Raw genomic sequence first — 461,373 nt, 5'->3', positions numbered from 1 at the left:
CCGTCGCCACGATTATTCCAGCGCTGGTAGAGCGCATCCCAGGTCGCCATGTCGGCGGTGCCGTCATCGCCGGAATAGTGCACAACGCCGTCCGGGCCGGCCTTGGCGTCCGACGTCGAGAACAGATAGGGCGCGCCGTAGAAACGGATGCCCATCTCCTCGGCGGCGTCGAACATCTCCGGGATCGAGTTCCGGAACGGCTCCATCACCGTGGTGGCGCCGCCCTTCAGGAGTTGAAGAATGCCGAGCCGCGCGACCGCCATGCGCTCTTCCGCCGACAGCAGATCGGCGCCGCGCTTGGTCAGCGGCAGAAGCACCGTGTAGACAATGCTCTGGTTGTTCTTGCGGCCGTTGCCGTCCTCGGTGTGGCTGCGCGCCACCGCTTCAGAGAAGCAGTGATTGTGCAGGTTCAACAAGCCCGGCAGCACGAAGCGGCCGGGACGGTCGTAAGTTTGATCCGCGCGCGGCTTGTCGCGCGTCACCGCGGCGATGGTCTTGCCTTCGACCAGAACCCAATGGTCGCGCAACACGTCCTGCGCGCCGTCCTTGCGTGACAGCACATAGCTGCCGAAGATTGCGATCGTGCTCATGCGGGGCGTACATTCCAGAAGACGGCGGTGCCGTCGAGAATGCCGGTGATGGCTTTGCGATAGGCGGTCGGCTGCTTATACAGGCCGATCGGAATATAAGGAATTTCCTGGAAAGCCACCGCCTGGATCTCACGGCAGATGCGCTGCTGCTCCGCGAGCTCGGAGGCCGCCAGCCACTGGCTGCGCAGGCCGGCCATCTTCTCGCTCGCATACCAGCCGGCGACCTTGCCCTCGCCACGGATGTTGGTGTTGCCGGCCGGATTGAGCCAGTCGATGCCCTGCCAGTTGCCGACCGCGGCGCTCCAGCCGCCCTGTCCTATCGGGTCCTTCTTGAGCTGACGCTGCAACACGACGGCAAAATCGAGCCCGGCATATTCGACGTTCATGCCGGCCTTGCGCAGTGAGTCGACCGCGATCTCGCCAAGCGGCTTCTGCGCCAGTGAGTTGGTGGGGACGAGCACCACTATCTTCTCGCCATTGTAGCCGGCGGCCTTGAGATCGGCTTTCACCTTGGCGTAGTCGCGCGGGCCGCGGAACACATCGAGGCCGACCTCGCTCGCCATCGGCGTATTCGGCGCGAAATAGCCGATCGGGGATACCTGGAAGTTCGGATCGGTACCGGCCACCGCGGTCATGAAGGCGGATTGATCGATCGCCCCCAGGAGCGCGCGGCGAACGGCAGGGTTGTCGAACGGCGGCTGCAGATGATTGAGGCGCAGCATGCAGGCATAGCCCCGGGGATCGAGGATGCGCGTCTCGATGTCGCCGGCAGCCTTGATGATCGGCAGCAGGTCGTGCGGCGTGGTCTCCTGCCAGTCCTGCTCGCCGGTCTGCAGCGCGGCGACGCCGGTGCCGGCATCCGGCGTGGTGGTCCAGACCACGCGGTCGTAATGCACGATCTTCGGACCCGCGGTCCAATCCGGCTTGCCGTCGGTGCGCGGCTGATAGCGCTCGAACTTGGCGTAGGCATTGCGCGCGCCCTGCACGCGCTCGTCGGCGAGATAGCGGAACGGGCCGCTGCCGATCACTTCGGTCAGCGGCTTGAACGGATCCTGGCTCGCCAGCCGCTCCGGCATCATGAAGCAGGCGTTGATCGCGGCCTTGCCGAGCGCCTGCGGCAGCAGCGGGAACGGACGTTTGAGGCGGAAGCGGATGGTGCGGTCGTCAGCGGCCGACAGCTCGTCGGTCGCCTCCATCAGCTCGCCGCCAAAGCCGTCGCGCGCGGCCCAGCGGCGGATGCTCGCGACGCAGTCGCGGGCGAGTACGCGCTCGCCGTCGTGCCAGAACAGGCCGTCGCGCAAGCTGAGGTCCCATTGCAGCCCGTCGCCGGAGACGACGTGGCCCGACAGCATCTGCGGCGAGACTTGCAGGGAGGAGCTCATGCCGTAGAGCGTGTCGTAGACCATGAAGCCGTGGTTTCGCGACACCTGCGCCGTGGAATAGATGGGGTCGACGAAGGCGAGGTCGATGACGGGAATGAAGCGTAACGTGGTCTGGGATTCGGCGCGCAGGATGCCCGGGAATGACAGCGCCGGTACGGCGGCTGCGGCTTTCAACAGGGAGCGGCGGGAGACGGGCATTACAAGGAGCTCCTGAAGAGATCGAACTGCAGCATTGGCGTTTCAGATATTCAACAAGACGGCACCGATCGCAGCGGCCACCGCCTGCTGCGCCGGCTCGACCACGGGAACGCCGATGGCATCCGCGATCGCCGCGCGATGCGAGGCCATGCCGGCGCAGCCCATCACCACCACATCGGCGCGGCATTGCGTGACCAGCGCGCGGCCGGCTTCGATCAACCGGCCCCGGATGTCCGCGCCTGCCGTCTCCGCCGCGCTCGCACCGACCGACCAGCTTCCGGCATAACGACTGTCGACGCCCATCACCCGCGCCATGCGCTGCTGGCGGCGGATGCTCGACGGCGACAGCGCAATGACGCCAAAGCGTTCGCCCAGCATCAACGCACGAAATATGCCGCACTCGGCGATGCCCATCACCGGGCGCCCACCGGCCGCCTCGCGCACCGCATGCAGGCCGGGATCGCTGAAGCAGGCGAGCACGAAGGCATCCGCATCGTCGCGCGACACACGATTGACGAGCGGCATCACGACGCTGTCGGCATCGCGCTGCGAGCTGATGCCGGGCGGCCCCTCGGCAAGGCCGACGACCTCGATTTCAGGTCCGCCGGCGATGCGCAGCGGCGCGACGGCGTCGTCGATCGCCGCCGTCACCGATGCGGAGGAGTTGGGGTTGATGACGAGGATGCGGGTCATAGCACGGCTCAACTTTTGCCGGCCTCGTGGCGCAGGAAGTTGGCCGCGATCTTCTCACCGGTCGTGATCCAGACATCCGGGCACGACTTTGCGTAGGTCAGGAACTCACGCAGCAGGCGCAGCCGCATTGGTCGGCCGCTGCATTGCGGATGCAGGACGGTCGTCACCATCGCGCCCCAGTCTCTGGTTTCGTCGAGCTCGTCCTTCCAGATCGAAAGCACATGCTCCTTGGGGAAAATCGAGCGCGGACTGAAGCGCGCGGACAGGCCGTGCATCCAGTCGTCATAGCTCGCGGTCACCGGCAGCTCGATCGTACCCGGCTTGCCGTCTGCGAGACGATGGCGATAGGGCCGCACGTCGTCGCGAAACGAGGAGGTGTAGACGATGCCGTGGCGCACCAACGCCACCCGCAGTTCCTCGGTGAACTCGCCGTAAGGCGCGCGATAGCCGGTCGGCTTGACGCCAAGCCGGCGCCTGAGCGCCTCGAAACCGCGCTCAAGCTCGTCCTCGATCCAGGGATCGCCGGGATCGGGCAGCAGATGGTGATAGCCGTGATGGCCGATCTCGTGACCGGCCTTGAGGATGGATTCCGCCATCGCCGGATGCGCGTCGACCGACCATCCCGTGACGAAGAAGGTCGCCTTGAGATCGAGCTGGTCGAGCAGTTCCAGGAGTTTCGGCGTGCCGACGCGCGCCTCATAGCCGCCATAGCTCATGGTGATGAGCCGCTGCGCGTGCACCGCGTCCTTGCTGGTCCAGGCGCTCTCCGCGTCCACGTCGAACGACAGGAACATCGCCGAGTTGTACGGTTTCGGCCAGGGGTATTCCGGCGCAGGATCCGCCGTGTTGGCCGGAACGAGTGGAATGCTCTGGAGTGCCTTACTGTCCAGCATTGATCGTCGCCTTTTCGAGTGCGTTGTCAGTCAGTTTCCACTTGGCAAGCAGCGTACGATACGTGCCGTCCGCGATGAGCGCATCGACCGCCTCCAGCATGGCTTGCTGCAGCGCCTTTTCCTTGACCGGCAGAGCGATGCCGGTGAATTGCTGCGCGAGGGGCTCGCCCACCGCCGCATAGGTGCCGGGCTCGAGGTCCATGATGTAGGGCAGCGTCTCGTTGCCCTGGGCGGCGGCATCGATGCGGCCCTGCCTGAGCTGGGTGCGGGCGTCGGCCGAGCCGTCGGTGCCGACGAACTGGATCGGATTGGTGCCGCAATTCTTCTCGCTCCAGGCCGCGATCTGCGCCGGGAACATGGTGCGGCGGCTGGCGCCGACCTTCTTGCCGCAGAGCGATGTCGCGTCCTTGAACTCCGCCTTGCGCGACTGCTGCACGAAGAACTGCGGACCGCTGCGCAGATAATCGACGAAGGACGCGATCTCGTGCCGGCTGGCATAGTCCGTGAAGCCGGACAGGATGGCGTCCACCCGCCCGGTCGAGATCGACGGCATGAACTCGGCAAAACTGGTCTCCTGCCATTCGATCTTGACGCCGAGCTTGCGGCCGATGGCCTCGCCGAGATCGACGTCGAAGCCGGACAACGCGTTGGTGGCGGGATCGCGGAACTCCATCGGCGGATAGTTCGGCACCAGCGCGACCTTGATGCTGCCGCGCTTGGCGATCTCCGCCGGCAGCTCGATCGCCATGACCGGAGCGCTCATGGCGCCAACGAGTGCTGCCGTAACCAAAAGTCTCTTCATCGATACGCCCCCATTCAGATTACTGCCGAAAGAAATGCCCTGGTGCGCTCCTCGCGCGGCGCGCCCAGGACATCGGATGCGCGCCCCTGCTCGATGATCGCGCCCTGGTCCATGTAGACGACGCGATCGGCGACCTCGCGCGCGAAGCCGAGTTCGTGCGTCACCACCATCATGGTCATGCCGCTGCGTGCCAGCTCCTTCATGACCGCCAAGACCTCGCCGACGAGCTCGGGATCGAGCGCGCTGGTCGGCTCGTCGAACAGCATCAGCATCGGCTTCATGGCGAGCGCCCGCGCAATCGCCACACGCTGCTGCTGGCCGCCGGAAAGCTGCGCGGGATATGAGTCCGCTTTGGCCGACAATCCGACGCGCCGCAGCAGCTCGATCGCCTCAGCGCGCACCTCGTCGGATTTTCGTCCCTGAACCTGGAGCGGACCTTCGGTGATGTTTTCGAGCGCGGTCTTGTGCGGAAACAGGTTGAAGCGCTGGAACACCATGCCGGTCTTCAGCCGCTGCCGCCCGATTTCACGCTCGGTGAGGCGATGCAGCCGTCCGCCCTGCTCGCGCACGCCCAGGAGCTCGCCGTCGAGCCAGATGCCGCCACTGTCGATCGCGGCGAGCTGGTTGATGCAGCGGAGCAGCGTGGTCTTGCCGGAGCCGGAGGCTCCGATCAGGCACATCACCTCGCCGGGCCAGACGTCGAGCGTGACGCTCTTGAGAGCCTGGAACTCGCCAAAATTCTTGGCGACGGAACGGATGGCAACGAGGGGTTTTGTCATCGCGCAAACTGCAATGTGCCGCGCGCAAAACGACGTTCGAGCAGCATCTGGAGCGGCGTCAGGATCGAGACGACGAGCAGGTACCAGAGCCCGGCGACGATCAGGAGCTCGATCACGCGCGAATTGGCGTAGTAGATATTTTCGGCGTTGTGCAACAGTTCCGGATACTGGATGACGCTGGCGAGCGAGGTCGCCTTCACCATGCCGATGAACTCGTTGCCGAGCGGCGGGATCACCACCCGCATCGCCTGCGGCAGGACGATCCGGCGCAGCGCACGCAAGCGTCCCATGCCGATCGCCTGCGCCGCCTCATATTGCCCGATATCGACCGACAGCATGCCGGCGCGCATCACTTCCGACGTATAGGCACCCTGGTTGATGCCGAGCCCGAGCAGCGCGGCAAGGAACGGCGTCATGACGTCGACGGCACGTGCGCTCCACAGGCCGGGAATGCCGATGGTCGGAAACACCAGCGCAAGATTGAACCACAGCAGCAGTTGCAGGATCAGCGGCGTGCCGCGGAACAACCAGGTGTAGCCGGCGGCGACCGTCTTCAGCACCGGGTTGGGCGACAGCCGCATGATCGCGACGACCACGCCGAGGAAAATGCCGAGCGCCATCGCCAGCACCGCCATCACCATGGTGTTGACGATGCCTTCGAGGATGACCTTCGCGGTCAGGAAGCGGCTGACATAGGACCATTCGATCTGACCGCCCGCAAAGGCGCGCACGATCAATGCGAGCACAAGAACGATCAGCGCTGCGCTGAGCCAGCGAAACCAGTGCGGCTCGCGCGCGATCCGCATCCCCGACAGATCGGGAAAGCCCTCCGCGAGGGCCGGTGCCGACTTCATTGCGGCGCCGCGTTCAGCATGGGCTGGGCGACCGCGTTGGCGCCGAGGCCCCATTTGTCGAGGACGACCTTGTAGGAGCCGTCGGCGATCATGGCGGTGAGCTTCTCGGTCACCACCTCACGTAGCGCCACATCGTCCTTGCGGAACATGATGCCCTGATATCCTTTGGCAAAGGGCTCGCCAATCACGCGGTATTTGCCGGGCTCCTGCGTTTGCGCGTAAGGCAAGGTTTCGCTGCCCTGTACGGCGGCGTCGATGCGGCCCTGCTTGAGCTGGTTGCGAACGTCGATCGAGTTCTCGCCCGGCACGTACTGGATCGCCGTCTTGCCGGCCGGCTCGCAATTCTGCTTGCTCCACTTCTCGATCTCGACCGGGAAGCTGGTGCTGCGGGTGGTCCCGACCTTCTTGCCGCAGAGATCGGTCGCAGCCTTGGCTTCGCTCTCCGCCATCACGAAGAACTGCGGACCGGTCCCGAGATAATCGACGAAATCCGCGGTCTCGCGCCGCGAGGCGCGATCGGAGATGCCGGAGATGATGAAATCGGCGCGCCTGGTCTGGAGCGACGGGATCAATTCGGCGAACGGCGTCTCGCTCCAGACGATCTTCACGCCGAGACGCTTGGCGAGCTCGTTCGCCAGATCGACATCGAGCCCGACGAGCTCATTCGTCGCGGGATCGCGGTATTCCATCGGCGCGTAAGTGGAGTTGACCGTGAGCTTCAACGCGCCCGCTTGCTTGATCTCCGCCGGAAGCTCCGCCGCCTGCGCGGACGTGACGGCAGCCAACGCTGCGAACCCGAGGAAATGCGAGAGGCGTGTCATGTCAGCTCCTTTGCCAACGTTGTTGGAACGTCCTGTCAGTCTGCATCGAGAACCGCGGGTTCGATCACGCCGGCACGTTCGGTGATCACCCTGTATTGCTCCGGCCGCCGGTGCGCGGCAAAATTGAACATCTTGTCCTTGCCCTGGCGGCAGAGGTCGAGATCGATGTCGGCGACGATCACCTCGTCAGCCAGCGTCTGCGCTTGCGCAACGATGCGGCCATTGGGATCGACGATGCAGGAGCCGCCGATCAGCCCGGAGCCGTCTTCCTCGCCCGCCTTCGCCACCGAGATCGCCCAGGTCGCGTTCATGTAGGCGTTGGCCTGTGTCACCAGGATCGAATGGAAGGTGCGGAGCGCCCCGTCTTCCGTCGTGCCGCCATTGGGATCGTAGGCCGCCGAATTGTAGCCGATGCAAACGAGCTCGACGCCCTGCAGGCCGAGCACGCGCCAGGATTCCGGCCAGCGGCGATCATTGCAGATCATCATGCCCATGATGGCGTGCGCCCAAGCCGATCCGGCGCGGAAGGCGGGGAAGCCGAGGTCGCCATACTCGAAATAGCGCTTCTCGAGCTGCTGGTAGCGTGCACCGGGACGCGGCTCGACCGAGCCCGGCAGGTGCACCTTGCGATAGCGGCCGAGCAGCTCGCCGTCGCGATCGACCAGGACGGCGCAATTGTAGCGGCGTCCATCCGGCGTCAGCTCGGCATAACCGACATAGAAGCCGACGCGCAGCGCACGCGCACGGTCGAACAAGGCGGCGACGTGCGGGTTCGGCATGCCGCGTTCGAAATAATGGTCGAGCGCATCGCCTTCGAGCAGCCAGCGCGGAAAGAACGTCGTGAAGGCGAGCTCGGGAAACACCACGAGGCTGGCGCCGCGGCCGGCCGCCTCTTCCAGCAGCGCAAGCATCCGCGAGAGCGTATGCTCACGCGTATCGGCTTTTTGCGTCGGCCCCATCTGTGCGGCGGCGGCGCGAAGGACACGAACCAAGATTGCCTCCAATCTGTGCGCAGTGCTGCCTCAATGGGCGAATGAACCCTTTGATGCGGCGTGCAAATCCGCTGCCATTACGCGGAAGCGGGGCTGCAAAATCAATTCATTCTGCTATGATGTTTTGGCCCAGAGTATAATCGGCAGTGATATGAACCTGCGCCAGCTCGAGATCCTTCGCGCCGTCATCCGCCACCGCACCACGGTTGCGGCCGCCGACGAACTGGCACTGTCGCAGCCTGCAGTGAGCAATGCGCTGAAGACGATGGAGGCGCAGGCGGGGTTTGCGCTGTTCGAACGCGTCAACAACCGGCTGTTTCCGACTACGGAGGCGATGGCGCTCTACAAGGAGAGCGATGCGATCTTCGCGTTGCACGCCAAGCTCGAGAATCGCGTGCGCGATCTGCGCGAGAACCGCTCCGGGCATCTCGCGTTGGTCGCCACGCCGCCGCTGGCCTACAGCATCATCCCCTCTGCTCTATCGGCTTTCCTGCGCCGCCGTCCGGAGACGCGGGTGTTCTTCGACGTGCGGCGCTATGAGGGCATCATCGAAGGCGTGCTCAACCGCGTCGCCGAGCTCGGCTTCGCGCTCGGGCTGACACATCATCCAGGCATCGCCCATGAGGTGGTGCACACCGGCGAGATGGTGTGCGTGCTGCCGCCGCAGCACCCGCTCGCCGACCGGCCGGTGATCTCGGCCGCGGACCTGTCCGGCATGCCCTTCATCGGGCTCGAGCGCGGCACGCGGCTTGGTGAGGCCGTGCGTGACAGTTTTGCCCGCGCCGGCGCGCCGTTCCGGCCGACCGTCGAGGTGCGCTACTGCAACACGGCCTGCGTGCTCGCCGCCGCCGGCGTCGGCGCCGCGGTGGTCGATCCCTTCTCGCCGCGGCAGAACGGCGGGACCGGCCTCGTGGTGCGGCCGTTCGCGCCGACGACGCACGCCGTCGCCTATATGCTATGGTCGGAAGCCGAGCCGCTGTCGCGCCTCGCCAAGGCGTTTCTCAACGAGGTCCGGAAAGAGAGTGCGCTGCTGGAGCGCACAGCGCCACACCAGCAACATGGGGCAGGAAGCGACTGAGCTTAACCTTTACCAGAGGGCACATGGCACGCATCACCATCATCGAGACCGGGCAGGTCCCACAAAAATATCGCGAGCGCCACGGTTCGTTCCCGGACATGTTCGAGCGCATGGTTCGCACCGAAGACCCGGCAGCCACGGTCGACGTGGTCAGCATCCCGAATGGCGATCCGCTTCCCGATCCGAGCAAGCTGGAGGCCGTGCTGATCACCGGCGCGGCCGCCGGCGTGTATGACGGGCTCGACTGGATTGCGCCGCTGGAAGATTTCGTGCGCACGGCCTACGCCAACAGGACACCGATGGTCGGCATCTGCTTCGGTCATCAGTTGATCGCGCAGGCGCTCGGCGGCACCGTGCGCAAGTCGGAGAAGGGCTGGGGCATCGGCCGGCACGTCTATCAGGTGCTGCCGGACAACGGCGTCGTAGACGGCGAAGCGGTCGCCATCGCCTGCTCGCATCAGGACCAGGTGGTCGAAGCGCCGAACGACGCGCTGACGATCCTCTCGTCCGACTTCACGCCGCATGCCGGCCTGCTCTACGCCAACGGTGCGACGCTCACCGTGCAGCCGCATCCGGAGTTCGACGTGGAGTTTGCGCAAGTGTGCTGCGAGCTGCGCGACGGCAAGGCGCCGGAGGATGTCGTCGCGACAGCGCGGGATTCTCTCGCGCAACCGCTGGACAGCGCCAAGCTCGGTGGAGCGATCACGCGGTTTCTGGCGCGCAGACCCATCCCCTCATCCTGAAGGAGCGCGCTTGCGCGCGTCCCGAAGGATCGAGGCCCGGATGCAGCAGCGGAGCCTGCATGGTTCGAGACGCCGCTTCGCGGCTCCTCACCATGAGGGGAGACAGTTGTTTCTCGGCTCAGAAAGGGTCCGTCCCCAGCCCCGGCACGTCGGCCGGCCTTGGCCCCGGCGCCGGCCAGTGAAACCGCCGATCCTTCTCCGCAATCATGATGTCGTTGATCGAGGCCTCGCGGCGCCGCATCAGGCCGTGCTCGTCGAACTCCCACTGTTCGTTGCCGTAGGAGCGGTGCCACTGGCCGCCCGCATCGTGCCATTCGTACTGGAAGCGCACGGCGATGCGGTTGCCGTCGAAGGCCCAGAGGTCCTTGATCAGGCGGTAGTCGTGCTCCTTCTCCCATTTGCGGGTGAGAAACGCGACGATGGCTTCGCGACCCTGAAAAACCTCGGAGCGATTGCGCCAGCGGCTGTCCTCGGTATAGGCGAGCGAGACGCGCACCGGGTCGCGCGAATTCCAGGCGTCCTCGGCCATGCGGGCCTTTTGCGCTGCGGTCTCACGGGTGAAGGGCGGAAGCGGCGGGCGCGACATGATGGCCTCATCGGTTGACGGAAGCGCAATCTATCGCCGCATGCGGCGGAGTCGAGAGGCCGTCCGCTATCGCCCGATCACGAAATCAGATCAGCCTTCATCATGGCGCGGATCGATTTCGGGATCGGCTGCGCACGGCCGCCGCTGATGAAGGCGACGCGCACCTCGGCTTTCACCAGCACGTCTTCGCCGCGCCGCACCTCCTGCGCCAGCATGATGGAGGCGCCCTTCACCGCGACCGGCCAGGTCACGACGTCGAGCACGTCGTCCATCCGGGCAGGCTTGAGGAAATCCAGATGCATCGAGCGCACCACGAAGGCGAAGCTCGCGTCTTCCGTCTCGGCCTGATCGAACAGCGCCTGCTGCTCGGCGCCCATCAGCCGCAGATGATTGGTCCGTCCGCGCTCCATGAAGCGCAGATAATTGGCGTGATAGACGATGCCGGAAAAATCCGTGTCCTCGTAGTAGACGCGGACCTGCATGTGGTGGCGGCCATCGCGGATCTCGCCATCGAGATGAGCTGTCACGTCGCGAGCCTCTTCTCTTTTAGATAGAGGCCCGTTTTGCGCAAAAATGGCCGACCGCGCAAGCCGGACTACGCCACCGCCGGCCCTCGGCCCAGCGTCACCTCGACGATCTCAGGCGGCACGCCGACGCGGATCGGCATGAGGCTGCAACCGAGGCCGCCGGAGATGATGACATCGCATTTCAGCCGGACATGGCCGTAGGCGAGCCGCAGGCCATGCTGCCGCGGAACCGCCGGCGACCAGCCGAGCAGGCGGACCTGGCCGCCATGGGTATGGCCGGATAGTTGCAGCGCGACGCGGGCGGGCACGCGCGGCGCGATGTTGGGCTCATGCGCGAGCAGGATCACCGGCGCGTCGTCGGTGACCTTGGCAAGCGTCGCGTTGAGATCGTCGGCGCCGAAGCGCCCCGTGCTCCGGAAGCGTCGCGCCGGCAGAAAGGCGAGTTGATCGCCGAGGCCGGCGAGCCAGAACGCGCGGCCGTCCTTGGTGAGCCGCACGACGTCGTTCTCGTAGACGGGAATGCCGGCCGTCTCCAGCGCGCGATGCGCGACCGTCGGTCCGTGGCCTGCCTGCTGCACGGCCCGATCCACCCAATAGTCATGATTGCCCATGACGGCGTGAACGCCGAGCGGCGCTTTCAGGCCGGCCAGCACCTTGGCCCACTCGTTCGCCGGAATGATGCGCGTGACCTGGTGCAGACCGGCGACGTAGTCGCCGAGCAGCACGATGATATCCGCATTCAGCGCGTTGGTGCGATCGACGATGGCCTCGATCCGCTCCAGCGACATCCAGGGATCGCAGGCATGGATGTCGGCGATCACGGCGATCTTCAGCGGAAAATCCGCCGGCCATTGCCGTGGGGTCGGGTGATAGCGGGTGACCCGAAGCCGCAGCACCGGCTCGACGCCGACGCCGTAGGCGGCGGTCGAGACGGCGAGAGCGGAGAGGCCGCCGATGGAACGGATGAGATGACGGCGCGTGATCATGGAAGCCCGATCGTGATACAGCTTCCTGATGCGATCCGATTGGAGCGGAAATGGGGTGCGTTTGTGCAGACCCTCTGCACGAGATGACCGGAAATTCATGACGGCCCGAGCACTCTGCACTTGCGCAGATCAGTCGTCGCTCTCGTCGGTGCCGAACAGGCCGAACTGTGCCGCCGCATCGCGCGTCGGCTCGCTGATGCCGAGATGGCGGAAGGCGTGCGAGGTGAGCAGGCGGCCGCGCGGGGTGCGCTGCAGATAACCGCACTGGATCAGATAGGGCTCGATGATGTCTTCGATCGCATCGCGCGGCTCGGACAGAGCGGCGGCCATCGTCTCGACGCCGACCGGGCCGCCGCCATAGTTCTGCGCGATGGTCGTGAGGTAGCGGCGGTCCATCGCGTCGAGGCCGGCGGCGTCGACCTCGAGCGCGCTCAGCGCGTGGTCGGCGATCCCTCGATCGATCTTGTCGGCATCGGCCGCCGAGGCGAAATCGCGCACGCGGCGCAACAGCCGGCCTGCGATACGTGGCGTGCCGCGGGCGCGCCGCGCGATCTCGTTGGCGCCGTCCGCGCTCATGCCGATATTGAGCACGCGCGCGCCGCGGGTGACGATGCTTTCCAGCTCCTCGATGGTGTAGAAGTTGAGCCGGATCGGAATGCCGAAGCGGTCGCGCAAGGGATTGGTGAGCAGGCCGGCGCGCGTGGTGGCGCCGACGAGGGTGAATTTCGACAGCTCGATCTTGACCGAACGCGCCGCCGGGCCCTCGCCGATGATGAGGTCGAGCTGAAAATCCTCCATCGCGGGATAGAGCACCTCTTCCACCGCCGGGCTGAGGCGATGGATCTCGTCGATGAACAGCACGTCACGCTCTTCGAGATTGGTGAGCAGCGCGGCGAGATCGCCGGCCTTGGCGATCACTGGACCCGATGTGGCGCGAAAGCCGACGCCGAGCTCCTTGGCCACGATCTGCGCCAGCGTGGTCTTGCCGAGGCCGGGCGGGCCGACGAACAGCACGTGATCCAGCGCCTCGCCGCGCTTGCGCGCCGCCTCGATGAAGATCGAGAGGTTCTTGCGCGCCTGCTGCTGGCCGACGAAGTCGGACAGCGATTGCGGGCGCAGCGCAGTGTCGCCGACATCATCGCTGCGGCGCTCGGGCGTGACCATGCGGGGAGGAGTACTCATGCGGGCAGGATAACACGGTGCAGCGGTTTCGCGAGCCACCAGCACAGGCTGGCCGGGACGACGGCGACGATGGCGAGCATGGCTGAAAGCTTCAGCGCCTCAGGTCCGGAACCGACACTCGGCAAGATCACCGCGGAGGTTTCGGCGGGCACAACGAACATGCCAATTGCGACGAAGCCGGCGGCGGCCACGGCCGCGGCGAGCCACGCCATCCAGATCATGTTGAGGTCGGCGTAGACCGCGGCCAGCGCGAATATCAAGCCGGCGGCGACTGCAGGAAGGAACGAGGCGAGAACCGTGGCGATGGCCAGCACCACGATCGCGATCGAAATCAGGGCGCGCAGCGCCTCCAGCTCGAGGAGCGCAAGAAACATCTGCAGCACAGCGGCACCGAGCGCCGTCACCGTCACCGAAATCAGCGCGGCGATCGTCAGCGGCCCCACAACGGAGAAAATCACGACGATACCGGCTACGCGCGAAAGGCGACGAAAAAGAACGGCGACGGGATTGGCGCGGGCCGCACTCACTTCGACAGCTCCTTCAGGCCTAACCGGATGAGCTGCGCGGTCTCGGCGCTCTCGCCTGCGCTGCGCGATGCCGATGCGATGGCCGCGGCCGCCTGCGGCTGGCCGTAGCCGAGATTGACCAGCGCGGAGATCGCGTCCGCCACGGGCCGCGGCGCGCGCTGGTCGTCGACGGCGCCAGCGAGGTGCACGACCGCCGGATCGACATTGGCGAAGGCCGGCGCCTTGTCCTTCAACTCGGTGACGATGCGCTCGGCGACCTTGGGGCCGACACCGGGCGTGCGCGCCACCGCGGCCTTGTCGCGCAATGCGATCGCGTTGGCGAGGTCGGAAGGCTGCAGCGTGCCGAGCACGGCGAGCGCGACCTTGGCGCCGACGCCCTGCACGGTCTGGAGCAGGCGAAACCATTCGCGCTCCTGGTCGCTGCGGAAGCCGAACAGCTTGATCTGATCCTCGCGGACATAGGTCTCGATCGACAGCACGGCGGCCTCGCCCGGCGAGGGCAGATGCTGCAGCGTGCGCGTCGAGCAATGCACCTGATAACCGACACCGCCGACGTCGAGGATGACGAAATCCTCACCGTAGGAATCGATCAGGCCCTTGAGCTTGCCAATCATAACCCCGCCACCTTCAGCCGCAGCGCCGCGCCCTGGCGATGATGGGCGTGGGTGATGGCGATGGCGAGCGCGTCGGCGGCGTCCGCGGACGGCGGATCGGCCTTGGGCAGCAAAATCTTGAGCATCATCGCGATCTGGTGCTTGTCGGCGTGGCCGGCGCCGACCACCGTCTTTTTCACCTGGTTCGGCGCGTATTCGGCAACGCTGATGCCGAACATCGCGGGCGCGAGCATGGCGACGCCGCGGGCCTGACCGAGCTTCAGAGTTGCGACGCCGTCCTTGTTGACGAAAGTCTGTTCGACCGCGGCTTCCATCGGCTTGTGACCGGACAGGACGGCGGCGAGCCCCTCATGGATCGCGAGCAGCCGGCTCGCTAGCGGCAAATCGTCCGGCGGCTCCACCGAGCCACAGGCGACGTAGATCAGGCGGTTGCCCTCGGCCTCGATCACGCCCCAACCGGTGCGGCGCAGGCCAGGGTCGATGCCGATGATGCGAACGGGGCCACGAATCGGGAGCGTCGTCATGGGCCAGTGATAGCGGCTGGCTGCCGCGGGGGAAACAGAAACAGAACGAAAGTAACAGGGGAAAGGCGGTCTCGTGCCCCGGGCGCGACGCAGCACGAAGTGATGCGGCGCAGAACCGGGGCCCATTTAGCCGCCGGCGTTTGGAGAACGATGGGTCCCGGCTCTGCGCAGCAGCGTTTCACGCTGCAGCGCTTCCGGGACACGAGAGCGGTGTCACCCGCCCATCTTCGCCAGCAACGCGTCCGACACCTCGAAATTGGCGTAGACGTGCTGGACGTCGTCGTGCTCGTTGAGCAGGTCCATCAGCTTCAAGAGCTTCTCGCCGGTCTCGTCGTCGACCGCGACCGTGTTCTGCGGCTTCCAGATCAGCGCGGCCTTGCGCGGCTCGCCGAACTTGGCTTCCAGCGCCTTGGCAACGTCGCGATAGCCTTCGGTCGAGGCATAGATCTCGTGGCCGCCTTCGCTCGAGACCACGTCGTCGGCGCCGGCCTCGATCGCGGCATCCAGCACCGCATCGTCGGAGGCGACGCTGCGGTCGTATTCGATGATGCCGGTGCGGTCGAACATGAAGGAGACCGAGCCGGTTTCGCCGAGATTGCCGCCGGATTTGGTGAAGAAGGAGCGGATGTCGGAAGCCGCGCGATTGCGATTGTCGGTCAGCGCCTCGACGATGACGGCAACGCCGCCGGGGCCATAGCCCTCGTAGCGGATCTCGTCATAGTTCTCGCTCTCATTGCCGAGCGCCTTCTTGACGGCGCGCTCGATATTGTCCTTCGGCATGTTCTCCTGGCGCGCCGCGATGATGGCCGCGCGCAGGCGCGGGTTCATGTTGGGGTCGGGCGTCCCCAGCTTGGCCGCGACGGTGATTTCCCGCGCCAGCTTGCCGAACAGTTTCGACTTCTGGGCATCCTGCCGCCCCTTGCGGTGCATGATGTTCTTGAATTGGGAATGTCCGGCCATGCGTGATCTTCTCTAGGGGAATCGTGCGCCAAGGTGAGCGTGGGAAGCGCGGCCTTATAGGCCGCCACCCGACTGGAAAGAAAGAGGCTCTACGACTTTAAGGTAACACCGTACTGGCCCTTGCCTAGATGTCAGGCATCGTTAACCCTGATTTCATTCCAGCCTGCGAAAATAGCGTCCGACCGTCCCCCGACAAGAGAGACCTGATGGCATTCGGACTATTTCGGAAGCGTTTGCCGGCCATGGCCGCAACTGCGGTAGCCCCGCAGGCTGCGCAGCCGGCGGCCAATTCCGAGCCTTCCGCGGTCGTCGAAGCCGATTCGGCCAAAGAAATCCTGGAACTGCTGGAACTCGAACTAGGCGCCATGATTCGCCAGCTCGAGCGCTCCGCCAATTCGGTGGCCGGCGGCGCCGAGGCGACCGCCACGACTCTTGCCGCCATTCGCGACCGCACCGACGCCCTGACCGGCCGGACCAACGCCGCGCAATCGAACGCCTCGACCTTCGCCCATGCCGCCGACAAATTCACCCAGTCGGCGCTGGGCATCGGGGCACAGGTTCGCGAGGCCGGCAAGCTCGCCGACGAGGCCAGCGCCGCGGCGCAGGAAGCTCGCGCCAATGTCGATCGCTTGCGCGAATCCTCGGCCGCGATCGGCAACGTCGTCAATCTGATCGCACAGATCGCGCGGCAGACGACGCTGCTCGCGCTCAACTCGACCATCGAGGCCGCGCGCGCGGGCGCGGCGGGAAAGGGCTTTGCGGTCGTCGCCACCGAGGTCAAGGCACTCGCGGTGCAGACCCAGGGCGCGACGGAGGAGATCACCAAAAAGATCGACGCGCTGCAGCGCGACGCCGCCGGCTCCGCGGATGCGGTGCACCGCATCTCGCAGGCGATCGAGGCCATCCGCCCGGTATTCGAGACCGTCAACGGCGCGGTCGCCGAACAGAACGCCACCACCAGCGAAGTCTCCGGCAACGCGACAAGCGCGTCGGAGTTCATCGTCTCGGTCGGCGAAAGCGCGGCCGAGATCGATGCTGCGACCAAGGCGGCCGAGAGCCACGGCCAGAACGTCGCCAGCGCCGGCAAGGCCGTGACCGCCTTCGCACAGAAACTGAAATCGCGCTGCGCCGTACTGCTGCGCCAGAGCGAGCACGACGACCGCCGCAAGACCGAGCGGCTGCCCTGCCATCTCAAGCTCGAAACTGCCCGCGGGGTGCTGCCGGTCTACGAGATATCGATGGACGGCGTGCTGATCGGCGGCGCGGACGCGGGCCGCCTTGCACCGCAAGCAATGATCGAAGCCACCCTCGAAGACGTCGGGGCCTGCCGCCTGCGCGTGGTCGAGCAATCCAAGGCCGGCGCCCGCGCGCAATTCGTCAATCCCGATGCCGCGCTCAAAGAGAAGATCGAGGACAGGCTCTGGTCGATCCACGAAGAAAACACGGAGTTCGTCACCCGCGCCATGGAGGCGGGTAACGCGCTGACCGGAATCTTCGAGCAGGCGGTCGCGCGCGGCGATGTCGGGATCAACGACCTCTTCGACACCGATTATGCCGAAATCGCCGGAACCGATCCGCAGCAGTACCGCACCAGATATCTGGACTGGGCCGACCGCGCGCTGCCGCCGTTCCAGGAAGCCTTTCTGGCGAAGGACCAGCGCATGGCGTTCTGCGCGATGGTCGATCGCAACGGCTTCCTGCCGGTGCACAACAGGATCTATTCGCATGCGCAGCGGCCGGGCGATGCCGCCTGGAACACGGCCAACAGCCGCAACCGGCGGATCTTCAACGATCCGGCGGGGTTGGCTGCCGCCCGCAACCTGCGCTCGTATCTGGTCCAGAGCTATGCGCGCGACATGGGCAACGGAAATACGGTGATGATGCGCGAGATCGACGTTCCGATCCGCGTGCAAGGCCGGCACTGGGGCGGATTCAGGACGGCCTACAAGCTCTAGTGCGCGCTCAGGCAAGACACCAAAGCGCGAATCACCTCTTAAGACCGGAATTGGAATGGGAATGCCGCGGAGAGCCGGCGAACGGCTCTGACTGGAGGACTCTCAAGACATGTCCGTCGCACAACTTGCAGTACTGGACACCGGCTCCAACCGAACGCTTGCCGAACGGCTGATCGATCAGCTCGCCGACCGCATCGGCGGCCTCGGCGTGGAACTCGCCGACATTGCCGGCAACGTCCAGGAAGTCGCAAACCGCGTCGCGAACCAGTCGGATCGGTTCCATCACCTTCAGGAAACCGCCGAGACGATGGTGTCGGCCAACCACGACATCGCCAATGCGTCACAGGCGGTGCAAACGACCACGTCAGCGGCGGTCGGCGAGATCGCGCAGTCGCGCGGCGCAGTCGACGCCGCGGTCAGCCACATCGCCGAGCTCGTCTCCGCGGTGGAGCGGATCGAGGCGCGCTTGAGCGCCGTCGGCTCGGCGCTGGCGCAGGTGGCGAAGGTCTCCGGCTCGATCGAGGCGATCGCGAAGCAGACCAATCTGCTCGCGCTCAATGCCACCATCGAGGCGGCACGCGCCGGCAATGCCGGCCGCGGCTTCGCGGTGGTCGCAAGCGAGGTGAAGAACCTCGCGGAAGCCACCCGTCAGGCCACGCACCAGATCTCCGACACCGTGCGCGATCTCGACGGTCAGATCGAAGGCCTGATCGGGGAGAGCAGCGACGCCTCGCAGCGCGCCAAGACCGCCGGCGAAGGCGCCCAGCAGATATCCGGCATCATCTCGCGGGTCCAGCAGGGCTTCGCCTCCGTGGAAGCGGAGATCGGCAGCGTCACGCGCGCGGCGACCTCCAATCTCGGACACTGCGACACCGTCATCAGCGAGCTCAACGAGCTCGCCAAGGGCGTCGACCTCTCCTCGCGCGATCTCAAGAACGCCGATCAGCGCGTGACAAAACTGCTCGACACGTCCGAAGGCCTGATCGCACTGATCGCCGACAGCGGCGTCGAGACATCGGATGCCCCGCTGATCCGCGTCGTCGTCGAGACCGCAAAACGGATCTCGGACGAGTTCGAAGCCGCAATCGTCCGCGGCGAGATCACGCTCGACCAGTTCATGGACGAGAACTACCGGGAAATCCCCGGCACCGATCCCAAGCAGTACAACACCAACTATGTCGAATTCACCGACCGCGTGCTGCCCGCGATCCAGGATCCGATCCAGAAATCCGATTCCCGCATCGTGTTCTGCGTCGCCTGGGCCAAGGGCGGCTATCTGCCGACGCACAACCCGAACTACCGCCTGCCGCAGGGCAAGGACCCGGTCTGGAACAACGCCAATTGCCGCAACCGCCGCCTGTTCACCGATCGCGCGGTGAAGAAGGTCGCGGCCAACACCAAGCCGTTCCTGCTCCAGACCTATCGCCGCGACATGGGCGGCGGGCAGTTCGTGCTGATGAAGGACCTGTCCTCGCCGATCATGATCCGCGGCAAGCACTGGGGCGCCTTCCGGATGGGCTTCCGGCAGAGCTGACGGTCACTCCTGCGGCCCTTGAATAAAAAAAACCTGAAAAACAACCCCATGCACAGTAGCCGGGGCGAGCAGAATCAATGGCATGAGCGCCTGATGAATCCGTCGATCTAGGCGCCTCGTGTGCCCCGTTGCGCCGTCGGGCAAAACAGGCGTAGGATGCTATTATTCCGAAATTTCCATCCTCTCCCCTTCCCTTCTCCCCTTGTGGGAATATGCGGCTCTATGTAACTGACCGACACAAAGAGCAAACCGATATCGGTGTCCGTATAGTGCCCCTTGCGCCCGGTTCCTGATCGCGCGCGTCGTCTCGGGTGGGATCTGGCCCGGCAGATCGCGGCGCGTGGGGGCTGATGCGCTGCCCGCCTTTGCCCGGTTCTGTGGCCCTGGGCTGGCGGCGCGATGCACGGCCTTCCTGCGGCGCTGCCGCGGGCCGATGCTGTTGTTACCCCGATGGACGATTACTTCTTCTGCTCGGTCGCGGCGCCGGTGGTGGTGCCGTCGCGAGCATCCCGCCGCTCGTCGCGCCCGGTGCGCCGTTCCTGACGCCGCTCGGCGCGTCCCGTGCGGCGTTCCTGTCGTCGTTCTATGCGTCCGCTTCGCCGTTCCTGACGCCGCTCCGTGCCAGACTTCACCGCGTCTGCGGGCGGCGTCGTTGGCGTGGCAGGCGTGGTGGTGGCTTGGGCTTCCGCCTCAGACGCCGTCAGAATTGCTGACGAGGCGGCAACTCCAAATGCAGCCGCGCATCCAAGAAAAGCGAGTGCGCTGCGCCGACAGACCTGCTTGGCGTTTGAACCTTGATCCATTTCCTTGCTCCGGTTTCCTGCCACGGAGCATGTCATTATCGTTGCAAGCCGAGTTATTGATCTGGATCAACTTGGCGCGCGCTTCCGAGCCACGCTGGAATATCCACTGACGGTATCGCCACTCTCGGAACGTGAGGGATGATGGTCCCCGCAGTGACAATCAGTCCGTCGTTGAATTTGGTTCGCGCAAAATCCTTAGCCGCAGCTTCGGTCTCAAAAGTCTTGGTTAAGCGCGGATGTCGCCGTTTTGACAACGTGCCATCCTGCGGCACTTCAAAGGTGACGTACCAAGTGTGTTTCATGCCGTGATCGCCCGGTCTTGGTCGCCGGTCCTCGATGACGGGGAGCCGCCTCAGGTGCGGCTGAACAAACATAGCGTGAGCGCAAAGGATGCTGACGTTGACGCAAATCAAAGAAGCGTCCTGCGCTCCTCCGGCGCTGCCCGACCGGTTTGCCTAAAGCGGCCTTAATTAGCTGCGACCGGATTGCCCGTGTCGTGTTGCGACTTGGCCTCGGCGGCCAAGGCCAGCCTTAGCCACTCGTCGGCGAACAACAGCCACTGTGCCTTGCTGGATGGGCTGTTAGCCTTGGCCGCCTCAGCTCGACATTCCTCGTAGTTCTCGCGGTAAATCGTGCCCCCATCCATGCACGGATGTTATCCAACCGGGTGACACTGGGAAGATGCAATTTCGGCATGCCTTGTTGCAGATCAACGCTGGGCAATATGCAGTTTGTGCCATGCTGAACTTCAGCTTCGACGGGATCGTCCGGTCGTGCTGATGCCTGCCGCTCTCGCGGCGGTCGCGCGCCTTGTGCTATCGGTGCGGTGCCTGCCGTCCCGTCGCCTGCCGCCGTGGTGACAATGACGCGGTGATGGTTCGAGCCGTTGCCCGTCCTAACCTCAAGAAACTGGGAGGTTTAATCCATCGTGGGTAAACCTGTGCCGCGCGCCAGCAGTGCGCGGGTTCGATTGATCTACATCAACCTCCTGCGCAGAAAGAGCCGCAATCTCGCGAACGGGGCTTAAGGAATTCATGGAAGGGTTTCTGTCATGCTCCGCTTCATTCTCGCTTCTCTTGCCGCTTTCGTTTTGCTCATCGCCTGCTTGATCCCCGATGATGCGGAGGCCCGGCGCGGCGGAGGTGCCTATCGGGGTGGCGGCGGTTATCGCGGCAGTGCGGTCGCAGTTCGAGGACCGCGAGGCGGCGGCGCTGTTGCGGTGCGCGGCGCAGGTTACCGGGGCTACGGCTATCGGGGCGGCTATCGCGGCTATGGCTATCGGGGCTACGGTGTAGGAGCGGCAGCGGTAGGCGCGGCTGCCCTTGGCACTGCTGCGTACCGCCGCAGTTGCTACGATGCGTACGGGAACTATATTTGCGCCTATTAATCCGTAGCGACGCGATAGCGCGGCTTGGCCCTCCGTGCGCGCAAACGCTAGCGATGACCGTCCGCCAATGGCGCCCCTGCGCCATCGGAAAACGCTACTTCGGAAAGTGGGAGGATTGTACGCGGAGACAGACCCCTCACCCGGGGGAGCCTGCGTCTACCGGCGTCGCTGCCCTCTCGCACAAGGGGAGAGGGCACAATGTGCCGTTGCGATTGATCGCGTCCGGAACTGCACCGTGCTCGCCGTCGACCAACTTTCATAATCGCACGACTTTCGTCATCGCATGATTTTGCGCATTCGCACGGTCATCTGCCGCGATCAATGACCCATGTGAAGAAAATTCGTCAGAAAATGACGATTATCATATCAATTAGCCCGAAATCACTGCAGCGATCGCCGCACGAATTCGTGAACGTCATGGCGTGACGCGCTCGCTGCGCAAATATGCATTGCCAGAAATTACGACGCTTCATCATTTCGCATCGGCATGATTATTGTCGCGCGCAAATTCGCTGACTAGATCGCCGTAAGCGATCCGGCGAGCAAGGGGATGCATATGGCAACAACTCTCACCATCAATGGCGAAACCAAATCCTTCGACGCGCCACCGGACATGCCGTTGCTGTGGGTGCTGCGCGACATCCTCGGGATGACCGGCACCAAGTTCGGCTGCGGCATCGCGCAGTGCGGCGCCTGCACCGTGCACGTCGACGGCAAGGCGGTGCGCTCCTGCGTGCTGCCGGTGAGCTCCGTCGCGAACCGCGCGATCACGACGATCGAGCATGTCGGCAGCACGCCTGCGGGCGCGAAGGTGCAGAAGGCCTGGCTGGATGCGGAAGTGGTCCAGTGCGGCTATTGCCAGTCCGGCCAGATCATGGCTGCCGCCGCGCTGCTGGCGGCAACGCCCAATCCTGACGATTCCGACATCGACGCCGCGATGGCCGGCAACATCTGCCGCTGCGGCACCTATGTCCGCATCCGCGAGGCGATCAAGCACGCCGCCAACGGCCAGTCCTGAGGTTCGCCATGAATGCACAGAATAACGTTTCCCGCCGCGCGCTTCTGACCGGCGGCCTCGCGAGCGGCTTCCTGCTCGCCTTCCATCTGCCGCTGCGCGCCGCCCCCAACGAGCCGGTGCAGCCGGAGGACAAGACCGACGGCAAGTTCGCGCCGAATGCCTTCATCCGCATCGATCCTGAAGGTCTGACCACGCTGGTGATGCCGCAGGTCGAGATGGGACAGGGAATCTACACCGCGGTCTCGATGATCCTGGCGGAAGAGCTCGACGCGGACTGGTCGAAGGTCCAACTGCTGCACGCCCCCGCCAACGAGAAGCTCTACGGCAATCCCATTTTCATCATTCAGGCGACCGGAGGCTCCACGTCGGTCCGGGCGTTCTGGAAACCGCTGCGCGAAGCCGGCGCCAGCGCGCGCGCCATGCTGGTGCAGGCGGCAGCCGCGCAATGGAACGTCGATCCCAGCAGTTGCACGACCTCGAAGGGTGCGGTGACCCACAAGGCGAGCGGCCGGACGCTCGCCTACGGGGCGCTCGCGGCTGCCGCAAGCAGCCAGACGCCGCCCAAGGACGTCCCTCTCAAGGACCCCAAGGATTTCGTCTATATCGGCCAGCCGTTCAAGCGGCTCGACACACCCGACAAAGTCAACGGCAAGGCAGTCTACGGCATCGACGCCATCGTGCCGGACATGAAGTTCGCGACGCTGGCGCAGTGCCCGGTTTTCGGCGGCAAGGTCGGCAAGGTCGATGACCGTGCCGCGAAGAAGATTCCGGGCGTGCGGCAGATCGTCGTGCTCGACGATCTCGTCGCCGTCGTCGGCGACCACATGTGGGCGGCGAAGAAAGGCCTGGATGCGCTCGACATCGAGTGGAACGAGGGACCGAACGCAAAGCTCAATTCGAAAGCGATCTGGGACGATCTGCGCGCTGCCAGCGCAAAGGACGGGGTGGTCGCCAAATCCACCGGTGACATCACCAAGGGCCTCGCGAGCGGCGAAAAATTCGAGGCGTCGTTCGAACTGCCGTTTCTCGCCCACGCAACGATGGAGCCGTTGAACGCCACGGTGCATTGCAAGCCCGACTCCTGCGATATCTGGACCGGAACGCAGATCATGGCGCGCGTGCAGTCGGAGGCGGCCAAGGCCGCCGGGCTCCCGGTCGAGAAGGTGACCGTCAACCAGCACCTGCTCGGCGGCGGCTTCGGCCGCAAGCTCGAGCCGGACATGGTGGTCGCGGCCGTTCGCATCGCCAAGCAGGTCGACGGGCCGGTCAAGGTGGTGTGGACCCGCGAGGAAGACATTCAGCACGACGTCTATCGACCGGTCTATCGCGATACGATCGCAGCGACCTTGTCGGGCGGCAAGATCGCCAGTTGGAAATACAAGATTGCTGGCGCTGCGATCATCGCGCGCTGGCTGCCGCCGGCGTTCCAGAAGGGCGTCGATATCGACGCGGTCGACAGCGCCACCGACGTGCCCTACGAGATCCCGAACTTCCACGTCGAATATGTGCGGGCCGAGCCGCCGGGGATACCGACCGGGTTCTGGCGTGGGGTCGGCCCCAACAACAACGTGTTTGCCGTCGAATGCTTCATCGACGAACTGGCGCGCAAGGCGGGCAAGGATCCGGTCGAGTTTCGCCGGGGCATGCTGGCCAATCAGCCACGCTTCCTGTCGGTCCTCAATCTCGCGGCAGAGAAAGCCAATTGGGGTCAGCCGTTGCCGGCGCGCGCCGGGCGCGGCGTGTGCCTGCAGCCGTCCTTCGGGAGCTTCATCGCCACCGTCGTGGAGGCCGAGGTCGACGAGCAAGGCGAGATCAATCTGCGCCGTGCGACCTCGGTGGTGGATACCGGCATCGCCGTCAATCCAGATACGATCGTGGCTCAGGTCGAGGGCGGGCTGATCTTCGGCCTGACCGCCGCGCTCTACGGCGAGATCACCATCGACAAGGGGCGCGTCCAGCAGTCCAACTTCAATGACTACCGGATGTTGCGGATCAACCAGACGCCGAAGATCGAGGTTCACGTCGTCAAGAGCGGCGAGGCACCCGGCGGAATTGGTGAGACCGGCACGACGGCCGGACCGCCGGCACTGCGCAACGCGATTTACGCGGCAACCGGCGTGGCGCTGCGGCGCCTGCCGATCGATCGGAAACTGCTGGCTGCGGGGAAAAAGGCATGAGCGGCAAGATGCGTATCCTCACAAGTCTCATTGTGATCGCCATCGTCGCGGTGGTATCAGGCGTCTGGATCATCCGCGGGCCCGGCCCGCTCGACTTCGCCGGCGGCCCCAAGGTGGCGCTGGCGGATTATCGGGCCGGCAAACCCACGGGCGTGCCGGCGAAGCTCGAGAAGGCGAGCCTGGTCGAGCGCGGCGAATACCTCGCGAAGGCGGCCGACTGCATGGTCTGCCACACCAAGCCGGGCGAGAAGGACTATTCCGGCGGGCTCGCCTTCAAGCTGCCGTTCGGCACGCTCTATTCCACCAACATCACGCCGGACAAGGACACCGGCATCGGCAATTACAGCGACCAGGATTTCCTGGGCGCGGTCCAGCACGGCAAGCGCCGTGACGGCGCGCGGCTCTATCCGGCGATGCCGTACACGTCCTACACCTTCATGACCGACGAGGACGTGCTGGCGGTGAAGGCCTATCTGTTCAGCCTGCCGGCAGTGCGCGCGAAGGCGCCGGACAACACGCTGTCGTTCCCGTTCAACCAGCGCTGGGCGATGCTGTTCTGGTCCGCCGTGTTCAATCCGGACACGCGCTTTGCGCCCGATACCTCGAAGAGCCCGGAGTGGAACAGAGGCGCGTATCTCGCCGAAGCGCTGGCGCATTGCGGCGAATGCCATACGCCGCGCAATCTCGGTTTTGCGCTCGACAACCGCAAGAAATTTGCGGGCGCGATCACGGCCGGCTGGCGCGCCTTCAACATCTCGTCGGACAAGGCCACGGGCCTCGGCAGCTGGCGTGACGAGGACCTGATCTCCTATCTGTCGCTCGGCCATGCGCCGGGCCATGGCTCGGCCTCGGGTCCGATGGGCGAAGCCGTCGACCACAGTTTTAGCCAGTTCGCGCCCGAAGACATAAGCAGCATCGTTGCTTATTTGCGCAGCGTGCCGCCCGTGCCCTCGCCCGACCTGCCCGCGACCACGGCGCCCGTCGGGCCCGCCTCGCACAAGGACGGCGTCACGGCGGATGCACGCGGCAAGAAGGTGTTCGCCAGTGCCTGCGCCAGCTGCCACGGCTGGAGCGGCGAGAGCCCGGTCTCACCGATGGCGACATTGACCGGCACCTGGGCCGTCAACGACCCCGCCGCCACCAACGTCGCGCAGATCGTGATCTCAGGCACCAAGCGGCATACGCCGGATGGTGCGCTGTCGATGCCGGCGTTCGGCAACGCGTATAGCGACGACGAGATCGCGGCGGTGGCGAATTATGTCACCGCACGGTTCGGTGCGAAGGGCTCGAAGCTGACGGCGAAGGATGTGGCGGGGTTGCGGGAGCAGACAGCGGAGTGATGCAAGGTTCGCGCATCACCCTCCGGCGTCGTCCCGGCGAAGGCCGGGACCCATAACCACTGGCAGGAGTTTGGCGAAGACTGGTCGTTCGGGATTGCCACCGTCCGCGACCGATAGATCACGCGGTATGGGTCCCGGCCTTCGCCGGGACGACACTGAGTTTGCGGAGCTAGCTCAGCCAGAACTTCGGCGTCGTCGGCTCCAGCCTGCCGCCAGCACGCACTGGCGCGATCCGCAGCGCGAGGCCCGTCGCGTCGTCGGTCTCCACGGCCACGCCACTCAACGTCGCCGCACCCGCCGCCGGCTCGAAGCGGCCGGATGGAATGCCCGACGTGAACCTCCGCAGCGGTTCTTCCTTCTGCATGCCGATGATGGAGTCGTAGTCGCCGGTCATGCCGGCATCGGTCATGTAGGCGGTGCCGCCCGACAGGATCTGGTGGTCGGCGGTCGGCACATGGGTGTGGGTGCCGACGACGAGGCTGGCGCGGCCGTCGCAGAAGAAGCCGATGCCCTGCTTCTCGCTGGTCGCCTCGCAATGGAAATCGACGACGATGGCGTCCGCGGCTATGCCCAGCGGGCAGGCGCCGAGCTCGCGCTCCAGCGCTGCAAAGGGATCGTCGAACGGGGTCATGAAGACGCGGCCGAGCGCGTTGACGACGAGCGCGTGCTTGCCGTTCTTGGTCTCGACCAACGCGGCGCCGCGGCCGGGCGTCCCGCGCGGATAGTTCGCCGGCCGCACCAGGCGCTCCGCGCGCTCGATGAACACCAGTGCTTCGCGCTGGTCCCAGGAGTGATTGCCCAGCGTCACCGCGTCGGCGCCGGCGTCGAGAAACTCCTGATAGATCGCTTCCGTGATGCCGAAGCCGCCGGCGGAATTCTCGCCGTTGACGACGACGAAATCAAGCGACCAGTCCTTGACCATGCCGGGCAGATATTCGGCGATGGCGTTGCGCCCGGCACGGCCGACGACATCACCCACGAATAGAATGCGCAACTTCAGAACTCCGGAAATCGAATATGTCCGATTCCGTTAGCACATAATCCAGCGCCACGTCGTGGGCTAGTGCCGGAACCGCCTTGATCTCCTGCGCTGCAAAAGCGAGCCCGATGCCGACGATGTTCTTGCCTTTTCGCAAATGCGCGAAGGTGTGGTCGTAGTGCCCCGCGCCATAGCCGATGCGATGGCCGAGACGATCGAAGGCCGCGAGCGGCGTCAGCATGATGTCCGGAATGACTTCAGCGGCCCCAGGAGACGGCTCGGGAATGCCGAGCGGGCCCATCATTAGCCGGTCGTTCGGATGGAAGATGCGGAAGATCAGCGACTGGCCGCGCGCGGTGACGCAAGGCAGCGCGAGCCTGGCGCCCTCCTCGGCGAGCTTCTTCATCAGCGGCATCGGATCGATCTCGCTGCGGATCGGCGAATAGCCTGATACGATGCTGCCAGGGAGGAGCTGGAACGGCAGCCCGCGCTTGGCGAGCTTGGCGGCGGCGGCGGTGCGTTTCTTTTCGCTCAGCGCATCGCGCGCCGCGAGGGCTTTGGCACGGAGTTCGGCTTTGGAGTTGGTCATGCGCTGGGTCCCGCGGTCATCACCCGCGAAGGCGGGTGATCCAGTATTCCAGAGGCGGTGGTGATTCACACAAAGGCCGCGGCGTACTGGATGCCCCGGTCAAGCCGGGGCATGACACCTGTTGAATTGGCCGCAGTCGTTTCAACAGGCACAAACCAAGCAGACAAAAGTGCGAAGCCGCGAACGCCGTTGAAGCACTCGATCCCGGAGTTCCCTACGAAAGTAGGTGGGCACCATATGTCCGGGCCCACGGGCCCGGCCAGGGACAGTTCCCTAAAGGATCGATAAGGCCCCGGGGATAATGGCTCCTGACGCGCGTCGCAGCCTCGCTTGGGCAATGTAACAACGATGCTGACGAATCGCCATAGCGATCCCACGCGGCCGCCCGGATGTGGCGAAAATTCCGGGCCTGCATGGTTCGAGACGCCCGCCTGGGCGGGCTCCTCACCATGAGGGTTTGAGATTTTACCGCGAAACAAGACCTCATCCTGAGGAGCCCGCCAAAAGTGGGCGTCTCGAAGGATGGGCCACAAGGAAACCGTCCTTCAGCCGATAGCGATCCCGTTGCCGACGGTCCGGTTCAGGACCTGGGTCGACTTCTCGATGCGTTCGGCGGCCGAGTTCAGCGCATTCACCACTGCGGTCTGGGTCAACCGGGCGCGCTCGACGGCGGCGTTGCGGAAATCCCGCAGTTCGGTCAGCTCCTGCTCCATGGTCCGGATGCGGTTGCCGGCGTCGACCAGCTCGTCGCAGACGGTCAGCGCCGCCATCACGGTGAGCCTGGCATCACCGATCTCGCCGAATTTTCCGCGCAGCGACTGGATTCGCGTCTCCAGGCTTTCGGCGAGCTTGAGCAGCCGCACCTCCTGGCCCTCCTCGCAGGCCATGCGGTATTGCCGGCCGTTGATGGTGACGTTGATGTGGCTCATCCGTCCTCTCCGGTATCGAGCACCGAGCGTATCGTGACGATCGCGGAATCCAGCCGATCGGAGATCTCGCGGCTGGAGCGCTCGAGCTTGCGCGCCTTCACCAGTGCGCCATCGAGCTCGTCGGCAAGCCGCGAGCGGTCCGCGCCCAGCGCCTGGATCCGCGCCGCAAGCTCGTTCTCGTCGCGATCGGCGTCGCGTCGCCGCTCCACCGCGCTTTCGAGCGAGTCGAGCGCCGCCATGAGCCTGCGGGTCGCGATCTCGATCTCGACGGCAGAGGACTCCGTCATGGCAGAGCTGTTGGAAAGGCGATCGTTCATGCAGTCAGCGGCGGAACCTGTGGCCTTGCCCGTGGTCTTGCCCGTGGGCTTTTCCTTGGGCTTTTCCTGGAGCTTGCCGTCCGGCAAAAGACTCGGTTCGGCAAGCGGTTAGAAGCAGAAATTTACGTGGCAAGCTAGGGAAGCGCAACGCCACCGCGAAACTATGCACTGCTAAGCAACTTTTACGGCCAAATCGGCGTTTGATTGCCTTGGCCTGCTGGAACCGAGATGCTATCCCAGCCGCGACCCCAGCGGCCGAAAGGCTCCTTCCGGCGCGGCTAAATACAGCCACAAGCGCCTCATTTCAGACGGATTTTCAGACATGACGCAGGTCGATCACAACCGTATGGCCAATGCGATCCGCGGCCTTGCCATGGACGGCGTCGAGAAGGCGAAATCGGGTCATCCGGGCCTGCCGATGGGCGCCGCCGACATGGCGACCGTGCTGTTCACGCAATTCCTGAAATTCGACGTCACCGCGCTGGACTGGCCGGACCGGGACCGCTTCGTGCTCTCGGCCGGGCACGGCTCAATGCTGCTCTATTCGCTGCTGTATCTGATCGGCAGCCCCGAGATGACGATCGACCAGCTCAAGAACTTCCGCCAGCTGGGATCGCTGACGCCGGGACATCCCGAACACGGCCACACCAAGGGGATCGAGACCACCACGGGCCCGCTCGGCCAGGGCATCTCGACCGCGGTCGGCATGGCGCTCGCTGAAAAGATGCTCGCCGCAGAATTCGGCAAGAAGATCGTCGATCACCACACCTATGTGATCGCCTCCGACGGCGACCTGATGGAAGGCATCTCGCAGGAAGCGATCGCGATGGCCGGGCACTGGAAGCTCAACAAGCTGATCGTGCTCTACGACGACAACGGCATCTCGATCGACGGCCCGACCTCGCTCTCGGATTCGGTCGACCAGGTGAAGCGCTTCAAGGCGTGCGGGTGGGCCGCCGAGAAGATCGACGGCCAGGACCAGGGCGCGATCGCAGCCGCGCTTACCCGCGCGAAGAAGTCGAACAAGCCGACGCTGATCGCCTGCCGCACCACCATCGGCTACGGCGCGCCGCATAAGGCCGGCACGAACAAGGTGCACGGCGAGGCGCTCGGCGCGGACGAACTCAAGGCGGCCAAGGAAAACCTGGGCATCTCACTCGAGCCGTTCTCGGTGCCCGACGACGTGCTGAAGGCGTGGCGCGCGGCAGGCAGCCGCGGCGCGGCAACCCGGCAGGAATGGGAAGGCAGGCTCGGAGAGCTCGGCAGCCGCAAGCGCGCCGAGTTCGAACGCCGGCTGCGCCATGAGCGTCCGGCCGCGCTCGCCAAGGCAGTGCGCGCCTACAAGAAGGAGCTGCTGGAAAAGCCGATGACCGCGGCCACCCGCAAATCCTCCGAAGCCGTGATCGAAGTCATTGCCGGCGCAATGCCGATGGAGTTCCTGGCCGGCTCGGCCGACCTCACCGGCTCCAACAACAACAAGGCGAAGTCGGCAACCGCCTTCTCCGCCAAGACGCCGAAGGGCCGCTTCATCCATTACGGCATCCGCGAGCACGGCATGTGCGCGGCGATGAACGGCATCTTCCTGCACGGCGGTTTTGCGCCGAACGGCGCGACCTTCCTGGTGTTCACCGACTACGCGCGGCCCGCAATGCGCCTTGCCGCGTTGATGGGCGCCGGCGTCGTCTACGTGATGACGCACGACTCCATCGGCCTCGGCGAAGACGGCCCGACCCATCAGCCGGTCGAGCATCTCGCCGCGCTTCGCGCCATTCCGAACATGCGCGTGTTCCGCCCCTGCGATTCCATTGAGGTCGCCGAATGCTGGGAGCTCGCGCTGAACCGCATCGACGGCCCGACCGTGCTGGCGCTGACGCGGCAGAACCTGCCGCAGCTTCGCACGACGGCGCCGAACGAGAGCCCCTGCCGGTACGGGGCTTACGAACTGGTGGCCGCGCAGGGTGAAGCCAAGGCGACGCTTTTCGCCTCGGGCTCGGAGGTCGAGATGGCCGTGGCCGCCCAGAAGCAGCTCGCCGAGCGCGGCATTCCGACACGGGTGGTCTCCGTGCCATCGCTCGAGCTCTTGCTAGCGCAACCAAAGGAGCGCCGCGACGAGATCATCGGGAACGCACCGATCAAGGTCGCGATCGAGGCCGCGGTGCGCTGGGGCTGGGACGCCGTGATCGGCCAGGATGGCGAATTTATCGGCATGCACTCGTTCGGTGCCAGCGCCCCTCTCAACAAGATATTCCAGCATTTCGGGATTACCGCCGAGGCTGCGGTGAACGCCGTGCTGAAGCGCGTTTCCTGAGAGTTGAGCTTGCCAAAAAAAAGGACTACGTAACTCCTCATATGATCAAGCACCGCCCGGCTGAACCGGGCGTCCGCCCTAAAAAAACCCTCGCAGGCGCGCTAAGCGCGTTGTGCGGGATGATTGGCGTTATCGAACACCCGTCATTGAACGGTCATAAGGAGACGAAACATGGCAGTCCGCGTCGGAATTAACGGTTTTGGCCGCATTGGCCGTAACATCCTGCGGGCTATCGCTGAGTCCGGCCGCAAGGACATCGAGGTCGTCGGGATCAATGACCTCGGCCCGGTCGAGACCAACGCCCATCTGCTTCGCTTCGACAGCGTCCATGGCCGTTTCCCCGGCACCGTGACCGTCGATGGTGACTCGATCAGCCTCGGCGGCAGCAAGATCAAGGTGACCGCCGAGCGCGATCCTTCGAAGCTGCCCTGGAAGGATCTCGGCGTCGACATCGCGATGGAATGCACCGGCATCTTCACCTCGAAGGACAAGGCCTCCGCGCATCTCACCGCCGGCGCCAAGCGCGTGCTGGTCTCCGCGCCCGCCGACGGCGCCGACGCCACCATCGTCTACGGCGTCAACCACGACACGCTGACCAGGGAACATCTGGTCGTCTCCAACGGCTCCTGCACCACCAACTGTCTCGCGCCGATCGCCAAGGTGCTGAACGACCTCGTCGGCATCGAGACCGGCTTCATGACCACGATCCACGCCTACACCGGCGACCAGCCGACACTCGATACGATGCACAAGGATCTGTATCGCGGCCGTGCGGCTGCGATGTCGATGATCCCGACCTCGACCGGCGCCGCCAAGGCGATCGGCCTCGTGCTGCCGGAACTGAAGGGCAAGCTCGACGGCGTCGCGATCCGCGTGCCGACCCCGAACGTCTCGGTCGTCGACCTCAAGATCGTCGCCAAGCGCGCCACCGACGTCAAGGAAATCAACGCGGCGATGAAGCGCGCCTCCGAGCAGCAGCTCAAGGGCATCCTCGGCTACACCAGCGCGCCGAACGTCTCGATCGACTTCAACCACGACCCGCACTCCTCGACGTTCCACGAGGACCAGACCAAGGTGCAGAACGGCACGCTGGTGCGCGTGATGTCCTGGTACGACAACGAGTGGGGCTTCTCGAACCGCATGGCGGACACCGCCGTTGCGTTCGCGAAGGTGATCTAACAACGCTCTCGTGTCCCGGACGCGATGCAGCGTGAAACGCTGCGTCGCAGAGCCGGGACCCATTTAACCGCGGGACTCGCCGCAACGTGGGTCCCGGTTCTGCACAGCGGCACTACGCGCCGCGGTGCGCCCGGGACAAGGGCCTCCAATGACGAAATCATTCCGCACCCTCGACGACGTCGACGTGAAGGGCAAGCGCGTGCTGCTGCGCGTCGATCTCAACGTGCCCATGGACAACGGGCGCGTCAGCGACGCGACCCGGCTCGAGCGCGTCGCGCCGACCATCACCGAAATCTCGGACAAGGGCGGCAAGGTCATCCTGCTCGCGCATTTCGGCCGGCCGAAAGGGCGCGATGCCAAGGACTCGCTCAAGCCGGTTGCCGAGGCGCTCGCGAAGGTCCTGAAGAAGCCCGTCGCCTTCGCCGACGACTGCATCGGCGAGCCCGCCGCCACGGCCGTTGCCGGCTTGAAGGACGGCGACATTCTCTGTCTCGAAAATACCCGCTTCCACAAAGAGGAAGAGAAGAACGATCCGGCCTTTGTCGCGGAGCTCGCAAAACTCGGCGACATCTGGGTCAACGACGCGTTCTCGGCCGCGCACCGCGCCCACGCCTCGACCGAAGGCCTCGGCCACAAGCTGCCGGCCTATGCCGGCCGCACCATGCAGGCCGAGCTGGTCGCGCTGGAGAAGGCGCTGGGCTCACCGACCAAGCCCGTCATCGCGATCATCGGCGGCGCAAAGGTCTCGACCAAGATCGACCTGCTCGAAAACCTCGTGACCAAGGTCGACGCGCTGGTGATCGGCGGCGGCATGGCCAACACCTTCCTGCACGCCCAGGGCGTCGGTATCGGCAAGTCGCTGGCCGAGAAGGATCTCGCCGCGACTGCGCTGCGCATCATGGAGAAGGCGGAAGCCGCCAACTGCGCCATCATCCTGCCGGTCGACGCCACCGTCGCCTATCATTTCGCGGCCAACGCGCCTTCGCACGCCTATGGCCTCGACGCGATCCCGGCCGACGGCATGATCCTCGACGTCGGTCCGCAGTCGATCGCGCGTGTCCATGCCGCCATCGACGATGCGGCGACGCTGGTCTGGAACGGACCGCTCGGTGCCTTCGAGATGCAGCCCTTCGACCGCGGCACGATGTCCGCCGCCAAGCATGCCGCCGAGCGCACCAAGGCCAAGAAGCTGATCTCGATCGCGGGCGGCGGCGACACCGTCGCGGCCCTCAACCAGGCCCATGTGGCCGGTCAGTTCACCTATGTCTCGACCGCCGGTGGCGCATTTCTTGAATGGATGGAAGGCAAACCCCTGCCCGGCGTCGAAGTTCTGCGCACCAAGTAATCAGTCGGCAAGTAGTTAGCGGCCGTCAAGCAGAGGCCTTGCAGGCCCAAACGGGAGAAAAAGACACATGGCTCGGATCACGTTGCGTCAATTGCTCGACCATGCGGCGGAGAACGATTACGGCGTACCGGCCTTCAACATCAACAACATGGAGCAGGCGCTGGCGATCATGGACGCGGCCAACCAGGTCGACGCGCCGGTCATCATCCAGGCCTCGCGCGGTGCGCGCTCCTACGCCAACGACATCATGCTCAAGCACATGATGGACGCGGTGACCGAGATCTACCCGCACATCCCGGTCTGCGTGCATCTCGACCACGGTAATGAAGCGGCGACCTGCATGACCGCGATCCAGGCCGGCTTCACCTCGGTCATGATGGACGGCTCGCTCAAGGCTGACGGCAAGACCCCCGGCGACTGGAGCTACAATGTCGGCGTCACCAAGACCGTGACCGACATGGCCCATCTCGGCGGCATCTCGGTCGAGGGCGAGCTCGGCGTGCTCGGCTCGCTCGAGACCGGCATGGGCGACAAGGAAGACGGCCACGGCGCCGAGGGCAAGCTCAGCCACGACCAGCTCCTGACCAATCCGGATGAAGCCGTGAAGTTCGTCCAGGAGACCCAGGTCGACGCGCTCGCGATCGCGATGGGGACTTCGCACGGCGCCTACAAATTCACCCGCAAGCCCGACGGCGACATCCTCGCCATGAACGTGATCGAGGAGATCCACCGCAAGCTGCCGAACATGCATCTCGTCATGCACGGCTCCTCGTCGGTGCCGCAGGACCTCCAGGACATCATCAACACCTATGGCGGCAAGATGAAGCCGACCTGGGGCGTGCCGGTGGCCGAGATCCAGCGCGGCATCAAGAACGGCGTGCGCAAGATCAACATCGACACCGACAACCGCATGGCGATGACCGGCCAGATCCGGAAAGTGCTCAAGGACAATCCGGAAGAGTTCGACCCGCGCAAGTACCTGAAGCCCGCGATGGAAGCGATGACCAAGCTGTGCAAGCAGCGGCTCCAGGAATTCAATACCGCCGGGCAAGCCTCCAAGATCAAGAAGGTGCTGACGACGGCCGAGATGGCCAAGCGCTACGCCAAGGGCGAGCTCGCCCCGAAGGTGGCGTAAGCCTGCCCCCACTTTCTCGGTCATTCCGGGGCGCCGCAAAGCGGCGAGCCCGGGATGACGCCCTTGTGCCAGCGCCAAAGCCCTCCCCCCTTGACCCTGCGACGAACGTTAACTCGGCATTTGCCCGGGAACGGTCTATTTTCACCCGCAAGGGCAGAATCGTTTTGGGAGGACATCTCGATGAATCTGACTGAGCTCAACAGGATCGCGACCGCTCTGGTCGCGCCCGGCAAGGGCATCCTTGCCGCCGACGAATCCTCCGGTACCATCAAGAAGCGTTTCGACGCGATCGGCGTGGAATCGACCGAAGAGAGCCGCCGCGCCTATCGCGAGATGCTGTTCCGCTCGAAGGAAGCCATGAGCCAGTACATCTCCGGCGTCATCCTCTATGACGAGACGATCTGGCAGGATGCGAAGGACGGCACGCCCCTGGTCAAGCTGATCGAGAGCAGCGGCGCCATTCCCGGCATCAAGGTCGACGAGGGCACGCAAGGCCTGCCGATGTGTCCGGGCGAGCTCGTCACCGTCGGGCTCGACAAGCTCGCCGAGCGCTTGAAGAGATACTACGAGCGCGGCGCGCGCTTCGCCAAATGGCGCGCGGTGATCGACATCGGCAGTGGTATCCCCTCGATGACCGCGATCAGCGTCAACGCCCACGCGCTGGCACGCTATGCGGCGCTGTGCCAGGCCGCGCAGATCGTGCCGATCGTCGAGCCCGAAGTGTTGATGGACGGCGATCACGACATCGATCGCTGCTATGAGGTGACGAGCCGTGTGCTCAACAAGACGTTTCAGGAATTGCGCGTGCAGCGCGTCGCGCTCGAGGGCATGGTGCTGAAGCCGAACATGGCAGTCTCCGGCAAGACATGCGCGAAGCAGGCTTCCGTCGAGGAGGTCGCGGAGACGACGATACGGCTGCTCAAGGCTTGCGTGCCCGCGGCGGTGCCCGGCATCGCCTTCCTCTCCGGCGGCCAGTCGGATGAAGAGGCAACCGCGCATCTCAACGCCATGCACAAGCTCGGCCCGCTGCCCTGGGGCCTGACCTTCTCCTACGGTCGCGCACTCCAGGCCGCACCGCAGAAGGCCTGGTCGGGCAAGGCCGAGAACGTCGCGGCCGGACAAGACGCATTCAGTCACCGCGCGCGCATGAATGGCCTCGCCTCCAAGGGCGAATGGCAAAGCAGCCTGGAAAAGAAGGCGGCCTAGATCTTGTCGAACAAATCTCCTCCGCCGCGCCCGGCGCCGCGTCTCTATCTCGCGACGCCCGTTGTCGATGATCCCGCTTCGCTTCTGGCAGAGCTGCCGGGCCTGCTTGCCGCTGCCGACGTCGCGGCCGTGCTGCTGCGGCTGAAGGAGACCGACCAGCGCACCATGATCACGCGTATCAAGGCCTTCGCGCCGCCGGTGCAGAGAGCAGGCGCCGCGCTGCTCGTCGAGGGCCATGCTGAGCTCGTCGCACGTGGCGGCGCCGATGGCGCGCACCTGCCCGGCATCGCCGCGCTGAAAGAAGCCCTGCCATCGCTCAAGCCCGATCGCATCGCCGGCGTCGGCGGACTGACGACGCGACACCATTCCATGGATGCGGGCGAGATCGGCGCGGACTATGTGCTGTTCGGCGAGCCTGATGCGAAGGGACAGCGGCCGTCATCGCAGGCGATCGCCGAGCGGCTTGACTGGTGGGCCGAGCTGTTCGAGCCGCCCTGCGTCGGCTTTGCGACCTCGCTGGAAGAGGCCCACGACTTCGCGGCCAGCGGCGCCGATTTCGTGCTGGTCGGCGAGTTCATCTGGGCCGATCCGCGCGGGCCGAAGGCTGCATTGATCGAGGCCGACGCTGCGATCAAGAAGGCCTTTGCGGCTGCGTCTGTGGACCAGAATCCCGCGGACAGCGAGCACGGCTAGCGCCCGACATGAAGCTCCCGCGCATCACGATCCTGGCCACGCTGCTGCTGACGGCGCCCGCGGTCGCGCAGCTCCAGATCACGCCGCCGGCTGCAATGCCGAGCCCGTCGGCCGAGAAGCAGAAGCCGAAGCCGGCCCCGGTCACCAAGAAGAAGGAGGCCGCGCCGGCACCCAAACCTTCAGCGTCCCCCAAACCTTCAACCTCCCCAAAGCCTTCAGCCTCCCCCAAGCCTTCAGCTTCCCCAAAGCCTGCCCCGGCCGCGACCGTGATCCCGGCGCCGCCGACCGACAATCCCAACGTCGATCTGGTGTTCGGCGCCTATCAGCGCGGCCAGTACAAGACCGCCTTCGATCTCGCCACCGCCCGTGCCGAGACCGGCGATGCCAAGGCGATGACCATGCTGGGTGAGCTCTATTCCAACGCCATGGGCATCCGGCGCGACTACGCCAAGGCGCTGCAATGGTACAAGCGCGCTTCCGACGCCGGCGATCGCGAGGCGATGTTCGCGCTCGCCATGCTCAGGATTTCCGGCCGCGGCGGCCCGGTCGACAAAAACGAAGCCGTGAAGCTGATGGCGTCCGCCGCCAAGCTCGGCGAGCCCAAGGCGGCCTATAACCTCGCGCTGCTCTATCTCGACGGCCAGACCCTGCCGCAGGACGTCAAGCGCTCCGCCGAGCTGCTGCGCCAGGCGGCTGACGCCGGCCTGCCCGAGGCGCAATACGCGCTTGCGACCTTCTACAAGGAAGGCACTGGCGTGCCGAAGGACCCGGAACGGGCGGTGCGTCTGCTCCAGGCCGCTACGCTGACCGACAATGTCGATGCGGAGGTGGAATACGCCATCGCGCTGTTCAACGGCACCGGCACGCCGAAGAACCAGCCGGCGGCCGTAGCCCTGCTCCGCAAGGCGTCCCGCCAGGGCAGCGCGATCGCGCAGAACCGGCTGGCCTGGGTGCTGATCAACGGCATGGGCACGGCCATGGACAAGGTCGAGGGCTTTAAATGGCATCTGGTGGCCAAGACCGCCGGCAAAGGCGATCCGGAGCTGGACAAGCAGTTCTCCGACCTCCCCCCCGACGACCGCTCCAAGGCCGAGGCCGCCGCCAGGAAATGGCTCGGGACCAAATGACTTGACGCCAAATGACTTGAAGCCAAATGACTTGAAGCAATGACTTGACGTTGGGCCCCTCGCAGGGCACCCAATCCCTCAAACAGGCGCGATTTCGGCGCCATTTCCCCCGATCAAGACCAGAGCTCATGCTGTATTCCGCAACTATCAACGTCATGGTCAAGGCCGCGCGCCGCGCCGGCCGCAGCCTCAAGCGCGATCTCGGCGAGATCGAGCATTTGCAAGTCTCGCTGAAGGGGCCGGCGAACTTCGTCTCGCTCGCCGACAAGCGCGCCGAGGAGATTCTCTACCAGGATCTCGCCAAGGCGCGGCCCGGCTACGGCTTCATCGGCGAGGAAGGCGGCACGCGCGAGGGCGGCGACAAGAGTCACACCTGGATCGTCGATCCGCTCGACGGCACCACCAACTTCCTGCACGGCATCCCGCAATTCGCGATCTCGATCGGGCTGTCGCGCGAAGGCACCATCATCGCGGGCGTGATCTACAACCCCGCCAATGACGAGCTCTACATCGCCGAGCGCGGCAAGGGCGCCTTCCTCAACGACCAGCGCCTGCGCGTGGCCGGCCGCCGCCAGCTCAACGAATGCGTGGTGGCCTGCGGCCTGCCCCATATCGGCCGCGGCGACCACGAGGAATTCCGCCGCGAGATGACCGCGATCCAGGACCGCGTCGCGGGCTTGCGCCGCTTCGGCGCCGCCTCCCTCGACCTCGCCTTCGTCGCCGCCGGCCGCCTCGACGGCTACTGGGAACGCAATCTGCAGTCCTGGGACGTCGCCGCCGGCATAATCATGGTGCGCGAAGCGGGTGGGACGGTGACCGACATCGACACGCCGGGCGACGCGCTGGTCACCGGGCATGTCGTGTGCGGAAATGAGTTCGTGCACGGGGAATTGGTGAAGACTTTGCGGAAGTAGGCGTAGTAGCACAACGGCTCGACGTTCAAGAAGCGTCCTCGTCGTCTTCCCCGTCGCGATATTCACCGCCAATGGTCAGGCCCTCGATCGTCGTGGCGCCTTTCGATTTGATCACCCGGCGAAGCGGGACCGAACTCTCGCTTCGCAGTGCGTCCATCAGTTGCTCCGAATGGGTGACAATCCAGATGTCGGCGCGGCGTGATGCCTTGGTGATGAGCCGGGCCAGCGGCGCCAGCAGCGACGGATGCAGACTGGTCTCGGGCTCGTTCAGCGCGATGAACGGCGGCAGCCGGTAACCCATGAACACTGCGAGCAGGCAGATGTATTTCAGCGTCCCATCGGACAATTCGTGAGCCCTGAACGGCCGCGGCATATCCTCCAATTGCAGATCGAATTCACACCTGCCGTTTTCTTCCCACGCGCGGAGTTCGGCGCCCGGGAATGCATCCTGGATTGCGTCCTGCAGGTCGTTGGCGTCTTCCCGAATGACATAGAGGGTCGCCAGGGTGGCAGCCAAATCGATTCCATCGGCGCTGAGCGAGGGCGTTGCGATCGCGAGACAAGGCTTTCGTATCGGAGACGCCGGATCAGTGCGAAAGTCATGATAGAATCGCCAGCCCAGCATCGCATTTCTGATCAGGTCGATTTCCGGGCATTGCTTGCCATCGGAAAAAGCCGCAAGCGCGGTCTCTGACGGCAGCACCGCATCCTTGTGGCTGCTCCAGGCGCCGCTCTCGCCGCGGACGCTGATGAGCGAATTGATGCGCTCCATCAGCTTGACCGTTCGTTTGCCGCGCGTCGTTTCGATAGTTTCGGCTTTGATCATCGGCTCGCCGGGAAACGCGGCTTGAAGCGGGCTGGGAAACCCGAGCTCGATGAAATACCTCATGCTGTCGAATGTGGCCGACAGCCGCAGCCGCCCGTCTTCGCCTCGCTTGCGAATGCCGGACCAGCAGACCGAATTCAATCCGCCTTCATCGGCGATCGTGCGGGTGATTTGACCGGTCGCCGCGTCGCGCAACAGCGACAAGGACTTGTAGAGATTGGACTTGCCGACTCCATTTTCGCCAACGAACACGGACAAGGGATGGATGGGTATGGAGAGCCGCCGAATGGAGCGATAGTTCGAGATCGCAATTTCGGTCGGACGCATGACATGCTTTCGATCGGCGGGGTGCCTGTGCATTCGCGGGGCGGCGCGAATACGTTGTTTCAATCCAGGGATGCAGTCTGGATTGAGGCCTCCGGGAAATCAAGCCGACCGATCCGGCGTTCAGTGGTCGACTCTCACCAGCGCCGGCGAATGTGCTGAGCTGTCTGGGTGAAGACGGCAGCTCCAAACCTGACTGTCATCATCCGCGAAGGCGGATGATCCAGTATTCCAGAGACGTCTGTTGGATACGGAAAAGCCGCGGGGTACTGGATGCCCCGCCTGCGCGGGGCATGACACCTCACCTTACAGCTTGGCCGGCGCCGGCGGCCCATACGCCTCGGCCCCCTTCTCCTCTGCCTTCTCCCGATCCCCGCCCAGCACGCGTTGCACCGACACGAAGAACACCGGCACCATCAGCAGCGCCAGGATCACCACGGCGATCATGCCGCCCATCACGATGCTGCCGAGCGCCTGCTGGCTGGCGCCGCCGGCGCCGTGGGCGATGGCCATCGGCAGCACGCCGCAGATGAAGGCGAGGCCGGTCATCAGGATCGGGCGGAAGCGCAGGCGACAGGCCTCGATGGTGGCATCCACCAGCGGCTTGCCTTCTTTCCGCAGATCCTTGGCGAACTCGATGATCAGGATCGCATCCTTTGCCGCAAGGCCAATGATGGTGATCAGGCCGACGGTGAAATAGACGTCGTTGGGCAGGCCGCGCAACATCGCTGCGACCACCGCGCCGACGATGCCGAGCGGCACGGTGAGCAGCACAGCGAGCGGAATGGTCCAGCTCTCGTAGAGTGCGGCCAGGCACAGGAACACCACGAATACCGAGAGCCCGAGCAGGAACGGCGCCTGCGAGCCCGACAGCTTCTCCTGGAGCGACTGCCCGGTCCATTCATAGCCGAAGCCGCGCGGCAGCTTGCCCGCGAGCCGCTCCATCTCGGCGATGGCATCGCCCGAGGTGAAGCCGGGCTTGGCCTCGCCGGAGATACGCACCGCCGGATAGTAGTTGAAGCCGGCGATCTGCGTCGGTCCGCGCGCCCATTCCACGGTGGTAAAGGACGAGAACGGCACGAGCTGGCCGCGGCTGTTCTTGACGTTGTAGTTGAGGATGTCCTCGGTCCGCATGCGGTCGCGGGCATCGGCCTGCACCACGACGCGCTGCATGCGGCCGCGGTTCGGGAAGTCGTTGATGTAGTTCGAGCCGAGATTGGTCGAGATCGTGTTGTTGATGTCCTCGAAGGTGACGCCGAAGGCGCCGGCCTTTTCGCGGTCGATCACGAGATTGACCACGCCGGCCTCGGGCAGGCCCTCGACATAGACCTTCTGAAGCACAGCGCTCGCATTGGCCTCCGCGATCAACTGATCGGCGGCGCGCATCAAGGCCGGATAGCCCTTCTGGCCGCGGTCCTGGAGGCGGAACGAGAAGCCCGAGGAGTTGCCGAGATTGTCGATCGGCGGCGGCTGCAACGCGGAGATCTTTGCGTCGCGGATCGACGACGACAAATCGCGGTTGATGTCAGTGACGATCGCCGCTGCCGAATCCTTCGGCCCGCGCTCCGACCAGTCCTTCAGGGTGATGAAGGCCTGCGCGGTGTTCATGCCCTGGCCGGAGAAGCTGAAGCCGGTGAGGAAGGTGACGTTGTCGACGCCCGGGCGCTGCGCCAGGTATTTTTCCACTTTCTCGATCACCGCCTCGGTCCGGCCATAGGACGAATCCGACGGCGTCTGCACGTCGGTGGTGACGAAGCCCTGGTCGTCGACCGGCAGGAAGCCGCCGGGCAGATTGACGAAGGCCCAGGACAGGCCGGCGAGCAGTGCGACATAGACCAGCATCAAGCGGCCGGTGCGCTTCAGCGAGAAGCCGACGGTGCGGGAATAACCCTCCTTGCTGCCGTCGAGCATGCGGTTGAACCAGCCGAACACGCCTTTTTTCGCATGGCCATGACCGGCGGCAACGGGCTTGAGCAAGGTCGCGCACAGCGCCGGCGTCAGCGACAGCGCCAGGAAGGCGGAGAAGCCGATCGCCGCAACCATGGTCACCGAGAACTGGCGGTAGATGATGCCGACCGAGCCCGGGAAGAACGCCATCGGCACGAACACGGCCATCAAGACCAGCGTGATGCCGATGATGGCGCCGGTGATCTGCGACATCGCTTTCCGCGTCGCTTCCTTCGGCGGAAGCCCCTCCTCGGCCATGATGCGCTCGACGTTCTCGACCACGACGATGGCATCGTCGACGAGGATGCCGACCGCGAGCACCATGCCGAACATCGAGAGCATATTGATGGAGTAGCCGGCGAGCAGCAGCGTGGTACAGGCGCCCAGCAGCGCCACCGGCACCACGATGGTCGGAATGATGGTGTAGCGGATGTTCTGCAGGAACACGAACATCACCACGAACACCAGCACGATGGCTTCGACCAGCGTCGTCAGCACCTTCTTGATCGAGGCCTCGACCACGGGCGTGATGTTGTACGGAATCTCGTAGCCGATATTGGCCGGGAAGAAGCGAGACAGCTCCTTCATCTTCTCTTCGACGGCGCTCGCGGTCGCCAGCGCATTGCCGGTCGGCGACATCAGAACGGAAAGACCGGCGGTCGGCTTGCCGTCGAGACGGGTGTTGAACTGGTAACTCAGGCCGCCGACCTCGATGCGCGCGACGTCGCGCAGTCGCACGGTCGAACCGTCGGCGTTGGCGCGCAGGATGATGGTGCCGAATTCATCCGGGGACGAAAGCTGACCCTTGACCAGCACCAGCGCGGAGGTGCGCTGGGTCGCGGTCGACGGCTCGGCGCCGATGCTGCCGGAAGCGACCTGCGCGTTCTGCGCGGCAATGGCCTTGTTGACGTCGTCGGCGGTCAGGCCATAGCCGACCAGCTTCGCCGGATCGACCCAGACGCGCAAGCTGCGCTCGGTCGAATACAGCGTGGCGCGGCCGACGCCGGGGATGCGGCGGATCTCGCCGAGCACGTTACGGATCATGAAGTCGCCGAGGCCGACCTCGTCCAGGCTGCCGTCGGTCGAGTTCAGCGTGATGATCTGGAGCACCGCGCTGGAGGCTTCCTCGATCAGAATGCCCTGCTGGATCACCGCGCGCGGCAGCCGCGCCTCGACGCGCTTGATGCGGTTCTGCACCTCGACCGAGGCGGCGCTGGTATCGGTGCCCGGCACGAAATTGGCGATGATCTCGACCTGGCCGAGCGAGTCGCTGGTCGATTCGAAATTGAGGATGCCGGAGGCGCCGTTGAGCTCCTCCTCGATCAGCCGCGTGACGCTGTTGTAGAGGTTTTCGGGCGAGGCGCCGGGATAGCTGGTCGAGATCGAGATCGAAGGCGGCGCGATGATCGGGTACTGCGCGATCGGCAACAGCGGAATCGAAATTGCGCCGACCAGACAGATGAACAGCGCGACCACCCAGGCGAAGATCGGCCTGTCGATGAAGAAGCTCGCCATGGCCTGTTACCGCGTGAGCTTCTGAGCGTGCCGGTTGTCGGCGGTCGCATCCGCCTCCGACCAGGATTGCGGCTTGACCCTGTCGCCGGCGGCGAACTTCTGGAACCCTTCGACCACGACCTTGTCGCCGGCCTTCAGGCCGTCGGTGACGAACCAGAGTCCGTCCTGCACCGAACCGGTGCGCACCGGCTGCACCGCGATGTGGTTGTCGTCCTTGACGACGAACACCTCGCTGCCGCCGCCGCCATTGCGCTGGATCGCCTGCTGCGGCACCGCGATCGCGTCGCTATCGAGACCCTGGTCGATGCGGACGCGGACATACATGCCCGGCAAGAGCTCGCGCTTGGGATTGGGAAATTCACCGCGCAGAGTCACCTGGCCGGTATGGGCATCGACCTTGGCATCCGAAAACAGCAGCTTGCCGTCGAGCGAATAGATGGTGTTGTCGTCGAGCACCAGGCGCACCTTGGCGGCATCGGCCGCGATGCGCTCGAGGTCGCCGCTCTCGAAGGCGCGGCGGAGCTGGTTGAGCTCGTTCACCGACTGGGTGAAGTCCGCATAGATCGGGTCGAGCTGCTGAATGGTGGCCAAATTGGTCTCGTTCTGCACCGCGAGCGCGCCCTCGCTGACCAGGGCAGCACCGACGACGCCGTCGATCGGCGCGCGCACGGTGGCGTAGTCGAGATTGAGCTTGGCGCGCGCGAGATCGGCCTTGCGGCCCTCGACCTCGGCATGGGCCTGGCGCTCGGCCGCGATCGCCTTCTCGTTCTCGGCTTCGGGCGCGGCGCGCTGGTTGGTGAGCGTGGCGATGCGGCGCGCCTGCTGCTGGGTCTGCATCAACGCGGCCTCGGCCTTGGCGACCGCGGCGTCGTTGGCCATCACCTCGACCTCGAACGGACGCGGATCGATGCGGTACAGTGGATCGCCCGCCTTCACCTCGCTGCCCTGTCGGAACAGGCGCTCGACCACGATGCCGGAGACGCGCGGCCGCACGTCGGAGACGCGCGTCGGCGCAATGCGGCCCGGCAGTTCGCGCACCACGGCACGCGGCTGCGGCTTGACGATGACGATGCTGACGTCAGGGTCGTTGGGTTGGGCGGCTGAGACGGCGGAACTGGATTCGTCGCAGCCTGCCAACAGCGGCGTACAGGCCGCGAGCATCATTGCAACGCATGCCGATCGCGCGCGAAGTCCTGACATGAAGTGGGGTGCCCCGATATTGTTGAAACTGATCACGCTCCGCGGGGCCCGTTCTGGGCGATTTCCGCGCGGCCGATGCCGTCAAAATAGAGGGGACTTGCTGCGACGCAACGCGTGCGGCGGGCGGCCCAATGTCACACGGCCTATGGTGCTGAGTTCAGGGCGCTTTCTCGGTGTCACCGGATTGTGAATCGGGTTCCATCACGACGTGCTGCGACAGAAGACCGCAACGACCGGTGTTCCCGCAGGCCGCAGGCGGCATGAATCACCAGGTGAGACGGAAGCCTCCGGTACCCTTGTAATTGCGGTTGTCCGCGCTGTTGTTGAGGCTCGCATTGTAGGAGACTTCGCCGAAGACGGCGTAGCGCCCGTTGGCCCAGCTATAGGTGCCGCCACCGCCGATGCTGCCCCACAGCCGGTCTTGCGCATTGGCAAAACCGGTGCCGGCGACATCGACGTTGGTGCCGTTGAGAAACTCGTAACGCAGATTGGCAATGCCGTAGACGTCGGAGCGCACGATGCCCGTGCCGTCGTTCCAGGTCCTCTGATGGTTGAGTGCAAGTCCGGCGCGGCCGAGCAGGCTGTCGCCATCGCGCAACGCGACCGGCGCGCCGAACCGATCCGCAAAGCCGTCGAAAGCGACCTTCGCATAGGAAAGCTGCGCCTGCGGCGTCAGCAGCCAGCCATTGCCCAGACCGATCCGCTTGCCGGTCTCGGCACTGAAGGCATAACCGAGCCCTTCATTGCCGTGGATCAGGCTGCCGGCCAGCTCGGACGACAGATCGCTGCGGTAGAACATCGACTGCGCCTGACCGTCGACATAGAAGCCGTTGTCGCCATACCAGGTCAGCGTGCTGCCGACGCCCGTTCCCTCGACCCGGATACGCCCATTGCCGAAGAACGACGCGACATTGGCGGTCGTCAGGCCGTATTGCGCAGTGAGGCCGACGAACAACCGGCCCCCCTCGTTCTCCAGCACGAGGCCATCGAGCCCCGTCTGCACTTTCAGATGGTCTGCCTTGTAGGTCGAGCCCGTGGTGTTGGAGGGCTGCAGGTCGGAATGCCCGCCTTCGATGCGGCCCCAGAACGCCGTCGGCGCCGGCGAAGCCGCGCCTGGCACCGTCGTCGCGCCACCGGCGCGCGCCATCGCATCGCTGCCGCCCCAATAGCGGTTGCCGACGCGCTGCTGCAGCGTCGGCAAATCGTTCATGCCGAGCAGCACCTGCGCATAGTTTTCGTACAGCGGAACGCCCGGCTGGTAGAGCGGACCCAGGGGTGTCGCGGGCGGCGGGTTGATCAGGCTCGAGCGCAGATACCAATCGCCGTCGCCGGGACTGGCAATGCCGTTCTTCTGCAACGTATAGGCATAGGCGCCGCCGACCACCGCCTGCTCGCCGTGAAAGACATAGCTGCCCAGAAGCGAAAAGCTGCCGTTGGAGGCGCCTGCTACGTCGATCACCTTGATGCCCTCGACGGTCGGCGCGCCGGTGCCGCCGACATTGGTGACGCGTAGCGAGGAGGTGCCCGACGTGCTGCCCTGCACCCGCAGCAGGTCGGTCGGCGAACTGTCGCCGCCGAGCTGGGTGTTGAGCTGCAGGGTGCCGCCATTGCCGACATAATTGCCGGCCACGGTCAGCGTGGTCCCCGGTGCCCCGCCGAGTGTCACGATGCCGGCATTGCCAAGCGAGGCGAGCGTTTGATTGAAGCCGGCGAGGTCGAGCGTGCCGCCGGAGGCTACCGTGAAGGCCGAGGCCGCGCTGAAGGTATTCGCCGCTCTGGCGCGGAGGGTGCCGCCGTCCACGTTGGTCGCACCGTTGTAGGTATTGGCACCCGCCAGCGTCTGGGTGCCGCCGGTGAGCGTCAGGCCGCCGGTGCCACCGATCGCGCCGGCGAACAGATCGTTCGCGTTGGTGATCGTGAGATTCTTCGCACCCAGCGCGACGACGCCGGTTCCTGCAAGGCTTTGAATGCTCGTGCCGGCGGCAGTGATGCCCGAGATACTGAAGGTTCCGTTTGCGACGACCCGGCTTGACGCGGCAACCGAGCCAATGCTGGCGAGGGCAAGCGTGCCGGCCTGGATCACCGTCGCACCGGCATAGGTATTGGATGCGCGGAGATTGAAGGTACCCGTGCCGGTCTTCGTCAATCCGCCGACGCCGGAAAACCCGCTGTTCCCGCTCACGGTGAAAGTCTGGGTGTCGACGGTCAGGCCGCCCGCGGCGATATTGAGATTTCCCGCCGAAAATCCGGCGATGAAGCCGACGCTGTTTATCCGGGCGCGCAGAATGGCGTTATCGAAATTGACTTGACCGGTTCCCCCTGCCCCGGGGCGCGCCAGGAGGTTCGTCTCGAGCGTGCCGCCACCATTGATATTGAGCGTGCCCGTGCCGGCTGCGAAGCTTGCGAGATAAACCCCTAATTGGGCGACGACTCTGGCGCCGTTCTGGATGTTGAGTGTGCCATTGCCACTAGCGCCGATTTCGATCTGATCGCCGGATGTAATCCATTGCGAACCGGCGCCGCTGACGGTCACGGTGCCATTGTTTCCGCCTGCGACGCCAATCGCAATCGACGCGCCGCTGCTCGTCAGCGTGCTGCCGTTCTGGATCGTCAGATTGCTGGAAGATCCGCCAAGGAAGAGGCTTCCGGTCGCTCCAACTGCCGCGCCAGCGGCGCCGAGCACGGTCGGGTTTGGCGAGGCCGTATTGATGTTGACGACATTGCCCGCGATTGGGACCACGCCACCCGACCAGTTGCTCCCGACCGTCCAGTCGTTGCTGGTCGCTCCGGTCCAGCTTTGGGCCGAAGCAGACCGTGGGGACAGGGCTATCAGCGCCGTCGCTGAGACACTTGCCAGCAGCAGGCGAATCAAGCGCGTCCGGGTGTTGCTGGATGGAGATCGCTGCGTCCGCTTCGGACTCCTCTGCAGCGAATCATCGTGTCGCCGTCGGATCGAAGCAGCCCCGATGCATTCGCGCATACGTCATTCCAATTGCGTCCGCATCGTCGGGGATGCGGATTTCGGTCGCCCACCAAGGACAACCACGACGATAGGCGAGCGGAAATGATCGGACAACAATTGCAACGTGTTCCTGCAAGAAAAACGCGCGGCGTGTGCCGTTTGCGCAACGAAAGACGCTTAATAAATTCTTTCGCGAGACCGCGCTCTACCGCGCCGCCTTCATCCTGTAGTGGCTGACGCCCCACTCGGTTCCATCGGCGTAGCCGAACAGGCCCGAGGTCGCGAGAAACAACCAGCGCCAGCGTCGCATCCGCAGGCCGGTCTCCTCGCCATGGATGTTGCGCAAGGCCGCCTCGATGGCATCGCGATGCGCGTCGAAATTGGCGAGCCAGTCGTTGGCGGTGCGCTGATAATGCGTGCCGCTCCAGCACCATTCCTTCTCGACCGTGAAGATATCGTCGAATTGCCTGATGAGGTGATGGCTCGGCATCAGCCCGCCCGTGAAGACGTGCTGCGCGATCCAGTCGTCGCGATCGGCCCCGTCGAACAGGTGGGAGCCGGAGCGATGGGCGACGATTTGCATGAAGAACCGCCCCTCCGGCGCGAGCCACGCGCGAAGGCGCGTCATCAGCTTGCGCCAGTTCATCACGTGCTCGAACATCTCGACCGAGACGATGCGGTCGAATTGCCCGTCGGGTGCGAACACGTTCATGTCCGCGGTGACCACCCGCAGGTTGAGGAGACCGCGCTGCCGCGCCTCTTCCTCGATATGGGCGCGCTGCGCCTGCGAGCTCGACACCGCCGTCACCTTCGCGTGCGGAAACTGCCGCGCCATCCACAGCGACAGCGAGCCCCAGCCGCAGCCGAGCTCGAGGATGGTCTGGCCGTCGGCGAGGGCGGCATGCTCGGCGGTCTGGCGCAGCGCCTCCTCCTCGGCCTCCCGCAAGGTGGTCGCACCGGTCTTGTAGAAGCAGCACGAGTATTTGCGGTTGGGACCGAGCACCTTGGCAAAGAACGAAGCGGGCGCCTCGTCATGCCCGGCATCCGCGTCCTCGGCGATCGGCCGCAGCATCAGCCGCCCGGCGAAGGCGGCATCGTCCGCCTCGCCCAGCGCGGACAGGCGCGTCACCGTGCGCGAGCACAGGCGCTGGATCGCCGCGCGGATCACGACATCAGGCAGCGGCACCCGCTCGGCAGTCCCGATGATCGCGGACACGACGCTCATGCGACGACTCCGTCTTGGGCGGCAGGTATTGGGCGCCAGGGGGAAAAGTGCGACTTGAACCTGTGGAATGCCGACGATTTGCAAACTACGTCCCTACCAAAGCCCGGTTTCAGCTTTGGGTTCCGCAGCTCTCCCCGAAATCGGCGCATCCGGCGCTTTTTTTGGGCTGGCGCTGTGCCATAGTGCGCCCCGCAAGCAAGTTAACGGATGATACCGGCCATGCCGTCAGGCGCCTCGCCCCGCTCCCCCATCGACATCGAATACACAAAGCTTTCCTCGCCCAGCGTCTTCCTGGTGCGGATGCTGGTCTTCCTGGTGCTCTGCGCCCTGGTTGGGGTGGTGCTCTACAAGCAGATCATCCAGGCCTTCTTCGCCAATCCCGGGCTCAATGCCCTGATCGGCGGCGTGCTGTTCATCGGCATCATCCTGGCCTTCCGCCAGGTGATCCGGCTCTACCCCGAAGTCTCCTGGGTCAACAATTTCCGCATCGCCGATCCCGGCCTTGCGCCCGCCCGCCACCCCAAGCTGCTGGCTCCGATGGCGATGATCCTCGGCGGCGAGCGCACCGGGCGGATGTCGATCACCCAGACCACCATGCGGCACCTGCTCGATTCGATCGCAACCCGCCTCGACGAGGCCCGCGACATCTCCCGCTACATGACCGGGCTTCTGGTCTTCCTCGGCCTGCTCGGCACCTTCTGGGGCCTGATCGAGACGGTCGGCTCGGTCGGCAAGGTGATCGACGGGCTCAAGGTCGGGGGTGATTCCGGCGCCCTGTTCGACACGCTGAAGGAGGGCCTCGCCGCCCCGCTCGGCGGCATGGGCATCTCGTTCTCGAGCTCGCTGTTCGGCCTCGCCGGCTCGCTGGTCCTCGGCTTTCTCGACCTGCAATCGAGCCAGGCGCAGAACCGTTTCTACACCGACCTCGAAGACTGGCTTGCCACCACCGTGCGCGAATATGGCAGCGGCGAGGTGGCGGTCGCAGCCGGGGGCGGTGGCGGCGGCATTGCCAGCGGCGAGCTTCAGGCCGTCGTCGAGCGCTTGCGCTCGGTGCTCGAGGAGGGCAGCGGCAGCCGCGGCACCACCGCGGCGATGGCGAGCCTCGCCGAAGCCATCCAGGCGCTGGTCTCGCATATGCGGACCGAGCAGCAGATGATCCGCGAATGGGCCGACGGCCAGGGCGAGCAGAACCGCGAGATCCGGCGCCTGCTGGAGCGCCTCGCGCGTCAGCCCGAGAAGGGTTAGCGACATGGCTCTGGCGCGCGGCCGCCGCGGCGACACCTCCTTCAACTACTGGCCCGGCTTCGTCGACGCGCTGTCGACGCTGGTGCTGTCGATCGTGTTCCTGCTGTCGGTCTTCCTGGTCGTGCAGTTCTTCCTGTCGCAGGAGGTCACCGGCAAGGACAAGGCGCTGGAACAGCTCAACGCCAAGATCGCGCAGCTCAACGAGCTGCTGTCGCTAGAGAAGCTCGGCAAGCTCACGCTCGACGATCAGGTCTCGTCACTGAAAGCCGGCCTCGCCTCGGCCGAGAGCGAGCGCGACCGCATCAAGGGTCTCTATGACGGGCTGGCCGCCGCCGGCAACGACGCGCAAGGCAAGTCCTCCGAGCTCGGCAAGGCGCTGGACTCCGAGAAGGCGGTTTCGGGGCGGGCGCTGGCCCAGATCGAGGTGCTGAACCAGCAGATCAGCGCGCTGCGGCGGCAATTGGCGGCGCTGGAAGAAGCGCTCGACGTCTCCGAGAAGCGCGACAAGGAATCGCAAAACCGAATTGCCGATCTGGGGTCTCGCCTGAATGTCGCCCTGGCGCAGCGGGTGCAGGAATTGTCGCGCTACCGCTCGGAATTCTTCGGCCGCCTGCGCGCCATCCTCGGCAACCGCCCCGACATCCGCATCGTCGGCGACCGCTTCGTGTTCCAGTCCGAAGTGTTCTTCGACACCGGACAGGCGGTGCTGTTGCCTGAAGGCCGCGCCGAGCTCGACACCTTGGCTGCCGCGCTGATCGAGCTCGACAAGAAGATCCCGAACGAGATCCCCTGGGTGCTGCGCGTCGACGGCCACACCGACGTACGCCCGGTCAACGGGCCGAACTTCAAGTCGAACTGGGACCTCTCGGCCGCCCGCTCCATCTCGGTGGTGCAGTATCTGATCTCGCTCGGCGTGCCCGCCCAGCGCCTCGTCGCCGCCGGCTTCGGCGAATTCCAGCCGCTCGACACCGCCAACACCGAGGAAGCCTACAAGCGCAACCGCCGCATCGAGCTGAAGCTGACGGAGCGGTAGTGAGCGCCCTCCACCTCCGCCCTTACCGTCCCGAGGACGAGGCCGCCTCGATCGACCTGTGGCATCGCACCTGGCAGCAGGCCTATCCGCAGATCAACTTCGCCGCCCGCCTGGACTGGTGGCGCGAGCGCTGGCGCAAGGATCTGGTGCCGAAAGCCTCGATCGTGGTCGCGGAGCAGGACGGCGCGCTCACCGGCTTCGTCACCATCGACGGCGACGGCTATCTCGACCAGCTCGTGGTCGATCCCGCGCATTGGGGCTCGGACGCGGCGCGGCTGCTGGTGGATGAGGCCAAGCGCCTGTCACCGACGGGCGTGACGCTGCTCGTCAACAAGGACAACAGCCGCGCCATCCGCTTCTACGAGCGCAACGGCTTTGCCCATGCCGGCGACGAGGTGAACCCGACCTCGGGCCGGCCGGTGCTGAAGATGATGTGGCGGGCCTGATTCCGACGGACGTGACGCCCGTCACGTCGGGATCCCAAGACGTCACCTATTCGTTGTGTCCAGAAGTTGCGCCGGCAAGCGGATGGAGATGACCGATGAAACTGAGCGATCTGGCCAAGGGGTCTTCGGTCCTGCTGGGTGTCATCGTCGCCGGATACGTCTCGACGAGCTATGTCGACCAGCGCTTCGCCACGCCGGTCAGGACGACGAGTGCTCCGACGAACGGCCTTGAGCCATCGGCCTGCGTCGATGAGGACGGGAGCTGGAAGAACTGGCCGTGGCCGAACGTGCCGGCGCTCTCGCCGAAGTGCAGATGATCGGCGCTATTCGTCAACTCGCCGCGATGCGCTCTCGGGAGCGCGAATGGTCTCTCAGGCGCCGACACCTTTGGACAAGCCTTGGGCCGGCGATGCTTGGTAGTGCGCCACATCTGAGGAAACTACAAAGCTCCGTCCACTCGGCTCAGGGGTGCGGACTGCCCTATCCGAAATTCCGGAAGCCTATGATGAGCAATCCGAAACTCATCACAGCGATCACACCCGTGCCTGCGACAACAAGAAGGGCCGTCTTCCACCCCGCAAGGCCGCGCTTTTGCTGTCGAATAGCGAACAAGATGAGGAGGATGAAGAGTACCGGACCGATCAGAACAATCATTCACGTGATCCAATCACAAGGTCGTTTCAGTTTACCGCCGTGTGAAGCTGGTGTCCGCTAAGGGTCATGAGCGCCGTTTGTCGGTAGAGCGGCCAGTTCCCGTCTACCCTGAGCGCGAACGTTGTGATCGACCGTTCGGGGGCCACCGAGGGCCAAGTGATTTCACATTGATCCCAGCTCCTTAATCAGCTTGGGAAGCATTCTGCCCGGTATTGAGCCGGACGGAGCGAAGCCGGAGTCCTTCGCCCCCATGTGTCGATAGAAAGGCGCGGCATCTGGGTCCGCCTCGATCGCCATTCGGTGAGCACCCATCGCTGTTGCTTCGCGGGCAGCCCAATGAAACAGCTTCATTCCCAAGCCACTGCGAAGCATCGTCGGCTCGACAAACAACTTCAACAAATCAGCCCGGCTTCCAGTGACCCTGACTTGGGCGACGCCGACGATCTTGCCGTTCTCTTCCGCCACCGCAATTGAACTGGATTGGAGTTCGCATGCTTCGATGGTGAGTTCGCCCCGACAGGCCTCCATGAAGTCGTTGCCGTAGCCCCATACAGCTTTCGACCTAAGGCACAAGGCCGAGAGCGTAGGTAGCTCTTCAACTGTCGGCGGTCTGAGAACACAAGGCACGAGGCTTGGCTCCTTGCATCGTCTTCGGATACCACATCGCCGCCTCCGATGTCTCATACGGGCCAGCAGCGGGCCTCGATGAGGCGGGCAACCCGTCCCCTTCGAGTCCGACAAGGACTGCTATCGGACTCTAGGTAGATGCGTTACCCGCCGTCGCGGGCGATGACACTGTGATTGGGGCGGCAGCCTGAACGCCTCCGCCTCACGCCCCCTCGAACTGCAACCTCGCCAGCCTGGCATAGAGCCCGTTCGCGGCGACGAGCTCCGCATGCGTGCCCTGCTCGACGATCCGGCCCTGGTCCATCACCAGGATGCGGTCGCAGGACAAGACGGTAGCGAGGCGGTGCGCGATGACGAGCGTGGTGCGGTGGCGCATCAGCTCTTCCAGCGCGGTCTGCACCAGCGTCTCGCTTTCGGCATCGAGCGCGGAGGTGGCTTCGTCCAGCAGCAGCAGCGGCGCATCGCGCAGGATGGCGCGGGCGATCGCGATGCGCTGGCGCTGGCCGCCGGACAGCGTCACGCCGCGCTCGCCGAGCGGGGTGTCAAAACCTTCGGGCAGGCGGCGGATGAACTCGGCGGCATGCGCAAGCTCGGCGGCGCGCTCGACCTCGGCGTCGGTCGCATCGGGCCGGCCGAAGCGGATGTTGTCGCGGGCGCTTGCAGCGAACACGTTCGATTCCTGCGGCACCAGCGCGATGCGGGAGCGGAAGTCGCGCGGATCGGCGGATTTGACCGGCACGCCGTCGAGCGAGATCGCGCCGCCGCGCGGATCGTAGAAGCGCAAGAGGAGATGAAAGATCGTGCTCTTGCCGGCGCCGGACGGACCGACGATCGCAACCTTCTCGCCGGGACGCACGGTGAACGACACGGCGTCGAGCACTTTGACATCGCGCCGCGCCGGATAGGCGAAGCTGACCTGGTCGAAGCCGACTTCACCGCGCGCCGGCACCGGGAGCGCGCGCGGAGACGCGGGCGCCCTGATCTCAGGCTGCACATGCAGGATCTCGAACAGACGCTCGGCAGCGCCGGACGCCGCCGAAATCTCGCCCCAGACCTCGCTGAGCTGGCCGAGGCCAGCCGCGGCGAAGGCCGCGTAGAGCACGAACTGGCCGAGCCGGCCCGGCGAGATGGTGCCGGTCAGCACGTCGTGCGAGCCGATCCAGAGGATCGCGACCACGCTTGCGAACACGATGAAGATGATGATGGCGGTGAGCACGGCACGCGCCTGCGTGGACGTGCGCGCGGCTTCATAGGCCTGCTCGACCTCGCCGACAAAGCGCTTCTCGGCGAGCCCTTCGCTGGTATAGGCCTGCACGGTGCGGATCGCACCGACCAGCTCGCCGGCATAGGCCGAGGCCTCGGCCAGCGTGTCCTGCGCATTGCGCGACAGACGCCGCACCCAGCGCCCGAAGGCGACCAGCGGCAGCACGATCAGGGGAATGGCCAGCAACACGAAGCCGGAAAGGCGCGGGCTGGTGATCACCATCATCGCCGCAGCACCGAAGAACATCATCAGGTTGCGCAGCGCGATCGAGACGGAGGCGCCGACGGAAGATTTGATCTGGGTGGTGTCGGCGGTCAGGCGCGACACCAGTTCGCCGCTGCGCGCGGAATCGAAGAAGGCCGGCGAGAGCGACAGCAGATGGGCGAAGACGTCGCGCCTGAGATCGGCAACGATGCGCTCGCCGATCGTCATCACGAGGTAGTAGCGCGCGGCGCTCGCGAGCGCGAGCACGGCGACGACCGCGATCATCACCGAGAAGTAGCTGTTGATCAGCTCGATGCCCTCGGCCGTCAGGCCGAAATCGATCATCCTGCGCACCGCGACCGGCACCAGCAGAGTGGTCAGCGCCGCGATCGTCAGCGCCACGAAGGCCAGCGCCGCCCGGCCGCGATAGCGCGCCACATAGGGCGCAAGCGCCAGCAGCGGCCGCAGCTTCGCACGGCTCTTCGCCGGCGCCTCGATCAGTTCGGCTTCGATCGACGGGGCTTCCGCGGGCCCGGTTTCAAGCCGTTCTACTGCGCTCATGGGATCCGACCAAAAGAGAGGACTGCGTCCCAAATAGGCCGGGCGAGCGGGAGTGGCAAATCCGGGATGTCCCTTAGGTGACAGCCCGGCCCTCAAAGGCCTCCCAAGGCCTTGCCAAGACCTTGCCCAAGACCCTGCAATGGCTTGTTTTACAGGGCCTCGTGGGGTATAGAGCCGGCCAAATCCGTCATTCGATAGCCACTCAAGTGAGGCGCCGGGGCGCCGAGGAATTGCCATGAAAGCCGAAATTCACCCGAATTATCATACGATTAAGGTCGTGATGACCGACGGAACCGAGTACCTGACCCGCTCCACCTGGGGCAAGGAAGGCGACACGCTGAACCTCGACATCGACCCCAAGTCGCACCCGGCCTGGACCGGCGGCAACGCGCAGCTGATGGATCGCGGCGGCCGCGTCTCGCGCTTCCAGAAGAAGTTTTCGGGCTTTCTCAAAAAGGATTGATCCGGCCCTCGAGGCTGGAGACGAAAAACGCCCCCGGAAAGCCGGGGGCGTTTTTTGTTTTGGGGGGGGGGTGCCGTCGCATCGCTACCAGACCCGTCATCCTGAGGCGCGATGCAAAGCATCGTGCCGGGAGCCTCGAAGGATGGACGGCCGAGATGCAGCCGGGCCGTCGCCCTTCGAGGCTCGCCGAAGAGGCGAGCACCTCAGGGTGACGGTTCAACATCAAATGCGCGGATAGAAAATTACCGCTCGAACGCCGCCTTCAGCGCGTTGAGATGCGGCACCAGCGGGTTGCCGATCGAGGGATGATCGACCGGCGGGGTGTGGATGGTGGTGTCCAGACGGCGCACTCGGGTCTGCAGGCTCATCGAGCGATGGATCAGGTCCTGGAGCTGCGACGGCAGCTTCTCGATGGTGTCGGTGGAGCCGGGATCGGCGGCGGAGAGCTTGACCTTGGTTTTTTCGCGGTTGGCCTGGCCCAGCGTCATCTCGCCTTCCTTCACGGCGCGGTGCAGCAGCAGCCACGAGGCGAGCTGCATCAGGCGGGTGGTCAGACGCATGCTCTCGGTCGCATAGGTGAGGCTGACGGCGCGATCGAGCGCCTTGGCCTCGGTGCGGCCGGCGCCATCGAGATAGGCGGCGGTCTCTTCGACCAGGTCCATGCCCTCACGGAACAGGACGCCGAACGCCGCAGAATTGGTGAACCGCTCGCTGAGTTGAACGAGAGCGCCTTCGGCTTGCAAACGTTCCATGGTTAACGCCCCTTACGCAACTGTCTGACTGTCCGGCTTGGCGCCGGCTTATGATGAACAAATCATTGCGCGGGCCGGACGCCGAGTCCAGCGACAAGCGCGGATATGGTTTCCACGGGTCTTCCCTCGGAATTCAACCGGAGCTAAGCGCGCGCGGCGCGCATTAGGTTGTTGTTTGAGCATGATCTTATCGGAAAACCGCTTCGCACTTTTCCGGATCATGCTGCCCCCAAAAGCAAAAAAAGAGCCGCCGGAAAACCGGCGGCTTTGAAAGTTGATAACAGGGAGGCGTCAAACAGAGTGGACAGGAGCCACTCGGTGTCCAAACGAGGACAGTTCCCAGTCATAAACTCGAAAGCTTAATGTGGAGTAAACGAGCGATTATTTTGAGGGTTCGTTAGCCATGTCGGTCAGTGGCCGAGTGGGCGCTCGTTCCCCGGACGCAGCGCAGCGCATAGCGGTGCGCTGCGGAGCCGGGGCCCAGTTCTTTGGTCGAGGAGTTTGAAGAGGCATGGATCCCGGCTCTGCGGAGCAGCGCTACGCGCTGCACCGCGTCCGGGACACGAGAGTCGTGAGCCTCCTATTTCTTGAAAAAACGATCCGCCGCATCGCGCGAGGCGCGCTTCTTGGCGGCGGCTTCTTCCAACCTTGCGATCTCGTCCTTGAGCAGGGTCATGCGCTCGGTCAGTTCCTCCACAGACAACAGTGAGAGATCCTGTCCGATTTCATGGCTGATCTTCTTGCGCGGGCGGTCGTCGTCTTCCGTCGGCATCGTGGTTCCTCCTGCGTTCGCCCCACAAGCGGCCGAGGCGGTTGCCAGCCCGCACCGCGCTGGCTAAGCAATGGCCTCGTTCCACCCCGCACCTTTGCTCAAGGACACATCATGGACAAGCTGCCCGCGCAAATGACCGTGGTCGCCATCTCCAAACCCGGCGGACCGGAGGTGCTGGTGCCGGAACAGCGAGCGCTGCCGCAGCCCGGTCCCGACGAGATCCTGGTCAAGGTGCAGGCCGCCGGCGTCAACCGGCCCGACGTGGCGCAGCGCTCCGGCGCCTATCCGCCGCCGCCCGGCGCCAGCGACCTGCCCGGTCTCGAGATCGCGGGCGAAGTGGTGGCCGTCGGCAGCAACGCCAAGAAGCACAAGATCGGCGACAAGGTGATGTCGCTCGTCGCCGGTGGCGGCTATGCGCAGTACTGCATCGCCCAGGACGCCCAGGCCATGAGCGTGCCGCCGGCGCTGTCGATCAAGGAAGCCGGTGCGCTGCCGGAAACGCTGATGACGGTCTGGCACAATGTGTTCGAGCGCGGCGGCCTGAAGGCCGGCGAGGCGCTGCTGATCCATGGCGGCTCTTCCGGCATCGGCACCATGGCGATCCAGCTCGCGAAAGCGTTCGGCGCCAAGGTGATCGTCACCGTGGGATCGCAGGACAAGATCGATGCCTGCCTCAAGCTCGGCGCGGATCGTGCCATCAACTACAAGGACGAGGACTTCGTCGCCGTGGTCAAGGCGGAGACGAACAATGCCGGCGCCAATCTGATCCTCGACATGGTCGCCGGCGACTATGTCGATCGCAACTATGACGCCGCCGCCGTCGACGGCCGCATCGTGCAGATCGCGACCCTCAACGGGCCCAAGGTCAACGTCAACATCGCCAAGGTGATGGTGAAGCGCCTGACCCATACCGGCTCGACGCTGCGCCCCCGTAGTAATGCGGACAAGGCGGCGATGGTGGCCGCGATCGAGGCGAAAGTGATGCCGCTTTTGCGCGAAGGCCGCGTCAAACCGCTGATGGACAGCACTTTCCCGCTGGAAAAGGCATCCGATGCGCACCGGCGGATGGAAACCTCGGCACATATTGGCAAAATTGTGTTGGAGGTCTAGGCCAACGGCCCGCAGGGCAAGCCGGAAACCCTTTGATTTTCCTTGCTTTCGTGGCATCTATCGCGACGCACCGAACCATCTTGTTCCGTTCGGAAAACGCCCTGCACTGAAGAGTTTGCGTCGAACGCGGAGAACTGACCTTGCGTCTGATCAGGTGCCTCGCGCCCATAGCGCTGGGCCTCATGATTCTCGTCTGCGCGTTCCCGGCGCGCGCGCTGGACGCTGTCAGCGTCCGCGGTGACGCGCCCGCGATCGACCTCACCGGCGTGCTCGAGCATCAGCGCAGCGACGCCGACCGCATCCAGGTCTCCACCGCGCCCGGCACCGACGGCATCGTCCGCCGCATCGAGGTGCGCGCCCGCGAAGGCGGCCAGAACTGGGTGGTGTTCGCGCTCGCCAACAACACCGACGACCAGCTCGACCGCCTGATCGTCGCCCCGCATTACCGCATCGTCTCCTCGGGGCTGCTCTGGCCCGACCTCGGGCTGTCGCGCATCGCGACCATCACGCCCTCGACCGGCGACCGGCCGGAGCGGCAGGAGAGCCCGACCGCCGACGTCTTCCGCGTCACCCTCGATCCCGGCGCCGTCGTCACCTTCGTCGCGGAGCTGCGCACCGACAAGCTGCCGCAGCTCTATCTGTGGGAGCCGGAATCCTACAAGGACAAGGTCAACTCGTTCACGCTGTACCAGGGCATCGTGATCGGCATCTCCGGCCTTTTGGCGCTCGTTCTCACCATTCTGTTCGTGGTCAAGGGCAGCATCATGTTCCCGGCCGCCGCGGCGTTGGCCTGGGCGGTGCTGGTCTATATCGGCGTCGATTTCGGCTTCTGGGGCAAGGTGCTCGACATGTCGAACAACGCCGAGCGCATCTGGCGCGCGGCGGGTGAGGCAATCCTGGCGGCGACGCTGCTGGTGTTCCTGTTCGCCTATCTCAATCTCAGTCGATGGCACGTGCGCTATTCCCACATCACGGTGGGCTGGCTCGCGTTCCTGGGCTCGCTCGTTGCACTGGCCCTGTTCGACCCCGCCGTCGCCTCCGGCATCGCGCGCATATCGCTGGTGCTGATTGCCTTCGCCGGCTTCGCGCTGATCGTCTATCTCTCCACCCACGGCTTCGACCGCGCGGTGCTGCTGATCCCGACCTGGTTCCTCCTGGTGGTCTGGGTGATCGCGGCCGGCATGACGGTCGCGGGCTCCGTCACCAACGACATCGTCGGCCCGGCGCTGCTCGGCGGCCTGGTGCTGATCGTGATGCTGATCGGCTTCACGGTGATGCAACATGCGTTCGCCGGCGGCGGAGCCACCACCGGCGTCGTCTCCGACATCGAGCGGCGGGCGCTGGCGCTGGCCGGTTCCGGCGATTTGATCTGGGACTGGGACGTTTCCGCCGACAAGGTCTTCACGAGCCCCGAGACCGAAGCCCTGCTCGGCCTCAAGCGCGGCACGCTGGAAGGCCCGGCCGCCTCCTGGCTGGAAGTGCTGCACCCGCTCGACCAGGACCGTTTCCGCGCCGCGCTCGACAGCGTGCTCGACCAGCGCCGCGGCCGCCTGGTGCAGGATTTTCGCCTGCGCACCCCGGACGGACACTTCATGTGGTTCGCGCTGAAGGCACGCCCGGTGGTCGGCTCCGACGGCGAGGTTTCCCGCGTGGTCGGCACCCTCACCGACGTCACTGAGCTCCGCAACGCCGAGGAGCGCCTGCTGCACGATTCCGTGCATGACAATCTCACCGGCCTGCCCAACCGCAAGCTGTTCATGGACCGGCTCGGCGCCGTCGCGCATTTCGCCAAGACCATGCCGACGCTGCGGCCGACGCTGATGGTGATCGACCTCGACCGCTTCAAGCAGGTCAACGATTCCGTCGGCATCGCGGTCGGCGATTCCATCCTGCTGACGCTGGCCCGCCGCCTCACCCGTATCCTGAAGCCGCAGGATACGCTGGCGCGGCTCGCCGGCGACCAGTTCGGCCTGATCCTGCTCTCGGAGCAGGACCCCGCCCGCATCACCGCCTTCGCCGAGACCATCCGCAAGACCATCCGCGCGCCGATCGCCTTCAACGAACGCGAGATTTTCCTCACGGCCTCGATCGGCCTCGCCTTGTCCGATCCGCAGGTTCAGCTCACGGACGAGATCATCAAGGACGCCGAGCTTGCGATGTATCACTCCAAGCGCATCGGCGGCGATCGCATCGACGTCTACAAGGCCGCGATGCGCGCGCGAAAAACCGACCGGCTGACGCTCGAGAGCGAACTGCGCCGCGCCATCGAGCGGCAGGAGCTCACGATCCTGTACCAGCCGATCGTGCGGCTCGAAGACCGTTCGGTCGCCGGATTCGAGGCGCTGGTGCGCTGGGATCATCCCAAGCTCGGACGCATGGCGCCGTCGGAATTCATCACCATCGCGGAAGAGACCGGCCTGATCATCGACCTCGGCATGTTCGTGCTCGACCAGACCGCCAAGCAGCTCTCGATCTGGCAGCGCGCAATGCGCTCGCGCGAGCCGATCTTCGCATCCGTCAACGTCTCCTCGCGGCAATTGCTGCGCCACGATCTGATCCACGACATCCGCACCGTGCTGTCGCGCTCCTCGGTCGCGCGCGGCACGCTGAAGCTCGAACTGACGGAATCGCTGGTGATGGAGAACCCGGAGCACGCGGCGCAGATGCTGACGCGGATCCGCGAGCTCGGCACCGGGCTGTCGCTCGACGATTTCGGCACCGGCCATTCGTCGCTGGCCTATCTGCAGCGCTTCCCGTTCGACACCATCAAGATCGACCAGTCGTTCGTGCGCACCACCAACCGCGGCACCCGCCCGGTGATCCTGAAGTCCATCATCGCGATGGCGCACGACCTCGGCATGGACGTGGTCGCCGAAGGCGCCGAGACCGATTCCGACGCGGTCGAGCTCTACCAGATGGGCTGCGAATACGCGCAGGGGTTTGCCTTCGGCGAACCCATGGACGCCGATGCCGCGATGCGGCTGCTCACGGAAGTGCGGCTGGAAGCGGCGAGCTGACGCTTTTTACCCCTCTCCCCTTGTGGGAAAGGGTGGCTCGCCGCAGAGCGGCGAGACGGGTGAGGGGTATGCCTCCGCGCCCGAAACTCTCGCGATTGGATATGCGGAAACATACCCCTCATCGGGCGCTTCGCGCCACCTTCTCCCACAAGGGGAGAAGGGAAGAACCACGCTAGCGCCGCCGGTCGTTCTTCTTCTGCTTCGTGAACCGCACGCTCTGGCCATCCGGCATCCGCATCGCCTTGAAACCGGCGGCGAGGCAGGCTTCGCGCTGCGGCATCTGGATGTCCGGGCTACGCAGGCTGTCCCACCATGAGGCACGATTCGCCGCGCGCGGCAGAGCCGCGCCGATGATCTCTTCGATCTGTTCATAGGTCAGCACGAATTCCGTCTGCTTCTGCCGCATCAGATAATCGCGCAACGCGTCGTAGTCGTTCACCGCTGTCCTCTTCGCTGGTCGAAGGCCCGCTCTGCCCAAAAACGTGAGCCGCGGAAACCAATTTTTAACTCATTACGGCAGCGCCGTCCCGGCTTAAACACTACTCAAGCTTTCGGGCGCATTCAGTCATGTCGGGAGCAACCGATGTTGTCTGGATGGCGCGAAGTCATGGCCCGCCGGCCATGGCGGCTTTCGGCGAAGCTGCTGATCATCTCGTCCGTGGTGACGGTGATCGGCTTTTCCGCCATTTGCGTCAACGTCATGCTGGACATGCGCCGCGGCGAGGAGGCGCTCGCCCGCCAGACGCTGGAAAACCTGGCGACGACCATCGAGTCCGACGTCAGCCGCAACATCGAGATCTACGACCTGGCCCTCAAGGCGGTCGCCAGCAACATGCTGCTGCCGGAAATCGCCACGGTCTCGAAGCCGATCCGTCACCTCATCCTGTTCGACCATGCGACCACGGCGAGGCATTTCGGCGCGATCCAGGTGTTCGACGCCGACGGCCGGCTGACCATCGATGCCTCCACGCTCGATCCCCCGGCGGAGAACCGCGGCGAGGAGGATTACTTCAAGATTCATCGCGACAACCCCGGCGCCGGGCTCTTCATCAGCCGTCCCATGCTGTTCCGCGGCGCCTACGCGATCGTGCTGAGCCGGCGCATCAGCGACACCGACGGCGGCTTCATGGGCGTCGTCGCCGGCTCGATCCGCTTCAGTTATTTCCACGAATTGTTCGAGCGGCTGAACCTCAATGCCGACGACACCATCACCGTGCTCAAGCGCGACCGTACCATCATGATGCGGCGGCCGTTCGACCTCGACGTGATCGGCAAGAATCTCGGAACGCAGCAGAGCTGGAAGGCTGACAATCTCAAGGCCGGCGGGGCCTATTCCGGCCAGGGCCCGGTGGACGCGACGCCGCGCCTCTACGTCCGCAGCACCGGCTCCGGACCGCTATTCGTGGTGGCAGGCAAGCCACTGAGCGCCGTGTTCGAGCTCTGGCAGAGGGAAGCCTACCGCATCGGCGCCGTGGTCCTGGCGCTCAACCTGTTCATGCTGGCATCGACGCTGGTGCTCGCGCGCGAGATCGGCCGGCGCGCCGAGGCCGAGCGCAAGCTCGAGGAGATGGCGACGACGGACGCGCTCACCGGCCTGAAGAACCGCCGCAAATTCGACCAGGTGATCGACGCCGAATGGCGCCGCGCGATGCGCCAGAAGACGCCGATCGCGCTATTGATGATCGATGCCGATCACTTCAAGGCCTACAACGACACGTTCGGCCACCAGGCCGGCGACCAGGTGCTGGTCGGCATCGCTATCTGCATTTCCGATTCGGTGAGCCGCGCCGGCGACTGCGCCGCACGCTATGGCGGCGAGGAATTCGCCGTGCTGCTGCCGGGCACCTCGATCACCGACGCCCTCAAGGTGGCCGAGAAGATCCGAGCCAAGGTGCAGGGCTGGTCCGACGACCAGACGAGCACGACGGTCTCCTGCGGCATCGCGAGCCTCGTTCCGACCACGGGCATGGACTGGCCGCTCCTGGTCGGCGCCGCCGACAAGGCGCTCTACGCCGCCAAAGCCGGCGGCCGCAACCAGTCGGTGGTCGCGAGCTTGCCGAAGCTGTCGCTGGTGGCGTGAGTTGCGACATCCACGGTGTCGTCCCGGCCTAGTGCGCAATTGCGCACGGGGGGCCGGGACCCATTCCGCGTGATCCATCGTTGCGAACGGTAGCAGTACCGAACGACGAGTCTTCGCCAAACCACTCCCTGTGGTTATGGGTCCCGGCCTTCGCCGGGACGACGGGAGACTACTGCCCCAGATACTTCTTCATCTCCGCGATCAGCCCGTCGCGCAGCTCGGGGCGCTTCAGGCCGTAGGCGATGTTGGCGCGGAGGAAGCCCGGCTTGGAGCCGCAATCATGGCGCTCGCCCTCGAACTCGACGCCGTAGAACTTTTGCGATTTGGCGAGGCCGATCATGGCGTCGGTGAGCTGGATCTCGCCGCCGGCGCCGCGCTCCTGGGTCTCCAGGATCTTGAAGATCTCCGGCTGCAGGATGTAGCGGCCGGTGATCGAGAGGTTGGAGGGCGCGGTGCCCTTGGCCGGCTTCTCAATCATGCCGTCGACCTCGAACATCTTGCCGGTGCGTTTTCCGACGCCGCAGATGCCGTATTGATGGGTGAGATGGTCGGGCACCGCCTCGACCGCGATGACGTTGGATTTCTCGCCGAGCTTGCTGGCGGTCTCGATCATCTGCTTCAGGCAGCCGGGCGAATTGAGCACGAGCTCGTCCGGCAGCACGACCGCGAACGGCTCGTTGCCGACGATGTCGCGCGCGCACCAGACCGCATGACCGAGGCCGAGCGGCGCCTGCTGGCGGGTGAAGCTGACGGCGCCGGCCTCCGGCTGGTTCTGCGCCAGAATCTCCTGCTCGGCCTTCTTGCCGCGCTGGCTGAGCGTCGCGTCGAGCTCGAACATCTTGTCGAAGTGATCTTCGATGACATTCTTGTTGCGGCCGGTGACGAAGATGAAATGCTCGATGCCGGCTTCCCGCGCCTCGTCATAGACGTACTGGATCAGCGGCTTGTCGACGATGGTCAGCATTTCCTTCGGCATCGCCTTGGTGGCGGGCAGGACGCGGGTGCCGAGGCCGGCGACGGGGAATACGGCTTTGCGAATTTTCATGGGATCGATCGAATACCTGAGGAAGGGAGCAATGGCATCTTGCTAGCTTGTTTGCAGCCGCTAACAAAGGCGGATGTGGGGCCTCGCCCGCGCGAAGTTAAGAAAAAGGCCGTCACCAAAATTTCACCTTTGTTAAGCTAGTGGCAACCGTAACCGGGCCTCCTGAAGGCGATTTTTCAGGCCGACGGGTGGACATGATGCAATCAATGGCAGGGCTGGCAATGGCAGGGCTGGCGAAACGTGCTGGATTTGTGACCAGCAGAGCGATGATTGCCGCCGCGTTGCTGCTGCCGGCTTGCGCGCAGGCGCAGAACGGCCTGTCGAACCTGTTCGGCGGTATTTTCTCCGGCCCGAATCCGGCGCCCCCGCAGGCGGCGCAAGGTCCCGGCGGCGCTCAAACGGGAGTTCAACCTTGGAGCGGCGAGGACGGCGCCTCCGGCCATCCGCTGATGACGGCCGCCGCGATCCGCGAGGCGGCCTCCAATTTCAACAATTGCGTCGCAGCCATGTGGCCGGATGCCGCACGGCGCAGCATCACGCAGGAAAATTTCCAGCGCTTCACGGCAGGGCTCGCGCCCGATCTGCGCATCATGGACCTCATGGACTCGCAGCCCGAGTTCACCAAGTCGATCTGGGATTATCTCGACATCCTCGTGAACGACAACCGCCTCGCCAAGGGCCGCGAGGTCCTGGCCAAATACAAGGCGCAGTTCGACGCCACCGAAAAAGCCACCGGCGTCGATCGTTATATCATCGCCTCGATCTGGGGCATCGAGTCAAACTACTCGACGCAGATGGGCGACCGCAGCGTGCTGCAATCGACCGCGACGCTCGCCTGCATCGGCCGCCGCCAGGCCTATTTCAGGGACGAATTCCTCTCGGCGCTGGAGATCCTCAACCGCGGCGACCTGCGGCCCGAACAGTTGCGCGGCTCGTGGGCCGGCGCGTTCGGCCCGACCCAGTTCATGCCGACCGCGTTCAAGCGCTTTGCCGTGGACGGCGACGGTGACGGCCGGCGTGACGTCGTCGACAATCCCTCCGACCTGATTGCCTCGACCGCCAACAATCTGAAGAAGGACGGCTGGCAGGCCGGCCAGACCTGGGGCTACGAGGTCGTGGTGCCCCAGGGCTTCAACTACATGCTGGCCGACCGCGCCAAGGCGATGACGATGGCGCAGTGGGAGAAGCTCGGGCTCAAGCGCCCGGCCAACCAGCCGTTCCCGCATCCGGCCGAGAAGGCTTATCTGCTGGCGCCGGCCGGCGCGCAGGGGCCGGGCTTCCTGATGCTGCAGAATTTCCGCGTCATCATGAAGTACAACCCGGCCGAGGCTTATGCGCTGGCGATCGGCCATTTCGCCGATCGCCTCCGCGGCAGCCAGCCCTTCGTGCAGCCCTGGCCGCGGCAGGAACGGGAGCTGTCCCGCACCGAGCGGCTGGAACTCCAGCAGCTGCTGGCCCAGCGCGGCTTCTACAAGGGCACCCCCGACGGCCAGTTCGGCGGCCAGACCCGGGAGGCCCTGCGCAACTTCCAGGCCTCGATCGGGGTCCCCGCGGACGGATTTGCCTCCTCCGACGCGCTGGACCGGCTGCGCGGGCGGTAAAATCGCGCCGAAAGTAACCCTGAACAGGGATTTTGGCAGGCAGCCTTGACGGGGGCGGCTGTTCCCCGTGTATGGGCCAAGGATGATCTCAAGGAACTGAAGAGAATCTGAAAAGAGAATCTGCCCGTTTGGCGCCTGATTCCGTTATTATATCGAGCCTATCCCGACCCCCATGACGCCTGCCCGAGATCGCATGTCGAAGAAGTCCCTGTTCAAGGTGCTGACCGAGACCGGCCCGCTGATCGCGCTGGGGACGGCACTTGCGATTCTGGTCTCGGTTGCGGGACCCGCCTCGGCGCAATTCTTCAACTTCCCCGGCTTCGGCGGCCCACCGCAGCGTTCGGCCCCGCCACCACGAAGCGGCGGTGACCGTGGCGGATGGTTCGGCGGCGACTTCTTCGCGCCGTTCCAGCAGCAACAGCAGCAAGCGCCGCGCCAGGATTTTTCGCGCGCACCGGCGCCGGCCAAGCGTGACACCACGCCTGACAAGAACGTGCTGGTGATCGGCGACGGCATGGCCGACTGGCTCGCCTATGGCTTAGAGGACGCCTACACCGAGCAGCCCGACATGGGCGTGATCCGCAAGCACAAGACCACGTCCGGCCTGATCAAGTATCAGCCAAAGGGTGAGCCCTCGGACTGGGCGGCTGCTGCGAAGGGCATCCTCGAGACCGAGAAGCCCGACGTGATCGTGGTGATGCTTGGCCTCAACGACCGCATCGCGATCCGCGAGGCGGCAGCACCCGATAAATCTGACAAGGCGACGGACAAGGACAAGAAGAACGACAAGGGCGCGCGCGCCAAGCCGCAGGGAAAGCCGGGTGACGCCAAGCCCGGCGACAGCGCCGCGAAGCCGGACGACAAGCCGGCCGATGCCGACCTGCCGCAGGACGATGCCGACAACGCCGACACGCCGCAGGTCGCCGCTCCGGAGAAGACCGCGCGCAACCCGAACGGCCTCTACGAATTCCGCGACGAGCGCTGGGTCGAGCTCTACGGCAAGAAGATCGAGGAGCTGGCCAACGTGCTCAAGAGCAAGGGCGTGCCGGTGCTCTGGGTCGGCCTGCCCGCAATCCGCGGTCCCAAGGGCACCGCGGACATGCTGTTCCTGGATTCGCTCTATCGCGAAGGCGCGGCCAAGGCCGGCATCACCTATGTCGACGTCTGGGACGGCTTTGTCGACGAGGCCGGCCGCTTCCTCCAGAAGGGCCCGGACTTCGAAGGCCAGATCCGCCAGCTCCGCAGTTATGACGGCGTCTATTTCACAAAACCCGGCGCGCGCAAGCTCGCCCACTATGTCGAACGCGAGATCACGCGCCTGCTCGCCGGGCGCTCCGGCCCGATCGCGCTGCCGAGCGAACCGGCGACCCCCGACACCAGTGCCGAACCCGGCAAGCCCGCGCCGCGGCCGCTGGCTGGCCCGATCGTGCCGCTGGTTGCGGCCTCGATCTCGACCGATCAATTGCTGGGTGGGCCGGGCTCACGTCCTGCCGCCGTCGATGCACTCGCTGCGAAGACGATGGTGAAGGGCGAGCCACTGGCTGCACCCGCCGGCCGCGCCGACGATTATGCCTGGCCGCGCCGCGAAGTCGGCCGCGAGCAGGCCAAGGGCGATACGCCGATGGCCGCGACGACGCCCGACGGCAGTGTCGCTCCGGGTTCACCCGGCGCCGCCACAGCGACCGCGCCGCAAAAGCTCGCGCCGAAGAAGCCACCGGTGCAGCAGCAGCCTGCACAGGCAGCGCCGTCGATGCGCGACTTCTTCGGCTTCGGCGCTCCGCAAGCACCGCCGCGTCAATTGGCGCCGGCGCCGGGTCCGCGCAATCCAGCTCAAAACCCCGCGATCCCGCGTCCCCCGGGCAGCGTCGGACGATCGGCGGAAGTGGCCCGGTAATTTACTGAACCGAAATTTACTGAGCTGAGGTCTCGTGTCCCGGACGCGGCGCGATGCGCCGCAGAGCCGGGACCTCGCTCTTAACCCACAAAAAAAAGCCCCGGCTCGGCAATGCGGCGCTTCACGCCGCATTGCGTCCGGGGCACGTTGGACGGAGTTATGACTCCGCCTTAATAACGCCAGCGCGGCGGCGGACGGCGCGACGGCCGTGCCATCAACAGCGCGAGAGCAAAGCCGATGCCGCCGGCGACCAGCAGCGCGCCGAGCGGGTTGTCCTGCACCTTCTGGGCAATCGCCTGCGAACCGTCGCGGAACGTGTCGCCGCTGTTCTCGTAGGCGTCCTTGGCGTATCCGGCCGCTGTCTCGCCAGCGTCACGTACGGCATCCTTGGCCTGGCCGTAGAGATTCTGCACGGTGCCTGCGGCTTCCCGCGCCTTGCCGGAAGCCTGTGTCTGCGCATCGCCTGCGAGATCACCGACAGCGCCTTCCGCGCGTCCGGCGAATTCCTTGGCCGATCCGACAATCCGATCTTTATCCATGATGCTCCTCCTCGGGGGTCAGCCCAAGTAACCGATCAGGAGCGGCGCGGTTCCTCGCGCTAGAGAATAAGCCCGCCGTCGACGACCAGTGTCTGGCCGATGATGTAGGACGACAGCGGCGATGCCAGGAACAGCGCCGCGCCCGCCATGTCAGCCGGCGTGCCCAATCGCCGCAGCGGAATGCGTGAAAGTGCACCTTCGAGCCGCTTGGGATTGTCGGTCGTCACCTTGGTCATCTTGGTGTCGACGAGACCGGGCGCGATGCCGTTGACGCGGATACCGTCCTCGGCCCAGGCCTCGCCCAGCGTCCGTGTCAATCCGACCGCGCCGGTCTTCGACGCGTTGTAAGCAGGATTGCCCATGGTGGAATGATAGGCCGCGGTCGAGGACACCATGATCAGCGATCCCTGCGAGGCCCGCAACATGGAATGAAAGCGCGTGGCGCATGCCATCAGGCTCATCAGGTTGACCTCGACGACCTTGCGAAAGCCGGCCATCTCGAACTCGCCGCGGCGATAGAGCACCGCGCCCTGCGCGAGTACCAGGATATCGAGCCGATCGAACGACGGCTCGAACGCTTCGACCGCCCCGGCATCGCCGACGTCGAGCTGCGCGTAGGAGAGACCGGTGAGATCCGAGCCCTCCTCCTGCGAATATTCCGTTGCGTGAGCCCGCGTGCCGCAGACCGCAACTTGCGCGCCCCTGACGCGAAAGGCTTGCGCAATACCGTTGCCGATGCCGCTGGATCCGCCGACGACCAGCACCTGCTTGCCTGAGAAATCGAGCTCGTTCGTCATCGCGGCCTCCCCGATTGTCTTGCTTGTTTGACCTGTCTGCGGATCGATGCCAGCCTTGTCAATCATAACAAGAACAAGCAGGGCGCGAGGAAACAGCATGTCCGATTTCAAACAGCTCAGCCGGTCCGTGAAGGGCCTGACCGTTCTCGTCACCGGCGCGGCAAGCGGCATGGGGCGCGCGACGGCGCGCGTGTTCGCCACTGACGGCGCGAACGTTGCCGTCACCGATTATGACGGGCAGGGCGCGCTGGCCGTCGCGAAGGAGATCGCGGCAAGCGGCGGAGCCGCGAAAGCCTGGAAGCTCGACGTTGCCGACGGCGATGAGATCAAGCGCGTGGTCGGCGACGTCGCTACGCATTTCGGCGGGCTCGACATCATCGTCAACAATGCCGGCATCTCCGTGCGCGTCGCGATCGACGACGAGGCCTATGAGGACGCCTGGGCCAGGGGCATCGCGGTGATGCTGACGGCGCATCCGCGCATCATCCGCGCCGCACTGCCTCACTTGCGCAAGTCGAAGAGCCCGCGCATCGTCAACATCGCCTCGACCGAGGCACTCGGCGCCACCGCATTGCACAGTCCCTATTCGGCGGCGAAGGGCGGCGTCGCCAGCCTCACCCGTTCGCTCGCGGTGGAGCTCGGCCGCGAAGGCATCACCGTCAACTGCATCTGCCCGGGGCCGATCCGCACGGCCATCACCGACCGCATCTCCGAGGAACACAAAACCATCTACGCCAAGCGCCGCACTGCACTCGGCCGCTACGGCGATCCCGATGAGGTCGCGCACATGACGCTGAGCCTGTGCCTGCCGGCAGCATCCTTCCTCACCGGTGCGGTCATCCCCGTCGACGGCGGCCTGATGGCGCGCAACGCGTGAGAGTTCGCGGCCAAGCGTAGATGGGGTAACGGGCTGCCATGCGCGCCCGGCGTTGACATCGCCTGTTGCGGGAGTAACTTTTTCCTCGACAGGGCGGGACCAACCGCTCGCAGCTCGTGGGAGAAAACGCCATGACGATCGCCATCCGGCAGCTTCAAACGCATTTTGTCGGCGAGGTTTCCGGCCTCGACCTGCGAAAGCCTCTCACCGAGGCCGAGGCGCGCGAGATCGAGGCCGCCATGGACACATATGCGGTGCTGGTCTTCCACGACCAGGACATTACCGACGAACAGCAGATGGCCTTTGCGCTGAATTTCGGCCAGCGCGAGGACGCCCGCGGCGGCACTGTCACGAAGGAAAAGGACTACCGGCTCCAATCGGGCCTGAACGACGTCTCCAATCTCGGCAAGGACGGCAAGCCGCTGGCGAAGGACAGCCGCGCGCACCTGTTCAACCTCGGCAATTGCCTGTGGCATTCCGACAGCTCGTTCCGCCCTATCCCGGCGAAGTTCTCGCTGCTGTCGGCCCGCGTGCTCAACCCGAAGGGCGGCAACACCGAATTCGCCGACATGCGCGCGGCCTATGACGCGCTCGACGACGAGACCAAGGCGGAGATCGAGGACCTCGTCTGCGAGCATTCGCTGATGTATTCGCGGGGATCGCTCGGCTTCACCGAATACACCGACGACGAGAAGCAGATGTTCAAGCCGGTGCTGCAACGGCTCGTGCGCACCCATCCCGTCCATCGCCGCAAGTCGCTCTATCTCTCATCGCATGCCGGCAAGATCGTCAGCATGAGCGTCCCCGAGGGCCGGCTGCTGCTGCGCGATCTCAACGAGCACGCGACGCAAAGCGAGTTCGTCTACGTCCACAAATGGAAGCTGCATGACCTCGTGATGTGGGACAACCGCCAGACCATGCACCGCGTCCGCCGCTACGACCAGTCGCAGCCCCGTGACATGCGCCGCGCGACGGTGGCGGGCACGGAGCCGACAGTGCAGCAGCAGGCGGCGGAGTAGATTTCAGCCAACAGAAGCGGTCATCGCCCGGCTTGACCGGGCGATCCAGTACTCCGAGACGGTTGTGATAGAGCCGATACGCTGCGGCGCACTGGATGCCCTGGTCAAGCCGGGGCATGACAGCCGAGGGCGGCGCAGGACACCGCAGTCCGCCGCGACAGCTGCTACGCCAGCTACGCGTGACCCGCCTCGTTCGAGAGCATGCCGGGATCGATGCCGATCTTGCGCAGCGCGCGTCCGTATTTTTCGTCGACGTCGTCGCCGAAGATCAATTCCGAATCCGCATCGCAATGCAGCCAGCCATTGCTCTGGATTTCGGTCTCGAGCTGGCCCGGCGCCCAGCCGGCATAGCCGAGCGCGAGGATGGCGTGCTTGGGACCGGAGCCGTTGGCGATCGCACGCAGGATGTCGACAGTCGCGGTGAGGCAGACGCCGTCGTCGATCCGGAGCGTCGCATTCTCGATGTAGAAATCGCTGGAGTGCAGCACGAAGCCGCGGCCGGTATCGACCGGACCGCCGCGCAGCACCTTCATGCTTTCGGCGTTCTCCGGCAGCTTGATGTGCTCGCCCTTCTTGATGATGCCGAGCTGCTCCAACAGCTCGGGGAAGTCGATGCTGCCGGCCGGGTGGTTGACGATGATGCCCATCGCGCCTTCGGCGGAGTGGGCGCAGAGATAGATCACCGAGCGCTCGAAGCGCTCGTCGCCCATCACCGGCATGGCGATCAACAACTGGCCGTCGAGGTAGCCCGCCGAACTGGGGAGCGCGGGACCGGACTTGCGGGTGCCCTCGCCTGTCCTCTTGCCTGTGGGAGCCATCGGTGAAGCACTCCGGTTTCAATTCCTATCCTGATGTTGGGCCGGCCCGCTGTCAAATCAAGGCTTGCAGGTAGTAGATTCAAGTGCATCCATCACAAGCAATTCAATGGCTTGCCGCGGGGTGGCCCTGTAAGGACGTACCATGCTGACAAGAGTTCCCCTGCGTGCGGCGATTGGCGTCGCGACAACCCTGCTCGCGTCGTCGCTGGCGCTCGCAGCCCATGCCGACGACGCATCGCCGTGGCAGCGCGACGGACATTCCGCGGTGCGGTTGCTCGCGGGGTCGCGCAGCGGCGCCGTCCTGCTCGGCGGTATCGCCTTCCAGATCCAGCCCGGCTGGAAAACCTATTGGCGCATGCCAGGCGATTCCGGCGTTCCGCCGCGCTTCGATTTCTCGAAGTCGGACAATGTCGAAGCGGTGACGGTGATGTGGCCGGCGCCGCTCAAGTTCGACGACGGCGCGGGCGGCCATTCGATCGGCTATCACGACCAGATCGTGCTGCCCTTGCGCATCGTCGCCAAGGCGGCCGACAAGCCGGTGACGCTGCGCGCCGAGATCAATTATGCGGTGTGCGAAAAGCTCTGCATTCCTGTCGAGGCCCGCGCCGAGCTTGGCTTCAACAGCGTCGCCTCGACCGAGGACGCCAATCTGCGTGCAGCGCTCGACACCGTGCCCAAGCCTGCCACGATCGGCGATCCCAACCCGCTCACCATCCGCGACGTCAAGCGTGACGGACCCAAGAATGTGGTGGTCGACGTGGTCGCGCCGGATGCGCGCAACGTCAATCTGTACGTGGAAGGCCCGACGCCCGATTGGGCGTTGCCGATCCCGACGCCGGTCGAGCCCAGCCCACCGGGCGTGAAGCGATTTTCTTTCGAACTCGACGGACTGCCGCCGGGGGCCAAGCCCGACGGCGCAGCGCTGAAGTTCACGCTGGTCGGACCGGAGAAGTCGTACGAGTTCAATACCAATTTGGAGTGACTGTCGTCCCGGCGAAGGCCGGGACCCATACCGCGTGATCTGCCGACAGTGCACGGGTGACAGTCCCGAACGACCCGTCTTCGCCAAACCTCTCCCTGGGGTTATGGGTCCCGGCCTTCGCCGGGACGACCGTGGAATAGAGACGTGGCCCATCCAACCGAATCTTAACGAATGGTTGCTAATCCCCGAGGCTACCGCACAAGCCTGCCGCGGCATGCGCGTGCGCGCCTTGGGGATCGTTCGAATTGGCCGTGATGGATGCAGAACCCGCAACGACCGGACCTGCCGGCCTCATCGCGCGGCTGCGCGAAAAATTGACGGGCGGGTCGAGCGAGGCATCGCTGACGCGGCGGCTGGCCGGCACCATCTTCGTCATCCGCGTGATCAGCGCGGGCCTCGCATACTTCTCGCAAGTGCTGCTCGCCCGCTGGATGGGAACGTCGGACTACGGCGTCTATGTCTATGTCTGGACCTGGGTGCTGCTGCTCGGCAGCATGATGGACTTTGGCATCTCGGCCTCCGCGCAAAAGATCATTCCGGAATACCGTGCCCGTGACGCGCATGCGCTGCTGCGCGGCTTTCTCTCGGGCAGCCGCTGGCTGACCTTTGCGGTCTCCGCGCTGGTGTCGCTCGGCCTCGCCGGTGTCGTCAAATTGCTGTCACCCTGGATCGATCCGGCCGAAGTGCTGCCGCTCTATATCGGCTGCATGACGCTGCCCGCTTTCGTCGTCGCCAACACCCAGGACGGCATCGCGCGCTCGCATGACTGGATGCAGCTCGGCCTGATGCCGCAATTCATCATCCGCCAGGCGCTGATCATCGGCATCACGGCCTGCGCCTTCCTGCTCGGCTATCATCTCGGCGCGGTCGCCGCGATGGTCGCGAGCGCCGGCGCGGTGTGGATCGCGATGACCGGGCAGATGGTGGTGCTGAACCGCAAGCTCGCCGATCACATCGAGCCGGGCCCCAAGGCCTACGACATCGGCGGCTGGCTCGCCGTCTCGCTGCCGATCCTGCTGGTCGAAAGCTTCTACCTGCTGCTGTCCTACACCGACGTGCTGGTGCTGCAGCAGTTCCGCCCCTCCGACGAGGTCGGCGTCTATTTCGCGGTGGTGAAGACGCTGGCGCTGGTCTCCTTCATCCACTACGCGATGTCGGCGACGACCGCGCATCGTTTCGCCGAATACAACGCCGCTGGCGACAAGGCGCGGCTGTCGGCTTACGTGGCGCATGCCATCAACTGGACGTTCTGGCCGTCGCTGGCGGCGACCATCGTCCTGCTCGCGCTCGGCAAGCCGCTGCTCTGGCTGTTCGGGCCGCAATTCGTGGTCGGCTACGACATCATGTTCGTCGCCGCCATCGGGCTCGTGGTCCGAGCCGCGATCGGCCCGGTCGAACGACTGCTCAACATGCTCGGCCAGCAGAAGATCTGCGCGCTGGCCTATGCGCTGGCCTTTGCGATGAACCTCGGGCTCTGCATTGCGCTGGTACCGCGCTTCGGCGGCCACGGCGCTGCGGCCGCGACCTCGATCTCGCTCAGTTTCGAGACGGTGCTGCTGTTCTGGATCGTGCGACAGCGGCTCGGCCTGCACGTGCTGGCGTTCGGAAAATAGTACCAGCGTCCCGCTCTTTCGCTTCCGCTGGGGAACAACCGTTTCGCGGCATGCTGATGAACGCGGCCAAACGCCTGCCTGTTCAGGAGTGACAGCACGATTTTTCTTATTGCTCCCAAGCGGTTGCACCGCAGGGAAAGTTTATTCTACGTCATATTGCCCAACTGACGAGATAAACCTAAGATTCCCAGGACATGATTGATCCACTCTACGTCGCCTCCGGTTTCGGCGTCGGCCTGCTGGTCGGGATGACCGGCGTCGGCGGCGGCTCGCTGATGACGCCGCTGCTGATCCTGCTGTTCGGCATTCATCCGTCGACCGCGGTCGGCACCGACCTGCTCTATGCCGCCGCCACCAAGACCGGCGGCAGCGTGGTGCATGGCTGGTCGCGCAGCGTGCACTGGCCGGCGGTGCTGCGGCTCGCCTGCGGCAGCCTTCCGGCAAGCGCGCTGACGCTGCTCGTGCTGTGGAAGCTCGACCTCAAGAGCGATTCCGAGCGCGGCCTGGTCAATCTGGTGTTGTGCTTCGCGCTGCTGCTGACCGCGACTTCGCTGATCTTCCGCAAGGCGATCATGGAGCGCTATCGTCGGCGCCTGGAGCAGGTCGATGACCGCACCACGGCGATCGCGACGGTCGTCACCGGAATCGTGCTCGGTGTGCTGGTCTCGATTTCATCGGTCGGCGCCGGCGCGGTCGGCGTCACCGTGCTCCTGCTGCTCTATCCGCGCCTGCCGATGGCGACCATCGTCGGCTCCGACATCGCCCATGCGGTCCCGCTGACGCTGGTCGCCGGAATCGGGCACTGGGCGCTTGGCGACGTGGATTGGGCGCTGATGGGCGTGCTGCTGATGGGCTCGCTGCCCGGCATCATCGTCGGCAGCTTCAGCGCGACGCGCGTGCCCGAGACGGTGCTGCGCCTGACACTTGCCAGCGTGCTGTTCGTGGTCGCCGGCAAGATCATGTTCGCGGAGCTGAACCTGTCCTCGGCGTTCGTGACGGCCCTGGCCTGGACGCACTGAGCGGAAAACAGCCGCTCCACTCTCGCTGTCATCGCCCGGCTTGACCGGGCGATCCAGTACGCCGAGACGGCTGTGGTTGTACCGAAACGCCGCGACGTACTGGATGCCCCGGTCAGGCCTGGGCATGACGAAGAGGGCTGTTACTCCGCGGTCCAGCCGCCGTCGATCGACAGGTTGGTGCCGGTGATCTGCGCGGCATCGTCGCCGCACAGGAACAGCGCGAGTGCTGCGACCTGCTCGGAGGTGACGAACTCCTTGGTCGGCTGCGCGTCGAGCAGCACGTCGTTGATGACCTGCTCACGCGTGAGGTTGCGGGCCTTCATGGTGTCGGGGATCTGCTTCTCCACCAGCGGCGTCCAGACATAGCCTGGGCTGATGCAGTTGCAGGTGATCTTGTGGGTCGCGACCTCCAGCGCCACGGTCTTGGTCAGGCCGGCGATGCCGTGCTTGGCCGACACATAGGCCGACTTGAAGGGCGAGGCGACCAGCGAATGCGCTGACGCCGTATTGATGATGCGGCCCCAGCCCTTCTTCTTCATGCCGGGGACGGCGGCGCGAATGGCATGGAAGGCCGAGGACAGGTTGATCGCGATGATCTGGTCCCATTTCTCCGGCGGGAATTCCTCGATCGGCGAAACGAACTGGATGCCGGCATTGTTGACGAGGATGTCGACCGAACCAAAACTCTTCTCTCCGAGCGCGATCATCCCGGCAATCTCGGCCGGCTTGGTCATGTCGGCAGGCGAATAGACCGCCTTCACGCCGAAATCGGACTCGATCTTGGCGCGCTCCTTCTCGATGTCCTCCGGCGAGCCGAACCCGTTGATGACGACATTGGCGCCGGCGGCGGCAAAGGCGCGCGCATAGGCGAGCCCGATGCCGCTGGTCGACCCGGTCACGACGGCGTTCTTGCCTGACAGACTACCCATATTATTCGCTCCTTTTTGGCGGGGGCGCGGTGACGTCCCCCGTGAGATCGTAGGTCACCATGGTCTCGCCGGATTGCGGCCGCTCGAGCCAGTCCTTGTGCCGCATCGACAGGTGAACGTCCTGTACGCCGGCTTCCCAGTGCTCGACCATCGCGACATGCGAGAAATCGTAATCCTTGGACGAGGATTCGTAGTTCTTGCTGCGATAGATCAGGTGCACCACGGTAACGGTGCTTTCGCGCGATACCTTGGCAAGGAATTCCACGGAAGGGTCGTTCTTGAGATAATCGGGCAATTTGGAAATCAGGTCGCGCACGGCCCTGCGGGCGTTGTGCACCTGCTTGTTCTTGTCGGTGTTCATCCGCGTGCGGCTGGAGAAGCGGATGTCTTTCTCGCGCTCGGTCGCCTCGAGCAGCGAGGTCGGCAGATCGCCGCGGGCGCTGAACAGGTCGACCTGGAAGATCAGGAGGTCGCGATCGGTCTCCGCATCGAGCACGAAGTCGAGCGGCGTGTTGGAGGCGATGCCGCCGTCCCAGTAGTGTTCGCCGTCGATGACGATGGACGGAAAGCCCGGCGGCAGTGCGCCGGAGGCCATGATGTGCTCGGGGCCGATTTTCTTGCCGAGCTTCTTGAACTCGAAATTGTCGAAGTACTTGAAATTGCCCGAAGTGACGCCGACGGCACCGACCGATAGCCGCGTCTTGAGGTCGTTGATGCGGTCGAAATCGACCAGCCGCTCCAGCGTCTTCTTCAATGGCCCGGTGTCGTAGTAACTCTGCGCCTGCGGGCTACCGGGGGGCCAGAGCGGCGCGGGAGGGAGGCGAGGCACGAAGAAGCCGGGAACGCCGAAGGTCGCGATCAGCGCGGCACTGCTGGAATTGAACAGTTCGCGGCTGTGGTCGCTCTTGCCGATCGGCTTCCAGGGCACCGGCGCCGAGACCATCTCCCAGAATTCCTTGAGCCGCTTGACGCGGGTGTGGCCCTCGTTGCCGGCGATGATGGCGGCGTTGACCGCGCCGATCGAGATGCCGGCGACCCATTCGGGCTCGAAGCCGTAGCCGCACAACGCCTGATAGGCGCCGGACTGATAGGAACCGAGCGCGCCGCCGCCCTGGAGTACGAGGACGCGTTGCGCATTCGCGGGGACGCTGGCGGATTCCGTGCTGGTGTGATCTGTCATGCGGGAACAATAGCAAAAGGCAAGCCACCGTGGCGACAGTTTCGCCGCGGCGTCAATGCATCCCGGGATCAAGTCTGGCTTATCGGGGATCCGTCGAGGCCAGGATCATGGTCCAGAACACCTTGTATTTGGTGCCGGGAGCATAGCCCGCCGCTATGCCCAATTTTGTGACACCGCCCTTGAGCATGTTGGCGCGGTGCGGAGGCGAGTCGCGCCAGCCGGAAAACGCTTCCGCCAGCGTATGATAGCCGGCCGAGACGTTCTCGACCGCAACGGTCGCCGGATAGCCGCCGGCGCTGAGGCGCTTGGCCAGCGGCGCGCGGACGTCATGGTCCATCTTGTTGGCCGCCGCCATGGCCTGGGACTGGGATTCGGCGAGCCGCATCAGATCGGGGTCGACCACGACGGTGCCGAGCCCGTTGTTCTGGCGGTATTGCGAGATCATGATCGCCGCCGCCGGCGCGTCGAGCTTGGCGCCCGGGACCGCCATATCGGCGTACATGGAGGGCTGCTGGACCGGTGCTTCATTGCCGGCGCAGCCGGCGAGCAGCAAAGTGATGAGAATTGCGGCCGCAGCGCGCATGAATCGGAGCCCCCAAAGGAAGGGCCGTTGTTGCATACCAACCGTGGCTGAAAGGTGAATATTGAGGAAAATCGTTCCTGTCATTCCGGGGCAGCGCAGAGCGCTGAACCCGGAATCTCGCGCCACAACGCCAAGATTCCGGGTTCGATGCTACGCATCGCCCCGGAATGACGGTGCCTCAGCCCGCAAATATCCGGTAGCGGCGGGGCTCCAGGCCGATCGTGTCGCCGGCGCGCAGTTCCCTGTTGCGAGGAGCGTCGATCTCGATGGTCTCGCCGCCGGAGAGTGCCACCTCGGCCCGCTGCACGGGGCCGAAATTCCGGACATGCTGCACGGCGCCCTCGAAGGCACCGCTGCCGGGCGGGCCGACCAGCATGTCGTGTCGCCGCACGAACAGTCTTGACGCGCCAGGCGCAAGCCCATCTGCCGCGAGCCGAAGCGGCCGGTCGCCGAGCCTGATGACGCCGTCGGCGATCTGGACCGGCAGCTCGATGGATTCGCCGATGAAGCTGTGGACGAAGGCGGTCGCCGGGCTCTCATAGACGTCATCGGGCGAGCCGATCTGCTCGATCTTGCCCTTGTCCATCACCACGACGCGGTTGGCGACTTCCAGCGCCTCCTCCTGGTCATGGGTGACGAAGATCGAGGTGACGTTGATCTCGTGGTGCAGCGAGCGCAGCCATTTGCGCAGCTCCTTGCGCACCTTGGCGTCGAGCGCGCCGAAGGGCTCGTCGAGCAGCAGGATGCGCGGCTCGATCGCGAGCGCGCGGGCGAGCGCGATGCGCTGGCGCTGGCCGCCGGAGAGCTGGCTCGGATAGCGGTCGGCGAGCCAGTCGAGCTGCACGAGATCGAGCAGCTCCCTGACGCGCGCACGGATCGTGGCCTCGTCCTTGCGGACCGCGCGCGGCTGCACGCGCAGGCCGAAGGCGACGTTCTCGAACACCGTCATGTGGCGGAACAGCGCGTAGTGCTGGAACACGAAGCCGACGTGCCGCTCGCGCGCGCCCTGCGCCAGCGCATCCTCGCCGTTGAAGGCGACCTCGCCGGAATCTGGCCAGTCGAGCCCCGCGATGATCCGCAGCAGCGTGGTTTTGCCCGAGCCGGACGGCCCGAGCAGCGCCAGCAGCTCGCCGTCATTGACCTTGAGATCGACGCCGTCGAGGGCTGCGAAGCTGCCGAACTTCTTGACGAGATTCCTGACTTCAATGGTCACTTGCGTCTTGTCCTTCGTCGAGGTGACGTTCGAGAACGGTTTTCGCGATCAGCGTGATCAGCGCCAGCATCGCGAGCAGCGAGGCGATCGCGAACGCCGCGACGAACTGGTATTCGTTGTAGAGAATCTCGACCAGGAGCGGCATCGTGTTGGTCTCGCCGCGGATATGGCCGGAGACGACGGAGACCGCGCCGAACTCGCCCATCGCGCGCGCGTTGCAGAGCAGGACGCCGTAGAGCACGCCCCATTTGATGTTGGGCAGCGTGACGCGGAAGAAGGTCTGCAGGCCCGAGGCGCCGAGCGAGACCGCGGCCTCCTCCTCCTGCGTGCCCTGCTCCTGCATCAAGGGGATCAGCGCACGCGCCACGAAGGGGAAGGTCACGAAGGTGGTCGCAAGCGCGATGCCGGGCACCGCGAACAGTATCTGGATGTCGTGATCGCGCAGCCAGCCGCCGAAATAGCCCTGCGCGCCGAACAGCAGCACGAAGACGAGACCCGAGATCACCGGGCTGACCGAGAACGGCAAATCGATCAGCGTGATCAGGAACGTCTTGCCCGGGAATTCGAACTTGGCGATGGCCCAGGCGGCGACGAGACCGAACACGAGGTTGAGGCCGACCGAGATCGCCGCCACCACCAGTGTCAGCTTGATCGCGGACAACGCCTCCGGGTCGGCCAGCGCGGCGAGATACGCGAGGATTCCCCTCGAGAAGGCCTGCGCGAACACCACGACCAGCGGCAGCACGACGAAGACGCCGAGGAAGATCATCGCCAGCGCGATGATGACGATGCGGACCGCGCGCGGTTCGGTGCGAAGGTTGTCCCGCGCGGCCGCCGCATGCGCGCGTGCCCTGGCGTCAGAGGCCGAGAGCGAGACGGTATCTGCGATCTGCATCGTCATGATCCGCCCTCAGCGCGCCGGGATCCGGCTCTGCGCCCAGCGCTGGAGCCGGTTGACGGCGAAGATGATGACGAAGGACACGACCAGCATGACCACCGCGATGGCGGTGGCATCGGCGTAGCGGAATTCCGACAGCCGGATCACGATCAGCAGCGGCGCGATCTCGGAGACGTTCGGCAGATTGCCGGCGATGAAGATCACCGAACCGTATTCGCCGACGGCGCGCGCGAAGGCGAGCGCGAGCCCCGTGAGCAGCGCCGGCCCGAGCGAGGGCAGGATCACGCGAATGATGGTCTGCCAGCGGCTGGCGCCAAGGCTGCCCGCGGCCTCCTCGATCTCGGGGTCGAGATCCTGGAGCACCGGCTGCACCGTGCGCACCACGAACGGGATGCCGATGAAGATCATCGCGACGAAGATGCCGACCGGCGTGAACGCCACCTTGATGCCGGCCGCCGCGAGCGGCGCTCCGAGCCAGCCCTTCTCGGCGAACAATGCGGTCAGCGCGACGCCGGCGACCGCCGTCGGCAGCGCAAAGGGCACGTCGACGATGGCATCGAACAGCCGCCGACCGGGGAAGCGATAGCGCACCAGCGCCCAGACGATGATGCTGCCCATCACGAGATTGACGCAGGCGGCCGCGAAGGCGAGCCCGAACGACACGCGCAAGGCATTCAGGGTGCGGCGACTGGCGAGGATGTTCCAGAACTGCTCGGGGCTCAGCTCGAGCGATTTCAGGAACAGGCCGGCGAGCGGAATCAGGATGATGATCGACAGCCAGGAAAGCGTCAGCCCCATCGTGAGACCGAAGCCCGGCAATGTCCGGCGTCGTGCTGCGACTGCGCTCACCAGGCCCCCTGCTAAAGCCCCTCCAACAGCGCCCGATCAGTTCTTGTAGATCTGATCGAAGACGCCGCCGTCGGCAAAATGTTCCTTCTGCGCCTTGGTCCAGCCGCCGAAAAATTCGTCGATCGTGAACAGCTCGACCTTTGCGAAGGAGTTTTCATGTTTTTTGGCGATCTCGGCATCGCGCGGACGATAGAAATTGCGCGCCGCGATTTCCTGACCTTCCTTGGTGTACCAATATTGCAGGTAGGCGTCGGCGACGCTGCGGGTGCCTTTTTTATCGGCAACCTTGTCGACGATCGTCACCGGCGGTTCCGCCAGGATCGAGAGCGGCGGGGCCACGATCTCGAATTTCGCCGGACCGAATTCCTTAAGCGCCAGGTACGCCTCGTTCTCCCAGGCGAGCAGCACGTCGCCGACGCCGCGCTCGACGAAGGTCACGGTAGCCCCGCGCGCGCCGGTATCCAGCACCGGCACCTGCTGATACAATTTGCCGATGAAGTCCTTGGCTTTGTCGACCGAACCGTATTTCTTCTGCGCAAAGCCCCAGGCCGCCAGATAATTCCAGCGCGCGCCGCCGGACGTCTTCGGGTTCGGTGTGATCACGGCGACGCCCGGTTTGACCAGATCGTCCCAGTCCTTGATGCCCTTCGGATTGCCCTTGCGGACCAGAAACACGATGGTCGAGGTGTAGGGCGACGAATTTTGCGGCAACCGCTTCTGCCAGTCGGCCGTCGTGAGGCCTTTGCCCGCGATGGCGTCGATGTCGTAGGCGAGCGCAAGCGTCACCACGTCGGCCTGCAATCCGTCGATCACGGCGCGCGCCTGCGAACCGCTGCCGCCATGCGACTGCTTGATCTCGACGCTCTTGCCGGTTTCCTTCTGATAGGCATTCGCGAACGCCTTGTTGAACTCGACATAGAGCTCACGCGTCGGATCATAGGATACGTTCAGCAGATTGATGTCAGCGGCGAGAGCCGAGCTTGCCAACAAGCCTGTCACGAGCATTCCTGCAGCGAGCGGAACGATACGGCGCATCATGTCCCTCTCCATTCACTTCGATGACGTCGGTGTCAGCGAAGACGTGCAGGCATAACTCGGGTCGAAACGCGCTTAAGTCAACGGAACCGGATTTTCTTGTTCGCAGCAGGGCAGCGAGACCATGCTACGAAGTCTTCATCGTGTGGATGCCGCATTCCGTCTTGGCCCGTCCGCGCCAGCGACCGGCACGCTCATCCTCGCCTTCGGCCGTTCTGCTCGTGCACGGCATACACCCAACCGACAGGAATCCTGACGCAACCAGCGGATGGCGCGGCAATTTAGCGCGGGCGAAAATCGCCTCGAGTTCCTCGCGCGAGACATTGGCGAAGGGATTGAACTTCAGCCGCGCGCCGTCGTCCTCGACCACCGGGATGTCGGCGCGCGAGCTGCCCTGGAAGCGCTTGCGACCGTTGAGCCACGCGTCGAACGGTTTCAGCGCCCGCGCCAACGGCTCGACCTTGCGGATACGGCAGCAGGCGTCAGGATCGGAGAACCAGAGGTCGCGGTCGGGATCTTCGCGCGACAGCGTCTCCTCGGCGGGCCTGATCGAGCGGACGTCCTTCAGGCCCAGCGTCGCGATCAGCGTGTCGCGATAGGCAAGCGTCTCCTCGAACAGCCAGCCGGTGTCGAGGAAGATCACGGGGATCGCCGGATCGACGTCGGCCATGACCTTCAGCAGCGTCGCCGATTCCGTGCCGAAGGACGACACCAGCGCAAGCTTGTCGCGCCCGACCGTCTTCAGCGCGGCGGCGATGATTTCGGCGGGCGAGGCATCGCGCAAGGCACGATCGAGCTCCTCCGCCGAGGGCAGCGCAGAGACGGAGATTGACGAAACTGGAGGCGCGATTGCGTTCACGTGCCGACACCTTCGGAGTGACGCAGCTGCATGCGCCGGTGCAGCGCCGTGATACGGCCGTCGCCGGTGGGCTGGTAGAATACCGAGTAGCGCTTCGCGGTCTGCATGAAGGCTTCCGCGTCGGCCTGCTTCTTGACGTCGAAGGAATCGAAGCCGGCGCGCAGCATGAACACGAACTGGTCGCGCAGGATCTGGCCCGTCGCGCGCAATTCGCCGCGGTAATTGTAACGCTCGCGCAGCAGCCGCGCCTGACTGTAGGCGCGTCCGTCGCGGAAGGTCGGGAACACCAGCGCGACGACGGCGATCTTGCCTAGATAGGGCACCAGCTCGGCGATGTCGCGATTGTTCGGCCAGATCACGCCGACCTTGCCGGTCCGCTTGAGCAACGCATCCGCCTCGCCGACGAAGCGCTCGGCCGGCACCAGGATGTCGCCGCCCTCGGGCAGCGGCGTGTCGACGGCGAGCTTGACGAAGCTGTCGTCGGCGATCTTTCCGCCGTTAACGAGTGGCATAGACGCGCTCCTTGAAGGGTTCGACGCCGAGGCGTTTTACGGTGTCCATGAACAGCTCTTCGGGCCGCTCGCGCAGCGCCAGATAGGCTTCCACGATGTCCTCGACGACGTCGGCGACCTCGTCGAACTTGACGCCGGGGCCGATCAGATTGCCGAGTGCGGCACTCTCGTCGGCACGGCCGCCGATGGTGATCTGGTAGACCTCCTCGCCGTTCTTCTCGACGCCGAGAATGCCGATATGACCGACATGGTGATGGCCGCAGGCGTTGATGCAGCCGGAGATGTTGATGTGCAACCGGCCGATCAGATTGGCGAGCTCGTGATTGGCGAAGCGCCGCGTCAATTCCTGCGCGATCGGGATCGAGCGCGCATTGGCCAGCGAGCAATAGTCGAGACCCGGGCAGGCGATGATGTCGGTGATCAGATTGACGTTCGGCGTCGCCAGCCCGAGCTTGTCGAGCGCCTTCCACAGCGCCGGCAGGTCGCGCTTGGCGACATGCGGCAAAGCGAGGTTCTGCTCGTGGCCGACGCGGATCTCACCGAAGGAATATCTGTCGGCGAGATCGGCGAGCGCATCCATCTGCTCGGCCGTGGCATCGCCCGGAGGCGCGCCGATCGGCTTCAGCGAGATCGTGACGATGGAATAGCCCTGGACCTTGTGCGGGGCCACCGAGTTCTTGCGCCATGCTTCGAAATCGGAATCGGCTGCGGCCTGGCGCAGCTCGTCCGGCATGTGCGGCAACTTCTCGTAGGAAGGATAGGCGAAGCGCGAGCGGATGTCCTCGACCACCTCGTCGTCGATCTGGAGCGAGGAGTTGCGGATGTGCTGCCACTCCTCCTCGACCTCGCGCGAGAATTTCTCGATGCCGAGCTCGTGCACCAGGATCTTGATGCGCGCCTTGTAGATGTTGTCGCGGCGGCCGTACTGGTTGTACACCCGCAGAATCGCCTCGATATAGCTGAGGATGTCGCGGCCGTGGACGAAATGCTTGATGGTCTTGCCGATGAACGGCGTGCGTCCGAGCCCGCCACCGACCAGCACCTCGAAGCCGGTCTCGCCCTTCTCGTTCTTGATCAGGCGCAGGCCGATATCGTGGATCTTGATCGCAGCGCGATCATGGTCCGACGCGGTGATCGCGATCTTGAACTTGCGCGGCAGGAACGAGAATTCCGGATGCAGCGTGGTGTGCTGGCGGATCAGCTCCGACCAGATGCGGGGATCCTCGATCTCGCCGGGCGCGACGCCGGCCCACTGGTCCGAGGTGACGTTGCGCATGTTGTTGCCGGAGGTCTGCATCGCATGGATGCCGACCTCGGCGAGATCGGCCAGCGCATCCGGCAATTCGGCAAGCTTGATCCAGTTGAACTGGATGTTCTGCCGGGTCGTGAAATGGCCGTAGCCGCGGTCGTATTTGCGCGCGACGTGGGCGAGCGCGCGCAACTGGTTCGACGCCAGCGTCCCGTAGGGGATCGCGACGCGGAACATGTAGGCGTGCAGTTGCAGATAGACGCCGTTCTGAAGCCGCAGGATCTTGAACTCGTCCTCGGTGAGCTCGCCGGAGAGGCGGCGCTTCACCTGGTCGCGGAACTCCGAGACGCGCTCGTTGACGAGCGTGCGGTCGATTTCGTCGTAAGCGTACATGAGAGAATGCCTTAAACCTGGACCGGCTGTCCGATGGTCACACCGGTGCGGCGGATCTGTTCGCGCAGATTGCCGGGTTCGATCTTGCCGTCCGCGCCGACCTGTACCGGTGCGATATAGGGACCGATCGCACCGACGTCATCGGCAACGGACTCCGCAAGCAACGTTTTCGCCTCGTCGGAGTTGCGCACGATCGCGGCTTCCGACAGGTCCGCGGACCAGCTCTTGGCGGCGGTGCGGTAAACCACGATGCCGTCCCAGGTGCGGTTGGCGGTCACGACCGAGGGGCCGGCGATTTTGATCTTCTTCTGTTCAAGCGGGGAGGTCATTCGGCTGCATCCAATAGGTCAGAGATGATTTGCTTTGGGGTTTGGCGGCGAAGCGAGCCGGCATGCCGGACCACATCGCCGATGATCAGAATGGCAGGGCCGCCGTTGGTCCGCCTGACGAGTTCCGGAAGATCGCGCAGCGTGCCGATCGCGCCTTGCGCATCGGGACGCGTGACGCGGGCGAACACGCCGACCGGCGTCTCCGGCGAACGGCCGGCGGCAAACAGGCCGGCGCGTATGGCCGGCGCAGCCGTCATGCCCATGTAGACCACGACGGTCATCTTGACGTCGGTCAGCGTCGACCAGTCCACCGTCTCGGCGTCGCGCGCCTTGTGCGCAGTGAGGAAGGTGATGCGGGTCGCTTCATGACGGTAGGTGAGCGGCACCTCGAAATCGGCGGCGCAGCCGAGGCCTGCAGTGATGCCGGGAATGATCGAATAGGCAACGCCGGCGGCACGCAGGGCTTCGACTTCTTCGCCGCCGCGGCCGAACACGAAGGGATCGCCGCCCTTCAGCCGCACGACGCGCTGGCCGGATTGGGCGGCCGCGATCATGCGCTTGTTGATGGCGTCCTGCCCGATGCCGGGCTTGCCGACGCGGCGGCCGACCGCAACGCGCGTGGTGTCACGGCGGATGCGGTCGAGAATTTCGGGCGAAACCAGCTCATCGTGGAAGACGATATCTGCGTCCTGGAGCGCGCGCAGCGCCTTGATGGTCAACAGATCGGGATCGCCGGGGCCGGCGCCGACCAGGGTGACGGAGCCTTCCGGCTTGTCGTCGCGCGCAAACGCGGACGGATCGGAAATCGTCTTCAGCGCCGCTTCGGCTTCGCCCTTGCGGCCAGCGAGCACGGATGCACCGATCGGGCCGTCGATGACGCGCTCCCAGAAGCGGCGGCGCAGCGGAAACTCGGCAATACGTTCGTTGATGGATTTGCGGAAGCCGCCGATGAACTCGGCCAGTTCGCCGATGCGCGCCGGCAGCAGCGCCTCGATCTTCTCGCGCACGCGCCGCGCCACCACCGGCGACGTGCCGCCAGTGCCGACGGCGACCACGACATCGCCGCGATCGACGATCGCCGGGAAGATGAAGCTCGAATGCTCGAGATCGTCCATGACGTTGACGGGCAGGCCGAGCGCCTTGGCGCGGGCCGACATCGCCACGCCGACATCGCCAGCACCGGCGCAAACGATGGCGATGACGCCAGAGAGATCGGCGGTCAGCGGATCGGCGACCGCGATGTCGACACGCGCCGCGTCCTCGGAGTGCAGACCCAGGTCCTGATTGCCGTCGATCGCATGCACGCGAATGCGCGCACCGGCCGCAGTAAGCACGCGCAACTTGGCGCGCAAAAGCTCACCCGCACCGATGAGGACCACCGGACCGGCCTTGAGATCGAGGAACACCGGCAAGAACCGCATACGATACTCGCTTCCCCCACATCCGGGGTTGACTGGAATTATTTTCTATATATGTGTCGTTTCGAACGCGCAAAGAGAAAATTTTTTCTTCTCTCTCGCGCAGCAACTATAGAATTTTCGCCTCCAAACGCAAAGTGGCAGAGATGCATCTTCTCAAGGACGATTCCGCAGCAAACGGACTGAGCAGCCCCGCACTTGCCGAGCGCGCGCCCGGGCAAGAATTTTCCGCCGACCTTGCCCCGAGCATGGATCATCTCGATCAGCTCGAAGCCCAGAGCATCTATATCTTCCGCGAAGCCTTCGGCCGCCTCAAGAAGATCGCCCTGCTGTGGTCGCTCGGCAAGGACTCCAACGTCATGATCTGGCTGGCGCGCAAGGCCTTCTTCGGCCGCCTGCCGTTCCCGGCCCTCCATGTCGACACCGGCAAGAAGTTTCCGGAGATGTATCGCTTCCGCGATCACTACGGCAAGGAGTGGGAGCTCGATCTGCGCGTCGAGCCCTGCCCGCCGATCGATGCCGTCGACCCAACGCTGCCGCCCGCCGCCCGTTCCGCCGCGCGCAAGACCGAGGGCCTCAAGATGGCACTCGGCAAATACGGTTTTGACGGCCTGATTGCCGGCATCCGCCGCGACGAGGAGGCGACGCGCGCGAAGGAGCGCGTGTTCTCGCCGCGCGGCCTCGAAGGCAATTGGGACGTGCGCGACCAGCCGCCGGAATTCTGGGATCATTTCAATGCGTCGCCGCCGCAAGGCGCGCATTTGCGCATCCATCCGATCCTGCATTGGACCGAGGCCGATATCTGGGCCTACACCAAGCGCGAGAACATCCCGATCATCCCGCTGTATCTGTCGCAAAACGGCAAGCGCTATCGCTCGCTGGGGGATCAGGACATCACCAATCCGGTCGCTTCGACGGCGTCGAATATCGACGAGATCCTGGTCGAGCTCGAGCAGACCAAGGTGCCGGAACGTGCAGGCCGTGCGCTCGACCACGAGACCGAGGACGCTTTCGAGCGCCTGCGCGTCGCCGGCTATCTCTGATCAAGGACGCGAGCGTCGTATGAACATGATCGTCACCCCCGTTTCGCCTGCCGCTCCGAACGGCACCAATTCGATGCCCAATGGCACGACGCGACCGCAGGTCCGCATCGTCATCGTCGGCCATGTCGACCACGGCAAGTCGACGCTGGTCGGCCGCCTGCTCCACGAGACCGGCAGCCTGCCCGACGGCAAGCTCGAAATGCTCAAGGCCGTCAGCGCGCGGCGCGGCATGCCGTTCGAATGGTCGTTCCTGCTCGATGCGCTCCAGACCGAGCGCGACCAGGGCATCACCATCGACACCACGCAGATCCGCTTCCGCACCAATTCGCGCGACATCGTGCTGATCGACGCGCCCGGCCACGCCGAATTCCTGCGCAACATGATCACCGGCGCCTCGCAGGCCGACGGCGCGGTGCTGATCATCGACGCGCTCGAAGGCGTGCGCGACCAGACCCGGCGGCACGGCTATCTCCTGCATCTGCTCGGCGTGAAGCAGGTCGCGATCGTCGTCAACAAGATGGACCGCGTCGACTTCTCGGCTGAGCGCTTCAAGGAGATCAGCGACGAGATCTCGGCGCATCTGCAGGGCCTCGGCGTGAAGCCCACGGCCGTGATCCCGATTTCCGCCCGCGACGGCGACGGCGTCGCCGAGCGCACCGACCGCATCGGCTGGTACAAGGGCCCCACCGTGGTCGAAGCGCTTGATGGACTCGAGCCGGCGCGGCCGCTGGAAGCGCTGGCGCTGCGCCTGCCGGTGCAGGCGATCTACAAATTCGACGATCGCCGCATCGTTGCGGGCCGGATCGAATCCGGCAGCCTGGTCGCCGGCGACGAAATCGTGATCATGCCGGCCGGCAAGATCGCCAGGATCAAGACGGTCGAGAGCTGGCCGGTGACGCCGGTCGCGGGCCGACAGGGTGCGGGCCGCTCGGTCGGCATCACGCTCGACCGCGAGCTGTTCGTCGAGCGCGGCGATATCATCGCGCATGCCAACAGCGCGCCGCGCGAAACGCGGCGGCTGCGCGCGCGGATCTTCTGGCTGCACGACAAGCCGCTGGCCAAGGGCGACCAGCTCCTGGTTCGCTGCGGGCCGAAGGAAAGCCGCGCCACCGTCGTCGCCATCGAAAAAGCCGTCGATCCCGGTGAGCTGTCGAGCGTCGAGAACAAGGCGATCGGCCGCAACCATGTCGGTGAGATCGATATTTCTCTTTCGAATCCGATTGCCACCGATCCCTACACGGAAAATCCGCGCACCGGCCGTCTCGTGATCGAGGTGTCCGGGCGCATCGCCGGCGGCGGTCTCGTGCTGTCGGTCGATGCCGGCCAGCGCGCCGTGCCTGTCGACATCGTGCCGGTGGAATCCGCGCTGCGGCCCGACGAACGCTCTGCGCGCTATCAGCACAACGGCGCCGTGGTCTGGCTCACCGGTCTGCCGGCCTCCGGCAAGTCGACGCTGGCCAAGGCGCTGGAGCGGCGGCTGTTCAGCAATGGCGGCTCGCCGATCCTGCTCGACGGCGATACGCTGCGCGCCGGGCTCAACAGCGATCTCGGCTTCTCGACCGCTGATCGCAGCGAGAACATCCGCCGTCTCGCCGAAGTGGCGACCCATCTCGCCCGCAACGGCCACATCGCCATTGTCGCCGCCGTCTCGCCCGCCCGCGAGGACCGCGCCACCGCGCGCCGCATCGCCGACACTTCGTTCCGCGAGATTCACGTCGCGACACCGGCCGAGATCTGCGAGGAGCGCGACCCCAAGGGCCACTACAAGAAGGCCCGCGCCGGCGCGCTCGCGTCGTTCACCGGCATCGGCAACGACTACGAGCGGCCTGAGGCCGCCGAGCTCGTGATCGACACCTCGACGCGGACGGTTGCCGAGGCGGCGGACGAGATCGAACAGATGCTCAAGACGACCGGCGTGCTGTTCGACGAAGTCGTGGATCTCGCCGCGAATATCTGAGGCCGGGCTGCTGCTCCGACCCGTGCTGTCGTCCTGGCGAAAGCCAGGACCCATACCGCGTGATCTATCTGTAGGGACGGCAGCAGTACCGGGACGACGAGTCTTCGCCAAACTCCTCCCTGGGGTAATGGGTCCTGGCTTTCGCCAGGACGACGCCGGGGAGGGATCGCGCCCATTGCTTCAGCAGCGGACATCAAGGGCACGCCGCGTCCGCCCCCTCGCCTTGACATTTTGACAACTTTTGGGGGCCTTCTCACGGCCCCGATTTTGGGGCTAATAAGACCCCGAAAGCCGCTCCCTTGGAGCGCATTTTGCTGCTGTCGGGTCAAAAGCAGCCAAAAACAGCCATTTCCAACGAGAAAGCCCATCATGAAACGCGTCGACGCCCACGGATTGAAGATCGCTCCCGTCCTGTTCGATTTCATCGCCAAGGAAGCGGCCCCGAAAACCGGGATCGCGCCGGATGCGTTCTGGGCCGGGGTTGCCGCCATCATCAAGGAGCTGGGGCCGAAGAACCGCGCGCTGCTGGCGGTGCGCGACACGCTGCAGGCCAAGATCGACGACTGGCACCGCGCCAACAAGGGCAAGGCGTTCGACCTCAATGCGTATACCGCCTTCCTGAAGGAGATCGGCTATCTCGTCCCGGAGCCGGCGACGCAGAAGGTCGAGACCGCCAATGTGGACGAGGAGATCGGCAAGATCTGCGGCCCGCAGCTCGTCGTGCCCCTGACCAATGCACGCTACGCGCTGAACGCGGCGAATGCGCGCTGGGGCTCGCTCTATGACGCCTTCTACGGCACCGACGCGATCCCGCACGATCCGTCCGAGAGCGGCAAGGGCTACAACAAGGCGCGCGGCGACAAGGTGATCGCAAAAGCAAAGGCCTTCCTCGATGCCGCCGTGCCGCTGGCGACCGGCAGCCACACCGACGTCACCGCCTATAGCGTGGTCGCGGGCCAGCTCGCGGTGAAGCTGAAGAGCGGCAACGCCACCGCGCTGAAGAACGCCGCGCAATTCGCCGGCTTCCAGGGCGATGCGGCCGCACCGAGCGCGGTGCTGCTCGCCAACAACGGCCTGCATGTCGAAGTCAAGATCGACCGCACCAGCGCGATCGGCAAGGACGATCCGGCCGGCGTCGCGGACATGGTCATGGAGTCCGCGGTCTCCACGATTCTCGACATGGAAGACTCGGTCGCCGCGGTCGATGCCGAGGACAAGGTGCTGGTCTATCGCAACACGCTCGGCCTGATGAACGGCACGCTGTCGGCCGATTTCGAGAAGGGCGGCAAGACGCTGACGCGCTCGCTCAATGCCGACCGCAGCTACAAGACGCCTGACGGCAAGGGCGAGATCAAGCTGCACGGCCGCAGCCTGCTCTTGATGCGCAATTGCGGTCACCACATGTTCACCGACGCGGTGCTGGACGAAAAGGGCGAGGAGATTCCGGAGGGCCTGCTCGACGCCGCCGTCTCCGGGCTTCTTGCCGTGCATGACTTGAAAGGCAACTCCAAGGTCAAGAACAGCCGCACCGGCTCGGCCTATATCGTCAAGCCGAAGATGCATGGTCCCGACGAGGTGTCGCTGACCTGCGAGATCTTCGACCGCGTCGAGAAGATGCTGTCGCTGCCCGAGAACACGCTCAAGGTCGGCATCATGGACGAGGAGCGGCGGACCACCGTCAACCTCAAGGCCTGCATCCAGCGCGCCTCCAAGCGGATCATGTTCATCAACACCGGCTTCCTCGACCGCACCGGCGACGAGATCCACACCTCGATGGAGGCGGGTCCGATGATCCGCAAGAACGAGATGAAGGCGCAGGCCTGGATCAAGTCCTATGAGGACTGGAACGTCGATATGGGCCTGACCTGTGGCCTGCCCGGCCATGCCCAGATCGGCAAGGGCATGTGGGCCGCGCCGGACAAGATGGCGGACATGCTTGCCCAGAAGCTCGCCCATCCGCAGGCCGGTGCCACCACCGCCTGGGTGCCCTCGCCGACGGCCGCGACGCTGCATGCGCTGCACTACCACCAGGTCAACGTCACCGCGCGCCAGCAGGAGCTGACCAAGGGCGGCCCACGCGCAAAACTTTCCGACATCCTCACCATCCCGGTGTCGAAGTCGAACTGGGCGCCCGATGACGTCAAGCAGGAGATCGACAACAACTGCCAGGGCATTCTGGGCTATGTCGTGCGCTGGATCGACCAGGGCGTCGGCTGCTCCAAGGTGCCCGACATCCATGACGTTGGCCTGATGGAAGACCGCGCCACCTTGCGCATCTCCAGCCAGCATCTCGCCAACTGGCTGCACCAGGGCGTCATCACCGAAGCGCAGGTGATGGAGTCGTTGAAGCGCATGGCCGTCGTCGTCGACAAGCAGAACGCGGGCGATGCCATCTACAAGCCGATGGCGCCCGCCTTCGACGGTACAGCCTTCAAGGCCGCCTGCGACCTGGTCTTCAAGGGCCGCGAGCAGCCGAACGGCTACACCGAATACATCCTCACCGCTCGCCGCCGCGAGGCCAAAGCCTTGGGCTAAAAAGCCTTGGGCTAGAAAGCCTTGGGCTAGAAAGCCTTGGGCTAGAAAGCCTTGGGCTAGAAAGCCTTGGGCTAACAAGGCGGCTGGCTGATAGCGACCCGACTGGAAACACCAAAAGCCCCGGCTCGCGCCGGGGCTTTTTTGTTTGCGATAGCCCCGCGCCCGCTAGAACACTGCGAGATATTTCAGCAGCGACACGATACCGATGATGATGACGACAACGCGCGCGATCTGCTTGGCGCGGCCGTCCATCGGCAGCATGTTGATGAGGTAAAGCACGAGAATGACGACGAGAAAGGTGACGAGAACGCCGACCAGCATCGATAGAACCCCCTTCATGCCAAATTGTTGACAGTCTCCTAACGTGCAACTCCCGCGCTGGTTCCATCGCTGCAACCCTCTGCAACTTCTAGTAAATACGTACTTCTACGATCGGCCGGCCTGCCTAAAACTTTACCCTTTTCCTTTCAGATGCAGACACCGTTTAGGCCGTGAGCCGCAATCGGCATGCGATTGCCGATTTTTGCGTGCCCCTCTTTTCCGATGTTGCCCGGGGCGACTTCACGAACTTTGCAATGGGAATTTGGGGGACTTCGATGCTGAATCGTCTGACCGTATCCGCGCTGCTGAAGGCGGTGATCGCGATCATGTCGGTCTGCGTGGTGATCGCGCTCTCGCTCACTGCCCACGAGTCGTGGGATCGGCTGAGGACCGCCAACCGCATCTCGGAGGTCGCGGCTGCCTCCGCCGACCTGTTCAAGGCGATGCATAATCTGCGCACCGACCGCTCGACCACCAATCGCCTGCTGAACGCGACCGAACCGTTGGACGGCGAGATCGAGAAATATCTGCGCGCGCTGCGCGACTCCCAGATGCCGGCCATGGCCCGTGCACTCGAACTGCTGCCGACCATGGACTTCCCGCAGTCGGGCACCATGGTGCCGGAGCTCGCACGTCTGTTCAAATTGCTGACCGAGGAGCAGAAGCAGTTCTGGGAAGATGTGGCCAAGCCGAAGGACCAGCGTCGCGCCGGTCTGCCCAAGGAATACATGGAGACGACACAGGGCCTGCTCGACGTTCTCGACAAGCTGTCGAACACCTTGGCCGCCACCGTCAACCACGAGGACGCCGCGATCGACCAGCTGCTGTCGATCAAGCAGAACGCCTGGCTGCTGCGCAACACCGCAGGCGAAGCCTCGCTCATCGTCTCGACCGGCCTTAACGCCGGCAAAATCTCGCCGGAGAACCGCTACGCCTATACGCAATATGTCGGCGGCACGGCCGCGATGTGGAAGGCGCTGGATTTGTCGACGTCGGGCATGCAATTGCCGGCGGGCCTCGCCTCCGCCCTGGCAGCCGCCAAGACTGCCTATTTCGAGCCGCAATATCTAGCCCTGCGCGACCGTCTTGCGGATGTGCTGGTCAAGGGCGAGAAGCCCGAGATGACTGCGAACCAATGGAGCCCGCTCACGGTCGGCCGCATGGCAAGCGCCGTCGCGGTGGCGGAAGCGGCCCTCGAGGCCGCCAGGGTCCATACGCAGGAGCAACGCAGCGCCGCCCAGGGCGCGCTCGTCATGCAGCTTACGCTGCTGGCGCTCGCCATCGGCCTTGCCGCCGGCGCGATCATGCTGGTCAGCCGCCGCGTCATCACCCCGCTCAACACCATTCGCGATGCCATGCTGAAGGTCGCCGGCGGCGACCTTGCCGTCGACAGCGGCTATCTCGATCGCCAGGATGAGATCGGCGCGCTTGCCGGCGCGCTGGAGACCTTCAAGCAGCAGGCCAACGAGAAGCTCAAGATCGAGGCACACGAGCGCGAGCGCAACGTGGGCGCCTCCGCGCGCCAGCGCGCGGTCGAGGCTTATGTCGGCGAGTTCGAGGGCGCGGTGCGCAAGACGCTCGGCGAATTGAGCGAAGCCTCCGGCGAAATGCGCAAGACCTCGGGCGATCTCTCCGCGGTGTCGCGCCAGACCAACGACCGCGTGCAGGTCGCCGGCAAGGCCTCCAATGACGCCTCCATGAGCGTCGACAGCGTCGCCGCCGCAGCCGAAGAGCTCAGCGCCTCGATCAACGACATCAGCCAGCAGGCCGCGCATGCCGCAGGCATCGCCAGCCGCGCCGTGACCCAGGCGCGCGAGACCGACGGCACGGTGCAGGGACTTCAGAAGTCGGCCGGCCGCATCGGCGAGGTCGTCGGCCTGATCAACACCATTGCGCAGCAGACCAATTTGCTCGCGCTCAACGCAACGATCGAGGCGGCCCGCGCCGGCGAAGCCGGGCGCGGCTTTGCCGTGGTCGCCTCCGAGGTGAAGTCGCTGGCGAGCCAGACGGCCAAGGCGACCGAGGAGATATCCGAGCAGATCGCCGACATCCAGAAGGTCGCGGGCGACGCCATCAGCGCGATCCAGACCATCGGCGGCATCATCGGCGAAGTGAACGAGGTCGCGACCGCAATCGCCGCCGCCGTGCAGGAACAGGGTGCGGCCACGCAAGAGATCACTCGCAGCACGCAATATGCGGCGCAGGGCACCAAGAACGTCTCGGACAGCATCACCGGCGTCAAATCCGATGCGGACGCTGCCGCCGCCGCCGCCGACAACGTGAAGCACGCCTCCGAGGTGCTGGAGAGCCAGAGCCGCCAGCTCGGCCATGAGGTCAGCGACTTCCTCGGCAAGATCCGCGCGGCGTAGCGTAGGTACATATAGGACACGACGAGCCACACATGCCGGTGTCGTCCTGGCGAAAGCCGGGACGACGTTGGGAAGAGGCGTGCCCAAACAGCGCTGGCTTTGGCGGGCCACCCGTTCAGCGCCCCGTAATTTTACGGCAGCGCTACTGCCTAAGTTTTTACCCTTTTCAGGCCAAATGCGCTTCTGGCGCCTGCCGCAGGCATGCGCTCTTGCTGCGCGCATCCCTTGGTCTTTCGAAGTTCGTGGGGGCTGCCGTTCGGGGCCACGAACTTCGAAACGCGTACCGGGATCTCCAATGCTCAATCGCCTGACCGTATCCACGTTGCTGAAGGCGGTGATCCTCTCCACCGCGCTTGTTGTCGTCATCGGCTTCTCGTTCAGCGCATGGAGCTCCTGGGCCCGGCTTCAGGAGGCCAATCGGATCGTCGCGGTCTCGGCCACGTCGGCCGAGGTGTTCAAGGGAATGGCGAACATCCGGGCCGATCGCTCGACCAGCAACCGCCAGCTCACTTCCGACGTCGCGATGGACAAGGACATCGAGAAATACATTCGCGAGGTCCGCGACGCCCTGATGCCCGCACTGGCCCGCACGCTGGAGCTCCTGCCCACGACCGACTTCGCTCAGCGCGAGGCGTTCCTTGCCGGTCTCGCCACGCTGAACAAGACCTTGCTGGCAGAACAGGCCGAATTCTGGACCGAGGTCGTCAAGCCCCGGGCCGAGCGCCGCGCAGGCCTCGCCAAGGAATATGTCGCGACCGAGGACGCGCTGATGGCACAGCTCGAGAAGCTCTCGGGCGCGCTCGCCGCGAGTGTCAATCATCAGGACGCGACCATCGACCAGCTCCTGACCATCAAGCAGATGGCCTGGCTGCTCCGCAACACCGCCGGCGAGTCCTCGCAGATCGTCGGCAATGCGCTGAATAGCGGCAAGATCGCTCCGGAGGTGCAGCTCGCCTACACCAAATTCATCGGCGGCACGGAGGCCGCATGGACCGCGATAGAGCTTGCCGCATCGGGCATGCAGTTGCCGCCGGCCCTTAGCGCCGCGATCACCGAGACCAAATCGGTCTATTTCGACCCGCAATATGCCGCCACGCGCGACGGCATCATCGCGACGATCGCCAAGGGTGAGAAGCCGTCGATGACCGCCAATCAGTGGAGCCCCTATTCGGTGCCCCGGATGATGAGCGCGGTGAAGCTCGCCGACGCGGCACTGCAGGCCGCCAAGGATCATTCCGCGGCTCAGCGCGCGACGGCGGTGCAATCGCTGATCTTGCAGATGGCGCTGCTCGTCACCGCGATCGTCCTGACCGGCGCCGCCATGCTGGCGGTCAGCCGCCGCGTGATCACGCCGCTGCACCGGATTCGCGATGCCATGCTCAAGGTCGCCGGCGGCGATCTCACCGTCGACAACGGCTATCTCGACCGCCACGACGAGATCGGCTCGCTCGCCGGCGCGCTCGATACTTTCAAGCAGCAGGCGATCGACAAGCTCAAGATCGAAGAGCAGGAACGCGAGCGCAACGCCGGCGCCGCCATGCGCCAGCGCGCAATGGAGACCTATGTCGGCGAGTTCGAGGGCGTCGTACGCAAATCACTGGGTGAATTGAGCGAGGCGTCCGGCGAGATGCGCAAGACCTCGGGCGACCTCTCCGCGGTATCGCGCCAGACCAACGAACGCGTCGAGGTCGCCGGCAAGGCGTCGAACGACGCTTCCATGAGCGTCGACAGCGTCGCGGCCGCCGCCGAGGAGCTTTCAGCCTCGATCAACGACATCAGCCAGCAGGCCGCGCACGCCGCAGGCATAGCCAGCCGCGCCGTCAACCAGGCGCGCGAGACCGACAGCACCGTTCAGGGGCTGGCGCAATCCGCGGGACGCATCGGCGAGGTCGTAGGCCTCATCAACACCATCGCGGCACAGACCAATTTGCTCGCACTGAATGCCACGATCGAGGCCGCGCGCGCCGGCGAAGCGGGGCGCGGGTTTGCGGTTGTGGCATCGGAGGTGAAGTCATTGGCGAGCCAGACCGCCAAGGCGACGGAGGAGATTTCGGAGCAGATCGCCGACATCCAGAAGGTCGCCGGCGATGCCATCACCGCAATCCAGGCGATTGGCGGCATCATCGGCGAGGTCAATGAAGTCGCCACCGCCATCGCCGCCGCCGTGCAGGAGCAGGGCGCGGCGACCCAGGAGATCACCCGCAGCACGCAATACGCCGCGCAAGGCACCAAGAACGTCTCGGAGAATATCACCGGCGTAAAGGCCGACGCCGACACCGCAGCCGGGGCTGCCGAAAACGTCAAGCAGGCCTCGGAAATGCTGGAGACGCAGAGCCGCCAGCTCGGTGATCAGATCAGCGACTTCCTGGGCAAGATCCGGGCGGCGTAGGGCTGCGGGTCAGGTAGAAAAGCTATAGCCCCCTCGGGGTCGTCCCGGCGAAGGCCGGGACCCATCACCCCAGGGAGTAGTTGTCGCGTGAGGCTGGTAACTCCGAGTTTTCGCCAAACCACTGCCAGTGGCTATGGGTCCCGGCCTTCACCGGGACGACGGCAGGATTAAGGCACCAGCATCGCATCACACGCGATGCGACCCTACTCCTTCGCCACCACCGGCACCTGGCGGAATCTTGCACGCACCGAATCCGGCAGCGGAGAGAAATTCATCGCGACGCCGCGGCGGTCGTTGGCATTGTGGCTGGCGACCACCAGGCCGTCGGCACCCGCGACGATGTCGCCCTTGCGCAAGGTGGGATCGTCCTCGACCTTGACCTGAGCGAGCCCGACCGGATCCTTGCCATTGCAGGTGCAGCCCGCCACGACCTCGTTGCGATAGCGGAACGCGTTCGGCAGGTCGGAATAGGATTTTCCCCTGTCCGTCGCGGCGTTGTCGATATTGCTGCCATAGACCAGCGAGGTTTCCGAGGTCGGGCAGAAGCTCTTGCAGGACTGAGCCTTGCTCTCGGCATCGTTTCCCTGCGCCGGGAAATAGCGGCCGTCGCAGCCGCGCACGCAATAGGCCGTGCCGCCGCCATAGGAGGCCCGCTGGCGCGGCGTGTCGTAGCGCGGCGTGTCATCGGTCTGGAACGGCATGCGAATTTCCGGAGCAGCACGCCCGCGGAAGCCGCCGAACAGCGCCGAGAAAAAGTCCTCCGCATGCGCCGATGGCGTCAGCGCGAGGCCGAAGGAGGCGGCGGCGAGGAATGCCGCCGCGCCACCGGCGAGTTTGCCGATCGAAGGTCTCTTCATGTGACCTCACTCAACTCTTAGTTTACGGCCGACGTCGAAATGTTCAGCGCCTGCCTGCCGGAAGGCAGCGACGTCGGCGCCGCGCGCTTGCGCACGGAATCTCCGCCTCTCGCCATCAGCGGCGCGTTCTTCGGCAGCACAACGACCCTGGCGCCCACATTGACGCGGCCGAACAGGTCGGTGACGTCCTCGTTGGTCATGCGGATGCAGCCGGACGAAACGAACTTGCCGATCGTGGTGGGATCATTGGTGCCATGGATGCGGTATTCGCTCGACCCGAGATACATCGCACGCGCGCCGAGCGGATTGCCGGGGCCGCCGGCGACGAAGCGGGGCAGATAGGGTTGGCGCGCGATCATCTCGGCCGGCGGATGCCAGTCCGGCCATTCCGCCTTGCGGCTGACGCTCTGCACGCCCGACCAGGTGAAGCCCTCGCGGCCGACGCCGACGCCATAACGGATGGCGCGCCCCTGGCCGAGCACATAGTAGAGATAAGTGTTGTTGGTATCGATGACGATGGTACCGGCCGGCTCGCTCCGGTCGAAGCTGACAATCTGCTTGCGCAGGCGTTCGGGCAGCGCGGCATCCTCGTCGGAGGCCTGCGCCTCCTGGCTCGCGTAACCCTGGCTCGCGTAACCCTGGTCCTGCGGGTAGGTCTGATCCTGCGGATAGGTGTAGCCCAGCGTCTGTGCGCTTGCGGCGCCGAACGGCACTGCCAGCAAGGCGGTTGCGAACGCGAACGTGGTGATGCGGCGCGGCGAAAAGCGGCGTCGGACTGCAGAGAACTTCGTCATGTGCTGCCCCGTTGGATGCCTGCATCAGGGTGATGCGCTGGTCCGATCAACGCGGTCGAGCCGATACAAGTTCCGCGGCGGGATGCAGCAGCCACGTCACAGTCAAGCGAGCGTCGCTTCACGAAGCCGCGATGGAACCCGCGGGGCGCTTGCACGTTCTCCAACTGGTCATGGGCGCGCGGACCGAAGACTCCGTGCCGGAGAGGTATTGTGCGCGTCCTTCCCAGTGAACGTATGACTCCCGGCAACGGCGAAGGCACTCCGCTTCCCGAGCATCACGGCGAACTTCCGCCGGTGATCCGCCGCACCGAGTTCGTCGCCTTCTCGCTCGCCGGACTGCTCCTCATCGCAGTCGTCGCCGTGCTCTATTTCGGAAAGGCGTTCTTCCTGCCTGTCGTGATGGCCTTCGTCACCGGCACGATGCTCTCGCCGGCGGCAGCCTTCCTGGAGAAGCGCAAAGTGCCGCGCGGGCTCGCAGCGGCCTTGATCGTGATCACGGTGACCGCCGTTGTCGGTTTCGTCGTCGCGCTGATCGCCTCACCGGTGATGGAATGGAGCTCGCGCCTGCCCGAACTGGGCGCGCAGCTGAAGGACAAGCTGCACGTGTTCGACCGACCACTGGCGCTGTGGCGGGAGCTGCAAACCATGGTCGGCGGCTCGGAAGGGCTGCCGAACTTCCAGATGCCGAAATTCGAATGGGTGCAGCCGACGCTGGAATTCCTGTCGCCAACCTTCACCGAATTCCTGCTGTTCTTCGTCACCCTCATCCTGTTCATCGCGAGCTGGCGCGACCTGCGCCGCGCGATGATCATGACCTTCAGCGATCACGACGCGCGGCTGCGCACGCTTCGCATCCTCAACGAGATCGAGGTCCATCTCGGCAACTATCTTCTGACCGTGACCCTCATCAATGTCGGCGTCGGCGTTGGCGCGGGCATCGTCTGCGCGCTCACCGGCATGCCCAATCCCGCCGGCCTCGGCGCCCTCGCGGCCACCCTCAACTTCATCCCGATCATCGGGCCGGTGGCGATGTTCGCCGTTCTGGTCGTGGTCGGACTGGTCACTTTCCCGACCATCGGGGGTGGTCTGATGGCGGCGCTTGCCTTTGGCGGCCTCACCTTCCTGGAGGGGCATTTCGTCACGCCGACCATCATCGGCCGGCGGCTGGAGCTCAATGCGCTCGCCGTGCTGCTGGCGCTGGCATTCTGGACCTGGCTGTGGGGCCCCATGGGCGCGTTCCTGTCGTCGCCGCTCCTGATCGTCGCGCTGATCCTGAAGGAGCATCTGCTGCCGGCGGATTCGCCGCAGCTCCCCCAGGATTGACCGGTTTCCGTGAACGGAACTTCCCGCGCGACGAAACGTTTTCCGGCTATCTCAGCCGTCAACAGCTCGGAGCTCCTGATGTCCACGACCAATGCCGAAGCCGGGATGAGAGACTGGACCGACAAAGCCACCAGAGAACGCCTTGAGAAGGATGTAGCAGCCGTGAAAAGCGATATCGCCGCCCTCACCGATCAGATCACCGACGCGCTCAATACCTTTGCCAACTCCACCGGCAAGCAGGCCCGCCGCGGCTACCACCAGGCGCGCGAGAACGTCGATTCCGCAATCGACGACATGTCGGAGCGAGGCAGTGCGATGATGGGCGCGGCACAGGATGCCTACGGATCGATCGAGGAGACGCTCGAAGACGCCATCACGCAGCGGCCGCTCGCGACCGTCGGGCTTGCGCTCGGCATCGGCTTCCTGATCGGCGCCGCCTGGCGCCGCTGAGGTAGCGAAGGGGTATTGAGACGGTGGCGCAGCGGCGCCGCCGGTGCCGGCTTGTGGGGCTTGAGGAGCAAGGCCATGTTTCAGCGCATCATCGACGGGATCAGCGCATCCACCGGCACCACTGTGCGGCTGAGCTCGCTGGCAGCGGGCGCGGCATTCGCACTCTTCATCACCACGTGCTTCCTGTGCGCGGCGGCGTTCATCTCGGTGCTGGAGAAATATGGTCCGGTGCAGGCCTGCCTCGCCGGTGCCGGCGTTTTCTTTCTGCTGACCCTGACCGCGGCGGTGAGCTATTGGGTCTACAAGCGGCAGCTGCGCAAGCAAGCCCATATCGCGGCCGAGCGTGCCGCGAAGTCGGCGGCCTCGAGCATGCTCGCGGACCCCATGCTGCTCGCCACGGGACTCCAGATCGTTCGCGCCATCGGGATCAAGCGGCTGTTGCCGATCCTGGCGATCGGCGGCGTCGCCCTCGGAATCATGGCGAGCCGCGCCGGCGTACCCGACGAGGCGTCGGCCGAACCTGCCGAGTAGCGGTCAGCGCGGGTTAGAAAATTTCGTCCCAAGTCCTGCGAGCGCATCTTTCGAAATTCGGTACCGGGGGCGCCGCGCCAAATTTGCGTCGCCCGGCGCGAATGCCCATACTCACGCAAACGCTACTCGGATAGGCAGGCGGTTGCCGCTAAAAGCAGCGCCCCTGATTCCAAAAGCCATTTTTTCGATGAAACCGTCCGTCAAGGCGAACCTCGCCGCATTCAATCACGACCCCCGGCTCTATTTGACGCTTGGCATCGCCAACTGGTCGGTATTCGTCGACCACATCCCGAACAACGTCGTCAATTTGCTGACGCTGCGAAACTTCGGCTTCAGCGGTGCCGCAGACCTGTTCGTGTTCGTGGCCGGCTATGGCATGGCCATCATTCATGGCAAGATCGCGCTGGAGCGCGGTTACGTCGTCGCAGCGACGCGCATCTTTCAGCGCGTCTGGCGGCTCTATGCCGCCTATGTCGTCCTGTTCGTGATCTACATCGACGCCATCGCCTATGTTGCCTCGCAATCGATGGCGCCGGAGATCATCCACGAATACAACATCTCGGGCATCCTCGAGCATCCGCTGCGCATCCTGGTCCGTGGACTGGTGCTTCAGGAAGAGCCGTTGAACCTCGATCTCCTGCAACTGATGATCCCGCTGATGGCGTTCCTTCCGTTCGCGCTGTGGGGGCTGTTGCGGCGGCCGAACCTGACACTTGCGGCATCGGTCTCGCTGTACGTTGCGGCCCGCTGGTTCGACTGGAATTTCCGGGTTTATCCGGACGAGGAGTGGACCTTCAATCCGTTCTGCTGGCAGATGCTGATGGTGCTGGGCGGCTGGTTCGCCGTGACCGGCGCGTCGGGCCGCGCGCTGCACGGCCTGTCCTGGCTGCGCGTGCTTGCAGGCGCCTATCTCGTATTCGCGATGGCAATCACGCTGATGCGCCACTCGCCGGCACTTGCCGCCTATTTGCCGAATATCGTGCTCGACAACATCACGCCGACCGACAAGGAAAACCTCGCACCCTATCGCGTGATCCACTTCCTCGCGCTCGCCTTCCTCGCGACACATCTCGTCCCGGCCGATCATCCCGGGCTGCAATGGAGATCGCTCCAGACGGTCATCAGATGCGGCGAGGAATGGCTCGCGGTGTTCTGCGTCGGCGTATTCCTGTCCTTCGCCGGCCATCTCATCCTGATCACCGGCGCCAATCTGGTGGTGATGCAGATCGCCGTGAGCCTGGCCGGCTTCGCGGCGATGGCCGCGGTCGCATATTACATCGCCTGGTCGAAGCGGCAGGACCTGCCCGGGGCCTTGCGGCAGCAGGCCTAACCCGGCACCTTCCGATTCCGCTAGGCCAGCCACCACGGCTGGGCTATGCGGAGCGGGAGCGGGATTGCGCGAGGAGGCCGGGCGTGGTGATGGCGAATGGCGAGGGTGAGGGAGCCGACAGCGCGCCCCGGCGCGGCCGGCCCAGGTCGATCGAGACCACCAACGCCATTCTCCAAAGCGCCTATGCGCTGATGGCCACCACCGGCCTTGCCGTCACCACCATCGACGCGATCGCACGCCACTCCAGCGTCTCCAAGATGACGATCTACAAATGGTGGCCGTCCCGCGAAGCCTTGCTGATCGACGCCTTCCTTCACCATGCCGCGCAGATGCTGCCGCTGCCGCCTGCAAGCTCGGGTAGCCCCGCCGCGCGCGCACGCCGCCATGCCGCAGCCTATGCCGAAGCGCTCCAGGGCGAGTTCGGCAAGGTCCAACTCGCCGTCATCTCCGAATGCATTTCCAAGACCGGCTCCGCCGAGCTGTTCTACGCCCGGTATCTGCAATTCCGCCGCGACGCACTGGTGGAGATGATCGCCGCAGGTCAGAACGACGGCAGCATTCTGGCGGAAGCTCCGCCCGAGGATCTCTACGACGCGATCTATGGCGGCCTGTTCTACCGCTACGTCTTCGGCATCGCCCCGATCACGCCGGCCTACGCGCGGAATCTGGTTGACCTCGTGCTGCGGCCGAAGAGCTAGCCTCGAATTACCGCGCCGGCCGGATCGGTGCTGAAAGCTTGTCAGTGCGGTCGCGCTCGGTCATGTCCTCGACCGTCTCCATCGGCGCGGTCAGCTCGTAGACATAGGAGACGTCGGTGAAATAGCGCTTGGCGGTGCCGCCGAGCGCCTCGGGCGCGACACGGTCGAGCAGGATCAGGCCGAAATCAGAATCCGGGCGGCGCGTCGCCTCGCTGGTGTTGAACTCCTCCCAGCGGAAATAGAAGACCTCGCCGTTCCCCTCGCTCGTCACCGTCCAATTGGCGGTGATGTGCGGATGCTTGCCGACCAGCGACAGGCCCTCGTCGGAGTGCGAGGCGAGCTCGAAGAAGAGCAGCGACAGGCTCTGCGCCGCGCGCGCGCTGACTGCGATATCAGGACCGGTGACGGCGATGCGGTCGGCGTGCGGGATGGCGCGCGCCTCGAACAGGCCCTTCAGCTTGACGCCCTGCCACTGGCTCTCGCTGAGCAGCGAGACCACGTTGGACATGGCGTGGATGCGGCCGATCAGGAGCTCGCGCGCGACATCGATGTCGGAGCCATGGCGCAGCGTGCGGGTCACGATCGACTGGATCACCGCCAGGATGTTCTTGACCCGGTGGTTGAGCTCGTCGATGACAGCCGTCAGCCGGCGCTCGAAGCCGATTCTGACCTGGATTTCCCGGCTGAGCCGCAAATTGTTGTAGGCGACATAGCCGAACAGGCCGCACACCATCGCGGTGATCGCAAAGCCGATCGCCGCCACGATGATCGCAGTCTGCTCGGCGCGACGCGCCGAGTTGGTCTTGGCGTAATAGCCGAGCTGCCAGTCGCGACCACCGAAGCTCACCGTGCGCGTCGCCGACGGTGCCGGCCCATCAGCCGCCGTCGTGCGGGCCGAGACCACGCCTTGATCGTTGGCGACGAGCTCGCCACCCTCCCTGCGCGGATCCTTCAGTGCGACCGCGAACAACGACATGTCGTCGTTGGTCAGCATCAGGGAGGAGAGCTCGTAGGAAAATGTGATGAAGCCCGCCGGCTCCGTCGCGCCCTCGGGGATGACCGGAGCGGCCACAATGATGCCGATCGGCCCGCCGCTGCGCAGGAGAGCAACCGGTTCTGAGGCAACCGATCTCTTCTCCACTCTGGCGCGCGCCAGCATGGCGCTGCGCACCTGATCCTGGTCGTAACTGCGGCCGGGCAGCGCCTTGGTCTCGTTGCTGCGCGGCTCGAGATCCATCAGCACGTCGACCGGCTGGGTGACATCAGCCGGATCGATCGGCTTGTCGTCATAGGTGCGGATCCGCGGATTGGGGAAGCCGGCGCTCGCGATGGCGGCCTGCGCTGCGGCAAGCTCGTTCGGCTTCAGGCGCGCGACCCAACCCGCCACCACGAAATCGGTCTTGAAGGCGTAGATGGCCGAGCGCAGCGGCTCGAGCATGTTTGGCTTGAGCACCGACGGGGTCCGGAACAGGCCGGAGGCAACCCGCGCGAGCAGTTCGCGCTCGGTGAGCCGGTCCTGGACCAGGCTTGCATGGACGTCGATCGCGCGCGCCAGCGCGATCCGGTCCAGCGCCAGTTCCTGGTCGTGGACGCGATAAGCCGCAAGCCCGGAGAGCAGGACCCCGAGAAGAGCAATGAAGCCGATGATGAAACCCAGCCGGACCACGCGACTACTCAGGCGAAAGCAGGAGGTCGGCAAAAAACACGGAGCATATGGATGCCGCTCGAACGGGCACGTGCCGAAACAGGGTGAACCCCAATGGCCGGGATAATGGAGGAGGAGGCATCAGTACGCAACTTGGGTCGCCTGAAAAGCTTAATCCGCCCGGCCGGTCGTCCGGCCGGGATTTGCTCCGGGCACCGGAGGTAATCAATCGCCGTGACCGAAATTTGTTCCGCGGATGCGGCTCTGCCCAGAGTGTTAACGGAGGGAAACGACTGCGTTAAGTGGTCGCGCCGGTCAGCTGGCCCGTTTCAAGCCGCCTTTGGCCTCGATGAAGCCGATGATGCGCTCGAGCCCCTGGCTCTTCTTCAGGTTGGTCATGACGAACGGCCGCTCGCCGCGCATGCGCCTGGCGTCCGTCTCCATCTTTTCCAGGGAGGCGCCAACATGGGGCGCCAGGTCGATCTTGTTGATGACAAGGAGGTCGGAGCGGGTGATGCCGGGGCCGCCCTTGGACGGGATCTTGTCGCCGGCCGCCACGTCGATGACGTAAATGGTGAGATCGGCGAGCTCCGGGGAAAAAGTGGCAGCGAGGTTGTCACCGCCGGATTCGATCAGCACGAGATCGAGCCCGGGAAACTTGGCGCGCATGTCCGCCACCGCGGCGAGATTCATCGAGGCGTCCTCGCGGATCGCGGTGTGCGGGCAGCCGCCGGTCTCGACCCCTGCAATGCGGTCCGGCGTCAGCGAGCCCGAGCGCACAAGGAATTCCGCATCCCATTTGGTGTAGATGTCGTTGGTGATCGCGGCGATGTCGTAGCGCTCGCGCATGGTCTTGCAGAGCAGGTCCATCAGCGCGGTCTTGCCCGATCCGACCGGACCGCCGACGCCGACACGCAAGGGGCCGTGAGATTTCGACATGCTCTCTCCTAATGTCGTCCCGGCGAAGACCGGGACCCATAGCCACCGTACTGAGCTGACGAGGTCCGCTGTGGCCACATCCTCCCATAGCCACAAAGATTTGTGGGTATGGGTCCCGGCCTTCGCCGGGACGACAATCGAATAAATTCCGAACAACTCATGATCTGAACAGCCGCGTATATTGCGTCTCGTGCCGCAGGCTGGCGAGGTCGGCGCGAAACGTCGCGCCGCCGAGATCGTCCAACGTTGCATTCAACGCACGATTCGCAGTCGCGGCAACCGCGGCTTCCAGCCTCACCAGCACGCGCTGGCTGTCGGTCTGGCCGAGCGGAACGAGCCGGCTGGCCGCGGAAATCCAGTTCGAGACCAGCGCATGCAGGAAGGCGTGCAGCGTCGGCACCAGCGGCACGCCGTGCACCGCGGCGACCACGCCCACGGCAACGGGATAGACCAGTGGCGTGCGGCATGCCGCAACCATGGCATCCAGCCCATCGGCATCCCACGCGGCGCGGGCGATGTCGATGAAGGCACGGCCCTGCGATGTCGTCTCCAACTGCCGCTCGCGCGACGGCACGAAGGCCGCGGCGAGCTCGGCGATATCGCTCAAGGTGTCGCCCTCGCCCACTTCAGTGGCGCGATGGGCGTGGACCAGAAACGTCGCATCGCAGAAGCCCGAGCCATCGCGGAGCATCGCATCGAGCCAGTCCGCCAGTGTCGCGGCGTCGGTGATGTCGCCGGCCTCGACCGCCCATTCGAGGCCGCTAGAGTAGGAAAAGCCCCCGACGGGAAACGCCGGCGACAGCCAGGTCATCAGCCGGTACAGCGCCGCCGCCTCGCGCTCCGCGAGGTCGCAGGCGCTGACCGGCTCATTTGTGGTCATGAGCATGCTTGTGGCCGTGGTGATGGTCGGGGTGATCGCAATGCTCGTCGTCGTGGTGATGGTGATCGTGGCCGTCGTCATGCGCGGCATGATCATGGTGGTGATCATGACCGTGATGATCATGATGATGATCGTGGCCAGGATCGTGATGCGCGTGGTCGTCGTGTCCATGCGCATGACCGGCATCGGCATAGGCGCCGCCTTCGGGATCGAACGGCGCCTCGATCTCGATCACGCGCGCACCGAGGCCCTTCACCATGGCTTCGATGACGTGGTCGCGGCGGATGCGCAGGCCCTTGGCCATGATCTGCGTCGGCAGATGGCGATTGCCGAGATGCCAGCCGACGCGAATAAGGTGGTGCGGATCGTGGCCGCGGATCTCGAGCAACGGCTCGGGCGCGGCGACCACCTCGACCAGCCGGCCGTCCTCCAACACCAGCGCATCGCCGCCGCGCAGCGCGACGGCATTCTCCAGGTCGAGCAGGAACTCGAGCCCCCGCGTCCCCGTCATCGCCATGCGGCGGCGGTGCCGATCGTCGAAATCGAGCACGACCGTATCCGCCGGCGCTTCCGCGAAGCGGTGTTGTCCCCTGACCTGCGTTGCCCGGATCATGCGTTTTACCTCAGAGCTTCTCGACCTTGCCGTCGCTGATGATCTCGATCACCGTCGGCGCCGTCTTCATCTGCGCGGAATATTCGCGCCACACCTTCATGTGCGGCGCCTTGGCATGCGCCGTGAGATCGTCACGGGTCTCCCAGCGCTCGACCACCACATACTGATTGGGGTTGTTGACGCTGACGTGGCCGTCATACGAAAGGCAGCCCTTCTCCTTGAGCGTCTCGACGGTGCAGGCCTTGTGCCCCTTGATGAAATCGTCCTTGTTTTCCGGCTTCATGGACGTGGTGGCGATGACATAGATCATGGGGATGCTCCCTCTTCTTGCTCAGCGGACGTCGACCTTCTCGGGCGTGATCACTTCGATCTTCGGCGGTGCCGTAAAGCACTTCACCGCGACGCGGCCGAACGTCTTCATGTGCTCCATGGCACGATGCGGCACCAGCGCCTCGGCATTCTCCCACTGCTCGACGAACACCATCTTGGCGGGATCGGTGACGCTCTCATGCAGATCATAGGCGATATTGCCGGGCTCTTTCCGCGTCTCCTTGATGCAGGCGGTGGCGGCTGCAATGAATTCGGCGCGCGTTTCGGGCTTGATGGTCAAGGTGGCAACGACGTAGATCACGAGAAATCCTCCCGGCTTTTCTTCTGGGCTCAAGATACCGGGCGGGACCTTAGACCATGCGAGATTGAACGCAAAACCGCAAAAGCCGCCCGGGGATCCTCCGGGACATGCGTTGAGGCGCTATTTCAGTACATGAAATATCGCTGCGCCATCGGCAGCACCTCGGCGGGGGCACAGGTCAACAGCTCGCCGTCGGCGCGGACCTCATAGGTCTCCGGATCGACCTCGATATTGGGCGTGGCGTCGTTGTGGATCATGCTCTTCTTGGAGATCTTGCCGCGCGTGTTCTGGACCGCGTAGAGCTTCTTGTCGATGCCGAGCTTTCGAGCGAGACCGCCGGTGATCGCGGCTTTCGACGTGAACACCACGGACGACGCCGTGCGCGCCTTGCCGAAGGCGCCGAACATCGGCTGGTAGTGCACCGGCTGCGGCGTCGGGATCGAGGCGTTGGGATCGCCCATGGGGGCGGCGACGATCATGCCGCCCTTGACCACGCAATCCGGCTTGACGCCGAAGAAGGCCGGCGACCACAGCACGAGATCGGCGAGCTTGCCCTTCTCCACCGAGCCGATCAGCTTCGACACGCCATGGGCGATCGCGGGATTGATCGTGTATTTGGCGATGTAGCGCTTGACGCGGAAATTGTCGTTGTCCTTGCCCTTGTCCTGCGGCAGCGAGCCGCGCTGCTTCTTCATCTTGTCGGCGGTCTGCCAGGTCCGGATGATGACCTCGCCGAGGCGGCCCATGGCCTGGGAGTCCGACGAGATCATGGAGAGCGCGCCGAGATCATGCAGGATGTCCTCGGCCGCGATGGTCTCCTTGCGGATACGGCTCTCGGCGAACGCCAGATCTTCCGCGATCGAGGGATCGAGGTGGTGGCAGACCATCAGCATGTCCAGATGCTCGTCGATGGTGTTGCGCGTGAAGGGCCGCGTCGGGTTGGTCGAGGACGGCAGCACGTTCTTCAAGCCGGCGACCTTGATGATATCAGGGGCGTGACCGCCGCCGGCGCCTTCGGTGTGGAAGGCGTGGATGGTGCGGCCCTTGAACGCCTTGATCGTATCCTCGACGAAGCCGGATTCGTTCAGCGTGTCGGTGTGGATCATCACCTGGATGTCGTAATCGTCGGCAACCGACAGGCAGGTGTCGATCGCAGCCGGCGTGGTGCCCCAGTCCTCGTGCAGCTTCAGCGCACAGGCGCCGGCCTTGATCATCTCGACCAGCGCGGCGGGCCGCGAGGCGTTGCCCTTGCCGGAGATGCCGAGATTGACCGGGAAGGCGTCGAACGACTGGATCATCCGCCCCATGTGCCACGGGCCCGGCGTGCAGGTGGTGGCGAACGTGCCGTGCGATGGGCCGGTGCCGCCCCCTAGCATCGAGGTGACGCCCGACATCAGCGCGTGCTCGATCTGCTGCGGGCAGATGAAGTGGATGTGGCTGTCGAAACCGCCGGCGGTGAGGATCTTGCCTTCGCCCGCGATCACATCGGTGCCGGGGCCGATGATGATGGTGACGCCCGGCTGGATGTCGGGATTGCCGGCCTTGCCGATGCCGGCGATCATGCCGTCCTTGATCGCGACGTCGGCCTTCACGATGCCCCAGTGATCGACGATCAGCGCATTGGTGATGACGGTGTCCGCCGCGCCCTGCTTGTTGGTGACCTGCGACTGGCCCATGCCGTCGCGGATCACCTTGCCGCCGCCGAACTTCACTTCCTCGCCGTAGGTGGTGAAATCCTTCTCGACCTCGATGATGAGGTCGGTGTCGGCCAGCCGCACCTTGTCGCCGGTGGTCGGGCCGAACATGTCGGCATAGACGGAACGCTTTATTTTGACGGACATCACAAGCCCCGTTTGCGTTTGAATGTTTTGGTCATGCTCATAGCGAGGCCCTCGCTGTGAGCACCATGTCGTCGAATGTCGTATCGAGCCAGCCGTCAGCGCCGCGGCAGCCCGCGACCACCTGCTCGGCCCAGTCGACGTAGTCGGTGAGGTCGTCACGCTCCTCGGCGGTCGGACCGGAATGAATGCCCGCGCCGATATTGCTGATCTTGTCGGCAATCTTGATCAGCCTGGCGCCAGCCGACTTCTTCGGCGCATCAATCACCTGCCGACGCCGTCGTTCGGCCTTCGGCAGGCTCATGTCGTCGGTGCACTCGACGACGAGCGACGCGACGCGCTCGGAGAATTTTTGCGCGAGCTCCTCGCGCGTGGTGTCGGTGTCTTCGATCGCATCATGCAGCCACCCGGCCGCGACCAACTCGGCATCGGCACCATCGGTCGCTGCCGCAAGCAGGTTCGCGACCTCGGCGAGATGGTTGATGTAAGGCTCATTCCCCCGCCCCTTGCGCGCCATGCCGTTATGCCGGCGTGCGGCCAGATGGGCGGCTTTCGAGATGAGGCGGACGGCGGAGAGCATGACGATCACAGCGCTCCTCGCTGACAACATCCACGATCGACGCAGCGTCGCAAAATTACTTCGGTCGGAGTTCCTGGCTCACCCCTCTCCCCACCCCTCCCCCGCAAGGGGGGAGGGAGCCCGACCATTGTGCTCACCTGACGATGCATCATGGCTCCTCTGGTGTGTCAGTATCAGAGGTAAGGGACGCACTGGCAGCAGGGTTCCCTCCCCCCTTGCGGGGGAGGGGTAGGGAGAGGGGTGCCGCTTGCTCCGCTGCTTCGAGAATCGAAAGAACAACACCCTCCAGGTTCTTCATCACGTCTTCGTTGGTGAAGCGCAGCACGCTATATCCGCGGGATGCGAACCATTGGTCGCGCCGCTCATCGTGGCGGATGCGCTCTTCGAAGTCGTGGCTCTCGCCATCGAGTTCAACGATAAGCTTGCGGGAATGAGCGACAAAATCGGCGATGTAGTTGCCCATGGGGGTCTGACGGCGAAAGGCCAGGCCCGCGAGACGATCGGCCTTCAGGTGGCGCCATAGCAACGTCTCTGCACGAGTCATCTCGCGCCTCAATCGTTTGGCGCGATGGCGCTGAATCTCGCCGACCTCGTCGTGCGGCATACCCCTCTCCCCAGCCCTCCCCCGCAAGGGGGGAGGGAGCCCGACCATTGTGCTCACCTCACCGTGGATCACCGCACTCGCCTCAACTTGCGCTCACAGCTTCCCCATCACGTCACCGCGGAAGCCGTAGATGGTCTTCTTGCCGGCCACGGCGACGAGCTGGATGTCGCGGGTCTGGCCGGGTTCGAAGCGGACGGCGGTGCCGGCGGCGATGTCGAGGCGCATGCCGCGGGCTTTCTTGCGGTCGAACTTCAGCGCCGGGTTGGTCTCGAAGAAATGGTAGTGCGAGCCGACCTGGATCGGGCGGTCACCGGTGTTGGCGACCGTGAGCGTTACTGTCTTGCGGCCAGCATTGAGCTCGATCTCGCCGTCCTTGATGAAGAGTTCGCCGGGGATCATGCTCTGGCTCCTACCTGATCGGCTCGTGCACGGTGACGAGCTTCGTCCCGTCCGGGAACGTCGCCTCGACCTGGATGTCGTGGATCATCTCGGGAATGCCGGGCATCACCTGGTCGCGGGTGAGCACCTGCGCGCCGGATTGCATCAGCTCGGCGACGGTGCGTCCGTCGCGCGCGCCTTCGAGGATGAAATCGGAGATGATCGCGATCGCCTCGGGATGGTTGAGTTTGACGCCACGGTCCAGCCTGCGACGCGCCACGATGGCCGCCATCGAGATCAGAAGCTTGTCCTTTTCGCGGGGAGACAGGTTCATGCGAAATCTCTTCAGTTCACATCATCAATTCAGCCACAGCCGCGGCAGCTTCATGCCGGTGCGCGCCAGCAGGGCCATCATGTCGGCACGCAAGCGGGCCGCATCTTGGGCACAGAACCGCGCCATTGCAAATCCATTCCAGGCGGATATCCCGACCTCGCCGGAGAATGATTCCGATGCCTCCCGGAGACGCTCGACCAGCGCCTCATCGCCGGGCACGATCAGGGCGGTGCCAATCGCAGCCCCACCCTTGGCGACCGCGGATCGTGCGAGCTTGGCGCCGATATTGCCGTCCAGCCTGACGGTCTCGGCGAAGACCAGCTTGCCGCCACGACGCAGCCGCCAACGGTCGACGAACTCGCCCTGCTCCATCCGCTCGCCCATAGCGGTGCGGCCGAACACCACGATCTCGCACAGCAGGAGCGAGGCCGCCTCGTCGAGATCGATGTCGAAGCGGCGCTGCACGCGGGCCCGGTCGAACAGGATGGTCTCCTGAGGCAGCCAGCCGAGATGCGCGCCTGCGGCGACCTTCAGCGCGATGCTGAGCTCTGCCGCCTGCCCCGGCGCACGGTAGACCTTTTCCGCGGCCGCCGTGGTCAGCGTCAGCCGCGTCGCGTCAGAGGCCGAGATCTCGATGTCGAAGCGATCGCCACCGGCGACGCCGCCGGCCGTGTTGACGAACACACCGGACAGGCCGTCGTCCTCCGGCGAGGGAAAGCGCACGCGGAGCGAACCGGATTCATGCAAGGCGCCACGCCGCGTCACGCCGTCGCGGGCGTGCACATCGAACCGCACCGCGCCGCGGGCACGGTTGGCCTCGAACACAGGCGAATTGGTTGACAGTTCGCTGCGCATCCGTCTCCCCGGCCGGTCGCGGCAGGATTTCTTGCTTGCGGTTTCCTGGCTTACAGCGCCATCTGGCGGCTGATTTCGCTCGGGTCGAGATTGGAGCGGTCGCAGGTGAATTTCACCGCGCCGCGATCCATCACGGCAAAACTGTCGCCGAGTTCGCAGGCAAAGTCGAGATATTGTTCGACCAGCACGATGGCGATGTTGCCGAGGTTGCGCAGATAGGAAATGGCGCGGCCGATGTCCTTGATGATCGAGGGCTGGATACCCTCGGTCGGCTCGTCGAGCAGCAGCAGCTTTGGCCGCATCACCAGCGCGCGGCCGATCGCGAGCTGTTGCTGCTGGCCGCCGGAGAGATCGCCGCCGCGCCGGCCAAGCATGGATTGCAGCACCGGGAATAGCGAGTACACGTCGTCCGGAATGTGCTTGTCCTCGCGCCTGAGCGGGCCGAAGCCGGTCTTGAGATTCTCCTCGACCGTCAGAAGCGGAAATATCTCGCGGCCCTGCGGCACGAAGCCGATGCCCTTGCGCGCGCGCTCATAGGGCTTCAGGCCCGTGATATCGCTGCCGTCGAGCACGATCGCGCCGGAGGAGATCGGGTACTGCCCGACCATGGCGCGCAAGAGCGAGGTCTTGCCGACGCCGTTGCGCCCGAGCACGCAGGTCACCTTGCCGGGCTCGGCCGCGATCGACACGCCGCGTAGCGCCTGCGCCGCGCCGTAGAACAGGTTGATGTCCTTGACCTCAAGCATCGCTCAGCGCCCCAGATAGACTTCGATGACCCGCTCGTTGGACGAGACCTGGTCGATGGTGCCTTCCGCGAGCACGGTACCCTCGTGCAGGCAAGTGACCTTGACGCCGAGCTCGCGCACGAACGTCATGTCGTGCTCGACCACCATCACGGTATGGGTCTTGTTGATTTCCTTGAGCAGCTCGGCGGTGAGATGGGTCTCGACGTCGGTCATGCCGGCGACGGGCTCGTCGACGAGAAGCAGTTTCGGATCCTGTGCGAGCAGCATGCCGATCTCCAGCCACTGCTTCTGGCCGTGGCTGAGGCTGCCGGCGAGACGGTTGCGTGCATCGGTGAGGCGGATCGTCTCCAGCACCTTGTCGATCTGCTCGGACTCCGCCCGGCTGCCGCGCCAGAACAGCGTACCCTTGACGCTGTGGTCGACATTGAGCGCGAGCAGCAGGTTGTCCTGCACGGTCTGGCTCTCGAACACGGTCGGCTTCTGGAATTTGCGGCCGATGCCGAGCTCGGCGATGCGGGTCTCGTCCAGCCGCGTCAGATCGGTGACGCCGTCGAACAGCACCGTGCCCTCGTCAGGCTTGGTCTTGCCGGTGATGATGTCCATCATCGTGGTCTTGCCGGCGCCGTTCGGGCCGATGATGGCGCGCATCTCGCCGGGCTCGAGCGTGAGCGAGAGGTTGTTGATGGCGTGGAAGCCGTCGAACGAGACGTGCACGCCGTCGAGATAGAGCATCGCGGAGGTCGCGCGGGTGTCCATGACGTTCATTGCGCCTACTCCGCCATCTTGGGTTCGGTGACACCGTCTTCCGCCGCCGCGCTCGCGGCGGTCTCAGCGGTGCGCTTCTCTTTCGACTGATCCCACCAGGCATTGAAGGTGCCGACGATACCCTTGGGCAGCAGCAGCGTCACCAGGATGAACAGCGCGCCGAGCATGAACAGCCAGTACGGCGCGAGCATGCCCGAGGTGAAGGACGTTTTTGCGTAGTTGACGACGACGGCACCGAGTGCCGCGCCCACCAGCGTGCCGCGGCCACCGACCGCGACCCAGATCACCGCCTCGATCGAATTGCCGGGCGCGAATTCGGATGGATTGATGATGCCGACCTGCGGCACGTAAAGCGCGCCGGCAACACCGGCCATGCAGGCCGAGAGCGTGAACACGAACAGCTTGTAGGATTCGACGCGATAGCCGAGGAACCGGCTGCGTGATTCCGCGTCGCGGATCGCGATCAACACCTTGCCGAGCTTGGACGACACGACGGCGCGGCAGATCAGGAAGCTGGCGATCAGCGCCAGGCAACTCAGCGCGAACAGCGCGGCGCGGGTGCCCTCGGCCTGCACGTTGAAGCCGAGGATGTCCTTGAAATCGGTCAGGCCGTTATTGCCGCCGAAGCCGAAATCGTTGCGGAAGAAGGCGAGCAGCAACGCATAGGTCATCGCTTGCGTGATGATCGACAGATACACGCCCGTGACGCGGGAGCGGAAAGCGAGCCAGCCGAAGCAGAAGGCGAGCAGGCCCGGCACGATCAGTACCATCAGCGCGGCAAACCAGAACATGTCGAAGCCGTACCAGTACCAGGGCAGCTTCGAATAGTTCAGGAACACCATGAAGTCCGGCAGGATCGGGTTGCCGTAGACGCCGCGGCTGCCGATCTGCCGCATCAGGTACATGCCCATGGCGTAGCCGCCGAGCGCGAAGAAGGCGCCGTGGCCGAGCGAGAGGATGCCGCAGTAGCCCCAGATCAGGTCGATCGAGAGCGCCAGGATGGCGTAGCAGACATATTTGCCCCAGAGCGCGACGAGATAGGTCGGCACTTGCAGGAACGAGCCCGCGGGCAGCAACAGGTTGGAGAGCGGGATGAGGATGCCGCAGGCCGCGACGACGGCAAGAAAGATCGTGGCGCCGCGGTCCAGCGATCGCGTCAGCATGTGAGGGGTCATGCTTCCACCGCACGGCCCTTGAGCGCGAACAGGCCGCGCGGCCGCTTTTGAATGAACAGGATGATGAGAACGAGGATGGCGATCTTGCCAAGCACGGCGCCGGCGACGGGCTCCAGGAATTTGTTGGCGATGCCGAGCGTGAAGGCGCCGACCAGCGTGCCCCAGAGATTGCCGACGCCGCCGAACACCACGACCATGAAGCTGTCGATAATGTAGCTCTGGCCGAGATTGGGGCTGACATTGTCGATCTGCGACAGCGCCACACCGGCGATGCCGGCAATGCCCGAACCGAGGCCAAAGGTCAGCGCGTCGACGCGCGAGGTGGCGATGCCCATCGAGGCGGCCATGCGGCGGTTCTGCGTCACCGCGCGCATCTCGAGCCCGAGCGCGGTGTAACGCAGCATCGCGAGCAGGATCGCGAACACAGCGAGCGTGAAGACAAGGATCCAGAGCCGGTTATAGGTAATGGTGATCTGGCCGAGCTCGAACGCGCCGCTCATCCAGGAGGGGTTGCCGACCTCGCGGTTGGTCGGACCGAACATGGTGCGCACCGCCTGCTGGAGCACCAGCGACAGGCCCCAGGTCGCCAGCAGCGTCTCCAGCGGACGGCCATAGAGAAAGCGGATGATGCTGCGCTCGATCACGACGCCGAGCGCGCCGGCCACCAGGAAGGCGAGCGGTGCCGCGATCAGCAGCGAATAGTCGAACAGGCCGGGATAGCGGGTGCGGATCACCTCCTGCACCACGAAGGTGGTGTAGGCCCCGATCATCACCATCTCGCCATGGGCCATGTTGATCACGCCCATCACGCCGAAAGTGATGGCAAGCCCGATCGCGGCAAGCAGCAGCACCGAGCCGAGCGAGAGGCCGTACCAGGCATTCTGGACCGTGGACCAGAGCGCGAGCGAGCTCTGGATCGAGGCGATCGCGCTCGCGGCCGCCTTGGTCACGGACGCCGGCTGGTCACCCATGCCGGTAAGCATTGCCAGCGCTTCCTGGTCGCCATGCGCCTTGATGGTGGCGACGGCCTCGAGCTTCTCGACCTCTGTGGCGTCGGGCTTGAACAGAATGATCGCCGCACGCGCATCGCCGAGCGCTGCCTTGGCAGTCTTGTTGGTTTCCTTCGCCAGCGCTGTGTTGACCGCGTCGAGCGCCGACTCCTCATGCGACTTGAAGACGGACTGCGCAGCCTGAATGCGGGTCGTGACATCCGGCGACATCAGCGTCAGGCCGCCGACCGCGGCATCGACGCTGCGGCGCAGGCGGTTGTTGAGGCGGACCGCGCTCGCGCTGTCGGGCACGCTGGCCACAGGCTGACCGGTCGCGGCATCGATCGACTTGCCGTCGGCGCCGGTGACGTAAACCTTCTTGCTGTCCGGATCGGCCATCAGCCGGCCGTCCTGGAGCGCGCTGATGATGGGAAAAGCCAGCGGATTGCCGCTGCTGGCGACCACGCCGATCGCCTCTTCCGTATCGGAATAATCATCGTTGGCGAATTTGGCGACCGCATCCTCGAACGGACCGGCAAAGGCCGGCAGTGCGAACGCGATCAGAAACAACGAGAGCAGGAGCGAATAGAGACGAGCGGACAAATTGGCTGGCACTGTGAAAGACCCCGGAAGAAAAGGGTGGAGAAGGCGGCGGGATCGCCGCCTTCTCCGATCGTGCAATGAACCGTCAGATCCGCATCAGGAACCCGAACCGAGGCACTTGTTGGTCTTGGTGTTGAAGTTGCCGCACTTCTTGCCGACCCAGTCGCCGATCAGGTCCTTGGAGCCGTCGAGCTCCTTCGACCAGGCGTCGCCCGCGACAAGACCCGGGGTCTTCCACACCACGTCGAACTGGCCGTTGGCTTTGATTTCGCCAATGAACACCGGCTTGGTGATGTGATGGTTCGGAAGCATCTTGGAGGTGCCGCCGGTCAGGTTCTTGGCTTCGATGCCCGGGAGCGCATCGATCACCTTGTCCGGATCGGTCGACTTCACCTTCTCGACCGCCTTGACCCACATGTCGAAGCCGATCACGTGCGCTTCCATGGGATCGTTGGTCACGCGCTTCGGATTCTTGGTGTAGGTCTGCCACGCCTTGATGAACTTCTCGTTCTCCGGTGACTTGATCGACTGGAAGTAGTTCCAGGCGGCGAGATGGCCGAGCAGCGGCTTGGTGTCGATACCGGCGAGTTCTTCCTCACCCACCGAGAACGCGACGACCGGGATGTCCTTCGCCTTGATGCCCTGGTTGCCGAGCTCCTTGTAGAAGGGAACGTTGGCGTCGCCGTTGATGGTCGAGACCACCGCGGTCTTCTTGCCGGCCGAGCCGAACTTCTTGATGTCGGCCACGATCGTCTGCCAGTCGGAATGACCGAACGGCGTGTAGTTGATCATGATGTCTTCCTGGGCGACACCCTTCGACTTCAGATAGGCTTCCAGGATCTTGTTGGTGGTGCGCGGATAGACGTAGTCGGTGCCCGCGAGCACCCAGCGCTTCACCTTCTCGTCCTTCATCAGATAGTCGACGGCGGGGATCGCCTGCTGGTTCGGCGCAGCACCCGTGTAGAACACGTTACGCTCGGACTCTTCGCCCTCGTACTGCACGGGGTAGAACAGGATGTTGTTCAGCTCCTTGAACACCGGGAGCACCGACTTGCGCGACACCGAGGTCCAGCAGCCGAACACGACCGCGACCTTGTCCTTGGTGATCAGCTCGCGGGCCTTTTCGGCGAACCGCGGCCAGTCCGAGGCGGGGTCGACGACAACGGCCTCGAGCTTCTTGCCGAGCACGCCGCCCTTTTTGTTCTGCTCGTCGATCAGGAAGAGGATGGTGTCCTTCAGCGTGGTTTCGCTGATGGCCATGGTGCCGGAGAGGGAGTGAAGCACGCCGACCTTGATGGTGTCGTCCGCGGCCTTCGCACCGGAAATGGAAGCCAGACCGAGCATGAGTCCGGCGGTCGCGGCGAGAACGCCACGGCGGCTAAATCGAGCCGCTATATCGTGAGTGGATTTGCTATGCATGAGTGTCTCATCTCCCTGACGCAGACGTGAAAAACGCTGCGAAACGGCCCCCACGGCCGCCTGCGATTAACGGATTCGCAAGAACCGTGCCATGGATTTGACACCTATCAAGCCTTTGGTTTTGTTTATAAAATCGACGGAAAACGAAGTATCGTCGCGACCGATCTGCTTAAACATTGAGCAATTCAAATGTATGCGAAAGCGGCAAGCAGGTTATTTTCTGAGCAAAGTTTGCGCTCTGGCTAAATTTCCGGCATAACTATTTCTGCACCGCAATCGCCGTTTGTGGTGGGCGTGCCTTGAAACCGCCCCCGGAATGTTCCATATGGGAGCCGAGGCCTCTTGCGAATCAAGAGACCGTTGCGAGCCGCGTGTTCTTAAGCCCTTACGGGCGTCTGGCTTGCCCCATCCCATCAAGCCATCCGACACCCCAAACACGCAGGTGTCCTCTCGACACCCTTTTGCGCGCGCCGCGCCGAATGCGCTGGGCGCCCGCTTTTGACATGGAAAGAACCCACCTTTTGACTTCGTTTCAGGATTTCGGCCTCGCCGAACCCATCGCCCGTGCTCTCACCGAAGAGAACTACGTCACCCCCACCCCCATCCAGGCCCAGACGATTCCGACCGCGCTGACCGGCCGCGACGTCGTCGGCATCGCCCAGACCGGAACCGGCAAGACCGCGTCCTTCGCGCTGCCGATCCTGCACCGCCTGCTCGAGAATCGCATCAAGCCGCAGCCGAAGACGACCCGCGTCCTGGTGCTGTCGCCGACCCGCGAGCTGTCCGGCCAGATCCTTGACAGCTTCAACGCCTATGGCCGCCACATCCGCCTGTCCTCGACGCTCGCCATCGGCGGCGTGCCGATGGGCCGTCAGGTCCGCTCGCTGATGCAGGGCGTCGAGGTGCTGGTCGCCACCCCCGGCCGTTTGCTCGACCTCGTGCAGAGCAACGGACTGAAGCTTGGAAGCGTCGAATTCCTCGTGCTCGACGAGGCCGACCGCATGCTTGACATGGGCTTCATCAACGACATCCGCAAAATCGTCGCCAAGCTGCCGATCAAGCGGCAGACGCTGTTCTTCTCGGCCACCATGCCGAAGGACATCGCCGAGCTCGCCGACGCCATGCTGCGCGACCCCGCCCGCGTTGCGGTGACCCCGGTCTCCTCGACCGTGGAGCGCATCCAGCAGCGCATCATCCAGGTCGACTTCTCCGCGAAGCCGGCGTTCCTCGCCCAGCTGTTGAAACAGGAGCAGGTCAACCGCGCACTGGTTTTCACCCGCACCAAGCACGGCGCGGACAAGGTGGTGAAGACGCTTGAGAAGGCCGGCATCCCCGCCAGCGCCATCCACGGCAACAAGTCGCAGAACCACCGCGAACGGACGCTCGCTCTGTTCCGCTCCGGCGATATCCGCACCCTGGTCGCCACCGATATCGCCGCCCGCGGCATCGATGTCGACGGCATCACCCACGTCATCAATTTCGACCTGCCCAACGTGCCGGAGACCTATGTGCATCGCATCGGCCGCACCGCGCGTGCGGGCGCCGAGGGCACCGCGATCTCGCTGGTCGCAGGCGGCGAGGAGCTCAGCTATCTCCGCGACATCGAGCGGCTGATCAAAGTGACGCTGCCGCGTGAGGATCATCGCACAGACGCCGGCCGCCGCGATGCGGGTGCTCCCCCGTCCCAGCAACGCCAGGGTCGGCCCGGCCGCCCGGGCCAGCGTCCGCAAGGCGCACGGCATGGCGACGGGCGGCGTGCCGACGAAAGGCATGCTGACGGGCGTCACCACAGTGCCGGCAAGCAGGGCGACGGAAGGCCCGGCGAGGGACGGCATGGCGACACCAGGCATGTTGACGGACGGCCCGGCAGTGGCCCGAAGGCTTCGAAGCCGTCTCGTCGCGGCCCCTCCGGCGGCAAGGCGCATTCTTCGCCAAACGGCCGTCCTGAACAGCGTTCCGCGCATAGCGCCGGGGCGTCTGATGGGATACAAGGCGTTGCCTTTTTGCGCCGCGAGAGTCGGCCGAACGGCCAACCGAGCCGCAAACCCCATTCGCACTAGCCGTCCACGACCTGGAGAAATTCATGGCTAAGGAAGAGCTGATCCAGTTCGAAGGACTGGTCACCGAAATCCTCCCCGACGCGCGCTACCGCGTGCAGCTCGACGCCGGGCACGAGATCGTCGCCTACACCGCCGGCAAGATGAAGAAGAACCGCATCAAGACTCTGGCGGGCGACCGCGTGACGGTGGAAATGTCGCCCTATGACCTCGAAAAGGGCCGGCTGATTTTCCGCCACAAGGACGAACGTCCGAGCGGGATGGGTGGACCTCCGCGTCCCGGACAGCGCGGCGGCCAGTTCCGCCGCCGCTAGTCGGGGCTCAGCGCGCGAGCGCGGACCTAAAATTCCGACCTGTATGCTGATCCGCCGTGAACATCACGGCGGATCAAAAAATCGTGCACGTCAGCATTGTTTTGGGGTTCTGTTTCGAATAAAATGAATTAATCGATTTTCGGCCGGACGACATTAGCATCCACCGGTACAGCCGGTTCAGACACGCTGACGACCCTTCCAAAAATTCGATCTAACCTGTCCGCGCAAGCGGGCTCTGACATTGTGTTATCTGAGAAGGGACTACCCCCATGAGCATGGGAACCGTGAAGTGGTTTAACGCGACCAAAGGCTTCGGCTTCATTCAGCCCGACGATGGCGGCCAGGACGTGTTCGTCCACATCAGCGCTGTGGAGCGTGCAGGCCTCGGCACGCTGCGCGAAGGTCAGAAGATCTCCTACGAGATCGTGGCCGACCGCCGTTCCGGCAAGTCGGCAGCGGACAACCTCCGCTCCGCCGGCTGAGCCTACCGCTTACGGCCCCGATCGGCTCAAGCGAACAAGTCAAAAGAAAAGGCCGGGCGCGACGCCCGGCCTTTTTTCATTCCAGAGCATTATCTGGTTCTGATTATATCAGAACCGAAGCCCTAGATTCTTGTCTGGACGCGTTCTCTTGACGCGAACCGGCATCCACTGCGCTCGAAAACGCTCCAGGACCTGCTCGCAGATTTCAGCACGACGACGGTACACCGTTGTAAGGAACGCAGGTGACCTGGCGCGGCCGCGTGTAGGAGACATCGCTCAGCGTTATGCCCGACTTCAGGACGAATTTGACGGAAGGCGTGTAAAGGTAACTCGCCTGGCTGAAGATGAGGTAGGTCGACGGGATCAGGAGCGCAGACGGAATCATCGAGGTGACCGTGGTACCAGCTGCCAGAGCCGTGGGCGGAGCCGCCAGCGTGGCCTGCGTCGCGCCGTTGGCAATGGTGGCGGACTTGCTCCATTGAATCTTGGCGACGCTGCTTGAGTTGATATAGATCTGAACAACCGTGCCGTTCACGAGCGTAGCGTCGTAAGGCATGATGATCGATATGCTTGCCGTGAACGTGTCCTGCATGTCGCTATCGGCGAGCGTCGTTGACTGCGACGTCAAATCGGACAGGGTCCGTGCAATCATTGTGACTTTGCGATCGATTGCCACGGCCGATGAAAATTCGACGGTGCCGAAGAACATCACCAGCATCAGCGGCACGATGACCGCGAATTCGGTCGCCGCGATCGCGCGCCTGTCGGCGACGAAGTCGCGCACGGAGCTACGGGCATTCCTCCAGATATTCGCAATCGCCTGCATCGGTCCACTCGGATCCATCTGTCTCAGAAAGGTTCATTCTTGAAGGCTGCGGTCGCCACCAGCAGCCGCTTGTTGCTGCAGCCCATGTTGAAGCCGAGGCCGGTGACGAAGAGCGGCCACTGATAGAACAGCCGCACCACGACGACCTGGCCGGCGGTCCCGGCACCGTACTGCACGCCGGTTGGGTTGAAGCTGCAGGAATCGCCATAGCTGGTGAGGCTTAGTGCTCCGAAGGAGCTTGTGCTCACGACGTCGACATAGAGCTTGCTGCAATCAAAGAGCGCCGGGATCTGGCTGCAGACGTAAGCCTTGAACGTCGTTTGCGAGCAGGGCGTGCTCACGCCGGACACCGCGCAGGCCGTCAGCGTACCGGTTTGGGCCTGCCCGGTCAGCAACACGCGCGCAGAATTCTGCGTGACGCTCTCGAGCACCTGGCTGGCGAAGAACATCAGCGCCGACTCGATGATGGCGAACAGCAGCGCGAAGAACATCGGCGCGACGAGCGCGAACTCGACGGCTGCGGAGCCGCGGCGGCTGCCGCGAAACCGGCGCAGCGTGGCGAGGAGCGTGAACCTCGTAGGTGCAGGCGATGGCATCAAATTCCCCAGCAGCAGCGATCATCTGCCACGTTCAATAGCGGAAACTGATTGTATAAGTGTTTCAGGCTATCCGCCCCCGGCGGCCCGGGCCGTTAAGGGCGCGTTAACCGCGAGCGACTCAGGGCATGAAGACGAGGACACGGAGAGAGAAACTCATCCGCACGCGCGTGTGTCCTGGCGGGATGATCCTATCCGGACAAACCCGCCAATCGATCTTGCTCATTCGTCTTTGGTTCGTCGTTAGTTAGTCTTCAGTTAGTCTTCAGTTAGTCTTCAGTTAGTCTTGGCGCCCGCACCGGCACTGCCGCTGGCCGTGTTGCTCAACGAACCGGCCTGGCTCATGGTGTTGTTGAAGTAGGCGTCGCTGTCGCCGAGCGTCACGCGGCGCTGGCAAAGCGGCATGCAGCTGTAGGACTCGCGATCGATCCCGCGATAGACGGTGACGAGCCGGTCGCTCGGGCCTTCGACCTGGATCTGGCGGTCGACCAGGATCTCGCCGCCCCGATCGAGCGCGATGAAATTGGTGGCGCCATAGCCCTTTCCGGTCACGATGATCATGCCGCCGGGCTGGAGCGTGACGTCCGCGATCATGGGATTGCCGACCACGATGGTCGCCACCTTGCCGGGCAGCCGCACCAGCTTGGCCTGATCGACATTGACGGCGATGGTATCGGCCGACTCGGCAACGCCGGCGGCCGGCGATGCCAGCACCGCGGCCGCAACCAGAAGACAGACGCGCGCATGACGGCGCAGCAGTTGTTTACGCATACTCTTACCCCCGGGACGTCACAAACCGGCAGAAGCGATCCAGATAACAGCCGAGCCGGTGCCCGACCCGGCTAACCTGCCCTCAATTCGTGAACGTTCCGCAAACTCACCGACTATTGTTTGAACGGACTGGCGTTTCTGCAACCCCAAAGACCCTAGCGGCGGAACGGATAGGCAAGCTGCCCTGCGATCTCCTTCGGCATGGTGGCTTCGTCCTTGCCGTAGTCCTGCGGCAGTTGCCCCTCCGGCATGCGGAAGGTGCCGAACAGCACGTCCCAGATCGGGAACGTGCCGGCAAAATTGGTGTCGCCGCCCTCTTCGAGCGAGGTGTGATGCCAGCGGTGGAATACCGGTGTCGCCAGCAAATATTTGAACGGCCCGAAGGTCCAGTTCAGATTGGCGTGCACGAAGGCCGAATGGAAGGTCGTGAACGGGGCGAGCCAGACCATGGCGTTCGGCGAAATGCCGGCCATCAGCAGCACGACGTCGACCGCGATCGTGCCGAGCACGAGATTGACGGGATGGAAGCGGGCCGCCGAAATCCAGCTTATCTCCTCCGAGGAGTGATGGATCGCGTGGTACTTCCAGAACCCGCCGCCGTGGAACAGCCGGTGCAGCCAGTACAGCATGAAATCGGACAGGACCAGGAACAGCGCGGCCTGGACCCAGAGCGGCAATAGCGACAGCGGACCGTGACCGTTGTCGTAGAAGGCGATGAGTTCGTCGGCATCATGGATGTTGAAGACGAAGCTCGCGCCAACAATAAGAAGTCCGATCCGCGTGACGCGTGCGAACACCGGAACGACAAACCAGTAGCAGATGTCCGTGACGATCTCCCGCTTGCGCCACCAGGGCACGCCGGGATTGCAGGCCCACACGTGCTCGAGCACGGTGAAGACCACCGCGAGCGCGAAGGTCGTTGGGATCACCTTCGCGATGGTCTCGCCGAGCATCAGGGCGACTTCCATGGGCAGGCTCGACATCGTCGCCTCTCTTGCGAATTGCTGGTCCCGCCTACGCGTACTCCCCTAGATTTAAGGGACGATGAAGCCGGTGCTGCGCTTGCTGCACATCCGGAACCGGAATGAATTGCAGCTGGCGCCTTAAGGCGAAATTCACTCTGGCCAGCGGCAATCGGGTTTGCCCGATCGAATTAACTCTACCGAAAGAGCTCGGATCTCATGGTCATCGCGTCAATGCACAACGCCGAACGAGGCGATCCCACCCCAGATGGAGTTTTGTTCATGAAGAACCTGATTGCGCGTTTCGCGAAGGATGAATCCGGCGCCACCGCCATCGAATACGGCCTGATCGCCGCCGGCATCGCGCTGGCCATCATCACCGTCGTCAACAATCTCGGCACCACGCTGAACGCCAAGTTCACCTCGATCAGCACCTCGCTGAAGTAAGCGACCGACCAACGACGGCAAAAGCCCCGGACCTCCGGGGCCTTTGTTTTTTAGACGGCGAGTTCCAGTGGCGTTGAGCAAGTACAGAACCGATGCCGCGGTCGCGGCGAACGAGGCGGAGACGGCGCAGAACGGCTCGCCGGCCTACTGGGTCTGCCTTGCGCTGCTGCTTGCGACGGTCGCGCTCGCCGCGCGCATCGCCATCTTCTGGTGAGCACACTTTCGGCTGGTTCCGCTCCGCGAGACCGCTGCCGCCGTTTTCGGTTTGTTTAGCACTGCCGGGTAGCATCCGGCGACGCCAGCTCCGCGGCAAACCCAGGCCTTAAGACGCAGCCCATGATCCTCGACCTTGCGCGCCTTCTGCTCTTCCCTGCCCTGATGGCGTTTGCCGCCGCGAGCGATCTCTTCACCATGACGATCTCGAACCGCGTATCGCTGGCGCTGGTCGCCGGCTTTTTCGCGCTCGCTCTCGCCGGTGGCATGGCACCTTATGAGATGCTGAGCCATGTCGGCGCCGGCGCGCTTGTCCTGGTCGTGGCCTTCACCTGTTTTGCGATGGGCTGGGTCGGCGGCGGCGATGCCAAGGTCGCGGCCTCCGTCGCGCTCTGGTTCGGGTTCGCGCAACTGATGAACTTCCTGCTCTACGCCTCGCTGTTCGGCGGGGCGCTGACGCTGCTCCTGCTCCAGTTCCGGCAGTGGCCGCTGCCTTACGGGCTGGCGGGCCAGGCCTGGCTTGCGCGGCTGCACGCCAAGGAGAGCGGCATTCCCTACGGCATCGCGCTCGCACTGAGCGCGCTGATGGTCTACCCGGAGACCGAATGGGTGAAGGCGATCGACCTCGCTCACCTCGCATTGCGCTGAACGCATCGGGTAAACCCGGCGTTAACGCGATTTAGATACGCCTCATTAACCATGCTTTGACGAATAGCTGGTCAACTGCCGATTACGGCGGCGTCAGCGTCGCGGCGTTTGTTGGAAAGTGAAGCGTATGAATAGGGCACGCATTGTCGTCCTGACGGTCGCCATCTGCGCCGGCGGTGTCGCCGCGTATCTGGCGAGCGGCTCAGACAATTCTGCGCCGCCTCCGGCTCCGGTCGCGCAGCTTCCGACCGTCGACGTCCTGGTCGCCAAGAACGACATCGGCCTCGGCCAGACCGTCAAGCCGGAAGACGTGCAATGGCAGACCTGGCCGACCGCGACCGCCAGCGCCACCTTCATCCGCCGCACCGAGCGCCCCGAGGGGGTAACCCAGGTCACCGGCTCGATCGCACGCGCCCCCTTCATCCAGGGTGAGCCGATCCGCGACCAGAAGCTGGTCAAGGCCGAAGGCTCCGGCTTCATGGCGGCAATCCTGCCCACCGGCATGCGGGCGATCTCGACCGAGATCTCGCCGGAGACCGGCGCAGGCGGCTTCATCCTGCCCAACGACCGCGTCGACGTGCTTCTGACGCGCCGTCTCAAGAACCCGGACCAGAGCAGCGGCGCCCCTGACGTCGTCACGTCCGAGATCATCCTGGCCAATATCCGCGTCCTGGCCATCGACCAGGCGCCCAAGGAGAAGGACGGCCAGAACGCGGTGGTCGGCAAGACCGTCACCCTCGAACTCAACCCCGCGCAGACCGCGACGCTCTCCGCCGCGCGCCAGAGCGGCACGCTGTCGCTGGCGCTGCGCAGCATCGTCGACGTCAAGCTGAGCGAGATCACGCTCGATGACTCCGCGCAGAAGCGCGATGGCATTTCGATCATTCGCTACGGTATCCCAAGCTCGACGGCGAAGGCACGATGAGGACTGTCGATATGAAATGCGGGGCGAATTTGGCGACGATGCGAACCTCTGTGGTCCGAGCCCTGTCGTTTTCGGCTGCCGTCGCGCTCGCGCTCAACCCGGTGCTGACCCCCGCGGTCGCCGCCGACTATCGCCCTGTGGCGCAGGCTGCGGCCGATGGTCAGATGAACGCGCGATTCCTCTCGCTCGGCGTCGGCAAGTCGATCGTGATCGACCTTCCGCGCGACATCAAGGACGTGCTGGTTGCTGATCCGAAGATCGCCAATGCGGTCGTTCGCTCGGCGCAGCGCGCCTACATCATCGGCGCCTCGATCGGCCAGACCAACATCGTGTTCTTCGATTCCGCCGGCCAGCAGATTGCGGCCTATGACATCGCGGTCAAGCGCGACCTCAACGGCGTGCGGGCCGCGCTGAAGCAGGTCCTGCCGAATTCAGACATCCAGATCGACGGGCTCGGCGACGGTATCATCCTGACCGGTTCGGCCGCGAATCCGGCCGAGGCCCAGCAGGCCAACGACCTCGCCGCGCGCCTTGCCGGCGGCCCCGAGAAGGTCGTGAACTCGATCGTGGTCCGCGGCCGCGACCAGGTCATGCTCAAGGTGACCGTCGCGGAAGTCCAGCGCAGCATCGTCAAGCAGCTCGGAATCGACCTCACCGCCAACCTCAACTACGGCACCTCGGTCGTCAGCTTCAGCAACTCCAATCCGTTCACGGCTCTCGGCCACAATCTCGTCGACGGCAACAACCTGACCACGAAGTTCGGCGCGACCCCGTCGGTGCAGGCCACCCTGCGTGCGATGGAGACCGCGGGCGTGATCCGGACCCTGGCCGAACCGAACCTGACCGCGATCTCCGGTGAATCGGCAACGTTCATCGCCGGCGGTGAATTCCCGGTGCCTGCGGGCTATGCGTGCGACCCGACCACGCATGTCTGTACCACCCAGATCAGCTTCAAGAAGTTCGGCATCTCGCTCAACTTCACCCCCGTCGTTCTCACCGAGGGCAAGATCAGCCTGCGGGTGATGACCGAGGTCTCTGAGCTCTCAAACGAAAACGCGATCACACTGTCCCAGGCCGTGACCTCGACCTCGGTCAACTCGCTCACGGTGCCCTCGATCAAGACCCGCCGCGCAGAGACCTCGCTGGAAATTCCCTCCGGCGGCGCGATGGCGATGGCCGGCCTGATCCAGCAGCAGACCAAGCAGGCGGTCAGCGGACTGCCGGGTCTGATGCAGCTTCCGGTCCTCGGCACGCTGTTCCGCAGCCGCGACTTCGTCAACAACGCGACCGAGCTGGTCGTGATCGTGACGCCCTATATCGTTCGCGCAGTTGCGCAAAAGGACCTGTCGCGGCCGGATGATGGCTTCTCCGCGCCTGCGGATCCGCAGGCCGAGCTGCTCGGCAACATCAACCGCATCTACGGCGTGCCAGGCCGGACCGAACCGGCCAAGAACTACCGCGGCACCTACGGCTTCATCACCGACTGAGGCGGAACGGGGACTTCATGAAGATCACTAGCCCACCCCAGATTCGCAGGCGCGCCATCCACCTCGGTGGCGCACTCGTCGGCATGGCGCTCGCTCTTGGCGGCTGCCAGCACGACGAAGCGGTCACGGCCTCCATTCCCGACGACTACAAGCAGCGCCATCCGATCGCGATCGAGGAGCAGAATCGCTCCATCGTCGTCTTCGTCGGCCATGCCCGCGGCGGCTTGACCGCCGCCCAGCGCGCCGACGTGATGGGTGTCGCGTCGGCCTGGCTGCACGAAGGCACCGGCGCGATCCGGATCGACGTACCGTCCGGCACGCCCAACGCGCGTCCGGTCGCGGACACCATGCGTGAAATCCAGGCGATGCTGTCGGCGGCGGGCGTTCCGCCGCGCGGCGTCAGCGCCCGCTCTTACCAGCCGGAAGACAAGCGCTTCCTGCCGCCGATCCGGCTCACCTATTCCAAGATCGCCGCGGTCGCGGGTCCCTGCGGCCTGTGGCCGGAAGACATCGGCCCTTCGATCAAGAACAAGAGCTGGTTCGAGAACAAGGACTATTACAATTACGGCTGCGCCTATCAGCGCAACCTCGCGGCGATGGTCGACAATCCGTCGGATCTCGAGCAGCCGCGGCCCGAAACGCCGTCCTACACGGCGCGGCGCACTGCCGCGTTCGAGAAGTATCGCAAGGGAATGCCGACGGCGGTCGCCTATCCAGAGGCCGACAGGGCCAAACTCAGCGACACCGGCAAATGATCAGCTACGCCCGCCAGCCCCAAGAAGAGCAGTCTGAAGCATCTCTCCCGCCGATCGAGGAGCATATTGCGCCTTCGCCGCGCGTTTCCGTCCAGGCTTTCTGCGAGACCGTGGAAACGGCGGCCGCCGTGCAGTCGGCCGGCGAAGATCGCCGTCTCGGCAAGGCCCATCTGAAGATCCAGATGGGCGGCATGGCGGCTGCGGTCGAAGCATACCGCTCGGCACCCACGCCGAACGTGATCGTGCTCGAAAGCGACGGCCGCAACGACCTCCTGGGCGGGCTCGACCATCTCGCGACCGTCTGCGACGCCGGCACCCGCGTGGTCGTGATCGGTCGCATCAACGACGTCACGCTCTACCGCGAGCTGGTGCGCCGCGGCGTCAGCGATTACGTGCTTGCGCCGGTCGGCGCGATCGACGTCGTGCGCTCGATCTGCAACCTGTTCTCGGCGCCGGAAGCCAAGGCCGTCGGCCGCATCATCGCCGTGGTCGGCGCCAAGGGCGGCGTCGGCGCGTCAACCATCGCCCACAACGTGGCCTGGGCGATCGCCCGCGATCTCGCGATGGACGCGGTCGTCGCCGACCTCGACCTCGCCTTCGGCACTGCCGGGCTCGACTATAACCAGGATCCGCCGCAGGGTATTGCCGACGCCGTGTTCTCGCCCGATCGCGTCGATACCGCCTTCATCGACCGACTGCTGTCGAAATGCACCGACCACCTCAGCCTGCTGGCGGCGCCGGCGACGCTCGACCGGGTCTATGATTTCGGCACCGACGCCTTCGATGCCGTGTTCGACACGCTGCGCTCCACCATGCCCTGTATCGTGCTCGACGTTCCGCACCAATGGTTGGGCTGGACCAAACGCGCCTTGATCGGAGCGGACGACATCCTGATCGTGGCGTCGCCCGACCTCGCCAATTTGCGCAACACCAAGAACCTGTTCGATCTCCTGAAGGCTGCGCGCCCCAACGACCGGCCGCCGCTCTACTGCCTGAACCAGGTCGGCGTGCCGAAACGGCCCGAAATCGCCGCGGCGGAGTTCGCCAAGGCGATCGAGAGCCAGCCGGTCGTCTCGATCCCGTTCGAGCCGCAGACCTTCGGCTCGGCGGCCAATAACGGCCAGATGATCGCAGAGATCTCGGCCAACCATAAGTCGATCGAGATGTTCCTTCAGATCGCCCAACGCCTGACCGGCCGCAGCGAGACGAAGAAGCAAAAATCGTCCTTGCTTTCACCCCTGATTGAGAAGTTGCGGGGAAAATAAGTCCCCGCGTGGAGTTGTTAAGTGTTCGGTAAGCGTAGCGGAACAGACACCGACCCACGGGCCCTGAAGCCCGGCGCCGTGTCGCCAGAGCCTGCCCAGGCTCCGGCGCCCGCCGTGTCGCGCGCGCCGCCGCCACCGGCAGTCGCCTCGCCGCCGCTTGCCCCGGCGAAGCCTGCGCCGACCATGGAAGCCCGCCGCTCGGACAATTATTACGAGGTCAAGGCGACCATCTTCGGCGCGCTGATCGAGGCCATCGACCTCGCCCAGCTAGCCAAGCTCGATTCCGAGTCCGCGCGCGAGGAAATCCGCGACATCGTCAACGAGATCATCGCGATCAAGAACATCGTGATGTCGATCGCCGAGCAGGAAGAGCTGCTCGACGACATCTGCAATGACGTCCTCGGCTACGGTCCGCTGGAGCCGCTGTTGTCGCGCGACGACATCGCGGACATCATGGTCAACGGCGCCAACACCGTCTACATCGAGGTCGCCGGCAAGATTCAGCGCACCGGCATCCGTTTCCGCGACAACCAGCAGCTCCTCAACATCTGCCAGCGCATCGTCAGCCAGGTCGGCCGGCGCGTCGACGAATCCTCGCCGATCTGCGACGCGCGCCTGGCCGACGGCTCCCGCGTCAACGCCATCGTGCCCCCGCTGTCGATCGACGGCCCCACGCTCACCATCCGAAAATTCAAGAAGGACAAGCTGACGCTCGATCAGCTCGTCAAGTTCGGCGCAATCTCGCCGGAAGGCGCGGAAATTCTCCAGATCATCGGCCGCGTCCGCTGCAACGTGCTGATCTCCGGCGGTACCGGCTCGGGCAAGACCACGTTGCTCAACTGCCTGACCAACTACATCGAGCACGACGAGCGCGTCATCACCTGCGAAGACGCCGCCGAACTTCAGCTCCAGCAACCGCACGTGGTGCGACTGGAAACCCGCCCGCCCAACATCGAGGGCGAGGGCCAGGTCACCATGCGCGAGCTGGTGCGCAACTGCCTGCGTATGCGTCCCGAACGCATCATCGTCGGCGAAGTCCGCGGACCCGAGGCGTTCGACCTGCTCCAGGCCATGAACACCGGCCATGACGGCTCGATGGGCACGCTGCACGCCAACAATCCGCGCGAGGCGCTATCGCGCTGCGAATCCATGATCACGATGGGCGGCTTTTCGCTTCCTTCGCGAACAATCCGCGAGATGATCTGCGCCTCGATCGACGTCATCGTCCAGGCCGCGCGCCTGCGCGACGGTTCGCGCCGCATCACCCACATCACCGAGGTGATGGGCATGGAAGGCGACACCATCATCACCCAGGACGTCTTCCTCTACGACATGATCGGCGAGGATGCCAACGGCAAGATCATCGGCCGGCACCGGTCGACCGGAATCGGCCGCCCGAAGTTCTGGGAACGTGCCCGCTATTACGGCGAAGAGAAGCGCCTTGCCGCGGCGCTCGATGCCGCGGAAGTGGCTCCCCCGACGTGAGCAGGTCCGCACAGCCATGAACATGCAAGTCCTTGCCCTCAGCTTCCTCGCCACCGCCGCCGTCGGCGGCCTCGCTTGGGTCTTCCTTTATCCAATGCTGTCCGGGGAACGGAAGGCGGAGAGCCGCCGTGCCTCGATCTCGCGCGCGGAGGCGCCCACGGCCCGCGCGGCCGAGAAGACGCAGCGCTCCCGCCGTGAGCAGGTCGAGACCTCCCTCAAGGATCTCGAGGCGCGGCGCCTGCAGGAGAAGAGCGTCCCGCTCAGTGTCCGCCTCTCGCAGGCCGGCCTCGACTGGGCGCCGCAGAAATTCTGGATCGTGTCCGCCGTCGTGGCGGGCGTGCTGTTCGCAGTAGCCTTGTTCGTCGGCGGCGGGCTGCTCGGCGCCGCCGGCCTTGCCTTTGCCGGCGGCCTCGGTCTGCCACGCTGGGCGCTGGGCTTTCTGAAGAAGCGCCGCGAAGCCAAATTCCTGAAGGCTCTGCCCGACGCGGTCGACGTGATCGTCCGCGGCATCAAGGCGGGCCTGCCGCTGTTCGAATCGATCAAGGTCGTCGCCGCCGACGCGCCAGAGCCGCTGCGCTCCGAGTTTCTGTCCATCATCGAGACGCAGGCGGTCGGCATGCCGCTCGGCGAGGCCTGCACGCGACTCTACGATCGCATGCCGCTGCCCGAGGCCAACTTCTTCGGCATCGTCATCTCGATCCAGCAGAAGTCGGGCGGCAACCTCTCCGAAGCGCTCGGCAACCTCTCCAAGGTGCTGCGCGACCGCAAGAAGATGAAAGAGAAGATCCAGGCGATGTCGATGGAAGCCAAGGCCTCGGCCGGCATCATCGGCTCGCTGCCGCCGATCGTGATGTTCCTCGTCTACCTCACGACGCCCGGCTATATCTCGATGCTTTGGACTCATCCCACCGGCCAGCTCATGCTGGTCGGCTGCGTCGTCTGGATGTCGATCGGCATCATGGTGATGAAGAAGATGATCAACTTCGACTTCTGATGGTGCCTTATGGTAGAGTTCCTCGTTGCGAAACTTCACGACGTCCACTTCATGACGATGCTGCTGGCGGCCGTCGCCGCCAGCGCCACCGTCTATACGCTGGTGATGCCGCTGCTCGCCGGCGAGGGCCTTTCCAAGCGCATGAAGGCGGTGGCGAACGAACGTGAGCGCATCCGGCAGCGCGAGCGCGAGCGCCTCCACAAGAGCGAAAAAGTCTCGCTGCGCCAGACGCCGAAGCAGCTCGTCTCGAAGGTCGTCGATGACTTCAACCTGACCAAATGGCTCGCGCAGGAAGCTGCGCGGGACAAGCTCATCATGGCGGGCTATCGAGGCCACGCGCCCTACATCACCTTCCTGTTTGCCCGCCTGGTGGCCCCGCTCGTGCTGTTCGTCGGCTCGGTCGTCTACGTGTTCCTGATCGCGCATATGGAGCAGTCGATGCCGATCAAGATCGGCATCTGCGTCGGTGCGGCCTATCTCGGACTTCAGGCGCCGATGCTGTTCCTCAGGAACGCGATCTCCAAGCGCCAACTCTCGATCAAGCGCGCCTTTCCCGATGCGCTCGACCTGCTCCTGATCTGCATCGAATCCGGCATGTCGGTCGAGATGGCGTTCCGGAAGGTCGCGGTCGAAATCGTGGGCCAGTCGATCGCGCTGTCGGAGGAGTTCACCCTGACCACGGCCGAACTGTCCTATTTGCAGGATCGCAAGGTCGCCTATGAGAACCTCGCGCGGCGCACCGGCCTCGAGGGCGTCAAGTCGGTATGTCTCGCGCTCCAGCAGGCGGAGCGTTACGGCACCCCGCTCGGCCAATCCCTGCGAGTGATGGCGCAGGAAAACCGCGATATGCGCATGAACGAAGCCGAGAAGAAGGCCGCCGCGCTGCCGCCGAAGCTGACGGTGCCGATGATCCTGTTCTTTCTGCCGGTGCTGTTCGTCGTCATTCTCGGACCGACCGGCATCAAGATCAGCGAGATGCAATGACGTGAGACTCGGACCGCGCGCGGTCCGCGGGCGCCTTCAAGACTGGAAGATCACGTCTGATCAGTCGGGCTGGCCGAGCGAGGCGACCGGAGTCCGCTTCGGCGCACGCCGCGTGACGTCGCTGCGGGTCAGCATTTCCTTGAGATAGGCGACATTGGCCGCAGCCTGGTCCGGCGGCAGGTCTGCCTTCACGATGGTCTCGGCTTCGGCGAAGCGGCCCTGGAGACCGACGACCAGACCGAGATTCTGCCGCACCCGCGCGCTTGCGCGCGGCGAGGCATAGGCCTGCCGCAGCGCGTCCTCGGCCTTCGGCAGGTCTCTCGACAACATGTAGGACAGGCCGAGATTGGAGAGCACGCCGGGATCGCCTGGCGCTATCTTGAGCGCGCTCGCATAATAGGAGCGCGCTTCCTCGTGACGGCCCATCTGATCGAGCGCGGTCCCCTGCACCGAGAGCAGGCGCCAATCCGGGTTGTCGGGCGAATGCGACTTCGACAGCACGTCGAAGGCTTGCTGGAAATTTCCGTTGTCGGAGAGCGCGCGGCCGTATTGGGCCATCAGCGCCTTGTTGCCGGGATTGGCGATGGTCGCCTGCTCGAGCACGGCGGCGGCCTGGGCGCGCTGGCCGTTGGCGCGCAAGGCCTGGCCGTAGGCGAGCGCCGCGTCGGCGTCCTTGGGATTGGCACGATAGCGCTCGCCATAGACTTCGGCGGCGCGTGCGGGATCGGTGGGGGTGGCTTCCGCCCGCGGTCCGACCGAGCCCGTGACGTCGGAGAGTTTCGACATCGCCGTGCAGCCGCCGAGGCCCATGGCCACCGCCGCGACCAGCGAGGTGGACGCAAGAAGCCGGGCAAGACTGAACCGATGACGCATGACGCTTTGACTCTCGAGCCGATTGATCGAGCCGAACGCGCCAGCAATAGACTGTTAACCCTAACGGCCGGTTAACGCCCCCGACCCGCACCCATCACTGCAACGCCTGCGGCGGTACCTTGCCACCGAGCCCCGGATCGAGGCCGAGCGCCTTCGCCTGCTCGTTCAGTTCCCGCAGCAATTGCAGTCGTTGCCGCGCCTGGATCTCGACATCGATGCCCGGGCGCGCCACGCTCGGCAATTCGCGCCGAAGATCGTCATGATTGACCAGGCGCCTCGCGCGGAACTCGTCGAGCTGAACGTCGTCGATGCCGAGCACATTTGCCGATTGCTCTATCAATTGGCGCAGCAGCGACGTCACCACGGCCGCCGCCTCGACGTCATGCTTGCGCGCAGACCTCAAGAACTTGCTTTCGAGATCGGCCCAGGCGTGAGAGGTGACGAGATAGACGTGGAACAAATTGGCCCAATCCACCTCGCCGTCGGCATAGAAGGCGCGGCGCAGCAGGAGCCGGCTGGCGAATGCTGCGACCTGATCCCGTTTCAACGTCGTGCATGCGTCGATCTCGATGCCCGACTGGACGGCCGGGTCACGGGAAAAATCCCGCCCGGCCGGCAGCCTGACGACGCCGTGCGGCAGGTTGGAATCGAGCGGTCTGAAGACACCATCGTTGCGCGGACGTGAGTAGCGGGCGATCGCGAAGCGATACCCGGTGCGGCCGGCATGGGAGATCGGGCCGAAATGGATGAGATTGAAGCCGGCATCGTCACCGGCCTGCCCGGTCGACGACGGACAGGACAAGACGTAGATCGTGCGCCAGAATGCTTCAGCGCCCTCGCTCGACGTGGCGCGCGGATCGGGGATCGAATAGCGTGTCAGCCCTTCGACATGTCGGTGTCCGTGCAGAACCAGATCGACGTTGAGCGACGTCGCCGCTTCGAGGAAGGTCGCGGGCGCGGCGAGATACATCAGCGGTTCGTCGGGCACGCCGAGAAACCGCTTTCCCTCTCCGGTCGCCTGCGGCAGTGGATGATGGTGCAGCGCCAGCACGCGCACCAGGTTTTCCGCCGGCTCGGCATAATCGGCGCGGCCGGCCGACCCAAGGCTGCCCGCGAGCTCGACGCTCAGCCGCGCGGAATCCGAAACCATGACGTTATAGGCGCTCTGGTCGATGTTGCCGCTCGCGAGCGTCGTGAGGCTCGCGCGGTTGGAATCCAGCAGCACCAGATCGAGGCCGGCCTGACGGTAGTAGACGCTCTTCGAGGTCCGCGGCAAATGCAGGTAATCATAGACGTCGTGACGGCCTGCACGCTGGCTCGGACGCTTGACGTCGTGATTGCCGGCAATTGCCTGGATGTCGGTGAACAATCCGGTCTGCCGGAAGGACGCAATGACGGCGAGCGCTTCGTCGAGCGCACGCGGCGTCGGGTCGTCCACGAGATCGCCCGTGATCAGCAGGATGCGATCGGGAATATCCGCGAAGTCCGCCATCCTCTCGCGAATTGCGGCAGTGAGCGTCTCGATCGTCGCAAGCAGCCGACCCGACCCGTCCAGATGCAGGTCGGAAATCTGTACGATGACGAACGATCTATCCATTTTGCGTCGCTTATTTGCGAATGCTGCGCCGCCCAAACGATGAGAGAAATGCCTTCGACGATCAGGTTCCGTCCGGTATCAACCCGAGCCATGATGAGCCAGGGGAAGAATCGACCGCATGCCCCGTTGCTGCGCTCGCTGCGTGCAGAAACGCACGACACAATCTAAAATATTGGTCAATAATGCCACAACCGCAGCGCTAGTAAAGCCCTGCGGTCGCGCTCGCGTGAACGGCAGTTCTCAGCATGAGATACGCGGCCTGCCCGATGATGGTTTCGCTCACCCGATCAATATTCGATGGCGAGCCGCTTGCGGATTTCGTCAATGCGCTTGTCAAGTGCATCGAACCGCGCGTGAACGGAGCGGTCGTGGAGATAGAAGACGTAACCGCCGGCAAGGAACGCGAATATCCAATGATGATGCTCGACATAGCCAAAAATCGCCTCGACCGCCTGGCCGATGAATGTGACCACGCTCCACACAAATTCCATTGCATTTCCTCCCGGCCGGCCTTGTCGTCGGCCGCGGGAGATATCCGCACCTGACGGCCGTTGCCGGAACCTAGCATGGCCGCTTTGCTGCGAGTAGCGGATCACTGAACGATGGCAGCAAAGCTGATTGCAGCGGCGGCGAAACTCTGCGAAATCTCGTCCGTTCGTATGACCCGCTCGATCTGACGATCCGGACCCGCCAATGCCTTCTGTCTTCGAGACGTCGCCCACCGCCATCCCGATCACCTTCGTCACCAAGTCGAGCTGGGATCAGGTCGCCGAGTGGCTACCGGCGGCGCAACGCCGGTTCGCCACGGCAAGCGCCTTTACCGCAAAGCCGGGCGGCTATCTCGCACTGCCCGCGCCCGATGGCGCGATCGCGCAAGTGCTGTTCGGCCTCGAGGACGAAGGTGCAAGATCGCGCGACCTGTTCCGACCGGGCGCCCTGCCCGGCCTGCTGCCGCCGGGCATCTATCGCTTCGCCAATGCACCGCACGATGCACGGCTGGCCGCACTCGCCTTCGCGCTCGGCAGCTACCGCTTCGCCCGGTACCGCCAGGCGGATCGCCCCGAGGTCCGCCTCGTGCCGCCCGACGGCGTCGACGCGGCCGAGATCACCCGCATGGCGGACGCTGCGATGCTGGCGCGCGATCTCATCAACACGCCGGCCAACGACATGGGGCCGGAGGAGCTGGCCGTAGCAGCGCAAGATCTCGCCGCCGAATTCGGTGCAAGCTTTGCCTGCACCATCGGTGATGACTTGAAGACGAATTTCCCGCTGATCCACGCCGTCGGCATGGCCTCGGACCGCGCGCCGCGGCTGATCGACATCGGCTGGGGCGACCCCGCTCATCCCAAGGTGACGCTGGTCGGCAAGGGCGTCTGCTTCGACACCGGCGGGCTCGACCTGAAGCCTTCGAGCGGCATGCTGATCATGAAGAAGGACATGGGCGGCGCCGCCAACGTGCTGGCGCTGGCGCGCATGGTGATGGATGCGAAGCTCAAGGTGCGGCTGCGCGTGCTAATTCCGGCCGTGGAGAACGCGGTCGCGGGCAATGCCTTCCGCCCGCTCGACATCTTCACCTCGCGCAAGGGCATCACGGTCGAGATCGGCAATACGGACGCGGAGGGGCGGCTGGTGCTCGCCGACGCGCTGGCGCTGGCGGACGAGGAAAAGCCGGACCTGCTGATCGATCTCGGCACGTTGACGGGAGCGGCACGCGTCGCACTGGGGCCGGATTTACCGCCCTTTTACACCAATGATGAGACGCTAGCCGCCGACGTCGCACGATGCGCGGTGAAGGAGAACGATCCGTTGTGGCGCATGCCGCTGTGGCCGCCTTACGATGCGTGGCTGGACTCCAAGACGGCCACCATCACCAACGCACCGTCCGGCGGCTTTGCCGGCTCGATCATTTGCGCGCTATTCCTGCAACGCTTCGTCGAACAGGCCAAAAGCTGGCTGCATGTCGACATCTACGGCTGGACGCCGTCGGCGAAGCCCGCCCGCCCCGAGGGCGGTGAGTGCCAGGCCGCGCGCGCGATCTACACATTGCTGAGCGAGCGCTATGCATGATCCTGGACGAGATCCGCGGCTGACACCGGCGCGGGGCGACCTCGCCGCGAAATATCTCGAAGGCAAGGTGCAGGCGGATCGCTTCGTCACGGGCGAGGAGTTCGAGATATTCGAGGCGATCGCGCCCGTGCGCGAGCAACCGTCGTCGAACGCGATGCTGATGACACAAGCGTTGCGCGGCGAGCGCGTCACGGTCTACGACCGCAACGGCGAAGGCTGGGCATGGGGTCAGCTTTCCGGTGACGGCTATGTCGGCTGGCTGCCGGATGCAGCGCTCATGAAGCCCTCGGCCGCCCCGACCCACATGGTCAGTGCGCTACGAACCTTTGTCTTCCCCGGTCCCTCGATCAAGCTGCCGCCGGTAGACACGCTGATGATGGGATCGAAGGTCGCGGTCGCGCGCGAGGACGGCAGCTTCGCCGTGACGCGCGACGGACAATATCTGCCCAGGGCCCATCTCGCCCCGCTTGGTCATCGCGAGCCGGATTTCGTCGCAGTCGCCGAGCGTTTCGTCGGCACGCCCTATCTCTGGGGTGGCAAAAGCAGCCTTGGCATCGATTGCTCCGGCCTCGTCCAGGTCTCGCTGACATCGGCGGGCATCGGCTGCCCGCGCGACAGCGACATGCAGCAGGCCGGGCTCGGCCGCGCGCTGGAGCCGCATGAGCAGAGCAGCTTGCTGCGCGGCGATCTCATTTTCTGGAAGGGGCATGTCGCCATCGTCCGCGATGGCAGCACCATGGTTCACGCCAATGCGCATCATATGGCAACGGTGATCGAGCCGGTCGAGCCGGCAATCGCAAGGATCAAGCAAGCCGGCAGTGAGGTCACCGCGATCAAGCGGCTCTGACGGACGCTACATCGCCGCCGACCCGTTCCCCGCAGTCTCCAGCCGGAACGCCGCCGCAAACAGCGCGCGCGTGTAATCCGTCTTCGGGTTCTTGAAGAGCTCGGCGGCCTGGCCTTCCTCGACCACCTTGCCGCCGCGCATCACGATCAGATGGCTGGCGAGCGAGGCGACGACGCGCAGATCGTGCGAGATGAACATGTAGGTGAGATCGCGCCTGCGCTGCAATTCACGTAGCAGATCGACCATCTGCGCCTGAATCAGCATGTCGAGCGCACTGGTCGGCTCGTCCAGCACGACGAAATCCGGCTCCAGCACCACCGCCCGCGCGATGCTGATGCGCTGGCGCTGGCCGCCGGAGAATTCATGCGGATAACGGTAGCGGGTATCCGGCTTCAGTCCGACGTCCTCGAGCGCCTTGACGACGCGCTCCTCACGCTCCTCGCGCGAGAGCTTCGGCTGATGCACGGTGAGGCCCTCGGCGACGATGTCGGCGACCGACATGCGCGGGCTGAGCGAGCCGAACGGATCCTGGAACACGATCTGCATGTCGCGCCGGAACGGCCGCATCTCCTTGAAGCGCAGACCCTGGATATCTTTTCCCAGGAACACGATGCGTCCGTTCGAGGAGATCAGCCGCAGCAATGCGAGCCCCAGCGTGGTCTTGCCCGAGCCGGACTCGCCGACAACGCCGAGCGTCTCGCCCTTGCGCACGGCGATGCTGACGCCGTCGACCGCCTTGATGTGACCGACCGTCTTGCGCATCAACCCGCGCTTGATCGGAAACCAGACTTTCAGGTCGTCGGCCGACATCACCACCGGTGCATCCGGCTGCGGCGGCGCTGGATCCGGCTTCGGTTCCGCGGCGAGCAGGTCGCGCGTATAGGGATGCTTCGGGCTCTTGAAGACCTGCTCGACCGGCCCCTGCTCGACGATCTCGCCCCCCTTCATGACACAGACCTGGTCGGCGATGCGGCGCACGATGCCGAGATCGTGGGTGATGAAGAGCAGGCTCATGCCGAGCCGGCCGCGGATCTCTGCGAGCAGCGTCAGGATCTGCGCCTGCACGGTGACGTCGAGCGCCGTGGTCGGCTCGTCCGCGATCAGGAGGTCCGGCTCGTTGGCGAGCGCCATCGCGATCATCACGCGCTGGCGCTGGCCGCCGGAGAGCTGGTGCGGATAGCTCTTCAGCCGCGTTTCAGGCTCGGGAATGCCGACCTGCGTCAGCAATTCCAGCGTCCGCCTGCGCGCCTCGGCATTGCTGGTCGAATTGTGCAGCTGGATGATCTCGCCGATCTGCGCCTCGATCGTGTGCAGTGGGTTGAGCGAGGTCATCGGCTCCTGGAAGATGATCGAGATGTCGCTGCCGCGAATCTCGCGCATCTCCTGCTCCGACCGATCGATCAGTTCCTGTCCCTTGAAGCGGATGCTGCCCGAGGGATGCGAGGCGTTCGGATAGGGCAAGAGCTTGAGGATCGAGAGCGCGCTGACCGACTTGCCGGAGCCGGACTCGCCGACCAGCGCCACGCACTCGCCGCGTTTGATCTGGAACGAGATCTTGTCGACGGCGAGCGTGGTGGCGCCGCCCTGGTGGAAGGCCACCGAGAGGTCGCGCACGCTGAGCAGGGGCTGGTTGATCGCGTCCATTGGCTTACCTGAACGTCTTGCGCGGATCGAAGGCGTCGCGCACGGCCTCGCCGATGAAGATCAAGAGCGACAGCATGATCGCGACCGAGAAGAAGCCGGAGAAACCGAGCCAAGGCGCCTGCACGTTGGACTTGCCCTGCGACAGCAGCTCGCCGAGCGACGGCGAGCCGGGCGGCAGTCCGAACCCCAGGAAGTCGAGCGCCGTCAGCGTCATCACCGAACTCGACACGATGAACGGCAGGAACGTCATGGTCGCGACCATCGCGTTCGGCAACAGATGCCGGAACATGATGACCTTGTTCGACACGCCGAGCGCCCGCGCCGCCTGGATGTACTCGAAATTGCGCCCGCGCAGAAATTCCGCGCGCACGAGTCCGACCAGCGACACCCAGGAAAACAACAGCAGGATGCCGAGAAGCACGAAGAAACCGGGCACGAGCACCGAGGACAGGATCAGCAGCAGATAGAGCGAGGGGATCGCAGTCCATATTTCGATGAAACGCTGGAACAACAGGTCGATCCAGCCGCCGAAATAGCCCTGCACCGCGCCGGCCGCGATGCCGACGATGGAGGAGACGATGGTCAGGCAGAGGCCGAACAGCACCGAGATGCGGAAGCCGTAGATCAGCCGCGCCACCACGTCGCGGCCCTGATCGTCGGTGCCGAGCCAGTTGTATTCGAGATCGCGGCAGCTCTTGAGGCCTTTCTTCTCGACCACAGGCTTGCACTGCGCTTCCGTCAGCATCCAGGTCGGCCGCGACGGCGCCGGCGTCGGCAGATCGAGATTGTGGGTGTCGTAGGAGTAGCGGATCAGCGGCCAGACGATGCTGCCGCCCTTGTCCCTGATCAGCTTCTGCAAAAAGGGATCGCGATAGTCGGCCGCCGTTTCGAAGTCGCCGCCGAAAGTGGTTTCCGAATAGGTGACAACGGACGGCCAATAGAGGTGGCCGTCATATTTGATCAGGAACGGCCGATCATTGGCGATCAGCTCGGCGAACAGCGACACCACGAACAGGATCATGAAGATCCAGAACGACCAATAGCCGCGCCGGTTCGCCTTGAAATTCTGCCAGCGCCGCCTGTTGAGCGGCGATGGCACGAACGGTTTGCGCGTGATCGGCACGGCATCGCCGAGCGGCGACTTCGCAGTGGTTTCGATCGGGGTGGTGGGGGCGGCCAGCGTCATCAGACCTCCCGCGCCTCGAAATCAATCCGCGGATCGATCCACATATAGGTCAGGTCGGAGATCAGGTTGATCACGAGGCCGACGAGCGAAAAGATGAAGAGCGTGCCGAACACAACGGGGTAGTCGCGGTTGAGAACGCTTTCGAAACTGAGCAGCCCCAGTCCGTCCAGCGAGAAGATGGTCTCGATCAGAAGCGAGCCCGAGAAGAAGGCGTGAATGAAGGTGCTGGGAAAGCCGGCGATGACGATGAGCATCGCGTTGCGGAAGACGTGACCATAGAGCACCCGGTTCTCGCTGCAGCCTTTCGCGCGCGCGGTCATCACGTATTGCTTGCGGATCTCGTCCAGAAACGAGTTCTTGGTCAGGAACGTCATGGTGGTGAACGCACCGAGCCCCATGGCGATCAGCGGCAGCGTCAAATGCCAGAAGTAATCGATGATCTTCCAGTACCAGGGGAATTGCGACCAGCCGTCTGAGGTCAATCCGCGCAGCGGAAACCAGTTGAAGAACGAGCCTCCGGCAAACAGGATGATCAGGAGGATCGCGAACAGGAAGCCGGGAATGGCGTAGCCGAGCACGAGCACGCTCGACGTCCAGGTGTCGAAACGCGTTCCGTCCCTGACCGCCTTGCGGATGCCGAGCGGAATCGAGATCAGGTAGGTCAGCAGCGTCAGCCAGATGCCGAGCGAGATCGAAACCGGCAACTTCTCCTTGACGAGCTGCAGGACGCTGACGTCGCGAAAATAGCTCTTGCCGAAATCGAAGCGGGCGAAGTTCCACACCATCAGCGCGAAGCGCTCCGGGGCCGGCTTGTCGAAGCCGAACTGCACTTCCAGCTTTTTGATGAAATCGGGATCGAGGCCTTGCGCGCCACGATATTTCGAGTTGATGGCATCGCCGCCGGCCCCTAACTGCCCCGGGGCGCGCTGCGCAAAGTCGCTGCCGCCCGAAATGCGCGAGGTCCCGCCGGTATCGGCGCCCGAGAGCTGCGCGATCACGCGCTCGACCGGGCCGCCCGGCGCGAACTGCACGACGATGAAGGAGACGAAGAGGATCCCGAGCAAGGTCGGGATCATCAGCAGGATGCGGCGGGCGATATAGGCGCTCATGGCTATTTCGCCTGCTCGAGCTTGGCGGCCTTGCCGCCATCATGCCACCAGATGTCGGGGGCGCCGACGCCGTTGGCATAACGCGGCAGCTTCTGCGGATGACCGAATTGGTCCCAATAAGCAAGCCGGTGCGTCTTGTTATACCATTGCGGCACCCAATACCGGCCGGCACGGAACAGGCGATCGAAGGCGCGGCAGGCGATAGTCAATTCCTCACGGCTGTCGGCCGCCATGATCTTCTCGATCATGGCGTCGATCGCCGGGTTGGCGACGCCCGCGAGATTGTATGAGCCCTTGGTTGCCGCGACCTGCGACGAGAAGAACGAGCGCATGGCATCGCCCGGCGTCGCCGACATGCTGAAGCGCTGGATCGTCATGTCGAAATCGAAATCTTCCTGACGCACCTTGTATTGCACGGCATCGACGAGGCGCACGCTCGCTTCGATGCCGAGCGTCGCGAGATTCTTGATATAGGGCGCATGGTGCGGCTGGAACGAAGGCTCGTCCAACAGGAACTCGATTCTGAACACCTCTCCGTTCGGCAGCGTACGCTTGCCGTCCTTGATCGGCAGGCCGGCGTCGCTGAGCAGTTGCTGCGCCTTGCGCAACAGGCTGCGGTCTTGCCCGGAGCCGTCAGAGACCGGCGGCGTAAAGGGCGCGGCGAAGACTTCGTCGAGAACCTGGCCGCGAAACGGCTCCAGCAGCTTCAGCTCTTCCGGCGGCGGCGGCCCGTCGCTCGCCATGAGATCAGAGTTCTGGAACGGCGACACCGTGCGCGCGTAGGCACCGTACATGATGGTCTTGTTGGTCCATTCGAAGTCGAAGACATTGATCAGGGCCTCGCGCACGCGAGGATCCTTGAACTTGTCGCGCCGCGTGTTGATGAACCATCCTTGCGCACCGGAAGGCGTGTCGTCGGGCACGACCTCCATCTTGACGCGACCGTCCTTCACGGCAGGAAAATCGTAACGCGTCGCCCAAAGGCGGGAGGTGAACTCCTCGCGGTAGAGATAGTTCTTGCCGGTGAAACCTTCGAAGGCCACATCGCGGTCGCGGTAGAATTCGTACCGCACGACGTCGAAATTGTAGCTGCCCCGGCAGGCCGGAAGATCGGATGCCCACCAGTCCTTGACGCGCTCGTATTCGATGTAGCGGTTGGCCTCGAACTTGCCGACCTTGTACGGCCCCGAACCCAGCGGGATCTCCAGAGACGTTTCGTCGAACGGACGGGAGGCATAGTAAGCTTTCGAGAAGATCGGCAGTCCCGCGACATAGAGTGGCACGTCGCGCGCGCGTCCCTTGGCGAAGGTGACGACGAGGGTCGCATCGTCGATCGCTTCCGCGCTGACCATGTCACGCATCTGCACGATGATCAGCGGATGGCCCTTGGCCTTCAGCGCCGTCAACGAAAACGCCGCGTCGTGCGCGGTGAGCCTGGTGCCGTCGTGGAATTTCGCCTCGGGCCGCATGGTGAAGCGATAAATCAGCTTGTCCGACGATATCCGCACGGATTTGGCGGCAAGCCCGTACATCGCGTCGGGCTCATCGCTTGCCCGCACCATCAGCGGCGAAAACGTCATGTCCATGCCTTGCGCGCCGTCCCCCTTCAGAATGAAGGCGTTGAGCGAGTTGAAGGTCTGGTAGGACTGATTATACGCGCGCACCGATGGAATGAGGGAGAACGTTCCCCCTTTCGGCGCATCGAGATTGACGTAGTCGAATTGGCGGAAGTCGGCCGGATATTTGAGATCGCCGAAGGCCGACATGCCGTGAGCCTCGGCGGGCATTTCGGACGCTGTCGCGCCCCCCAGCCAGGCGGCGCTGAACGCGCCGCCGGCACCCAGGGCAAGCACATGGCGGCGTGACATCTGCGTCATGCGGGGAGCGTCCTTCACGACTTCTTTGCGATCCGCGCCGCCTTGTCTGCGTCGTACCACCAGACGAACGGGAAGCCGGACTGACCGTATTTGGGCAACTCCGACGGCCGGCCAAAGCGGTCCCAGCGCGCGGTGCGTACCTTCGAATAGGTCCACTGCGGCACCACGTAGTGATTCCACAGCAGCACGCGATCGAGTGCCTTGGTTGCCGCGACGAGATCGTCGCGACCCTTGGCGTAGATCACCCGCTCGATCAGCTTGTCGACCGCCGGGTTCTTGATGCCGGCAATATTGCGTGAACCGGCGATGTCAGCCGTCTTCGACGACCAGAATTCGCGCTGCTCGTTGCCCGGCGACTGCGACTCGCCCCAGGAGTTGGTGACGATGTCGAAATCCCACTCACGAGTCCTGTTCTCGTATTGGGTCGGATCGACCGTCCGCACGCTGACGGCAATGCCGAGCCGTTCCAGCGACGGCTTGTAGAACAGCGTGATCCGCTCGAAGCTCGGATCCGAGTTCAGCAATTCAAGCGAGAACTGGGCGCCGCTCTTGACGTCGATCAGCTTGCGGTCGCGCACCTCGTAGCCGGCTTCCTTGAACAGGCGCAGCGCCTCGCGCAGATTGTCGCGCACGGCTTCCGGACTGCCTCCGACCGGATTGCTATAGGCTGTCGTAAAGACTTCGGGCGGGACTTCGGCGCGGACGGTCTCGAGGATCTCGAGCTCTTTTCCCTGCGGCAAACCGGTCGCCATCAGTTCGTCGATGCCGTCGAAATAACTGCTGATGCGCTTGTACTGACCGTAGAAGATCTGCTTGTTCATCTCCTCGAAGTCGAACGCGTAGTTGAGCGCACGACGCACGCGCGGGTCCTTGAATTTGGCGCGGCGCAGGTTCGGCACGAAGGCCTGCATGACGCCCGAGCTGCGATTGGCGAACTCCTCGAGGATCACGCGCTTTTCGGTGACGGCCGGGAAGTCGTAGGCTGTTGCCCAGCTCTTCGCGCTGTTCTCGGTGCGCCAATCGACTTGATCGGCCTTGAAAGCCTCGATCGCGACAGTGGCATCGCGGAAATACTCGTAGCGCAGCTCGTCGAAATTGTTACGGCCCACATTGGCGGCGAAGTCGCGCCCCCAATAATCCTTGACGCGCTCCAGCGCGATCGACCGTCCGGCAACGAATTCCTTGACCCTGTAGGGGCCCGAACCCAGCGGCACTTCGAGCGTGGTGGCGGAGACATCGCGCTTGCGGCCCTGCGCATCCGTTCCCTCCCACCAATGCTTCGGCAGGACCGTGAGCTGCCCGACGATCTGCGGCAGTTCGCGGTTGCCCGGTGCGTCGAACACGAACTTTACCTCGCGCTCGCCGACCTTCTCGGCCTTCACCACATGGCTGTAATAAGCCGAGTACATCGGGTGGTGCTTCTTGAATGAATCGAGCGAGAAGATCACGTCGTCCGCGGTGACTGGCTTGCCGTCATGCCATTTAGCCTGCGGCCTCAGACGATAGGTGACGAAGGAGAAATCGTCGGGATGGCTGACGGCCTCGGCCAGTGCGCCGTATTCGGTCGAGACTTCGTCGAGCGCAGGTGTCAGGAGCGATTCATAGATGAATGCCACAGCACCGGCGACTTGCCCCTTCACACCGGAGACGACGATGTTGAAATTGTCGAATGTGCCGACGGCGATCTGGCGCGCGACGCCGCCTTTGGGCGCTTCCGGATTGACGTAGTCGAAGCGCTTGAAGTCCGCGGGGTACTTGACCTGTCCGAACAGCGACAGAGCGTGCCGCCAGGCGAGCTCGCCGGCGGATTGCGCGTGCGCCGCGCCGACGACGGGAAGGCCCGCTACGGAACCAAGGGCGGGGAGCGCTGCGGCAGCGGTGCCAGTGAGCAGGAGATCGCGTCGGGTAATGGCCAAATCAACATTCCTGTCTTGAAGGAGGCTACTCCTTTAAGTTCCCAATATAGGCGAGGTTTCGACGGAATATGTTGCTTTTTCCTCATCTTGGAAGCCCCGCGAGCGGATTGCTGCGGCCAAACGCCCCGATAACGTCACCGCGAGGCCCGGATAAGCAAACGGCCAGGCTTTTCAGCCTGGCCGCATATTCCAAGAAGTTTTTTTGACGCCTTATTTCGAGGCCGTCGGCAGCGGCTTAGGATGCTCCGACAGCGAATTCAGATAGGCAATGACGTCGGCGCGCTCGGAATCCTTGGGAATGCCGGCGAAGCCCATCGCGGTGCCCGGGATGAAGCCCTTCGGGCTGGTGATGAACTTGTTGAGATCGTCGAACGTCCAGGTGCCGCCCTTGGCCTTCATGGCGGCCGAGAAGTTGAAGCCGTTACGGCCCTCACCCCTTGCCTCGCCGACGACGCCATAAAGGTTCGGACCGACACGGTTCGGCCCGCCCTTCTCGAAGGTGTGGCAAGCGCCGCACTTCTTGGCGGCGGAAGCGCCCTTCTCGACCGAGGCGGTCTGGAGCAGCTTTTCGATGGGCTCGGAGGCCGCGGCGGCAGCGCCGCCTTCCTTGCCGTGACCGGCGTCTTCCTTCACGGCGATCTCGAAGCCCGGCTTTTCCGGCATCTTGGGCGAGAACAGCGCACTCGCGGTGAAGCTCGTCACCAGCAGGATGAGACAGGTGCCGAGCACGGCACCGAGAATCTTGTTCAGTTCGAAAGAGTCCATTTCCGGCCAGGCCCCACACCGCAAGAAGGATCGAGCGGCCCAAAATGGCCGCCAGGACGAGCCTCGGAGAATCAACGTTCCTTATTGTTTCCCCGAGTTTTGCCATTGAGATATCGGTTTGCCCGGGGTCTGGCAACCCGTATAAGCGAGCGGGCTTCACGCCCGTCCCCACCCCATTTCTCGGCGCGGAAAACGCACCGTTTCCAGGCCCTTGAACCGATGATCGATCCCCGCATCCTGGTGCTTATTCCGGCCCGCATGGCCGCCACCCGCCTGCCCGGCAAGCCGCTCGCCGATATCGCGGGGCAGCCGATGATCGTGCATGTGCTGCGCCGTGCCGAGGCCGCCGGGATAGGCCGGGTCGCGGTCGCAACCGACACCGCGGAGATCGCCGCCGTCGTGACCGCCCATGGCGGCGAGGCCGTGATGACCCGCCCGGAGCACCCCTCCGGCTCCGACCGCATCCACGAGGCCATGCAGAAGCTCGATCCGGACGGCAAGGCCGAGATCGTGGTCAATCTCCAGGGCGATTTCCCGACGATCACGATCGACAACATCCGCGAGGTGCTGCCGCCGCTGCAGGACCCCGCCGTGGATATCGCAACGCTGGCTTCGCAAATCCACACCGAGGAGGAGGACCTCGCGCCGAGCGTCGTGAAGGCGATCGGAACCTCGCTCGGCGGCAGACGCATGCGCGCACTTTATTTCACCCGCGCGACCGCGCCGACCGGCGACGGGCCGCGCTACCACCATATCGGCCTCTACGCCTATCGCCGCGCCGCGCTGGAGCGCTACGTCTCGCTGCCACCTTCGCCGCTGGAATTGCAGGAGAAGCTCGAACAGCTCCGGGCGCTCGAGGCCGGAATGCGCATCGACTTCACCATTGTCGATACCGTGCCCCGCGGGGTCGACACGCCGGCGGACCTGGAAACCGCCCGCAGCATCCTTTCCAAATCCTGAGCCGCTGTTACAAGGCCGAGCATGAGCAAGCTGAAAATCGCATTCCAGGGCGAGCCTGGGGCTAATTCCCATATCGCCATCGTCGAGGCCTATCCCGACGCCGAGCCGATGCCCTGCGCCACCTTCGAGGACGCACTGTCGGCGATCTCGTCGGGCGAGGCCGATCTCGGCATGATCCCGATCGAGAATTCGGTCGCGGGCCGCGTCGCCGACATCCATCATCTGCTGCCGGCCTCCGGCCTCTTCATCATCGGCGAATGGTTTCTGCCGGTCCGCCATCAGTTGATGGCGGTGAAGGGGACCAAGATCGAAGACATCAAGAGCGTCGAGAGCCATGTGCATGCGCTCGGCCAGTGCCGGCGCATCATCCGCAAGCTCGGCATCAAGCCGATCGTGCACGCCGACACCGCCGGCAGCGCCCGCGACATCTCCGAACGCAACGACAAGTCCGTCGCCGCGATCGCCTCACGCCTCGCCGCGCAGATCTACGTCCTCGACATTTTGGCTGAGGACATCGAGGACGAGGCCCACAACACCACGCGCTTCGTGGTGCTGGCGCGCGAGCCGAAATGGGCCGCACAGGGCTCCGGTCCGCTGGTCACGACTTTCGTATTCCGGGTGCGCAATCTGCCGGCCGCGCTCTACAAGGCGCTCGGTGGCTTTGCCACCAACGGCGTCAACATGACCAAGCTCGAGAGCTACATGGTCGACGGCAATTTCTTCGCCACGCAGTTTTACGCCGACGTCGACGGCCATCCCGATGACAAGGGTCTTGCTTTCGCCATCGAGGAGCTGAAATTCTTCTCGCGCGAATTCCGCATCGTCGGCGTTTATCCGGGTCACCCGTTCCGCGCGACGATGGAGTAGCCTCGTGTCCCGGACGCGCGGAGCGCGAGCCGGGATCCAGAGGCCACGAAACGCAGGGCGCGATAGGCCCCGGCTCTGCAGCGCACCGTCATAGGGGCGCTGCGCTGCGTCCGGGGCACGAGAGCTTTATTCGACCGCCTTCAGCCCGAACGCCTTCGCCAGCAGTGAATACGATTTCTTTCGCGCCTCGTGATCATAGACGGCGGTGATCACCATCAACTCGTCCGGCTTGCTGGCGTCGATCAGCGGCTGGAGCGTCTTCTGCACGGTTGCAGGGCTGCCGACGAACAGGCGCGAGCGGTTGCGCTGGATCGAAGTGCGCTCCGAGTCGGTATAGGGATAGGCCAGCGCCTCTTCCACGCTCGGCAACGGAAGATACTGGCCGCGGTCGCGGCGCAGGCGGTTGAGGTCGAAAGACGCGGCGAGCCGTTCGGCTTCCTCATCCGTGTCGGCCGCGATGACGGCGACCGCGAGGATCGCGCGCGGGCTCGCGCTCCAGGCCGAGGGCTGAAAACGATTGCGATAATGCACCATCGCATCGATCGCATCGTGCGACGCAAAATGATGGGCGAATGCGAAGCCCATGCCGACCTGCGCGGCGAGCTCCGACGAATAATCGCTGGAGCCGAGCAGCCAGATCGGCGGCAACGGCGTATCGTCGGGCATCGCGACGACGTTGTGGTAGGGATGGCCCGAGGGGAATTCCCGGGTCTGCCACAGGATCAATTCGTGCAGCCGCTCGAGGAAATCGTCGCCTTCACGACGGTCGAGCCGGCTACGCAGCGCATAGGCCGTGGCACCGTCGGTGCCGGGGGCGCGGCCGAGGCCGAGATCGATGCGGCCGGGAAACAGCGCCTCCAGCATCTTGAAGCGCTCGGCCACGACCAGCGGCGCGTGATTGGGCAGCATCACGCCACCGGAGCCGACGCGGATGTGCGTCGTCACCGCGGCGATCTGCCCGATCATCACGTCGGGCGCCGGGCTCGCGACGGAGGCGAGGTTGTGATGCTCGGCGAGCCAGTAGCGGACATAGCCGAGCCCGTCGACATGGCGCGCCAGGTCGATGCTGTTGCGCAGCGCCGCGGCGGGCTTTGTGCCGGTTGTGACGACGGAGAGGTCGAGGACTGAGAGCGGGATCATGGCGCGCTAACGTAGTGGAGGGCGGCGCAGCGGCAATGGGCAGGGCGCGCAGATCTGACGTGCAGGCCTGGGGCCCGCGCGCCAAACCGCGCCGCAGTGTTGGGACAACGATCGCTCCGGCAACATTATTTTCATGTTGCCCACTCGATAAAGTCGCGTCAGATAATCCGCAAAATCTCTCTATATAACTGATATATTTAATCTTTTATAACAAAATGAACTTCCCACTTCGCTTCTAAATCATCGAATATTTCATGCCAACAAAGCCAAAGTGGGCTACTTCCCATCTCCGATGGGCTGTCGAGCGCGACCGCTTTGGCATATCCTAGCCTCTTCCAATCTAGACCTGACGCCGGCCGCCAACGACCCGGCGAGCCCTTGGAGTGAGTGGTGCCCATGACTGACGTGACGACGCCTGCCCACACCGACGGGCAAGACGGGCACATGAAGCGGCCTGCGATCTCCTTCGAGTTCTTTCCGCCCAAGACGGAAGATATGGAGCGCAATCTCTGGGACACCATCAACCGGCTGGCCCCGCTCGACCCGAAATTCGTCTCGGTGACCTATGGCGCCGGCGGCTCGACCCGTGAGCGCACCCACTCGACCATCTCGCGCATCCTCAAGGAGACCGCGCTGCTGCCGGCCGCGCATCTGACCTGCGTCGGCGCCTCGCGCGGCGAGATCGACGAGATCGTCGACCGCTATCACGAGGTCGGCGTCCGCCACATCGTCGGCCTGCGCGGCGATCCTGCGGGCGGCATCGGCACGGCCTATTTCAGCCATCCCGATGGCTACCAGAGCTCCGCCGACCTCGTCGCCGGCATCAAGAAGCGGCACGGCGATATCGAGGTGTCGGTCTCGGCGTACCCCGAGAAGCACCCCGAGGCGCGCGACTTCGACGATGATATCGACACGCTGCAGGCCAAGGTCGATGCGGGCGCGACCCGCGCGATCACGCAGGTGTTCTTCGATAACGACCTCTATTTCCGCTATCTCGACCGCGTCCGCGCGCGTGGGATCAACATCCCGATCGTGCCGGGCATCATGCCCATGCACAATTTCAAGCAGGCTCGCAATTTCGTCACCCGCGCCGGCACCTCCGTGCCGGACTGGTTCGCCGCGAAGTTCGAGGGGCTCGACGACGACGCCGAGACCCGCAAGCTGGTGGCGGCGACCGTCGCGGCCGGCCAGGTGCAGAAGCTGGCGAAGAACGGCGTCGACACCTTCCATTTCTACACCATGAACCGCGCCGATCTCGTGTTCGCGATCAGCCATTTGCTCGGCATCCGCGCCAAGAGCGCGCAGAAGGCGGCTTAAGACACCATGACCGTATCCACCTCTCCCAAGTCCACCTCTCCCAAGCGAACCGCCCTGCTCAACGCCGCGCGCGAACGCATTCTCGTGCTCGACGGCGCCATGGGCACGATGATCCAGAATCTCCAGTTCGACGAGGCCGCCTTCCGCGGCGAGCGCTTCAAGAACTTCCATCGCGACTTGCGCGGCAACAACGACCTCCTGATCCTGACCCAGCCGCAGGCGATCGAAGACATCCACGCCGCCTATTTGCGTGCCGGCGCCGACATCGTCGCGACCAACACCTTCTCGACGACCTCGATCGCGCAGGCCGATTACGATCTCACCGACATCGTCTACGAGATGGCACGCGAAGGCGCCCGCCTCGCCGGCAACGCCGCACGCCGCGTCGAGGCCGAGGACGGCAAGCCGCGCTTCGTCGCCGGCGCCATCGGACCGACCAACCGCACCGCCTCGATCTCGCCCGACGTTTCCAATCCCGGCTACCGCGCCGTCACGTTCGACGATCTGCGCAAATCCTATGGCGAGCAGATCAACGGGATGCTCGACGGCGGCGTCGATCTGCTGCTGGTCGAGACCATCTTCGACACGCTGAACGCCAAGGCGGCGCTCTACGCGATCGCCGAGATCACCGAGGAGCGCGGCATCGACATGCCGGTGATGGTGTCGGGCACCATCACCGACAAATCCGGCCGCCTGCTGTCCGGCCAGTTGCCGGAAGCGTTCTGGCATTCGGTACAGCACGCAAAGCCCGTGACCATCGGCTTCAACTGCGCGCTCGGCGCGGAAGATCTGCGCGCGCATATCGCCGATATCGGCCGCGTCGCCGACACGCTTGTTTGTGCTTATCCCAATGCCGGCCTGCCCAACGAATTCGGCCAGTATGACGAGACCCCGGAATACATGGCCCGCCTGGTCGGCGAGTTCGCGCGTGATGGCCTCGTCAACATCGTCGGCGGCTGCTGCGGCACCACGCCGGACCATATCGCGGCGATCGCCGCCGCGGTCGCGCCGCACAAGCCGCGCATCGTGCCGGAGATCGAACCTCGCTTAAGGCTCTCCGGCCTCGAGCCGTTCATCCTGACCGACGCGATTCCCTTCGTGAACGTCGGCGAGCGCACCAACGTCACCGGCTCCGCCCGCTTCCGCAAGCTGGTCACCGCCGGCGACTACACCGCCGCGCTGCAGGTCGCGCGCGACCAGGTCGAGAACGGCGCGCAGATCATCGACGTCAACATGGACGAGGGTCTTCTGGACTCGGAAGCCGCGATGGTGACCTTCCTCAACCTCGTCGCCGCCGAGCCCGACATCGCCCGCGTCCCCGTGATGGTCGATTCCTCGAAATTCTCCGTGATCGAAGCCGGCCTGAAATGCGTGCAGGGCAAGCCGGTCGTCAACTCGATCTCGATGAAGGAAGGCGAGGAGAAGTTCATCTTCGAGGCCAAGATCGCCCGCCGCCACGGCGCGGCCGTCGTGGTGATGGCGTTCGACGAGGTCGGCCAGGCCGACACGTTCGCCCGCAAGACCGAGATCTGCAAGCGCGCCTACGACATCCTGGTGAACCGCGTCGGCTTCCCGCCGGAAGACATCATCTTCGATCCCAATATTTTCGCGATCGCAACCGGCATCGAGGAACACAACAATTACGGCGTCGACTTCATCGAGGCGACGCGCTGGATCCGCAAGAATCTGCCGGGCGCGCACATCTCGGGCGGCGTGTCCAATCTGTCGTTCTCGTTCCGCGGCAACGAGCCGGTGCGCGAGGCCATGCATTCGGTGTTCCTGTATCACGCCATCAAGGCCGGCATGGACATGGGCATCGTCAATGCCGGGCAGATGATCGTCTATGACGACATCGACGCCGAATTGCGCCAAGTGTGCGAGGACGTCATCCTCAACCGCGACCCCGGTGCGTCCGAGCGCCTGCTGGCGCTCGCGGAACGATTCCGCGGCAACAAGACCCAGACCAAGGAAGCCGATCTTGCCTGGCGCGAATGGCCGGTGGCGAAGCGGCTGTCGCACGCGCTGGTGCACGGCATCACCGAGTTCATCGAGCAGGATACCGAAGAGGCCCGCAAGGCCTCCACGCGTCCGCTCGACGTGATCGAGGGACCGCTGATGGCGGGCATGAACGTGGTCGGCGATCTCTTCGGCGACGGCAAGATGTTCCTGCCGCAGGTGGTGAAATCCGCCCGCGTGATGAAGCAGGCTGTCGCCTGGCTGATGCCGTTCATGGAAGAGGAGAAGGCGCGCAATCGCGCCAGCGGCATCGACAGCGATGCAAAATCCTCCGCCGGCAAGATCGTGCTCGCGACCGTCAAGGGCGACGTCCACGACATCGGCAAGAACATCGTCGGCATCGTGCTCCAGTGCAACAATTACGAGGTCATCGACCTCGGGGTGATGGTGCCTGCGGCCAAGATCGTCGAGACCGTGAAGGCGGAGAAGGCCGACATCGTCGGGCTGTCCGGCCTGATCACGCCCTCGCTCGACGAGATGGCGTTCTTCGCCGGCGAATTGCAGCGCGAAGGCCTCAAGCTGCCGCTGCTGATCGGCGGCGCCACCACGAGCCGCGTGCATACGGCGGTCAAGATCGACCCGAGCTATCGCGCCGGCCCCGTGGTGCATGTCAACGACGCCAGCCGCGCCGTCGGCGTCGCCTCTGCGCTGCTGTCGCCCGAGAGGCGCGAGGCCTATGCCGCCGAAGTGCGCGCCGAATACGCAAAGATCTCGGACGCGCATATGCGCGCCCAGGCCGACAAGAAGCGGCTGAAGCTGGCGACCGCCCGTGCCAACCGCGTGCCGGTCGACTTTGCCGCGAACAAGCCGGTGAAGCCGACCTTCCTCGGCACCAGGAGCTTCGACGACTACGATCTCGCCGAGCTGGTGCCCTATATCGACTGGACGCCGTTCTTCCAGACCTGGGAGCTCGCCGGGCGCTTCCCCGCCATTCTCGACGACGCCAAGGTCGGCGAGGTCGCGCGCTCGCTCTACGACGACGCGCGCAAGATGCTCGACCTGATCGTCAAGGAGAAATGGTTCCGGGCACGGGCCACCGTCGGCTTCTGGCCGGCAAATGCGCAGGGCGACGACATCGTGCTGTATGCCGACGAGAGCCGGACCAAGACGATCGCGACGCTGCACACGCTGCGCCAGCAGCTCGAGAAGCGCGAGGGCCGTTTCAACGCGGCGCTGTCGGACTTCGTCGCGCCTGCCGGCACCGACGTGCCCGACTATGTCGGCGGCTTCGTCGTCACCGCCGGCATCGGCGAGGATGTGGTTGCCGACCGCTTCAAGATGGCCAATGACGACTACTCCTCGATCCTGTGCAAGGCACTGGCCGACCGCCTTGCGGAGGCCTTCGCCGAGCGCATGCATGCCCGCGTACGCCGCGAGTTCTGGGCCTATGCGCCGGACGAGGCGCTCTCCCCCGACGATCTGATCCTGGAGAAGTACCAGGGCATCCGTCCCGCCCCCGGCTATCCCGCGCAGCCCGATCACACCGAGAAGGCCACGCTGTTCGAATTGCTCGACGCCGAGAACACCGCCGGCGTGAAGCTGACCGAGAGCTTTGCGATGTGGCCGGGCTCTTCCGTGTCTGGGCTCTATCTCGCTAGTCCCGAGAGCTATTATTTCGGCGTCGGCAAGATCGAGCGCGATCAGGTCGAGGATTACGCTGCGCGCAAGGACATGACGGTCGCCGAGGCCGAGCGCTGGCTCGCGCCGATCCTGAACTACATCCCGGCGCGAGAGAGCGCGAGCGACAAAGCGGCGTTCGTGGCAACGCCGGCGAATGACGAGACGTCGAAGGATCTCGCCTCGCATCCGCCGGGCTGCACCTGCGCGGTGCACCTGGTCTGGCAGAAGAAGCGCGCGGGCGCGGTTTAGGCGCCCTCCAAACAAAAAACGAGAAATCAACCCCATGCACAGTAGGCATGGGGTTGAAAAAGCTCGATAATTTTTCGGCGTTACCGAAACGACTTGCGGCGTCGGGCAAAACACCTGTATGAATGCACGATCACCCACCGCGCCCGTTTGATACTCGCTGCCTAGTCCGTCACGATCGCGGGCGCGTGCCACACGTTCGGTGTCGTCCGTTCGGTGTCGTCCTGGCGAAAGCGAGGACCCATACCGCGTGATCCATCGGTGACGATCGCTGGCAAAGCCGAACGACCAATCTTCGCCAAATTGTTCGCTGGAGTAATGGGTCCTGGCTTTCGCCAGGGCGACATTGGTGAAGCAAATGCTCAGCCTGTACCGGACGACGCACGGCATCGAACAGCTGCGGATGCGCCTCGCGGGAACCTGACGGTGTGAACTCGATCACTTGTCCGCTCAACCTTGATTCGCTACTCTCTCGGCCTACTACCTTCAAACCGACGGTTTGCTTGTGGTCTCCTTGGGATCGAACATATGAAGCAGTTCATTGCACTGTTCGTCGCCGCGATCGTTCTTGTCGTGCTGCCAGCGATTGCCTCGGCGGACTGTCCGAAAGGCTACGTGCCATGCGGCGAGCGAAGTCAGTTGTGCTGCCCAGGCAAGTAGCAAGCCGCAAATGGCTTTGGCTTGGTAGCGGAGTTTTTGTCGCGATCGCCCTGGTGATGGTCACAGCCTGGGTCGGTTTCCCGCGCAAGAAGCAGACGATCACGGCCATCCTCTCCGAGACCGGATATTTCGAGGTGGTGCCACCGAGCACGTTCGGCGGCCCCGGCACCATCAACACGATCGAATATCTCAGCAATGGTCGGCTGGAGCTGCATCCGACCTGCGATGTCGATCCCGCGCTCCTGACGGGCAAGATCCAGAAATCGCCGACCGTGGACCGCGACCTGAAGCAGTCGCTCGAGAAGAATCTCGACGTGTCCGCGCAGGTCAGGGACAAGCTGTCCGCCGTCGCCGGCATGCAGCAGGTCGATTCGATCCACCTCAAGCTCGAGAACGCCAACATCCTGCTGATTTCCGACGAGTCGCTGATCTCGACCCGCAATGCCTTGCTGAAGGCCGAGTGCGAGGACGCGGTGACCCTGAACGTTTCGAGCGGCGGCGTCGTGTGCCAGACGCGGTCCGTGCTGGAGGCCGATGTCGTCTACGAGATCAAGTACCACAACAAGATTTCGATGGAGGAGCGGGCCAAGCTGACCTCCGAGATCGCAGCCAAGCTCGAGCTGGACGCCCACCAGGGGTCGGACGACAAGGTGTCGGGCTCTCAACTGTTCTTCGGCATCAGGCTGTCGCCCAACCCGATCGTCCTGAAGAACGCGACGGGCGAGATCAAGCCCTGTACGCGGAAGTAGGATCGACGCCGCACCTCACCCCGGCCGTGAACGCGAAGCGCGCTCGCCGCGACCAATGGCGGTCGCCGCCGAAGCGCAGGGGAATCGGATGCTGAACGCCCAACAAATGATGTGGACACAGATTGCCGCCGGCATCGCAGTGCTGCTGTTTGGATTGACGCTGTTCAACCTGGTCCGCATGCGGGGCAGAATGCTGGCGGCGCGGAGCTGGGACAAGGTGGAGGGCATCATCACGGTCTCCCGGGTCGACCAGTTGGCGGCACACGCCTCGGACGATCGGAACGACGCCAAGCCCATCATCCGCTATCGCTATCAGGCCGGCGGCCAGGAGCTCGAAAGCGACAAGATCTTTGTCGGCGGCCCCACCATCACGACGAGGGTCCTGGCCGCAAAACTGACCGGACGTTATCCGGTCGGCGCCCACGTCGACGTCCATGTCGATCCGAGGCAACCGACCGAGGCGCTGCTGGAGCCTGCCGCAGCGCAGAACGTCACGGCGCTGATGGCGTTCACGATGGTGTTCGGCGTCATCGCCGCCACCCTGACCGCGCATTCGTTCGCGGGCCACGTGCTCTACGCCGACAATGGCGTCCCGCTGTTCGCGTTCGCGCTGCCGATCATCGTGCTCGTGGGCGGCGTGTTCTGCGTCGCCGAGTATGTCCGGGCGCGCCGGCTGGCGAGCGCCAGCCTGCGCTGGCCGACCGCGTCGGGCAGGGTCACGCGCTGCGACGTGATCGAGGAGATCATCGAGGAGAAGACCGACCACGACAACAGACCGACGACTTCAAAGCTTGTCCACCGCTATCAGGTCGCCTTGCGCTACGCCTACAGGGTCGGCAAGCGCGACTTCATCGGCACAGAAGTCGATTGGGGCGGCACCATGATCTCCGGGCTGCGCGAGGTCGCCGCAGAGGCCGCGGCGAAATATCGTCCCGGGCAGAGCGTCCAGGTCTATTACGATCCGGACCAGCCCGGACAAGCCGTGCTGGAGCCTGCAAGCCGCGACGGCGCGCTGGGGCCGCTGATCGGTGCCGCGATCTGCGCGGTCGTCGGCGGCCTTTTCCTGACAATCCTGATCAAGGTCGGGTTTGCGTAGCCGCGCCTCTCCTCGCTAGCGGCAGGGCAATCGCATATGACGTCTCAGCGGCGCCTGAGCGAGCGCCTCGTCCTTCGAGACGTCCGCTTCGCGGCCTCCTCAGGATGAGGCTCCGTTGCATCCATCTGCGTCAAATGCTGCCGCATACTCGTCCCTCATCCTGAGGGCCCGCCGCAGGCGGGCGTCTCGAAGGATGGCCGCAGTCGAGCTTCCAGCCATATGTTTCTTCATAGGCAATTGCCCTGCCGCCCGCGGAGAGAGATTGAAAAAGGCTCACCCCTTCGGCGGTGCCAGCGGTTGCACGATCTCCCGGAACGGCGCCAGCGCCTCGCAAGCGTCGGCGTGAGCCGACAGCGCGGGATAGCGCGAGGGATCGAACAGAAGCGGGTGCGCCTCGCGGGTGAAACGCACGACGCAGGCCACTGCAACGTCGGCGTGGCCGATGCGGTCACCCAGCCAGTATGGCGTCGTCACCTTGGCGCGCTCGGCCTCCAGCACGCCGAGCACGTCAACAATCTGCGCCTGGCAGCGCTCGACCCACAGCGTGAGCTGCTCCTTCCGCAGCACGCGCTCGTAGAGCAGACTGACCGCCTTGTCGCCAAGACCGGAAGCGAGCGCGCAGATCCGCAGGTGACGCCGCCGCTCGGCGCCGCTGCGCGGCAGCATCGCCTTCGCCTCGCCTGCGAGCTCGTCGAGATAATCGAGGATGACCGTGCTCTCGATCAGCGCCTCGCCGTCGTCGAGCACCAGGGTCGGCACGCGGCGCAGCGGATTATAGGGCGCGATCTTGTCGGCATCGCCGAAGGTGGACCACGGCCGGTGCTCGAAGGCGAGGCCATAAAACCTCAGCGCGATCGCGACGCGGCGGACGAAGGGGGAATCATATTGGCCGATCAGGAACATGGCTCTCGCTCTTCACAGGCATTGGACACGACGGGGCCGATCAGTTCATCGCCAATGCGCGTCGGCCGCAACAAGAATCTCGGCAGGAGAGCATTGCGCTTCCTGCAACGACGCGGAATCAATGTTCGGCGACCAGCAAGGAGTTTTTGAAATGTACCTGCGATCATTGACAGTGCTTGCCCTGCTCGCCGCCGCGAGCCTCGTTCATGCGCAGGACCGCCCGATCGGCTTTTTGACGCCGTCGAAAAACATCGCCTGCCAGTTCTTCACCGACAACGGCCAAGGCGCGCTCCGCTGCGACATCATGAACTTGGACACGCGCCCGCGCCGGCCGGCCGATTGCGAGCTCGAATGGGGCAACGCCTTCGAGATGAACGCGAAAGGAGCCGCAGGCCGCATCTGCGCCGGCGACACCATCATGGACCCGTCGTTGCCCGTGCTCGCCTATCGCGAGGTGTGGCAGCGGGCGGGATTCACGTGCCGGTCGGAGCAGACGGGACTGACGTGTTTCAACGCCATGCAGCACGGGTTCTCGCTGGCACGAGCGGAGCAGAAGGTGTTTTGAGGTCGTAGCGCATGGAGCCGAGCGCGGGAACGCTGTCCCGGATTACGCTGCGCTCCATCCGGGCTACTGCACCGCCGCGAGTTGATGCGCCGATTTGAAGAGCGAGCGCGCCCACACTCGGTCATTGCGAGCGCAGCGAAGCAATCCAGAATCTTTCCGCGGAGACAGTCTGGATTGCTTCGCTGCGCTCGCAATGACGATGTGGAGACAGCTGCGTAACCCGCACACTATTCCATGACCGGCATATGCCGCGCCGTAGTCGCGCCTGCACCTGGTCGCCGAGCCGGGCGGCGCAGCCGCATTCGCCTGGCGTAGCCCGCCGCGGCCGGGATTGTCGGGAGACCAGTGAAGCAGATCACAAATTGTAGTTGTAATTGTGCTAAGATACAGGCGTGAAGCAATTGAGGGAATACATGCAGCCACGCCGCAATTGAGCCGTTCGCAACGGTTCTGGCGGATAACAGGGAGGAATTGCCATGAGCGTCGTCCTGACCACGGGTAAGATCAGCGCCCTGACCGCAATCACCAAGATCGTTCCCGGTCATGCCGAAGCGTTACGCAAGACACTTCAGGGGCTGACCGGTGCAAACGGCGGTAAAATCTCTTCTCTCGGCACCATCCATATCGTGCGCTGGGTCATTTTCGACGATGATACGCGTTTGTTCTTTGCAACGAATTTTGACGGCAGCGTCGAAGACTACATGCGCGATTTCGCCGAGCGGGCGCCCGATGGAATCGACGCGATCTGGGGCCATTGCGAAGGATATCCGGGAGCGCGCGATTATCCCAAGCTGCGTGATTACATTCTTGGAAGCGCCATCGAAACCGACGGTTATTATTGCGCCTATCCGAATTCTACCGTCACTGACATCAACAAGGCGCTGGATTGGAAGGGCAAGTTCGACACATTCCTTGACCAGATCGGCTGACGGGAATGGCTGCCCAATCCGCAGCCGGCGACCTGGATCGGAACGACATCCAGGGAATGGCGATGCGGCCGTATCGCTTCCCGTTTGCGCACTATCATCTGCTGAACGTGAGCGATGCGGCGAAGGCCCGGCGATGGTTCGGTGGTGTTGCCGGGCGATGCACGACCGTGGCAAATCTGGACGCGCCGCCTCCACTGGCTTTCAACGTCGCCCTCTCGTGGCAAGGCCTGTCGGCGATCGGTACGCCGGAGCCCAGCTTGTCGAGTTTTCCGCAGGAATTCCAGCAAGGGATGGCTGCGCGCGCCGATCGGCTCGGCGACGTTGGTGACAGCGCTCCGGCGCGGTGGGACGCGCCGTTCGACAAGCGTGTGCACGCGCTTGTCGTGGTCAGCGCGATGACAGCAGCGGATCGCGATGCCGCTTCGACAGCATTGCTGTCTGATTTGCGCGATAACGGCTTGGTTGCGGCAAGTACCATCGATGCGAAATTGCTGCCCGGGCCGGATGGTAAGCTCGTTCCAATCGAGCACTTTGGCTATCGTGACGGAATCACGCAGCCCGCGATCGAAGGCAGTGGAGAGCCCGCCCTGCCCGGCGCGGGCATTCCGGACGCGGGCGGTTGGCGTGCCTTGAAGGCTGGTGAGTTCGTACTGGGGCAGCCCGATGAGACCGGTGCAGTGCCTGACTTGCCCACCCCCGCAACTCTCGGCGCCAACGGCAGCTTCGTGGTGTTGCGCAAGCTGCACCAGCATGTCTGGGCCTTCCGGGATTTTCTGCGACGCTCCGCCACGGATGAGGCCGACGCCGCGCTGGTCGCGGCGAAGATGATGGGACGCTGGCGAAGCGGCGCACCGCTGGCCTTGGCAGCAGCGCAGGACGACCCGGCGCTCGCTGCAGACCCGACGCGAAACAATGATTTTACATATCTCGACGACCTCAGGGGAACGAGCTGCCCGGTGGGGGCGCATGTGCGGCGCCTCAATCCGCGCTCGGGGCTGACAGGTCCGAATGGTGCATCCGTCCATCGGCACCGGCTGCTGCGCCAGGGTTTGCCCTATGGGTCGCACCTGCCCGCGGATGCGGCTGCCGATGACGGCGCCGAACGCGGCGCCATCATGTTGCTGGTGAACGCCGACATCGCGCGTCAATTCGAGTTCGTTCAGAAGGTCTGGATCAACGACGGTGACTTCGCCGGCCTCGGGAACGACAAGGATCCGATGATCGGCGGCAATGACGGAAGCGGGTTCTTCACGATTCCGCGTGTCCCACCGCCGCGGCGTCGATTGAAGGAATTGCCGGCGTTCGTGAGCACACGCGGCGGAGAGTATTTCTTCCTGCCGGGCATCGCCGCGTTGCGATCGCTGGCGGACACGGCCTCATGATTGATTTGGCAAGGGCCGGCTGAGGTCTTCGACAGCCTGCCAGGGAGAACGAGATGGCGTGGAAACCGAATTCAATCGTCGCCTCGCTGGCGCTGCTCTTCTCGGTCATCGTTGCCGCGGTCGTCGTGATCGCAGGCGTGGTGGGCTACCCCTATGTCGCCAAGGTCTATGACGGGATCAGGGTGAAGTTGCCGGAGTATCCAACCACCCAAAAGACGCGCTGGCTCGACCAGAACTGGACGGACAAGCGCGAATGGTTTCACCACGCCGATCAGGGGACGGCGACGTTCCACATCCCCTACGAATGGTTCATGGCGCTTGAACAGCCGGTCTTGTCGCTGACGACAGTCGGACCTCTGAGCGATCCCGCTTATCTCGACCGTTTCGGATTCATTCCCGATCCGACCGATCCCAAGCTTGGATTGCCTGTCGGCATGGCGCGCGGCAAGGCGATGGTCGACGCGACCGCAAACCCCTGGAAAAATCCACGGGCGCCGTACAATGACATGACCCGGGTCGGGCTGACCTGCGCGGCGTGCCACACCGGACGTCTCACCTACCAGGGGACGGAGCTCCTGGTCGACGGCGGCCCGGCGCTCACGGATCTCGGCAAGTTTCGGACCGCGCTTGGCCTCTCGCTGGCGTTCACGCGCTTCGTGCCCTTCCGCTTCGACCGGTTCGCCGAAAAGGTGATCGGAGCCAACCCGAGCGAGGTGGAAAAGAGCCAGTTGCAGGCGCAACTCGACAAGATCCTGGCGCAGGGCAAGGGGCTCGCCGATCTCGACACCGTGGTTGCCCCGCAGAGCGTGGTCGAGGGGTTCGGCAGGCTCGACGCGTTGAACCGCATCGGCAACGAGGTCTTTGCGGTCGACCTCAAGATTCCCGCCAACTATGCCGCCACGTCGGCGCCCGTGCATTTCCCGCGCATCTGGGATTCCTCGTGGTTCGATTGGGTCCAGTACAACGCATCGATCGAACAGCCCATGGTGCGTAATGCCGGTGAAGCCATGGGCGTCTCGGCGATGATCAATCTGACCAGCGTGAAGGGAGGCCTTTTCAACTCCGGTATCGAATTCATGAACCTGGACCGGATCGAGAGATCGCTGGCCGGGAAGCAGCCGAATGAAAGCACAGGCTTTACCGGATTGAAGTCACCACAATGGCCTTCCGAGCTGCCTCCTGTCGACAAGACGCTCGCCGGGCAAGGTGGCGCACTCTACAAGGAGCATTGCCAGGGATGCCACCTGCCGCCGGTGAGCAGTGCCGAGTTCTGGAAGTCCGACCGCTGGTCGTTGCCGGACAAGCGGAAGGAAGAGCGTTATCCAGGCGAGCGTTATCTCCGCGTCCCGGTCATCCCGATCACGAAGGTCGGCACGGACCCGGCGCAGGCCCAGGATATGCTCGACCGCAAGGTCACGGTTCCCAGGGAGCTCGATATTCCTTTCGACGGTTTCGGCTTTGCGCTCGGCGCGGTCACCCAAAAGACCATCGCGCATTGGTATGACGGCCAGACACCACCGGTTGCGCCGGACAAGCGCGACGAGCTGAACGGATACCGGGATAACGGCATCCAGGCGCCGCTGGCCTACAAGGCGCGTCCGCTCAACGGGATATGGGCAACGCCGCCTTACCTGCACAACGGCTCGGTGCCCAACCTTTATGCCCTGTTGTCGCCGGTCAACGAGCGGCCGACGAAATTCTACCTGGGCAACCGCGAATATGACCCGGTCAATGTCGGATATCGCTACGACAAGCTGGAAGGCGGATTCGAGCTCGATACCAGGATCCGGGGCAACACCAACACCGGGCACGAGTTCAACAATGGAAAGGACGGCGTGATCGGCCGCCTTTTGACGCCTGGGGAGCGGCGGGCGCTGGTCGAATTTCTGAAGACGCAATGACGGTGTGGCGGCAGCCGTACACTATTCGATGATGGGCACGTGCCGCGCCGCATCGCGCGGTGCCGTACCGTCGAGGCGCGGATCGTCGGCGATCTCGATCTGGCGGCGGAACGGCTGGAAGCCGGAGCGCTGGTAGAACGCGACGGCCGAGGGATGGTCGAACGTGCAGGTGTGCACCCAGAAACGGCGGATGTCGCGCGACCATGCGAGCTCCAGCGCGCGGTTCATCAGGAAGCGGGCGGCCCCCGTTCCGATCAGGCCAGCGGTGACGCCGAAATAGGCCAGCTCGCACTGGCCGGGCTCGCGAAAATCCAGCTCCAGCAGGCCGTCGTCGCGGCCATCAACGACGAGGGCGTAGATCTCGATATCAGGCGCATGGATGATTGCGGCGAGCTCCGCATCGCTCATGCGCGGCCGGGAAAACCACAGCCACTCCTCGCCGACGCGGCGATGGAGATCGCGGTACCAATGAAGCGCGGGGGCATCGACCTTGCGCAGGGTCCGGCTACCTGGCGGATCGTCGCGGCGGGCGGGACGCGCGGTCATCTCCAGATGGGTGACGACGGCGGCGATCTTGCCGGCGGGGACGTCGGAATAGCCGTCGGGGAGGATCATTGCGTTCCTGTGGAGCCGAGTGCGACTTACACATTCTATGTCGTCCCGGCGAAGGCCGGGACCCATAACCACGAATGCGCTTTTCCTTTGCGACGCTGGAACGACGAGTCACGTTCACAACATCGGCTGCGGAGTATGGGTCCCGGCCCCCGTGCGCAATTGCGCACTAGGCCGGGACGACTCGGAGAGGGCGCGCCTAACCCTCCCCCTCGTCGCTCGCCAGCACGCCCTTCACCGCCCTCGTCCAGCCCGCGAGCTTCCGCTCCCTTGTCGCCTGGCTCATGTTGGGCTTGAAGCGATGCTCCAGCCGCCAGTTGTCGGCGAATTTGGTCGGTTCGGGATAGACGCCGGCCTGAAGGCCGGCGAGATAGGCGGCGCCCAGCGCCGTCGTCTCCTGGATCACGGGGCGATCGACCGGCGCGTCGAGCAGATCGGCGAGGCGCTGCATGGTCCAGTCGGACGCGGTCATGCCGCCGTCGACGCGCAGCACGACGCTGGCCGTTTCCGAACTCGGCCAGTCGGCGCGCATCGCGGCCCAAAGATCAAAAGTCTGGTAGCAGACGCTTTCGAGCGCGGCGTGGGCAAGCTCGGCCGGGCCGGTGTTGCGGGTGAGGCCGAACAGCGCGCCGCGCACGCGCGGATTCCAGTAGGGCGCGCCCATGCCGACGAAGGCCGGGACGAGATAGACGCTCTGCATGGAGTCCGACTGATCGGCAAGAGGTCCGGTCTCGGCGGCGTGCTTGATGATGCCGAGGCCGTCGCGCAGCCACTGCACCGCGCTGCCCGCGACGAAGATCGAGCCTTCGAGCGCATAGGTGCGCTTTCCACCGAGCTGGTAGGCGATGGTGGTGAGCAGCTTGTTCTTCGAGACCACCGGCGTGGTGCCGGTGTTGAGCAGGGCGAAGCAGCCGGTGCCGTAGGTCGACTTCATCATGCCCGGACGGAAGCAGGCTTGTCCGATGGTCGCGGCCTGCTGGTCGCCGGCGATGCCGGAGATCGCAATCGCGCCGCCGAACAAATCCGGCGTGCTCTCGCCGAAGCGGGCGGAGGAATCCTTCACCTCCGGCAGCATCGAGCGCGGCACGCCGATGATCTCCAGCAGCTCGTCGTCCCACTGGCCGGTGTGGATGTTGAACAGCAGCGTGCGCGAGGCGTTGGTGGCGTCGGTGGCGTGCACCTTGCCGCCGGTGAGGCGCCACAGCAGGTAGCAATCGACGGTGCCGAACATCAGCTCGCCGCGCGCGGCACGCGCCCGCGCGCCGGGGACGTGGTCGAGAATCCAGGCGACCTTGGTGCCGGAGAAATAGGGATCGATGATCAGGCCGGTCTTCTCCGAGATCACGGGCTCGCGGCCGTCGGCTTTCAGCTTGGCGCAGATGTCGGCGGTGCGGCGGTCCTGCCAGACGATGGCGCGATGCACGGCCTGCCCCGTGGCGCGGTCCCACACCACGGTGGTCTCACGCTGGTTGGTGATGCCGATCGCGGCGATGTCCTTGGGCCCGATGCCGGCCTGCTTGATCGCGTCGCGGCAGACCGTCACGGTCGAGGTCCAGATGTCCTCGGGCTCGTGCTCGACCCAGCCCGAGGCGGGGAAATGCTGCGGAAACTCGGCTTGCGCCTTCGCCGCAATGGATATGTCGCCGCGAAACACGATCGCGCGCGAGGAGGTGGTGCCCTGGTCGATGGCGAGGACGAAAGACATGGCGGCGAACCTTGGCGTTGACTTGGCGTTACTTGGCGTTGACTTGGCGTTGACTTGGCGTTGACTTGGCGTTTTCTCGGCGCTTTCTCAGCGTTGTCCCGTGAGGGGATCATTGTGTCGCGCCAAAAGGAGCGGATTGGAGACGGAAGGTCAAGCCCGCCGCGTTCGTCGGGGCGAGCGACCCGCGTGTGGAGGGGCTAGGACAGAGAATGCGAAAATGCTACATGCCGGGCGGGCAGATGGGGCGGCATGACCTTCACTTCTTTTCAGTTCGGCATCTTCGTCGCGATCGTGTTTGGCGTCTATTACCTGCCTTCACTGCGCAGTTTCCAGGTCCCGCTGCTCGTGCTCGCGAGCGTGTTCTTCTACGGCTTCGGCCAGCCTGAGTTGCTGCCGCTGCTGCTCGTCGCGGTCCTCGGCACCCATGTCTGCCTGGTGCTTGCGTTCGAGAATCGAAGCGTCTGGATGCCGGCCGGCATCGTCTTCAATCTCGGCCTGCTGGCGTTCTTCAAATACAAGTTCCTGTTCGTTGACGCCGCCGCGGCCCATCTCACCGGCACCGCGCCGATCGACTTCCTGCTGCGGCTGCCGCTGCCGATCGGCATTTCGTTCTTCGTGTTCCACAACATCAGCCTGCTGGTCGACCTGACGCGCGAGAAGCGCACCGTTCGGTTGCGCGACGTGTTCCTCTACATCATCTTCTTTCCGCAGCTGGTGTCCGGCCCGATCACGCGTGCGGCCCAGTTCATGCCGCAGATCGTTCCCAAGCGGATCAGCGACGTTGCCTTCGTCGAGGCCGCGAAGTGGATTCTGGTGGGGTATTTCTTCAAGCTGTATGTGGCGAACAATCTCAACGAGATGACGTCCTATATGGACTTCCCGCTCTACGAGACGCTGCGCACGCAGGATCGCTGGCTGCTGGTGTTCCTCTACAGCTATCAGATCTACGCCGACTTCTTCGGCTACTCCGCGATTGCGCTCGGCCTCGGCCTGCTGTTCGGCTACCGCCTGCCCGTGAACTTCAACCTGCCCTACATCTCGACCTCATTCTCGGAGTTCTGGACGCGTTGGCACATATCGTTGTCGAGCTGGCTCAGGACCTATTTGTACATTCCGCTCGGCGGCAACCGTCATGGACCGGCACGAACCACTCTCAACCTGATGATCGTGATGACGCTTGGCGGGCTCTGGCATGGTGCAAGCCTGAGCTACGCCCTGTGGGGCATGGCGCACGGTTTCCTGCTCGTCATCGAACGACCGTTCCTGAAACTCCTGGGGGATGGCAGCCCTGCGGTGCGGGTGATCCGGATGGGCATCGTGTTCTTCTGCGTCACTATGCTCTGGATCTTCTTCAAGCTGCCGAACTTCGACCACGCGCTCAGCTACCTCAGGGGAATGTTCATGGCGACGGACGCGCCCAATCCTCCGAAGCTGTTCACCAATCTCGCTTTGCTCTACGCCTTGCCGGTGATCATCCAGCATATCGGCATCGGCGCGCTCGTCGAAGGTCGCTTGCGGCGATGGGAGCCGTATCTCTACGGCGCGCTCGCGGCGCTCGCCTGTCTCGAGGCGGGGCCCGACAGCACTTTCATCTACTTCCAGTTCTGACATGCAGCAGGATTTGACGCTTTCATGGCTGGTCAAGTGCGCGGTGGCCGCAGCCGCGCTGCTGCTGGCCTGCGCCTTCACCACGGCGCGCTTCGGCTCGGCCCTGCAGCAGCCGGCGGTCACGACCCGCGGCGGCAGCCTCGTCAGCCTCAACCGCTATGTGCGGGATCCCACGCCTGATATCGTGGTGGTCGGCAGCTCGGTCGCCTGGCGCCTCAAGGAGGAATATTTCTCGCCTCCGCGCGTCCGCAATCTTTCGTTGGCGGGCGGCTCGCCGTTGACAGGTCTCGAGATCGTCGCGAACCGGCCGAACCCGCCGAAGATCGTGCTGATCGAGACGAATGTCCTGACGCGCGAGTCGGACAGCGCGCTGATCGAGAAATTCTCCGGCGGCGCACGCACGGAAGCGCTGCTCTTGCGCCCGGTGCGAACAGCGATCGCGGGCTATGAAACGTGGAAACACGGCGAACCCGATCCCGCCCGGGCGCGCGCCGAGCGGGATCGCCTGCTCGGCCAGCCGCCGGGCACATTCGACAACAAGGTCTATCTCGACCGTGCGCTGGAGCAGATGAACGAAGCCGACCCGACCGTGCCGGCTCGCGCGAATGTGGTCCGCATCCGGCAGCTCATCGACACGCTGCAGCGGCGCGGCACCCGCGCGTTTCTGATCCACGTTCCCTTTGCGCCGGAGATCGAAGGCTCCCGCATGGTCCGGATGACCAACGAGATCGTCAACGAAGCCTTCCCGGATCGCGGGCTTTGGCTCCCGATCGATCCGCCGCGAAGCGAGCTGCGTTGGGACGACGGCGTGCACCTCGACGAACGTTCGGCCCTGATCGTCGTGCGCGCCATCGAAAGCGCCATCGAACGTGCCCTGGCCGAGCGAGACAGCGCGCACCGCCCGTAGCGGAGGACCGGCGACTACGGCGCCGCCGTGGTCACGCCGCCGTCGATGACGATGGTCTGCCCGGTCATGAAGCTCGACGCGTCGGAAGCGAGGTAGGCCACCGCGCCGGCGATTTCGTCGGGTTCGCCGATGCGGCGAAGCGGCGTGGTGGCGGTGCGGCGCTTGAGGTTGGCTTCGTCTTCCCACAGCGCGCGGGCGAAATCGGTTTTCACGAGGCCTGGCGCGATGCAATTGACGCGGACGCCTTTCGGGCCCCATTCGCCGGCGAGCGAACGACATAGCGCGAAGTCGGCGGCCTTGGAGATGCCGTAGGCGCCGATCACGGTCGAGCCGCGCAGACCGCCGATCGAGGAGATGATGACGACGGAGCCGTTGCCGCGCTCGGCCATCTGCGGGATCGCGAGCGCAGAGAGCCAGATGTTGCTCTTGACGTTGCTGCCCATGATCTTGTCGAAGGCTTCGTCGGTGATGTCGAGCAGCGGACCGTAATACGGATTCACCGCGGCGTTGCAGACGAGGATGTCGATCTTGCCGTAATGCTTGGTCGCACCTGCGATCAGCGCCTCGACCTCTTGCTTGCGCGCGATGTTGCAGGGGATGACGGTGGCGTCGCCGCCGGCCGCCTTGATGCCGTCGGCGACCTCCTTGCAGGCGTCGGCCTTGCGCGAGGAGACCACGACTTTAGCGCCGAGCTTTGCGAGCAACTCCGCGGAGGAGCGGCCGATGCCGCGACTGGAGCCGGTGACCACGGCGACCTTGCCGGTGAGATCGAACGGGGTGTTTTTCATTGGGTTGGCTCCGCTGAGGCCACTTGTTCAGTCGTCATCGCCCGGCTTGGCCGGGCGATCCAGTATTCCAGAGACGGCGCGGCTAGAACCGCGAAGCCGCGGCGTACTGGGTCCCCCGCCTTCGCGGGGGACGACAGTTATCGTGTGGCTAGATCAACCCGCCACCATCCGCGACGCGGCGCTGGTGGTAGTCGGTGTCGCCGAACGAGTTCTCGATCATGGTCAGGCGCTTGAAGTAGTGACCGATCTTCGCCTCCATGGTCATTCCGATGCCGCCGTGGAGCTGGATCGCCTGCTGTCCGACGAACTTCAGCGACTTGCCGATCTGCACCTTGGCCGCGGCAACGGCGCTGCTGCGCTCCTTGGCGTCCTCGAAATCGCCCGCCATGGTCGCGAACATCGACATCGATCTTGCCTGCTCGGCGGCGACGAACATGTCGGAGGCGCGGTGCTGGAGGCTCTGGAACGAGCCGATCGCGACACCGAACTGCTTGCGCGTCTTGATGTACTCGACGGTGGACTTGAGCGATTCGTCCATCAGGCCGACCGCTTCGGCGCAGAGCGCGATGCGGGCTTCGTCGACCACGCGTTCGATCAGCGCGAGCGAGTCGTCGGGATTGCCGAGCGCCGCATCGGCACCGACCTCGACGCCGGTGAAGGTGATGTCGGCGGCGTGCAGGCCGTCCTGGGTCGGGTATGACTTCCTGGTGACGCCCTTGGCGTTGGCCGGCACCAGGAACACGCCGATGCCGCTCTTGTCGCGGCGGTCGCCCTTGGTGCGCGCGGTCACGATGAGGGTATCTGCGTTCTCGCCGTTGAGCACGACGAACTTCTCGCCGTCGATGACCCAACCATCGCCCTTCTTCTTCGCCGTCGTGGTGACGTCGAAGAGATCGTAGCGAGAGTTCTTCTCGAGCTGGGCAAAGGCGAGCGTCTTGCTGCCGTCGACGATACCGGGCACGTGAGCGGCCTTCTGCGCATCGCTGCCCGCATGGCGCAGGAAGCCGCCGCCGATCACGACGGTTGCGAGATAAGGCTCGAGCACGAGCGCCTTGCCGAGCGCTTCCATCACGATCATGGTCTCGACGCCGCCGCCGCCGAAGCCGCCATCGGCCTCCGCGAAGGGCAGACCGAGCAGGCCCTGCTCGGCGAGCTTGCCCCAGACGGTTCGGCTCCAGCCGCCCTTCTCCTTCATGTACTTCTTGCGGCTCTCGAAATCGTAGGAATCGGTCAAGAGGCCGTCGATGCTTTCCTTGAGAAGCCGTTGCTCCTCGTTCAGATCAAAATCCATGTTTCTCTCCAAATCGGCCGGACTTGCCGTGCCGTCGCCTCACTCTCGGACGTCATCCCCGCGAAATCGGGGATCCAGTAAACGCAGCCGTCCGTTTGTACTCACGACCGCCGCGGCGTACTGGGTCCCCCGCCTTCGCGGGGGACGACACCGTCATTCTTGACTCAAAGCCCCAGCACCGCCTTGGCGATGATGTTGCGCTGGATCTCGTTGGAGCCGCCGTAGATCGAGACCTTGCGGTTGTTGAAGTAGCTCGGCGCGATCTGGCCGGTCCAGTCCATGGCTTCGTTCGAGCCGTCGTCGCCGTGCACGTCATAGGGTGCTGCGAACGGGCCGATCACTTCCATCAGCAGCTCGGTGGTGGTCTGCTGGATCTCGGAGCCCTTGATCTTCAACACGGAGGAAGCCGGATTGGGCTTGCCCTTGCCGTGCTTGCCTTCGTCGGCGACGACGCGGAGCTGCGTCAGCTCGAGCGCCTTGAGCTCGATTTCGCAGGCCGCGAGCTTCTCGCGGAAGGCAGCGTCCTGGATGATCGGCTTGCCGCCGGATTCGACCTTGGAGGCGAGATCGCGGATGCGGCGGAGCCGCTCCTTGGAGACGCCGACGCGGGCGATGCCGGTGCGCTCATTGCCGAGCAGGAATTTCGCGTAATCCCAGCCCTTGTTCTCCTCGCCGATCAGGTTCTCGTAGGGAACCTCGACGTCGTCGAAGAAGACCTCGTTGACCTCGACGCCGCCGTCGATGGTCTGGATCGGGCGCACGGTGACGCCCTTGGACTTCATCGAGAACACGATGAAGGAGATGCCCATCTGCTTCTTGGCGGTCGGATCGGTGCGGCAGAGGCAGAAGATCATGTCGGCGTGCTGGGCGAGCGTCGTCCAGGTCTTCTGGCCGTTGATGATCCACTTGTCGCCCTTGCGCTCGGCCTTCGTCTTCAGCGAGGCGAGATCGGAGCCGGAGCCGGGCTCGGAGAAACCCTGGCACCACCAGTCGTCGACATTCGCAATGCGGGGCAGATACTGCTTCTTCTGCTCCTCGTTGCCGAAGGTGTAGATGACGGGACCGACCATGCTGACGCCGAAGGCGAGCGGCTGCGGCGCCGGATAGGACTGCAGCTCCTCGTTGAAGATATAGTGCTGCACGGACGTCCAGCCGGTGCCGCCATATTGCTTCGGCCAGTGGCTGACGCCCCAGCCCTTCTTGTTGAGGATGCGCCACCACGTCACCATCTCGTCCTTCGAGAGGTGGCGGCCCTCGACCAGCTTGCGCCGGGTATCCGGTGGCACGTTGTCGCGGAAGAACTCCCGCACTTCCTCGCGAAACGCCTGCTCTTCTTTCGTGAATGCGAGATCCATCGGATCCTCCTGTGAACTTCCTTTGTCGTCCCGGCCTAGTGCGCAATTGCGCACGGGGGCCGGGACCCATAACCACAACTCTTTGTTGTCTTGCACAGGCCATTATTGTCTGTGCCCCACACTCCGGCTGCGGAGTATGGGTCCCGGCTTTCGCCGGGACGACGGTTACTGGACGACGGCTACTGCAACACCTCAAAAAGCCCCGCCGCGCCCATGCCGCCGCCGACGCACATGGTGACGACCGCGTATTTCGCCTTGCGGCGGCGGCCTTCGATCAAGGCGTGGCCGGTGAGGCGCGCGCCCGACATGCCGTAGGGATGGCCCACCGCAATCGCGCCGCCGTCGACGTTGATCTTGTCGGGGTCGATGCCGAGCTTGTCGCGGCAATACAGCACCTGCACCGCGAAGGCTTCGTTCAGCTCCCAGAGGCCGATGTCGTCAACGGTGAGGCCGTGGCGCTTGAGCAGGCGGGGCACGGCGAACACCGGGCCGATGCCCATCTCGTCCGGCTCGCAGCCGGCGGAGACGAAGCCGCGGAAGATGCCGAGCGGGTTCAGCCCGCGCTTTGCCGCTTCCTTGTCGCTCATGATCACAGAGGCGCTGGCGCCGTCGGAAAGCTGGCTGGCATTGCCGGCGGTGACGCTGAATCCCTCGCCGCGCACGGCCTTGAGGCCGGCCAGGCCTTCTGCGGTGGTCTCGGGGCGCGGGCCCTCGTCCTGCGAAAGCGTGACGTCCTTGAACGAGACCGCACCGGTGGCCTTGTCGGTTACCGCCATCTTGGTGGTGATCGGCGCGAGCTCGTCCCTGAACTTGCCGCCCTGCTGCGCCGCAGCCGTGCGGCGCTGGCTTTCCAGCGAATATTCGTCCTGCTTTTCGCGCGAGATGCCGTAGCGCTTGGCCACGATTTCGGCGGTGTCGATCATGGGCATGTAGACCTCGCCCTTGATCTCGAGCAGTGCCGGGTCCTGCGCATGGAAGCCGTTCATCTTGTCGTTCTGCACCAGCGAGATCGACTCGCCGCCACCGCCGACCGCGATCTCGACGCCGTCGAAAATCACCGAACGCGCGGCGAGCGCGATCGCCTGCAGGCCCGAGGCGCATTGCCGGTCGATCGTGGTGCCGCCGACCGTGACCGGCAGGCCGGCACGGAGCAGCGCCTTGCGCGCGATGTTGCCGCCGGTCGCGCCCTGCTGCAGCGCTGCGCCCATCACCACGTCCTCGACCTCCTTCGGGTCGATCTTGGCGCGCGCGACGGCTTCGCCGATGGCGTGGCCGAGCAGGGTTGCGCCCTCGGTGGCGTTGAGCGCGCCGCGATAGGCCTTGCCGATCGGGGTGCGGGCGGTGGAAACGATGACGGCGTCGGTCAAGAGCGATCTCCTGATGCAAGTTGGGTGGCAAGTTGGGCGGATTGTGATGGTTTCTGCTGCTGGCGCAACTCGTGGCGCGACAGCTTTCCGACCGGGGTGCGCGGCAGATCGTCGACGAATTCGACCTCCGCCGGCAATTCGTGCTTGCCCAGCTTGCCGGCGAGCTGCGCGCGCAGCTCGTCGAGCGAGAACGGCTTTGCATCCGGCTTCAGCTTGACGAAAGCCTTGGCGGCCTCGCCGCGGTACCGGTCGGGAATGCCGAGCACGATCACCTCGTGCACGCCGGCAACGGTGTAGATCGCCTGCTCGATCATCTGCGGATAGACGTTGAAGCCGCCGGAGATGATCATGTCCTTCTTGCGGTCGACCAGGAAGAAATAGCCGTCGGTGTCGACATAGCCGATGTCGCCGGTGAGGAAGCGGCCGTCGGCAAAGGACTCCGCGGATTCCTTCGGCTTGTTCCAGTAGCCTTTGGTGACGTTCGGGCCCTTGATGCGGATCTCGCCGACTTCACCCGGCGGCAGCACTTTCGTGGGATCTTCCAGCGAGACGACATCGAGCTCGATGCCGGGCAGCATCAGTCCTATCGAGCCGGGCTTGTCGGGACCTGTGGGCGGATGGCCGGTGCCAGGCGAGCAGGTCTCGGTCATGCCCCAACCGCTGCGGAGCTTCTTGCCGACCTTGCGCTCGAAGAAATTCGCGATCTCCACCGGCAGCGGCGCACCACCCGAGCCGATCGTCGCCAGCGAGGAGAAATCGCGCTTGTCGAGATCGGGAAGGGCTGCGATCGCGATCCACATCGTCGGCACGCCGGGGAAATAAGTCGCGCGCTTGATCTCGATGTCGCGCATCACCGCTTCGACGTCAAAACGCTGATGCAGCGAGATCAGATTGCCGCGCCTGAGCGAGGACAGCAGCACGACGGTGAGCGCGTAGATGTGGAACAGCGGCAGCACGCAGATCACGCGCTCGACGACGTCGCCACGCGTCGCGCGCGACGGCTTGCCCCAGACGTCGTAGATCGACACGGCCGAGGTGAGATTGCCGTGGGTGAGCATCGCGCCTTTGGGCAACCCGGTGGTGCCACCGGTATATTGCAGCAGCGCGACGTCGTCGGCCGTCACGGACGGCCACTGCGCCGGCGCGGTCGCGTCCGCGACGAAAGTCTTGAAGGTAACGATGCGGGGATCGCTGGGGATCGCGGCCTGCGGCGTGCCGACCTTGCCCCAATTGTCGTCCTCGCAGACGACCAGCCTGTCGATCAGGCCCTTTTCCAGGAATTTCAGCGCGGTCGGCAGCAGCGCCGCAAGGTTGGAGGTGACGAGCAGGCGCGAACCGGAATCGGAAACCTTGTGCGTCAGCGCGATCTCACCGTCGAGCGGGGACAGATGCGCAACGCGGGCGCCGGCTTTCAACGCACCAAAGAAATTGACAGGGTGATCCGGCGTATTGCCGAGGAACAGCGCGATGGATGTGTTCTTGCCGCAGCCGGCGCGCAGGAACGCTGCGGCCGCACGCTCCGCCATCGCGGCGAGCTCGGTGTAGGTGATCGGACGTTCCCGGAATTCCAGCGCGGTGCGCGGGCCGTACTCGGCGGCGGCTTTTGCCAGCAGGTCAGGTAGCGAACCCTGGACGATGGTGTCGTCCCAACGCACGCCTTCGGAATAAAACTGTTCGCCGGGATGGGTCATTAAAGATCGATACTTTGCAAACGTAAGGCTGGCACGGACCGACAGGCTCCCTTCCCCCTTGCGGGGAAGGGTTGGGGAAGGGGGTAGCTACAAACGCTGACCTCGCCCGGGGTTACCCCCCTCCCTGACCCTCCCCCGCAAGGGGGGAGGGAACGGAGAGGGCGTCGCCCAGAATGAGTCATCGCAGCCACAGCGCCCAATCCGATCAAGCCGCTTTCGACGCCGCCGCCAGCGACGCAAACGTCTTGCCTTCGGCCGCGAGCTTCTTCAGCAGCGGCGCGGGCTCGAGGCTGGGGTCGTTGGTCTCCTTGGCATAGAAGGAGAGACGATCGGCGATGTGCTTGAGGCCGACGGTGTCGGCCCAGAACATCGGGCCGCCGCGGTAGATCGGCCAGCCATAGCCATAGAGCCAGACCACATCGATATCGGAGGGACGCGCGGCGATGCCTTCTTCCAGGATCTTCGCGCCCTCGTTGATCATCGGATACATCATGCGTTCGAGGATCTCGTCGTCGCTGACGACGCGCTTCTTGCGGCCGAGGCGCAGCAGCGTCTCGTCGATCAGCTTCTCGACCTCGGGATCCGGCAGCGCCGAACGGGAGCCGGCTTCGTACTTGTAATAGCCCTTGCCGGTCTTCTGGCCGAAGCGACCGGCTTCGCAGAGCGCGTCCGCGATCTCCGACTTGATGCCGCGGTCCTTGCGCGAGCGCCAGCCGATGTCGAGGCCTGCGAGGTCGCCCATCGCGAACGGCCCCATCGGCATGCCGAACTTCGTCACGACGGCGTCGACCTGCTGCGGAAGCGCGCCTTCGAACAGCAGTTTCTCCGACTGCTTGCCGCGCTGGGCCAGCATGCGGTTGCCGACGAAGCCGTCGCAGACGCCGACCACCGCCGGCACTTTTGCGATTTTGCGCGCGATCGAGACAGCCGTCACAAGGGCATCCGGCGCGGTCTTGTCGGCGCGCACGATCTCGCACAACTTCATGACGTTGGCGGGCGAGAAGAAGTGCATGCCGAGCACGTCCTGCGGACGCTTGGTCGACTTCGCGATCTCGTCGATGTTCAGGTACGAGGTGTTGGAGGCGAGCACGGCGCCCGGCTTGACGTACTGGTCGAGCTTGCCGAACACTTCCTTCTTCACCGCCATGGTCTCGAACACGGCTTCGATGACGAGGTCGGCATCGCCGACGTTCTCGATGCCCACGACGCCGTTGATCAGCGCCATGCGCTTGGCGGGCGCGTCCGCCGGGATGCCGCCGCGCGCCGCGGTCGCTTCCCAGTTCTTCTGCATGATGCCGAGGCCGCGCTTGAGCTGCTCCTCGCCGGTCTCGATCAGGGTGACGGGAACGCCGGCATTGGCAAAGGACATCGCTATGCCGCCGCCCATCGTGCCGGCGCCGAGGATGGCGACGCGGTTCACGGGCCGCGGCTTGGTGCCTTCCGGGACGCCGGCGATCTTGCTGGCCTCGCGCTCGGCGAAGAAGGCATAACGCTGCGCCTTGGACTGATCGCTGGCGACGAGCTTCAGGAAGCCCTCGCGCTCCTTCTTGAGGCCCTCGTCGAACGGCAGGTCGATGGCGTAGCCGACGGCGTCGGCCGCCGCGAACGGCGCTTCCAGGCCGCGTGACTTCTTGGTCATGGCGGCGACCGCATTGGTGAAGATCGAGCGGTCGGCCTTGGCCGCCGCGATCTTGGAGTCGTCGTCGCGCAGGCGGCGCAACGGACGCTTTTCGGCCAGCAGCTTTCGCACGAAGGCTTCGCCTCCGACAGCCGGGCCCTCGACGATCTCCTCGATCAGGCCGTTCTTCAGCGCTTCCGCCGCACCGATCGGATCACCGCCGACGATCATCTTGACCGCAAGCTCCGGCCCGACCGCGCGCGGCAGGCGCTGGGTGCCGCCGGCGCCCGGCAGCAGGCCGAGCTTCACCTCGGGCAGGCCGAGCTTGGCTTCTTTCACAGCAACGCGAAAATGGCAGGCGAGCGCGACCTCGAGCCCACCGCCGAGCGCGGTGCCGTGGATCGCGGCCACGACCGGCTTGGGCGAGTTCTCGATCTCGGAAAGCACGTCGTTGAGGGCAGGCGACTTCGGCGGCTTGCCGAATTCGGTGATGTCGGCCCCCGCAATGAAGGTGCGGCCGGCGCAGGTCAGCACGATGCCCTTGATAGCGGGATCGGCGACCGCGGCCTTGATGCACTCCAAAATACCGCCGCGAACCGCGGCGCTCAGCGCATTGACCGGAGGGCTGTCGACCGTGACGATCCCGACTTCGTCATGACGCTCAAGCTTGACCACTTCGCTCACGGTGTCCCTCCTTGGTGGGGTAACTTTTGTTCGATTTCGCACTGCGGAATTTAATTCCGCATCTTGACGGCAGGGTTATTTTGAAGCACGTGGCTTGTCAACGACTCCGCGCAAGAAGCAGATCAGGGATGAAGCGTACAGGAAAGAAGACCGCGACCGACCGGAATTTCGTTGTCGCGCTTTCCCGCGGACTTGACGTATTGCGCGCATTCCAGCCCAACGACGGACTTCTAGGCAATCAGGAAATCGCGGCCCGTACCAATTTGCCCAAGCCGACCGTTTCGCGGCTGACCTATACGTTGACGAAGCTCGGCTATCTCACGCCGGTTCCCCGCTTCGAGAAGTATCAGCTTGCGCCGGCTGCGATGGCGCTCGGCTACGCCGCGTTATCCAATCTCGGCGTTCGGCATTTGTCCGAACCGTTCCGCGAGGACGTGATGCGCGCGACCGGGGGAGCCGTTGCGATCGGCGGCCGCGATCGCCACAGCATGATCTATTTCGGGCAGAGTCGCGGCAGCGAGACGGTCGGCGTTCAACTTGACGTCGGCTCCCGCGTGCCGATTGCAACCAGCGCGATGGGCCGCGCCTATTTCTGGGCGCTGGGCGACGAGGATCGCGCCGAATTGTCGCGTGTCCTGCGCGAACATTACGGCAGCCGCTGGCCCAAGATGCGCGACGGGCTGGAACGTTCCGGCGAGACCGTCGCGAAACACGGCTTTGCAATTTCCGTCGGCGACTGGCACGACGACATCGGCGCCGCCGGCGTCGCGCTCAGGCTCAACGACGGAACCGGGCCTTACGCATTCAATTGCGGCGCGCCTGCATTCCGCTTCACGGAAGAGCGGTTGATCAACGACATTGGACCGCGTCTGCTTGCGATGGTAAGGAACATCGAAGCGGCACTTGGGGGTCTGATGCCGCATTCCAAAAAAGACGTCAGCAAAAAGCTGAAATCAGGAGGGAAAGTTGCGCGTGTGGCCGAGGGGATCAGATAGCCTTTGTCATCATCGGGAGCGGTTCACATCGCCCCTTCGCTCACTGAACAGAGTGGGCGAGACGAGATGACGCAGGCACAGCTCGCGCAGGGGACATCGCCCTTGCTCGCGGTTCGCGACGTCAGCGTCGTGTTCGGCGGCATTGTCGCGCTCAACGGCGTGTCCTTTGACATGCACAAGGGCCAGATCCTCGGATTGATCGGCCCCAACGGCGCCGGCAAGACCACGCTCTTCAATTGCCTCTCGCGGCTCTACCAGCCGTCGTCCGGCGACATCCTGATGGACGGCGTCAGCATCCTGACGCGCCCGCCGCACCGGATCGCGGAGATCGGCATCGGCCGCACCTTCCAGAACGTGGCGCTGTTTCCGAACCTCTCGGTGATGGACAATGTCCGGGTCGGCACGCACGCGCGCACCTCCAGCGACATCATCAGCGACTCGCTGCGCCTGGCCTGGATTCGCCGCAGCGAAAGCAGCGTCAACAAGAAGGTGCACGAGATCCTCGCCTATCTCGACCTCGAGGAGGTCGCTCATAGCATCGTGTCCGGCCTGCCCTTCGGCACGCAGAAGCGCGTCGAGCTGGCGCGGGCGCTCGCGGCAGACCCGAAGATCCTGTTGCTCGACGAGCCCGCCGGCGGCCTCAACCACGAGGAAGTCTATGTGCTCGGCGACCTCATCCGAAAAATCCGTGACGAGCGCCACATGACCGTGCTGCTGGTCGAGCACCACATGGGTCTCGTGATGTCGATCGCCGATCACGTCGTCGCGCTGAATTTCGGCAAGAAGCTCGCGGAAGGCACGCCCGCCCAGGTGCAGGTGGATCCCGACGTCATCAAGGCCTATCTTGGGAGCAAGGACCAATGACGACGCTGCTCAACGTCAAGGACCTGCGCGCCTATTACGGCCAGGTCCAGGCGCTCCATGGTCTCTCCTTCTCGCTCAGCGAGGGATCGCTGACCACGCTGCTGGGGGCCAACGGCGCCGGCAAGACCACGACACTGCGCGCGATCTGCAACATGGTGCGCTCCACCGGCGGAATCGAGTTCGACGGCAAGCCGCTGAACAACCGCTCCACCGAGAGCATCGTGCGGTTCGGCATCGCGCATGTGCCGCAGGGCCGCGGCACCTTCACCACCATGACGGTGGAGGAAAACCTCCAGCTCGGCGCCATCACCCGCAAGGACAATGCCGGCATCGTCTCCGACATCGAGCGCATGTATGCGCATTTCCCGGTGCTGAAGCAGCGACACACCCAGCAGGCCGGCACGCTGTCCGGCGGCGAGCAGCAGATGCTCGCGGTCGCCCGTGCGCTGATGCTGCGGCCGCGGCTGATGCTGCTGGACGAGCCGTCCTTCGGCCTGGCGCCGCTGGTGGTGCGCGACCTGTTCGGCATCCTCGGCAAGATCAATCGCGAGGACAAGGTGTCGATCCTGGTGGTCGAGCAGAACGCCCAGCTCGCGCTCGAGCTCGCCGACCAGGCCTATGTGATCGAGACCGGCCGCATCGTGATGTCGGGCAACGCCAAGGACATCGCGAACAACGAAGAAATCCGCAAATCCTATCTGGGTTACTGAGGAGCCGGCACGATGGAGCTGTTCACCAACCAAGTGCTGGCCGGCATCGCCACGGGCGCGATCTATGCCTGCATGGCGCTCGCCGTGGTCATGATCTACCAGGCGATCGACCATCTCAACTTCGCGCAGGGCGAGATGGCGATGTTCTCGACCTTCATCTCCTGGCAGCTGATGCAGTGGGGCATTCCCTATTGGGGCGCGTTCATCATCGCGCTGGCGCTCTCCTTCGTCGGCGGCATCGCGATCGAACGCATCCTGTTCAAGCCGCTCGCCAAGGCGCCGGTGCTGACCAATGTCGCCGGCTTCATCGCGCTCTATGCGATCATCAACTCCTCGGCCGGCCTGATCTGGGACTTCACCATCAAGCAGTATCCGACCCCGTTCGGCTCCTCGCCGTTCCTCGGCAGCCAGCTGATCTCGACCCACCAGGCCGGCATGATCGGCGTCACCGTGCTGCTGCTGATCGGGCTCTATTTCTTCTTCCAGTACACCAAGATCGGCCTCGCCATGCGGGCGGCCGCCTCGGTGCCTGAATCGGCCCGCCTGGTCGGCATCAACACGAGCTGGATGATCGCGCTCGGCTGGGGCATGGCCTCCGCCATCGGCGCCATCGCCGGAATGCTGATCGCCCCGGTCGTGTTCCTCGAGCCCAACATGATGGGTGGCGTGCTGATCTACGGCTTTGCCGCCGCGGTGCTGGGCGGACTGACCAGCCCGTTCGGCGCCGTGGTCGGCGGCTTCCTGGTCGGTGTCTTCGAGAACCTCGCCGGCACCTACATCCCCGGCGTCGGCAACGAGCTGAAACTTCCGATCGCGCTCGCGCTGATCATCTCCGTCCTGGTCGTCAAACCCGCCGGCCTGTTCGGCCGGCAAATCGTCAAGCGAGTTTGATCATGAGCGCTGCAGAAGAAGTCGTTGCAGAAGGCCACCAGGCGGTCGAGGCCGTTCCGAAGCGGGCCATGACGCTGGGCACCGGCACCTCGCTGGTGGTGCTTGCCGCACTGATCATCATGCCTGTCTTCGTCAAGAACTTCATCATCTTCCAGATGACGATGCTCCTGATCTACGGGCTCGCGGTGCTGGCGCTGAACATCCTGACCGGCGGAAGCGGCCAGTTCTCGCTCGGCCAGAGCGCGTTCTACGCCGTCGGCGCCTATACCACGGCCGTGCTGATGGAGCATTTCAACGTCAACTACGCGCTGACCTTGCCGATCGCAGGCGTGGTCTGCTTCGGCTTCGGCTTCCTGTTCGGGCAGCCGGCGCTGCGGCTCTCCGGCGTCTACCTCGCGCTCGCGACCTTCGCGCTCGCCACCGCCATGCCGCAGCTCTTGAAGCTGAACTTCCTCGAGCACTGGACCGGCGGCGTGCAGGGCCTCGTCGTCACCAAGCCCGATGCGCCGTTCGGCCTGCCGATGTCGCAGGACATGTGGCTGTACTACTTCTCGCTCGCCGTCGTGCTCGCGATCTACATTTTCTCGGTGAACCTGCTGCGCTCCCGTTCGGGCCGCGCCTTCATGGCGATCCGCGACAACGAGATCGCGGCTTCCGCCATGGGCGTCGACGTCGCACTGTACAAGACACTGGCCTTCGGCGTGTCCGCCGCCATCACCGGCATCGCCGGCTCGCTCGGCGCCATCGCGGTGCAGTTCGTCGCGCCCGACAGCTACACCATCACGCTCGCGATCTCGCTGTTCCTCGGCATGGTCGTCGGCGGCGTCGGCTGGCTGCCCGGCTCGATCGTCGGCGCTGCCTTCATCATCTTCGTGCCGAACATGGCGGAGGGCATCTCCAAAGGCCTCTCCGGCGCGGTGTTCGGCGTGCTCCTGTTCCTCGTCATCTACCTCGTGCCGCATGGCGCAAGGCAGATCGCGATCCTGGGCCAGCAACTCGTCGGCCGGCTCAGAAAGAACTGACAACCCGTTTGATTAAGCTCAAGGAGACCCGAATTGTTTTTTGAAAGAACACTGCGAACCGCTGCGCTGGTCACGGCAACGGCGGTCATCACTCTCACCTCCGGCGCCGCTCTCGCCCAAAAGAAATACGACACCGGCGCTTCCGACACCGAGATCAAGATCGGCAACATCATGCCGTACAGCGGTCCGGCCTCGGCTTACGGCATCATCGGCAAGACCGAAGAAGCCTATTTCAAGATGATCAACGACAAGGGCGGTATCAACGGCCGCAAGATCAACTTTGTCACCTATGACGACGCCTATTCGCCGCCGAAGGCCGTCGAGCAGGTCCGCAAGCTGGTCGAGAGCGACGAGGTGCTTGCCGTGTTCAATCCGCTCGGCACGCCGTCGAACAGCGCGATCCAGAAATATTTGAACGCCAAGAAGATTCCGCAGCTGTTCGTCGCCACCGGCGCCACCAAGTGGAACGATCCGAAAAACTTCCCCTGGACCATCGGCTGGCAGCCCTCCTACCAGAGCGAAGCGCAGATCTATGCGAAATGGCTGTTGAAGGAGAAGCCGGACGCGAAGATCGCGATCCTCTATCAGAACGACGATTTCGGCAAAGATTACCTCAAGGGCACCAAGGACGGCCTCGGCGCCAAGGCCTCGTCCATGATCATCATGGAGGAGAGCTACGAGGTGTCCGAGCCCTCGATCGACGGCCACATCGTCAAGATCAAGGCCGCCAATCCGGACGTGCTCGTGATCTACACGACGCCGAAATTCGGCGCCCAGACCATCAAGAAGACCGCCGAGCTGAGCTGGAAGCCGCTCCAGATCATCACCAACGTGTCGGCCTCGGTCGGCAGCGTGATGAAGCCGGCCGGCTTCGAGGCCTCGCAGGGTGTGCTGTCGGCGGCCTATGCCAAGGATGGCGCCGATCCGCGCTGGAACGACGATCCCGGCATGAAGAAGTGGTCCGAATTCCTCGACAAGTACATGCCGGGCGCGGACAAGACCGACACCAGCGTGGTCTATGGCTATGGCGCAGCGCAGACGCTGGCCAAGGCACTGGAGATGTGCGGCGACGATCTCACCCGCGCCAATCTCATGAAGCAGGCGGCAAGCCTGAAGGACTTCGCGCCGGACACGCTGCTGCCCGGCGTCAAGGTCAACACCAGCGCGACCGATTTCGCGCCAATTTCCCAGCTCCAGATGCAGCGCTTCAAGGGCGAGAAATGGGAACCGTTCGGCGAGATCCTGAGCGGCGACGTCGCTCCGGAATAGCGCGCCGACGCCATAGTCGCAGCCAAGCAGCCCCCGCGAGCAATCGCGGGGGCTTTTTGTTGACGTCAGGCCTCAATTTTGTTCAATGCGGCGCCGATCCAGCCGGGGTGGGAGCGAAATGACTGCCGTTCGATTTCAGGTTGCGGCCCTTTGGGCCGCATTTGTGTTGTGCACTGCGATGGGCGGCCCGGCACTGGCGCAGAAGAAATACGACAGCGGCGCTTCCGATACCGAGATCAAGATCGGCAACATCATGCCCTATAGCGGCCCGGCCTCCGCCTATGCCGCGATCGGCAAGGCCGAGGAAGCCTATTTCAACAAGATCAATGCCGAGGGCGGCATCGGCGGCCGCAAGATCAAGTTCATCTCCTATGACGACGGCTATTCGCCGCCGAAGACGGTCGAGCAGGCCCGCAAGCTGGTCGAGAGCGATGGGGTGCTGCTGATCTTCGGCTCGCTCGGCACCTCCACCAACGGCGCCATCCGCAAATACATGAACGAGAAGAAGGTGCCGCAATTGTTCGTGGCGAGCGGCGCTTCGAAGTGGAACGATCCGAAGCAATATCCCTGGACCATGGGCTGGCAGCCGAGCTACGCGAGCGAGGCGCGCATCTACGCCAAATACGTCATGACGGAGAAGCCGGACGGCAAGATCGGCGTGCTCTACCAGAACGACGATTTCGGCAAGGACTATCTGAAGGGGCTGAAGGACGGCCTTGGGCCCAAGGCCTCGATGATCGTGCTGGAAGACGGCTACGACACATCGGAGCCGGCAATCGACGAGCACGTCGTGAAATTGAAGGCCTCCGGCGCCGACATCTTGATCAGCATCACCACGCCGAAATTTGCCGCCCAGGCGATCAAGAAGGCGGCCGAGATCAACTGGCATCCTGTCCACATCATCTCCAACGTCTCGGCCTCGGTCGGCGGCGTGCTCGAGCCGGCGGGGCTCGAGATCTCGCAAGGCATCCTGTCGGCGACCTACAGCAAGGACGGCTCCGACCCGCAATGGAACGCCGACGACGGCATGAAGAAGTTCTACAATTTCGTCGCGCAGTACGATCCCAAGGCCAACAAGCTCGATGCCGGCGTGGCGTTCGGCTATGCCGCGGCACAGACCATGGTGAAGGTGCTGCAGATGTGCGGCGACGACCTCACCCGCGACAACGTCATGAAGCAGGCCGCCAGCCTGAAGGATTTCGAGCCCGACACGCTGTTGCCCGGCATCAAGATCAACACCGCAGCCGATAATTTCGCCCCGATCGAGCAGCTCCAGATGATGCGGTTCAAGGGCCGGAAATGGGAGCTGTTCGGGGACATCATCTCGAGCGAGATCGGCCACTGAAGCCGCGCAACTCAAAATCGCTCCTGATTGGTTAATCAACTCAAGACGGCTGTGCCTTCTCGCAGTCGCACACGAGGGCGCGCTCGTCCCTGACTACTAAAGAAGCAGCCCGTGCGGCACCGTCGCAGGGGCTTTCTGTTGAAGGCACCAGCCAAATCGTATTGAATTGCGGCCGCGTCGCCAAAAACAAGCAACACAAGAAAAGGGACGCACACACACCAAGAAAATAGGGAGATAGGAATGTCCGCTGTCACCGGCAAACTTGCGGCCGCGTCACTGGCGCTCGCGCTCATTGCGGCCTCGACCTCAACTGCCTCGGCCCAGAAGAAATACGATACCGGCGCGACCGATACCGAGATCAAGGTCGGCAACATCATGCCCTACAGCGGACCGGCCTCCGCCTACGGCATCATCGGGCGGACCGAAGCCGCCTATTTCAAGAAGATCAACGACGAGGGCGGCATCAACGGCCGCAAGATCAACTACATCAGCTACGACGACGCTTATTCGCCGCCGAAGACCGTGGAGCAGGCGCGCAAGCTGGTCGAGAGCGACGAGGTGCTGTTCATCTTCAACTCGCTCGGCACGCCGCCGAACTCGGCGATCCACAAATACATGAACTCGAAAAAGGTGCCGCAGCTCTTCGTCGCGACCGGCGCCACCAAGTGGAACGATCCGCAGAACTTCCCGTGGACGATGGGGTGGCAGCCCAACTACCAGAGCGAGACGCAGATCTACGCGAAGTGGCTGCTCAAGAACAAGCCCGACGCCAAGATCGCCGTGCTGTTCCAGAACGACGATTACGGCAAGGACTATCTCAAGGGCTTGAAGGACGGCCTCGGCGCCAAGGCGGCTTCGATGATCGTCATCGAAGAGAGCTATGAGACTTCCGAGCCGAGCGTCGACAACCACATCGTCAAGCTGAAATCGACTGGCGCCGACGTCTTCATGAACATCACGACGCCGAAATTCGCAGCGCAGGCGATCAAGAAGAACGCCGAAATCGGCTGGAAGCCGCTGCACTTCCTCAACAACGTCTCTGCCTCCGTCGGCAGCGTGATGAAGCCTGCCGGCTTCGAGAACGGCCAGGACATCATCTCGGCCGATTATCTAAAGGACGTGTCGGATCCGCAGTGGGCCAATGATGCCGGCATGAAGGACTTTCTCGCCTTCATGACCAAATACTTCCCCGAGGGCGACAAGCTCGATAAGGGCACGATCGTCGGCTATGCCGTGGCCCAAACGCTGGTTCAGGTCTTGAAGCAGTGCGGTGACGATCTCACGCGCGAGAACGTCATGAAGCAAGCGGCGAGTCTGAAGGACTTCCGCACCGAGGCCCTGTTGCCGGGCGTGAAGATCAACACCTCGCCGACCGATTTCGCGCCGATCAGCCAGCTTCAACTCGAGAAGTTCAAAGGCGAGAAGTTTGAGCTGTTCGGCGACGTGATCAGCGCCGACGTCGGCGGCTAACCGCGCATTGACACACACGACGACGAAAACCCCCTGCGCTGGCCGCGCAGGGGGTTTTTGCTTGCGCACCGATTATGATCACGCGATTGCACAATCGAATGAAGGTAAAGCCCGCTTACACTTTGACGCATGATGCGGTAGGCAGGTGAGCGGCGCGTTTGCCGCCAGTCTTTTCTGTCCGCTCGAGGCTTTTCGTCATGACCGATCGACGCCCCCTGCTCCGCGCGCTCTACGACGCCGCCGTTGCCGCCGCCCATCCCAACACGGTGCTGGCGCCGCACCTGCGGCCCGCACCGAGGGGACGCGTGATCTGCCTCGCCGCCGGCAAGGGCGCGGCCGCGATGGCCGCCGCCACCGAGCGGCACTATCTCGACACGCTCGGGCTCGCACCGGAGCGCCTCGTCGGCATCGCCACCACGCGCCACGGCTACGGCGTGCCGACCCGCCGCATCCGCGTGGTCGAGGCCGGTCATCCCGTGCCTGACGAAGCCGGCCTGAAGGGCGCAGCCGACACGCTAGCGCTCGCAGCCGAGGCCGGGCCGGACGATTTGCTTCTGGTGCTGCTCACCGGCGGCGGCTCGGCGAACTGGATCGCACCGGTGGACGGCATCAGCTTCGCGCAGAAGCAGGCGGTCAACAAGGCACTGCTCCGCTCGGGCGCGCCGATCGGCGAGATGAATATCGTGCGCAAACATCTGTCGCGGATCAAGGGCGGGCGGCTGGCGCGCGCGGGCAGGAATGCCGCCGAGATCGTCACGCTTGCGATCTCCGACGTGCCGCATGACGACCCCTCGGCGATTGCCTCCGGTCCGACCGTGCCCGATCCGACCACGCTCGCTGATGCGCGCAACATCGTCGCCAGGTACAAGCTCGATATCGACGATGCCGTGCGCCGCGCGCTGGACGACCCCGCCAACGAGAGCTGCAAGACCGATGACGCCGCGTTCGCGCGCGCGCATTTCGAGTTGATCGCACGTCCGAAGCAATCGCTCGACGCTGCGGTGAAACTCGCGCACGAGGCCGGTTACGAGACCATCGATCTCGGCGCCGACCTCGAAGGCGAGGCCCGCGACGTTGCCGCCGATCATGCCAGGCTGGCGTTTCAGGCCCGTGCGCAGGGCAAGCGCGTCGCGATCCTCTCCGGCGGCGAGCTCACGGTCACCGTGCGTGGCCAGGGTCGCGGCGGCCCGAACCAGGAATACGCGCTGGCGCTCGCCGGCCTCTTGAAGGACACGCCGAACATCTCCGCGCTCGCCGGCGATACCGACGGCGCCGATGGCGGCGCCGGCCATCCGACCGACCCCGCCGGTGCGCTGATCGACGCGGCGACGTTCGCGAAGATGACGGCGCAGGGGCTGCAGCCGCAGGCCTATCTCGACAACAACGACGCGACGACGTTCTTCGAGGCGACGGGCGACCTGTTGCTGCCGGGGCCCACGCTTACCAATGTGAACGATATAAGGGTGATCCTGGTCGACTGAGGCGGCATTGCCATCCCGCCGGCTCCGCGCGCGGTTGCGCGGGACGGCATGGTTAACGATCTCTGAGTTCTCGCCGGCGTCCCCTCTTCCAGGGGGCGAAATCACTGCCCTTAACCTCGCGTTCGCCGCAGTTTCAGGAACCTGCCCCGAAATTGGGCGAATCGTTGGGCTCATTCACCATCGCCTGCTCTAATCGCGTCGTCCCGGGGGGCAACGCGCATGGCGCAGAGAGATCAGGAGATCGCAAGCATTGATCCGCTCGTGCTCGGCGAGCTGCTCAAGTGCGCCGCCAATAATCTGTGGCTCGGGATCATCCTGTTCGGTAGTGACCGCAGGGTCCTTTTCTGCAATCCGCGCTACCGCGAGATGTACGCGCTCTCGCCCGAGCAGGTGCACCCGGGCACGCCGATCAAGGACCTGATCCAGCATCGCCTCAAACTGGGCCTGAACATCCGCGGAGAAGCCGGCGCCTATGTCCGCGCCCGCACGGAGGGCTCGGTCGTCAGCGAGCAGACGGTCCAGCAGTTCGCCGACGGACGAATCATCGCCTACACCATCCATCCCCTGCCCGACGGCGGCGGCATGGCCACCCACGAGGACATTACCGAGCGCGAAGAGCTCAGCCGGCGGTTGCAGGAACGCAATTTTCAGTTCGACATCGCGATCAACAACATGTCGCACGGACTCTGCTTCTTCGACGCCAGCCATCGGCTGCTGGTCTGCAATACGCACTTCATCGAGATGTACGGCCTGCCGCCCGAGCGCGTTCGTCCGGGCACGCCGCTCTCGGAGATCCTGGACCTGCGCTACGAAGTCGGCAGCGTGCCGGCGATGACGCGGGAGGAATACGCCAAATGGCGGACCGATGTCGCCATATCAGCCGAGGCCATGGACAGCGTCGTCGAGATGCGGAACGGGCGAACCTTCAAGATCAGGCATCGTCCGATGCCCGATCTCGGATGGGTCGCGACCCACGAAGACATCACCGAGCAGCGCAAGGCGGAATTGCGGATCGCGCATATGGCGCATCACGACGCGCTGACGGACCTCGCCAATCGCGCCCTGCTCGGCCAGCGCCTCAAGCAGGCGCTCGAACAGGGCGGGATGTTCGCGGTCCACCACATCGATCTCGACAAGTTCAAGGCCGTCAACGACACCCTGGGCCACCAGGCTGGCGACATCCTGCTGCAGGATGTCAGCCGCCGCCTCAAGCAGCTCGCGCGCGACAGCGATACGATCGCGCGCATGGGCGGCGATGAATTCGTGATCCTCCAGACGCCGATTTCCGATTCGAGCGAAGCGGACTTGCTGGCGCGCGAAGTTGTCAGCACGCTGAGTGCTCCGTTCGGGCTCGACGGACACCAGACCATTGCGGGCGCGAGCATCGGGATCGCCGTTGCGCCCGGCCACGGCTCAACCCCCGAGCAGCTCCTGCACAATGCCGACCTGGCTCTGTATCGCGCGAAGAGCGACGGCCGCGGCATGCACTGCTTCTTCGAACCGGCCATGGACGAAGAGGCTCAAAGCCGTCGTGCGCTGGAGCAGGACCTGCGCAACGGCATTGTCGCTGGCGAGTTCGAACTGCATTACCAGCCGGTCGTGAAGACCGACGGCCGCGAGATCAGCGGGTTCGAAGCCTTGATCCGCTGGCGACATCCACGCCGCGGACTGGTCGCGCCGAACAGCTTCATCCCGCTTGCGGAAGAGATCGGCCTGATCGTGCCGATCGGCGAGTGGGTGATCCGGCAGGCCTGTGCCACTGCAAGCCGGTGGCCGGGCCATCTGCACGTCGCCGTCAACATCTCGGCGGTGCAATTCCGCCAGCCGGGCCTGATGGAAGTGATCGTCGGGGCGCTGGCGGCCTCCGGCCTCGATCCGCGGCGGCTGGAGATCGAGATCACGGAAAGCGTTCTGCTGCAGGACAGGAATGGGACGCTGACGACGCTGCACCAGCTCCGCGCGCTGGGCATCAAGGTCGCCATGGACGATTTCGGCACCGGCTATTCGTCACTGACCTATCTGCAATGCTTCCCCTTCGACAAGATCAAGATCGACCGGTCTTTCGTCAGCGGCGTGGAAAACGATGCGGGATCCCTCAGCATCGTGCGAGCGGTGGCGGCGTTGGCGCGCGGGATGGGCATGACGACGACGGCGGAGGGCGTAGAAACCGAGGAGCAACGGGACCGGATCGCAGCGGAGGGCTGCACGGAAATGCAGGGCTATCTGTTCAGCCGTCCCTTGCCCGCCGCAGAAATCGAGCGCCGTTTCCTCTCCGCGGAAGCACCTGCCATGCCCGACCGGTTCGCTGCGGCATAACCGCCGCCCGCCCGCCCGCGAGTCCGGGTTCGATGCTGCGTCGCCGGAGCAATGAGTCCGTCAAAACTCGTTGGCGATCTTCGAGAGCATCCCGAGCAGGGCTTCGCGGTTGGACGGCCCGAGCAGCTCGTTCAACCGGGCCTCGTGCTTGGTGGCGACGAGCTTCTTGGCGCGGGCCAGCACCGCCTTGCCCTTGTCGGTCAGCACCAGGATGTGCGAGCGGCGGTCGTTGGTGGAGCGGATCCGCGCGCAAAGATCGCGGCTCTCGAGATTGTCGAGCATGGCGACGAAATTCGGGCGCAGGATGCCGAGGGTGGAGGCGATCTCGGTCTGGTTACGGCCCGGGTTTTTCTCGACCAGCAACAGCACGGAGAACTGCGCCGGCGTGAGCTGGAGCGAGGCCATGCAGCGCAGGAAGTTCTCGAACACCTTGAGCTGCGCCCGCTTCAGCACATAACCGAGCTGCTCCGAGAGCTCGCCGAGCTGGAGGGCTTCGCCAGGCCCCTGACCTTGCGTCTCGGCCGCGTCCTTGCGGACCTTGGCCGTATCGGCGGTCTTTTCAGAGGACTTTTCAGAGGTTTTCGAAACGGTCATCGCCTCATGCTCGTAATCCCGCTAAGTTCGGGAGGGTCGCCCGCCACTCTTGAAGTTATATTTGATAATTGTTATGGACCATATCAAATATCGTCAGCGTTTTTCAATGGCTGTGAGCGGACCGTCCACGACTATCAGGGGACCGGTCCTTAATCTTTGAGGGGGAGCGTCCGGTCTTGAATACCACCATCATGCTGTTCCTGCTGCAGGACGGCATCACCAATGGCGCGATCTATGCGCTGCTCGGCCTCGCGCTGGTGCTGGTGTTCGCCGTTACCCGCGTGATCCTCATCCCACAAGGCGAATTCGTCACCTATGGTGCGCTGACCTATGCCTCGCTGGCCGCGGGCCAGATGCCGGGTACGGCGAAACTCGCGCTCGCCCTGGGCATCGGCGCCTTCGCCTTCGACCTGTTCGCGGCGCGCAAGGCGCTGCACGGACGCCTGATCCTGCGCAGCATCGTCACCAATATCGTGCTGCCGGCCATCGTGCTGGCGCTGACCGTCTACTTTGCCGCTCAGAAGCCGCCGGTTGCGGTCTGCATCGCGCTGTCGCTGGTGATCGTGGCGATGATCGGCCTGTTTCTCTACCGCATCGCATTCCAGCCGCTGGCGCACACCTCCGTGCTGGTGCTGCTGATCGCATCGGTGGGCGTCCACCTCGCGCTTCAGGGATTGGGCCTTTTGTTCTTCGGGGCCGAGGGCCAGCGCGGACCCGCCGTGCTGTCCGGCTCTTTCACCGCCGGCGCGCTGCGCTTCACCGGCCAGAGCATCACGGTCTACGGTATCACCATCGCCTTCATCGTCGGGCTGTGGCTGTTCTTCGGGCTGACGCTCTACGGCAAGGCGCTGCGCGCGACCGCCGTGAACCGGCTCGGCGCGCGACTTGTCGGCATCCGCACCACGCTCTCCGGGCAGATCGCCTTCCTGCTGGCGTCCGTCATCGGTGCACTGTCCGGCATCATGATCGTGCCGATCACGACGCTCTACTACGACTCGGGCTTCCTGATCGGCCTGAAGGGCTTTGTCGCCGCCATCATCGGCGGACTTGTCAGCTACCCCCTCACCGCCGTCGCGGCGCTGGTCGTCGGCATCGTCGAGGCGTTCTCGTCCTTCTATGCCTCCAACTACAAGGAGGTGATCGTTTTCATGCTCTTGATTCCCGTGCTGCTGCTGCGCTCGCTCGCCGCGCCTGCGGTCGAGGAAGAGAAGGACTGACGCCAAGATGCAGAGCCGGCTCCCCATCCTCATCTTCGCGCTTGTCATGGCGGCGATCCCGTTTGTTCCGGGCATGCCCCCGTTCTGGATCGTGCTGCTCGACAATATCGGCCTCGCCGCCCTCGTCGCGATGGGCCTCGTGCTGCTGACCGGCGTCGGCGGCCTGACCTCGTTTGGACAGGCGGCCTTCGTCGGCTTCGGCGCCTACACCACCGCGGTGCTGTCGACGGCCTACGGCGTGTCGCCCTGGCTGACGCTGCCGCTGTCGCTGGTGGTCAGCGGATTGTTGGCGGTGCTGCTCGGCCTCGTCACGGTCCGTCTCTCCGGCCACTACCTGCCGCTCGGCACGCTCGCCTGGGGACTCGGCTTGTTCTATCTCTTCAGCAAGCTGGAATTCCTGGGAAGAAACGACGGCATCTCGGCGATCCCGCCGCTGTCGATCGGCTCGTTCAAAATGCTCTCGCCCGGCTCGATCTACTACGCGATCTGGGTTGCCGTGATCCTCTCGGCGCTGCTCACGATGAACCTGCTGGACTCCCGCACCGGCCGCGCCATCCGCGCGCTCCGGCGCGGCCATGTCGCGGCCGAAGCATTCGGCGTGCACACGCCGCGGGCGAAAATGCTGGTGTTCATCCATGCCGCCGTGCTCGCCGGCCTGTCCGGCTGGCTCTACGCCCATCTTCAGCGCGCGGTGAACCCGACGCCGTTCGGCGCGCAGGCCGGCATCGAGTATCTCTTCATCGCCGTGGTCGGCGGCGCCGGCTATGTCTGGGGCGGCGTGCTGGGCGCGGCGCTCGTCGTGGTCCTGAAGGAAGTGCTCCAGAGCTACTTGCCGCTGATCCTGCCCGGCTCCGGCCAGGTCGAAACCATCGTGTTCGGCATCATGCTGGTGGCGCTGCTCCAGCTCGCCCCCGGCGGCGTCTGGCCCTGGCTGATGTCGTTCCTGCCCGAGCGCACCAATGGCAAGAAGCCGGACACCTCGCTGAAACTGGAGCAGCGCACCCGCTCGCCCGGCCAATCCAGCGTCCTGCTCCAGGTCGAGAAGGCGCGAAAACAGTTTGGCGGCGTGGTCGCGGTGAACAACGTCTCCTTCGACGTTCAGGCCCGCGAGATCGTGGCGCTGATCGGCCCCAACGGCGCCGGCAAGAGCACCACCTTCAACCTCATCACCGGCGTGCTGTCGGCCACCTCGGGCTCGATCTCCGTGCTCGGCAACAAGGTCGACAGGGCGCCGCCGCAGGAGATCGTCAAGCTCGGCATCTCCCGCACCTTCCAGCACGTCAAGCTGGTGCCTGATATGACCGTGCTGGAGAACGTCGCGATCGGCGCCCATCTGCGCGGCCATTCGGGGCCGATCTCCTCGATGCTGCGGCTCGACCGCGCCGACGAGGCAAAGCTGCTCGCCGAAGCCGCCCGCCAGATCGAGCGCGTCGGACTTGGCGAGCAGATGCACCAGCTCGCAGGCTCGCTCTCGCTGGGACAGCAACGGATCGTCGAGATCGCCCGTGCGCTGTGCGTCGATCCGATGCTGCTGCTGCTCGACGAGCCGGCCGCCGGCCTGCGCCACATGGAGAAGCAGCGGCTTGCGACGCTGCTGCGGGAGCTGCGCGACGCCGGCATGAGCGTGCTGCTTGTCGAGCACGACATGGGCTTCGTCATGAACCTCGCCGACCGCATCGTGGTGCTCGATTTCGGCACCAAGATCGCGGAAGGAACGCCGGCCACGATCAAGACCAATCCCGAAGTGATCAAGGCCTATCTCGGAGTGGCGGCATGAGCGCGCTGTTGTCCGTCGCCGACGCCCATGTCGCCTATGGCAAGGTCGAGGCCGTGCGCTCGGTCTCGCTCGAAGTCGGCCAGAACCAGATCGTCACCATCGTCGGCGCCAACGGCGCCGGCAAGACCACGCTGCTCTCCGCCATCATGGGCATCTTGCCGCTGAAGGGGCGCGTCGCATTCGCAGGCCAGGATCTGTCGCGGCTCGACATCGAGGACCGCGTCGCAATGGGGCTTGGCCTCGTTCCCGAGCACCGCGAATTGTTCGTGACCATGAATGTCGAGGACAATCTCGAGTTAGGGGCCTTCCGCATCGAGAGAAGCAAGGCGAAAGCCTCGATGGAGCGGGTCTACACGCTGTTTCCGCGGTTGAAGGAGCGGCGCAAGCAGCTCGCCGGCACGCTCTCCGGCGGCGAGCAGCAGATGCTCGCGATGGGCCGTGCGCTGATGGGCGCGCCCAAGCTCCTGATGCTGGACGAGCCGAGCCTCGGCCTCGCCCCGATCATCGTCGCCGACATTTTCCGCATCGTCACCGAACTGCGGACCGCCGGTGTCTCCGTGCTGCTGGTCGAGCAGAACGCGCAAGCCGCGCTCAAGATCGCGGATCAGGCCTATGTCATGGAGCTCGGCGAGTTCGTGCTCAGCGGCAAGGCCAGCGACGTCGCGGCGAACGAGCGCGTCGCCGCCAGCTATCTCGGCTTCCAGCACGAAGGCGCGAGCGGGTTGTAGCAGCCGCAAACTCCTTTCTCTTCTCCCTTGTGGGAGAAGGTGCCGCGAAGCACCAGATGAGGGGCCCTCTCCGCGAATGACGACGTGGGACCGCCGCGTGTGGAGAGAGACCCCTCACCCGTCTCGCCGCTCCGCGGCGAGACACCCTCTCCCGCAAGGGAGGGGGTATACCACGCAAGCCGCTCTAGCTTTCGTTAGCAGGTAAGCTCGGCTTCGCCGCCTTCAGCGCCGCGACCTCCGCCTCCAGCTCCGCGATTTTCGCATCCCTTGCCGCCAGCGCAGCCGCAACATCGGCGGCGTCGAACTTCTGCGGGATGTGCTGCGGGCAGTTCGTATCCCACGCCGCGATCTTGAACAGGATCACCTGCTCCGGCCGCGCGCGATAGCCTTTCGGCATCAACGATGTCGTCAGCGCCTCGTCGTCCTCGACCACGCGGGCCTCGCCCCAGATCTTCACCCGGCGGCGATGGGCATAGTCCATCACGAAGATGTAGGCCTTGGGATTTTCGGACAGGTTTCCCTGCGTGATGTATTGCCGATTGCCGGCGTAGTCCGTGAAGGCCAGCGTCTGCTTGTCCAGCACCTTCAAAAAGCCCTTCGGGCCGCCGCGATGCTGGATGTAGGGCTGTCCATCGGCCGAGGCAGTGGCAAGATAAAAGCTGTTGGCGTCGGCCAGGAACGCCGCGAGGTTCTCATCTACCCCAGTGCGCCAGCCGCGCTGCTCGGCATGAGCATAGCCGTCGCGTGATCCCTTTCGGGTCTGGATCGACTTCACAGCGGGCGTGAACGCCACGTCGCTGGCGTAGGTGTGAGTTGCCGTCATCGGAACATCTCCTGAAATCCCGGCGCATTCCTGCGTCTTCGCGGTACAAGATGGACCTTCCGGCGGCTAAAACAATCAGACGTCTTGACACTTCATCATTGCAGTATATGCAATAATGTCATGGACCGCCTTGAAGCCATGCACGTCTTCGTCACCGTCGCCGAGCTGCGCGGCTTCGCGCCGGCGGCACGAAAACTGCGGCTGTCGCCCTCGGCGGTGACGCGGCTGATCGCGGCGCTGGAGGAGCATCTCGGCGCGCGGCTGCTGCAGCGGACCACCCGGCAGGTGGGGCTGACCGACGTTGGCACGCGCTATCTGGAGCGCGCGCGTCGCATCCTCGCCGATGTCGAGGAGGCCGACGGCTCGGCACGGGAGGAGCGCAACCGGCCGAGCGGGCGGCTGGTGGTGTCGGCGCCGGTCGGCTTCGGTCGCCTCCATGTCGGGCCTGTCATGATCGCCTACCTCAAGCGCTATCCCGAGGTCGCTTGCGAATTGCGGCTGTCGGACAACCTCGTCAATCTCGTGGAAGATGCCGTCGATCTCGCGGTGCGGATCGGCCATCTCGCCGACTCCTCCCTCGTCGCGCGCCAGGTCGGCGAGATGCGGCGGATCGCGGTGGCGACGCCAGGCTATCTGAAGCGCCATGGCGAGCCGAAGACGCCGGAGGCACTGCTCACGCACCAGACCATCGCATTCGGTCCATCTGCCAGCTGGCGCTTCGTTCAGGACGGCCGCGACATCGAGCTGACGCCGAATCCACGCTTCGCCAGCAACAGCGCCGACGCCGCCCTGCAATATGCCGAGGCCGGCGGCGGCGTGACCCGGGTGCTGGCCTATCAGGCCGCCGAGGGCTTGCGGCGCGGCCGGCTCAGAATCGTCTTGGCGAAATACGAGCAGCCGGCGCTGCCCATCCACATCGTTTACCCGACCTCGCGCCTGCTCTCCGCCAAGGTGCGCGCGTTCGTCGATCTCGTCGTGGAGACGGCAGAGTGGAAATTTGGGTGACGCTCTCACCCCTTCTTCGGCACGACGCGAAAGGTGCCGCTGGCCCGCGCGATCACGGCGTCGTCGGCTTTGATCAAGCTCTGCGCGAAGCAGATCGTCTTGCCGGTCTTGATCACGTCGCTCTCGATCGAACACCATTGGCCGATCTCGGCCGAGCCGACAAAGTCGATCGACAGCGAGACCGTCACGAACGAGGTCGTCCAGCCCGTCGCCTGCGCGCAGCTATAGCCCATCGCATTGTCGGCGAGCGCGGTGATCAGGCCGCCATGGATCAGGCCGCGGCCATTGGTGTGCGGCCTTGCCAGACGAAGGCCGATGATGACGGCCCTCTCGGTTTTCTTTGCGTAGATCGGCTCCCAGGGTTCGGTGAGCGGGCTCTTGCGGGACAACGGCTCGAAGCCGTCGGGGATGTCGGTGATGGTCATGCGTGCCTCGCGTCATTGGCTGGGGCCATTGAACGCGATGTGGATGAGAGTTTCACCGCCTACAAAGTTTTAAACGGAATTTGCGCGGGTGTTTGAAACGACCTCCGCCGTTACCTCACGAGGACTGTCATCACCCGCGAAAGCAGGTGATCCAGTATTGCAGAGACGGCGACGTGATACGGAGAGGCCGCGGCGTACTGGATGCCCCGCCTTCGCGGGGCACGACAGTGACCGACCTAGAACGGCAACCCCACGTAATTTTCCGACAGCGACGTCATCGCGGCCTGCGACTGCGTGACGTAGTCGAGCTCGGCGAGCTGGATGCGCGCGCCGATTGTGCCGGTGTCGGGGAATTTGTGCAGCATCGAGGTCATCCACCAGGAGAAGCGCACGGCCTTCCAGACCCGCGCCAGCGCCTTGGTGGAATAGGCGTCGATCCCGGCGCTGGATTTTTCGTCGTAGAATTCGCGTAGCGCACTTGAGAGATAATGCGCATCGCTGGCCGCCAGGTTCAGGCCCTTGGCCCCGGTCGGCGGCACGATATGGGCGGCGTCACCGCACAGGAACATCCTGCCGAAGCGCATCGGCTCGGCGACGAAGCTGCGCAACGGCGCAATGCTCTTCTCGATCGAGGGGCCCGTAACCAGGCTGTCCGCGGCGTCCTGGTCGAGCCGGCGCTTGAGCTCGTCCCAGAAGCGGTCGTCCGGCCATTGGTCGACGTGGTCATCGAGCGCGCACTGCACATAGTAGCGGCTGCGTCTGGTCGAACGCATGGTGCACAGCGCGAAGCCGCGGGCGTGGTTGGAATAGATCAGCTCGTGGCTGACCGGCGGCGTGTCGGAGAGGATGCCGAGCCAGCCGAACGGGTAGATGCGCTCGAACTCCTCGATCGCCGGAGCCGGAACGCTGGCGCGGCTGACGCCGTGAAAGCCGTCGCAGCCGGCGATGAAGTCGCAATCGATCGTGTGGGTGACGCCATCCTTCACGTAGGTGACGCGCGGGTGACCGCCGTCGAAATCACGCGGCTGCACGTCCTTGGTCTCGTAGACCGAGGTGAGGCCGGCGGCCTTGCGCGCGTTCATCAGGTCGAGCGTGACCTCGGTCTGGCCGTAGATCATGACCGTCTTGCCGGTCGCAGCCTTCATGTCGATGCGGTGGCGGCGGCCGGAAAAGGCGAGCTCGATCCCTTCATGCAGCAGGCCTTCGGCATGCGCCCGCGCGCCGGCGCCGATCTGGTCGAGCAGCGCGACGGTCCCCTCCTCCAGCAGCCCGGCGCGGATGCGGCCGAGCACATAGTCCGGGCTCTGCCGCTCCAAGATGACATTATCGATGCCGTAACCGTGCAGCAGTTGCCCAAGCAACAATCCGGCCGGCCCTGCCCCGATGATTGCGACTTTTGTCCGCAATACTTGCTCCTCCCGATCCTGTAGGCTTTCGTCGCGGCTCGCTTGTCGCAGCCGTCCGCGCACGATAATTATATCATATAACGGTTGGGCAAAAGGGGAGTGCGCGGCGGCACGCCACGCCAGTTCCGGCTTGAACGCGCCGGCCAATTATATAACATGTTAATTAACGAGACCGGGCCATCGAAGCCCGCCGTCAAAAGAGGGAGAGACGCGTGATGAGGAAAGCCTGTCTGGCGTTGCTGCTGGCAGCAAGCGTGAGCCCTGCGTTCGCGCAGGACAAGACCTTCGATTTGAAGATCTCGCATTGGGTGCCGGCCTCGCATCCGCTGCAGAAATCGCTGGAGGACTGGGCCGCCGCGGTCGAGAAGGATTCCGGCGGCACCATCAAGGGCAAGGTGTTTCCGGCCCAGCAGATGGGCAAGGCGTTCGACCATTACGACATGGCGCGCGACGGCATCGCCGACGTCACCTACGTCAATCCCGGCTACCAGCCCGGCCGTTTCCCGATCATCGGCGCCGGCGAACTGCCGTTCCTGATCTCGGATGCCAAGGGCGGCTCGATGGGGCTGGACGCCTGGTATCGCAAATACGCCGAGAAGGAGATGAAGGACGTCAAGTACTGCCTCGCCTTCGTCCACTCGCCCTCCTCCTTCCACTCCCGCACCAAAAAGATCGTGATGCCGGAGGACGTGAAGGGCCTGAAGATCCGCCCCGCCCACGCCACCATGGCGAATTTCGTCACCTCGCTCGGCGGCACCAATGTGCAGTCCTCCGCGCCCGAAGTGCGCGACATCATCGAGCGCGGCGTCGCCGACGGCGTCACCTTTCCCTGGGGCTCGCTGGTGCTGTTCGGCATCGACAAGGTGACCAAATACGACATGGAGGCGCCGCTCTACACCACGACCTTCGTGTTCGTCATGAACAAGGACAAGTACAATGCGATGTCCGACAAGCAGAAGGCCGCGATCGACAAGAATTGCACGGTCGAAATGGCCGGCGTGGTCGGCGAATATTGGGGCAAGTTCGAGGATGCCGGCATCGACAAGGTCAAGGCGGAGACCGATCACGAGGTCTACAAGCTGACCCCCGAGCAGACCGCCGCCTGGAAGAAGGCCGCCGAGCCGTTGGTGAAGACCTGGAGTGACGGCGCGAAGAAGGCCGGCGCGGATCCGGACGCGGCGCTTAGCGAGCTGAAGGCCTCGCTGAAGAAGTACAACGCGCTGGCGGAGTGACGCGATGGCGGGCTCTTCTTCCCCCTCTCCCCGTTCTTACGGGGAGAGCGTTGAGGCGAGGGGCTGCTTCCGCAAAGTTGCTGACAGATGGACTCGCGGAGAGTCCCCCTCACCCGCATCGCATCTCCGATGCGATGCGACCTCTCCCCGCACGCGGGGAGAGGCGAAGTGCGCAGCGGGGATCAGGATCGATCAATGACATCAGGTAGAACAAACCCATGAAGCGCGGCTGGATGGATCGCGTGATCGACACGATCGAATGGATCGCGGCCGGCTTCGTCGGCATTGTCGCGCTCGACATCTTCCTGTCGGTGCTGCTGCGCAACACGCTGAACTACGCGATCCCCGATAGTTTCGACATCGGCCGCATGCTGCTCGGCATCCTCATCTTCTGGGGTATCGCCGCGACCTCCTATCGCGGCACCCACATCACGGTCGACCTGGTCTGGGGCAATGTCGGGCCGCGCCATCAGCGCTGGATCGACGTGTTCGCAACCCTGGTGCTGCTGTTCGTCGTCACGGTGCAGACCTGGACCCTGTTCGACAAGGTGCGCGGCACCTACAACGACAACGTCCAGACCTTCGACATGCACATGCCGACCTGGCCGTTCTTCGCGGTCGCCTGGATCGGCGACGTCTCGGCCGTGCTGCTGATCGCGATCCGCACCTACCGATTGATCTTCCATCCCGAAGAGATGCACGACCCCAAGCTGAAGGCGACGGAATAATCATGAGCACCGATACCGTCGCCGTTATCGGCTTTGTTTCCCTGTTCGCCCTGATGCTGCTGCGCGTGCCCGTCGGCATGGCCATGGGGCTCGTCGGCGTCTCCGGCTTCTCCTATCTCGTCGGCGCCACGCCGGCGCTGAAGCTGGTCGGCCAGACCTCGATGCGCACGGTGACCGACTACACCTTCGGCGTCATTCCGATGTTCTTGCTGATGGGCTCCTTCGTCAGCAATTCCGGCATGAGCCGCGAGCTGTTCCGCGCCGCCAACGGCTTTGTCGGCCATTTGCGCGGCGGGCTCGGCATCGCAACCGTCGGCGCCTGCGGCGGCTTTGCCGCGATCTGCGGCTCCTCGGTCGCGACCGCCGCGACCTTCTCCGCGGTCGCTTACCCCGAGATGCGCCGTTTCGGCTATCCGCAGTCGTTTGCCACCGGCGTGATCGCGGCCGGCGGCACGCTGGGCGCAATGCTGCCGCCCTCCACCGTGCTCGCCGTCTACGGCATCATCACCGAGCAGGACATCGGCAAGCTGTTCATCGCCGGCATCATCCCGGGCATCCTGGCGATGACCATGTACATGATCACGATCTTCCTGATCGGCTATTTCCGGCCGGACTTCCTGCCCAAGGGCAAGGTGCTGCCGTGGCGCGAGCGCTTCGCCGGCCTGAAGGACATCTGGGCGCCGGTGCTGCTGTTCGTGTTCGTGATCGGCGGACTCTACGGCCTGCCCTATTTGCCGCGCTTCACGCCGACGGAAGCCGGCGGCGTCGGCGCTGCCGGCGCCTTCATCATCGGCGTGGCGACCGGCCGGCTCGACCGCGAGAAGATTCTGGCCTCGCTGCTCCAGGCGACGCGCACCGCGGCCGCCGTGTTCACCGTGCTGATCGGCGCCTTGATCTTCGGCTATTTCCTCACGGTGACGCAGACCCCGCAGAAGGTGACGGAATTCCTCACCGGTCTCGGCCTCGGCCCCTACGGCGTGCTGGCGCTGATCATGGTGATGTATCTCGTGCTCGGCTGCCTGATGGACGCCATGGCGATGATCATCCTCACCGTGCCGATCATCTTCCCCGTGATCATGCATCTCGGTTTCGACCCGATCTGGTTCGGCGTCATCATCGTCATGACGGTCGAGCTCGGCCTGATCCATCCGCCGGTGGGTATGAACGTCTTCGTCATCAAGAGCGTGGTGAAGGACGTCTCCTTCTCCACGATCTTCAAGGGCGTGATCCCGTTCGTGGCGACAGACCTGGTGCGCCTGGTGATCCTGATCGCCTTCCCGCTGCTGGCGACATGGCTGCCGACGCGGATGATGGCGCATTGACGAGGTGAAGCGATGACCATGCCGGCGCTGGAAACCAAATACGTCTTCACCATCACCGCACGCATCGGCGACGTCGTCACCGCCGGCGAGACCGGCATCGGCATTCGCCGCATCATCCCGATCATCGGCGGCGAGGTGACGGGCACGATCACCGGCAAGGTGCTGCCGTTCGGCGCCGACTTCCAGACCATCCGCCCGAATGAGCTGATCGATCTCGAAGCCAAATACGCCTTCGAAACGGACGACGGCGCCATTGTCTATGTCGAGAACAAGGGCATGCGCTTCGGCCCGGTCGAGCTCTTGCAAAAGCTCAAGCGCGGCGAGCCGGTCGATCCAAAGCTGATCTATTTCCGCACCGTGCCGAAGTTCGAGACCGGGCATGAAAACTACCGCTGGCTGATGCAGCACATTTTTGTGGGTTCAGCAGCACGGCATGCGGATCGCGTGGTGATCGACGTGCATCAGGTGGCGTAAGCCTCCTTGACTGCCGCTTCTCAGTGTGTATAAATACACACCATGAATAGTCGAGACATTATCTCGGCCCTTCAGAGGGATGGCTGGGTCCAAGTGGCTCAGAAGGGCGGCCACGTCCAGTTCAAGCATCCCGCGAAACAGGGTCGCGTCACGGTCCCTCATCCGAAGCGGGACGTCCCTCTCGGAACGCTGAAGAGTATTGAAAAGCAATCCGGCCTGAAGCTGAGGTAAGCGCCATGCGTCATTACATTGGTCTTATCCATAAGGACGCCGACAGCGATTTCGGCGTGTCGTTTCCCGATCTGCCGGGCCTCATCACCGCAGGGACTACGCTCGACGAAGCGCGTGACATGGCTGAGGAAGCGCTGGCGTTTCATCTCGAAGGCCTGGCGGAAGACGGAGAAGCGATCCCAGAGCCTTCCTCGCTCGAAGAGATCATGTCGAAGCCCGAGAACCGCTCGGGCGTCGCCATTCTGGTGTCGGTGAAGGACGATCAGCCGAAGGTCGTGCGTGTCAACGTTACCTTGCCGGGCGATGTCCTGGAGCAAATCGACAAATACGCCGAGGCCAACGGCTACACGCGATCAGGCCTGCTCGCTCAGGCCGCAAAGAAGCTCATTACCGACGCAGCCTGAGGCGCTTCGCTTCCGCACATTGCGCCCGATCCGACGACCAACTGCCTGCTGTCTTCCCGGGTTCGAGGAGGATCCCTGCCACGCACCCGCGACCGCGTATTGACTCCCTGCAAATTCGTTATACAACATAACTATTCTGACAAGGACGCAAATGACACAGGGAAACGCCGAGACCGCTGACGCGGGCGCCTCCGGGCTTTTGAGGATCGAGCGGGCGGACCGGGTTTTGACCGTCGGTCTGAACCGGCCGGCCAAGCGCAACGCGCTCAACGACGGCATCATCCTGGAAATCGGCGAGTGTTTTGCGTCCCTGCCCGAGGATATCGGCGCGGTCGTCATCCACGGCATCGGCGATCATTTCTCCTCCGGCCTCGATCTTTCCGAGCTGACCGACCATGACGCGACCGGAGGCCTGCTGCATTCTCAAATGTGGCACCGGGTGTTCGACCGCATCCAGTACAGCCGCGTACCCGTGATCGCGGCGCTGCGGGGCGCCGTGATCGGTGGCGGGCTGGAGCTCGCCTGTGCGGCGCATATCCGCGTCGCCGAACCCTCGACCTATTTCGCGTTGCCGGAGGGGCAGCGCGGCATCTTCGTCGGCGGCGGCGGCTCGGTGCGCCTGCCGCGGCTGATCGGCGTCGCCAGGATGATGGACATGATGCTGACCGGCCGCGTCTATTCCGCGACCGAAGGCACCTCCTACGGCTTTGCGCAATATGTCACGGAAGCCGGCAACGGCCTCGGCAAGGCGCTGGAGCTTGCGACCAAGGTCGCCTCCAACGCGCCGCTGACGAACTTCGCCGTGCTCCAGGCACTGCCGATGATCGCGGAAGCCAATCCGCAGACCGGCCTGTTGATGGAATCGCTGATGGCGACGGTGGCGCAGAGCGACAAGGAAGCCAAGCGCAGGATCCGCGAGTTCCTCGAACACAAGACCGCAAAGGTGAAGCCGAAATCATGAGCGCGCAGCCGTCCTCTTCCAGCATGGAGCGCGGCGCGAGCACTTCCCCGCTGCGGCCCATTTCGTTCGGCGATCCCGTCGTCAATATCGAGCGGCGCGACGACGGCACGATTTACCTGCGGCCCAAACAGCCGCTCGGCGACTATCCGGCCCGCATCACCGACCGCCTGCATCATTGGGCGAATACGACGCCGGATCGCGTCTTCATGGCCGAGCGCGAAGGCAGCCGCGGCTGGCGCAAGATCAGCTACGCCGAGCTGCTCGCCGCGAGCCGGCACATCGCCTCAGGCCTCATTGCGCGCGGGCTGTCGGCGGAGCGGCCGGTCGTCATCCTCTCCGGCAATTCGATCGACCACGCATTGCTCGCGTTCGGCGCGTACTATGCCGGCATTCCGTTCTGCCCGGTGTCGCCGGCGTATTCGCTGGTGTCGAAGGATTACGGCAAGCTGTCCTACCTGATGAAGCTGCTGACGCCCGGCCTCGTCTTCGCCGAGGACGCCGACAAGTTCGCCGACGCGCTCGCCGCCAATGTCTCGCTCGGCACCGAGATCGCCGCGTCCTACGGCCACGTGCCGGGCCGCGACGTCACCTTGCTCGCCGACCTCATGGCGACGCCGGTCCGCGGCGATCTGGACGAAGTCCACGGCAAGATCGGCCCTGATACGATCGCGAAATTCCTGCTGACCTCGGGCTCGACCGGCAACCCCAAGGCGGTCATCAACACCCAGCGCATGATCTGCGCCAACCAGGTGATGCTGCGCGAGACGCTCGCCTTCCTCAAGGACGAGCCGCCGGTCATCATCGACTGGCTGCCCTGGAATCACACCTTTGGCGGCAACCACAATATCGGGCTGACGCTCTACAATGGCGGCTCGATGTATCTCGATGCCGGCAAGCCGGTGCCTGGAGGCATCGAGGAGACCGTGCGCAATCTCCAGGAGATATCGCCGACGGTCTATTTCAACGTGCCCAAGGGCTACGAGTCGCTGCTGCCTTATCTGCGCGACGACCAGGGCCTCCGCGCAAAATTCTTCGACCGGCTGCATGCGATGTTCTTCTCGGGCGCGGCACTGTCGCCGTTCGTCTGGAACAGCCTCGACGAGCTCGCGGTGAAGGAAAAAGGCTACCGCGTGCCGATGCTGACCGGCCTCGGCGCAACCGAGACCGCGCCGTTCTTCATGTCGGTCAACCCGCGCACCAGCCGCTCCGGCCATGTCGGGTTGCCGGTCTCGGGCAATGACGCCAAGCTGGTGCCGAACAACGGCAAGCTGGAAGTTCGTTGCAAGGGACCGAACGTGATGCCCGGCTACTGGCGCCAGCCCGACATCACCGCAAAATCGTTCGACGAAGAAGGCTTCTACAAGCTGGGCGATGCGCTCAAGCCCGTCGATCCCGATGATTTCAACGCCGGCTTCGATTTCGACGGCCGCATCGGTGAGGATTTCAAGCTCGGCAGCGGCACCTGGGTCAGCGTCGGCCCCTTGCGCGCGCGCTTCGTTGCGGCCTGCGCGCCGCTGGTGCGCGATGTCGTCATCGCCGGCATCAACCGCGACGAGGTCTCCGCCCTCGTCGTGCTCGATCTCGACGGCTGCCGGCTGATCAACCCGACGCTGCCGTCCGACGACCTCGTCGTCGCGACCCGCGACCGGCTGGTGCGCGAGGCTTTTCGCGAACGGCTGACCCGCTTTCTCGGCGCGGCCACGGGCTCCTCGACGCGGATCACACGCGCGATCCTCATGGACACGCCACTCTCGATCGACAAGGGCGAAGTCACCGACAAGGGCTCGATCAACCAGCGCGCGGTGCTCGAGCATCGCAGCCTCCTGATCGAGGAGCTCTACGCTGCCAATCCATCGGACCGTGTGATATCGGTCGGCTAAGAAATCATCGCACCAGGAGAACGCCATGTTGTTGAAGGATCAGGCAGCCATCGTCACGGGCGGCGCATCGGGACTGGGCGCGGCGACCGCGCGAAAGCTGGCCGCGCAGGGCGCCAAGGTCGCGGTGTGCGATCTCAATGCCAAGCTCGCCGAGAGTGTTGCCGCCGAGATCAAGGGCGTGGCCGTGACTTGCGACGTCTCCGATGCCGCCTCCGCGGAAGCTGCGATCGCGCAGGCGACCAAGGCCCATGGACCCGCGCGCGTGCTGGTCAATTGCGCCGGCATCGGCGTTGCCAAGCGCGTCGTCGGCCGCGACGGCCCGATGGCGCTTGCCGATTTCGAGAAGGTCATCAAGGTCAATCTGATCGGGACCTTCAACATGCTGCGCCTCGCCGCAACCGAGATGTCCAAGCTCGAGCCGCAGGCGACCGGCGAGCGCGGCGTCATCATCAACACGGCTTCCGTTGCCGCTTATGACGGCCAGATCGGGCAATCGGCCTATTCGGCCTCGAAGGGCGGCATCGTCGGCATGACGCTGCCGATCGCGCGCGAGCTGGCGCAGTTCGGCGTCCGCGTGCTGACCATCGCGCCCGGCCTGTTCCTTACCCCGCTGCTCGCCAACCTGCCGCAGGAAGCCCAGGACTCGCTCGCCGCCGCGATCCCGTTCCCGCGCCGGCTCGGCCACGCCGACGAGTTCGCGGCACTGGCGCTGCACATGGTCGAGAATTCATACCTGAACGGCGAAGTGGTGCGTCTCGACGGCTCGCTGCGCATGGCGCCGAAATAGGGCGCGGCACATGTTCGTGAACCGGCGCGACGTCCAGATCCAGTGGGGCGACTGCGACCCCGCCAACATCGTCTATTATCCGCGCTATTTCGCGATGTTCGACGATTCGACGTCGACCCTGTTCGAAGTCGCCGGGTTCTCCAAGCAGGACCTGGTCAAGAAATACGGCCTGGTGGGCATTCCCATGGTCGACACGCGGTCCAAGTTCTACATCCCCTCGACCTATGGCGACTGGATCACCATCGAAACGAAGATCGAGAGCATCAAGCGCTCGAGCTTCGAGGTGAAGCACAACGTCTACAAGGGCGAGGCGCTGGCGATCGAGGGTTTTGAGACCCGTGTCCTGGTCGGCCGCGACCCCGTTAACCCCGACAAACTGAAATCGGCACCGTTCCCTGCGGAAATGGTAGCCAAATTCACGGGGAGCTAGGTCCGGAGCTAAATCGCCACATCACCAAAAGAGGGGGCTGAATTACCCCCCGATTTCTGCTTTCAAAGAAACACATAAAGGGAGGAATAGATGAAACGCTTTTACCTGACCGCTGCCGTCACCGCGGCAGCGCTCGCGCTGCCGGCCCTGCCGGCGCTGGCCCAGACCGCCGAGATCACCATCGGCATCACCACCACCACGACCGGCCCGGGTGCAGCGCTGGGCATTCCCGAGCGCAATGCGCTGGAGTTCGTGCCGAAGGAGATCGGCGGCGTGCCGCTGAAGGTGATCGTGCTCGACGACGGCGGCGATCCCACCACCGCGACCACCAACGCCCGCCGCTTCGTGACCGAATCCAAGGCCGACATCATCATGGGCTCGGCGCTGACGCCGCCGACCATCGCGGTGTCCAACGTCGCCAACGAAGCCGGCATTCCGCATTTCGGCCTGGCGCCGTTCCCGATCACGCCGGAGCGCATGAAGTGGTCGGTGGCGATGCCGCAGCCGATCCCGATCGTGGGCAAGGTGCTGTACGATCACATGAAGTCCAAGGGCGTGAAGACCCTCGGTTACATCGGCTATTCCGACTCCTATGGCGACCTCTGGTTCAACGACCTGAAGGCGCAGGCCGTGCCGATGGGCATGACCATCGCCGACGAGGAGCGCTTCGCTCGTCCTGATACGTCGGTGACCGGACAGGTGCTGAAGCTCGTGGCTGCGAATCCCGACGCCATTCTGGTCGGCGCTTCCGGCACCGCGGCCGCACTGCCGCAGACCGAGCTGCGCGAGCGTGGCTATCAGGGCCTGATCTACCAGACCCATGGCGCCGCCAGCATGGACTTCATCCGCATCGCCGGCAAAGCAGCGGAAGGCGTGCTGATGGCCTCTGGTCCCGTCATGGATCCCGAGGACCAGCCGGACGAAGCCGCCACCAAGAAGCCGGGCCTCGCGCTCAACTCGGCCTATGAAGCAAAGTACGGCCCGAACAGCCGCAGCCAGTTCGCCGGCCATTCCTACGATGCCTTCGAGATTCTCAAGCGCATCATCCCGGCGGCACTCAAGACGGCGAAGCCCGGCACGCCGGAATTCCGCGAAGCGATCCGCCAGGCGCTGCTGTCGGAGAAGGAGCTTGCGGCGAGCCAGGGCGTCTACAATTTCACCGAAAAGGACCGCTACGGCCTCGACGAGCGCTCGCGCATCCTGCTCACGGTGAAGAACGGCAAGTACTCGCTGGTGAAGTAAAGGCGGCGAAGGGTTTTGAGACGACGAGAGCCGGCCCAACGGGCCGGCTCTTTTATTTTCAGTTCCAGACTCTCTCGTTGTCATGCCCGGGCTTGTCCCGGCCATGACGACGTGGAAACTTCAGCGCGCCAACGTCGATGGCGCTAAGCCGCCTGGCGCAGCGGGGTCCAGGCGAACTCCGGATAGTAATTGTCCATCATCCGGTCGACATAGGCGGTGAGGTTCGGAAATCCTTCGGCGCGACGGCGCAGTCCGGATTCGAAGAACGGCGTCAGGATCCCGGCGAGTGCACCGAAGGCGGTGGCATCGACGCCGCAGGGCTTGTTGCCCATCAGATAGGACTTGTCGCCGAGCTGCACCGAGAGTGCAAACAGCGAGCGCACGGCGAGATCGACGTCTTCATCGGGCGCGTGGCGGCCTAGACCGGAGAGCAGGTAGTTCTCGGCGACACGGAATTGCGCGTCCTCTCGCAACTTCTCGCGATTGTGCTCCGGCGCGCCGTCGAAGAAATGCGCAGGCCCCTTGGCGAAGTTGACCGGGTCGACCCAGCGCGCCCCGACCAGCGCGAAATAAACGTGATGCTCGATCATGCGCTCGAATGCCCAGGCCTGCGCGCGCTCGGCAAGCGACAGGCCGGCGTCGAAATCGAAGCCGTAGCGGCGCTCGATATGGGCGCGGATGAAGGTGGAATCGGCCACCGCCTCGCCGCCATCGTCGATGAAAGGCAGCTGCCCCTTGGGAGAGGCGGGCGGCATCGCCCGCTCCTTCCGGTAGGGCAATCCCGCCATCTTGAGCTGCACCTCCGTCTTGGTGACGAAGGGGCTGATTTCCGGCAGGCCGAAGCCGGTGCCAAAGCCGTAAAGCGTGATCATGAAGGCTCTCCTGAAACGACCGAAAGAGTTGAGGGAACTTAACCGCGGGCTGCTGCCACCATGGTGGCAGCAGCCGTGATATCTTCTGCGAAACGGGCCCCTCGCCAGGCGCGGGCCATGACATGACGGACCAGCGCGCCCGCGGCCTGGACCAGGAAGCGGGCCACCACGGTCGCGAGCGCAAGGCGGAGGTCGACGACCATGAGATCAAGGGATACGAGGCGGCCGAACGCCCATGCGTACCAGGCTCGGACTTGCAAGGGCTGGACCTGTAAGGACTGGGTCCGCCACAGCGCAGCAGCCGGGCCGAAATGAGTTGGAATGATCATGGACAAATCCTCTTCAGTCGACGTGTTGTCCCGGTATAGAACTCCCCTGCTGCCAACATCCTGTCAGCAGCCGCGCGCCGCCTTCTGAAAAAGACCACCGACAAGAGACCAGTCATGAGACGCGCCGACCGGCTGTTTCAAATCATCCAGGTGCTGAGGCGCACGCGTAAGCCGATGACGGCGGACGCCATCGCGGCCGAGCTCGAGACCTCGAAGCGCACGATCTATCGCGACATCGCCACGCTGATCGGCCAGCGCGTGCCGATCCGCGGTGAAGCCGGCATGGGCTACATCCTGGAAAAGGGTTTTGATCTGCCGCCCTTGATGCTGACACCCGACGAGATCGAGGCGGCGGTGCTGGGCGCGCAATGGGTCGCCGGCCATGCCGATCCCGCGCTGGCGCGCGCGGCTGAAGATTTGATGGCCAAGATCGCCGACACTGTCCCTGAGCGCCTGCGCCCCTTCGTGCTGGAGCCGGCAAGCCGGGCACGGCCGAGCTGGAACAGGGAGCCGGACCGCCTGGACATGGTGCGCACGCGCACCCAGATCCACGAAGGCAAGAAGATCATGCTGCGCTATCGCGACGAGCAGGGCCGCGCCAGCGAGCGCATGATCTGGCCGATTTCGGTCGGCTATCTCGATGCCGTGCGCCTGCTCGCGGCCTGGTGCGAGCTGCGCGGCGACTTCCGCAGCTTCCGCACCGATCGCGTGGTGGATGCGAGTTATCCCGACGAGAGATATCCGGAGCGGCGCGACGTGCTGCGCGCGAAATGGCGGCAGAGCCTGGTCTGGGGCCCACCCAAGGATACGTGAAGGACACGTGACCACGATGGACGAGAACTCCCCCATCGACCTGTCGAGCTGTTGCCAGAGTTGCGGCGCCTGCTGCGGCTATTCGGCGAACTGGCCGCGCTTCTCGATCGAGAGCGACGAGGAGCTTGCCGCGATCCCGGAGGCGCTCGTCAACGCGCGTCAGTCCGGCATGCGCTGCGAAGGCGATCGCTGTTCGGCGTTGCAGGGAGAGATCGGAAAGCAGACGGCCTGCGGCATTTATGAAGCGCGGCCGGAGGTGTGCCGCACATGCATGCCGGGCGATGCCGAATGCGCAATGGCACGGCGGAAATTCGGGCTGCCGGTGATAGAGGCGGCCAGCTTATGATCCGAAAAAAGTGTGCAGCGGTTTTCCGCCGAAATCATGCGCCAATAGAGAGCTAAAGCGCGATAGATCGCGCTTCAGGCGGGGACGGCTTCGCTGATCTCGTCGTCGATCTCGTCGTCAATCGGTGCAAGCACCGAGAGCGGCTTGGTCGACAGCGTGATCGGCTTGCGGCCACCCGACAGCGACGGCGAGGATTTCGCCGCGCCTTCGCGCGCCAGCGCATAGAGCGTCGAGCCGACGCGGCCGCCGCTCTCGATCAGGTCGCGCTCGTTGCAGCTTGCGGCGATCGCGACTGCCAGCGAATGCAGATGGCTGCGGCGATAGCAGAACAACGCCAGCATGGCGCGCGCGGCTGGGGAAACACTCTCAACCAGCCTCGGCAAGCCGCTCTCGTTGGCGCGATACATCTCGCCAAGGAGTTCGTCGCGGACCGGGCAGAAATCATTTTCAAAGGCGTCGCGGCTTGAAAACATTGCAGTTCTCCCTCGTGGGCGAAGATGCAGTGCAATTCTCTAATGAAAGGTTAACCACGCTGCCCGGTAGTCACCCGGGGTCCTTGCGCCCTGACCGCGAATCAATGGGTCGCAAATGCCTCCACAGCGTCATGGCGGGGCTTGTCCCGGCCATCCACGCCTAGCCACGAGACGGAACGACGTGAATGCCCGGGACAAGCCCGGGCATGACGACCTCTTGTGAATGCCGGACAAGCGATTGCCCCGCATCGGGGACGACCGTCCGTCAGTTCGCCGCCATGAAGATGGAGAGGCCGAAGCCGGTCAAATGGTGCAGGGCCTGGTCGACACCGATCAGGGTCCAGAACCAGGGATGCGCCAGGTCGACCCCGAAATTGGCCGAGACGAGGCCCTTGGCGCGGTCGATCGTGATGTGGATCACGAAGTCGATCAACGCCACAAACCAGAACTTCGGCGCCACGATCAGGATCAGCGGCAGAGCGACCGCAAGGTGAATCAGGCAGTGCACCAGGAGCGGCAGAGCCCAACCGTGCTTCTGGTCCTTGCCGTGCGCCATCCAGGCGGTCTGCAGGACGAAATCGGCGATGATGTGCTTGAAGGTGAGCAGCAACATCCAACCAATGAGCGCTTCGACCGGAACCGCCGATGACAGGGGTGGAAACGACAAGGCTGACGCCCTCATTGACGTGACAAGAAGAATTGGAGCGTTCGGCGCAACCTCTTCCTGGACCGGTCAAATCGCCGGGACCTGCGATTTATGACATCTCCCGCGGCGGAATGCAGCCGGGGGGAACCGGAAAATCGCCAACTGTGGCTAACTGGTGATAGGATGACCAATCGCCGCGGCCGAGTTGAGTAAGGTTACCTTCGGCTCGAAATTTGCATTCCGCGACCTGCGCGCTATCATTGTCGGTAGAGAATATCGTTCTTTTTTCAGACGTTTACGAATTTCAGGGCGACCGCAGCGATCACATCCGCGAGACGCCCGTCACCGGAAGCATAAGGCCAGAGTGCTGCCATGAGTACTGAGGGCCCTACCTCATCGCCGATCGAGCCACCGCCCCGGCGACCCAAGGTGATCAAGACCAACCAGCAGCAGGTCTTCCTCTACGTCGTGCTGACCCTGCTGTTGTCGCTTGCCACCGTCTGGGGCGGCCGCGCGCTGGTGCACAATTCGGAGACGCTGACCTTCGCCGTCGGCGCCCCGAACAGCGACGAGGCGCTGTTCGCAGCCAAGCTCGCCGCCGTTCTGAAGAACAACGCCTCGCGCTTCCGGATCAAGATCGTCAACAACGCCGACAACGCCAAGGCGGTCGCCCAGTTCGATCGCAAGCAGGCCGACCTCGCGGTGCTGCGCACCGACGCCAAGGTGCCGCTGCGGGCCCGCACACTCGCGATCCTCGAGCACGATCTCGTGCTGCTGCTCGGGCCCGGAAACAAGAAGATCAAGTCGCTCGCCGAGCTGAAGAAGAAGAAGGTCGCCGTCCTCGCCGACAACGAATCCTCGCTCGCCTTCGTCCGCGGCATCCTCGACATTCCCGACGGTGCGGACGCGGCGAAGATCCAGATGGCGCCGCAGGGTGCGACACTCGACAAGCTGTTCGCGCCGGCAAGCGGCTTTGGCGCGGTCGTCGCCATCGTCCACGCCTCGAAGGCGGTGCGGGACAAGGCGTATGAGCAGGTCGCCAGGCGCGGCGGCTTCACACTGAACGCGATTGACGAGGCGAAAGCGCTGGCGCGCAAGATCCCCGGCATTTCCAGCGAGACGCTGACGGCGGGCACGCTGTCTGCATCGCCGGAAATTCCCGACGACGATCTCGACACGATCGGGCTCGAATGGTTGCTGGTCGTCCAATCCAGGATGTCGCCGACGATCGCTGGGGAGCTCGCGCGCGTCGTCTACGAGAACAAGTCCGCGCTCGGGCTCGACAGCGGCTTTGCCAGCAGAATCGAGCCCGCCTCCGTCGAGAAGGACGCCTTCGTGATGGCGCATCAAGGGGCGGCCGACTACATCAACGACGACACCAAGTCGTTCATGGATAAGTACAGCGACCTGATGTATCTGGGCGCTGCCGCGCTCAGCGTCATCGGCTCGATCTTCGCCGCGATCTACGCCAAGATCACCCGGATCGCGCCGGAGAAGGCCAGCGAGCTCTCCACCGCCATCCTCGACATCGGCGAGCGCATCGAGCACGCCAATTCGCTGGACCAGCTCGAATGTCTCCAGGACGAGCTGGAGGGCATCTTGCGCGGCGCGGTGGTCGGCCTCAGAGACGGCACGATCAGTACCGACGGGCTCGACACCTTCAAACTCGGCTACGAATTCGTCCGCGACGAGATCGGCATGCGCCGCGACTACCTCAAGCGCCATGCGGGCGAGGCCGAGAAGGCCGCTCAGGATGTGGCCCCTCCCCAGCACGACGAAAGCAATATCGTGGTGGTGAAGACAGCTCAGAGTGCCTGACCTATCGAGGGACCTGCGGCGACGCCTTGCCGGCACTTCCGCGCGCGACCAGGGCCGAGGCCGGGAACCGTCCCCATCCACAACCGTTTGTTTCCGGATACAACCGGAGACCGCGCCATGCGTGCACTCCTCATCCTCTTCCTGCTGGGAATGCTGGCGGCGATTGGCTATTTCGCTTATTCCGCGATGGCGGTCGACGGCGAGCCGATCCCGACGGAAGGCTATGTGGCGCTGGCGCTGGGGGCCGGGTTTTCCGTTCTCGTCGGCGTCGGCTTGATGGTGCTGCTGTTCTTCAGCAGCCGTCGCGGCTACGACGAGCCGCCGCATTTCAGGTAACGGCTCGCGGTCCGGCGGCCGCGCCCGTCGTTGACGGCCTCGGCCCGGGCAGGCACTTTGACACCGAGGTTCCAGCCGGGACCGCAAGAGACAAAACCGAGCCGCCTTCCCGCATGTCCAAGCCGCTGATCTCCGCTCTGGCCCAGTTCGCGGCCGCCACGGCCGGCCGCAACATGACTAGGGCGGCTTATGTGGCAGTCGCCGTCGGCGTGCTCGGCATGGTGCTCCTGACGGTCAATCCTGCCTATGAGACGGCGCATCGCTGGGTCGATGCCCTGCTTTGGACCTGCCTCGTCTACTTCGTGTTCGAATGGGTGGTCCGGCTGCGCCATATGGCGCGACAGGGGCGCCTTGCACTCTACATGTCCTCCTCCGCCGGGCTGGTCGATGCGGTCGGAGCGTTGGCCGTGCCGGCCGCGCTGATTCTGGGGGTCGAGCCCAGGACGGCGTGGCTGCTCAGCGTGCTCTGGGTGCTGAAGGTGGTGCCGGGCATTCCCGGCCTGCGGCAGCTCCGCCGCGTGCTAGTGCTCGAATCGGGGCCGCTGGTCAGCGTGCTCGTGATCTTCCTGATGGTGGTCTTCCTGGCCTCGGTCGCCGAATATTTCCTGGAGCGGGACGTGCAGCCGCAGACTTTCGGCAGCGTGCCGGCCGCGCTGTGGTGGGCCGTCACAACTCTGACGACGACGGGCTATGGCGACGTCGTGCCGGTGACGCCGCTGGGTCGCATGGTGGCGGCGCTGGTGATGATCTCCGGCCTCGGTGTGTTCGGCCTCTGGACCGGTATCCTGGCGACCGGCTTTGCCGCGGAGACCCGGCGCGACAATTTCCTCAAGACCTGGGAATCCGTCAGCAAGGTGCCGTTCTTCGCGGCGCTTGGACCGGCCGCCATCGCCGACGTCACCCACATGCTGCGGACCATGGAGCTGCCGGCGCGCACCATGATCATCCGCAAGGGTGCGCAGGGCGACTGCATGTATTTCATCGCCGCCGGCGAGGTCGAGGTCGACCTGCCCGGCAAGAAGGTGCAGCTCGGCGACGGCGCCTTCTTCGGCGAGATGGCCCTGCTCGGCAACAATCTGCGCGGCGCCAATGTCTCGACCACCAAGGTGTCGCGGCTTCTTGTGCTCGACCTCGTCGACTTCCGCGTGCTGATGGCGCGGCATCCCGATCTCGCCGAGACCATCGATGCCGAGGCGAAGCGGCGCACGCTCGAAAACAAATAAATGGAGACAAGAATGTCGGACCCAGCCGACGCGGCCACTGGCCCCGTGCTTGAACTCATCGGTGCACGCGCCACCATCCGCCTCAATCGTCCCAAACATCTCAACCGGCTCCAGGCCGAGGATCTCGGCGAGCTGGTCAAACTGTTCGACCGGATCGAGGCCGATCCTGATATCCGCGTGCTGGTGCTGACCGGTACGGGGCGCGCCTTCTCCGCGGGCTACGACCTCAACTCGGTTGCCGAGCGCGCGGTCAGCGCGAACGAGCAGCAGAGCGCGGGATCGGCGTTCGAGGCCGTCGTCAACCGGCTGGAGGATCTCGGCGTACCGACGATCTGCCGGCTCAACGGCGGCGTCTATGGCGGCTCGACCGACCTCGCGCTCGCCTGCGATTTCCGCATCGGCGTCGACACCGCGGAGATGTTCATGCCCGCGGCCCGGCTCGGGCTCCACTATTACAGGAGCGGCATCAAACGCTATGTGACGCGGCTCGGCGTCGACAATGCGAAGAAGCTGTTCCTGACCGCGCAGAAGATCAGCGCGCCGGAGATGCTGCGGATCGGCTATCTCACCGACATGGTGGCGGTGGAGTTTCTGGACGAGGAGGTCGACAGGCTCGCCAACATCCTCGCCGGCAACGCACCGCAGGCGATGCGCGGCATGAAGCGCGCCATCAACGAATTTGCCCGCGGCGAACTCGACCAGCAAGCCGCCGATCAGCGCCACCGCGACAGCATGCGCGGCGACGAGATCAAGGAAGGCATCAAGGCGTTCGCGGAAAAGAGGCCGCCGAAATTCTGATCACGCCCGCTTCGACCGCATCGCGCGCACCTGCGTGAGCTTGGGATCGCGGACGAGCGCCTGGTAACGTTTGCTGTCGATCGCGTAGATCGCGATCCGGCCCTCATTGTCGGCATGAACGCCCCAGCCGAAGCGCTTGCCCAGGCTCGACGCCCTCATGCACGCCTGGCCCCGGGAGAAGAACGCTTCACGGGCCGCATGCTTCTCCGTTTTCGTCGCCTTCCCATCGAGCTCGCGTCCCGGCGCAGACGTCGCGAAGATCACGTCATCGGACGTGTATTTGTAAGGCGCTTTGGCGATCATCCCGTATTGCAGGCACGCCACCGTCGGCTTTCCCGCGCGCAGTGGCGGCTCTTCGCCAGTACGCGCGGGACAATCTTCAGCAACCTGGATGAAGGTGTCGAAGCAGTTGGTCGTGTGCATAGGCTTCGTCATCTGCAACCCTGGATCATTCACCCTCCCCCGGCAGCCGCAGCATGCTGGGCCGCCATCTCATCGTCGGCCGTGTTGATGCGCTGGAACGCTGGCCGCGAGGTCATGCGTTCGGCATAGCGGACGAACACATCCTTCTTCGGCACGATACCGAACATCATCGTCCAGCTGAACGCAACACCCCAGAGAACATCCGCGGCCGTCATGCGCTCGCCGAGCAGATACGGCCCCTTCGACAGCTGCGCCTCGAGCGCGCCGAGCATGGTGTCGTAGTCGGCATAGGGCGATTGCGTGATCGGTGCCGGCTCGCGCTGCATGAACTTGTCGATCAGGGCCGGCTCGAACGAGGCACCATAATAGGCGATCCAGCGCAGATAAGGGCCGCGTAGCGGATCGGTCAGCGCGGGCGTGAGCCCCGCCTGCGGAAACAGGTCGGCGAGATAGATGGTGATCGCGACCTGTTCGGTGACGAGCTGCCCGCCGTGGCGGATCGCCGGCACCTTGCCGAGCGGGTTGATGGCGAGATAGGCCGGCTGGCGCTGCTCGCCGGCCTTCATGTTGAGGACATGAAGATCATAAGGCGCCGCCAGTTCCTCCAGCAACACCCGCGTGCCGGTGGCGCGGCTTTGCGGCGAATAATACAACGTGATGCGGTTCGGATCGGTCATGGCGGGTCTCCATCTGGCCGGCTGGCGATGGCGTTGTAGCGGACCATACCTGACATCTCATGTCAGGTATGGTTTAAGGGATCATGCGCGCGAGCCGGATGCTGTCGATCCTCACCACCCTCCAGGCCAAGGGGCAGGTCACAGCGCCCGAGCTCGCGGAGGCCTGCGAAGTCTCGGTGCGCACGATCTATCGCGACATCGACGCGCTGGCGGCGTCCGGCGTCCCTGTCTATGCCGACCGCGGTGCTGAGGGCGGCTATCGCCTGCTCGACGGTTATCGCGTGCGGCTGAACGGTTTGTCGCAGAGCGAGGCGGAAGCGCTGTTCCTGACGGGATTGCCGGGCCCGGCGGCGGCGCTCGGCCTGGATGCGGCGATGATCGCCGCACAGAACAAGCTGATGGCCGCGCTGCCCGCCAATCTGCGCGAAGACGCCGGACGGATACAGGAGCGTTTTCACCTCGACGCGCCGGGCTGGTTCGGCGAGGCGGAAGAACCAAAGCATCTGCGCATCATCGCCGGCGCGGCTCTGCGCGGGACACTGATAAAAATCCGCTACCGGAGCTGGCGCGCCGAGAAGCAGCGCCGCGTCGCGCCGCTCGGTCTCGTGCTGAAAGGTGGCAGCTGGTATCTCGCAGGTCTGGTCGACGGCAGCGTGCGGACCTATCGCGTCGCGCGCGTGCTCGACTGCACCACGCTCGACGATCGTTGCGAGCGGCCCGCCGGGTTCGATCTCGCCGCCTATTGGCGGGATGCAACGCTGCGTCTCGAGGCCGAGATGCATCCCAATGTCGCGATCGTTCGATTGTCGCCCTTCGGCGTGAAACTGCTCGATGCACTGAGCCAGCCTTACGTCAGGGCGCGTACGCAGCTTGAAGAGACCGCGGATGCAGACGGCTGGCGCATTGCCAGAGTGCCGACCGGAAAGACGTCATGGCATGCCGCGGCCGAATTGTTGCGGCTCGGGCCCGAGGCCGAAGTGCTGGAGCCGGCCGATCTGCGCGAGAAGATGGCGGAGCTGACCCAGGCGATGGCTGTGCGCTATCGCGCGGCGCGGAAAACAAGACGGCGGCGCAACCCGCCGCGACCGACGAAACACTCCTGAAACACGATTCTCCCCTCGCTGCATGAACGCATTCGCGTTTCGGCTCGACCGAGATGCAGGGACACAACAACGGCCCTTGCGCCACACTGGAGAATGAAGATGTTTCGTAAGCTTGCACTTGGTCTGATCGCTGCCGGCTCGCTCGGCGTTGCCGCTCTCGCGCCGACCGCCGCGTCGGCCCACGGCTTCCACCATCACTGGGGTCCCGGCTGGGGCTTTGGCGGCATCTACGTCAACAGCGGCGTCAACAATTGCTACCAGGAGCGCGTCGTCCAGACCCGCCACGGCCTGCGCGTCCGCGTCGTGAACGTCTGCGCGTACGGGATCTACTGATATCTCGCATTCACGACAAGGCCCCGATCGCACCGCGATCGGGGCCTTTGCGTCTGGCTAGCTGCCCTGCCGCTGCCGGCGAAACCAGGCCCAGGTCTCGCGCGTCGTTCTGATGTAGCCGCGGCCGCGATAGACGATCTCATCGTCGACGATCGCGTTCAGCTTCGGCAACGCGTGAAAGGGGATCGAGGGATAAGCGTGATGCTCGACGTGGTAGGGCATGTTCCACGCGAACCATTTGACGATCGCACTGGTATAGGTCGTACGGGTGTTTTGGAAGGCGCTACGGGTGCGCTCGCAGCCGATGTGCTCGGCATAAAGATAGGGCCGCAGGAAGAATTGCCCGATCATCAGCGGCACGATCCAGACCCAGAGCAGCAGTGCTGACGAGAACCACAGCGAGACCCCGAGCAGCAGGACGTAGAGCGCAAGATAGACGCGTGCCTCGGTTACGATGATGCCGCGCTTGTTTTCGGGAATCCAGGGTACGACGACCTTGCCGGTGACGGCATGGCCGAGCATCAGCCGGAGGCGCCCCGCGACCTGGAGCAGTCCGCTATAGGCGAGCGCAAGCTGCGTATCGGATTTCGGCTTCACGCCGACAATCAGCTCCGGGTCCTTGTCCGGATCCTGGGTGTAGCGGTGATGGTCCCAGTGAAACAGGCAGTAATATTCGTAAGGTTGTCCGATGATGAAGCCCGAGGGATAGCCGACCGCAAGGTTGAGGCCACGGCTCCTGAACGCGGTTTTGTGCGCGGTCTCGTGCAGCGCCATGAACAGGAAGGCGACGAAATAGCCTTGCACCGCCATCAGCGGCAGCGCCCATAATACGCCCCAGACCGACGAGACCTTCCAGATCAGCGCGCCGACCAGCACGACCAGGCCGTAATGGCTGAGGCTTTTCGCGGCCCCCCTGAGATTGGAGCGCACCGACAATTCGCGCAGCATCGCCGGCGTCAGCGGCTTCACGCGGTGGCCGGGTTCTGAAACGGTTGCGTCGCTCATGATCGGATGCCTGCCCTACTTGCCGAGGAGTTCTGCGATCTCGGCCTTGAGGAAGGCCTGATCGCGCGCATTGTTGACGGGGTTGCCGGCGCGATGGCCGTGCAACGACGGGATCGGATGCAGCACCGCAGAGCGCGCGTTGACCAGCCGGCCGAGTTCGTCCTCGTTGTCGCGGACGTCGAAATAGCGGTCGGTCGCGCCGGGCATCAGCAGCATGTGCGCCTTGATCGCGGCGAGCCCGCTATCGAAATCTCCGCCGAATGCGGCGCAGCGGCTGATGTCGCCGGTCTGCCAGATGCCGATCTGCACCAACAGGTCGTTGGCGTCGCGCCGGGCGAAGGTCGCGTCCCAGGCACGGACGAGATAGTCCTCCAGCGATGTGAAGCCCGCCTCGCGCCAGATCTCGTCGCGGTAGAAGCCGTGCGACATCGCCCAGCCGGCATAGATGCGTCCCATCGCGCGAAAGCCCGCGACGGGCTTCTCGACGAAGCGGCCGTCGCGGAAGGCGGGATCGGCGGTCAGCGCGGCCTTCACGCTTTCCAGGAACACGTGATTATAGGGCGCGCAGCGCGCACTGCCGCAGACGACTGCGGCACGCTCGACCATATCGGGATGCAGCGCCGCCCAGTGATAGGCCTGCATGCCGCCCATCGACCAGCCATAGACCAGGGCAAGCTTCGAGATGCCGAACCGCTCGGTGAGCAGCCGATGCTGGACCGCGATAGCATCGTGATAGGTCACGATCGGGAACGGCGCGGCGGTATTCGACGGCGAAGACGACAGGCCGTTACCGAACAGATTGGGGATGACGATGAAGTAGCGTGTCGGGTCGAGCACGCCGTTAGGGCCGATCAGCCACTCGGTGTCGGTATGCTGCGCGCTGAACGAGGTCGGATAGAGAATGACGTTGTCCCTGTCCGGACTGAGCGTGCCGTAGGTCTTGTAGGCGAGCTGGAGCGAAGGGAAGACGGCCCCGGACCGGAGCGCGACGTCGCCGGCCTCGAAGATCTCGTAGTCGCGCCCTGCCGTCATGGACCGAACTCCCGCTCACGCGGCAAGCGCGCCGCGGAAACGGCGATGCATCGATCATGCCGGCCCCGCAGACGCATCGTTGCGTCGCGCTTAATAACTGTACTTATAGTCCATTTATTGTGGACCAGCAAGATAAATCCGGTCGCGCGCCGGCTCAGCCGATGGCAGCAATGTAGCGCTGAACCGACGCCGCGAATGCGGCCTTGGCGCCTGCGGCGATGTTGCGACCCCACCAGGCGCCGTAGATGCGGTCGAAGGCCAGCGGCTCGACGGCAGCCGCAATCCGTCGCACCGCGGCGGCATTGAGCGGCGTGTAGTTCGGATAGGAGTACATGAAGCTGACGAAGCGGCGGTCCATCGTCACCTGCGCGATATCGCCGGTGAGCAGCGCACCCCTGCCGTCCGCACCGCGCGCATGATGCAGCATGGTGGCGCCGGCGAAATGACCGCCGGTGCGCAGGAGCAGCAACTCGCCGGAGATGCGATGGCTTTCGCCGGTCCAGTGCACGATCGAGGAATGCGGACGCGTCACCCATTGGCGATCATCGGCGTGCAAATAGACCGGTACCCCGCCGAACGCCTCGCTCCAGTCGGCGAGCGCGCCGTAGTAATGCGGATGCGAGATCGCAATCGCCTTCAGCCCGCCGAGTGACCGCACATGCGCGATCGCCTCCGGCGTCGCCAGCGGTACGCAGTCCCACATCAGGCAGCCGTCCGCGAGTGGCACCAGCAGCGCCCGCTGGCCGATGGCAAAGCTGGGTTCGAGCGCGATGCCGGTCAGGCCGAGATCGTCGCGCCAGACCAAGCGGTGACGTTCCGAGAGCGCCTCGCGCGTGAGGAAAGTCTGCCCCTTCCAGCCGACGAATTGGCGCTCGTCCTCGCAAATCGGACAGGACGCGGGCGGATTTTCGCCATCCGGGAATTGCGCGCCGCAGGTTTCGCAGGTCCAGGGGGGCATGCCGTACTCCCAACAGAGACGATCCAACTTCAATAAGGACTGGCTGGCCATGACCGCAAGGCCCCACCGCCCGGGCAACGCCTGGAACCAACCCGATCAGCGCTCGTTAAATTCTCGTCCGCGCCAGAACGATTGGCCGAAAGGATCATGTCCCACCCGCCGGATTCCGGCTGAGACCACGTTTTGGTATCGATGACATCGCGGCCCCCCTCCTCGTCCCGTATCTGGCCCCTGTTCGCTCTCAACTTCTTCATGGCCGACATGCAGTCGGGCATCGGCCCTTTCGTCGGCGTCTTCCTCCAGGAGCGCGGCTGGGCGAGCGGGTTGATCGGCACCGCGATGACGATCGGCAATGTCGCGGGCATGCTGATCACGACGCCGATCGGCGGCTTCATCGATTCCAGCCGCAACAAGCGCATGTGGGTCGTCATTCCCGGCATCTGCGTAGTGCTCGCGTCCGCGATCATCCTGATCTCGCAGAATTTCTGGGCAGTGACGTTCTCGCAGGTCGCACAATCGCTGGCGAGCGCCGCGATCGTGCCGGCGGTAACCGGCATCACGCTCGGCATCGCCAAGCAGAAGGGCTTCAACGCGCTCAACGGCCGCAACCAGGCGTTCAACCACGCCGGCAACATGGTCGGCGCAGCGCTGTCGGGCTATCTCGGCTACAAATACGGTTATTTCGCCGTGTTCGTGCTGGCGGCAATGTTCGGCGCCATTGCGATCGCCTGCGTGATGATGATCCCGGCCAAGGCGATCGACGATCGCGCCGCGCGCGGCAGCAAGGAGGACGATTTCGACAGCGCGCCGGATGCGCTCACGATGCTGCTGAAGCACCGCGCACTGCTCGTCCTGGCACTGGCGCTCGCGTTATTCCATCTCGGCAATGCCGCCATCGTGCCGCTCTATGGCCTGGCGGCGGTCGCCGAAGGCCAGGCCAACGGCCCGAGCTTCGTCGCGACCACCGTCGTGATCGCGCAGGGCGTGATGATTATCACGTCGCTGATCGCAATGAAGGCGGCGAGCAAGCGCAACTATTGGCCCGTTATCCTCGTCTCTTTCATGTTCCTGCCCATCCGCGGCGTGCTCGCCTTCTTCGTCACGGGATGGTGGGGCGTCGTGCCGATGCAGGTGCTCGACGGCATCGGCACCGGGCTCCAGACGGTTGCCGTCCCCGGCATGGTGGCGCGCTCGCTCAACGGCAGCGGCCGCATCAATCTCGGCCAGGGCGCCGTGATCACCGTGCAAGGCATCGGCGCGAGCCTCAGTCCCGCGCTTGGCGGCTGGATCGCGCAATGGATCGGCTACGGCCCGACCTTCCTGCTGCTCGGCGGCTTCGGGCTCGCCTCGATGGCGCTGTGGCTGGCGTTCGGCGCGGCCGTGAAGAAGTATTGAGCCGCGAACTTCACGTCCCAAAATTCTTCTGGATCGCCTTGTCGAGTGTTTCGCCGCCGACGAAGCGCTGGCGCAGCTCGCGCTTGAGCAGCTTGCCGCTCGGGTTCTTGGGCAGGGCATCGACGAAGATGACGCGCTTGGGCACCTTGAAATGCGCCATCTGGCCGGCGCAATGCTTGATGACGGACTCCTCGTCGAGCTTCTCGCCGCTTTTGACCACGACGATCGCAGTCACCGCCTCGATCCAGCGCGGATCGGGCAGGCCTACCACCGCAACCTCGGACACTGCAGGGATGCGATAGACCATCTCCTCGACCTCGCGGCTCGCGACGTTCTCGCCACCGGTCTTGATCATGTCCTTGACGCGATCGACCACGGTGATGTGGCCCTCTTCATCGACGGTGGCGAGATCGCCGGAGTGAAACCAGCCGCCGGAGAACGCCGCCGCCGTCTTGACGGGATCGTTGTAATAGCCGGAGAGCAGATGCGGCGAGCGGTGCACGATCTCGCCCACCTCGCCAACCTTCACATCCTCCATCGAAGTATTGACCACGCGGGTCTCGACATTGAGCACGGGCTTGCCCGCCGAGCCGGCCTTGCGCAGCTGGTCCGCAGGGCCCAGCACGGTCGCGAGCGGCGCGATCTCGGTCTGGCCGTAGAAATTCCAGAACTTCACGCTGGGCAGGCGGCGCTGGAGCTCGAGCAGCACCTCCACCGGCATGATCGAGGCGCCGTAATAGCCCTTCTGCAAGGTCGACAAATCCGTCTTGTCGAAATTGGGCGAGCGCAGCATCGCGATCCAGATCGTCGGCGGCGCGAAGAACGACGTGATCTTGTGCGTCTGGATCAATGACAGAATGTTGTCGGCGGTCGGCTTGCCCGTGATCACGCCGGAGGCGCCGAGATAGACTTGCGGCCCCAGGAACACGTCGAGCTGCGCGCAATGATAGAGCGGCAGCGCGTGCAGGAATTTGTCATCCACGCTCATGCCGCCGTCGATGATGCAGCTGACATACTGCCACATCACCGCTTCATGGGTCAGCATCGCGCCCTTGGGCAGCGACTCCGTGCCGCTGGTGTAGACGATCTGCGCGAGATCGCGGCTGTCGACGGACGCCTCGAGGTACGAGCCATCGGGGCTGAGCAGATCGTCGAAGGTGGTGAGGCCCCCGGGCGCGGACGTCGGATCCTCACCCGGCAGCCAGATCATCTTCTCGACCGCGCAATCCTTGGCCGAAGCGGCCTTCGCCGGCTCGACGAAATCAGGACCGGCCGCAAGCAGCTTTGCGCCGGAGCTTTTCAGGATGAAATTGATCTCGTCCGGATTGAGCATGAAGTTGATCGGCACCAGCACCGCGCCGATCCGCGCCAACGCGAACCGAAGCGCCGCAAAGGCGTGCGAATTGCGCGAGAGCACGGCGAGACGGTCACCCTTTTTCACGCCGAGGCCAACCAGGCCGCGGCCGAGCCGATTGCAGATCGCGTCCATCTCGGCAAACGTCCAGCTCACATTGCCGCAGCTCACCGCGAGCTTGCCCGGATCGCGGCTGCCTGCGCGGCGCAGGAGGTCGCCGATGGAATGCTCGCGGGCCTTCGAGATGGTGGCTGCGATGTCGCCGGTCATTTCCGTCCCCCGAATTTGTCCTTGGCGTGAGCGCCGCCCTGAGCACACGTCAGGTCATGGCATTCACGCGCTTCTTGTCTTTGCGGAAAGCGTAGTCGGCGCGGCCGGCCGCGTCAAATCAGCGGCGAGCGCGGCGCCGTTACGCAAGAATTGACGCTTCAGGGAGGCAAATCTGGCCCCGCGCACCAACGATAAAATTTGGGGGAAATGCCATGTGCCGGATTATGCGTGCCGCGTTAGCGGCCGGATTGACTGCGTTCGTAATCAGCCCGTCTCTCGCCCAGCAAACGCCGCTCAAGATCGGCGTGCTCTCCGACTTCTCTTCGGTCTATTCCGACATCGGCGGCCAAGGCAATGTCGAGGCCACCAAAATGGCGATCGAGGATTTCGGCGGGCAGATGTTCGGCAAGCCGATCGACATGGTCAGCGCCGATGTGCTGAACAAGCCCGACGTCGCCTCCACCATCGCGCGAAAGTGGTGGGAGACCGAAGGCGTCGACATGATCATCGACCTGCCGACATCGGCCACTGCGCTCGCGGTGATGGAGCTGTCGAAGCAATACGAGAAGATCATGATCGTGACGGATGCGGCAAGCTCCGACATTACCGGAAAGTCCTGCTCGCCCTACACCGCGCACTGGACCTACGACACCTACGCCAACGCGCACACGGTCGGCAGCGCCATCGTCAAGAACGGCGGCGACAGCTGGTTCTTCCTCACGGCGGACTACGTGTTTGGCCATTCGGTCGAGCGCGACACCTCAGACGTGGTGAAGGCGGCCGGCGGAAAGGTGCTCGGCAGCGTCAAGCATCCGCTCAACACCGCGGACTTCTCCTCGTTCCTGCTGCAGGCCCAGGCCTCCAAGTCCAAGATCATCGGGCTGGCGAACGGCGGCGGCGACACCATCAACGCGATCAAGCAGGCCGGTGAGTTCGGCATCGTCGCCGGCGGACAGAACCTGGCTGCGATCGTGATGTTCATCTCCGACGTGCACAGCCTGGGCTTAAAGCTCGCGCAGGGACTGATCATCACCGAGGCCTATTACTGGGACCTCAACGACAAGACCCGCGCCTTCGGCAAGCGTTTCATGGAGCGCATGAAGCGCATGCCGACGATGAACCAGGCCGCGACCTACAGCGCGACGCTACATTACCTCAAGGCCGTGCAGGCCGCCGGCACCAAGGACACCAAGACGGTGATGGCCAAGATGCGCGAGCTGCCGGTGAAGGACGCATTCACGGACAACGGCACACTCCGCGAAGACGGCCGCATGGTGCACAGCATGTATCTGTTCCAGGTGAAGAAGCCCGAAGAATCCAAGGGCCCGTGGGACTATTACAAGCTGCTCACTGAGGTCCCTGCCGACCAGGCCTTCCGTCCGCTGAAGGACGGGGGCTGTCCGCTGGTGAAGTGAACTTGCGACCGTCTTGGACCCGCTTCCCTCCGCGGGCGGGTCCAAGACATTGCATCCCACGGAAAAAGGCGCGCGAGCGCTCTCTCAGAAATACTGGCCGGCCCCCTTTCCGGGCAGCCACGCTCTGCGCTAGGAATGACGACAAGGGCGCAAAGCCCACGCCTGGATCAATAACAACGCCAAAAGGTCCAGGAGGAAATTTGGGGAGGCAGCGTGAATCTCGCGCGCCGACGACCTTGGACGAACGCGGTCTCGACAGAAGCGCTGTGCACGCGCAGGCTGGAACGTCATCGCGCCTCGATCCGCGTGCAAAAGCCGCGGATCGGCGCACTCAACCTCAGGAATAAGCATCAATCCGCGGCTTGCAGGACCGCGACTTCGCGCGCGCCAAATGCTGTGCGCCGCCTCGTGATTGCTGCGTTTCGGAGCGGAAACCACACGAACCGCTGCGCCGCCGGGGCCCGTTCGAGACCGAGACATTTGGCGCATCCATCGCCCGCAGGAAAGACCAGGTCATGAAGCGCTTTCGGTTCAATCAGCAGGAGATCGTCTTCGCCGTCTTCGCGTTGCTGTTCCTTGTCTTTTCGATCTTCCTTCGGGGTTTTCTGACGGCAGACAACATGCTGACGCTGCTTCAGAACGTATCCGTGCTCGGCATCCTCGGCCTTGCCATGGCGATCGTCGTGATCGGACGCGGCATCGACATCTCGCTGATCGCGGCCCTCGCCGTGCCTCCGGGGCTGGTGTTGCAGATGGTGCAGAACGGTCACTCGCTGCCGGCCTCCCTGCTGACCGCCGTGCTGCTGACGATCGCCTTCGGCCTCGTCAACGGCTGGCTGATCGCCTATGCCGAGGTCCCCTCGCTCTTTGCCACCCTCGCAACGGGCCTTCTCCTTGCCGGTCTCGGGCAGGCCGCGCTGTTCCAGCTCGACGTGGTGCAATGGAGCCCCGGCATGGATGGCTTCGAGCGGCTCGGACAAGGCACCATTCTGGGCATTCCGACGTCGATCGTGATGTTCGCGATCGCGTGCATCGTCGTCGCTTTCCTGCTGCGCCAGACGCGCTGGGGCGCCTATATTTATGCGATCGGCGACAATCCCTATGCCGCGCGTGTCACCGGCATTCCCTCCCGCCCGATCATCGTCCTGCAATATGTCGTCGCCGCCCTGATCGGTTGCTTTGCCGGCCTCGTGATGGCCGCATCCGTCAATTCGATGCCGACCCGCATCTTCAACTCGACGCTGATCTACGACGTCATCCTGGTCGTCGTGCTCGGCGGCATCGGGCTATCAGGCGGCCGCGGCGGCGTCCTGAACATCGTGATCGGCACACTCCTGATCGGTACGATGCTCAACGGCATGACCATCATGGATATCTCCTACGCCGGACAGAATCTGATCAAGGGCGTGGTGCTGCTGCTCGCCGTCATCACGGACTCCTTCCTGAACCCGCGCAACGAAGAAACGGCACAGCAGGGCGACATCTGAACCACCGATAACAACGACAATCACAACCAAGGAGGAAGCAATGAAGTATTTCGGCAGCCCGACAAGGGCGATCGTGGCCGCACTGGCTCTCGCGGCAATGACCGCACCGGCCCTGGCCCAGCAGGGCCTGGACGAGCCGTTCCAGAAGCCCTTCAAGGAAGCCCTGGCCGGCAAGACCGTGGCCTATGTTCCGGTCGCCATGAACTTCGACCTCACCGAAGGCTGGTACGCCGGACTGAAGAAGGAGCTCGAGCCGTTCGGCGTCAAGTTCGTGATCCGCGATGCCAACTGGAACACCAATGCCGGCGCGCAGGCCGTCACCTCGCTGATCTCGGAGAAGCCGGCGGTGATGGTGGTTCACAATCCGGACGTGCAGACCTACGCCAAATTGCTGCAGCGCGCCGAGAACGAAGGCATCTACGTCATCCAGATCAACATGGGCTCCGCCTATCGGAGCTCGGCCTTCGTCGGCGCCAACTGGGTCGAAATCGGCGAACGCCAGACCGAAGCCGTGGTCAAGGCGTGCGAGGGCAAGTCGAACAAGATCGCGATCGTGCAAGGCGCGCTCTCGGCCGCCGCCAGCGCCTACACGCTGAAAGGTGTCGAGAACGTTCTCGCCAAGCACCCTGAAATCAAGGTGGTGTCCAGCCAGGCCGCGGATTGGGACGCCGCCAAGGCCAAGGCGATCACACAGACCGTGCTGAAGCAGAATCCCGATCTCTGCGGCATCGTCGGCTTCTGGGACGGGATGGATATCGGAACGGCAGCTGCCGTCAAGGAAGCCGGTCTCACCGGCAAGGTATTCGTCGCGACCTCAGGCGGCGGCGAACGCAAGGGCGCCTGCGAGCTGGTGAAGTCCGGCGCGTTTGATCTCGACATGAGCTACGACGTGCCGACCCAGGCGGCGCAGATGGCCGGCACGATCAAGTGGCTGCTGTCGTCGGGCGTCAAGCCCGGCTCGATCAAGGGCTCTGAATATACGACGCTGATTCCGATCACCAAGGAAAACGCCGACAGCCAGACGTCCTGCTGGAATCTCAGCGACCTCAAGAAATAGTCGTCGCGCCGCAAGACCCAAACGTCCCGGACGATCTCGCGTCCGGGACGAGGTCCCGAAACCTGCAAGGTCCTGGAATGCCGATGCGCGACACCCTGACAAGCCTGCGTTACCGCTACTGGCCCGATCATCTGCTCGGCGAAATCCTGTCCAAGCGATGGACCGAGACCGCCATCCCGGTGATCCTTCTCCTGATCATCGGCCTCGCGCTCAGCCGATCCATCGACAACTTCCTGTCGCCGGCGAGCCTCGCCGACACCGCGCGTCAGGCCGGAGAGATCGGCTTCATCGCGCTCGGGCTGGCGCTGGTGGTCATCGTCGGCGGCATCGATCTCTCCGTCGGCTCGATCTTCGCGCTGACGGATTTCTGCGCGCTCTATCTGCTCGACGTGCTGGGCTGGCCGGTTCCGGCGGTGGTCGTCGCCACGCTGCTCTGCGGCGCGCTGCTCGGCGCGGTCAACGGTGTGCTGATCGGATATCTGCGGCTGCGCGCCTTCATCACCACGCTGATCACGCTGATCATCTACCGCTCGACCTACGATCTCCTGATCCAGCGCTACTCCAATGCCATCGCGTCGGCGTTCCCCGACATCCCGTCCTGGGATTTCATTGGCGGCGGCTCCGTCTTCGGCATTCCGACCGTGGCGCTGGTCTATGTCGTCATCGCCATCTTCGGCCATATCTTTCTGACCCGCTTGCGGCCGGGCTGGCACATCACCGCAATCGGCGGCTCGCGGCGCTCGGCGTACAATTCCGGCATTCCCGTCCGCCGCACCATCGCGCTCTGCTACGTCGCAAGCGGTGTGCTGACCAGCATCGCCGCGCTGTTCTTCGCGTCCCGGCTCGGCACCGTCGGCGGCGACATCGGCGTCGGACTCGAGGTGATCGTGCTGACCGCGACCGTGCTCGGCGGCATCACGCTCGGCGGCGGCAAGGGCTCGGTCGCCAAATCGGCGGTCGGCGTGCTGATCGTGCTGCTGATCACCAATGGCCTGACGACCATGAACGCGCGCGGCGGCGTCAACCGGATGGCGCTGGCGGGCATCCTGCTCGTCGCCGCAATGGTCGATATCCGCTGGCAGAAGAACCGCACCCGCATCATCAGCAAGGTCTACGTCGCGCCCACCTATCACGCGCTTCCGCCGCCTCCGCCGACCGAGATCGGGCAAGGCGGCCCGTTCGAGCAGAACGACAAGCTGCGCAACGTCGAGCTGGTCGGCCTCGGCCGCATCGAGGCGCCGGAAGACGTCATTCTCGATCGCCACGACAATCTCTATGCGGGCTCCCGCCACGGCGACATCATGCGCTTTCTCGCGCCCGACTATCAGACGATGGAAGTGTTCGCCCATATCGGCGGCCAACCGCTCGGCATGGCCTTCGATCGCCAGGACAATCTCTACGTCTGCATCGGCGGCATGGGACTCTATCGCATCACACCGGACGGCACCGTGGAGAAGGCCACCGACGAGACCAACCGCAGCATGCGCTCGGTCAACGACGACAGCCGCCTCAGGCTCGCCGATGACCTCGACATCACCGATGACGGCCTCATCTTCTTTTCCGAGGCGACCGTCCGCTACGAAATGGACGAGTGGCCTATCGACGGCCTCGAGGCGCGCGGCAACGGCCGCATCATCTCTTACGACACCAAGACCGGTGCGACACGTACCGAGCTGCGCGGTCTCAAATTCCCCAACGGCATCGCCGTTGCCAGCGACGGCCAGTCGATCCTGTTCGCCGAGACCTTCGGCTGCTCGATCAAGCGATACTGGTTCGCGGGGGCGAAGAAGGGCAAGGTCGAGGTGGTGATGGATAATTTGCCGGGCTACCCCGACAATATCAATCTTGCCTCCGACGGCAATTACTGGCTGGCGCTAGTCGGCATGCGCAGCCCCTCGCTCGACCTCGCCTGGAAGATGCCCGGCTTCCGGCGTCGCATGGCCAAGCGCGTGCCGGTGGACGAATGGCTATTCCCCAACATCAACACGGGCTGCGTGGTCAAATTCAACGAGCAGGGCAAGATCCTCGAATCGTTCTGGGATCTGCACGGCGAAAACCATCCGATGATTACCTCGATGCGCGAGCATCGCGGCTATCTCTATCTGGGCGGCATCCTCAACAACCGGATCGGCCGCTACAAGCTCGACAACGCCGATCCGAACTTCGTCCAGTACGACAAGAGGTGGGGGAAGCCGTCGTGATCGCAGCCGTCAGGGAGTTCGCCAACCGCTTTCTCGGGCGCGGCGACGCCACCATCACCGTGCCGTCCTTCGACGGCGCATTGAAGCCCAACCAGAAGCTGGAATCCGTCGAGACCTTGCTGACATGCGAGGCGCCCGAAGACCTCGCCGTCGACGGCCCCAATCTGTTCATCGCAGACGGTCGGCGGCTGTTGTGTTTCAATGCCGGCTCGGCATCGCAGGTCCGCAGCTTCGAGCAGCCCGTCTCGGCCTTGTGTGCCCTTCCCGGCGGCGGCATTGCGGTCGCGCTCGGGGGACGCGAGGTGCGTCTTTACGCAAACCCCTCGGCCGAACAGCCAAGGGTGACATTTGCCGAGGCGGCCTTCAATGCCATCAACGCGCTGACGCTGGCAGACGACAACACGCTCATCGCGACCGACGGCTCCGCGACATGCGGCGTCGACGACTGGGCGCGCGACCTGATGGAGCTCAACCGGACCGGCCGGGTGTTCAGGCTGGATCCCGGCAGCAAGACCGTGACAGCGCTGGCTCAAGGGCTCGGCCATGCCTTCGGCGCCTGCGCGTACGGCAACGGTGTGCTGGTCAGCGAGAGCTGGCGCCACCGCCTCGCTCTCGTGACGCCGGGCGCATCGCCGCGGAGCGTGCTCGGTCACCTGCCGGTCTATCCGTCGCGGCTGGCGAAAGCTTCGGGCGGCGGCTACTGGCTCACCGCCTTCACCGCGCGCACCCAGCTCATCGAGTTCGTGTTGCGCGAGCCGGCCTACCGGCGCCGCATGATGGCCGAGATCGCCCCGGAATACTGGGTCGCCCCCCGCCTGCGCTCCGGCATCTCGTTCAAGGAGCCGATGCAGGGTGCGCACATCAAGACCATGGGTGTCATCAAGCCGTGGGCGCCGCCGCGCTCCTACGGCCTCGTCATCCGCCTCAACGCAGATGGCCAGCCGCTTTATTCGCTGCACAGCCGCGTCGACGGCGTCAATCACGGCGTCGTTGCGGCCGTCGAGATGGGCGACGATCTCGTCCTGATCGCCAAGGGACCGGGCCGTGTCCTGCGAGTGCCGCTGGCCGGCCTTGCCGAGGAGCTCTGCTCATGAGCGACATCATGCTCTCGCTGCGCAAGGCCACGAAACTCTACGCCGGCGTGCCCGCCATCGACGGGGTCGACTTCGACCTGCGCCGTGGCGAGATCCACGCACTGGTCGGCGAAAATGGCGCCGGCAAGTCGACGCTAACCAAGGTCATGGCAGGCGTGGTGACGCTGACTTCAGGCGCGATGACCGTCGATGGCGCGGACGTCGCGCCGAGGACACCGCTGGAGGCGCGCAATCTCGGCATCGCCATGGTGTTCCAGGAGAACAGCCTGGTGCCGACCATGACGGTCGCGCAGAACCTGTTTCTCGGGCAGGAGAAGTTTTATAACCGCCTGCGCGGCATCTACATCGCCGCGCAGCAGTTTTTGCAATCGCTGAATTTCGACGTCACGCCGACCGCCACCGTCGGCGGCCTTGGAGCGGCCAAGAAGCAGATGGTGGAGATCGCGCGCGCAGTCCTGCACCGCGCCAAGGTCATCATCTTCGACGAGCCGACCGCATCGCTGACGCCGGAGGAGAAGAAATACTTCTTCGACCTCGTCCGCGATCTCAAGAAGCGCGGCGTCTCGATCGTCTTCATCTCGCATGCCCTCGAAGAGGCCCTGCTGCTGGCCGACCGCATCACGGTCCTGCGCGACGGCAAGCACGTCGTGACCGACGACGCCGCCAATTTCGACCGGGCCGCGATCATCCAGGCCATGGTCGGGCGCGACCTCTCCAATACGCTCTACGGCGCGCGGAAGAGCAGCGTGCGACCAGCCGGCGCACGCGTGCTCACGGTGCAGAACCTGAAGATGGCGCCGATGGTGAAGAACAACTCACTGTCGGTATTCGCAGGGCAGATCACCGGCGTGTTCGGCCTGGTCGGCGCAGGCCGCACCGAAACGTTCAAGATCGTCTCCGGTGTGCTCAAGCGCGATTTCTTCCACGGCGGCGAGATCCTGCTGCACGACAAGCCGGTGCGCTACCGGGTGCCGGCGCCGGCGGTCAAGGCCGGCATCGCCTATGTCACGGAGGATCGCAAGGTCGAGGGCTTCTTCGAGACGTCCTCGATTGCGCGCAACATTTATCTCGGCTTGCTGTCGAAGTTTCCCAAGGGACGCATGATGCTGTCGCGGCGGGAAATCGAGAGCGTCGGCAAGACCTGGATCGAGAAGCTCAGGGTTCGCGCCATCGGCGACCACGGCAAGGTGGTCGAGCTGTCCGGCGGCAATCAGCAGAAGGTCGTGATCGCAAAATCGCTGGTGCAGGAGCCGGACCTGATCATCTTCGACGAGCCGACCCGCGGCGTCGACGTGGGCGCCATCGTCGAGATCCACGAATTGATCAACCAGCTTGCAGACGAGGGCAAGGCGGTCGTGGTCATCTCGTCTTATCTGCCCGAGATCATGGCGCTGTCCGACCGCATCCTGGTCTCGCGCCAGGGCAAGGTCGTGGAGGAATTCTCCGCGCTGGACGCGACGGAGGAGAGGATCATGTACGCGGCGATCCACTGAGGACGCGGCCTACAGCTTGTGCCCCTTCCCGCGCAGCGCCTCGATCAGGCGCTGCTTCAATTCGTCGGCAGCCTTCTGGCTGACGTCCTGGCCGATCTGCGCGCTTGCCTGCGCCAGCGCATCCGACTTCTCCAGAAACTTCTTCCCGGCCGGCTGGGCATAGAAGGCCTCGATCTGGCGCAGCTCGTCGATGCTGAAGCTTTGGGCATAGAGGGCGGCGACCTGGTCGATCATCGAGGTGAGGGCCGGGGTGTAGATCTCGGAGCCGGGTGCCGTCACCGCGTCATAGTCGCGCTCGATCTCCGGCCTGTCCTGCGCGACCACGGGCCTCAGCTTGAGCAGGAGCTGCGGCAACAGCGCGCGATATTGATCCGCGATCTTCAAGGTGACCACGAGCTTGCGCGCAGCGCTCATCGCCTCCGGCGACGGTGCTTGCGCCGATGCACCACAGATCAGGAGCAGGAGGGCGCCGGCGATCGTCAACACAAGTCTGGACATGAACGTCTCCGTTGGACCTCTCCACGACAATGCGGACCGGCGATACTCAATGACCCGCGGGCGCCGCGGCAGACCTGTCCGCAGGCGCGCTTTCCAGGACGGTGTCGGCCTCCTCGACCTCCGTCACCTTCACGAACAGGTCCGGCACCCGCTCGGCCCGGTCGAGCAGCCAGGCGGCTGCGATCATGATGACGATGCCGACGGCGGAGACCGCGAGCTGCTCCCAGACGCCCTTGGTGTATTGCGTCAGGATCCAGTGCGCCGAGAACGACAGGAATACGCCGAGGCAGAAGATCGGCAGCGAATGCTGGCCGCAGAGAATGACCGGCCGCAGCCAGGCCCCGTGCAGCACCCGCCATTTGCGCGTGACGAGATGAGTTACCCAGATCGCCAGCGCCAAAAAATGCGTGAAGCGCAGCATGTCGAGGTCGGTCTTGTCGATCGGGTAGATCGCCTTGATCATCCATTTCGGGATCAGGGCTTCGAGCGCAGGGAGGTGCCAGGTCATCACGATCAGCAGCGCGAAGGCGAGCCAGGCCGCGGCCAGCGCCATCGCCGCCTTCGACCACACCCATCCGGCGATCTTCTCGATCTGGCCGATGCCGCACCAGGCCGCGAACACGAACATCAGCTGCCAGCAGAACGGGTTGAAGTACCAGGTCGTGCCGGGCGGATAGGAGGCGATGTTCCAGTTGAACCAGCGCGACAGCACGTAGAGCACCACGGACGCGGCGAGCGTCAGGTTCGGCCGGCGCACCAGGCACCACACGATGAAAGGCGAGGCGAACACCAGCGTGATGTAGAGCGGCAGCACGTCGAGATTGACCGGCTTGTACTTCAGGAGGATCGCCTGCCCGATCAGCTCGTCCGGATGCGACAGGAAATTGAACACGTTGAACTCGTGCTCGTACATCGGATTGTCGAAGCGACGCGCGGTGCGGGCGATCTGCGCCGTGAACAGCAGGAACAGCATGATGTGGGCGACATACATCTCGACCGCGCGCCGCCACAGCCGCTTCAGCGCGGCGACAAACCAGCCGCCCGCGACGATCGGTCCGTAGATCCAGCCGACCAGATAACCGGAGATGAAGACGAAGAATTCGGCGGCGTCGCTGAAGCCGTAATTGCGCAGGGTCAGCCAGGCCACGATGTCGTGCGGGATGTGGTCGAGGAAGATCATCCACAGACCGATGCCGCGGAAGAGATCGAGCCGCAGGTCGCGCTCGACCGGAGCGAGCAGCGCTGACTGGTCCCGTGTGATCATGGCCCCGCCTCGTTCGGTGGGCGTCGCGCCGTCGCGGCGCCGAAAAATCGGATGCTAAAAAATTGAAATCAAAAGTCGACTGGTCTTGTGGCCAGGGCCGACGGTAGCCGACCTTGCTGCGCGCGCAAGGGGCATGGTCATCGGAGCGAGCCGCACAAGCGTGCCGTCTTCCGCGCTGCACCATGGGGGCCCTTCACAAAAAGGGCGAAAACAACCCCATGCACAGTAGCTAACCCCTTGCGCTGCCTGCTGGATTTATTTGACGCGTCGGGCAGATTTCGGCCGCGATGGCGACCCGGCCGCCGCTCCCGTCAGGATAGCTCGTCACCCGTCGCCAGCATCTCGTTGAGCATCGCCTCGGCCTTGTGCTGCAGCGGCAGCGCGCCGCTCTCGGCGGCGATCGCGATGGTCGCGCGCAGGGCCGCAAGGACGGCCGCCCTGGCCTTCGCATCCGTCGGCGGCGTCACCACCGCCTCGCCGAACAGGGCCTCCGCCTCCAGGCCGGAGAAGCCCTGCTGCCGCGCCGTGTTGCGCGCCTCGCGCAGCATGTTCTGCGCGGCCTGGACGTCGCCGAGACGGTGGGTGGCGAGCGCCAGGTAGATCGAGCTGCGCAGCACCGCCGAGGTATAGCCGACCGCCTTCGCCTCCTCGCGCGCTTCCGTCAGCATGCCGCGCGCCCGGTCGAACAGCCCCTGCTCCAGATAGGCCATGCCGAGGTGGCTGGCGAGCACCGGCACGAACAGCCGGATGCCGTGCTTCTGCGCCAGGACAAAACCGTCTTCGAGAATGGCCGCGGCCGCGGCCGGCTCGTTGCGGCCGAGCATCAGCCACCCGCCGCTATAGGCGGCGGCGACGCGGTCGTAGGGCCGGCCGGTCTCCTCCGCGATCGCGGCGGCCTGTTGCTGGAGCTGCTCGGCGGCATCGAGCTCGCCCATGACGGTGTGGGTGATGCTGTTCATCATGCAGCAAAGCAAGAGCAAGGATCGCGGGGTCGTGCCGATCGGGGCACTCGCTGCCGGCCCCGAGAGATAGGCACGGGTGGTGGCCAGCATCTTCTCGGCGTCATGATAGCGGCCGGTAAGAAAATAGGCCTGCCCGAGACCGTATTGCGCGAGATTACGCCAGGCGGGATTGCCCGAGCTTTCCGCCAGATGCACGACGTCTTCGCCGATCGCGACAGCTTCGACCGGCGTTCCATAGAAATTCTGCGCACCCGCTCTCACGGTCATGGCTGCGACTTTGCGTCCGACATCGTTGATCGCATCGGCTCGCCGTTCGGCTTCCCTTCCCAAATCCAGGGCTTCGGCAACGCGGCCCGATCCGGCGAAGGCCAAACGCGCCTCCATCCGGAGGTCAATCGCGTCCGCCTCTCGCGCCGGCATCAATGGGGTCTTGTCGAGCGATCCCATCGCGATCTCGAAATAGTCGACAGCGTCGGCGTAGGCCGAATGAGCCAGACATCTTCGAGCGGCGCTCCGGCCATGGTGAAACGCCTTCTGCCAGTCCTTGGCCCGCGTCGCGTGATAGCAGAGCGCGTCCGGACCATCGGCCCGTGCTTCATCGTCCTCGAGAGCTGCCAGGATGCTCGCATGGATGCTTTCGCGCACCTTTTCGACCATTGAATCGTAGGTCACTTGCCTGACCATCTCGTGACGAAATTCGAGCGAGTCCTCCAACTCGCTATCGATCCTGACGAGCAGTTCGGCCCGGTCGAGCGCGGTGAGGCAATCCTGCAGGACGTCTTCCGGCAAGGCCGCTACTTTCCGCAGCAGGGCCTGGTCTGCCCGGGGCCCAAGCGCCGCGGCGATCTGGAGGAGCGACCGTTCCTGTCGTGACACGCGATCGAGCCGTGCCGCGATCACACCCTGAATGCTGCTGGGGATACCCAGCTCATCGACAGGACGCGCAAGGGAAAGATCACCCCACTGGCCAAGGAGCATGCCGCTATCCTTCAGACTGCGGCAGACCTCCTCGATGAACAGCGGAACGTTGGCTGTATGAGAGATGATCCGATTCTTCAGGTCCGCGTTGGCGTGGGCGGGGCCAAGCATTTCCGCGAGCATCGCCAGGCCCGAATCGTCGTCGAGAGGCCGCATCGCCACGATTTCGGCGTGACAGCGCGCGATCCACACCGGCATTCCATTGGGCCGCGTCGTCAGCAGCACAAGCAAACCGGGGCATTGCAGCCTGGAGAGCGCGGCCACAACCGTATCGCTGGCCCGATCGCTCCAGTGCAGGTCCTCGATCAGGAGGACCGTGCGCTGGCGGCGGGCGACGGTTTCCACGATCGCGCAGCTTGCATCTGAAATTGCGCGGCCGCGCGCGTGAGGCTCCAATTCGTCCCATTGCGGATCGAAAATCGGCAGGTCCAGGACCGCGTCAATGGCTCGTTGCTGCACCACCGGCAACGCGTCTCTGGGATCGTCCGTCCTGGCCTGATCCCTGGCAGCTGCATCAAAGACCGACAGCAACAGGCGTTTGAGGGCGCTGTACGGAGCGCCCTGGAGATTCGGGCTGCACTCGGCATCGATCAGCCGCCAGCCGCTGCCCCGAAGGTCCTGTGCGAACTCATGTGCAAGTCGCGACTTGCCAATGCCGGCGTCCCCCATCAGCAGAACAGTCTGCCGGCTGGCAGCTACCTTTTCCGCAGCGCGCCACAGCAACGCCCGCTCCGTCGTGCGGTCGACGAAACGGGAAACGCTGCGCGCACGTCGGACCCGCCAGCTCGAGAGATCGCTTGCGCCCATGATCCGGTACACGGACATGGGCTCGCCAAAACCGCGGAGCGTCTTGCGGCCGAGGAAATCAAAGCGCACGTGCCCGTCAGCGAGCTGCTGGCAGGCTTCGGAAACATAGATCTGGTTCGCCTCGGCCGCGGCTTCCAGCCGCGCGGCCAGATGCTGGGCGGCCCCGCCGATTTCGTAGACCTTGGAAAATTCGCTGGCGACCATGTAGGCCACCACGTGGCCCGAGTGCAGGCCGACCCGGACCTGAAGTCCCGAATCGCCCAGGCTGCCAACACGCCGGACAAGCTCGATGGCCGCGTGGCAGGCCAGCGGCGCATGGTTGTCGTCGGCGATCGGGGCTCCGAATACAGCGGCCAGCCCGTCACCCAACTCCTTGCTGACGATGCCGCCGAACTGGCGCACCGCGCCTCTCATCGCAGCAAGAGCGGGCTCAAGGCGCGACACCGCTTCCTCCGGCTCCAGTTCGGCAACAAGACCTGTGGAATCGACGACGTCGGCGCGCAGAATCGTCACAAACCGTCGTTCGCTGTCGGGATCGACGCGCTGGCGCACCGCCACCCCGCATTTGGAGCACCAGCTGTCGCCCGGACCAATCGCAGACTGACACGCGAAGCAATGCATTCCAGCGCCTTCAACAACTGCCTTGGCAGTCTTACCCCAGCCCCCGTGAGGCGTTCGACCCAACAATACCTATAGGAAAGTGCATGGCAATCGGGCTTGCGACATACGCGACGCTACGGGATGGAGGCTCTCTGGACGAAGTACATTCCTGAGTGGTAGCGTCGACTGCGCACAACAAATCGCGTGATCGGCCGTAGCGTAACGCGTATTTTCGGCCGCCCCGCTAGAGATTTTGACAAACAGACATATCGAGGAAAGAGGCGATGGCCGGACTGGTATATAGCGGCAAGGCATTTCGAGACTTGATGAACAGCAATTACTATCCCTTGGCGAATATGAAAAAGAGCGTCGCGAAGCTCAAGGCATCCGACGACATCGACCTGCCGACCCTGGAATACGGCCAGTACCACCTGATTTTGAACCCGGCATCGAACTGGCCGCAAGGAAGCGCCAAGTACTGGCACAAGGAGAAGGGCCGAGCCCGCGTCGACCTCAGCACCCAGCCGAACACGATCCCTCTGTCCAAGGATGAGCCCGGCGTCATCCCCCTGACACGATGCGATCTGCTCGATGCCTGCGTCCGGAAATGCTTCAACTCCGAGCCGCCGATCCCGATGAAGACGAAGATCATCACCCACGAAGCAAGCGACGCTTTCGCGCACCGGCACGAGATCCGGCTGGAGTGGGAATACAAGAAGGGCGAGGACAAGGCGCCGACGCTGCTCTATCTGACGATGGTCTGCCCGCACCGATCCTGAGCTTCGGCCGCCTTTGGCTCGATCGGGATTGTTGTCATCGCCTCTCGCGCGCCTCGGCACGCGGGAGGCGATTTTCTTTTGGGCGGTCTGCAGCGAGATCGCCGCTGTCAGCGCTGCGTCGGTCGAGGCTGTCGCCGCAGCCGCAATGTGTCGCGCCTGCCCGGTCTGTTGTCGCGGGGTCGTCGTACAACGATCCGCCGCGACTTGCGGTCAGAAAACTTCCTTTTCCGCATCGGGCATCCACAAATTGGACGCTACGCAATCTTGCGACGACAAATCTTTTGTGAAATGATGCACGCTTTAGTTGCATCTACTATTTCTTTTTTTGCTCAAGCAATTTATTCGGAGGAAGAACTTTCATGGCCCTCTTCGGCATCGATACTTCTGGTATTGCCACCCCGGCTTTAAGTGCACAGGCGGCTCCTCTCATCGGTGGCCCGCCGAAATTCTGGGGGAGATATTTCAACGGCACCTCGTCAACCGCCTATCAATACGAGACGTCCGAGAACGCGGTTCTTCATCAGCTTGGAATTCCGGTGCTCTGTCTGGCGCGGCAAATGAAGTTCGTGGGCGACCCCACCCACGCCGCAGCGCATGCGGGGCGAAACATGAAGGGCGTCGTTGATGCGTTCGGCGCACAATACCTCGTGAGCAAAAACCTCTCGCCGATCCTGTATCTCGACCTGGAGCCGGAGGGCAAAAACCCGGCTTACATCCTGGATCAGCAATATTACGCGACCTGGTCTGCCACTATCATGGCGGGCCTCCAGACTCCACAGGGCCTCATCCGCTTTCGTCCAGCGGTCTACCTCAATCAGGGCGACAGCGAGACGTCATGGCTCAGGATCAACGACGCCTGTGCCGCCGGCGCCGCTTGTGTCGGCGTGTATCCCGCGCGCTATATCCGCCAGAATCCACACGACAAGGCCTCACCACCGCCGCCCTCGAGCGCGCTCACCTGGAATGACCACGACCGCACGCCCAGCCCCAATCCGATTCCGCACGGCCACGCCAACGCGAACATCCCCGTCATCGCGTGGCAGTATTACGGCGACTATCCGAAACACTGGGCGCCCGGCCATGATGACCCGGTCCACGATGACCCGGTCGGAGGCGACATCGACTTCGATATGGTGAACCCGGCGTATGAGGACCTGGTGCGGTCGGGGCTTGTGCTGCCGCCGGCAGGAGCGCCGTGAGGGAGTTGATCTTTGACAAGGCTTGGCAGGTCCGCTGCGCCGGGGCCATGGCCCAATGCCAGCATGGTGTGCTGCTGACTTTGTTCAGCCGGATCAGATGCCGCCAGAGTGCACTTAAATCGTGGTGACGGCCATCCGATCGAGCGGTGGCGAGGGTCGCGACTGTCGTGACGCCTCGCCGAAGCACTCAACTTTGTCGGAACACGCCACGCGTCAGCGCAGGCCGCCCGTCACATGCAGCGTCTCGCCCGTGACGTAGGACGCGTCGTCCGACGCGAAGAAGGCCACCGCGGCCGCGATCTCCTCGACCTTGCCGATGCGGCCGAGCGGGGTGACGGATTCGATCCAGTTGCGCATGTCACCCTCTTGCAAGCCGGCCGAAACAACGCCTTCGGTGGCGATCATGCCCGGATTGACGGCGTTGACGCGGATCTTGCGCGGCGCCAGCTCCTTCGCCAGCACGGCGGAGATCGCATCCACCGACGCTTTGGTCGCGGTGTAGACGGCGGTGTTCGCCGGCGCGATGGTCGATACGCCGGAGCTGATATTGATGATGCTTCCGCCATTGGCGTTGAAGTGTTTCGACGCTTCACCCGAGACCAGCAGCAGGCCAAGCACGTTGAGGTCGAAATGCTTGTGGAAATGCTCAGGCGTGATGGCCTCGAGCGGGGCGAATTCGTAAATGCCCGCGTTGTTGACCAGGATGTCGATCGCACCGAACGCCTTCACGGTCTCTGCGACCACGCTTTTCACGTCCTTGGCATCGGCCAGGTTGCCGTGGACGGCGACGGCTTTGCCACCCTTGGCGACGATGGCGGCGACCACACGGTCGGCGGCCTGCTTGCTGGAGCTGTAGTTGACGGCGACCGCCGCGCCATCTGCCGCGAGCCGCGCGGCGATTTCGGCACCGATGCCTTTGGATGCGCCGGTCACGAGCGCAACTTTTCCTTCAAGTCTCTTGGTCATCGCATGTCTCCGTTGTTCGGCGGGCGCCGATATTCGATAGTTCGATACTAGTGAACTATTGAATGAGTTCAAGGGAGGTGCTATATTTTAGGCATGGTGCAGTTCGTTCACCCACCGAGGGACGAGATCACACTGGCCGGGGTGCTCGCAGCTCTCGCGGATCCCATGCGGCTGCGTATCGTCAAAAGCCTGGCCGCGCAAAACGATTGCATGTCGTGCACCGAGGCGGCGCCTTGCCCCGACATGGCCAAGTCGACCCTGTCGAACCATTTTCGCATCCTGCGCGAGGCCGGCCTGATCCGGACCTCAAAGCAAGGCGTCCAGCACCGCAATGTTTTGCGCGAGGAGGACATCAACGTGCGGTTTCCGAAGCTGCTGAAGATGATTTTGAGTTATCCGGAGTGAAGGGATTATTCTATTTTTGGCCGGAGACTATGGTGACAGGCTTCCCGCAACGCGAGGACGAACCCAAGTCCTTCCCAGCACTCGCCAAGACCGCGCAAAAAAGGCTGCCGATCGGTAGCACGTCGTCAGGGCTGTTGGACCCGGCGGCAAGCTCGACGCCTGCTACGCGGTCGACGATTTCCTGCCGAACGGTGTACAGTCGGCGACGACGTGCAATTTGCGGAGTTCGTGGGGAATGGGACGAAGATCAGGTTTCGTTGGGGCGGCGCTGTCGAGCCTGATTGGGCGTAGGCGAATTAGTCAGCAAAATTTTTGAGCAACTAGCCTAACTAGGCTCAGCATCTCGTCGAATAGAATATCTCCAAAGCCATGCAATAATTCTCCCAACGCAGCTACCGCAAGCGAGCGAATCAGAATTTTATATCGGGTCCTATCTATATTGAACGACAAATCGCTCAAGAACTTGCCAACCACGGCATCCTTCTCGTCGGAAAAAATGACTCTCTCGTCCAGGATCTTTTCTACTGAGGCTTTCTTTTGCGCGACCAGTTCAGGCATTCTGCTCTCATAAACGAACTGAGCCAGCGTTAGCGCAAGCGAGCAGACGACTAGAAGCGCACCAAAGCGGTTGATCCACTCGTGGTTTCCTGACTGTACGGCCAAGAGCAAGCCAGAAGCCAGAACCACCGCCACGATATATTTGTATGACCAAAGATAACGTTCAACATCGACTGCCATAGCAATAATGACTCGCGACAATCTTTTCAGGTCTCGTGCAATCGAAAATCGGACCCCCGAGGCAAGATCACCTTCTCATCAGCTATCTCCACATTATAAATCCTTGAGAACATCGGGTGAATGCAAAGGGTATCTTTGTCTCCGACATTCAGCTTGTACTTGGAGTTGAATTCAAATCGGGCAACAGAGTAGGTCGACGTACTTTCCGCTTCGATATGCAGACCTATGGCTCCCACCGAAAACATTAAGCGCCGAAACTCCAAAAAACCATTTTTGATCGGCTTCCCATTTGAATGTTCCATAAATGCCTTGCCGCTTTCATTGAAAACTGCATGCAGTCTTCCAATCGGGAAACTCCGTCGAAGACGAGGCATAACTACATCGAACATTTCCCTCACATTGGGGTAGAGCGATTGAAACATTACCAAGACAGCTCTCGTGTTGACGAACTCAGAGTCTTCTATGCCCTTAATGATCTCGTGATCTCCAAACTTCTCTTGAAATAGATCTGTCCCTCTTCGCTTGGAACGAAGAGTGATGTTATTCAAGATCGTAAGCAATTGACGAGGCAGTAGCTGTGTGTGCCGAAGGATGTAATTAAACGTGTCCTCTTTACCGCCCACAGAATTAGTAATTGTCTCGGGCAGATAACGCAGCCAAAAAGCTTTTAGAATATTTCTTTCAGCAATTTTCATATCCCGAACGAGGTCGTATTCGTCAGGATCATGAAGCGCAAGGAACAGCTTAAGCCGTTGGGCAGCCAGATGCATCAGTTCTGCTGCATTCCAATGCAAGAACTGCCTCCTGTGCAGGTCCTTGTCTGGTCGAAAAAGGAAGCTATCCAGGTGATCGAAAATTTCGGCTGGGAGACAAAGCTTAATATCAAGAGGCGCACGCCTGCTGTTGATTATGTCGCCTGTAGCAGCGCACAACCCAGCTAGAACAGCGTTTTGAGCGTCCTCCAACTTGTGCCGTTCGATATTATCAAACGCAACCATACAAGTCAGTGATCTTTCGCGCAAAAACGCCTCAAGCAGACCAATGAATTCGTTTGGGGTGATTGCGCCCTGGTTTTCTTGGCCGATGTCCTCGCTATTGATGTAGCTCCGAGCCGCAGCTGGAAGCGCAGAAAAGAGTTCTGCATTGGTTGCCTTAATGTGTCTTCCGACCAGCAGCCAAACACGCCGCTTCCACTGCATAGCTAGAATTTCGATCGCGGGAATAGTTCCACGCTTAGCGCAAGCTGCCTCCAAGCTATCGACTTCTACAGGCGTATCGACTTCGATATAGATGTCAGGCACCGCAAGCAGCGTTTTTGCTGTAAGATGGTAGCGGCCTCGATAGTCTCGTCCATCTTCGCTTTCGAGTTCGTCGTTCAAGAATCTTTTGCTTCGAAATGCACTCAGCAGCGCACTTTTTCCCGAACCTCGGCGACCGACAATTACTTGGGATCCGTTCAATAGCTGCGCAAAGGCTGAGTTGTTCCAATCGAACAGAGCCGCCGCGCATTGTGGCTCTACTATCTTGTCCGCCTCGGGGGGGCCGAAGGGTTGCTCTTCTCGAACGTATTGTATCAGCGACTTCCGAAGGGCCAATGGAATATGCATGCAATTCATCTCGTGCGATATTAGGCAGGAAATTGAACGTCGCAAAGCGGCATGTTCACATAAGAAACAACCTCAGATCAACATAAGAATTTTGGAGGGTATTTGATCGCCCCCTTTGAGCTAGAGAAATTGGTTCTCTCAAAGCCTGGAATTACGCTCAACTTGGAGCTTCGCCTCGTCGGGCCAGTTGGCGGTCGCACTCGTCTGAGCAGATGACGCTGTGACCTGAGTGAGTCGGCGATCACCACCCCCAAAACAAAAATGGCCCGCGTGAAGCGGGCCATTTTCGGATCGGGACCGGTAAAGTCCGAACTTGGTTGCGGGGATAGGATTTGAACCTATGACCTTCAGGTTATGAGCCTGACGAGCTACCGGGCTGCTCCACCCCGCGTTAAACCGTTGCTTTGCCTTCGCCAAAATGCCGGGGACGATGGATGAGGGCCGGCGCTGTTCGCGTGGCTTGCTCTTACGTCCCAAAGGCGTCCTTGGAAGGCAACCCCGGGCAAAGCCCGTCGGGTGCGAGGGGTATGTACCAACCCAGGCTGCCTTTGGAAAGGGCTGCGGGGACGTTTTTTTCGACTTTATGACAGGCCGACGGATCGAATTCCGGCCCGTTTGGCTCACCCTTGCCAGAAGTTCCACAAAGGGCCAGCTTGCGGCAACAAAACCAAGGCCCAGCGCCACTTAGAGGGAGAACGCCATGGTCCAGATCTTGGACCGATCGCCGACGAGCGCCCCGCATCACGCCCTAGAAGACGCCTTCCATGCCATGGTCGCGCGGTCGCGGGCCGAGCCGGCGCCTGGCCTCGCCGAGCGGCTCGACCGGCTGGCGCGGCTGCGCGCCGTGGTCGCGGACAACGAGGAGCGCTTCCGGCAGGCGATCTCGGCCGATTTCGGCCACCGCTGCGCGGTCGAGACCACCATCGCCGAGACCATGATGGTGTTCTCCGAAATCCGCCATGCCACGAAGCACCTCAAGAGCTGGATGGCGCCGCAGCGCGTCGCCACCGCGCTGCAATTCTTGCCCGCGCGCAATCGGCTGATGCCGCAGCCGCTCGGCGTCGTCGGCATCATCGCGCCCTGGAATTATCCGCTCCAGCTGACGCTCGCGCCCGCGATCGGCGCGCTCGCCGCCGGCAACCGTGTCGTCATCAAGCCGAGCGAGCTCGTGCCGCACTTCGCAGGCCTGCTGAAGGAGACGGTCGCCGAGCGGTTCGACGCTGCGGAGTTGCTCGTCACCGGCGTCGAGGACGAGATCGCAAAGGCCTTCGCGTCGCTGCCGTTCGATCATCTCGTGTTCACCGGCTCGACCCGGGTCGGGCGGCTGGTCGCGGAGGCCGCGGGCCGCAATCTGACGCCTGTCACGCTCGAGCTCGGCGGCAAGTCGCCGGCGATCGTCGACGCCTCCGCCGACCTCGAGGAGGCCGCCGAGCGCATCGCCTATGGCAAGCTGCTCAATGCCGGGCAGACCTGCATCGCGCCGGATTATGTGCTGGTGCCCGAGCGCTCGCTGCAGGCCTTCGCCGAAAAAGTGCGCGCGCAGATGCGGCGCATGTTCGGCGCCGACCCCTCGAACAAGGACTACACCTCCGTGATCTCCGACCGGCATTATGCGCGGCTGGAGAATCTCGTCGCGGATGCAGCAAGCCGCGGGGCAAAGATCCTGCAGCCGGCGAAGGCCGACGATCCCAACTGGAAAGCGCACCGCAAATTCCCGCCGACGCTGATCGTGGGCGCGACCGGGGACATGGCGGCCATGCAGGAGGAGATTTTTGGGCCGGTACTCCCCGTGCTCGGCTATCGCGATCCCGCTGACGCCATCGCCTTCGTCAACGCCCGCGACCGGCCGCTGGCGCTGTACTGGTTCGGCAACGACCGCATCGCGCGCGACGAGGTGCTGGCGCGCACCGTCTCCGGCGGCGTCACCATCAACGACTGCCTGTTCCACTTCGCGCAAATCAACCAGCCGATGGGCGGCGTCGGCGCATCCGGCACCGGCGCCTATCACGGCGAATGGGGTTTTCGCACGTTCAGCAAGCTGAAGCCGGTGTTTTATCGCTCCAAGTTCAACCGCCTCGCAGATCTTTATCCACCCTATGGCGGCAAGATCGCGCGGCTGGAGAAGTTGATGCGGTTCATGTCGTAGGGGTGGTCGTTCCGGGGCGCGAAGCGAACCCGGAACCTCGAGATTCCGGGTTCGATGCTCCGCATCACCCCGGAATGACGATAACGGGGGAAACACCAGTGACCGACACATTCGATTTCGTCGTCGTGGGCGCGGGCTCGGGCGGCTGCGCGGTTGCGGGGCGGCTATCGGAGGATGCGGCGACATCCGTGGCGCTGCTCGATGCCGGGGGGCCGAACGACAATTGGCGGATCACCACGCCGTTCGGACTCGCTTTGCCATACAAGGCCGCGAACTGGGCCTTCGATACCGTGCCGCAGAAGGGATTGAACGGCCGTATCGGCTATCAACCGCGCGGCAAGGGGCTCGGCGGGTCCTCGGCGATCAATGCCATGGTCTACATCCGCGGCAACAAATGGGATTACGACCACTGGGCCTCGCTCGGCAATGCCGGCTGGTCGTACGCGGACGTGCTGCCCTATTTCAAGCGCTCGGAGAACAACACCGACTTCGACGGCGCGTATCACGGCAAGGGCGGCCCGCTGCATGTCAACAGGCTGCGCTCGGACAATCCGATCCATGACGTCTTCCATCAGGCCGCCCGCGAGGCGCAGTTCCGCATCCGCGAGGACTTCAATGAAGACGACCACGAAGGGCTCGGCAGCTACCAGGTGACGCAGCATCATGGCGAGCGCTGGAGCGCAGCACGCGCCTATCTGCAACCCTACATGGACAAGCGCGCGAATCTGCGTGTCGAGACGCGGGCGCATGCCACGCGCATCCTTTTCGAAGGTGGGCGCGCGGTCGGCATCGAATATGTACAGGGCAAGCAGACAAAGCAGCTGCGCGCCCGCCGCGAGGTGATCCTCGCCTCCGGCGCCTTCCAGTCACCGCAATTGCTGATGCTGTCGGGCATAGGCGACGGCGAGGCACTTGCCGCGCACGGTATCGGCGTCGTGCATCACCTGCCGGGCGTAGGACGCAATCTGCAGGATCATCCGGATTTCGTGTTCGTCTACGCCTCCGACTATCCGCACTTCGTCCACTCGTCGATCGGCCGGCTGCCATCCCTGCTCCGCGCCATCCAGCGATACCGCCGGGAGCGGCGCGGCCTGATGACCACCAATTTCGCCGAGTGTGGCGGCTTCCTGAAGACCCGAGCCGACCTCGATGTGCCCGACATCCAGCTGCACTTCATCGTCGCGATGCTCGACGACCATGGCCGCAAGAAGCACAAGGAGGCGGGCTTCTCATGCCATGTCTGCCTGTTGCGACCGAAGAGCCGTGGCAGCGTCTGGCTGAAAAACGCCGATCCGCTGGCAGCGCCGATGATTGATCCGAATTTCTTGGGTGAGGCGGAGGATCTCGAGACGATGGTCGCGGGCTTCAAGACCACGCGACGGCTGATGGAGACGCCCGCGATGCGCGCGTTGCAGAAGAAGGACATGTTCACGTCCGATGTGAGAACGGACGATGACATCCGCGCCATCCTGCGCGCGCGCGTCGACACCGTCTATCACCCCGTCGGCACCTGCAAGATGGGCACCGACGCGATGGCCGTGGTCGATCCGGCGTTGAAGGTGCACGGCGTCGAGGGTCTGCGCGTCGTCGACGCCTCGATCATGCCGACACTGATCGGCGGCAACACCAATGCGCCGACCATCATGATCGGAGAGAAGGCGGCGGATATGATCAGGGCGGAGATGCGGTAGTGTGAAGTTGCTGCGTCATTCTCCGCCGTCGTCCCGGCGAAGGCCGGGACCCATAACCCCATGGAGAAGTTGTAGCACGAGACTGATAACCACGAATCTTCGCTAAACTCGATCCTGTGGTTATGGGTCCCGGCCTTCGCCGGGACGGCAGCACGATTCAATTCAACAAGAACCCACCGTCCACGGTCACCACGCTCCCCGTCATGTACCGCGAGGCCTTCGAGGCCAGCAGCAAAATCGCGCCGTCGAGATCGGACTCGGCGCCGATGCGGCGCTGCGGGATGCGCTTGGTCAGGCGCTCGCCCGGCGGCGTCGACCAGAACGCATGGTTCATCTCGGTGTCGATGTAGCCGGGTGCCAGCGCGTTGATGCGGATGTTCTGCCCCGCGAGCTCCAGCGCCATCGCCCTGGTCGCCTGGATGATGCCGGCCTTGGAGATCGCGTAAGGCGACACCGCCTTCAGCACGCCGGTGCCGAGCACGGACGCGATGTTGACGATATTGCCTTCCTGCTTGCGCGCGATCATGCGGCGCGCGATCTCGGTCGCAAGGAAATAGGCGCCCTTGAGATTGGCGCCGATCACCGCGTCCCAATCGGCCTCGGTCTGCTCGGTCGCGAGCTTTTCGATCGCGATGCCGGCATTGTTGATCAGCACCGTGACCGGGCCGAGCGCGGCTTCCGCGGCATCGACCGCCCTGGCGATCGATGCGGTGTCGGTGACGTCGAGCGCGACGGCGGCGGCACGGCCGCCCTTGCCGCGGATTTCGTCTTCCAGGCTCTTCAGCTTGTCGGTCTGCCGCGCCGCGAGCGCGACGGCCGCGCCATGCGCCGCCAACACCCTGGCAAATTGCCGCCCCAGGCCCTGGCTCGCACCTGTGACGAGGATGGTTTCCTGACTGACGTCGAACAGGTCTGACATGACAATTTCCTTGACGCTTTCCCTGGGCGCGATCCCTGAGCTTGCAGCCATCAATACAGACGATTTTAACGATCTGAAACCGGAATGATCGGTTCTGCGTTCACTCGTTCCATGGCAGGCTCCCGCATATGAACAGTTTCGATCTCACCGTCTATGCGGCGCTCGCAATCGCGATCGGCTTCGGTTTCAGGACCGGCCTGCTCGGCAGCGCCATGACGATCCTCGCCTATCTCCTCGCCGCCCCCATCGCCGTCGCGCTGATGCCGCTGATCGTCCCGCAGGTCGCGGGCAATCCGAATTCGCCGATGCTGCAGAACTGGATCTGGTTCTTCGGCATCTTCGTGGTGGTCGGCATGCTGTTTGGATATATCGGCCGGCTGGCGCTGAGCGAGACGATCCGCGAGGCCGGCATCGGCGACCGGCTCGGCGGCGCCGCACTCGGCGCCATCAGGGTCGGCCTCGTCGCCACCACGCTGGTGCTGGTGTTCGACCAGATCGTGCCGGCCAACCACCAGCCGCCGTTTCTCGCCGGTTCGCATCTGCGGCCGCTGTTCTCGACGGTCGGCCAGATGGGCTTCAAGTCGCTGCCGCCCGAGGCGGCCGCCGCGATCGACCGCCTCAAGCAGGAGCGGCACATCTAGCTCATTGTATGGGCATGATCTTTTCGGAAAACCGCTGCACACTTTTCGCTAACGCGCCCCTCGGGTCCGGATCATGCCCGCACATTTGCATCGCCGCGCGAGCGCGCATGCATTTTGATGCGAGCCCGTCCCTTATCAGCGGCGCCAAGGTTGGCTAGAGTAGCGGCTCTAAAAACCTGCCTGACATTACGGGAGTGAAACAGTGGATCTTGGGATCAAAGGTCGCCGCGCCATCGTCTGCGCATCCAGCAAGGGCCTCGGCCGCGCCTGCGCCATCTCGCTGGCCGAGGCCGGCGTTCACGTCACGCTGACGGCGCGCGGCGCCGAGGCCCTGAAGAAGACGGCCGACGACATCCGCAAGGCCTATCCTGATGTGACGGTCACCGAGATCGTCGGCGACATCACGACGCCGGCGGGCCGCGAGGCCGTGCTGAAGGCCTGCCCCGAGCCCGATATCCTGATCAACAATGCCGGCGGACCGCCGCCCGGCGATTTCCGCAACTGGACCCGCGACGACTGGATCAAGGCGATCGACGCCAACATGCTGACCCCGATCGAGCTGATCAAATCGACCGTGGACGGCATGATGGCGCGCAAGTTCGGCCGCATCGTCAACATCACCTCGGCCGCGGTGAAGGCGCCGATCGACATTCTCGGTCTCTCCAACGGCGCGCGCGCCGGCCTCACCGGCTTCATCGCCGGCCTGTCGCGCAAGACCGTGATCAACAACGTCACCATCAACGGCCTGTTGCCGGGCCCGTTCGAGACCGACCGCCTGCGCAGCACCGCGAAGGGGGAATCCGAGAAGCGCGGCATCACGCCGGACCAGGTTCTGGCCGAGCGCGCCAAGCTCAATCCCGCGGGCCGCTTCGGCGACCCCGACGAGTTCGGCTATGCCTGCGCCTTCCTGTGCGGCAGCAGAGCCGGCTTCATCACCGGACAGAACCTTTTGCTCGACGGCGGTGCCTTCCCCGGCACGCTGTAAGGCTGCTTCGCTCTCTCTCCCCGTTCCTGCGGGGAGAGATCACCCTGACGAGATCATCGCTGCTTCGTGATCTCGTCCTCCTCCCGCTCGCTGGGACCGGAGGAATCGGCGGTGATCCGCTCGTCGGTCCAGTCGATGCCGAATTCGTCGAGCCCGTCGGCGAGCAGATCACCCAGCATCGGTTCACCGAGCAGATAATGCGCCGTTTCGCGCCGGGGACTGCGATACTCGGCGCGCGCCTCCACGGCGCGTGCGCGCAAATCGTTCCAGTCGTCGATCGTGCCGTCGCCGCGGCCGAGCCAGGTCAGCGTGACGAGATCGATCTGCTCGTCCTCGTTCATGGCGACGATGAAACTTCCGAGTTCGTTGACGACCGGATCGGAGCCGTCATCCTCGAGGACGTCGACTGCATCGTCATCAGTCGCATTCGAGCCGGAATCCGGATCGGAATCCGCCTGCTTGACGTCGAATTCACGCGCCTTCTCGATGATGAAGGCGATCTTCTCCGCGGAAATTGCAAGCTCTGGCATGTCTGGCTCTGGCATGGCTGGCCCTTTGGCTTTCCCTGGGGTTCCCGCGATAACGCCGCACCGCGTCAGATGATCCATTGCGCCAGATGGCGGAAAGTGGGCATGTTCCGCCCAAAGCAAGAACGTCGGGGATCCGGATGCAGTGGACAGTCGGCAAGGTCAGGATCACGAAAATCGTCGAAATGGAGACGGTCGGTTCAACCCGCTTCATCCTGCCGGCAGCGACCAACGATGAAATCCGGAAGCTGCCCTGGCTGATCCCACATTTCGCCACCGAAGAAGGCCGGCTGAAGATGTCGATCCATTCGCTGGTGGTGGAGACCCCCTCGCGCCGCATCGTGGTCGATACTGGACTTGGCAACGACAAGCAGGGCCGCAACGTCCCGACCTGGAACAATCGCACCACACCGTTCCTGGAGACGATGATTGCGGCGGGCTTTCCGCCCGAGAGCATCGACACCGTGCTGTGCACGCATCTTCACGTCGATCATGTCGGCTGGAACACGAAGCTGGTCGGCGGCAAATGGGTGCCAACCTTCCCCAACGCGCGTTATGTCTTCGGCAAGACCGAGTATGAGCATTGGCGCGACCATTCCACCGAGTCGGACAAGCAGGCCGTATTTGGCGATTCCGTGAAGCCGATCGTCGATGCCGACCGGGCCGAGTTGATCCCGGGCGACCACCGGCTAAGCGACGAGATCAGCATGATCCCGACCCCCGGCCACAGCCCCGGGCATATGAGCATTTTGATCCAGTCGGACGGCGAGCAGGGACTGCTGACGGGCGATGTCGCCCATCATCCCTGCCAGATGGCGCATCCCGGCTGGTCCTCGACCGCGGATTCCGATCAGAGCCAATCTGCCGCGACGCGCCGCCAATTGTTCGGCCGGTTTGCCGACACCCCGACGCTGGTGATCGGCGGGCATTTTTCGGCCGGGCATATCAGGCGGGATGGGGACGCGTTCAGGTTCGAGGCGCTGGACTAGGTCTCGTGCCCCGGCTGAGCAGCGTTGCCGGACGATGCTACGCATCGCCTAGGCTGCACCGCGTCCGGGACACGGAGGCACCTCCCGAATTGAGAGGGCTGCAATGCGCCTCTCTTTGGGCGGTTGAATTTCCCGCCGCCCTGTTCCATGAAGCTGTTCAACCGATCGGTCCATTCCAGGGAGAAACGAGAATGAAGCTTGTTCGTTATGGCGAGAAGGGTGCGGAAAAGCCCGGCCTGATCGACAAATCCGGCCAATTGCGCGACCTGTCGGCGCATGTGAAGGACCTGACCGGCGAGGCCTATTCGCCCGACAGCCTGAAGAAGCTGGCGGCGCTCGATCCCGCCTCGCTGCCCGCCGTCTCCGGCAAGCCGCGGTTCGGCGCCCCCGTCACCGGCATGTCGAAATTCGTGGCGATCGGCCTCAACTACAGCGACCATGCCAAGGAGACCGGCGCGGAGATCCCGAGCGAGCCGATCATTTTCATGAAGGCCAACACCTCGCTGTCCGGCCCGAACGACGCCGTCGAGAAGCCGCGCGGCTCGACCAAGCTTGACTGGGAGGTCGAGATCGCCGCGATCATCGGCACCCGCGCAAAATACGTCTCGGAAGCCGACGCGCTCAACCACGTCGCCGGCTACTGCGTCTGCAACGACGTCTCCGAGCGCGCCTTCCAGATCGAGCGCCTGGGTCAGTGGACCAAGGGCAAGTCGCACGACACGTTCGGACCGCTCGGCCCCTGGCTCGCCACCAAGGACGAGATCAAGGACGTGCAGAACCTGCCGATGTGGCTCGACGTCAACGGCCAGCGCCGCCAGACCGGCTCGACCAAGACCATGATCTTCTCGATGGCCAAGTGCATCTCCTATGTCTCGCAGTTCATGACGCTGCTGCCGGGCGACATCATCACGACCGGCACCCCGCCGGGCGTCGGCCTCGGCATGAAGCCGCCGACCTTCCTCAATGTCGGCGACGTCATCACGCTCGGCATCGAGGGCCTCGGCGAGCAGCGCCAGGAGATCGTCGCGGCGTAAGCCCCTCGGTCCTCATCCTGAGGAGCGCGCAACGCGCGCGTCTCGAAGGGTGCGCCAAGACCACGGTCACCCGACGTTCGCGCCGGGTGACGAGAGAATATCCCTCGTTGTCCATCCTTCGAGACGCGCGCCAAGGGGCGCGCTCCTCAGGATGAGGACCGTCTGTCTGGATAGAGGTTATTTCCCATGAAGCTCACCTTCTCCCCCGCCTCGCCCTTCGCCCGCAAGGTGCGCATCGCCGCGATCGAGCTCGGGCTGATCGACAAGATCGAGCTGACGCCGGCGACCGTCGCGCCCGGCACGGTCAACGAGGACTATTCGCGCATCACGCCGCTGAAGAAGCTGCCGGTGCTGATCACCAATGACGGCGATGTCATCCTGGACTCTTACGTCATCGTCGAATATCTCAACGAGATGGCCGGCGGCAGCCTGATCCCCGATTACGGTCCGCGGCGCTGGAAGGCCAAGACCAATCATTCCCTGATCAACGGCATGCTCGATTCCATGCTGCTGTGCCGCTACGAGAAGATGGTGCGGCCGCAGGGCCTGCAATGGCAGGCGTGGTCGGACGACCATTGGAATCGGGCCTGGACCGGCATGGCGCGGTTCGAGAACATGCCCGAAGTGCTGAACGGCCCGTTCGACATCTCGCAGATCGGCCTCGTTTGCGTGCTCGGTTATGCCGACTTCCGCTTCGCCGATTGCGGCTGGCGCAAGGCCTATCCGAAGCTCGACGCCTTCCACCAGAAGATGCTGGAACGGCCCTCGGTCAAGATCTCGGTGCCGCCCGCGGCTTAAATCTGGGGAGTCCTCATGAGCCTTAAATACTCGGTCGGCGACCTCACCATCCATCGCGTCGTCGAACAGGAAACCTCGTTCGTGCCGGCACTGGAGATGTTGCCGGGGTTGACACCGGAGCTGCTGGCCGAGAACCGGGCGTGGATGAGGGAGGCGAAAGCCCTGGATGACAGCGACACATTGATGCTGTGCTTCCAGTCCTACGTGATCAAGACGCCGCATCACACCATTCTGGTCGACAGCTGCATCGGCAACGACAAGCCACGGCCGCAGCGGCCGAAATGGAACATGAAGACCGACGACACCTACCTGCGCGGCCTCAACGCCGCCGGGTTCACGGTCGACGACATCGACTTCGTGATGTGCACGCATCTGCATGTCGACCATGTCGGCTGGAATACGCGGCTGGAGAACGGCCGCTGGGTGCCGACCTTCCCCAACGCGCGCTACGTCTTTGCCAAGCAGGAATTCGACCATTGGTCGGAGCAGAATGCGAAGACGGAGATTCCGCCCTTCGTGGACAGCGTGCTGCCGGTGGTCGAGGCCAAACGCCACGAGCTCGTCGGCAACGACCACCAGATCGGCGATCACGTCCGCATCCTGCCGACGCCCGGTCACACGCCCGGCCATATCGCTGTGACCATGGGCCGTGGCAAGGACGATGCCGTGTTCTCTGGCGACCTCATGCATTCGCCGTTGCAGACGCTTTATCCGGAACTGTCGATCAAGTTCGACGTCGATCAGGCGAAGGCGGCAACCACGCGCCGCAGTTTTCTGGAGCGCTATTGCGACACCGATACGCTGTGCTGCACCGCGCATTTCCCGTCACCGTCGGTGGGCAAGATCCGGCGCAAGGGCAGCGGGTTTATTTGCGCGGCGGTTTAACGAGATGCCGCAATTGTAGGGTGGGCAAAGCGAAGCGTGCCCACCGTGCCAGACGCGTTGAAGAAGGGTGGGCACGGCGCGCGAAGCGCGCGCCTTTGCCCACCCTACGATTCCACCCGAGTGGAGGAAACGATGACCACGCTCCCCGACATCCCGCTCCCCGCCGGCATCCGCTCACGCTATGTCGACGGAATCAACGGCTTGCGCATGCATGTGCTGGAGGCCGGCTTCGAGACCAAGGGCCGGCCCTGCATCCTGCTGCTGCACGGCTTTCCCGAGCTCGCCTTCTCCTGGCGCAAGGTGATGCCGGCGCTTAGCTCGGCCGGCTATCACGTGATCGCCCCGGACCAGCGCGGCTATGGCCGGACGACGGGATGGAGCGCGGAGTACGACGGCGATCTCACGCCGTTTTCGCTCTTCAACCTGGTGCGGGATGCACTCGGGCTGGTGTCGGCATTCGGTTACAGGCAGGTCGATGTGGTCGGACATGATTACGGCAGCCCGGTCGCGGCCTGGTGCGCTCTGATGCGGCCCGACGTGTTTCGTTCGGTGGCGATGATGAGTGCGCCGTTCGGCGGAGCGCCGCCGCTGCCGTTCAACACGATCGACACGCCGGCAAAGCCACCGGCCGAAGACCCCGTGCATCGCGAGCTCGCCGCCTTGCCGCGTCCGCGCAAGCATTATCAGTGGTACTATGCGACGCGCCCGGCGAATGCAGACTTGCACCGCGCGCCGCAAGGCGTGCACGATTTCCTGCGCGCCTACTATCATCACAAGAGCGCGGATTGGACCGACAACAGGCCGTACCCGCTGAAATCCTGGTCGGCGAACGAGCTGGCGAAGCTGCCGACCTATTATGTGATGGACCTGAACGAGACCATGGCCGAGACGGTCGCGAAGGAGATGCCCTCGCCGGCCGCGATCGCTGCCAATCGATGGCTGCCCGACCGCGAGCTCGCCTATTACAGCGCCGAATATGGCCGCACCGGATTCCAGGGCGGCTTGCAATGGTACCGCTGTGGCACGTCGGGCGCATTCAACAGCCAGCTCCAGTTGTTGGCCGGCCGCAACATCGACGTCCCCTCCTGCTTCATCTCCGGCAAGCAGGATTGGGGCACCTACCAGCGCCCCGGCGTGTTCGAGGCGATGCAGGCGCGGACCTGCACGAAGCTGCTCGGCTGCCACCTCGTCGACGGCGCCGGTCACTGGGTGCAGCAGGAGCAGCCGGCCGAGGTAAGCCGCCTGCTGCTCGATTTCCTGGCGAAGAGCCGCGGCGTGATTTGACCCGGGAACCCCGGCGCCCTATATAGTTTAGAATTATTCTAAACTGATGAGACAGGGCCGCCGTGAAGAATTTTGCCGATCTGACCGAGCGCGAGGTGCTTGCGGTCGCGATCTCCTCCGAGGAGGAGGACAGCCGCATCTACATGAGCTTCGCCGAAGACCTGAAGGAGCGCTATCCGGACTCCGCCAAGATCTTCGAGCAGATGGCCGAGGAAGAGCGCGGCCATCGCCACATGCTGCTGGAAATGTACGAGCAGCGCTTCGGTCCGCATTTGCCCCCGATCCGCCGCGAGGACGTCAAAGGCTTCCTGCGCCGCCGTCCGGTCTGGCTCACCAAAAACCTGCCGCTCGACACCATCCGCAGGGAAGTCGAGACAATGGAATTGCAGGCTGAGCGCTTTTACGTGAAGGCCGCCGAACAGGCGCAGGATGTCGGCGTGCGCCGCCTGCTCGGCGATCTGGCCGAAGCCGAGAAAGGCCACGAAGAGGTGGCGGCGAAGCTGACGGACCAGATCCTGAGTTCAGACGTGCGCGCCGAGGAAGACCGCACCAACCGGCGCATGTTCGTGCTGCAATATGTGCAGCCAGGTCTCGCCGGCCTGATGGATGGCTCCGTCTCGACGCTGGCGCCGCTGTTCGCCGCAGCCTTCGCCACGCATCAGAACTGGCAAACATTTCTGGTCGGCCTCGCCGCCTCGATCGGCGCCGGCATCAGCATGGGTTTTGCGGAAGCGCTGTCCGACGACGGCTCGCTGACCGGTCGTGGTTCGCCCTGGCTGCGCGGTCTCACCTGCGGCTTGATGACGACGCTCGGCGGGCTTGGGCACACCCTGCCCTATCTCGTGCCCGATAGCTGGGCCAACGCATTCTGGATCGCGACGGGAATCGCCGGAATTGTCGTGTTCTTCGAGTTGTGGGCGATCGCCTTTATCCGCTCACGCTACATGGACACGCCGTTCCTCCAGGCCGTGTTCCAGATCGTGCTCGGCGGCGCGATAGTACTCGCCGTAGGAATATTGATCGGCGCGGCGTAGGCGGTCCGCATCCAGCATATCAATCGCGATCAAACAGCCGTTGCGGCATTCCGCCAAACTGCGCATCATCCTCCGGGCAATAAGAGCAGGAGCATGCCGTGGCCAGGTCGGAATGGAGCTTCAAGAGCGCGGTCGAGCTGTCGGCCGCGTTGAGCGCGAAGAAGGTTTCCGCGGTCGAGCTCACCCAGGATGCGATCGACCGCATCGAACGTCACGACGGCAAGGTCAATGCGATCTGCGTCCGGGATTTTGATCGCGCGCTTGGCGCCGCGCGCGAGGCGGACGCCGCATTGGCGCGCGGCGAGCGGAAGCCGCTGCTCGGCCTCCCCGTCACGGTGAAGGAATCCTACAACGTCGCCGGCCTGCCCACGACCTGGGGCTGGACGCCGCAGAAGGATTTCAAGCCGGCGGAGGACGCGCTGTCGATCACGCGGGTGAAGGGTGCCGGTGGCGTCATCCTCGGCAAGACCAACGTGCCCGTTGGGCTCGGGGATTGGCAGAGCTACAACGAGATCTACGGCACGACGAACAATCCATTCGATCTCGGCCGCACGCCGGGTGGCTCGTCGGGCGGCTCGTCCGCGGCGCTCGCGGCAGGCTACGGACCACTCTCGCTCGGGTCCGACATCGGCGGCTCGCTGCGCGTGCCCGCCTTCCATTGCGGGGTCTATGCGCACAAGCCGACCTACAATCTCTGCCCAACGCGTGGCCACACGCCGCCGCCATTTCCAGCCATCCCGATGGAGCGCGATATGGCGGTGATCGGTCCGATGGCGCGGAGTGCGACCGATCTGCTCCTGCTCCTGGACGTGATGGCAGGCCCCGATCCGTTGGACCTGGGCATCGGATACAAGCTTGCGCTGCCGGAGGCGCGACACCGCGAGCTGAAGGATTTCCGCGTGCTGGTGATCGACAGCCACCCGTTGCTGCCGGCAAATGCCGACATTCGCTGCGCGATCGAGAAGCTGGCGGACCAATTGTCGCGCGCCGGTGCGAGCATATCGCGCGAAAGCCCGCTGTTTCCCGACTTCACGGATGCCTCTCGCCTCTACATGCGCATGCTGATGGGCTTTCTCGGCGCCTTCCTTCCGCCGGACATTCTCGCCGGTGCGCGTGCCGGCGCGGCGCAGCTCTCGCCAGAGGACAAGAGCCTGTCTGCCGAGCGGCTGCGCGGCATGACCAGCACACACCAGGCCTGGGTGTTCGACGAGGGCGCTCGCGCCGGCCTGCGCGCGCAATGGCGGCACTTGTTCAGGACATTCGATGCGGTGATCTGCCCGATCATGCCCACGCCGGCCTATCCGCATGATCATTCGCCGCAGCAGGAGGCGCGCCGGATCAACATCGACGGCAAGGACTTTGCCTATCCGGACCAGCTTGCCTGGCCCGGCATCGCCACGCTGACGGGCCTGCCGGCAACGGCTGTTCCGCTCGGTCTGTCGAAGGCCGGCCTGCCGGTCGGCGTGCAAATCATCGGGCCCTTCCTCGAGGACCGCACGCCGCTGAAGCTCGCCGAGCTGATCGAACGCGAGTTCGGCGGGTTCGTGCCGCCGCCCTTGTTCAATGACTGAGAGAAACCTCATGAGCAACGACCTCGAACAGCTCGCCGCGCTCAACCGCGACTATGTCGCCTCCGTGCAGAATTGCGACGTCAAGCGCTTCGACGAGATTTTGGCGCCGGAGTTCTACTGCTCCAATCCCGACAAGACGCTGGTCGATCGCGAGGCCTTCCTGAAGCAGACGGCGCGGCCGATTGCGATCCGGAATCTCCGAGAGCACGACGTCGTCATCCGCATCATGGGCGATTTCGCCATCATCCACGCGGCGACGAGCTACACCAGTGCGGACGGCCAGCAGGCCACCGGGCGCTATACCGATTGCTGGGCGAAGAGAGGCGAGACGTGGCTGGCTGTGTCGGCGCACGTGTCGCGGTAGCAGGCGCATCGCACCCGCGCATTCTCCAGGACATCCAAATATTCGGAGGTCGCGAGGTCACCGCTCCAAATTCTTCAGCAGCAATTTCAGCGCCGTCGCCGCAAACATCTGCATATTGGCGAAGCGGTCGTTGCTGCCCGTCTCCAGTGTCATCACCTCAACTGCGGGCCCGGCGACCGCCATGCAGCTGTGGCCCGCCGCATCGCCGTAGCGATTGCCGGTGGGACCGGCGGCGCCGGTCTCGGACAGGCCCCAGTCGCAGTTGAAGCGGCTGCGCATCTGCTCGGCCAGCAGTTGCGCGTAGGGCTCCGACGAGGAACGAAAGCCCTTCATTCCTTCGTCGGAAATATCCATCAGCACGCGCCTGGCATCGCGGGTGTAGACCACGGCGCCGCCGAGGAAATAGGCGGACGCGCCGGGCACCGCGAGCAGGCTGGCCGAGATCAGGCCGCCGGTCGAGGATTCCGCCACGGCAATGGTCTGTCTGCGGACGATCAGTTTTGCTGCGACCTGTTCCGCAATGCCGACGAGCTCTTTCATTCCTTGACCCCTTATACCTTCGCAACCGAGCTCGGCCTTTCTAGCATATGACAGCGCTGTTGGCCGAGTTGCACCCAACGGGCAGGCCTGCTTGAATGGCGGTCAAGAAGCGGAGCGGCCAAGCGCCGCCCGCGAGAAGACGTGACGAGGAAACGTGAAGGAGACGTCATGGCGTCCCTGATCGCCGGCGGGGTGGATTGCGATGTGCATCCGGCCGTGCCGCATCTGACCAGCCTGCTGCCGTACCTGAACGACTATTGGCGCGATCAGGTGACGACGCGCGGCATGGTCGATCTCATCTCGCAATCCTACCCGCAGAACTCGCCGATCACGGCGCGGCCCGACTGGCGCCCCGAAAGCGGCAAGCCGGGCGAAAGCCTGGCGGACATGCAGCGCCATGTGCTCGATCCCTTCGAGCTCAAGCATGCCATCTGCAACCCGCTCTACGGCGTGCAGATGGTGTTTTCGGAAGATTTGCAGGCTGCCTTCTGTCGCGCGCTGAACGAGTGGCTCGCTAAGGAATGGCTCGATCGCGATCCGCGGCTGCGCGGCTCGATCGTGATCCCCACCCAAAGCATCGAGAAGGCCGTCGCCGAGATCGAGCGCTGCGCGAGCGATCGCCGCTTCGTGCAGGTGCTGATGCTGGTGATGGGCGACACGCCGCTCGGCAAGCGCGCGCTATGGCCGATCTACGAGGCGGCAGAACGGCTGGAACTGCCGATCGGCATTCATGCCGGTTCCGCCTATCACAATCCGCCGACCGCCGTGGGCTGGGGTTCCTACCACATCGAGGATTATGCCGGTCAGGCCCAGGCGTTCCAGACCCAGCTCACCAGCCTGATCGTCGAGGGCGTGTTCGCCAAATATCCGCGCCTGAAGATGGTGATGCTGGAATCCGGCGTCTCCTGGATCTCGCCCTTTCTCTGGCGCCTGCACAAGTTCTGGCGCGGGGTGCGGATGGAGACGCCGTGGGTCGACCGCGCGCCGATGGAGATTGTGCGCAGCAACATCCGCTTCTCGTTGCAGCCATTCGATGCGCCGCCGGACGAGGCGACATTAATTCGCCTGTTTGATCATATGCAGTCGGACGAATTGGTCCTATTCTCCACCGACTATCCGCACTGGCAGTTCGACGGCCAGGAGGCGCTGCCCGCAGGTCTCACCCCCGATCTCGTGCGCAAGATCATGATCGATAATCCGCATGCAACCTATCCCCGCCTGACTTAAGCCCGCTGCCAAAGGAGGCAAGGCGATGAATCTTCAGTTCCGCGAAAGCTCCGAAGCCGCTTCCCCTCTGACCGTCAAAACCGCGATCGCGGACTGCGACATCCATCCGGCACGCGCGACCCGCGCCGAGCTCTATCCCTATCTGGCCAAACGCTGGCAGCATCATCTCGAAGTCTACGGCGTCCATGCCTATCAGGGCATGATGGAAGGTCCGCCCTATCCGAAAGCCCAGCCCAACGCCTCCCGCCGCGACGCCTATCCGCCGGAAGGCGGGCCGCAGGGCTCATCGCTGTCCTTCATGCAGAAGCAGCTGCTCGATCCCAACAACGTGCAGCTCGGCGTGCTCAATCCGCTCAACACCGGCCAGGGCATCCGCAACCACGAGCTCTCGGCCGCTTTGTGCTCGGCGATCAACGACTGGCAGATCGACAAATGGACCAGCAAGGACAAGCGGCTGAAGGCGTCCATCGTCGTCGGCAATGAGGATGGGCTGTCGGCCGCCGCCGAAATCCGCGAGCGCGCCGGCGACAAGAATTTCGTGCAGGTGCTGCTGCTCAGCCGCAACGTCGAGCCGCTCGGCCAGCGCCGCTACTGGCCGATCTATCAGGCCGCGGAAGAGGCCGGCCTTCCCGTCGGCGTCCACGCCTTCGGCTTCGGCGGCAACCCGATCACGCCGTCGGGCTGGCCGTCCTATTACATCGAGGAGATGGTCGGCCACTCGCAGTGCCAGCAATCGGCGCTCGCGAGCCTCGTGCTGGAGGGCGTGTTCGAGCGCTTCCCGAAATTGAAGATGGTGATGATCGAGGCCGGCTTCGGCTGGGCGCCGTCACTGGCGTGGCGGCTCGACAAGGTCTGGCAGCGGCTGCGGAGCGAGGTGCCGCATGTCAAACGGCCGCCGTCGGAATATATCCGCGAGCAGGTGTGGTGGACGACGCAGCCGATGGAGGATCCGGAGCGACGCGAGGATCTGATCGACGTCATCAAGTGGATCGGCTGGGATCGGCTGCTGTTCGCGACCGACTACCCGCATTGGGATTACGACGAGCCCTCGCGCGTGCTGCCCGCGGGCGTCAGCGAGACCGATCGCGAGGCGTTTTATCTCGGCAATGCGCGTGCACTGTACGGGATCAGTTGATGGCGCGGCATGTGATTGCCGCGGTCGACGAGCTTCCGCCCGGCACGCGAAAATTTCTGGAGATCGACGGACGGCCGATCGCAATCTTCAACATCAAGGGTGAATATTTCGGCCTGATGAACCGCTGCCCGCATCAGGGCGCGGCGCTGTGCGAGGGACCGCTGATCGGGCTCGCGCAATCGAATGATCCGGGTGAGATCGAATATACCAAACTCGGCGAGATCATCCGCTGCCCCTGGCATGGCTGGGAGTTCGACATCCGCACCGGCCAGTCCTACTGCGACCCCCGCCGCTTCCGCGTGAAGGCCTACCCGGCCCATGTCGAGCCGGGTACGGCTGTCGTGAAGGGGCCGTATGTCGCCGAGACTGTCACGGTGAAGGTCGAGAGCGACTACGTCGTGGTGGAGCTTTAAGCTGCACTGGCAGTGCGCTCCCTCGCCCCGTTCTTACGGGGAGAGGGGAAGGAAGAGCGCGCTCCGGAATGACACCGTCCTAATGTCCCGCCACCGGCTCCACCACCGCATCATACGTCGGCACCGCCTTGCCGCCGCCGCGATACACGACCGAGGCCGCGATGATGCCGAGCAGCGCCGCCAGCATCAGCCAGTAGCCGGGCGAGGCCTTGTCGCCGGTGTGCTCGATCAGCAGGGTCGAGGCGAACGGCGTGAAGGTGCCGAACAGGGCGGCCGCGAGCGCGAAGGCGAGCGAGAAGCAGGTGGTGCGGACATGCGCCGGCACGATCTCGACCAATGCGCCGAGCATGGTGCCGCTGTAGACGCCGAAATAGAACGAGAACATCATCTCGACGGCGAGCAGCTTGCCGAAGGTCGGCGCCGCCACCAGCCAGTGCAGCGCCGGATAGGCCGTGACCAGCGACAGGCAGGCGATGGCGATCAGCACCGGCTTGCGGCCGATGCGGTCGGACAATGCACCGCCGACCGGATTCCAGAAGAAGTTGGTCACGGCGACCAGCAGCGTCACCAGCAGCGCATCCTGGCTCGACAGCTTCAGCACGGTCTTGCCGAACGTCGGCGTGTACACCGTGACGAAGTAGAACGTCGTCGTGGTCAGGACCGCGATCATCATGCCGAGGAGGACGATGCGCCAGTTGGCGAGCGCGGAGGCGAAGACCTCGCTTGCCGTCGGATGCTTCTTCATGGCGAGGAAGGCCGGCGTCTCCTCGAGCGTCCGCCGCAGGAAGAAGATCAGGGGAATGATCAGGCAGCCGACGAAGAACGGAATGCGCCAGCCCCATGCGGCCACCGTGTCGGCCGGCATCACCTCGGAGAGGAGGTAGCCGAGGATCGAGGCCACGAAGATCGCGACCTGCTGGCTCGAGGACTGGAACGAGGTGTAGAAGCCGCGATTGCCGGGCGTCGAAATCTCCGACAAATAGACCGACACGCCGCCGAGCTCGACGCCGGCGGAGAAGCCCTGCAGCAGGCGGCCGATCAGCACGATGACCGGCGCGGCGATGCCGATAGTGGCATAGCTCGGGCAAAACGCGATGACGACGGTGCCGACGGCCATGATGCCGAGCGTGACGATCAGGCCCTTGCGGCGGCCAATCCGGTCGATATAGGCGCCGAGCACGATCGCGCCGACCGGACGCATCAACGCGCCGAGCCAGAACACGCCGAAGGTGTTGAGCAACGACGCGGTCTCGTTGCTGGACGGGAAGAACGCCTTGCCGATGGCGGCGGCATAGAAGCCGAACAGGAAGAAGTCGAACTGCTCGAGGAAATTGCCGCTCGTTGCGCGCAGGATCGCGCCGATGCGCGACTTGATCTCGGGCGGATTGGTTGATGCTGCTGGTCCAGCCATGGCGTTACTCCCCTGAAGACGCGGCCACGCCGGAACTCATTTCCACGGCAAGGCGACCGATTGCTGCTGCGACAATCTGTCTTACCCCTCTCGCGCGGGGCGCGGCGAGTCAATCGATTTTACCGCGGAAGCTGATGATTTTTCAGGCTTTATTCTGCGTTGCAGCGATCATCCAGTCGCGGAACGCGGTGAGCTTCGGCGCCTCCCGGCGGCCCTCCGGCGCAACCAGGTAGAAGCCGGCATCGGCCGGCAGGGCGATCTTGAAGGGAACGACGAGCCGGCCCTTGGCGATGTCGTCCTGGACGTAGGAGGTCCGCCCCATCGCCACGCCGATGCCGTCGATCGCGGCCTGGATGGTCATGAAGATCATGTCGAAGGTGATGCCGGGCTGCCTGGCGATGTCGGCCGGCTGACCCGCCGCCGTCAACCACAGCCGCCAATCGTCGCTGTTGGCATTGGAGGTGTGCAGCAGCATGTGGCTCTTGAGGTCCTCGGGACAGCGCAACGGCTTGTCGCCACGCAGCAGAGACGGGCTACAGACCGGAAACAGCTCGTCCGCCATCAGCCAGTCGGCGCGCAAGCCCGGCCACTGGCCGCGCCCATAGCGGATCGCGGCATCGACATTGTCGCGCTGGAAGTCGACGAGGCTTGTCGAGGTGGTGATGCGGACGTCGATGCCGGGATGGTGCTCCTGGAAATCGGTCAGCCGCGGCAGCAGCCATTTTGCTGCAAGCGAGGCCAGCGTCGAGACCGTCAGCACCTTGTCGTCGTCCTTGCGCAGCAGCCGGTCGGTGGCGAGGCGGAGGTCGTTGAAGGCGGCGCGGACGCCCGGCAAATAGTCGCGCGCCTCCGGCGTCAGCGCCAGCGCGCGGTTCTGCCGGACGAACAAGCGGATCCCGAGCTCCTCCTCGAGCCTGCGGATCTGATGGCTGATCGCGGTCTGGGTCACGTTCAGCTCCGCCGCCGCCAGCGTGAAGCTGAGATGACGCGCGGCGGCCTCAAAGGCCCGCAATCCGTTCAGGGAGGGCAATCTGGCAGTCATCTGGCAGCAGGATACATGACGTTATTTCATACGAAAGGGTACAAATTGTCGTTTGTCGCAGCGCACCAAGAAGCAGATATTAGCGTCCAACATAGCTCCAGGAGCTTAATATGTCTACTTTGACCCAGAATTCGATGACAAATCATCATGCGCCCGGCCTGATCCATCAGATCGCCGAGACCCTTCACGTCTGGCACGAGCGCTACCGGACCCGGCGGGAGTTCGCCAACTGGTCCGCGCGTGACCTTCAGGACGTCGGGCTGTCCTGGAGCGACGTGGCCTATGAGGCCGATAAACCCTTCTGGCGGGCCTGATTGGCCGCCAGGCCGGCGCCGCCTGATCACAGGGGCGCCGGCGGTCCCTTCCTCTTTAGGTCCCCTTGGGGGCGTGTGTCATGAGCACTCTTCGCCTGAAAGATTTGAAGCAATATTCGGACACGCTGCGTATTCGGCACGGCGAGCCGCTTGATGTTCGCTTCGTCGAACCGCGCGACACCGAGGAGCTCCAGCACTATTTTCGCTCGCTCTCGACGCGGTCCCGCTACAACCGCTTCTTCGGCGCGATCAGCGAACTGCCGCAGGGCCTGCTCCACGACTTCCTTCAGGTCGGCGAGCGTGAGCGTTTTACCGTGGTCGCGACCATGATGGTCGACGGCTTCGAGACCTTCGTCGCCGAAGCGCGCTACGCGCTGCATGCCGAAACCGCGACGCTTGAATTCGGCCTGTCGGTTGCCGACCGCTGGCAGGGCCACGGCATCGCCACCGTGCTCATGAAGAATCTCGAATGCCGCGCGGCCGCGCTTGGCGCCGACCACATGTTCGGCGACACGCTTCGCTCCAACGCGGCCATGATTTCGCTCGCGCGCAAATCCGGCTTCGCCTTCGTCAACCATCCTGACGACTGGAAGCTGGTGCGCTTCGACAAGGAGATCTCCGTCGCGCCGAAAGACATTCCCTGCGCGAGCTGGCGTCTCGTCGCCCTTTCCCGTCAGGCCGATAGCCCCTCAGCCTCGGCCTGACACCACTCGAGCCCGGCCTGGCTAAACCAGAGCCGGGCATTTTTTTGCCTTATGCAACCGTTGTCGTGTAGCCCGGATGGAGCGAAGCGCAATCCGGGAGTCTTTCCGCACGCGCGGACTTTCCCGGATTACGCTTCGCTCCATCCGGGCTACTGATTCCCGCCTACTTCCCAGTGAACACCGCCTTGCGCTTCTCGATGAAGGCCTGCACCGCTTCCTTGTGATCGGCGGTCGTGGTCAGGCGGACCAGACGTTCGGCCTCGTGGTCGCGCGCGGTCTCGAAATCGAACAGCAGGGCCTCGTCGAGATTGTCCTTCATGTAGCGCAGCGCGAGGCGCGGACCTTCGGCGAGGGATTTCGCGAGTGCGAAGGCCTCTGCCTGCAATTTGTCGTCGGGCACCACGCGGTTGACGAGGCCGATGGCCTCGCACCTGACGGCGTCGACCCGGTCGCCGGTGAACAGCAGCTCGCGCGCCCGCGCGGTGCCGACGAGCCGCGTCAACAGCCACGCGATGCCGTAGTCGCCGCTGAGCGCAATGCGCGCATAGCCGGTGGCCAGGAAGGCCGATTGCGCGGCAATGCGGATGTCGCAGGCCATGGCGATGGCGAGACCCGCGCCGACCGCCGGCCCCGGCAGTGCCGCGATGGTCGGCTTGCGCACCGACACCAGCGCGCCGGTGAGCAGTCGCTGCCGCTCCTGGAGATCGGCGATGCGATCTTCCAGCGACATCTCCAGCTTCTTCGGGTCGCGATGCGCGCCCATGCCCTTGACGTTGCCGCCGGCGCAGAACGCTTCGCCCGCGCCGGTGATCAGCAGCGCGCCGACATCGGGTCTCTCGCCGCAGGAGCGGATCATCGTGCGCAGCGCCGGGGTCAGCGCGTCCGACAGCGAGTTGCGCGCCTCGGGCCGGTTCAGCGTGATCAATGCGACACGATCACGGATCACGCAGAGCAGTTCATTGGTGCCGGTGTCGATGGTGGTTTCCGTGGTCATGATTCCCGCCCTTGTAGGGTGGGCAAAGCGAAGCGTGCCCACCATTTTTTGTTTCGTCATTGATGGTGGGCACGGCACTGCGCGCCTTTGCCCACCCTACGGCAGCCGTTGCTTTGAAATTATCGCCTCAAAACTTCTCCACCCAGGGCCGCAGCTCAAGCTCCCAGCTCCAGGCGCTGCGCCGCTGCTGCAACACGTTCCAGTAGCTCTCCGCGATGGCATCGGGATCGAGCATCGAATCCGGCTTCTCCGGAGCTTCCGTGCGCGCTGCGCTCTTGATGCCGCCGTCGATCACGAAATGCGCGACATGGATGCCTTGCGGCGACAATTCGCGCGCCATGCTCTGGGCGAGCCCGCGCAGTGCGAACTTGCCCATCGCGAACGGGGCCGACTGCGCATAACCCTTGACGCTTGCCGAAGCGCCGGTGAACAGGATCGCACCATGCTTGTTCGGCAGCATGCGCTTGGCCGCCTGCTGCGCCACCAGGAAGCCGCCATAGGCGCTGACCGCGATCGCCTGCGCCACGTCGGCCGGAACGAGATCGACGAACGGCCCGCGCGTTCGGCCGCTGGCGTTGTAGACGACAACGTCAGGCGTGCCGATCTCGCGTTCGACGAGGCCAAACAGGCGCTCGACCTCCTCGGGCTCGGTGGCGTTGCAGGCATAGGCCTTGGCGCCGGTCTCGCTGCAGAGCGCGCCAAGCTTCTCGATTTTTCGCGCGGCCAGTGCGACGCGGATGCCCTGGGCGGACAATAGCCGCGCCAGCGAGGCGCTCAGGCCTTCGCCGGCGCCGACGATGAGCGCGATCTTGTATTTGGGGTGTTCCATGGCGTGATCTCTCGAAGACGGGAAGCCGCTGATCTATGCACGGTCCGCGCGGACGACCACCCGGGACGATCACAATTCCGCAGGGCGAATTGCTCCCTCGCGGCGATCATGCCTCCCTGACAATTTGCGGCTTTATCCGCTTTCGTGACTGGAGCATGATCGACATCATCCCAAGCGGCAAGCGCCAAATCAGCGCAAAATGCCCGCAAGGCGGAAACGAAGAGGACGATCATGCGACAGCCGGCCCCCGCGCAGCCAAAACAGGTCGCGGCCGAGCAATCCGGACTGCTGGCGCCCGATACCACCGGCATGAACTTCTACCGCGCCGATCAGGCGCTCACCGATCTCCTGCGCATCCATCTGCCGGAGACGCTATTCCGCCACATCGAGCCGCATCTCGATCGCCTGGGTGAACTGGCCGGTGGCACGCTCGACGACTGCGCGCGGCTCGCCGACCGGCACACGCCGGTGCTGCACCAGCGCGACAAGTTCGGCCGCGACGTGCAGTGGATCGAATACCATCCGGCCTATCGCGAGCTGGAGAAGGCGGCCTTCGGCGAGTTCGGCATCCACGCGCTCTCGATCCGCAAGGGCATCATGGGCTGGCCGGACAAATATCCAGTCGTGGCGAAACACGCTTTCACCTTCCTGTTCAACCAGACCGAATTCGGCATGGGCTGCCCGATCAACGTCACCGACGGCTGCGCCAAGCTGCTGGCGAATTTCGGCAGCGAGGCGCTGAAGGCGAAATATCTGGACGGTTTGACCCAGACCGACATGAGCAAGCTGACGCAAGGCGGCCAGTTCATGACCGAAAAGGAAGGCGGCTCCGACGTCGGCACGCTGACCACGACGGCCGTGCAGGAGGGCGACCATTGGCGCCTCACTGGCGAAAAATGGTTCTGCTCGAACGCCGACGCGAAAGTCGTGATGCTGCTGGCGCGCCCCGAAGGCGCCGGCCCCGGCACGCGCGGAGTCGGCCTGTTCCTGATGCCGCGCTTCCTCGACGATGGTTCGCAGAATCATTACCGGATCGTGCGCCTGAAGGACAAGCTCGGCACGCGCTCGATGGCCTCGGGTGAGATCAAGCTCGAAGGCGCGATCGCCTACGCGGTCGGCAAGCTCGACCGCGGCTTCGTGCAGATGGCCGAGATGGTGAACTCGTCGCGGCTTTCAAATGGCGTCAAATCCACCGCGCTGATGCGCCGCGCCTATCATGACGCGATGACGGTGGCGAAGAACCGCGTCGTGTTCGGCAACCGCATCATCGACCTGCCGCTCGGACGGCGCCAGATGCTGAAGATCATGCTGCCGGTCGAGCAGGCACTGTCGATGAGCTTTCTCACCGCCGACGCGCTCGACCGTGCCGAGGCCGGCAGCCAGGATGCCGCCGCACTGCTGCGTATCTTGACCCCGACCTTGAAATTCCGCGCCACGCGTGATGCGCGAAAGGTCTGTGGCGATGCGCTCGAGATGCGCGGCGGCATCGGCTATATCGAGGAATTCGCGACCGCCCGCCTGCTGCGCGACGCGCATCTCGGTTCGATTTGGGAAGGCACCGGCAACATCGTCGCGATCGATGCGCTCAAGCGCGCCGTCGGCCGCCACGGCGCCGAATCCGCGCTCGCGGCCGATCTGCACGCCCGCCTCGATGACAGCCTCTCGGTGCCGCAGGCCTGGCGCGACCGGCTGCGCACTCTCACCGATCGCGCGGTCGGCTTCGCACGCGAGGTCGCGGGAAAGGCCGACAACGAGGCCGATGCGCGCCGCGCCACCAGCCTGCTCTATCATGTCGCCAGTGCCGTCGCGCTCGCCTGGGAGGCACATCGTATTCACGACATGCGTGGTGATGCGCGAAGGCTGTTGTTGTCGCGGCTGGTGATCGATCACCGGGTGTCGCCGAGCGATCCGTTCCGGCTGGCGGAAAATGCCGTGCAGCAGAAGATCGCCGCGCTGCTGCTCGGCGATCGCGCAGCGGATATCAGCGAGGTTGGCGAACTGGTCTTGGCGGCGTAGGCTGCATCCGCGTTCAAAGCAAAAAAAGCGATAGGGAGTGCTCGATGAAGGCCGCCGTCCTCCATGAAGTCAACAAGCCCCTGGTCATCGAGGATGTCAGCCTGCCGAAGCCCGGCCCGCGCGAGGTTCTGATCCGGACGTCGGTCGCAGGTCTCTGCCACTCCGACCTGCACTTCATGGAAGGCCTTTATCCGCATCCGCTGCCAGCGGTGCTTGGGCACGAATCGGCCGGAATCGTCGAACAGGTCGGCTCCGACGTCACCTATGTGAAACCGGGCGACCATGTCGTCACTTGCCTGTCCGTGTTCTGCGGCACCTGCGACAATTGCACCACGGGCCGCACGGTGCTCTGCACCGACACCACGGTAAAACTGCTGCCGGGAGTTTCCAATCGGATGCAATGGGCCCGCTCCGAGAAGCTGCATCAGTTCCTCAACCTCTCGTCCTTCGCCGAGCAGATGCTGGTGCACGAGAACGCGATCGTCAAAATCCGCAAGGAGATGCCGCTCGATCTTGCGGCGCTGATCGGCTGTGGCGTCATCACGGGCTACGGCGCGGTCGTGAACACGGCGAAGGTGACGGCCGGCGAGACAGTGGCCGTGATCGGGTGCGGCGGTGTCGGCATGGCTGCGATCAACGGCGCGCAGATCGCAGGCGCCGGCCGCATCATTGCCATCGACACCAATCCGGCCAAGCTCCAGCTCGCGACCAAGCTGGGCGCCACCGACATCATCAACCCGGCAGACGGCGACGTCGTGAAGCAGGTGCGCGATCTCACCAATGGCGGCGTGCATCATTCCTTCGAGGTGCTCGGCCGCAAGGAGACCGCCGAGCAGGCCTTCGGCATGCTCGCTTCGGGCGGCACGGCCACCATCGTCGGCATGATTCCGTTCGGCCAGAAGATCGAGCTGCATGGCTTCGACTTCCTGCGCGAGCGCAGGATCCAGGGCTCCTCGATGGGCTCGAACCATTTTCGGGTCGACATGCCACGGCTGGTGGATTTCTACCTGCGCGGCCGGCTGCACCTGGAGGACTGGATCTCGGCCAAGCTGAAGCTCTCCGAGATCAACGAAGGTTTTGCCAACATGAAAGCCGGCAAGACGCTGCGCAGCGTGATCATGTTCGACAGCTGATTGCTGGATGAGGCGGGACTCCGGAATTCACCCCGAAAAATCGGAGCCGGAGACAGGCCGATTGCCCTAGCGTTGGAGTTGAGGCAACCGGTCCGGGCTGTCGGCCAAGTCGCGATGCGACTCTTTCAGGAGCAGCAGCGTCGCAGCTGTGACGAGACCCGTGGTGAGCAGGTACACGGGGGATATGTTCCAACCGGGTCCTTCGAAGACCAGATAGGAGAACAATCCCGCGGTCGACACGCCAAATCCGAGCCAGGCAAGCCTCGGAAAGCGAAATCCACGTTCGCCGCGCCAAAGATCAAGCACGAGGTAGTACACGAGAAGGCTGTTGCAGAGTGCCGCCGGCAGCACGCCCAGGACGATTCCGCTTTCGAACGCGAGATAGGATAACACGCCGTCGACCTGAGCAATCACGGCGAAGGGCAAATAGCGCGGGTTGAGGCAGGCCAGAGCGATCGACGCAAGCTCGAACGCGTAGAAGTACCGCTCGTGCATCTTCGGGAGCAGATACGGCATGAGCATCAGCGATACACATGCGGCGAGCAGAATAAACTCCGGCCCTGCCCGTTGAGAGCGCGCGATGAAGAGCGACAAGGCGAGCCCGCTCGCCGCCGCGAGCACCATGCCGACGGCAACCCCGATCGCGTACGGCATTCCCCCGGCCAACACCCAGATGTTCGCTGCGTTCATGGTGAGGCGATCGAAGGTGTGAGCTTGATCCAAATAGACCGCGAACACGGAGACCAGGGATCTGCCGGCGACGAGAACCGGAATGGTGAGGATCACATAGATCCCGGGAACAGTGGCCAGCCATGCCAGGTGGATCCTGCGGCGTAGAATCATGCCGAGCACGAAGGGTCCCAGGAACACGCCCTGAGCCTTCACCGAAAAGGCCATCGCAAATGACGCAACGCCGTTTCGGTCCCGCATGAACAGCGCTACGGAAACCAGCGTGAAGAAGGTCCAGATCGAATCACTCTCCGCCCACACTGCGCCGTTGAAGATCACCGTCGGTGCAAGCCAAATAGCGCAGAAGGCCAGGGAGGCGCGCAATGGCAGCTTTGTAGCTCGCCAGACGATCTGGGCCACAACGATCGCGCAGCCCAACTCGAATACTGCCGAGATCGCTTTCACGAGGGAAAGTGGCTGGCCTAGCCAATCAAATCGGGCGGCAATCAGCAGGAGGTAGCTGTAGAACGGCGTATAGTTGGTAAAGGCTTCGGCCAGCCCAGCGACTCCGTGATCGCGAGCAAAGACATACCAGGGGATCAGGTGCTGAATCGCGTCGTCGGTCGCGTGCTTCCGGGCGAAGTAGCGGAGCGCCAGGCCCACAAGCCCGCATCCGATCGCTACGGCAATTGCAAGCCGCCAACTCTTTGGCAGCGTCTTGTCTGGGTTGCCGTCATGACCGGGCCCGCGGATCTCGTCGATTCCAACCATCTCTTTTGTCACGCAATCACTCGTGCGGGATTTTTGCGTGCCCATCGGCGACCACTGGTGGGCGCCATGAAATCAGGAAACCGTTGGATTCCGGAGCCCCGGGCGTAGTTGGTCTTCTTTTGCGCTCCGTCAAATACAGAGGCACTCCAAGCTTCGCGCGCGCCCATAGTGACTTCTTTAAGGTCGAAACAAGCCTCTGAGGCTCCATGTTCGTGACCTAACCTCTACGGGTAACCAATTCATGGTTGTCTAATGTCCGGCTTTGCATGTCTTAAGATTGCTGCGAAACGATTGTTTGGTTAGCGAATGCTTTAGAGGAACCGACGATCGTCGACATGACTGCCGACAGGACCCTACACAGCGCGATCATGCTTGACAGCTGGGAGCGACACTACCGCTGCAAATGTCGCGTAAAGATCCGCACCACATGACCCCTGACCCGCGGCGCCTCGTCGTAGAGGTCTGACGCGAGCCGCTCGATGGTCTCGCGCAGCGACAAGAACTGGGCCTGCCGCGCGCTGCTTTCGGTGCCCTGCATGCCCGCAAGCTCGTCCATCGCGGCGTCGCTGATCTGGCACTGCACGACCTCGCCGTCGTTCAGCATGGTGAAGCGAAAGGCAAGCCGTTCGAGATCATGGCCAATGATCCTGTCGCGCATGAGTGGCATCAAGTCGTCCCGGTCGACCCCCGCGCCGAAAATGCCGAAAATCCCGCTGCTTGTCAGCAGCAAAGGCGACCTTCGTCCTACTGGAACGCAACTTCGGCGAAACTGCGGAGCTTCCGCGAATGCAGCCGCTCGGATTCCTGCTGCTTGAGCCGTTCCAGCGCCTTCAAGCCGATCTCGAGATGCTGGCCGACGCGGCGGCGGTAGAATTCGCTGGCCATGCCTGCGAGCTTGATCTCGCCGTGCAGAGGCTTGTCGGAGACGCACAGCAGCGTGCCGTAGGGGACGCGAAAGCGGTAGCCGTTGGCGGCAATCGCGGCCGATTCCATGTCGAGTGCAACCGCGCGCGATTGCGACAAGCGGCGGATGACATCGGGCCCGCTGATCTCCCAATTGCGGTTGTCGACGCTCGCCACCGTACCCGTGCGCATCAGGCGCTTGAGCTCAAAACCTTCGAGCCCGGTGACGTCCTCGACCGCCTCCTCGAGCGCCACCTGCATCTCCGCGAGCGCCGGGATCGGCACCCACAGCGGCAACTCACGATCGAGCACATGGTCCTCGCGCACATAGCCATGGGCGAGCACGTAGTCGCCGAGCCGCTGCGTGTTGCGCAGGCCAGCGCAATGGCCGAGCATCAGCCAGGCATGGGGCCGCAGCACGGCAACATGGTCGGTGACGTTGCGCGCGTTGGACGGGCCGGTGCCGATGTTGATCAGGGTGATGCCGCGATAGCCGGGCGCGACCAGGTGGAAGGCCGGCATCTGCGGCGCGCGCGGGGGCGCAACGCCCGTCGCCGCGCCGCCGCTGCGCGTGATCACGTTGCCGGGCGCGACGAAAGCTTCGAGGCCGGCCTCGCCAGCCTGAAGCCGCTGCTGGCAGAGCTGCGCGAAGGCGTCGACATAAAACTGGTAGTTGGTGAAGATCACGAAGTTCTGGAAATATTCGGGGTCCGTGCCGGTGTAGTGGTAGAGCCGGCGCAGCGAGTAGTCGACGCGCGCCGCCCGAAACAGGGACAGCGGCTCGGGCGCGCCGGGCTGGAGCTCGAAAGTGCCGTCGGCGATGGCATCGTCCATGGTGGCCAGATCAGGCACGTCGAACGCATCGCGCAGCGATCGCGTCACGGCGGAGTTCTCGCTGGTGGTGATGGCGGCTTCGATGTTGATGTCGCGGCGATAGGCGAAGTGAACGGGGATCGGTTCGCTGGACTCGCCGATTTCGACCGGGACGCCGTGGTTCTGGATCAACAGTCCGATCTGCTCGGTGAGATAGGTCCGGAACAGGTCCGGACGCGTGACGCTGGTCTCGTGCACACCGGGCCGGGCGACGAAGCCGTAGGCGAGACGCGAATCCAGCCGCGCATGCGTCGCGGTGGTGACACGGACGAAGGGGTAGAAGGCCCGCACCCGCGTCGTGATTGCCTCGCCGTTGACGTAAGCTTCGAACCGGTCGCGCAGGAACTTCGTGTTGCGCTCGTAGATCTCTTCGAGGCGGGCGACGGCGAGGCCAGCGTCGGAGAAGGGTTCGGTGGCGACGGAGGGTGGGGATTGGATGGATTGCATTGTTCGACGCCGGGTTGCTGGGGCTGAATCGAACTATAGCAAGAATGAAGCCTCGCCGTCATTGCTTCGCTGCGCTCGCAATGACGAATGGGATGAGGCGCTTGCGCGCGTCACTTCTCCCGGAACGCTCGCATGAACTGGTCGTGCAGCGGCTTCATCAGATAGGACAGCATGGTGCGGTCGCCGGTCTGGACGAAAGCTTCCGCCGGCATGCCGGGGATCAGCCTGGAGTCACCGAGCTTGGCGACCTCTTCCGCGGACAGCGAGACGCGGATGGTGTAGTAGCTCTGGCCGGTGCGCTGATCGGTGGTGACGTCGGGCGAGACGCGGCTGACGACGCCGTTGAGCTCCGGCGTGGTGCGCTGGTTGAAGGCGGAGAGGCGCAGCAACGTCTTCTGGCCGATCTGAAGCTTGTCGATATCGACCGGATTGACCTTGGCCTCGACCTGGAGATCGTCGGCCTGCGGCACGATCAGCATGAGGGCGTCGCCGGCGGTGACGACGCCACCAACGGTATGCACGGTCGATTGCAGCACCATGCCGTCCTGCGGCGCGCGGATGTCGACGCGGCGAAGCTGGTCTTCGGCCGCAACCTTGCGCTCGATCATTTCGCCCAGCTTGTCGTTGGTCTCACGCAGATCCTTGGAGACCTCGCTGACCATGTCCTTGTCGACCTGAATGATCTGGAGCTCGGTCTCGGTGATCTTGCCCTTGGCCTGCGCCCGCGAGGCGATGTATTGCGCGCGCTCGCCATTGAGCCGGGCAGAATCGCGTTCGAGCGTGGTGAGGCGGGAGATCTGCACCAGGTGCTTGTCATAGAGATCCCGGACACCGACGAGTTCCTGCTGCACCAGCGAGATTTCCTTGTCCTTGGCTCTCTCCTGCGCGGAGAGACCCTGGATCTCCTCGTTGAGTTGCTGGATGCGCTCGCGAAGCTGCGCCTTCTGGCCAGCGCGGCCGTTGACGCGCACGTCAAACAGCTTGGTTTCGGCATCGAGCAAAGTCTTGATGTCGTTTTCGTTGCCGCGATCGAGAAGCGATTGTGGGAATTCGACCTTGTCGAGACCACGCTGCTCGGCCTGAAGCCGCGCCGTGCGCGCCTGCGCGGCGTCCAGATTCTTGGTGACGATGGCGAGATTGGCCTTGGTGACGGTGTCGTCGAGCCGCACAACGACGTCGCCGGCCTTGACCACGTCACCGTCGTGAGCGCGCAGCTCGCCGACGACGCCGCCGGTCGGATGCTGCACCTTCTTGACGTTGGATTCGACCACGATCTGACCCGGCGCGATCAGCGCGCCCGAGATTTGCACGGTCGACCCCCAGCCGCCGAGGCCTACCAGGAGGACCAGCACGATCCCAAGCCCGAGCATCAGGTGAAACTGGATCGACTGCCGTACCGTCCTCTTCGCGGCAGGCTTCGCGCCGCCGATCGCCATCGTGCTCATGACTTCGGCACTCCGCCTTCGCTGACGATCTTGATCGGGGCCGGCGGCGTCACGCGCGGCTGGAGCACCTGGGCAAGCACCTGTTCCTTCGGCCCGAAAGCCTGCATGCGGCCGTCACGCAGCACCAGGATCTGGTCGACCGCTTCCACGCCGATCGGGCGGTGCGCCACCACGACGACGATGGCACCGCGCTCGCGCGCCGCACGGACGGCGCGGGTGAGTGCCTCGTCGCCTTCGGTATCGAGATTGGAATTGGGCTCGTCGAGCACGATCAGGAACGGATTGCCATAGAGCGCGCGCGCCAGCGCCACGCGCTGCGCCTGGCCCGCGGAGAGCGCCGTGCCCTGCTCGCCGACCTGGGTGTTGTAGCCCTCGCGCATCTTGATGATCATCTCGTGCACACCAGCCTCTTTCGCCGCGGCGATGATGCCGTCGGAGGTGGCCTCGGGATCGAAGCGGCTGATGTTCTGCGCGATGGTGCCGCCGAACAATTCGACGTCCTGCGGCAGATAGCCGATGTGGCGGCCGAGCATGTCCGACGACCACTGGTCGAGCGCCGCGCCGTCGAGCCGCACCTTGCCGCGGACCGGCTGCCAGACGCCGACCAGCGCGCGGATCAGCGACGACTTGCCGGAGCCGCTCGGTCCGATCACGCCGAGGCCGTTGCCGGCTTCGAGCGCAAAGGTGATGTCCTGCACGATGAGGCGCTGGTCGCCCGGCGGCACCATGGCGATGCCTTCGACCGAGAGGCGGCTGGTGGGCGCCTGCAACTGGGTCGGCATCGTCTGCGCCGGCATCTGCTCCAAAAGGCGGGTCAAGCGGTGCCAGCTCTGACGTGCCGCGACGAAGGATTTCCAGTGCGCGATCGCGAGGTCGACCGGCGCAAGCGCACGTGCCGACAGGATCGAGCCGGCGATGATGATGCCGGCGGTCGCCTCCTGGTGGATGACGAGATAGGCGCCCACCGCGAGCACGGCCGATTGCAGCATCATGCGCAGCACTTTTGCGACCGCGCCGAGACCGCCGGCGACGTCGCTCGCACGCTGGTTGCCGTCGAGATATTTTTCGTTGGCCTCGCTCCAGCGAGCGTTCATCCGGCCGGCCATGCCCATCGACACCATCACCTCGGCGTTGCGGCGGCTGGCCTGGGCGAGGTCGTTGCGCTGGGCGGCAAGCCCCATCGCCTCGCGCGCCGGCTGGCGGGACATGAACTCGGTGACCAGCGTCAACCCGACCAGGATGACGGCGCCGACCAGCGCGGTGACGCCGATCATGACGTGGAAGGCGAAGCAGATGGCGAGATAGAGCGGCAGCCACGGCAGGTCGAAGAACGCGCTCGGGCCCATGCTGCCGAGGAAGGAGCGGACATTGTCGAGATCGCGCAGCGGCTGAAGCCCCTCGTTGCGGCTGCCGACCAGCAGCGGCAGGCGCACGATGGTGTCGAACACGCGCTTGTTCAGGGCTTCGTCCAGCGCGGTGCCGACCCGGCCCAAAATCCGGTTGCGGATCATGTCCAGCACGCCCTGCGCCATGTAGAGGAAACTGGCGAGGACGATCAGGCCGACCAGGGTCGGAATGCTGCGGCTCGGCAGCACCCGGTCGTAGACCTCCAGCATGAAGATCGACCCGGTCAGATAGAGCAGGTTGATCATGCAGCTCATCAAGCCGACGCCGACAAACGCCGTGCGACAAGCGCGCAGCGCATCACCGAGCTCTGAACGGCGGGCGCCGGGAACGGCTGCCATCAGTCTGATCTCTTTCGGGTGGGGGCCAAAGCCCCTGATTTCAAAGGCAAATTCAGGAGTAATTGACCCGGATTAACATCGCGTTTGCGCTCATCGCCGAACGCAGTCGAATATCCGGGACCCCTATGGCCCACATCACCCCCGACCGGCCTTGCACGCAAGTCCGGAATCTCACGTTCTTGCGGCTTTTTCTTGCAGACAAGTCACCTCTCCCCGGGCGGGGAGAGGTCAAAAGTTGGATCAACTGAGCTCGGGCGCCATTAGAACCGGCCGCCGCCGCGTACCAGCCGCACCACCAGCAGCAGGATGACCGCGCCGATCGCGGAATAGACGATCTCGGATATCAGCCCGGTGCCGATGTGAATGCCGAGCTTCGGAAACAGGAAGCTTGCGACCAGCGCGCCGGCGATGCCGACCACGATGTCGCCGATGATGCCGAACCCGGTTCCGCGCACCACCTTGCCGGCCAGCCAGCCAGCCACCAGGCCGACGAACAGGATGACAAGCAGGCCTTCATTGGAAATGTACATAAGTGAGGTCCCTCTCCGTGAACGGTTCCATGGAAGCGGAACCGGGATGAATGAGGTCTGAATGCCGTTCCCCGCTTCCCGGGCCGTCCAAATATTATGACAGCGCGGTGACTGGCTCCGCCAGCACGCACCGTGCTGCCCGGCCCGGCCCGACCTCCACATTCGCAGGCAATTGCTCCAGACAGCGCGGCTGGGCTACGGCGCAGCGGGGCGCAAAGGAGCAGCTGTGCGGCCTTTCGCCAAGCGACGGCGGGGTACCCGGGATGGTCTCGAGCCGCTGTCCCCGCTTGGCGCCGTGGATGGTCGAGGCGAGCAGGCCCTTGGCATAGGGATGCACCGGCGTGCGAACGATGTCTCGCAACGTGCCCTGCTCCACGATCTGGCCGGCATACATCACCGCGACGCGGTCGCAGATCTCGATGGCGACGCCGATGTCGTGGGTGACGAAAATGACGGACATGCCGAACTCGCGCTGCAGCTCGCGCAACAGCAGCAGGATCTGGATCTGCACGGTGGCATCAAGCGCGGTGGTCGGCTCGTCCGCCAGCAGGATTTTCGGCCGGCAGGCGAGCGCCAGCGCGATCATCGCGCGCTGACGCATGCCGCCGGACATTTCGTGCGGATAGGCATCGAGCCGGCGTTTTGCGGACGGAATGCGCACGACCTCGAGCATTTCGAGCGCCCTCGCCCGCCCTTCCGCAAAGCTCTTGCCTTCATGGCGCACGACGCTTTCGGCGATCTGCGCGCCGATGGTGTAGACCGGATCGAGCGCGAGCGCGGGCTCCTGAAAGATCATCGACACGGTCTGGCCGCGGAACGACGACAGCTGCTCGTCATTCATGGCGAGCACGTCGCGGCCCATCACATTGACCGTTCCCGAAATCTGCGTGCGCTTCTTCGGCAACAACCGCATCAGTGCACGCAAGGTCACGCTCTTGCCCGAACCGGACTCGCCGAGCAGGCCCAGCACCTCGCCGTCACCGAGCGAGAGGCTGAGATCGTTCACGGCATAGACCGTGCGCTCGCCGGTGAAGCGGATGTTGAGGCCTGAGATCTCGACGAGCTTTGTCATGACGGCAGTTTCGGCAGTCTATCGTGGTAGTCGGTGACGCGCTGGAATGCGGCGCCGATGGTGAGCAAGGTCGCCTCGTCGAACGAGCGGCCGATCAACTGCATGCCGATGGGAAGACCGCCTTTGGTGAAGCCAGAGGGCACCGTGAGCGACGGCAGGCCGAGGTAATTCACCGGACGGGTGAACAGCGTCAGCCGCTGCAACAGCGCCGGCGCGTTCGGCCCGCCGCCGACGTCGCTCTCCGTGATCGTCGGGGCCGGCACCGGGGACGCCGGCGCGATCATCGCGTCGACACCTGATGTCGCAGCGTTGTGCGCAGCGAGCGCTGGTCCGCGCCAGCGCATCGCCTCGAGATAGGTAATGGCGGGGACCGCGAGGCCGTTCTGAAGCCGCATCAGCACTTGCGGACCGTAATCCTGCGGCCGCTCGATCATCCAGCGCTTGTGGAAGGCGGCGGCTTCGGCTGCAAGCACGAGCTGGCTTGCGGATGACAATTGCCGCTGGTCGGGCAGCTCGACCGTGACGATGTCGGCGCCCTCGCGCTTGAGCACCGCGATGGTCTCGTCCAGCACGCGCGCAACCTCGCCGTCGAGATCGTCGACATAGAAGGACGAAGGGACGCCGATCTTGAGGCCCTTCAGCGAGCCCTTGGTCGCGCCGACATAGTCAGACAGCGGCTCGTGGCTCGCGGTCGCATCCTCGGGATCAGGGCCGGCCATCAGCGCCAGCAGCAGCGCGCAATCCTCAGCGGTGCGGGCGAGCGGGCCGACCGTATCGAGCGACTGCGACAGTGGCATCGCACCGGCGCGGCTGACGCGGCCAACGGTGGTCTTCAATCCCGTGACGCCGCAGAAATGCGCGGGCATGCGGATCGAGCCGCCTGTGTCGGAGCCGAGCGCGGCATAGGTCAATCGCGCCGCGACCGCCGAGCCCGAGCCCGACGACGAGCCGCCGGTGATGTGCGCGACGTTCCAGGGATTGCGCACTGGGCCGTAATGGGCGTTATGGCCGGTCGGGCCATAGGCGAATTCGGCGAGATGCAACGTGCCGAGGCGAACCTGGCCGGCGTCCTTCAGCCGCTGCAAGGCGGTGGAGGTGACAGTCGGCACGAAATTGCGGCGGATCAGCGAGCCGCAGGTCGCGACGTGGCCTGCGTCATAATACATATCCTTATGCGCGAGCGGCACGCCGTGCAGCGGGCCGCGGACTGCGCCCTTGGCGAGTTCGGCATCGGCGGCATCGGCGGCCTTCAGCGCCGCCTCGGATTCGATCGACATGAAGGCGTTGAGGTGCGGCTGCCACTGCGCGATGCGATGAAGCAGCGCGCGCGTCACCTCATGCGAGGACACCTGCTTCATCGCAATCGCGCGCGCGACCTCGGTGAGCGTCATCAACGCGGGCTCGGTGCTCATTTCGAGACCTTCGCAGTCTGCGCGATTGGATAGAGCGCGGGCTCGAGATCGAACGGCAACGTGCCGGCAACGGCCGCAAAGCCCTCGAAGGCCGGTCCGATGGAATTGGAGATGCGCGTCGCAATCTCGTCGTCGACGGGAACGCCGGCGACCTGTGCCGTCGCTTTGATCTCTTTTGTCGTCGGTCTCGTCATACGGTTTCCTCCTTGGGCGCGCGGCTATGGCCTGAACCCGGGATCGCCATGTAGCACGCGGCCTCGTGGCCCATTCTATCGAGCGCGGTGAGTTTTGGTGTCGCATTTGCGCAGAGCGGCTCCGCAAACGGGCAACGGGTGTGGAAGCGGCAGCCCGAGGGCGGATCGATCGGATTGGGCGGATCGCCCGTGATCGGCGGCGTCTCGGTGCGACGGTCCGGATCCGAGGACGGCATCGCGGCAAGAAGTGCGCGCGTATAGGGATGTGCCGGCTGGTCCCAGACCTGGTCGACCGGGCCGAGCTCGACGACCTCGCCGAGATACATCACCAGCACGCGATCGCTGATGTAGCGCACGACGTTGAGATCGTGGCTGATGAAGAGATAGGTCAGGCCGAACTCGCGCTTGAGGTCGGCAAGCAGATTGAGCACCTGCGCTTCGACCGACTTGTCGAGCGCGGAGACCGCTTCGTCCAGAATCACCAGACGCGGCGACAGGGCCAGCGCACGCGCGATGTTGACGCGCTGGCGCTGGCCGCCGGAGATCTCGTGGGGGTAGCGGTTGGCGAAATTTGCAGGAACCAGGCCCACCTTGCCCAGCAGCTCGCGCGCCAGCGCCCGCGCGGCGCCGTCGGCCATGCCGTGCACCTTCGGGCCGAAGGCGATCGATTCCTCGATCGTCAGGCGCGGATTGAGCGAGGCGTAGGAATCCTGGAACACCATCTGCATGCCGCGGCGCAGCTCGCGCAAGGAGAGCGACTGGCCGACGCTCATGCCGTCATAAATGATATCTCCGGTGTCGCGCGGCATCAGATGCATCAGCAGCCGCGCGGTGGTCGACTTGCCGCAACCGGACTCGCCGACGATGCCGACGGTCTCGCCCTTGGCGACAGTGAACGAGACATGATCAACCGCACGCACGGTGCGCTTTGCGGCGAACAGGCCGCCACGAACAGGGAAATGCTTGGTCAGGCCGTTGACCTGAAGAAGCGGCTGCGCGACGCCGCCACGGTCCTCGACCGGTTCCAGCATCGCGACGGAGGCGTTGGTTTCGCTCATGGCTAGTTCCTGATGTCCATGGCGCTACGCAGGCCGTCCGAGAGCAGGTTGAAGCAGATCGAGACCGCGAAGATCATCGCACCGGGGAGTGCGGCGACCCAGGGATTGACATAGATCGCGGTACGCAAGGTGTTCAACATCAGGCCCCATTCCGGCTCGGGCGGCTTGGTACCGAGTCCAAGGAAGGACAGGCCTGCCGCGAGGATCATCGAGACCGAGATCAGGCTGGTGGCGTAGACGAAGATCGAGCCGAGCACATTGCCGAGGATATGCACGCGCATGATGGTGAAGGGGCCGGCGCCGGAGGCACGCGCGGCATCGACAAAGTCCATGTTGCGCACGCCGGTGGTGACGCTTTCGGCGACGCGAGTGATCTGCGGCACGAACACGACGGTCAACGACACGATGGAATTGAGGATGCCCGCGCCCAGCGCGCCGGAGATCGCGATCGCCAGCAGCACGGATGGAAAGGCGTAGAAGACATCGATCGTGCGCATGATCGCGGTGTTGAGCTTGCCGCCGACATAGCCGGCAACGAGGCCGAGCGAGGTGCCGATGCAGAAGGCGAGGATGACCGGCAAAATGCCGATGAGGAGCGACAGCCGCCCGCCATAGATCAGCCGCGCCAGCATGTCGCGGCCGAGCTCATCGGTGCCGAGCAGGTAGCCTGACGTCCCGATGTGGCGGAGACGGCGGATCATCGAGCCCTTGTAGGGATCTTCAAGACCGAGCCAGGGAGCAACGATCGCTGACAGGAAGATCAGCAGCAGCACCAGCGCGCAGACCATGCTGACCTTGTCGCGCCGGATACGGCGGCCGACGGTCGCCCAATAGCCGCGCGCCTTGGTCGCGGGCGCGGACTGAAGCGCGGCGTCAACGGTGACGGACAACGGAAGCTCGCTCATTGCCGCAATTTCCAACGTCGTCCCGGCCTAGTGCGCAATTGCGCACGGAGGGACCGGGACCCATAACCACGAAAGGTCGTTTGGCGAGGCCTCGTCGTTGCCGTCTCGTCCCACAACCGCTGACTGGGGTTATGGGTCCCGGCCTTCGCCGGGACGACACTGAATGTGTGGCACCTCATCCCGCTAGCCCCGCTTGATGCGCGGATCGATCGCGGCTTGCGCGATGTCGACCAGCAGGTTGAGGAAGACGAAGAACAGCGCCAGGATCAGGATCGTGCCCTGGAGCAGCGGCAGGTCGCGCTGGAAGATCGCCGAGTTGAGCAGGAAGCCCGAGCCCGGCCAGGAGAACACGGTCTCGATCAGGATCGAGCCGCCGAGCATGTAACCGAGCTGAAGTCCCATCACCGCGAGCGCGGTAGGCGCGGCGTTCTTGATGACGTGGCGGAACACACCGCGCTCATGCAGGCCTTTTGCACGCAGCGCCTCGACGAAGTCCTGGCTGAGGATGTCGCCGGTCAGCGCGCGCACCGTGCGGGTGACGATGCCCATCGGGATCACCGAGGTCGTGATCGCCGGCAGCACGAGATATTGCAAATGCGCCCAGTCCCAGGCCCAGGCGGCCGAGCCGCCGGGCCCGGCACCGACGGCGGGCAGCCAGTTCAGCTGGACCGAGAAGATGATGACGAGCACCATGCCGAGCCAGTAATGCGGCACCGAAACGCCGGCGATGGCAAAGGACGTCGCCAGCTTGTCGATCCAGGTCTCGCGGAAATAGCCGGCGATCAACCCAAGCAGGATGCCCATGGTGAAGCCGATGATGGCCGCCGCAATCGCGAGCGTGACCGTATTGCTGACCGCGCGCATGACTTCGGCGAGCACCGGACGGCCCGTGGCGATGGAATTTCCAAGATCGCCATGAAGCGCGCGCAAGAGCCACAGGCCGAACTGCACGGGCAGCGGGCGGTCGAAACCATAGGCGGTGCGGAGCTGCGCGGCGAGCTCCTGCGACGCGTCGGCCGGCAACACGGCCACCAACGGATCGCCCGGCGTGATGTGCACGAGCAGAAAACACACCAGCGCGACGCTGATGACGATCGGAACGACGTAGACGATGCGTCTGGCGATATAGGCGAGCACTAACTTACCTGACGAGATGTCGCACGATCGGGTGCGCGGGCTTCAGTGATGGACACGAGATGCGAGGGTTCCCTCCCCCCTTGCGGGGGAGGGTTAGGGAGAGGGGTGGCCGCACAGGGACCGCCCGTGTGAACCCCCTTCCCCAACCCCTCACCGCAAGGGGGAGGGGAGCCCTACCAGCGTACTCACCTCACTACTGCATCGACACCAGCGAGAAGTCGATGAACCAGCTCTTCGGCTGCACGACGCCTGTCACCTTCGGGCTGATGGCGCGGGGGCCGACGTCGTGGGCGACGTAGAGGAAGGCTGCGTCGTCGACGGAGGCAGCGTGCAGTTCGGCGAGCGCTGCGTCACGCGCGGCGGGATCGAAGGTCTGCCGTGCCTTCTTCACCAGCTCGTCGAATTTGGGGTTGTTGATGAAACCCCAATTGTTCGAGACCGGCGGCGCCATCCCCGATTGCAGGAAGCGCACCAGTGCGAAGAACGGGTCCATCGCCGCATAGGTGACGTTGGTCGCGTTCGAGCCGTTGGCGCTGGGATCCTTGGCACCGCGGCGCCAATTGGTGAACAGCGTGTTCCACTCGATGACGTCGAGCTGCACGTCGAAATAGCATTCGGCGAGGGCCTGCTGGAGATATTCGTTCATCGGCAGCGGCTGCATCTGGCCCGAGCCGGACGCCGAAGTCTGGGTCTTCACCGTCAACTTCTTGTTCGGGCCGAATCCGGCCTCCTGCATCAGCTTCTGCGCAGCAGCCTTGTCGTACTTGATCTCGAAGGTCGGCTTTCCGCGCCAGGGATGGCCGGGCTCAAACGTGCCGGTCGCGGGCACCATCAGCCCCGCGAGCAGGCCGTCCTTGAGGCCTTCACGATCGACGCAGAGGTTTGCCGCCTTGCGCACGCGGATATCGTTCCAGGGCGAGCCCTCGACGCGCGAGAACTGCCACGGCCAGACATGCGGCTGCTCGTTGGCGTAGAGCTTGAAGCCGCGCTGCTTCAATTCAGGTAGCGCGTCCGGCGCCGGGGCCTCGACCCAATCGACCTGCCCGGAGAGCAGCGCCGCGGTGCGCGCGTTCGCCTCCGGCATCGGCAGGAGCACCATCTTGTCGACCTTGGGCACGCGCGCCTTGTCCCAATACGCCGCGTTCTTGACCAGCTCGAGCCGCTCGCGCGGCGTGAAGCCCGCCATCTTCCACGGGCCGGTGCCTGAGGCTTCCTTGGCGAACGCGGTCCAGGCCGCCTGCGACTTCGCCTTGGCGTCGGCGCCCTCGGCCTTGTCATAGAACGCCTGCCACTTCACCGGGCTCGCCATGAAAAGATTGGTGAGGTTGATCGGCAGGAAGCTGTCGGGCTCCTTGGTGGTGAGCTCGACCGTCATGTCGTCGATCTTCTTCGCGGACGCCAGCGTCGGCATGCGCGAGGCCGTGACGCCGACCTGGCTGGCGTCGAATTGCGGCGCGTCCTGCTTCAGCACCTTCTCGACGTTCCACACCACGGCGTCCGCATTGAACGGCGAGCCGTCATGGAAGGTGACGCCCGGCCGCAGCTTGAAAGTCCATTTGGTCTTGTCGGCATCGTCGACCTTCCACTCGGTGGCAAGGCCGGGGATCACCACGCTCGCCTTGTCGGCCGAGGACAGATCCCAGCCGGTGAGCGCGTCGTACATGGTGAGGCCGGTGAAGCGGTTGCCTTCAAAACCCTGATCGGGCTGGCCCAGCGTGCGCGGAATATCGGCAGCGGTCATGGCGATGCGCAGCACGGTTTCTGCACTGGCGACGCGCGGCCACGCAGCCGCGCTGCCGAGCGCCAGCAACGCGATCAGCGCCGCGCGAGTCTTGTTTTTCTTGATAAGCATTGGCCTCAATCCTTTTCCGGCTTCGATGACTAATTTTGATGCAACCGTATGCAATGGCTATGCCAATGGGGAAACTTTTTCTGCAAATTGCCCCTGCGACGACAAGTCCTTGTGATGACACCTCGGCGAAGGCAGCTCGCTGCCTATTCTGGCATCAAGATTGCAGGTTTGGCTCCGATTTTCCCTTGAAGTCTTCCTTGGAGCTTTGGCCCATGCGTATCCGACTATCGACCTGTTTCGCCGTGCTTGCACTGGCGTTGTCCGCGATTCCGGCGGGCGCCGAAACGGTGCTGCGCTACGGCATCTCGATGGCGGACATCCCGCTGACGACCGGCCAGCCCGATCGCGGCGCCGGCGCCTATCAGTTCACGGCCTACACCATCTACGATCCGCTCGTGGCGTGGGAGATGGACGTCGCCGACCGGCCGGGAAAGCTGGTGCCGGGGCTGGCCACCGAGTGGAAAGTCGATGACGAGAACAAGACCAAATGGCGCTTCACCTTGCGCAAGGGCGTGAAGTTTCACGACGGCAGCGAGTTCAACGCCGACGCCGTGATCTGGAATCTGGACAAGGTGCTCAACGACAAGGCGCCGCAATTCGACAAGCGCCAGAGCGCGCAGGTCAAGACCCGCCTGCCGTCGGTCGCGAGTTACGCAAAGATCGACGACTCCACGGTGGAGATCACCACTAAGACGGTCGATTCCTTCTTTCCCTATCAGATGTTGTGGTTCCTGGTGTCGAGCCCCACGCAATATGAGAAGCTCGGCAAGGATTGGGACAAGTTCGCGAGCCAGCCTTCGGGGACCGGCCCGTTCAAACTGACAAAACTGGTGCCGCGCGAGCTCGCCGAGCTCACGAAGAATCCGGATTATTGGAACAAGAAGCGGATTCCCAAGGTCGACAAGCTCGTGCTGGTGCCGATGCCGGAAGCGCTGACGCGCACCAATGCGCTGCTCGCCGGGCAAGTCGATCTGATCGAGACGCCGGCGCCGGATGCCGTGCCGCAGCTCAAGGCTGCCGGCATGAAGCTCGTCGACAACGTCACGCCGCATGTCTGGAATTATCACCTGAGCGTGCTGCCGGGTTCGCCCTGGACCGACATCCGCCTGCGCAAGGCGCTCAACCTCGCGATCGATCGTGAAGCCGTGGTGGGCCTGATGAACGGCCTCGCAAAACCCGCCAAGGGCCAGGTCGATCCGTCGAGCCCCTGGTTCGGCAAGCCGAGCTTCGAGCTGAAATACGATGTCGCCGCAGCAAAGAAGCTGGTCGAGGAAGCCGGCTACTCCAAGGCAAAGCCGCTGAAGGCCACCTTCATCATCGCACAGGGCGGCACCGGCCAGATGCTGTCGCTGCCGATGAACGAATTCCTGCAGCAGAGTTTCAAGGAGATCGGCATCGACATCGACTTCAAGGTGGTCGAGCTCGAGACACTCTACACGCACTGGCGCAAGGGTGCGGCCGACGAGATGAATGCCGGCATCACCGCCAACAACATCGCCTATGTCACCTCGGACCCGCTCTACGCCATCGTCCGCTTCTTCCATTCGAGCCAGATCGCGCCGGTCGGCGTCAACTGGGGCGGCTACAAGAACCCGAAGGTCGACGCGCTGATCGACGAGGCCAAGCAGACCTTCGACAGCGCCAAGCAGGACGAGTTGCTGGCGCAGGCGCATGCGCTGATCGTCGACGACGCCACGCTGGTGTGGGTGGTGCACGACACCAACCCGCACGCGCTGTCGCCCAAGGTCAAGCAGTTCGTGCAGGCGCAGCACTGGTTCCAGGACCTCACGACGATCGGGGCGGAGTGAGGGCGAATAACTCTCCGCCGTCGTCCTGGCGAAAGCCAGGACCCATAACCACCGGCTTTCGTTTGGCGAAGGCTGGTGGTTGATGGCTCGGCGCTGCAACTTCTCTCTGGGGTAATGGGTCCTGGCATTCGCCAGGACGACAGCGAGTGTGCGGCGGCAGCGAGAGCTGCTCGCGCCCCCCTACTTCGTCAGCAGCGCATACGCCCCGGTCCAGCCCTCGGCCGGCGGATCGACCTGGAATTCCTTGATGCGCACTTCATAGAGCTTGAACAGCTTTTCCAGCGTGTCGGCATCCTCGCTCCTGCGGCCGCGTTCGATCGCGTCCAGCGCGCCCTGCCAGTCGCGGCCGCGGTAGCAGCCGAGCATCTCGATGGTGACGTTGCGCAGGCGCTGGAAGGCGCCCGAATGCATCACGTCCGCGCGGCCGGCGATGGCGTAGATCACTTCCGGCTCGGTCTTGCCCTTGACCATGATGAAGTCGAGCTCGAGAATCGCGAACTTGTCCTTGGCGGCGAGCGCGGTCTTCGAGCCGACGATGATGGGAAAACCATATTCCTTCGACTGGCCTTCGAGGCGCGAGGCCAGGTTCACGCTGTCGCCGAGCACCGAATAGTTCTTCTTCAGGTCGGAGCCCATGTTGCCGACCACGCCGATGCCGGTGTTGAGACCGATACCAACATTGAGCGGGATGTAGACGTGGCCGCCATCGGCGGCTTCCTGCTCGCGCTCCTTGTTGACCGCGTCGATTCTCTCCAGCATCTGGATCGCGGCCTCGCAGGCGTTGACCTCGTGCTCGGCGTCGTCGAGCGGCGCGTTCCAGAACGCCATGATGGCGTCGCCCATATATTTGTCGATATAGCCCTTCTGATCGATGATCACGTCGGTCAGCGGGGTCAGAAAACGGTTCATCAGCGCGATCAGGCCCTGCGGATCGTGCTTGTAGGTTTCCGATATGGTGGTGAAGCCGCGCACGTCGGAGAACATGATCGTCATCTCGCGCTCCTCGCCGCCGAGGACGAGCTTTTCCGGCGACTGCGCGAGCTGCTCGACCAGAACCGGCGACATGTATTGCGCGAACATGCCGCGGATCTGCACGCGCTGCCGCTGCTCGCGCACGAAGCTGGCAAAGATCAGCGTCAAATAGATCGCCGTGGTCGAGAGCAGCGGATAAGTGAAGTCGATGAGATAGCGGTGCTGCGCATAGAAGAACCAGGACACACCGATCAGGATCGCGGCGAAGGTCGCGCCGGCAAGCACGAGGCGAACCGGTCCGAGGTTCGGCGTGAAGATGATGACGAGCAAGCCGATGACGAGCGCGGCGAGCAGCTCGACGCCGAGCGCATAGTTGGGCTGGGAGATCACGGCTCCGCTCAACACGCTCTCCAGCACCTGCGCATGGATCTCGACACCCGGCATGGTCGAGGACACCGGCGTGGTCTTGATGTCGTTCAGTCCGACCGCGGAGGTGCCAACCAGCACGAGCTTGCCGGCGATCTTGTCCGGCGGCACGATGTTATCGAGCACGTCGGCGGCAGAGACGTAGATCGAGGGATCCTGGCGGGCGTAGTGCACCCACAGCTGACCGTTCCTGTCGGTTGGGATCTCCACGCCCTTGAGACGCACGGCCCGCACGCCGGTCTTGTCGGTCCGGACCAGCAGCGTCGGCGTGCCCGTGACGACGCGCAAAATCTCGAGGCTGAGCGAGGGCATGACCATGCCCTGGGCGCGCATGATCATCGGTACGCGCCGGATCAGGCCGTCGCGCTCGGTCCTGATCGAGAAAAGGCCGCGGCCGGCCGCGACCTTCTCGATGACGGGCACGTTGCGCAAGAGGCCAGGGAATTCGAACAGGAAGCGTTCGGCACCCTCCTCCCCGACCGTCGCGACGCCGGTGAAGGGCAGCGTCTTGTCGACCTCGGACGAAATCGCCCGCTGCCCCGTCTCGCCCAATATCACGCGCGAGCGCTTGATCGCTTCGGAGAGGATCTGGTCGTTGCTCGGCAGCTCGCGCAGCTTGGCTCGGGTGGCGTCGTCCAGATAGCGCATCTGGTTTGCGACCAGATCCGGATTGAGCCGGTCGGCTTCCGAGAACACGACGTCGAAGCCGATCGCCACCGCGCCGTTGCTGGTGAGGTTCTGGATCAGGTCGGCGATCCGCGTCCGCGGCCACGGCCACTGGCCGAGCCTGGCGAGGCTCTTGTCGTCGATGTCAACGATGGTGACCGGCCGCGCCGTCTTGTGGCGCGGATCGATCAACTGGAACATGTCGAAGGTGCGCAGCCGCAGTTCCTGGATCGGCGGCGGATCCCACAGCCGCGCGCCGGCAAACACCACCAGCAGCGCCAGGCACATCAACCGCGCAAACCCGAACTTCCGCGCAAACCACCGCCGGAGGATTTTTAGACGTTTCATATCGCCCGAATTTCCCGCAGCCCGCCTTCGTCCGATGTTCGGGCGACAATACGCAATCAGCTAAGTCTTTGATACCGGAATCCGCCGCGGACGAGGCGCCGTAGCCGAACCGGAGGAATGGCCGTCAGGCATGGTTCGCGACGATGAAATCGCTGGCGTGCAGGCTGCTCGCCACGAGATTCTTCACCCGGATCGACTGATGATCGTCGAGCGTGACCAGCGTGTCGGCTCCCTGTTGCGTGATGCCGAGATCGCTGAAGGACTGGATGCTGGCAAACTTCTGCAGGTCGATCCTATCCTGGCCCAGCTCGAAGTCGAGGATCGTGCTCTGAACCGGAAGCGTCGAGTTCGTGAAGGTGAACTGGTCCTGCCCGTCGGTCCCGACGAGGGTTGGTCCCGTGGGCGGATCGACGACCAGCGTGCCGCCGTTGCCGTCGCTGGCGAATTGGAAGCTGTCGATGGTGTAGCTCCCGGCAAACTTGAGGATCGCGGTGTCGGTCCCGTCGCTCAGCGTCAGCACGCCGCCTAGATGGTCGGCATTTTCAGTGTAGGTCACCCCGGTCAGACCCGAGAAGCTGATGTCCTTGAGGTCGAGGAGATCCGAATTGGCGACGGTACCGTCGCCGGCAAAGCCGTTGATGACGCCGGTGAAGTCGGCGGCGTGGTCGATCGCGAAGGTGCCGGTGGTCCCGGTCCCGTTGGCAAAGGTCACGCTCTGTGCGGAAGCCTCGCCGAGGTTCAGCACCGAACCGGTCTCGATCGTCATTGGTGAATCGGCAAGCGGATCATAGACGGTGGTGCCGCCATGGCCGTCGCTCTGAAGGTGCCAATTCAGGTCCCTTCCGAGGAACGACAGGGTGATGGTGGTCGCGCCGTTGTAGAAGTCGACGGTCGTGATGTTGGTGGTCTGATTGTACTGTGCCTGCGCCGACATCGAGGACGTCCAGGCGAGGTCCTTCATGTCGATCTCATTGCCGGACGAGAGCGGAGCCCCGGCCGGCGAACCCGAGATGAGCCCGTGGAAATCGCTGGAGTGGTCCAGGATCAGTGTGCCAAGCCCGTTATCGTAGTAGACGACGATTCCCGAGAACGATCCGTTGACCAGCGTCCCCGAAACAGAACCCTCGATCTCGACGACGGCCTTGTTGGAAATCTCGATCGCCCCGGTGCCGCTGACGTCGCCCTTGATGTCGATGTTCGAAACGTGGTTTCCGGAGAACGGGCCAGCCTCGATCAGACCATTGTCGACGACGTCGCCGTTCACCGTGAACACGGTGCCGGGCTCGGTCTTCAGCGTCACACCCGAGGCAACAGTGAGATCTTCGATCGTGACGCTGGTCGTGCTGTCGACGGTATAGGTTCCGGGCGCGTCGAGCTTGACGTCGTAATTGGCCCCGGGCACGCCCAGGCTCCAGTTCGTCGCGTCATTCCAGGTGCCGCCTGTCGCGTCGGTCCAGTGATCGGTCGGAATCAACTCGACGTTCGTACCGCCGTTGCCGTCGCTGCTGGTGACGAAGCGGACGTCGCTGTAGTTGCCGAGGAGGTGCAGCGTGACCGTATGCCCATGGGTGTCGCTCACGACGAGATTGCCGGTCGAAGCGTTGTAGGCCGCCGTTGTCCCGCTATCGTACGTGATGGTCGACAGGTCGAGCTTGTCGGTCGCGGCGAAGCCGGCGATCGACCCGCCAAAACTCGTGGTGTCGATCTGGAGCTCGGCACCGCCGCCGTCGAAGGTGATGGTCTGCGACACCGTGGCGTTGACCTCGAGGGTCGCATTGGCCTCGATCTTGACCGAGCCTGCGCCGGACAGCGAGCCGAACAGCGTCAGCGTCCCGGTGTGGACCTCGATGCTGCCGGTGTTGGTGATGGTGCCGGAGATCGACGCCGTGCCCCAGCTTTCGATGTCGTGGGAATTGGCGATGCTCAGGCCGGAGCCGGAGATCGAGGCGCCGTTGAGAAGATCGATCTCGCCGGCATTGCCGATCGAGGACAGATTGCCGAACACGCTGCTGCCGGAAACGGTCCAGGTGCCGCCCGACTGGTTGTTGAACGTCGCGGTGGCGACCGAGACATTGCCGTTGATGTGGCCGGCATTGTTGATCGTGATGGCGCCGCCGGTCTCGACGATGGCGTAGGTCGTGGACGTCACCGTGGAGGCAACTGCGGGCCCGATCGTGCCGGTAACGGAATTGTCGATCGTCGCCGATCCGGTCGTGTTCTCCTGGATGAAGATCGCGGTATGGCCGGTCGGAGCCACGATCGATCCGGTATTGGTGATATGGGTCGAGCCGGTCGCACCCGCTTCGTTCTGGGTGACGCTGATGCCGGCCAGGCTCGTGCTGGTGATATTGCCGTGATTGACGATGGTGATGTCGCCGTCGCCGGTGGCGATGGCGGCCAGGCCGACCGTGCCGGAGGCGGAGCCATTGTTGGTGACGTTGACGTCGCCGCCGCCGTGATCAAAGGAGCCGATCGCGGTGCCTGCGGTCGCGGTGATCGAGGACGCCGCGCCGGTCGTGACAGTGAGGTTGCCGGCACCCCAGGTGAACGCGTCGATGCCGTAGCCCGCGTCGGCGAGGATCGTCGCATCGCTCGTGACAGTGACGTCGCCCGCGACTGCGTTCGAGAAGAGGCCGGTGCCACCCGGCTTGTAGCCGGCGATGATTGCGCCCGGCGTGGTACCATCGCTGTTCAGGGTCGAGCCCGAATGGATCGTGCCGTGCGCTTCGACGGAAATCGTGCTGCCCAGGCCGGCTGCGATAGCAGTCGCGTAGTTGACGGCCACGATGCCCGAACTGCCCGAATTGATACTGTCGCAGTTCGCCAGGGTGACGCTGATATCGCCCGCGTCGATGCTGTAGGCGAGAATGCCGTAGCTGGACGTGCCCGTCACCGTTGCGTTGGCACCCAGCACGACGCTGACGTTACCGGTGCCGCCGCTCAGTGCCTGGGCGAGGATGCCCATCTCGGCACCGATGACAGTGGTGTCGACGCCGTCGTTCACCGTGACGTCGCCATTGCCGTAATTGTAGGCGTGAATGCCATAGCCGGCCGCGGCGGTGATGTTGGCATGGTTATTGACGACAACCGCGCCGTTGACGCCGGTATTGGCGTTGGTGCCATTCGTGGCGCCGGTGTAGCCGACCTCGATGCCTGCTGGCGGGTTGCCGCCTAGGTTCGGAATGCTGCCGGAATTGATCGTGCCGTAGGCATTGATGGTGATGGTGCTGTCGGATGGCGCTCCGAGGGAAGTCGCCCGGTTGACGGCGACGATGCCGGAGCTGCCCGAGGTGACGACGCTGCCGACCTCGGTCGTGACCGTCTGGTCGCCGACGCCGTAGCTGCGCGACCGGATTCCGTAGATCGAGCTACCTGTGATGGCTCCGCCGGCGTCAATGGTGATGTCGCCACTGCCCTCGGTGTGCGCATCGATGCCGTAATCGCCGCCCACGGCGCCGCCGAGCTGGGTGATCGAGATATCACCGTTATTGGCGCCGTTCAGATTCTCGACGAGGACACCGACCGAATTAGCACCGGTGCCGGTCGCCTTGCCGGTGAGGTTGTTGACCGTGATATCGCCGGAGCCGGTCGCGCTGTCGCGCAGCGTGATACCGTTGCCGGCAAGACCCTTGATGTCACCGGTCGCGGTCAGCGAGATATCGCCGGCGCCGTTCTGGGTGACGACGATGCCGTTGGCCGCGCCGGTCAGTACGCCGATGGGCGTGAGGACAATGTCTGCTGGCGTGGCCAGCGTGCCGCCCGACGCGGTGAAGTCGAGCGCATCGCCGCTCGCGCTGGTGATGTCGGCCGTGCCTTTGATCGTGAACGTGCCGGCTTTCGTCGACTGGCCCGCGATGGTGCCGGTAAAGCCCTGGCCGCCGACCTTGTCGAGCTGAAGCGTATCGGTGCCGCCGGCGAAGGTCACGGTCTGCGCCGTCGCCCCCGCGAGCTCCAGCGTCGCGCCGTTGTCGATGATCACCGAGCCGATACCGCTGAGGCCGCCAGCGAGGTTGAGCGTGCCGCTCTGGACTTGGATGGTACCAATATTGGTGACACCGCCTATAACCGTGTCGAAGCCGACGCTGTAGAGATTGCCGGCATTGCTCAGGCTGCCGCCGTTGATCGAGACGTCGGTCAGATAGAGCTTCGAGGTGCCGTCGACGGTGATCGACCCGATGCTGCTGTTGCTCACAGTCAGATTCGTCAGCTTCAGCGTGCCATAGTTGACCGCCTTGAGAGCCGCGGTGTTGGAGATATCCTCGCCGGAGACGTCGAGCACGCCACCGTTCGCCTGAATCAGATTGTGATTGGTAATGGTGTGGAGAATGGCGGGATCGATCGTCAGCGTGCCGCTGGTAACGGTGATCGTGCCGGTATTGGTGATGTCGGCATCGTCGATGGCGCTCGTGCCGATCGATTCCAGCGTGCCGGAAATCGTGAGCGTGCCGCCCTTCAGGTTCGCATCGCTCAACGTGAGCTTTTTGCTGACATCGACCTTGACGGTGCCGTGATTGGTAATCGTGGCTCCCGCAACAGTCGCGTCGTCCAGCGTCAGGGTAACGTCACTCTCGACCGTGACTGCGCCCTTGGTCAGCGTCGCGTTGCCGTCGATCCTGCTGTCGCCGGTGACATCGATCGTGCCGCCCAGCAGGCTGTAATTGTTGACGGCGCCACCGCTGATCGTCGCGCCATCAAGCGTCAGTGCCGCACCGTCGTCAACGACGATGCTGCCGCTCGAATTGTCGACCGTCGAGCCTTGGTCGATGGTCAGCGCGCCGTTCGCGAGCACCTCGATGGTGCTGGCGTTGGTGATCGTTTCGTTGCTGAGTGCGTTGCCGGTGCCGCTGACCTTGAAGATCGCGTTGTTCTTCAGCACGCCGCCACTCAGCACGGCATTGCCGTTCAGGTCGATCTCGCCGTTGTCGGTGACGGTGCCGACACCGCTGATCGTGGCCCCGTTCACCGTCAGCTTGCCGGTGGCATCGACCGTGACGTTGCCGGTGTTGGTGACGCCGGAGCCCTGATCGATGGTCAGCCAGCCGTTCGCCAGCACCTTGATCGTGCCGCTGGAGGCGTTGGAGACGGTCTGATGGCCGAGCTCGACCGTGCCCTTGACGTTGACCGCTCCTGAATTGTTCAGCGTGCCGTTCTCGATCAGGCTGGTGCCGTCGAGTTCCAGCGTGCCCAGAATGGCGACGGTGCCGCCGTCGATCGTCGTGCCGTCGACGATCAGTGTCGCGCCGGCATCGGCCCGGACCGTACCGCCGGTATTGGCAACATCGCTCTTCAGCACCAGCGTGCCGCCGGACAGGTCGATCGTGCCGGAATTGGCAATGGCGGTCAGAGTATCGATCGTGCCGCCTGCAGCCAGGGTGAGCGTGCCTGCATTCGTGATCGTGCTGGTGTTGGTGACGACCACGCCGGATGTTCGGGTGATCGTCTCGACATCGATCGCCCCGCCGACGATGACGTGGCTTCCGAGCGTATTGGTGAACTTCGCGTCGGCATTCAGGGTGAGCTTGCCCCCGATGGTCAACGTGCTCTTGTTGATCACCTCCGGCGTCTTGTGGCCCGGCGCCGTGTCGTAGTCGTCCAGAGCCAACGACTTGGCGTAGGCCGCTACGTCGATCGTCACCGGATAGGACGGCGTCAGGCCATGCAGCTGATCGGTGATGACGATGACGTCGTCATTGATGGTCGGGACGGTGCCGGTTTCCCAGTTCGCCGCGTCCTTCCAGAAGCCGCCGGAGGGTGCGCCGGCATGGTCGGTCGCGATCCACACCACGGCGGGAGCGTCGGTGCCGGTGATCGTCACGGTGATGGTCTGCTGCGAGGTGGCGCCTTGCGAATCCTTGAGCGTCACGGTGTAGACCAGCGTCAGCACCTCGCCCTTCGGAATGAAGTCGGCGAGGTAGACCGGCAGCTCGGCCAGCGACCAGTTGATGGTGCCGGTGCCGTCCCCGGTGCTGTCGGAACCCGCCGCGATCGCGACGGACATCGCGCTCTGGAACGCCGCGAGCGGGCCGGGCGGAACGGTGCCATCCGGCAGGGTCGCGCTGGTCAGCGCAACCGACACCGTATGCTTGTCGGTGAGATCGACGTCGTCGAAGTTCAGCGTGCCCGTCGTCGGCACTTCACTGGTGAGCGGGCCGCCCGGCACGCTGGTGCCGCCTTCGAAGGTGATGACCGGCACGCTGGTGGTGATGACCGGCTTGTCGTTGGTGCCGGTGATCGTGATGGTGATCGTTCTGGTGGCGGTTTCCGGGCTCACCGTGAAATTGTTGTTGATGCGGACCGTGTAGGTCAGCGTCAGCGTTTCGCCGGCCGCGAGGAAGTCGAAGACGTGGTCGGGGATCGTGTAGGTCCAGACCGCCGAGCCAGTGTTGGTGTTGCCGCCCTTGGCGACCACGTCGATGTTGATCAGCGTCGCCGCGATGTCCTGCTTCTGGAGCGCGGTGAGCGATCCGGTCACATCGTGCAGTCCGGCGTCCTTGTAGACGTAGTTGGGCGCATCGCCGAGGCTCACGCTCACCGTCGGCCGGTCACCCAGGTTCTGGTCGAAGAAGGTGATCAGGCCGGAGATCGTGTCGGAATGCGTCGTGTCGCCGGTCGTGTCCGCGCGCTCGGTCAGCGCGAATTCCGACGTCACATTGCCGTTGAGATCGAGGGTGCGCGCGTCGGGCGGGCCGGGAATACGGTTGCTGGTCGACGTGGGTGTGCCGGGCCCCTGCGAGCCCTGCGGATTGAGGTTCACGAAGGTCGCAATCGCGATGGGGCCGGTTGGCGCCTTGAGCAAGATATCGTAGCTGGTCTGCGTGATCGAGTCGGTGAAGTTCGTGGTCAGCTTGGTGTTGCTGTTGTTGTCCGTGAACTTCAGTGTGAACACGTCCGTGATCAGCTTCTGGATGTCCGGCGACATCAGCGCATTGGAGATCGAGACGTTGCCGCCGCTGATCTGGATCATCTGACCGGCCTGGTTGACCGTCGCGATCGGCAGCAGCGTCACCTTGTCGAACAGGATGTAGGAACCGGTCGTGCCGTTCGGCTCGACCAGCACCTGGAAGCTCGCCTCCGGCTGCGGATCGCCGCCACCGGCGGGAACGACGAAATGGATCTGGCTCAGCACCGCCGTTCCGCGGATGCCCATGGTGGCGACCGGCGTGTCGATCTTCATGTCGCCATGCTTGGCGGTCTCGCCGGCGACGAAGGTGATGGTGCCCGCAACCAGGCTGAGCAGCGAGGAATTGTTCGACCCGTTGGGGTCGTAGACCATCTCGTTCAGCACCATCCGCGCATTGGAGGACAGGCCGAACACCGTGCCGTCGATGAAGGTGATGCCGAGCGTCGAGTCGCCACCGGTCGAGACCACGTCGCCCTTCTCGACGTTGTCGCCGTTGTTCAGGATGACGGAGACGCCGTTGCGGACCGCTGTCGCGCTGCCGGAGAGCTTGGTGACGTGGCCGATGACCTGCGCGGCGGCAATGCCGGGTGCGGCCTGTGCATATTGGACGTGCCCCGTCAGCGCGTTGACGATGTCGCCGGTAAGGTGCGCGCCATCCGGCGACGAGAGCGCCGCGCGCTTGTCGCCCCTGAAATAATCGTGAACGACAAACTCGTGGCCGTCGTGGGACAGCACGAGATCGCTGCCTGCGCGCTTGTACTCGCCGTTGAAGATCAGGTTCGGATCGGGAACAACGAACGCGCCTTCGGGTACGTGCCCGTGCGCTTTGGCCGTAAAGGAATCGACATGGCCATCGGCGGGCGAGCGGGAACCCAAGCCGTCCAAGGAAATCGCGGCGTCAAATTTGCCAGCGTAATTCAACCGGGCACCAAAAAAAGGGTTAAAATTTAGGTAAGTATCAATCGCCTAAACTTGCATATCATTACCAAGTCCTTAGCGAAACCATCTATTGCTTGTGTGATTTCGCATCACCAAGCGGTCGGCGCCCCTGCCCGGCGCCGCTCCCCTAGAGGAAGCAGTGTATCTCTGCAAACATCTATAAGTATATTTCTGCTTATCCGAGCCCATTTTCGGTACCCCTAGGTATTCGGCCGCACAAATGGGCATCGAATACTTGTGTCATCTTTCCTTCGTAGTGCCCCGCAGCATCCTGCGGCAAATACGGGGCCAAATCTGTGACCCAACTAACAGAACCCGTGAAATAGCGGGTCGTTAGCCATAGGGCGCGGAATCGGCGGCGGCACAACCAGTACCTGCAATTGGTTCCATTTCGCGGCAGGCAGCCCCATCTAGTCCCCGATTCGTAAAATTTTACGCAATTTGGGCAGGCCGGTTTCAGCCTGTTCCGCGATCTTGGGACCCCAGCCGAGCGCGTTAAGCAGAACAAAACGGCCCGCCGCGCACTATCTCCGCGAAAGCAACAAAGCCCGGCACGTACAGGTCGAGGGGGACCTGGCGAAGCCGGAAGGGGACGTCAGATGGAGACCGCTGCTCGCTCGCGCGCTTGGCGCGCAATCCTTGTGCTGTGCGGATTGATCCTGCTCGGATCGGCCGCCGAGCTTCGCGCTGGCACGCTGCTGTCGCCGGGAGCCGGCATCCTCGTGCGCAAATCCGCCGAGCCGTTCGGCGTGTTCGCCTTCGCCATCTCCGCCGGCGGCCTGCAACAGAAATGGCTCGCGCTGAAGTCCAGGCTCGACGATGACATGGTGCAGCTCGCACTGTGCGACGGCGACCGGGACAATTGCGCTTCGCCCGCGGCCCTGAAACTGCTCGCCATCGTCGACCTGGCCCGCAGCCGTGACGGCCGCGCTCTGCTGGGTGAAACCAATCGCGCCATCAACCTCGCTATCCGTGCCGCCAATGACGGTCCTGAGGACGTCTGGAGCTCCCCGCTCGCGACCTTCGCGCGCGGCGCCGGGGATTGCGAGGACTATGCCATTGCCAAGCTCGCCGCCCTGCGGCTCGCGGGCGTTGCCACCGAAGATCTCCGCATCGTCGTGGTGCGCGACACCCGCGCCGGCGAAGAGCATGCGGTTGCCGCTGCACGGCTCGACGGCCACTGGCTGATGCTCGACAACCGCCGCATGGCAATGGTCGGGGACGACGCTGCACGGAGCTACCAGCCGCTGTTCGTGCTCTACCAGTCGGCCGTGCTGAAATATGTCGACGAACCCGTGCGGTTCTCGATGGTCGCCGCCGAGGCGCGTTGATAGGACCGGGCTCGCAGCCCAACCGCCCATCACAAAGCCATTTCGCCGCGCGATCCGGGACGCTAGCATGGCCGCGGCTATCCGGGGGCGACTGGAATGCGGTTCATCGTGCTGACTGTGCTTGCGCTGCTGGCCTTGCCGGCGGCTCCAGGCTTCGCGCAATCCAGCCCGCCCGACCGCCCCGTCGCCGACAGGCTGCCGCTGTTCGCCGGGAACAACTGCCAGCAGATCCGCGATCCCGGCAATCAATTGTTCTGCGGTGATGCCGAGCTTGCCGCCGCCGCCGAGAAGCTGAGCACGGGAATCGAGGCGCGGCTTGCTCGCCTGCCCGATCGTCTGCCTGGAATCGAGGAGAACGCGATCTGGATTCGCCAGCGCAACCTCGGTTGCGGCATCGTCGGCCAGACCGCGATCCGCACCGACGATTTCGACCGGGTGAAGGCATGCCTTCTCAAGGTGACGGAGGAGCGCGCCGCGATCGTGCGCGATCCGGATTTCGACTGTCTCGCGGCCAACACCGCCGCGGGCGCCTTGATCTGTGCGGACCCGTCGCTGGCACTTGCGGAGACCGAGTTGAACAGCCAGGTCCTCGGCCTGATCGGCAAGCTCGATCCGACCGCGGCACGCTTTGCGTTCGCCGAATATGGCCGGTGGACGCGGGAGCGCGATCGCAAATGCAATCTGGTCGGCAAGGAGAACGTGCCGCTCGGGGAGCTCGAGTCCGCGGAAGACTGTCTCGCCGGCTATCTGAAGCACAAGGCCGACGAGATTGGCGCGGCGAAGGGCGATCCGAAGAAGGTGTTCGGCCGGCAGGTCGCAGCCCGTTCGCCCGACACCGATGCCGTCGACTTCTGTGCCGCGCGAATCCACGCGGCCAATTCCTGCGGCAACTTCCTCCGCATCAACCGCGTCTACGCGCTCGACAGCCAGGTGGCCGAGCGGGAGGCGCAGGTCACGGGCGAGATCGAGATGGCCGTGCTGGCGCCCTTCGCCACCTGCAGCAAGATCGCCATCACCTGCACGGGCACCTGCTGGGACGCCAGAACGGGTCGTCCACAGCCCGGCGTCGGCAGCAAGGAGCGCTCCGCAGACGCCTTCAATGTCACACGCCGCCTGCGGATCCAGCGCACTTTTGCGTTTGTGAAAGCCGCCGATGGCTGGCGCTGCCGGGAAGACGAGCTGGCCCCGGTGAACTCAGGCACCGCGGGTGGCGGATCGTAGATTCTATCTCGGTGTGTCGCGCTTTCTTCCTTCTCCCCTTGTGGGAGAAGGTGGCATAGGCGGCCTTCAGCCGCCGTTCTTGAAGACGCCGATGCGTCGCATCGGCTATGGCGCCGGATGAGGGGTTGTTTCCGCGAGTTCTATCGAGAGAGCTTCACGCCCGGAGAGAACCCCTCACCCGGCTTCGCTCACGCGAAGCCACCCTCTCCCACAAGGGGAGAGGGTGCAGCGCGCGGGCAACAAGCGATCAAAACATCAGATTGTCCTTCACCAGAACCCAGCGGCCGCCCTTGACCTGCTGCACCTGGGTGATGGTGTTGGCGAGGTGGTCGGTCTTGGAGAACTTGGTCGGCGGCGAGTTGAAGATGTCGAGGAACTTGTCGCCCGATTCCAGCGCGTCGAGCATCTTCTGGCCGGTCAGATCCTTGCCCGCCTTGTTGGCGTAGAACGCAAACGTCGTCACCGCGTTGTAGCCGATGATCGCCTGCGTGTTGGCGTCGGTGTTGAACATCTTCTTGTAGTTGATGAGCCAGTCGTGGACCTTGCCCTTGGCGGTGTCCTCGTAGGGGATCTCAAAGCCGCTCGCGGCATAGAGGCCCTCGACGGCGTCCTTGCCGAGCCCCGGCACTTCCAGCACGTTGGTCGGCGTCGCCCCCAGGAAGGTGACGTCCCAGCCGAGCTTCTTCGCCTCGGACATCGCGCCGATGGTCTCGCGGATCACGGTGCCGAGCACGACGAGATCGCAGCCGTCGGACTTCATCTTGGCGATCTGCGCGCTGAAATCGGAGGCGCCGCGCTTGTAGCTCGTCACCGACGCCGGCTGCAGCTTCATGGCCGTCAATTGCTGGGTGAAGCCGTCGAGCACGTTCTTTCCGTACTCGTCATCCTGGTGCATGATGCAGGGCTTCTGGAAATTCTTCCACTCCACCATGTATTTCAGCGCGGCGCGCGTGCTCTCGACATAGGGCAGGAGGTTGTTGAACTTCAGCCGCTCCTGCGGCTTGGCCGGGTCGAACTTGAAGGTGAACTCGGCGGCGGTCAGCGGGAAGAGCTGGAGCACGCCGGCATCGAACAGGATGTCCTGCGCGGCGAGCGTCGGCGCCGATCCCATCGAGCCGATCATGACGAAGATCTTGTCGCGCTCGACCATCTTCTGGGACGCCAGCACGCCCTTCTTCGGATCGTAGCCGTTATCCTCGAGGATCATCCTGATCTTGCGGCCATTGATACCACCGGCCGCGTTGATTTCCTCGACCGCCATTTTCATGCCGTTGGAGACCGGCACGCCCCAGACCTTGATCGGCCCCGACAGATCCTGATGGGTGCCGATGACGATCTCGGAGGCCGAAATGCCTTCATTGGTGACCTTGGTTTGCGCGACGGCGGGCAGACAGCTGAGCACCACCGCGCCTACCGCAAAGCCGAACGCTCTCGACGATCTCGACATTGACGTCTCCTCTCCTTGGGGGCCCGTATGATTTCGAAGGGTGGGGGCCATCACTCCTTCGCTGTTTTGCAGACGAGATTGTTCAAGCCACCGCCCGCGCCGGATACATGGCGTCGATTTCGGCGGCATAACGCTTGTTCACGAAGCCGCGCTTCAGCTTCATGGTCGGCGTCAGCTCCTCGTCCTCCGGCGTGAGCTGGCGTTCGATCAGATAGAATCTCTTGATGGTCTCGACCCGGGCGAAATTGGCATTGACCCCTTCGATCTCCCGCCAGATCAGGTCCTGGATCTCCGTCGCGCGGCACAGGCTGGCATAATTGGTGAAGGGGATGTCGTGGTCCTGCGCGAATTTCTCGACATTCTCCTGGTCGATCATCACGAGGCAGGTGAGGTATGGCCGCTTGTCGCCGATCACCACGGAATCCGAGATGTAGGGCGAGAATTTCAGCTGATTCTCGATCTCGGACGGCGTGATGTTCTTGCCGCCGGAGGTGATGATGATGTCCTTCATCCGGTCGGTGATGCGGACGAAGCCCTCATTGTCGATGGTGCCGACGTCGCCGGTATGCAGCCAGCCGCGATGGTCGATGGTCTCGGCTGTCCTCTCCGGCTGGTTCAGATAGCCCATGAACAGGAAGTCGCCCCGGATCAGGATCTCCCCGTCGGGCGACAGCGCCACTTCACCCCACGACACCGCCTTGCCGACCGAGCCGAGCTTGATCCGCTCCGCCGGCATCATGGTGGCGACCCCGCAATTCTCGGTCTGGCCGTAGAGCTCGTGGATGTCGATGCCGAGCGCGAGATACCAGCGGATCAGCTCCGGTGCGATCGGCGCCGCGCCGGTGAAGGCGACGCGGCAACGGTCGAGCCCGATCATGCGGCGGATGTTGCGGAAGGCGAGCCGGTAAGCGATGCCGTTGGCGATGCGCAACAACAGCGGCGGCGGCTTCCCTTCGATCCTGCAATCGACCATGCGATAGCCAATGTCGATGGCGCGGCGGTAGACCCATTGCTGGAACGGCGTCGCATCCTTCAGCGCGATGGTGATGGCGGAATAGAATTTCTCCCAGATGCGCGGCACCGCGAGGAAGATGGTCGGCTGCACCTCGCGCAGATTGTCCGGCACGGTCTCCGGACTCTCGGCAAAATTCATCACCGAGCCGAGCGCGACCGAGATGTAATAGCCGCCGATCCGCTCGGCGACGTGGCAGAGCGGCAGGAAGATCAGCCGGTCCTCGTTCTCGCGCGCCGGAATGAAATCGTTGGCGTGCCGCATCTGGTGCGTGACGCTGCGGTTGGCGTGCATGGCGCCCTTGGGCGGACCCGTGGTGCCGGATGTATAGACGAGGACCGCGAGATCGCTCGCGCTGCGACTGTCGACCATCTCCTGCCACAGCGGCTCGCGACCGGCCATGTGGTTGCGCCCGAGCGCGCGGAACTCGTCGAGCGACATCACCATGTCGTCGGAGAAGCCGCTGAGGCCCTCCATGTCGAACACGATGATCCTTCGCAGAGACGGGCAGCGTGCGCGGCAGGCCAGGACCTTGTCGAGCTGCTCCTCGTCCTCGGCGAAGATCACTTTGGTCCGGGAATCGTTGACGAGATATTCGACCTGGGATGAGGCATCGGTCGGATAGATGCCGGAGGAGACGCCGCCGGCGCACAGAATGCCCATGTCGGCATGGACCCATTCCGGCACGGCGTTGGCGATGATGGAAGCGACGTCGCCGGGCCTGAAGTCGATGGCGTGCAGCGCGTAGGCGATCTCCTTCGAGATCTCCAGCCATTCGCGCCAGCTGGTCGGCTGCCAGATCCCGAATTTCTTCTCGCGTATAGCCGGCCTGTCGCCCCGCGTCTCCGCGGCGCGCAAAAAGCTTTTCGCGATCGTGTCAGCGACCGTCAGCACCGCCGGTCGGGCCATGCACGTCTCCTCCTTGTCGCGTTCCCCTCCGCTGCCTGCCTTGCCGGCGGTCTATATTGGCGGATGGGCTCTGGTATTTAAGGCTTCCTCTAACGACAAATCTTCTAACGCCAAGTCTTTCTCTAACGCCAAGTCTTCTTCTTTTTCCAGCGCCGCTCGCCTCGTGCGCCCGCTTCCTTGGCGCCAAGGTAGAATTCCTGGATGTCCTGGGAATGCATCAAGCGGTCGCAGGTGTCGTTCATCACGATCCGGCCGATCTCCAGCACATAACCATAGTGCGCCGTCTCCAGCGCCACCTTGGCGTTCTGCTCGACCAGCAGGATCGACATGCCCTGCTCCTCGTTGACGCGGCGGATGATGGTGAAGATCTCCTTCACCAGCAGCGGCGACAGCCCGAGCGAGGGCTCGTCGAGCAGCAACAGCGTCGGCCGGTTCATCAGCGCGCGGCCGATCGCGAGCATCTGCTGCTCGCCGCCGGAAAGCTGTCCGGCCGGCTGGTTGATGCGCTCCTTCAGCCGCGGGAAATAGCCGTAGACGCGCTCCAGGTCTTCCGCGACGCCGTCACGATCCTTGCGCGGATAGGCGCCCATCATCAGGTTCTCGCGCACCGAGAGGAACGGGAACACCTCGCGTCCCTCCGGCACGTGACTGAGGCCCAGCCGCACGATCCTGTCCGCCTCCATGCGCTGGATCGGCTTGCCCATGAATTCGATGGCGCCCTTCTGCGGATCGAGAATGCCCGAGATCGTCTTCAGCACCGTGGTCTTGCCGGCGCCGTTGGCGCCCAGCAGCGTGACGATGCGACCGCGCGGCACTTCGAGCGAGATGCCGCGGATCGCCATGATCGGCCCGTAATAGCTCTCGATATTGGAGAGTTTCAAGATGATATCCGGCGTGACCGCGGCATCCATCGCGTCAGGCTCCCAGATACGCGGCGACGACATCGGGGTGCTGCTGCACTTCGGCGGGCGAGCCCATCGCCAGCACCCGGCCGTAGTTCAGCGCGATGACGCGGTCGGAGACGCGGTTGACCAGGGACATGTCGTGCTCGACCATGAGCACGGTGACGCCGAGCTCGTTCTTGAGGTCGCGGATCCAGAACGACATGTCGCTCGTTTCCTCGACGTTGAGGCCGGAGGACGGTTCGTCGAGCAGGATCAGCTTCGGCTCCGAGCACAGCGCGCGCGCCAGCTCGATCACCTTGCGCACGCCGTAAGGCAGACCCGAGATCAGCTTGTCGCGGTAGGGCTCGAGATCGAGGAATTCGATGACCTGCTCGACCCTGCGGCGATGCACCTTCTCGTCGGCGCGTACGCTTGGCAGGAACAACAGCTCCTGCCAAAGCTGCGTGGTCGAATGCCGGTGGCGGCCGACCAACAGGTTCGACAGCACGGTCGCATTCTCGAACAGCTCGATGTTCTGGAAAGTGCGGGCGATGCCGAGCCTTGCAATGTCATGGGGCGGCTGCTCCGTGATGTCCTGGTTCTCGAAGAAGATGCGACCCGAGGTCGGCCGGTAGATTCGCGAAATCAGGTTGAAAATCGAGCTCTTGCCGGCACCGTTGGGCCCGATGATCGAGAGTATCTCGCCCTTTTCGACCGCGAACGACACCGCATCGACGGCCTTCAGCCCGCCGAAATGCAGCGACAGACTCTCCGCGCGAAAATAGCTCATCGGTTGCGCTCCGACTTCACGTAGATCTTCTGCCGCTTGAAGGTGGCGCGCTTGTAGAGCGGGAACAGCTGGAAGAAGAGTTTTATCTTGAGCCAGCGGCCGTAAAGTCCGAGCGGCTCGAACAGCACGAACAATACGATGATGATGCCGTAGATCGCGCCTTTCAGGCCGTTGAGCGAGGCGAAGGCCGCGACCTTGGACTGGACATTGGCCGCAGCTTGCGTACCCGCTCCGAAGGTGGCGGCAATGCCGGCGATGATGCCGGGCATGTCGTCCTTGAGGTAGGTCAGGAACGGATCGATCATCACGATGAAGATCGCCCCCAGCACTGCGCCGTGCAGGCTGAAGGTGCCGCCGATCAGGATCACGATGATGAACTCGATCGAGAGCTGGAGCGTGAACATCTCCGGCGAGATGAAGGAGAGCTTGTGCGCGAACAACACGCCGGCGAAGCCGGTGATCGCCGCCGAGATCGCAAAGGACTTCACCTTGTACAGCGCGACATTGACACCCATGCTCCGCGCCGCGGTCTCGCTGTCGCGGATCGCGACGAAGGCGCGCCCGGTCGGCGAGCGCAGCAAATTGAGCGTGCCGACGATGGTCAGCACCAGCACGGCCAGGCAGAGGAAATAGAAGGTCGGGCTGTCGCGCGAGACTGCGACGCCAAACAGCGACACCGCCTTGATCCGCATGCCCTCGTTGCCGTTGGTGACGCTCTCCCAGCGCGCCAGAATCTCCTCGACGATGAAGGCGAAGGAGATGGTGGCGATGACGAGATAGATGCCTTGCAGCCGCAGCGCGGGGAAGCCGACCAGCGCACCGATCAGCCCGGTCAGGAGCCCGGCCGCGAGAAAGTAGACCGGGAACGGCACACCATATTTCTGCAAATAGGCGGCCGTATACGCACCGATCGCGAGAAACGCCGCATGCCCGAGCGAGGCCTGCCCGGTGAAGCCCGTCAAGATCAGCAGCGCCACGCCGACGGTCGCATAGATGCAGACGAAGACGAGCTGGCTCATCAGATAGCTGGAGAGCACATAGGGCGCGATCAGCAGCACGGCCAGCAGAAGACCGTATGAGACGAAATAGCCCGAATGCGGAAACAGCCTGATGTCGTCTTCATAGTCGGTCTTGAACAGGAAGCGCATGGCGTTCAGACCTTCTTGCGGACGTGAAGGCCGAACAGACCTTCGGGCTTGAGCAAGAGCACGGCGAGCAGCACGATGTAGGGCGCGACGTCCTTCCAGCCCTCGGCCAGATAGAAGCCGGCCATGCTCTCGATAACGCCGATCAGGACGCCGCCGACGACGGCGCCGGGGATCGAGCCGAAGCCGCCGAGCACGGCGGCCGGAAACGCTTTCAGGCCAAGCACCAGCCCGACATTGGAATGGATGAAGGTGATCGGGGCCAGCAGCACGCCGGCGCAGGTCGCAACCGCCGCGCTGATCGCCCAGACGATCGACACCACGCGCTTGACCGGGATGCCCATGTAATAGGCCGCCAGCATGTTCTCGGAACTGGCGCGCATCGCGGTGCCGAGCGTGGTCTTGTTGAAGAACAGCCAGAGCAGCGTGCAGAGGATGACCGTCGCCGCGATCACCGAGAGCTTGTCATAGGCGAGCACCAGCGAGCCGATGCGCAGCACGCCCTGGCTGAACGGCGTGTCGATCTTGAAATCGTCGGTGCCCCAGATCATGCCGGAGACCGAGCGCAGGAAATAGCCGAGCCCGATGGTGGCCATGATGATGGAGAACTGCGGATAGCCGAGGATCGGCCGCACCACCACGCGCTCGGCCAGCATGCCGAACAGCGCCATCGCCGCCACCGCGCCGGCAAAGCCGATCCAGTAGTTCAAGCCCATCATGCCGATGAAGGTGAAGGCAAAGAAGCCGCCCAGCATCATCAGATCGCCCTGGGCGAAATTGACGACCTCGGTGGCCTTGTAGACGAGCACGAAGCCGAGCGCGATCAGGCCGTAGACGCAGCCGAGCGCAACACCGCTGACCAGCTGCTGAACGAAATCCAGCATTGCCGCGCATCCTCCCGATACAACCGGCGGTTCTTCCTGACCGCCTTGCCGCATCTTGTGTTCAGTCGCTACGCAGTCGTTTCGCTGCGTTCGCGCCATTCGTCCCTTCGCCAATTCAGCCTGAACCGCCAAGCGCTGTCAACAAACGGTGACTTGCCATTAGTCCAATCCGGATGACGCAATTTGCGGCAGCGCGATTCACGGTGCCGAAACATCTTCGGGGCATGGTCGCGAGCGATGCAAAACCGCAAGGTGTGACCGCCATGAAGCCGGACGACTCGGCGCTCGAAGTCCTGGGGTTAACGAAGCGTTTTGACCGTCTGGCGGTCGATAGCCTCGATCTCACCATCCATGCCGGCGAATTCTATGCGCTGGTCGGCCCCAATGGCGCCGGCAAGACCACCACTTTGCGCATGGTTGCAGGCCTTTTGCGCCCCGATGCCGGCGCGGTCTCTATCTTCGGCATCGATGCGCTCCAAAACCCCGTCGCCGCCAAGCAGGTGATGGCGTGGGTCTCCGACGAGCCCATGATCTATGACAAGCTCACGCCGCTCGAATATCTCGAATTCGTAGCCGGTCTGTGGGGCATCGCACCATCGGTCTCGGAACCGATCGCCGCGGGGCTCCTGAACTCGCTCGGGCTCGAGCCGCACCGGCACGAACGCTGCGAGAGTTTTTCCAAGGGTATGCGCCAGAAGGTCGCTCTCGCCGGCGCACTGGTGCACGATCCCCGCCTCATCATCCTCGACGAGCCGCTGACGGGACTGGACGCCGTCTCCGCCCGCCATGTCAAGGGACTCCTGAGCGAGCGCGTCCGCGCCGGCTGCACCGTCATCATGACCACGCATATTCTCGAGGTCGCCGAACGCATGGCCGACCGCATCGGCGTGATCGCAGCCGGGCGCCTGGTTGCCGAAGGAACGCTGACCGAGCTGCGCCAGCAAAACGGGCACGCCGATACCAGCCTGGAAGATCTCTTCATCGCGCTGGTGACGCTCCAGGAAGCCGCATGAGCTCGGCGACCGCGCTGTCCTGGTTCGCCCGCCACGAGCTCCGGCTCGCCTGGCGCGAATGGTTCGCCATGATGACCGGCGGGCGGCGCAAACGGACGCGTATCGCGGTGATCGGCCTGCTGTTCTTCGCGGCGCTGCTGCACGTGCCGGCCTGGGCAGTGATCGGCCGCTTTGCCGAGCTGCAATTGCCGCTCGACAAATCCTCGCTGATCGTGATTTCGGCGACGATTTTTCTCGCCTGGACGCTGATGCTGTCACAGGCGATCGAATCGGTGACGCGGGTGTTTTACGCACGCGCCGATCTCGACCTCATCATGTCGTCGCCCGCGACGCTGGCCAATCTGTTCTCGGTGCGCATCGCCGCGATCGCGCTCACCGTCACGGTGATGGCGCTGCTGTTCTCGACGCCCTTCATCGACGTGCTGGTGTTCGGGGGCGGCGCGCGCTGGCTTGCGGCGTTCGGCGTCGTCGTCGCCATGGGCCTGTCGGCCGCAGCGATCGCGATCGCCGTCACCATCCTGCTGTTCCGCCTGATCGGCCCGGCGCGGACACGGTTCGTCGCCCAGATCCTCGCCGCGATCATCGGCGCCGGCTTCGTGATCGCGCTCCAGGTCGCGGCGATCATGTCCTACGGCACGCTGTCGCGCTTCACCATCCTGACCTCGGGTAGCTTGGCCGCTTACGCGCCCGATGCCGACAGCATCTGGTGGTGGCCGGCACGGGCTGCGATGGGCGACAGCGAGGCACTGCTGCTGCTTCTGGCGCTTGGCCTCGTTCTGCTTGGCAGCGTCATGGCGACGTTCTCGGGCCGCTTTGCAGACACGGCGATCGATGCCGCCGCTTATGGCAAATCCGGCAGCAAGCGCGCAAACCGACGCCCGTTCCGCGGCGGATCGCGGCAGCAGGCCCTGCGGCGCAAGGAATTTTCGTTGCTCTGGCGCGATCCCTGGCTGATCTCGCAGACGCTGATGCAGCTGCTCTATCTGGTGCCGCCGGCGCTGCTGCTCTGGCGCAGTTTTGCCGACCGCTCCGCGGCGCTGACGCTGATCACGCCCGTCATCGTCATGGCGGCGGGACAACTCGCCGGCGGGCTTGCCTGGCTGACGATCTCGGGCGAGGACGCGCCCGACCTGGTTGCGACCGCGCCGCTGACGCCGTCCAGCGTCACCCGCGCCAAGATCGAGGTGGTGCTGATCGCGATCGCCGTCATCTTCTGCCCGCTGATCGCGGCGCTCGCTTTCGTCTCGCCGCTCCAGGCCGCGGTCAGCGCAGGTGCGGTCATCGTCAGCGCGGCCTCCGCGACCGCGATCCAGCTCTGGTTCCGGGTGCAGGCCCGGCGCAGCCAATTCCGCCGCCGCCAGACTTCGTCGCGGCTTGCGACCTTCGCCGAGGCGTTCTCCTCGATCGGCTGGGCTGCCAGCGCCGCGCTGGTGCTCGCGCTGCCTATCGCCGGTCTCGTCAGCGGCCTGATCACTGCGAGCCTCGTCGCCATCACCTGGAAGTTCAGCCCAAGGCGTGAATCATAAAAGGCGGCCGTGAGGGTGCGACACTGACGCGCTGTTGATCGTGCGCTGTTGGCCACGCGCTGCATTGCACGCTAGACTTTCCCCTGAAGTCATCGGGGATGGATTCATGCGGCGACTGGTTTCGGCGGCTCTGGCGCTGTTCGGCGCATTCCTCTCACCTGCCCTCGCCCAGCAGCCCCAGCGCGGCGAATGCCTGGCGATGGCGAATGCGGTACCCCGTCTGACACCGGTCGCGTTCCGGCAGGCCGCGGCCTCGGCTGAAGTCCAGATCACTTATGCCGGCCATTCCACCTATTTCATCGACACGCCCGGCGGCTTGCGGATCGCCACCGACTATAGCGGCGCCTACCAGGTGGGCCGGCTGCCCGATGTGGTCACCATGAACCGGGCCCACAGCACGCACTACTCTTTATATCCGGACAAGCGCATTCCTCGTGTGCTGCATGGCTGGGGCGAGGACGGCAAGCCGGCGCTGGTCTCGGAGCGCATAGGCGACACCTTCATCCGCAACGTCACCACCGACATCCGCCGCTATTTCGGCGACGATTCCGGCGCCGACATGATCCGCGACGGCAATTCGATCTTCATCTTCGAGGTCGCGGGCCTCTGCATCGGCCATCTCGGCCATCTCCACCACAAGCTCGACGACAGCCACTTTGCCCAGATCGGCCGGCTCGACATCGTGATGGTGCCGATCGACGGCACCTACACCATGTCGCTCGACGGTGTCTCGGAGATCACCAAGCGGCTGCGCGCCTCGGTGGTGCTGCCTATGCACCGCTTCGCCACCCCGCTCGACGATTTCATGCAACGGATCGGCCAGCAGTTCGAGATCGACCGGCGCACGGAGCGAAGTTTCCGGATGTCCCGGGATGCGCTGCCGTCGAAGCCGACGGTGATCATCCTCGACGGTGTCTGACACGCAATTTTCTCCAAGTCGGTGTCGGCCGGTCGTGCTGATCTCCTCGCAACAGGAGATCGACATGACCGACTTTGCGAGACTATTGCACGCGGACGAACCGAACCCCGAGCACGCGGCGGCGCTCCAGCTTTACGGCCGCTTCGTCGGCGATTGGGACGCCGAGATCACCGCCCATGGACCCGACGGAACGAAACACACCGCGCCCGGCGAGATCCATTTCGGTTGGGTGTTGGAAGGCCGCGCCGTGCAAGACGTCTGGATCATTCCGCGCCCGGCTGGCAGCCCGGCCTTGCCGATCGCCGGCAATTGGTACGGCACGACGCTGCGGGTCTACGATCCGACCATCGATGCCTGGCGGATTTCGTGGTTCGATCCCGGCCGCTGCATATTCCGCCAGCAGGTCGGCCGTCCACGTGATGCCGACATCGTGCAGGAAGGCACGACCGAAGCCGGCGACCTGACGCGCTGGAGCTTTACCGAGATCACCGAGGATTTCTTCCACTGGCTCGGCGAGGTCAAGCCGGTTGCCGCAACCGATTGGCGGCTGGTGGTCGATGTGAGGGCGAAGCGGCGCTAGGTTGACGACGCCGTCGCTGTGCCCGCGATGACGGGGGCGGTTGCGCAACGCGCGCTGCCGCGTCCGAGGACGAGGTGCTAGGCTCCCAGCCCAAGAAGCATGCATAAAGGGAGCGAACGCCGATGGCTGCAAGCGGTCTGCCCGCCAATACGAGCGGGCTATTCGTCGAGCCGCGCGAGGACTGGCTCGCGCTGCATCAGGAGGAGATCATCGATCCCTTGCGGCCGATCGTCGATCCTCATCACCATCTCTGGAATCGCGGGCACCGCTATCTGATAGAGGAGATGGCGGCCGATATCGCCTCCGGCCACAACATCACCGCGACCGTCTATGTCGACTGCCGCTCGATGTATCGTGCGCACGGGCCCGAAGCGTTCCGGCCTGTCGGCGAGGTCGAGTTCGCCAACGGCGTCGCCGCGATGAGCGCCAGCGGCGGTTACGGCAAGGCCGCGATCTGCGCCGGCATCGTCAGCCACGTCAATCTGCTGCTCGGCGATGCCGCAAAACCGGTGCTGGAGGCCGAGATCGCGGCGGGCAACGGTCGCTTCCGCGGCATCCGGCATTCCTCGGCCTGGGACCAGGATTCTGCTGTCGCCGGCATGTATGCGAGCCGGCCGAAGGGATTGTTGCAGGACCCGACCTTCCGCCAGGGCTTCGCCTGTCTCGCGCGGCTCAACCTGAGCTTCGACGCCTGGCTGTTCCATCCGCAGATCGGCGAGCTGACTGAACTCGCCCGAGCATTTCCCGACACCAGGATCGTGCTCGACCATTGCGGCGGCCCGGCCGGAATCGGCCGCTTTGCCGGGCGACGCGAGGAGGTGTTTCCGCAATGGCGCGCCTCGATCCAGGAGATCGCCAGATGCGAGAACGTGGTGGTGAAGCTCGGCGGGCTCGCGATGTGCCTGCTCGGCTACGACTTCCATTTGCGCGAGCGGCCGCCGTCATCCGAGGAGCTCGCCGCGGCGTGGCGGCCTTACGTCGAGACCTGCATCGAGGCGTTTGGACCCCAGCGCGCGATGTTCGAGAGCAATTTCCCGCCGGACAAGGGCCAGTGCAGCTACCAGGTGATCTTCAACGCCTTCAAGCGCATCGCAGCGCCCTTGAGCGAGACCGAGAAGACGGCGTTGTTCTCCCAGACCGCGAGCAATTTCTACCGGCTCGACCTGCCTTGAAAAAAGTTTGCCGTCGTGACGAGAAAAGGGGCCGGGATGTTGATCCCGACCCCTCTTCCGTCGTGGCCGCTGGGAAGCGTCCTTGAAACTGTTTGAACTCTAACCGGCACCCATCAGCGAGGCCGGGCGGCGCTCGCCGGCGGAGACGAACATCCGCTTGAGCCTGTTGACGACGCGGATCAGGAAGCCGATCATCACCGGATTGGTCTTGCGGCAGAAGGCGATCTTCTTGACGTGGCCTTCGACATGCCATTTGGCATGCGCGCCGTCGCGGAAGAAAATGACGTCGCCCGGGCCGTAGCGCTTCGGCGGCATGCCGTCGCTTTCGAGCACGATCGATCCTTCCATGATCATGATCGTCTCGTCGATATCGTAGTACCAGTTGAAACGCCCTTCGGTGCAGGCCCAGATGATGGTCGAAGCGGTGCCGTCGGCGCTGGTGGACAGGATGTGCGAGCGTGACACCGGATTGCCTTCGATGATCCAGGACGGCTCGATCGGCCGCAGCTCGAGATCCACATTGCAACTACTGATTTCAATCAATGTTCGCGACATCTGTTTCCCCAGGGGATATAATATGACCGGCCGGGTCTGGGCCCGGATTGTTTCGAAAGATGGCGGGAACGCTAGTGGCCGGTTTTTAATTCTTTCTTACGCAGGGCCCGACAATCAGCCGCAAGTTGCAGACGCAAAGCGGTTAACGTCGCAATTTCCCTGCAATTTCGTGCACATGATCCCTTCTTTTCCGGGGTGCGACAAAGTGCGCGAAGCTATCTGAAAGGAGCCACACCGATGCCGCTCACCCCGGAGGTTCTCGCAGCTCAAGGCGAGATCGTCGCCTGGCTCGGCAGCCTCGATCTCTCCTTCGCAACCGAAGAGGAGCCCTGGTTCACCGTCGACGGCATCGAGAGCCCCCGGCAGATCGGCAGTGACGGCTCCGGCGGGGCGTTCGTGCTGCTGCCGTCTCAGAATGTGCTCTACGTCTCATCGGAAGGCCGCGCGGGAATTATCGCGGAGAGTTTCGAGGCTTTCGTCAACCTCGTCGTGGCGCGCCCCTATTGGCTCGACATCCTCAAATTTTCCGCCGGCGGTGACCTCCATCAGATGCGGCGGGCCGCGGATGCGCTGGAGGCGACACTCGACGGAGAGGACGACGTCAACGAGGCCCGCGAGCAAATCCGCAGGGGCCTCGACCTGCCCGAGGCGAATGATCCGGTCGGCACGCTCTACGACGCGGTGGCGACCTCCGACGCCATCGTGCGGGCCACCGACGGCAGCCCGTTCACGACGCTGTTCAACCGCTTCAACATCGACAACAACCCAATGCTGCGCGACGCGGCGGCATAGTTACTTCGCCCATTCGCCCTTGCGAAACACCGGCACTTTGCTGCCGTCGGCCAGAATGCCGTCGATGTCGGTCTCGGCCGAGCCGATCATCCAGTCGATATGGATCAGGCTCTGGTTGCCGCCTTGCGCCGCGATCTGCTGCGGCGTGAGCTGCGCGCCGTTGACGAAGCACTTCGAATAGCACTGGCCGAGCGCGATGTGCGAGGCCGCGTTCTCGTCGAACAGCGTATTGTAGAACAACAGCCCGCTCTGCGAGATCGGCGAGGAATGCGGCACCAGCGCCACTTCGCCGAGACGCCGCGCGCCCTCGTCGGTGTCCAGCACCTTGTTCAGCACCTCCGCACCGCGCGAGGCCTTGGCGTCGACGATCCTGCCGTCCTCGAAACGCACTGCGATGTTGTCGATCAGCGTGCCCTGGTAGGACAGCGGCTTCGAACTTACGACATGGCCGTAGACCCGCCGGCAATGCGGCGTGGTGAACACTTCTTCCGTAGGGATGTTGGCGTTGCAGCTGATGCCATTCTTGGCGAGCGAGGCGCCGCCTTCCCATTCATGGCCGTCGGCGAGACCAATGGTAAGATCGGTGCCGGGACCTGAATATTGCAGCGCGCGGAAACGCTGGCCATTGAGCCAATTGGTGCGCTCGCGCAGCACCGCATTATGACTTGCCCAATTGGCCGGCGCGTCCTCGCGATCGACGCGGGACGCCGCGAAGATCGCATCCGCGAGCTTGCCGATCGCAACCTCTTCCTGATCGTTGGGAAACACCAGCTTGGCCCAAGCTGCGCTCGGATAGGCTATGATGTTCCAGTTGGTGTCGAAATTGACGATTTTTTCCAACGCCGGCTGATAGGCGATGGAATTGGCCTTGCTCGCGCGCGCGACCTTGGAAGCGTTTTCGCCCGACAACAGCATTGGATTGTCGCCGACGATGGCGAGCCGCGCGGTGTTCTCCGAGAATGCCTTGGCCATACCCTCATAGAGCCAGTTGGCGGCGCGATCGAAGCTGTTGTCCTGGCCGTGGCGGTAGCGCGCCAGCGTCATCTCTTCGTCGGAGAGTATCGGCGTCACGATGCCGGCGCCGGCCTTGTAGGCATGCACGGCGATCCGCCGCACCAGCGGCAACGCGATCGCAGGCGCCGTCAAGAGCAGATCCTGGCCCGGCCGCAAGCCCAGGCCCACCTTCACCGCCACCTCGGCCAGCCGGTCGAGCTTCACGGGATCGATGGGAGTGGAGGTGATGCGTTGATCAGTCATGCCGGATCCTCTGCCGAACGTCTCTCGCTCAATCTAAGTCTAGCATCGGGAGACACAAGTGCGCGAGTGCCTTGCGACACCCCAAGATACGCAGTTTCGCGCATTTTGGTTTTCAACGCGTTGCCGATTTCAGCACCCGGTCGACCATGGCGGGAGCAAGGCCGAGGTAATTTTTCGGTGATGTCAGCGCCTCGATCGTGGCACGGTCGATTCTGACAGAGACGCGGGCATCGGACGACAGCGCGTCCGCCAGTGTAAGACCTTTCTCATTGGCGAGCCGGCAGGCATCATAGACCACGTCATGCGCCTCCTGCCGCCCGATCTGCGGCGCGAGTCCCATCATGACTGCCTCGGCCACGATCAGACCACGGCTGATGCCGAGATTCTCGTTCATCTTGCTTTCGTCCACGATAAGGCCGGCGAGCGCGAACTTCGCCTGATGCAAGGCGCCGGCGGTCAGCACGAAGCTTTCGGGGATCGCCATCCATTCGGCATGCCAGGGCCCGGTGGCGCGTTCGAAATCCTGCACCATGGCATCCAGCATCAGGCCGGCGTGCTGGCGCACCGCCTTGGACGCCGCGAGCATCAGTTCCGAGGAGATCGGGTTGCGCTTCTGCGGCATGGTCGAGGAGGCGCCGCGCCCCTTGACGAAGGGCTCGTAGACCTCGGCGAATTCGGTCGAGGCCATGATCATGATGTCGAGCGCGATCTTGCCGAGCGAGCCGGTGACCAGCGCCAGGAAATTCACGGCCTCGGCAAAACCGTCGCGTGCGACGTGCCAGGTCGAGACGGGAACGCCGAGCCTCAGTTCGGCGCAGAGCGCTTCCTGCACCTCGAAACCCTTGTCGCCGAGCGAGGCCAGCGTGCCGGCGGCGCCGGCGAACTGGCCGACCAGGACGCGCGGCTTCAGTTGTGCCAGACGCTCGGCGTGGCGGTCGAACATCGCGAGCCAGATCGCGGTCTTGTAGCCGAAGGTGACCGGCAGCGCCTGCTGGAGATGGGTGCGGCCCGCCATCGGCGTGTCGCGGTAGCGCTTCGAGAGGTCGGCGAGGATTTTCCGCAGCGCGGCGATGTCCTGTTCGACGATCTCGAGCCCGGCGCGCAGTTGCAGCACCACGGCGGTGTCCATGACGTCCTGCGTGGTCGCACCCCAATGCACATAACGGCCGGCATCGCCGCATTGCTTCACCATCTGATGCACCAGGGGCAGGATCGGATAGCCGACGACATCGGTCTCCTCCCGCAGCAGATCGAAATCGAGCGCGGCAACATCGGTCCGCGCCGCGATCTGATCGGCGGCATCCTGCGGGATCACCCCGCACTTCGCTTCCGCCTTCGCCAGCGCCACCTCGACCTCGGCATAGCGCGCGACCGTCGCGACGTCGGAAAACACCTCCCGCATCTGCGGCGTGCCGAAGGCATCGCGGAACAGCATGGAATCGAGCACGGTGGTCGAGGCGTGAAAAGCGGGCATGAGCGTTTCTTCGTCGTTTGTGTTTTGTGTTTTGTGTGGGCAGCTTACGCACACGGAGCTGTTCGGCAATGGACATTCACCGCTCGTCAGACATTCAGACGTCCAAACTGTCGCCTCCGTCATCCTGAGGTGCTCCCCGTGCGACGCGAAGCAGCGCACGCGGAGCCTCGAAGGATGAATGGCCGGGATGCAGCCGGGCCGTCTATCCTTCGAGGCCTCCGCTCCGCTACGGCGCCTCAGGATGACGGTGATAGATTGCGCTGACGGCAATATCGGATTCAGCGCGTCGCCCGCGACAATCCGGCCAAAACCGCCTTATTCTAATTCAGGCTGCATTCCTCCCCGCAAATGGCATGGCTGCCATCACGCGATCGTGGTGAACCGGGCAGGCCCCTCGGCGGACTTACAGACCCCAGTCGAAATCGGTTTTGATTTCATTATTGCCAGATGTCGTCGTGAGGTCTGAGTTTTCGACGTGCAGTTTCTGTTCCGGGATCACCTGCTCGATACCGACTTGCGCGAGCTGAGCCGCGAGCAGGTTCCCGTTGCCGTGGAGCCGCAGGTCTTCGATCTCGTCGTCCACCTCATGGAGAACCGCGACCGGGTGGTCAGCAAGGACGAGCTGATCGACAAGATCTGGCACGGGCGTAGCGTCTCCGAATCCACTCTGACCAGCCGGATCAATGCGGCACGCAAGGCGGTCGGAGACAGCGGCGCGAGCCAGGCGCTGATCCGCACCATTTCGCGCAAGGGTTTTCGTTTCGTCGGCGACGTCGAAACCAAGCGTGGGGCGACCGCGCCGGAATCCGATTTCGGAGCAAAGCTTCTGCAGGCCTCGCTGCCGCTGCCGGACCGACCGGCGATCGCGGTGCTGCCCTTCACCAACATGAGCGGCGACCGCGAGCAGGATTATTTCTCCGACGGGATCAGCGAGGACATCATCACCGCGCTGTCGAAGTTGCGCTGGTTCTTCGTCGTCGCGCGCAACTCCTCCTTCGTCTACAAGGGCCGCGCGGTACACATGAACGAGGTCGCGCGAGAGCTCGGCGTGCGCTATGTGCTCGAAGGCAGCGTGCGGAGGAGCGGCGATCGCGTGCGTATCTCCGCACAGCTCAACGACGTCTCGACCGGCAGCCATCTCTGGGCCGAACGGTACGACCGCGAGCTTGCCGACATCTTCGCCGTGCAGGACGAGATCACCGAGGCGATCGTCGCCGCGATCGAGCCGCAGCTCTATGCCGCCGAGAGTTTTCGCGCCCAGCAGAAGCCGCCGGGAAGCCTGGATGCCTGGGACCTCGTGATGCGCGCATTGTCGCATTACTGGCGAATCACCCGCGAGGACAATGCCGCCGCGCAAGGACTGCTCGAGAAGGCCGTCGCGCTCGATCCCGCCTATGGCAAGGCACTCGGCCTGCTCGCGACCAGCCACATCTTCGGCGCGCATATGGGCTGGGCCGACATGGCCGCGACCCTGCCGGTCGCCGAGCGCGCGGCGCTCGCGGCGGTGGAGGCCGATCGTGACGATGCCTGGGCTCATCACGGTCTCGCTTATGCTTATCTGTTCCGCCGCCGCTTCGACGACGCGCTGGCGGAATTCGAGCTGGCGCTGAATCTCAATCCGAACTTTGCGATGGCGCACGCCTTCTACGGCGTGACGCTGTGCTACGCGGGACGATGGCAGAACGGCGATGTCGCCGCGCGCCGCGCGCTGCGGCTGAGCCCGCGTGACCCGCTCGCGGCGATCTATTGCGGCGTTGCGGCCTATGCCCGGTTCATCGGCCGCGATTACGAAGGAGCCGCACAAATGGCGCGCGAGTCGATGCGGCAGCGCGCCGATTTCGTCGGCGCGCATCGCGTGCTGACGGCCGCCGCCGGAATGTCAGGGGATCTCGCGCTCTCGGCTTCCGCCCTGGAAGGCTTGCGCCGCGCCCAACCCGGCATCTCGCTCGCCTGGATCACGCGCGAGCTGCCGATGCTGCGGGAAGAGGATCGCGAGCATTACCTCGAGGGATTGCGGCGCGCGGGGATGAGGTAGCGAATCTCTCCTCTCCCGCTGGCGGGGAGAGGAGAGGGGCGCCGCTATTCCTGCATCATCTCCCCGCTGCCGCCGAACTCGGCCGGAAAGTCCTTGAGCTTGGGCAGGCCGTCGCGCATCGGCAGCACCGTCTCGGCGTAATTGACGTGGACGCCGGGCGCGAACGCGAGCGTGGGGATGGTGGCGGTGAAGACGTCGACCAGGCTGAGCGGCGGATGGTTCGTCATGAGATGGCCGCCGCACTTCCGGCAATATTTGCGCTGGCTGAGCGGCGTCTTGATGAAGGTCTCGACGTTCTCGGCACCTTCGGTGATGCGCACGGCTTCGGGCTTCCACAGGCTGAAGGCGTTCACCGGACCACCTGACCAGGAGCGGCATGAGCGGCAATGGCAATAGCCCATCGCCTCCGGCGCGCCTGTGACCTCGATCGTGACCGCGCCACAGAAGCAGTTTCCGACATGTTTCATTGGGTCGTCTCCGTTGATGAAGGTTTGAATTCCTCTCCCCGCTCCTGATGGCCGATAACTCGGCAAAAAAGGATGCGGGGAGAGGCGTCGGGGTGAGGGGGATTCACCCCGAGAAACGTTGAAGGTTGGGTCCGGCAAGATCCGTTACGCGCCTCGGCGCGGCCGCGCGTCCTCCTTTCGGCGGACGCGACGGAAAGACGCGCGAGCTATACCGACTTGCGCCAGGGAATAAGCATCGACACCCGTTGTTTGTACTGCCGGTACTCGTCGCCGAAGAGATCGATGAGGTCGTGCTCCTCCAGCGCGATGCCGACGAAGATGTAGAGCGTGGTCACGGCGGCGAACAGCAGATGGCCTGCGGTCATGACCGGCGCCGCCCAGAACGCGATGATGAAGCCGAGATAGATCGGATGACGGACGAACTTGTAGAGCAGCGGCGTCTTGAATCGCGGCGGCGATGCCTCCTTGCCGACGAGATGATTGGTCACCTGATGCAATCCGAACAGCTCGAAGTGATTGATGATGAAGGTCGAGGTGAACACGAGCACCCAGCCCACCAGCGACAGCGTGACGATCGTCACAGCGAGATCCGGGTTCGCGACGTCCCATATGACCGTGGGCAGCGGACGCCACTGCCAGAACAGGAGGAGCAATGAGAGGCTCGCGAACAGCACATAGGTGCTGCGCTCGACCGGCTTGGGGACGTACTGCGTCCACCAAGCCTTGAATTGCCGGCGCGCCATCACGCTGTGCTGGACCGCGAACAGGGCCATCAGGAGCAGATTGATGATGACGGCCTCGGCCGCCGGCGTGTCGGTTCCGGTGTCGATGGTCTTCGGCACCACCAGCCCCATGACGAAGCCGATGGCGTAGAGAATGGTGACGAAAAACACGAGATACGCCGCAATTCCGTACAGAAAGGCGACGAACTTGAAAATGCGTGAGCCCGCAACCTCCGGGCCGATGGGATGAACCTGATGATCAATTTGGGTCATATACAGCTCCGTTTTGCCAAAACGCCGGCACTTCATTGGTCGCTGCACCATGCCGACTCGGAGGCCTCAAGACTTTCGCGGACGGTTGATTTTCGCCTGAGACGACTTTGATTTTTGCTTGAGACGACAGAAACGTGCGATTTCGCTTTGAAAACAACGTGCTCGACGGCGACCTGCGGGAACTCACCTGCAGCGGAGCCGCCGTGCCGTTGCAGCCGCAGGTGTTCGATCTCCTGCTCTATCTGGTGGCGCAGCGCACCCGTGTGGTCAGCAAGGATGACCTGATCAGCCAGATCTGGAGCGATCGGATCATCTCGGATTCCGCCCTGAACAGCCGGATCAACGCCGCGCGCAAGGCGCTCGGCGACGACGGTGCGAGCCAGCGGCTGATCAAGACCATTCCGCGCAAGGGCTTTCGTTTCGTCGGCGAAGTCCGGGAAGAAGTGGCAGCCGCGACTGCGCCCGCTGAACCCGTCCCTGCCCTGCCGCGCGCCCTTCCGCGCGCCCTGGCGGACCGTCCGGCGATCGCGGTGCTCGCTTTCGAAAACATGAGCGGCGATCCCGCACAGGACTATTTCGGCGACGGGATCAGCGAGGACATCCTCACCGCGCTGTCGAAGCAGCGCTGGTTCATGGTAATCGCCCGCAACTCGTCCTTCACCTACAAGGGACGCGCGGTCCACATCCGGCAGATCGCCGAGGAACTCGGCGTCCGCTACATCGTCGAAGGCAGCGTGCGCAAGGCGGACAACCGGGTGCGCATCACCGCGCAGCTCAACGACGCCACGTCGGGCAGCCATCTCTGGGCCGAGCGCTACGACCGCGAACTGGTCGACGTGTTCGCCGTGCAGGACGAGATCACCAACGCGATCGCCGCGGCGATCGAGCCGCAGATTCACGCGGCGGAAAGTTTTCGCGCCCATCGCAAGCCCCCCGCGAGCCTGGATGCCTGGGATCTCCTGATGCGGGCGCTGTCGCATTATTGGCGCGTGACGCGGCGGGATCACGAGACCGCGCGGGCGCTGCTGGAACGCGCGGTCGGGATCGACCCGAACTACGGCCAGGCGCTGTCGGTGCTCGCGGCGAACCACATGTTCGGCGTGCATCTCGGCTGGGCTGAGCTTGCCGTGGTGGCGCCGGTGGCGGAAGCCGCCGCGCTCGCCGCCGTGCGCTGCGACCATGAGGATGCCTGGGCGCACGCCGCGCTCGGCAGCGTCTGCTTCTCGACGCGAAGGCTTGCGGACGCACTGTCCGAGTTCGAGCAGGCGCTCGCGCTCAATCCGAACTTCTCGCTGGCGCAAGGTTATTACGCGCTGGCGCTGTCCTATGCCGGGCGGCCGAAGGATTCGTTCGAGGCAGCGCAGAGGGCGATGCGGCTCTCGCCGCGCGATCCATCCCTGGCGATCTATCACGGCATCGCCGGCTATGCCCGCTTCACCGAGCGGCGCTATGGCGAGGCCATCGCGCTCGCGCGCGAGGCGATCCGCCACCGCGGCGACCTCACCGGCGCCTACCGCGTGCTCGCGGTTTCTGCCGGCATGACCGGCGACGGCATGCTTGCGCAGATGGCGCTGGGCGAGCTCCGCCGCACCCAGCCCAACATCTCGCTGCACTGGATCGCGACGCAATTGCCGTGGGCCAATGAGGCCGATCGCGAGCACTATCTGGAAGGATTCCGGCGGGCGGGCTTGCGCTAGACGATCGTCATGCCGGGTCTACGCAGCGCTTCCGGCGCAGATGGACGATGACGTCGAGCCGCGCGATCTCGTGGCCCGGAAGCGCCTCGGGTACCCTGGTGAAGGTCAGGCCGTCGGTGACGTCGACCAGCACATCCTCGCCTTCGAGGTAGAAATGCGGATGCACGGACGTGTCGGTGTCGAAGAACGACTTGATGCCGTCGGCTGCGATCCGGCGCAACAGGCCGGCGTCAGTGAACTGGTTCAGCGTGTTGTAGACGGTCGCAAGCGACAGCCGCAGATTGGCGGCCGTCGCTTCTTCATAAAGCCCCTCCGCTGTCACATGACGATGAGGGCAGAGGAACAGCATTTGGCCGAGCGCCAGACGGTGGCGCGTCAGCCTGAGGCCAGCATCGCCGAGCAGTTGCGCACAACGTGCCGACGCCTCGTCCGCGAGAGCGATGGCGAAATCGTCTGAATCCGCTTCGGAAAGGGTGGAAAGGAGGTTCATCGCCGATGCACTCGCAGTTGACCGGGAACGCGGAGCTTCGCGCGTCCTGCCATCAGATCGCAGAAGCGGCGGCCCGGCTTTGATCCGCATCAAATCCGGAGCGAGCCCGACCTCTGACCTATCGCAAGGCGGCCGAGTTCATTCCCGGCCAGAATAGCCTCCCATCAATGAGGCCCACATGTCCAAGCCGGTTCCCGACAAGGCAGAGATCGCGCTCGAATATCCCGACAAGTTCTATGTCGGCACCTTCGAGCATTCATCGCGGTTCGAGGCACGTCTCGACGGCAGCGGCGTTGCGCTGGTGCTGCAGCATCCAGGCACGGCGGACGAACGCAAATCGGTGCACCTGCACCTCAATTTCGGCCTGCTCGCCGGTATCCTGCGCGAGCTCGCGGGCAGTGTCGCGGCCCTCCCCAGGGACGACATCGCGCACCGTGAGCAACTCACGGATGCGCTTGCCGAGTTGCAACGAGCGCTGCGGCCCGCCTGAAGCCGTACGCTACTTGCCCTTCGCCTGGATCGGCTTCGGGGCCGTCACCGCCGCCCATTCCTTGTCGGCGCGGGGGCCGTTGAGATCGCCGGTCAGGCCGACGAGCTGACCGGGCAGGACGTCGAGCGTTTGCTGCCAGGTCTGGGTCTGGCACAGGAACTTGATCAGGCAGCCCTTGAGCTTGAGACGGTCGGAAGATTCGCGCCACAGCGAGACCGAGTAGAACTTGCCGTCCTCGGCATTGTAGATGTCGCCGGCAAACCGTCCGTCAGTCGTCGCCTGCAAGCCCATGATGAGCTGATGGCCGAGCAGCGTGCGAGCGCGCTTGTCTGAATCGGGATTTTCCTTGTCGCGATAAGGCTGGCCGCGCTTGTCGGCCGGTTCCTTCATCCAGACGATGAAGCCGCAGATGCGCTCGCGCGACGGCCCGCAGCGCTCGAGCCGGATACGGGCGCGGCCGTCCTCGACCAGCCAGGTCCCGCTCGGATCGGGCGGCGCGGCGGCGCCGGCTTGGCCGCCAAACGCCATCATCACGATGGTGATCGCGATGCGCAGCAGGAAGCGAAGGAAGAAGTTCATCAGCAGCACCTTTCGTGGGGTGGATTGCGGCGTCAGTGCAGTTGCGCCATCAGCGCGTCGGCGCCCTTGTCGAGGCCGGCCGTGGCGGCGGCGAGCGAGCCGGCGGTGGCCTTGATGTCGTAGGCGCCAGGGTATTGCTTGGTGACGTAGGCCGAGAGCAGGCGCGAGGTCTGGGCGTCGAAGATCTCGACGCCGTAGATGACCGAGCCGGTCAGGGTGCCCTCGCCGTCGCGCGCGGCCTGCACGCCGTTGTAGACCGCGCCGGCGACGTCGAAGCGCGAGAGCGTGCCGAGCACCGGCGTGTTGATGACGGCGCCGGTGAGCGTCAGCCTGATCCGCAGCGTGTTGGGCCCGCGCTCGCGCACCGATGCGAAGCGGCCGCGCAGCCGCTCAGCAAAACAGTTCTGCATGTAGGCGGCCAGCGTCGCCCGGTCCTTGTCGGACATGTCGCCGAACTGGTGATCCCTCGCCCGGTAGACCACGACGGGATCAAGGATCACTTTGTTATACGCGCGCCAGTCGACCTGGGTGGAATAGCGGTACGGCACGCGGCCCGAGGCGTCCGACTTGTCCGGGGCCATGTAGGCCGAGGACGCCATCTCCGAATAGGGCACGGGCGCGACCGAGGCGCAGCCGGCCGCGGCCGCGCAAAGCACCAGCGTTCCCAGACCGCGCAGGGCGATCGAGCGATCCATTCCAGACTCCTCTAGCGGCTTTTGGGAAAGGCCATCCTTGGGAAGGCCTTTTGTCGAAGGCGATGGGGACCGCAGCCGCGTTTGGGACAAGACGCGGCTGCGGCGCTCACCATCACCGGCCCAAGGCATCGTCCGGGGCCATGTCAGAAGCCTCGGGCAGTCTCAGTGTTTCCATTTATAAAACCGACCAGTTGGTTTGTAAAGTACCAAAATGAGGGCCTGGCGCATTTGGCCGCAGGCGCGACTTTGGGCAGCTGTCGTCGGAATTCGTTAACGATGAATCAGGCGCGTTTGCGCGGGGTTGCGGCTTTTGCCGGCAGCGTCGCACCGGATTTGACGGAACGTGCCTTGGCCGGCAGTTCCTTGGTCGGCTGTTCCTTGGCCGGCTGTGCGAGACCGTTCCACTGCGCGTCGTCGAGCAGACGCGCAAACAGGCGATCGTGCTCCGCCTTGCTGAGTGGAGACATGCCGAACAGACCACTCAGCAGCAGCCCCCGCGCCGCCGCCCAGCGCAACAGCGCCAGATCCGGATCGGCGGCCTCGGCCTTGATGACCGCGACCCGCTTCATCTCGCTGTCGCGCGGCAGCGACATCAGGCCAGGATTCTCAACCATGGCTGCGACCAATGCCAGCGCCGCCGAATTCGGCGCAGTCGCCGCTTCGCGCACAGTCGCGAGCTGGGTGGCGAGCTCGGGGTTCGCGGACGTGGCGCTCACCTTCGCCATATAACGGTTCGAAAACTCCTCGAAATGCGCCATCTGCCGCTCGAGCAGAGCCTTCAGCACCGCTTCCTTGGTGCGGAACTGGTGCATCACGCCGCCCTTGCTCAGCCCGCTCTCGCGCGCGATCGCATCGAGCGTCAACCGGCCGGGCCCGTCGCGCGCGATGATCGCGATGGCCGCCTCGAGCGCAGCGTTGCGGGATCGTTCGGAGCGTGTGGCGTTATCCATGGCCGACTTGTCTCCATGACAAGGTAATGAATCAAGTGAAAACAGGACGCGCTGTACATTTTTTGTGCGAACACTGTCGAGACTTTCATCTTGCGGCGCCGAATGAGACTATGTGAGCCTCGATACCGGATGGGGACTGGGATGGGCCGGCCGTAGCTTTGCGCGCCACGACGTGCGAAGCGTTTGCGGCTGGTCTCGCTTGAGAAAGATACGACATGCCAAAACGAGTGTTGCTTGGTCTCCTCCTGGCTTGCGGCCTCACGGCCCCGGCACTGGCGCAAGAGCCGAAAACGGGGGGTGCAATCAATGCCGTGATTCAGCCCGAGCCGCCCGGCCTGATGCTGGCGATGGTCCAGAACGGCCCGGTGCAGATGGTGTCGGGCAACATTTTCGAAGGCCTGCTTCGCTACAGCCCCAAGCTCGAACCGCAGCCGGAGCTCGCCGAGAGCTGGAGCGTCAGCGAGGACGCAAAAACCTACACGTTCAAGCTCAGGAAGGGCGTGACCTGGCATGACGGCAAGCCCTTCACCGCCGCCGACGTGCTGTTCTCGCTCGAGATGCTGAAGCAGACGCATGCGCGCGCCCGCAACAATCTCGCGCAGGTCGACAAGGTCGAAGCTCCCGACGACTACACGGTGGTGTTCACGCTGAAGCAGCCGTTCGGTCCGTTCCTCGGCATCTTCGAGGTCGGCTCGATGCCGATGGTGCCGAAGCATCTCTATGAAGGCACCGACTGGAAGACCAATCCCTACAACAACGCCCCTGTCGGCACCGGCCCCTTCATGTTCAAGGAGTGGCAGAAGGGTTCTTTCATCCGCCTGGTCAAGAACCCGAACTATTACGAGAAGGGCAAGCCCTATCTCGACGAGATCTACTGGCAGATCATTCCCGATGCCGCCGCGCGCTCGGTGGCGTATGAGACCGGCAAGGTCGACGTGCTGCCCGGCGGTTCGGTCGAGAATTTCGACGTGCCCCGGCTTTCCAAGCTGAAGGACACCTGCGTCACCGGCGCCGGCTGGGAGTTCTTCTCGCCGCTGGCCTGGCTGTGGCTCAACAACCGCCAGGGTCCGCTCGCCGACAAGCGGGTGCGGCAGGCGGTCATGTATGCGATCGACCGCGACTTCGCCAAGGACGTGATCTGGAACGGGCTCGGCAAGGTCGCGACCGGCCCGTCCGCCTCGACCATCAAATACTACACCGACGACGTGCCGAAATACCCTTACGATCCCGCCAAGGCCAAGGCGCTGCTGAAGGAAGCCGGCTACAAGGGCGAGAAGATCCGCCTTCTGCCGCTCGCCTATGGCGAGACCTGGCAGCGCTGGGGTGAAGCCGTGAAGCAGAACCTCCAGGACGTCGGCATGAACATCGAGACCATCGCCACCGACGTCGCCGGCGGCAACCAGAAGATCGGCGACTGGGACTACGACATCGCCTTCACCTATCTCTACCAGTACGGCGATCCTGCACTCGGCGTCGGCCGCAACTACGTCTCCAGCGCCATCGCCAAGGGCCAGGTGTTCAACAACGTCGAGGGTTACTCCAACCCGGAAATCGACAAGCTGTTCGCCGACGGCGCGGTGGCGACGCCCGACTCCAAGCGCAAGGAGATCTACGAGAAAGCGCAGAAGATCCTGGTCGAGGACGTGCCGGTGGCCTGGATGCTCGAGCTGCAATTCCCGACCATCATGCGCTGCAAGGTCAAGAACCTGATCACCACCGGGATCGGTGTCAATGACGGCTTCAAGGACGCATGGCTGGACAAGTGAGCCCTGCCCTTTTCACCTCTCCCCGCTTGCGGGGAGAGGTCGAATGTGCGCGAAGCGCTCACCCCAACCCTCTCCCCGCAAGGGCGGGCGAGGAAGTTCACCGTCACCGCGGCTCCAGGTCGCGCTACAAGATATGATTCTCTAGATGATCTCCTTCGTCGCTCAGCGTGTCGTGAAGGGCGCGATCGTCCTGCTTGCGATCGTCGTCCTCAATTTCTTCCTGATCCGGCTCGCGCCCGGCGATCCCGCGGTCGTGATGGCGGGCGAGGCCGGCGCCAGCGACCAGATCTTCGTCCAGCAGCTCAGGGAGAAGTTCGGCCTGGACAAGCCGCTGCCCGAGCAGCTCTTCGTCTACGTCAAGGGCGTCGTGACGCTCGACCTCGGCTTCTCCTTCCGCCAGCAGGCGCCAGTATCGAAGCTGATCCTGGAACGGCTGCCGGCGACGCTTCTGCTCACGCTGACGGCGTTCGCGATCTCACTGATGCTCGGCATCCTGTTCGGCACCTTCGCGGCACGCTTCGCCGGGACCTGGCTCGACACCGCCATCACGATCTTCGCGCTGATCTTCTACGCCATGCCGATTTTCTGGGTGGCGCTGATGGGCATCCTGTTGTTCTCGGTCACGGTCGATTGGCTGCCGAGCTTCGGCTACGAGACAGTCGGCGCCAACCTCACCGGCCTTGCCCATGTGGCCGACGTCGCAAGGCACCTGATCATGCCGGCGATGACGCTCGGCCTGTTCTTCATGGCGACCTACACCCGCATGACACGCGCCTCGATGCTGGAGGTGAAGCGTCTCGACTTCGTCAAGACCGCGCGCGCCAAAGGCCTGTCCGATGCCGTGATCCAGCGCCGCCACGTCCTGCGCAACGCGCTGCTGCCCGTCGTGACGCTCGCCGGCGTCCACTCCGGCACCCTGATCGGCGGCGCCGTCATCACCGAGACCGTGTTCGCCTGGCCCGGCATCGGACGCCTGATGTACGACGCCCTGCTCCAGCGCGACTACAATCTGCTGCTCGGCGTCTTCGTGATCTGCTCCGCCATGGTCCTGACCTTCAACCTCATCACCGACCTGGTCTATCGCCTGGTCGACCCGCGCATCGAATTCACCACATGAAACAGTTCTGGAAATCGATGCTGAGGAGCCCGAGCGGCGTCATTGGGCTCATCATCCTGCTCCTTGCGGTCTCGGTCGCGGTGTTCGGTCCGATGCTGTTCCCGAACTCGCCCTGGCGCATGGTGCAGCGGCCGTTCCTGCCGCCGTTCACGCTCGCGACCGTGCCGCTCGGCACCGACGCGCTCGGCCGCGACGTGTTCGCCGGCATGATCTTTGGCGCACGCGTCTCGCTGCTCGTCGGCATGGTCTCCACCCTGGTGGCGCTGGTCGTCGGCGTGCCGATCGGCGCCATGGCCGGCTATTTCGGCGGCAGGGTCGACGACGCCCTGATGCGCTTCACCGAGTTCTTCCAGACCATTCCGAGCTTTGCGCTCGCGATCGTGCTGGTCGCGATCCTGCAGCCCTCGATCTATTCGATCGTCGCCTCGATCGCAGTGGTAAGCTGGCCGCCGGTCGCGCGCCTCGTCCGCGGCGAGGTCCTGTCGCTGCGCACGCGGGAGTACGTCCAGGCCGCCGTGGTCACGGGCCAGAGCAACACCTGGATCATCCTGCGCGAAATCCTGCCGAACACGCTGTCGCCGGTGATCGTGCTGGCCTCGCTGATGGTGGCGACCGCGATCCTGCTGGAATCCTCGCTGGCGTTCCTCGGCCTCGGCGATCCCAATCTGATCTCCTGGGGCTACATGGTCGGCGCCGGCCGCACCGTGATCCGCCAGGCCTGGTGGATCACGGTGTTTCCCGGCGTCGCGATCCTGATTTCGGTGCTCGGCCTGAACCTGATCGGCGAAGGCCTCAACGACGCGCTCAATCCGCGCCTGTCGCGCGAGGGGCGTTGACCATGACCGCCCCCGCCACCGTCTCCATCAAGAACCTGCGGATCGCGCTGCCCAAGAGCGCCGAGCGGCCGTTCGCCGTCGACGGCATCTCGCTGGACTTGAGGGCCGGCAAGATCGTCTGCGTCGTCGGCGAATCCGGCTCCGGCAAGTCGATGTGCGCGCATGCGCTGCTGGGCCTCTTGCCCGACACGGTCTCGGTCACATCAGGAGAAATCCAGTTCGAAGGCCGCGACCTGCTCAAACTCGACGACGACGGCTGGCGCGATCTGCGCGGCCGCCGGCTCGCGATGATCTTTCAGGAGCCGATGACCGCGCTCAATCCGTTGATGCGGATCGGCGACCAGATGGCGGAGATGTTCGAGGCGCACGGCCTGCTGACGCCGAGGGAGCGGCGCGCAAAGGCGCTGTCGCTGGCGCGCGAGGTCGGCCTCCCCGACCCCGAGCGCATCGTGCGCGCCTATCCGCACCAGCTCTCCGGCGGCCAGCGCCAACGCGCCATGATCGCGATGGCGCTCGCGCTCGAACCGGCGGTGCTGGTCGCGGACGAGCCGACCACCGCGCTCGACGTCACCACGCAGGCGCAGATCCTGAAGCTGATCCGCAACCTCCAGCGCAATCGCAACATGGCGGTGATGTTCATCACCCATGATTTCGGCGTGGTCGCCGACATCGCCGACCAGGTCGTCGTGTTGCGCCATGGCAAGGTGGTCGAGGAAGGCGCCGCCTCGGCCGTCTTCAACGCGCCGCAGCACGACTACACCAAGGCGCTGCTTGCGGCGGTGCCGTCGATGGATCCGCCCGCCCGCAGCCCCCTCGACGACCAGGCCAAGGCGGTCGAGGTGATCGGACTGGACAAGACCTACGTCACCTCGGGCGGCTGGTTTCGCGAGGACCGCCGCGTCGATGCCGCGCGCGAGGTCAATTTCAACATCCTCAAGGGCGAGACGCTCGGCCTCGTCGGCGAATCCGGTTCCGGCAAATCGTCGGTGGCGCGCCTCGTGATGCGGCTGATCGAGGCCGACCGCGGCACCGTGCGGATCGGCGAGACCGATCTCACCTCGCTCACCGGCAAGGCGCTGCGCGCCGAGCGCCATCGCATCCAGATGATCTTTCAGGATCCGTTCGCCTCGCTCAATCCGCGCCGCAAGGTCGGTCACATCATCGCCGACGGCCCGATCGCGGCCGGCACCGATCCGAAAGTGGCGCTCGACCGCGCCCGCGATCTCCTCAAGATGGTCGGCCTCGATGCCGGCGCACTCGAGCGCTATCCGCATGAATTCTCCGGCGGTCAGCGCCAGCGCATCGGCATTGCGCGCGCGCTCGCGCTCGAGCCCGAGATCATCGTCGCCGACGAAGCCGTCTCCGCGCTCGACGTCTCCGTGCAGGCGCAGGTCCTGAGGCTGCTCGAAGACCTCAAGGCACGGCTCGGCCTCTCGATGCTGTTCATCACCCACGATCTACGCGTCGCGGCCCAAATCTGCGACCGCATCGCCGTGATGCAGCGCGGCGCCATCGTCGAGTTGAAGCCGACGGCCCAGCTGTTCGCAGCGCCCGAGCATGCCTATACGCGCGAGCTGCTCGCGGCGGTGCCGGGACGGAAGGATCGCGCGCCGGCGGCGTGAGTCAGCCGATCGCGGTTTCTACTTCGTTCGTGGATTGGTGTTGTTCCAGGTGGGGACTGAGTTTGTTACGCCGACGGAGGGCTGGTTGGACGTTCCGACCGACGGCGCTGTCACGGTCCCGACAGTCTGCCCGGAACTTCCGATAGTCCCTTGCTGTACCGGTGCTCCGGAGCGTCCGCTCGTGCTGCTTGGTGTACCCGTCCCCGACGTTTGTGCGTTTACAGCGAGTGGCGCTGCGGCCAATCCGAGAGCAATAAGTGCAGCAATGGAGCGTTTCGTTCTTGTCATGGCTGATCCTTTCGGGCGCGGGCTCTCAATCGCGATGCCGTTCGTCAGGGCGCTCGTGCACTGAGTGACCGTACAACTCCTCGCGCGAGAAAATGTGCCGCAATGCCATCATGCCGCAGGGCTCAACACTTCATCACGATGCTGCGAAGCGGTCCCGGCCGAACAGATGCGACGTGAGATCGGCGCATCGCTAAAAGGTATCCCGTTCCACCTCAGGAACGGAATACTCACAAGGTTTTTATCCTTCGTGACCGCCCACACGGCTGCAAAGCTGAAGCCGGCACCCCACATCCGAATAGAATGATATCCATCATGTGATGATGGATTGAAGATCTATTGGAGCCGACATGGGCCAGGTTATTCAGTTTGTCTCGAAGTCCGAGCGCGAGCGCATTCGCCTCATCCAGGAAGCACGCGCGATCTACGACAGCATCTTCCCGCCGGCTGATCCGGTGAGCGAGCAGCACGCCGGAGCCGGTGTTCGCCGCAGCGACGGGGGCAATCTCGCGTGATCAAGATCATCGCCGTGCTCTGCAGCCTCGGCTCCCCGGCCAATTGCCACGAGCAGATCGTCACCACGTCGGACTTTGCCGACGTCTCGATGCAATCGTGCCTGATGGGCGCCCCGCAACTCGCCGAATGGATGAACCAGCATCCGGCCGAGCGCCTCGCCGGATGGCGTTGCGTGATCGGCCAACAGGGCCGCAGGGGCGCCTGAGATCGCAGGGTCCTGATCGGAACGTCGCGATCCGGTTGAACGGTGACGACGGCGCATCTCCAAGCTAGGATGGCATCCAACTGCCTGGCGGAGGGGGAAGCCGGATGGAGGTCGCCAGCCTCGTTCTTCCCGTGTTCGCGATCATCGTCACCGGGTGGCTCGCCGGAGAGCTCGGCTACCTCTCCCGCTCGCTTGCCGATGCCCTGGTGCATTTCGCCTACAACGTCGCGATGCCGGCGCTGTTGATCGTCACGATCGCGCAGGAGCCGGCACGCAATCTCCTGGAATGGCGCTTCCTGCTCGCATTCGGCGGCGGCTCGCTGATCTGCTTTGCGCTGGTGTTCCTGGCGGCCCGCGCCGGCGGCAAGCACGATCTCGCCAGCAGCACCATCCACGGCATGGCCGCGGCGATGACCAATACCGGTTTCGTGGCGCTGCCGATCCTCCACGCGATCTACGGTCAGCCCGCCGTCCTGCCCGCGGCAGTGGCGACGGTGTTCGTGGCCGGCGTGATGTTTCCGCTCACGGTCATCCTGCTCGAAAGGGATGCGCGCGGGGCTGCGCATTCCGGGGGACTGGTGAAGCAGATCCTGCTCAATCCCATGGTCCTGTCGACCCTCATCGGTCTCGCGTGGGCGATCGCGGGCTTGCCGATTCCGGCGCCGGTCGCGGCCTATCTGAACATGATTGCCGCCGCGCTCACGCCCTGTGCGCTGTTTGCCATCGGACTAGGTCTGTCCGTCGAGGGCCTGCGGTCGAACCTGAAGGCATCGTTCGCGCTTGCCACCGTGAAGCTGGTGGTGATGCCACTGATCGTCTACGGACTCTGTACGATCCTGAGCCTCAACCGCCTCGACGCGGCCGCCGCCGTCATCTGCGCGGCGGTGCCGACGGCGAAGACCGTGTATGTGCTGGCGCACGAACACAAGGTCGAGGAGAAGCTGGTCGCGGCCACGGTCTCGGTCACGACGATGCTGTCCGTCGCGACATTGCTGGTCGCGCTCTATCTTCTCTCTGGCCTTGCGACCGGCACAGGGTGACCGGCATTGGCTCGCGCCTCGCAGATGTGGCCCTATCTGGTGGTGTTGCTCCAGGTCGGGACTGCGTTGGTCACGCCCACCGACGGCCAGCTGTACGTTCCAATCGATGGTGCGGTGACCGTGCCGACGGTCTGTCCGGAACTGCCGTAAGTGCTGGGTTGCGTTGCCACCGGCCCTCCGGCGCCCCCATAGCTCGGGGCCACAACACCCGTGCTGTAGTGTCTGGCAGACCTGTACTTCTTCGCCTCGACAACGGAGGGGGCTGTAGCCAGCCCGACGGTGATAAGTGCGGCAATCGCGAGTTTGATGCTTGTCATGGCTGACCCCTTCGTCGCCGTGGGCCCCATTGTGCCAACTGTTCATTCATCGGGAAATTTCCATAGGACTCACGTTCATAACTTCGTGCGCGCGCGAAGGTGCCGGAGCGCGGTCGCACGGCCTGATCAGCGTCGCCGCGGCCGGCAGGCCTTGCGATTGTGGCGCTCCTTTACGGTCGCGACCGAGTGCATCAGTTCCTTGAAGGCCGCGACCGCCTCGTCATCGCCGAGTGCGCCGTCGCCGAGCGCGTCCAGATGTTCGATGACCACGAGCAGCGCATCCGCGATCTGGCCGATCTGCTTGCCGTAACTGCCGACATCCGACAGCAGGTCCTTCTCGACCTCCGGCGCCGAGGATTGACCAACCGTGATGTTGACGAGACCGAACTGGCCGCCGGTCGGGCTGAAGAACGACGTGATCGGGTTGATGGACTGCACGACGTCCCCCGACAGGGGCAGCTTGAACACGGGCATGCGGTTGTCCTTCCTTCACTGAGCCCGGCCAGCGCGAGACTAGCACGCCGCATCGATCGCTGCGCGTGCCTTGCCTTCGGATGGACCCGAATCAGCGCTAAAGCGTTTTCGAGCGAGGTGGATACCGGTTCGCGTGAAGAAGACGCGTCAAAACAAGAATCTAGAGCTTCGGTTCTGATTCAATCAGAACCGATCTAGTGCATTCACCTCATCGACTTCGCGTATTGAGGCGACATGACCGGTCCCGAACTGAAGCAGCTCCGCAACGACCTCTCAGACGCCCTCGAGCGCAAGCTCACCGCGGCCGACATGGCCCGGCTTTGCGGATTGCCGGAGAAGGGCGGCACCGACACCATCCGGCGCTGGGAAGTGAGCGGCCCGACACCGTCGGCGACCAGGGTGCTGCGCGTGCTCGCGATGGCGAGCGAGCGCTATCCGATCCTGGAGAAGTTCGACGTCTTCGATCGTCATGACGTGCGCGAGGAAGACCGGCCCGCAAAGCGCGCTGCATTCCGCGAACAGATGCGCGATGAGGCGCGGCGCCGTCTTGGTTAATGAGATACGCGCGCAAGTTACTCGAACGGCGCCGGGTTAAGCCTTCCTTCACCACTTCTTAAGCCGACATTAAGCACGAAAATCATTTGTAGCCCAATAAGTTAGGTTGGCTGCCGTTGTGCCATGCATGTGACAGCATTTTCGTCAAAAGCGAGCTATCTGCAAAACCAACGACGGCGCGGAAAGCGCGCCTGCCGGGGACCAAAGTGTTGGAGTTTGGACTATGAAGAAGATTCTGTTTGCGACCGTTGCGCTGCTCGTGGTGGGCGCTGCTGCGCCGGCGGTCGGTGCCGATCTCGGTAACCGCAACTACTACAAGGCGCCCGCGCCCGCCTATGCCGCGCCGATCTACAACTGGACCGGCTTCTACATCGGCGGCCATGTCGGCGGCGCGTTCTCCAGCGACAACAATTTCAGCGGCCTCTCCACCGGCAACAACGGCAACGGCCGTTTCCTCGGCGGCGTGCAGGCCGGCGCGGACTGGCAGTTCAACCCGAACTTCGTTGTCGGCGTCGAAGGCCAGTATTCCTGGCTCTCCGGCAGCGTCGGCGCGGTGTTCCCGGGCGGCATCGCCTACACCAACGACCAGCGCGGTCTCGGCTCGATCACCGGCCGCGTCGGCTACACCTGGGGCCCGGGCCTGCTCTACGTGAAGGGTGGCTACGCCTATTCGGACAACAACGAAAAGGTGACCGTCGGCGGCGTGCCGACCGGCTTCATCATCACCGGCGACCACCGCAACGGCTACACCGTCGGCGCCGGCCTCGAATACATGTTCGCGCCGAACTGGTCGGCCAAGGCCGAGTACCAGTACTACAATTTCGGTGACGCGCACTTCACTGCGGGCCCGCTGGCGGGCACCGGCAACTTCACCACCGACGACCACACCATCAAGGCGGGCGTCAACTACCGCTTCAACTGGGCCAACTCGGCGGTCGCGCGCTACTGAACGGTTACCAAGACCTTATCGTGATGGGGGGCCGGCATCGTTGCCGGCCCTTCTTTTTTCGCTGTGCGGAACACACGCAACCGATTGAGCAACTTGCGATTTTTTAACCTGACCCAAGGATACTCCGCAGCGAAAATATAAAAATCACGCGTGGGGGAATTTCGATGGCGATCCGTCTGGGCCTTGGCCGTTTGCTTGGTCGTATCCGGCCTCGTTTCAAAATGCCGACATGGGGCGTGCGCGGCAGCCTGTTCACGGCCTTCGCAGTGATCGCGGGCATGGGCCTCGTGATTGCAGCCGGCGCCGGCTTCGTCTTCAACCATCTCGGCAGCACCATGATGGACCTCAGCGGCCGCGACATCCCGCGCCTCTCCGCGAGCCTTCAACTCGCATCGCAAAGCGCAACGCTCGCGGCACAGGGGCCGGGCCTCCTGGCGTCGCCGTCCGACGAGGCGCTGAACGAACGCACCAAGAAGGTGCAGGAGATCCAGCAGCTCGCGATGGCCAAGCTTGGCGAGATCATCGAGCTCGGCGCCGACAAGCAGATCGCAACCGCGTTGCGCGACACCGCCAAGAGCATCGACGAGGCGACCCAGAGCCTGGTGTCGGCCGCGCGCGAACGGCTCGATACCGGCGCGCTGCACGACAAGCAGTATGAAGCACTCCGCAAGGCGCAGCTCAGCTTCGTCGGTGCGGCCGGTCCTGCCATGCTGGATGCGCAAACGCGCCTGAACGCAATCCTCGGCGCGGCGGACGTTTCCGCCGATGATGCCACCGAAGCCGCCCGCACCGTCTCCCAGGTCGCGACCATCTCCGCCAACGGCAATCTGATGGCCGCCGACATGATGGCGGCGCTGGCGGCCAACAACAGCGATACGTTGGAGGCGATCGAGAAGGAGTTCAAGGCGACGCGCGACCGCGTCAAGTCGAACCTCGAGGACCTGCCGAACATGGCCTCGATGCAAGCGGTGCGCGACGCCGTGCAAAAACTGTTCGCCTTCGGTGAGGGCAAGACCGGCGTGTTCAAGATCCGCCAGAAGGAGCTCGACGCCATCGACTACGGCCAGACCATTCTGGACGAGACCCGTAAACTCAATGTCGGCCTCGGCATCAGCGTGCAGCAGCTCGTCGAGGGCGTACAGAAGGAGACCAACGCGTCGACCTTCCAGGCGCGCCAGGAGATCTCGCTGGCGACGACCGCGATGCTGGCACTCGGCGCACTGATGCTGGTCGGCTCGGCGCTGTTCGTCTGGCTCTATGTCGGCCGCAACATCCTGCGCCGCATTCGCGAGCTTCAACGCGCCATGCAGTTGCTCTCGGCCGGCGACCTCGACACCGAGATCGTCCGCTCTCGGCAGAACGACGAGATCGGCGCGATGAAGGAAACGCTGACGGTGTTCCGCGACGGCATGATCGAAGCACGGGCGCTTGCGAGCGAGCAGGACAGGGATCGCGTCGCCAAGGCCGAGCGTGCGGCGCAAATGGAGGCGAAGATTGCAGAATTCGAGGGCACGGTCCGCTCCGCACTCGACAATCTCGCGCAGTCGGCCAATTCGATGCAGACGACCGCGCAGAGCATGTCGACCACCGCCGACCAGTCCAACGCGCTGGTGAACGCGGTGGCATCGGCCGCGGAGGAGACCTCGGTCAACGTGCAGACCGTATCGTCAGGCACCGAGCAGCTGTCGTCCTCGATCCAGGAGATCAGCAAGCAGGTGGTCACCTCGGCCGCGATCGCCAGGAAGGCGGTCGACGAAGCCGGCGCGACCGACGCCACGGTGCAGAGCCTCGCCGACAGCGCGAGCCGCATCAGCGTGGTGGTCGACCTGATCCAGACCATTGCCTCGCAGACCAATCTGCTGGCGCTCAACGCCACCATCGAGGCGGCGCGCGCGGGCGAAGCCGGCCGCGGCTTCGCGGTGGTCGCCTCCGAGGTGAAGAGCTTGGCGAGCCAGACTGCCAAGGCAACGGAGGAGATCCGCACCCAGATCGCCAGCATGCAGTCGGTGACGACTTCTGCCGTCGGCGCCATCCAGGGCATCGGCCGGATCATCGGCGAGATCAACGACGTCACCACGACGATCGCCGCCGCGGTCGAGGAACAGGGCGCGGCGACACGCGAGATCGCCCGCAACATCCAGCATGCGGCCGGCGGCACCAGCGAGGTCTCCAGCAACATCGTCGGCGTCTCCACGGCTTCGGCGGAAGCCGGCGCCGCGGCGAACGAAGTGCTCGGCGCCTCCGACGCGCTCCGCCGCGAAGCCGACATGCTGCGCGGAGAGATCGACGCGTTCCTCAACAACATGCGGGCGGCGTAAGCCGCCGTTCCGTAGCCCGGAATGACCGCTATGCGGCCCACGCCAGCGTCCTTTTTCGGCTGGCGCGCCGCAGCCAGTGGGTTTAATCCGGTAGCATGAACACGAAAACCGACACCGTGCAGTCCTCCGCCGACGCCTTGCGCTATCCCTGGGAGCAGCATCCCGGCCCCGAAGAGGTCGTGGAGGTCAGGCCCGGCGTGTTGTGGGCACGGCTGAAACTGCCGTTCCGCCTCAACCATGTGAACATCTACCTGCTCGCCGACGGCGACGGCTATGCCATCGTGGACACCGGCTTCGGCAACGAGGAGACGATCGAAGCCTGGACGAAGCTGTTCGACGGACCGCTGAAGGGCGTCAACATCACGCGCCTGATCGTGACCCATTCCCATCCCGATCATGTCGGTCTGGCCGGGTGGATCGTCGAGCGATTCAACTGCCCGCTGGTGATGTCGCAGGTCGAATATCTGCAATCGGTCTATCACCAGAACCGCGGCACGGAGGAGCGGCAGGAGGCGCAACGGCTGTTCTTCCGCCGCCATGGCATGGACGAGTCGCTCACGGAAAAACTGCTCGGCCGCGGCCAGGACTATCTCAAGCGCGTCTCGGTGCTGCCGCCGTCCTACCGCCGCATCTCGCATGGCGAGGACGTCGTGATCGGCACGCGCCGCTTCAAGGTGATCACCGGCGGCGGTCACGCGCTCGACCAGGTGATGCTGTATTGTGCCGACGACAAGCTGTTCCTCTCGGCCGACCAGGTGCTGAGCAAGATCTCGCCGAATGTCAGCGTGTGGGCGGTCGAACCCGACCAGAACTCGCTCGGCGAATATCTGGCCTCGCTCGCCAGCCTCACCACGACGCTGCCCTATGACATGCTGGTGCTGCCCGGCCACGGCGTGCCGTTCTATGGCTTGAAGACCCGCATCAAGCAGCTCGCCGATCACCACGAGGAGCGCTGCCGCCTGATCGCGGAAGCCTGCCGCGAGGTGCCGCAGACCTCGCGCGCATTGGTGCCCGTGGTGTTCAACAAGCACGTGCTGGACGAACACCAGATGGGTTTCGCCGCCGGCGAACTGGTCGCCCACGTCAACTACATGATCGTCGAAGGCCGGCTGACGGCGGAGACGAAGGACGGTGTGCTCCAGTTCAGGACGACCTGAGCGCTGACTTCGCCCTGGCGGATGGTGCAGAGCAACATTGCATCTCGCGCGAACTTGATCCGGATCAAGTTTCAAATCGCACGATAGGGCATTTTGCCCAGATGTCCCTCATGGCCAAATGTGGGATAGCGCATAGACATTGGAGCTGGAAAAGCTCTAAGGATATGCGGGTCTTTGGTCGGTTCCGCTGCAGGTTTGACGATGGATTACAGCCAGTTCTTCAATTCCGCCCTTGATCGTCTCCACACCGAGCGGCGCTACCGCGTGTTCGCCGATCTCGAACGCATCGCCGGCCGGTTCCCGCATGCGCTCTGGCACTCGCCCAACGGCAAGCGCGACGTCGTGATCTGGTGCTCCAACGATTATCTCGGCATGGGCCAGCACCCGAAGGTGGTAGGCGCGATGGTCGAGACTGCGACGCGGGTCGGCACCGGCGCCGGCGGCACCCGCAACATCGCCGGCACGCATCATCCGCTGGTGCAGCTCGAGGCCGAGCTCGCCGATCTCCACGGCAAGGAAGCCTCGCTGCTCTTCACGTCCGGCTACGTCTCGAACCAGACCGGTATCGCGACTATCGCAAAGCTCATTCCGAACTGCCTGATCCTGTCGGACGAGCTCAACCACAATTCGATGATCGAGGGCATCCGCCAGTCCGGCTGCGAGCGGGTCGTGTTTCGCCACAACGACCTCGCCGATCTGGAAGCGCTGTTGAAGGCTGCGGGCCCGAGCCGGCCCAAGCTGATCGCCTGCGAGAGCCTTTATTCGATGGACGGCGACATCGCCCCGCTCGCCAAGATCTGCGACCTCGCCGAGAAGTACGGCGCGATGACCTATGTCGACGAGGTCCACGCCGTCGGCATGTACGGCCCGCGCGGCGGCGGCATCGCCGAGCGCGACGGCGTGATGCATCGCATCGACATTCTCGAAGGCACGCTCGCCAAGGCGTTCGGCTGCCTCGGCGGCTACATCGCCGCCAACGGTCAGATCATCGACGCCGTGCGCTCCTATGCGCCGGGCTTCATCTTCACCACCGCGCTGCCGCCGGCGATCTGCTCGGCCGCGACCGCCGCGATCAAGCATCTGAAGACGTCGAGCTGGGAGCGCGAGCGTCACCAGGACCGCGCCGCCCGGGTCAAGGCGATCCTCAATGCCGCCGGCCTGCCGGTGATGTCGAGCGACACCCACATCGTCCCGCTGTTCATCGGCGATGCCGAGAAGTGCAAGCAGGCCTCCGACCTCCTGCTCGAACAGCACGGCATCTACATCCAGCCGATCAACTATCCGACGGTCGCCAAGGGCTCCGAACGCCTGCGCATCACGCCCTCGCCCTATCACGACGACGGCCTGATCGATCAGCTCGCCGAGGCCCTGCTGCAGGTGTGGGACCTCCTGGGTCTGCCGCTCCGCGAGAAGTCGATGGCGGCGGAGTAGCTCCGGGTCGTCCTGGCGAAAGCCAGGACCCATTACCCCGACTGTGAATTGTTGCGGCCCGCTGGGGCCATTGGGGTGCCCATAACCGTGTCCTGTGGTTATGGGTCCTGGCTTTCGCCAGGACGACGTTGGTCTCACCGTTTAACGACAACCCCAGTTCCCGCACCCGCACGGCATTTCGGTGTCGCCTGCGACCGTCCAACGCGCTAGATTTACAGGGAAAATGAGATCGGGCGCTGCCAGCGCGCCCAGGGAGAAGCACGCTCGCCATGCTGCACGATTGGGGCGTGATCGCCGCCGCCTTCGGCTATATCGGCTTTCTGTTCCTGGTGGCGAGCCATGGCGACCGCCGCTCGCCGGCTGGGCGCGGCCGCGCCTCGGGACTGATCTATCCGCTGTCGCTGGCGATCTACTGCACCTCCTGGACCTTCTTCGGCTCGGTCGGCTTCGCCACCCGCACCTCCACCGACTTCCTCGCGATCTATGTCGGCCCGATCCTGATGATCGGGCTCGGAGCCGGCGTACTCCGCCGCGTGATCCAGCTCGCGAAAGCCCACAACATCACCTCGATCGCCGACTTCATCGGCGCGCGCTACGGCAAGAGCCAGGCGGTGGCGGCAACCGTCGCGCTGATCGCGATCATCGGCTCGGTGCCCTACATCGCGCTCCAGCTCAAGGCGGTCGCCTCCTCGCTCGAAACCATCCTGAGCGAAGACCAGGCCTTCTCCCACATCCCGATCGTCGGCGACATGGCGCTGATGGTGACGCTGGCGATGGCGGCCTTCGCGGTGCTGTTCGGCACGCGGCAGACGGACGCCACCGAGCATCAGCACGGCCTGATGCTGGCGGTCGCAACCGAATCCATCATCAAGCTCGTCGCCTTCCTCACCGCGGGCATCTTCGTCACGTTCTGGATGTTCTCGCCGCACGAGCTGATCGAGCGCGCGATGAAGACACCGGAGGCAGTGCGCGTCATCAACTATTCGCCCTCGATCGGCAACTTCCTGACCATGACGCTGCTGTCGCTGTGCGCGATCATGCTGCTGCCGCGCCAGTTCCACGTCAGCGTGGTGGAGAATTCCTCGGACGCCGAGGTCGGCCGGGCGCGCTGGCTGTTCCCGCTCTACCTCGTCGCCATCAATCTGTTCGTGATCCCGATCGCGCTCGCCGGCCTCGTCAGCTTCCCGTTCGGCGCCGCCGATCCGGATATGTACGTGCTGGCGCTGCCGATGGAGGGCGGTGCGGATCTGCTCAGCGTCGCCGTCTTCGTCGGCGGCCTGTCGGCGGCGACCGCGATGGTGATCGTCGAATGCGTCGCGCTCTCCATCATGGTCTCGAACGATCTCGTGGTGCCCCTGGTGCTGCAACGGCGGCCCGAGGGGCGCACCGGCGGCGCCGATTTCAGCGACTTCCTGTTGCGCTCGCGCCGGCTCGCGATCTTCGCCATCATGGTGATGGCCTATTTCTACTACCGCGCGCTCGGCAACACCCAGCTCGCGGCGATCGGCCTGCTCTCTTTTGCCGCCATCGCCCAGCTTGCACCAAGCTTCTTCGGCGGGCTGCTGTGGCGGCGCGCGACCGCGCGCGGCGCGATCGGCGGTATGCTGGTCGGCTTCGCGGTGTGGCTCTACACGCTGTTCATCCCGAGCTTCATGGATTCCTCGACGGCGGGCATCCTGCTGCTCCAGCACGGCCCGTTCGGAATCGAGGCCCTGCGGCCGCAGGCGCTGTTCGGCGCCGACCTGCCGCCGCTGATGCACGGCGTCGTCTGGTCGCTGTCGCTCAACATCCTCACCTATGTGCTGCTGTCGCTGGCGCGCCGGCCGTCTTCGATCGAGCTGGTGCAGGCCGATCTGTTCGTCCCCAACACGCTCGCGCCGATCTCCCCGAGCTTCCGCCGCTGGCGCACCACCGTCACGGTGCAGGACATCCAGACCACGGTGGCGCAATATCTCGGCCCCGACCGCGCGCGGCATTCGTTCGAGGCATTCTCCGCGCGGCGCAATGTGCGGCTGGAGTCCGGGGCACCCGCCGATTTCGAGCTGCTGCAGCACGCCGAGCACCTGATCGCCTCCTCGATCGGTGCCGCCTCCTCGCGTCTCGTGATGTCGCTGCTGCTGCGCAAACGGACGGTGTCGGCGAAGGCCGCGCTCAAGCTGCTCGACGATTCCCATGCGGCGCTTCATTTCAACCGCGAGATTCTCCAGACCGCGCTCAACCATGTGCGCCAGGGCATCGCGGTGTTCGATGCCGATCTGCAGCTGATCTGCTCCAACCGGCAGTTCGGCGATCTCCTCAACGTTCCCCCCCATTTCATCCAGTTCGGCACGCCGTTGCGTGAGATCCTGGAATTCATGGGCGTGAGCGAGCCGACCGACCCGGTCGAGCGCGAAGCCATGCTGGAGCGCCGGCTCGCGGCTTACACCACCGACGGCGAGCCTTATCTCGAGCGCCTGCCCGACCGCCACATGGTGATCGAGATTTTGACCAACCGCATGCCCGGCGGTGGCTTCGTCATCACCTTCACCGACGTCACGCCCACGTTCGAGGCGGCCGAAGCGCTGGAGCGCGCCAATGCGACGCTGGAGAAGCGGGTGCGCGACCGCACCGAGGAGCTGACCCGGCTGAATTCCGAGCTGGCGCTGGCCAAGAGCGCGGCCGAAGACGCCAGCATCTCCAAGACGCGCTTTCTCGCCGCCGCCAGCCACGACATTCTCCAGCCGCTGAACGCGGCGCGGCTCTACGTCACGAGCCTGGTCGAGCGCCAGCACAGCGGCGAGGAGACGCGGCTGGTCGAGAATATCGACGAATCGCTCCAGGCGATCGAGGAGATCCTCGGCGCGTTGCTCGACATCTCCAGGCTCGACGCCGGCGCGATGACGACCTCGATCTCGAGCTTCAAGATGGCCGATCTGATGCGCTCGCTGGAGATCGAGTTCGCGCCGGTCGCACGCGCCAAGAATCTGGAGCTCGTCTTCGTGCCGTGCTCGCTGCCCGTCGAGTCGGATCGTCTCCTGCTGCGGCGGCTGCTCCAGAACCTGATCTCCAACGCGATCAAATATACCCCGCGCGGGCGCGTGCTGGTCGGTTGCCGCCGCCAGGGCCCTTCGCTCAAGATCTGCGTCTACGACACCGGCGTCGGCATCCCGCTGGTCAAGCGCGGCGAGATCTTCAAGGAATTCCACCGCCTCGAGCAGGGCGCGCGGATCGCACGTGGCCTCGGCCTCGGCCTCTCGATCGTCGAGCGTCTCGCCCGCGTGCTCAATCATGGCATCGCCATCGACAGCAATGCCGGCGGCGGCTCGGTGTTTTCCGTGACGGTGCCGACGGCGAAGGCGATCACCCACACCGCGGCCGTGACCAGCGCGACGCCGCTCGCGCGCACGCCGATCTCGGGCGCCCTGATCGTCTGCATCGAGAACGACGCCGCGATCCTCGACGGCATGCGCACGCTGCTGAAGGCCTGGGACGCCGAGGTGATCGCGGTCGCCGACCCCGAGGGCGCGATCGCCGCGATCGAAACTGCCGGCGGACGCGTGACCGGCCTGCTGGTCGACTACCATCTCGACCGCGGCAACGGCATCGCCGCGATCCGCGACATCCGCCGCCGCTTCGGTGACGGCATCCCCGCGATCCTGATCACCGCCGACCGCAGTCCCGCCGTGCAAATGGCTGCCCGGGATGAAAAGGTCGCGGTGCTCAACAAGCCGGTCAAGCCGGCTTCGCTCCGCGCCCTGCTCGGCCAGTGGCGCACGCAGCAGCTGGTGGCGGCGGAGTGAACCTCCGCACTCAGGGCGCAAGCCTCGTAAACACGTAGTCGCGACTCTTCGCGCGGGCTTCGTGGCAGGCGAAGCAGGTGCGGTGCTGGGCCTCGTCGACCGGCTTGCCGTTGACGAAGCGGCCAAATCCCCAGCCGCCGGTGGCGGCATATTTTCTGGAATCCTTGACCATCACCTGGACGGTGGTGGGCTCACCGGGAATCGTCGCGGACGAGAATTCAGGCGACTGTTTCCGCTTCCAGGCGCGCTTGACCAGAATTGTCCCGTCCGGGAACGGAAGCTTGCCGCCTTGGTAAGCATCGATCGCGGTCCTGTTGCCGACCACGGCACGCAGCTCGTCCAAGGGAGCCGCCTCCTCGGCCGGCGCAATCAGCTCCCACTGCTTGTAGCCCTCCGGGACAGTGACGCCGAAGATCGGCGAGGCATCCGCTGTCGTCGGGCCTTCGGCCAATGCGATGGTGACGAGATACGGCACGCATGTCAGGAGAACCACGAGGAGAATCGCGGCAAGCACGATCACCATGGAGAACGAGAATCTTTTCTTTTCAGTTTCAGTCGGCGTCATCATTCTTCATCAGGCTGGGATCAACGAATGATCCTCGGTCCAGCCGGGCCGGACCGAGGTGCTGCCAAACTCCTCAGGCGCCGCCGTCGACGTCGATGACGGCCTTGGCAAAGGCTTGCGGTGCTTCCTGAGGCAGATTGTGGCCCATACCGCCGGTGATCAGGCGATAGTCGTAGCGGCCCGAGAACTTCTTGGCATAGGCGCTTGGATCGGGATGCGGCGCGCCATTGGCGTCGCCTTCCATCGTGATCGTCGGCACGTCGATGACCGGAGCCGCGGCGAGCTTCTTTTCGAGATGCTCGTACTTCGCTTCACCCTGGGCAAGCCCGAGCCGCCAACGGTAATTGTGGATCGTGATCGCGACGTGATCCTTGTTGTCCAGCGCCGCCGCGCTGCGGGCGAAGGTGGCGTCGTCGAACTTCCACTGCGGCGAAGCGAGCTTCCAAATCAGCTTGGCGAAATCATGCGTGTACTTCTCGTATCCGACGCGGCCGCGCTCGGTCGCGAAATAGAACTGGTACCACCATTGCAACTCGGCCGACGGCGGCAGCGGCGCGTTGCCCGCGGCCTGGCTGGAGATCAGATAGCCGCTGACCGACACCAGCGCGCGGCAGCGCTCCGGCCACAGCGCGGCGATGATGTCGGCGGTGCGCGCGCCCCAATCGAAACCGGCGACGACCGCCTTCTTGATGTCGAGCTTGTCCATCAGCGCGATGATGTCGGCGGCCATTGCCGCCGGCTCGCCGTTGCGCGGCGTCTCGGCGGAGAGGAAGTGGGTCGAGCCGTAGCCGCGCAGATAAGGGATGATGACGCGATAGCCGGCCTTTGCCAGGATCGGGGCGACATCGACGAAGGCGTGAATGTCGTAGGGCCAGCCGTGCAGCAGGATCGCGACGGGGCCGTTCGCGGGACCCGCCTCCGCGTAGCCGACGTTGAGCACGCCGGCCTCGATCTGCTTGATCGCGCCGAACGACGCATTCGTCGCCGAGGAGCGCGGCGCTTCCGATTCGGCGCGGGCGAGGCCGATCACGCCAAGGCCGACGGCGACAGTTCCCGCGGCGACGCCGAAAAACTGTCGCCGGTGCTGGTCGATGATCTGTTTCATGGTGCTGCTTCCTTGTTGATGGTTGGAGGTGGTGCGTCAGATCAGCGCGACCGTGACGTCGATGTTGCCGCGGACGGCTTTGGAATAGGGGCAAGTCTGGTGCGCCTCATCGATGAGGCCGCGCGCGATCTCGCGATCGAGGCCGGGCAGGCTGACATCGAGGCGTGCCCTGAGCGAATAGGCGCCCTCGGCGAGCACGAGGTCGATCTCCGCATCGATCGCGCATTTCCTGGGGAGCTCGATCTTCCGCTTGCGGGCCGCGATCTCCATCGCGCCTTCGAAGCAGGCCGACCAGCCGGCCGCGAACAATTGCTCGGGATTGGTGCCGATGCCGGTGCCGCCCGGCGGCGACAGCTTGACATCCAGGCGGCCGTCGGAACTGCGCGATATGCCGTCCTGTCGCCCGCCGCTGGTGCGGGTCCGGGCCGTGTAGAGCAATTTTGCCGCTTCGGTCATGAAGGTCTCCTTGCCGTCTCGCAACTGACTAGCAGCGGCTGCCGCGAGACACCCGTTTGGACTTGTGAGAAGTTGTGAGGTCTCGGCTCGCGCGCCTCACAAGGCCTGCATCCGCGGTCTGATCGCGACGCAGGGGACGACCTTGCCGGATCGCGATCATCTGGCTATCCGGTCCTTTCGAAAGGATCAGGATTCCGCCATGACCGAGCCGGCCGGCACTGCAACGGGAACTCTCTCGTTTGGGCCATTCACCGTGACGCCAAATGAAAGACTCGTGACGCGCGATGGCGTCGCGCTGTCGCTCGGTGCAAAGGCTTTCGACACGCTGCTCGCGCTGATGTCGCGGCCGAACCAGGTCGTCAGCAAGTTTGATCTGATGGCCCTGGTGTGGCCCGGCGTCACAGTCGAAGACACCAATCTGCGCTTTCACGTCGCAGCGCTCCGCAAAGTCCTGGGCGACGGCAAGGACGGCGCCCGCTACATCACCACACTCTCCGGCCGCGGCTATTGCTTCGTGGCGCCGATCTCGCAGGTGAAGATCCCGGCAGAGCGGCGCACCGCGCCGCGAACGGAATTGCCGCCCGTCAAACTGCCGAACCGGCTGCAACGGATGGTCGGGCGCGACGATACGGTCGCCGCCGTCTCCGACAGGCTCATCGGCTCGCGCTTCGTCACGATCGCCGGCCCAGGCGGTGTCGGCAAGACCGCCGTTGCGGTCGCCATCGCTCACGACCTGCTCGAGACATTCTCCGACGCCGCACATTTCGTCGATCTTGCCGCGCTGAGCGATCCCGATCTCGTGATCACCTCGATCCTGCTGATGCTGGGCTTGCCGGCGCAAACCGACGATCCCCTGCCCGCGCTGCTCGCGCATCTCCGGGACAAGCGGATGCTGCTGATCCTCGACAATTGCGAACACGTCATCGCAGCCGCAGCGCCGCTGGCCGCCGAGATCTTCCACGCCGCACCGCATGTCCATATCCTGGCAACGAGCCGCGAAGCCCTGCGGGTCGAGGGCGAGCAGGTCTATCGGTTGGCGCCGCTCGCGGTTCCGCCCGACAATCCCGGGCTGACGGCAGCCGCGGCGCAGACTTATCCCGCGCTTCAACTCTTCCTCGAACGTGCGGCGGCCGGCGGCGCACAGATCGCGCTCGACGACGCCAATGCCGCAATCGTCGCCGGCATCTGCCGCAAGCTCGACGGCATGGCACTGGCGATCGAACTCGCCGCCGGCCGGGTCGAAGCCTACGGCCTGGAGCAAACCGCTGCATTGCTCGACGAGCGCCTCAATTTGCTCTGGCAGGGCCAGCGCACGGCGCCGCCGCGACAGAAGACGTTGCAGGCGACGCTGGCCTGGAGCTACGGGCTCCTGTCCGACATCGAGCGTCTCGTGCTGCGCAGGCTCGCGGTCTTCGCCGGTCACTTCACCATCGACGCCGCACTCGAGATCGTGCCGGACGAACGCGTCGACCGCTCCCGCCTGTTCGACGCCATCGACGGCCTGGTGGCCAAGTCGATGGTCGCGGCGCGGCCGATCGGCGCCATGATGCGCTACCGTCTGCTCGACACGACGCGCGCCTATCTGCTCGAGATCGAGCCCAACGACGCGGCGCTCGCCGCCCGCCACGCGACCTATTACCGGCGATGGCTGCAGCAGGCCGGCACGACATGGGCCACGGTGCCGAGCGCCGACGAGCGCGCGATCCACTTCTCCGCGCTTCACAACGTGCGCGCCGCACTGGACTGGTGTTTTGGCACGGACGGCGAAGCCAACATCGGCATTGCACTGGCCGCAGCTGCAGCGCCAATTTTTCTCGCGATGTCGCTGCTGGTCGAGTGCCGGCGCTGGTCTGAACGCGCGCTGCTTGCGATCGATCCGTCCTCGCGCGGCGGCGCCGAGGAAATGCACCTCCAGGCCGCGCTCGGACTGACCTTGATGTTCACGCGCGGCGGCAGCGAAGCGGCGCGTGCCGCCTTGAGCCGGAGCCTTGCGATCGCCGAGGCGCGCGGCGACGCGCCGAACCAGCTCCAGCTGCTCGGCCGCATGCATATCTTCCACGAGCGGATGGGACAGTTCGACGCCGCGCTCGGCTATGCGCAGCAGAGCCTCACGGTCGCCGGAACACTCGGCGATGCCGCCTCCCTCGCCCTCGCCCATTCGCTCCTCGGTGTCTCCTTGCATCTTGCCGGCGAGCATCGCGACGCGTTGACGATGCTGGAGGCCGCATGGCACGGGCCGGGCACGGAACGGATCAGCACGGTCTACGGCTTCGATCACCGCAACCGGGCCGGCATCTCGCTCGCGCGCGAGTTTTGGTTGCAGGGCCGCCCCGCGGATGCGCTGCAACTGGCCCGGCAGACGGTGATCGAGGCCGCGCAGATGGACCATCCGATCACGCTCTGCATTGCGTTGATCTGGGCGGTCTCGATCGATCTCTGGAGCGGAGACCTCGATGGCGCAGAGGAGAACATCGACCGCTTCATCGCCCATGCCGAGTCGCGCTCCATGGGCCCTTATCTGGCGGTCGGCCGCGGCGTCAAAGGCGAACTGGCGATCCGGCGCGGCCATGCCGCCGATGGCGTCGAGACGATCGGGGCGTGTCTGCGTGAGCTCCACGAGGCCGGCTACGAGCTGCTCACCACGACGTTCAACATCGCACTAGTTCAGGGCTTGATGGCGCTTGGGCAGATCGAGCGGAGTGCGTGCCTGATCGACGACGCGATCCGCCTCGTCGAGCAAGGCGGCGATCATCTGTACATGCCCGAGCTGCTGCGCATGAAGGGCAGGGTTCTCCTCGCGAGGCCGCAGCCCGCGGCTGATCAAGCAGAAACCCGCTTCATGCAATCCCTGGATTTGAGCCGCCGCAAAGGCGCAAAAGCCTGGGAGCTGCGGACCGCGATCGATCTCGCCGGGTTGCTTGCCGAACGCGGCCGGCGCGAGGAAGCGAAACGGTGGCTTCAATCTGCATACGAAGGCTTTGCCGAGGGCTCGGAGACAGCGGACATCAGAGCCGCCGACAAGTTGTTGCAGACATTATGACGCGGGCTCGGGGCCTCTCGTGTCCCGGCTCTGCAGCGCACCGCAAGGGCGCTGCGCCGCGTCCGGGGCACGAGAGCGAAGTGTGGCGCACACTCTCTCAAAGCGTCATTGTCCAACAGGCATCTTACGTGCACTCGTAGGATGGGTAGAGCGAAGCGAAACCCATCACCTCTCTTCGCGTAAATGGCCGATGGGTTTCGCAAGTGCTCTACCCATCCTACGCCTTCCAGACACACCTTTTCATCCTCGCGGCGCGTTCGCCCGAGTTTTGCTTCGTCGCTCCAACCCTCTTGTCCAAGAGGGCGCAGGGAAGGCCGGGTGCCGGCTGGCACCCGCGGTCCGCTGCGCGAATGTAGCGCAGAGAAAACCGCACAGCAGCATACAGGTGTAGCCTAACACACGGCCTTCCCTGCGCAGTGGTTGGACGGCTTATGCCGTGCTCTCCCGGGAGCCGAGTTCGTTCTGGCCTCCCTCGCCCCAGCGAAAGTCGCCGACATCGCGCCGGTTGACGCAAGTGCCGCATCCGCCAAGGCTTGACCGTAGCAACGACGGCCAGGACCACACGGTTTTGCCGTACGCACGGCTCGCTTGTTCGCAGCATTATCCTCTGGCGTTGTCGACGTTGCCGGAAGAATGCTGGCGAGACGAACCTGACAGCGCCGCTCGTCGGCACGAAGTTTCGGGCTCACGGAGAGCAATCCGCCCTGCCCTTAACTTGTCGCGCCCGAACGCTATCGCGTCCACCGCAAGCCCGGCTCGCGACAGTGACGACACATGATCGCCCCTCTTGGGTGAGCCGGGATGGGCGACACATACGCCATTTCCGAATTTCGGTAAAGTGGAATATTTTTGCCGAGAGGGGTTGACGGGATGACGGGTGTTTTGCCCGACGGGTCCCGGCCCGACACTCCTTCCGCGACGCGAGCGGGCCCGAGGGCGCGGCGTCAACGCGTCGTCGGCATCAGGGCGCGCAGGATGTCCGGCTTCCAGGCCTGACGGGCGCTGTCGAAGGCTGCGAAGTCGTGATCGAACTGCCAGTAGGCCCATGCCCAGCCAAGTCTGTCGGCGCTTCTCGCCACGAACGACAAATATCGCTGGCGAGCGTCGGTTGGCGCGCGCTCGTACACTCCGAACTCGCCGAGATAAACCGGGCGCTTCTCTTTCTCCGCCCAGGCGCTCATCTTCTTGAAATCGGCGGCAGCCTTCGCTTCGTCGTCCGGGCTGCCCCAGTCCAGGGGCCCGATCCGCGAGAACGTTGGAGACCACGGCGCGCCCTGATGGGTGAACCGTATCGGCGCGTAATAGTGAAACGTGACGATGAGGTGCCTGTCGTCGGCCGGCAGAGCCAGCTCGTCGACAGGGATCTCATCGGTGTTGAGAACGGCGGCGATGACCGGCCGTTCGGGATTGGTGCGGCGGATGATGCCGAGACATTCATTGAGCAGCGAATTCCAGCTGGCGGACGTCATTTCTCCACCAGGCTCGTTCAACACCTCGAAGACGAGCGCCGGATATTTGCCGGCATAACGCTCGGCGATCTGCCGCCAGAACGCCTTGAGCTTCTCGGCGCATTCGGAAACGTCGCGCTGGCAAAGGTGGGTATCGTGCTCGTCGACGATCGGAACGAGTTTCCTCGCCAGAACGTCCTCGATGACGGCGTCGAGCCGCCGCAGGACGATCTCGTCCAGGACATTCCCCGGGCCCATGAACTTGAAGCCGAAGAAATTGATCCTGACGTGCGCGAACCCTGCCTTCTTGATCGTGGTCAAATTGTCCAGGCGAAACGGCGCGTTCTGGCCGCCTTCCCAGATTCCATCGTAGCCGAGAATGTTGATACCGTGACCCAGTTTTGGCGTGTCACGGGAGGCGGCCTGCTCGGCCGCGCGGGCGTGGGAGAACAGCGATGTAAGGAAAACCGCCGCCGCCGCAAGATTGAAGCGTCTCGGCCAACGAGCGCGCATGGCGGTCATGCTGCTTCCAATCGCAAAGACTGGAATTCCGTCGGTCGCACCGGTCTGCACGTCGCGAAGAAAAGCCCTACCAGCAGCACCGATGTGAACATCGTCGAGCGAAGGAATGTCGTCTCGGTAAAATTGGTCTGAAAGCTGAGGACGACAAATCCGATGATGAGGGCACAATGCGACCGGTCGATCGTGCGAGCGGAAATCAGATGGAGGATCTTGTGCGAGAACAGGAAGACGCTCGCGGCAAAGAGCGTGTACCCCAGAAATCCGGTTTCCATCAGGATCGCGATGTAGCCGCTGTGATAATTGTCGAGGACCCAGCCGTGGTTCTGCTCGAAATAATCGTAGATCGACGGGATCGTCCAGAAGCCGTTGATGCCGAAGCCGAGCAGCGGCGCATCGTTGAAATGGCTTATGGCGTAGTGCCAGATGAAGGTCCGTTCGGTGAAATCGATACTCGCGTCGCCGATATGGATGGCGTCATATCCCGTCGCATAAAAATACAGGATCAGAAGGCCGGCCAGAATGCACATGATGAACGGCAGGAGCGCATAGAGCCTCATGCAGCCGATCGACCACATCGAGGTCACGAGCATGGCGCAGGCGGCCAGCGCGACAGCGCCGGCGCCGCGCGATTCCGACGCGAGCACGCAGGTCGACGCCAGCAGGAATACGACGAGGAAGGCCAGCCACCCCTGCCCCGTCATCTTTCGATAGCAGGCCAGGAACATCAGATACGCGCCGACGAAGCCGAGCGTCTGCTTCGATTCGTAGACGCCCTGCCATTGACCGTTGTGCATCCAGCTGTGGTCGATCCCGATGTCGGGTACCGCAACCGCGCAGACAGCCGACGCGGCGACCAATATGAAGAGCCCAAGGGCCGTGGCTCTCACGATCTCGTCCAGGTCGACGCGCGTGACGAGGCAAAATGCGCCGAACGTCGTCATCGCAAGCGCCGCACTCTTCATGATCGCGGCGACGCTCAGGCTGGACCAGAACACCGAGACAATTGCGAAGGCGTAGAACGCGATCAGCGCCACCAGATCGAGATTGACCTGTAACCGCAGGCGCGGCTGCACGAATGCACTTGCGTAGATGAGCACAGCCCACATCAGAAGCGCGACGGCCTGTTGCAGAAAGCTGAGTTCCGCCGGCAGTAGCGCGGCGTTGAAGATGCCCATCGAAGCGACCACGTTGATGGTGATCGAACAGCTGATCGCGGCCCTGGCAATCTTCTCAACGCCAACGCTGCGCGTCGTCCAGATCGCGCTCCCGGGTGCCCCGGAATCCACCTCGGTCTGCAGACTGGCCATGAGATGACCTTCCTTAAGCGCGGTTAATAATTTGCTAGCGAAGGTCGATCTCTACCGCCGCGAGCCGCTCGGGCGCGAAATTTAACGGTTTGGTAACGATATGGGCCTTGCTCGAGGCATTAATGCAAATCACACGCCGCCGGTGTCTCGCCCGTAACGACCCTGCTATAAAGCGCAGGTCCGGCTCGATCCACCGTCCCGAGCTATCCGGTTTCCCTGGTTGTGCATGAACAGAGCTAGCAACACGTTCGACATCGCCATCGAGCAGGGATTCGACTTCCTGTCGCCGGACTACGCGGAGCTGTTCGACAACTCGGCCGCCACCGCGTTCCAGCATCCGCTCTGGCTGGATAGCCTCTACGGCAGGCTCGCGTCTCATGCAGGCGCAACTCCCCTGGTCGTCGTCGTCCGCCGCCGCGCGACGGGCACCCTTGCGATGGTGCTGCCCTTGCTGCGGCTCCGGCGCGGTCCGATACGGACCGTCGAGTTCGCCGACCTCCGCGTTTCCGATTATCTGGCGCCGGTGTGCAGCCCGCAGGTATTTTCCGAGCTGCTCAAGGACGAGAGCGCGTGCGCGGAGATTCGGTGCCTCGTCCGCCCGTTCGATCTGCTCCGAGTGACCAAGCTGCCGGACGGACGGCTTCCGATCGAGAACCTCCTGGCTACGCCGCGCCGCGTGGCGATGGACTCCAATGCCTACGCGACCGTTCTCGTCGCGCCGTTCGAGCAATGGCGCGCCAGTGCGATGGACCGTTCCTACCAGAAAGAGCTCGCAAAAAAATCCCGCCAGCTCCAGAAGAAGGGCGACCTGAGTTTTTCATGCTGCAGCGACAGCGCCTCCGTCCTCGACGCGCTGGACGTGATGCGGAAATTTCGCGGTCCGCGCTTTCAGGCGCAAGGCGACGGAGATCTGCTCCAGCGCCCCGAATATTACGGCTTCTATTCCGACGTGGCGCACCGCGGTCTTGGCTCCTTTGTCCGGCTCTATGCCATGAAGATGGACGGCGACGTGATCGCCGCCGTGCTCGGTCTCTGCCATCAAGGCAGCTTCCTCGTCATCATGAGCGCCTTCGACATTGCCGGATACAAGAGCCAGTCCCTCGGCGCGCTGATGTTCGAGCAGGTGGCGCGGGATTGCATCGAGCGCGGGGATCAGATGCTCGATTTCACCATCGGTGACGAGCCCTACAAGAAACTGTTCGGCGCGCAGCCTTCGCCGATGTGGGCGGTGACGCAGGCCGGCAGCACCACCGGCGCCATTTCCTTGTTCGCGCTGAAACAGGCCCCCTGGCTCAAACTGGCTGCCAAGCGAATGTCGGAGTTCAGGCTCCTGCCGACCCGCACCTCGACGCCCACGCGCTGACCGGCACGAGGCGCCGGCCAGGTGCGGCTCTCAGGCGCGCAGCGCGCTTCGAACATGCGCGAGCCAGCCCGGCCGCATTTGATCGACGCGGTGGGTGATACTGCGGCGCAGGAAGTGCAGCCGCCGCCGCACGTCCCAGCCGATATCGTTGCGGGACGTCAGGGCCTGCCGGAAGCGCGCCATCTTCAGTGACTGCTGGTCCGCCGCGACCTTGTCGGGATCGGAATAGAATTCCGAGATCTTCTCCTGGCTCATGCCCTCGCTCACGAGCCAACGCGGCGCATATTCGGTGCAAAGGCGCTCGACGTCGACCAGCAGGCGGGCAACGCCGGTGCCGGCGGCCGGACAATTGGTCTGGAACGCATCGCCGATGAGCACGACGCCGGGCTGGAGATGTCCTTCCACGACGGACAGGTCCATCACCCAATTCTGCACCCGGTCGGTCACGTGGAAATCGCCGAGGTAAGGCCGCAATCCCGGCAGCAGGCGCAAAACTGTCGCTTCCGGTTCGCGGCGCAGCTCGCGCATGATCGGATCGGTCGGGTCGCGGAACATGAAGAGGTTCGCCCGCATGCCGGCACGCACGGGAAACAGGCTGAGGTAATCGATGCCGTCCGCCGTGCGCTCGCCGTAACAGGTCAGCGCCTCGAAATCGAACGGCGCATCGTCCCAGCGGGCGATCGTGAAGCCGAACGAAACCGAATGGCGCTCGGCCAGCACGCGCCGCTTGATGCCGAGCTTGTAGCCGAGAACGCCCGCCATGCCCGTGGCCAGAACGACGAGGCGTGCAGTTACGCGCCGTCCGGACGCGAGCTCGATATGCTGGACATCGTCGCTACAGGTGACGGCAGTGACCTCGTCGACGATCAGGCTGGACGGACCAGGCAGTTGGCTGCGCGCCATGGCGACGAGATCGGCATAGGCAAGTCCGTAAGCCCGGCCGACGCTGACATCGACCACCTTGCCTTCCCTGATATTGAGCACCTGATCATATCGGCAGGCCACGTCGTCGAGCGCATTGAGGAAGCCCAGCTTGCACAACATCTCCAGCTGATGGCCGCCGATCTTCTCGACCCGGAACTCGTCCGGATAGACCGCGCGCTTGTCGACGAGAGCAACACGATGCCCTGCCCGCGCAAGCACCGCCGCCGCGAGCGATCCCGCAAGGCCGCCGCCGACGATGGCGATGTCCGCAACAATCGTCGAAGTGCCGGCTGCGGCAATCGGCTCGGTCACGTTGCTATCCGCCGTCATGGTCCAGGCTCCCACGGTCAACGATGGTTGCACGTGCAATTCTCTCGCCTGATGTCGCATCGCAGGACCAAACGCGATCATTTCTCGATATCTCGGTTAATGCAGCGGAGACCTGCCCGGCTTGACGATATCCGGCACACGCCTTGCTCGGGATGCCCGGCCGGTCCGCATTCAAGCGCCTCATCTCGCCTCATTGGCCGTCGATGCGGCGCTATGCCGCCACGCGATCGGGCTGCTCTCTGCTCTATCTGGGACAATGGGGTCAGCGATGTTCCATAGTGAAGCAACAGGCATGGCCGCGACGTCGTCGTGGCCGGCACGATCATGGAGCCGCCCATTAACACTCGCGGTTTTCCGACATGCTAGGCTGTCGCCGCTATCGGAAAATGTCCCTTCAGGGGGAGTTGCCCCTTAAATTTCCATGATCGAATCCATCATCCAATTCATGCGGCGCGACGTGACGCGCGGTGTTGCCGGAACCATCCTCCTCAAGGTTGGTAGCGGCGCGCTTGCGTTTGCGTTGTTCTCGCTGGCGGCACGAACGATGTCGCCCGATGGATTCGGCATCTTTGCGACCTGGCTTTCGGTGGCCCAGATGGCGGCGGTCGTCGGACTGGTGGGCCAGGAATCGCTGCTGGTGCGATTTCTGAACGAGTATCGGGTGGGACATCAGCACGATCTCACGAAGGGCGTGCTGCTATCGAGCCTCAAGATTTCCTCCGTCGCGATGCTGATTGCGATCGGCGCAATCGCGATCGGCGCGAACATCAGAGGCGCCTCGTGGCTGCTGGTTCTCGCGGTGTCGGCCTACACGGCCGTGAATGCGGGACTGATGCTCGGCAGCCAGATCGCACGCTCGCTGGTCAGCATTCTCATGGGAGAAGGAAACAGGGAGTTCTTCTGGCGCGTCAGCGTCGTGCTGTTTCTGCTCGCAATCATGTTCGGCCATCGCCAGCTCGATCCTGCCGAATTGATCGCCGTGATGACGATTGCCATGTCGGTCGGGCTGGTCGCGCAGATCATCGCGATCGCGCGAGTTCTGCCGGATTTCCGCGGTACGGCGGTGCGTTCCGAGACGTCGCGTTGGAGATCGAGCGCGCTTCATTTCTGGGTCGCGTCCATCCTCGAAGCCGCGAACCAGTATTTCGACGTCATTCTGGTCTACTGGATGCTGGACCCGGCAACCGCCGGAGTTTATTTTGCCGCTTCGCGCCTGGCCAACATCTTCGCCATGCTGTCGGCTGCACTGTACAGTTTTGGCGCACGTCGGCTCCCCTCGCTATATTTCAGCAAGAACCACCAGGAATTCGAGCGAACGTTGCGGCTTATGGCGGAAGTGACCGCGATGTGCGTGGTCAGCGGACTTCTCCTGATGTGGATTGGAGGTCCCCATCTGCTCAACCTGTTCGGGCCGCATTTCGCTGCGCAGCACTGGGTCCTGATCGTGCTCGCGATCGGAACGGCGTTCCAGGCGGCGGGCGGTCCGTCTGCGGCGATATTGCAGCTGACCGGCTATGAGCGCGAGTATGTCCCTGTGATTGCCGGGAACGTAGCGCTGCGGCTGGTCGGATTTCTCGTCCTCATTCCCTGGCTCGGCGTTCTTGGCGCAGCGATCTCGGCCACTGTGTCGCTGGCGCTCGCGACCATCGCCCTCAACATCCTCTGTCGCCGGCGAACCGGGGTCGATCCTTCGGTTCTGGGGCTTTTGCGCTTCTCGGCATCGAAGCGTAGCGCCTACGCGATCCGCGGCGCGGACTCCGGCGAATAGACGTCCGGTCAGCCGAGGCAATTGCACGGCTCGGCACTCCGTTGCCGGGTGGCGTCAGCCAGCCAGCCCCAGCACTTCGCCGCGACGTGACGCCGACGGACCGGCCGGCACACGATTGACGACGATGCCGGTCGGCACTCCGACAAACCGGGACAGCGCAGCGATTGCCCTGCGCATTGCGGCCGAGTCGATAGCGTCTTCGCGCGCGACCAGGATGACGAGATCGGCGTGAGCAGCCAGCGCCGCCGCCTCCGGCTGCAAGGCCAGGGAGGGGGCGTGGACGACGATCAGATCGAACTCCGAACGAATATCGTCCGCGGGCAGCGGCTCGGGCCTCTTGCTGGCGCTCAGGAGCTCATCGACGCTGCGAAAGTCCGCGGTGGTCATGCCGTCGGCCTGGTCCTTGGCGAGGCCAGCCCCAGCACCGCCGAGGTCCGGCTCGACCCGGATCAGGACGCTCAGCTTCCCCGTGTTCACCGCCCATCGATTCAGCGACCGCGCGACGGTGTTGCCGCCGGCCCGCTTCCCGACCGACATCACGAGGACGACCTTGCCACGAGGTCCCGGCACCTTCTCCAGTCGCTCCAGCAGCGGACGCAGATGGGGACTGAGATCGAGCTCGGTCGTCGCGGACACCGGACCTTGCCAGATGTTCCTGGGGACTTCGCCGGGCGTCAGGTCGGGAATGCGGGCCCACACGGGCGGACGTGACCACGTCGCGGGCTGGCGCGGAGCCGGTTCGGGCTCGCGGATATCAGGAGCGGATTTGTCCGATCCGCGTCCCGTTGCGGCAACGACCGCCGTCGATGTCAGCAGCGAACCGATCGCGAGAGCTGCGAGCAGCAAGGACAGCGGTGGAAGGGTCGAGCGCAGCGGCGGAATGGCGGACGACGCAATCTTGGTCTGGGAGCTCTGCAAGAGGCGCTGCTCGTTCGTCGTCTTGGAGCGCGAGAGGAACTGCTCGTAGATATTTCTGTTGGCCTCGGCGTCGCGCTGCAGCTCCTGGAGCCGGACCAGAGCCTGACCGTCGACCAGAAGCTGCGATTCCGCCGCCTTCATCTGGCCTTCCAGCGCCTTCTGCTGCTCGCGCTGGGCCTCGTATTCCGATTTTGCGGTGTCGATGCCCTTCGCCCGCTCGACTTCGATCTGCCTGTTGAGATCGGTCAACTGGCTGTACGACATGACGAGGTCGGGATGGCGATCGCCGAACACCGCTCGCTTCTGCGCGATCTGGTCATTGAGCGCCGACCGCTGTGCGCGCAGAGCGCTCAGGAGATCCTGCTTGACGGGGCCCTCGACATTCGCCTTCACGTCGCGCTGTGCCTGCTCGTAGCGGGCCTTCGCCTCTTCGGTCCGGGCGCGCGCAGCGGCAACCTGCTGCGACAGTTCGGTGACGCGCAATTGCTGGGTGGTGGAATCCTTGCCCGCGTTGACGATCCTGTGCTCGAGCTTGAACGTGGCCACGGCGTCCTCTGACGCCTTCAACCGCTCGTTCAATGACTTGAGCCGGCCACTGAGCCAGTCGGCGGCCTCGTCCGTCGCATCGGTGCGGATGCGGCTCTGGCTGGCGACGAACGCCTCGGCGATGGCATTGGCATAGTAGGCCGCCCGCTCCGGCCGGCTCGAGGTGAAGCGGATGGCGATGACATAGGTCAGCCCGCGACGGGAAATGTCGAGGCGGTTGCGGAACCTCTCGAGCAGGCGCGCGGGGTCGGTGTGTCCCCCGGAAATGTCTTCGTCATCCCGAATCTTGAGCTGCTCGATCAGCGGCTTGAGAAAGCCGTCGGACTTCGCCACTTCGACCAGGCCCTGCAGCGCGGCGCTGTCCTGCCCTATGCCCGGCAGAACGTCTTGCTCCGAGGTCACGCGTTGCTCGCGGGGATCGACCACGACCAGCGCGGTCGCTGCAAATCGAACCGGGATCACCAGGAGAACGACGACCCCAAGGACAAAAATCGCGAGCGCGAGCGTCAGGATGCGGCGAGCGTTGTCCCGCATGAAGGAGAGCGCACCCGCGGCCGTGAGCGCACCGCCAGAGCGTGCGGCGGTTTCGCGAGACTCGCCGTTCGACGCATTTTGAGTCTGCCACGACGCGGCAACACCGGTCGATCCGGAGCTTGTCGGGTCTGCGCGGCGACCGAACGTCATGGATTTTACTCGGATTCAACTGGCGAACACTGTTCAGTGGCCTCCTCCAACGTAAATATCTATGGTTAATCGGCGGTTACTCGCGCCCGGCGCGACCATGACCAATTGGTTAACGCGCTCGCTGCACTTCGTTCGGGAACCAGCGGAATTCCCTCGCGAACGATGCCCTTGCGGCCGGGCGCGCATTAACTCCGTTTATTGCTAGTCGGTGTTCACGCGATGCCCGCATGGTAGGTACGGGGTTAAGAAGGTGATAATTTCGTTTCTTCAGCGGGTCGGGGATTCGTGCTCCATTACCAGCCAAACAAGGCGTTGGGCGAGACGACTGCGACAGCACTCCCGCCGCCCAACGGTGGCGGACGAAAGCTGCACGTGCTTCTCGTACAGACCCAGGCCGAAAACGCCGGTGCGCAGGAGATCTCGCGCCTGCTAGGCGCCGGGCTGACCGCCCGCGGCTATCGGGTCACCAATCTGTTCTTCTTCCGCAAGTCGGACTCGTTCGATGAGCCGCCCGATACGATCTATTGCGCGTCGGGCCGGCCCGGAAATCCGCTGGCGCTGCTGCAAATGCTGTGGACGCTCGGCCGCCATATCAGGGCCACCAGGCCCGACGCCGTTCTGACGTTTCAGCACTTCGGCAATGTCATCGGCGCCGGCGTGGCGCGCCTCGTCTGCCGCGCGCCTGTCATCGCCAATCAGGTTTCATCCGCGCTGTCGATGAGCTGGCCGGTCCGTGCGGCCGACATCGTGATGGGCAGCCTCGGCTTCTTCGACCGCATCACGCTCAACTCGCTGGACATGCAGCGCGAGTATTCGCGCTACCCGAAGGCCTACCGCTCGCGCATGGTGCATGTCCCGCACGGTTTCGACGACAAGGCCCTCACCCTGTCGAAGCAAGCCGCGCGACAGAAATTCAATCTGCCGGATCGCATCCTGCTCGGCTGCGCAGCAAGATTGCACCCGCACAAGCGGCTCGATGCGGCGATACGTCTGTTGCCGGATCAACCATCCTGGCACCTCGCACTGGCCGGCCAGGGAGCCGACGAGGCCCGGCTGAGGCAATTGGCAAATGACCTGAAAGTATCGGACAGGCTGCATCTGCTCGGCGAAATCACCCCGCGCCAGATGGCGGAGTTTCTCGCCGCTCTCGACGTGTTCGTATTTCCGACACAGGCAGAGACCTTCGGCCTGGCCGCCGTGGAGGCCGCAAACGCCGGCGTTCCCTCGGTCGTCACCGATCTCCCGGTCTTGCGCGAGGTGTTGTCCTTCGAAGGAAAACCGACGGCGCTGTTCGTCGATGCCTCCGATCATACCAAGCTGTCGGCCGCCGTCTCCGAGCTCCTGACGAACCAACGACTGAGCGACGAACTGCGACAAAACGCCAAGGGCCTGAAGCTGCGCTATTCAGTGGATGCCATGGTGGAGGAATACGTTCGAATTCTCGGCCAGGTCATTTGATCGGGACGCATTGAAACGGATTGGCTCGACATGATCATCGAGTTTCGCTGTGAAATTGAGCATGCGCGGCGGTGGATGGGTCGCGAGACGCTGTCGATCGACGGCCGGGATGTCCCGGTTCAGATCGCATGGACGGCAACGGCAGAGCCGCGGCCGACCGGTCTCGATCTGCTGTTCGAGCTCGAACGTTTGGTGTTGCACAAGGGCAAACACAGCGGCACCGACCGGCTGAAGATCAGTCCGGACCGGATCCAGGCTCGCGCCGGCACGGCCGACGTGATCATCGATTTCACCGGTGCCGCGCGGGATCCGGACTGCTCCGCCCGGCAATATCTCCGCCCGCTGTTCAATGGAGCCGCAGGCGAAAACGCAGCCCTTGCCGCCATTCTCGCCGGCGATCTGCCGGTGATCGACATCGTCAACGAGGTCGACGGTGCAGTCCTCGATCGCGGCCACCCCTCCGGAGAAATCGCAGCCGGCTTGAGCGGCGCGCTCGAAACGGTCATGGCGCGAACCCTGACCATGATGGCGGCCATCCTGTCGGGACGACCGAGAATTCTGCCGCAGCTGACGCGTTCCGCCGGAGAGGGCATCGCCCGGCGTCCAGCGGCTTATGTCGCGCGCGGCCTGGCCATATCGATCGCCAAGGAGATCTATCGCCTCTGCTGCTATGCCCCGCATTGGCATGTCGGATGGCGCATCAACAAGGGCGCAGGCGTCTGGCAGACCGGAGATCTCTCAGGGCCTCGCTGGAACGTCCTTGCAGATCCCGGAAACCACTTCTACGCCGATCCTTTCCCGATCACATCGCAGGGAAGAACATTCGTCTTCTTTGAAGATCTCGATCACCGGGTTGGAAAAGGAATCATTTCCGCGATCGAGTTTGACGACGCAGGCCCGGTCGGAGAGGCCGTGCCCGTGCTGGAGGAGCCCTGGCACCTCTCCTATCCGTTCCTGATCGAGGACGATGGCGCGTTGTGGATGATCCCGGAGAGCTCGATCAACGGGGACGTCGCCATCTATAAATGCGTCCGGTTTCCGGACAAATGGGAGCGGCATGCGACGCTGCTCTCGGGCTTCGAGCTGGCCGATGCCACGATCACACGGCACAACGGCCTGAATTATCTGTTCGGAGCCTGGCGCGACGGCACCGGCGGGTATTCGGATTCGCTGGCGATCTATTACGCCGAGCACCTCATGGGCCCCTGGTTGCCGCATGCCAGCAACCCGGTCCTGATCGACCGCGCGAGTGCGCGGCCGGCGGGGAATTTCGTCACCATCAATGAACGATTGTGGCGACCGGTCCAGGATTGTGCCGACGGATACGGCGCAGCGCTCGCCCTGGCGGAAATCGTCGAACTCTCTCCGACGACGTTCAAGCAGATCGTCCGCCACTCTCTGAAGCCCGGACCGGCATGGCCCGGCAGGAAGTTGCACACCTTGAACCGCTGCGGACAGCTCGAGGTGATCGACGGATCGCGTGTCCAACCCAAGACCCGCGGCTTCGGGAGTAAATTGCCATCGGCTGTTTTGTCGCCGCGAACCAGTCCCTATGCCGTCAGCTAGCGCGGATGGCTGAACAGGTCCGTCGTGGCGTCGTCGACGGCGATATCGACCAGCGCCGGGCCGCTCGATGCCAACGCTTCGGTCAAGATGGGGTCGACGTCGCCGGCATCGGTCACGCGCCGCCCCGGACAACCCATTCCCCTGGCGAGCGCCACGAAGTCGAGCCCGGGCAAGTCGATTCCGGGCAGGCGGTGCGCCTGCATGAGCTGGCTGAAGGCACGCATCGCGCCATAGCCTGAATTGTTCATGATCACGAACGTGATCGGCAAGCGGCGTTGCACCGCGGTCCAGATCGCCTGGATGCAGTACATCGCCGATCCGTCACCGATCAGGGCGACGATGCGGCGGCCGGGCCGCGCCAGCGCCACGCCGACAGAGGCCGGCAGGCTGTAACCAAGTCCGCCGCTCGCCATCGTGTAGAAGCTGTCCGCGCCCGGCCGCGGCAGGAATTGTTGAATGGCGGGACGATGCGACGGCGCCTCCTCGACCACGATCGCATCGCTCGGCATCAACGCCGAAAGCCGGGCGAGCGCATAGGCCGGCGGAATCGGATTCTGCGCGGGCGGAGCGGCAGACCGCGTCCGCGCGGCCGGTATCTCGCGCTCCGCGATCTCGGGCAGCACCGACAGCAGCGCAGCCAGCGCTTTCGGGAGCGTGCTGATGATGGTGTCACCGACAGACGCGGATGCGGCTTCCGTCGGATCATCCGTGATCTGCCAGACCGGCGTTCCGTCGTCGAGCAATTCGCATTGTCCTTCGACATGGAAAGTAAACACCGGCGCGCCGACCACGACGATCAGATCGGCGCCGCGCAGGGCGCGGGCGAGCCCTCCCGGCGCGGCCGGAAGGAAGCCGGCGAACAGCGGATGCAATTCCGGAAAGCTCGAACGGCTCGACATCGGGCTTGCCCAAACGGCCGCCCTCGCCTGTTCGGCCACAGCGACCATCGCATCGACACAGCCGTTGCGATCGATTTCGGGCCCGACAACGAAGGCAGGCCGTTTGGCGGCACCGATCGCCGCGCCAAGCCGGACGATCGCCGCCGGATCCGGCGCAAACTCGGTCGCGATGTGGCGGACCGGCGGGGCGACTGCGGGTCGCGCCCAATCATCCGACGGTACCGACACGAATGTCGGACTGCGCGGATGCTGCATGGCGGTGAGGAAGGCCTGCGCAATCGCCGCTGGAACATCTTCGGCGCGCGCCGGTTCCGCGCTCCATTTCACATAGGGCTTTGGAAACTGTGCCGCGTCCTCGGCGAAGAGATAGGGTCGCATCCGCAACAGGCTGCGCGCCTGCTGCCCGGCTGTCACGACCATCGGCGTCTTGTTGCGGAACGCGGTGAAGAGATTGCCGAGCGCATGACCAAGTCCGGCCGCCGAGTGCAAATTGACGAACGCCGGTCGTCCGGTGGCCTGCGCATAGCCGTCCGCCATGCCGACGACGCAGGCTTCCTGCAAGCCGAGCACGTAGTCGATGTCATCGGGCCAGTCGCCGAGGAAGGCCAGCTCGGTCGAGCCGGGATTGCCGAAAACGCGATCGACGCCAAAGGAGCGAAGCACACCGAGGGTCGCTTCCCGAACCGTGAGAACTTTCGAATTCATGAACTGACGTCCTGGTGGGCTTCGCTTGCTGCTTGGTTAGAAGGGATAGTGCTGCGGCTGCGTCTCAATGGTGATCCAGCGCAGATCGGTGAACTCGGCGATCCCGGCCTGGCCGCCGAAGCGGCCGTAGCCCGATCCCTTCACGCCGCCGAACGGCATCTGCGCCTCGTCATGCACGGTCGGGCCGTTGACGTGGCAGATGCCGCTCTCGATACGCTGCGCCACCGTCAGCGCCCGCGCGACGTCGCGGCCGAACACGGCGGCCGAGAGGCCGTACTCGGTATCATTGGCGAGCCGCACGGCGTCGTCCACGCCATTTGCGCGGATCACCGAGACGACGGGACCAAAGCTTTCTTCGGTGTAAATGCGCATGCCGGGCACCACGCGGTCGAGCACGGTGGCCGGGACGACCGTGCCAACACGGTCGCCGCCCGCGAGCTTGACGGCGCCCTTGCCGATCGCGTCGTCGATCAGCGCAACGACATGCTTGGCCGGCGCTTCGTCGATCATCGAGCCGACGACCACCGGACCGGAGCGCGGATCGCCGGCCGGAAGCGCAGCCGTCTTCTTCGCGAGCTTCTCGACAAAGGACGCGGCCACCGCCTCGTCGACGATCACCCGCTCGGTCGACATGCAGACCTGGCCCTGATTGATGAAGGCGCCGAACGCCACCGCGGCGACGGCAGCGTCGAGGTCGGCATCGTCGAGCACGACCAGAGGCGCCTTGCCCCCAAGCTCGAGCAGCGCCGGCTTGAGGTGGCGCCCGGCGAGTTCGGCGATGACGCGGCCGACGCGGGTCGAGCCGGTGAAGTTGATCCGCCGCACGGCAGGACTGGCGATGAGGCGCTCGACCAGAGCGGGCGCATCGGCCGGTGCGTTGGTCAGGACATTCACGACACCGGGCGGAAAGCCTGCGTCCTTGAAGATATCTCCGATCAGCCGGTGCGTTCCCGGGCAAATCTCGGACGCCTTGAGCACGACCGTATTGCCGCAGGCCAGCGCCGTCGCCACGGCGCGAACGCCGAGAATGATCGGCGCGTTCCACGGCGCGATGCCGAGGCACACGCCGGCCGGCTGACGAACGGACATCGCGAGACATCCCGGCTTGTCTGACGGGATTACCTCGCCGGCGATCTGCGTGGTGAGCGACGCGGCTTCGCGCAGCATGCCGGTCGCGAGCTTGACGTTGAAGGCCGACCAGATCTCTGTCGTGCCGATCTCGGCCATCATGATCCGGATGAAGGCGTCGCGCTTGGCCTCGAGCGCATCTGCGGCCTTCAGCAACAGAGCGCGCCTCGCGTTCGGGCCGAGCGCCGACCATGCGGCAAGCGCGGCGGAGGCCGCCGCCACCGCGGCGTCGGCATCGGAAGCGGTCGCCGCGGCCGCGCGGCTTGCGACCTCCTGCGACAGCGGATTGCGCCGCTCGAACACCTTGCCGCCGGAAGCGGCCTGATCCTGCCCGTTGATGAGAAGACTGACGTCCATGAAAACCTCCCTGATGTTGGGTGATGGCGCTCGGCCTAGCCGAGCAGGCGCGATTTACCGGTTTCGCGCGCGAAGCCGAGTGCGATGATCGCGGCAAGCGCGAGCGCGAGGTAGTAACCAGATATCGCGTAGGTGGAGCCCGTCTGCGCAAACAGGCTGGTGGCGACCAGCGGCGCGATGCCGCCGCCCAGCACCGTCCCGAGCTGCTTTCCGATCGATACTCCGGTGAAGCGAATGCGGGTCGGGAACAGTTCCGGGAAATAGCTCCCTTCGCTGCCGAACATCAGCGGATGGATCACCCCCGCGGCGAGGATCACCGCGCCCGTCACCAGCATCGTGTCACGGGTCGCAACCGCACCGTAGAATGCAAACATCGAGATGGCCGCGAGCACGACGCCGGCCAGAAACAGACGCTTGCGTCCGATGCGGTCGGACCAGGCGCCGATGAGGGGCATCGCAACGAGCCCGACGAGATTGGCGAACAGCACGGCCTGCGTGATGACGTCCTTCTGGACGCCGAGTTGACGGGTCGCGAAGGAGATGGTGAAGATGGCCGTCAGATAGAAATAGGATGTCTGCGCCATCTCTGCGAAGAACACGATGAGGATCGGCCGCCAATGCTCCCTCAGTGCCTCGACCACAGGAGCTGCTTCAGTCACCTCCGCCTCGCGGAATGTCGCGCTCTCCTCGATGCGCAGGCGCATGTAGACGCCGAGCGCGACCAGCACCGCGCTGATCAGGAACGGAACGCGCCAGCCCCATGACAGCAGGTCCGCTTCCGGCAGCCGCGAGATCGTGAGCGCCGCAAACGAGGCGAGCACGACGCCGACGGGTCCTGCGGCCTGGATCACCGCGGCCGAGAAGCCCCGCTGGTGGCCGGGCGCCGTCTCGATCGCCATGAGGATCGCCGCGGTCGACTCGCCGCCGAGCGCAAAACCCTGGAGGAAGCGCAGCATGACCAGCGCGACGGTCGCGGCCACACCCACGCTGGCGTAGGTCGGCAATAGTCCGATCGACATGGTCGCAAGTCCCATCATGAGCAACGTGCACAGCAAGACGGACTTTCGGCCGAGGCGGTCGCCGAAATGACCGAACACAAGTCCGCCGAGCGGCCGCGCCAGAAATCCGACTGAGAACGTCGCGAACACCGCAATGGTCGCCGTAAGCTGGTCGAACTTCGGAAAGAACAGCTGATCGAACACCAGCGGCGCGATCAGGCCGTAGATGAAGAAGTCGTACCATTCGATCGCGGTGCCGATGGTGCCGGCGATCAGGATGCGCCGGCGGCTGCTCGCCGTCTGCTCGGCAGTGGCGGCGGCATGATCGTCGTAGTGCTCCAACGCTCTTGTCGTCACGGTTTCCTCCTCCGGTGTCATTGTCGTTTTGTTATTGTTGGCCGCGCAGCCGTTGATCGGATGCGACGGCGAGAGTCGATCAGCTTGCCAGGCGCGCGCCGTCGCTCGCGTTGTGTGCGAGCGCGCGGGCAAGGACGTGTCCGATCATCCCGGCCTGTGATGCGCTGCCGCGCCAGGCCACGATCTGGTCGGGGCGTATCAGGGCGAGATCCGCCTCGTAGAGATCGCGCAGGGATTTCGGCAGCGTGACGAGTTTCACCTCGACCCCGATCGCGCGGACGGTCTCGGCGAATGACGCATGAGCGGACATGACCTCGCCGAACTGGAGCAGCGTCCACTCGAACCCGAACAGGTCGTACAAGGAGACGCCGTCGTCCAACCACGCATGCGGAGCGCGGCCGCCGGGACAGGCGCTCGGAACGTAGACGTTCGCGGCGTCGGGCGGCGGCTGGCTGCCATCGGAGACGATGATCGGCGAGCCGTCGTAGCGCCCGCCGAAGGTGACGCCGGGGATGTTGAATTCGGCGCGGGCGTGCTGTTCGAGATAGACGCCCGCCGTCCGCCGCGCCTCGCCGCCGGCGTCCGTGGCGTCCTCGATGTCAGGCGCGGGAGCGAACAGACCGAGGGAGTCGGCAAAGCGGCGCGCATAATCGGTGTTGCGTAGCGCCACCGGACGCCGCTCGATCTCATAGCTGTCGAGCAGCCCCGCCGGGCTCACACCCTTGACGACGCTTGCGAGTTTCCAGCCGAGATTGACCGCATCCTCGATCGCCGTGTTGTAGCCAAGCCCGCCGGTCGGCGTGAACAGATGCGCGGCGTCGCCGCCGAGGAACACCCTGCCGCGCTGCATTCCATTCGCGACCAGCGCGTGACCGGCGGTCCAGGTCAGGAACGACAGCACTTCGCAGTCGATCGGTGTGCCGCAGGCGCGCTGGAACGCGGCCTTGGCCTCGTTGATCGTGATCGCACTCTCGTCTTCGCCGGGTCGAAGCTGCGTGTGAAACGCGAATTCGTCGCGACCGTTCACGGATGCCATGAAGGCGCGGCGGTCGCCGTTGAAGCAATTGTACATCCACGCCTTGGCGTGCGGAATGCTCGCGTAGAATCCGGGCGAACGGAGATAGACCGCCAGCATGCGGCCGCCCATGAAATCGCGCTGCATTCCGGTTTCGCCGCCGTAGACGATCCCGAGTGACTGCCGGACCATCGAGCGCGGCCCGTCCGCCCCGACCAGGAAGTCGGCCCGGACCTGCAAGCGGCCGCCATCATCGAGACATTCGACGTCGGCGACGATGCCGTCGCTCTCGACATAGCCGATCAGCCGGTGGCCATAGTTGAGCTTTACTCCGGGGATTCGTTCGGCATGGCGGCGCAGCACCGCCTCGACATATTTTTGCGAGACCCGATGCGGCAGCTCGGCCGCGCTCCAGGAGCCCGACATGCCCTTGACGAGCTCGCTCGCGCGTGACGACGACGGCAACTGAAATCGGGCCAGCTCGTAACCGGCGTAGCGCGTGAAATACGCAACGTCGGTCGGATAATCCGCAGGCAGGCCTTCGCGGCGGATCTCGTCGGCAAAACCCAGCCGCCGATAGTGCTCCATCGAGCGCGCTTGCGTCGCATTGGCTTGCGGATTGAACGCCGTGCCCGGCTTTTCATCGACCAGGATCGCGGACACGCCGCGCCGGCCGAGCTCGTTGGCGAGCATCAGGCCGCAGGGCCCCCCGCCCACGATGAGCACCGAGGCCGTCAGACATGTTTCCAAGATGCTTCTCCCTACCAGCATTATCCTGCATGGTAAGGTAGCCTGACTATATCGTCAAGCAGCCTGACTAATTGACGTCGTCGAGCGTGTCGAAGGTCGCGCCATAGACCGCCAGTCCCTTCAGGATCGCATCCATCGTGGCCTTGCCGAGCTCGGCGCGCATCTCCTGCTCGGCGACGTCGACGGCATCGCGGAACGCATCGAGCCATTTGCGCCCCGCCGGCGTGAACATGACGATGCGCGCGCGCCGATCGGTCGGATCGGCGATGCGATCGACCAGGCCGAGCTCGGCGCATTGATCGACCAGCTCGCCCATCGCCTGCTTGCTCATGGAGGCGCGGCGGGCAAGCTCCGTCAGTCTGGTCCCCTCCACGTCGAGATTGCGCGTGAGACCGACATGCGCGATCCGCGTTTCGTCGTGCCCCTTCTCGCTCATCAGCTCGAGCACACGACCTTCGAAGCGCCGCACCGCGTTGTTGAGCAGGCGACCGATGTTGGCATGCCGCCATGCGGTGCCGGATGTCCTGGCTTTCAATGGATGTGCCTTCTACAAAGCCGCCTGAATTCGAGAATGTCGCTCACTTCGCCGCGTCGATCCAGATCCCCGGCTGCGAATGCTCGCGGATGTGGGTGACCAGGAAGTCGGAGAAAACCCTGATCTTGGCGGGCAGTCCGGCACGGTTCTGATAGGCGATGTTCATCGTGAGCAGCGGCAGCTCCCAGTCCACCAGGACCGGGACGAGACGGCCCGCCGCGATATCGCTTTGCACGATGTAGAGCGGCTGGATGAGAATGCCGAGCCCCGCCAGCGCGGCGCCGCGGATGACCTGGCCGTCGTTGCTGTCGAGCGTCGGCGTGATGCGGACAGTCTGCGCGCCATGGCCTTGGCGCAGGCGCAGCGAATAGGGATCGTTGGCGAGATTGTAGACCAGCATGTTATGGCGCGCGAGATCGACGGGCTGTTCCGGCTCGCCGCAGCTTGCAAGATATGAGGGCGCAGCAGCGAGCACACGCCGCATCTGGCCGATGCGGCGGACGATGATGTTCGAATCCGGCTCCTGCTCGCGCGTCCTGATCGCCACGTCGATGCCGGCCTCGATGAAATCGGAGTACCTGTTGGCGGTCGTGATCTGCATGTTGAGCTTCGGATAGCGCGCGCGGAAGGCCGGCAGCATCGGCGCCAGATAGATCACCGCAAAGGACAGCGAGCTCGTGACCCGCAGCGTGCCCTGCGGCGAGAGCGCGCGGTCGCTGACGATGTCCTCGGCCTCCGCGAGTTCGCTCAAGACCCGGCTCGAGCGCTCCAGCAGCTCCTGCCCCGCCTCCGTCAACCACAGCCGACGGGTGTTGCGCTCGATCAACCGGACCGCAAGGCGCCCCTCGAGCGCGCTGAGATGACGGCTGGCCGCAGCATTCGACATGCGCAGGGCTTCTGCAGCTTTGGACAGGCTGCCGAGCTCGGCCGTCTTGGAGAACACTTCCAACTGGAGCAGGCGGTCCATTTTTTCGCAAATAGGAAAAGAGACTTACGATTATTGACCTTTATTTCCGCATCCCGCAAGTCAAAATGGTCCCAACACAAGCAAGATAGCAGGCGAGGAAACAGGGAAATGTCGGGCCCGATCAGGCACATCGTGATGTGGCGGTTGCGCGGGGAGACGCCAGCGGAGCGTTCCGCCGCCCGGGTCAAGGTCAAGACCCTGTTCGAGGGGCTGCGCGGCCGGATCGACGGCCTCACCCATATCGAAGTCGGTCTCGATGTCAGCGATGTCGACTACGCCTGCGACGTCGTTCTGTTCTCCGAATTCACCGACCACGCTGCGCTTGCGGCCTACGCCACTCATCCGGAACATCTGCGCGTGCGCGAGGCACTGGGCGACTTGCGGATCGGGCGCTTCCAGGTCGATTATCCAGTCAAAGAGACCGGCGCATGATCGGTACATTCACCTTTGAAAACCTGCCCTGCCGCGTCGTGTTCGGCAGCGGAACGTTGGCTAGCGCCAAGACCGAGGTCGAGCGGCTCGGCGGCAAGCGCGCGCTGGTGCTGACGACGCCGCAGCAGGAGGCGCAAGGCAAGAGCTTAGGCGCGGCGCTCGGTCCGCTCTACGCCGGCATCTTTCCGGGCGCGACCATGCATACGCCGGTCGAGGTCACGGAGCGGGCGCTCGCGGCGATGAAGGCGTGCGAGGCCGACTGCGTCGTCTCGCTCGGCGGCGGCTCGACCACCGGCCTCGGCAAGGCGCTGGCCTTGCGCACGGGAATCAACCAGCTCTGCATTCCCACCACCTATGCCGGCTCGGAGATGACGCCGATCGTCGGCCAGACCGAGAACGGCCTGAAGACCACGGTACGCGACGCCGCCATCCTGCCGGAGACCGTGATCTACGATGTCGACCTCACTTTGACGCTGCCGGCGAGCCTGGCCGCGACCTCCGGCATCAACGCGATCGCGCATGCGGTCGAAGCGCTCTACGCGCGCGACACCAATCCCGTCACCTCGCTGATGGCGGAAGAAGGCATTCGCGCCTTGGCACGTGCCCTGCCCGCCATCGCAGCCAAGGGCGACGACCGCGAGGCTCGCACCGAAGCGCTCTATGGCGCCTGGCTGTGCGGCGTCTGCCTCGGCACCGTCGGTATGGCGCTGCATCACAAGCTCTGCCACACGCTCGGCGGCACCTTCGACCTGCCGCACGCCGAGACCCACACCATCGTGCTGCCGCACGCGCTGGCCTACAACGCGCCGGCCGTGCCCGATGCGATGGCGCGCATCTCACGCGCAATCGGCGCCGCCGATGCATCGCAAGGGCTTTTCGAGCTTGCGAAGCGGCTGGGTGCGAAGCTCGCATTGCGCGACATCGGCATGCCCGAAGGCGGCATCGACAAGGCTGCCGACCTCGCCGTCACCAACGCCTACTGGAACCCGCGCCCGCTCGAACGCAACGCCATCCGCGACCTGATCGCGCGCGCCTGGGCCGGTGAGCCGCCCGGCGCCGTCAAAGCGGTGGCTTGATTCGATGCGGCGCACGCTCATCAAATCCGCTGTCATCATCAGCATGGATGACGCGATCGGCGATTTACCTGACGGCGACGTGCTGATCGAGGGGAGCCGCATCGTTGACGTGCGTCGATCGATCGACCTCGGCGGCGGCGGCGCCGAAACGGAGATCGTGGACGGCACCGGGCGCATCGTCATCCCCGGCCTGATCAACGCGCATATGCACACCTGGCAGACGGGCTTACGCGGCTATGCTGCGAACTGGACGCTGCTGGAATATTTCCGCCGCATGCATGCCGGGCTCGCAACGGTCTTCCGGCCCGAGGACATCCATATCGCGACGCTGGCGGGCGCGCTGAACCAGATCAATCAAGGTACCACCACGCTGGTGGACTGGTGCCACAACAATCCGACGCCTGATCATACCGACGCCGCCGTGCACGGCCTGATCGAGAGCGGCATCCGCGCGGCCTTCTTCCACGGCTCGCCCAAGCCCGAGCCGAAACCGGGCGAGCCGCATTTCTCGGAGATCCCGCATCCACGCCGCGAGGTCGAGCGACTGCTGGCGGGGCCCCTCGCCGACCGCGACGGCCTCGTCACGCTTGGGCTCGCCATCCTCGGCCCGCACTATTCGACGCTCGACGTCGCCATGCACGATTTCCGTCTGGCGCGCGAGCTCAAGCTGATCGCATCGATGCATCAGGGCGGTGGCCCCGCGAAGACGCCTGATGGCTGGAAGAAGCTGATCGAGGCGGGCCTCGTCGGCACCGGCGTCAACATCGTCCATGGCAACGACCTGCCGGATGATCTCCTGGACCAGATGGTCGACCTCGGCGTCTCCTTCTCGGTGACGCCGGAGAACGAGATGGTCCAGGGCCACGGCTTTCCGATCACCGGACGGCTGCTCAAGCGCGGCGTGCGGCCGACCATCGGCATCGATCTGGAATCCGTGCTGGCCGGCGACCTCTTCGCCGCCGCGCGCGTTGCGCTCTCGATGCAGCGGGCACTCGACAACGCCGAGTCGCGCAAGGCCAGCGGCACCATTCCGGCGACGACCACAATCCCCGTCCGCGAGGCGCTGCGCTGGATCACGATGGAAGGCGCCCGCATGCTCGGCCGCGAGGACCAGATCGGCTCGCTGACGCCGGGCAAGCTCGCCGACCTCGTCATCATCGATGCGAGCCATCTCAACCTCGTCCCGGTGCACGATCCCGTTTCCACCGTGGTGATGCAGACGAGCCTTGCCAATATCGAGGCCGTGATGATCGGCGGCGTGTGGAAGAAGCGGAATGGGCGGCTGCTGGCCGACGATCTGGAGGCGAACAAGGAACTGCTCGTGCAATCCGGCCGACGGCTGGTGCACGACATCGAACGACAGGGACACGCCGCCTGAGGGCGTCAAGGACAACAACGATGACAGATGCTTCGAAAAACATCGCTTTCATCGGAATCGGCAAGATGGGCCTGCCGATGTCGGTGCTCGTCGCCAAGGCAGGTTACGCCGTGACCGCGTTCGACCGGAGCGCCGCACGGCTCAGCGAGGCGCGCGCGCAAGGCATTTCGATTGCCGCTTCACCGACCGAGGCCGTGGGCGGCAAGGCCGCGATCGTCACTTCCCTGCCCGATGACGCTGCCCTGCGCGGCGCGTTGCTCGGCCCCACCGGCCTCATCGCCGCGATGGCTGCCGGATCTGTCCTGATCGAGACCAGCACCGTGAGCGTCGAGGCTTCCGCAGAGGTCGACGCCGCCGCACAGGCGCGCGGTGTCTTCTACCTGCGTGCGCCGGTCTCGGGCAATGCCAGCATCGTCCACACCGGCGCGCTGAGCTGCTTCGTCTCGGGCCCCAAGGACGCTTACGAAAACGCAAAGCCGCTGTTCGCCGCCTTCACCCGCGCCCAGACCTATCTCGGACCTGGCGAGGAAGCGCGATATGCCAAGCTTGCGGTCAACCTGATGATCGCGGTGTCGGCCGCCATGATGGCGGAGAGCCTCGCGCTGGCGCGCAAGGGCGGCATCGGCTGGCAGGACATTCTGAAAGTTCTCGACGACAGCGCGGTGGCCTCACCGATGGTGAAGTACAAGACCGCGCCGCTGCGCAGTCGCGATTTCGAATCCACCTTCTCCTGCAGGCAGATGGCCAAGGATCTCGACTTGATCCTCGGCGCCGGCCACGCCGTCGGCGTGCCGCTTCAACTCGCAGCCCAAGTGCGCGAGACCTATGGCGCGCTGGTCGCGCAGGGCGATGGCGACACCGACTTCATCGCGACCGTCAAGCATCTGGAACGGCTATCCGGGCTTGGCGAACCGAAACTCTGATTCACGGAGGCAGCTATGCGCAATTTCAACGAGAACACGATCACGGACGCGGTGCTGGAGCGGATCGCGGGCGCGACCGATCCGCGGATCAAGCAGGTCAGCGAAGCGCTGGTGCGCCACCTTCATGCCTTCGTCCGCGAGGTACGACCGACCCAGAAGGAATGGGAATACGGCATCGAATTCCTGACCCGCACCGGCCACATGTGCGACGACAAGCGCCAGGAGTTCATCCTGCTGTCGGACGCGCTCGGCGTCTCCATGCTGGTCGACGCGATCAACCATCCGGTGCCGGAAGGAGCGACCGAAACCACGGTGCTCGGTCCGTTCTTCGTGCAGGCGTCGCCCGAGAAAAGCAACGGCGAGGACATCTCCGGTCCCATGGAGGGCGATCCGATGCTCGTCACCGGCTCGGTGTCGACCGTCGATGGACGGCCGCTCGCCGGCGCCGTCGTGGACGTCTGGCATTCCGACGATGATGGCTATTACGACGTGCAGCAGCTCGACAAGATCGGCGATCTTGCGATGCGCGCGCGATTCCACACCGACCAGAATGGCCGCTTCAATTTCTGGTCGATCAAGCCCGCCGCCTATCCGATCCCGCATGACGGCCCGGTCGGCGACATGCTGGAGGTGCAGGGCCGCCATCCCTGGCGCCCGGCGCATGTGCATTTCATGATCTCGGCGCCCGGCTTCGAGCAGCTCGTGACCCATGTGTTCGTCGCCGGCGACCAGTATCTCGACTCTGACGTGGTGTTCGGCGTCAAGGACAGCCTGATCCGCGAATTTGTGCGGTGCCCGCCCGGCCGTGCGCCCGATGGTCACATGGTGGACAGCGAGTATTTTCACCTCAACTATGATTTCGGCCTAAAGCAGGTCGCGAGCAGCGCAAGAGCCGCTTAAGCTCAAGCGACGGCCGACCCAACAAGAGCCCCGCAACAGGGGCGAGACAGGGAGCAAGGATGGGACCGCGGGTCAGCACGGGCATATTGGCCGATCGCCTCACAGGCATGATCGGCCCGCGCGCGAGCGTCGCGCGTGGCGTGCTCGACCAGCACGGGCAGAGCGAGTCGCATTATCGCAACCTGCCGCCCGACATCGTCGTCTTTCCTGAAACCACGCAGGAGGTCGCGGAGATCGTCAAGCTGTGCGCGGGCTCGAATATGCCCATCGTGCCGTTCGGCGCCGGGACCTCGCTCGAAGGCAATGCGGCCGCGGTCGCGGGCGGCGTCTGCTTCGACTTCGCGCGCATGAACAAGGTGCTGACGGTGCACGAGAGCGACATGGATGTCGTCGTGCAGCCCGGCATCACGCGAAAGCAGCTCAATGCGGAGCTGCGCGGCACCGGACTTTTCTTTCCGATCGATCCCGGCGCCGACGCCTCGATCGGCGGCATGACGTCCACGCGCGCCTCCGGCACCATGGCGGTACGCTACGGCACCATGAAGGACAACGTCATGGCGCTGGAGGTGGTGCTGGCGGACGGGCGCGTGATCCGGACCGCCAGGCGCGCGCGCAAGTCAGCCGCCGGTTACGACCTGACGCGCATGTTCGTCGGCGCCGAGGGCACGCTCGGACTCATCACCGAGATCACGCTGAAGGTGCATCCCGTGCCGCAGGCGATCTCGGCCGCGGTTTGCAGCTTCGACACCCTGCACAATGCCGTCGACACCGCGATCTCTGTGATCCAGTCCGCGATCCCCGTCGCACGCATCGAGCTGCTCGACGACGTCATGATGCGCGGCATCAACGCCTATGCGAAGCTCGGCTATCGCGAAGCCCCGACCCTGTTCTTCGAATTCCATGGTTCCGAGACGTCCGTCGCCGAGCAGGCCGAGGCCGCGCAGGCAATCGCCGCCGACCATGGCGGCCATGGCTTTGCCTGGGCGAAGGCGTCGGAGGATCGCAGCCGGCTCTGGCACGCCCGCGACAACACGCTCTATGCGGGCCTCGGCTTGCGTCCCGGCGCGCGTGCCGTGATCACCGATGTCTGCGTGCCGATCTCGCGGCTGGCGGAATGCCTCACGCAGACCCGGCGCGACGCGGACGAGCACGGTTTTACGGCGCCTATCGTCGGCCATGTCGGCGACGGCAATTTCCACATGCTGATCCTGATCGATCCCGCCAGGCCGGAGGAGGCCGATGGTGCCAAGGCGCTCCAGGCCCGCATGGTCGCCCGCGCGATTGCCATGGACGGCACCTGCACCGGCGAACACGGCATCGGGCTCGGCAAGATCGACTATCTCACCGACGAGCTCGGCGAGGCCGTCGATGTGATGCGGTCGATCAAGACCGCGCTCGACCCCAAGGGCCTGATGAATCCCGGAAAGATCTTTGCAAGCGGAGTGCGCGCATGAGCAGCGCCGCAATAATTGCCGAGACCTCCTCCCCTGTCCCGCTGCTGGAGCTGCGCGGCATCAGCAAGGAGTTTCCCGGCGTCAAGGCGCTGGATGACGTGTCCTTTGCCGTCTTCCCCGGCGAAGTCCACATGCTGTTGGGCGAGAACGGCGCCGGCAAGTCGAGCCTAATGAAGGTGCTGTGCGGCGCCTACCGCACCGATGCCGGCGAGTTCCACTACAAGGGCGAGCAGGTCGCGATCAACTCGGCCGCGGACGCGCAAAAGCTCGGAATTGCCGTGATCTTCCAGGAATTCTCCCTGGTCCCCCATCTCGATATCGCCCAGAACATTTTCCTCGGCCGCGAGCCGAAGGGCCGCATCCCCGGCACGATCGACCGCCGCAAGATCTTGGCCGACGCAGCGCGCGTGCTCGGCACGATCGGGTTCGAGATCGATCCCGCCACCATTGTCGACAAGTTAGGCGTGGCGCAGCAGCAGATGGTCGAGATCGCGAAGGCGATCAGCCAGAACGCCCGCATCCTGGTGATGGACGAACCGACCGCGGCGCTGTCCGATCGCGAGACCGAGCTGCTGTTCGCGCTGATCGCGCGGCTGAAGGCCGACGGCGTCTCCATCGTCTACATCTCGCACCGCATGGCCGAGGTGTTCGCGCTCGGCGACCGCATCACCGTGCTGCGCGACGGTCGTCGCATCGACGGCGTTCGCCCTGCCGACGTCACGCCGGACCAGCTCGTCCGCATGATGGTCGGTCGCAACGTCGACATGACCTATCCGCGCAACTTTGCCGACAAGCCCGGCGAAGTCCTGCTCGAGGTCAAGGGCCTGAGCGCCTCCACCGGGATCTCGGACATCAACATCGAGGTGCGCCGCGGCGAGATCGTCGGCCTGTGTGGCCTGGTCGGCTCGGGACGCAGCGAGGTCGCGCGCGCGATCTTCGGCGCCGATCCCGTGAGCTCGGGCGAGATCATCTTCGACGGCAAGGCCATTTCCGGCGAACCCGACCTCGCCGCCCGCCGCGGCATCGCGTTGATCCCGGAGAGCCGCAAGAGCGAAGGCCTCGCGCTGTTGCGGTCGGTGGGGGACAATCTGGTGGTGTCGGCGCTGCGAAAGCTGTTCCCGAGCGGTCTGTTCGACCAGCGCCGTGCACAGCGCACGTCCGACGGCCTGATCCGGCAGCTGCGCATTGCGACGCCAGGCGCGCGCCAGACCGTCGGCCTGCTCTCGGGCGGCAATCAGCAGAAGGTCGTGATCGGCAAGTGGCTCGCCGCCGGTTCAAAGCTTTTCATCTTCGACGAACCCACACGGGGCATCGACATCGGTGCCAAGTCCGAAATCTTCGCCCTGATCGACCGCCTTGTCGCGGAAGGCGCGGCGGCGTTGATGATCTCATCCGAACAGGTCGAGATCTGCCATGTCTGCGACCGCGCCTATGTGATGCGCGAGGGGCGCATCGCCGGGCACCTCGCGCGCAACGAGCTGACAGAGGAGAACATCGTGCGACTGGGGATGCATCATGCGTGAGGCCGCGGTCGTTTCACAATCCAATCCGCTGCAACGCATTCCCGGCGTCGCCATCGTGCTGGTGCTTCTGATCGCGGTGTTCGGCGCCATCGCACCCGGGTTCCTGTCCGTTGCCAACCTCTCCAACGTGCTGGTGCAGTCGACGATCCTGACCATGCTCGCGCTGCCGATGACGCTGATCATCATGACCGAGGGGCTCGACCTGTCGATGGGCGCGGTGCTGACGCTGACCTCGCTCTGCGTCGCGATCGTATCGCTCGCGACCAAGTCGATGCTGCTGGGCCTCGGCGCCGGGCTCCTCGTCGGCGCGGCCTTCGGCACCGTCAACGGCTGGCTGGTCGCAATCCTGGGGATTCCGCCCTTCGTTGCGACGTTGGGCACGCTCGGCATGGCGCAAGGCCTGTCGCTGATCGTCAGCGACGGCCAGAGCGTGGTCGGCATCCCCCACAGCGTGCGCGACATCTATTCGGCGACCCTCCTGGGCGTGCCCGTCCCGATCGTGATGGCGCTGGCGAGTTACGCTGCCTTTCACGGCCTGCTCTACCACACCCGCTTCGGCACCTACATCTTCGCGCTCGGCGGCAACCGGGAGGCGCTGCGCTATGCCGGCCTCTCGCCCAACCGGCTGCTGATCGCGGTCTATGCGATCGGCGGCGCCATGGCCGGCATCGCCGGCCTGTTGATGACAGCGCGGATGAATTCCGGGCATCCAACAGCGGGCCTCGGCCTTGAATTCGATGCGATCGCGGCCGTCGCCGTCGGCGGCACATCGTTCGAGCGCGGCAATGGCTGGCTGCTCGGCACTGTGCTCGGCGTGCTCTCCGTGGGCGTGCTGCGCAACGGGCTGAACCTGATCTCGCTGCCCTCCTCGGTGCAGGTCGCAAGCGTCGGCGTCCTCGTCATCGTTGCCCTGTTCCTCGATGGTATCAGGAGCCGCGCATGACCGACATCAGCAAAGAGGCCATCGTGCCGCCCCGCTCGTTCCTGTCGCAGGACGCGATCCAGGTGTTCTATCGCCTGCTTGCGGCGCTGCTGATCTGTGCGGTGCTGGCGGTGCTCAGCGATTCCTTCCTGAGCCTCGGCAACATCCTCAACGTGCTCAGGCAGGCGAGCCTGACCTTCTTCATCGCCTCCGGCCTGACCCTGGTGGTGCTGACCGCGGGCCTCGATCTCTCTGTCGGCGCCAATGTCGCGCTGTCCGCCTGCATCGCCGGGACCGTGATCCACAAGACCGGCTCGCCGGCGCTGGGCATCCTCACCGGGCTTGCCTGCGGCGGCATCGTTGGCCTCCTCAATGGGGTCATGGTCACCGCGCTGCGTATCCCCTCCTTCATCGCCACCTACGGCATGCTCTGGGTGCTGAACGGCCTCACCTATTGGTACATGGCGGGCGAAACCCTTCACGGCTTCCCGGCGGGCTTCCGCCAGATCGGCAGCGGCTATCTGTTCGGCCTGCCGATCCCGGTCTACCTGCTGCTGGTGTTCCTCGGGATCGGGACACTGTTTGCGCAGCGAACGATCTGGGGCCAGGAGATCTATGCGATCGGCGCCAATCCGGTCGCGGCACGGCTCTCCGGCATTCCGGTCGCGCGCCGCCTGCTGCTGGTCTACGCCGTCTCCGGCACCATGGCGGGGCTCGCCTCGATCATCTTCCTGTCGCGGCTCAATTCGGCCGAGGCCGACATCGGCGAAAGCCTGACGCTGCCCGCGATCGCCGCCGTGCTGATCGGCGGGACCTCGCTGTTCGGCGGCGTCGGCACCGTGTTCGGCACTTTCATCGGCGCGCTGATCCTGACGCTGGTGCTGAACGGCATGAACCTCTTGTCGGTCAGCGCCAACTGGCAGCCGCTCGTCACCGGCATCATCGTCATTCTCGCGGTCTGGCTCGACATGAAGACCCGCCGCCGCGCGCAATGAGTTCTGGAGTTCCAACAAGCAAAATGAGGGATGGAGGCAACATGAAACAGACACTGGGCTACCTGGCGCTGCCGCTGCTGATGGCCGCGGCATTCACCACGCAAGCGCGAGCCGACGGCGAGACCATCGCCGTCTTCACCAAGAACCAGACCAACCCGTTCTTTCAGACGGTGCGGGTCGGCGCCGACAACATGGCGAAGACGCTCAACGCGAAGACGCTGCAGTACATCCCGACCAAGCCCGACAGCATCCCCGAGCAGCTCAGCCAGATCGAGGACGTCGTGGTGAAGAAGCCGAGCGCCATCGTGTTCACGCCGGTCGACTACAAGGCGATGGTGCCGGGTGTCGAGAAGATCAACGAAGCCAAGATCCCCGTCGTCAACATCACCGACCGCTCGGCCGGCGGCAAGTTCCTCTCCTTCGTCGGCGCCGACGACTACAGCCTCGGGCTCGAGACCGCGCGCTTCCTGCTGAAGACGCTGGGCGGCAAGGGCAACATCGTCATCATCGAGGGCGTCAAGGGCTCGCTGACCAATGTCGACCGCGTCCGCGGCTTCAACGACGCACTGAAGGAAAACGCCGGTGCAAAACTTCTGGCCTCGCAGCCCGGCAATTACCAGCGGCTCCAGGCGCTCCAGGTGATGGAGAACTTGATGCAGTCGAACGCGCAGATCGACGGCGTGCTCGCCGCCAACGACGCCATGGCGGTCGGCGCGATCGAGGCGCTCGACGGCGCCAACCGCAAGGCGCAGGTGATCGGCATCAATGGCACCAAGGAAGCGATCGACGCGATCAAGTCCGGCAAGCTGCTCGCGAGCGGTGACTACAACGGATTTGCTCAAGGATGCCTTGGCACCATGATGGCGATCCGATCCTTGCGCAACCAGCCCGTCGTCGCCGAGATCGTGCTGAAGCCGACCGTCATCACCAAGGACAATTACCAGCCGTTCGACGTGCCGCTGGAGCAAAGGAACTGCCCGACTTTCGAGGAAGCCAGCAAGCTCGGCGGCAAGTAAGTCAGCGCACCCTCACGACAAGCCCGGGCGGCCGCAGCCGCGGCCGTCCCAAGAAAACGAGATAGAAACGGAGACCATCATGCTGTTCGCCATTCACGCCCTCGACCGCGCCGGCGCGCTGCCGACTCGGCTCGCCAATTACGAGGCCCACAAGGCTTTCCTGAGCGACACCTCGCGCTTCGGCGTCAAGATCGTGATGTCAGGCCCGCTGGTCTCCGACGACGGCGACAGGATGATCGGCAGCCTGTTCCTGATCGAGGCACCGGGCCGTGGCGACGTCGAGGCCTTCAACCGCGCCGATCCGTTTGCGGCGGCCGGCATCTGGGAGAAAGTCACGATCACGGGCTTTCTCCGCCGCCAAGGTTGAAAGTTGCGACGGGCCTGAGGGCGCCCCGGCCCTGATCGCCATCACCTGGCAGCCGGCAAGGGCGTTCGCTCAGCCGTCACTTCGAGTCCTTGTTCAGCTCTATGGCGACCTGCGAGACCCAGGCACCAGGCGCGTCCATGACGAACGACTGGTGATTGCCCTTGGTCCGGATTGTCACCAGCGCCGCGACGGTGTTGCCCTCAATTCTTGCCTCGATCAACCCTTCCTCCGCGCTGGTTCCGTAGATCTTGCCACCCTGGCGGTATTCGCTCTCGAACCAATTCCCCGAGAACTCCTTGCCGTTCTGCTCCATGTTTGCGGACAAGACCATCTTGTAGGCATCGCTTGCGCATCGCAAATCCAGGGTGAGCGATCGGCCCGGCTTCGCGACGTTGTAGGAGACCTTGCAGCGTACCTTCTCACGGGGACCATCGGCGGGCTTCATCGAACCCATCCCGGACCACGAGCCGGCCAGACTGTCGAGCGTCGCTTCCGCATAGGAAGAGCTGAGGGCCGCCAGCGCGAGGCAGGCGAGACCGACACTCCCTTGCTTCAGGGATGATTTCAAAGACACCGCGGCGGCTCCAATTCGTGGGGTTGGAACCGACCCTAGCCACGATCATCCGGTCAAAATTTGGCGGAGATGTTGAGATATGTTGCGGAACATGACTGAGCCCCGCGGCGCAGACCCGCTCGCGATGACTGTCTAACCCTGCGGCAGTGCGTCGAGATGGCACGCCACCCACTGCTCACCGCCGTCCGAACGAAGTTGCGGCTCCTCGCTCCGGCAGCGATCGAACACGTATGGGCAACGGGTGTGAAAGCGGCACCCACTCGGCGGGCTGATCGGGCTCGGCACGTCTCCCTTGAGGATGATCGGATTGCGCTGGGCTCCCGGCTCGGGCAGCGGGACCGCCGAGAGCAGCGCCTTGGTATAAGGATGCCTTGGGGCGGCGAAGATCTCGTGGCGGGGGGCCACCTCGACGATCTTGCCGAGATACATCACCGCGACGCGATGGGTCATGTGCTCGACGATCGCGAGGTCGTGGCTGATGAACAGCAGCGCCAGGCCGAACTCGCGCTGGAGATCCTGCAGCAGATTGACGATCTGTGCCTTGACCGAGACGTCGAGCGCCGAGACCGCCTCGTCGCAGACGATCAGCTCGGGCTCGGCGGCGAGCGCCCGCGCGATGCCGATGCGCTGACGCTGGCCGCCGGAGAACTCGTGCGGCCTGCGGTTCAGCGCCTCGCGCGGCAGGCGCACGGTGTCCATCAGCGCCGTCACGCGCGTTTCGAGATCGATCGCGGATTTGGCGAGGCCGAAATTGCGGATCGGCTCGGCCAGGATGTCGCGCACGCGCATGCGCGGATTGAGGCTCGAGAACGGATCCTGGAACACCACCTGCACGCGGCGGCGCATCTGGCGCATCGTGCTCGGATGTGCGTCGTCGATACGCTGGCCGTCGAGGATGACCTGCCCTGCCGTGATGTCGAACAGGCGCAAAATGGCACGGCCGACCGTCGATTTGCCGCAGCCGGATTCGCCGACCAGCGACAGCGTCTCGCCGCGCGCGATCTCGAACGACACGCCGTCCACCGCATAGACCCATTCGGACTTGCGGCCGAACAGGCCCTTTTTGACCGGAAAATGCTTCTTGAGGTCGTTGACCTGGAGCAGCGGGGGACTCATGCCGCGACCGCTCCCTTGGCCGCATAGTGGCAGGCCGCGACGTGACGTGGCCCCTTCTCTTCGAGCCCCGGTGCGTACTGTCGGCAGAGATCGGTCGCGAGCGCGCAACGTCCGGCGAAGACGCAGCCGACGATGGGCTTGCGCAGATCAGGCACCTGCCCCGGGATCTCCGCCAGCCGTCTCGCGGTGCCGGTCAGCGACGAGCCGAGCCGCGGCACTGCGCCGAGCAGGCCCTGCGTATAGGGATGACGCGGCGAACGGAACAGTTCCGCCACCGGCGCCTCCTCGACCTTGCGCCCGGCATACATGACCATGACGCGTTCGGCGATCTCGGCGACCACTCCGAGATCGTGGGTGATCAGGATGATCGCCGCGCCAACCCGGTGCTTGAGATCCAGCATCAGCTTCAGGATCTGCGCCTGGATCGTCACGTCGAGCGCGGTGGTCGGCTCGTCGGCAATGAGAAGTTTTGGATTGCAGGCGAGTGCAATGGCGATCATGACGCGCTGGCGCATGCCGCCGGAAAGCTGATGCGGATATTCGCGCACGCGCCGTGCCGGCTCGGGAATGCCGACGAGGGTCAGCATCTCGATCGCGTGCGTCTCTGCGGCCTGCTTGTCGAGGCCCTGGTGGATCATCAACGTCTCGCGGATCTGGCGGCCGACGGTCAGGACCGGGTTGAGGCTGGTCATCGGCTCCTGAAAGATCATCGAGATGTCGTTGCCGCGGATCGCGCGCATCTCGCGATCCGACAACTGAAGCAGGTCCCTGCCCGCGAAGCGGATGGCACCGGCGATTTTGCCCGGGGGCTCGGGGATCAGCCGCATCAGCGACATCGACGTCACCGACTTGCCGCAGCCGGACTCGCCGACGATGGCGAGCGTCTCGCCCTCGTTGACATGGAACGACACGCCGTCCACCGCGCGGTTGATGCCGCTGGGCGTGCGGAAGTGGGTTTGCAGGTTCTCGACTTCGAGCAGTGCCATCGCGATCAGCCCCTCACCATCAGAGGCTCTTGGCCATGCGCGGATCGAGCGCATCGCGAAGGCCGTCGCCGAGCAAATTCACGGCAAGCACGGTGACGGACAGGAAGGCCGCCGGAAAGAACACGATGTAGGGCTTAACCTGCCACAGCGCCCGCCCCTCGGCCATGATGTTGCCCCAGGACGGAATGGTCGGCGGCGTTCCCGCGCCGATGAAGGACAGGATCGCCTCCGTGATCATCGCACTGGCGCAAATGTAAGTCGCCTGGACCAGCATCGGCGCCAGCGTGTTGGGCAGGATGTGGCGCACGATGATCATCGGCGTGCGCGTGCCGCAGGCCACTGCCGCATCGACGTAAGGCTGCTCGCGCAACGACAGAACGACGCTGCGCACGAGGCGCGAGACGCGCGGAATCTCGGCAACGGTGATCGCGAGAATGACGTTTCCGACGCTGCCGCGTGTCAGCGCCATCAGCGCGATCGCCAGCAGGATCGGCGGGATCGACATCAGGCCGTCCATGAAGCGCATCAAGATGCCGTCGGCCCAGCGGATGAAACCGGAGACGATGCCGATGGCGAGACCGACTGCGGAGGCGAATATCGCAACCGAGAGCCCGACCGTGAGCGAGACGCGCGCGCCGAAGAGGACGCGTGAATAGATGTCGCGGCCGAGGACGTCGGTGCCAAACCAGTAAAGCGCTGACGGTGCGCGGGTACGCTTGGCCGGAGCAAGTGCGGTCGGATCCACCGTTCCAAGATAAGGCGCAAAGATCGCGATCAGGACGAGTATCAGCAGCAACGTGCCGCCGATTGCAACGGTGGGATGGCCGCGCAGCAGCCCGATGAAGCCGCGCCGGATCACAACAGGCCGGAGGATCTCAGGCAGTTGCGGCGCGAGGACGAAGCCCGCCGGCAGCGCTTGCGGATTGACGGTCGTGTCGGTCAATAGCGGATCCTTGGGTCGACGAGCGTATAGGTGACGTCAATCATCAGATTGACGAGGACGTAGACGAAGCTGAACAGCAGCACGATGCCCTGGATGACGGGATAGTCGCGGCGCAGGATCGCGTCGATCGTGAGCCGGCCGAGGCCGGGAATCGCGAAAACGCTTTCCGTGACGACTGCGCCGCCGATCAGGAGCGCGATGCCGATCCCGATCACTGTGACGATCGGCACCGCCGCGTTCTTCAGCGCATGGACGAACAGGATGCCGCCCTGCCCGAGGCCCTTGGCGCGCGCGGTCCGGATATAATCCTGCTGCAATACTTCGAGCATGGTGGCGCGCGTAATACGCGCGATCAGCGCGATATAGACACAGCCGAGCGCGATCGCCGGCAGGATCAGGTTTTGCAGCCAGGGCCAGAAGCCCTGGGCGAGCGGCGTATAGCCCTGAACCGGAAGCCATTCGAACTCCAGCGCGAAGACGTAGGCGAGGACATAGCCGACGACGAAGACCGGCAGGGAGAAGCCAAACACGGCAAAGGCCATGATGGCCCGGTCGATCAGGCTTCCCGCCTTCCACGCCGCCAGCACGCCGAGCGGCACCGCGACCACGATCGTGAGCAGCAGCGTGACCATCATCAGCGACAGCGTCGGCCCGAGACGCTGCCCGATCATCGTCGAGACCGGCAGATTGGTGAAGATCGAGGTACCGAGATCGCCGTGCAGAATGCGCCAGACCCAGCTGCCGAACTGGATCAGGAAGGGTCGATCGAGGCCGAGGCTCTGACGGATGCGCTCCACATCCTCCGGACTTGCCTGATCGCCTGCGATCACCACGGCGGGATCACCCGGCGCAATGTAGAGCAGGCTGAACACGAACAGCGCGACGATCGCCATCACAGGCAAGGTCGAGGCGATACGCCGGAGGATGTAGGAGAGCATCTGACTTCAGCGCGGGGTCATGCGGATTTCGACACGCCCCAGAAGAACGGCAGCGGCCCTTTCGTGATGCCGGAGACGTTCTTGCGCCATGCCGTGTAGCTGAGGAAGAAGCCGGTCGGCGCGTAGACGACGTCTTCGAGCGCGACCTTGTTGAGGCGAGCGACTGCGGCCTTCTCTTCGTCGAGGTTCTTGGCCTCGAACCAGGACGTGACTTCCTTCTCGGTGCCGGGGCTGTTGGGCCAGCCGAACCAGGCCTTGTCGCCGTTGGCGCGAATGGCGGTGTAAGGCGCCGGATTGATGCAGTCCGAACCGGCATGCCAAGTGTGGAACATGTTCCAGCCACCCTGTCCGGGCGGCGTCTTCTGCGCGCGGCGGGAGCCGACCGTGCCCCAATCGGTCGCGACGAAGTCGACATTCATGCCGAGCTTCTTCAAGAGATCGGCGGTCACATCTCCGAACGCCTTGGTGATCGGCTGGTCCTGCGCCACCAGGCACGTCACCGGCTGGCCGGAATAGCCGCTCTCGGCGAGCAGCTTCTTTGCAGCATCAAGATCGCGCTTGCCCTTCAGGACCTCGCCGCCCGCCTCGGTGTAGAGCGGCGTATCGGGCGTGAAGAAGCCGGGCAGCGGCTTCCACAGCGAATTGTCGTCGCCCACGAGCGCACGCATATAGTCTTCCTGGCTCATCGCCATCAGCACCGCGCGCCGCGCCCGCACGTCATTGAAGGGCGGATACAGGAAGTTCATGCGGAACGAGCCGACATTGCCGAGCGGATCGCCGATGTCGACGCTGATGTTCTTGTTCTTCTTCAGGACCGGCACGAGGTCCGCGATCGGGTTCTCCCACCAGTCGATCTCGCCGTTCTGCAACGCGGCCGCAGCAGTCGCCGGATCCGGCATCACGATCCATTCGACGCGGTCGATCAGCATCTGCTTGCCGCCGGCGAGCCACGACGACTTTTCCTGCCGCGGCACATAGTCGGCGAATTTTTCGAACACGGCTTTCGCGCCGGGGACCCATTCGCCCTTGGCGAACTTCATCGGTCCGGAGCCGACATAATCACCGATCTGCTTGAACGGGTCGGCCTGCGCGATGCGTTCCGGCATGATGAAAGCGCAAGGCGAATTGTTCTTGCCAAGCGCATAGAGCATCTTCGGGAACGGCTGCTTCAGCACCCATTTGAAGGTGCGGTCGTCGACGGCGGTGAGCTCCTGCTGGTTCGCCTTGAGCATCAGGCCCATGGGATCGCGCGCAGCCCAGCGGTTGAGACTCGCAACGACGTCCTTGCTCAGCACCGGCTCGCCGTCGTGGAATTTGAGGCCCGGCCGCAATTTGAACGTCCAGGTGGTGCCGTCGTCGGTGACTTCCTCGGACTCGACCATCTGCCGCTGCGGCTGGAGCGAGGAATCGACGCCATAGAGCGTATCCCAGACCAGCGCGGCGGCATTGCGCACGACATATTGCGTGCCCCAGATCGGATCGAAATTGGCGAGGTTTGCTTGCGGCACGAAGCGCAGGGTGCGCGCAGAGGCGCCTTGTGCGATCGCCGGGGCCGAGAGGCCGCTCAATGCCAGACCGCCCGCGCCGGCCAGTCCCTTCAATACGGTCCTGCGATCCATGAAATCCTCCCAATAGTGCCGTGATGCCGGCCATCGTTGGCCAAGAACAGGTGAAACCAGAGCTCATTGGCGTGCAAATGGTATGCCACTAACCGGACCTTCGCCAGCGGGATCTCCGCACCATTTGGGGCCGGTCGAAGCCTCAAAGCGCAGCCGCCAGCATCGGCCCGGTCTCGATATGCGGGATCGCCTCGACCAGCTTGCGCGTGTAGTCGGTCTTGGGATTGTCGAACAGCGCCCGGCTCTCACCCTGCTCCACGATGCCGCCATTGCGCAGCACGATGGTGCGGTCGCAGAGCATGCGCACCACGTTGAGATCATGGCTGACGAACAACAGCGCGATGTCGTTCTCGCGCCGCAGGCGGTCGAGCAGTTGCAGCACCACCGCCTGCACGGAGACGTCGAGCGCAGCGGTCGGCTCGTCCAGCACCAGGAGCCGCGGCCGGCAGGCGATGGCGCGAGCGATGCCGACGCGAGCCTTCTGGCCGCCGGAGAGCTGATGCGGAAAGCGCGGCAGGAGATCCAGCGGCAGCCCCACACGCTCGGCGCACTCCTCCACGCGCTGCCGCAGTTCTCTACCCGCACGAATACGATCGAGCCGCATCAGGGGATGGGCGATACAGTCGAAGGCGGTGAAGCGCGGGTTGAGGCTCTCGTTCGGATCCTGGAAGACCATCTGGATGTCTTTGCGGAAGCGCGAGCGGTGAAAGTCGCGCGACGCCACGTGGCCGATCGACTGCCCGTCGAACACGATCTCGCCTTCGCTCGGATCGATCAGGCGGCAGATCATCCGCGACGTCGTGCTCTTGCCGGACCCGGATTCGCCGACGAGGCCGACGCTCTCGCCGCCGGTCATCGTCATGGAGAAGTCCGCCACCGCCGCAGCGCCCTGGTCGAAGCGTTTTGCAAGCTTGCGCACTTCCAGCAAAGGCGGAGTACCGTGGGCGAGCTCCTGCCTGGGCCTGCTGACGACGGCCGCATGGCGCTCCCTCTCCTCTTCCGTCACGAGGTCCTCGATCCGGGAGGTCGCGGTCGGCGATGCCGCCACCAGACGCCTGGTATAGGCGTGCTGCGGCGAGCTGAAGAGCGTCCTGGGGCTTGCTTCTTCGACGATGCGGCCGCGCTCCATCACGGCAATGCGGCGGCAATATCGCGCCGCTAACCCGAGATCGTGCGTGATCAGGATCGTCGCCATGCCGCGCGCGGCGGAAATCTCCGCCACGAGGTCCATCACCACCTTCTGCGTGGTGACGTCGAGCCCGGTCGTCGGCTCATCGGCGATCAACAGCGCGGGATTGCAGGAAATCGCGATCGCGATCATGACGCGCTGGCACATGCCGCCGGAGAGCTCGTGCGGATAGGCATTCATCCGGGTTTCAGGGTCGCGGATCTGGACGGCGCGCAACAGCTCCAGCGCCTCGGCGCGAGCGGCGTCCTTCGATATCCGCTTGCGAGTGAGGATCGCGTCCGCGATCTGCAGACCGATCGCGCGGATCGGATTGAGCGCCGCCCGCGGGTTCTGGAAGATCATCGACATCGCGGCACCCTGGAGATGCCGGAGGTCATCGCCCCTGAGCTTGGTGACGTCCTGTCCGCGAAACAGGATTTTTCCGCCAGTGACGCGCCCGGCCGCATCGAGCAGCCGTGTCGTGGCAAACCCGGTGACCGACTTGCCAGAGCCGCTCTCGCCGACGAGGCCGAGCATCTCGCCCGCTTCGACCGTGAGCGTAACCCCGCGCACGGCCTCGACCGTCCCTCGTCGCGTCGAGAACGCGACGTGGAGATCGTCGATCCTGAGCAATTGCTCGCTCATGTGCGCATGCGCGGGTCGAGAATGTCCCGCATCCCGTCACCGAGGAGGTTGAAGCACAGCACGGCCATCATCAACGCGAGGCCCGGAAAGGCCACCAGCCACCACCGCCCCGTCGAGATGAAGCGGGCGCCCTCCGCGACCATGATGCCCCATTCCGGCGTCGGCGGCTTGACGCCAAGGCCGATGAATGACAGGCCGGCGGCATTCAGGATCGCCCAGCCGAGGTTGAGCGAGATCTGCACCGCCATCGCCGGCAGGATATTCGGCAGCAGGAAGCGCAGCACCACCGAGAAATGACTCTCGCCGCAGGCACGTGCGGCCTCCACCCAGCCGACATTGCGCCGGACGTTGACCTCGGCGCGCGCGAAGCGGATGTAGAAGGGAAGATTGATGATCGCGGTCGCAATCACGATGTTCTCGATCCGGTTGCCGAGCGCCGCGACCATCGCCATCGCCAGCACGAACAACGGAAAGGCCATCATGACGTCGACGAAGCGGCCGACCGAGCGATCGAGCCTGCCGCCGGCATAGCCGCAGAAAGAGCCTACGACGGCGCCGATCACGAAGGAGATGCCGACCGCCGAGACCGCGATGGCAAGATCGAGGCGGGCCGCAACGACGAGGCGGCTGAACACGTCGCGCCCGAGCTGGTCGGTGCCGGCGAGGTGCGCCGCGCTCGGCGGCAGCAGCGCCTCCGAGACATTGGAGACGATGGGATCATAGGGCACGAGCCACGGTCCGAAGATCGCGACCAGGACAAACAGAAGGACACCCGCCGCGGCGACACCGGTCAGCGGGTTGCCGCGCAGAATCCAGACCGAATGGCGGAGGGTTGCGCTCGTCATCCGATCGACACCCTGGGATCGGCGATGCCGTAGCAGATATCGACGACCAGATTGACCATCACGAACAGGCTCGCCATCAGCAGCACAAAACCCTGCACCGGCGCATAGTCGGACGACAGCAGCGCATCGAGCGCGTAGGAGGCAACGCCCGGCCAGGAGAACACCTTCTCCACGAGGACATTCGCGCCAAGCATGGTCGAGAAGACGATGCCGGCAATGGTGATGACGGGAAGGATCGCGTTGCGCAGCGCGTAGGTGACGACGACCTTCTGCCAGGACAATCCGACCGAGCGCGCGGTGCGCACGAAATCACTGCCGAGCGAAACCAGCATCGAAGCGCGCGTGATCCGCGCCAGCGGCGCGATGACGAACAGGGCCATGCTCACCGCCGGCAGGATCAACTGCTTGCAGGCCGCCCACCAACCCTCGATGTCTCCCGCGAGCAGGAAATCGATCGACAGGAACCCGGTGCGCTGCGGCGGCAACGAGGTAAACACGTCAATCCGCCCGGTCGGATCAGGCGCAAGACCGAGCAGATAGTAGAAGACATAGATCAGCAGCAGGCCCGACACGAAGGTCGGCACGCAGACGCCGAGCGCACAGAACAGCCGCACGCCGTGATCGACCAGCGATCCCGGCTTCAAGGCCGCGACCACGCCGAGCGGCACCGCCGCGATCAGCGCGATCAGGAGCGCCGTGAAGGTCAGCTCCAGCGAGGCCGGCAAACGTTCGCGAAGGTCCTTCAGGACCGGTTGCCCCGTCATCATGGAGCGGCCGAGATTGCCCCGGCCGATGTCGGAGAGATAAAACACGAGTTGCTCCGGCACCGACTTGTCCAGCCCCATCTGCTTGCGGATCTGCTCGATCTCCTCCTTGCCGGCGTTCGGCCCCGAAGCGAAGAACACCGCGGGATCTCCGGGCAAGACCCGCATCAGGAGAAAGGTGAAGACCAGCACGCCGAACAACGCCGGCAGCGACGATAGAAGCCGCCTCCCCGCCCGCGCCACCGTCGCACCAAAACCGGTCATCACCTTTCAGAGCTCCTCCAATTTGCGGATGTCACTTGCGGCTGACGTCTCGATAGTCGACTTGACGATGGAACTCGTAGGTATAGCCCTCGATCGACGACGCCATCACGGCGTCCTGGTTCGGCTGCCACAGCGGGATCTGCGGCATCTCGCTGAAATGAATCGCGTTGAGCTTGCGGCCATCCTCTTCGTACTTGGCCTTGTCGGGCTCGAAGCGCGCTTCCTGCGCGATCGTCGCCAGCTCCGGATTGTTGATCGAGCTGTAATTCCAGCGCTGATTGCCGGTGTAGAAGTTGCGGTAGAAGTAATCGGTCGAGGGCAACCAGGCGACGATGCCTTCAGTGAACAAGGGCAGCTTCTTCTCGTTGATCTGCGTCGACATCTGCGCATCCGGCAGCTTCTGGATGTCGACCTTGATCCCGATCTTGGCAAGCGATTCCTTCACGAGAGCCGCCATCGGCTCCGCGGTCGAGGCCTGGCCGACGTTGAAGCTGAAGGTGGTCGAAAAACCCTCCGGGAGTCCAGCGGCCTTCAGATATTCCCTCGCCTTGTCGAGATCGGTCTTCACCGGCGCCTGGAACGGATAGATGCCGTTCAGCGGCTTGCCATCCGGCCAATTCGCACCGAACAGCGGGGCTCCACGGCCGAACAGGGCAGCCTTGAACATGTCCTCATAGGGCAGCGCGAAGGCGACGGCTCGGCGGACGTTGACGTTGTCGAAGGGCGGGATCTGGTTGTTCATCGAAACGAAGGTGATCGAATTGTACTGCGGCGTCGAGATCACCTTGAGCTTGCCCTTGGCCTCGAGCGACTGTACGTCGCTGGCCTGGAGATCGACGACGAGATCGGCGTCACCGCGCTCGACCAGGTTGGCGCGGGTCGCGGGCTCGGGCACGGATTGCACGATCACGCGCTTGAAGAACGCCGGCTTGCCGGGCGAGCCGCGGTTCCAGTCCTCGTTACGCTTGATGATGACCTGCTCGCCGGGCTTGAAAGACTCGATCACATAGGCGCCGCTGCCGGCGGTGTGCTCCTTCAGCCAGGCGGTGGCCCAGGGATCGTCCGCGGTCGCGTGCTCCTTGGCGACTTTCGAGTTGATGATCAGAGGATAGACGGTGGCCAAATTCGGCAGCGCGAGCTTGTCGGGTTTTGGCAGCGTCACTTCGATCGTGAGGGGATCGATCACCTTGAACTGGTCGGCGGACGTCAGTGATCCCGTCAGCAATTGTGCCTTGCCGAGGATCGGCGCGGTGACGCAGCGATCGAGCGACCATTTCACGTCCTCGGCGGTCACAGACGAGCCGTCCTGGAACTTGGCGTCCTTGCGCAGGCGGAACGTCAGCTTCAGTCCGTCCGGGCTGACGTCGTAGGATTCGGCGAGCTCGCCGGTGATCTTGTCGAGATCGAACACCCATTTGCCGTTGAGCTGCTTGCGGCCGAACGCCACAAGGCGGTCGTAGGTGCTCATGCTCAGCGCGAAGGATTCACGCGTCGAGCCCGGGATGTTCGGATCGAGCGTGTTGACGGATGCGCCGGTGACATAGCGCAAAGTCTCCGCCCTGGTTTGCGCTTGCGAAGGCGCGGCGGCCACAAGCAGAAGCGCAGCGGTGGCGAGCACGCAGGATGCCGGCCTGAAAGACACAAAACGCATTCGTTTTCCCCAAAATTTCGACAAGAACGCCAGCAGGACAGGTCAAGAAAGAAGCAAGTTGCGCGCCAGTCTCATGGGGCGCTCATGGGGAGGCTTCGTCGCGGCGGCGCATGGATGATCATCGCGATTCCTCCATTTTTCGCGCTGGCCGCGTGACTACGGCCTGCGGCACGTCGTAGGCGCTGAGCGAGGCCCAGTGCCGTTCGACATCGGCACGAAACAGGCCGCGCGTCAGGCCATTCACCAGCTTCGGCACCGCGGTCGTCATCGCGTTGATCGACGATCCCGACGGACCAAAACTCATGGTGGAGGCGATGGCGAAGAGATGGATATTCGAGATCCACGGCGTCTCGCCCGCGACACGTTCGGTGAAGGCGTAGTCGTCGGCGAGATAGGGGAAGCGGCCGAGCCGCGCGTTGTGCTCGCTCTCCGGGGGCTGATAGCGGTCGGCCCAGGTTGCGATATTGCCGGCAAATGCGCGCAGTTCGCCACGGCCGGCAAAATTCATGTCGATGCCGGTGCCGCAGATGATGAAATCCGCAGTGATGGCGCCGCGCGGCGTCTGCAAGTCCACACCGTCAGGCGTCTGACGCGCGGACTCCAGCGGAGCGCCTTCATGCAATGTGAAATTGGCATGACGCGCACAGCGATCGAAAGTCGGCTGCGGAAAGCCTTCGCGCATTTCGAGGATGGTGCGCATGAAGCGCCAGCGCCAGGCATCGTCGAGATCGCTGAGATGACGCAGGAAGCCCCGAAAGGTCAGCCAGCGATAGGGCTGGATCACCTGGATCTGCGGCCGACGACACAGCAGATGCACTTCCGCCGCGCCCGCTTCCAGCGCGGTTGCCGCGTTGTCGAAGGCGGAAGCCCCAGCGCCAATCACGGCGACGCGCTTGCCGCGAAGGCCTTCGAAATCGATATCGTCGGCGACGGTCGTGACCGAGCTCACGGGCAGATGGCTCAGCGGCTCGGGGATCATCCAATCCCCCATCCCCTCCTGCCCCGTCGCCAGCACGATCTTGCGCGCATAGAGCGTCTCTACGCCATCGGCACGTTTCACCCGTGCGGCGAGTAGGCCATCTGCCGCCGGCAAGATCTCCAGAAGCTCGCAGCCGTTGCGCACCGGCAATGCGATCGCTCGTCGCAGCCAGAGCAGGTACTCGGCCCAATGCTCCCTCAGGATCAGATTCAGCGTCTGCCAGCTCTCCTTGCCGAAGCGGGCTTCGTGCCAGGACTGGTAGGTCAGGCTGGGGACATCGAGGTCCGGGCCGGTATAATCCTTCGGGCTGCGTAGCGTCGGCATGCGGGCATAGGTGAGCCACGGGCCTTCCATCCCCTCCTCGGCCTTGTCCAGCAGCAGGATGTTGCTGACGCGGGAGCGCATCAAGCCGAAGCCGATGGCGACGCCGGATTGGCCGGCGCCGACGACGAGCACATCCAGCGCCGGCTTGCCGTCCGGGCCCGCCTTCGGTTCGAGCCACGCAGCGCTAGGATGCGCGATCCTGGCGAGATCGGCGCGAACGTTCGCTTCAAGCTCTGTCAGCGCATCACTCATGCCGCGAGCCAGCCTCCGTCGACCACCATCACCGTGCCGGTCGTAAATGACGACGCATCGCTTGCGAGATGCAGCGCGGTCTGCGCGATCTCCTCGGCCTGGCCGAACCGCTTCATGGCATGGCGATTGCGGGAGGCTTCGCGGACCTCGTCTGCATTGGCATGACGGGCAAAGCTGCGGCGAAGCATCGGCGTGTCGATCGCGCCCGGCGCGATGGCATTGACGCGAATGCCGTCTGTCGCGAAATCCACCGCCATCGTCCGGGTCAGGCTGACGATCGCGCCCTTGGCGGCGATATAGGCGCTGTTGCCTTTCCCGCCGGCGATTGCGAGTTGCGAGGCCAGCGTGATGATCGAACCCCTCTTCTGCCGCTGCATCTGGGGCACAGCGGCGCGCGACCACAGCCAGGTGCCGCCGACATTGGTGCGGAACACCGCGTCCCAATCGGCGGGGTCCGTCGTCAGCACCGTGCCGCCGCAGGAGAAGCCGGCTGCCGTCATCAGGATATCGAGCCGGCCGAGCCGCGCCACGACGTCGTTTGCAACGGACTCGGCGAAATCAGCATCGCCGACGTCACCGACATGGGTCGTGGCCTCGCCTACCAGGCTCAACGTCTCCTGGAGGCCCGCGACATCGCGATCGACCAGGGCAAGACGCGCGCCCTCTTCCGCAAACAGCTTTGCGCTGGCGCGGCCGATGCCGGAGCCCGCTCCGGTGATGATGGCTGTGCGCCCTTGCAGCCGCATGTCAGATCCACTCCTTGTGCTGCGTCAGCCAGGCGCTCATCGCGGCGGCAGACTCGGCGCAGCCGAACCTCGCGCGCCAGCCGAACTCATCCGCCATCCGCGTCACCGACAGCGGCGCGCGATAGGGCCCATGCAGCTTGATGACAGTCTTCTCTCCGGGCGCGGCAAGCCGGCATTGCAGGCCGGGATTTAACGCCGCAAAGGCCTCTCCCCATTGCAACGCGGGCCATAGCCCGCCGCGGGAGATGTTATAGAGCCGATGGCGTGGCCGCTCGGCTTCGATGACGAGCGCCACAGCTTCGGCCGCATCCGGAGCGTAGATCCAGTCCCGCATACCCGCTTCAGGCACAACCGCCGGCTCGCTGCGAGCGAAGGCAGCCAGTATCTGATACTGAAGGCTTGGCGTATCGCGTACCGAGCTGGGCCGTTCCCACGGGCCGAACAAGGCGCTCAGCCGCACGCTCAGAAAGTCGCCGCCAAAGAGCTCGGCATGGCGCGCGACGGATCGCTCCGAGGTGAATTTGCTGATCGCGTAGAACGAGACGGGATCGCAGGGCGTTTCCTCGTCGAGAATCTCGACCCGCGCACCCGCGGCGCCATAGGCCGATGCCGATGACAGATTGACGACGCGACGAACGCCATGTCGGATCGCCGCAAGCAGGATCGGGATCTGCGCCATCACATTGATTTCGAGAACGCGCGCGGTCGATGCTCTCTCCAGCTCATCGCCGGCGGTGATCGCAGCTCCGAGCACGATCGCATCAGCGCCTTCCGCGATGAGAGCATCGATGGCATCTGCGTCGGTGATATCGCCCTGCACCGCTTTGAGCCCGGCGCCGTAATCGGCAAGAGATCGCCGCGCGGCTGGCGGCAACTCTGCGCGATCATACAGCGTGACGTGATGCCCGCGCGCGAGCAGCGCCTCCGCAACATTGAGGCCGACAAACCCCGTGCCGCCGAAGATGACGATCTTCATCGCGCGCGATCCACCATCACAGCAGCTTCGCTCCAAAATTGTGTTCCGGATCCATGTCGGCCACGAGCCGGCCGGTGGGCTTGGCCGCCTCGCCGCCACTGCGTGCCAGGAACTTGCCGCTGCCGGGGTTCGCGAGACACTTGTCGCCGTCGACGATGACGCGCCCGCGCGAGAGCACGGTGACCGGCCAGCCCTTCAGCTTGCGGCCCGCAAACGGCGTGTAGCCGGCGAGGTCGTGCATCATCTCGTCGGCGATCACCGTCTCGCGATTGGGATCCCAGATCGCGATATCGGCATCGGCGCCCACCGCGATCGAGCCCTTGCGCGGATGCAGATTGTAGATCTTTGCTGGTGCCGTCGCAGTCAGCTCGACGAACTTTTCCAGGCCCAGCCGACCCTTCGACACCATCGCGTCGAACAGCAGCGGCAGCCGCAGCTCCAGCCCCGGCAGGCCGTTGGCGACCTGCTTGAAGTTGGGATTGGGACCGGCGCGCAGCTTGCCGGTCTCGTCGTAACGATACGGCGCATGATCCGACGAGATGGTCTGGAGATCGCCGAGCGACAGCGCCTGCCACAGCGCCTCCTGATCCGAATGCGTGCGGGGCGGCGGGCTGCACATCCACTTGGCGCCTTCGGCCCCGGGCCTGTCGAGATCAGCTGCGGTCAGGAACAAATATTGCGGACAGGTCTCGGCAAAGACCTTCAGCCCCTGCCCGCGCGAGTCCCGGATCACTTTTGCGCCTTCGGCGGTGGAGACGTGGAAGATCATGATCGGCTGGTCGATCAGCGCCGCCATGCCGATCAGCCGGGTGAAGGCTTCCGCCTCCGACACGCGAGCGTGGCTGACGGCATGGTATTTCGGCATCGTGTAGCCGCGCGCGAGCAGGCGCTTCACCATCCAGGCGATGATGCCATGATTTTCGGCGTGCGCGCACAGCATCGCGCCGGATTGACGTGCGGCGAGAAGGATGTCCAGCAGCGGCTCGTCGTCCACCTTGAGCCGGTCGTAGGTCATGAAGATCTTGATCGAGGCATGGCCCTGCTTCACCAGCGCCGGAATGTGCTCCTCGACCGTCTCCTTGGTCGCATCCGCAATGATCATGTGAAAGGCGTAGTCGATCACGGCGCCCTTCTTGGCCAGCGCGTGATAATCCTCCACCACCTGCGGCAGCTTCATGCCGACGTGCTGGGCAGCAAACGGGATCACCGTGGTCGTGCCGCCAAAAGCGGCCGAAACGGTCGCGCTCTCGAACGTGTCGGCATTCATGATGCCGGCAGCGGACAATTGCTCGATATGGGCGTGGCTGTCGACCCCACCGGGCAGCACCAGCTTCCCGCGCGCGTCGATCTCGCGCTTCGCGGGCGGAAGCCCGCGGCCGATAGCGGCGATGGTCTCGCCGGAGATGGCGACGTCGGCTTCGAAGACGTCGGTCGTCGTCGCGACGCGCCCACCGCGAATGATCAGGTCGTAAGCGGGTTCAGTCATAAGGCACTCCATGATAGGCTTAGGGCAAGTGACCGCCAATTCGCAGGAAGACCAGCATGTCCCGACCGCGCATTCTCGTCATCAATCCAAATTCCAACCCTGCGGTCACGCAGGGGCTGGAGGACGCACTGAAGCCGCTCGGTTTCGAGGGCGGGCCGGAACTGGTCTGCCAGACGCTGGCCGAGGGTCCGTTCGGCATTGAAAGCCAGGCCGATGTCGATGGGGTCGCCATGCCGCTGCGCCGGCTGGTCGAAGGCGACAACAGCTCGGCCGCCTTTGTCATCGCCTGTTACAGCGATCCCGGGCTTCAGGTCTGCCGCGAAGGCACCGACCGCCCGGTGTTCGGCATCGCCGAGTGCGGCGTGCTGACCGCGCTGGCCCGCGCGGAGACCTTTGGCGTCATCGCGATCGCCCAACGCTCGATCCCGCGTCACATGCGCTATCTCAGGCAGATGGGACTGACCGACCGCCTCGCCGGCGAGCGGCCGCTCAACATGAGCGTCGCGGAAACCGCCTCGGGCGAAGGCACGCTGGCCAAAATGATCGACATCGGCCGCGCGCTGCGCGACGAGGACGGCGCCCGCGCCATCGTGATGGGCTGCGCCGGCATGGCACGCCATCGCCGTCCTCTGGAAGACGCGCTCGGCATTGCCGTGATCGACCCGACGCAGGCGGCCGTCACCATGGCGCTGGGTACGGTGCAGTTCTCGGCTCACTAGGCGTCCTTCAGCTCTTTGGCGTCCTGCCGCGCGAGCCATTGCGCGTGGCTCTCGCGCGTAAGCGCGAACGTATCCCGCTGCGTCGTGTAGAGATTGCCGAACATGCGGCCGATCGGCCGGTAGGCGTCGAGATCAACATACATGTTGGCCTCGTCGACCAGGCCCTCGCGCGCGTGAACCCGCAGCACCTCGCCAACCAGGAGCTCACGATCCGGCGAAAAATTCAGCACGACATGGCGCCGGCATTCGAGCGCGAATGGGGCCGCGGCCAGGCGCGGCACCTTCACGTCGATTGAGGCAAGCGTCGCAAGCCCGGTCGCGACGACCTCGCTGTCACCGGAAGGAAAATCGACCGCGCAGTCGTTCATCGCCACCGACAGCGCCTCGTCCACCATGTGAACCACGAATTCGCCGTCGCGATGGATGTTGCGGGTGGTGTCCTTCGGGCTGTGATCCGACTTGTGCTGAAGTCCGAGCACGATCAGCGCCGGGCTCTCCGAGAACACGTTGAAGAAGCTGAAGGGCGCGGCGTTGACCGCCCCGTTGTCGTCGAGCGTCGTCACCAGCGCAATCGGCCGTGGCACCACGACGCCGCAAAGCAGCTTGTAGCGATCGCGCGGATCGAGCTCTCGTAAGGATATGCCCGATGTGCTCCGGCCGGCCATCGACGTCACTTCTCCGGCGGCGGCACCGCGCCGGTTTGGCTGGTGATCAGGCCATAGTGCTCGATGCGACGGTGCTGCGCGAAATTGAAGATCGTAGTCTTGCCGAACGCGGTGGCGTCGAGATCGCAAGGGTGGACCAGAATCTCGTCCTCTTCCGTCTTGGCCTCTGCGACGATCTCGCCGTTGGGGTCGACGATCAGGCTGCCGCCGAACAGCGGGTGGCCGTCCTCATTGCCGGCCTTCGCCACCGCGACGACCCAGGTCGCGTTCTGATAGGCGCCGGCCTGCACCGAGAGGCGGTTGTGAAACAGGCGTTTCTCGACGCCCTCATCGCTCCTCTCCGCATTCACGGACGGCGTGTTGTAGCCGATCAGCACCATCTCGACGCCCTGCAAGCCCATCACGCGATAGGTCTCGGGCCAGCGCCGGTCATTGCAGATGGCCATGCCGATGATGCCGCCCAGCTCGCGCCAGACCTTGAAGCCGAGATCGCCCGGCTCGAAATAGCGCTTCTCCAGATGCTGGTGCGAACGCTTGGTGTCGTACTCCACGTGGCCCGGCAGGTGGATCTTGCGATATTTGCCGACGATCTTGCCGGACTTGTCGGTCAGGATCGCGGTGTTGAAGTGATGACCGTCGGGCGTCAGCTCGGCATAGCCGAAATTCATCGCCATCTGGTGCTGCGCGGCGCGCTCGAACAGCGGTTTCGTTGCCGCACTCGGCATCTCGCGCTCAAACCAGTTGTCGAACTCGCCCCGGTCCTCCGCATACCAGCGCGGGAAGAACGTGGTGAGCGCCAACTCCGGATAGACGATCAGATCGGCGCCTTTTGCTTTCGCTTCGTCCATCAGCGCGATCATGCGCTTGACCACGGCCTCGCGGCTGTCGGCTTTCTGGATCGGGCCCATCTGGGCGGCGGCAACATTGACAATACGCATCAGCGATTTCCTGGTGATGTCTTGGGCCAAGATCTTGAACTAAGGTCTTGGGCCAAGGTCTTGGGCTAAGCTACAGTTTCAATCACGTGCCGGCGCGCGCAGCATAACGCAGCATCGCGCGGACTTTCCAGCCGGCGCCTGCCGATCGGCATAGTGTGCGTTGCACGATCCACGCTCACGTCTGTTCCGCATCGGCAATATCCAGGCCATGGTCGAGTGCATCCAGAAGCTGCTCGGCCTCATGCTCGGAGATCACGAGTGGCGGTGCGAGGAACAGCGAGGTCTGCTCGCCGCTGGTCCCGATCACGGCGCCGGCGTCCAGCGCCCGCGCGGCGACGCGCGAGGCGATCGGCACCTCGGTGGTGTCGGCGTGCCAGGAGCGCCAGTCCGGTCCGTGCAGCTCCACGGTCCAGTGCAGCCCCTGCCCCGCCACGCGCTGCACGCTTGGATGTTTCTGCGCGATGGCGAGCAGGCGGCGGGTGAACAGCTTTTCGAGGCCCCTCACGTGCTCCAAAATCTTGTCTTCGTTGACGACCTTCAGATAGGCGCTGACGGCGGCCATGCTGATTGGATGCCCGCGGAGCGTGCCGTAATTCTGCCAGCTCGTACCCTTGAGCCGTTCGACGATGTCTTTCGACACCACGACCGCGGCAACCGCGGCCGCGCCGCCGCCGAGCGATTTTCCCAGCGTCACGATATCAGGGCGGCTTTGGGCGCCTTGAAACGCGAACCAGCGCCCGGCGCGGCCCGCACCAGTAACCACTTCGTCGGCGATCCAGTATGAACCAGCCTGTCGCGCGCACCGCGCCACCTCGTCCTGATAGGCGCCGTCGTAATAGATCCCGCCCTGCGTGTAGTCGATGATCGTCGCTGCGGTATCCGAAAGCAGGCGCGTGGCATCGGCCAGATATTCGCTGGGGGGAACATTGTTGGCCGGCGCCCCATAGATCGCGCCGTCCGGTGCCGGCAATATCCGCACCGGCGCCATCGGCGCCGGTAGCTTTGAGCCGCCGGCATGCACCGCGAGGCCGCCATGCCATTGCGGCTGGACCGTCATGCTGCGCGACAGGCCCGTGATGCCGTGATAGGCGCGTTCGCGCGTCGCCAGCGCGGATCGCTGCGTCAGCGCCTGGCACAGCGACAGCGCCATGTCGTTGGCCTCGCTGCCGCTGATGCAGAAGCGCACCGCGCCGACCCAATCCTCTTCGCCACTGAACGCGGTGGTCATCAAATCGTCAGCAGCCTGCTCGCGGCCGACCCAAGTCCACCCCTCGTTCACCACGGGCGTATCCGCGGCGCGGCGGATCGCCTCCACCATCGCGGGATGACGATGTCCGAGGCCACCGCCGGTATTGCTGCCGTCGATGAGCTTGCGACCATCCGAAAGATGAAAATAGACGCCCTCGCCGCCGACCACGGCCATGGGCGCGCTGTCGCCGGCATTCAGACCGGTTCGCAACAATCTGCTCATCGCAATCCCTTCATTCCGCGGCCTCGGCGCCGTAGCCACCGCCGCCGCACGTCTCGATCGCGACGAGATCGCCTTGTTGCAGCACCAGGTTCGACTTGCCGTCGATCGCGACGTTCGCGCCCTGCCTGATCAGCGAGATGCGGCAGACCTTGCCGGGCTCGCCGCCCTGCAGGCCGAACGGCGCAATCACCATGCGCTCGATGCAGGTGGTCAGATGCATCGACGGTGCCAGGATACGATAGGTGCGGATGACGCCGTCTCCACCGCGAAATTCTCCCGCACCACCCGAATTCCAGCGAATGGCTTGCTGCTCGACGCGGATGGCGTAGTTCGCCTCGATCACCTCGACCGGCGTGTTCGAGGTGTTGGACAGATGCACACGGGTTGCCGAGATGCCGGCCCTATCATGCCGCGCGCCCTCGCCACCGCCGTGGACCTCGTAGAGCATCTTCCATGAACCGTTCTGTCGCGGCTCGGCGAAGAACAGGACGCCCGCCGTGGTCGCCCCGCCAGCCGACAGACGTTCGGGAATGGTGTTCTGCATGGCGCGGAAGATCGCATCGACGATGCGCATCGACGTCTCGTGGTTACCGGCCGCGACCGAGGCATTCCACCCCGGCTCCAGGATCGAGCCCGGGCGCGTGATGATGGTCAGCGGCCGCAGTGCGCCCGCGTTCTGGTGCATGTCGCGCCCGCTCATGATGCGCGCGGCATAGGCCACCGCCGAACGCGCCATGAACGGCGTCGTGTTGCAGAAATTCGAGACGCGGTCGCAGCTTCCCGAGAGGTCGAAGGTCGCTTCGTCGCCTGCAATGGTGATCTTGACATGAATGCGCGCAGGCGCGTCGTTGACGCCGCCGTCGTCCAAATAATCCTCGCCCTCGTAGACGCCGTCCGGCAGATCGCGCAACGCCTCGCGCATCTCGATTTCGGAGAGATCGTGCAGGCGCGACTGCGCCGCCGTGAAGACCGCCTTGCCGTGCTCGCGGCAAAGCTCGACGATGCGCCGCTCGCCGGCTTTCGTTGCGGCGATCTGGGCGAGAAGATCACCCTCGCAGGATTCGGGATCGCGAACATTGGCCTTGAGTAGCTGCACGATCGGCGTATTGACGCCGGCCGCTGTGGCGATCAGAACCGGCGGAATACGCATCGCCTCCTGGAAGGTGTCGATGGCTTTCGCAAAATAGCTGCCGGGCCATGTGCCGCCGATATCGGGCCAGTGCGCGAGGCTGACCGCGAACGCCACGATCTCGCCGTCGACGAAGACGGGGCGCACGACTTTGACGTCGTTGAGATGATTGCCGCCGAGCGGGCCGACATTGTAGATCAGTGCGTCGCCGTCGTTCAGGCTGTCGCGCGGCACCACCTTCAGCAATTCGGGGACCGTATAGGCCATCGCGCCGAGATGGATCGGGATGTCGCGACCCTGCCCGACCAGGCCACCGCGGCCGTCCGTGATCGCCGACGACAGGTCGCCGGCCTCACGCAGCAGCGGCGAGCGCGCCGAGCGCGTCATCACCAGACTCATCTCCTCGGCCGCGGCCGAGAGCCCGTGACGGATGACTTCGACGACGAACGGATCGAGCTTCATGCGGCCCCCCGCGTCAGGAACAGGTTGCCTGAAACATCCGGCCTCGCCTGCCAGCCGGGCGGAACCACCACGGTCGACCATGCGTCTTCGATGATGGCCGGGCCGCTGACGATTTCGGTCAGCGAGGCGCGGTCGATTATGCTTGTCGCGATGTCGTGAAAGCCGTCGAACGAGCAGATGCGCTTGCCGGTGGATATCGTCCTGACCGCGGTGGCCGGCCGGCTCACGACGGTGCTCGACGGACGGCGTGCCTGCACCCGCACGGATTCGATGACGCAGCGCTCGCTCGTCGCATAACCGAACAGCTCGTGGTGCCGGGCGAGAAAATCCCTCTTCAGCCTGACAACATCGAGCGGAAGCGCAAACGGCACCGGAATAGCGTCGTTCTGCGCTGCGTAGCGCATCAAGGCTACCAGCTCGACCTCAATCTCGGTCGTGGCAACGCCGTTGGCGATGAGCGGCGCCGAAGCATCGTCAATCAGCACCCCGATCCGCTCGGACACACGGGCGAGGTCGATGCCGTCAAGCGCAGCGCGCAGGGTTTGCTGCTGGACGAAGCTGAAATCCGCGGTGAGACAGCCCAGCGCCGAAAACGCACTTGATGCGCTGGGAACGACGACCTCGGCAATCCCGTAGAGATCGGCCAGACCCGCGGCGTGCATCGGGCCACCTCCGCCAAAGGCGAGCAGCGTGCAGTCGCGTCCGTCGATGCCGCGCTCGACGGTGACGCGGCGGAGCGCGCGGGCCATTGTCGCATTCGCGACCTTGATGATACCGAGCGCGGTTTCGGTCAGGCTCAGCCCCAAGGCGCGCGCGATCGGCGCGATGACATCAATAGCGGCCTCGATGTCGATCCCGATGCGGTCGCCGAGCCTGGTTTCGGGATTGAGATAGCCCAGCACGGCGTTGGCGTCGGTGATGGTCGGCTCGGTACCACCGCGGCCGTAGCAGGCCGGTCCCGGCTCGGAGCCGGCGCTCTCCGGCCCAACCGTCAAGCCTCCGGGGCCGTTGCGCACGATCGATCCGCCGCCCGCCCCGATCGAGTGAACCGCGAGCATCGGCTGGCGCAGCGGCTTGTCGCCGAGCATGCGGCCGTCTGTCATCTCGGCCTGGCCGTCGACGATCAGGCACACGTCGGTCGTGGTGCCGCCCATGTCAAACGTCAGCATGCGCGATGTGCCGAGCTGGCGCGCGATGCTGACGGATGCAGAGACGCCGGCCGCGGGGCCCGACATCGCCATCACCAGCGGCCGCCGCTTCACGGCCGAAATCGGGATCATGGCGCCGGCCGAATGAAACACCTGCAGGCCGGGGCCGATCGGGAGCCGCTGCTCCAGCTCGCTGAGATATTCCACCGCGATCGGCATGGCGGCCGCGTTGAACACGGTCGCCGAAGTTCGCTCGTATTCGCGCGCCTCGGGGTTGACCTCGTGCGACAGCGAGACGTGAGCAACGACACCCTTGAGCCGCTCGCCGAGCATTTTCTCGTGCACGGGATTGGCATAGGCGTGAAGCAGAGCGACCGCGACACTCTGCACGCCGGTCTCCTTCAGCCAGGCCACCAGACGCTCGATTTCCGCTTCATCCAGCGCCTTCAGCACCTGTCCCTCGTGATCGAGGCGCTCGGCAAGCCCGAAGCATCGTTCCGGCGGCACCAGCGGCGGCGATTTTGGCGGGATGTCGAGACGGTAGAGATCGCGCCGGCGATAGCGCGCGATCTCCAGCACGTCGGCAAAGCCTTCGGTCGCGACCAGCGCCACTTTCGGTAGCCTACCCTCGACGATGGCGTTGGTCACGCGCGTGGTGCCGTGGACGAAGCGCTTGACCTCGCTCTTGCGCAGGCCGACCGCCTCGATCGCCTCCAGCATCGCCTGAACCGGAGCCTGAGGTCGCGATGGCACCTTCGCAATCCGTGCCTCCGCGGGGGAGCGCCGGATTGCGATGATGTCGGTGAAGGTGCCGCCGATATCGGTGCCGACTTCCCAGTGGTTTTCGTCAGTGCTCATGTGTGGGGTCAGCTACGGACGACGTTCCAACCGGACGCCGGGTCCTTCCCGTCCATCGCCAAGTTCAATCCCAAACCGAGAGCGCTCATCATCATCCCCTGTCATGCCACCGCTTGCGAGCGTGCGACAGAGCGATGGGCTCGGGATAGGGCCAGAGTTGTCGCAACGCACAGGACCAGCACGCAACTGATACCGTGCGCGGCAACATCGGCTGCACGTTTTCGTGCAGCGATGCCCGCGAAGAGTGCAGTCCAACGTGGACTGTTCCACGCAACAGATGTGCAGCGCACCACGGCTTTTCGGCGCAAATCGTGACGTGCGCTGCACTGCAATCCAAATCACCTGTCTAATTTGCAGGCGATCCACCGGTGCCAAAGGATATTCGATTGCCTACGAGCTATGCATGGCGGTCGCCTCAGCGATGCGACCGCGCCGTTGCTGAAACTCAGCGGAAATTGCCCTTGGTCTCGGGAATGACGACCGCACCGATCAAGTAGATAGCGAACACGCCGACCGCGAAGTATGCCAGCGACATCGGAATCTCCGCCGGGCTGCCGCTCACCAGCGAGACGAAGGTCGGCATCATGCCGCCCAGTGCAAAGCCGATGTTCCATGACAGGCCCGTGCCGCTCGCGCGCAGCGCGGTCGGGAAACGCTCGTTCAGGAAGATCAGCACCGGCGCGTAGCCGGCATTGCCGATGAAGGCGATGGCGAACGCATAAAGCGTGATCTGCGTCGTATCCTTGGTGGCGGCCAGGTTGAGATAGCAGAGCGGCAACAGCACCGCCGCCAGGACGCCAATCAGAAGGAACGTCTTCTTGCGGCCGATGCGATCGCTCAGCGCGCCGACCAGCACCGCCGAGAAGAACGCCGACACGCTGGCACCCATCAGGATCAGCGACGACGTCTGGTTCGGGACCGCGTTGATCACCTTGAGGAAGCTCGGCAGATAGCCCGAGGTCAGATAGTAGCCGGCGCCGCCGCCAAACGTGATGAGCAGGTTGACCAGCAGCACACCGCGATACTCGCCCGAAAACACGTCCCTGACCGGCGCCTTCGAGACCTTGGCCTGCTTGTTGCCCTGCTGGCGCTTGAGCTCCTTGAAGTATGGCGACTCCTCGAGGTTCCGGAAGATGAACCAGCCGAGCAGCGAGCTGAGCAGCCCCGAGAAGAACATGAAGCGCCAGCCCCAGACCGCGAAGGCATCGCCGGGGAAGATCGAGGACGTGATCAGGAAGATGAAGGACGCCAGCAGCGCGCCGATACCGGCGCCACCGCCGCCGACCAGACCGGACATCGCACCACGCCATTGCGCCGGCACCGACTCGGTGCCGATGGTGTGGGTGGAAGCAACCACGCCGCCGACGAACACACCCTGCACCAGGCGCAGAACCAAGAAGATGATCGGCGCGAGGATGCCGACCTGAGCGATAGTCGGCAGCAGACCGAATGCCGCCGTGCTGATGCCGACACCGACGATGGCAATCAGCATGGCCTGCTTGCGGCCGTGCACGTCGGCGTAATGCCCGAACACCGCCGAGCCGAGCGGCCGCATCAAGAGCGTCACTGCGAACGAGCCGTAGACCGCGGCAAGCGACAGCGCCGCATTGCTCGACGGAAAGAACAGCGCGCCGATAACTGGCGCCACGTAGAGCAGAATGAACAAATCAAACAGGTCCAGCGCCCATCCGAGCACCGACGCGACGATCGCGTTGACCATTTGCTTATTATCGGCCGATGCTTCCGCACCTGCGACCGGCATATCCATCTCAGCCATTTTGTTTTACCTCCCCCGTTTGAGTAGCGCCGCGGCCCGCGCCGTTGCGAACCGCGGCAGTTCTGTCGCGTATCAGCGGCCGGCGAATTTCGGCGGGCGCTTGGCGTTGAAGGCCTCCACACCCTCCTTGAAGTCCTCCGACTGGCGCAAACGGCCGTAGCAATGGCCTTCGAGCTCGATGGCGATGGCAAGCGTCGAATCCTCGGTGTCGTTGAGGAGTTTCTTGGCCGTGCGCTGCGCCAGCGGCGAGAAGGTGCGGAGCTCGTCGACAAGCTTGTCGGTCGCCTTCTCCAGCTCGGCATCCGGCACGCATTCGGTCGCAATGCCCCACTCCAGGGCCTGCCTGGCCGAGATGCGCTTGGAGCGCATCACGATGTCCTTGGTGCGGGTGATGCCGACCATCTTCTGCAGCCGTGCCGAGCCGCCGGAGCCCGGGATCTGGCCGAGCTTCTGCTCCGGCAACGCGTACTGGGTGGTCTCCGAAGCGATGCGGAAATCGCAGGCGAGCGAGAGCTCAAAGCCGACGCCGAAGCAATAGCCGCGGTTGGCGACGATGACGGGCTTGGCGCAACGTGCGGGCGCGGCGATGTTCCAGGCGAGCTTGGAGACGTGCTCGGGGCTCGCCTCCATGAAGCCGCCGATATTTCCACCGCTGGAGAAATGCTCGCCCTCTCCGCGCAGCACGATGATGCGGACTCGCGGATCCTCGTCCAGCGTCTCGAAGGTGAGACGCAACTGGTCGCGCTGCGGCATCGCCACGACGTTGTAGGGCGGACGCCCCAGGACGATGTCGGCGCGCTCATGCGCCTCGTCGATCTCGACCTTAAAGCCGTCGAGCTTTGCGAGCCGGGGATCGACAAAATTGTATGGCGTCGGCATGTTGTCTTCCTTCTGTTGATGCGTGAGCTCAGGCGGCGTCCGATGGCGGCAGGCGCTCGGCCTCGTATTCTCCGGCGACGAGCAATCGCCGCAGCAGCTTGCCGACCGGCGACTTTGGAATCGCGTCGACGAAGACGTAGCGGCGCGGCCGCTTGAAATTGGCGAGCCCCGAGGTGCGGCAGAACTGCTCCAGCTCCACCTCGGAGACGATACGATTGCGCTTGACGAAGGCCGCGACGACCTTGCCCCACCTCTCGTCGGCAACGCCGACCACGGCGACCTCGTCGACGGCGGGATGCAGAGAAAGGCAGCTCTCGATCTCGACCGGAGAGACGTTCTCGCCGCCGGTGATGATCATGTCGTCGACGCGGCCGGTGACGAAGAGATCATTGTCGGGATCGACGAAGCCGGTGTCGCCGGTGAAGTACCAGCCCTCGCGCAGCGACTTGGCATCGGCCTCCGGGCGCCGCCAGTACCCTTCGAAAGCTTCGTCGCCGGCAAGCGTGGCAATGATCTCGCCCTCCTCCCCGACCGCGGCAAGTTCTGCAACGGAGCGCGCGCCGATGCGCACGACCTTGACATGCTGGTTGAGGCCGGCCTTGCCGGCCGAGCCGGGCTTTGCGACAGCGTTCTGGTCGATCGTAAAGGTGTAGATCTCGGAGCTGCCGTAGTGGTTGACGAACAACTCCGGCTTGAACGCCTCGTTCAGCTTCTTCAGGAGGCCATCCGTCATCGACGCGCCGGCAAAGCCGAGCTTGCGGACGCTGGATATTTCGGTCTCGGCGAAGGCCTCGTGATGAACGAGGTCGTGATAGAGCGTCGGCACCAGATAAAGATTGGTGATCTCTTCCTTCTCGATCAGTGCCAGCGCCTGCCCGCTGTCGTAGCGCGGCAGGCAGATGAAGCAGCCGCCGATCAGCGACATCGCCAGCAGCGAGCGAACGCCCATGGTGTGATAGAGCGGCATCACGCCGAGCGTGCGCTCGCCGCGGCCGTAGAGGTTTTGCGCGACATGGGCGATCGCAGCAGCGCGCTCGGCACGATGGCGCCGCGGCACGCCCTTCGGGCGCGACGTCGTGCCCGAGGTGTAGAGCATGATCGACCAGGCATCGGCGCCGACGCGCGGCTCGGCGTCGGGCGCGCCATTCCTGATCAGGTCGGAAAAGCTGGTCGCCTCGCCCGCCCCGGGATCGACGGACACGCGCAGCAGCCGGCCGGCAGGCGCGGAGCCCCGCACCGCCTCGGCGGAAACGTCCTGATAGAAAACCGCGCGGGCCTCGGCATTCTCGATGCAGAAATCAAGCTCGTCGACCTTGGCCCGCCAGTTGATCGGCGTGATCACGAGGCCTGCGAACTGGCAGGCCCAGTGCAGCGTCGCAGCTTCCCAGCGGTTCTGCAGCAGCGTCACGACGTGATCGCCGGGCTTCAGGCCAAGGCGGTCGAGCGACGCTACCAGCGCCGAGATCTTGCCGTACCACTGCCGATACGTCAGACGGAGATCGCCGTCGACCAGCGCGACGGCTTGGGGATCGCGCGCGGCGCTGGCAATGAAGCTGCTGGCGAGATCAAGCATCTGACGTCTCTTTTATCGATGAAGATAGCTGAGCAGCGGCTTCCAGCGCCGCCCGGATGATCGGGGTGTAACCGGTGCAGCGGCACAGATGCCCGCTGAGGAGATCGCGAATGTCCGCTTCGGTCGGCACCGGATTGCGGCTGAGATAGTGGTTGAGCGACATCAAAATTCCGGCCGTGCAGAAGCCGCACTGCAGTGCGTGGTTGCGGCGGAAAGCCTGTTGCAGCACGCCGAGCCGATCGGCCGACGGCGCGAGCCCTTCGACCGTCCTGATCTCGCAGCCCTCGACCTGCGCCGCGAGCGTGAGGCAGGACCGGGTCAGCATGCCGTCCACGACGACGGTGCAGGCGCCGCAGACGCCGTGCTCGCAGCCGACATGGGTGCCGGTCGCGCCCAGCTGATGGCGCAGGACGTCGGAGAGCAGCATACGTGGCTCGGCTTCACCCTCGACCGGCTTGCCGTTCAGCGTGAAACGGAAGGGGTGGCGGCTATCGGCTTTGAGACGGCTCATTGCAGCACCTCGCCGATCAAATCGCGGCCGATCAGCCGCACGAGGTCGCGGCGGTAGCGCGCGGTCGCGTGGACGTCGTCGCGGGCACCGAGCTCGTAGGCGAAGGCGTTAAGGGCATCGTCGAGCCCGGTCCCATCGAGCCGCGGCCAGTCGCGCGCCGTCGGAACGTCGGCGACACCGCCCACAGCGAGACGCACGCCCGTTGGCGTCTTCATCGCGGCGCAGGCGACGATGGCGAAATCGCCATGTCGGCGCGCGACCTCGCGGAAGGCGAAGCGCGATCCCCCGAAGACCGGCAGCGAGATGCCTTCGATCAGCTCGTCGTCGGCCCGCGCGGTCAGCATCATGCCGGCGAAGAAATCCTTGGCCGGCACCCTGCGGCGACGTTTCGAACTGCGCAGATGCACCTCGCCGCCGAGCGCGACCAGCGTGAGCGGCATTTCGGCGCTGGGATCGGCATGCGCGAGCGAACCGCAGATGGTGCCGCGGCTGCGGGTCTGCACGTGCCCGACCCAAGGCAGTGCCAAGGCCACCAGTGGCAGCGCCTCGGCGAGATGCGGCCAGGCCAGCAGGTCGGCCTGGCGCACGCCGGCGCCGATGACGACGGCATCGCCCTTCCGTTCGATCTGGCGGAGCTCCTTCAGGCGCATGATGTCGATAAGCAGCTTCGGCTTGGCGAGCCGCATGTTGAGCATCGCCATCAGCGACTGGCCACCGGCGAGCACGCGCGCGTCGCCGCCCTCCTGCGCAAGCCCGTCGAGAACCTGGCTAGTCGCCTCGGCACGGAGATAATCGAATGCGGGCGGCTTCATCGGTGCCCCCCGAACAGGCTGGCGAATTTCGCCAGCACAGCAAACAACGAGAAGCCGCCGCCCGATGCGCCACCCCCACCGGCCTTGCGGGCCAACGCAGTGAAGAACTGGCTGATGATCACGCGAGTCGCGCCGTCGAGCAGGCGGCCGCCGATGCTCGCGACCTTGCCGCCGATGGCGGCGTCATAGCTGTAGGTCAGGCTTGTTCCGCCGGCACCGTCAGACGCAAGCATGATGCGTCCCTCGGCGCTGCCAAAACCGAGCGCGCCGGTGGCACCTCCGCGCAACGTGACCGCATGTGGCGGATCGAGATCGAATAGCTCGACGTCGGCGCGATAGCGTCCGGTGACGGGGCCGATGCCGAGCGTGACGTCGGCTTGGAAATGCGTGTCGGTGATCCTGTCGACGCGCTGGCAGCCCGGAATGACGGATTGCAGCGTCGCGGGATCGAGCAGCATCGCCCAGACCTGATCGGGCGCGCCCATCACCGACGCCTGCCCCTCACCGCGCATTCGCCGGTCACCCTCCCGCACGGGCGCGGCGGTCGCGCCGCCCGCGGGAGGCGGCGGCTCCGCGCCACGCACCAGCTCCGCAAGCCGCGCCGGCAGCAGCGGCAAAGTGACGTCGGCAACGCCGAGCGCATCGGCAACCGCGTTGGCGAGGCACACCGGCGTCGACATGCAATTGCCCTCCCCGACGCCTTTTGCTCCGAGTGGCGTAAATGGCGACGGCGTCTCCATGTGGATGATCTCGGGCTCAGGCACCTCGGTGGTGGTCGGCAGCAGATAGTCGGCGAACGTTCCGGTCAGAAAGCTGCCGTCCTCGGCGTAGGCGTATTCTTCGTAAAGGGCAGCGCCGAGCGCCTGGGCAAATCCGCCGCGGATCTGGCCGTCGACCATGCCGGGATGCAGGATGGTGCCGCAATCGTGCATGGTGACGTAGCGGTCGATCCGCGTCTCCAGCGTCACAGGGTCGATCTCGACGCCGCAGAAGTCGAAGATGAAGCCGTGGCAGAGCGAGGAGTTGATGCGGTCGTCCTCGTCGGGCGGCGTCAGCTCCGGTGGCGTCCAGAACATGGTCTCGCGGATGGTCTGGCCGGCATCGTCAGGCAGCGAGCCCGGCGACCAGTGGCTGAGCGCGGCGACGCGCGAGAACGCGATCCGGTTCTCGGGATTGTGTCTTGAGGCGACGAAGCCCTTCGCAAACACGATGTCGGCGGCCTCGACGTTCAACTGGCTCGCGGCGATGCGGGCGAGACGGCCGGCAACGCGCTCCGCTGCAAGTTTCGCAGTGCCGGCCACCGCCGCAGCAAAGCGGCTGGCGTAATTTCCGGATGCGATCGACCAGGCGTCCTTGGCCGTGTCGATCTCAGTGTTGACGCGGATGTCCCTTGGCTCAAGGCCGAAGACGTCGGCGACGACCTGCGACAGCACGGTCCGATGGCCCTGCCCTTGCGGCACTGAGGCGACATGGACGGTGACACTGCCGACCGGATCGAGGCCGACGGTCGCCGTCGCCTGCGCGCCGTTCTTCGGCCCGGCCTTGCGGCGCTCGGCCGCCGTCAGCACGGTCGTGATGTAGCCCATGTTGGAGACGCTGGGCTCGACCACCGCGGTGAAGCCAATGCCGTAGAGTCCTCCGCGCGCCCGCACCTCGTCACGCTTCGACCTCAGCTCGGCGAGCCTGCCGCCCTCGATCGCACGCGCGACCGCTTCCTGATGGTTGCCGGAATCGAGCAGCGCGCCCGTGGCGGTACGGTAGGGAAAGGCATCTGCATCGATCAAGTTGCGCTTGATGACATCGAGCGGATCGAGACCAAGCCCGATCGCGATGCGCTGCACCAGCCGTTCCAGCGCGAAATAGACCTGCGGTCCGCCAAAGCCACGGTTGAGGCCGGTCGGCGTCTTGTTGGTGACGACGACACGGTTACGGATCCTGACGTTGCGGATGTCGTAGGCGCCGGTCATATTGCCATGCATGCGGTAGAGCGTCGCCGGCTCGGGCGCGCGCAGATGCGCGCCGCAATCCTCGACCTGGTCCCAATCCAGTGCGAGGATCTTTCCGTCGGCCGCAACCGCCGCCGACAGCGTCGTCGCGCGGTTGGTCGCCGACACCGATGCAGTGAGATGCTCGAGCCGGTCCTCGATCCACTTCACCGGCCGTCCCGTGACGCGCGCTGCAGCCGCAATCAGCACGATATAGGGAAACACGCCCTGCTTGACGCCAAAGCTGCCACCGGAATCCGGGGGCGTGCGCAGCCGCAGCCGGTTGCCGGGCACTTTCAACGCGCGCGCGATCACCGTGTGGATGCTGAACGGGCCCTGGAAATTGGCGAGGACCTCGAAGGCGTCCTCGCCGGCATCATGCGAGGCAACGACGCCGTAGGTCTCGATTGGCGTGCAGGAATTACGGGGATAGCGGATGTCGATGGAGAAGCGATGCGACGCATCCGCAAAGGCTTTCTCGGGGTCGCCGTAACGGAAGGTGCGATCGCTGGCGAGATTGCCGGGAAAGCCATCGTGCAGAACGGGCGCACCGGGCGTAAGCGTACCGAGGGGATCAACGACCGCGGCACGCGGGCGATATTCGACGTTGATGAGTTCGGCCGCATCCTCGGCGCGGGCGCGGTCGGTGGCAACGATCACTGCCACGGGCTCGCCGACATAACGCACGCGCTCGATCGCGATCGGCCAGCACTCGACCGGCGCCTTCACGCCGACGACGAGACTTGTTGTAACCGCCTTGACCTGCTCGCCGGTCAGGACCGCCGCAATGCCCGGCAGGCGCCTGGCGGCTTCAATGTCGATCGAAAGGATATCGGCATGCGCGTGCGGCGAACGCAGGATCGCCGCGTGCAACGTGCCGGGCTGGACGCCGAGATCGTCGATGAAGCGGCCGCGGCCGCTGAGCAGCGCAGCGTCCTCGACGCGCTCGATCGAACGCCCAATCCACGGTCTGTCGCCGCGCTGATCGACCGAATTTGCGGATTGAACCGCAGCCTGCACCATGTCCCGGCATACCTCCCGACGCGTTCTTTGACGCGACGGTGACAGATGTCAGGACGGGGCATGCGGGGGCCATACCGCCCGCTCTCACGACTTACCAAATCGTCTCATTCGAAAGCGTGCAGCGCAATATCAGCCGGCAAGAATCAGCCGGCAAGACGCGAGACGTTGCGAAACTCGCGCGGGCTGACGCCGGCATGATCGCGGAAGAAGCGCGTGAAATGCGCGGGCTCCGGAAAGCCGAAGCGCTCGCTGAGCTCGCCGAGCGGCGTCTCCTCGCGCATCACCGCATCGAGCGCACGCTCCATGCGGACGACATTGAGGTAGAGCTTCGGCGAAACGCCGAGCGAGGTCTCGAACAGGCGGAAGAACTGCGCGCGCGACAGGCCCGCGCCCTTCGCGAACTGGTCGACATTGGCATGGGACTCGTGCATCCGCATCGCATCCATCGCGCGGCGGATCCGCCAGTCGCAGCTCACCGCGCTCATGCCGCGGATCGAAATGGGGAAGCTGCGCCAGGGCGTGAAGCGCTCGATCACCGCGATCATCAGGTCCGACAGCGTCTGCTCGTGGGTCCGCACCGCGTCCGGATTCGCCATCATTTCGGCCGCGAGATGCAGCGTGAGCTGACGGATGCGCGGCGACACTTCGCCCGACGGTCGCTCGAAAAAGCCCGGCGCGCCGCTCGCGGCCCATCCCGGCCGGAACTCCTTCAGCCATTCCGGCTCGATATAGAGCGCCATGATGAGGGTACGCGGACGATCGGCGTCATGAACATAGGCATGCGGCTTCCAGCCGTCGACAAGCACGGCGGCGGTGTCGGTGAGCGGCGTGACCTGGTCGCCGACCATGAACTGGGTGTCGGCGCCCTCGACCTTGAGCAGGACATGGCAATGGTGATGGGCGTGTCGGACCAGCGAACGGTCCATGTCGAGCAGAGCGACCCTGCCGAAAGCGCCATGAGCGATGCGCAGGGCCGTCGACATCAGTTTCTTCCTCCCGGCATTGCGCCGCAAAATGGTTGTCTTGTTGGCGCGGCACTATAAGCACCACCCGCTTCATATTCCAACGGCGCAAACGGACGCAAGTCGCTCCTGGGCGGTGACCCACTCAAGTCCGCGCCTCCGCAAGAAGCCGCGCGACCGCAGCGCCCGGATCGGGCTGCAAGGCGGTGGCCAGATTGACCTCGTCCTCGCCCTTCACCCGAATGCGCTTGAAGGCGAGCTCGGGGGCGTTGACCGGCGCAGTCGCATCCAGACCCATCTTGGCGCTGATGCCGTTGTCGGTGGTCGGATCGAGTTTCGAGCCGAGTGCGCCTGCCACCACCATGAGATCGCGGTCGGCCTGGAACCGGGTCGCCACCGCCCATTCGATCTCCTCGGACGAGGAGATGTCAACGTCCTTGTCCACCACGACCACCTGCTTGATGTCGTAATGGGCGCCGAAAGCGCACATCATGACGTTCTTCGGCTCGCCGTCGTTGGTCTTGTCCATCTTGATCGCGAGATGGTAGCGGCAGGTGCCGCCGCGCGTGAGACGGACGTCGAGCACGTTGGGGAAACTACGACGCAGATGCTGGAGCAGCGTCGCCTCGCGCGGCACGCCGCCGAGGATGAGATGCTCGAAGCCGCCACCGACGATGGTGTGGAAGATCGGCGCCTTGCGATGCGTGATCGCATCGACCTCGATCACCTCACGATTGGCGCGCGGACCGTAATATTGAGGGAATTCACCGAACGGCCCCTCAGGCTCGCGCACGCCCTGTAGAATGCGTCCCTCGATCACGATTTCCGCATGGGCGGGAACGCGGACCGAATTGGTCCGGCATTTGACGACATCCACCGGCGTGCCCAAGAGCGCGCCCGCAATCGCCATCTCGTCCTCGTCCAGCGCGGCGATCGCCTGCGAGGCCAGCAGCAAGGCCGGATGCGCGCCGATCACGATCGCGATCTCCAGCGGCTGGCCCATCTCCTCCGCGAAGCGATAGTAGGAGAAGGTGTGCCGCGGCAGCAGCAGCACCCCGATGCGGTTCTTGCTGCTGATCTGGCAGCGGTGGATCGAGACGTTCTGCACGCCGGTCCTGGGATTGCGCGCGATCAGGAGGCCAGCGGTGATGTAGGGACCGCTGTCGCGCTCATTGTGTTTGGGAACCGGAAGCTGGCGGAGCAGGTCGACATCCCGATGGACGACCTCCTGCACCGGCCCGCTCGGAACCTCATTGGTCGGCAGCGGATTGCTGGCGGCAGCGAGAAATCGCGGCAGCAGCTGATCCTCGCTCACGCCGATGGAATCGGCGACCCAGTCGCGCCCGGCAAACAGGTTGGCGACGACGGGAATCTCGTGTCCATCGGGGCGCGGAAACAGCACCGCGCTATCGCGTTCCAGCCGCTTGGCGACCGCGGCCAGTTCGTCGGTCAGCGCAATGCCTTCGCGGGCAATGGCGAGCTTGCCGCGCCCGGCGAGGTCAGCAAGCCAGGCGCGCAGATCGGACGGCGCGGTCGCGCTTTTCCTGGCCGGATATTCCATTCGCATATGACTTAACTCTTTCCTCAGGTCTGCAGGTCAGGGCGCGATCTTGCGCAGCGACGGCGAGCGGCGCTTGAGCGCTTCGTCCTCGCCCCAGCGGCGCACGATTCCGATATCGATGTCGAACAGGTCGAGCACGCGGCCGACGGTGTGCTCGACCATATCCTCGAGGCTTTCAGGCTTGGCGTAGAAGGCCGGCACCGGCGGCGCGATGATCGCGCCGATCTCGGACAGCGCCGTCATGGTCCTGAGATGCCCGGTGTGCAGCGGGGTCTCGCGCACCATCAGCACCAGGCGGCGGCGCTCCTTGAGCACGACGTCGGCGGCGCGCGTGAGCAGTGTCGTGGTCACGCCCGAGGCGATCTCGGACATCGAGCGCATCGAGCATGGCGCCACGATCATGCCGGCGGTGCGGAATGAGCCGCTGGATATCGCCGCAGCCATGTCGTCGATCGCATGGCAGACATTGGCGAGCTCCTTCACCTCCGCGATCTTCAAATCGGTCTCATAGGCAAAGGTCAGCTCGGCCGTCCTGGACATCACCAGATGCGTCTCGACGCCGGCATTGCGCAGGAGTTGCAGCAGGCGCACGCCATAGGTGACACCCGAGGCGCCGGAAATGCCGATGATCATCCGCTTGGGCGTTGCGTCCTGCATATTTCCGATTTCGCTCCCTGGGTCCCGCGCCCCCTGAGAAGTCACGCAGTCCGCCGCGAGACTAGGCAACGGCATCCATCAGCACAAATAATGATTGATTATATCATCGATCATTTGAGATGATGGCTCGCGAGCAAGATCGGCGAACGAAGGACAGGTCCGTGGAACTCAGGCAGATGCAATATTTCCTCTGCCTGGCCGAGGAGAAGAACGTCACCCGGGCTGCCCGACAGCTCAACATCGTGCAGCCGGCGCTGAGCATGCAGATCGCCAAGCTCGAGGCCGAGCTTGGCCAAAAACTGTTCGATCGCAGCGTCCAGGGCATGACGCTGACCAGCGCCGGCGAGGCGCTGGTGCGGCTGACGGCGCCGATCGTGCGCGATGCCGAGTATGCGCGGCAGGAGATGGCCCAGCTCGGCGGACGCATTTCGGGCCGCGTCTCGGTCGGCCTCATCACCTCGGTCGCGCAGAGCACCATGGCGAGTTCGTCGGCGACCGTCGCCAGCCGTTATCCCGAGATTACGCTGTCCGCCTGCGAGGGCTACACCGAGACGCTGGTGGACTGGGTCAACACCGGCCAGCTCGATTTCGCGCTGATCAACGTGCCGCGCCGGAAAACGCCCCTCGCCGCGCATCACGTGATGGACGAGGAGATGGTGTTTGCCTGCCGGAAGGACAGCCCGAACAGGCCACCGGCCAAGCTGCGCTTCGACCACATCGCGAAGTTCGATCTGGTGCTGCCCTCGAAGCGGCACGGCCTGCGGCTGATCCTCGACGAGCACGCCGCCGCCGTCGGCATCGACCTGAGGCCGCGGCTCGAGCTCGACACCCTGCCCGCGCTCTGCGACGTCATCGCGACCACCGATTTCGCGACGGTGTTGCCGACCATCGCGCTCCGGCAGTCGCTTGCGAGCGGGACCATCCGGGCCTATCGCTTCGACGAACAAAGGATCGTGCGTTCGATCGCCTGGGTGCATCACCCGCGGCGCGCAGTGTCGGTCGCGGCCAAGGCCGTGCTCGATGTCATCAGTCACGATCTCGCGCGGGCTGCGGCCGTGGCGAGAGAGTTCGTGGAGCCCTCCTCCGGCAGCAGAAAGCGGCGGAGGAAGACGACCTCCTGAATTCCGAATTGCGTTCGGACAAGATGTCGCGCCTCCGCCAAAATGAGACGGGTTGGTAAGTTTTGAGACCAGCCGGCATGACAGTCGCATTCATCGGCTAACTACGGTCCAGGCGCAGAAAATTGCGGCCTGGCGACTCATCCCGACGACTCGTGTCCCGGACAATCCCTCGGCTCGCAGAACAAGACACAGTCGGGGAGATTCAGTCCGAGATGGCACGGTTCGGTCGCAGCAAGATCACGGACAGCGCTCAGCAGCAGAGCGAGGAATTTCGGCCTGACCGGAGGTCGCTGCTCTCGCTCGGCGGTGGCGCCCTGCTCGCCGCCACCGGAATGCGGGCGGCGAACGCACAAGACTATCCGACCCGGCCGGTCCAGGTGCTCGTGCCCTTTGCGGGCGGCAGCGCCAGCGACGTCATCACGCGCATCCTGCTCAACCGCATGTCCATGTCACTCGGACAGGCTTTCGTGGTCGACAACCGCCCCGGCGCCGGCGGCAATATCGGCACCGCGGCCGCAGCGCATGCCGCCGCGGACGGCTATACGTTGCTGATGAGCACCTCCGGCCCGCTGGCTGCGAACAAGTCGCTCTACAAGGAGCTCCCCTACGATCCGCTGAAGGATCTCGCCCCCATCGGCCTGTTCGCTACGCTACCGAATGTCGTCGTGATCAATTCGAGGCTGCCGCCGAAATCTCTGCACGAACTGATCGACTACGCCAAGGAGCACCCTCGGGAGCTGAACTACGGGACGGTGGGCGTCGGCTCGTCGCAGCACCTGGCGGCCGCCTATTTCGAGCAGCTCACGGGCACCGAGATCACGCACGTTCCCTACCGCAACATCGCCGCTTACACGCCGGACTTCATTGCGGGCCAGGTCCCGCTCGGCTTCCAGCTCCTGCCGAACGTGATCGGCCTGATCCGGAGCGGCGATGCGCTCCCGCTCGCGGTCGCCAGCGACAAGCGCATGACGGCCCTGCCTGATGTGCCGACCGCGGCCGAGGCCGGCCTGAAGGATTATGAGAGCGCCGCCTGGCTCGCCCTGCTCGCGCCGGCAGCTACCAGCAAGGCCGTGATCGACAGGCTCTATGCGGCGATGATCGAAGCCGTGAGCGATCCGAAGGTGCGCGCCCTCTTCGTCGAGCAGGGCGCCGAACCCTTGGTGATGGACCCACAAGGCCTGAAGGATTTCATGGCCACCGAGACCTCGAAATGGGCCGGAATCATCAAGAAGATCGGCATCGAGCCGATGTGACCGCCGGTCGCGGACAGGGCGCGCGGGTCTCGGTCAGGACCGCAGGCGCCGCCAGCCAATCGCTATCCCGGTGATGGAGAACATCAGTCCCAACGCGCACAGTCCGACAATCAGGGCATCACGCAGACGCGGATGCGTCAGCAGAACCGGAAAGTCGAGCGTGTGCAGCGCGCCGTAGAACCAGCGATAAGCTCGCCGCGACGAATCCAGCCTTTGCAGCAAATTGCCATCGGCGCCGTCGATGTCGAGCCAGAGGTCGCCGCAGTACGAGCGGTAGACCGGGACACCCGGGACGATGGACTGCGCGGGATAGTTGTCGTTGTCGGCGAGTACGGACGGTGCGCCGCAACTGGCCGCGAGGTGCGCGGTCAGCCCCTGGACCTCGTGCACACCCAGAGATCCCGTTGGTCCATCGCGGGGCGCATCGCCTGCCTTGATCAAGGTCTGAGCGGCAAGGCCCGTCCGATCCCGCCGATAGAGATTGCCGTTGAACGCAAACCATTCGATCTCACGGGCCGACGGCGATACAGGCTGCCAATCGAACGATGGGACAGCCGTCCAGTTCGGTGAAGCGTTCATCACGCTGGATTCAGCGGAGGTCAATTGCCCCCGCGAGAACAGCCGCCCGTGATCCATGGAGAGCCAGCCACTGAAAATCCAGGTCAGCACGAAGACCGTCGCCGCGAGGCCGACGAGATGATGCAGGGCATGCCAGCCACGATAGGGCGAGCCGATCAGATCTCCTCGAAGCTTGATCCGCGCAAGACCAAGCACGGCGCCAAGCAAAGCTGCGATCAGCGCCAGCAGCGACAAGGTCCAGACCACGCGATCCCACAGCGACCAGTTGCTTCGCAGGACCGTTGGATAGATCCAGTGCAGCACACTGCCGACGAGATTCCAGCCGCGTTCGCTGCGCGTCGTATCCAGGACGATCTCGCCGGTGAGCGAGGAGACATAGACTTCCGTTCCGCCGGCGTCACCGAGGGCAACCCGAAACAAGGGCCGATGGCGATCAAAGCCGTTCGGCACGCTCCATTGGTCATAGTCCGAGCGCGCAACGATCGCGGCCCCCGCGGTATCCAGCCCACGGCTGCGCGCGTGATCCCGCGCGATGGCCAGCGCGACGTCGGAAGACGCGACCGACGCGTCACCCCCATCGGAGGCGCGGATTGCGCCTGCGCGCGATGGCCCCGAAACGACATAGACCGGTCCGTCGCTGCGCTGGATCAGGCGAACGCGCGTCGCATCCGCGATCCCGCTCGCGGCAACGGCATCGGCGACCGCAATCCTCGTCTCAGCGCGATCCAGCGGCACGAGTCCGGCAAAGCGTTCCGCTTCCGTCAAGGACGGAAACGGAACGAAGTGCATCACGATTCCCGTCGCGAACCACATCGCGAACAGCAGGCAGAATGCGATCCCGAGCCATCGATGCAGCAGGACGATCGCGCGCATCATCGATCAGCGTCCTACCATTTGAACGCGGCCGAGATCTCATAGGTCCGCGGCGCGCCCAGCAGGATCTGGTCGGGATAGAACGGATCGCCCCAGATCGCGTAGCGCTTGTCGGCGATGTTGCGCACCCGGAAGGTCAGGCGGGCCTGGTCGACCGCGTTGAACATCGTCTTCGGGATGTCGACGAAGGCATAGACGTCCGCGACGGTGTAGGCCTTCAGCGTCACGGTGTTGGCATCGGTGTTGTAGCGATCGCCGACATGGCGGCCGGTGATGCCGAGCTCGACCGCCCAGGGCGTGAAGAACCGGTACGACGCGCCGGCATTGGCGACGACGCGCGGCACGTTCGGCGGCGTGTTGCCGGAGAACGAGCCGCCGACAAAATTGTAATCGGCGTAGCGCGCATCGACATAGGCGATGTTGCCCCAGAGGCGCAGGGGATCGATCGGGCGGACCGAGGCGGCAAGCTCCACGCCCTTCGACTCCTGCCGTCCTGCGAGGTTGAGCTGCATGCCGCCGGCCGCGGCATAGACATTCTTGCGCAGGATGTCGTAGGCCGAGAACGACCACTCCGCCCGGTTGTCCCAGAACAGGTGCTTGACGCCGGTCTCGTAGGTCCGCGCGGTGGTTAGGTTGAGCGGATCGGTCGGATTGAGCAGGAAGATGTTGTTAGCGGCGATATCGGCGCCCGTGGCGTACTGGCTGAAAAAGGTCAGCCCCGGAACGGCTTCCCAGGTGTAGCCGATACGGCCCGTGGTCGGAGCCCAGGACTTCGAGAACGGGAAGTTTGCCTTCTCCAGACCGGCCTTGTCGGTCGAATTGCGGTCGAGACCGATATGCTCGACGCGAAGGCCGCCGACTAGCGCGAAGGTGCGCGTCAACTTCAGCCGGTCCTCGAACGAGAGCGCCTCATTGTCGATGCGGGCTGTCTGCTGCTGGGTCGTGAGCGTGCCGTAGTAGCCGCGCGGGGGATCGACCAGCGGAACGCTATCGCCGGGAAAGTTGGCGGCACCCGGCCTGACGAAGTCGAGGTAGCTCGACGAGAGCGTCGTGACCAAGCGGTTGTCGAAACCAGCGATGTTCGCATCCCAGATCAGGTCGGTGATGTTGCCGACCAAGCGTTGGCTGTGCGCGACATAGAAGCGCTCACGGTCGACCATGTTCGTGCCGGAATTGAACGCCTCGACCTCGTTATTGAACCACGTGCGCTCTGCGCCGTAGCCATAGGCCTGGCTCTTCAGCGTCAGATCGGGCGCGAGCTTCAGCTCGAAACCGCCGCGCAGCCACACCTCCTGTGCGACGTTGCGGTTGTCGAGGACATTATAGTTGGTGTTGAAGGTGCGGTCGTCGATCGTGACCGCACCGAGATTCGTTTTGTTGTAGTTCGAGACGTAGTTGCCGGAGACGATCCCCGTGGTCGCATGCGAGCCGCTGTAGGCTGCCGACACCAGCGGCGCGCCCCAATAGGCCTTCGAGCGATCCTCGCGGTACTCGATCGCGCCCCAGACCTTGAGGCTGTCGGAGATGCGGTAGTTGAGCTGACCCGACACATCGAGCGTCTTGGTATTGGTGTCGTCGGCAAAGCCGTTGAGCGAGGAACGGCTGACGTCGAAGCGGTAGTCCAGCCCCTGCACATTGGTGCTGCCGCCCGAGCCGTAATGCGCCCGGAACGAGTTCAGCGAATCCCAGGAGAAATCCGCCTCGTTCCGGATCGGACCGGTGTGCGGCTGCTTGGTGACGAAGTTGATCGCGCCGCCGGCGGCGCCCTCGCCTGACATCAGTGATGCCGGACCCTTCAGGAATTCGACAGCCTCGAGATTGGCCGTGTCCATGATCCGCGAGGTCATGTTCTGCGGGCCGATCTTGATGCCGTTGTAGAGGGTGTTGATCTGGCTGTTGGTAAAGCCGCGCATCGAGAAGGCCGAAGGCTCGGCCGGATTGTCGCCGGCTGTGACGCCGACCGCTCCCTGGGCGACGTCGGACACGGTGCGGTAGCCCTGCTCGCGCATGGTTTCGGCCGAGATCACTTCCACGGTCGCGGGCGTTTCGCGCACGGTCAGGCCAAGGCGCGAGGCGCTTTCAGCCACGGCATTGGTATTGAGCGGCGTCGATGCTGCCGCGATTGGCACGACTGGCTTGGGCGCTACGGATGCGGCCGCTGGCCGGCGAGCTGCTGCGCGGCGCGGGCCCTGCGCCTCCCGCGCGGCGGGCTTGGCCTGCTTGCGGGATTGAGCGGGCGTTACCTCGACCGGCGGCAGAGGTTCGCGAGCCTGCTGCGCCAGCGCGGCGGAGGGATCAAGAACGGCAAAGGATGTGAGTGCGGCGGATGCAAGTAGAAGCGCACGCGGTCGTATAATGTGAACAGGAGACACGGTCTTGGACCTCGGTATGACGTCAGTGGCACGTCACAGCGAACTAAGGTCCCATCTTCCGGCTTATAAGCCTTCCGATGAAGCCGAATGTCTGTACTCCCCGACCGACATCTTCGCGTGTGACCACGGCTGACGGCAGGTCTCCTGGCTCGCGGGTCAGTACCTTGCGTCGCCTTCCCGGGACCGAGATACCCAGTGGCTCGTGACGCAAGATTCGCCGCTTACAGTTGCGGGGGCAGCCACGGCATTGGGGACAAATTCCCCGCACCGCATTCCCTTTTCATCCCCTCTCGGGGAAACCGTCGCGAGCATCTAGGATTACGATCCAGACAGAGTCAATGTGTCAGTTGCGGCGGTATTGCCACAGCGACCAATTTCCTTGGAGATGAGCATGGAAGGCGAGACCTTCCTCTGGCTGATACGGCACGCGCCCGTCGATGGCGTCACGGGGACGATCCATGCAGCCGACGCACCGGCCGATCTCGGCGGTCGCGCGCAGCTGGAGGCGCTGCGGCAGCGCCTGCCGCGGGACGCCGCGAGCTATGCGAGCCCGTCGCGGCGCACGGTCGAAACGGCCTGCGCGCTAGGGCTCGAGCCGCTGCAGGTGGGCGAATTCAGCGAGCAAAACTTTGGCGACTGGACCGGCCGCCGGCATGACGAACTCGCCGCGACCGGTGGCGAGGCCTATGCACGGTTCTGGAGCGATCCGGCACGCGGACGGCCGCCGGGCGGAGAGAGCTTTGAGGATCAGGTCGCGCGCGTCCGGCTGGGTCTCTCGCGGATCGACACCGGATCGGCAACGCTCGTCGTGCATTCCGGCACGATCCGCGCGGCGCTGTGCATCGCGCTGGATCTGACGCCACAAGCGGCCCTGCGCTTTGCGATCGATCCGCTGTCGCTGACCCGGATTGACCGGCTCGCGACCGGCTGGCGCGTCGTCTCGGTCAATCAGCGGACGATTTGATCAGGCTGGACGATCAGGCACATTGGCCTGCGCAAAGGTCGCCATCCCGTTGTGGAGCGCGCAGGCCGACCGCACCAGCGGCAGCGCGATGGCCGCGCCCGATCCTTCGCCGAGCCTGAGATCGAGGCTGATCAGCGGTTGCACGTTCAGCGCGCGAAGCACCAGCCGATGCCCCTGCTCCGCGGATTGGTGCGAGGCCAGCAGGAACGGCTGGCACGAGGGATTGAGCCGCGCCGCCGCCAGCGCCGCGACCGACACGATAAAGCCGTCGATCAACACGGGGATGCGGCGCTGCGCAGCTGCGATGATCGCACCACAAATCGCCGCGATCTCAAGACCGCCGACGGCGCACAGGATCTTTTCGGGCGAAGCGCCCGCAATGCCATGACGTGCGATCGCAGCGTCGATCACCCGCGCCTTGTGCGCACGGCCGGCCGCGTCGATGCCGGTGCCGCTGCCCGCGATCTCCTCGGCGCTCACGCCGAGCAAGCCGGCCGCGATCGCCGCCGATGTCGTGGTGTTGCCGATGCCCATCTCGCCGAAGATCAGGAGATCGGGCTGCCCGGCCTGCGCGCGCGTCATCGCACGTCGGCCGGCTTCGAACGCAAATGCCAGCTCCGTGGAGGTGAGCGCAGCTTCGACGCTGAAATCGCGCGTGCCGCTCAGCGGCTTGTCGGTAACGATTCCAGCCATCTCCTCCTGCGCCAGCGTGCCGGCGTCGACGACCTCCAGGCTGGAGCCCAGCTCACGCGCGAGCACCGAGATCGCGGCGCCGCCGGAGGCAAAATTCGCCAGCATCGCGATGGTCACTTCTTGCGGATAGGCCGAGACGCCCTGCGCGACGATGCCGTGATCGCCGGCGAAGATGATGACCGGCACCCGCGCCGCGCGCGGTTGCTCAGTTGCTTGCAGGCCCGCAAGCTCGATCGCGAGCTGCTCGAGCCGGCCGAGCGCGCCGGTCGGTTTCGTCAGTTGCGCCTGCCGCGTCACCGCCGCCTCGCGATGGACTGCCGATATGTCGGGGCACTGTTGGTAGACCCATTCGGGGAGCATGCTGCCTCGCTTGGCTCACGGCCTGCGCTTGAGGATGTAACTGTCCATGATCCAGCCATGCCGTTCGCGCGCCTCTTGCCGCACGGCGACGATACGCGGGCCGATCTCGGCCAGCGCGCCGGACATGATGATCTGATCGGGCATGCCGAGATAGGCGCCCCACCAGATGTGCAGGCCCGCCGGATCAAGCGACTGGAACGCCGTGCCGCCGTCGAGCATCACCACCACGGTATCGATACCTTGCGGCCAGCCGCCATCGCGCAGGCGGCGTCCCGTCGTGACCAGAAAAGGCTCGCCGATGTCGTTGAGCGGCAGCGCATGCGCCGCGCACAGCGCCTGGATCGAGGTGATGCCGGGCACGACCTCGATCTTCGGCAAGGGATTGAGCCGCCGCGCAATGCGCAGCGAAGAGTCATAAAGCGAGGGATCACCCCAGATCAGCAGCGCGACCTTGCCGTCACCCTTGAGATGACTTGCGATCTTCTGCGACCAGGCAGCGGCCACCGCATCGTGCCAATCGTCCACGCCCCTGCGGTAATCCGCTTCAGCCGCGCCGCGCACAGGAAGATCGAACTCGGCAATGCGCGTCGTGTCGCTGGTCAGCACATCCGCGCAAATCGTCCGCCTGAGATCGGCGAGATCGGACTTGGCGGTCCCCTTGCGCGGGATCAGGACGAGATCGGCCGCGTTGATGGCAGTGATCGCGGCGCGCGTGAGCTGCTCGGGATCGCCGCAACCGATGCCTATCAGGGAGAGCGTGAGCATCTTACCTGCGAAGGGCGGCCGCACATCGGCCGCCCGTTCGCTTGTCTCTTAAGCCGCGTTGTGCAAACGCGGGGTGACGAGGCCGGACGCGGTGACGCCGCGCAGCGACTTCGCCAGCGCCAGCACGCCGAGATCGGCGAGCGGCTCGATCACGATGACCAGCGCGTAGGACGCCGCGAAGGTCGCGATGTTGGCGAGGTTGGTCGCACCGAAGCCCGATCCGTAAAGCGCCCAGAACGCGACCCAGGCGATGACGCCCGCCTGATAGGTTGTCGAAAGCGCCAGCGCCTGGCGGTACTGCAGATCGACATAGGCGGTAGCGCGCGGAATGATCCGCGTGGCGATCGCCTGGATCGCGAACAGCGGCACCAGCAGCGTGGTGACGTTCATGCCATATTGCGGCAGATCGGGCGGCTCGAAGAAGACGCCCTGGAACAGCAAGCCGAACGCGAGGCCGAAGGCCGCAGGCGCAGCTCCAAACAGCAGGAACAGGGTCGAGCCGAGGATGAAGTGCACTTCGGAGACGCCGACCGGGAAGTGCGGCAGGATCTCGAAGAAAACGAATACCAGTCCCGTAGTGGCGAGTGTGCGCGCCGCGAACGATGTGATGCCCTGCTCGCGCACGGTCTCGACCGCGAGCTTCAGCGCAACGCCGCCGACGGCGATGCCTGTTGCGTAACTCAACACGAGCTTGGCGTCCGAGACTAGTCCGGGTTCGATATGCATGGTTCAGTTCCTTCCTGCCGTCACACCCGACGGCCTTGGCCTCAAAACACGCACGGCCGGTCTCCTGGCTCGCGGTTCGCTGGGGTTCTCCCGCCTTCCCGGACCTTGCGGCCCAGTGGCTGATTGGAGCCCCTCACCGCTTACAGTCGCGGGGGCGGCTGGGGTTTTGGGCGCCGCAACTGGGTCCGCCCATCCCCATTCCCGATTATGCTCCGGCGCTTTGCGCCGTGTCGAGCACCATGCCCGTCCTGTGTGCCCCGTTCGCCAGCCGGGCGTCAAGGGCCGAACGGCGGCGGTGGCCGTCATGACGGATAATCTCCCGCCAATGCACCGAACAGGATGACGGCCGCCGTCGAGGCCGCCCCGCCCCGCGCAAGCTGCTCAGCCAGCTCCGAAATGGTGGTGCGGACCAGCCGCTGATCGGGACGACCGAGGGATTCGGCGAACAACGCCGGAGTGGTTGGGGAGAGGCCGTGCTCGATCAATTTTACGACAAGCGCCGGAAACGTCCGGCGACCCATATAGACCACGGTCGTCGCCTCCGGATCGGCCAGCGCCGCCCAATTGAGGTTTGGTGGCAGCTCGCCCGTGACGTCCGCCCCGGTCACGAACTGCACGCGGCGCGAGGTGTGACGCCGGGTCAGCGGAATGCCGGCCTGGGCCGCGGCGACACAGGCCGAGGTCACGCCGGGGATGATCTCGTAGCCGATGCCCGCTTCGCGCAGCGTCTCGAGCTCCTCCTCGAGCCGGCCAAAGATGCCGGCATCGCCCGACTTCAATCGCACCACGCGCGCGCCTGTTACGGCATAGTCGACCAGCAGGCGGTTGACGTGGTGCTGCTTGGTGGAGGGCCGTCCCGCCCGCTTTCCCACCGCGACGAGATTGGCGCCGGGCCGGGCCAGATCGAGGATCGCGCCCGAAGCAAGATCGTCATAGAGCACGACGTCGGCCTCGCGCAGCCGCGCGGCACCCTTGAGCGTGAGGAGCTCGGGATCGCCGGGGCCGGCGGAGACGAAACTGACAAAACCGCTCACTGGTCCTCCGCGATCAGATGGAAGAACGTGCCGGTGGCTTGTCCCCGCCGCGACCCGGTCTCGGCGATGACCGCGCCTGTCGCATCGTGCACGACCGCCAGCGGCGTGTCGGGCTGCGCGAGGATCGTCGAATAGTGGAATTCATGGCCACGCAGGCGTGCACCCGCCTGATGTCCCGGCATCGGCGTGGCGAGCTCGGCCAGACGATAGCCCAGATGCATGCGGCGCTTGGCAAAGCTGGTCTCCAGGCCGAGCAGGCCCGTCATCTCGTGGCTGATGCCGTCGGCGTCGGTCAAAGCGGTGCCCAGCACCATATAGCCTCCGCATTCGCCGTGCACCGGGCGCGTTTCGGCGAAGGCGCGCAATCCGCTGCGGAAGCGCGCATTGGCCGCGATCTTGCCGGCCTGCAGCTCGGGATAGCCGCCAGGCAGCCAGCACACATCGGCGCCCGGATCAGGGCCTTCGTCAGCCAGTGGTGAAAATGTCGATATCTCCGCACCCGCCGCGCGCCACGCTTCCAGCATATGCGGATAGACGAAGGAGAACGCGGCGTCACGGGCAAGTGCAATGCGCTGGCCGGGCGGCGTCACGCTCAGGCCGCTCGCGGCAGGTTGCGGCGACCAGGTAGCAGCCGAACGCAGCACCGCGTCGAGATCGACACGCTCGGCGACGAAGCGTGCGGCCTCGTCGATCAGCTTGCCGATCTCCGCCTGCTCCTCGGCCTGGACCAGCCCGAGATGCCGCTTCGGCAGGCTGATCTCGGCATGGCGCGGCAGCGCGCCGAACACGGCAATGCCGGCATCCAGCAGCGCACGCCGCACGAGGGCTTCGTGGCGCGGGCTGGCAACGCGATTGAGCACGACGCCCGCAAGGCGCACGCCGGGACGGTAGTCACGAAGGCCTGCGGCGATCGCTGCCGCCGTTTGTGCCTGTCCCGAGGGATCGATCACCAGCAGCACCGGCCAGTCCAGCATCTCCGCGATGTCGGCGGTCGCCCCGGTGCCGCAGACACCCCGCGCGGCGACGCCGTCGAACAGGCCCATCGAGCCCTCGGCCAGCACGACATCGGCGTCAGTGCCGCGACTGACGAGATGCGAGATCGTCGCGCGATCCATCGCCCAGCTGTCGACGTTGACCGAGGCGCGTCCCGTAGCAGCTGCATGAAACGCGGGATCGATGTAGTCGGGGCCGCTCTTGAAGCACTGCACCCGCAATCCGCTGTTGCGCCAGGCACGTGCTAGCGCCAGCGTCAGTGTCGTTTTGCCGACGCCGGAGGCCGGCGCGGAGATGACGAGCCCTGCCGCCATCACGACACCTCCGGAAAGCGCGGCTCGGCGCCAACCGGCCGATAGCGGCGGTCGTAATCGACGGCATAGAGACGGCTCTCGGCAAAATCCGCCGCGCCAAGCGTCTTGCCGACCAGGATCAGCGCGGAGCGCTCCATCTCGGCACCAACAGCCGCATCGAGCGTCGCCAGCGTGGCCCGGACGATGCGCTGGTCGGGCCAGCTCGCACGCCAGACGATCGCGACCGGGCAATCCGCGCCATAATGCGGCGTCAGCTCGGCGACGACCTTGTCGAGCAGATGGATCGACAGATGGATGGCGAGCACCGCGCCGGTGGCGGCGAAGGCAGCGAGCTTCTCGCCTTCGGGCATCGCGCTGGCTCGGCCCGGCGTGCGCGTCAGCACCACCGATTGGGCAAGGCCGGGCAGCGTCAGCTCGGCCTCCAGCGCAGCCGCGGCAGCCGAGAAAGAAGGCACGCCCGGCGTGACCGTGTAGGGAATGTCGAGTGCGCGCAGGCGGCGGAGCTGTTCGCCCATCGCCGACCAGATCGAGAGATCACCGGAATGCAGCCGCGCAACGTCCTTGCCGCCGGCATGCGCGGCGGCGATCTCCGCGATGATCTCGTCGAGCGACATCGGCGCAGTGTTGACGATCCGCGCACCAGGCGGGCAATGCGCCAAGACGCCTTCGGGGACCAGCGAGCCGGCATAGAGGCAAACTGGACAAGCGGCGATGAGGTCGCGGCCGCGCAACGTCAGCAAGTCAGGGGCACCCGGGCCTGCGCCGATGAAATGCACCGTCATGCGCCGTCTCCTTCCGCAATCGCCGCGGTCGCGGTGCGGTCCTGTGAGACCACCCGCGTCGCAATCAATCGCGCGCGAGGTCCAGCTGCCGCGAGCGCTACGGCTTCGGCGACCGATCCCGTCCCGAACTGTTCGGTGATGAGCTTTGACTGCGTCGGCGTGGCGATGCCGGCCAGCATTTCGCCGGGGACGGCCTTGATCGGCACACCGCATTCGCGCGCAAGCTGCTTCAGCACCTCCGCGTCGGCCTTGTCGCTGACCGTTGCCACCGCTGCGAGGCCTTCGGGACCACCAGCTGCCAGAAGAGCCTCGCGCAGCGAGGCCAGCGTGACGTCCCGCTTGAATCCGAGCCCGGCGACCTTCATCGGACCGCACTCCATTGCACCACCGGCCGCGCCGCCTGCCAGGAGCGGTAGCGGCCGAGAGAAGCGGCATGTGCAATCTCGGCCCGCATCAAGTCGCCGCCGTGGCGCTGGTGCAGCTCGCCCAGCAGCGCTTCCGTCTCCAGCGTCACCGCATGCGCAACGAGTCGCGTTCCGGATGCAAGCCGCGACCAGACGGCGTCGAACATCGCGATGTCGAGACCGCCGCCGATGAAAACGGCGTCAGGTGCGTCCAGCGCAGCAAGGGCTTCAGGCGCCTGACCTGTAACGATGGTGATCCGATGCGCCAATCCGAACGCGACCACATTGCTGCGGATGTTCCCGGCGCGATCCTCGCGTGCCTCGACGGCGATCGCCGTCCCGCCGCACAGCGCCCACTCGACCGAAATCGAACCCGAGCCCGCGCCGATGTCCCATAGCCGTTCACCGGGACGCGGCGCCAGCGCCGAGAGCGCGAGCGCACGGACTGGACGTTTGGTGATCTGGCCGTCATGGACGAAAAGTTCGTCCGATAGTCCCGAGCTGCGGGGAAGGCCCTGCGCTCCTCTCGCCTCCACGGCCACCGCGACCGGATTTCCAGCGAGATCGCCTGCGACGCTATCGGCGCGATGCTCGTTGATACTTTCGCGCGGCCCGCCAAGCGCGGTGAGCGTCCAGAATGCCGAGGCACCCCATCCGCGCTCCGTCAGCCATGTCGCGAGATCGCCTGCCGCCTTCGCGTCGCGCAGGAGGCAAATGATGCGTGCGCCTCGCGCCAGATGCGGCACGAGACGCTCGAATGGCGCGGCGTGGAGACCGAGGCAGGCAATTGCTTCGAGGCGCCAGCCCAGTCGCGCGGCGGCGAGCGAGAAGGTCGACGGCGCGGAATGTGCAATCCACTCGCTCGTCTTGAGCTTCTCGGCGAGGCTCGCGCCGGCGCCGTGCCAGAACGGATCGCCGGAGGCGAGCACGACCGTTGGCTCGCCGCGGCAGCTCAGCACGACATCTGCATCGAACGGCACTGGCCATGGACGGCCGCGCCCGTTTACGCCCGCAAGCGCAAGATGCCGTTCACCGCCAAAGACAGTTTCGGCATCATCGAGCGCCTTTCGGCTTGCTTCGGATAGCCCGGCAAGGCCATCTTCGCCGATACCGATGATGGTCAGCCAGGGATCAGCCATGACGCGCGCCCTCATTCTGGGCGGAACGGCCGATGCGAGCCTGCTTGCGGCGGAAATCGCGCGCGCAGGCATTGACGCCGTCTATTCCTATGGCGGCCGCACCCGCGCGCCCGCCGACCAGCCGCTGCCGACCCGCATCGGCGGTTTTGGTGGTTTCAGCGGACTTGCCGACTACATTCGCCGCGAAGGCATCACGCATGTGATCGACGCGACGCATCCCTTTGCCGCCGAGATGAGCCGCAACGCGGTCGCGGCATGCGCGGAAACCGGAACGCCGCTGATCGCTCTTGAGCGTGCGCCCTGGAGGAAAGCGCCCGGCGATAACTGGATCGAAATTCCAGATGTCAACGCCGCGGTCGCCGCACTGCCCGAGGCGGCGGCAAAAGTGTTCCTCGCCATCGGCCGCCAGCACATCGCGCCGTTCGCGACCAAGCCGCAGCACGCCTACACGCTGAGATTCGTCGATCCGCCCGAAGCGCCCCTGCCCTTCGCCGCGGACGTCATTGTGTCGCGTGGGCCGTTCACGCTTGAGGGCGAGCTGGAGATGATGCGCAAACGCAGCATCACCCGGATCGTCGCCCGCAATTCGGGCGGCGACGGCGCGCGCGCCAAGGTCGACGCCGCGCGGGTACTCGGCCTGCCCGTGATCATGATCTCGCGGCCGCAACTGCCGGAACGGTTGCGGGTCGAGAGCGTGGCCGAGATCGTGCAGTGGCTCGGTCATCGGACCTGCCTCGGCGCATAGACCCAGCGGCCGACGCGGCGTGTCTGCGAGTTGCCGACGATCACCAGCGTGCGCATGTCGGCCATGGCGGGTGTCGCCTCGTTCAGCCTGACGGTATCGATCTTTTCATCGGCGGCGCTGATCGCGCGCGCGAAGATCACGAGGCGTTCGCCGCAGCCGGCCTCGTTCAGCACCGCGAGCGCGCGGCCAAATCCTTCCGGCCGGCTCGCCGAGCGCGGATTATACATCGCGATGGCAAAGTCGGCCTCCGCGGCGAGCCGCAGGCGCTTCTCGATCACCGCCCACGGCTTGAGATTGTCCGAAAGGTTGATCGCACAGAAATCATGGCCGAGCGGCGCGCCGGCGCGCGCGGCCGCCGCCAGCATCGCAGTGACGCCGGGCAGCACACGGATCGGCAGCTCGCGCCATTGCGGCGCCTGTTCGAGCACCTCGAACACGGCGGACGCCATCGCGAAGACGCCGGGATCGCCGGAGGACACGATGACGACCTGCCCACCTTCGGCCGCGAGCCGCAGCGCCTCGCTCGCGCGCTGCAGCTCCTCGCGGTTGTCGGAGGGATGCAGCTTGAGTCCCGGTCGCGGCGGCACGCGCGCGACATAGGGCGCGTAGCCCAGAATGTCGGTCGCGGCGGCAAGAGCGGCGGAGACTTCGGGCGTCACCAGCGCATCGCTGCCCGGCCCGAGGCCCGCGATGGTCAGCATACCCGTCATTTGGCGGCGTCCAGATGCCGGCCCTTGCCGTGCACGAGCACGATCGCGAAATAGGGGCAGTCGGCGGCATCGATCTCCGCGAGCCGCACCACGCGTTCGCCCGGCATGGTGCCGCGTTCGACCAGCCATGCGTCGTCCAGCCGTCCGGCGGACGCGAGCGCGCGGCGCACCTTTGCGAGATTGCGCCCGGTCTTCATGATCACGAGCGCATCGGAATCGCGCATGCGGCGTTCGAGCTCTGCTTCGGCGAGCGTGCCCATGAGCACCGTCGTCACGTCATCACCGAGCGCGATCGGCTGCCCCACGCCGTTCCAGCAGCCGACCATGCCGGGAATGCCGGCGATCACCTCGATCTCGACGCGGCCTTGCAGGCGCGTGTGCAGATGCATGAAGGAGCCGTAGAAGTAAGGATCGCCCTCGCAGAGCACGACGACGTCGACCGCGCGCGCCAGCCGCGCCAGACGTTCCGCCCATTCGTCGTAGAAGCCGGCAAGCAGCTGGACGTATTCAGGAGTGTCGAAGGCGATCTCTGTGGTGACCGGATATTCCATCGGATATTCGGTGACGTCGGCAGCCAGCATGCCCTCGACGATGCGGCGCGCCTGGCCGGGCCGGCCCTTCTTGCGGAAATAGGCGACATGCCTTGCGCCGCGCACCGTCCGGTCCGCGCGCACGCTCATCAGATCGGGATCACCGGGGCCGAGACCGCAGCAGATGATGCGTCCCATCGCTATTCCCTCCGGCTCGCCAGCGCATTCACGGCGGCGACCGTGATCGCGGAACCGCCGAGGCGGCCCTCGACCGTCAGCGCCGGCACCGGCGGATCGGCCATCAGCGCAGCCTTGGATTCGGCCGCACCGACAAAACCGACGGGACAGCCGATGATCGCCGCGGGCCGCGGGCAGTCCCGGTCCTCCAACATGTTGAGGAGATGAAACAACGCGGTCGGCGCGTTGCCGATCGCCACGATCGCGCCGTCGAGATGCGGCCGCCATAGCTCCAGGGCCGCGGCCGAACGGGTGTTGCGCATGGACTGCGCGAGCGCGGGAACGGTCTCGTCGCCCAACGTGCAGATGACGGCGTTGGCGGCAGGAAGCCGCGCGCGCGTAATTCCTTCGGACACCATGCGCGCGTCGCACAGGATCGGTGCGCCCTTCTGCAAGGCCGCGCGCGCAGCGACCGCCATGCCTGATGTGAAGCGGATATGTGCCTCCAGGCCGACCATGCCGGCGGCATGGATCATCCGCACCACCACCTGCTCCTCGTCCGGCGTGAAGCGCGCAAGATCGGCTTCAGCCCGGATGGTCGCAAAGGACTGCCGGTAGATCGTCGCGCCATCGGTCTCATAGCGATGCGGCATCAGTGCCCTCCCATCAGGATGGAGGGATTTCCGACGATGTCGTCGCGGTTCAGCCCACGCAGGATGGGCTCATCGCGTGTCGACCCACCGCGCACGAGATCGAAGCCTGCGCCGGTCGCGACCAGAGTGATGGCGGCCGCACCGGAATGGGCACAGCCCTTGGCACAGCCGGAGACGTGTAGCCGTGCGGCCGCGCCGATGTTCGGGGCCAGGGCCGCGGCAAGGCCGCGGGTATCGGCATGCGCCTCGCGACAGCGTGGCGCACCGCTACAGGCGATGACGCGCAGCGCAGGGTCGTAGGCCTCGGTGATAAGACCGGTCGCGTTCGGCATCACGCGCTTGCCTTCGCTCAAAACCATCCGCCATGGCGTCATGCGCAGCGCATGTCCGCAACCGGCGAACTGGTTGAGCGTCGCATGCGCCATTTGTCCGAAGGCGATCCCGACCATCGCGCCTTGCGAATAGAGGCCGGGCCGCGCCGCGGCCATGATCGGTGACGGCTCGGCCTCGCCGCGCAATGCCGCCGGCAAAATTGCACCGGCGGCAAGATGCGCCGCCATCCGCCCTCGCCCGCCTCTGGCGCCGCCCGAGATCACGAACCAGTTGGCGAATGCAAGCACGGTGCTCACGGCCTCGCCACGCGCGACGGAACGGCCGAATTTGCCGCCATCAGCCCGCACCAGCAGTCCGCCAGAACGATCACGCTCGATCCGCACGTCCGCGGAATCGCCCGCCAGCACGCGTGAGGTGCCGTCATCGATGGCGAAGCCGAACTTGGTTGGAAGTTCGAGCTCGCTATCGGCGAGCGCCTCCTCGAGCTCGGCGGCGAGCGATTGGGTCTCGTCCCCGGCACGCCAGAACGGCGTCACAAGGATGTTGCGACGGGATTCGGTCTCAGCATCCGGATCGAGCAGCGCCAGTTGCGAAAGGCCGTCGAGCAGCAGCCTATGGCTGGTCTCGTTGACGCCCCTGATCTGGAGATTGGCTCGGCTGGTCACGTCGATCAGGCCGTTGCCATGGCGTTCGGCGAGATGGGCCAGTCCGGCGATCTGTGCCGCATCGAGCCGTCCGCCGAACGGACGCACGCGGACCACGAGCCCGTCGCCCGATTGCATCGGGCGCAGCGCGCCGGGACACCAACCCTTGACCACGGAAGCGCTCATGACGCCTCCCGCAGCGCAGCCGCAATCGAATTGCGACGCGTTCGCCAGAGCGAGGCCTCATGCAGGCGCGTGAAACACGTCTCCATCGCCGCCAGTGCCGCCGGATTTTCGCGGGCCATGAAGGCGCGGACGTCGTCATGGCCGAGCGTCGCATCGTAGTAGAGGTCGAACAGATGCGGCGGCACGGCGCCGGCCAGATGGGCGAAGGCGGCCATGTGCTCGAGCGTTGCGGTGATCTCGGCCGCCCCGCGAAAACCGTGGCGCATCATGCCGGCGATCCAGGCCGGATTGGCCGCGCGCGCCCGGACGACACGGGAGATTTCCTCGGTCAGCGTACGCGCATGCGGCTGCTCGGGCCGCGTCGTGTCGAGATGATAGAGCGATGGTCCTGCCGCACCGAGATGTACTGCGGCGGCCGCAATGCCGGCTTCATGCGCGGCATAGTCGGCTGCGAGCAGAAGATCGGTTTCCGGCAAATCCTGCACGTGGACAAAAGCATCGGCCGACAGGAGCCGCGACTCGATACCGGCACGATCAGGCTTGATCTCGCCATCGGCCGAGAACGCCCATGACGATGCCGAGAGCCAGGCTTCGCCGGCGGCTTCGCGCGTCTCCGGCGTGAAGGCATCCGGGATTGCCGAGAGGCCCACGCCGTATTGTCCGGGACGCGGCGCGAACACGCGCGATGTGCGATGGCGATATGGATTTTCGTCGCCCTCGTCCTCGCGCGCCGACAGCGCCTCGGCTGCCGCCTCGAACAATTGCGCAAGGCCTGAGAAGACGTCGCGAAACAGGCCCGAGACACGCAGCGTGACGTCGATGCGAGGCCGGCCAAGCTCGGCAGGCGCGATGATATCGTAGCCGGTCACCCGGCCGGAAGCGTGATCCCAGCGCGGTGCAAGGCCGGCCAGATGCAGCGCCATGGCAAACTCTTCGCCTGCGGTGCGCATCGTCGCCGAGCCCCAGAGATCGACGACAAGGCCCTTCGGCCAGTCGCCATGATCCTGCAAATGGCGGCGCAGCAGCTCTTCGGCGAGCTTGATGCCTTGCGCATGCGCCGACGGCGTCGGCACCGCGCGCGGATCGACGGCGAAAAGGTTGCGTCCCGTGGGCAGCACGTCCTGGCGGCCGCGATAGGGTGAGCCCGACGGCCCCGGCGCGACGCGCCCGCCCGCAAGCGCGGCACGCAGCGCGTCGCGCTCCGCTTCACCGCAGGCGCCGCGGCCGAACACGTGCAGGCCGTCGCCGAACTGGCTTTCCTTGAGATCGCAGACGAAGCGGTCGATCCGCGGGATCGCTTCGGCGGGCGCGGCCGCTGCATCGAGGCCAAGATCGTCTTCGAGGCTTGCCGCGCGTGCCTCGTCACGGATCGCGGCGATCAGGCGCTGGCGGCGTGCGGGATCGAGGCCATCGGCCGTCGAGTACTCGTCGAGGAGCTGTTCGAGCCTGCGCAACCCGTCTGGCACCGACGATGCTGCCAGCGGCGGCGGCAGATGGCCGATCGTGACGGCACCCAAGCGCCGCTTGGCCTGCGCGGCCTCGCCGGGATCGTTGACGATGAAGGGATAGATGACGGGCAAATCGCCGATCAGGGCTTCCGGCCAGCACGCCTGCGACAGCGCCACGGATTTTCCGGGCAGCCATTCCAGCGTGCCGTGCGCGCCCATGTGCACGACGGCATCACAGCCCTGCCCTCGGAGCCAGAGATAGAACGCGACATAGGCGTGGCGCGGCGTGCGGGCGAGATCGTGATAGTCGGCATCGCGCGCGGTCGCATCGCCGCGCTCCGGCTGAACCGCGATGATCGACCGGCCGCATTGAATCGCGGCGAAATGGAACGCGCCGTCGCGACAACCCGGATCGTTCTCCGGCGTGCCCCAGGCTTGCGCGAGGTCATCCTGCAACACTTGCGGAAGGCGCGAGAGCGCCGCGCGGTAATCGGCGACGCTCCAGCTCAAGGTCTGCTTGAGCAGCGTCTCGCCGAGTCCGTGGATCGGCGCGACATCGAAGCCGGCCTCCGCGAGGTCGGACACCAAAGCCTCGACTGAGGCCAGCGCATCGAGACCAACCGCATGCGCGATCTGATGCGGGCGGCCCGGATAGTTGGAGAGCACGAGCGCCATCCGCTTTTTGGCGGCCGGCTTCTCCGCAAGGCGCTGCCAGGCCGCAACGCGCGCGACGATGGCCTTCACGCGCTCCTCGTCGGGCCTGTGTGCCAGATGCGAAAATTGCAAATCGGGATCGCGCATCGCTGCCGATTTGAAGCTCACCACGCCCGCAAACAGACGGCCGTCGACCTCGGGCAGCACCACGTGCATCGCGAGGTCGCCGGGCGACAGGCCGCGGAGCGAGCTCGCCCAGTCCTCGCGCCGTGCCGTGGAGAGCGCGACCTGGAACACCGGGCAGGATGCGGCATCGAACGGCGTCGTGCCGTCGTCGCCCATCGCCGAGAACGCCGTCGCATTGACGATCGCAGCCGGAGGATTTTGAGCAAGATAGTCCCCTAGCCAATTCGCAACGCCCGGGGCCTTCAGCGAGGCGACGAACACGCCATGCGCGTCAAACTCGCGCTCGCGCAGCGCCGCGACCAGAGCATCGACCGGGCCGGTGTCCGCGGCGGTGAGATAGGAGCGATAGAAGATCACCAGCGCGCGCGGCTTCCCTTCGCAGGCCTGCGGCCTTGCGATGACGCCGCGCGCGGGGTCGTAAAAGCCCATCTCGGGGACGGTCATCTCCCCGATCACGGGGCCGGCATAGAGACCGGAGGCCAACGCAAGCTGCGCGATCGCCGCTTGCGATGCGACGGGGCCACCGGTGTCGCAGAGCACCTTGAGCCGACGCAGTGTCGAGACCGGCAGGGTCGAATACGCATCCAGCCGCGTATCGTCGCGGCCGTCGGCCGGCAGCACGGCCAGCACGATACCGCGGTCCTTCGCCAGTTGCTGCAGGGCCGCGAGCCCATACGACCAATAGGATTCCCCGCCGATCAGACGCACGAGGATGCCGCGCGCCTGCGCAAGAGTGCGCTCGATATAGGTGTCGACCGAGAGCGGATGACGGAGTTCTGCGAGATTGACGAGCCGCAGCGACGGCAGGCTGTCGCGGCCACGGCGCCAGCCGGCCGCGAACGCGGCAAGATCGGAATCCGAATACGAGAGCACCACGAGATCGGCCGGGTCCTGGCCGATGTCCCTTGGCGTCGCGGTCTCCTCGAGACCGCGGCTCTCGCGGAAGACGACGTGCATCAGACACCAAGTCCCGCTTTGATCGCGACCTCGTCGATATCGCCATGCTCGCCGATCACGACCAGCTTTGACCGCCTGACACCTGCGCCCCAGGGCTTGTCGAACTGGTGGCGCACGCGCTCGCCGACCGCTTGCAGCAAGAGGCGCATCGGCTTGCCTTCCACCGCGATGTAGCCCTTGACGCGCAGCACGTTTTGCTCGCGCGCCAGACGCTGAACGGATGCAACCAGCACATCGATGTCCGCGACCTCGGGAAGCTCGATCACGACGGAAGCAAAATCGTCGTGCTCGTGATCCTCCTCGCCGTCGTGATGCGAGGGACGCGCGGCGAGATCGTTCTCCGCGGCAGCTCCGAGACCGAGGATGACGCGCGCGTCGATCGCGCCGTCGGTGATCGCCAGCATCGGTACGCGGCGCGGCATCTCCGCGGTGATCGCCGCCTTCGCTGCTTCGAGCCCTGCCGCGCCCGCAAGATCCGCCTTGGTCAGCAGCACGATGTCGGCGCAGGCGATCTGGTCCTCGAACACTTCCGACAGCGGGGTCTCGTGATCGAGATTTTCATCCGCCGCGCGCTGCGCCTCGACGGCGTCAAGGTCGGGTGCGAAACGACCGGCGGCAACAGCTTCGGCGTCGGCCAGCGCGATCACGCCGTCGACCGTGATGCGCGAACGGATCTCCGGCCAGTCGAACGCCTTGAGCAGCGGCTTGGGCAGCGCCAGGCCCGAGGTCTCGATCAGGATGTGATCGGGCTTGACCGCCCGCGACAGCAACTTCTCCATGGTCGGAATGAAATCGTCTGCGACGGTGCAGCAGATGCAGCCATTGGCGAGCTCGATGATGTTCTCTTCCGGGCAATTCGCATCGGCGCAGGATTTCAGAATCTCGCCATCGACGCCCTCGCTGCCGAACTCGTTGACGAGCACCGCGAGCTTCTTGCCGTTGGCGTTGGCAAGCAGATGCTGGATCAGCGTGGTCTTGCCGGAGCCGAGAAAGCCCGTGACGACCGTGACCGGGATTTTTGCGAGCGAATTCATTCGGCGGCCTCCGGCACGACGGCCAAGGGGGAAATGGGGGGAATGCGGGCAAGCGATTGCTTGCGGAAGATCTCCGGGCGGCTGCGCCAAGGCACGATGCCGTCGGGCGCGGCCGCATAGGCCGCGGCGCCCGCGACCACGTCGCTCGCATTCGTATCCGACAGACGCCCATAGACATAGGACCAGCGGCCCGGCGCGCTGAGCGCGACCGAGCAACCCTGGCTGCATGCAGACAGGCATTCGACGGGAACCACGCTGACGCCGTCGGGCACGCCGGCCTCGAGGATCGCACCATGCAGGCGCTTGCCGGGGGTCGTCTCGCCCTCACCAAGCGTCTCGCCGGCCCGGCAGGTGATGCAGACATGAAGTGTGACGGTCATCGCTTCTTCCAGAATAAACAGCGGGAAGCGATGAGGCCCACGAACCGTTCTTGCGAAGGCCCGTTTCCCCGTCGCGGAACACCCCGTCCGCCGGTCCAAAATCGTCCGCGCTGGCAGGTCTCCCGGCTTGCAGAGCAGGGTTTGCACCCTTCGATCCCCGCCTTCCCGATCCCCAAGGGGATCAGTGGCTTCGGGCATCTCTCCGGTCACGGTCGCGGGGGCGGCTGCATTTTGGAACCAAATCTTGCCGATTCGGACCCTATCGCATTCCCTCTTCGCCTGTCGTAGGACAGGAACCAACGCCGGGCCACCATTTGCCCCAGACCGCCTCTTGTCAAGCCGAAGGACCCCGTCCGATGACGCCCGAACCGGATACCCAGACGGCCGACGAAACCGACGGCCGCCACGCCTCGAAAATGGCGAAGAAGAAGGCAGCCCGCGACAAGATCATGGCGACCAAGAGCGGTGAAAAGGGCCTCATCATCGTCCACACCGGCGCCGGCAAGGGAAAGTCCTCCTCGGCCTTCGGCATGATCGTCCGCTGCGTCGCCCATGGCTTCCCCTGCGCGGTCGTGCAGTTCATCAAGGGCGCCTGGGACACCGGCGAGCGCCGCATGCTCACCGGCCATTTCGGCGACCTCTGCCAATTCCACGCCATGGGCGAAGGTTTTACCTGGGAGACGCAGGACCGCGCCCGCGACATCGCCGCCGCGCGCGCCGGCTGGGAGAAGGCCAAGGAGCTGATCCTCGACCAGAACCTCCGCATGGTCGTTCTCGACGAGATCAACATCGCGCTGCGCTACGATTATCTCGACATCGCCGAGGTCGTCGATTTCCTGACGACGCAGAAGCCGCCGATGACGCATGTCGTGCTCACCGGCCGCAACGCCAAGGACGAGCTGATCGAGATCGCCGATCTCGTCACCGAGATGACGCTGGTCAAGCATCCCTTCCGCTCCGGCATCAAGGCGCAAGCCGGCGTCGAGTTCTAAGAAACTTGCGATGGCGCGCGCATTGATGATCCAGGGGGCCGGCTCGGACGTGGGCAAGTCGCTCATCGTCGCCGGCCTCTCGCGCGCCTTCACGCGACGCGGCTTGCGCGTGCTCCCGTTCAAGCCGCAGAACATGTCGAACAATGCGGCCGTCACCGTCGACGGCGGCGAGATCGGCCGCGCCCAGGCGCTCCAGGCGCTCGCCGCCCGCGCCGAGCCGCACACCGACATGAACCCGGTGCTGCTCAAGCCCGAGACCGATGTCGGCGCGCAGGTGATCGTGCAAGGAAAGCGCATCGCGACCGCGCGTGCGCGTGAATATGCGGCGATGAAGCCGTCTCTGATGGGCGCCGTGCTGGAGAGCTTTGAGCGGCTGAAGGCGCGCGCCGATCTCGTGCTGGTGGAAGGCGCCGGCAGCCCGGCCGAGGTGAACCTGCGCAAGGCCGACATCGCCAATATGGGCTTTGCGCGCAAGGCCGACGTGCCGGTCGTGCTGGTCGGCGACATCGACCGCGGCGGGGTCATCGCGCAACTCGTCGGCATCAAGACGGTGATCGACCCGGATGATGCCGCGATGGTCCAGGGATTTGTCATCAACAAGTTCCGCGGCGATCCCTCGTTGTTCGACGACGGCTACAAGCTGATCGAAGAAATGACCACATGGCGCGGCTTCGGCGTGCTGCCCTGGTTCGCGCGCGCCGGCGAGCTGCCGGCCGAGGATGCGCTGGGCCTGAGCGATGCGCGCAAGCCGGGCCAATGCAAGATCGCCTGTCTCGCGCTGTCGCGGATCGCCAATTTCGACGATCTCGATCCGCTCAAGCTCGAGCCTGGCGTCGATCTCGTGATGGTGCGGCCGGGCGAAGCAATTCCCGGGGACGTGCGCCTCGTCATCATCCCCGGCTCGAAATCCACGCGCGGCGATCTCGCCTTCCTGCGCGCCCAGGGCTGGGACATTGATCTCTTGGCGCATCACCGCAGAGGCGGCCATCTGCTCGGCCTCTGCGGCGGCTATCAGATGCTCGGAGGCAGCGTCACTGATCCCGATGGGATCGAGGGCCCCGCCGGCGACACACCGGGTCTCGGACTTCTCGATGTCACCACGGAGATGCGTGCGCAGAAGACGCTGACGCGTGTCGCGGCCGTGCATGTCGCGACGGATCAGCCGATTGAGGCCTATGAAATCCACATCGGCCGCACTGATGGGCCGGATCGCGCGCGGCCATTCGCAAAGCTGAATGGCGAACCGGAAGGCGCGATCTCGCGCGACGGACGCGTGCAGGGCAGCTATCTGCACGGCCTGTTCACGTCGGATGATTTCCGCAAGGCGTTTTTGGCAAAGCTCGACGTTCCCGCAGGCGACGAGCCCTATCACGCCAGGGTCGAGAGCGCGCTCGATGCGCTCGCCGATCACATCGAAGCCCATCTCGACGTTGAAGGCCTGCTCGCGCTAGCGCGCTAGAGCCTCGGCAAGGCGCGTCCATTCGGATTCGCTGCCCGGAAGCCCGAGCCGCAGCCATGTCGGCTCTCGCGCGAACACGCGCGACCAGATCTGGCTACGCGCCAGCTTCTCCTGCGAGGCAAGCGCGTCAGGCGTCCCGTAGAGACGAAACAGCCGCGTCCCGCCAACGACCGTCCAGCCTTGCGCCTGCACCATGCCGTCGAGGCGAGCGCAGTCTCGCGCGAGCCGCGCGGACGTGGCCTCGGCCCAGGCATCGTCACGCAGAGCGCGGCCGCCGATCGCGATCGCCGCTCCCGAGACCGGCCAGGGCCCCGACATCGATGCGATCCTGGCGATGTCGGGCGAATTGCCGAGCGCGAAGCCGAGCCGCAGGCCGGCAAGGCCATAGAACTTTCCGAAGGAGCGCAGGATCAGCAGCCCCGGCCGATCCTCAGATGCAAGTGAAAGCTGCGGCGCCACATCGGCAAAGCTCTCGTCGATGACGAGACGGCCGACGCGCGGCAGCAGCGCCAGCAAATCCTTTGGCGTATGGCACCGGCCGTCAGGATTGTTGGGATTGACGACAATGGCGAGGTCCGCGCCCGCCAGCGCGTCGAGTTCCCCGACCTCCTGGACCTCCCAGCCCGCAACCGAGAGGACCCCGGCATATTCATTGTACGTCGGCGCGAGGATGCGCACGCGGCCGGGTGGCGCGAGTTGCGGCAGCAGTTGAATTGCAGCTTGAGCGCCGCCAAGCGCGACAACCGCCGCGCTCGTGCGGTAAGCGTGCCGCGCCGCCTGATGCAGCGCCTCGATCTCGGCGCGCGACGGCAACGCGCTCCACGCGCGCGAGCTCACCTCGCCCACGGGATAAGGCAGCCGGTTGATCCCCGTCGACAGATCGATCCAGTCCTCTGCCCGACCGCCGAAACGCTGGTGGGCCAGATCGAGATTTCCACCGTGCTCGCGCATGCGCTGTTCTTTCACGCGAAGGCCAGGATCGCAAGGATGCCGGCGAGCAGCAGCATGGCGCGGCGGTAAACCGTCAATCCCCGATCGATGTCGGCAGCAAGCGGATCACGCGCACCTTCGTTCAGCCATGGCTCGTTCGTGGTGCTGCCGTGATAGATCCGCGGACCGCTGAGCCGCACACCAAGCGCACCCGCCATGGCCGCTTCCGGCCAGCCGGCATTGGGCGAACGGTGACGGCGCGCATCCCGCGTCATGCACGACAGCGCCTCTGATCGCCGTGGCGCCAGCAGCACGAACAGAAATCCGGTCAGCCGCGCCGGAATGAAATTGGCGATATCGTCGATGCGCGCCGCGGCCCAGCCGAAGGCTTCGTGGCGTTCGGAGCGATGGCCGATCATGGAGTCCAGCGTGTTGATCGCCTTGTAGCCCAAAATGCCGGGCAAGCCGAACAACGCGCCCCAGAACACGGGTGCGACGATGCCGTCGGATGCATTCTCGGCGAGGCTCTCGATCGCCGCGCGCGCGATCCCGGCCTCGTCGAGCGCCAGGGGATCGCGGCCAACGATGCGCGAGACCGCGTCGCGTGCGGCGGCGATGTCACCGGCCCGCATGGGATTTGCGACGGCAGCAACGTGGTCGTGCAACGAGCGCAAGGCGACCAGCGGCCAGGCCAGGACGCCGACCAGCACGATCTGGATCCAACCCAAGGCAAGCAAGGACTGAAGCGCCCAGCCGAGCGCGACGGAGAACGCGATCACCACGAGCGCCCCCGCCATGCCGGCGGCGCGGCGGAAAGCCGGCGTATCGGACGAGCGATTCCAGCCACTGTCGATAGCGCTAATCAGCCAGCCCAGCCAGGTGACGGGATGGCCGATCCGCGCGAACAACCACGACGGCCAGCCCAACAGGGCATCCACCGCCATCGCCACCGCCATCGCTCCCGCAAAACCCACGCACGCCTCCCGTCCCGCCCCTGTTGCGCAAAGCGAGGGGCGAGCGCAAGCCCCCAGCTGGCGGATTTCGGCTTTGTCTTTGCCCGTGTTTGGTGATTAGTCAGGCCCACAGGAGACCTTTATGGCCGTCATCTTGATCACGGGTGGAGCGCGATCGGGCAAGAGCGCCCATGCGGAAAAACGCGCACGCAGCTTTCCGGGCCGACCCGTCTACATCGCGACGGCCGAGGCGCTCGACGCGGAAATGGAAGCACGCATTGAAAAGCATCGCAGACGGCGCTCAACCGATTGGATCGAGCGGGAGGTACCGCTCGATCTTCTGCAGGCGCTGATCGAAACCGATGGCGGCGGCCCTAGACTGGTGGACTGCCTGACCCTGTGGCTCTCCAACATGATGCATGCGCAGCGCGACTGGGATCACGAAGTCATGAAGCTCGCCGTCTTCCTGCGCGCCCAGAAGAGCCCCGTCGTCTTCGTCACCAACGAAGTCGGCCTCGGCATCGTCCCCGACAATGCGCTGGCGCGGAGCTTCCGCGACGCCGCCGGGTTCATGAACCAGGCCATCGCGGCCGTTGCCGACGAGGCCGAGTTCGTCGTCGCCGGCCTGCCGATGAAACTGAAATGATGCCGCGCGCCGAGCTTCTCAAAGACGTCATCGCCGATCTCAGGATGGCGGCATCGTTCGTGACGATCCTGCCCGTCGCATCGTCGAAGCCGGCGGGCGACGGCGCCGTCGCACGCGCGACCTGGGCGTTTCCCCTCGCCGGATTGCTGGTCGGGCTCGCCGGCGCTTTCGTCTACAAGGTCGCCAGCCGGTTCGGACTGACGCCGAACCTCGCCGCCCTGCTCGCACTGGCTACGACCGCCCTCATCACCGGCGCGCTGCACGAGGACGGCCTCGCCGATACTGCCGACGGGCTCGGCGGCGGCCGCACCCGCGAGCGCAAGCTCGAGATCATGCGCGATAGCCGGATCGGCACCTATGGCGCCTGCGCGCTGATCCTGTCGTTCGGCCTGCGTTGGAGCGCGCTCGCGGCGATCGCCAATCCGTGGGCCGTCGCGCTCGCGTTGTGCGCTGCGCACGCCGCGGCCCGCGCAGGAGTGCCGGCCTTTATGTCGTTGGTCCCCCCTGCGCGACCTGACGGCCTGTCGGCGAGTGCGGGATCACCGCCGGGCCGCAGCATCGCTATCGCCTTCGCCGTTGGAACCCTCGTGCTCGCGCTCGCGCTTGGGCCGGGCAAGGCGCTGGCGAGCCTGATCCTGCTCTCCCTCGCCGGCCTGATGCTGGCGCGACTTGCCATCCGCCAGATCGGCGGGCAGACCGGCGACATCCTCGGCGCGTTCGAGCAGACCGGCGAGATCCTGATCTTGCTGGTTGCCGCGGCCTTCCAGATCGGACGCTGACGTCATGGTCGAGTTCGACGACACCTTCCGCCAACATTTGCGCGAGCTGTTCGTGTGGCGCCGCGACGTGCGCCGCTTTCGCACCGACCCGTTGCCGGACGGCGCCATCGATCGCCTGATCGAGACGGCCTGTCTCTCACCCTCAGTCGGCCTCAGCCAGCCCTGGCGCTTCGTCATCGTCGATGACGAAGCGCGCCGTCGCGCCGTGATCGACGATTTCAAAGCGTGCAACGCCGATGCGCTGAATGCCTATGCCGGTGAGCGCGCAGCGCGCTACGCCACACTGAAGCTGTCGGGTCTCGAACAGGCCCCCGGCCACCTCGCCGTGTTCGCGGACAAGGCCAGCGACGTCGGTCACAGCCTCGGCCGCGCGACGATGCCGGAGACGACGGAATATTCCGTGGTCGCGGCGATCACCGCGATGTGGCTGGCCGCGCGCGCGGAAGGCATCGGGCTTGGCTGGGTATCGATCCTCCATCCGGATCGCATCCACGCCATTCTCGACGTGCCGGACACCTGGAAATTCATCGCCTATCTCTGCATCGGCTATCCGGAAATCGAATGCGACCGGCCTGAGCTGGAACAGGCGAAGTGGGAGCACCGGCGCGGAGCGGAAGAATTCACGCTGCGGCGCTGATCGTCCCCACGAGCGATCCGCACCATTCACTTCGCAAGTTCAACAATCTTGCGCTCTACAAGGACTTTCAGCAGTGCGCCTGTCCCGCACTGAATAGATTTTGCACTAGGATCAAATACGCCATCACTCACAAACTTGCCGGAGATATACAAATTAGTGCACCCCCAAACGGAGGGTGATCTGACATTGTGCGTACGATAACCAAAACCGTCGAAGCTCTCCAACCTATACAGGATCGCTCCAACACCGGACCAATCGGCGTTCTGCCAACGGTAGAGGCCTACGATGTCGACCGCACTATCCTCCCATGAAAATGGCGGATCGCCTAGCAGCGGTCGCCCTCTCGGTACGGTCACGGTTCTGGCTGAAAGCGAATCCCCATTGAGGTGACGCGAGAAATCACCGCTGCAGCATTCATTGTGCAGCAATCCTACGACGAACCACGGCACGCCTGTCTTAGTCTCTATTGCCTGATATCGCTCCTTGTTCGTCTTGATGCGCTCGGCGATCCTGTCCAGGTCGGGCACGCGTCGGGGATCGACGATCACCTGATCAAAGAGTTGCTCATTCTCCGTCTGCATAGCTTTGGGATCGAGCCGCGTGGCGAGGGCCGACGTACTCGGTACGGTAATGTTGCTGTCCTGTCTCGCGTATCCCACTTCGCCATAATGCCACTCCAGCTCTCGCTTCAGCTTGAACACTTCAATCTGCTCGACTTCACTGGGTTTCGAAAGCGCGCCGAGATGCGCCGCACGCATCTCCTTGTCATTGATACTCAACCTTATCGCGTCACGGCGCTTCTCCAGATTTTCGTGATACAGCTTCCATTGGTCCCTGCTTTCTTTGTCGGAAACATAGGAGAAATATTCCGAGAAGCGCAGGCGCAGCTCGATGTCCTGGTTCAGGGCCGTGTCGATGAATTTCGAAATGTAGGTCTGGTGCAGGTCCTGCGCCTTGCTCTCGATCTCCTTTTGCTTGAGAGCGACTTCCTGCTGGGCCTTTTTCAGATCGAGCTGTGCCTTGTAGGCGTCGACCGCAGCGGGAATGGCGACAGCCACGCCGCCGCTGATCAGCGTCCCCCAAATGGCCTGCCAGAAGCCGAGGCGCAGGCGATAACGCTCCAGGCTCAGCGGGACCTGCTCGGGATTTGGGTCTGTGGCGGCCATTTGCGTTCGCCCGTCCAGTAGCGGAACTGGCCCATGCAACCGCAAGGCGTCGATTTAATCAACCCCGGAATATCGACCCGGGCGGCGAGTGCTGCCGAACACTCCGCCGAAATCGCTACGACTTGCTCCTGCCGGCCACTGCCGCCACAGGCGCGGGGCTTTCCTGTTTCTGGAACATCAACAACGGCCGGAAAATGACGCGGCCATAGGCCTCGTAGTGGTTCTGGGTCGAGACAGCCATCTTCAGCGGCGTCGCGTAGTTCGCCTCGAACGTCATGAACGACGCGTAGGTCCAGGAGAAGCCGACGCCGACCGAGCCCAACTCGGTGATCCCGGGGAACGTCGAATACACCGCACCCCAGTCGGTGAAGATGTAGGTGTCGAAGCCCCTGAGCCATTGCGACCAGTTGTAGTGCAGCTCGGCGTTGAAATAATAGCCGCTGTCGCCGGACGCCGAGTTGGAAGGATAACCGCGCACGGTGGTGGGACCGCCGATCGAGAAGATCTGGTCGCCCGGCAGCAGCTTTTCCTGTGTGTACTGCCAGCTCGCCAGCACGTTGGTGCTGAAGTTCGCCGGACCCGCGGCGCTGGTCGCGAACATCGAGCCGGTATAGGTGTTAAACGTGCGATTATTGCCGAGCACGTGGTCTTGCCATGTGATGTAATTCACCGCCGGCGAGACCGTGATCGAATAGGTGTTGCCGGAATTGGTCACCGAGACCCCGGCCGTGGCCTTGTCGTAATGGTCGTTGGTCACGTCGACCGTGGCGAAGCGGCTGACCGTCTTGCCCTCGGTCTCGGCGGCGTTGAACAGCACCAGCCAGTTCTGCGTCACCCAGATCGGCTGGCTGAAATTGACCGCGGCCTGGCTCGAGCGTCCGGTGACGTCGAGCGCGACGAACGGTCCCTGGATGATCTTGATCTTGCCTTCGGTATAGCTGACACCGGCACGGCCGCCCCAGGGATTGACCGGGATGCTGTAGGCGACGTTGCCGTTTAGATTGCCGTCGGAACGGACGCCGTAGAAGGTCAGGCGGTCGTCGACGCCGAACAGGCCGTGGCGCTTGTAGAAGGCTCCGCCCTCCCACCGGCCGGTGTTTTCCGCGCCCTGGTTGTCGGTGAAGAGCTGCAAGGTATCGACCGGCGGCTCGATCACCGCGAACTGGAGATCGGTCAGGCCGAAGCTCGTGCCGGGCTGGAGCAGCGCCTTGATCTGCACGTCGTTGGTTCGGTTGAACCAGATCACGTCGCGATTGAGTTTTGGAACGTCGAGGACCTCGCCTTCGGGCTCCTTCACGCGCTGAAGGATGTACTCGGTGCGGGTCTGCTTGTTGCCCTCGATGGTCGTCTTCTGGAGTCGGCCTTCGGTCAGCTTGACGCAGACGATGCCGCCCTTGGCATCCTGCTCGGGCAGTGTCGCTATGCCCGTGACGATGCCGCGCTCGGTATAGATGGCGTTGATGTCGGCGACGAGCTGCAACAGCGAGGCGATGTCGACGTTCTTGCCGACGTACTTCTTCGCGATCTCGTCGAGCTCGGCCGGCGTGATGAACTTGGAGGCGTCGAATTCGACCTTGCGCAGGCGGAATTTGGGCCCGCCCGGTTTCAGGAGCTGGGACTTCTCCCGCTCGCCGCCAATCACCGCCGGCCCGTTGAGCTTGGGCGGCGCGCTCTGCTGTTCGAGCTGCCGGCGTTGCCGGTCGACATCGTTCTGGATCACGCCGGGATTGATCGAGGGCACCTGCGCGCGCGCGGAAGCAATGCAGCAAGCTGCAAGCCCAACCCCAAACGCTGCCCCCCAGATCCGCATCCCGCGTCCCGTTACCATGCCTGTGCGAGACGGCCAATGGCCGGCTTCGCCGCCTCGATCGCCGCATCCTTCCAGCCGGCGCGTCCCACGCGCTGACCCTGCCGGCGCAGCTTGCGCATGTCGCTCAGTCCCTCGATGTTGACGGCCGGTCCGGCCCCGATGGTTTCGACCGGCCGCGGCGTCAGCAGCGCATCGAGCCGCGCCTTGCCGGAGAGACCGAGCAGGTAGAACGTCCCCCCGTCCTTCTTCGCGAGCCAGGTCTCGATGTTCTCGCTGCCCTCGCCGTCGACCGGGATGTTGCGCACCATGCTGGCGCCGGTGAAGTCGTAGCAGCAGGTGTGGGTCGGCCCATAGTTGCTAACGGTGGCCGAGACGTTGCCGGTGTAGAACACCACATAGGCGTTGCTGATATTGGCATTCCCGACCTGGCTCATCGTGAACACGCCACCCGGCTGGTAGAGCTGCAGCGTCGGCCAGTTGGACGGCGCCGGCGTACGGTTATTGAGCAGCACCTGCTGGGTTGCCGTGGTCAGCATCAGCTGGCCCGGCACATAGCCGTTCAGGATCGCGACCGCGTGCGCATCGGTCCAGAAGTTCGCGTCCACCACCTTGAACTGGTTGATGATGATGCTGTCCGGATCGATCGAGATATTGGCCGAAGTCGCGACGCCACCGTTGTGGCCGGTGATGTTCATGATCAGCGGAACCGACGGGTTCGAGCGGACCTGCTCGCCCTTGACGTTGATGGTATCGGCGGCGAGGTCGAGCTCCCTCACGACGCTGACCCAGCCGATCGTCAGGTCGCCCGTCGAAGTCAGCTTGACGACGTTGCCGCTGACCCGGTCGAGCGAGACCGATCCGGCCACATCGAAATGCGTATCGCCGCTGGCCGAGATCGATCCGCCGCGGAGCGAGCCGGTGTCGGACTTGACGTTGAGGTCGCCGGCATCGCCCGGGATGCCCGTCGTGGTGAGCTGGCTGAAGACGATGTCGTTGACGGCATGCAGGGTCTGTGTGCCGCCGCTGATAGCGGTGCCAACGGTGATCCCCCCGGCAGTCGCGGTGACGTCGAGCGTGCCGCCGGCCGTGAGATTATCCCAATGAACGATGGTGCCGCTCAAGACCGCGTTGCCGGTCGTGGCCGTGAGGTTATGACCGGTGTTGGTGCCCGCCGCGATCAGCCTTGCCGAGCCGTTGGCCGAGACCGAGCCCAGCGTCGGCACGCCGCCCGAAATCACCGTCTGCGCCAGGATGAAGCCGTTGTCGGCCGTGACATTGATGTTGCCGACGTCACCGCTGTTGCCAGTGGCCGCGAGCGACTTGAACGTCACGTTCTGGGTGGCGTGGACCGTCTGCGAGCCGCTGCTGCCGGCGGTGCCGATGACGATGCTACCGTTGTTCGCGACAGCGCTGAAGGTGCCGCTCGCGCCCGCATCCGTACCCGCCAGCACCTGGTCGAGCGTCAGGCCACCGGTGCTGAGGATGTCCACGCTGCCCTTGGCCGCCGAGAGCAGGCTCGCCTCGGTGTCGGTCAGAGACTTCAGATAGATGTCGCCGGCAGTCGTGCTTGCCGACAGCCGCGCGGCGCTGAGGATGAACCGGCTGGTCGCGTTGCCGATGCCGTTGGATGCGCTCAGCGAAACTTCGGCGCCCGAGCCGGACGCGACGAATTTGGTCTGGCCGTCGCCATTGTCGATGATTGCTCCGAGCGAGGCGACGCCGCCGGCGGTGACGATGACCGAAGGCGCGTTCGAGGCCGCCGCATAGGACAGCGACGAATTGAGCTGGCCGATGGTCGCGTCGCCGGTCGTAGTCACGGAGATCACGCCGGCCGCGTTGATGGCGGAGTAAGCTCCCATCGACAGCGTCGCGGCCACCAGCGTCACCCCGTCGGAGCTGCTGGTCGCAACCACCGGCGCCGCGCTGGTGCCGGCCGCGAAGGTCATGCCACGGTTGGCGAGGAGCTGCATCAAGCCGCCGCTGGCGACGTCGGCATTGATGGTGAGCGCGCCGCGCGAAACGTTCAGCGTCAGTGCGCCGCCGGATGTCAGCGTCCCATAGGGGCCGCTCGTGCCGACCACGAGATCGCCGGTGACCGCGAGGATGCTGAGATCGCCGACCGCCGAGCCGGTCACGGCGCCGGAGATATTCACCTGCACGGGCTGGAAGGTCGAGCCGTTGAAGCCGATGCTGCCGCCGGCGCGCAGATCGAGGTCGGTGCCCAGAATATGGATCGCGGTACGGTCCGTGAAGCCGGACTCGGCATAGATGCTGCCGGTCGCCGCGAGCTGGATTGCATTGCCGGCGGCAATGTTGCCGAGGATGAGATCGCCGGTGGTCTGCTTCACGTAGATGCCCTGCGCCGACGAGACCTGGTCGAGCTGGTCGTTGGCCGGGTCGGCGAACGCGATCTGGATCGCGTTTGCATTGGCCGCGGGATTGCTTCCGGCAGCCCCGGGGGCGCCGACATTGCCGTGCTCGGCGATCAGGGTCAGGTTGCCGATATCGCCGGAGATCACGGGCGTACCGGTCACGCCGGCGGCGGCGGTGATGCCGGTCACGGCGTCGAGCTTGACGTCGCCGCGGCCGGTGACCTCGATGCCGGTGGCTTGCGCCGCAGCGATCGGGCCGTAGTTCGCAGTGATGCCGCCGAGCGTGAGGCTGTTCTTGCTGCCGAGATAGACATTCGTCTGCGCCTTGGCCGAGATCGCGATCGGGTTGTCGACGACGACGAGGTTCTGCTGCGACAGGCTGACCGTATAGGTCACGACATGGGTCGTCGGATCCGTGACCGCGCCGACGGTGAGCTGACCCGGACCGGCCGTCGCAAGCAATCCCCTCTGCGCCGGCGTCAGCGACGAGGAATCGACGCTGGTGAAGGTGAAGGTCTGGGGCGCCGCCGAATTGCCGACCGAGCCGTGCGGCGCGTAGAGCATGATCTGGTTGGCGCTGACATTGGCCACGACGTTCTCGTCGATCGGCGGTGGTGCGGCGCCGACGGCCGACGACGACACGGTGTAGGCGAGCTGGCTCTGCGTCCACTGCGAACCCGCGGTGATGATGCCGTAGACCCGCTCGGTCGACGCGAGCGTATAGGCGTAGTTCGCATTGTAAGTGTTCAGTGCCGTTTGCAGCGCCGTGTTGCTCGGCAGGCGCTGATTGGCTGTCGTCACGCCGTCGAACAGTTTCGTGAACAGGGTGGACGACAACGAGCTGCCGAACACGGTCCCCAGCGGATCTGCCGGTGCGGTGCCGAGCAACGTCGTCAGTGAGGTCTTGAGCTCGTCGGTCGTGATCTTGCCGAGCAGGAACTGATCCCTCAGGAACCGCGTCGTGGCCTCGACCTTCATGTCCGTCGTCGAGACGTTCGCGGGATCGATACCGAGCTTGGCGGCCACCTGCGCGCGCAGCACCGTCAGTCCCACCGAGGTCGGATTGTAGGTGCTGCCGTTCGCGAAGGCGATGTTCTTGAGCTGGAAGTAGTCGTTGTAGGCCGATGTCACCATCGACTGGTAGCTGTTGACGGCGTTGGTGGCGGCGTTGCCGCTGAGCAGGTCGAGGCTGGTCCAGACGTCCTGGAGATGCTGGCTCTGCGCCTGGGTGAGACCAATCGCCGCCCGTCCATTCAGGATGCTGGCCTGGTTGCCGTCCGAGCCGGCCGCCTCGAGGAACACCGGGCCGCCGCTCGACTGGACCGTGCCGAGGCGCAGATCGCCCTTGGACTGGATGATGTAGGTGCCGGTGGCCGAGGCGCTGTCGAGAACCCCGCCGTCGACGCTGCCGCCGGCCTGCGTCGTGCCCGTCGCCTGGATCACCAGCGGATTGATATTGGTCAGCGTGCTCGCGCCATTGACGACACTGCTCGTCGCGCCGATCGCGCCGGCGGTGGAGTTGATCTCGACGTTCTTGCCGATCACGACGGGGTTGGCGACGTCGTAGGGCGAGGCCGAGTTGATGTCGCCGGTCGCCGAGATAAAGACGCTGCCCTGCGGCGTGCTGCCTGCCGAGTTGACCTTCACCTGGTTGATCGAAAGCGAGCCGACGGCCGCGATCGCGATGTCGTGGTCGATCGAGCTGGCCGTCAGGCTGCCGCCATAGACCTGCACCTGGACGGGAACACCGTTCGCGCCGATCGTGCCGATGCCGCCATCCGCTGAGAGAATTACGCTCCGGCCCGATATCATTGGGTTGTTCGCGTTCGTGCCGCTGGTGATGGCCGAATTCGCCCCGGTGGCGCTGACCGTCGTCGTGCCCGAGAGATTGTTGATCGGACCGTTGACGACGATGCCCGAGTTGGAAGTAACCAGAACAGTGCTGTTGCCGCCGCCGCTGAACGAGATGTTGATCGGGTTCGACGCCTTGACCGTATTGGTCAGCGTCAGGGTCAGGTGATCGTAGATCTCCTGGTACCAGTTGTACTGGTTGTCCGCGCCGCAGCACTTCTCGGGATGGGTGTTGCCGCCGCCGGTGTGATAGGAACCGGTCGCGGTGACGACTTCCTGGAAGTTCGAGGTCTGTGGGCCGGTGCTGCCGCCGCCGCCCTGGGCCTGCTGCACGTCCGAAACCAGGCTGATGGTGCGGGTCCAGTTCTGCCCGGTAGCCGCGTTGGGCGTATAGTGCCAGCCGTAGTCGAACTGCGTCGAGTCCGTGGGACGATCCAGCGTAGCCGTATCGACCCACTGGTAGAACATGTTTGCCTTGGTCGCGTACTGGATGCCTGCAGTGCCGCTGAGGCTGGTCAGCATCGTGTCGGTGTACTGGCTCGCATTGACGCCGCTCGTTTGATACGTCGACACCTGCTGGCCGCCCGCAGCGGAAGGATTGTAGACGTACCACGTCGTCTGCTGCTTGAGCTGATCGACGATCTCGATCACGCTCGGTGCGCTGACGCCGGTGTTGATGGTGTTGGTGACGAGCTGCAGGCCGGTTGTGTTGTTGACCGTGATCGAGCCGGCGCCACCTTTGACCGCGATCGTGCCTTGGGAGACACCGTCCTGGGTCGAGGTCGAGATGATCTTGCCGTTCAGATAGACGTAACCGCCCGAGCCCTGCACCACGCCGTTCACGAGGATCTGGTCGGTGAGAGCGTTGTACTTCACCCCGATCTTGATATCGCCGGCGGCCTCCGTCGTCGCGGAGGCCGTGATGTCGTAATAGCTGCCGGCCCGTGCGTTGACCTGGGCCTGGGCAAAATCCGCGCCCGCATTGCGGCTCTTGAGGTCGTTGATGGCGGTCAACGTGGAGCCGCCGATGTCGACCGAGTAATCGCTGCTCGTGCCGCTCTGGATGGTGCCGTTGATGTTGATGACCCCGGCCGAGATGATGATCGCCTTGCCGAAGATGAAGGGCGCGTTATCCGGCGGGTTGGTCCCCGTGCTCGAGTGCGCGGCCGAGTTCGAAGACGCGGTCTTCGGCGTGATCACGTCGGGCTGGATATTGACGACCTGGAAGTAGGCAGAGCACCCCGCGCAATTGAATGGCGAGTAGAACGTGGACGTGTGGTTGGTGGTGGTGGAGTTGCCCTGTGCGTCTGTCGATGTCGTGGTGTAGTCGTAGGTCGTGTTGCTGTAGACGCCCTGGCCGGTATAGGTATTTCGCTCCCACGGCGCGGTGGAGATGGTCTGAACCGTCGGCCCCTCCATGATCGCGAGCGTAGCAGCGTTAGGCACGCTGCCGGTGTTCGGATTACCGTTGCCGGGCGCGCCCTGGCCCATCGGCAGGAAGATCGCCGAATAGAGCGACAGGCCGTCGTAATACAGATCCAGCATGCGCGCGGTGAAGATCGTGCTGCTGCTCGCCGTTTGCTGAACGCCGGTATTGCCGTCGACGCAGCAATAGTAGGAATACGGGTGGCCGCCGCCCGCGCCGATATGCGGGCTGTTCGCGTAATCGCCATAGGCGCCGAGATAGGTCGCCGCCGCCATCACCGCCGTCAGCGTGTCGTTGTCGCCCGGCTTGAATTCGACACCCGCCCATTGCGAGAGAACGTCGTGGTTGGAGGTATAGAAGCTGCCGATGCCGCCGAGGAAGACGAACGAGCCGTTGGGCGCCACCATCTGGACGGTCGCGGCATTGAGCGACTGCGACGCGACGATGCTGCCGAGGTTGTTGGTGATCTTGAGCAGGCCGTTCTCGTTGTTGACGACGCCGTCGAAATAGATGTCGGGCGTGCGGGTCAGCTGGTTGCCATTCTGGTCGACGCCGAGCCCGCTGGAGGGATCCAGGCGGTTGTAGGTGGCCGAGATGTCGATGATCGGCGTCGCGCTCGGCGTGGCGGTGAAGGTCACGTTGGAGTGCGAATCCGGGTCGACATGGTCGATCTGGCGGTAGGTGATGTTTCCTCCGGTGATATTGGTGACCGTGAGGTTGGCCAGGTCCATGAAGTCGAGACCTCTGTTCTCGATCTTGATCATCGGCGAGCTGCGCGCGATGACCGCCGGCGCAATCGGATTCGTGCCGCTGTTTCCAGTCAGCTTCTGCGCCAGGATCGAGACGTTGCCTGCGGACACCAGCATATCGCCGAACGCGAAGGCGTTACCGGCGGCGTCGGAGGTATACGGCGCCTGCTGGATCAACGCGTTGATCTGGCGCTGGAAGTCGCCGGTCGGATCGGTGCCGGACGGCGACATCGTGGCGGGCGCCGCGGGCGTCGCCGCCGCGAGCTGTGAGCGGATTTGCGTCTCGGTCAGGCCGGTCAGCGTGACGAGCTGGTTGACGACGCTCTGGTAGGGATTGAAGCCGCCGACGATGGTGTACTGGACCACCTGGTGGTTCCAGCTCATCATCGGGTTGAAGTGATCGACGTCGGCGACATATTCGAGGGTGGGTGTCGACGAACCGCCGGACAGCAGTGACGAGTAAGGACTCGTCGTGCTCGCGGTCGGCGCGCTCGCACCTATGTCGATCGTAATGGTGATATCGTTGTTGATGCCAGCTACCACCAGGCCATTGAGCGCGACGTCGCCGGTTCCGCTGGTGTGGCTGTGGTTATCGCTGTTCTTGGCGCTGAAGATGTCCAGATACGGATTGTAGTTGCTGCCGTTGCCGGAGGCCGTGACCTGACCCTGGGTCGCTCCCAGGGAAATGTTCTGGACGCCGAACACGCTCGAGGTGTTGGCGAGCGTCAGGCTTGTGGTGTCATCGGCATTGGCCGTGCCGCGGTAGAGCGTGGAGATCGGAATGGCGGTGTTGTTGTAGACGACGGTCGTCGCGGTCGCCTGCACGCTGCTGAAGATGATGGTGTCGCCCGACATGCCGGCATAGATGTTGATCTGGCCCCAGGCCTCGACCTTGGCGTTGTTGCCGACGGTGACGGCCTGGTTGGCGTGGACCCAGGTGTTGGTGCTGGCGCCGACACCGGCGATCGCGCCGTAGAGACTGGCATTGGCATTGTTGGCCGCCGCCATCTTCGCAGCCGTGCCGATATAGATCTTGCCGGCGCTGAAGAGTTCGCGGGCATTGATGTTGACCGCAAGCGTGGCGTTCGCCGTCATGTTGGATTCGGCGCCGCCGCCGGCGAAGAAGGCGGCCGTGGCCAGGCTCGCCGTGTCGCTGGTATTCAGCGTGTTGTAGGCCTCGATGTTGATCACCGCCGCCGATGTCCGCGGATCGCCGTTGAGGCTCAGCACCGTCCCGGCGCCGATGTTGGTGGTGACGGTCTGAGTGACATGCGTGTTGCTCAGTGCCGCAGCACCCGCGAACACGCCACCGGAGCCCGACCGCGCGCCGCCGCCGGCCTGGTTGACGATGTCGTTGGCGATGACGACCATGTCGCCGCCCGCCGAGTTGATGATCAGATGAGGTCCAATGTCGACGGTGGTGGTCGCGTTGACGTCGTTCTGCGCGCTGCCTCCGGAGACGCCGGCCGTGGACGCCTGGTAGGCATCGCCGCTGGCGGCATAGTTCGTGGTGTGCTTGGCCTGGATGTTGAGGCCGCCGAAGAAGAGCGTGTCATCCGTCGTGCCGCCGTCGAACCGCGCATTGGTCACGGCGGTCGAGCTGGTCGTTGCGACCGCGGCAGCGCCGGCATAAGTGCCGCCGGCGCCAACCGTCGCGTTGGAGACGTTGATATCCTTGCCGGTCGCCGTGATCTGGAGGATGCCGGTGTAGTCGGCGTGATTCAGATGGGTCGCGTCCATATCGTCAGGCGCGCCCAGATAGGCGTAGGTGTGCGCGCTTGACGACGTCTGGGCGACCGTCGCACCCACTGCCAGGAAGCCGGTCGAAAGGCCGGTCGCCTGGGCGTATTGGCTGCTGTCGTTCTGGGCCGTAATGACCACGTCGGCGTTGGGAAGCGTAATCCCGGTGCCGCCATACGCGCTCACCGTCGCATTCTCGGACGCCCTGGCGTAGCTGCCCTGGGCGCCGATCAGCGAGCCGCCGCCGCCCGCGAGCGACCAGGCATAGGTCGTCGTGCCGCTCGTCGGGACCAGCGCCATCGCGGTCACGGCGAGCGCACCGCCAGAGAAGCTGGTGTTGTCGCCGACGTCGGCGGTGACGGTGGCCGTCACCATCGATTCCGCGACGGATACGCCGATGGCGCCGCCGCCGACTGCGACGCCGATCGCTTCGCTCGAAAGATTGGGGGTCAGCGATGCCGACACCAGCGTGCCGGCACCGGTCGCGGACGTGGTGATCGACGAGCCGGAGCCGATCTCGGCCAGAACAGTCGAATTTTCCTTTGCCGTCGCCACTGCACCATCACCGGCGACGATGCCGCCCGCGACCGCGGTCGCGGAGGCCGACATTGCGCCGGCCTCGGCTGCGCCAACCGCAAGGGTCGAGCTGTTCACCGTAGCGTTCGACAGCACCTTCGCCGCGACCGAGCTCGATCGTCCCGTGGTCGCGATCGACACCCCGATGGCCGCAAGGCCACCGGTGCCGCCGCCCGCGGTCACGCTCTGGGTCGAGCTGTCCATCGCCATCACGGCGACGCCGGTGCCGCCCGTTCCGGTCACGGAGCCGCCGAGTTGGGCTGTGACCGTATTGGCGACATTGCCGACTGCCACGGCTGCATCCGCGCCGAAGTAGAGCGCTGCACCGCCGGCGATCGCCTCGCTGTCGACGGTCTTGCCCGAATAAGGTCCGGTGTCGGCGTCCTTGACCCGCGCCGCGATTGTGACGGAAGGCGCAGCAACGATCGCGCTCAGATTGGCGAGCACGCTGCTGTTGACACTGGTGTAGCCGATGCCGGCACCGATACCGACATTCTTGGCAAAGCCGGCGCCGAGCAGGAACATCTTGGTCGCGTTGGCGCTGGTGGCGGCGACGTTGACCTGCGTGGCGGTGACATTGCCGCCCGCGATCTGGGCGGTGACGCCGTCATTGCCGCCGGTCAGCACGGTGCTGACGTCGTAGGTCGAGGTTGCATTGGCGTTGCTCGGATTGCCCGAGGTGCCGCTCGCGACCGCGTCGCTGCCGTGCGAGGAATTGGTGCCAGCGTTCACCGACGCGATGGTGCCGTTGTTCCCCTGATTGAGCTGGCCGGTCTGCTCGCCCTGCGTATCCGGATCGGCGGTATTGGTGCCGATGATGATGACGCCGACGGTCGCGCCGATGCCGACGCTGCCGCCGATGCCGGCGGTGACCGCGTAGGACAGCACTTCCTTGGTGCTGAGCGCGCCGACGTTGATCGCGCCGGACGAATTGAGGTTGCTGTTGCGGCTTTCCGCAATGGTCTGACTCTTGAAGACGATGACGTTCGCCGCCGCGCCGACGCCGACGCCGGACCCGCTGGCGGCAATCGAAAGCGCGCCGGCGATCTCCTTGATCGCCACGTCCTCGGTCGCGTTGATGGTGACCGCGCCAGCTGCGCCACCCGTGGGCGATTGCAGCGTAGTGTCGTAGACGCCGGCAATGGTGGTGTTGTTCGCGATCTCGATGTTCGCCATCCCGGCGATCGCGGCCGTGCCGGTCGAGAGCGCGCCGCCGATCGAATAGGCCTGGAAGCGGTTTATCGTCGTTGCCCCGACGTCGAGGGCGCCGCTCAGATTGACCGCGGTCGTGTGCGCCGCGCCGTTGCCCTGGTAGTGGAACTCGTCTCCGACATAGGCCTCGGTCCGGTTCGCCGAGACCTGGACCAGGAACGCCGCGCCGATCGCGGCCTGGCTGCCATAGGCACCCGAGCCGTTCGCCGACGCGATACCGGTGGCGTCGTAGGCGTTGACTGTGAGCGACGACGCCGTGAGGGAGCCGCCGTCGACATAGGCCTCGGTGGTTGCGACGAAGACGTTCAGCCCGACCGAGCCGGTGCCGAAACCGACCGCGATCGACGACGCGTCCTGCTCGGCATTGGCTTTCACGGTGACGGCGCCCACCGTTGCGCTCGCCGACTGCACGCCGCCAACGGTCGCATTGGTGATGTAGGCCTCGGTGTCACGCGACATCGTCGTGCTGAGAATGGTCGCGCCGCCGCCCCCGCTCCCGGTTGGCGGCACCACGCCGGCGCCGAACGCGCCCGAATAGGAGAAGCTGCTGGCGGCGACGTCGATCTGGGGGTCCAGCGTCGAACTCACCAGCCGCGTGTCAATCGCCGCACCGTCGATATAGGCCTTGGTGGATCCGCTCATCACATTGGTGATCGGATTGATCATGATGGAGATGCCCGAGCCCGCAGACAGGGTGGCGACGTTGGTGACGACGGCCTGGTGCGAGCTGGCGACGACGGCGAGGCCGCGCACACTATCCTGGGTCTCGCTCAGATCGGGCGTGGTGTCGGTGGGCGCACTGAAGCCGCCGAGATCGATCGCGTGCGCGAGCGTGCCGCTGTTGACCGAAAGCACGTCGCTCGTGCTCGTTCCGAGCGCATCCACTTTCGTCGTCGTCCCGCCGATATAGGCCGCGGTGGTGCCGGTGATCTTGTTCGTTACCATCGAGCCCGCGCCGCCGGCCGCGCCTTTGCTGATGGACACGGCGCCGGCGAAAACGCCCGCTTTGTCGCTATTGCCGGCAATCACGGCAACGTTGTTGTTCGCGGTAACGTCGGCCCCGCCGGCGATGCTGGCGGTGACGTTGGTTCCCATCAGATTGGTGGCGACCGAACCTGCAAGGCCGATCTGCGAAGAAATCGCAATACCGACGGCAACCGTCGAGATGCCGGCGTTCGAGCTCGCGTTGACGGCGACGCTGCCCGAGGCAGTCAGCTTGGAGCCGGTTACGCCGGCGCTGACATTGTTGGCGATGCTGCTGTAGACGAGCGCCAGGCCCGCGGCGCTGCCTTGCGTCGAGCCGCCAGCGACGGCGGCGGCTCCGGTGATGCTGGAACTGTCGGCCGCGGTGACGGAAATACTTCTGGCCGTGATGGCCGATTGCGACGCGCTGGACAGGTTGTTGCCGATTGCCGCCGAAACGGTATTGGCGATCGAGCTGATCGTCATGCCGCCCACGCCGGCAAACTGACCGGTCGCCAGTCCGAATCCGATGGTCACCGACTGGATCTTCGTGGTATCGAGCGCACTCACCCTGACATCGCCGTTGACACCCGAGTTCAGCAGCACGTTGGCGATATAGGCCGAGCGCGTCGTCGCGATGGTATCGTACACCATCGAGGCGCCGACGTTGTTCTTGCCGGCTTGGATAATGCCCGCAACGGAGATGATGCTGGCGCCCGGACCGTTCGCCGTGCCGTCGTTGAGCGCCGCCGCGCTGAAATCGATGCAGTTCTGCGTGCCATTGCCGCCCGCGGCCGTGCACGTGTCCGATGCGAGATGATTGTTATTCGACTTCTTGACGAGATTTCCGAGCGCCGTATCGAGGTCCGACACGGCGCCGCTATCCGCCAGCACCGTCACGCGCCCGACGTTGATGTTAACCGTCGAGTTGCTGCCGATATAGGCCGTCGTCGTCGACGTGATTTCGTCGACGACGATCGAACCCGACAAACCGTTGGACCCTGCCCCGGCCGACGCGGCTCCGGCCGCGATGATGCTGGCATTGTCCGCGAGCACCAGAAGCGTGTCGTAATTGCTGATCGACGTGGACTTGATATGCGCGTCGGTCGCGTTGCCGCCGGAGGGATCGCCGATCGACGCATACGTCATGGCGACGCCGAAGCCGCCCTGCCCGCCGGAAACATAGAGCGAACCGCCGCCGACCGCGATGTTGCTGGTCTGGTAGGCATCGACCTCGAGAGCGCGCAAGACACCAGTACCTGCGCCGTTGATGATCGAATTTTCGATGTAGGCACGCGCGCTGTCGGTGATGATGCCGACGGACAATGCGATCGAGACGGCGTTGGATCGCGTTGCCGCGGCAAGGCCGATCGCCACGACCATTTCCGATCCGCCGTTCAAGGCCTGCACGGTCACGGATTGCTGATTGTTGACCGTGGAGTTGGAGATGAAGGCCTGGGTCGCATTGTTCGAGATCGCCGCGGCGATGGTGCCGTCGACGGCCACGCTCGACGAGCCGGCGCTGCCTGCGAGATTGGCGGCGGCACCACCCGAGCCGTTGTTGAGGATGGTATCGTTGAGCGCCTGGACCACCAAAGTGGCCGTTGGGCTCGACGAGTAGCGGTTGATCGTGACGCCGGTGATCGAGGCGGTCGTGGCAAGGCTCACGTCGCTGACGGACGAGCTGCCGGCGAGATCGATCGTGAAGCCGCTGCTTGAGGCGCCCGACGACGAGCCAATCTTGGCCAGCGCGGTCGAGATCCCGCCCGCTCCGCCGGTTGCGGCCGCGCCGACGGCGCCGGCCTTGGTGCCGAAGTCCGAAACCGAAGGTTCCGAAATGGCAGCCGCAATCGACGCCGCGATGATCCGGCCCGCGGTCGTCGCGGAAATCGCCAGATGGTCGGCCGTGACCGTCCCGTTGCCGCCGCCGGTTCCCGAGAACGGATCGTCCGAGCTGAACGGGCCCGACCGGATATCGCTGTGATTGTCACCGACATAGGCAGCGGTGTCGGCCGTTGCACCGAGATAGGCGACGGCAAGACCGACGGCCGAGTTGCCGCCGGCTGACACTGCGCCGGCGACCGACAGCATCGACAGATCCTGCTGCGCGAGCACGTTCACCGTGGGAGCCGACACAGTGGCGCCGATCCCGATCGAGGCATGCGTCGTGTTGTTCACGAGCGCGATCGACGTGATGCCGTTCAGCGCCAGCGCGCCGGCCGCCTTGCCGGACGTCGGCGCAACACCGAAGAACTGGTCGGTCGTCGATGCCGTGATGGAGATGTTGTCGGTCGCGCCGACCGAAGCCCCGGACGCCACGCCGGCGATGGTGCTGTTCCAGAACTGCACAAGGTTGAGCGCGCCGCCCAGCGACGAGCCGCCCGACGTGTTGCCAGGAAGGAAGCCGAGCGTGCCGACATTGCCGGCGGCGTCGATCGAGGCCGAATAGGCCGTCGCCGCGATGGCGAGCGTCGCGTCGAAGGCCTGCGTCGCCCCGCTATCCAGCGCAGCCGTCCAAGCGCCACTGCCACAACTCGCAACCGTGCAGGTCGCCGTGAGGCTCGCGCCGGTCGCAACCCACGCCGTGGTGTTGTTGTGGACCATGAAGTTGTTGAGCGAGCCAGCGATGCCGACGGTGTCGCCGGCGTCCGCGGTCGAGTTGGCATAGCTGGTCAGGATGCTGCCGCCGACGCCGAGATTGCCGTTGAGATGCCTCAGCACGTCCGTCAGCGAGGCCCACTGAGTCCAGGTGTTGGTGATCGGCATATAGGTGTTTGCCGAGACGCCGATCTCCGGCGCATTGATCAGGGTCCCACCGCCGATATAGGCGTTCGAATTGTGCGTGAAATCGCCCCATGCGACCGCCGCGGCGATCGCCGTCGACTGACCATCGACCGGGCTCGAGCTGATCGCCGAGGCCGTCGCAATGCTGCGCACGCCCACGTCGATCACGTTGCTGATGACGGCGACGTTGCCCGACGTATAGATCGACGGCGCACCGCCGCTGGGGTTTTGCGCAATCGCTGCCGTCGCGCTCTCCGTGCTGCGCGCGATCGTCAAAGCCGCCGACGCCTTCAGGTTCAGATCGGCGGTGAACAGCGTGCTGAACTGCTGGGAGAACAGGCCCGGATCCATCGTGCCCACGACCAGGGCGCCCTGGAGTCCGGCAATCAGAGCCGGCGTACCGGTGATGGTCGAGGACATCGTCGAGTTCGACGTGGTGTTCGAGGTCGCCTCGACCGTGACCGAGCCGTTCATCCGGTTCGACGTGCTGGACCCCAGCGATGACCCCAGCGTCGCGGTCGCCGACGTGTTGACATTGCTGATCGCGACCGCGCCACCGACGCCGCCGTTCAGCGCCGGATTATCCAACCCGACCGAGGTTGCCGCCGTCGAGAAACTGTTGTTGTTCAACGCGCGCACCGAAAGTCCGCCCGTCGATCCGCTCGCGGTCCCGGTGCTCAGCCTGGCGCCGGTCTCGACGTTCGCAGTCGTGGTGATCGACGCCGTCGAATAGGCCACCGTCGCGACGAGAACCGCGCTCGAAGTCATCGACACCGCGGCGACATTCATGTTGGCGTCGTTGGTGGCCTTGATACCGAGGGTACCACCCGCGCTGATCGTCGCGTTGCTTGCTA

397 protein-coding genes, 1 tRNA gene, 1 other RNA gene and 3 riboswitches (2 of these 402 cut by a window edge) are annotated in these 461,373 nt (G+C 64.6%); of the genes, 181 read left to right on the top strand and 218 right to left on the bottom strand.

Translation table 11 applies throughout. The annotated features are described in order from the left end of the window. The 9 genes in view from JQ591_RS03500 to JQ591_RS03460 are tightly spaced (at most 42 nt apart) and all read right to left on the bottom strand, a layout consistent with a single transcriptional unit that may run on beyond the window. Nucleotides 1-590 carry the 5' end (the start) of an amidohydrolase family protein gene (locus tag JQ591_RS03500; protein ID WP_211394641.1) on the bottom strand. 784 nt of this gene lie to the left of the window's left edge, so only the first 590 of its 1,374 coding nucleotides appear in the window; its start codon is at nt 588-590; the stop codon falls past the left edge of the window. Further along, the gene (locus JQ591_RS03495; RefSeq protein ID WP_211394640.1) at nt 587-2,170 is read right to left on the bottom strand and encodes an ABC transporter substrate-binding protein; all 1,584 of its coding nucleotides are present in this window, start codon (nt 2,168-2,170) and stop codon (nt 587-589) included. The genes JQ591_RS03500 and JQ591_RS03495 overlap by 4 nt, the downstream gene beginning before the upstream one ends. A gap of 42 nt (nt 2,171-2,212) precedes the next feature. Further along, nucleotides 2,213-2,863: an aspartate/glutamate racemase family protein gene (locus JQ591_RS03490; RefSeq protein ID WP_211394639.1), complete on the bottom strand. Its 651-nt coding sequence runs from the start codon at nt 2,861-2,863 to the stop codon at nt 2,213-2,215. A gap of 8 nt (nt 2,864-2,871) precedes the next feature. Continuing rightward, nucleotides 2,872-3,756 carry a polysaccharide deacetylase family protein gene (locus JQ591_RS03485; protein ID WP_211394638.1) on the bottom strand — a complete coding sequence of 295 codons (885 nt, stop codon included), beginning with the start codon at nt 3,754-3,756 and terminating at the stop codon, nt 2,872-2,874. Next, nucleotides 3,743-4,558 carry an ABC transporter substrate-binding protein gene (locus JQ591_RS03480; RefSeq protein WP_211394637.1) on the bottom strand — a complete coding sequence of 272 codons (816 nt, stop codon included), beginning with the start codon at nt 4,556-4,558 and terminating at the stop codon, nt 3,743-3,745. Before JQ591_RS03480 ends, JQ591_RS03485 begins: the two co-directional genes overlap by 14 nt. A 14-nt stretch (nt 4,559-4,572) precedes the next feature. Next, the gene (locus tag JQ591_RS03475; protein ID WP_211394636.1) at nt 4,573-5,337 is read right to left on the bottom strand and encodes an amino acid ABC transporter ATP-binding protein; all 765 of its coding nucleotides are present in this window, start codon (nt 5,335-5,337) and stop codon (nt 4,573-4,575) included. Further along, nucleotides 5,334-6,191 carry an amino acid ABC transporter permease gene (locus JQ591_RS03470; protein WP_211394635.1) on the bottom strand — a complete coding sequence of 286 codons (858 nt, stop codon included), beginning with the start codon at nt 6,189-6,191 and terminating at the stop codon, nt 5,334-5,336. Before JQ591_RS03470 ends, JQ591_RS03475 begins: the two co-directional genes overlap by 4 nt. Further along, entirely contained in the window at nt 6,188-7,012 is an 825-nt protein-coding gene (locus tag JQ591_RS03465; protein ID WP_211394634.1) for an ABC transporter substrate-binding protein, read from the bottom strand. Before JQ591_RS03465 ends, JQ591_RS03470 begins: the two co-directional genes overlap by 4 nt. A gap of 35 nt (nt 7,013-7,047) precedes the next feature. Continuing rightward, a complete protein-coding gene (locus tag JQ591_RS03460) occupies nt 7,048-8,004 on the bottom strand; it encodes an N-carbamoyl-D-amino-acid hydrolase (protein WP_211394633.1) in 957 nt (318 codons plus the stop codon). Nucleotides 8,005-8,155: 151 nt separating this feature from the next. Between JQ591_RS03460 and JQ591_RS03455 the strand changes: the two genes are divergently transcribed. Further along, nucleotides 8,156-9,082 carry a LysR family transcriptional regulator gene (locus tag JQ591_RS03455; protein WP_211394632.1) on the top strand — a complete coding sequence of 309 codons (927 nt, stop codon included), beginning with the start codon at nt 8,156-8,158 and terminating at the stop codon, nt 9,080-9,082. Between the two features lie 23 nt (nt 9,083-9,105). After that, nucleotides 9,106-9,825 (top strand): type 1 glutamine amidotransferase, encoded by a 720-nt coding sequence (locus JQ591_RS03450; RefSeq protein WP_211394631.1) that lies wholly within the window; start codon nt 9,106-9,108, stop codon nt 9,823-9,825. Nucleotides 9,826-9,943: 118 nt separating this feature from the next. Here JQ591_RS03450 and JQ591_RS03445 read toward each other — a convergent pair whose 3' ends face one another. From JQ591_RS03445 to JQ591_RS03410, 8 genes are all read right to left on the bottom strand, one after another. Continuing rightward, a complete protein-coding gene (locus JQ591_RS03445; RefSeq protein ID WP_211394630.1) occupies nt 9,944-10,411 on the bottom strand; it encodes a DUF1348 family protein in 468 nt (155 codons plus the stop codon). 77 nt (nt 10,412-10,488) lie between these two features. Beyond that, the gene (gene ybgC / locus JQ591_RS03440) at nt 10,489-10,893 is read right to left on the bottom strand and encodes a tol-pal system-associated acyl-CoA thioesterase (RefSeq protein WP_249136477.1); all 405 of its coding nucleotides are present in this window, start codon (nt 10,891-10,893) and stop codon (nt 10,489-10,491) included. Between the two features lie 113 nt (nt 10,894-11,006). Further along, entirely contained in the window at nt 11,007-11,924 is a 918-nt protein-coding gene (locus tag JQ591_RS03435; RefSeq protein ID WP_211394628.1) for a metallophosphoesterase, read from the bottom strand. Nucleotides 11,925-12,053: 129 nt separating this feature from the next. Further along, the gene (ruvB, locus tag JQ591_RS03430; RefSeq protein ID WP_211394627.1) at nt 12,054-13,106 is read right to left on the bottom strand and encodes a Holliday junction branch migration DNA helicase RuvB; all 1,053 of its coding nucleotides are present in this window, start codon (nt 13,104-13,106) and stop codon (nt 12,054-12,056) included. Then, nucleotides 13,103-13,633 carry a hypothetical protein gene (locus JQ591_RS03425; RefSeq protein ID WP_211394626.1) on the bottom strand — a complete coding sequence of 177 codons (531 nt, stop codon included), beginning with the start codon at nt 13,631-13,633 and terminating at the stop codon, nt 13,103-13,105. Before JQ591_RS03425 ends, ruvB begins: the two co-directional genes overlap by 4 nt. Continuing rightward, a complete protein-coding gene (ruvA, locus tag JQ591_RS03420) occupies nt 13,630-14,247 on the bottom strand; it encodes a Holliday junction branch migration protein RuvA (RefSeq protein ID WP_027515524.1) in 618 nt (205 codons plus the stop codon). The genes JQ591_RS03425 and ruvA overlap by 4 nt, the downstream gene beginning before the upstream one ends. Further along, nucleotides 14,244-14,771, bottom strand: a complete 528-nt coding sequence (gene ruvC, locus JQ591_RS03415) for a crossover junction endodeoxyribonuclease RuvC (RefSeq protein WP_211394625.1) — start codon at nt 14,769-14,771, stop codon at nt 14,244-14,246. The genes ruvA and ruvC overlap by 4 nt, the downstream gene beginning before the upstream one ends. A 213-nt stretch (nt 14,772-14,984) precedes the next feature. Beyond that, nucleotides 14,985-15,731, bottom strand: coding sequence for a YebC/PmpR family DNA-binding transcriptional regulator (locus tag JQ591_RS03410; protein WP_211394624.1), 747 nt, complete (start codon nt 15,729-15,731; stop codon nt 14,985-14,987). Nucleotides 15,732-15,937: 206 nt separating this feature from the next. Here JQ591_RS03410 and JQ591_RS03405 point away from each other — a divergent pair, with 206 nt between their 5' ends. Together JQ591_RS03405 and JQ591_RS03400 are read left to right on the top strand one after the other, a co-directional pair. Then, nucleotides 15,938-17,686: a methyl-accepting chemotaxis protein gene (locus JQ591_RS03405; RefSeq protein ID WP_211394623.1), complete on the top strand. Its 1,749-nt coding sequence runs from the start codon at nt 15,938-15,940 to the stop codon at nt 17,684-17,686. Between the two features lie 109 nt (nt 17,687-17,795). Then, entirely contained in the window at nt 17,796-19,220 is a 1,425-nt protein-coding gene (locus JQ591_RS03400; RefSeq protein ID WP_211394622.1) for a methyl-accepting chemotaxis protein, read from the top strand. Nucleotides 19,221-20,076: 856 nt separating this feature from the next. Here the strand turns inward: JQ591_RS03400 and JQ591_RS03395 are convergent. Together JQ591_RS03395 and JQ591_RS03390 are read right to left on the bottom strand one after the other, a co-directional pair. Continuing rightward, nucleotides 20,077-20,325, bottom strand: a complete 249-nt coding sequence (locus tag JQ591_RS03395) for a hypothetical protein (RefSeq protein ID WP_211394621.1) — start codon at nt 20,323-20,325, stop codon at nt 20,077-20,079. A 164-nt stretch (nt 20,326-20,489) separates the two neighbouring features. Continuing rightward, complete coding sequence (locus JQ591_RS03390; protein ID WP_211394816.1) at nt 20,490-20,669, bottom strand: hypothetical protein; 180 nt, start codon at nt 20,667-20,669, stop codon at nt 20,490-20,492. A gap of 1,297 nt (nt 20,670-21,966) precedes the next feature. Here JQ591_RS03390 and JQ591_RS03385 point away from each other — a divergent pair. Genes JQ591_RS03385 through JQ591_RS03375 form a run of 3 tightly spaced genes read left to right on the top strand, consistent with a single transcriptional unit; the run spans nt 21,967 to nt 25,945 of the window. Beyond that, the gene (locus JQ591_RS03385; protein WP_211394620.1) at nt 21,967-22,428 is read left to right on the top strand and encodes a (2Fe-2S)-binding protein; all 462 of its coding nucleotides are present in this window, start codon (nt 21,967-21,969) and stop codon (nt 22,426-22,428) included. 8 nt (nt 22,429-22,436) lie between these two features. Continuing rightward, the gene (locus tag JQ591_RS03380; RefSeq protein WP_211394619.1) at nt 22,437-24,605 is read left to right on the top strand and encodes a xanthine dehydrogenase family protein molybdopterin-binding subunit; all 2,169 of its coding nucleotides are present in this window, start codon (nt 22,437-22,439) and stop codon (nt 24,603-24,605) included. Further along, nucleotides 24,602-25,945 carry a c-type cytochrome gene (locus JQ591_RS03375; protein ID WP_211394618.1) on the top strand — a complete coding sequence of 448 codons (1,344 nt, stop codon included), beginning with the start codon at nt 24,602-24,604 and terminating at the stop codon, nt 25,943-25,945. Before JQ591_RS03380 ends, JQ591_RS03375 begins: the two co-directional genes overlap by 4 nt. A gap of 169 nt (nt 25,946-26,114) precedes the next feature. Here the strand turns inward: JQ591_RS03375 and JQ591_RS03370 are convergent, their stop codons facing one another. The 5 genes from JQ591_RS03370 to JQ591_RS03350 all read right to left on the bottom strand — a co-directional run bounded on the left by JQ591_RS03370 (nt 26,115) and on the right by JQ591_RS03350 (nt 28,759). Beyond that, nucleotides 26,115-26,939 (bottom strand): TIGR00282 family metallophosphoesterase, encoded by an 825-nt coding sequence (locus tag JQ591_RS03370; protein WP_166517682.1) that lies wholly within the window; start codon nt 26,937-26,939, stop codon nt 26,115-26,117. Continuing rightward, entirely contained in the window at nt 26,917-27,513 is a 597-nt protein-coding gene (locus JQ591_RS03365) for a 5-formyltetrahydrofolate cyclo-ligase (protein WP_211394617.1), read from the bottom strand. The genes JQ591_RS03370 and JQ591_RS03365 overlap by 23 nt, the downstream gene beginning before the upstream one ends. Nucleotides 27,514-27,683: 170 nt before the next feature. After that, nucleotides 27,684-27,843: non-coding RNA, 6S RNA (gene ssrS, locus JQ591_RS03360), on the bottom strand. 215 nt (nt 27,844-28,058) lie between these two features. Continuing rightward, complete coding sequence (locus JQ591_RS03355) at nt 28,059-28,442, bottom strand: cell division protein ZapA (protein ID WP_007599950.1); 384 nt, start codon at nt 28,440-28,442, stop codon at nt 28,059-28,061. Then, nucleotides 28,439-28,759, bottom strand: a complete 321-nt coding sequence (locus tag JQ591_RS03350) for a DUF4164 domain-containing protein (RefSeq protein ID WP_211394616.1) — start codon at nt 28,757-28,759, stop codon at nt 28,439-28,441. Before JQ591_RS03350 ends, JQ591_RS03355 begins: the two co-directional genes overlap by 4 nt. Nucleotides 28,760-29,081: 322 nt before the next feature. On the opposite strand from JQ591_RS03350, the gene tkt reads away from it, so the two are divergent. The 8 genes from tkt to JQ591_RS03310 all read left to right on the top strand — a co-directional run bounded on the left by tkt (nt 29,082) and on the right by JQ591_RS03310 (nt 38,666). Next, nucleotides 29,082-31,067 (top strand): transketolase, encoded by a 1,986-nt coding sequence (gene tkt / locus JQ591_RS03345; RefSeq protein ID WP_211394615.1) that lies wholly within the window; start codon nt 29,082-29,084, stop codon nt 31,065-31,067. 171 nt (nt 31,068-31,238) lie between these two features. Continuing rightward, nucleotides 31,239-32,246, top strand: a complete 1,008-nt coding sequence (gene gap / locus JQ591_RS03340) for a type I glyceraldehyde-3-phosphate dehydrogenase (protein WP_211394614.1) — start codon at nt 31,239-31,241, stop codon at nt 32,244-32,246. Between the two features lie 148 nt (nt 32,247-32,394). Beyond that, nucleotides 32,395-33,591 (top strand): phosphoglycerate kinase, encoded by a 1,197-nt coding sequence (locus tag JQ591_RS03335; RefSeq protein WP_211394613.1) that lies wholly within the window; start codon nt 32,395-32,397, stop codon nt 33,589-33,591. 67 nt (nt 33,592-33,658) lie between these two features. After that, nucleotides 33,659-34,726: a class II fructose-bisphosphate aldolase gene (gene fba, locus JQ591_RS03330; RefSeq protein ID WP_211394612.1), complete on the top strand. Its 1,068-nt coding sequence runs from the start codon at nt 33,659-33,661 to the stop codon at nt 34,724-34,726. Between the two features lie 180 nt (nt 34,727-34,906). Next, entirely contained in the window at nt 34,907-35,932 is a 1,026-nt protein-coding gene (locus JQ591_RS03325; protein ID WP_211394611.1) for a class I fructose-bisphosphate aldolase, read from the top strand. Between the two features lie 3 nt (nt 35,933-35,935). Beyond that, on the top strand, nt 35,936-36,625 hold the full coding sequence (locus JQ591_RS03320) for a thiamine phosphate synthase (RefSeq protein ID WP_211394610.1): 690 nt from the start codon (nt 35,936-35,938) through the stop codon (nt 36,623-36,625). A gap of 8 nt (nt 36,626-36,633) precedes the next feature. After that, a complete protein-coding gene (locus JQ591_RS03315; RefSeq protein ID WP_211394609.1) occupies nt 36,634-37,752 on the top strand; it encodes a tetratricopeptide repeat protein in 1,119 nt (372 codons plus the stop codon). A 128-nt stretch (nt 37,753-37,880) separates the two neighbouring features. Continuing rightward, on the top strand, nt 37,881-38,666 hold the full coding sequence (locus tag JQ591_RS03310) for an inositol monophosphatase family protein (protein WP_211394608.1): 786 nt from the start codon (nt 37,881-37,883) through the stop codon (nt 38,664-38,666). A 25-nt stretch (nt 38,667-38,691) separates the two neighbouring features. Here the strand turns inward: JQ591_RS03310 and JQ591_RS03305 are convergent, their stop codons facing one another. The 5 genes from JQ591_RS03305 to JQ591_RS03285 all read right to left on the bottom strand — a co-directional run bounded on the left by JQ591_RS03305 (nt 38,692) and on the right by JQ591_RS03285 (nt 48,665). Continuing rightward, nucleotides 38,692-39,819 (bottom strand): AAA family ATPase, encoded by a 1,128-nt coding sequence (locus JQ591_RS03305; RefSeq protein WP_211394607.1) that lies wholly within the window; start codon nt 39,817-39,819, stop codon nt 38,692-38,694. 303 nt (nt 39,820-40,122) lie between these two features. Then, nucleotides 40,123-43,278, bottom strand: coding sequence for a multidrug efflux RND transporter permease subunit (locus tag JQ591_RS03300; RefSeq protein WP_211394606.1), 3,156 nt, complete (start codon nt 43,276-43,278; stop codon nt 40,123-40,125). Between the two features lie 6 nt (nt 43,279-43,284). Next, nucleotides 43,285-44,478 carry an efflux RND transporter periplasmic adaptor subunit gene (locus tag JQ591_RS03295; protein WP_211394605.1) on the bottom strand — a complete coding sequence of 398 codons (1,194 nt, stop codon included), beginning with the start codon at nt 44,476-44,478 and terminating at the stop codon, nt 43,285-43,287. A gap of 265 nt (nt 44,479-44,743) precedes the next feature. Next, nucleotides 44,744-47,218: an autotransporter outer membrane beta-barrel domain-containing protein gene (locus JQ591_RS03290; protein ID WP_211394604.1), complete on the bottom strand. Its 2,475-nt coding sequence runs from the start codon at nt 47,216-47,218 to the stop codon at nt 44,744-44,746. Between the two features lie 427 nt (nt 47,219-47,645). Continuing rightward, nucleotides 47,646-48,665, bottom strand: coding sequence for an SAM-dependent methyltransferase (locus tag JQ591_RS03285; RefSeq protein WP_211394603.1), 1,020 nt, complete (start codon nt 48,663-48,665; stop codon nt 47,646-47,648). Between the two features lie 219 nt (nt 48,666-48,884). Between JQ591_RS03285 and JQ591_RS03280 the strand changes: the two genes are divergently transcribed. The 4 genes from JQ591_RS03280 (at nt 48,885) to JQ591_RS03265 (ending at nt 51,706) form a co-directional block, all read left to right on the top strand. Further along, nucleotides 48,885-49,910 (top strand): flagellar motor protein MotA, encoded by a 1,026-nt coding sequence (locus JQ591_RS03280; RefSeq protein WP_211394602.1) that lies wholly within the window; start codon nt 48,885-48,887, stop codon nt 49,908-49,910. A gap of 4 nt (nt 49,911-49,914) precedes the next feature. Next, the gene (locus JQ591_RS03275) at nt 49,915-50,943 is read left to right on the top strand and encodes a peptidoglycan -binding protein (protein WP_211394601.1); all 1,029 of its coding nucleotides are present in this window, start codon (nt 49,915-49,917) and stop codon (nt 50,941-50,943) included. Then, nucleotides 50,943-51,389: a GNAT family N-acetyltransferase gene (locus JQ591_RS03270; protein ID WP_211394600.1), complete on the top strand. Its 447-nt coding sequence runs from the start codon at nt 50,943-50,945 to the stop codon at nt 51,387-51,389. Before JQ591_RS03275 ends, JQ591_RS03270 begins: the two co-directional genes overlap by 1 nt. Before the next feature lie 95 nt (nt 51,390-51,484). Continuing rightward, nucleotides 51,485-51,706: a hypothetical protein gene (locus JQ591_RS03265; protein ID WP_211394599.1), complete on the top strand. Its 222-nt coding sequence runs from the start codon at nt 51,485-51,487 to the stop codon at nt 51,704-51,706. A 163-nt stretch (nt 51,707-51,869) separates the two neighbouring features. Here JQ591_RS03265 and JQ591_RS03260 read toward each other — a convergent pair whose 3' ends face one another. The 3 genes from JQ591_RS03260 to JQ591_RS03250 form a co-directional block, all read right to left on the bottom strand. After that, nucleotides 51,870-52,043: a hypothetical protein gene (locus JQ591_RS03260; RefSeq protein ID WP_211394598.1), complete on the bottom strand. Its 174-nt coding sequence runs from the start codon at nt 52,041-52,043 to the stop codon at nt 51,870-51,872. Nucleotides 52,044-52,205: 162 nt separating this feature from the next. Then, a complete protein-coding gene (locus JQ591_RS03255) occupies nt 52,206-52,571 on the bottom strand; it encodes a GNAT family N-acetyltransferase (RefSeq protein WP_211394597.1) in 366 nt (121 codons plus the stop codon). Nucleotides 52,572-52,872: 301 nt separating this feature from the next. After that, nucleotides 52,873-54,699: an ABC transporter ATP-binding protein/permease gene (locus tag JQ591_RS03250; RefSeq protein ID WP_211394596.1), complete on the bottom strand. Its 1,827-nt coding sequence runs from the start codon at nt 54,697-54,699 to the stop codon at nt 52,873-52,875. A gap of 235 nt (nt 54,700-54,934) precedes the next feature. On the opposite strand from JQ591_RS03250, the gene rpmE reads away from it, so the two are divergent. Next, the gene (gene rpmE / locus JQ591_RS03245; RefSeq protein WP_007599895.1) at nt 54,935-55,162 is read left to right on the top strand and encodes a 50S ribosomal protein L31; all 228 of its coding nucleotides are present in this window, start codon (nt 54,935-54,937) and stop codon (nt 55,160-55,162) included. Between the two features lie 242 nt (nt 55,163-55,404). Here rpmE and JQ591_RS03240 read toward each other — a convergent pair whose 3' ends face one another. Both JQ591_RS03240 and JQ591_RS03235 read right to left on the bottom strand, forming a co-directional pair. Then, entirely contained in the window at nt 55,405-55,914 is a 510-nt protein-coding gene (locus tag JQ591_RS03240) for a DUF1465 family protein (protein WP_106941886.1), read from the bottom strand. A gap of 580 nt (nt 55,915-56,494) precedes the next feature. Next, nucleotides 56,495-56,686 carry a DUF1192 domain-containing protein gene (locus JQ591_RS03235; protein WP_211394595.1) on the bottom strand — a complete coding sequence of 64 codons (192 nt, stop codon included), beginning with the start codon at nt 56,684-56,686 and terminating at the stop codon, nt 56,495-56,497. A 111-nt stretch (nt 56,687-56,797) separates the two neighbouring features. Between JQ591_RS03235 and JQ591_RS03230 the strand changes: the two genes are divergently transcribed. Together JQ591_RS03230 and JQ591_RS03225 are read left to right on the top strand one after the other, a co-directional pair. Further along, nucleotides 56,798-57,796, top strand: coding sequence for an NAD(P)H-quinone oxidoreductase (locus JQ591_RS03230; RefSeq protein WP_211394594.1), 999 nt, complete (start codon nt 56,798-56,800; stop codon nt 57,794-57,796). Between the two features lie 140 nt (nt 57,797-57,936). Continuing rightward, nucleotides 57,937-60,813, top strand: coding sequence for an EAL domain-containing protein (locus JQ591_RS03225; RefSeq protein WP_211394593.1), 2,877 nt, complete (start codon nt 57,937-57,939; stop codon nt 60,811-60,813). Between the two features lie 172 nt (nt 60,814-60,985). Here the strand turns inward: JQ591_RS03225 and JQ591_RS03220 are convergent, their stop codons facing one another. Further along, nucleotides 60,986-61,252 (bottom strand): DUF7662 domain-containing protein, encoded by a 267-nt coding sequence (locus tag JQ591_RS03220; protein WP_211394592.1) that lies wholly within the window; start codon nt 61,250-61,252, stop codon nt 60,986-60,988. Nucleotides 61,253-61,396: 144 nt separating this feature from the next. On the opposite strand from JQ591_RS03220, the gene JQ591_RS03215 reads away from it, so the two are divergent. Beyond that, nucleotides 61,397-62,893, top strand: a complete 1,497-nt coding sequence (locus JQ591_RS03215; protein WP_211394591.1) for a sensor domain-containing diguanylate cyclase — start codon at nt 61,397-61,399, stop codon at nt 62,891-62,893. A 169-nt stretch (nt 62,894-63,062) separates the two neighbouring features. Here the strand turns inward: JQ591_RS03215 and galU are convergent, their stop codons facing one another. Further along, a complete protein-coding gene (gene galU / locus JQ591_RS03210) occupies nt 63,063-63,938 on the bottom strand; it encodes a UTP--glucose-1-phosphate uridylyltransferase GalU (protein ID WP_211394590.1) in 876 nt (291 codons plus the stop codon). A gap of 206 nt (nt 63,939-64,144) precedes the next feature. Between galU and JQ591_RS03205 the strand changes: the two genes are divergently transcribed. Both JQ591_RS03205 and JQ591_RS03200 read left to right on the top strand, forming a co-directional pair. Beyond that, a complete protein-coding gene (locus JQ591_RS03205) occupies nt 64,145-65,539 on the top strand; it encodes a lytic murein transglycosylase (protein ID WP_433995196.1) in 1,395 nt (464 codons plus the stop codon). 193 nt (nt 65,540-65,732) lie between these two features. Further along, a complete protein-coding gene (locus JQ591_RS03200; protein ID WP_211394588.1) occupies nt 65,733-67,433 on the top strand; it encodes an SGNH/GDSL hydrolase family protein in 1,701 nt (566 codons plus the stop codon). Between the two features lie 170 nt (nt 67,434-67,603). Here the strand turns inward: JQ591_RS03200 and JQ591_RS03195 are convergent, their stop codons facing one another. Together JQ591_RS03195 and JQ591_RS03190 are read right to left on the bottom strand one after the other, a co-directional pair. Beyond that, complete coding sequence (locus JQ591_RS03195) at nt 67,604-67,972, bottom strand: CsbD family protein (protein ID WP_211394587.1); 369 nt, start codon at nt 67,970-67,972, stop codon at nt 67,604-67,606. 59 nt (nt 67,973-68,031) lie between these two features. Next, a complete protein-coding gene (locus JQ591_RS03190; RefSeq protein WP_211394586.1) occupies nt 68,032-68,769 on the bottom strand; it encodes an SDR family NAD(P)-dependent oxidoreductase in 738 nt (245 codons plus the stop codon). Between the two features lie 97 nt (nt 68,770-68,866). Between JQ591_RS03190 and JQ591_RS03185 the strand changes: the two genes are divergently transcribed. Both JQ591_RS03185 and JQ591_RS03180 read left to right on the top strand, forming a co-directional pair. Then, the gene (locus tag JQ591_RS03185) at nt 68,867-69,646 is read left to right on the top strand and encodes an SDR family NAD(P)-dependent oxidoreductase (protein ID WP_211394585.1); all 780 of its coding nucleotides are present in this window, start codon (nt 68,867-68,869) and stop codon (nt 69,644-69,646) included. Nucleotides 69,647-69,777: 131 nt separating this feature from the next. Beyond that, nucleotides 69,778-70,665, top strand: coding sequence for a TauD/TfdA dioxygenase family protein (locus JQ591_RS03180; protein WP_211394584.1), 888 nt, complete (start codon nt 69,778-69,780; stop codon nt 70,663-70,665). Nucleotides 70,666-70,838: 173 nt separating this feature from the next. On the opposite strand, the gene JQ591_RS03175 is transcribed toward JQ591_RS03180, so the two are convergent. Next, nucleotides 70,839-71,483 carry a YqgE/AlgH family protein gene (locus JQ591_RS03175; protein ID WP_211394583.1) on the bottom strand — a complete coding sequence of 215 codons (645 nt, stop codon included), beginning with the start codon at nt 71,481-71,483 and terminating at the stop codon, nt 70,839-70,841. A gap of 142 nt (nt 71,484-71,625) precedes the next feature. Here JQ591_RS03175 and JQ591_RS03170 point away from each other — a divergent pair, with 142 nt between their 5' ends. The 3 genes from JQ591_RS03170 to JQ591_RS03160 all read left to right on the top strand — a co-directional run bounded on the left by JQ591_RS03170 (nt 71,626) and on the right by JQ591_RS03160 (nt 75,097). Continuing rightward, the gene (locus JQ591_RS03170) at nt 71,626-72,465 is read left to right on the top strand and encodes a protein-disulfide reductase DsbD domain-containing protein (protein WP_211394582.1); all 840 of its coding nucleotides are present in this window, start codon (nt 71,626-71,628) and stop codon (nt 72,463-72,465) included. Between the two features lie 245 nt (nt 72,466-72,710). Then, nucleotides 72,711-74,078 carry a flippase gene (locus JQ591_RS03165; RefSeq protein ID WP_211394581.1) on the top strand — a complete coding sequence of 456 codons (1,368 nt, stop codon included), beginning with the start codon at nt 72,711-72,713 and terminating at the stop codon, nt 74,076-74,078. A gap of 194 nt (nt 74,079-74,272) precedes the next feature. Further along, nucleotides 74,273-75,097, top strand: a complete 825-nt coding sequence (locus JQ591_RS03160; RefSeq protein WP_211394580.1) for a sulfite exporter TauE/SafE family protein — start codon at nt 74,273-74,275, stop codon at nt 75,095-75,097. Between the two features lie 140 nt (nt 75,098-75,237). On the opposite strand, the gene JQ591_RS03155 is transcribed toward JQ591_RS03160, so the two are convergent. The 12 genes from JQ591_RS03155 to cysG form a co-directional block, all read right to left on the bottom strand. Continuing rightward, a complete protein-coding gene (locus JQ591_RS03155) occupies nt 75,238-76,026 on the bottom strand; it encodes a 3-hydroxybutyrate dehydrogenase (RefSeq protein ID WP_008137046.1) in 789 nt (262 codons plus the stop codon). A 1-nt stretch (nt 76,027) separates the two neighbouring features. Continuing rightward, nucleotides 76,028-77,206, bottom strand: a complete 1,179-nt coding sequence (locus JQ591_RS03150; protein ID WP_211394579.1) for a DUF3734 domain-containing protein — start codon at nt 77,204-77,206, stop codon at nt 76,028-76,030. Between the two features lie 79 nt (nt 77,207-77,285). Beyond that, on the bottom strand, nt 77,286-77,789 hold the full coding sequence (locus JQ591_RS03145; RefSeq protein WP_211394578.1) for a CAP domain-containing protein: 504 nt from the start codon (nt 77,787-77,789) through the stop codon (nt 77,286-77,288). 178 nt (nt 77,790-77,967) lie between these two features. Further along, the gene (locus JQ591_RS03140) at nt 77,968-79,002 is read right to left on the bottom strand and encodes a sulfate/molybdate ABC transporter ATP-binding protein (protein WP_211394577.1); all 1,035 of its coding nucleotides are present in this window, start codon (nt 79,000-79,002) and stop codon (nt 77,968-77,970) included. Continuing rightward, nucleotides 78,992-79,903, bottom strand: a complete 912-nt coding sequence (gene cysW, locus JQ591_RS03135; protein ID WP_211394576.1) for a sulfate ABC transporter permease subunit CysW — start codon at nt 79,901-79,903, stop codon at nt 78,992-78,994. Before cysW ends, JQ591_RS03140 begins: the two co-directional genes overlap by 11 nt. 9 nt (nt 79,904-79,912) lie before the next feature. Next, nucleotides 79,913-80,749 (bottom strand): sulfate ABC transporter permease subunit CysT, encoded by an 837-nt coding sequence (gene cysT, locus JQ591_RS03130; protein WP_211394575.1) that lies wholly within the window; start codon nt 80,747-80,749, stop codon nt 79,913-79,915. Between the two features lie 36 nt (nt 80,750-80,785). Beyond that, complete coding sequence (locus tag JQ591_RS03125; RefSeq protein ID WP_249136368.1) at nt 80,786-81,787, bottom strand: sulfate ABC transporter substrate-binding protein; 1,002 nt, start codon at nt 81,785-81,787, stop codon at nt 80,786-80,788. 124 nt (nt 81,788-81,911) lie between these two features. Then, nucleotides 81,912-82,643: a phosphoadenylyl-sulfate reductase gene (locus JQ591_RS03120; protein WP_211394573.1), complete on the bottom strand. Its 732-nt coding sequence runs from the start codon at nt 82,641-82,643 to the stop codon at nt 81,912-81,914. Next, nucleotides 82,640-83,155: a DUF934 domain-containing protein gene (locus JQ591_RS03115; protein WP_018454648.1), complete on the bottom strand. Its 516-nt coding sequence runs from the start codon at nt 83,153-83,155 to the stop codon at nt 82,640-82,642. The genes JQ591_RS03120 and JQ591_RS03115 overlap by 4 nt, the downstream gene beginning before the upstream one ends. Next, nucleotides 83,142-84,797 (bottom strand): nitrite/sulfite reductase, encoded by a 1,656-nt coding sequence (locus JQ591_RS03110; protein ID WP_211394572.1) that lies wholly within the window; start codon nt 84,795-84,797, stop codon nt 83,142-83,144. Before JQ591_RS03110 ends, JQ591_RS03115 begins: the two co-directional genes overlap by 14 nt. A gap of 11 nt (nt 84,798-84,808) precedes the next feature. Further along, the gene (locus JQ591_RS03105) at nt 84,809-85,126 is read right to left on the bottom strand and encodes a DUF2849 domain-containing protein (RefSeq protein WP_211394571.1); all 318 of its coding nucleotides are present in this window, start codon (nt 85,124-85,126) and stop codon (nt 84,809-84,811) included. Continuing rightward, a complete protein-coding gene (gene cysG / locus JQ591_RS03100) occupies nt 85,123-86,547 on the bottom strand; it encodes a siroheme synthase CysG (RefSeq protein WP_211394570.1) in 1,425 nt (474 codons plus the stop codon). Before cysG ends, JQ591_RS03105 begins: the two co-directional genes overlap by 4 nt. A gap of 245 nt (nt 86,548-86,792) precedes the next feature. Here cysG and cysD point away from each other — a divergent pair, with 245 nt between their 5' ends. The 3 genes from cysD (at nt 86,793) to JQ591_RS03085 (ending at nt 92,079) form a co-directional block, all read left to right on the top strand. Further along, complete coding sequence (cysD, locus tag JQ591_RS03095) at nt 86,793-87,587, top strand: sulfate adenylyltransferase subunit CysD (protein ID WP_211394807.1); 795 nt, start codon at nt 86,793-86,795, stop codon at nt 87,585-87,587. A gap of 19 nt (nt 87,588-87,606) precedes the next feature. After that, entirely contained in the window at nt 87,607-89,544 is a 1,938-nt protein-coding gene (gene cysC, locus JQ591_RS03090) for an adenylyl-sulfate kinase (RefSeq protein ID WP_211394569.1), read from the top strand. A gap of 369 nt (nt 89,545-89,913) precedes the next feature. Continuing rightward, nucleotides 89,914-92,079, top strand: coding sequence for a malate synthase G (locus tag JQ591_RS03085; RefSeq protein WP_211394568.1), 2,166 nt, complete (start codon nt 89,914-89,916; stop codon nt 92,077-92,079). A gap of 165 nt (nt 92,080-92,244) precedes the next feature. Here the strand turns inward: JQ591_RS03085 and JQ591_RS03080 are convergent, their stop codons facing one another. Continuing rightward, nucleotides 92,245-92,400 carry a Thivi_2564 family membrane protein gene (locus JQ591_RS03080; RefSeq protein WP_007599832.1) on the bottom strand — a complete coding sequence of 52 codons (156 nt, stop codon included), beginning with the start codon at nt 92,398-92,400 and terminating at the stop codon, nt 92,245-92,247. A gap of 275 nt (nt 92,401-92,675) precedes the next feature. Here JQ591_RS03080 and JQ591_RS03075 point away from each other — a divergent pair, with 275 nt between their 5' ends. Both JQ591_RS03075 and JQ591_RS03070 read left to right on the top strand, forming a co-directional pair. Next, nucleotides 92,676-94,769: a methyl-accepting chemotaxis protein gene (locus JQ591_RS03075; protein WP_211394567.1), complete on the top strand. Its 2,094-nt coding sequence runs from the start codon at nt 92,676-92,678 to the stop codon at nt 94,767-94,769. Nucleotides 94,770-95,064: 295 nt separating this feature from the next. Next, a complete protein-coding gene (locus JQ591_RS03070; protein WP_211394566.1) occupies nt 95,065-97,158 on the top strand; it encodes a methyl-accepting chemotaxis protein in 2,094 nt (697 codons plus the stop codon). A 203-nt stretch (nt 97,159-97,361) separates the two neighbouring features. On the opposite strand, the gene JQ591_RS03065 is transcribed toward JQ591_RS03070, so the two are convergent. Together JQ591_RS03065 and JQ591_RS03060 are read right to left on the bottom strand one after the other, a co-directional pair. Next, nucleotides 97,362-98,015 (bottom strand): DUF2865 domain-containing protein, encoded by a 654-nt coding sequence (locus tag JQ591_RS03065; RefSeq protein ID WP_211394565.1) that lies wholly within the window; start codon nt 98,013-98,015, stop codon nt 97,362-97,364. A 17-nt stretch (nt 98,016-98,032) separates the two neighbouring features. Continuing rightward, a complete protein-coding gene (locus JQ591_RS03060; protein WP_211394564.1) occupies nt 98,033-98,809 on the bottom strand; it encodes a L,D-transpeptidase in 777 nt (258 codons plus the stop codon). 210 nt (nt 98,810-99,019) lie between these two features. Here JQ591_RS03060 and JQ591_RS03055 point away from each other — a divergent pair, with 210 nt between their 5' ends. From JQ591_RS03055 to JQ591_RS03035, 5 genes are all read left to right on the top strand, one after another. Beyond that, entirely contained in the window at nt 99,020-100,132 is a 1,113-nt protein-coding gene (locus JQ591_RS03055; RefSeq protein ID WP_211394563.1) for an AI-2E family transporter, read from the top strand. 78 nt (nt 100,133-100,210) lie between these two features. After that, the gene (locus JQ591_RS03050; protein ID WP_211394562.1) at nt 100,211-100,582 is read left to right on the top strand and encodes a DUF883 family protein; all 372 of its coding nucleotides are present in this window, start codon (nt 100,211-100,213) and stop codon (nt 100,580-100,582) included. A 75-nt stretch (nt 100,583-100,657) separates the two neighbouring features. Beyond that, on the top strand, nt 100,658-101,113 hold the full coding sequence (locus tag JQ591_RS03045; RefSeq protein ID WP_211394561.1) for a hypothetical protein: 456 nt from the start codon (nt 100,658-100,660) through the stop codon (nt 101,111-101,113). A 187-nt stretch (nt 101,114-101,300) separates the two neighbouring features. After that, complete coding sequence (locus tag JQ591_RS03040; protein ID WP_211394560.1) at nt 101,301-102,443, top strand: OpgC domain-containing protein; 1,143 nt, start codon at nt 101,301-101,303, stop codon at nt 102,441-102,443. A gap of 89 nt (nt 102,444-102,532) precedes the next feature. Then, entirely contained in the window at nt 102,533-103,141 is a 609-nt protein-coding gene (locus JQ591_RS03035; RefSeq protein ID WP_211394806.1) for a TetR/AcrR family transcriptional regulator, read from the top strand. A gap of 7 nt (nt 103,142-103,148) precedes the next feature. On the opposite strand, the gene JQ591_RS03030 is transcribed toward JQ591_RS03035, so the two are convergent. From JQ591_RS03030 to urtA, 17 genes are all read right to left on the bottom strand, one after another. Continuing rightward, nucleotides 103,149-104,807: a CHASE domain-containing protein gene (locus JQ591_RS03030; protein ID WP_211394559.1), complete on the bottom strand. Its 1,659-nt coding sequence runs from the start codon at nt 104,805-104,807 to the stop codon at nt 103,149-103,151. 294 nt (nt 104,808-105,101) lie between these two features. Further along, entirely contained in the window at nt 105,102-105,725 is a 624-nt protein-coding gene (gene ureG / locus JQ591_RS03025) for an urease accessory protein UreG (RefSeq protein WP_211394558.1), read from the bottom strand. A gap of 157 nt (nt 105,726-105,882) precedes the next feature. Continuing rightward, nucleotides 105,883-106,611, bottom strand: coding sequence for an urease accessory protein UreF (locus tag JQ591_RS03020; protein ID WP_211394805.1), 729 nt, complete (start codon nt 106,609-106,611; stop codon nt 105,883-105,885). Next, nucleotides 106,592-107,218: an urease accessory protein UreE gene (locus tag JQ591_RS03015; RefSeq protein WP_211394557.1), complete on the bottom strand. Its 627-nt coding sequence runs from the start codon at nt 107,216-107,218 to the stop codon at nt 106,592-106,594. Before JQ591_RS03015 ends, JQ591_RS03020 begins: the two co-directional genes overlap by 20 nt. Before the next feature lie 10 nt (nt 107,219-107,228). Further along, complete coding sequence (locus JQ591_RS03010) at nt 107,229-107,528, bottom strand: putative quinol monooxygenase (protein WP_211394556.1); 300 nt, start codon at nt 107,526-107,528, stop codon at nt 107,229-107,231. Between the two features lie 21 nt (nt 107,529-107,549). Beyond that, nucleotides 107,550-107,849: a putative quinol monooxygenase gene (locus JQ591_RS03005; RefSeq protein WP_074120226.1), complete on the bottom strand. Its 300-nt coding sequence runs from the start codon at nt 107,847-107,849 to the stop codon at nt 107,550-107,552. 125 nt (nt 107,850-107,974) lie between these two features. After that, nucleotides 107,975-109,690: an urease subunit alpha gene (ureC, locus tag JQ591_RS03000; RefSeq protein WP_211394555.1), complete on the bottom strand. Its 1,716-nt coding sequence runs from the start codon at nt 109,688-109,690 to the stop codon at nt 107,975-107,977. 37 nt (nt 109,691-109,727) lie between these two features. Further along, nucleotides 109,728-110,267: an HD domain-containing protein gene (locus tag JQ591_RS02995; protein WP_211394554.1), complete on the bottom strand. Its 540-nt coding sequence runs from the start codon at nt 110,265-110,267 to the stop codon at nt 109,728-109,730. Nucleotides 110,268-110,415: 148 nt separating this feature from the next. Further along, the gene (locus JQ591_RS02990) at nt 110,416-110,871 is read right to left on the bottom strand and encodes an endonuclease domain-containing protein (protein WP_249136363.1); all 456 of its coding nucleotides are present in this window, start codon (nt 110,869-110,871) and stop codon (nt 110,416-110,418) included. 93 nt (nt 110,872-110,964) lie between these two features. Then, nucleotides 110,965-111,270: an urease subunit beta gene (locus tag JQ591_RS02985; RefSeq protein WP_211394552.1), complete on the bottom strand. Its 306-nt coding sequence runs from the start codon at nt 111,268-111,270 to the stop codon at nt 110,965-110,967. 10 nt (nt 111,271-111,280) lie between these two features. Then, nucleotides 111,281-111,583, bottom strand: coding sequence for an urease subunit gamma (locus JQ591_RS02980; RefSeq protein ID WP_007605424.1), 303 nt, complete (start codon nt 111,581-111,583; stop codon nt 111,281-111,283). A gap of 24 nt (nt 111,584-111,607) precedes the next feature. Beyond that, nucleotides 111,608-112,438, bottom strand: a complete 831-nt coding sequence (locus JQ591_RS02975; RefSeq protein ID WP_211394551.1) for an urease accessory protein UreD — start codon at nt 112,436-112,438, stop codon at nt 111,608-111,610. A 50-nt stretch (nt 112,439-112,488) separates the two neighbouring features. Then, entirely contained in the window at nt 112,489-113,184 is a 696-nt protein-coding gene (gene urtE, locus JQ591_RS02970) for an urea ABC transporter ATP-binding subunit UrtE (protein WP_211394550.1), read from the bottom strand. Nucleotides 113,185-113,187: 3 nt separating this feature from the next. Next, nucleotides 113,188-113,949 carry an urea ABC transporter ATP-binding protein UrtD gene (gene urtD, locus JQ591_RS02965; protein WP_027515450.1) on the bottom strand — a complete coding sequence of 254 codons (762 nt, stop codon included), beginning with the start codon at nt 113,947-113,949 and terminating at the stop codon, nt 113,188-113,190. A 5-nt stretch (nt 113,950-113,954) separates the two neighbouring features. Then, complete coding sequence (gene urtC / locus JQ591_RS02960) at nt 113,955-115,124, bottom strand: urea ABC transporter permease subunit UrtC (protein WP_211394549.1); 1,170 nt, start codon at nt 115,122-115,124, stop codon at nt 113,955-113,957. Beyond that, nucleotides 115,121-116,728 (bottom strand): urea ABC transporter permease subunit UrtB, encoded by a 1,608-nt coding sequence (urtB, locus tag JQ591_RS02955; RefSeq protein ID WP_211394548.1) that lies wholly within the window; start codon nt 116,726-116,728, stop codon nt 115,121-115,123. Before urtB ends, urtC begins: the two co-directional genes overlap by 4 nt. 84 nt (nt 116,729-116,812) lie before the next feature. After that, on the bottom strand, nt 116,813-118,135 hold the full coding sequence (urtA, locus tag JQ591_RS02950; protein ID WP_211394547.1) for an urea ABC transporter substrate-binding protein: 1,323 nt from the start codon (nt 118,133-118,135) through the stop codon (nt 116,813-116,815). A gap of 479 nt (nt 118,136-118,614) precedes the next feature. Between urtA and JQ591_RS02945 the strand changes: the two genes are divergently transcribed. From JQ591_RS02945 to JQ591_RS02935, 3 genes are all read left to right on the top strand, one after another. Beyond that, complete coding sequence (locus tag JQ591_RS02945; protein WP_211394546.1) at nt 118,615-120,195, top strand: DEAD/DEAH box helicase; 1,581 nt, start codon at nt 118,615-118,617, stop codon at nt 120,193-120,195. A gap of 23 nt (nt 120,196-120,218) precedes the next feature. After that, nucleotides 120,219-120,506 carry a translation initiation factor IF-1 gene (infA, locus tag JQ591_RS02940; RefSeq protein WP_007599789.1) on the top strand — a complete coding sequence of 96 codons (288 nt, stop codon included), beginning with the start codon at nt 120,219-120,221 and terminating at the stop codon, nt 120,504-120,506. A 269-nt stretch (nt 120,507-120,775) separates the two neighbouring features. Next, nucleotides 120,776-120,988: a cold-shock protein gene (locus JQ591_RS02935; protein WP_007599788.1), complete on the top strand. Its 213-nt coding sequence runs from the start codon at nt 120,776-120,778 to the stop codon at nt 120,986-120,988. Between the two features lie 205 nt (nt 120,989-121,193). On the opposite strand, the gene JQ591_RS02930 is transcribed toward JQ591_RS02935, so the two are convergent. The 4 genes from JQ591_RS02930 to JQ591_RS02915 all read right to left on the bottom strand — a co-directional run bounded on the left by JQ591_RS02930 (nt 121,194) and on the right by JQ591_RS02915 (nt 124,164). Further along, nucleotides 121,194-121,814 carry a TadE/TadG family type IV pilus assembly protein gene (locus JQ591_RS02930; protein ID WP_249136362.1) on the bottom strand — a complete coding sequence of 207 codons (621 nt, stop codon included), beginning with the start codon at nt 121,812-121,814 and terminating at the stop codon, nt 121,194-121,196. Between the two features lie 23 nt (nt 121,815-121,837). Continuing rightward, nucleotides 121,838-122,410 (bottom strand): TadE/TadG family type IV pilus assembly protein, encoded by a 573-nt coding sequence (locus JQ591_RS02925; protein ID WP_211394544.1) that lies wholly within the window; start codon nt 122,408-122,410, stop codon nt 121,838-121,840. Between the two features lie 276 nt (nt 122,411-122,686). After that, nucleotides 122,687-123,181: a pilus assembly protein N-terminal domain-containing protein gene (locus JQ591_RS02920; protein ID WP_211394543.1), complete on the bottom strand. Its 495-nt coding sequence runs from the start codon at nt 123,179-123,181 to the stop codon at nt 122,687-122,689. 155 nt (nt 123,182-123,336) lie between these two features. Then, nucleotides 123,337-124,164 (bottom strand): sterol desaturase family protein, encoded by an 828-nt coding sequence (locus JQ591_RS02915; protein WP_211394542.1) that lies wholly within the window; start codon nt 124,162-124,164, stop codon nt 123,337-123,339. 261 nt (nt 124,165-124,425) lie between these two features. Here JQ591_RS02915 and JQ591_RS02910 point away from each other — a divergent pair, with 261 nt between their 5' ends. From JQ591_RS02910 to JQ591_RS02865, 10 genes are all read left to right on the top strand, one after another. Next, complete coding sequence (locus JQ591_RS02910; protein ID WP_106941836.1) at nt 124,426-124,590, top strand: Flp family type IVb pilin; 165 nt, start codon at nt 124,426-124,428, stop codon at nt 124,588-124,590. Between the two features lie 73 nt (nt 124,591-124,663). Further along, nucleotides 124,664-124,804 carry a hypothetical protein gene (locus JQ591_RS02905; protein ID WP_211394814.1) on the top strand — a complete coding sequence of 47 codons (141 nt, stop codon included), beginning with the start codon at nt 124,664-124,666 and terminating at the stop codon, nt 124,802-124,804. Nucleotides 124,805-124,926: 122 nt separating this feature from the next. Then, the gene (locus tag JQ591_RS02900; protein ID WP_211394541.1) at nt 124,927-125,451 is read left to right on the top strand and encodes an A24 family peptidase; all 525 of its coding nucleotides are present in this window, start codon (nt 124,927-124,929) and stop codon (nt 125,449-125,451) included. Nucleotides 125,452-125,578: 127 nt separating this feature from the next. After that, nucleotides 125,579-126,376, top strand: coding sequence for a Flp pilus assembly protein CpaB (gene cpaB / locus JQ591_RS02895; RefSeq protein ID WP_211394540.1), 798 nt, complete (start codon nt 125,579-125,581; stop codon nt 126,374-126,376). 11 nt (nt 126,377-126,387) lie between these two features. Next, nucleotides 126,388-127,863, top strand: a complete 1,476-nt coding sequence (locus JQ591_RS02890) for a type II and III secretion system protein family protein (protein ID WP_211394804.1) — start codon at nt 126,388-126,390, stop codon at nt 127,861-127,863. A 17-nt stretch (nt 127,864-127,880) separates the two neighbouring features. Beyond that, nucleotides 127,881-128,618: a CpaD family pilus assembly protein gene (locus JQ591_RS02885; protein WP_211394539.1), complete on the top strand. Its 738-nt coding sequence runs from the start codon at nt 127,881-127,883 to the stop codon at nt 128,616-128,618. Beyond that, entirely contained in the window at nt 128,615-129,883 is a 1,269-nt protein-coding gene (locus JQ591_RS02880; RefSeq protein WP_211394538.1) for an AAA family ATPase, read from the top strand. The genes JQ591_RS02885 and JQ591_RS02880 overlap by 4 nt, the downstream gene beginning before the upstream one ends. Before the next feature lie 21 nt (nt 129,884-129,904). Beyond that, nucleotides 129,905-131,368 carry a CpaF family protein gene (locus tag JQ591_RS02875; protein WP_211394537.1) on the top strand — a complete coding sequence of 488 codons (1,464 nt, stop codon included), beginning with the start codon at nt 129,905-129,907 and terminating at the stop codon, nt 131,366-131,368. 16 nt (nt 131,369-131,384) lie between these two features. Next, entirely contained in the window at nt 131,385-132,362 is a 978-nt protein-coding gene (locus tag JQ591_RS02870) for a type II secretion system F family protein (protein WP_211394536.1), read from the top strand. 9 nt (nt 132,363-132,371) lie between these two features. Beyond that, entirely contained in the window at nt 132,372-133,346 is a 975-nt protein-coding gene (locus JQ591_RS02865; protein ID WP_211394535.1) for a type II secretion system F family protein, read from the top strand. Nucleotides 133,347-133,406: 60 nt separating this feature from the next. On the opposite strand, the gene JQ591_RS02860 is transcribed toward JQ591_RS02865, so the two are convergent. The 3 genes from JQ591_RS02860 to JQ591_RS02850 all read right to left on the bottom strand — a co-directional run bounded on the left by JQ591_RS02860 (nt 133,407) and on the right by JQ591_RS02850 (nt 136,307). Then, nucleotides 133,407-134,219 (bottom strand): tetratricopeptide repeat protein, encoded by an 813-nt coding sequence (locus JQ591_RS02860; RefSeq protein WP_211394534.1) that lies wholly within the window; start codon nt 134,217-134,219, stop codon nt 133,407-133,409. Nucleotides 134,220-134,313: 94 nt separating this feature from the next. Then, entirely contained in the window at nt 134,314-135,816 is a 1,503-nt protein-coding gene (locus tag JQ591_RS02855; RefSeq protein WP_211394533.1) for a metallophosphoesterase family protein, read from the bottom strand. 287 nt (nt 135,817-136,103) lie between these two features. Then, nucleotides 136,104-136,307: a hypothetical protein gene (locus tag JQ591_RS02850; protein WP_018454690.1), complete on the bottom strand. Its 204-nt coding sequence runs from the start codon at nt 136,305-136,307 to the stop codon at nt 136,104-136,106. Nucleotides 136,308-136,509: 202 nt separating this feature from the next. Here JQ591_RS02850 and JQ591_RS02845 point away from each other — a divergent pair, with 202 nt between their 5' ends. Beyond that, nucleotides 136,510-137,883, top strand: coding sequence for a leucyl aminopeptidase family protein (locus JQ591_RS02845; protein WP_211394532.1), 1,374 nt, complete (start codon nt 136,510-136,512; stop codon nt 137,881-137,883). Next, a complete protein-coding gene (locus JQ591_RS02840; protein ID WP_211394531.1) occupies nt 137,876-138,730 on the top strand; it encodes an NlpC/P60 family protein in 855 nt (284 codons plus the stop codon). Before JQ591_RS02845 ends, JQ591_RS02840 begins: the two co-directional genes overlap by 8 nt. A gap of 6 nt (nt 138,731-138,736) precedes the next feature. Here the strand turns inward: JQ591_RS02840 and JQ591_RS02835 are convergent, their stop codons facing one another. From JQ591_RS02835 to JQ591_RS02810, 6 genes are all read right to left on the bottom strand, one after another. Beyond that, nucleotides 138,737-140,374, bottom strand: a complete 1,638-nt coding sequence (locus tag JQ591_RS02835) for an ABC transporter ATP-binding protein (protein ID WP_211394530.1) — start codon at nt 140,372-140,374, stop codon at nt 138,737-138,739. A 4-nt stretch (nt 140,375-140,378) separates the two neighbouring features. Beyond that, nucleotides 140,379-141,560: an ABC transporter permease gene (locus JQ591_RS02830; RefSeq protein WP_211394529.1), complete on the bottom strand. Its 1,182-nt coding sequence runs from the start codon at nt 141,558-141,560 to the stop codon at nt 140,379-140,381. Next, the gene (locus JQ591_RS02825) at nt 141,560-142,669 is read right to left on the bottom strand and encodes a microcin C ABC transporter permease YejB (RefSeq protein ID WP_007605353.1); all 1,110 of its coding nucleotides are present in this window, start codon (nt 142,667-142,669) and stop codon (nt 141,560-141,562) included. Before JQ591_RS02825 ends, JQ591_RS02830 begins: the two co-directional genes overlap by 1 nt. Nucleotides 142,670-142,671: 2 nt before the next feature. Then, the gene (locus tag JQ591_RS02820; protein ID WP_211394528.1) at nt 142,672-144,546 is read right to left on the bottom strand and encodes an extracellular solute-binding protein; all 1,875 of its coding nucleotides are present in this window, start codon (nt 144,544-144,546) and stop codon (nt 142,672-142,674) included. Nucleotides 144,547-144,560: 14 nt separating this feature from the next. Then, a complete protein-coding gene (locus JQ591_RS02815) occupies nt 144,561-146,462 on the bottom strand; it encodes an extracellular solute-binding protein (protein ID WP_211394527.1) in 1,902 nt (633 codons plus the stop codon). Nucleotides 146,463-146,672: 210 nt separating this feature from the next. Beyond that, the gene (locus tag JQ591_RS02810; protein ID WP_211394526.1) at nt 146,673-147,227 is read right to left on the bottom strand and encodes a c-type cytochrome; all 555 of its coding nucleotides are present in this window, start codon (nt 147,225-147,227) and stop codon (nt 146,673-146,675) included. 219 nt (nt 147,228-147,446) lie between these two features. Here JQ591_RS02810 and JQ591_RS02805 point away from each other — a divergent pair, with 219 nt between their 5' ends. Both JQ591_RS02805 and JQ591_RS02800 read left to right on the top strand, forming a co-directional pair. Further along, a complete protein-coding gene (locus tag JQ591_RS02805) occupies nt 147,447-148,187 on the top strand; it encodes a 3-deoxy-manno-octulosonate cytidylyltransferase (RefSeq protein WP_211394525.1) in 741 nt (246 codons plus the stop codon). Between the two features lie 21 nt (nt 148,188-148,208). Further along, entirely contained in the window at nt 148,209-149,054 is an 846-nt protein-coding gene (locus JQ591_RS02800; protein WP_211394524.1) for a prephenate dehydratase, read from the top strand. Nucleotides 149,055-149,180: 126 nt separating this feature from the next. On the opposite strand, the gene JQ591_RS02795 is transcribed toward JQ591_RS02800, so the two are convergent. Then, a complete protein-coding gene (locus JQ591_RS02795; protein WP_211394523.1) occupies nt 149,181-150,194 on the bottom strand; it encodes an LLM class flavin-dependent oxidoreductase in 1,014 nt (337 codons plus the stop codon). 396 nt (nt 150,195-150,590) lie between these two features. Here JQ591_RS02795 and metF point away from each other — a divergent pair, with 396 nt between their 5' ends. The 5 genes from metF to JQ591_RS02775 all read left to right on the top strand — a co-directional run bounded on the left by metF (nt 150,591) and on the right by JQ591_RS02775 (nt 157,898). Then, the gene (metF, locus tag JQ591_RS02790) at nt 150,591-151,511 is read left to right on the top strand and encodes a methylenetetrahydrofolate reductase [NAD(P)H] (protein ID WP_211394803.1); all 921 of its coding nucleotides are present in this window, start codon (nt 150,591-150,593) and stop codon (nt 151,509-151,511) included. A gap of 6 nt (nt 151,512-151,517) precedes the next feature. Next, a complete protein-coding gene (metH, locus tag JQ591_RS02785; RefSeq protein WP_211394522.1) occupies nt 151,518-155,396 on the top strand; it encodes a methionine synthase in 3,879 nt (1,292 codons plus the stop codon). A gap of 525 nt (nt 155,397-155,921) precedes the next feature. After that, nucleotides 155,922-156,053: a hypothetical protein gene (locus JQ591_RS35565; RefSeq protein WP_283817684.1), complete on the top strand. Its 132-nt coding sequence runs from the start codon at nt 155,922-155,924 to the stop codon at nt 156,051-156,053. Nucleotides 156,054-156,109: 56 nt separating this feature from the next. After that, nucleotides 156,110-156,802: a hypothetical protein gene (locus tag JQ591_RS02780; RefSeq protein ID WP_249136462.1), complete on the top strand. Its 693-nt coding sequence runs from the start codon at nt 156,110-156,112 to the stop codon at nt 156,800-156,802. Between the two features lie 88 nt (nt 156,803-156,890). Further along, entirely contained in the window at nt 156,891-157,898 is a 1,008-nt protein-coding gene (locus JQ591_RS02775; protein ID WP_249136359.1) for a DUF3592 domain-containing protein, read from the top strand. Nucleotides 157,899-158,171: 273 nt separating this feature from the next. Here the strand turns inward: JQ591_RS02775 and JQ591_RS02770 are convergent, their stop codons facing one another. Next, complete coding sequence (locus JQ591_RS02770) at nt 158,172-158,801, bottom strand: glutathione S-transferase family protein (RefSeq protein ID WP_211394519.1); 630 nt, start codon at nt 158,799-158,801, stop codon at nt 158,172-158,174. A 121-nt stretch (nt 158,802-158,922) separates the two neighbouring features. Here JQ591_RS02770 and JQ591_RS02765 point away from each other — a divergent pair, with 121 nt between their 5' ends. The 4 genes from JQ591_RS02765 to JQ591_RS02750 all read left to right on the top strand — a co-directional run bounded on the left by JQ591_RS02765 (nt 158,923) and on the right by JQ591_RS02750 (nt 163,578). After that, nucleotides 158,923-159,366 (top strand): DUF6636 domain-containing protein, encoded by a 444-nt coding sequence (locus JQ591_RS02765; protein ID WP_249136357.1) that lies wholly within the window; start codon nt 158,923-158,925, stop codon nt 159,364-159,366. Between the two features lie 476 nt (nt 159,367-159,842). Next, nucleotides 159,843-160,295 (top strand): hypothetical protein, encoded by a 453-nt coding sequence (locus tag JQ591_RS02760; protein ID WP_211394518.1) that lies wholly within the window; start codon nt 159,843-159,845, stop codon nt 160,293-160,295. 5 nt (nt 160,296-160,300) lie between these two features. Next, a complete protein-coding gene (locus JQ591_RS02755; RefSeq protein WP_211394517.1) occupies nt 160,301-161,677 on the top strand; it encodes a Dyp-type peroxidase in 1,377 nt (458 codons plus the stop codon). A 53-nt stretch (nt 161,678-161,730) separates the two neighbouring features. Further along, nucleotides 161,731-163,578, top strand: coding sequence for a di-heme-cytochrome C peroxidase (locus tag JQ591_RS02750; RefSeq protein WP_211394516.1), 1,848 nt, complete (start codon nt 161,731-161,733; stop codon nt 163,576-163,578). 21 nt (nt 163,579-163,599) lie between these two features. Here JQ591_RS02750 and JQ591_RS02745 read toward each other — a convergent pair whose 3' ends face one another. Continuing rightward, the gene (locus tag JQ591_RS02745) at nt 163,600-164,193 is read right to left on the bottom strand and encodes a GNAT family N-acetyltransferase (protein ID WP_211394515.1); all 594 of its coding nucleotides are present in this window, start codon (nt 164,191-164,193) and stop codon (nt 163,600-163,602) included. 196 nt (nt 164,194-164,389) lie between these two features. After that, nucleotides 164,390-165,895, bottom strand: a complete 1,506-nt coding sequence (gene glpK, locus JQ591_RS02740) for a glycerol kinase GlpK (RefSeq protein ID WP_211394514.1) — start codon at nt 165,893-165,895, stop codon at nt 164,390-164,392. A gap of 249 nt (nt 165,896-166,144) precedes the next feature. Between glpK and JQ591_RS02735 the strand changes: the two genes are divergently transcribed. Next, complete coding sequence (locus JQ591_RS02735; RefSeq protein ID WP_211394513.1) at nt 166,145-167,503, top strand: MBOAT family O-acyltransferase; 1,359 nt, start codon at nt 166,145-166,147, stop codon at nt 167,501-167,503. A gap of 1 nt (nt 167,504) precedes the next feature. Then, complete coding sequence (locus tag JQ591_RS02730; RefSeq protein ID WP_211394512.1) at nt 167,505-168,410, top strand: hypothetical protein; 906 nt, start codon at nt 167,505-167,507, stop codon at nt 168,408-168,410. A gap of 14 nt (nt 168,411-168,424) precedes the next feature. On the opposite strand, the gene JQ591_RS02725 is transcribed toward JQ591_RS02730, so the two are convergent. From JQ591_RS02725 to JQ591_RS02700, 6 genes are all read right to left on the bottom strand, one after another. Then, a complete protein-coding gene (locus JQ591_RS02725) occupies nt 168,425-169,198 on the bottom strand; it encodes an SDR family NAD(P)-dependent oxidoreductase (protein ID WP_211394511.1) in 774 nt (257 codons plus the stop codon). Nucleotides 169,199-169,346: 148 nt separating this feature from the next. Further along, complete coding sequence (gene pimD, locus JQ591_RS02720; RefSeq protein WP_211394510.1) at nt 169,347-170,489, bottom strand: pimeloyl-CoA dehydrogenase small subunit; 1,143 nt, start codon at nt 170,487-170,489, stop codon at nt 169,347-169,349. 164 nt (nt 170,490-170,653) lie between these two features. After that, the gene (gene pimC / locus JQ591_RS02715; RefSeq protein WP_211394509.1) at nt 170,654-171,844 is read right to left on the bottom strand and encodes a pimeloyl-CoA dehydrogenase large subunit; all 1,191 of its coding nucleotides are present in this window, start codon (nt 171,842-171,844) and stop codon (nt 170,654-170,656) included. Nucleotides 171,845-172,023: 179 nt separating this feature from the next. Further along, the gene (locus tag JQ591_RS02710) at nt 172,024-173,211 is read right to left on the bottom strand and encodes an acetyl-CoA C-acyltransferase (protein ID WP_211394508.1); all 1,188 of its coding nucleotides are present in this window, start codon (nt 173,209-173,211) and stop codon (nt 172,024-172,026) included. Next, nucleotides 173,208-174,902: a dicarboxylate--CoA ligase PimA gene (gene pimA / locus JQ591_RS02705; protein ID WP_211394507.1), complete on the bottom strand. Its 1,695-nt coding sequence runs from the start codon at nt 174,900-174,902 to the stop codon at nt 173,208-173,210. Before pimA ends, JQ591_RS02710 begins: the two co-directional genes overlap by 4 nt. Nucleotides 174,903-175,107: 205 nt before the next feature. Continuing rightward, nucleotides 175,108-177,204, bottom strand: coding sequence for a 3-hydroxyacyl-CoA dehydrogenase NAD-binding domain-containing protein (locus tag JQ591_RS02700; RefSeq protein WP_211394506.1), 2,097 nt, complete (start codon nt 177,202-177,204; stop codon nt 175,108-175,110). 128 nt (nt 177,205-177,332) lie between these two features. Between JQ591_RS02700 and JQ591_RS02695 the strand changes: the two genes are divergently transcribed. The 10 genes from JQ591_RS02695 to JQ591_RS02650 all read left to right on the top strand — a co-directional run bounded on the left by JQ591_RS02695 (nt 177,333) and on the right by JQ591_RS02650 (nt 189,567). Continuing rightward, a complete protein-coding gene (locus JQ591_RS02695) occupies nt 177,333-178,199 on the top strand; it encodes an IclR family transcriptional regulator (RefSeq protein WP_211394801.1) in 867 nt (288 codons plus the stop codon). A gap of 66 nt (nt 178,200-178,265) precedes the next feature. Next, on the top strand, nt 178,266-179,063 hold the full coding sequence (locus JQ591_RS02690) for an ABC transporter ATP-binding protein (RefSeq protein WP_211394505.1): 798 nt from the start codon (nt 178,266-178,268) through the stop codon (nt 179,061-179,063). After that, nucleotides 179,060-179,773 carry an ABC transporter ATP-binding protein gene (locus JQ591_RS02685; protein WP_045002467.1) on the top strand — a complete coding sequence of 238 codons (714 nt, stop codon included), beginning with the start codon at nt 179,060-179,062 and terminating at the stop codon, nt 179,771-179,773. The genes JQ591_RS02690 and JQ591_RS02685 overlap by 4 nt, the downstream gene beginning before the upstream one ends. 12 nt (nt 179,774-179,785) lie before the next feature. Beyond that, nucleotides 179,786-180,664, top strand: coding sequence for a branched-chain amino acid ABC transporter permease (locus tag JQ591_RS02680; protein WP_211394504.1), 879 nt, complete (start codon nt 179,786-179,788; stop codon nt 180,662-180,664). Between the two features lie 2 nt (nt 180,665-180,666). Next, a complete protein-coding gene (locus tag JQ591_RS02675) occupies nt 180,667-181,686 on the top strand; it encodes a branched-chain amino acid ABC transporter permease (RefSeq protein ID WP_211394503.1) in 1,020 nt (339 codons plus the stop codon). Nucleotides 181,687-181,719: 33 nt separating this feature from the next. Next, nucleotides 181,720-182,955, top strand: coding sequence for an ABC transporter substrate-binding protein (locus JQ591_RS02670; protein ID WP_211394502.1), 1,236 nt, complete (start codon nt 181,720-181,722; stop codon nt 182,953-182,955). A 118-nt stretch (nt 182,956-183,073) separates the two neighbouring features. After that, nucleotides 183,074-184,300 (top strand): ABC transporter substrate-binding protein, encoded by a 1,227-nt coding sequence (locus JQ591_RS02665; protein WP_211394501.1) that lies wholly within the window; start codon nt 183,074-183,076, stop codon nt 184,298-184,300. 240 nt (nt 184,301-184,540) lie between these two features. Continuing rightward, the gene (locus tag JQ591_RS02660) at nt 184,541-185,770 is read left to right on the top strand and encodes an ABC transporter substrate-binding protein (RefSeq protein WP_211394500.1); all 1,230 of its coding nucleotides are present in this window, start codon (nt 184,541-184,543) and stop codon (nt 185,768-185,770) included. Nucleotides 185,771-185,967: 197 nt separating this feature from the next. Next, nucleotides 185,968-187,251 (top strand): glycerate kinase type-2 family protein, encoded by a 1,284-nt coding sequence (locus JQ591_RS02655; RefSeq protein WP_211394499.1) that lies wholly within the window; start codon nt 185,968-185,970, stop codon nt 187,249-187,251. A gap of 219 nt (nt 187,252-187,470) precedes the next feature. Further along, a complete protein-coding gene (locus JQ591_RS02650) occupies nt 187,471-189,567 on the top strand; it encodes a putative bifunctional diguanylate cyclase/phosphodiesterase (RefSeq protein WP_211394498.1) in 2,097 nt (698 codons plus the stop codon). Nucleotides 189,568-189,627: 60 nt separating this feature from the next. Here JQ591_RS02650 and JQ591_RS02645 read toward each other — a convergent pair whose 3' ends face one another. Further along, on the bottom strand, nt 189,628-190,161 hold the full coding sequence (locus JQ591_RS02645) for a MarR family winged helix-turn-helix transcriptional regulator (protein ID WP_211394497.1): 534 nt from the start codon (nt 190,159-190,161) through the stop codon (nt 189,628-189,630). Nucleotides 190,162-190,337: 176 nt separating this feature from the next. Between JQ591_RS02645 and JQ591_RS02640 the strand changes: the two genes are divergently transcribed. The 3 genes from JQ591_RS02640 to JQ591_RS02630 are packed head-to-tail and all read left to right on the top strand — an operon-like array spanning nt 190,338 to nt 193,883. Next, the gene (locus JQ591_RS02640; RefSeq protein WP_199198221.1) at nt 190,338-191,378 is read left to right on the top strand and encodes a branched-chain amino acid ABC transporter permease; all 1,041 of its coding nucleotides are present in this window, start codon (nt 190,338-190,340) and stop codon (nt 191,376-191,378) included. 7 nt (nt 191,379-191,385) lie between these two features. After that, nucleotides 191,386-193,155, top strand: coding sequence for a branched-chain amino acid ABC transporter ATP-binding protein/permease (locus JQ591_RS02635; RefSeq protein WP_211394496.1), 1,770 nt, complete (start codon nt 191,386-191,388; stop codon nt 193,153-193,155). Continuing rightward, nucleotides 193,152-193,883: an ABC transporter ATP-binding protein gene (locus JQ591_RS02630; protein ID WP_211394495.1), complete on the top strand. Its 732-nt coding sequence runs from the start codon at nt 193,152-193,154 to the stop codon at nt 193,881-193,883. Before JQ591_RS02635 ends, JQ591_RS02630 begins: the two co-directional genes overlap by 4 nt. A gap of 184 nt (nt 193,884-194,067) precedes the next feature. On the opposite strand, the gene JQ591_RS02625 is transcribed toward JQ591_RS02630, so the two are convergent. After that, nucleotides 194,068-194,706: a pyridoxamine 5'-phosphate oxidase family protein gene (locus JQ591_RS02625; protein WP_211394494.1), complete on the bottom strand. Its 639-nt coding sequence runs from the start codon at nt 194,704-194,706 to the stop codon at nt 194,068-194,070. 120 nt (nt 194,707-194,826) lie between these two features. Here JQ591_RS02625 and JQ591_RS02620 point away from each other — a divergent pair, with 120 nt between their 5' ends. Continuing rightward, a complete protein-coding gene (locus JQ591_RS02620; protein ID WP_211394493.1) occupies nt 194,827-195,711 on the top strand; it encodes a LysR family transcriptional regulator in 885 nt (294 codons plus the stop codon). Nucleotides 195,712-195,716: 5 nt separating this feature from the next. Here JQ591_RS02620 and JQ591_RS02615 read toward each other — a convergent pair whose 3' ends face one another. Together JQ591_RS02615 and pobA are read right to left on the bottom strand one after the other, a co-directional pair. After that, nucleotides 195,717-196,136 (bottom strand): PaaI family thioesterase, encoded by a 420-nt coding sequence (locus tag JQ591_RS02615; protein WP_211394492.1) that lies wholly within the window; start codon nt 196,134-196,136, stop codon nt 195,717-195,719. A 236-nt stretch (nt 196,137-196,372) separates the two neighbouring features. Then, complete coding sequence (gene pobA / locus JQ591_RS02610) at nt 196,373-197,542, bottom strand: 4-hydroxybenzoate 3-monooxygenase (RefSeq protein WP_211394491.1); 1,170 nt, start codon at nt 197,540-197,542, stop codon at nt 196,373-196,375. 215 nt (nt 197,543-197,757) lie between these two features. On the opposite strand from pobA, the gene JQ591_RS02605 reads away from it, so the two are divergent. From JQ591_RS02605 to JQ591_RS02555, 11 genes are all read left to right on the top strand, one after another. Then, the gene (locus JQ591_RS02605; protein WP_211394490.1) at nt 197,758-198,774 is read left to right on the top strand and encodes a TRAP transporter substrate-binding protein; all 1,017 of its coding nucleotides are present in this window, start codon (nt 197,758-197,760) and stop codon (nt 198,772-198,774) included. Between the two features lie 218 nt (nt 198,775-198,992). Then, nucleotides 198,993-199,502, top strand: a complete 510-nt coding sequence (locus tag JQ591_RS02600) for a TRAP transporter small permease (protein ID WP_211394489.1) — start codon at nt 198,993-198,995, stop codon at nt 199,500-199,502. 2 nt (nt 199,503-199,504) lie between these two features. Then, entirely contained in the window at nt 199,505-200,824 is a 1,320-nt protein-coding gene (locus JQ591_RS02595) for a TRAP transporter large permease (protein ID WP_211394488.1), read from the top strand. A gap of 12 nt (nt 200,825-200,836) precedes the next feature. Continuing rightward, nucleotides 200,837-201,298 (top strand): DUF3237 domain-containing protein, encoded by a 462-nt coding sequence (locus JQ591_RS02590; protein WP_211394487.1) that lies wholly within the window; start codon nt 200,837-200,839, stop codon nt 201,296-201,298. Nucleotides 201,299-201,340: 42 nt separating this feature from the next. Next, nucleotides 201,341-201,529 carry a type II toxin-antitoxin system HicA family toxin gene (locus tag JQ591_RS02585; protein WP_211394486.1) on the top strand — a complete coding sequence of 63 codons (189 nt, stop codon included), beginning with the start codon at nt 201,341-201,343 and terminating at the stop codon, nt 201,527-201,529. Nucleotides 201,530-201,534: 5 nt separating this feature from the next. Then, nucleotides 201,535-201,933 (top strand): type II toxin-antitoxin system HicB family antitoxin, encoded by a 399-nt coding sequence (locus JQ591_RS02580; protein ID WP_211394485.1) that lies wholly within the window; start codon nt 201,535-201,537, stop codon nt 201,931-201,933. A 151-nt stretch (nt 201,934-202,084) separates the two neighbouring features. Further along, a complete protein-coding gene (locus JQ591_RS02575) occupies nt 202,085-202,894 on the top strand; it encodes a crotonase/enoyl-CoA hydratase family protein (protein ID WP_211394484.1) in 810 nt (269 codons plus the stop codon). Next, nucleotides 202,891-204,774 carry a feruloyl-CoA synthase gene (locus JQ591_RS02570; protein ID WP_211394483.1) on the top strand — a complete coding sequence of 628 codons (1,884 nt, stop codon included), beginning with the start codon at nt 202,891-202,893 and terminating at the stop codon, nt 204,772-204,774. The genes JQ591_RS02575 and JQ591_RS02570 overlap by 4 nt, the downstream gene beginning before the upstream one ends. A gap of 25 nt (nt 204,775-204,799) precedes the next feature. Continuing rightward, nucleotides 204,800-205,561: an SDR family NAD(P)-dependent oxidoreductase gene (locus JQ591_RS02565; protein ID WP_211394482.1), complete on the top strand. Its 762-nt coding sequence runs from the start codon at nt 204,800-204,802 to the stop codon at nt 205,559-205,561. Between the two features lie 10 nt (nt 205,562-205,571). Beyond that, nucleotides 205,572-205,991 (top strand): acyl-CoA thioesterase, encoded by a 420-nt coding sequence (locus JQ591_RS02560; RefSeq protein WP_211394481.1) that lies wholly within the window; start codon nt 205,572-205,574, stop codon nt 205,989-205,991. A gap of 90 nt (nt 205,992-206,081) precedes the next feature. After that, entirely contained in the window at nt 206,082-207,233 is a 1,152-nt protein-coding gene (locus JQ591_RS02555; RefSeq protein ID WP_211394480.1) for an ABC transporter substrate-binding protein, read from the top strand. Nucleotides 207,234-207,376: 143 nt separating this feature from the next. Here JQ591_RS02555 and JQ591_RS02550 read toward each other — a convergent pair whose 3' ends face one another. Next, nucleotides 207,377-208,105 carry a glutathione S-transferase family protein gene (locus tag JQ591_RS02550; RefSeq protein WP_211394479.1) on the bottom strand — a complete coding sequence of 243 codons (729 nt, stop codon included), beginning with the start codon at nt 208,103-208,105 and terminating at the stop codon, nt 207,377-207,379. Nucleotides 208,106-208,143: 38 nt separating this feature from the next. Further along, nucleotides 208,144-208,434 (bottom strand): hypothetical protein, encoded by a 291-nt coding sequence (locus JQ591_RS02545; RefSeq protein ID WP_211394478.1) that lies wholly within the window; start codon nt 208,432-208,434, stop codon nt 208,144-208,146. A gap of 114 nt (nt 208,435-208,548) precedes the next feature. Between JQ591_RS02545 and JQ591_RS02540 the strand changes: the two genes are divergently transcribed. Together JQ591_RS02540 and JQ591_RS02535 are read left to right on the top strand one after the other, a co-directional pair. Then, the gene (locus JQ591_RS02540; RefSeq protein ID WP_211394477.1) at nt 208,549-209,247 is read left to right on the top strand and encodes a helix-turn-helix transcriptional regulator; all 699 of its coding nucleotides are present in this window, start codon (nt 208,549-208,551) and stop codon (nt 209,245-209,247) included. Nucleotides 209,248-209,263: 16 nt separating this feature from the next. Further along, nucleotides 209,264-209,593, top strand: a complete 330-nt coding sequence (locus JQ591_RS02535) for a YkgJ family cysteine cluster protein (RefSeq protein WP_211394800.1) — start codon at nt 209,264-209,266, stop codon at nt 209,591-209,593. Between the two features lie 74 nt (nt 209,594-209,667). Here JQ591_RS02535 and JQ591_RS02530 read toward each other — a convergent pair whose 3' ends face one another. Beyond that, on the bottom strand, nt 209,668-210,066 hold the full coding sequence (locus JQ591_RS02530) for a hypothetical protein (protein ID WP_211394476.1): 399 nt from the start codon (nt 210,064-210,066) through the stop codon (nt 209,668-209,670). Nucleotides 210,067-210,331: 265 nt separating this feature from the next. Next, nucleotides 210,332-210,679: a DUF3307 domain-containing protein gene (locus tag JQ591_RS02525; RefSeq protein ID WP_211394799.1), complete on the bottom strand. Its 348-nt coding sequence runs from the start codon at nt 210,677-210,679 to the stop codon at nt 210,332-210,334. Nucleotides 210,680-211,084: 405 nt separating this feature from the next. Here JQ591_RS02525 and JQ591_RS02520 point away from each other — a divergent pair, with 405 nt between their 5' ends. The 4 genes from JQ591_RS02520 to JQ591_RS02505 all read left to right on the top strand — a co-directional run bounded on the left by JQ591_RS02520 (nt 211,085) and on the right by JQ591_RS02505 (nt 214,887). After that, entirely contained in the window at nt 211,085-212,530 is a 1,446-nt protein-coding gene (locus JQ591_RS02520) for a TAXI family TRAP transporter solute-binding subunit (RefSeq protein ID WP_211394475.1), read from the top strand. Between the two features lie 117 nt (nt 212,531-212,647). Continuing rightward, nucleotides 212,648-212,866 carry a hypothetical protein gene (locus tag JQ591_RS02515; RefSeq protein ID WP_211394474.1) on the top strand — a complete coding sequence of 73 codons (219 nt, stop codon included), beginning with the start codon at nt 212,648-212,650 and terminating at the stop codon, nt 212,864-212,866. 113 nt (nt 212,867-212,979) lie between these two features. Beyond that, complete coding sequence (locus tag JQ591_RS02510; protein ID WP_211394473.1) at nt 212,980-214,089, top strand: cyclic nucleotide-gated ion channel; 1,110 nt, start codon at nt 212,980-212,982, stop codon at nt 214,087-214,089. Between the two features lie 12 nt (nt 214,090-214,101). Next, a complete protein-coding gene (locus JQ591_RS02505; RefSeq protein WP_211394472.1) occupies nt 214,102-214,887 on the top strand; it encodes an enoyl-CoA hydratase/isomerase family protein in 786 nt (261 codons plus the stop codon). On the opposite strand, the gene JQ591_RS02500 is transcribed toward JQ591_RS02505, so the two are convergent. Together JQ591_RS02500 and JQ591_RS02495 are read right to left on the bottom strand one after the other, a co-directional pair. After that, entirely contained in the window at nt 214,888-215,310 is a 423-nt protein-coding gene (locus tag JQ591_RS02500; protein ID WP_249136354.1) for a DUF6157 family protein, read from the bottom strand. A gap of 29 nt (nt 215,311-215,339) precedes the next feature. Continuing rightward, nucleotides 215,340-215,987: a glutathione S-transferase family protein gene (locus JQ591_RS02495; RefSeq protein ID WP_211394471.1), complete on the bottom strand. Its 648-nt coding sequence runs from the start codon at nt 215,985-215,987 to the stop codon at nt 215,340-215,342. 83 nt (nt 215,988-216,070) lie between these two features. Between JQ591_RS02495 and JQ591_RS02490 the strand changes: the two genes are divergently transcribed. Beyond that, nucleotides 216,071-217,090 carry a helix-turn-helix transcriptional regulator gene (locus tag JQ591_RS02490; protein WP_211394470.1) on the top strand — a complete coding sequence of 340 codons (1,020 nt, stop codon included), beginning with the start codon at nt 216,071-216,073 and terminating at the stop codon, nt 217,088-217,090. A 99-nt stretch (nt 217,091-217,189) separates the two neighbouring features. Next, nucleotides 217,190-217,423 carry a hypothetical protein gene (locus tag JQ591_RS02485; RefSeq protein WP_211394469.1) on the top strand — a complete coding sequence of 78 codons (234 nt, stop codon included), beginning with the start codon at nt 217,190-217,192 and terminating at the stop codon, nt 217,421-217,423. A gap of 57 nt (nt 217,424-217,480) precedes the next feature. On the opposite strand, the gene JQ591_RS02480 is transcribed toward JQ591_RS02485, so the two are convergent. From JQ591_RS02480 to JQ591_RS02470, 3 genes are all read right to left on the bottom strand, one after another. Then, the gene (locus tag JQ591_RS02480; RefSeq protein WP_211394468.1) at nt 217,481-218,428 is read right to left on the bottom strand and encodes a fatty acid desaturase; all 948 of its coding nucleotides are present in this window, start codon (nt 218,426-218,428) and stop codon (nt 217,481-217,483) included. A gap of 15 nt (nt 218,429-218,443) precedes the next feature. Continuing rightward, nucleotides 218,444-219,460 (bottom strand): alpha/beta fold hydrolase, encoded by a 1,017-nt coding sequence (locus JQ591_RS02475; RefSeq protein WP_211394467.1) that lies wholly within the window; start codon nt 219,458-219,460, stop codon nt 218,444-218,446. A 154-nt stretch (nt 219,461-219,614) separates the two neighbouring features. Beyond that, the gene (locus JQ591_RS02470) at nt 219,615-220,418 is read right to left on the bottom strand and encodes an MBL fold metallo-hydrolase (RefSeq protein WP_211394466.1); all 804 of its coding nucleotides are present in this window, start codon (nt 220,416-220,418) and stop codon (nt 219,615-219,617) included. 192 nt (nt 220,419-220,610) lie between these two features. Here JQ591_RS02470 and JQ591_RS02465 point away from each other — a divergent pair, with 192 nt between their 5' ends. Beyond that, the gene (locus JQ591_RS02465; RefSeq protein WP_211394465.1) at nt 220,611-221,813 is read left to right on the top strand and encodes an MFS transporter; all 1,203 of its coding nucleotides are present in this window, start codon (nt 220,611-220,613) and stop codon (nt 221,811-221,813) included. 10 nt (nt 221,814-221,823) lie between these two features. On the opposite strand, the gene JQ591_RS02460 is transcribed toward JQ591_RS02465, so the two are convergent. Then, nucleotides 221,824-223,437 carry an acyl-CoA synthetase gene (locus JQ591_RS02460; protein WP_211394464.1) on the bottom strand — a complete coding sequence of 538 codons (1,614 nt, stop codon included), beginning with the start codon at nt 223,435-223,437 and terminating at the stop codon, nt 221,824-221,826. A gap of 224 nt (nt 223,438-223,661) precedes the next feature. On the opposite strand from JQ591_RS02460, the gene JQ591_RS02455 reads away from it, so the two are divergent. The 6 genes from JQ591_RS02455 (at nt 223,662) to JQ591_RS02430 (ending at nt 232,184) form a co-directional block, all read left to right on the top strand. Further along, a complete protein-coding gene (locus JQ591_RS02455; RefSeq protein ID WP_433995197.1) occupies nt 223,662-224,852 on the top strand; it encodes an ABC transporter substrate-binding protein in 1,191 nt (396 codons plus the stop codon). Nucleotides 224,853-225,367: 515 nt separating this feature from the next. Then, nucleotides 225,368-226,339, top strand: coding sequence for an ABC transporter permease (locus JQ591_RS02450; protein ID WP_211394462.1), 972 nt, complete (start codon nt 225,368-225,370; stop codon nt 226,337-226,339). 40 nt (nt 226,340-226,379) lie between these two features. Beyond that, entirely contained in the window at nt 226,380-227,396 is a 1,017-nt protein-coding gene (locus JQ591_RS02445) for a sugar ABC transporter substrate-binding protein (RefSeq protein ID WP_211394461.1), read from the top strand. A 77-nt stretch (nt 227,397-227,473) separates the two neighbouring features. Next, complete coding sequence (locus tag JQ591_RS02440; protein WP_211394460.1) at nt 227,474-229,597, top strand: ABC transporter permease; 2,124 nt, start codon at nt 227,474-227,476, stop codon at nt 229,595-229,597. Further along, nucleotides 229,594-230,691 (top strand): hypothetical protein, encoded by a 1,098-nt coding sequence (locus tag JQ591_RS02435; protein ID WP_211394459.1) that lies wholly within the window; start codon nt 229,594-229,596, stop codon nt 230,689-230,691. Before JQ591_RS02440 ends, JQ591_RS02435 begins: the two co-directional genes overlap by 4 nt. Continuing rightward, entirely contained in the window at nt 230,688-232,184 is a 1,497-nt protein-coding gene (locus JQ591_RS02430; protein ID WP_211394458.1) for a sugar ABC transporter ATP-binding protein, read from the top strand. The genes JQ591_RS02435 and JQ591_RS02430 overlap by 4 nt, the downstream gene beginning before the upstream one ends. 9 nt (nt 232,185-232,193) lie before the next feature. Here JQ591_RS02430 and JQ591_RS02425 read toward each other — a convergent pair whose 3' ends face one another. The 3 genes from JQ591_RS02425 to JQ591_RS02415 all read right to left on the bottom strand — a co-directional run bounded on the left by JQ591_RS02425 (nt 232,194) and on the right by JQ591_RS02415 (nt 237,314). Then, on the bottom strand, nt 232,194-232,682 hold the full coding sequence (locus JQ591_RS02425; protein WP_211394457.1) for a DUF2059 domain-containing protein: 489 nt from the start codon (nt 232,680-232,682) through the stop codon (nt 232,194-232,196). A 46-nt stretch (nt 232,683-232,728) separates the two neighbouring features. After that, nucleotides 232,729-233,946 (bottom strand): OpgC domain-containing protein, encoded by a 1,218-nt coding sequence (locus JQ591_RS02420; protein WP_211394456.1) that lies wholly within the window; start codon nt 233,944-233,946, stop codon nt 232,729-232,731. A gap of 311 nt (nt 233,947-234,257) precedes the next feature. Then, nucleotides 234,258-237,314: an ATP-binding protein gene (locus JQ591_RS02415; protein WP_211394455.1), complete on the bottom strand. Its 3,057-nt coding sequence runs from the start codon at nt 237,312-237,314 to the stop codon at nt 234,258-234,260. Between the two features lie 263 nt (nt 237,315-237,577). Here JQ591_RS02415 and JQ591_RS02410 point away from each other — a divergent pair, with 263 nt between their 5' ends. Beyond that, entirely contained in the window at nt 237,578-238,072 is a 495-nt protein-coding gene (locus JQ591_RS02410) for a hypothetical protein (protein ID WP_211394454.1), read from the top strand. Between the two features lie 359 nt (nt 238,073-238,431). Beyond that, nucleotides 238,432-239,271 carry a hypothetical protein gene (locus JQ591_RS02405; RefSeq protein ID WP_211394453.1) on the top strand — a complete coding sequence of 280 codons (840 nt, stop codon included), beginning with the start codon at nt 238,432-238,434 and terminating at the stop codon, nt 239,269-239,271. A 213-nt stretch (nt 239,272-239,484) separates the two neighbouring features. Here JQ591_RS02405 and JQ591_RS02400 read toward each other — a convergent pair whose 3' ends face one another. Then, a complete protein-coding gene (locus tag JQ591_RS02400; RefSeq protein WP_211394452.1) occupies nt 239,485-240,237 on the bottom strand; it encodes an SDR family NAD(P)-dependent oxidoreductase in 753 nt (250 codons plus the stop codon). A gap of 93 nt (nt 240,238-240,330) precedes the next feature. Between JQ591_RS02400 and JQ591_RS02395 the strand changes: the two genes are divergently transcribed. Further along, nucleotides 240,331-240,642: an ArsR/SmtB family transcription factor gene (locus JQ591_RS02395; RefSeq protein WP_211394451.1), complete on the top strand. Its 312-nt coding sequence runs from the start codon at nt 240,331-240,333 to the stop codon at nt 240,640-240,642. Nucleotides 240,643-240,942: 300 nt separating this feature from the next. On the opposite strand, the gene JQ591_RS02390 is transcribed toward JQ591_RS02395, so the two are convergent. The 3 genes from JQ591_RS02390 to JQ591_RS02380 form a co-directional block, all read right to left on the bottom strand. After that, nucleotides 240,943-241,380 (bottom strand): hypothetical protein, encoded by a 438-nt coding sequence (locus tag JQ591_RS02390; protein WP_211394450.1) that lies wholly within the window; start codon nt 241,378-241,380, stop codon nt 240,943-240,945. Between the two features lie 26 nt (nt 241,381-241,406). Further along, nucleotides 241,407-242,987, bottom strand: a complete 1,581-nt coding sequence (locus JQ591_RS02385) for a P-loop ATPase, Sll1717 family (protein ID WP_211394449.1) — start codon at nt 242,985-242,987, stop codon at nt 241,407-241,409. 314 nt (nt 242,988-243,301) lie between these two features. Then, a tRNA-Met gene (locus JQ591_RS02380) sits at nt 243,302-243,378 on the bottom strand. 309 nt (nt 243,379-243,687) lie between these two features. Between JQ591_RS02380 and JQ591_RS02375 the strand changes: the two genes are divergently transcribed. After that, a complete protein-coding gene (locus JQ591_RS02375; protein WP_211394448.1) occupies nt 243,688-245,133 on the top strand; it encodes a coniferyl aldehyde dehydrogenase in 1,446 nt (481 codons plus the stop codon). Between the two features lie 98 nt (nt 245,134-245,231). Beyond that, a complete protein-coding gene (locus JQ591_RS02370; RefSeq protein WP_211394447.1) occupies nt 245,232-246,824 on the top strand; it encodes a GMC family oxidoreductase in 1,593 nt (530 codons plus the stop codon). 157 nt (nt 246,825-246,981) lie between these two features. On the opposite strand, the gene JQ591_RS02365 is transcribed toward JQ591_RS02370, so the two are convergent. Continuing rightward, a complete protein-coding gene (locus JQ591_RS02365) occupies nt 246,982-247,743 on the bottom strand; it encodes an SDR family oxidoreductase (RefSeq protein ID WP_211394446.1) in 762 nt (253 codons plus the stop codon). A 128-nt stretch (nt 247,744-247,871) separates the two neighbouring features. Between JQ591_RS02365 and JQ591_RS02360 the strand changes: the two genes are divergently transcribed. Both JQ591_RS02360 and JQ591_RS02355 read left to right on the top strand, forming a co-directional pair. Continuing rightward, a complete protein-coding gene (locus JQ591_RS02360; protein WP_211394445.1) occupies nt 247,872-248,384 on the top strand; it encodes a CvpA family protein in 513 nt (170 codons plus the stop codon). Nucleotides 248,385-248,586: 202 nt separating this feature from the next. Continuing rightward, nucleotides 248,587-249,369: an SDR family oxidoreductase gene (locus tag JQ591_RS02355; protein ID WP_027570121.1), complete on the top strand. Its 783-nt coding sequence runs from the start codon at nt 248,587-248,589 to the stop codon at nt 249,367-249,369. Between the two features lie 53 nt (nt 249,370-249,422). Here the strand turns inward: JQ591_RS02355 and JQ591_RS02350 are convergent, their stop codons facing one another. Next, a complete protein-coding gene (locus tag JQ591_RS02350; protein ID WP_211394444.1) occupies nt 249,423-249,899 on the bottom strand; it encodes a DUF3775 domain-containing protein in 477 nt (158 codons plus the stop codon). A 137-nt stretch (nt 249,900-250,036) separates the two neighbouring features. Between JQ591_RS02350 and JQ591_RS02345 the strand changes: the two genes are divergently transcribed. The 8 genes from JQ591_RS02345 to JQ591_RS02310 all read left to right on the top strand — a co-directional run bounded on the left by JQ591_RS02345 (nt 250,037) and on the right by JQ591_RS02310 (nt 257,855). After that, nucleotides 250,037-250,885, top strand: a complete 849-nt coding sequence (locus tag JQ591_RS02345) for an MBL fold metallo-hydrolase (RefSeq protein WP_211394443.1) — start codon at nt 250,037-250,039, stop codon at nt 250,883-250,885. Between the two features lie 191 nt (nt 250,886-251,076). After that, nucleotides 251,077-251,919: a fumarylacetoacetate hydrolase family protein gene (locus tag JQ591_RS02340; RefSeq protein ID WP_211394442.1), complete on the top strand. Its 843-nt coding sequence runs from the start codon at nt 251,077-251,079 to the stop codon at nt 251,917-251,919. A gap of 186 nt (nt 251,920-252,105) precedes the next feature. Beyond that, complete coding sequence (locus JQ591_RS02335; protein ID WP_211394441.1) at nt 252,106-252,717, top strand: glutathione S-transferase family protein; 612 nt, start codon at nt 252,106-252,108, stop codon at nt 252,715-252,717. A 15-nt stretch (nt 252,718-252,732) separates the two neighbouring features. Further along, nucleotides 252,733-253,602 carry an MBL fold metallo-hydrolase gene (locus JQ591_RS02330; RefSeq protein ID WP_211394440.1) on the top strand — a complete coding sequence of 290 codons (870 nt, stop codon included), beginning with the start codon at nt 252,733-252,735 and terminating at the stop codon, nt 253,600-253,602. Nucleotides 253,603-253,734: 132 nt separating this feature from the next. Next, entirely contained in the window at nt 253,735-254,886 is a 1,152-nt protein-coding gene (locus tag JQ591_RS02325; protein WP_211394439.1) for an alpha/beta hydrolase, read from the top strand. A 62-nt stretch (nt 254,887-254,948) separates the two neighbouring features. Further along, the gene (gene mbfA, locus JQ591_RS02320) at nt 254,949-255,920 is read left to right on the top strand and encodes an iron exporter MbfA (RefSeq protein WP_211394438.1); all 972 of its coding nucleotides are present in this window, start codon (nt 254,949-254,951) and stop codon (nt 255,918-255,920) included. Nucleotides 255,921-256,018: 98 nt separating this feature from the next. After that, nucleotides 256,019-257,491, top strand: a complete 1,473-nt coding sequence (locus JQ591_RS02315; RefSeq protein WP_211394437.1) for an amidase — start codon at nt 256,019-256,021, stop codon at nt 257,489-257,491. Between the two features lie 10 nt (nt 257,492-257,501). After that, nucleotides 257,502-257,855: a nuclear transport factor 2 family protein gene (locus tag JQ591_RS02310; protein ID WP_211394436.1), complete on the top strand. Its 354-nt coding sequence runs from the start codon at nt 257,502-257,504 to the stop codon at nt 257,853-257,855. Nucleotides 257,856-257,912: 57 nt separating this feature from the next. Here the strand turns inward: JQ591_RS02310 and JQ591_RS02305 are convergent, their stop codons facing one another. Beyond that, nucleotides 257,913-258,395, bottom strand: a complete 483-nt coding sequence (locus JQ591_RS02305; RefSeq protein ID WP_211394435.1) for a CinA family protein — start codon at nt 258,393-258,395, stop codon at nt 257,913-257,915. Nucleotides 258,396-258,563: 168 nt separating this feature from the next. Here JQ591_RS02305 and JQ591_RS02300 point away from each other — a divergent pair, with 168 nt between their 5' ends. Genes JQ591_RS02300 through JQ591_RS02290 form a run of 3 tightly spaced genes read left to right on the top strand, consistent with a single transcriptional unit; the run spans nt 258,564 to nt 261,170 of the window. Then, on the top strand, nt 258,564-259,622 hold the full coding sequence (locus JQ591_RS02300; protein ID WP_211394434.1) for an amidohydrolase family protein: 1,059 nt from the start codon (nt 258,564-258,566) through the stop codon (nt 259,620-259,622). Nucleotides 259,623-259,647: 25 nt separating this feature from the next. After that, nucleotides 259,648-260,757 carry an amidohydrolase family protein gene (locus tag JQ591_RS02295; protein WP_211394433.1) on the top strand — a complete coding sequence of 370 codons (1,110 nt, stop codon included), beginning with the start codon at nt 259,648-259,650 and terminating at the stop codon, nt 260,755-260,757. Further along, nucleotides 260,757-261,170, top strand: a complete 414-nt coding sequence (locus JQ591_RS02290) for a Rieske (2Fe-2S) protein (protein WP_106941735.1) — start codon at nt 260,757-260,759, stop codon at nt 261,168-261,170. Before JQ591_RS02295 ends, JQ591_RS02290 begins: the two co-directional genes overlap by 1 nt. A 79-nt stretch (nt 261,171-261,249) precedes the next feature. Here JQ591_RS02290 and JQ591_RS02285 read toward each other — a convergent pair whose 3' ends face one another. Next, entirely contained in the window at nt 261,250-262,581 is a 1,332-nt protein-coding gene (locus JQ591_RS02285; protein WP_211394432.1) for an MFS transporter, read from the bottom strand. Nucleotides 262,582-262,723: 142 nt separating this feature from the next. Further along, entirely contained in the window at nt 262,724-263,623 is a 900-nt protein-coding gene (locus JQ591_RS02280) for a transcriptional regulator GcvA (RefSeq protein ID WP_211394431.1), read from the bottom strand. A gap of 110 nt (nt 263,624-263,733) precedes the next feature. Between JQ591_RS02280 and JQ591_RS02275 the strand changes: the two genes are divergently transcribed. Both JQ591_RS02275 and JQ591_RS02270 read left to right on the top strand, forming a co-directional pair. After that, nucleotides 263,734-263,937: a DUF1127 domain-containing protein gene (locus tag JQ591_RS02275; protein WP_211394430.1), complete on the top strand. Its 204-nt coding sequence runs from the start codon at nt 263,734-263,736 to the stop codon at nt 263,935-263,937. Nucleotides 263,938-264,017: 80 nt separating this feature from the next. Next, entirely contained in the window at nt 264,018-264,641 is a 624-nt protein-coding gene (locus JQ591_RS02270; RefSeq protein ID WP_211394429.1) for a GNAT family N-acetyltransferase, read from the top strand. 163 nt (nt 264,642-264,804) lie between these two features. On the opposite strand, the gene JQ591_RS02265 is transcribed toward JQ591_RS02270, so the two are convergent. Next, entirely contained in the window at nt 264,805-265,635 is an 831-nt protein-coding gene (locus tag JQ591_RS02265) for an enoyl-CoA hydratase (protein ID WP_211394428.1), read from the bottom strand. 127 nt (nt 265,636-265,762) lie between these two features. Continuing rightward, entirely contained in the window at nt 265,763-266,464 is a 702-nt protein-coding gene (locus tag JQ591_RS02260; RefSeq protein ID WP_211394427.1) for an SDR family NAD(P)-dependent oxidoreductase, read from the bottom strand. Between the two features lie 231 nt (nt 266,465-266,695). Between JQ591_RS02260 and JQ591_RS02255 the strand changes: the two genes are divergently transcribed. Next, nucleotides 266,696-268,480 (top strand): acyl-CoA dehydrogenase family protein, encoded by a 1,785-nt coding sequence (locus tag JQ591_RS02255; protein WP_211394426.1) that lies wholly within the window; start codon nt 266,696-266,698, stop codon nt 268,478-268,480. Between the two features lie 44 nt (nt 268,481-268,524). After that, nucleotides 268,525-269,613 (top strand): Zn-dependent alcohol dehydrogenase, encoded by a 1,089-nt coding sequence (locus JQ591_RS02250; protein WP_211394425.1) that lies wholly within the window; start codon nt 268,525-268,527, stop codon nt 269,611-269,613. A 66-nt stretch (nt 269,614-269,679) separates the two neighbouring features. Here JQ591_RS02250 and JQ591_RS02245 read toward each other — a convergent pair whose 3' ends face one another. The 13 genes from JQ591_RS02245 to JQ591_RS02185 all read right to left on the bottom strand — a co-directional run bounded on the left by JQ591_RS02245 (nt 269,680) and on the right by JQ591_RS02185 (nt 284,626). After that, complete coding sequence (locus tag JQ591_RS02245; RefSeq protein ID WP_211394424.1) at nt 269,680-271,065, bottom strand: hypothetical protein; 1,386 nt, start codon at nt 271,063-271,065, stop codon at nt 269,680-269,682. Nucleotides 271,066-271,444: 379 nt separating this feature from the next. Continuing rightward, nucleotides 271,445-271,720: a DUF1488 family protein gene (locus JQ591_RS02240; protein ID WP_026233404.1), complete on the bottom strand. Its 276-nt coding sequence runs from the start codon at nt 271,718-271,720 to the stop codon at nt 271,445-271,447. 77 nt (nt 271,721-271,797) lie between these two features. Then, on the bottom strand, nt 271,798-273,276 hold the full coding sequence (locus JQ591_RS02235; protein WP_211394423.1) for an AMP nucleosidase: 1,479 nt from the start codon (nt 273,274-273,276) through the stop codon (nt 271,798-271,800). A gap of 110 nt (nt 273,277-273,386) precedes the next feature. Beyond that, nucleotides 273,387-274,721, bottom strand: a complete 1,335-nt coding sequence (locus JQ591_RS02230; protein WP_211394422.1) for an HlyD family type I secretion periplasmic adaptor subunit — start codon at nt 274,719-274,721, stop codon at nt 273,387-273,389. Continuing rightward, on the bottom strand, nt 274,718-276,466 hold the full coding sequence (locus JQ591_RS02225; RefSeq protein WP_211394421.1) for a type I secretion system permease/ATPase: 1,749 nt from the start codon (nt 276,464-276,466) through the stop codon (nt 274,718-274,720). Before JQ591_RS02225 ends, JQ591_RS02230 begins: the two co-directional genes overlap by 4 nt. A gap of 260 nt (nt 276,467-276,726) precedes the next feature. Beyond that, nucleotides 276,727-276,996, bottom strand: coding sequence for a GlsB/YeaQ/YmgE family stress response membrane protein (locus tag JQ591_RS02220; protein ID WP_148738875.1), 270 nt, complete (start codon nt 276,994-276,996; stop codon nt 276,727-276,729). A gap of 94 nt (nt 276,997-277,090) precedes the next feature. Continuing rightward, entirely contained in the window at nt 277,091-278,068 is a 978-nt protein-coding gene (locus JQ591_RS02215) for an ABC transporter ATP-binding protein (RefSeq protein ID WP_211394420.1), read from the bottom strand. Then, nucleotides 278,065-279,480, bottom strand: a complete 1,416-nt coding sequence (locus JQ591_RS02210; RefSeq protein WP_211394419.1) for an amidase — start codon at nt 279,478-279,480, stop codon at nt 278,065-278,067. Before JQ591_RS02210 ends, JQ591_RS02215 begins: the two co-directional genes overlap by 4 nt. Further along, entirely contained in the window at nt 279,477-279,674 is a 198-nt protein-coding gene (locus tag JQ591_RS02205) for a hypothetical protein (protein ID WP_211394418.1), read from the bottom strand. The genes JQ591_RS02210 and JQ591_RS02205 overlap by 4 nt, the downstream gene beginning before the upstream one ends. Beyond that, nucleotides 279,671-280,732, bottom strand: coding sequence for an ABC transporter ATP-binding protein (locus JQ591_RS02200; RefSeq protein ID WP_211394417.1), 1,062 nt, complete (start codon nt 280,730-280,732; stop codon nt 279,671-279,673). The genes JQ591_RS02205 and JQ591_RS02200 overlap by 4 nt, the downstream gene beginning before the upstream one ends. A 2-nt stretch (nt 280,733-280,734) precedes the next feature. Continuing rightward, nucleotides 280,735-281,637, bottom strand: coding sequence for an ABC transporter permease (locus tag JQ591_RS02195; protein WP_211394416.1), 903 nt, complete (start codon nt 281,635-281,637; stop codon nt 280,735-280,737). 183 nt (nt 281,638-281,820) lie between these two features. Then, entirely contained in the window at nt 281,821-282,774 is a 954-nt protein-coding gene (locus tag JQ591_RS02190) for an ABC transporter permease (protein ID WP_007599552.1), read from the bottom strand. Nucleotides 282,775-282,967: 193 nt separating this feature from the next. Continuing rightward, the gene (locus JQ591_RS02185; RefSeq protein ID WP_211394415.1) at nt 282,968-284,626 is read right to left on the bottom strand and encodes an ABC transporter substrate-binding protein; all 1,659 of its coding nucleotides are present in this window, start codon (nt 284,624-284,626) and stop codon (nt 282,968-282,970) included. 212 nt (nt 284,627-284,838) lie between these two features. Here JQ591_RS02185 and JQ591_RS02180 point away from each other — a divergent pair, with 212 nt between their 5' ends. Then, a complete protein-coding gene (locus JQ591_RS02180; RefSeq protein ID WP_211394414.1) occupies nt 284,839-286,434 on the top strand; it encodes an ABC transporter substrate-binding protein in 1,596 nt (531 codons plus the stop codon). 180 nt (nt 286,435-286,614) lie between these two features. On the opposite strand, the gene JQ591_RS02175 is transcribed toward JQ591_RS02180, so the two are convergent. Continuing rightward, a complete protein-coding gene (locus tag JQ591_RS02175; RefSeq protein ID WP_211394413.1) occupies nt 286,615-288,846 on the bottom strand; it encodes a CHASE2 domain-containing protein in 2,232 nt (743 codons plus the stop codon). Nucleotides 288,847-288,970: 124 nt separating this feature from the next. Continuing rightward, nucleotides 288,971-296,668 (bottom strand): FecR domain-containing protein, encoded by a 7,698-nt coding sequence (locus tag JQ591_RS02170; RefSeq protein ID WP_211394412.1) that lies wholly within the window; start codon nt 296,666-296,668, stop codon nt 288,971-288,973. A 617-nt stretch (nt 296,669-297,285) separates the two neighbouring features. Between JQ591_RS02170 and JQ591_RS02165 the strand changes: the two genes are divergently transcribed. Together JQ591_RS02165 and JQ591_RS02160 are read left to right on the top strand one after the other, a co-directional pair. Next, entirely contained in the window at nt 297,286-298,017 is a 732-nt protein-coding gene (locus tag JQ591_RS02165) for a transglutaminase-like cysteine peptidase (RefSeq protein WP_211394411.1), read from the top strand. Nucleotides 298,018-298,113: 96 nt separating this feature from the next. After that, nucleotides 298,114-299,238 carry a lysozyme inhibitor LprI family protein gene (locus JQ591_RS02160; RefSeq protein WP_211394410.1) on the top strand — a complete coding sequence of 375 codons (1,125 nt, stop codon included), beginning with the start codon at nt 298,114-298,116 and terminating at the stop codon, nt 299,236-299,238. 247 nt (nt 299,239-299,485) lie between these two features. Here the strand turns inward: JQ591_RS02160 and JQ591_RS02155 are convergent, their stop codons facing one another. The 6 genes from JQ591_RS02155 to JQ591_RS02130 form a co-directional block, all read right to left on the bottom strand. Continuing rightward, nucleotides 299,486-300,685, bottom strand: coding sequence for an ABC transporter substrate-binding protein (locus JQ591_RS02155; RefSeq protein ID WP_211394409.1), 1,200 nt, complete (start codon nt 300,683-300,685; stop codon nt 299,486-299,488). A gap of 82 nt (nt 300,686-300,767) precedes the next feature. Continuing rightward, nucleotides 300,768-302,606: an AMP-dependent synthetase/ligase gene (locus JQ591_RS02150; protein ID WP_211394408.1), complete on the bottom strand. Its 1,839-nt coding sequence runs from the start codon at nt 302,604-302,606 to the stop codon at nt 300,768-300,770. A gap of 122 nt (nt 302,607-302,728) precedes the next feature. Beyond that, on the bottom strand, nt 302,729-303,517 hold the full coding sequence (locus JQ591_RS02145) for an ABC transporter ATP-binding protein (RefSeq protein WP_211394797.1): 789 nt from the start codon (nt 303,515-303,517) through the stop codon (nt 302,729-302,731). Between the two features lie 4 nt (nt 303,518-303,521). Continuing rightward, complete coding sequence (locus JQ591_RS02140) at nt 303,522-304,280, bottom strand: ABC transporter ATP-binding protein (protein WP_211394407.1); 759 nt, start codon at nt 304,278-304,280, stop codon at nt 303,522-303,524. Continuing rightward, the gene (locus tag JQ591_RS02135; RefSeq protein ID WP_211394406.1) at nt 304,277-305,428 is read right to left on the bottom strand and encodes a branched-chain amino acid ABC transporter permease; all 1,152 of its coding nucleotides are present in this window, start codon (nt 305,426-305,428) and stop codon (nt 304,277-304,279) included. The genes JQ591_RS02140 and JQ591_RS02135 overlap by 4 nt, the downstream gene beginning before the upstream one ends. Before the next feature lie 5 nt (nt 305,429-305,433). After that, nucleotides 305,434-306,309 (bottom strand): branched-chain amino acid ABC transporter permease, encoded by an 876-nt coding sequence (locus tag JQ591_RS02130; protein WP_211394405.1) that lies wholly within the window; start codon nt 306,307-306,309, stop codon nt 305,434-305,436. Between the two features lie 263 nt (nt 306,310-306,572). On the opposite strand from JQ591_RS02130, the gene JQ591_RS02125 reads away from it, so the two are divergent. From JQ591_RS02125 to JQ591_RS02105, 5 genes are all read left to right on the top strand, one after another. Further along, complete coding sequence (locus tag JQ591_RS02125) at nt 306,573-307,322, top strand: ABC transporter ATP-binding protein (RefSeq protein ID WP_211394404.1); 750 nt, start codon at nt 306,573-306,575, stop codon at nt 307,320-307,322. After that, on the top strand, nt 307,319-308,848 hold the full coding sequence (locus tag JQ591_RS02120; RefSeq protein ID WP_211394403.1) for a permease: 1,530 nt from the start codon (nt 307,319-307,321) through the stop codon (nt 308,846-308,848). The genes JQ591_RS02125 and JQ591_RS02120 overlap by 4 nt, the downstream gene beginning before the upstream one ends. A gap of 106 nt (nt 308,849-308,954) precedes the next feature. After that, nucleotides 308,955-309,767 carry an MBL fold metallo-hydrolase gene (locus tag JQ591_RS02115; RefSeq protein WP_211394402.1) on the top strand — a complete coding sequence of 271 codons (813 nt, stop codon included), beginning with the start codon at nt 308,955-308,957 and terminating at the stop codon, nt 309,765-309,767. Between the two features lie 64 nt (nt 309,768-309,831). Then, a complete protein-coding gene (locus JQ591_RS02110; protein WP_211394401.1) occupies nt 309,832-310,347 on the top strand; it encodes a hypothetical protein in 516 nt (171 codons plus the stop codon). 122 nt (nt 310,348-310,469) lie between these two features. Continuing rightward, nucleotides 310,470-311,519, top strand: coding sequence for an amidohydrolase family protein (locus JQ591_RS02105; protein ID WP_211394400.1), 1,050 nt, complete (start codon nt 310,470-310,472; stop codon nt 311,517-311,519). Nucleotides 311,520-311,618: 99 nt separating this feature from the next. Here the strand turns inward: JQ591_RS02105 and JQ591_RS02100 are convergent, their stop codons facing one another. Beyond that, nucleotides 311,619-312,074 carry a cupin domain-containing protein gene (locus JQ591_RS02100; protein WP_211394399.1) on the bottom strand — a complete coding sequence of 152 codons (456 nt, stop codon included), beginning with the start codon at nt 312,072-312,074 and terminating at the stop codon, nt 311,619-311,621. A 237-nt stretch (nt 312,075-312,311) separates the two neighbouring features. Between JQ591_RS02100 and JQ591_RS02095 the strand changes: the two genes are divergently transcribed. Continuing rightward, nucleotides 312,312-312,866 (top strand): hypothetical protein, encoded by a 555-nt coding sequence (locus JQ591_RS02095; RefSeq protein ID WP_211394398.1) that lies wholly within the window; start codon nt 312,312-312,314, stop codon nt 312,864-312,866. Here the strand turns inward: JQ591_RS02095 and JQ591_RS02090 are convergent, their stop codons facing one another. Continuing rightward, the gene (locus JQ591_RS02090; RefSeq protein ID WP_211394397.1) at nt 312,867-314,123 is read right to left on the bottom strand and encodes an aminopeptidase; all 1,257 of its coding nucleotides are present in this window, start codon (nt 314,121-314,123) and stop codon (nt 312,867-312,869) included. 112 nt (nt 314,124-314,235) lie between these two features. Continuing rightward, nucleotides 314,236-315,597 (bottom strand): 3-carboxy-cis,cis-muconate cycloisomerase, encoded by a 1,362-nt coding sequence (gene pcaB, locus JQ591_RS02085; protein ID WP_211394396.1) that lies wholly within the window; start codon nt 315,595-315,597, stop codon nt 314,236-314,238. Nucleotides 315,598-316,072: 475 nt separating this feature from the next. On the opposite strand from pcaB, the gene JQ591_RS02080 reads away from it, so the two are divergent. Further along, nucleotides 316,073-317,632 carry a winged helix-turn-helix domain-containing tetratricopeptide repeat protein gene (locus JQ591_RS02080; RefSeq protein WP_211394395.1) on the top strand — a complete coding sequence of 520 codons (1,560 nt, stop codon included), beginning with the start codon at nt 316,073-316,075 and terminating at the stop codon, nt 317,630-317,632. Nucleotides 317,633-317,676: 44 nt separating this feature from the next. Here JQ591_RS02080 and JQ591_RS02075 read toward each other — a convergent pair whose 3' ends face one another. Both JQ591_RS02075 and mddA read right to left on the bottom strand, forming a co-directional pair. Further along, nucleotides 317,677-318,099, bottom strand: coding sequence for a GFA family protein (locus tag JQ591_RS02075; protein WP_211394394.1), 423 nt, complete (start codon nt 318,097-318,099; stop codon nt 317,677-317,679). Between the two features lie 206 nt (nt 318,100-318,305). Next, nucleotides 318,306-319,094 carry a methanethiol S-methyltransferase gene (gene mddA, locus JQ591_RS02070; RefSeq protein WP_211394393.1) on the bottom strand — a complete coding sequence of 263 codons (789 nt, stop codon included), beginning with the start codon at nt 319,092-319,094 and terminating at the stop codon, nt 318,306-318,308. 134 nt (nt 319,095-319,228) lie between these two features. Between mddA and JQ591_RS02065 the strand changes: the two genes are divergently transcribed. Then, nucleotides 319,229-320,791, top strand: a complete 1,563-nt coding sequence (locus tag JQ591_RS02065; RefSeq protein WP_211394392.1) for a winged helix-turn-helix domain-containing tetratricopeptide repeat protein — start codon at nt 319,229-319,231, stop codon at nt 320,789-320,791. A 7-nt stretch (nt 320,792-320,798) separates the two neighbouring features. On the opposite strand, the gene irr is transcribed toward JQ591_RS02065, so the two are convergent. Further along, nucleotides 320,799-321,281 (bottom strand): Fur family transcriptional regulator Irr, encoded by a 483-nt coding sequence (gene irr, locus JQ591_RS02060; RefSeq protein WP_249136348.1) that lies wholly within the window; start codon nt 321,279-321,281, stop codon nt 320,799-320,801. A 178-nt stretch (nt 321,282-321,459) separates the two neighbouring features. Between irr and JQ591_RS02055 the strand changes: the two genes are divergently transcribed. Beyond that, a complete protein-coding gene (locus tag JQ591_RS02055; protein ID WP_211394391.1) occupies nt 321,460-321,771 on the top strand; it encodes a hypothetical protein in 312 nt (103 codons plus the stop codon). 9 nt (nt 321,772-321,780) lie between these two features. On the opposite strand, the gene JQ591_RS02050 is transcribed toward JQ591_RS02055, so the two are convergent. The 3 genes from JQ591_RS02050 to JQ591_RS02040 all read right to left on the bottom strand — a co-directional run bounded on the left by JQ591_RS02050 (nt 321,781) and on the right by JQ591_RS02040 (nt 323,995). After that, entirely contained in the window at nt 321,781-322,350 is a 570-nt protein-coding gene (locus JQ591_RS02050; protein ID WP_211394390.1) for a DUF2147 domain-containing protein, read from the bottom strand. A 32-nt stretch (nt 322,351-322,382) separates the two neighbouring features. Beyond that, on the bottom strand, nt 322,383-323,045 hold the full coding sequence (locus JQ591_RS02045) for a DUF3313 domain-containing protein (protein ID WP_211394389.1): 663 nt from the start codon (nt 323,043-323,045) through the stop codon (nt 322,383-322,385). 281 nt (nt 323,046-323,326) lie between these two features. Then, the gene (locus JQ591_RS02040; RefSeq protein WP_211394388.1) at nt 323,327-323,995 is read right to left on the bottom strand and encodes a TetR/AcrR family transcriptional regulator; all 669 of its coding nucleotides are present in this window, start codon (nt 323,993-323,995) and stop codon (nt 323,327-323,329) included. A 215-nt stretch (nt 323,996-324,210) separates the two neighbouring features. Between JQ591_RS02040 and JQ591_RS02035 the strand changes: the two genes are divergently transcribed. The 4 genes from JQ591_RS02035 (at nt 324,211) to JQ591_RS02020 (ending at nt 329,336) form a co-directional block, all read left to right on the top strand. Continuing rightward, nucleotides 324,211-325,761: an ABC transporter substrate-binding protein gene (locus JQ591_RS02035; RefSeq protein ID WP_211394387.1), complete on the top strand. Its 1,551-nt coding sequence runs from the start codon at nt 324,211-324,213 to the stop codon at nt 325,759-325,761. A 145-nt stretch (nt 325,762-325,906) separates the two neighbouring features. Further along, the gene (locus JQ591_RS02030; protein WP_211394386.1) at nt 325,907-326,878 is read left to right on the top strand and encodes an ABC transporter permease; all 972 of its coding nucleotides are present in this window, start codon (nt 325,907-325,909) and stop codon (nt 326,876-326,878) included. Beyond that, nucleotides 326,875-327,714 (top strand): ABC transporter permease, encoded by an 840-nt coding sequence (locus JQ591_RS02025; RefSeq protein WP_211394385.1) that lies wholly within the window; start codon nt 326,875-326,877, stop codon nt 327,712-327,714. The genes JQ591_RS02030 and JQ591_RS02025 overlap by 4 nt, the downstream gene beginning before the upstream one ends. A gap of 2 nt (nt 327,715-327,716) precedes the next feature. Then, nucleotides 327,717-329,336: an ABC transporter ATP-binding protein gene (locus JQ591_RS02020; protein WP_211394384.1), complete on the top strand. Its 1,620-nt coding sequence runs from the start codon at nt 327,717-327,719 to the stop codon at nt 329,334-329,336. 18 nt (nt 329,337-329,354) lie between these two features. Here JQ591_RS02020 and JQ591_RS35215 read toward each other — a convergent pair whose 3' ends face one another. Continuing rightward, nucleotides 329,355-329,624, bottom strand: coding sequence for a hypothetical protein (locus JQ591_RS35215; RefSeq protein ID WP_249136346.1), 270 nt, complete (start codon nt 329,622-329,624; stop codon nt 329,355-329,357). Between the two features lie 347 nt (nt 329,625-329,971). Here JQ591_RS35215 and JQ591_RS02015 point away from each other — a divergent pair, with 347 nt between their 5' ends. The 3 genes from JQ591_RS02015 (at nt 329,972) to JQ591_RS02005 (ending at nt 331,382) form a co-directional block, all read left to right on the top strand. Further along, nucleotides 329,972-330,136, top strand: coding sequence for a hypothetical protein (locus tag JQ591_RS02015; RefSeq protein WP_211394383.1), 165 nt, complete (start codon nt 329,972-329,974; stop codon nt 330,134-330,136). Beyond that, entirely contained in the window at nt 330,133-330,342 is a 210-nt protein-coding gene (locus JQ591_RS02010) for a hypothetical protein (RefSeq protein WP_211394382.1), read from the top strand. Before JQ591_RS02015 ends, JQ591_RS02010 begins: the two co-directional genes overlap by 4 nt. Before the next feature lie 104 nt (nt 330,343-330,446). Next, the gene (locus JQ591_RS02005) at nt 330,447-331,382 is read left to right on the top strand and encodes an AEC family transporter (protein WP_211394381.1); all 936 of its coding nucleotides are present in this window, start codon (nt 330,447-330,449) and stop codon (nt 331,380-331,382) included. Between the two features lie 32 nt (nt 331,383-331,414). On the opposite strand, the gene JQ591_RS35210 is transcribed toward JQ591_RS02005, so the two are convergent. Beyond that, nucleotides 331,415-331,699 carry a hypothetical protein gene (locus tag JQ591_RS35210; protein WP_249136344.1) on the bottom strand — a complete coding sequence of 95 codons (285 nt, stop codon included), beginning with the start codon at nt 331,697-331,699 and terminating at the stop codon, nt 331,415-331,417. A 126-nt stretch (nt 331,700-331,825) separates the two neighbouring features. Continuing rightward, on the bottom strand, nt 331,826-332,173 hold the full coding sequence (locus JQ591_RS01995; RefSeq protein ID WP_211394379.1) for a hypothetical protein: 348 nt from the start codon (nt 332,171-332,173) through the stop codon (nt 331,826-331,828). Nucleotides 332,174-332,407: 234 nt separating this feature from the next. Between JQ591_RS01995 and JQ591_RS01990 the strand changes: the two genes are divergently transcribed. The 6 genes from JQ591_RS01990 (at nt 332,408) to JQ591_RS01965 (ending at nt 342,362) form a co-directional block, all read left to right on the top strand. Further along, a complete protein-coding gene (locus JQ591_RS01990) occupies nt 332,408-332,728 on the top strand; it encodes a hypothetical protein (RefSeq protein ID WP_211394378.1) in 321 nt (106 codons plus the stop codon). Nucleotides 332,729-332,951: 223 nt separating this feature from the next. Then, nucleotides 332,952-333,677 (top strand): outer membrane protein, encoded by a 726-nt coding sequence (locus tag JQ591_RS01985; protein WP_211394377.1) that lies wholly within the window; start codon nt 332,952-332,954, stop codon nt 333,675-333,677. A 164-nt stretch (nt 333,678-333,841) separates the two neighbouring features. Next, a complete protein-coding gene (locus JQ591_RS01980; protein WP_211394376.1) occupies nt 333,842-335,995 on the top strand; it encodes a methyl-accepting chemotaxis protein in 2,154 nt (717 codons plus the stop codon). 95 nt (nt 335,996-336,090) lie between these two features. Beyond that, nucleotides 336,091-337,152 (top strand): MBL fold metallo-hydrolase, encoded by a 1,062-nt coding sequence (locus JQ591_RS01975; RefSeq protein ID WP_211394375.1) that lies wholly within the window; start codon nt 336,091-336,093, stop codon nt 337,150-337,152. Nucleotides 337,153-337,353: 201 nt separating this feature from the next. Next, nucleotides 337,354-338,583, top strand: coding sequence for a 5-aminolevulinate synthase (hemA, locus tag JQ591_RS01970; RefSeq protein ID WP_211394374.1), 1,230 nt, complete (start codon nt 337,354-337,356; stop codon nt 338,581-338,583). A 269-nt stretch (nt 338,584-338,852) separates the two neighbouring features. Beyond that, a complete protein-coding gene (locus JQ591_RS01965; RefSeq protein ID WP_211394373.1) occupies nt 338,853-342,362 on the top strand; it encodes a PAS domain-containing hybrid sensor histidine kinase/response regulator in 3,510 nt (1,169 codons plus the stop codon). A gap of 10 nt (nt 342,363-342,372) precedes the next feature. Here the strand turns inward: JQ591_RS01965 and JQ591_RS01960 are convergent, their stop codons facing one another. From JQ591_RS01960 to JQ591_RS01950, 3 genes are all read right to left on the bottom strand, one after another. Beyond that, entirely contained in the window at nt 342,373-342,927 is a 555-nt protein-coding gene (locus JQ591_RS01960; protein WP_211394795.1) for a cytochrome P460 family protein, read from the bottom strand. Nucleotides 342,928-343,000: 73 nt separating this feature from the next. Further along, the gene (locus tag JQ591_RS01955; protein WP_211394372.1) at nt 343,001-344,032 is read right to left on the bottom strand and encodes an alpha/beta fold hydrolase; all 1,032 of its coding nucleotides are present in this window, start codon (nt 344,030-344,032) and stop codon (nt 343,001-343,003) included. Between the two features lie 36 nt (nt 344,033-344,068). Continuing rightward, nucleotides 344,069-344,488, bottom strand: coding sequence for an organic hydroperoxide resistance protein (locus JQ591_RS01950; RefSeq protein WP_211394371.1), 420 nt, complete (start codon nt 344,486-344,488; stop codon nt 344,069-344,071). Between the two features lie 199 nt (nt 344,489-344,687). Here JQ591_RS01950 and JQ591_RS01945 point away from each other — a divergent pair, with 199 nt between their 5' ends. Next, the gene (locus JQ591_RS01945; protein WP_211394370.1) at nt 344,688-347,528 is read left to right on the top strand and encodes an ATP-binding protein; all 2,841 of its coding nucleotides are present in this window, start codon (nt 344,688-344,690) and stop codon (nt 347,526-347,528) included. 944 nt (nt 347,529-348,472) lie between these two features. On the opposite strand, the gene JQ591_RS01940 is transcribed toward JQ591_RS01945, so the two are convergent. Beyond that, the gene (locus tag JQ591_RS01940; RefSeq protein ID WP_211394369.1) at nt 348,473-349,498 is read right to left on the bottom strand and encodes a glycoside hydrolase family 5 protein; all 1,026 of its coding nucleotides are present in this window, start codon (nt 349,496-349,498) and stop codon (nt 348,473-348,475) included. Next, a complete protein-coding gene (locus JQ591_RS01935) occupies nt 349,495-350,805 on the bottom strand; it encodes an O-antigen ligase family protein (RefSeq protein ID WP_211394368.1) in 1,311 nt (436 codons plus the stop codon). The genes JQ591_RS01940 and JQ591_RS01935 overlap by 4 nt, the downstream gene beginning before the upstream one ends. A gap of 226 nt (nt 350,806-351,031) precedes the next feature. Here JQ591_RS01935 and JQ591_RS01930 point away from each other — a divergent pair, with 226 nt between their 5' ends. After that, the gene (locus JQ591_RS01930; protein ID WP_211394367.1) at nt 351,032-352,168 is read left to right on the top strand and encodes a GNAT family N-acetyltransferase; all 1,137 of its coding nucleotides are present in this window, start codon (nt 351,032-351,034) and stop codon (nt 352,166-352,168) included. A gap of 30 nt (nt 352,169-352,198) precedes the next feature. Here the strand turns inward: JQ591_RS01930 and JQ591_RS01925 are convergent, their stop codons facing one another. After that, nucleotides 352,199-353,422: an FAD-dependent oxidoreductase gene (locus JQ591_RS01925; protein WP_211394366.1), complete on the bottom strand. Its 1,224-nt coding sequence runs from the start codon at nt 353,420-353,422 to the stop codon at nt 352,199-352,201. Nucleotides 353,423-353,843: 421 nt separating this feature from the next. On the opposite strand from JQ591_RS01925, the gene JQ591_RS01920 reads away from it, so the two are divergent. Continuing rightward, nucleotides 353,844-355,190, top strand: coding sequence for a lipopolysaccharide biosynthesis protein (locus JQ591_RS01920; RefSeq protein WP_211394365.1), 1,347 nt, complete (start codon nt 353,844-353,846; stop codon nt 355,188-355,190). Between the two features lie 54 nt (nt 355,191-355,244). On the opposite strand, the gene JQ591_RS01915 is transcribed toward JQ591_RS01920, so the two are convergent. Then, nucleotides 355,245-357,338: a GumC family protein gene (locus JQ591_RS01915; protein ID WP_211394364.1), complete on the bottom strand. Its 2,094-nt coding sequence runs from the start codon at nt 357,336-357,338 to the stop codon at nt 355,245-355,247. Between the two features lie 285 nt (nt 357,339-357,623). On the opposite strand from JQ591_RS01915, the gene JQ591_RS01910 reads away from it, so the two are divergent. Beyond that, complete coding sequence (locus tag JQ591_RS01910) at nt 357,624-358,796, top strand: glycosyltransferase family 4 protein (protein ID WP_211394363.1); 1,173 nt, start codon at nt 357,624-357,626, stop codon at nt 358,794-358,796. Nucleotides 358,797-358,826: 30 nt separating this feature from the next. Then, the gene (locus tag JQ591_RS01905; protein ID WP_211394362.1) at nt 358,827-360,362 is read left to right on the top strand and encodes a glucosamine inositolphosphorylceramide transferase family protein; all 1,536 of its coding nucleotides are present in this window, start codon (nt 358,827-358,829) and stop codon (nt 360,360-360,362) included. Here the strand turns inward: JQ591_RS01905 and mdlC are convergent. The 6 genes from mdlC to JQ591_RS01875 form a co-directional block, all read right to left on the bottom strand. After that, nucleotides 360,359-361,966: a benzoylformate decarboxylase gene (mdlC, locus tag JQ591_RS01900; RefSeq protein ID WP_211394361.1), complete on the bottom strand. Its 1,608-nt coding sequence runs from the start codon at nt 361,964-361,966 to the stop codon at nt 360,359-360,361. The two genes, JQ591_RS01905 and mdlC, sit on opposite strands and share 4 nt — an antisense overlap. A 36-nt stretch (nt 361,967-362,002) precedes the next feature. Beyond that, on the bottom strand, nt 362,003-363,451 hold the full coding sequence (locus tag JQ591_RS01895) for an aldehyde dehydrogenase (protein ID WP_211394360.1): 1,449 nt from the start codon (nt 363,449-363,451) through the stop codon (nt 362,003-362,005). A 35-nt stretch (nt 363,452-363,486) separates the two neighbouring features. After that, nucleotides 363,487-364,806 carry an MFS transporter gene (locus tag JQ591_RS01890; RefSeq protein WP_211394359.1) on the bottom strand — a complete coding sequence of 440 codons (1,320 nt, stop codon included), beginning with the start codon at nt 364,804-364,806 and terminating at the stop codon, nt 363,487-363,489. A 79-nt stretch (nt 364,807-364,885) separates the two neighbouring features. Further along, the gene (locus tag JQ591_RS01885) at nt 364,886-366,592 is read right to left on the bottom strand and encodes an FAD-dependent oxidoreductase (RefSeq protein WP_211394358.1); all 1,707 of its coding nucleotides are present in this window, start codon (nt 366,590-366,592) and stop codon (nt 364,886-364,888) included. A 46-nt stretch (nt 366,593-366,638) separates the two neighbouring features. Next, on the bottom strand, nt 366,639-367,106 hold the full coding sequence (locus JQ591_RS01880) for a MarR family winged helix-turn-helix transcriptional regulator (RefSeq protein WP_211394357.1): 468 nt from the start codon (nt 367,104-367,106) through the stop codon (nt 366,639-366,641). A gap of 43 nt (nt 367,107-367,149) precedes the next feature. Beyond that, nucleotides 367,150-368,073, bottom strand: coding sequence for a LysR family transcriptional regulator (locus tag JQ591_RS01875; RefSeq protein ID WP_211394356.1), 924 nt, complete (start codon nt 368,071-368,073; stop codon nt 367,150-367,152). A 108-nt stretch (nt 368,074-368,181) separates the two neighbouring features. On the opposite strand from JQ591_RS01875, the gene JQ591_RS01870 reads away from it, so the two are divergent. The 11 genes from JQ591_RS01870 to JQ591_RS01820 all read left to right on the top strand — a co-directional run bounded on the left by JQ591_RS01870 (nt 368,182) and on the right by JQ591_RS01820 (nt 379,059). Beyond that, a complete protein-coding gene (locus JQ591_RS01870) occupies nt 368,182-368,505 on the top strand; it encodes a Dabb family protein (protein ID WP_211394355.1) in 324 nt (107 codons plus the stop codon). Beyond that, nucleotides 368,502-369,581, top strand: a complete 1,080-nt coding sequence (locus JQ591_RS01865) for a maleylacetate reductase (RefSeq protein ID WP_211394354.1) — start codon at nt 368,502-368,504, stop codon at nt 369,579-369,581. The genes JQ591_RS01870 and JQ591_RS01865 overlap by 4 nt, the downstream gene beginning before the upstream one ends. A 4-nt stretch (nt 369,582-369,585) precedes the next feature. Beyond that, complete coding sequence (locus JQ591_RS01860) at nt 369,586-370,959, top strand: amidohydrolase family protein (RefSeq protein ID WP_211394353.1); 1,374 nt, start codon at nt 369,586-369,588, stop codon at nt 370,957-370,959. Nucleotides 370,960-370,979: 20 nt separating this feature from the next. Next, nucleotides 370,980-371,882, top strand: a complete 903-nt coding sequence (locus JQ591_RS01855; RefSeq protein WP_211394352.1) for an NAD(P)-dependent oxidoreductase — start codon at nt 370,980-370,982, stop codon at nt 371,880-371,882. Nucleotides 371,883-371,897: 15 nt separating this feature from the next. Next, on the top strand, nt 371,898-372,782 hold the full coding sequence (locus tag JQ591_RS01850) for an intradiol ring-cleavage dioxygenase (protein ID WP_211394351.1): 885 nt from the start codon (nt 371,898-371,900) through the stop codon (nt 372,780-372,782). A 59-nt stretch (nt 372,783-372,841) separates the two neighbouring features. Beyond that, entirely contained in the window at nt 372,842-374,236 is a 1,395-nt protein-coding gene (locus JQ591_RS01845; protein ID WP_211394350.1) for an FAD-linked oxidase C-terminal domain-containing protein, read from the top strand. Further along, on the top strand, nt 374,233-375,759 hold the full coding sequence (locus tag JQ591_RS01840; protein WP_211394349.1) for a sugar ABC transporter ATP-binding protein: 1,527 nt from the start codon (nt 374,233-374,235) through the stop codon (nt 375,757-375,759). Before JQ591_RS01845 ends, JQ591_RS01840 begins: the two co-directional genes overlap by 4 nt. Further along, nucleotides 375,752-376,702, top strand: a complete 951-nt coding sequence (locus JQ591_RS01835; protein ID WP_211394348.1) for an ABC transporter permease — start codon at nt 375,752-375,754, stop codon at nt 376,700-376,702. Before JQ591_RS01840 ends, JQ591_RS01835 begins: the two co-directional genes overlap by 8 nt. Then, the gene (locus tag JQ591_RS01830) at nt 376,699-377,676 is read left to right on the top strand and encodes an ABC transporter permease (protein ID WP_027546406.1); all 978 of its coding nucleotides are present in this window, start codon (nt 376,699-376,701) and stop codon (nt 377,674-377,676) included. Before JQ591_RS01835 ends, JQ591_RS01830 begins: the two co-directional genes overlap by 4 nt. A gap of 41 nt (nt 377,677-377,717) precedes the next feature. Then, nucleotides 377,718-378,692: a sugar ABC transporter substrate-binding protein gene (locus JQ591_RS01825; protein WP_211394347.1), complete on the top strand. Its 975-nt coding sequence runs from the start codon at nt 377,718-377,720 to the stop codon at nt 378,690-378,692. Nucleotides 378,693-378,771: 79 nt separating this feature from the next. Next, a complete protein-coding gene (locus JQ591_RS01820) occupies nt 378,772-379,059 on the top strand; it encodes a YciI family protein (RefSeq protein WP_211394346.1) in 288 nt (95 codons plus the stop codon). A gap of 76 nt (nt 379,060-379,135) precedes the next feature. Here the strand turns inward: JQ591_RS01820 and JQ591_RS01815 are convergent, their stop codons facing one another. From JQ591_RS01815 to hydA, 14 genes are all read right to left on the bottom strand, one after another. Then, nucleotides 379,136-379,633: a hypothetical protein gene (locus tag JQ591_RS01815; RefSeq protein WP_211394345.1), complete on the bottom strand. Its 498-nt coding sequence runs from the start codon at nt 379,631-379,633 to the stop codon at nt 379,136-379,138. 132 nt (nt 379,634-379,765) lie between these two features. Next, nucleotides 379,766-380,749, bottom strand: coding sequence for an ABC transporter ATP-binding protein (locus JQ591_RS01810; RefSeq protein WP_211394344.1), 984 nt, complete (start codon nt 380,747-380,749; stop codon nt 379,766-379,768). Further along, the gene (locus JQ591_RS01805) at nt 380,746-381,735 is read right to left on the bottom strand and encodes an ABC transporter ATP-binding protein (protein WP_211394343.1); all 990 of its coding nucleotides are present in this window, start codon (nt 381,733-381,735) and stop codon (nt 380,746-380,748) included. The genes JQ591_RS01810 and JQ591_RS01805 overlap by 4 nt, the downstream gene beginning before the upstream one ends. Before the next feature lie 19 nt (nt 381,736-381,754). Continuing rightward, nucleotides 381,755-382,678 (bottom strand): ABC transporter permease, encoded by a 924-nt coding sequence (locus JQ591_RS01800; RefSeq protein ID WP_211394342.1) that lies wholly within the window; start codon nt 382,676-382,678, stop codon nt 381,755-381,757. Beyond that, nucleotides 382,675-383,616 carry an ABC transporter permease gene (locus tag JQ591_RS01795; RefSeq protein ID WP_211394341.1) on the bottom strand — a complete coding sequence of 314 codons (942 nt, stop codon included), beginning with the start codon at nt 383,614-383,616 and terminating at the stop codon, nt 382,675-382,677. Before JQ591_RS01795 ends, JQ591_RS01800 begins: the two co-directional genes overlap by 4 nt. A gap of 17 nt (nt 383,617-383,633) precedes the next feature. Continuing rightward, nucleotides 383,634-385,235: an ABC transporter substrate-binding protein gene (locus JQ591_RS01790; protein ID WP_211394340.1), complete on the bottom strand. Its 1,602-nt coding sequence runs from the start codon at nt 385,233-385,235 to the stop codon at nt 383,634-383,636. A 142-nt stretch (nt 385,236-385,377) separates the two neighbouring features. Further along, entirely contained in the window at nt 385,378-387,048 is a 1,671-nt protein-coding gene (gene nikE, locus JQ591_RS01785) for a nickel ABC transporter ATP-binding protein NikE (RefSeq protein WP_211394339.1), read from the bottom strand. Next, nucleotides 387,045-387,893: an ABC transporter permease gene (locus JQ591_RS01780; RefSeq protein ID WP_211394338.1), complete on the bottom strand. Its 849-nt coding sequence runs from the start codon at nt 387,891-387,893 to the stop codon at nt 387,045-387,047. Before JQ591_RS01780 ends, nikE begins: the two co-directional genes overlap by 4 nt. Next, the gene (locus JQ591_RS01775) at nt 387,890-388,924 is read right to left on the bottom strand and encodes an ABC transporter permease (protein ID WP_433995195.1); all 1,035 of its coding nucleotides are present in this window, start codon (nt 388,922-388,924) and stop codon (nt 387,890-387,892) included. Before JQ591_RS01775 ends, JQ591_RS01780 begins: the two co-directional genes overlap by 4 nt. Nucleotides 388,925-388,952: 28 nt before the next feature. After that, complete coding sequence (locus JQ591_RS01770) at nt 388,953-390,572, bottom strand: ABC transporter substrate-binding protein (protein ID WP_211394336.1); 1,620 nt, start codon at nt 390,570-390,572, stop codon at nt 388,953-388,955. A gap of 118 nt (nt 390,573-390,690) precedes the next feature. Continuing rightward, entirely contained in the window at nt 390,691-392,127 is a 1,437-nt protein-coding gene (locus tag JQ591_RS01765; RefSeq protein WP_211394335.1) for an NAD(P)-binding domain-containing protein, read from the bottom strand. Beyond that, entirely contained in the window at nt 392,124-392,873 is a 750-nt protein-coding gene (locus JQ591_RS01760; protein WP_211394334.1) for an SDR family oxidoreductase, read from the bottom strand. Before JQ591_RS01760 ends, JQ591_RS01765 begins: the two co-directional genes overlap by 4 nt. Before the next feature lies 1 nt (nt 392,874). Next, entirely contained in the window at nt 392,875-393,849 is a 975-nt protein-coding gene (locus tag JQ591_RS01755) for an NAD-dependent epimerase/dehydratase family protein (protein ID WP_211394333.1), read from the bottom strand. Nucleotides 393,850-393,865: 16 nt separating this feature from the next. Next, on the bottom strand, nt 393,866-395,335 hold the full coding sequence (gene hydA / locus JQ591_RS01750) for a dihydropyrimidinase (RefSeq protein ID WP_211394332.1): 1,470 nt from the start codon (nt 395,333-395,335) through the stop codon (nt 393,866-393,868). Between the two features lie 56 nt (nt 395,336-395,391). On the opposite strand from hydA, the gene JQ591_RS01745 reads away from it, so the two are divergent. After that, nucleotides 395,392-396,054 carry an aspartate/glutamate racemase family protein gene (locus JQ591_RS01745; RefSeq protein ID WP_211394331.1) on the top strand — a complete coding sequence of 221 codons (663 nt, stop codon included), beginning with the start codon at nt 395,392-395,394 and terminating at the stop codon, nt 396,052-396,054. Here JQ591_RS01745 and JQ591_RS01740 read toward each other — a convergent pair. The 14 genes from JQ591_RS01740 to JQ591_RS01675 all read right to left on the bottom strand — a co-directional run bounded on the left by JQ591_RS01740 (nt 396,051) and on the right by JQ591_RS01675 (nt 414,465). Next, on the bottom strand, nt 396,051-396,719 hold the full coding sequence (locus JQ591_RS01740; protein WP_211394330.1) for a flavin reductase family protein: 669 nt from the start codon (nt 396,717-396,719) through the stop codon (nt 396,051-396,053). The genes JQ591_RS01745 and JQ591_RS01740 overlap by 4 nt on opposite strands. Before the next feature lie 5 nt (nt 396,720-396,724). Beyond that, nucleotides 396,725-397,657 carry an N-carbamoyl-D-amino-acid hydrolase gene (locus JQ591_RS01735; RefSeq protein WP_211394329.1) on the bottom strand — a complete coding sequence of 311 codons (933 nt, stop codon included), beginning with the start codon at nt 397,655-397,657 and terminating at the stop codon, nt 396,725-396,727. A 175-nt stretch (nt 397,658-397,832) separates the two neighbouring features. Next, nucleotides 397,833-399,128: an aminotransferase class III-fold pyridoxal phosphate-dependent enzyme gene (locus JQ591_RS01730; protein WP_211394328.1), complete on the bottom strand. Its 1,296-nt coding sequence runs from the start codon at nt 399,126-399,128 to the stop codon at nt 397,833-397,835. 10 nt (nt 399,129-399,138) lie between these two features. Then, a complete protein-coding gene (locus JQ591_RS01725) occupies nt 399,139-400,719 on the bottom strand; it encodes a hydantoinase B/oxoprolinase family protein (protein ID WP_211394327.1) in 1,581 nt (526 codons plus the stop codon). Continuing rightward, nucleotides 400,716-402,725, bottom strand: coding sequence for a hydantoinase/oxoprolinase family protein (locus JQ591_RS01720; RefSeq protein WP_211394326.1), 2,010 nt, complete (start codon nt 402,723-402,725; stop codon nt 400,716-400,718). The genes JQ591_RS01725 and JQ591_RS01720 overlap by 4 nt, the downstream gene beginning before the upstream one ends. Nucleotides 402,726-403,170: 445 nt before the next feature. Next, nucleotides 403,171-404,502 (bottom strand): MFS transporter, encoded by a 1,332-nt coding sequence (locus tag JQ591_RS01715; RefSeq protein WP_211394325.1) that lies wholly within the window; start codon nt 404,500-404,502, stop codon nt 403,171-403,173. Between the two features lie 72 nt (nt 404,503-404,574). Further along, on the bottom strand, nt 404,575-405,381 hold the full coding sequence (locus JQ591_RS01710) for an enoyl-CoA hydratase/isomerase family protein (protein WP_211394324.1): 807 nt from the start codon (nt 405,379-405,381) through the stop codon (nt 404,575-404,577). Between the two features lie 28 nt (nt 405,382-405,409). Continuing rightward, nucleotides 405,410-406,954: an AMP-binding protein gene (locus JQ591_RS01705; RefSeq protein WP_211394323.1), complete on the bottom strand. Its 1,545-nt coding sequence runs from the start codon at nt 406,952-406,954 to the stop codon at nt 405,410-405,412. Beyond that, nucleotides 406,947-407,465, bottom strand: coding sequence for a (2Fe-2S)-binding protein (locus JQ591_RS01700; protein WP_211394322.1), 519 nt, complete (start codon nt 407,463-407,465; stop codon nt 406,947-406,949). Before JQ591_RS01700 ends, JQ591_RS01705 begins: the two co-directional genes overlap by 8 nt. Further along, nucleotides 407,462-408,277: an FAD binding domain-containing protein gene (locus JQ591_RS01695; RefSeq protein WP_211394321.1), complete on the bottom strand. Its 816-nt coding sequence runs from the start codon at nt 408,275-408,277 to the stop codon at nt 407,462-407,464. The genes JQ591_RS01700 and JQ591_RS01695 overlap by 4 nt, the downstream gene beginning before the upstream one ends. Next, a complete protein-coding gene (locus JQ591_RS01690; RefSeq protein WP_211394320.1) occupies nt 408,274-411,285 on the bottom strand; it encodes a xanthine dehydrogenase family protein molybdopterin-binding subunit in 3,012 nt (1,003 codons plus the stop codon). Before JQ591_RS01690 ends, JQ591_RS01695 begins: the two co-directional genes overlap by 4 nt. 143 nt (nt 411,286-411,428) lie before the next feature. After that, a complete protein-coding gene (locus tag JQ591_RS01685) occupies nt 411,429-412,268 on the bottom strand; it encodes a helix-turn-helix transcriptional regulator (protein WP_211394319.1) in 840 nt (279 codons plus the stop codon). A gap of 124 nt (nt 412,269-412,392) precedes the next feature. After that, a complete protein-coding gene (locus JQ591_RS01680; protein ID WP_211394318.1) occupies nt 412,393-413,814 on the bottom strand; it encodes a UbiD family decarboxylase in 1,422 nt (473 codons plus the stop codon). 30 nt (nt 413,815-413,844) lie between these two features. Beyond that, on the bottom strand, nt 413,845-414,465 hold the full coding sequence (locus tag JQ591_RS01675) for a UbiX family flavin prenyltransferase (RefSeq protein WP_211394317.1): 621 nt from the start codon (nt 414,463-414,465) through the stop codon (nt 413,845-413,847). 176 nt (nt 414,466-414,641) lie between these two features. Here JQ591_RS01675 and JQ591_RS01670 point away from each other — a divergent pair, with 176 nt between their 5' ends. Together JQ591_RS01670 and JQ591_RS01665 are read left to right on the top strand one after the other, a co-directional pair. Beyond that, nucleotides 414,642-415,586 carry a LysR family transcriptional regulator gene (locus tag JQ591_RS01670; protein WP_211394794.1) on the top strand — a complete coding sequence of 315 codons (945 nt, stop codon included), beginning with the start codon at nt 414,642-414,644 and terminating at the stop codon, nt 415,584-415,586. A 212-nt stretch (nt 415,587-415,798) separates the two neighbouring features. Continuing rightward, a complete protein-coding gene (locus JQ591_RS01665) occupies nt 415,799-416,839 on the top strand; it encodes a Bug family tripartite tricarboxylate transporter substrate binding protein (RefSeq protein ID WP_211394316.1) in 1,041 nt (346 codons plus the stop codon). Between the two features lie 33 nt (nt 416,840-416,872). Here the strand turns inward: JQ591_RS01665 and JQ591_RS01660 are convergent, their stop codons facing one another. Next, nucleotides 416,873-418,294 carry a PepSY domain-containing protein gene (locus JQ591_RS01660; protein ID WP_211394315.1) on the bottom strand — a complete coding sequence of 474 codons (1,422 nt, stop codon included), beginning with the start codon at nt 418,292-418,294 and terminating at the stop codon, nt 416,873-416,875. Nucleotides 418,295-418,305: 11 nt separating this feature from the next. Then, nucleotides 418,306-420,663: a TonB-dependent receptor gene (locus JQ591_RS01655; RefSeq protein ID WP_211394314.1), complete on the bottom strand. Its 2,358-nt coding sequence runs from the start codon at nt 420,661-420,663 to the stop codon at nt 418,306-418,308. A 117-nt stretch (nt 420,664-420,780) separates the two neighbouring features. Beyond that, a riboswitch (cobalamin riboswitch) is annotated at nt 420,781-420,982 on the bottom strand. Between the two features lie 72 nt (nt 420,983-421,054). Here JQ591_RS01655 and JQ591_RS01650 point away from each other — a divergent pair. After that, nucleotides 421,055-421,627, top strand: a complete 573-nt coding sequence (locus JQ591_RS01650) for a histidine phosphatase family protein (RefSeq protein WP_211394313.1) — start codon at nt 421,055-421,057, stop codon at nt 421,625-421,627. Here JQ591_RS01650 and cobT read toward each other — a convergent pair whose 3' ends face one another. The 8 genes from cobT to cbiE form a co-directional block, all read right to left on the bottom strand. Then, nucleotides 421,628-422,680, bottom strand: a complete 1,053-nt coding sequence (gene cobT, locus JQ591_RS01645) for a nicotinate-nucleotide--dimethylbenzimidazole phosphoribosyltransferase (RefSeq protein ID WP_211394312.1) — start codon at nt 422,678-422,680, stop codon at nt 421,628-421,630. Nucleotides 422,681-422,695: 15 nt separating this feature from the next. Beyond that, nucleotides 422,696-423,445 carry a precorrin-6A synthase (deacetylating) gene (cobF, locus tag JQ591_RS01640; protein WP_211394311.1) on the bottom strand — a complete coding sequence of 250 codons (750 nt, stop codon included), beginning with the start codon at nt 423,443-423,445 and terminating at the stop codon, nt 422,696-422,698. A gap of 48 nt (nt 423,446-423,493) precedes the next feature. Continuing rightward, the gene (locus tag JQ591_RS01635) at nt 423,494-424,171 is read right to left on the bottom strand and encodes an energy-coupling factor ABC transporter permease (RefSeq protein ID WP_211394310.1); all 678 of its coding nucleotides are present in this window, start codon (nt 424,169-424,171) and stop codon (nt 423,494-423,496) included. Between the two features lie 37 nt (nt 424,172-424,208). Beyond that, a riboswitch (cobalamin riboswitch) is annotated at nt 424,209-424,428 on the bottom strand. Nucleotides 424,429-424,473: 45 nt separating this feature from the next. Then, nucleotides 424,474-425,205, bottom strand: a complete 732-nt coding sequence (gene cobA / locus JQ591_RS01630; RefSeq protein ID WP_211394309.1) for a uroporphyrinogen-III C-methyltransferase — start codon at nt 425,203-425,205, stop codon at nt 424,474-424,476. Next, nucleotides 425,202-426,512 carry a cobyrinate a,c-diamide synthase gene (locus JQ591_RS01625; RefSeq protein WP_211394308.1) on the bottom strand — a complete coding sequence of 437 codons (1,311 nt, stop codon included), beginning with the start codon at nt 426,510-426,512 and terminating at the stop codon, nt 425,202-425,204. The genes cobA and JQ591_RS01625 overlap by 4 nt, the downstream gene beginning before the upstream one ends. Continuing rightward, nucleotides 426,512-427,294: a precorrin-4 C(11)-methyltransferase gene (cobM, locus tag JQ591_RS01620; protein ID WP_211394307.1), complete on the bottom strand. Its 783-nt coding sequence runs from the start codon at nt 427,292-427,294 to the stop codon at nt 426,512-426,514. The genes JQ591_RS01625 and cobM overlap by 1 nt, the downstream gene beginning before the upstream one ends. Continuing rightward, nucleotides 427,291-427,659 carry a cobalamin biosynthesis protein gene (locus tag JQ591_RS01615; protein ID WP_211394306.1) on the bottom strand — a complete coding sequence of 123 codons (369 nt, stop codon included), beginning with the start codon at nt 427,657-427,659 and terminating at the stop codon, nt 427,291-427,293. The genes cobM and JQ591_RS01615 overlap by 4 nt, the downstream gene beginning before the upstream one ends. Beyond that, nucleotides 427,656-428,837, bottom strand: a complete 1,182-nt coding sequence (gene cbiE, locus JQ591_RS01610; RefSeq protein ID WP_211394305.1) for a precorrin-6y C5,15-methyltransferase (decarboxylating) subunit CbiE — start codon at nt 428,835-428,837, stop codon at nt 427,656-427,658. The genes JQ591_RS01615 and cbiE overlap by 4 nt, the downstream gene beginning before the upstream one ends. Here cbiE and JQ591_RS01605 point away from each other — a divergent pair. Further along, on the top strand, nt 428,836-429,582 hold the full coding sequence (locus tag JQ591_RS01605) for a cobalt-precorrin-6A reductase (RefSeq protein ID WP_211394304.1): 747 nt from the start codon (nt 428,836-428,838) through the stop codon (nt 429,580-429,582). The two genes, cbiE and JQ591_RS01605, sit on opposite strands and share 2 nt — an antisense overlap. Here the strand turns inward: JQ591_RS01605 and cobJ are convergent. From cobJ to JQ591_RS01570, 7 genes are read right to left on the bottom strand one after another with little or no spacing between them, the layout of a single operon-like run. Then, nucleotides 429,558-430,292 (bottom strand): precorrin-3B C(17)-methyltransferase, encoded by a 735-nt coding sequence (gene cobJ, locus JQ591_RS01600; protein WP_211394303.1) that lies wholly within the window; start codon nt 430,290-430,292, stop codon nt 429,558-429,560. The genes JQ591_RS01605 and cobJ overlap by 25 nt on opposite strands. Beyond that, complete coding sequence (locus tag JQ591_RS01595) at nt 430,289-431,020, bottom strand: precorrin-2 C(20)-methyltransferase (protein ID WP_211394302.1); 732 nt, start codon at nt 431,018-431,020, stop codon at nt 430,289-430,291. The genes cobJ and JQ591_RS01595 overlap by 4 nt, the downstream gene beginning before the upstream one ends. A gap of 2 nt (nt 431,021-431,022) precedes the next feature. Next, nucleotides 431,023-431,652, bottom strand: a complete 630-nt coding sequence (locus JQ591_RS01590; RefSeq protein ID WP_211394301.1) for a precorrin-8X methylmutase — start codon at nt 431,650-431,652, stop codon at nt 431,023-431,025. Then, on the bottom strand, nt 431,652-432,815 hold the full coding sequence (gene cobG, locus JQ591_RS01585; RefSeq protein WP_211394300.1) for a precorrin-3B synthase: 1,164 nt from the start codon (nt 432,813-432,815) through the stop codon (nt 431,652-431,654). The genes JQ591_RS01590 and cobG overlap by 1 nt, the downstream gene beginning before the upstream one ends. Next, the gene (gene cobN / locus JQ591_RS01580) at nt 432,812-436,060 is read right to left on the bottom strand and encodes a cobaltochelatase subunit CobN (RefSeq protein ID WP_211394299.1); all 3,249 of its coding nucleotides are present in this window, start codon (nt 436,058-436,060) and stop codon (nt 432,812-432,814) included. The genes cobG and cobN overlap by 4 nt, the downstream gene beginning before the upstream one ends. Next, the gene (cobW, locus tag JQ591_RS01575) at nt 436,060-437,094 is read right to left on the bottom strand and encodes a cobalamin biosynthesis protein CobW (RefSeq protein WP_211394298.1); all 1,035 of its coding nucleotides are present in this window, start codon (nt 437,092-437,094) and stop codon (nt 436,060-436,062) included. The genes cobN and cobW overlap by 1 nt, the downstream gene beginning before the upstream one ends. Then, the gene (locus tag JQ591_RS01570; protein ID WP_211394297.1) at nt 437,091-437,474 is read right to left on the bottom strand and encodes a DUF1636 family protein; all 384 of its coding nucleotides are present in this window, start codon (nt 437,472-437,474) and stop codon (nt 437,091-437,093) included. Before JQ591_RS01570 ends, cobW begins: the two co-directional genes overlap by 4 nt. Before the next feature lie 95 nt (nt 437,475-437,569). Beyond that, nucleotides 437,570-437,790: riboswitch (cobalamin riboswitch) on the bottom strand. 40 nt (nt 437,791-437,830) lie between these two features. On the opposite strand from JQ591_RS01570, the gene cobO reads away from it, so the two are divergent. Both cobO and JQ591_RS01560 read left to right on the top strand, forming a co-directional pair. Further along, the gene (gene cobO / locus JQ591_RS01565) at nt 437,831-438,466 is read left to right on the top strand and encodes a cob(I)yrinic acid a,c-diamide adenosyltransferase (protein WP_211394296.1); all 636 of its coding nucleotides are present in this window, start codon (nt 437,831-437,833) and stop codon (nt 438,464-438,466) included. 10 nt (nt 438,467-438,476) lie between these two features. Then, on the top strand, nt 438,477-439,925 hold the full coding sequence (locus JQ591_RS01560; protein WP_211394295.1) for a cobyric acid synthase: 1,449 nt from the start codon (nt 438,477-438,479) through the stop codon (nt 439,923-439,925). On the opposite strand, the gene cobD is transcribed toward JQ591_RS01560, so the two are convergent. Beyond that, nucleotides 439,914-440,876, bottom strand: a complete 963-nt coding sequence (gene cobD / locus JQ591_RS01555) for a threonine-phosphate decarboxylase CobD (RefSeq protein ID WP_211394294.1) — start codon at nt 440,874-440,876, stop codon at nt 439,914-439,916. The two genes, JQ591_RS01560 and cobD, sit on opposite strands and share 12 nt — an antisense overlap. A gap of 11 nt (nt 440,877-440,887) precedes the next feature. Continuing rightward, nucleotides 440,888-441,829, bottom strand: coding sequence for an adenosylcobinamide-phosphate synthase CbiB (gene cbiB / locus JQ591_RS01550; protein WP_349630357.1), 942 nt, complete (start codon nt 441,827-441,829; stop codon nt 440,888-440,890). A 121-nt stretch (nt 441,830-441,950) separates the two neighbouring features. On the opposite strand from cbiB, the gene cobU reads away from it, so the two are divergent. The 3 genes from cobU to bluB are packed head-to-tail and all read left to right on the top strand — an operon-like array spanning nt 441,951 to nt 443,870. Then, nucleotides 441,951-442,454 carry a bifunctional adenosylcobinamide kinase/adenosylcobinamide-phosphate guanylyltransferase gene (gene cobU, locus JQ591_RS01545; RefSeq protein ID WP_211394292.1) on the top strand — a complete coding sequence of 168 codons (504 nt, stop codon included), beginning with the start codon at nt 441,951-441,953 and terminating at the stop codon, nt 442,452-442,454. Continuing rightward, nucleotides 442,451-443,233, top strand: coding sequence for an adenosylcobinamide-GDP ribazoletransferase (gene cobS, locus JQ591_RS01540; RefSeq protein WP_211394291.1), 783 nt, complete (start codon nt 442,451-442,453; stop codon nt 443,231-443,233). Before cobU ends, cobS begins: the two co-directional genes overlap by 4 nt. Nucleotides 443,234-443,237: 4 nt before the next feature. Further along, entirely contained in the window at nt 443,238-443,870 is a 633-nt protein-coding gene (gene bluB / locus JQ591_RS01535) for a 5,6-dimethylbenzimidazole synthase (protein WP_211394290.1), read from the top strand. A gap of 26 nt (nt 443,871-443,896) precedes the next feature. On the opposite strand, the gene JQ591_RS01530 is transcribed toward bluB, so the two are convergent. From JQ591_RS01530 to JQ591_RS01520, 3 genes are all read right to left on the bottom strand, one after another. After that, entirely contained in the window at nt 443,897-445,036 is a 1,140-nt protein-coding gene (locus JQ591_RS01530; RefSeq protein ID WP_211394288.1) for a hypothetical protein, read from the bottom strand. A 115-nt stretch (nt 445,037-445,151) separates the two neighbouring features. Next, nucleotides 445,152-446,846 (bottom strand): ShlB/FhaC/HecB family hemolysin secretion/activation protein, encoded by a 1,695-nt coding sequence (locus JQ591_RS01525; RefSeq protein WP_211394287.1) that lies wholly within the window; start codon nt 446,844-446,846, stop codon nt 445,152-445,154. Between the two features lie 11 nt (nt 446,847-446,857). After that, on the bottom strand, nt 446,858-461,373 hold the 3' portion of the coding sequence (locus JQ591_RS01520) for a leukotoxin LktA family filamentous adhesin (protein ID WP_211394286.1). Its footprint extends 1,816 nt past the window's final position; the window shows 14,516 of its 16,332 coding nt (coding positions 1,817-16,332); the start codon falls outside the window, past its right edge — the gene reads right to left on this strand; it ends in the stop codon at nt 446,858-446,860.

This window comes from Bradyrhizobium canariense (assembly GCF_018130465.1).
Lineage (GTDB): Bacteria > Pseudomonadota > Alphaproteobacteria > Rhizobiales > Xanthobacteraceae > Bradyrhizobium > Bradyrhizobium canariense_C.
The sequence above is the reverse complement of the archived record's forward strand: the minus strand, read 5'-3'. Positions and strand labels throughout refer to the sequence as shown.

Coding starts and splice junctions, on each gene's coding strand:
- JQ591_RS03495 (WP_211394640.1), bottom strand. CDS start 2,170: ATGCCCGTCTCCCGCCGCTCCCTGTTGAAAGCCGCAGCCGCCGTACCG.
- JQ591_RS03490 (WP_211394639.1), bottom strand. CDS start 2,863: ATGACCCGCATCCTCGTCATCAACCCCAACTCCTCCGCATCGGTGACG.
- JQ591_RS03485 (WP_211394638.1), bottom strand. CDS start 3,756: ATGCTGGACAGTAAGGCACTCCAGAGCATTCCACTCGTTCCGGCCAAC.
- JQ591_RS03480 (WP_211394637.1), bottom strand. CDS start 4,558: ATGAAGAGACTTTTGGTTACGGCAGCACTCGTTGGCGCCATGAGCGCT.
- JQ591_RS03475 (WP_211394636.1), bottom strand. CDS start 5,337: ATGACAAAACCCCTCGTTGCCATCCGTTCCGTCGCCAAGAATTTTGGC.
- JQ591_RS03470 (WP_211394635.1), bottom strand. CDS start 6,191: ATGAAGTCGGCACCGGCCCTCGCGGAGGGCTTTCCCGATCTGTCGGGG.
- JQ591_RS03465 (WP_211394634.1), bottom strand. CDS start 7,012: ATGACACGCCTCTCGCATTTCCTCGGGTTCGCAGCGTTGGCTGCCGTC.
- JQ591_RS03455 (WP_211394632.1), top strand. CDS start 8,156: ATGAACCTGCGCCAGCTCGAGATCCTTCGCGCCGTCATCCGCCACCGC.
- JQ591_RS03450 (WP_211394631.1), top strand. CDS start 9,106: ATGGCACGCATCACCATCATCGAGACCGGGCAGGTCCCACAAAAATAT.
- JQ591_RS03445 (WP_211394630.1), bottom strand. CDS start 10,411: ATGTCGCGCCCGCCGCTTCCGCCCTTCACCCGTGAGACCGCAGCGCAA.
- ybgC (WP_249136477.1), bottom strand. CDS start 10,893: ATGCAGGTCCGCGTCTACTACGAGGACACGGATTTTTCCGGCATCGTC.
- JQ591_RS03435 (WP_211394628.1), bottom strand. CDS start 11,924: ATGATCACGCGCCGTCATCTCATCCGTTCCATCGGCGGCCTCTCCGCT.
- ruvB (WP_211394627.1), bottom strand. CDS start 13,106: ATGAGTACTCCTCCCCGCATGGTCACGCCCGAGCGCCGCAGCGATGAT.
- ruvA (WP_027515524.1), bottom strand. CDS start 14,247: ATGATTGGCAAGCTCAAGGGCCTGATCGATTCCTACGGTGAGGATTTC.
- ruvC (WP_211394625.1), bottom strand. CDS start 14,771: ATGACGACGCTCCCGATTCGTGGCCCCGTTCGCATCATCGGCATCGAC.
- JQ591_RS03410 (WP_211394624.1), bottom strand. CDS start 15,731: ATGGCCGGACATTCCCAATTCAAGAACATCATGCACCGCAAGGGGCGG.
- JQ591_RS03405 (WP_211394623.1), top strand. CDS start 15,938: ATGGCATTCGGACTATTTCGGAAGCGTTTGCCGGCCATGGCCGCAACT.
- JQ591_RS03400 (WP_211394622.1), top strand. CDS start 17,796: ATGTCCGTCGCACAACTTGCAGTACTGGACACCGGCTCCAACCGAACG.
- JQ591_RS03395 (WP_211394621.1), bottom strand. CDS start 20,325: ATGAAACACACTTGGTACGTCACCTTTGAAGTGCCGCAGGATGGCACG.
- JQ591_RS03390 (WP_211394816.1), bottom strand. CDS start 20,669: ATGGATGGGGGCACGATTTACCGCGAGAACTACGAGGAATGTCGAGCT.
- JQ591_RS03385 (WP_211394620.1), top strand. CDS start 21,967: ATGGCAACAACTCTCACCATCAATGGCGAAACCAAATCCTTCGACGCG.
- JQ591_RS03380 (WP_211394619.1), top strand. CDS start 22,437: ATGAATGCACAGAATAACGTTTCCCGCCGCGCGCTTCTGACCGGCGGC.
- JQ591_RS03375 (WP_211394618.1), top strand. CDS start 24,602: ATGAGCGGCAAGATGCGTATCCTCACAAGTCTCATTGTGATCGCCATC.
- JQ591_RS03365 (WP_211394617.1), bottom strand. CDS start 27,513: ATGACCAACTCCAAAGCCGAACTCCGTGCCAAAGCCCTCGCGGCGCGC.
- JQ591_RS03355 (WP_007599950.1), bottom strand. CDS start 28,442: ATGAGCCACATCAACGTCACCATCAACGGCCGGCAATACCGCATGGCC.
- JQ591_RS03350 (WP_211394616.1), bottom strand. CDS start 28,759: ATGAACGATCGCCTTTCCAACAGCTCTGCCATGACGGAGTCCTCTGCC.
- tkt (WP_211394615.1), top strand. CDS start 29,082: ATGACGCAGGTCGATCACAACCGTATGGCCAATGCGATCCGCGGCCTT.
- gap (WP_211394614.1), top strand. CDS start 31,239: ATGGCAGTCCGCGTCGGAATTAACGGTTTTGGCCGCATTGGCCGTAAC.
- JQ591_RS03335 (WP_211394613.1), top strand. CDS start 32,395: ATGACGAAATCATTCCGCACCCTCGACGACGTCGACGTGAAGGGCAAG.
- fba (WP_211394612.1), top strand. CDS start 33,659: ATGGCTCGGATCACGTTGCGTCAATTGCTCGACCATGCGGCGGAGAAC.
- JQ591_RS03325 (WP_211394611.1), top strand. CDS start 34,907: ATGAATCTGACTGAGCTCAACAGGATCGCGACCGCTCTGGTCGCGCCC.
- JQ591_RS03315 (WP_211394609.1), top strand. CDS start 36,634: ATGAAGCTCCCGCGCATCACGATCCTGGCCACGCTGCTGCTGACGGCG.
- JQ591_RS03310 (WP_211394608.1), top strand. CDS start 37,881: ATGCTGTATTCCGCAACTATCAACGTCATGGTCAAGGCCGCGCGCCGC.
- JQ591_RS03305 (WP_211394607.1), bottom strand. CDS start 39,819: ATGCGTCCGACCGAAATTGCGATCTCGAACTATCGCTCCATTCGGCGG.
- JQ591_RS03300 (WP_211394606.1), bottom strand. CDS start 43,278: ATGGCGAGCTTCTTCATCGACAGGCCGATCTTCGCCTGGGTGGTCGCG.
- JQ591_RS03295 (WP_211394605.1), bottom strand. CDS start 44,478: ATGTCAGGACTTCGCGCGCGATCGGCATGCGTTGCAATGATGCTCGCG.
- JQ591_RS03285 (WP_211394603.1), bottom strand. CDS start 48,665: ATGAGCGTCGTGTCCGCGATCATCGGGACTGCCGAGCGGGTGCCGCTG.
- JQ591_RS03280 (WP_211394602.1), top strand. CDS start 48,885: ATGCCGTCAGGCGCCTCGCCCCGCTCCCCCATCGACATCGAATACACA.
- JQ591_RS03275 (WP_211394601.1), top strand. CDS start 49,915: ATGGCTCTGGCGCGCGGCCGCCGCGGCGACACCTCCTTCAACTACTGG.
- JQ591_RS03265 (WP_211394599.1), top strand. CDS start 51,485: ATGAAACTGAGCGATCTGGCCAAGGGGTCTTCGGTCCTGCTGGGTGTC.
- JQ591_RS03260 (WP_211394598.1), bottom strand. CDS start 52,043: ATGATTGTTCTGATCGGTCCGGTACTCTTCATCCTCCTCATCTTGTTC.
- JQ591_RS03255 (WP_211394597.1), bottom strand. CDS start 52,571: ATGGAGGCCTGTCGGGGCGAACTCACCATCGAAGCATGCGAACTCCAA.
- JQ591_RS03250 (WP_211394596.1), bottom strand. CDS start 54,699: ATGAGCGCAGTAGAACGGCTTGAAACCGGGCCCGCGGAAGCCCCGTCG.
- rpmE (WP_007599895.1), top strand. CDS start 54,935: ATGAAAGCCGAAATTCACCCGAATTATCATACGATTAAGGTCGTGATG.
- JQ591_RS03240 (WP_106941886.1), bottom strand. CDS start 55,914: ATGGAACGTTTGCAAGCCGAAGGCGCTCTCGTTCAACTCAGCGAGCGG.
- JQ591_RS03235 (WP_211394595.1), bottom strand. CDS start 56,686: ATGCCGACGGAAGACGACGACCGCCCGCGCAAGAAGATCAGCCATGAA.
- JQ591_RS03230 (WP_211394594.1), top strand. CDS start 56,798: ATGGACAAGCTGCCCGCGCAAATGACCGTGGTCGCCATCTCCAAACCC.
- JQ591_RS03215 (WP_211394591.1), top strand. CDS start 61,397: ATGTTGTCTGGATGGCGCGAAGTCATGGCCCGCCGGCCATGGCGGCTT.
- galU (WP_211394590.1), bottom strand. CDS start 63,938: ATGAAAATTCGCAAAGCCGTATTCCCCGTCGCCGGCCTCGGCACCCGC.
- JQ591_RS03205 (WP_433995196.1), top strand. CDS start 64,145: ATGGCAGGGCTGGCAATGGCAGGGCTGGCGAAACGTGCTGGATTTGTG.
- JQ591_RS03200 (WP_211394588.1), top strand. CDS start 65,733: ATGTCGAAGAAGTCCCTGTTCAAGGTGCTGACCGAGACCGGCCCGCTG.
- JQ591_RS03195 (WP_211394587.1), bottom strand. CDS start 67,972: ATGGATAAAGATCGGATTGTCGGATCGGCCAAGGAATTCGCCGGACGC.
- JQ591_RS03190 (WP_211394586.1), bottom strand. CDS start 68,769: ATGACGAACGAGCTCGATTTCTCAGGCAAGCAGGTGCTGGTCGTCGGC.
- JQ591_RS03185 (WP_211394585.1), top strand. CDS start 68,867: ATGTCCGATTTCAAACAGCTCAGCCGGTCCGTGAAGGGCCTGACCGTT.
- JQ591_RS03180 (WP_211394584.1), top strand. CDS start 69,778: ATGACGATCGCCATCCGGCAGCTTCAAACGCATTTTGTCGGCGAGGTT.
- JQ591_RS03175 (WP_211394583.1), bottom strand. CDS start 71,483: ATGGCTCCCACAGGCAAGAGGACAGGCGAGGGCACCCGCAAGTCCGGT.
- JQ591_RS03170 (WP_211394582.1), top strand. CDS start 71,626: ATGCTGACAAGAGTTCCCCTGCGTGCGGCGATTGGCGTCGCGACAACC.
- JQ591_RS03160 (WP_211394580.1), top strand. CDS start 74,273: ATGATTGATCCACTCTACGTCGCCTCCGGTTTCGGCGTCGGCCTGCTG.
- JQ591_RS03155 (WP_008137046.1), bottom strand. CDS start 76,026: ATGGGTAGTCTGTCAGGCAAGAACGCCGTCGTGACCGGGTCGACCAGC.
- JQ591_RS03150 (WP_211394579.1), bottom strand. CDS start 77,206: ATGACAGATCACACCAGCACGGAATCCGCCAGCGTCCCCGCGAATGCG.
- JQ591_RS03145 (WP_211394578.1), bottom strand. CDS start 77,789: ATGCGCGCTGCGGCCGCAATTCTCATCACTTTGCTGCTCGCCGGCTGC.
- cysW (WP_211394576.1), bottom strand. CDS start 79,903: ATGACGATGCAGATCGCAGATACCGTCTCGCTCTCGGCCTCTGACGCC.
- JQ591_RS03125 (WP_249136368.1), bottom strand. CDS start 81,787: ATGATGCGCCGTATCGTTCCGCTCGCTGCAGGAATGCTCGTGACAGGC.
- JQ591_RS03115 (WP_018454648.1), bottom strand. CDS start 83,155: ATGCCACTCGTTAACGGCGGAAAGATCGCCGACGACAGCTTCGTCAAG.
- JQ591_RS03110 (WP_211394572.1), bottom strand. CDS start 84,797: ATGTACGCTTACGACGAAATCGACCGCACGCTCGTCAACGAGCGCGTC.
- JQ591_RS03105 (WP_211394571.1), bottom strand. CDS start 85,126: ATGACCTCCCCGCTTGAACAGAAGAAGATCAAAATCGCCGGCCCCTCG.
- cysG (WP_211394570.1), bottom strand. CDS start 86,547: ATGCGGTTCTTGCCGGTGTTCCTCGATCTCAAGGCCGGTCCGGTGGTC.
- cysD (WP_211394807.1), top strand. CDS start 86,793: ATGGATCATCTCGATCAGCTCGAAGCCCAGAGCATCTATATCTTCCGC.
- cysC (WP_211394569.1), top strand. CDS start 87,607: ATGAACATGATCGTCACCCCCGTTTCGCCTGCCGCTCCGAACGGCACC.
- JQ591_RS03085 (WP_211394568.1), top strand. CDS start 89,914: ATGAAACGCGTCGACGCCCACGGATTGAAGATCGCTCCCGTCCTGTTC.
- JQ591_RS03080 (WP_007599832.1), bottom strand. CDS start 92,400: ATGCTGGTCGGCGTTCTCGTCACCTTTCTCGTCGTCATTCTCGTGCTT.
- JQ591_RS03075 (WP_211394567.1), top strand. CDS start 92,676: ATGCTGAATCGTCTGACCGTATCCGCGCTGCTGAAGGCGGTGATCGCG.
- JQ591_RS03070 (WP_211394566.1), top strand. CDS start 95,065: ATGCTCAATCGCCTGACCGTATCCACGTTGCTGAAGGCGGTGATCCTC.
- JQ591_RS03065 (WP_211394565.1), bottom strand. CDS start 98,015: ATGAAGAGACCTTCGATCGGCAAACTCGCCGGTGGCGCGGCGGCATTC.
- JQ591_RS03060 (WP_211394564.1), bottom strand. CDS start 98,809: ATGACGAAGTTCTCTGCAGTCCGACGCCGCTTTTCGCCGCGCCGCATC.
- JQ591_RS03050 (WP_211394562.1), top strand. CDS start 100,211: ATGTCCACGACCAATGCCGAAGCCGGGATGAGAGACTGGACCGACAAA.
- JQ591_RS03045 (WP_211394561.1), top strand. CDS start 100,658: ATGTTTCAGCGCATCATCGACGGGATCAGCGCATCCACCGGCACCACT.
- JQ591_RS03040 (WP_211394560.1), top strand. CDS start 101,301: ATGAAACCGTCCGTCAAGGCGAACCTCGCCGCATTCAATCACGACCCC.
- JQ591_RS03035 (WP_211394806.1), top strand. CDS start 102,533: ATGGCGAATGGCGAGGGTGAGGGAGCCGACAGCGCGCCCCGGCGCGGC.
- ureG (WP_211394558.1), bottom strand. CDS start 105,725: ATGTCGAAATCTCACGGCCCCTTGCGTGTCGGCGTCGGCGGTCCGGTC.
- JQ591_RS03020 (WP_211394805.1), bottom strand. CDS start 106,611: ATGCTCATGACCACAAATGAGCCGGTCAGCGCCTGCGACCTCGCGGAG.
- JQ591_RS03015 (WP_211394557.1), bottom strand. CDS start 107,218: ATGATCCGGGCAACGCAGGTCAGGGGACAACACCGCTTCGCGGAAGCG.
- JQ591_RS03010 (WP_211394556.1), bottom strand. CDS start 107,528: ATGATCTATGTCATCGCCACCACGTCCATGAAGCCGGAAAACAAGGAC.
- ureC (WP_211394555.1), bottom strand. CDS start 109,690: ATGTCCGTCAAAATAAAGCGTTCCGTCTATGCCGACATGTTCGGCCCG.
- JQ591_RS02995 (WP_211394554.1), bottom strand. CDS start 110,267: ATGCTCTCCGCCGTCCGCCTCATCTCGAAAGCCGCCCATCTGGCCGCA.
- JQ591_RS02990 (WP_249136363.1), bottom strand. CDS start 110,871: ATGCCGCACGACGAGGTCGGCGAGATTCAGCGCCATCGCGCCAAACGA.
- JQ591_RS02985 (WP_211394552.1), bottom strand. CDS start 111,270: ATGATCCCCGGCGAACTCTTCATCAAGGACGGCGAGATCGAGCTCAAT.
- JQ591_RS02980 (WP_007605424.1), bottom strand. CDS start 111,583: ATGAACCTGTCTCCCCGCGAAAAGGACAAGCTTCTGATCTCGATGGCG.
- JQ591_RS02975 (WP_211394551.1), bottom strand. CDS start 112,438: ATGCGCAGCGAACTGTCAACCAATTCGCCTGTGTTCGAGGCCAACCGT.
- urtE (WP_211394550.1), bottom strand. CDS start 113,184: ATGCTTGAGGTCAAGGACATCAACCTGTTCTACGGCGCGGCGCAGGCG.
- urtD (WP_027515450.1), bottom strand. CDS start 113,949: ATGAACGTCATGGACACCCGCGCGACCTCCGCGATGCTCTATCTCGAC.
- urtC (WP_211394549.1), bottom strand. CDS start 115,124: ATGACCCCTCACATGCTGACGCGATCGCTGGACCGCGGCGCCACGATC.
- urtA (WP_211394547.1), bottom strand. CDS start 118,135: ATGCATAGCAAATCCACTCACGATATAGCGGCTCGATTTAGCCGCCGT.
- JQ591_RS02945 (WP_211394546.1), top strand. CDS start 118,615: ATGCGCTGGGCGCCCGCTTTTGACATGGAAAGAACCCACCTTTTGACT.
- infA (WP_007599789.1), top strand. CDS start 120,219: ATGGCTAAGGAAGAGCTGATCCAGTTCGAAGGACTGGTCACCGAAATC.
- JQ591_RS02935 (WP_007599788.1), top strand. CDS start 120,776: ATGAGCATGGGAACCGTGAAGTGGTTTAACGCGACCAAAGGCTTCGGC.
- JQ591_RS02930 (WP_249136362.1), bottom strand. CDS start 121,814: ATGCAGGCGATTGCGAATATCTGGAGGAATGCCCGTAGCTCCGTGCGC.
- JQ591_RS02925 (WP_211394544.1), bottom strand. CDS start 122,410: ATGCCATCGCCTGCACCTACGAGGTTCACGCTCCTCGCCACGCTGCGC.
- JQ591_RS02920 (WP_211394543.1), bottom strand. CDS start 123,181: ATGCGTAAACAACTGCTGCGCCGTCATGCGCGCGTCTGTCTTCTGGTT.
- JQ591_RS02915 (WP_211394542.1), bottom strand. CDS start 124,164: ATGTCGAGCCTGCCCATGGAAGTCGCCCTGATGCTCGGCGAGACCATC.
- JQ591_RS02910 (WP_106941836.1), top strand. CDS start 124,426: ATGAAGAACCTGATTGCGCGTTTCGCGAAGGATGAATCCGGCGCCACC.
- JQ591_RS02900 (WP_211394541.1), top strand. CDS start 124,927: ATGATCCTCGACCTTGCGCGCCTTCTGCTCTTCCCTGCCCTGATGGCG.
- cpaB (WP_211394540.1), top strand. CDS start 125,579: ATGAATAGGGCACGCATTGTCGTCCTGACGGTCGCCATCTGCGCCGGC.
- JQ591_RS02890 (WP_211394804.1), top strand. CDS start 126,388: ATGAAATGCGGGGCGAATTTGGCGACGATGCGAACCTCTGTGGTCCGA.
- JQ591_RS02885 (WP_211394539.1), top strand. CDS start 127,881: ATGAAGATCACTAGCCCACCCCAGATTCGCAGGCGCGCCATCCACCTC.
- JQ591_RS02880 (WP_211394538.1), top strand. CDS start 128,615: ATGATCAGCTACGCCCGCCAGCCCCAAGAAGAGCAGTCTGAAGCATCT.
- JQ591_RS02870 (WP_211394536.1), top strand. CDS start 131,385: ATGAACATGCAAGTCCTTGCCCTCAGCTTCCTCGCCACCGCCGCCGTC.
- JQ591_RS02865 (WP_211394535.1), top strand. CDS start 132,372: ATGGTAGAGTTCCTCGTTGCGAAACTTCACGACGTCCACTTCATGACG.
- JQ591_RS02860 (WP_211394534.1), bottom strand. CDS start 134,219: ATGCGTCATCGGTTCAGTCTTGCCCGGCTTCTTGCGTCCACCTCGCTG.
- JQ591_RS02855 (WP_211394533.1), bottom strand. CDS start 135,816: ATGGATAGATCGTTCGTCATCGTACAGATTTCCGACCTGCATCTGGAC.
- JQ591_RS02850 (WP_018454690.1), bottom strand. CDS start 136,307: ATGGAATTTGTGTGGAGCGTGGTCACATTCATCGGCCAGGCGGTCGAG.
- JQ591_RS02845 (WP_211394532.1), top strand. CDS start 136,510: ATGCCTTCTGTCTTCGAGACGTCGCCCACCGCCATCCCGATCACCTTC.
- JQ591_RS02840 (WP_211394531.1), top strand. CDS start 137,876: ATGCATGATCCTGGACGAGATCCGCGGCTGACACCGGCGCGGGGCGAC.
- JQ591_RS02835 (WP_211394530.1), bottom strand. CDS start 140,374: ATGGACGCGATCAACCAGCCCCTGCTCAGCGTGCGCGACCTCTCGGTG.
- JQ591_RS02830 (WP_211394529.1), bottom strand. CDS start 141,560: ATGACGCTGGCCGCCCCCACCACCCCGATCGAAACCACTGCGAAGTCG.
- JQ591_RS02825 (WP_007605353.1), bottom strand. CDS start 142,669: ATGAGCGCCTATATCGCCCGCCGCATCCTGCTGATGATCCCGACCTTG.
- JQ591_RS02820 (WP_211394528.1), bottom strand. CDS start 144,546: ATGACGCAGATGTCACGCCGCCATGTGCTTGCCCTGGGTGCCGGCGGC.
- JQ591_RS02810 (WP_211394526.1), bottom strand. CDS start 147,227: ATGGACTCTTTCGAACTGAACAAGATTCTCGGTGCCGTGCTCGGCACC.
- JQ591_RS02805 (WP_211394525.1), top strand. CDS start 147,447: ATGATCGATCCCCGCATCCTGGTGCTTATTCCGGCCCGCATGGCCGCC.
- JQ591_RS02800 (WP_211394524.1), top strand. CDS start 148,209: ATGAGCAAGCTGAAAATCGCATTCCAGGGCGAGCCTGGGGCTAATTCC.
- JQ591_RS02795 (WP_211394523.1), bottom strand. CDS start 150,194: ATGATCCCGCTCTCAGTCCTCGACCTCTCCGTCGTCACAACCGGCACA.
- metF (WP_211394803.1), top strand. CDS start 150,591: ATGACTGACGTGACGACGCCTGCCCACACCGACGGGCAAGACGGGCAC.
- metH (WP_211394522.1), top strand. CDS start 151,518: ATGACCGTATCCACCTCTCCCAAGTCCACCTCTCCCAAGCGAACCGCC.
- JQ591_RS35565 (WP_283817684.1), top strand. CDS start 155,922: ATGAAGCAGTTCATTGCACTGTTCGTCGCCGCGATCGTTCTTGTCGTG.
- JQ591_RS02780 (WP_249136462.1), top strand. CDS start 156,110: ATGGTCACAGCCTGGGTCGGTTTCCCGCGCAAGAAGCAGACGATCACG.
- JQ591_RS02775 (WP_249136359.1), top strand. CDS start 156,891: ATGCTGAACGCCCAACAAATGATGTGGACACAGATTGCCGCCGGCATC.
- JQ591_RS02770 (WP_211394519.1), bottom strand. CDS start 158,801: ATGTTCCTGATCGGCCAATATGATTCCCCCTTCGTCCGCCGCGTCGCG.
- JQ591_RS02765 (WP_249136357.1), top strand. CDS start 158,923: ATGTTCGGCGACCAGCAAGGAGTTTTTGAAATGTACCTGCGATCATTG.
- JQ591_RS02760 (WP_211394518.1), top strand. CDS start 159,843: ATGAGCGTCGTCCTGACCACGGGTAAGATCAGCGCCCTGACCGCAATC.
- JQ591_RS02755 (WP_211394517.1), top strand. CDS start 160,301: ATGGCTGCCCAATCCGCAGCCGGCGACCTGGATCGGAACGACATCCAG.
- JQ591_RS02750 (WP_211394516.1), top strand. CDS start 161,731: ATGGCGTGGAAACCGAATTCAATCGTCGCCTCGCTGGCGCTGCTCTTC.
- JQ591_RS02745 (WP_211394515.1), bottom strand. CDS start 164,193: ATGATCCTCCCCGACGGCTATTCCGACGTCCCCGCCGGCAAGATCGCC.
- glpK (WP_211394514.1), bottom strand. CDS start 165,895: ATGTCTTTCGTCCTCGCCATCGACCAGGGCACCACCTCCTCGCGCGCG.
- JQ591_RS02735 (WP_211394513.1), top strand. CDS start 166,145: ATGACCTTCACTTCTTTTCAGTTCGGCATCTTCGTCGCGATCGTGTTT.
- JQ591_RS02730 (WP_211394512.1), top strand. CDS start 167,505: ATGCAGCAGGATTTGACGCTTTCATGGCTGGTCAAGTGCGCGGTGGCC.
- JQ591_RS02725 (WP_211394511.1), bottom strand. CDS start 169,198: ATGAAAAACACCCCGTTCGATCTCACCGGCAAGGTCGCCGTGGTCACC.
- pimD (WP_211394510.1), bottom strand. CDS start 170,489: ATGGATTTTGATCTGAACGAGGAGCAACGGCTTCTCAAGGAAAGCATC.
- pimC (WP_211394509.1), bottom strand. CDS start 171,844: ATGGATCTCGCATTCACGAAAGAAGAGCAGGCGTTTCGCGAGGAAGTG.
- pimA (WP_211394507.1), bottom strand. CDS start 174,902: ATGACCCATCCCGGCGAACAGTTTTATTCCGAAGGCGTGCGTTGGGAC.
- JQ591_RS02695 (WP_211394801.1), top strand. CDS start 177,333: ATGAAGCGTACAGGAAAGAAGACCGCGACCGACCGGAATTTCGTTGTC.
- JQ591_RS02690 (WP_211394505.1), top strand. CDS start 178,266: ATGACGCAGGCACAGCTCGCGCAGGGGACATCGCCCTTGCTCGCGGTT.
- JQ591_RS02685 (WP_045002467.1), top strand. CDS start 179,060: ATGACGACGCTGCTCAACGTCAAGGACCTGCGCGCCTATTACGGCCAG.
- JQ591_RS02680 (WP_211394504.1), top strand. CDS start 179,786: ATGGAGCTGTTCACCAACCAAGTGCTGGCCGGCATCGCCACGGGCGCG.
- JQ591_RS02675 (WP_211394503.1), top strand. CDS start 180,667: ATGAGCGCTGCAGAAGAAGTCGTTGCAGAAGGCCACCAGGCGGTCGAG.
- JQ591_RS02665 (WP_211394501.1), top strand. CDS start 183,074: ATGACTGCCGTTCGATTTCAGGTTGCGGCCCTTTGGGCCGCATTTGTG.
- JQ591_RS02660 (WP_211394500.1), top strand. CDS start 184,541: ATGTCCGCTGTCACCGGCAAACTTGCGGCCGCGTCACTGGCGCTCGCG.
- JQ591_RS02655 (WP_211394499.1), top strand. CDS start 185,968: ATGACCGATCGACGCCCCCTGCTCCGCGCGCTCTACGACGCCGCCGTT.
- JQ591_RS02650 (WP_211394498.1), top strand. CDS start 187,471: ATGGCGCAGAGAGATCAGGAGATCGCAAGCATTGATCCGCTCGTGCTC.
- JQ591_RS02645 (WP_211394497.1), bottom strand. CDS start 190,161: ATGACCGTTTCGAAAACCTCTGAAAAGTCCTCTGAAAAGACCGCCGAT.
- JQ591_RS02635 (WP_211394496.1), top strand. CDS start 191,386: ATGCAGAGCCGGCTCCCCATCCTCATCTTCGCGCTTGTCATGGCGGCG.
- JQ591_RS02630 (WP_211394495.1), top strand. CDS start 193,152: ATGAGCGCGCTGTTGTCCGTCGCCGACGCCCATGTCGCCTATGGCAAG.
- JQ591_RS02625 (WP_211394494.1), bottom strand. CDS start 194,706: ATGACGGCAACTCACACCTACGCCAGCGACGTGGCGTTCACGCCCGCT.
- JQ591_RS02620 (WP_211394493.1), top strand. CDS start 194,827: ATGGACCGCCTTGAAGCCATGCACGTCTTCGTCACCGTCGCCGAGCTG.
- JQ591_RS02615 (WP_211394492.1), bottom strand. CDS start 196,136: ATGACCATCACCGACATCCCCGACGGCTTCGAGCCGTTGTCCCGCAAG.
- JQ591_RS02605 (WP_211394490.1), top strand. CDS start 197,758: ATGAGGAAAGCCTGTCTGGCGTTGCTGCTGGCAGCAAGCGTGAGCCCT.
- JQ591_RS02600 (WP_211394489.1), top strand. CDS start 198,993: ATGAAGCGCGGCTGGATGGATCGCGTGATCGACACGATCGAATGGATC.
- JQ591_RS02595 (WP_211394488.1), top strand. CDS start 199,505: ATGAGCACCGATACCGTCGCCGTTATCGGCTTTGTTTCCCTGTTCGCC.
- JQ591_RS02590 (WP_211394487.1), top strand. CDS start 200,837: ATGACCATGCCGGCGCTGGAAACCAAATACGTCTTCACCATCACCGCA.
- JQ591_RS02585 (WP_211394486.1), top strand. CDS start 201,341: ATGAATAGTCGAGACATTATCTCGGCCCTTCAGAGGGATGGCTGGGTC.
- JQ591_RS02580 (WP_211394485.1), top strand. CDS start 201,535: ATGCGTCATTACATTGGTCTTATCCATAAGGACGCCGACAGCGATTTC.
- JQ591_RS02575 (WP_211394484.1), top strand. CDS start 202,085: ATGACACAGGGAAACGCCGAGACCGCTGACGCGGGCGCCTCCGGGCTT.
- JQ591_RS02570 (WP_211394483.1), top strand. CDS start 202,891: ATGAGCGCGCAGCCGTCCTCTTCCAGCATGGAGCGCGGCGCGAGCACT.
- JQ591_RS02565 (WP_211394482.1), top strand. CDS start 204,800: ATGTTGTTGAAGGATCAGGCAGCCATCGTCACGGGCGGCGCATCGGGA.
- JQ591_RS02560 (WP_211394481.1), top strand. CDS start 205,572: ATGTTCGTGAACCGGCGCGACGTCCAGATCCAGTGGGGCGACTGCGAC.
- JQ591_RS02555 (WP_211394480.1), top strand. CDS start 206,082: ATGAAACGCTTTTACCTGACCGCTGCCGTCACCGCGGCAGCGCTCGCG.
- JQ591_RS02550 (WP_211394479.1), bottom strand. CDS start 208,105: ATGATCACGCTTTACGGCTTTGGCACCGGCTTCGGCCTGCCGGAAATC.
- JQ591_RS02545 (WP_211394478.1), bottom strand. CDS start 208,434: ATGATCATTCCAACTCATTTCGGCCCGGCTGCTGCGCTGTGGCGGACC.
- JQ591_RS02540 (WP_211394477.1), top strand. CDS start 208,549: ATGAGACGCGCCGACCGGCTGTTTCAAATCATCCAGGTGCTGAGGCGC.
- JQ591_RS02535 (WP_211394800.1), top strand. CDS start 209,264: ATGGACGAGAACTCCCCCATCGACCTGTCGAGCTGTTGCCAGAGTTGC.
- JQ591_RS02530 (WP_211394476.1), bottom strand. CDS start 210,066: ATGTTTTCAAGCCGCGACGCCTTTGAAAATGATTTCTGCCCGGTCCGC.
- JQ591_RS02525 (WP_211394799.1), bottom strand. CDS start 210,679: ATGTTGCTGCTCACCTTCAAGCACATCATCGCCGATTTCGTCCTGCAG.
- JQ591_RS02520 (WP_211394475.1), top strand. CDS start 211,085: ATGAGTACTGAGGGCCCTACCTCATCGCCGATCGAGCCACCGCCCCGG.
- JQ591_RS02515 (WP_211394474.1), top strand. CDS start 212,648: ATGCGTGCACTCCTCATCCTCTTCCTGCTGGGAATGCTGGCGGCGATT.
- JQ591_RS02510 (WP_211394473.1), top strand. CDS start 212,980: ATGTCCAAGCCGCTGATCTCCGCTCTGGCCCAGTTCGCGGCCGCCACG.
- JQ591_RS02505 (WP_211394472.1), top strand. CDS start 214,102: ATGTCGGACCCAGCCGACGCGGCCACTGGCCCCGTGCTTGAACTCATC.
- JQ591_RS02500 (WP_249136354.1), bottom strand. CDS start 215,310: ATGCACACGACCAACTGCTTCGACACCTTCATCCAGGTTGCTGAAGAT.
- JQ591_RS02495 (WP_211394471.1), bottom strand. CDS start 215,987: ATGACCGATCCGAACCGCATCACGTTGTATTATTCGCCGCAAAGCCGC.
- JQ591_RS02490 (WP_211394470.1), top strand. CDS start 216,071: ATGCGCGCGAGCCGGATGCTGTCGATCCTCACCACCCTCCAGGCCAAG.
- JQ591_RS02485 (WP_211394469.1), top strand. CDS start 217,190: ATGTTTCGTAAGCTTGCACTTGGTCTGATCGCTGCCGGCTCGCTCGGC.
- JQ591_RS02480 (WP_211394468.1), bottom strand. CDS start 218,428: ATGAGCGACGCAACCGTTTCAGAACCCGGCCACCGCGTGAAGCCGCTG.
- JQ591_RS02475 (WP_211394467.1), bottom strand. CDS start 219,460: ATGACGGCAGGGCGCGACTACGAGATCTTCGAGGCCGGCGACGTCGCG.
- JQ591_RS02470 (WP_211394466.1), bottom strand. CDS start 220,418: ATGCCCCCCTGGACCTGCGAAACCTGCGGCGCGCAATTCCCGGATGGC.
- JQ591_RS02465 (WP_211394465.1), top strand. CDS start 220,611: ATGACATCGCGGCCCCCCTCCTCGTCCCGTATCTGGCCCCTGTTCGCT.
- JQ591_RS02460 (WP_211394464.1), bottom strand. CDS start 223,437: ATGACCGGCGACATCGCAGCCACCATCTCGAAGGCCCGCGAGCATTCC.
- JQ591_RS02455 (WP_433995197.1), top strand. CDS start 223,662: ATGCGTGCCGCGTTAGCGGCCGGATTGACTGCGTTCGTAATCAGCCCG.
- JQ591_RS02450 (WP_211394462.1), top strand. CDS start 225,368: ATGAAGCGCTTTCGGTTCAATCAGCAGGAGATCGTCTTCGCCGTCTTC.
- JQ591_RS02445 (WP_211394461.1), top strand. CDS start 226,380: ATGAAGTATTTCGGCAGCCCGACAAGGGCGATCGTGGCCGCACTGGCT.
- JQ591_RS02440 (WP_211394460.1), top strand. CDS start 227,474: ATGCCGATGCGCGACACCCTGACAAGCCTGCGTTACCGCTACTGGCCC.
- JQ591_RS02430 (WP_211394458.1), top strand. CDS start 230,688: ATGAGCGACATCATGCTCTCGCTGCGCAAGGCCACGAAACTCTACGCC.
- JQ591_RS02425 (WP_211394457.1), bottom strand. CDS start 232,682: ATGTCCAGACTTGTGTTGACGATCGCCGGCGCCCTCCTGCTCCTGATC.
- JQ591_RS02420 (WP_211394456.1), bottom strand. CDS start 233,946: ATGATCACACGGGACCAGTCAGCGCTGCTCGCTCCGGTCGAGCGCGAC.
- JQ591_RS02415 (WP_211394455.1), bottom strand. CDS start 237,314: ATGCATTGCTTCGCGTGTCAGTCTGCGATTGGTCCGGGCGACAGCTGG.
- JQ591_RS02410 (WP_211394454.1), top strand. CDS start 237,578: ATGGCCGGACTGGTATATAGCGGCAAGGCATTTCGAGACTTGATGAAC.
- JQ591_RS02405 (WP_211394453.1), top strand. CDS start 238,432: ATGGCCCTCTTCGGCATCGATACTTCTGGTATTGCCACCCCGGCTTTA.
- JQ591_RS02400 (WP_211394452.1), bottom strand. CDS start 240,237: ATGACCAAGAGACTTGAAGGAAAAGTTGCGCTCGTGACCGGCGCATCC.
- JQ591_RS02395 (WP_211394451.1), top strand. CDS start 240,331: ATGGTGCAGTTCGTTCACCCACCGAGGGACGAGATCACACTGGCCGGG.
- JQ591_RS02390 (WP_211394450.1), bottom strand. CDS start 241,380: ATGGCAGTCGATGTTGAACGTTATCTTTGGTCATACAAATATATCGTG.
- JQ591_RS02385 (WP_211394449.1), bottom strand. CDS start 242,987: ATGCATATTCCATTGGCCCTTCGGAAGTCGCTGATACAATACGTTCGA.
- JQ591_RS02375 (WP_211394448.1), top strand. CDS start 243,688: ATGGTCCAGATCTTGGACCGATCGCCGACGAGCGCCCCGCATCACGCC.
- JQ591_RS02365 (WP_211394446.1), bottom strand. CDS start 247,743: ATGTCAGACCTGTTCGACGTCAGTCAGGAAACCATCCTCGTCACAGGT.
- JQ591_RS02360 (WP_211394445.1), top strand. CDS start 247,872: ATGAACAGTTTCGATCTCACCGTCTATGCGGCGCTCGCAATCGCGATC.
- JQ591_RS02350 (WP_211394444.1), bottom strand. CDS start 249,899: ATGCCAGAGCTTGCAATTTCCGCGGAGAAGATCGCCTTCATCATCGAG.
- JQ591_RS02345 (WP_211394443.1), top strand. CDS start 250,037: ATGCAGTGGACAGTCGGCAAGGTCAGGATCACGAAAATCGTCGAAATG.
- JQ591_RS02340 (WP_211394442.1), top strand. CDS start 251,077: ATGAAGCTTGTTCGTTATGGCGAGAAGGGTGCGGAAAAGCCCGGCCTG.
- JQ591_RS02335 (WP_211394441.1), top strand. CDS start 252,106: ATGAAGCTCACCTTCTCCCCCGCCTCGCCCTTCGCCCGCAAGGTGCGC.
- JQ591_RS02330 (WP_211394440.1), top strand. CDS start 252,733: ATGAGCCTTAAATACTCGGTCGGCGACCTCACCATCCATCGCGTCGTC.
- JQ591_RS02325 (WP_211394439.1), top strand. CDS start 253,735: ATGACCACGCTCCCCGACATCCCGCTCCCCGCCGGCATCCGCTCACGC.
- JQ591_RS02310 (WP_211394436.1), top strand. CDS start 257,502: ATGAGCAACGACCTCGAACAGCTCGCCGCGCTCAACCGCGACTATGTC.
- JQ591_RS02305 (WP_211394435.1), bottom strand. CDS start 258,395: ATGAAAGAGCTCGTCGGCATTGCGGAACAGGTCGCAGCAAAACTGATC.
- JQ591_RS02300 (WP_211394434.1), top strand. CDS start 258,564: ATGGCGTCCCTGATCGCCGGCGGGGTGGATTGCGATGTGCATCCGGCC.
- JQ591_RS02295 (WP_211394433.1), top strand. CDS start 259,648: ATGAATCTTCAGTTCCGCGAAAGCTCCGAAGCCGCTTCCCCTCTGACC.
- JQ591_RS02290 (WP_106941735.1), top strand. CDS start 260,757: ATGGCGCGGCATGTGATTGCCGCGGTCGACGAGCTTCCGCCCGGCACG.
- JQ591_RS02285 (WP_211394432.1), bottom strand. CDS start 262,581: ATGGCTGGACCAGCAGCATCAACCAATCCGCCCGAGATCAAGTCGCGC.
- JQ591_RS02280 (WP_211394431.1), bottom strand. CDS start 263,623: ATGACTGCCAGATTGCCCTCCCTGAACGGATTGCGGGCCTTTGAGGCC.
- JQ591_RS02275 (WP_211394430.1), top strand. CDS start 263,734: ATGTCTACTTTGACCCAGAATTCGATGACAAATCATCATGCGCCCGGC.
- JQ591_RS02270 (WP_211394429.1), top strand. CDS start 264,018: ATGAGCACTCTTCGCCTGAAAGATTTGAAGCAATATTCGGACACGCTG.
- JQ591_RS02265 (WP_211394428.1), bottom strand. CDS start 265,635: ATGACCACGGAAACCACCATCGACACCGGCACCAATGAACTGCTCTGC.
- JQ591_RS02260 (WP_211394427.1), bottom strand. CDS start 266,464: ATGGAACACCCCAAATACAAGATCGCGCTCATCGTCGGCGCCGGCGAA.
- JQ591_RS02255 (WP_211394426.1), top strand. CDS start 266,696: ATGCGACAGCCGGCCCCCGCGCAGCCAAAACAGGTCGCGGCCGAGCAA.
- JQ591_RS02250 (WP_211394425.1), top strand. CDS start 268,525: ATGAAGGCCGCCGTCCTCCATGAAGTCAACAAGCCCCTGGTCATCGAG.
- JQ591_RS02240 (WP_026233404.1), bottom strand. CDS start 271,720: ATGCCACTCATGCGCGACAGGATCATTGGCCATGATCTCGAACGGCTT.
- JQ591_RS02235 (WP_211394423.1), bottom strand. CDS start 273,276: ATGCAATCCATCCAATCCCCACCCTCCGTCGCCACCGAACCCTTCTCC.
- JQ591_RS02230 (WP_211394422.1), bottom strand. CDS start 274,721: ATGAGCACGATGGCGATCGGCGGCGCGAAGCCTGCCGCGAAGAGGACG.
- JQ591_RS02225 (WP_211394421.1), bottom strand. CDS start 276,466: ATGGCAGCCGTTCCCGGCGCCCGCCGTTCAGAGCTCGGTGATGCGCTG.
- JQ591_RS02220 (WP_148738875.1), bottom strand. CDS start 276,996: ATGTACATTTCCAATGAAGGCCTGCTTGTCATCCTGTTCGTCGGCCTG.
- JQ591_RS02215 (WP_211394420.1), bottom strand. CDS start 278,068: ATGACAAAGCTCGTCGAGATCTCAGGCCTCAACATCCGCTTCACCGGC.
- JQ591_RS02210 (WP_211394419.1), bottom strand. CDS start 279,480: ATGAGCACCGAGCCCGCGTTGATGACGCTCACCGAGGTCGCGCGCGCG.
- JQ591_RS02205 (WP_211394418.1), bottom strand. CDS start 279,674: ATGACGAGACCGACGACAAAAGAGATCAAAGCGACGGCACAGGTCGCC.
- JQ591_RS02200 (WP_211394417.1), bottom strand. CDS start 280,732: ATGAGCGAAACCAACGCCTCCGTCGCGATGCTGGAACCGGTCGAGGAC.
- JQ591_RS02195 (WP_211394416.1), bottom strand. CDS start 281,637: ATGAGCGAGCTTCCGTTGTCCGTCACCGTTGACGCCGCGCTTCAGTCC.
- JQ591_RS02185 (WP_211394415.1), bottom strand. CDS start 284,626: ATGCTTATCAAGAAAAACAAGACTCGCGCGGCGCTGATCGCGTTGCTG.
- JQ591_RS02180 (WP_211394414.1), top strand. CDS start 284,839: ATGCGTATCCGACTATCGACCTGTTTCGCCGTGCTTGCACTGGCGTTG.
- JQ591_RS02175 (WP_211394413.1), bottom strand. CDS start 288,846: ATGAAACGTCTAAAAATCCTCCGGCGGTGGTTTGCGCGGAAGTTCGGG.
- JQ591_RS02165 (WP_211394411.1), top strand. CDS start 297,286: ATGGAGACCGCTGCTCGCTCGCGCGCTTGGCGCGCAATCCTTGTGCTG.
- JQ591_RS02160 (WP_211394410.1), top strand. CDS start 298,114: ATGCGGTTCATCGTGCTGACTGTGCTTGCGCTGCTGGCCTTGCCGGCG.
- JQ591_RS02155 (WP_211394409.1), bottom strand. CDS start 300,685: ATGTCGAGATCGTCGAGAGCGTTCGGCTTTGCGGTAGGCGCGGTGGTG.
- JQ591_RS02150 (WP_211394408.1), bottom strand. CDS start 302,606: ATGGCCCGACCGGCGGTGCTGACGGTCGCTGACACGATCGCGAAAAGC.
- JQ591_RS02145 (WP_211394797.1), bottom strand. CDS start 303,517: ATGGATGCCGCGGTCACGCCGGATATCATCTTGAAACTCTCCAATATC.
- JQ591_RS02140 (WP_211394407.1), bottom strand. CDS start 304,280: ATGAGCTATTTTCGCGCGGAGAGTCTGTCGCTGCATTTCGGCGGGCTG.
- JQ591_RS02135 (WP_211394406.1), bottom strand. CDS start 305,428: ATGCGCTTCCTGTTCAAGACCGACTATGAAGACGACATCAGGCTGTTT.
- JQ591_RS02130 (WP_211394405.1), bottom strand. CDS start 306,309: ATGCTGGATTTCGTTCAGCAGCTGGTCAGCGGTGTTGCGCTCGGCTGC.
- JQ591_RS02125 (WP_211394404.1), top strand. CDS start 306,573: ATGAAGCCGGACGACTCGGCGCTCGAAGTCCTGGGGTTAACGAAGCGT.
- JQ591_RS02120 (WP_211394403.1), top strand. CDS start 307,319: ATGAGCTCGGCGACCGCGCTGTCCTGGTTCGCCCGCCACGAGCTCCGG.
- JQ591_RS02115 (WP_211394402.1), top strand. CDS start 308,955: ATGCGGCGACTGGTTTCGGCGGCTCTGGCGCTGTTCGGCGCATTCCTC.
- JQ591_RS02110 (WP_211394401.1), top strand. CDS start 309,832: ATGACCGACTTTGCGAGACTATTGCACGCGGACGAACCGAACCCCGAG.
- JQ591_RS02105 (WP_211394400.1), top strand. CDS start 310,470: ATGGCTGCAAGCGGTCTGCCCGCCAATACGAGCGGGCTATTCGTCGAG.
- JQ591_RS02100 (WP_211394399.1), bottom strand. CDS start 312,074: ATGTCGCGAACATTGATTGAAATCAGTAGTTGCAATGTGGATCTCGAG.
- JQ591_RS02095 (WP_211394398.1), top strand. CDS start 312,312: ATGCCGCTCACCCCGGAGGTTCTCGCAGCTCAAGGCGAGATCGTCGCC.
- JQ591_RS02090 (WP_211394397.1), bottom strand. CDS start 314,123: ATGACTGATCAACGCATCACCTCCACTCCCATCGATCCCGTGAAGCTC.
- pcaB (WP_211394396.1), bottom strand. CDS start 315,597: ATGCCCGCTTTTCACGCCTCGACCACCGTGCTCGATTCCATGCTGTTC.
- JQ591_RS02075 (WP_211394394.1), bottom strand. CDS start 318,099: ATGAAACATGTCGGAAACTGCTTCTGTGGCGCGGTCACGATCGAGGTC.
- mddA (WP_211394393.1), bottom strand. CDS start 319,094: ATGACCCAAATTGATCATCAGGTTCATCCCATCGGCCCGGAGGTTGCG.
- irr (WP_249136348.1), bottom strand. CDS start 321,281: ATGAACCTCCTTTCCACCCTTTCCGAAGCGGATTCAGACGATTTCGCC.
- JQ591_RS02055 (WP_211394391.1), top strand. CDS start 321,460: ATGTCCAAGCCGGTTCCCGACAAGGCAGAGATCGCGCTCGAATATCCC.
- JQ591_RS02050 (WP_211394390.1), bottom strand. CDS start 322,350: ATGAACTTCTTCCTTCGCTTCCTGCTGCGCATCGCGATCACCATCGTG.
- JQ591_RS02045 (WP_211394389.1), bottom strand. CDS start 323,045: ATGGATCGCTCGATCGCCCTGCGCGGTCTGGGAACGCTGGTGCTTTGC.
- JQ591_RS02040 (WP_211394388.1), bottom strand. CDS start 323,995: ATGGATAACGCCACACGCTCCGAACGATCCCGCAACGCTGCGCTCGAG.
- JQ591_RS02035 (WP_211394387.1), top strand. CDS start 324,211: ATGCCAAAACGAGTGTTGCTTGGTCTCCTCCTGGCTTGCGGCCTCACG.
- JQ591_RS02030 (WP_211394386.1), top strand. CDS start 325,907: ATGATCTCCTTCGTCGCTCAGCGTGTCGTGAAGGGCGCGATCGTCCTG.
- JQ591_RS02025 (WP_211394385.1), top strand. CDS start 326,875: ATGAAACAGTTCTGGAAATCGATGCTGAGGAGCCCGAGCGGCGTCATT.
- JQ591_RS02020 (WP_211394384.1), top strand. CDS start 327,717: ATGACCGCCCCCGCCACCGTCTCCATCAAGAACCTGCGGATCGCGCTG.
- JQ591_RS35215 (WP_249136346.1), bottom strand. CDS start 329,624: ATGACAAGAACGAAACGCTCCATTGCTGCACTTATTGCTCTCGGATTG.
- JQ591_RS02015 (WP_211394383.1), top strand. CDS start 329,972: ATGGGCCAGGTTATTCAGTTTGTCTCGAAGTCCGAGCGCGAGCGCATT.
- JQ591_RS02005 (WP_211394381.1), top strand. CDS start 330,447: ATGGAGGTCGCCAGCCTCGTTCTTCCCGTGTTCGCGATCATCGTCACC.
- JQ591_RS35210 (WP_249136344.1), bottom strand. CDS start 331,699: ATGACAAGCATCAAACTCGCGATTGCCGCACTTATCACCGTCGGGCTG.
- JQ591_RS01995 (WP_211394379.1), bottom strand. CDS start 332,173: ATGCCCGTGTTCAAGCTGCCCCTGTCGGGGGACGTCGTGCAGTCCATC.
- JQ591_RS01990 (WP_211394378.1), top strand. CDS start 332,408: ATGACCGGTCCCGAACTGAAGCAGCTCCGCAACGACCTCTCAGACGCC.
- JQ591_RS01985 (WP_211394377.1), top strand. CDS start 332,952: ATGAAGAAGATTCTGTTTGCGACCGTTGCGCTGCTCGTGGTGGGCGCT.
- JQ591_RS01980 (WP_211394376.1), top strand. CDS start 333,842: ATGGCGATCCGTCTGGGCCTTGGCCGTTTGCTTGGTCGTATCCGGCCT.
- JQ591_RS01975 (WP_211394375.1), top strand. CDS start 336,091: ATGAACACGAAAACCGACACCGTGCAGTCCTCCGCCGACGCCTTGCGC.
- hemA (WP_211394374.1), top strand. CDS start 337,354: ATGGATTACAGCCAGTTCTTCAATTCCGCCCTTGATCGTCTCCACACC.
- JQ591_RS01965 (WP_211394373.1), top strand. CDS start 338,853: ATGCTGCACGATTGGGGCGTGATCGCCGCCGCCTTCGGCTATATCGGC.
- JQ591_RS01960 (WP_211394795.1), bottom strand. CDS start 342,927: ATGACGCCGACTGAAACTGAAAAGAAAAGATTCTCGTTCTCCATGGTG.
- JQ591_RS01955 (WP_211394372.1), bottom strand. CDS start 344,032: ATGAAACAGATCATCGACCAGCACCGGCGACAGTTTTTCGGCGTCGCC.
- JQ591_RS01950 (WP_211394371.1), bottom strand. CDS start 344,488: ATGACCGAAGCGGCAAAATTGCTCTACACGGCCCGGACCCGCACCAGC.
- JQ591_RS01945 (WP_211394370.1), top strand. CDS start 344,688: ATGACCGAGCCGGCCGGCACTGCAACGGGAACTCTCTCGTTTGGGCCA.
- JQ591_RS01940 (WP_211394369.1), bottom strand. CDS start 349,498: ATGACCGCCATGCGCGCTCGTTGGCCGAGACGCTTCAATCTTGCGGCG.
- JQ591_RS01935 (WP_211394368.1), bottom strand. CDS start 350,805: ATGGCCAGTCTGCAGACCGAGGTGGATTCCGGGGCACCCGGGAGCGCG.
- JQ591_RS01930 (WP_211394367.1), top strand. CDS start 351,032: ATGAACAGAGCTAGCAACACGTTCGACATCGCCATCGAGCAGGGATTC.
- JQ591_RS01925 (WP_211394366.1), bottom strand. CDS start 353,422: ATGACGGCGGATAGCAACGTGACCGAGCCGATTGCCGCAGCCGGCACT.
- JQ591_RS01920 (WP_211394365.1), top strand. CDS start 353,844: ATGATCGAATCCATCATCCAATTCATGCGGCGCGACGTGACGCGCGGT.
- JQ591_RS01915 (WP_211394364.1), bottom strand. CDS start 357,338: ATGACGTTCGGTCGCCGCGCAGACCCGACAAGCTCCGGATCGACCGGT.
- JQ591_RS01905 (WP_211394362.1), top strand. CDS start 358,827: ATGATCATCGAGTTTCGCTGTGAAATTGAGCATGCGCGGCGGTGGATG.
- mdlC (WP_211394361.1), bottom strand. CDS start 361,966: ATGAATTCGAAAGTTCTCACGGTTCGGGAAGCGACCCTCGGTGTGCTT.
- JQ591_RS01895 (WP_211394360.1), bottom strand. CDS start 363,451: ATGGACGTCAGTCTTCTCATCAACGGGCAGGATCAGGCCGCTTCCGGC.
- JQ591_RS01885 (WP_211394358.1), bottom strand. CDS start 366,592: ATGCTGGTAGGGAGAAGCATCTTGGAAACATGTCTGACGGCCTCGGTG.
- JQ591_RS01875 (WP_211394356.1), bottom strand. CDS start 368,073: ATGGACCGCCTGCTCCAGTTGGAAGTGTTCTCCAAGACGGCCGAGCTC.
- JQ591_RS01870 (WP_211394355.1), top strand. CDS start 368,182: ATGTCGGGCCCGATCAGGCACATCGTGATGTGGCGGTTGCGCGGGGAG.
- JQ591_RS01865 (WP_211394354.1), top strand. CDS start 368,502: ATGATCGGTACATTCACCTTTGAAAACCTGCCCTGCCGCGTCGTGTTC.
- JQ591_RS01860 (WP_211394353.1), top strand. CDS start 369,586: ATGCGGCGCACGCTCATCAAATCCGCTGTCATCATCAGCATGGATGAC.
- JQ591_RS01855 (WP_211394352.1), top strand. CDS start 370,980: ATGACAGATGCTTCGAAAAACATCGCTTTCATCGGAATCGGCAAGATG.
- JQ591_RS01850 (WP_211394351.1), top strand. CDS start 371,898: ATGCGCAATTTCAACGAGAACACGATCACGGACGCGGTGCTGGAGCGG.
- JQ591_RS01845 (WP_211394350.1), top strand. CDS start 372,842: ATGGGACCGCGGGTCAGCACGGGCATATTGGCCGATCGCCTCACAGGC.
- JQ591_RS01840 (WP_211394349.1), top strand. CDS start 374,233: ATGAGCAGCGCCGCAATAATTGCCGAGACCTCCTCCCCTGTCCCGCTG.
- JQ591_RS01835 (WP_211394348.1), top strand. CDS start 375,752: ATGCGTGAGGCCGCGGTCGTTTCACAATCCAATCCGCTGCAACGCATT.
- JQ591_RS01830 (WP_027546406.1), top strand. CDS start 376,699: ATGACCGACATCAGCAAAGAGGCCATCGTGCCGCCCCGCTCGTTCCTG.
- JQ591_RS01825 (WP_211394347.1), top strand. CDS start 377,718: ATGAAACAGACACTGGGCTACCTGGCGCTGCCGCTGCTGATGGCCGCG.
- JQ591_RS01820 (WP_211394346.1), top strand. CDS start 378,772: ATGCTGTTCGCCATTCACGCCCTCGACCGCGCCGGCGCGCTGCCGACT.
- JQ591_RS01810 (WP_211394344.1), bottom strand. CDS start 380,749: ATGAGTCCCCCGCTGCTCCAGGTCAACGACCTCAAGAAGCATTTTCCG.
- JQ591_RS01805 (WP_211394343.1), bottom strand. CDS start 381,735: ATGGCACTGCTCGAAGTCGAGAACCTGCAAACCCACTTCCGCACGCCC.
- JQ591_RS01795 (WP_211394341.1), bottom strand. CDS start 383,616: ATGCTCTCCTACATCCTCCGGCGTATCGCCTCGACCTTGCCTGTGATG.
- JQ591_RS01790 (WP_211394340.1), bottom strand. CDS start 385,235: ATGGATCGCAGGACCGTATTGAAGGGACTGGCCGGCGCGGGCGGTCTG.
- nikE (WP_211394339.1), bottom strand. CDS start 387,048: ATGAGCGAGCAATTGCTCAGGATCGACGATCTCCACGTCGCGTTCTCG.
- JQ591_RS01780 (WP_211394338.1), bottom strand. CDS start 387,893: ATGACGAGCGCAACCCTCCGCCATTCGGTCTGGATTCTGCGCGGCAAC.
- JQ591_RS01770 (WP_211394336.1), bottom strand. CDS start 390,572: ATGCGTTTTGTGTCTTTCAGGCCGGCATCCTGCGTGCTCGCCACCGCT.
- JQ591_RS01765 (WP_211394335.1), bottom strand. CDS start 392,127: ATGAGTGATGCGCTGACAGAGCTTGAAGCGAACGTTCGCGCCGATCTC.
- JQ591_RS01760 (WP_211394334.1), bottom strand. CDS start 392,873: ATGCGGCTGCAAGGGCGCACAGCCATCATCACCGGAGCGGGCTCCGGC.
- JQ591_RS01755 (WP_211394333.1), bottom strand. CDS start 393,849: ATGAAGATCGTCATCTTCGGCGGCACGGGGTTTGTCGGCCTCAATGTT.
- hydA (WP_211394332.1), bottom strand. CDS start 395,335: ATGACTGAACCCGCTTACGACCTGATCATTCGCGGTGGGCGCGTCGCG.
- JQ591_RS01745 (WP_211394331.1), top strand. CDS start 395,392: ATGTCCCGACCGCGCATTCTCGTCATCAATCCAAATTCCAACCCTGCG.
- JQ591_RS01740 (WP_211394330.1), bottom strand. CDS start 396,719: ATGGCCGGCCGGAGCACATCGGGCATATCCTTACGAGAGCTCGATCCG.
- JQ591_RS01735 (WP_211394329.1), bottom strand. CDS start 397,657: ATGCGTATTGTCAATGTTGCCGCCGCCCAGATGGGCCCGATCCAGAAA.
- JQ591_RS01730 (WP_211394328.1), bottom strand. CDS start 399,128: ATGAGCAGATTGTTGCGAACCGGTCTGAATGCCGGCGACAGCGCGCCC.
- JQ591_RS01725 (WP_211394327.1), bottom strand. CDS start 400,719: ATGAAGCTCGATCCGTTCGTCGTCGAAGTCATCCGTCACGGGCTCTCG.
- JQ591_RS01720 (WP_211394326.1), bottom strand. CDS start 402,725: ATGAGCACTGACGAAAACCACTGGGAAGTCGGCACCGATATCGGCGGC.
- JQ591_RS01715 (WP_211394325.1), bottom strand. CDS start 404,502: ATGGCTGAGATGGATATGCCGGTCGCAGGTGCGGAAGCATCGGCCGAT.
- JQ591_RS01710 (WP_211394324.1), bottom strand. CDS start 405,381: ATGCCGACGCCATACAATTTTGTCGATCCCCGGCTCGCAAAGCTCGAC.
- JQ591_RS01705 (WP_211394323.1), bottom strand. CDS start 406,954: ATGCTTGATCTCGCCAGCAGCTTCATTGCCAGCGCCGCGCGCGATCCC.
- JQ591_RS01700 (WP_211394322.1), bottom strand. CDS start 407,465: ATGAGCCGTCTCAAAGCCGATAGCCGCCACCCCTTCCGTTTCACGCTG.
- JQ591_RS01695 (WP_211394321.1), bottom strand. CDS start 408,277: ATGAAGCCGCCCGCATTCGATTATCTCCGTGCCGAGGCGACTAGCCAG.
- JQ591_RS01690 (WP_211394320.1), bottom strand. CDS start 411,285: ATGGTGCAGGCTGCGGTTCAATCCGCAAATTCGGTCGATCAGCGCGGC.
- JQ591_RS01685 (WP_211394319.1), bottom strand. CDS start 412,268: ATGTCGACGGCCCTGCGCATCGCTCATGGCGCTTTCGGCAGGGTCGCT.
- JQ591_RS01680 (WP_211394318.1), bottom strand. CDS start 413,814: ATGCGAATGGAATATCCGGCCAGGAAAAGCGCGACCGCGCCGTCCGAT.
- JQ591_RS01675 (WP_211394317.1), bottom strand. CDS start 414,465: ATGCAGGACGCAACGCCCAAGCGGATGATCATCGGCATTTCCGGCGCC.
- JQ591_RS01670 (WP_211394794.1), top strand. CDS start 414,642: ATGCAATATTTCCTCTGCCTGGCCGAGGAGAAGAACGTCACCCGGGCT.
- JQ591_RS01665 (WP_211394316.1), top strand. CDS start 415,799: ATGGCACGGTTCGGTCGCAGCAAGATCACGGACAGCGCTCAGCAGCAG.
- JQ591_RS01660 (WP_211394315.1), bottom strand. CDS start 418,294: ATGATGCGCGCGATCGTCCTGCTGCATCGATGGCTCGGGATCGCATTC.
- JQ591_RS01650 (WP_211394313.1), top strand. CDS start 421,055: ATGGAAGGCGAGACCTTCCTCTGGCTGATACGGCACGCGCCCGTCGAT.
- cobT (WP_211394312.1), bottom strand. CDS start 422,680: ATGCTCCCCGAATGGGTCTACCAACAGTGCCCCGACATATCGGCAGTC.
- cobF (WP_211394311.1), bottom strand. CDS start 423,445: ATGCTCACGCTCTCCCTGATAGGCATCGGTTGCGGCGATCCCGAGCAG.
- JQ591_RS01635 (WP_211394310.1), bottom strand. CDS start 424,171: ATGCATATCGAACCCGGACTAGTCTCGGACGCCAAGCTCGTGTTGAGT.
- JQ591_RS01625 (WP_211394308.1), bottom strand. CDS start 426,512: ATGGCGGCAGGGCTCGTCATCTCCGCGCCGGCCTCCGGCGTCGGCAAA.
- cobM (WP_211394307.1), bottom strand. CDS start 427,294: ATGACGGTGCATTTCATCGGCGCAGGCCCGGGTGCCCCTGACTTGCTG.
- JQ591_RS01615 (WP_211394306.1), bottom strand. CDS start 427,659: ATGAAGGTCGCCGGGCTCGGATTCAAGCGGGACGTCACGCTGGCCTCG.
- JQ591_RS01605 (WP_211394304.1), top strand. CDS start 428,836: ATGACGCGCGCCCTCATTCTGGGCGGAACGGCCGATGCGAGCCTGCTT.
- cbiE (WP_211394305.1), bottom strand. CDS start 428,837: ATGGCTGATCCCTGGCTGACCATCATCGGTATCGGCGAAGATGGCCTT.
- cobJ (WP_211394303.1), bottom strand. CDS start 430,292: ATGACGGGTATGCTGACCATCGCGGGCCTCGGGCCGGGCAGCGATGCG.
- JQ591_RS01595 (WP_211394302.1), bottom strand. CDS start 431,020: ATGGGACGCATCATCTGCTGCGGTCTCGGCCCCGGTGATCCCGATCTG.
- JQ591_RS01590 (WP_211394301.1), bottom strand. CDS start 431,652: ATGCCGCATCGCTATGAGACCGATGGCGCGACGATCTACCGGCAGTCC.
- cobG (WP_211394300.1), bottom strand. CDS start 432,815: ATGAGCGCTTCCGTGGTCAAGGGTTGGTGTCCCGGCGCGCTGCGCCCG.
- cobN (WP_211394299.1), bottom strand. CDS start 436,060: ATGCACGTCGTCTTCCGCGAGAGCCGCGGTCTCGAGGAGACCGCGACG.
- cobW (WP_211394298.1), bottom strand. CDS start 437,094: ATGAATTCGCTCGCAAAAATCCCGGTCACGGTCGTCACGGGCTTTCTC.
- JQ591_RS01570 (WP_211394297.1), bottom strand. CDS start 437,474: ATGACCGTCACACTTCATGTCTGCATCACCTGCCGGGCCGGCGAGACG.
- cobO (WP_211394296.1), top strand. CDS start 437,831: ATGACGCCCGAACCGGATACCCAGACGGCCGACGAAACCGACGGCCGC.
- JQ591_RS01560 (WP_211394295.1), top strand. CDS start 438,477: ATGGCGCGCGCATTGATGATCCAGGGGGCCGGCTCGGACGTGGGCAAG.
- cobD (WP_211394294.1), bottom strand. CDS start 440,876: ATGCGCGAGCACGGTGGAAATCTCGATCTGGCCCACCAGCGTTTCGGC.
- cobU (WP_211394292.1), top strand. CDS start 441,951: ATGGCCGTCATCTTGATCACGGGTGGAGCGCGATCGGGCAAGAGCGCC.
- cobS (WP_211394291.1), top strand. CDS start 442,451: ATGATGCCGCGCGCCGAGCTTCTCAAAGACGTCATCGCCGATCTCAGG.
- bluB (WP_211394290.1), top strand. CDS start 443,238: ATGGTCGAGTTCGACGACACCTTCCGCCAACATTTGCGCGAGCTGTTC.
- JQ591_RS01530 (WP_211394288.1), bottom strand. CDS start 445,036: ATGGCCGCCACAGACCCAAATCCCGAGCAGGTCCCGCTGAGCCTGGAG.
- JQ591_RS01525 (WP_211394287.1), bottom strand. CDS start 446,846: ATGCGGATCTGGGGGGCAGCGTTTGGGGTTGGGCTTGCAGCTTGCTGC.